This window comes from Alloscardovia criceti DSM 17774 (genome assembly GCF_000376885.1).
Classification (GTDB): Bacteria; Actinomycetota; Actinomycetes; order Actinomycetales; family Bifidobacteriaceae; genus Alloscardovia; species Alloscardovia criceti.
Genome location: NZ_AQXR01000011.1, coordinates 114,455 through 575,827 on the forward strand (window position 1 = coordinate 114,455; position 461,373 = coordinate 575,827).

The 461,373-nt window shown below is 49.7% G+C and carries 370 protein-coding genes, 11 tRNA genes, 1 other RNA gene and 5 pseudogenes (2 of these 387 only partly in view); 183 read left to right on the forward strand and 204 right to left on the reverse strand.

Features of this window, described 5'->3' with window-relative positions; genetic code table 11:
* Positions 1 to 4,939: the 3' portion of a type I polyketide synthase gene (locus tag D570_RS0105930; RefSeq protein WP_018143474.1), read on the forward strand. It extends 4,472 nt beyond the left edge of the window; 4,939 of the gene's 9,411 nt are visible here — the last part of the coding sequence; the start codon falls outside the window, past its left edge; it ends in the stop codon at positions 4,937 to 4,939.
* Between the two features lie 84 nt (positions 4,940 to 5,023).
* On the opposite strand, the gene fucO is transcribed toward D570_RS0105930, so the two are convergent.
* Positions 5,024 to 6,181 (reverse strand): lactaldehyde reductase, encoded by a 1,158-nt coding sequence (fucO, locus tag D570_RS0105935; protein WP_018143475.1) that lies wholly within the window; start codon positions 6,179 to 6,181, stop codon positions 5,024 to 5,026.
* A 231-nt stretch (positions 6,182 to 6,412) separates the two neighbouring features.
* On the opposite strand from fucO, the gene D570_RS0105940 reads away from it, so the two are divergent.
* From D570_RS0105940 to D570_RS0106010, 15 genes are all read left to right on the forward strand, one after another.
* The gene (locus D570_RS0105940) at positions 6,413 to 6,976 is read left to right on the forward strand and encodes a DNA-3-methyladenine glycosylase I (RefSeq protein ID WP_018143476.1); all 564 of its coding nucleotides are present in this window, start codon (positions 6,413 to 6,415) and stop codon (positions 6,974 to 6,976) included.
* 90 nt (positions 6,977 to 7,066) lie between these two features.
* A complete protein-coding gene (locus tag D570_RS0105945) occupies positions 7,067 to 7,570 on the forward strand; it encodes a holo-ACP synthase (RefSeq protein WP_051067191.1) in 504 nt (167 codons plus the stop codon).
* Position 7,571: 1 nt separating this feature from the next.
* Positions 7,572 to 8,186 carry an isochorismatase family protein gene (locus D570_RS0105950; protein ID WP_018143478.1) on the forward strand — a complete coding sequence of 205 codons (615 nt, stop codon included), beginning with the start codon at positions 7,572 to 7,574 and terminating at the stop codon, positions 8,184 to 8,186.
* 154 nt (positions 8,187 to 8,340) lie between these two features.
* Positions 8,341 to 12,543, forward strand: coding sequence for a PD-(D/E)XK nuclease family protein (locus D570_RS0105955; protein WP_018143479.1), 4,203 nt, complete (start codon positions 8,341 to 8,343; stop codon positions 12,541 to 12,543).
* On the forward strand, positions 12,540 to 16,634 hold the full coding sequence (locus D570_RS0105960; RefSeq protein WP_018143480.1) for a UvrD-helicase domain-containing protein: 4,095 nt from the start codon (positions 12,540 to 12,542) through the stop codon (positions 16,632 to 16,634). Before D570_RS0105955 ends, D570_RS0105960 begins: the two co-directional genes overlap by 4 nt.
* 246 nt (positions 16,635 to 16,880) lie before the next feature.
* Positions 16,881 to 18,530, forward strand: coding sequence for an alpha/beta hydrolase (locus tag D570_RS08635; protein ID WP_169331234.1), 1,650 nt, complete (start codon positions 16,881 to 16,883; stop codon positions 18,528 to 18,530).
* Between the two features lie 68 nt (positions 18,531 to 18,598).
* Entirely contained in the window at positions 18,599 to 21,244 is a 2,646-nt protein-coding gene (locus tag D570_RS0105970; protein ID WP_018143482.1) for a phosphatidylglycerol lysyltransferase domain-containing protein, read from the forward strand.
* A gap of 76 nt (positions 21,245 to 21,320) precedes the next feature.
* Complete coding sequence (locus D570_RS0105975; protein ID WP_026181925.1) at positions 21,321 to 21,995, forward strand: GNAT family N-acetyltransferase; 675 nt, start codon at positions 21,321 to 21,323, stop codon at positions 21,993 to 21,995.
* Between the two features lie 101 nt (positions 21,996 to 22,096).
* Positions 22,097 to 23,380, forward strand: a complete 1,284-nt coding sequence (locus D570_RS08640) for an MFS transporter (protein ID WP_018143484.1) — start codon at positions 22,097 to 22,099, stop codon at positions 23,378 to 23,380.
* A gap of 137 nt (positions 23,381 to 23,517) precedes the next feature.
* Positions 23,518 to 24,258, forward strand: a complete 741-nt coding sequence (gene dapB / locus D570_RS0105985) for a 4-hydroxy-tetrahydrodipicolinate reductase (protein WP_018143485.1) — start codon at positions 23,518 to 23,520, stop codon at positions 24,256 to 24,258.
* Between the two features lie 47 nt (positions 24,259 to 24,305).
* Entirely contained in the window at positions 24,306 to 25,217 is a 912-nt protein-coding gene (gene dapA / locus D570_RS0105990; protein WP_018143486.1) for a 4-hydroxy-tetrahydrodipicolinate synthase, read from the forward strand.
* Positions 25,218 to 25,280: 63 nt separating this feature from the next.
* Positions 25,281 to 27,122, forward strand: coding sequence for a ribonuclease J (locus D570_RS0105995; protein WP_018143487.1), 1,842 nt, complete (start codon positions 25,281 to 25,283; stop codon positions 27,120 to 27,122).
* A 103-nt stretch (positions 27,123 to 27,225) separates the two neighbouring features.
* Complete coding sequence (gene pepN / locus D570_RS0106000; RefSeq protein WP_018143488.1) at positions 27,226 to 29,802, forward strand: aminopeptidase N; 2,577 nt, start codon at positions 27,226 to 27,228, stop codon at positions 29,800 to 29,802.
* 148 nt (positions 29,803 to 29,950) lie between these two features.
* Entirely contained in the window at positions 29,951 to 31,321 is a 1,371-nt protein-coding gene (gene glmM, locus D570_RS0106005; protein ID WP_018143489.1) for a phosphoglucosamine mutase, read from the forward strand.
* Positions 31,322 to 31,381: 60 nt separating this feature from the next.
* A complete protein-coding gene (locus D570_RS0106010; protein WP_018143490.1) occupies positions 31,382 to 32,035 on the forward strand; it encodes a peptide deformylase in 654 nt (217 codons plus the stop codon).
* 78 nt (positions 32,036 to 32,113) lie between these two features.
* On the opposite strand, the gene D570_RS0106015 is transcribed toward D570_RS0106010, so the two are convergent.
* The 3 genes from D570_RS0106015 to D570_RS0106025 form a co-directional block, all read right to left on the reverse strand.
* A complete protein-coding gene (locus D570_RS0106015) occupies positions 32,114 to 33,919 on the reverse strand; it encodes an aryl-sulfate sulfotransferase (RefSeq protein ID WP_018143491.1) in 1,806 nt (601 codons plus the stop codon).
* Positions 33,920 to 34,026: 107 nt separating this feature from the next.
* On the reverse strand, positions 34,027 to 35,349 hold the full coding sequence (merA, locus tag D570_RS0106020; protein ID WP_018143492.1) for a hypothiocyanous acid reductase MerA: 1,323 nt from the start codon (positions 35,347 to 35,349) through the stop codon (positions 34,027 to 34,029).
* Complete coding sequence (locus D570_RS0106025) at positions 35,336 to 35,773, reverse strand: RrF2 family transcriptional regulator (RefSeq protein ID WP_018143493.1); 438 nt, start codon at positions 35,771 to 35,773, stop codon at positions 35,336 to 35,338. Before D570_RS0106025 ends, merA begins: the two co-directional genes overlap by 14 nt.
* A gap of 144 nt (positions 35,774 to 35,917) precedes the next feature.
* Here D570_RS0106025 and D570_RS09105 point away from each other — a divergent pair, with 144 nt between their 5' ends.
* Entirely contained in the window at positions 35,918 to 36,901 is a 984-nt protein-coding gene (locus tag D570_RS09105; RefSeq protein WP_018143494.1) for a hypothetical protein, read from the forward strand.
* A gap of 277 nt (positions 36,902 to 37,178) precedes the next feature.
* A complete protein-coding gene (locus D570_RS09425; RefSeq protein ID WP_156812259.1) occupies positions 37,179 to 37,349 on the forward strand; it encodes a hypothetical protein in 171 nt (56 codons plus the stop codon).
* Positions 37,350 to 37,488: 139 nt separating this feature from the next.
* On the opposite strand, the gene D570_RS0106040 is transcribed toward D570_RS09425, so the two are convergent.
* The 3 genes from D570_RS0106040 to xseA form a co-directional block, all read right to left on the reverse strand.
* Positions 37,489 to 37,561 (reverse strand) — tRNA-Arg (locus tag D570_RS0106040).
* A 145-nt stretch (positions 37,562 to 37,706) separates the two neighbouring features.
* Positions 37,707 to 37,988: an exodeoxyribonuclease VII small subunit gene (gene xseB, locus D570_RS0106045; protein ID WP_018143496.1), complete on the reverse strand. Its 282-nt coding sequence runs from the start codon at positions 37,986 to 37,988 to the stop codon at positions 37,707 to 37,709.
* Positions 37,989 to 38,025: 37 nt separating this feature from the next.
* Positions 38,026 to 39,285, reverse strand: coding sequence for an exodeoxyribonuclease VII large subunit (gene xseA, locus D570_RS0106050; protein ID WP_018143497.1), 1,260 nt, complete (start codon positions 39,283 to 39,285; stop codon positions 38,026 to 38,028).
* 62 nt (positions 39,286 to 39,347) lie between these two features.
* Here xseA and D570_RS0106055 point away from each other — a divergent pair, with 62 nt between their 5' ends.
* From D570_RS0106055 to tsaD, 12 genes are all read left to right on the forward strand, one after another.
* A complete protein-coding gene (locus D570_RS0106055) occupies positions 39,348 to 39,965 on the forward strand; it encodes a GNAT family N-acetyltransferase (RefSeq protein WP_018143498.1) in 618 nt (205 codons plus the stop codon).
* Between the two features lie 329 nt (positions 39,966 to 40,294).
* On the forward strand, positions 40,295 to 43,624 hold the full coding sequence (gene ileS, locus D570_RS0106060) for an isoleucine--tRNA ligase (protein WP_018143499.1): 3,330 nt from the start codon (positions 40,295 to 40,297) through the stop codon (positions 43,622 to 43,624).
* A gap of 427 nt (positions 43,625 to 44,051) precedes the next feature.
* Positions 44,052 to 44,990 (forward strand): magnesium transporter CorA family protein, encoded by a 939-nt coding sequence (locus tag D570_RS0106065; RefSeq protein ID WP_018143500.1) that lies wholly within the window; start codon positions 44,052 to 44,054, stop codon positions 44,988 to 44,990.
* An 87-nt stretch (positions 44,991 to 45,077) separates the two neighbouring features.
* A complete protein-coding gene (locus D570_RS0106070; RefSeq protein ID WP_018143501.1) occupies positions 45,078 to 45,962 on the forward strand; it encodes a transporter substrate-binding domain-containing protein in 885 nt (294 codons plus the stop codon).
* 103 nt (positions 45,963 to 46,065) lie between these two features.
* Positions 46,066 to 49,017: a leucine--tRNA ligase gene (leuS, locus tag D570_RS0106075; protein WP_018143502.1), complete on the forward strand. Its 2,952-nt coding sequence runs from the start codon at positions 46,066 to 46,068 to the stop codon at positions 49,015 to 49,017.
* Between the two features lie 392 nt (positions 49,018 to 49,409).
* Entirely contained in the window at positions 49,410 to 50,009 is a 600-nt protein-coding gene (locus D570_RS0106080) for a ComEA family DNA-binding protein (protein ID WP_018143503.1), read from the forward strand.
* Positions 49,993 to 51,708, forward strand: coding sequence for a ComEC/Rec2 family competence protein (locus D570_RS0106085; RefSeq protein ID WP_018143504.1), 1,716 nt, complete (start codon positions 49,993 to 49,995; stop codon positions 51,706 to 51,708). The genes D570_RS0106080 and D570_RS0106085 overlap by 17 nt, the downstream gene beginning before the upstream one ends.
* Before the next feature lie 113 nt (positions 51,709 to 51,821).
* Positions 51,822 to 52,808 (forward strand): DNA polymerase III subunit delta, encoded by a 987-nt coding sequence (gene holA / locus D570_RS0106090; RefSeq protein WP_018143505.1) that lies wholly within the window; start codon positions 51,822 to 51,824, stop codon positions 52,806 to 52,808.
* Positions 52,805 to 53,407 carry a tRNA (adenosine(37)-N6)-threonylcarbamoyltransferase complex ATPase subunit type 1 TsaE gene (gene tsaE / locus D570_RS0106095; protein ID WP_018143506.1) on the forward strand — a complete coding sequence of 201 codons (603 nt, stop codon included), beginning with the start codon at positions 52,805 to 52,807 and terminating at the stop codon, positions 53,405 to 53,407. The genes holA and tsaE overlap by 4 nt, the downstream gene beginning before the upstream one ends.
* Before the next feature lie 52 nt (positions 53,408 to 53,459).
* Positions 53,460 to 54,344, forward strand: coding sequence for a tRNA (adenosine(37)-N6)-threonylcarbamoyltransferase complex dimerization subunit type 1 TsaB (gene tsaB, locus D570_RS08650; protein WP_018143507.1), 885 nt, complete (start codon positions 53,460 to 53,462; stop codon positions 54,342 to 54,344).
* Positions 54,334 to 54,945: a ribosomal protein S18-alanine N-acetyltransferase gene (gene rimI / locus D570_RS0106105; RefSeq protein WP_018143508.1), complete on the forward strand. Its 612-nt coding sequence runs from the start codon at positions 54,334 to 54,336 to the stop codon at positions 54,943 to 54,945. The genes tsaB and rimI overlap by 11 nt, the downstream gene beginning before the upstream one ends.
* A complete protein-coding gene (gene tsaD / locus D570_RS0106110) occupies positions 54,945 to 55,991 on the forward strand; it encodes a tRNA (adenosine(37)-N6)-threonylcarbamoyltransferase complex transferase subunit TsaD (protein ID WP_018143509.1) in 1,047 nt (348 codons plus the stop codon). Before rimI ends, tsaD begins: the two co-directional genes overlap by 1 nt.
* Positions 55,992 to 56,113: 122 nt before the next feature.
* Here the strand turns inward: tsaD and D570_RS0106115 are convergent.
* Positions 56,114 to 56,187 (reverse strand) — tRNA-Arg (locus D570_RS0106115).
* A gap of 246 nt (positions 56,188 to 56,433) precedes the next feature.
* Between D570_RS0106115 and D570_RS0106120 the strand changes: the two genes are divergently transcribed.
* The gene (locus D570_RS0106120; RefSeq protein ID WP_018143510.1) at positions 56,434 to 57,729 is read left to right on the forward strand and encodes a Na+/H+ antiporter NhaA; all 1,296 of its coding nucleotides are present in this window, start codon (positions 56,434 to 56,436) and stop codon (positions 57,727 to 57,729) included.
* Between the two features lie 15 nt (positions 57,730 to 57,744).
* The gene (locus tag D570_RS0106125) at positions 57,745 to 58,443 is read left to right on the forward strand and encodes an LOG family protein (RefSeq protein ID WP_018143511.1); all 699 of its coding nucleotides are present in this window, start codon (positions 57,745 to 57,747) and stop codon (positions 58,441 to 58,443) included.
* A 121-nt stretch (positions 58,444 to 58,564) separates the two neighbouring features.
* Here D570_RS0106125 and D570_RS0106130 read toward each other — a convergent pair whose 3' ends face one another.
* On the reverse strand, positions 58,565 to 59,239 hold the full coding sequence (locus D570_RS0106130; protein WP_026181933.1) for an O-methyltransferase: 675 nt from the start codon (positions 59,237 to 59,239) through the stop codon (positions 58,565 to 58,567).
* 23 nt (positions 59,240 to 59,262) lie between these two features.
* Between D570_RS0106130 and D570_RS09340 the strand changes: the two genes are divergently transcribed.
* Entirely contained in the window at positions 59,263 to 59,628 is a 366-nt protein-coding gene (locus D570_RS09340; RefSeq protein ID WP_083907414.1) for an MGMT family protein, read from the forward strand.
* Here the strand turns inward: D570_RS09340 and D570_RS08655 are convergent.
* The 4 genes from D570_RS08655 to D570_RS0106150 all read right to left on the reverse strand — a co-directional run bounded on the left by D570_RS08655 (position 59,591) and on the right by D570_RS0106150 (position 63,785).
* Positions 59,591 to 60,667 (reverse strand): DNA processing protein DprA, encoded by a 1,077-nt coding sequence (locus D570_RS08655; protein ID WP_018143513.1) that lies wholly within the window; start codon positions 60,665 to 60,667, stop codon positions 59,591 to 59,593. The two genes, D570_RS09340 and D570_RS08655, sit on opposite strands and share 38 nt — an antisense overlap.
* The gene (locus tag D570_RS0106140) at positions 60,667 to 62,301 is read right to left on the reverse strand and encodes a YifB family Mg chelatase-like AAA ATPase (protein WP_018143514.1); all 1,635 of its coding nucleotides are present in this window, start codon (positions 62,299 to 62,301) and stop codon (positions 60,667 to 60,669) included. The genes D570_RS08655 and D570_RS0106140 overlap by 1 nt, the downstream gene beginning before the upstream one ends.
* Entirely contained in the window at positions 62,301 to 62,714 is a 414-nt protein-coding gene (locus tag D570_RS0106145; protein WP_018143515.1) for a YraN family protein, read from the reverse strand. The genes D570_RS0106140 and D570_RS0106145 overlap by 1 nt, the downstream gene beginning before the upstream one ends.
* A 195-nt stretch (positions 62,715 to 62,909) precedes the next feature.
* A complete protein-coding gene (locus tag D570_RS0106150; RefSeq protein ID WP_018143516.1) occupies positions 62,910 to 63,785 on the reverse strand; it encodes a pyridoxamine kinase in 876 nt (291 codons plus the stop codon).
* 264 nt (positions 63,786 to 64,049) lie between these two features.
* On the opposite strand from D570_RS0106150, the gene D570_RS0106155 reads away from it, so the two are divergent.
* Positions 64,050 to 65,357, forward strand: a complete 1,308-nt coding sequence (locus D570_RS0106155) for an O-acetylhomoserine aminocarboxypropyltransferase/cysteine synthase family protein (protein ID WP_018143517.1) — start codon at positions 64,050 to 64,052, stop codon at positions 65,355 to 65,357.
* 98 nt (positions 65,358 to 65,455) lie between these two features.
* Here the strand turns inward: D570_RS0106155 and D570_RS0106160 are convergent, their stop codons facing one another.
* The 3 genes from D570_RS0106160 to D570_RS0106170 form a co-directional block, all read right to left on the reverse strand.
* Entirely contained in the window at positions 65,456 to 66,595 is a 1,140-nt protein-coding gene (locus tag D570_RS0106160; protein WP_018143518.1) for an ROK family transcriptional regulator, read from the reverse strand.
* A 64-nt stretch (positions 66,596 to 66,659) separates the two neighbouring features.
* Positions 66,660 to 67,358 (reverse strand): response regulator transcription factor, encoded by a 699-nt coding sequence (locus tag D570_RS08660; protein WP_018143519.1) that lies wholly within the window; start codon positions 67,356 to 67,358, stop codon positions 66,660 to 66,662.
* 193 nt (positions 67,359 to 67,551) lie between these two features.
* On the reverse strand, positions 67,552 to 68,580 hold the full coding sequence (locus D570_RS0106170) for a LacI family DNA-binding transcriptional regulator (RefSeq protein ID WP_018143520.1): 1,029 nt from the start codon (positions 68,578 to 68,580) through the stop codon (positions 67,552 to 67,554).
* 311 nt (positions 68,581 to 68,891) lie between these two features.
* On the opposite strand from D570_RS0106170, the gene D570_RS0106180 reads away from it, so the two are divergent.
* The 25 genes and pseudogenes from D570_RS0106180 (at position 68,892) to D570_RS0106310 (ending at position 103,207) form a co-directional block, all read left to right on the forward strand.
* On the forward strand, positions 68,892 to 70,175 hold the full coding sequence (locus D570_RS0106180; RefSeq protein WP_018143522.1) for an ABC transporter substrate-binding protein: 1,284 nt from the start codon (positions 68,892 to 68,894) through the stop codon (positions 70,173 to 70,175).
* A gap of 262 nt (positions 70,176 to 70,437) precedes the next feature.
* On the forward strand, positions 70,438 to 71,442 hold the full coding sequence (locus D570_RS0106190; protein WP_018143524.1) for a carbohydrate ABC transporter permease: 1,005 nt from the start codon (positions 70,438 to 70,440) through the stop codon (positions 71,440 to 71,442).
* A gap of 1 nt (position 71,443) precedes the next feature.
* The gene (locus tag D570_RS0106195; RefSeq protein WP_018143525.1) at positions 71,444 to 72,316 is read left to right on the forward strand and encodes a carbohydrate ABC transporter permease; all 873 of its coding nucleotides are present in this window, start codon (positions 71,444 to 71,446) and stop codon (positions 72,314 to 72,316) included.
* Positions 72,317 to 72,432: 116 nt separating this feature from the next.
* Positions 72,433 to 74,070, forward strand: a complete 1,638-nt coding sequence (locus D570_RS0106200) for a glycoside hydrolase family 43 protein (RefSeq protein WP_018143526.1) — start codon at positions 72,433 to 72,435, stop codon at positions 74,068 to 74,070.
* Positions 74,071 to 74,198: 128 nt separating this feature from the next.
* Positions 74,199 to 75,536, forward strand: coding sequence for an alpha/beta fold hydrolase (locus D570_RS0106205; protein ID WP_018143527.1), 1,338 nt, complete (start codon positions 74,199 to 74,201; stop codon positions 75,534 to 75,536).
* A gap of 44 nt (positions 75,537 to 75,580) precedes the next feature.
* Entirely contained in the window at positions 75,581 to 76,372 is a 792-nt protein-coding gene (gene proC, locus D570_RS0106210) for a pyrroline-5-carboxylate reductase (RefSeq protein ID WP_018143528.1), read from the forward strand.
* 11 nt (positions 76,373 to 76,383) lie between these two features.
* Positions 76,384 to 77,469, forward strand: a complete 1,086-nt coding sequence (ychF, locus tag D570_RS0106215) for a redox-regulated ATPase YchF (RefSeq protein ID WP_018143529.1) — start codon at positions 76,384 to 76,386, stop codon at positions 77,467 to 77,469.
* A 241-nt stretch (positions 77,470 to 77,710) separates the two neighbouring features.
* Positions 77,711 to 80,485, forward strand: a complete 2,775-nt coding sequence (locus D570_RS0106220) for an Ig-like domain-containing protein (RefSeq protein WP_169331235.1) — start codon at positions 77,711 to 77,713, stop codon at positions 80,483 to 80,485.
* Between the two features lie 379 nt (positions 80,486 to 80,864).
* Positions 80,865 to 83,192: a type I pullulanase gene (gene pulA / locus D570_RS0106230; RefSeq protein ID WP_306718442.1), complete on the forward strand. Its 2,328-nt coding sequence runs from the start codon at positions 80,865 to 80,867 to the stop codon at positions 83,190 to 83,192.
* Positions 83,193 to 83,390: 198 nt separating this feature from the next.
* Positions 83,391 to 85,343 (forward strand): 1,4-alpha-glucan branching protein GlgB, encoded by a 1,953-nt coding sequence (gene glgB, locus D570_RS08665; RefSeq protein ID WP_018143532.1) that lies wholly within the window; start codon positions 83,391 to 83,393, stop codon positions 85,341 to 85,343.
* Positions 85,344 to 85,372: 29 nt separating this feature from the next.
* Entirely contained in the window at positions 85,373 to 86,512 is a 1,140-nt protein-coding gene (locus tag D570_RS0106240; protein WP_018143533.1) for a glucose-1-phosphate adenylyltransferase, read from the forward strand.
* Positions 86,502 to 87,635, forward strand: a complete 1,134-nt coding sequence (gene glgD / locus D570_RS0106245; protein WP_018143534.1) for a glucose-1-phosphate adenylyltransferase subunit GlgD — start codon at positions 86,502 to 86,504, stop codon at positions 87,633 to 87,635. The genes D570_RS0106240 and glgD overlap by 11 nt, the downstream gene beginning before the upstream one ends.
* A complete protein-coding gene (glgA, locus tag D570_RS0106250) occupies positions 87,632 to 89,068 on the forward strand; it encodes a glycogen synthase GlgA (RefSeq protein ID WP_018143535.1) in 1,437 nt (478 codons plus the stop codon). The genes glgD and glgA overlap by 4 nt, the downstream gene beginning before the upstream one ends.
* A 48-nt stretch (positions 89,069 to 89,116) precedes the next feature.
* Entirely contained in the window at positions 89,117 to 91,531 is a 2,415-nt protein-coding gene (locus D570_RS0106255) for a glycogen/starch/alpha-glucan phosphorylase (protein WP_018143536.1), read from the forward strand.
* 77 nt (positions 91,532 to 91,608) lie between these two features.
* Positions 91,609 to 92,115: a GNAT family N-acetyltransferase gene (locus tag D570_RS0106260; protein WP_018143537.1), complete on the forward strand. Its 507-nt coding sequence runs from the start codon at positions 91,609 to 91,611 to the stop codon at positions 92,113 to 92,115.
* Between the two features lie 12 nt (positions 92,116 to 92,127).
* Complete coding sequence (gene pth, locus D570_RS0106265) at positions 92,128 to 92,727, forward strand: aminoacyl-tRNA hydrolase (RefSeq protein ID WP_018143538.1); 600 nt, start codon at positions 92,128 to 92,130, stop codon at positions 92,725 to 92,727.
* A complete protein-coding gene (gene mfd / locus D570_RS0106270; protein WP_018143539.1) occupies positions 92,717 to 96,283 on the forward strand; it encodes a transcription-repair coupling factor in 3,567 nt (1,188 codons plus the stop codon). The genes pth and mfd overlap by 11 nt, the downstream gene beginning before the upstream one ends.
* A gap of 56 nt (positions 96,284 to 96,339) precedes the next feature.
* Positions 96,340 to 97,638, forward strand: a complete 1,299-nt coding sequence (gene eno / locus D570_RS0106275) for a phosphopyruvate hydratase (RefSeq protein WP_018143540.1) — start codon at positions 96,340 to 96,342, stop codon at positions 97,636 to 97,638.
* A gap of 555 nt (positions 97,639 to 98,193) precedes the next feature.
* Positions 98,194 to 98,371: pseudogene (locus tag D570_RS09750) on the forward strand (FtsB family cell division protein); the annotation flags it as partial.
* A gap of 245 nt (positions 98,372 to 98,616) precedes the next feature.
* The gene (locus D570_RS0106285; protein WP_018143542.1) at positions 98,617 to 99,183 is read left to right on the forward strand and encodes a DUF501 domain-containing protein; all 567 of its coding nucleotides are present in this window, start codon (positions 98,617 to 98,619) and stop codon (positions 99,181 to 99,183) included.
* 239 nt (positions 99,184 to 99,422) lie between these two features.
* Positions 99,423 to 100,346 (forward strand): Ppx/GppA phosphatase family protein, encoded by a 924-nt coding sequence (locus D570_RS0106290; RefSeq protein ID WP_051067198.1) that lies wholly within the window; start codon positions 99,423 to 99,425, stop codon positions 100,344 to 100,346.
* Between the two features lie 168 nt (positions 100,347 to 100,514).
* A tRNA-Leu gene (locus D570_RS0106295) sits at positions 100,515 to 100,599 on the forward strand.
* 25 nt (positions 100,600 to 100,624) lie between these two features.
* A complete protein-coding gene (locus tag D570_RS0106300; RefSeq protein ID WP_018143544.1) occupies positions 100,625 to 101,044 on the forward strand; it encodes an FKBP-type peptidyl-prolyl cis-trans isomerase in 420 nt (139 codons plus the stop codon).
* A gap of 43 nt (positions 101,045 to 101,087) precedes the next feature.
* Positions 101,088 to 101,570, forward strand: coding sequence for a GreA/GreB family elongation factor (locus tag D570_RS0106305; RefSeq protein ID WP_018143545.1), 483 nt, complete (start codon positions 101,088 to 101,090; stop codon positions 101,568 to 101,570).
* Between the two features lie 116 nt (positions 101,571 to 101,686).
* Complete coding sequence (locus tag D570_RS0106310) at positions 101,687 to 103,207, forward strand: sensor histidine kinase (RefSeq protein ID WP_018143546.1); 1,521 nt, start codon at positions 101,687 to 101,689, stop codon at positions 103,205 to 103,207.
* Positions 103,208 to 103,286: 79 nt separating this feature from the next.
* Here the strand turns inward: D570_RS0106310 and D570_RS0106315 are convergent, their stop codons facing one another.
* The 4 genes from D570_RS0106315 to D570_RS0106330 form a co-directional block, all read right to left on the reverse strand.
* Positions 103,287 to 103,565, reverse strand: coding sequence for a WhiB family transcriptional regulator (locus tag D570_RS0106315; protein WP_018143547.1), 279 nt, complete (start codon positions 103,563 to 103,565; stop codon positions 103,287 to 103,289).
* Positions 103,566 to 103,575: 10 nt separating this feature from the next.
* Positions 103,576 to 105,522 (reverse strand): FtsK/SpoIIIE domain-containing protein, encoded by a 1,947-nt coding sequence (locus tag D570_RS09110; RefSeq protein ID WP_083907418.1) that lies wholly within the window; start codon positions 105,520 to 105,522, stop codon positions 103,576 to 103,578.
* A 122-nt stretch (positions 105,523 to 105,644) separates the two neighbouring features.
* The gene (locus D570_RS0106325; RefSeq protein WP_018143549.1) at positions 105,645 to 107,006 is read right to left on the reverse strand and encodes an LCP family protein; all 1,362 of its coding nucleotides are present in this window, start codon (positions 107,004 to 107,006) and stop codon (positions 105,645 to 105,647) included.
* A 111-nt stretch (positions 107,007 to 107,117) separates the two neighbouring features.
* Complete coding sequence (locus tag D570_RS0106330; protein ID WP_018143550.1) at positions 107,118 to 108,515, reverse strand: LCP family protein; 1,398 nt, start codon at positions 108,513 to 108,515, stop codon at positions 107,118 to 107,120.
* A 300-nt stretch (positions 108,516 to 108,815) separates the two neighbouring features.
* Between D570_RS0106330 and D570_RS0106340 the strand changes: the two genes are divergently transcribed.
* Both D570_RS0106340 and D570_RS0106345 read left to right on the forward strand, forming a co-directional pair.
* Positions 108,816 to 111,941 (forward strand): glycosyltransferase family 2 protein, encoded by a 3,126-nt coding sequence (locus D570_RS0106340; RefSeq protein ID WP_026181936.1) that lies wholly within the window; start codon positions 108,816 to 108,818, stop codon positions 111,939 to 111,941.
* A gap of 1 nt (position 111,942) precedes the next feature.
* Positions 111,943 to 113,460, forward strand: coding sequence for a DUF5719 family protein (locus D570_RS0106345; RefSeq protein WP_018143553.1), 1,518 nt, complete (start codon positions 111,943 to 111,945; stop codon positions 113,458 to 113,460).
* A gap of 64 nt (positions 113,461 to 113,524) precedes the next feature.
* Here the strand turns inward: D570_RS0106345 and D570_RS0106350 are convergent, their stop codons facing one another.
* Positions 113,525 to 113,980, reverse strand: a complete 456-nt coding sequence (locus tag D570_RS0106350; protein ID WP_018143554.1) for a metallopeptidase family protein — start codon at positions 113,978 to 113,980, stop codon at positions 113,525 to 113,527.
* Between the two features lie 65 nt (positions 113,981 to 114,045).
* Here D570_RS0106350 and D570_RS08675 point away from each other — a divergent pair, with 65 nt between their 5' ends.
* Both D570_RS08675 and D570_RS09480 read left to right on the forward strand, forming a co-directional pair.
* A complete protein-coding gene (locus D570_RS08675) occupies positions 114,046 to 115,137 on the forward strand; it encodes an HAD-IIB family hydrolase (RefSeq protein WP_018143555.1) in 1,092 nt (363 codons plus the stop codon).
* A gap of 374 nt (positions 115,138 to 115,511) precedes the next feature.
* On the forward strand, positions 115,512 to 115,988 hold the full coding sequence (locus D570_RS09480) for a ComF family protein (protein WP_169331236.1): 477 nt from the start codon (positions 115,512 to 115,514) through the stop codon (positions 115,986 to 115,988).
* On the opposite strand, the gene D570_RS0106365 is transcribed toward D570_RS09480, so the two are convergent.
* The 4 genes from D570_RS0106365 to D570_RS0106380 all read right to left on the reverse strand — a co-directional run bounded on the left by D570_RS0106365 (position 115,985) and on the right by D570_RS0106380 (position 120,031).
* Positions 115,985 to 117,367, reverse strand: a complete 1,383-nt coding sequence (locus D570_RS0106365; RefSeq protein WP_245531870.1) for a Y-family DNA polymerase — start codon at positions 117,365 to 117,367, stop codon at positions 115,985 to 115,987. The genes D570_RS09480 and D570_RS0106365 overlap by 4 nt on opposite strands.
* A gap of 54 nt (positions 117,368 to 117,421) precedes the next feature.
* Complete coding sequence (locus D570_RS08685) at positions 117,422 to 117,919, reverse strand: LexA family protein (protein ID WP_018143558.1); 498 nt, start codon at positions 117,917 to 117,919, stop codon at positions 117,422 to 117,424.
* A gap of 130 nt (positions 117,920 to 118,049) precedes the next feature.
* On the reverse strand, positions 118,050 to 119,159 hold the full coding sequence (locus D570_RS0106375) for a sensor histidine kinase (protein WP_018143559.1): 1,110 nt from the start codon (positions 119,157 to 119,159) through the stop codon (positions 118,050 to 118,052).
* Positions 119,160 to 119,308: 149 nt separating this feature from the next.
* A complete protein-coding gene (locus tag D570_RS0106380) occupies positions 119,309 to 120,031 on the reverse strand; it encodes a response regulator transcription factor (protein ID WP_018143560.1) in 723 nt (240 codons plus the stop codon).
* Positions 120,032 to 120,154: 123 nt separating this feature from the next.
* Here D570_RS0106380 and D570_RS0106385 point away from each other — a divergent pair, with 123 nt between their 5' ends.
* Positions 120,155 to 120,751 carry a CarD family transcriptional regulator gene (locus tag D570_RS0106385; RefSeq protein WP_018143561.1) on the forward strand — a complete coding sequence of 199 codons (597 nt, stop codon included), beginning with the start codon at positions 120,155 to 120,157 and terminating at the stop codon, positions 120,749 to 120,751.
* Positions 120,752 to 120,879: 128 nt separating this feature from the next.
* On the opposite strand, the gene D570_RS0106390 is transcribed toward D570_RS0106385, so the two are convergent.
* The 3 genes from D570_RS0106390 to D570_RS0106400 form a co-directional block, all read right to left on the reverse strand.
* Positions 120,880 to 121,698, reverse strand: coding sequence for a metal ABC transporter permease (locus D570_RS0106390; protein WP_018143562.1), 819 nt, complete (start codon positions 121,696 to 121,698; stop codon positions 120,880 to 120,882).
* 1 nt (position 121,699) lies between these two features.
* A complete protein-coding gene (locus D570_RS08690) occupies positions 121,700 to 122,794 on the reverse strand; it encodes a metal ABC transporter ATP-binding protein (RefSeq protein WP_018143563.1) in 1,095 nt (364 codons plus the stop codon).
* A 235-nt stretch (positions 122,795 to 123,029) separates the two neighbouring features.
* Positions 123,030 to 124,004 (reverse strand): metal ABC transporter solute-binding protein, Zn/Mn family, encoded by a 975-nt coding sequence (locus D570_RS0106400; protein ID WP_018143564.1) that lies wholly within the window; start codon positions 124,002 to 124,004, stop codon positions 123,030 to 123,032.
* Between the two features lie 110 nt (positions 124,005 to 124,114).
* Here D570_RS0106400 and D570_RS0106405 point away from each other — a divergent pair, with 110 nt between their 5' ends.
* The 10 genes from D570_RS0106405 to D570_RS0106450 all read left to right on the forward strand — a co-directional run bounded on the left by D570_RS0106405 (position 124,115) and on the right by D570_RS0106450 (position 137,412).
* A complete protein-coding gene (locus tag D570_RS0106405) occupies positions 124,115 to 125,020 on the forward strand; it encodes a bifunctional methylenetetrahydrofolate dehydrogenase/methenyltetrahydrofolate cyclohydrolase (protein ID WP_083907420.1) in 906 nt (301 codons plus the stop codon).
* A gap of 235 nt (positions 125,021 to 125,255) precedes the next feature.
* Positions 125,256 to 126,740 carry a 30S ribosomal protein S1 gene (gene rpsA, locus D570_RS0106410; protein WP_018143566.1) on the forward strand — a complete coding sequence of 495 codons (1,485 nt, stop codon included), beginning with the start codon at positions 125,256 to 125,258 and terminating at the stop codon, positions 126,738 to 126,740.
* Between the two features lie 152 nt (positions 126,741 to 126,892).
* A complete protein-coding gene (gene coaE, locus D570_RS0106415) occupies positions 126,893 to 127,528 on the forward strand; it encodes a dephospho-CoA kinase (protein ID WP_026181939.1) in 636 nt (211 codons plus the stop codon).
* Positions 127,529 to 127,561: 33 nt separating this feature from the next.
* Complete coding sequence (uvrB, locus tag D570_RS0106420) at positions 127,562 to 129,670, forward strand: excinuclease ABC subunit UvrB (RefSeq protein ID WP_018143568.1); 2,109 nt, start codon at positions 127,562 to 127,564, stop codon at positions 129,668 to 129,670.
* A 194-nt stretch (positions 129,671 to 129,864) separates the two neighbouring features.
* A complete protein-coding gene (locus D570_RS0106425; protein ID WP_018143569.1) occupies positions 129,865 to 130,857 on the forward strand; it encodes a TerC family protein in 993 nt (330 codons plus the stop codon).
* 141 nt (positions 130,858 to 130,998) lie between these two features.
* The gene (gene pyk, locus D570_RS0106430; protein WP_018143570.1) at positions 130,999 to 132,441 is read left to right on the forward strand and encodes a pyruvate kinase; all 1,443 of its coding nucleotides are present in this window, start codon (positions 130,999 to 131,001) and stop codon (positions 132,439 to 132,441) included.
* Positions 132,442 to 132,716: 275 nt separating this feature from the next.
* A tRNA-Leu gene (locus D570_RS0106435) sits at positions 132,717 to 132,790 on the forward strand.
* A gap of 73 nt (positions 132,791 to 132,863) precedes the next feature.
* Entirely contained in the window at positions 132,864 to 133,526 is a 663-nt protein-coding gene (locus D570_RS0106440) for an ANTAR domain-containing response regulator (protein WP_018143571.1), read from the forward strand.
* A gap of 160 nt (positions 133,527 to 133,686) precedes the next feature.
* Positions 133,687 to 136,554, forward strand: coding sequence for a DNA polymerase I (gene polA / locus D570_RS0106445; protein ID WP_018143572.1), 2,868 nt, complete (start codon positions 133,687 to 133,689; stop codon positions 136,552 to 136,554).
* 27 nt (positions 136,555 to 136,581) lie between these two features.
* A complete protein-coding gene (locus D570_RS0106450) occupies positions 136,582 to 137,412 on the forward strand; it encodes a Nif3-like dinuclear metal center hexameric protein (protein ID WP_018143573.1) in 831 nt (276 codons plus the stop codon).
* A gap of 68 nt (positions 137,413 to 137,480) precedes the next feature.
* Here D570_RS0106450 and abc-f read toward each other — a convergent pair whose 3' ends face one another.
* Together abc-f and D570_RS0106460 are read right to left on the reverse strand one after the other, a co-directional pair.
* The gene (gene abc-f, locus D570_RS0106455) at positions 137,481 to 138,947 is read right to left on the reverse strand and encodes a ribosomal protection-like ABC-F family protein (protein WP_018143574.1); all 1,467 of its coding nucleotides are present in this window, start codon (positions 138,945 to 138,947) and stop codon (positions 137,481 to 137,483) included.
* A gap of 413 nt (positions 138,948 to 139,360) precedes the next feature.
* A tRNA-Pro gene (locus D570_RS0106460) sits at positions 139,361 to 139,437 on the reverse strand.
* A 251-nt stretch (positions 139,438 to 139,688) separates the two neighbouring features.
* Here D570_RS0106460 and D570_RS0106465 point away from each other — a divergent pair.
* From D570_RS0106465 to hisN, 3 genes are read left to right on the forward strand one after another with little or no spacing between them, the layout of a single operon-like run.
* A complete protein-coding gene (locus D570_RS0106465) occupies positions 139,689 to 140,801 on the forward strand; it encodes a hypothetical protein (RefSeq protein WP_018143575.1) in 1,113 nt (370 codons plus the stop codon).
* A 25-nt stretch (positions 140,802 to 140,826) separates the two neighbouring features.
* Entirely contained in the window at positions 140,827 to 142,149 is a 1,323-nt protein-coding gene (gene aroA, locus D570_RS0106470) for a 3-phosphoshikimate 1-carboxyvinyltransferase (RefSeq protein ID WP_026181940.1), read from the forward strand.
* 24 nt (positions 142,150 to 142,173) lie between these two features.
* Positions 142,174 to 142,971: a histidinol-phosphatase gene (hisN, locus tag D570_RS0106475; protein WP_018143577.1), complete on the forward strand. Its 798-nt coding sequence runs from the start codon at positions 142,174 to 142,176 to the stop codon at positions 142,969 to 142,971.
* 82 nt (positions 142,972 to 143,053) lie between these two features.
* Here the strand turns inward: hisN and D570_RS0106480 are convergent, their stop codons facing one another.
* From D570_RS0106480 to D570_RS0106490, 3 genes are all read right to left on the reverse strand, one after another.
* A complete protein-coding gene (locus tag D570_RS0106480) occupies positions 143,054 to 144,283 on the reverse strand; it encodes an acetate/propionate family kinase (RefSeq protein ID WP_018143578.1) in 1,230 nt (409 codons plus the stop codon).
* Positions 144,284 to 144,398: 115 nt separating this feature from the next.
* Positions 144,399 to 146,081 carry a phosphate acetyltransferase gene (gene pta, locus D570_RS0106485; protein WP_018143579.1) on the reverse strand — a complete coding sequence of 561 codons (1,683 nt, stop codon included), beginning with the start codon at positions 146,079 to 146,081 and terminating at the stop codon, positions 144,399 to 144,401.
* 258 nt (positions 146,082 to 146,339) lie between these two features.
* Positions 146,340 to 148,814, reverse strand: coding sequence for a phosphoketolase (locus tag D570_RS0106490; RefSeq protein ID WP_018143580.1), 2,475 nt, complete (start codon positions 148,812 to 148,814; stop codon positions 146,340 to 146,342).
* A 455-nt stretch (positions 148,815 to 149,269) separates the two neighbouring features.
* On the opposite strand from D570_RS0106490, the gene guaA reads away from it, so the two are divergent.
* The 4 genes from guaA to D570_RS08695 all read left to right on the forward strand — a co-directional run bounded on the left by guaA (position 149,270) and on the right by D570_RS08695 (position 153,716).
* Entirely contained in the window at positions 149,270 to 150,832 is a 1,563-nt protein-coding gene (guaA, locus tag D570_RS0106495) for a glutamine-hydrolyzing GMP synthase (RefSeq protein WP_018143581.1), read from the forward strand.
* A 438-nt stretch (positions 150,833 to 151,270) separates the two neighbouring features.
* Entirely contained in the window at positions 151,271 to 151,456 is a 186-nt protein-coding gene (locus D570_RS09430) for a hypothetical protein (protein WP_156812260.1), read from the forward strand.
* 20 nt (positions 151,457 to 151,476) lie between these two features.
* Positions 151,477 to 152,817, forward strand: a complete 1,341-nt coding sequence (locus D570_RS0106505) for an MFS transporter (protein WP_211204896.1) — start codon at positions 151,477 to 151,479, stop codon at positions 152,815 to 152,817.
* A gap of 50 nt (positions 152,818 to 152,867) precedes the next feature.
* On the forward strand, positions 152,868 to 153,716 hold the full coding sequence (locus D570_RS08695; RefSeq protein WP_018143584.1) for an SDR family oxidoreductase: 849 nt from the start codon (positions 152,868 to 152,870) through the stop codon (positions 153,714 to 153,716).
* 256 nt (positions 153,717 to 153,972) lie between these two features.
* Here the strand turns inward: D570_RS08695 and epsC are convergent, their stop codons facing one another.
* Both epsC and cysK read right to left on the reverse strand, forming a co-directional pair.
* Positions 153,973 to 154,536, reverse strand: coding sequence for a serine O-acetyltransferase EpsC (gene epsC / locus D570_RS0106515; protein ID WP_018143585.1), 564 nt, complete (start codon positions 154,534 to 154,536; stop codon positions 153,973 to 153,975).
* A 158-nt stretch (positions 154,537 to 154,694) separates the two neighbouring features.
* Entirely contained in the window at positions 154,695 to 155,630 is a 936-nt protein-coding gene (cysK, locus tag D570_RS0106520; RefSeq protein WP_018143586.1) for a cysteine synthase A, read from the reverse strand.
* A gap of 365 nt (positions 155,631 to 155,995) precedes the next feature.
* Between cysK and brnQ the strand changes: the two genes are divergently transcribed.
* The 8 genes from brnQ (at position 155,996) to D570_RS0106560 (ending at position 165,930) form a co-directional block, all read left to right on the forward strand.
* Positions 155,996 to 157,351: a branched-chain amino acid transport system II carrier protein gene (brnQ, locus tag D570_RS0106525; RefSeq protein ID WP_018143587.1), complete on the forward strand. Its 1,356-nt coding sequence runs from the start codon at positions 155,996 to 155,998 to the stop codon at positions 157,349 to 157,351.
* A 109-nt stretch (positions 157,352 to 157,460) separates the two neighbouring features.
* Entirely contained in the window at positions 157,461 to 158,087 is a 627-nt protein-coding gene (locus D570_RS0106530; RefSeq protein ID WP_018143588.1) for a sugar O-acetyltransferase, read from the forward strand.
* 146 nt (positions 158,088 to 158,233) lie between these two features.
* Entirely contained in the window at positions 158,234 to 159,076 is an 843-nt protein-coding gene (locus D570_RS0106535) for an aldo/keto reductase (RefSeq protein ID WP_018143589.1), read from the forward strand.
* Between the two features lie 180 nt (positions 159,077 to 159,256).
* Positions 159,257 to 160,306, forward strand: coding sequence for an oxidoreductase (locus D570_RS0106540; RefSeq protein ID WP_026181942.1), 1,050 nt, complete (start codon positions 159,257 to 159,259; stop codon positions 160,304 to 160,306).
* Positions 160,307 to 160,413: 107 nt separating this feature from the next.
* Complete coding sequence (locus D570_RS0106545) at positions 160,414 to 161,142, forward strand: ATP-binding cassette domain-containing protein (RefSeq protein ID WP_018143591.1); 729 nt, start codon at positions 160,414 to 160,416, stop codon at positions 161,140 to 161,142.
* On the forward strand, positions 161,139 to 162,665 hold the full coding sequence (locus D570_RS0106550) for an ABC transporter permease/substrate-binding protein (RefSeq protein ID WP_018143592.1): 1,527 nt from the start codon (positions 161,139 to 161,141) through the stop codon (positions 162,663 to 162,665). Before D570_RS0106545 ends, D570_RS0106550 begins: the two co-directional genes overlap by 4 nt.
* Positions 162,666 to 162,763: 98 nt before the next feature.
* A complete protein-coding gene (locus tag D570_RS0106555) occupies positions 162,764 to 163,384 on the forward strand; it encodes a hypothetical protein (RefSeq protein WP_156812261.1) in 621 nt (206 codons plus the stop codon).
* Positions 163,385 to 163,425: 41 nt separating this feature from the next.
* Positions 163,426 to 165,930, forward strand: coding sequence for an HAD-IC family P-type ATPase (locus tag D570_RS0106560; RefSeq protein WP_018143594.1), 2,505 nt, complete (start codon positions 163,426 to 163,428; stop codon positions 165,928 to 165,930).
* Between the two features lie 58 nt (positions 165,931 to 165,988).
* On the opposite strand, the gene D570_RS0106565 is transcribed toward D570_RS0106560, so the two are convergent.
* The gene (locus tag D570_RS0106565; protein ID WP_018143595.1) at positions 165,989 to 166,753 is read right to left on the reverse strand and encodes a Bax inhibitor-1/YccA family protein; all 765 of its coding nucleotides are present in this window, start codon (positions 166,751 to 166,753) and stop codon (positions 165,989 to 165,991) included.
* Between the two features lie 88 nt (positions 166,754 to 166,841).
* Positions 166,842 to 167,588, reverse strand: a complete 747-nt coding sequence (locus D570_RS0106570; RefSeq protein WP_018143596.1) for a GTP pyrophosphokinase — start codon at positions 167,586 to 167,588, stop codon at positions 166,842 to 166,844.
* A gap of 85 nt (positions 167,589 to 167,673) precedes the next feature.
* On the opposite strand from D570_RS0106570, the gene miaB reads away from it, so the two are divergent.
* From miaB to D570_RS08705, 9 genes are all read left to right on the forward strand, one after another.
* Positions 167,674 to 169,128 (forward strand): tRNA (N6-isopentenyl adenosine(37)-C2)-methylthiotransferase MiaB, encoded by a 1,455-nt coding sequence (miaB, locus tag D570_RS0106575; RefSeq protein ID WP_026181943.1) that lies wholly within the window; start codon positions 167,674 to 167,676, stop codon positions 169,126 to 169,128.
* Positions 169,112 to 170,164: a tRNA (adenosine(37)-N6)-dimethylallyltransferase MiaA gene (gene miaA / locus D570_RS0106580; protein ID WP_018143598.1), complete on the forward strand. Its 1,053-nt coding sequence runs from the start codon at positions 169,112 to 169,114 to the stop codon at positions 170,162 to 170,164. The genes miaB and miaA overlap by 17 nt, the downstream gene beginning before the upstream one ends.
* Positions 170,165 to 170,300: 136 nt before the next feature.
* Positions 170,301 to 173,186 (forward strand): FtsK/SpoIIIE family DNA translocase, encoded by a 2,886-nt coding sequence (locus D570_RS08700; RefSeq protein WP_083907421.1) that lies wholly within the window; start codon positions 170,301 to 170,303, stop codon positions 173,184 to 173,186.
* Positions 173,187 to 173,189: 3 nt separating this feature from the next.
* A complete protein-coding gene (gene pgsA / locus D570_RS0106590; RefSeq protein WP_018143600.1) occupies positions 173,190 to 173,843 on the forward strand; it encodes a CDP-diacylglycerol--glycerol-3-phosphate 3-phosphatidyltransferase in 654 nt (217 codons plus the stop codon).
* Between the two features lie 149 nt (positions 173,844 to 173,992).
* Positions 173,993 to 174,535 (forward strand): CinA family protein, encoded by a 543-nt coding sequence (locus D570_RS0106595; protein ID WP_018143601.1) that lies wholly within the window; start codon positions 173,993 to 173,995, stop codon positions 174,533 to 174,535.
* Positions 174,536 to 174,625: 90 nt separating this feature from the next.
* Positions 174,626 to 175,156: a helix-turn-helix domain-containing protein gene (locus D570_RS0106600; protein WP_018143602.1), complete on the forward strand. Its 531-nt coding sequence runs from the start codon at positions 174,626 to 174,628 to the stop codon at positions 175,154 to 175,156.
* A gap of 89 nt (positions 175,157 to 175,245) precedes the next feature.
* Positions 175,246 to 175,479, forward strand: a complete 234-nt coding sequence (locus D570_RS0106605; RefSeq protein WP_018143603.1) for a DUF3046 domain-containing protein — start codon at positions 175,246 to 175,248, stop codon at positions 175,477 to 175,479.
* A gap of 153 nt (positions 175,480 to 175,632) precedes the next feature.
* Positions 175,633 to 176,712, forward strand: a complete 1,080-nt coding sequence (recA, locus tag D570_RS0106610) for a recombinase RecA (RefSeq protein ID WP_018143604.1) — start codon at positions 175,633 to 175,635, stop codon at positions 176,710 to 176,712.
* A gap of 177 nt (positions 176,713 to 176,889) precedes the next feature.
* Positions 176,890 to 177,585 carry a regulatory protein RecX gene (locus tag D570_RS08705; protein WP_018143605.1) on the forward strand — a complete coding sequence of 232 codons (696 nt, stop codon included), beginning with the start codon at positions 176,890 to 176,892 and terminating at the stop codon, positions 177,583 to 177,585.
* Between the two features lie 135 nt (positions 177,586 to 177,720).
* Here D570_RS08705 and rnpB read toward each other — a convergent pair.
* Positions 177,721 to 178,108, reverse strand: an RNA gene (rnpB, locus tag D570_RS09140) — RNase P RNA component class A.
* 135 nt (positions 178,109 to 178,243) lie between these two features.
* Here rnpB and hpf point away from each other — a divergent pair.
* The 3 genes from hpf (at position 178,244) to D570_RS0106630 (ending at position 183,124) form a co-directional block, all read left to right on the forward strand.
* Positions 178,244 to 178,894, forward strand: a complete 651-nt coding sequence (gene hpf / locus D570_RS0106620) for a ribosome hibernation-promoting factor, HPF/YfiA family (RefSeq protein ID WP_018143606.1) — start codon at positions 178,244 to 178,246, stop codon at positions 178,892 to 178,894.
* A 185-nt stretch (positions 178,895 to 179,079) separates the two neighbouring features.
* Positions 179,080 to 181,944 carry a preprotein translocase subunit SecA gene (gene secA, locus D570_RS0106625; protein WP_033377165.1) on the forward strand — a complete coding sequence of 955 codons (2,865 nt, stop codon included), beginning with the start codon at positions 179,080 to 179,082 and terminating at the stop codon, positions 181,942 to 181,944.
* Positions 181,945 to 182,152: 208 nt separating this feature from the next.
* Positions 182,153 to 183,124 (forward strand): ROK family glucokinase, encoded by a 972-nt coding sequence (locus D570_RS0106630; RefSeq protein ID WP_018143608.1) that lies wholly within the window; start codon positions 182,153 to 182,155, stop codon positions 183,122 to 183,124.
* 91 nt (positions 183,125 to 183,215) lie between these two features.
* On the opposite strand, the gene D570_RS0106635 is transcribed toward D570_RS0106630, so the two are convergent.
* Positions 183,216 to 183,716: a DUF308 domain-containing protein gene (locus tag D570_RS0106635; RefSeq protein WP_018143609.1), complete on the reverse strand. Its 501-nt coding sequence runs from the start codon at positions 183,714 to 183,716 to the stop codon at positions 183,216 to 183,218.
* A gap of 31 nt (positions 183,717 to 183,747) precedes the next feature.
* Here D570_RS0106635 and D570_RS0106640 point away from each other — a divergent pair, with 31 nt between their 5' ends.
* On the forward strand, positions 183,748 to 184,464 hold the full coding sequence (locus D570_RS0106640) for a lysophospholipid acyltransferase family protein (RefSeq protein WP_018143610.1): 717 nt from the start codon (positions 183,748 to 183,750) through the stop codon (positions 184,462 to 184,464).
* Positions 184,465 to 184,474: 10 nt separating this feature from the next.
* Here D570_RS0106640 and D570_RS0106645 read toward each other — a convergent pair whose 3' ends face one another.
* Together D570_RS0106645 and D570_RS08710 are read right to left on the reverse strand one after the other, a co-directional pair.
* Positions 184,475 to 186,523, reverse strand: coding sequence for a Stk1 family PASTA domain-containing Ser/Thr kinase (locus tag D570_RS0106645; protein WP_018143611.1), 2,049 nt, complete (start codon positions 186,521 to 186,523; stop codon positions 184,475 to 184,477).
* Positions 186,524 to 186,568: 45 nt separating this feature from the next.
* Positions 186,569 to 187,660: a polyprenyl synthetase family protein gene (locus D570_RS08710; protein ID WP_018143612.1), complete on the reverse strand. Its 1,092-nt coding sequence runs from the start codon at positions 187,658 to 187,660 to the stop codon at positions 186,569 to 186,571.
* 104 nt (positions 187,661 to 187,764) lie between these two features.
* On the opposite strand from D570_RS08710, the gene D570_RS0106655 reads away from it, so the two are divergent.
* The 4 genes from D570_RS0106655 (at position 187,765) to D570_RS0106670 (ending at position 193,879) form a co-directional block, all read left to right on the forward strand.
* Positions 187,765 to 188,433, forward strand: a complete 669-nt coding sequence (locus D570_RS0106655; protein ID WP_018143613.1) for a DUF4192 family protein — start codon at positions 187,765 to 187,767, stop codon at positions 188,431 to 188,433.
* 99 nt (positions 188,434 to 188,532) lie between these two features.
* Positions 188,533 to 190,122: an RNA polymerase sigma factor gene (locus D570_RS0106660; protein WP_018143614.1), complete on the forward strand. Its 1,590-nt coding sequence runs from the start codon at positions 188,533 to 188,535 to the stop codon at positions 190,120 to 190,122.
* A 120-nt stretch (positions 190,123 to 190,242) separates the two neighbouring features.
* Entirely contained in the window at positions 190,243 to 192,555 is a 2,313-nt protein-coding gene (locus tag D570_RS0106665; RefSeq protein ID WP_018143615.1) for a DNA gyrase/topoisomerase IV subunit B, read from the forward strand.
* 88 nt (positions 192,556 to 192,643) lie between these two features.
* Entirely contained in the window at positions 192,644 to 193,879 is a 1,236-nt protein-coding gene (locus D570_RS0106670; RefSeq protein ID WP_018143616.1) for an MFS transporter, read from the forward strand.
* Between the two features lie 129 nt (positions 193,880 to 194,008).
* Here the strand turns inward: D570_RS0106670 and D570_RS0106675 are convergent, their stop codons facing one another.
* A complete protein-coding gene (locus D570_RS0106675; RefSeq protein WP_018143617.1) occupies positions 194,009 to 196,711 on the reverse strand; it encodes a DNA gyrase/topoisomerase IV subunit A in 2,703 nt (900 codons plus the stop codon).
* Between the two features lie 61 nt (positions 196,712 to 196,772).
* On the opposite strand from D570_RS0106675, the gene D570_RS0106680 reads away from it, so the two are divergent.
* Positions 196,773 to 198,002: an alkaline phosphatase family protein gene (locus D570_RS0106680; protein ID WP_026181947.1), complete on the forward strand. Its 1,230-nt coding sequence runs from the start codon at positions 196,773 to 196,775 to the stop codon at positions 198,000 to 198,002.
* A 97-nt stretch (positions 198,003 to 198,099) separates the two neighbouring features.
* On the opposite strand, the gene sepH is transcribed toward D570_RS0106680, so the two are convergent.
* The gene (gene sepH, locus D570_RS09125; protein ID WP_018143619.1) at positions 198,100 to 199,209 is read right to left on the reverse strand and encodes a septation protein SepH; all 1,110 of its coding nucleotides are present in this window, start codon (positions 199,207 to 199,209) and stop codon (positions 198,100 to 198,102) included.
* A 189-nt stretch (positions 199,210 to 199,398) separates the two neighbouring features.
* Here sepH and D570_RS0106690 point away from each other — a divergent pair, with 189 nt between their 5' ends.
* The 3 genes from D570_RS0106690 to D570_RS0106700 all read left to right on the forward strand — a co-directional run bounded on the left by D570_RS0106690 (position 199,399) and on the right by D570_RS0106700 (position 202,616).
* Positions 199,399 to 199,695, forward strand: coding sequence for a DUF4193 domain-containing protein (locus D570_RS0106690; RefSeq protein WP_018143620.1), 297 nt, complete (start codon positions 199,399 to 199,401; stop codon positions 199,693 to 199,695).
* A complete protein-coding gene (dut, locus tag D570_RS0106695; RefSeq protein ID WP_018143621.1) occupies positions 199,695 to 200,174 on the forward strand; it encodes a dUTP diphosphatase in 480 nt (159 codons plus the stop codon). The genes D570_RS0106690 and dut overlap by 1 nt, the downstream gene beginning before the upstream one ends.
* A 75-nt stretch (positions 200,175 to 200,249) precedes the next feature.
* Positions 200,250 to 202,616, forward strand: a complete 2,367-nt coding sequence (locus D570_RS0106700) for a RelA/SpoT family protein (protein WP_018143622.1) — start codon at positions 200,250 to 200,252, stop codon at positions 202,614 to 202,616.
* A gap of 116 nt (positions 202,617 to 202,732) precedes the next feature.
* On the opposite strand, the gene D570_RS0106705 is transcribed toward D570_RS0106700, so the two are convergent.
* Positions 202,733 to 204,073, reverse strand: a complete 1,341-nt coding sequence (locus D570_RS0106705; protein ID WP_018143623.1) for a DUF349 domain-containing protein — start codon at positions 204,071 to 204,073, stop codon at positions 202,733 to 202,735.
* A gap of 82 nt (positions 204,074 to 204,155) precedes the next feature.
* Here D570_RS0106705 and hisS point away from each other — a divergent pair, with 82 nt between their 5' ends.
* The 16 genes from hisS (at position 204,156) to D570_RS09355 (ending at position 225,856) form a co-directional block, all read left to right on the forward strand.
* Complete coding sequence (hisS, locus tag D570_RS0106710; RefSeq protein ID WP_018143624.1) at positions 204,156 to 205,559, forward strand: histidine--tRNA ligase; 1,404 nt, start codon at positions 204,156 to 204,158, stop codon at positions 205,557 to 205,559.
* Positions 205,560 to 205,686: 127 nt separating this feature from the next.
* Positions 205,687 to 207,483: an aspartate--tRNA ligase gene (aspS, locus tag D570_RS0106715; protein WP_018143625.1), complete on the forward strand. Its 1,797-nt coding sequence runs from the start codon at positions 205,687 to 205,689 to the stop codon at positions 207,481 to 207,483.
* A gap of 261 nt (positions 207,484 to 207,744) precedes the next feature.
* Positions 207,745 to 210,387, forward strand: a complete 2,643-nt coding sequence (locus D570_RS0106720; protein WP_026181948.1) for a DEAD/DEAH box helicase — start codon at positions 207,745 to 207,747, stop codon at positions 210,385 to 210,387.
* Positions 210,388 to 210,463: 76 nt separating this feature from the next.
* Positions 210,464 to 211,876, forward strand: coding sequence for a replication-associated recombination protein A (locus D570_RS0106725; protein ID WP_018143627.1), 1,413 nt, complete (start codon positions 210,464 to 210,466; stop codon positions 211,874 to 211,876).
* A complete protein-coding gene (locus D570_RS0106730) occupies positions 211,851 to 213,518 on the forward strand; it encodes an NAD+ synthase (protein WP_018143628.1) in 1,668 nt (555 codons plus the stop codon). Before D570_RS0106725 ends, D570_RS0106730 begins: the two co-directional genes overlap by 26 nt.
* A gap of 256 nt (positions 213,519 to 213,774) precedes the next feature.
* Positions 213,775 to 216,132, forward strand: a complete 2,358-nt coding sequence (pflB, locus tag D570_RS0106735; protein ID WP_018143629.1) for a formate C-acetyltransferase — start codon at positions 213,775 to 213,777, stop codon at positions 216,130 to 216,132.
* Positions 216,133 to 216,341: 209 nt separating this feature from the next.
* Positions 216,342 to 217,214 (forward strand): pyruvate formate-lyase-activating protein, encoded by an 873-nt coding sequence (gene pflA, locus D570_RS0106740; RefSeq protein ID WP_018143630.1) that lies wholly within the window; start codon positions 216,342 to 216,344, stop codon positions 217,212 to 217,214.
* A 98-nt stretch (positions 217,215 to 217,312) separates the two neighbouring features.
* Positions 217,313 to 218,611 carry an HRDC domain-containing protein gene (locus D570_RS0106745; protein ID WP_018143631.1) on the forward strand — a complete coding sequence of 433 codons (1,299 nt, stop codon included), beginning with the start codon at positions 217,313 to 217,315 and terminating at the stop codon, positions 218,609 to 218,611.
* A gap of 62 nt (positions 218,612 to 218,673) precedes the next feature.
* The gene (gene tig / locus D570_RS0106750; RefSeq protein WP_018143632.1) at positions 218,674 to 220,035 is read left to right on the forward strand and encodes a trigger factor; all 1,362 of its coding nucleotides are present in this window, start codon (positions 218,674 to 218,676) and stop codon (positions 220,033 to 220,035) included.
* A 97-nt stretch (positions 220,036 to 220,132) separates the two neighbouring features.
* Positions 220,133 to 221,431, forward strand: coding sequence for a chloride channel protein (locus D570_RS0106755; protein ID WP_018143633.1), 1,299 nt, complete (start codon positions 220,133 to 220,135; stop codon positions 221,429 to 221,431).
* 111 nt (positions 221,432 to 221,542) lie between these two features.
* Entirely contained in the window at positions 221,543 to 222,127 is a 585-nt protein-coding gene (locus tag D570_RS0106760; RefSeq protein WP_156812273.1) for an ATP-dependent Clp protease proteolytic subunit, read from the forward strand.
* Positions 222,128 to 222,139: 12 nt separating this feature from the next.
* Positions 222,140 to 222,787, forward strand: a complete 648-nt coding sequence (locus D570_RS0106765) for an ATP-dependent Clp protease proteolytic subunit (protein ID WP_018143635.1) — start codon at positions 222,140 to 222,142, stop codon at positions 222,785 to 222,787.
* A gap of 143 nt (positions 222,788 to 222,930) precedes the next feature.
* A complete protein-coding gene (clpX, locus tag D570_RS0106770; protein WP_018143636.1) occupies positions 222,931 to 224,211 on the forward strand; it encodes an ATP-dependent Clp protease ATP-binding subunit ClpX in 1,281 nt (426 codons plus the stop codon).
* Between the two features lie 34 nt (positions 224,212 to 224,245).
* The gene (locus tag D570_RS0106775; protein ID WP_018143637.1) at positions 224,246 to 224,896 is read left to right on the forward strand and encodes a nitroreductase; all 651 of its coding nucleotides are present in this window, start codon (positions 224,246 to 224,248) and stop codon (positions 224,894 to 224,896) included.
* A gap of 145 nt (positions 224,897 to 225,041) precedes the next feature.
* Positions 225,042 to 225,114 (forward strand) — tRNA-Asn (locus tag D570_RS0106780).
* Positions 225,115 to 225,448: 334 nt separating this feature from the next.
* The gene (locus D570_RS09355) at positions 225,449 to 225,856 is read left to right on the forward strand and encodes a M23 family metallopeptidase (RefSeq protein WP_018143638.1); all 408 of its coding nucleotides are present in this window, start codon (positions 225,449 to 225,451) and stop codon (positions 225,854 to 225,856) included.
* Here D570_RS09355 and D570_RS0106795 read toward each other — a convergent pair.
* Complete coding sequence (locus tag D570_RS0106795) at positions 225,831 to 227,333, reverse strand: substrate-binding domain-containing protein (RefSeq protein ID WP_018143639.1); 1,503 nt, start codon at positions 227,331 to 227,333, stop codon at positions 225,831 to 225,833. The two genes, D570_RS09355 and D570_RS0106795, sit on opposite strands and share 26 nt — an antisense overlap.
* Before the next feature lie 113 nt (positions 227,334 to 227,446).
* Between D570_RS0106795 and D570_RS0106800 the strand changes: the two genes are divergently transcribed.
* The 22 genes and pseudogenes from D570_RS0106800 (at position 227,447) to D570_RS0106905 (ending at position 246,745) form a co-directional block, all read left to right on the forward strand.
* Complete coding sequence (locus D570_RS0106800) at positions 227,447 to 228,571, forward strand: GuaB3 family IMP dehydrogenase-related protein (protein WP_018143640.1); 1,125 nt, start codon at positions 227,447 to 227,449, stop codon at positions 228,569 to 228,571.
* A 178-nt stretch (positions 228,572 to 228,749) separates the two neighbouring features.
* Positions 228,750 to 229,268: a hypothetical protein gene (locus D570_RS0106805; RefSeq protein ID WP_018143641.1), complete on the forward strand. Its 519-nt coding sequence runs from the start codon at positions 228,750 to 228,752 to the stop codon at positions 229,266 to 229,268.
* A gap of 110 nt (positions 229,269 to 229,378) precedes the next feature.
* The gene (locus D570_RS0106810) at positions 229,379 to 231,457 is read left to right on the forward strand and encodes an AMP-dependent synthetase/ligase (RefSeq protein WP_018143642.1); all 2,079 of its coding nucleotides are present in this window, start codon (positions 229,379 to 229,381) and stop codon (positions 231,455 to 231,457) included.
* A gap of 3 nt (positions 231,458 to 231,460) precedes the next feature.
* The gene (gene def / locus D570_RS0106815) at positions 231,461 to 231,946 is read left to right on the forward strand and encodes a peptide deformylase (RefSeq protein WP_018143643.1); all 486 of its coding nucleotides are present in this window, start codon (positions 231,461 to 231,463) and stop codon (positions 231,944 to 231,946) included.
* A 309-nt stretch (positions 231,947 to 232,255) separates the two neighbouring features.
* The gene (gene rpsB / locus D570_RS0106820; protein ID WP_018143644.1) at positions 232,256 to 233,086 is read left to right on the forward strand and encodes a 30S ribosomal protein S2; all 831 of its coding nucleotides are present in this window, start codon (positions 232,256 to 232,258) and stop codon (positions 233,084 to 233,086) included.
* Between the two features lie 33 nt (positions 233,087 to 233,119).
* Positions 233,120 to 233,974 carry a translation elongation factor Ts gene (tsf, locus tag D570_RS0106825; protein WP_018143645.1) on the forward strand — a complete coding sequence of 285 codons (855 nt, stop codon included), beginning with the start codon at positions 233,120 to 233,122 and terminating at the stop codon, positions 233,972 to 233,974.
* Between the two features lie 318 nt (positions 233,975 to 234,292).
* The gene (pyrH, locus tag D570_RS0106830) at positions 234,293 to 235,009 is read left to right on the forward strand and encodes a UMP kinase (protein WP_018143646.1); all 717 of its coding nucleotides are present in this window, start codon (positions 234,293 to 234,295) and stop codon (positions 235,007 to 235,009) included.
* 81 nt (positions 235,010 to 235,090) lie between these two features.
* Positions 235,091 to 235,645 (forward strand): ribosome recycling factor, encoded by a 555-nt coding sequence (gene frr, locus D570_RS0106835; RefSeq protein ID WP_018143647.1) that lies wholly within the window; start codon positions 235,091 to 235,093, stop codon positions 235,643 to 235,645.
* Positions 235,646 to 235,707: 62 nt separating this feature from the next.
* On the forward strand, positions 235,708 to 236,679 hold the full coding sequence (locus D570_RS0106840; RefSeq protein WP_018143648.1) for a phosphatidate cytidylyltransferase: 972 nt from the start codon (positions 235,708 to 235,710) through the stop codon (positions 236,677 to 236,679).
* Between the two features lie 64 nt (positions 236,680 to 236,743).
* A complete protein-coding gene (gene rlmN, locus D570_RS0106845; RefSeq protein WP_018143649.1) occupies positions 236,744 to 238,033 on the forward strand; it encodes a 23S rRNA (adenine(2503)-C(2))-methyltransferase RlmN in 1,290 nt (429 codons plus the stop codon).
* Positions 238,034 to 238,079: 46 nt separating this feature from the next.
* Positions 238,080 to 238,859 carry an imidazole glycerol phosphate synthase subunit HisF gene (gene hisF / locus D570_RS0106850; protein ID WP_018143650.1) on the forward strand — a complete coding sequence of 260 codons (780 nt, stop codon included), beginning with the start codon at positions 238,080 to 238,082 and terminating at the stop codon, positions 238,857 to 238,859.
* The gene (gene hisI / locus D570_RS0106855) at positions 238,859 to 239,239 is read left to right on the forward strand and encodes a phosphoribosyl-AMP cyclohydrolase (RefSeq protein WP_018143651.1); all 381 of its coding nucleotides are present in this window, start codon (positions 238,859 to 238,861) and stop codon (positions 239,237 to 239,239) included. Before hisF ends, hisI begins: the two co-directional genes overlap by 1 nt.
* Positions 239,240 to 239,378: 139 nt before the next feature.
* Positions 239,379 to 240,207 (forward strand): annotated as a pseudogene (gene lgt, locus D570_RS08720) (prolipoprotein diacylglyceryl transferase); the annotation flags it as partial.
* A gap of 587 nt (positions 240,208 to 240,794) precedes the next feature.
* On the forward strand, positions 240,795 to 241,460 hold the full coding sequence (gene rpe / locus D570_RS0106865) for a ribulose-phosphate 3-epimerase (RefSeq protein ID WP_018143653.1): 666 nt from the start codon (positions 240,795 to 240,797) through the stop codon (positions 241,458 to 241,460).
* The gene (locus tag D570_RS0106870) at positions 241,457 to 241,720 is read left to right on the forward strand and encodes a phosphoribosyl-ATP diphosphatase (RefSeq protein WP_018143654.1); all 264 of its coding nucleotides are present in this window, start codon (positions 241,457 to 241,459) and stop codon (positions 241,718 to 241,720) included. The genes rpe and D570_RS0106870 overlap by 4 nt, the downstream gene beginning before the upstream one ends.
* Positions 241,721 to 241,771: 51 nt before the next feature.
* A complete protein-coding gene (gene hisG, locus D570_RS0106875) occupies positions 241,772 to 242,623 on the forward strand; it encodes an ATP phosphoribosyltransferase (RefSeq protein WP_018143655.1) in 852 nt (283 codons plus the stop codon).
* A gap of 38 nt (positions 242,624 to 242,661) precedes the next feature.
* On the forward strand, positions 242,662 to 243,381 hold the full coding sequence (locus D570_RS0106880; protein ID WP_018143656.1) for a CDP-alcohol phosphatidyltransferase family protein: 720 nt from the start codon (positions 242,662 to 242,664) through the stop codon (positions 243,379 to 243,381).
* The gene (locus D570_RS08725) at positions 243,371 to 244,339 is read left to right on the forward strand and encodes a DUF881 domain-containing protein (RefSeq protein WP_018143657.1); all 969 of its coding nucleotides are present in this window, start codon (positions 243,371 to 243,373) and stop codon (positions 244,337 to 244,339) included. The genes D570_RS0106880 and D570_RS08725 overlap by 11 nt, the downstream gene beginning before the upstream one ends.
* Positions 244,339 to 244,671, forward strand: coding sequence for a small basic family protein (locus D570_RS0106890; protein ID WP_018143658.1), 333 nt, complete (start codon positions 244,339 to 244,341; stop codon positions 244,669 to 244,671). Before D570_RS08725 ends, D570_RS0106890 begins: the two co-directional genes overlap by 1 nt.
* Before the next feature lie 11 nt (positions 244,672 to 244,682).
* On the forward strand, positions 244,683 to 245,516 hold the full coding sequence (locus D570_RS0106895; protein ID WP_018143659.1) for a DUF881 domain-containing protein: 834 nt from the start codon (positions 244,683 to 244,685) through the stop codon (positions 245,514 to 245,516).
* A gap of 5 nt (positions 245,517 to 245,521) precedes the next feature.
* Positions 245,522 to 245,956 (forward strand): FHA domain-containing protein, encoded by a 435-nt coding sequence (locus D570_RS0106900; RefSeq protein WP_018143660.1) that lies wholly within the window; start codon positions 245,522 to 245,524, stop codon positions 245,954 to 245,956.
* A 123-nt stretch (positions 245,957 to 246,079) separates the two neighbouring features.
* A complete protein-coding gene (locus D570_RS0106905; protein WP_018143661.1) occupies positions 246,080 to 246,745 on the forward strand; it encodes a MerR family transcriptional regulator in 666 nt (221 codons plus the stop codon).
* A gap of 182 nt (positions 246,746 to 246,927) precedes the next feature.
* Here D570_RS0106905 and D570_RS0106910 read toward each other — a convergent pair whose 3' ends face one another.
* From D570_RS0106910 to D570_RS0106940, 7 genes are all read right to left on the reverse strand, one after another.
* Positions 246,928 to 247,638 (reverse strand): HAD hydrolase-like protein, encoded by a 711-nt coding sequence (locus tag D570_RS0106910; protein WP_018143662.1) that lies wholly within the window; start codon positions 247,636 to 247,638, stop codon positions 246,928 to 246,930.
* Positions 247,631 to 247,978, reverse strand: coding sequence for an RNA polymerase-binding protein RbpA (locus D570_RS0106915; RefSeq protein ID WP_018143663.1), 348 nt, complete (start codon positions 247,976 to 247,978; stop codon positions 247,631 to 247,633). The genes D570_RS0106910 and D570_RS0106915 overlap by 8 nt, the downstream gene beginning before the upstream one ends.
* A 64-nt stretch (positions 247,979 to 248,042) precedes the next feature.
* Positions 248,043 to 250,586, reverse strand: a complete 2,544-nt coding sequence (locus tag D570_RS0106920) for a DEAD/DEAH box helicase (RefSeq protein ID WP_018143664.1) — start codon at positions 250,584 to 250,586, stop codon at positions 248,043 to 248,045.
* A 120-nt stretch (positions 250,587 to 250,706) separates the two neighbouring features.
* Complete coding sequence (locus D570_RS0106925) at positions 250,707 to 251,108, reverse strand: hypothetical protein (protein ID WP_018143665.1); 402 nt, start codon at positions 251,106 to 251,108, stop codon at positions 250,707 to 250,709.
* A 3-nt stretch (positions 251,109 to 251,111) separates the two neighbouring features.
* A complete protein-coding gene (locus D570_RS0106930; RefSeq protein WP_018143666.1) occupies positions 251,112 to 253,061 on the reverse strand; it encodes a helix-turn-helix transcriptional regulator in 1,950 nt (649 codons plus the stop codon).
* Positions 253,062 to 253,432: 371 nt separating this feature from the next.
* Complete coding sequence (gene der / locus D570_RS0106935; protein WP_018143667.1) at positions 253,433 to 255,592, reverse strand: bifunctional cytidylate kinase/GTPase Der; 2,160 nt, start codon at positions 255,590 to 255,592, stop codon at positions 253,433 to 253,435.
* Positions 255,589 to 256,362, reverse strand: a complete 774-nt coding sequence (locus D570_RS0106940; RefSeq protein WP_018143668.1) for a pseudouridine synthase — start codon at positions 256,360 to 256,362, stop codon at positions 255,589 to 255,591. The genes der and D570_RS0106940 overlap by 4 nt, the downstream gene beginning before the upstream one ends.
* Positions 256,363 to 256,463: 101 nt before the next feature.
* On the opposite strand from D570_RS0106940, the gene D570_RS08730 reads away from it, so the two are divergent.
* Entirely contained in the window at positions 256,464 to 257,471 is a 1,008-nt protein-coding gene (locus tag D570_RS08730; RefSeq protein ID WP_018143669.1) for an MIP/aquaporin family protein, read from the forward strand.
* An 89-nt stretch (positions 257,472 to 257,560) separates the two neighbouring features.
* On the opposite strand, the gene D570_RS08735 is transcribed toward D570_RS08730, so the two are convergent.
* The 21 genes from D570_RS08735 to D570_RS0107050 all read right to left on the reverse strand — a co-directional run bounded on the left by D570_RS08735 (position 257,561) and on the right by D570_RS0107050 (position 274,246).
* The gene (locus D570_RS08735) at positions 257,561 to 257,830 is read right to left on the reverse strand and encodes a hypothetical protein (protein ID WP_018143670.1); all 270 of its coding nucleotides are present in this window, start codon (positions 257,828 to 257,830) and stop codon (positions 257,561 to 257,563) included.
* Between the two features lie 153 nt (positions 257,831 to 257,983).
* Positions 257,984 to 259,576 (reverse strand): bifunctional phosphoribosylaminoimidazolecarboxamide formyltransferase/IMP cyclohydrolase, encoded by a 1,593-nt coding sequence (gene purH / locus D570_RS0106955; RefSeq protein ID WP_156812274.1) that lies wholly within the window; start codon positions 259,574 to 259,576, stop codon positions 257,984 to 257,986.
* Positions 259,572 to 261,179: a cell division protein PerM gene (locus D570_RS0106960; RefSeq protein WP_018143672.1), complete on the reverse strand. Its 1,608-nt coding sequence runs from the start codon at positions 261,177 to 261,179 to the stop codon at positions 259,572 to 259,574. The genes purH and D570_RS0106960 overlap by 5 nt, the downstream gene beginning before the upstream one ends.
* Before the next feature lie 3 nt (positions 261,180 to 261,182).
* Positions 261,183 to 262,103: a succinate--CoA ligase subunit alpha gene (gene sucD / locus D570_RS0106965; RefSeq protein WP_018143673.1), complete on the reverse strand. Its 921-nt coding sequence runs from the start codon at positions 262,101 to 262,103 to the stop codon at positions 261,183 to 261,185.
* Positions 262,104 to 262,106: 3 nt separating this feature from the next.
* A complete protein-coding gene (gene sucC, locus D570_RS0106970; RefSeq protein WP_018143674.1) occupies positions 262,107 to 263,342 on the reverse strand; it encodes an ADP-forming succinate--CoA ligase subunit beta in 1,236 nt (411 codons plus the stop codon).
* A gap of 10 nt (positions 263,343 to 263,352) precedes the next feature.
* A complete protein-coding gene (locus tag D570_RS0106975; protein ID WP_026181952.1) occupies positions 263,353 to 263,934 on the reverse strand; it encodes an adenine phosphoribosyltransferase in 582 nt (193 codons plus the stop codon).
* A gap of 17 nt (positions 263,935 to 263,951) precedes the next feature.
* On the reverse strand, positions 263,952 to 264,440 hold the full coding sequence (locus tag D570_RS08740) for a preprotein translocase subunit YajC (protein WP_018143676.1): 489 nt from the start codon (positions 264,438 to 264,440) through the stop codon (positions 263,952 to 263,954).
* Positions 264,441 to 264,477: 37 nt separating this feature from the next.
* Positions 264,478 to 265,524: a Holliday junction branch migration DNA helicase RuvB gene (ruvB, locus tag D570_RS0106985; protein WP_018143677.1), complete on the reverse strand. Its 1,047-nt coding sequence runs from the start codon at positions 265,522 to 265,524 to the stop codon at positions 264,478 to 264,480.
* A complete protein-coding gene (gene ruvA / locus D570_RS0106990) occupies positions 265,524 to 266,165 on the reverse strand; it encodes a Holliday junction branch migration protein RuvA (protein WP_018143678.1) in 642 nt (213 codons plus the stop codon). Before ruvA ends, ruvB begins: the two co-directional genes overlap by 1 nt.
* 54 nt (positions 266,166 to 266,219) lie before the next feature.
* On the reverse strand, positions 266,220 to 266,801 hold the full coding sequence (gene ruvC / locus D570_RS0106995; protein ID WP_018143679.1) for a crossover junction endodeoxyribonuclease RuvC: 582 nt from the start codon (positions 266,799 to 266,801) through the stop codon (positions 266,220 to 266,222).
* A 17-nt stretch (positions 266,802 to 266,818) separates the two neighbouring features.
* Complete coding sequence (locus D570_RS0107000) at positions 266,819 to 267,574, reverse strand: YebC/PmpR family DNA-binding transcriptional regulator (protein ID WP_018143680.1); 756 nt, start codon at positions 267,572 to 267,574, stop codon at positions 266,819 to 266,821.
* A 142-nt stretch (positions 267,575 to 267,716) separates the two neighbouring features.
* Positions 267,717 to 268,346, reverse strand: coding sequence for a phosphatidylinositol phosphate synthase (pgsA, locus tag D570_RS0107005; protein WP_018143681.1), 630 nt, complete (start codon positions 268,344 to 268,346; stop codon positions 267,717 to 267,719).
* Entirely contained in the window at positions 268,340 to 268,996 is a 657-nt protein-coding gene (locus D570_RS0107010; protein WP_018143682.1) for an HIT family protein, read from the reverse strand. The genes pgsA (D570_RS0107005) and D570_RS0107010 overlap by 7 nt, the downstream gene beginning before the upstream one ends.
* Positions 268,997 to 269,083: 87 nt before the next feature.
* A complete protein-coding gene (gene thrS, locus D570_RS0107015) occupies positions 269,084 to 271,138 on the reverse strand; it encodes a threonine--tRNA ligase (protein ID WP_018143683.1) in 2,055 nt (684 codons plus the stop codon).
* Between the two features lie 205 nt (positions 271,139 to 271,343).
* The gene (locus D570_RS0107020) at positions 271,344 to 272,129 is read right to left on the reverse strand and encodes an SDR family NAD(P)-dependent oxidoreductase (protein WP_026181953.1); all 786 of its coding nucleotides are present in this window, start codon (positions 272,127 to 272,129) and stop codon (positions 271,344 to 271,346) included.
* A 126-nt stretch (positions 272,130 to 272,255) separates the two neighbouring features.
* Positions 272,256 to 273,110, reverse strand: a complete 855-nt coding sequence (locus D570_RS0107025) for an MBL fold metallo-hydrolase (protein ID WP_026181954.1) — start codon at positions 273,108 to 273,110, stop codon at positions 272,256 to 272,258.
* A 113-nt stretch (positions 273,111 to 273,223) separates the two neighbouring features.
* Positions 273,224 to 273,772, reverse strand: a complete 549-nt coding sequence (locus D570_RS09130; RefSeq protein ID WP_018143686.1) for a TetR/AcrR family transcriptional regulator — start codon at positions 273,770 to 273,772, stop codon at positions 273,224 to 273,226.
* Positions 273,773 to 273,890: 118 nt separating this feature from the next.
* A tRNA-Val gene (locus D570_RS0107035) sits at positions 273,891 to 273,963 on the reverse strand.
* Between the two features lie 25 nt (positions 273,964 to 273,988).
* A tRNA-Val gene (locus D570_RS0107040) sits at positions 273,989 to 274,061 on the reverse strand.
* Positions 274,062 to 274,075: 14 nt separating this feature from the next.
* A tRNA-Cys gene (locus tag D570_RS0107045) sits at positions 274,076 to 274,146 on the reverse strand.
* A 27-nt stretch (positions 274,147 to 274,173) separates the two neighbouring features.
* Positions 274,174 to 274,246 (reverse strand) — tRNA-Gly (locus tag D570_RS0107050).
* 207 nt (positions 274,247 to 274,453) lie between these two features.
* Between D570_RS0107050 and D570_RS0107055 the strand changes: the two genes are divergently transcribed.
* A complete protein-coding gene (locus D570_RS0107055) occupies positions 274,454 to 275,329 on the forward strand; it encodes a PAC2 family protein (RefSeq protein ID WP_156812264.1) in 876 nt (291 codons plus the stop codon).
* Positions 275,330 to 275,421: 92 nt separating this feature from the next.
* On the opposite strand, the gene D570_RS0107060 is transcribed toward D570_RS0107055, so the two are convergent.
* The 3 genes from D570_RS0107060 to D570_RS08750 all read right to left on the reverse strand — a co-directional run bounded on the left by D570_RS0107060 (position 275,422) and on the right by D570_RS08750 (position 279,667).
* Entirely contained in the window at positions 275,422 to 276,369 is a 948-nt protein-coding gene (locus D570_RS0107060) for an AEC family transporter (protein ID WP_018143688.1), read from the reverse strand.
* 345 nt (positions 276,370 to 276,714) lie between these two features.
* Positions 276,715 to 278,340, reverse strand: coding sequence for a malolactic enzyme (locus D570_RS0107065; RefSeq protein ID WP_018143689.1), 1,626 nt, complete (start codon positions 278,338 to 278,340; stop codon positions 276,715 to 276,717).
* A gap of 118 nt (positions 278,341 to 278,458) precedes the next feature.
* On the reverse strand, positions 278,459 to 279,667 hold the full coding sequence (locus D570_RS08750; RefSeq protein ID WP_018143690.1) for a multidrug effflux MFS transporter: 1,209 nt from the start codon (positions 279,665 to 279,667) through the stop codon (positions 278,459 to 278,461).
* A gap of 443 nt (positions 279,668 to 280,110) precedes the next feature.
* Here D570_RS08750 and D570_RS0107075 point away from each other — a divergent pair, with 443 nt between their 5' ends.
* Positions 280,111 to 280,935, forward strand: a complete 825-nt coding sequence (locus D570_RS0107075) for a fructosamine kinase family protein (protein WP_018143691.1) — start codon at positions 280,111 to 280,113, stop codon at positions 280,933 to 280,935.
* Positions 280,936 to 281,998: 1,063 nt separating this feature from the next.
* On the opposite strand, the gene dnaJ is transcribed toward D570_RS0107075, so the two are convergent.
* A complete protein-coding gene (gene dnaJ, locus D570_RS0107080; RefSeq protein ID WP_018143692.1) occupies positions 281,999 to 283,138 on the reverse strand; it encodes a molecular chaperone DnaJ in 1,140 nt (379 codons plus the stop codon).
* A gap of 229 nt (positions 283,139 to 283,367) precedes the next feature.
* Here dnaJ and tkt point away from each other — a divergent pair, with 229 nt between their 5' ends.
* Both tkt and tal read left to right on the forward strand, forming a co-directional pair.
* Positions 283,368 to 285,464 carry a transketolase gene (tkt, locus tag D570_RS0107085; RefSeq protein ID WP_018143693.1) on the forward strand — a complete coding sequence of 699 codons (2,097 nt, stop codon included), beginning with the start codon at positions 283,368 to 283,370 and terminating at the stop codon, positions 285,462 to 285,464.
* Positions 285,465 to 285,538: 74 nt separating this feature from the next.
* Complete coding sequence (tal, locus tag D570_RS0107090) at positions 285,539 to 286,648, forward strand: transaldolase (protein WP_018143694.1); 1,110 nt, start codon at positions 285,539 to 285,541, stop codon at positions 286,646 to 286,648.
* A gap of 230 nt (positions 286,649 to 286,878) precedes the next feature.
* Here tal and D570_RS0107095 read toward each other — a convergent pair whose 3' ends face one another.
* The 9 genes from D570_RS0107095 to uvrA form a co-directional block, all read right to left on the reverse strand.
* Positions 286,879 to 287,307 carry a hypothetical protein gene (locus tag D570_RS0107095; RefSeq protein ID WP_018143695.1) on the reverse strand — a complete coding sequence of 143 codons (429 nt, stop codon included), beginning with the start codon at positions 287,305 to 287,307 and terminating at the stop codon, positions 286,879 to 286,881.
* A gap of 338 nt (positions 287,308 to 287,645) precedes the next feature.
* Entirely contained in the window at positions 287,646 to 287,897 is a 252-nt protein-coding gene (gene secG, locus D570_RS0107100; protein WP_026181955.1) for a preprotein translocase subunit SecG, read from the reverse strand.
* 108 nt (positions 287,898 to 288,005) lie between these two features.
* On the reverse strand, positions 288,006 to 288,809 hold the full coding sequence (tpiA, locus tag D570_RS0107105) for a triose-phosphate isomerase (RefSeq protein ID WP_026181956.1): 804 nt from the start codon (positions 288,807 to 288,809) through the stop codon (positions 288,006 to 288,008).
* A 177-nt stretch (positions 288,810 to 288,986) separates the two neighbouring features.
* Positions 288,987 to 290,186: a phosphoglycerate kinase gene (locus D570_RS0107110; RefSeq protein WP_018143698.1), complete on the reverse strand. Its 1,200-nt coding sequence runs from the start codon at positions 290,184 to 290,186 to the stop codon at positions 288,987 to 288,989.
* A 33-nt stretch (positions 290,187 to 290,219) separates the two neighbouring features.
* Positions 290,220 to 291,179, reverse strand: coding sequence for a DNA-binding protein WhiA (whiA, locus tag D570_RS0107115; RefSeq protein ID WP_018143699.1), 960 nt, complete (start codon positions 291,177 to 291,179; stop codon positions 290,220 to 290,222).
* Between the two features lie 79 nt (positions 291,180 to 291,258).
* Positions 291,259 to 292,200: an RNase adapter RapZ gene (rapZ, locus tag D570_RS0107120; protein ID WP_018143700.1), complete on the reverse strand. Its 942-nt coding sequence runs from the start codon at positions 292,198 to 292,200 to the stop codon at positions 291,259 to 291,261.
* Between the two features lie 25 nt (positions 292,201 to 292,225).
* Positions 292,226 to 293,143, reverse strand: a complete 918-nt coding sequence (locus tag D570_RS0107125) for a shikimate dehydrogenase family protein (protein ID WP_018143701.1) — start codon at positions 293,141 to 293,143, stop codon at positions 292,226 to 292,228.
* Between the two features lie 32 nt (positions 293,144 to 293,175).
* A complete protein-coding gene (gene uvrC / locus D570_RS0107130; RefSeq protein WP_018143702.1) occupies positions 293,176 to 295,644 on the reverse strand; it encodes an excinuclease ABC subunit UvrC in 2,469 nt (822 codons plus the stop codon).
* Positions 295,645 to 295,782: 138 nt separating this feature from the next.
* Positions 295,783 to 298,668 (reverse strand): excinuclease ABC subunit UvrA, encoded by a 2,886-nt coding sequence (gene uvrA, locus D570_RS0107135; RefSeq protein ID WP_018143703.1) that lies wholly within the window; start codon positions 298,666 to 298,668, stop codon positions 295,783 to 295,785.
* 136 nt (positions 298,669 to 298,804) lie between these two features.
* Between uvrA and D570_RS0107140 the strand changes: the two genes are divergently transcribed.
* Both D570_RS0107140 and D570_RS0107145 read left to right on the forward strand, forming a co-directional pair.
* The gene (locus D570_RS0107140) at positions 298,805 to 300,406 is read left to right on the forward strand and encodes an ABC-F family ATP-binding cassette domain-containing protein (protein WP_018143704.1); all 1,602 of its coding nucleotides are present in this window, start codon (positions 298,805 to 298,807) and stop codon (positions 300,404 to 300,406) included.
* 89 nt (positions 300,407 to 300,495) lie between these two features.
* Positions 300,496 to 301,422, forward strand: a complete 927-nt coding sequence (locus D570_RS0107145; RefSeq protein ID WP_026181958.1) for a LysR family transcriptional regulator — start codon at positions 300,496 to 300,498, stop codon at positions 301,420 to 301,422.
* A gap of 89 nt (positions 301,423 to 301,511) precedes the next feature.
* Here D570_RS0107145 and pyrE read toward each other — a convergent pair whose 3' ends face one another.
* From pyrE to pyrB, 7 genes are all read right to left on the reverse strand, one after another.
* Positions 301,512 to 302,240, reverse strand: coding sequence for an orotate phosphoribosyltransferase (gene pyrE, locus D570_RS0107150; protein ID WP_026181959.1), 729 nt, complete (start codon positions 302,238 to 302,240; stop codon positions 301,512 to 301,514).
* Positions 302,241 to 302,293: 53 nt separating this feature from the next.
* On the reverse strand, positions 302,294 to 303,235 hold the full coding sequence (locus D570_RS0107155; protein ID WP_018143707.1) for a dihydroorotate dehydrogenase: 942 nt from the start codon (positions 303,233 to 303,235) through the stop codon (positions 302,294 to 302,296).
* The gene (locus D570_RS0107160) at positions 303,235 to 304,047 is read right to left on the reverse strand and encodes a dihydroorotate dehydrogenase electron transfer subunit (RefSeq protein ID WP_026181960.1); all 813 of its coding nucleotides are present in this window, start codon (positions 304,045 to 304,047) and stop codon (positions 303,235 to 303,237) included. Before D570_RS0107160 ends, D570_RS0107155 begins: the two co-directional genes overlap by 1 nt.
* 195 nt (positions 304,048 to 304,242) lie before the next feature.
* Positions 304,243 to 305,181, reverse strand: a complete 939-nt coding sequence (gene pyrF, locus D570_RS0107165; protein ID WP_018143709.1) for an orotidine-5'-phosphate decarboxylase — start codon at positions 305,179 to 305,181, stop codon at positions 304,243 to 304,245.
* Positions 305,182 to 305,234: 53 nt separating this feature from the next.
* Positions 305,235 to 306,632 (reverse strand): dihydroorotase, encoded by a 1,398-nt coding sequence (locus D570_RS0107170; RefSeq protein WP_018143710.1) that lies wholly within the window; start codon positions 306,630 to 306,632, stop codon positions 305,235 to 305,237.
* A gap of 33 nt (positions 306,633 to 306,665) precedes the next feature.
* Positions 306,666 to 307,097, reverse strand: a complete 432-nt coding sequence (locus tag D570_RS0107175; protein ID WP_018143711.1) for an aspartate carbamoyltransferase regulatory subunit — start codon at positions 307,095 to 307,097, stop codon at positions 306,666 to 306,668.
* Complete coding sequence (gene pyrB / locus D570_RS0107180) at positions 307,097 to 308,086, reverse strand: aspartate carbamoyltransferase (protein ID WP_018143712.1); 990 nt, start codon at positions 308,084 to 308,086, stop codon at positions 307,097 to 307,099. The genes D570_RS0107175 and pyrB overlap by 1 nt, the downstream gene beginning before the upstream one ends.
* Positions 308,087 to 308,239: 153 nt before the next feature.
* Here pyrB and D570_RS0107185 point away from each other — a divergent pair, with 153 nt between their 5' ends.
* Positions 308,240 to 310,330 (forward strand): cation:proton antiporter, encoded by a 2,091-nt coding sequence (locus tag D570_RS0107185; protein WP_169331237.1) that lies wholly within the window; start codon positions 308,240 to 308,242, stop codon positions 310,328 to 310,330.
* A gap of 94 nt (positions 310,331 to 310,424) precedes the next feature.
* On the opposite strand, the gene D570_RS0107190 is transcribed toward D570_RS0107185, so the two are convergent.
* From D570_RS0107190 to lepA, 10 genes and pseudogenes are all read right to left on the reverse strand, one after another.
* Positions 310,425 to 313,514 carry a bifunctional [glutamine synthetase] adenylyltransferase/[glutamine synthetase]-adenylyl-L-tyrosine phosphorylase gene (locus tag D570_RS0107190; RefSeq protein WP_018143714.1) on the reverse strand — a complete coding sequence of 1,030 codons (3,090 nt, stop codon included), beginning with the start codon at positions 313,512 to 313,514 and terminating at the stop codon, positions 310,425 to 310,427.
* Entirely contained in the window at positions 313,515 to 314,072 is a 558-nt protein-coding gene (locus tag D570_RS0107195; RefSeq protein ID WP_018143715.1) for a SixA phosphatase family protein, read from the reverse strand. It abuts the gene before it with no gap.
* Positions 314,073 to 314,084: 12 nt separating this feature from the next.
* A complete protein-coding gene (locus D570_RS0107200) occupies positions 314,085 to 315,206 on the reverse strand; it encodes a tRNA (adenine-N1)-methyltransferase (RefSeq protein WP_018143716.1) in 1,122 nt (373 codons plus the stop codon).
* A 146-nt stretch (positions 315,207 to 315,352) separates the two neighbouring features.
* Positions 315,353 to 317,305 (reverse strand): annotated as a pseudogene (locus tag D570_RS09755) (ABC transporter ATP-binding protein).
* A gap of 1 nt (position 317,306) precedes the next feature.
* Positions 317,307 to 319,019, reverse strand: coding sequence for an ABC transporter ATP-binding protein (locus D570_RS0107210; protein WP_018143720.1), 1,713 nt, complete (start codon positions 319,017 to 319,019; stop codon positions 317,307 to 317,309).
* 348 nt (positions 319,020 to 319,367) lie between these two features.
* Positions 319,368 to 320,063, reverse strand: coding sequence for a MarR family winged helix-turn-helix transcriptional regulator (locus D570_RS08760; protein ID WP_018143721.1), 696 nt, complete (start codon positions 320,061 to 320,063; stop codon positions 319,368 to 319,370).
* A gap of 794 nt (positions 320,064 to 320,857) precedes the next feature.
* A pseudogene (locus tag D570_RS09760) lies at positions 320,858 to 321,382 on the reverse strand (ATP-binding cassette domain-containing protein); the annotation flags it as partial.
* A 20-nt stretch (positions 321,383 to 321,402) separates the two neighbouring features.
* Positions 321,403 to 322,236, reverse strand: coding sequence for a hypothetical protein (locus D570_RS09135; protein ID WP_018143724.1), 834 nt, complete (start codon positions 322,234 to 322,236; stop codon positions 321,403 to 321,405).
* Positions 322,237 to 322,486: 250 nt separating this feature from the next.
* Positions 322,487 to 323,665 (reverse strand): radical SAM family heme chaperone HemW, encoded by a 1,179-nt coding sequence (gene hemW, locus D570_RS0107240; RefSeq protein WP_033377115.1) that lies wholly within the window; start codon positions 323,663 to 323,665, stop codon positions 322,487 to 322,489.
* A gap of 35 nt (positions 323,666 to 323,700) precedes the next feature.
* Positions 323,701 to 325,581: a translation elongation factor 4 gene (gene lepA, locus D570_RS0107245; RefSeq protein WP_018143726.1), complete on the reverse strand. Its 1,881-nt coding sequence runs from the start codon at positions 325,579 to 325,581 to the stop codon at positions 323,701 to 323,703.
* 105 nt (positions 325,582 to 325,686) lie between these two features.
* Between lepA and rpsT the strand changes: the two genes are divergently transcribed.
* Entirely contained in the window at positions 325,687 to 325,947 is a 261-nt protein-coding gene (rpsT, locus tag D570_RS0107250; RefSeq protein ID WP_018143727.1) for a 30S ribosomal protein S20, read from the forward strand.
* Between the two features lie 431 nt (positions 325,948 to 326,378).
* Here the strand turns inward: rpsT and D570_RS0107255 are convergent, their stop codons facing one another.
* Positions 326,379 to 327,695, reverse strand: coding sequence for a hypothetical protein (locus tag D570_RS0107255; protein ID WP_169331238.1), 1,317 nt, complete (start codon positions 327,693 to 327,695; stop codon positions 326,379 to 326,381).
* Positions 327,696 to 327,730: 35 nt separating this feature from the next.
* Here D570_RS0107255 and D570_RS0107260 point away from each other — a divergent pair, with 35 nt between their 5' ends.
* Positions 327,731 to 328,228: an EamA family transporter gene (locus tag D570_RS0107260; RefSeq protein WP_018143729.1), complete on the forward strand. Its 498-nt coding sequence runs from the start codon at positions 327,731 to 327,733 to the stop codon at positions 328,226 to 328,228.
* Here the strand turns inward: D570_RS0107260 and D570_RS0107265 are convergent.
* The 3 genes from D570_RS0107265 to D570_RS0107275 form a co-directional block, all read right to left on the reverse strand.
* The gene (locus tag D570_RS0107265) at positions 328,215 to 329,576 is read right to left on the reverse strand and encodes an MFS transporter (protein ID WP_018143730.1); all 1,362 of its coding nucleotides are present in this window, start codon (positions 329,574 to 329,576) and stop codon (positions 328,215 to 328,217) included. The two genes, D570_RS0107260 and D570_RS0107265, sit on opposite strands and share 14 nt — an antisense overlap.
* 280 nt (positions 329,577 to 329,856) lie before the next feature.
* Positions 329,857 to 331,530: a DUF5605 domain-containing protein gene (locus D570_RS0107270; protein ID WP_018143731.1), complete on the reverse strand. Its 1,674-nt coding sequence runs from the start codon at positions 331,528 to 331,530 to the stop codon at positions 329,857 to 329,859.
* A 183-nt stretch (positions 331,531 to 331,713) separates the two neighbouring features.
* Positions 331,714 to 332,421 (reverse strand): TetR/AcrR family transcriptional regulator, encoded by a 708-nt coding sequence (locus tag D570_RS0107275; RefSeq protein ID WP_026181965.1) that lies wholly within the window; start codon positions 332,419 to 332,421, stop codon positions 331,714 to 331,716.
* A 213-nt stretch (positions 332,422 to 332,634) separates the two neighbouring features.
* Between D570_RS0107275 and D570_RS0107280 the strand changes: the two genes are divergently transcribed.
* Complete coding sequence (locus D570_RS0107280; RefSeq protein WP_018143733.1) at positions 332,635 to 333,909, forward strand: MFS transporter; 1,275 nt, start codon at positions 332,635 to 332,637, stop codon at positions 333,907 to 333,909.
* A 429-nt stretch (positions 333,910 to 334,338) separates the two neighbouring features.
* Here D570_RS0107280 and D570_RS0107285 read toward each other — a convergent pair whose 3' ends face one another.
* The 5 genes from D570_RS0107285 to D570_RS0107305 all read right to left on the reverse strand — a co-directional run bounded on the left by D570_RS0107285 (position 334,339) and on the right by D570_RS0107305 (position 339,524).
* Positions 334,339 to 335,469, reverse strand: a complete 1,131-nt coding sequence (locus D570_RS0107285; protein ID WP_018143734.1) for a branched-chain amino acid aminotransferase — start codon at positions 335,467 to 335,469, stop codon at positions 334,339 to 334,341.
* A gap of 315 nt (positions 335,470 to 335,784) precedes the next feature.
* Positions 335,785 to 336,396: a 50S ribosomal protein L25/general stress protein Ctc gene (locus tag D570_RS0107290; RefSeq protein WP_018143735.1), complete on the reverse strand. Its 612-nt coding sequence runs from the start codon at positions 336,394 to 336,396 to the stop codon at positions 335,785 to 335,787.
* Between the two features lie 190 nt (positions 336,397 to 336,586).
* The gene (locus D570_RS0107295) at positions 336,587 to 338,008 is read right to left on the reverse strand and encodes an NAD(P)(+) transhydrogenase (Re/Si-specific) subunit beta (protein ID WP_018143736.1); all 1,422 of its coding nucleotides are present in this window, start codon (positions 338,006 to 338,008) and stop codon (positions 336,587 to 336,589) included.
* A gap of 2 nt (positions 338,009 to 338,010) precedes the next feature.
* The gene (locus D570_RS0107300) at positions 338,011 to 338,355 is read right to left on the reverse strand and encodes an NAD(P) transhydrogenase subunit alpha (RefSeq protein WP_018143737.1); all 345 of its coding nucleotides are present in this window, start codon (positions 338,353 to 338,355) and stop codon (positions 338,011 to 338,013) included.
* Positions 338,355 to 339,524 (reverse strand): NAD(P) transhydrogenase subunit alpha, encoded by a 1,170-nt coding sequence (locus tag D570_RS0107305; protein ID WP_018143738.1) that lies wholly within the window; start codon positions 339,522 to 339,524, stop codon positions 338,355 to 338,357. The genes D570_RS0107300 and D570_RS0107305 overlap by 1 nt, the downstream gene beginning before the upstream one ends.
* Before the next feature lie 521 nt (positions 339,525 to 340,045).
* Here D570_RS0107305 and D570_RS0107310 point away from each other — a divergent pair.
* A complete protein-coding gene (locus tag D570_RS0107310; RefSeq protein WP_245531871.1) occupies positions 340,046 to 341,917 on the forward strand; it encodes an AMP-dependent synthetase/ligase in 1,872 nt (623 codons plus the stop codon).
* A gap of 126 nt (positions 341,918 to 342,043) precedes the next feature.
* Here the strand turns inward: D570_RS0107310 and D570_RS0107315 are convergent, their stop codons facing one another.
* The 9 genes from D570_RS0107315 to D570_RS0107355 all read right to left on the reverse strand — a co-directional run bounded on the left by D570_RS0107315 (position 342,044) and on the right by D570_RS0107355 (position 349,553).
* On the reverse strand, positions 342,044 to 343,051 hold the full coding sequence (locus D570_RS0107315) for a Gfo/Idh/MocA family protein (RefSeq protein ID WP_018143740.1): 1,008 nt from the start codon (positions 343,049 to 343,051) through the stop codon (positions 342,044 to 342,046).
* Positions 343,052 to 343,120: 69 nt separating this feature from the next.
* Positions 343,121 to 344,080 carry a GTPase Era gene (gene era, locus D570_RS09435; RefSeq protein WP_018143741.1) on the reverse strand — a complete coding sequence of 320 codons (960 nt, stop codon included), beginning with the start codon at positions 344,078 to 344,080 and terminating at the stop codon, positions 343,121 to 343,123.
* Between the two features lie 9 nt (positions 344,081 to 344,089).
* Positions 344,090 to 345,445, reverse strand: coding sequence for a hemolysin family protein (locus tag D570_RS09440; RefSeq protein WP_018143742.1), 1,356 nt, complete (start codon positions 345,443 to 345,445; stop codon positions 344,090 to 344,092).
* Positions 345,445 to 345,957, reverse strand: coding sequence for an rRNA maturation RNase YbeY (gene ybeY, locus D570_RS0107330; RefSeq protein WP_018143743.1), 513 nt, complete (start codon positions 345,955 to 345,957; stop codon positions 345,445 to 345,447). Before ybeY ends, D570_RS09440 begins: the two co-directional genes overlap by 1 nt.
* A gap of 3 nt (positions 345,958 to 345,960) precedes the next feature.
* Positions 345,961 to 347,190 carry a PhoH family protein gene (locus D570_RS0107335; RefSeq protein WP_018143744.1) on the reverse strand — a complete coding sequence of 410 codons (1,230 nt, stop codon included), beginning with the start codon at positions 347,188 to 347,190 and terminating at the stop codon, positions 345,961 to 345,963.
* Between the two features lie 5 nt (positions 347,191 to 347,195).
* Positions 347,196 to 347,537 (reverse strand): histidine triad nucleotide-binding protein, encoded by a 342-nt coding sequence (locus D570_RS0107340; RefSeq protein WP_018143745.1) that lies wholly within the window; start codon positions 347,535 to 347,537, stop codon positions 347,196 to 347,198.
* Positions 347,538 to 347,655: 118 nt separating this feature from the next.
* Positions 347,656 to 348,444, reverse strand: a complete 789-nt coding sequence (locus D570_RS0107345) for a 16S rRNA (uracil(1498)-N(3))-methyltransferase (RefSeq protein ID WP_026181967.1) — start codon at positions 348,442 to 348,444, stop codon at positions 347,656 to 347,658.
* Between the two features lie 11 nt (positions 348,445 to 348,455).
* On the reverse strand, positions 348,456 to 349,391 hold the full coding sequence (locus D570_RS0107350; protein WP_018143747.1) for a DMT family transporter: 936 nt from the start codon (positions 349,389 to 349,391) through the stop codon (positions 348,456 to 348,458).
* A gap of 74 nt (positions 349,392 to 349,465) precedes the next feature.
* Positions 349,466 to 349,553: transfer RNA gene (locus tag D570_RS0107355), tRNA-Leu, on the reverse strand.
* 548 nt (positions 349,554 to 350,101) lie between these two features.
* Between D570_RS0107355 and D570_RS0107360 the strand changes: the two genes are divergently transcribed.
* Positions 350,102 to 350,962: a TrmH family RNA methyltransferase gene (locus tag D570_RS0107360; protein WP_018143748.1), complete on the forward strand. Its 861-nt coding sequence runs from the start codon at positions 350,102 to 350,104 to the stop codon at positions 350,960 to 350,962.
* 71 nt (positions 350,963 to 351,033) lie between these two features.
* Here D570_RS0107360 and D570_RS0107365 read toward each other — a convergent pair whose 3' ends face one another.
* From D570_RS0107365 to aroC, 12 genes are all read right to left on the reverse strand, one after another.
* The gene (locus D570_RS0107365) at positions 351,034 to 352,359 is read right to left on the reverse strand and encodes a uracil-xanthine permease family protein (RefSeq protein WP_018143749.1); all 1,326 of its coding nucleotides are present in this window, start codon (positions 352,357 to 352,359) and stop codon (positions 351,034 to 351,036) included.
* Positions 352,360 to 352,525: 166 nt separating this feature from the next.
* The gene (locus D570_RS0107370) at positions 352,526 to 353,110 is read right to left on the reverse strand and encodes a metal-sulfur cluster assembly factor (protein WP_018143750.1); all 585 of its coding nucleotides are present in this window, start codon (positions 353,108 to 353,110) and stop codon (positions 352,526 to 352,528) included.
* Positions 353,111 to 353,184: 74 nt separating this feature from the next.
* On the reverse strand, positions 353,185 to 353,769 hold the full coding sequence (gene sufU / locus D570_RS0107375) for a Fe-S cluster assembly sulfur transfer protein SufU (protein WP_018143751.1): 585 nt from the start codon (positions 353,767 to 353,769) through the stop codon (positions 353,185 to 353,187).
* A gap of 71 nt (positions 353,770 to 353,840) precedes the next feature.
* The gene (locus tag D570_RS0107380; RefSeq protein ID WP_018143752.1) at positions 353,841 to 355,103 is read right to left on the reverse strand and encodes a SufS family cysteine desulfurase; all 1,263 of its coding nucleotides are present in this window, start codon (positions 355,101 to 355,103) and stop codon (positions 353,841 to 353,843) included.
* Positions 355,104 to 355,225: 122 nt separating this feature from the next.
* Complete coding sequence (gene sufC, locus D570_RS0107385) at positions 355,226 to 356,002, reverse strand: Fe-S cluster assembly ATPase SufC (RefSeq protein WP_018143753.1); 777 nt, start codon at positions 356,000 to 356,002, stop codon at positions 355,226 to 355,228.
* A gap of 2 nt (positions 356,003 to 356,004) precedes the next feature.
* Positions 356,005 to 357,189 carry a Fe-S cluster assembly protein SufD gene (sufD, locus tag D570_RS08775; protein ID WP_018143754.1) on the reverse strand — a complete coding sequence of 395 codons (1,185 nt, stop codon included), beginning with the start codon at positions 357,187 to 357,189 and terminating at the stop codon, positions 356,005 to 356,007.
* A complete protein-coding gene (sufB, locus tag D570_RS0107395; protein ID WP_051067203.1) occupies positions 357,190 to 358,644 on the reverse strand; it encodes a Fe-S cluster assembly protein SufB in 1,455 nt (484 codons plus the stop codon).
* Between the two features lie 231 nt (positions 358,645 to 358,875).
* Entirely contained in the window at positions 358,876 to 360,570 is a 1,695-nt protein-coding gene (locus D570_RS0107400; protein ID WP_018143756.1) for a CTP synthase, read from the reverse strand.
* Between the two features lie 153 nt (positions 360,571 to 360,723).
* Complete coding sequence (locus tag D570_RS0107405; RefSeq protein WP_018143757.1) at positions 360,724 to 361,791, reverse strand: threonine aldolase family protein; 1,068 nt, start codon at positions 361,789 to 361,791, stop codon at positions 360,724 to 360,726.
* Positions 361,792 to 361,797: 6 nt separating this feature from the next.
* Complete coding sequence (aroQ, locus tag D570_RS0107410) at positions 361,798 to 362,262, reverse strand: type II 3-dehydroquinate dehydratase (RefSeq protein ID WP_018143758.1); 465 nt, start codon at positions 362,260 to 362,262, stop codon at positions 361,798 to 361,800.
* Positions 362,263 to 362,323: 61 nt separating this feature from the next.
* Entirely contained in the window at positions 362,324 to 363,979 is a 1,656-nt protein-coding gene (locus D570_RS0107415; RefSeq protein WP_018143759.1) for a bifunctional shikimate kinase/3-dehydroquinate synthase, read from the reverse strand.
* A gap of 144 nt (positions 363,980 to 364,123) precedes the next feature.
* Complete coding sequence (aroC, locus tag D570_RS0107420) at positions 364,124 to 365,314, reverse strand: chorismate synthase (protein ID WP_018143760.1); 1,191 nt, start codon at positions 365,312 to 365,314, stop codon at positions 364,124 to 364,126.
* Positions 365,315 to 365,432: 118 nt separating this feature from the next.
* On the opposite strand from aroC, the gene D570_RS09445 reads away from it, so the two are divergent.
* On the forward strand, positions 365,433 to 365,903 hold the full coding sequence (locus D570_RS09445; protein ID WP_156812266.1) for a hypothetical protein: 471 nt from the start codon (positions 365,433 to 365,435) through the stop codon (positions 365,901 to 365,903).
* 28 nt (positions 365,904 to 365,931) lie between these two features.
* Here D570_RS09445 and mltG read toward each other — a convergent pair whose 3' ends face one another.
* From mltG to D570_RS0107455, 6 genes are all read right to left on the reverse strand, one after another.
* On the reverse strand, positions 365,932 to 367,161 hold the full coding sequence (mltG, locus tag D570_RS0107430; RefSeq protein ID WP_018143762.1) for an endolytic transglycosylase MltG: 1,230 nt from the start codon (positions 367,159 to 367,161) through the stop codon (positions 365,932 to 365,934).
* On the reverse strand, positions 367,154 to 367,603 hold the full coding sequence (ruvX, locus tag D570_RS0107435; protein WP_018143763.1) for a Holliday junction resolvase RuvX: 450 nt from the start codon (positions 367,601 to 367,603) through the stop codon (positions 367,154 to 367,156). Before ruvX ends, mltG begins: the two co-directional genes overlap by 8 nt.
* A 45-nt stretch (positions 367,604 to 367,648) precedes the next feature.
* A complete protein-coding gene (alaS, locus tag D570_RS0107440; protein WP_018143764.1) occupies positions 367,649 to 370,324 on the reverse strand; it encodes an alanine--tRNA ligase in 2,676 nt (891 codons plus the stop codon).
* 34 nt (positions 370,325 to 370,358) lie between these two features.
* Positions 370,359 to 370,601 carry a hypothetical protein gene (locus D570_RS0107445; RefSeq protein WP_018143765.1) on the reverse strand — a complete coding sequence of 81 codons (243 nt, stop codon included), beginning with the start codon at positions 370,599 to 370,601 and terminating at the stop codon, positions 370,359 to 370,361.
* 11 nt (positions 370,602 to 370,612) lie between these two features.
* The gene (locus D570_RS0107450) at positions 370,613 to 370,990 is read right to left on the reverse strand and encodes a DUF948 domain-containing protein (protein WP_018143766.1); all 378 of its coding nucleotides are present in this window, start codon (positions 370,988 to 370,990) and stop codon (positions 370,613 to 370,615) included.
* A gap of 188 nt (positions 370,991 to 371,178) precedes the next feature.
* The gene (locus D570_RS0107455; RefSeq protein ID WP_018143767.1) at positions 371,179 to 371,886 is read right to left on the reverse strand and encodes a histidine phosphatase family protein; all 708 of its coding nucleotides are present in this window, start codon (positions 371,884 to 371,886) and stop codon (positions 371,179 to 371,181) included.
* A gap of 40 nt (positions 371,887 to 371,926) precedes the next feature.
* On the opposite strand from D570_RS0107455, the gene D570_RS0107460 reads away from it, so the two are divergent.
* Positions 371,927 to 372,292 (forward strand): phage holin family protein, encoded by a 366-nt coding sequence (locus D570_RS0107460; RefSeq protein WP_026181968.1) that lies wholly within the window; start codon positions 371,927 to 371,929, stop codon positions 372,290 to 372,292.
* Positions 372,293 to 372,427: 135 nt separating this feature from the next.
* Here D570_RS0107460 and rpsD read toward each other — a convergent pair whose 3' ends face one another.
* Positions 372,428 to 373,054 (reverse strand): 30S ribosomal protein S4, encoded by a 627-nt coding sequence (gene rpsD, locus D570_RS0107465; protein WP_018143769.1) that lies wholly within the window; start codon positions 373,052 to 373,054, stop codon positions 372,428 to 372,430.
* A 250-nt stretch (positions 373,055 to 373,304) separates the two neighbouring features.
* Positions 373,305 to 376,097 (reverse strand): UvrD-helicase domain-containing protein, encoded by a 2,793-nt coding sequence (locus D570_RS0107470; protein WP_083907433.1) that lies wholly within the window; start codon positions 376,095 to 376,097, stop codon positions 373,305 to 373,307.
* 492 nt (positions 376,098 to 376,589) lie between these two features.
* On the opposite strand from D570_RS0107470, the gene D570_RS0107475 reads away from it, so the two are divergent.
* The gene (locus D570_RS0107475) at positions 376,590 to 377,168 is read left to right on the forward strand and encodes a xanthine phosphoribosyltransferase (RefSeq protein WP_018143771.1); all 579 of its coding nucleotides are present in this window, start codon (positions 376,590 to 376,592) and stop codon (positions 377,166 to 377,168) included.
* Positions 377,169 to 377,339: 171 nt separating this feature from the next.
* A complete protein-coding gene (locus tag D570_RS0107485) occupies positions 377,340 to 378,740 on the forward strand; it encodes a uracil-xanthine permease family protein (RefSeq protein ID WP_018143772.1) in 1,401 nt (466 codons plus the stop codon).
* A 55-nt stretch (positions 378,741 to 378,795) separates the two neighbouring features.
* On the opposite strand, the gene D570_RS09765 is transcribed toward D570_RS0107485, so the two are convergent.
* The 5 genes from D570_RS09765 to rlmH form a co-directional block, all read right to left on the reverse strand.
* On the reverse strand, positions 378,796 to 379,044 hold the full coding sequence (locus D570_RS09765) for a DUF1653 domain-containing protein (RefSeq protein ID WP_018143773.1): 249 nt from the start codon (positions 379,042 to 379,044) through the stop codon (positions 378,796 to 378,798).
* A 25-nt stretch (positions 379,045 to 379,069) separates the two neighbouring features.
* Positions 379,070 to 379,579 carry an MFS transporter gene (locus D570_RS0107495; protein ID WP_018143774.1) on the reverse strand — a complete coding sequence of 170 codons (510 nt, stop codon included), beginning with the start codon at positions 379,577 to 379,579 and terminating at the stop codon, positions 379,070 to 379,072.
* Between the two features lie 81 nt (positions 379,580 to 379,660).
* Positions 379,661 to 380,293 carry an MFS transporter gene (locus D570_RS0107500; protein WP_018143775.1) on the reverse strand — a complete coding sequence of 211 codons (633 nt, stop codon included), beginning with the start codon at positions 380,291 to 380,293 and terminating at the stop codon, positions 379,661 to 379,663.
* A 118-nt stretch (positions 380,294 to 380,411) separates the two neighbouring features.
* Positions 380,412 to 381,407: an NAD(P)-dependent oxidoreductase gene (locus D570_RS08780; protein ID WP_018143776.1), complete on the reverse strand. Its 996-nt coding sequence runs from the start codon at positions 381,405 to 381,407 to the stop codon at positions 380,412 to 380,414.
* Between the two features lie 190 nt (positions 381,408 to 381,597).
* Positions 381,598 to 382,077, reverse strand: a complete 480-nt coding sequence (gene rlmH, locus D570_RS0107510; protein WP_018143777.1) for a 23S rRNA (pseudouridine(1915)-N(3))-methyltransferase RlmH — start codon at positions 382,075 to 382,077, stop codon at positions 381,598 to 381,600.
* Between the two features lie 286 nt (positions 382,078 to 382,363).
* On the opposite strand from rlmH, the gene D570_RS0107515 reads away from it, so the two are divergent.
* Positions 382,364 to 383,830 (forward strand): alpha-amylase, encoded by a 1,467-nt coding sequence (locus D570_RS0107515; RefSeq protein WP_018143778.1) that lies wholly within the window; start codon positions 382,364 to 382,366, stop codon positions 383,828 to 383,830.
* 85 nt (positions 383,831 to 383,915) lie between these two features.
* Here the strand turns inward: D570_RS0107515 and D570_RS0107520 are convergent, their stop codons facing one another.
* The 5 genes from D570_RS0107520 to D570_RS0107540 all read right to left on the reverse strand — a co-directional run bounded on the left by D570_RS0107520 (position 383,916) and on the right by D570_RS0107540 (position 391,360).
* A complete protein-coding gene (locus tag D570_RS0107520; RefSeq protein WP_018143779.1) occupies positions 383,916 to 385,424 on the reverse strand; it encodes a Na+/H+ antiporter NhaC family protein in 1,509 nt (502 codons plus the stop codon).
* A gap of 64 nt (positions 385,425 to 385,488) precedes the next feature.
* The gene (locus D570_RS0107525) at positions 385,489 to 386,550 is read right to left on the reverse strand and encodes an aldo/keto reductase (RefSeq protein WP_018143780.1); all 1,062 of its coding nucleotides are present in this window, start codon (positions 386,548 to 386,550) and stop codon (positions 385,489 to 385,491) included.
* Positions 386,547 to 386,927 carry a TIGR04076 family protein gene (locus D570_RS0107530; protein WP_018143781.1) on the reverse strand — a complete coding sequence of 127 codons (381 nt, stop codon included), beginning with the start codon at positions 386,925 to 386,927 and terminating at the stop codon, positions 386,547 to 386,549. Before D570_RS0107530 ends, D570_RS0107525 begins: the two co-directional genes overlap by 4 nt.
* Before the next feature lie 250 nt (positions 386,928 to 387,177).
* Complete coding sequence (gene trpB, locus D570_RS0107535) at positions 387,178 to 388,383, reverse strand: tryptophan synthase subunit beta (protein WP_018143782.1); 1,206 nt, start codon at positions 388,381 to 388,383, stop codon at positions 387,178 to 387,180.
* Positions 388,384 to 388,882: 499 nt separating this feature from the next.
* Positions 388,883 to 391,360, reverse strand: a complete 2,478-nt coding sequence (locus tag D570_RS0107540; protein ID WP_018143783.1) for an excinuclease ABC subunit UvrA — start codon at positions 391,358 to 391,360, stop codon at positions 388,883 to 388,885.
* A 198-nt stretch (positions 391,361 to 391,558) separates the two neighbouring features.
* On the opposite strand from D570_RS0107540, the gene D570_RS0107545 reads away from it, so the two are divergent.
* On the forward strand, positions 391,559 to 393,913 hold the full coding sequence (locus D570_RS0107545) for a glycoside hydrolase family 3 N-terminal domain-containing protein (RefSeq protein ID WP_018143784.1): 2,355 nt from the start codon (positions 391,559 to 391,561) through the stop codon (positions 393,911 to 393,913).
* Between the two features lie 57 nt (positions 393,914 to 393,970).
* Here D570_RS0107545 and D570_RS08785 read toward each other — a convergent pair whose 3' ends face one another.
* The 3 genes from D570_RS08785 to recQ are packed head-to-tail and all read right to left on the reverse strand — an operon-like array spanning position 393,971 to position 398,217.
* Complete coding sequence (locus D570_RS08785) at positions 393,971 to 395,083, reverse strand: glycoside hydrolase family 5 protein (protein WP_018143785.1); 1,113 nt, start codon at positions 395,081 to 395,083, stop codon at positions 393,971 to 393,973.
* A gap of 9 nt (positions 395,084 to 395,092) precedes the next feature.
* Positions 395,093 to 396,433, reverse strand: a complete 1,341-nt coding sequence (locus tag D570_RS0107555) for an Nramp family divalent metal transporter (protein ID WP_018143786.1) — start codon at positions 396,431 to 396,433, stop codon at positions 395,093 to 395,095.
* On the reverse strand, positions 396,433 to 398,217 hold the full coding sequence (gene recQ, locus D570_RS0107560) for a DNA helicase RecQ (RefSeq protein WP_018143787.1): 1,785 nt from the start codon (positions 398,215 to 398,217) through the stop codon (positions 396,433 to 396,435). Before recQ ends, D570_RS0107555 begins: the two co-directional genes overlap by 1 nt.
* Positions 398,218 to 398,367: 150 nt before the next feature.
* On the opposite strand from recQ, the gene D570_RS0107565 reads away from it, so the two are divergent.
* On the forward strand, positions 398,368 to 398,904 hold the full coding sequence (locus D570_RS0107565; RefSeq protein ID WP_018143788.1) for a 5-formyltetrahydrofolate cyclo-ligase: 537 nt from the start codon (positions 398,368 to 398,370) through the stop codon (positions 398,902 to 398,904).
* Between the two features lie 33 nt (positions 398,905 to 398,937).
* Here D570_RS0107565 and D570_RS0107570 read toward each other — a convergent pair whose 3' ends face one another.
* Positions 398,938 to 399,561, reverse strand: coding sequence for a DUF1349 domain-containing protein (locus tag D570_RS0107570; RefSeq protein WP_018143789.1), 624 nt, complete (start codon positions 399,559 to 399,561; stop codon positions 398,938 to 398,940).
* 37 nt (positions 399,562 to 399,598) lie between these two features.
* Positions 399,599 to 400,120: a GNAT family N-acetyltransferase gene (locus tag D570_RS08790; RefSeq protein ID WP_169331239.1), complete on the reverse strand. Its 522-nt coding sequence runs from the start codon at positions 400,118 to 400,120 to the stop codon at positions 399,599 to 399,601.
* Positions 400,121 to 400,316: 196 nt separating this feature from the next.
* Here D570_RS08790 and D570_RS08795 point away from each other — a divergent pair, with 196 nt between their 5' ends.
* Positions 400,317 to 401,171 (forward strand): aldo/keto reductase, encoded by an 855-nt coding sequence (locus tag D570_RS08795; RefSeq protein ID WP_018143791.1) that lies wholly within the window; start codon positions 400,317 to 400,319, stop codon positions 401,169 to 401,171.
* 114 nt (positions 401,172 to 401,285) lie between these two features.
* Here the strand turns inward: D570_RS08795 and D570_RS0107585 are convergent, their stop codons facing one another.
* Positions 401,286 to 401,864 (reverse strand): NADPH-dependent F420 reductase, encoded by a 579-nt coding sequence (locus D570_RS0107585; protein ID WP_018143792.1) that lies wholly within the window; start codon positions 401,862 to 401,864, stop codon positions 401,286 to 401,288.
* Positions 401,865 to 401,990: 126 nt separating this feature from the next.
* On the opposite strand from D570_RS0107585, the gene D570_RS0107590 reads away from it, so the two are divergent.
* Complete coding sequence (locus D570_RS0107590; protein ID WP_018143793.1) at positions 401,991 to 402,374, forward strand: winged helix-turn-helix transcriptional regulator; 384 nt, start codon at positions 401,991 to 401,993, stop codon at positions 402,372 to 402,374.
* A 58-nt stretch (positions 402,375 to 402,432) separates the two neighbouring features.
* On the opposite strand, the gene D570_RS0107595 is transcribed toward D570_RS0107590, so the two are convergent.
* The 20 genes and pseudogenes from D570_RS0107595 to D570_RS0107690 form a co-directional block, all read right to left on the reverse strand.
* Positions 402,433 to 403,443, reverse strand: a complete 1,011-nt coding sequence (locus tag D570_RS0107595) for an aldo/keto reductase (protein ID WP_018143794.1) — start codon at positions 403,441 to 403,443, stop codon at positions 402,433 to 402,435.
* Positions 403,444 to 403,603: 160 nt separating this feature from the next.
* Positions 403,604 to 404,065: a GNAT family N-acetyltransferase gene (locus D570_RS0107600; protein ID WP_018143795.1), complete on the reverse strand. Its 462-nt coding sequence runs from the start codon at positions 404,063 to 404,065 to the stop codon at positions 403,604 to 403,606.
* 75 nt (positions 404,066 to 404,140) lie between these two features.
* The gene (locus D570_RS0107605) at positions 404,141 to 404,563 is read right to left on the reverse strand and encodes a VOC family protein (RefSeq protein WP_018143796.1); all 423 of its coding nucleotides are present in this window, start codon (positions 404,561 to 404,563) and stop codon (positions 404,141 to 404,143) included.
* 12 nt (positions 404,564 to 404,575) lie between these two features.
* The gene (locus D570_RS0107610; RefSeq protein ID WP_018143797.1) at positions 404,576 to 404,968 is read right to left on the reverse strand and encodes a VOC family protein; all 393 of its coding nucleotides are present in this window, start codon (positions 404,966 to 404,968) and stop codon (positions 404,576 to 404,578) included.
* A gap of 229 nt (positions 404,969 to 405,197) precedes the next feature.
* Positions 405,198 to 405,476, reverse strand: coding sequence for a hypothetical protein (locus D570_RS0107615; protein WP_018143798.1), 279 nt, complete (start codon positions 405,474 to 405,476; stop codon positions 405,198 to 405,200).
* Between the two features lie 112 nt (positions 405,477 to 405,588).
* Positions 405,589 to 405,831 carry a YdeI/OmpD-associated family protein gene (locus tag D570_RS09770; RefSeq protein WP_018143799.1) on the reverse strand — a complete coding sequence of 81 codons (243 nt, stop codon included), beginning with the start codon at positions 405,829 to 405,831 and terminating at the stop codon, positions 405,589 to 405,591.
* Between the two features lie 428 nt (positions 405,832 to 406,259).
* Complete coding sequence (locus D570_RS0107625) at positions 406,260 to 406,592, reverse strand: putative quinol monooxygenase (protein WP_018143800.1); 333 nt, start codon at positions 406,590 to 406,592, stop codon at positions 406,260 to 406,262.
* Between the two features lie 37 nt (positions 406,593 to 406,629).
* Positions 406,630 to 407,115 carry a GNAT family N-acetyltransferase gene (locus tag D570_RS0107630; protein ID WP_018143801.1) on the reverse strand — a complete coding sequence of 162 codons (486 nt, stop codon included), beginning with the start codon at positions 407,113 to 407,115 and terminating at the stop codon, positions 406,630 to 406,632.
* Positions 407,116 to 407,125: 10 nt separating this feature from the next.
* Positions 407,126 to 407,665: a DUF7010 family protein gene (locus D570_RS0107635; RefSeq protein WP_026181973.1), complete on the reverse strand. Its 540-nt coding sequence runs from the start codon at positions 407,663 to 407,665 to the stop codon at positions 407,126 to 407,128.
* A gap of 210 nt (positions 407,666 to 407,875) precedes the next feature.
* Positions 407,876 to 408,700 carry a GIY-YIG nuclease family protein gene (locus D570_RS0107640; protein ID WP_018143803.1) on the reverse strand — a complete coding sequence of 275 codons (825 nt, stop codon included), beginning with the start codon at positions 408,698 to 408,700 and terminating at the stop codon, positions 407,876 to 407,878.
* A 264-nt stretch (positions 408,701 to 408,964) separates the two neighbouring features.
* A complete protein-coding gene (locus D570_RS0107645) occupies positions 408,965 to 409,276 on the reverse strand; it encodes a DUF2200 domain-containing protein (protein WP_211204898.1) in 312 nt (103 codons plus the stop codon).
* Positions 409,277 to 409,475: 199 nt separating this feature from the next.
* Positions 409,476 to 410,819, reverse strand: coding sequence for a class I SAM-dependent RNA methyltransferase (locus D570_RS0107650; protein ID WP_018143805.1), 1,344 nt, complete (start codon positions 410,817 to 410,819; stop codon positions 409,476 to 409,478).
* Positions 410,820 to 410,911: 92 nt separating this feature from the next.
* Positions 410,912 to 411,577 carry a DUF3159 domain-containing protein gene (locus D570_RS0107655; protein WP_018143806.1) on the reverse strand — a complete coding sequence of 222 codons (666 nt, stop codon included), beginning with the start codon at positions 411,575 to 411,577 and terminating at the stop codon, positions 410,912 to 410,914.
* Entirely contained in the window at positions 411,577 to 412,353 is a 777-nt protein-coding gene (locus D570_RS0107660) for a DUF3710 domain-containing protein (protein ID WP_018143807.1), read from the reverse strand. Before D570_RS0107660 ends, D570_RS0107655 begins: the two co-directional genes overlap by 1 nt.
* A 125-nt stretch (positions 412,354 to 412,478) precedes the next feature.
* Positions 412,479 to 413,342, reverse strand: coding sequence for an exodeoxyribonuclease III (locus tag D570_RS0107665; protein WP_018143808.1), 864 nt, complete (start codon positions 413,340 to 413,342; stop codon positions 412,479 to 412,481).
* A gap of 6 nt (positions 413,343 to 413,348) precedes the next feature.
* Positions 413,349 to 415,298 (reverse strand): annotated as a pseudogene (locus D570_RS0107670) (dipeptide ABC transporter ATP-binding protein); the annotation flags it as partial.
* 42 nt (positions 415,299 to 415,340) lie between these two features.
* Positions 415,341 to 416,294 (reverse strand): ABC transporter permease, encoded by a 954-nt coding sequence (locus D570_RS0107675; RefSeq protein WP_018143810.1) that lies wholly within the window; start codon positions 416,292 to 416,294, stop codon positions 415,341 to 415,343.
* Between the two features lie 13 nt (positions 416,295 to 416,307).
* Positions 416,308 to 417,237, reverse strand: coding sequence for an ABC transporter permease (locus tag D570_RS0107680; RefSeq protein ID WP_018143811.1), 930 nt, complete (start codon positions 417,235 to 417,237; stop codon positions 416,308 to 416,310).
* A gap of 186 nt (positions 417,238 to 417,423) precedes the next feature.
* The gene (locus tag D570_RS0107685) at positions 417,424 to 419,073 is read right to left on the reverse strand and encodes a peptide ABC transporter substrate-binding protein (protein ID WP_018143812.1); all 1,650 of its coding nucleotides are present in this window, start codon (positions 419,071 to 419,073) and stop codon (positions 417,424 to 417,426) included.
* Between the two features lie 245 nt (positions 419,074 to 419,318).
* The gene (locus D570_RS0107690) at positions 419,319 to 420,275 is read right to left on the reverse strand and encodes a tyrosine recombinase XerC (RefSeq protein ID WP_018143813.1); all 957 of its coding nucleotides are present in this window, start codon (positions 420,273 to 420,275) and stop codon (positions 419,319 to 419,321) included.
* Positions 420,276 to 420,442: 167 nt separating this feature from the next.
* Between D570_RS0107690 and D570_RS0107695 the strand changes: the two genes are divergently transcribed.
* Positions 420,443 to 420,709, forward strand: a complete 267-nt coding sequence (locus tag D570_RS0107695) for a DUF6725 family protein (RefSeq protein ID WP_018143814.1) — start codon at positions 420,443 to 420,445, stop codon at positions 420,707 to 420,709.
* Here the strand turns inward: D570_RS0107695 and D570_RS0107700 are convergent.
* From D570_RS0107700 to D570_RS0107745, 10 genes are all read right to left on the reverse strand, one after another.
* Positions 420,706 to 421,716, reverse strand: a complete 1,011-nt coding sequence (locus D570_RS0107700) for a prephenate dehydrogenase (protein WP_018143815.1) — start codon at positions 421,714 to 421,716, stop codon at positions 420,706 to 420,708. The genes D570_RS0107695 and D570_RS0107700 overlap by 4 nt on opposite strands.
* Positions 421,713 to 422,645, reverse strand: a complete 933-nt coding sequence (locus tag D570_RS0107705) for a prephenate dehydratase (RefSeq protein ID WP_018143816.1) — start codon at positions 422,643 to 422,645, stop codon at positions 421,713 to 421,715. The genes D570_RS0107700 and D570_RS0107705 overlap by 4 nt, the downstream gene beginning before the upstream one ends.
* A complete protein-coding gene (locus D570_RS08805; protein WP_156812268.1) occupies positions 422,645 to 423,091 on the reverse strand; it encodes an alcohol dehydrogenase in 447 nt (148 codons plus the stop codon). The genes D570_RS0107705 and D570_RS08805 overlap by 1 nt, the downstream gene beginning before the upstream one ends.
* 106 nt (positions 423,092 to 423,197) lie before the next feature.
* Complete coding sequence (gene typA, locus D570_RS0107715) at positions 423,198 to 425,123, reverse strand: translational GTPase TypA (RefSeq protein ID WP_018143818.1); 1,926 nt, start codon at positions 425,121 to 425,123, stop codon at positions 423,198 to 423,200.
* Positions 425,124 to 425,227: 104 nt separating this feature from the next.
* Complete coding sequence (scpB, locus tag D570_RS0107720) at positions 425,228 to 425,806, reverse strand: SMC-Scp complex subunit ScpB (protein ID WP_018143819.1); 579 nt, start codon at positions 425,804 to 425,806, stop codon at positions 425,228 to 425,230.
* A complete protein-coding gene (locus D570_RS0107725; RefSeq protein ID WP_018143820.1) occupies positions 425,806 to 426,612 on the reverse strand; it encodes a segregation and condensation protein A in 807 nt (268 codons plus the stop codon). Before D570_RS0107725 ends, scpB begins: the two co-directional genes overlap by 1 nt.
* Before the next feature lie 62 nt (positions 426,613 to 426,674).
* The gene (locus tag D570_RS0107730; RefSeq protein WP_018143821.1) at positions 426,675 to 427,514 is read right to left on the reverse strand and encodes a ParA family protein; all 840 of its coding nucleotides are present in this window, start codon (positions 427,512 to 427,514) and stop codon (positions 426,675 to 426,677) included.
* A gap of 99 nt (positions 427,515 to 427,613) precedes the next feature.
* A complete protein-coding gene (locus tag D570_RS0107735; RefSeq protein ID WP_018143822.1) occupies positions 427,614 to 428,225 on the reverse strand; it encodes a YesL family protein in 612 nt (203 codons plus the stop codon).
* 313 nt (positions 428,226 to 428,538) lie between these two features.
* Positions 428,539 to 429,381, reverse strand: coding sequence for a carbohydrate ABC transporter permease (locus D570_RS0107740; protein ID WP_018143823.1), 843 nt, complete (start codon positions 429,379 to 429,381; stop codon positions 428,539 to 428,541).
* Positions 429,381 to 430,235, reverse strand: a complete 855-nt coding sequence (locus D570_RS0107745; RefSeq protein WP_018143824.1) for a carbohydrate ABC transporter permease — start codon at positions 430,233 to 430,235, stop codon at positions 429,381 to 429,383. The genes D570_RS0107740 and D570_RS0107745 overlap by 1 nt, the downstream gene beginning before the upstream one ends.
* A 357-nt stretch (positions 430,236 to 430,592) precedes the next feature.
* Between D570_RS0107745 and D570_RS0107750 the strand changes: the two genes are divergently transcribed.
* A complete protein-coding gene (locus tag D570_RS0107750; protein WP_018143825.1) occupies positions 430,593 to 431,621 on the forward strand; it encodes a LacI family DNA-binding transcriptional regulator in 1,029 nt (342 codons plus the stop codon).
* 209 nt (positions 431,622 to 431,830) lie between these two features.
* Here D570_RS0107750 and D570_RS0107755 read toward each other — a convergent pair whose 3' ends face one another.
* The 12 genes from D570_RS0107755 to msrB form a co-directional block, all read right to left on the reverse strand.
* Positions 431,831 to 433,204, reverse strand: coding sequence for an ABC transporter substrate-binding protein (locus D570_RS0107755; protein ID WP_018143826.1), 1,374 nt, complete (start codon positions 433,202 to 433,204; stop codon positions 431,831 to 431,833).
* Between the two features lie 299 nt (positions 433,205 to 433,503).
* Complete coding sequence (locus D570_RS0107760; protein WP_033377121.1) at positions 433,504 to 434,556, reverse strand: YeiH family protein; 1,053 nt, start codon at positions 434,554 to 434,556, stop codon at positions 433,504 to 433,506.
* A 47-nt stretch (positions 434,557 to 434,603) separates the two neighbouring features.
* Positions 434,604 to 435,527 carry a site-specific tyrosine recombinase XerD gene (gene xerD / locus D570_RS0107765; RefSeq protein WP_018143828.1) on the reverse strand — a complete coding sequence of 308 codons (924 nt, stop codon included), beginning with the start codon at positions 435,525 to 435,527 and terminating at the stop codon, positions 434,604 to 434,606.
* A gap of 135 nt (positions 435,528 to 435,662) precedes the next feature.
* Entirely contained in the window at positions 435,663 to 436,046 is a 384-nt protein-coding gene (rplT, locus tag D570_RS0107770; protein WP_018143829.1) for a 50S ribosomal protein L20, read from the reverse strand.
* 44 nt (positions 436,047 to 436,090) lie between these two features.
* Positions 436,091 to 436,285: a 50S ribosomal protein L35 gene (gene rpmI, locus D570_RS0107775; RefSeq protein ID WP_018143830.1), complete on the reverse strand. Its 195-nt coding sequence runs from the start codon at positions 436,283 to 436,285 to the stop codon at positions 436,091 to 436,093.
* Positions 436,278 to 437,042 (reverse strand): translation initiation factor IF-3, encoded by a 765-nt coding sequence (infC, locus tag D570_RS08810; protein ID WP_051067205.1) that lies wholly within the window; start codon positions 437,040 to 437,042, stop codon positions 436,278 to 436,280. Before infC ends, rpmI begins: the two co-directional genes overlap by 8 nt.
* A gap of 378 nt (positions 437,043 to 437,420) precedes the next feature.
* Entirely contained in the window at positions 437,421 to 438,584 is a 1,164-nt protein-coding gene (locus D570_RS0107785; protein ID WP_018143832.1) for an amino acid ABC transporter permease, read from the reverse strand.
* Positions 438,581 to 439,258, reverse strand: a complete 678-nt coding sequence (locus tag D570_RS0107790) for an amino acid ABC transporter permease (RefSeq protein WP_018143833.1) — start codon at positions 439,256 to 439,258, stop codon at positions 438,581 to 438,583. Before D570_RS0107790 ends, D570_RS0107785 begins: the two co-directional genes overlap by 4 nt.
* A gap of 4 nt (positions 439,259 to 439,262) precedes the next feature.
* Positions 439,263 to 440,090, reverse strand: a complete 828-nt coding sequence (locus D570_RS0107795) for a glutamate ABC transporter substrate-binding protein (RefSeq protein WP_018143834.1) — start codon at positions 440,088 to 440,090, stop codon at positions 439,263 to 439,265.
* Between the two features lie 16 nt (positions 440,091 to 440,106).
* Positions 440,107 to 440,880 carry an amino acid ABC transporter ATP-binding protein gene (locus D570_RS0107800; protein ID WP_018143835.1) on the reverse strand — a complete coding sequence of 258 codons (774 nt, stop codon included), beginning with the start codon at positions 440,878 to 440,880 and terminating at the stop codon, positions 440,107 to 440,109.
* 307 nt (positions 440,881 to 441,187) lie between these two features.
* Positions 441,188 to 441,793 carry a sugar O-acetyltransferase gene (locus D570_RS0107805; protein ID WP_018143836.1) on the reverse strand — a complete coding sequence of 202 codons (606 nt, stop codon included), beginning with the start codon at positions 441,791 to 441,793 and terminating at the stop codon, positions 441,188 to 441,190.
* Between the two features lie 169 nt (positions 441,794 to 441,962).
* On the reverse strand, positions 441,963 to 442,943 hold the full coding sequence (msrB, locus tag D570_RS0107810; protein ID WP_018143837.1) for a peptide-methionine (R)-S-oxide reductase MsrB: 981 nt from the start codon (positions 442,941 to 442,943) through the stop codon (positions 441,963 to 441,965).
* 108 nt (positions 442,944 to 443,051) lie between these two features.
* On the opposite strand from msrB, the gene D570_RS08815 reads away from it, so the two are divergent.
* The 8 genes from D570_RS08815 to D570_RS09775 all read left to right on the forward strand — a co-directional run bounded on the left by D570_RS08815 (position 443,052) and on the right by D570_RS09775 (position 451,598).
* Positions 443,052 to 443,768, forward strand: coding sequence for a thiamine diphosphokinase (locus D570_RS08815; RefSeq protein ID WP_018143838.1), 717 nt, complete (start codon positions 443,052 to 443,054; stop codon positions 443,766 to 443,768).
* Positions 443,769 to 443,882: 114 nt separating this feature from the next.
* A complete protein-coding gene (gene gap / locus D570_RS0107820; protein ID WP_018143839.1) occupies positions 443,883 to 444,938 on the forward strand; it encodes a type I glyceraldehyde-3-phosphate dehydrogenase in 1,056 nt (351 codons plus the stop codon).
* Between the two features lie 658 nt (positions 444,939 to 445,596).
* A complete protein-coding gene (locus D570_RS0107830; RefSeq protein ID WP_018143840.1) occupies positions 445,597 to 446,649 on the forward strand; it encodes a LacI family DNA-binding transcriptional regulator in 1,053 nt (350 codons plus the stop codon).
* 179 nt (positions 446,650 to 446,828) lie between these two features.
* Complete coding sequence (locus D570_RS0107835; RefSeq protein ID WP_018143841.1) at positions 446,829 to 448,139, forward strand: MFS transporter; 1,311 nt, start codon at positions 446,829 to 446,831, stop codon at positions 448,137 to 448,139.
* A gap of 36 nt (positions 448,140 to 448,175) precedes the next feature.
* Positions 448,176 to 449,732 (forward strand): glycoside hydrolase family 32 protein, encoded by a 1,557-nt coding sequence (locus D570_RS0107840; RefSeq protein ID WP_018143842.1) that lies wholly within the window; start codon positions 448,176 to 448,178, stop codon positions 449,730 to 449,732.
* 67 nt (positions 449,733 to 449,799) lie between these two features.
* On the forward strand, positions 449,800 to 450,351 hold the full coding sequence (ybaK, locus tag D570_RS0107845) for a Cys-tRNA(Pro) deacylase (protein ID WP_245531873.1): 552 nt from the start codon (positions 449,800 to 449,802) through the stop codon (positions 450,349 to 450,351).
* A gap of 76 nt (positions 450,352 to 450,427) precedes the next feature.
* Positions 450,428 to 451,390, forward strand: coding sequence for an aldose 1-epimerase family protein (locus tag D570_RS0107850; protein ID WP_018143844.1), 963 nt, complete (start codon positions 450,428 to 450,430; stop codon positions 451,388 to 451,390).
* A gap of 133 nt (positions 451,391 to 451,523) precedes the next feature.
* Positions 451,524 to 451,598: a 50S ribosomal protein bL37 gene (locus tag D570_RS09775; RefSeq protein WP_372656330.1), complete on the forward strand. Its 75-nt coding sequence runs from the start codon at positions 451,524 to 451,526 to the stop codon at positions 451,596 to 451,598.
* A 173-nt stretch (positions 451,599 to 451,771) separates the two neighbouring features.
* Here D570_RS09775 and D570_RS0107855 read toward each other — a convergent pair whose 3' ends face one another.
* Together D570_RS0107855 and D570_RS0107860 are read right to left on the reverse strand one after the other, a co-directional pair.
* On the reverse strand, positions 451,772 to 452,086 hold the full coding sequence (locus tag D570_RS0107855; protein ID WP_156812269.1) for a hypothetical protein: 315 nt from the start codon (positions 452,084 to 452,086) through the stop codon (positions 451,772 to 451,774).
* Positions 452,087 to 452,139: 53 nt separating this feature from the next.
* Positions 452,140 to 452,730 carry a sigma-70 family RNA polymerase sigma factor gene (locus D570_RS0107860; protein ID WP_018143846.1) on the reverse strand — a complete coding sequence of 197 codons (591 nt, stop codon included), beginning with the start codon at positions 452,728 to 452,730 and terminating at the stop codon, positions 452,140 to 452,142.
* Between the two features lie 30 nt (positions 452,731 to 452,760).
* On the opposite strand from D570_RS0107860, the gene D570_RS0107865 reads away from it, so the two are divergent.
* Together D570_RS0107865 and D570_RS0107870 are read left to right on the forward strand one after the other, a co-directional pair.
* Positions 452,761 to 453,540 (forward strand): exonuclease domain-containing protein, encoded by a 780-nt coding sequence (locus D570_RS0107865; RefSeq protein WP_018143847.1) that lies wholly within the window; start codon positions 452,761 to 452,763, stop codon positions 453,538 to 453,540.
* A complete protein-coding gene (locus D570_RS0107870; RefSeq protein WP_018143848.1) occupies positions 453,540 to 454,997 on the forward strand; it encodes a Mur ligase family protein in 1,458 nt (485 codons plus the stop codon). The genes D570_RS0107865 and D570_RS0107870 overlap by 1 nt, the downstream gene beginning before the upstream one ends.
* 134 nt (positions 454,998 to 455,131) lie before the next feature.
* Here the strand turns inward: D570_RS0107870 and D570_RS0107875 are convergent, their stop codons facing one another.
* The 3 genes from D570_RS0107875 to D570_RS0107885 are packed head-to-tail and all read right to left on the reverse strand — an operon-like array spanning position 455,132 to position 460,695.
* Entirely contained in the window at positions 455,132 to 455,494 is a 363-nt protein-coding gene (locus tag D570_RS0107875; RefSeq protein ID WP_018143849.1) for a cyclophilin-like fold protein, read from the reverse strand.
* A gap of 26 nt (positions 455,495 to 455,520) precedes the next feature.
* The gene (smc, locus tag D570_RS0107880; RefSeq protein ID WP_018143850.1) at positions 455,521 to 459,192 is read right to left on the reverse strand and encodes a chromosome segregation protein SMC; all 3,672 of its coding nucleotides are present in this window, start codon (positions 459,190 to 459,192) and stop codon (positions 455,521 to 455,523) included.
* A 12-nt stretch (positions 459,193 to 459,204) separates the two neighbouring features.
* Positions 459,205 to 460,695 (reverse strand): bifunctional folylpolyglutamate synthase/dihydrofolate synthase, encoded by a 1,491-nt coding sequence (locus D570_RS0107885; RefSeq protein ID WP_018143851.1) that lies wholly within the window; start codon positions 460,693 to 460,695, stop codon positions 459,205 to 459,207.
* Positions 460,696 to 460,811: 116 nt separating this feature from the next.
* On the opposite strand from D570_RS0107885, the gene D570_RS0107890 reads away from it, so the two are divergent.
* Positions 460,812 to 461,373, forward strand: the start of a protein-coding gene (locus D570_RS0107890; protein ID WP_018143852.1) for an aminopeptidase P family protein. The gene runs 1,022 nt beyond the window's last position; 562 of the gene's 1,584 nt are visible here — the first part of the coding sequence; the start codon lies at positions 460,812 to 460,814; the stop codon falls past the right edge of the window.

Consider the following 461,373-nt stretch of genomic DNA (forward strand, 5'->3'; position numbering starts at 1 on the left):
TGGCTCGACCATGCATCACCTCATCGAGCGCGATGCACAGGGTCGCTCCAACTACCGCATGGGTGCTTTGCGTCCAAACCAATTCGGCGTTACAGATGACACGGTGAAGGATTATGTGGCTCAGCTGGCGCGCGAAAGCGGCGAATTCTTGGAAATTGTGAACTTTAATTTGGCAGGTTCTCAGTACGCTATTGCAGGTACAATTGCCGGTTTGGAGTACCTCAATCGCGATGCTTCGGCACGGGCTAAGGCTGCCGGGGGCAAGCGTCCATTCATGTATGTGCCAGGCATTGATGTGCCGTTCCATTCCACGAAGTTGCGTTCGGGTGTGCCAGAATTCCGCAATAAACTTGACGAATTGCTGCCTGAGCATATTGATTACTCCGTTTTGGAGGGACGTTACATTCCTAATTTGGTGGCTCGACCATTTGAAATGACGAAGGAATTTGCACAGTCTATCCTCGATGTGGTGCCTTCTGAACGCATTCGTGCGGCGCTGGAGGATAGTGCGTTGTGGGATGAGTATGCGGCGGATGAGCAAAAGCTGGGCCGTTTGTTACTCACTGAGTTGCTCAGCTGGCAGTTTGCGTCTCCTGTGCGTTGGATTGAAACGCAAGCCTTGCTGTTCACGCCGCGCAGCCGCCAGGGTTTGGGCGTAGAAAATTATGTAGAAGTAGGTCTGGGTAAGTCTCCAACTTTGGCAAATATGGGTGCGCGCACCCTGAAGCTGCCACAGTTTGCGGATGTAATGGCTCAGGTGTACAACGTGGGACGCGATGAGTCGCGTGTGTACTTGACGGATAATGACGCGGATTCTTTGATTAAAGAAACCGTCGTCGAGCAGGAGGATGCTAGCCAGTCAGCAGCCACGGCTCCAGCTGCAGCTCCAGCTCCTGCGACTGCGCAGCCAGCTGCCGTGGCGGAGGTTGCTCCACAAGTGAGCGCTGCTCCAAGCTCTGCTGCACCTGCTGCGGATATTCAATTCATGGCTTCCGATGGTATTAGAACGCTGTTGGCTTACAGTGCAAAGATTCGTGTCGAGCAGATCGGTGATGCGGATACCACGGATACGTTGACTAATGGCGTTTCCTCCAAGCGCAATCAATTGCTTATGGATATGAGCTCCGAGCTGTCTGTGGCGAGTATTGAGGGCGCTGCAGAAGCCACCGTGGGTGCATTGTATGGCATTGTGGATGCGGCTGCTCCGCATTACAAGGCCTTCGGACCGGTGTTGAGCGATGCTATCCGCGACAGATTGCATGCGTTGTTTGGTGCAGCGGGCATTAAGTCCAGCTCCATTGCGCAGCGTGTATCCTCAGCATGGGGTCTGGGTGAAGGCTGGGCCAGTGCCGTTACTGCTCAAATTTTGCTCAATACGCGTGAAGGGGCGAGCGCACGTGGTGGCGATTTGGCAAGCTTGCCAACCGCAGCCGTTTCTTCCAGCGCAGAAGCCGATGCCTTAATTGATCAAGCGGTACAAGAAGTAGCAGCCGCACGTGGGGTCAGTGTCAGCATGGCTACTGCACAGTCCGGTGCTGCTGGGGCTGTAGTGGACTCTGCTGCGTTAACCGAGTTTGAAAACAAGGTAACAGGTGATAATGGCGTGCTGGCTCAAACTGCTCGATTTATTCTGCGTAGCATTGGGGCACAGCCTGAAGTTACAGAACGTGCAGAAGAGAATAATGCCGATGTCATTGCCGCTGTAGAAGCCGAGTTGGGCAGTAATTGGGTCCAGCAGGTTGCACCACGATTCGATGCGCGTAAGGCCATGCTTATCGATGACCGCTGGGCGAGTGCACGTGAGGATTTGGCTCATCTCTACTATGAGGAGGACTTCGATGTGCAGTCTCATAATTTCGACTCCGCAGGTGAGACCATCGCTGCTCAGGCGCGTTGGTATGCCCAGCGCTGCACAGCACAGGCTCAGCACCAGCTGGCTAAGGTCTTTGAGGACATCGCTGACCGTGCGTTGATGAAGCCATCACAGGCCGCAGCCCAACAGCACTTTGCTCAGGATGTGGCGGTGGTGACCGGTGTTTCTGCGCATTCCATCGCCGGTGAAGTGGTGGCAGGTCTGCTGGCTGGCGGCGCCACGGTTATTGCCACAAGTCACAGCTTCAGCCCGCGCGTCAAGCAGTGGGCGAAGGATGTGTATCGCGCACATGCCACGAAGAATGCACAGTTGTGGCTGGTTCCTGCTAATCTCTCCAGCTTCCGTGATGTGGATGCACTCGTTCAATGGATAGGACAGGAGCAGAAGGAAACGCATGGTGCTACTACGACCGTAATCAAGCCGGCCCTCAGTCCTACGCTCTTCTTCCCATTCGCGGCTCCTGCTGTGCATGGCAGTTTGGAAGATTCCGGTGAGCTTTTCGAAGCTCAGGCTCGACTTATGCTCTGGTCAGTGGAACGTGCTATTGCAGGATTGGCTCCATTGGGTGCGGAAACGAATGTGGAGCATCGCTTGCATGTGATTTTGCCAGGATCTCCAAACCGCGGTGTATTTGGCGGTGACGGTGCGTATGGTGAAGTGAAGTCTGCCTTCGACGCATTGGTGACACGCTCTCATGCGGAAACGACCTGGTCCCAGCACGTGACCTTTGCTCATCCACGCATTGGATGGGTACGTGGTACCGGTTTGATGGGTGGCAATGATCCGCTGGTCGATGTCGTAGAATCTCGCGGCATCCACACCTACACCACGCAGCAGATGGCAGAGGAATTGCTCAAGCTCTGCTCGAAGGATGCTCGTGCGCAGGCTCAGCTCAGCCCATTGAATGTGGATCTGACCGGAGGATTAGGAAACGAGCCGTTAAACATCACTCAATTGCGTGAAGAAGCACTGGCTCAAGTTCAAACGTCAGCGCATGACACAGATGATGCACCAGGCGCCCAGCAACACACCCGCACCTCACGCTTGAAGGCACTGCCAACGCCTCATACACCTTCTCAAACGCCTGTCCATGCTTCCGACTGGTCGCAGGTCAGCGCAAAACCAGAGGATGAGGTCGTTATCGTCAATATCGGCGAACTGGGACCTTGGGGCTTTGGTCGTACCCGTTTGCAGGCCGAATTGGGTATCCACAGCGATGGCACGGTAGATTTGAACGCCACCGGTGTGCTGGAATTGGCATGGAATATGGGACTGGTTTCTTGGTCGGATACGCCGGAATCTGGCTGGTATGACCAGAACGACACTTTTGTGCCGGAAGAAGATATTTACGAGGAATTCCACGATGACGTCGTCGCGCGCAGCGGTATCCGTCCATTTACCGATGGCATGGGTAACGATTTCGAGCATGGCACGAATGAGGAATCTGCGGAAATCTTCCTCGACCATGACATGAGTTTCAGCGTAGCAGATGAAAAAACCGCGCGTGAGTACCTCGATAATGATGACAAGCATACGAGCATTCGCTTTGATGCCGAAAATAACGAATGGATTGTCACGCGCCTCAAGGGCACCTCTGTGCATGTACCTCGCCGTGCAACCATGACGCGCGTGGTCGGTGGCCAATTCCCAGAAGGCTTCGACCCAACGCGCTGGGGCATTCCAAGCTCCATGGTCGGCGATGTGGATCAAATTGCTTTGTGGAATATCGTCACTGCCGTGGATGCCTTTATTTCTGCTGGTTTCACACCTGCGGAAATCTTGCAAAGCATCCATCCTTCGCAACTTGCCAGCACTCAAGGCACCGGCTTTGGCGGCATGTCCTCTATGCGCAAGCTCTATCTGGACCGCTACTTAGGGAAGGATTATCCAAGCGATATTTTGCAGGAAGCCTTGCCAAACGTGGTGGCTGCACATGTCATGCAGTCCTACATTGGTGGCTACGGCAATATGATTCAGCCGGTATCCGCATGCGCTACGGCAGCAGTCTCGGTAGAAGAAGGCTTCGATAAAATCAAGCTGGGCAAGGCTGATTTCGTGGTGGCGGGTGCTATCGACGACATCGGTACAGAATCCGTTAACGGCTTTGGTTACATGAATGCTACGGCGCGTTCACAGGAAATGTATGACAAGGGCATCGAGTCACGATTCTTCTCCAGACCAAATGATCGCAGACGCGGAGGATTCGTAGAATCCCAAGGTGGCGGCACCGTGCTGCTGACGCGCGGAGATATTGCACTCAAGATGGGCTTACCTGTGGCCGGCGTCCTTGGGTATGTCCGCTCATTCGCAGATGGTGCACATACCTCGATTCCTGCTCCAGGACTGGGCGCGCTCGCTGCAGCCCAGGGCGGTAAAGATTCACACCTTGTACGTGAGCTGGCAAAGCTGGGCGTGAGTGCGGACGATATCGCCGTGGTATCTAAGCATGACACTTCCACGAATGCCAACGATCCAAACGAATCCGAATTGCACAATACTGTGGCTCATGCCATCGGTCGTGCTGATGGAAATCCATTGTATGTGATCTCTCAAAAGAGCTTGACCGGTCACTCTAAGGGTGGTGCAGCTATCTTCCAAATGCATGGCTTGACGGATCTCTTCCATACGGGCATCATCCCAGCCAATGCTTCCTTGGATGTGGTGGATAGCAAGCTGGAGCGTGATGATCATATGGTTTGGTTTAAGCAGCCTTTGGATGTGTCCGCATCCGGTCATGATATCAAGGCAGGATTGGTCACATCCCTTGGATTTGGCCATGTGTCGGGGTTCGTGGCAGTGGTCCATCCGGGTGCTTTCGAAGCGGCGGTACGCAATGCTGAAGGCGAGGATGCGCTTGCGCAGTGGAAGCAGCGCGCAAATGCTCGCCTCGCAGCCGGCGCTCAGCACTTGGAGCGTGCGATGCGCGGCACTGCAAAGCTCTACGAGCAGATTGATAATCGCCGCTACCATGAGGATAAGCACGGTTATGATGCTCACGCAGTGGAAAAGCGCATGCTGCTGGATCCTCAGGCGCGCTTAGGTGCCAGCGGATATTTTGAAAAGTAAAAAATTAAAGAAATAAACAAAACTGTGGCGGTGCGTTCTCCTCGGAGCGCACCGCCACAGTTTTATTTTGAAAAGATAATTTTATTACATCAAAGACGTGTAGATGGCCAAAATATCTTCTTCTGTAGCCTGACGAGGATTTCCAGGTGTGCACACATCGTTAAAGGCATCGTGTGCCAGATCCTTCAAATCAGCTTCTGTAGCGCCGACTTCGGAAATCTTGGTAGGGTTGCCGAGCTTTGCAGTCAAATCACGCACAGCTTGCACAGCTGCATTGCGTACCTCTTCCAGGTCGCCGGTATAAGCATTTTCTACGCCGAAGGCGTGAGCAATAGCCCTGTACTTTTCACCGCTGAACTCCTTGTTATACTCCATAACGGGTGCCAGCAAAATACCGTTCGCCACACCATGAGCCACATCCAAGCGGCCGCCCAATGGGTGAGCCATGCCATGTACCAAACCGAGGCCCACATTGGAGTAAGCCATACCTGTGATGTAGGAAGCATAAGCCATGTTTTCACCTGCAGGCACATCGCCTTCCGCAGATTTTGCCAAATTCTGAGCAATCAGCTCGATAGCCTTCAAACTCAACGCATCGGACAATTCCCACGCACCTGGCGTGATGAAACCTTCAATGGCGTGCGTCAAAGCATCCAAACCGGTTGCCACCTTCAAGCTACGAGGCATGCCGTCCATCAAATCAGGATCCACAAAAGCCACGACAGGGATGTCGTGAGGATCCACAGCTACGAACTTGCGCTTGTTCTTAGTATCGGTAACCACATAGTTAATCGTAGTTTCCGAAGCAGTACCAGCCGTTGTAGGCACGCCGAAAATTGGCACCGAAGGATTCTTAGTATCTGCCACACCTTCTAGACTTACCACGTCTGCGAACTCAGGATTTGCAGCGATAATGCCGATGCCCTTGCAGGTATCCTGTGGGGAACCGCCGCCCAAGCCGATGAGGAAGTCTGCGCCAGAAGCCTTGAACCTTTCCACACCATCTTGGATGCATTCGACAGGAGGATTTGGCTTCACATTCGTAAAGACCTCGAAAGGAATTTCCGCGGCTTCCAAAATCTTTGTCACCTTGTCTACAGTGCCAACTTTTGGATCCGCAAGCGTTGGATCTGTAACGATAAATGCCTTTGTGAAACCATGAGCCTTTGCCACAGCAGGGATTTGCTCAATAGCTCCGCGGCCGAAATATGATTCTTGGTTAAAAATCATGCGGTACACCATAAGATATCCTCCTTTGGATACGTGTTGAACGCTACCGTTCATTCATACAATTCACATAGTAGTGGGATGTGTGGTCGGGCAGTGTGGTGGGCGATTTGTGGGAAAATTGGCATTGTTAGTATAGAAATTAAAGTCTTCAATCGATAAAACCACCTCAAAAGGTGATGTACGTTTTATTTTCTGCGCGCTACACTATGTCTCAGTATTCGTTTCGGTGTGAAGGAGCATTCAATGGCACAGTGCGCATGGGCAGACTCGGGGAATGCGTTAATGCGAACCTACCACGACACCGAGTGGGGCACACCCTGCCATGATTCACGCAAACTTTTTGAATTACTCTCGCTCGAAATAATGCAAGCAGGTCTGAGTTGGCAGACTGTACTCAACAAGCGTGCGGCCATGAGAGAAGCCTTTGCAGACTTTGATGTCCATCGCGTAGCCCAATTGGATACGCAGTTTGAGGACTTGATGGCAAACGCGGGAATCATCCGAAATCGTCGGAAAATCAACGCTATTATTCATAACGCCACTGTGGTCGAAGACCTAGAAAACGCGGGTCAGAGCTTAGATGCGTATATCTGGCGTTTTGTAGATAATACGCCGATTGTTCATCACATCCACGATGCGGAAGATTTGCCAAACACAATCGACATTGCGAAAAAGGCGAGCACACGCATGAAAGCCGACGGATTTAGATTTGCGGGACCGGTGGTTGTTTACTCCTTTTTCCAAGCGGCAGGCTTGGCCAATGATCATGAGGTGAACTGCTGGCGTTATGAAGAGCTTGTAAAATAAGGCTTTGCTGGGATACCCCACCACAGCGCTTGCGTCGATAAAATCGAAATCGCAGAGCGCTGTATTCATCCTCAGTGCTAAATTGAGTTTATGGATTCTGTGAAGTCCTTCGAAGGGCAATTAGACGCGTGCATAGCTGGAATGGGTCACGATGTAGTGGATTGTGCCGCGTTTGAAGCGCAGATGTCCATAGCGGGTAGCAGGTTTGAAAATCTTTTTTCACAGAAAGAAAAGGCCCAGTGCCGGCAGATATCAGCGCAGAATCATACGCCCTACAGCACGCATTTAGCCACGCGTTGGGCAGGAAAAGAAGCCTTCCTTAAAGCCTGGTCTCATGCCTTGGCGCCGAGCATGACGATGCCGTATACGATTGACAATTTTCCGTGGGCAAGCATTGAAATTTTGAACGATGCAATTCGCCGTCCCAGCATGTATCTCAACGCAGAAGTAGTTACACGGCTCCATACAAGCTTGGGCAGCACACATCCTGAGTTTTCATCGATGACGGAGCACATTCATGTGTCTTTAAGCCAAGACGAAAACGCGGCAAGCGCTGTCGTCATCATAGAAATGAGAAGAAAGAAAGAGGATTAAGATGAGAGCACTGATTATCGTTGATGTGCAGCCAACTTTTTGCGAGGGCGGAGAGCTGGGTGTCCAAGGTGGCAACGCAGTAGCGCACAACATCGCTGAGTATGTGAATGCACATCGTTCCGACTACAATTTCATGGCTACCACGCAGGACTGGCATATCGAGCCAGGTAGGCATTTCAGTGATACGCCGGATTTCGTGGATACGTGGCCTGTGCATGGTTTTGCGGGCAGTGATAATGCTCAGCTGCATCGTGAAATCGAAAATCTGGGTATTACGCGTCACTTTAAGAAGGGGCAATATTCTGCCGCTTACTCCGGTTTTGAAGGTGTAGAAGACAACGGTTACGGTATCGCCACCCGTGAAGAGGTACAAAAAGAACTGGACGAGGGGCATACTTTAGAGAATGCCTTGCGCGATGCGGGCATTACCGAGGTAGACGTGTGTGGACTGGCACTGTCTCACTGTGTGAAGGACACCGCGTTGGATGCGAAACGTTTAGGTTTTGAAACGCGCGTGCTCACAAATCTGAGCGCGCCGGTGAGCCCAGAGCAGGGCATTGCGGCCTGCGATGCGTTGAAAGACAACGGTGTAGAGCTTGTGGAGGTAGAGCTCTAAGTCTCGACGGCGCAAGGTGGGAGACAGGCAGAAATATTCTTCCGATTGCTTAAAATTTTCTTAGATTATTGGGTTAATCAATCGCGCAATAGCTTCGGTATGCGCACAATGGTGCGGCTACGGAAGCTGTTGCGCGCGGGAGTAAGAAATCTGAATGGCTAAAATTTCTTTAGAGCAGGCATATGAGCAGATTGTCCAGTCTTTTGCCGATGATACGCAGGAAACGGAAACGAGCGGGCATGCTCACAATTGGCTGGTGACAGGAGCGCCTCGAAGTGGTAAGACTACGCTCGCTCAGCAGGTAACCGTGGCAGCGGTGCAGCGCTTTGGTTCCACAAATGTGAGTCTAGCGGTGAGTAACCGCATGACTGCGGATGATGCGAATCGGCAGATTATAAAGGCCTTGAAAGTATCCGGTCAGCGCCGTCTGGCCACCACGCTGTCCGCTATAGCCTTCCGCATCCTCGATGAACGTCAGATGCTGCTCGGTGCTCCAGCGCCGAAGCTCATCAACGGTGCAGAGCAGACTGCCCTGCTGAGAGTCATTTTTGATCGTCATATTTCTCATGCGCGTACGGGCGACTTGTGCGAGACATGCATGCTGCTGCGCACGTATTTCGAAGGTGTGCCCAGTGAGAGTGATGTACACAACAACACTTCGGATAACCAAGCAGGTGGAGCACGTGACACTTTAAGCTTGTTTGAAAGCTATCTAACGCCGGTGTTTATGCTGCAATTGCGCGATATGCTTGCCCGCATGAACGAATTGGGTGCTTCTCATACGTATGAGGAGGCGCTGGTGGCGGCGTTGAAAAACTCTGAAGATAAATATAAGCAATTGCATGCGCGAGAGCATGGGGCCATTCAGATTCGCTTATCCTTTGTGCTGCGAAAGGAGTACGCGCAGGAGGTACTTGCACAGTATCCCCGTGAGCTGCGGTTGGATTCCTCCCGCTTACTGCGCGAGGCTGCTACGACCTTTTCAAGTGGACAGGCACGCGAAATTGGCCTGCATTATCCGCGCGTGTTGGTGGTGGATGATGCGCAAGAATTAACCCTGGCGGCCATGTTTTTGCTTCAAGAATTGCACAAATACGGCACGCAGATTATTTTCATTGGCAATCCGGATGAGTCGGTGCTCGGCTTCCGTGGCGCGGATGGTGACTTTTTATGGCATCGTGCTGCCCAGCCTGCTCCTGCCGGGGATACACACACATCGAATATGTTTCTCGCGCCAGATTTTGCGTATTTCCACGCCGAGCGCCTCGACCTCGTCAGCGGTTTCGAGCTTTCCCAGATGAATTACAGGGAAATCGCCGCCTCCCGTGTGGCATTAAATATCCCGGCCGCTTACGACACGGATATCGCTTTACCGGAGCGTGCGCAAAAATTCCCGGATACGGTGCGCAGCATGGCAGAAATCTACGCGCCGCGTGGTGATGTGAGCAACGATAACAGCGTAGATGCCCATATTTTCCAGTCCTCGCGTGACGAAATGGAATGGATTGTTACGGACATTATGGCTCACCGCGTCGAGCAGCAGCAGTCGTGGGATGCCATGGCCATTATTACGCACGATAATTCTACGGCACGTTTATTTGGGCAACGCTTACAAAATGAGGGGATTCCGGTACGATTTTCCGCAATTTCTAAGCCGCTGAGCGAAGATCCTGTGGCCTTAGGATTGTTTGCGGCCATTGAGTTGGGCCGAATACGTCCGGAGAATTTTGACACGTTGGATGCACTAACTCAACGCGTATCGGCGCTTTTGCGTCAGTTCGCGAGCAGTCCGTTGGGCATGACAGAGGACAATCATCCTTTGCGTGTCAATCACATTGAAGCCTTGCTGAATGCGTTAAGCGCAGTTATTCAAGCCTGGGGGGATGGCCGGGCAGATACGGATTATGACTTTCAGTCTATTATTGAGGCTTGGTCTTACGTGCGCGAGCAGCTGGGCGCAGCAGCGGGGATGTATCCGCTGAATGCGTCTGCGCTGAAAACCCTTGTGTTCCTCGATGTGGAGGGTGTGCGTCCAAGAATTATGGATGTGCTCTCTGCAATGGACGCGCGTCAATCGAGTGATGTGGCGGCTCTGAGAAAGCTGCTGAGCATGATGGATGCCAGCGCAGAAACGGCAGCATCCGAAGGTGATAAAAACATTATCGCCATCCTTTGGGCTACCTGGAAGGCTGCCCACGTATCCGATGACTGGCAGAAAAAAGCTTTAGACTACTCCGATATTTCCGCACGATTGCATTACAATGACTGGCTCGATGGCGCTATGCGATTATTTGATTTTGCCAATCAAAATAATGCGGCACTGAGCATTGATGCTTTCATGATGCGTGTGGCGAATTTGGAAGTTTTGGCGGATTCTCTAGCACATGTGGCGCCTATAGAAGAAGCCGTAACCGTGACCACCGTGGCTTCAACGGCTGGGCAAACGTGGGATCAGGTGTGGATCCCCCAAATGCAGCAGTCCATCTGGCCAAATCTTGCTGTGCGCAACACCTTGCTGGGAGCTGATGATTTAAGCGATGTGGTCCTGCATGGCGCTATCACTATGGATGCGCATGCGCGCATGCTCGATGTGCTGCACGCGGAAAAGCGCAGCTTCTTAGTTGCGCTGACGAGGGCGCAGCAGCGGCTGCATATCAGTGCTGTGTGGGATAACACCACCACGCCATCGGATTTTCTGTATACGTATATGCCAGAAAAATTTGCCCGTGTGGATTCTCTGGAAAAGGCTGATTTTACGGAGGTTCCGGTAGTGGACTTGCAGTCGTCTACCGACTCGCAGGACGGCTCGAAAGACGGTTCGCAGGACAGTCAGAGCACATCGTCAAAACATATGAGTATGACGGATATCATCCGCCAAGCTCGCGTCACTTTGAGTGAGGAATTGCTGGCAGCTGGCGGTGAACACATCCAGCCAGATGCGGATAATCTCAGTCCACGCGCTCAGGATGCATTAAAGACCCTCGACTTTTTAAGCACGCAGGGGTATAGTTTCGCCGCTCCAGAAAAATGGGCTTTTATTTCCGCTCCATCCGCAGACGTGGATAACTTCAAGGAAGAAAAAGACTCAAATGCCCAGCCCGTGCGGGTATCTCCGTCCAGCGTAGAGAGCATTTGGGGATGCCCTATTTGCTATCGTCTAGAAAATCAATTCTCCGGCACGCGACAGTCCACAGCCGCTACCTCCTTCGGAGATCTCATCCACGAAGTAGCTCAATGGGCCAGCCAAGATATGCATTTTGATACCGAGGAGTTTTATCAGGCTAAACTAGAGGAGCTCTCCAATCCTCCCGCCGTGCTGAACTGGGTAACGAATGCCCTGTTGAAGCAGTACAACAGTCTCAAGAGCACGGCAAATCTGGATGCAGGTCTGAAAGAGTACATGAGCCAGGTCAAAAACGATGCCAAAGCTCCAGAAATTCTAGGTAATATTGCGTATTATTTTGTCAATTCCCACAGCAGTGAGCTGGCGCCAGATGCAGATTGGCACCCGCCCTTTGTGCCGGTGACCAGCGCAGAAGTGGAGAAGGAATTCGACGCTTTTATCACCTTGGAGGATATTCGATTCGCCTACAACGCCATCGAAGGTCGAACACCGCTGACACAAAAGGAATTCAGCGCGCTGGTCTGCATGCTCGTCAATGGCATGCCGGAGGGCTACGATTACAACACCGTTGTGCACTTACATGGCAAGATTGATCGCGTAGAAAAGCACGGTCAAGTCGGTGGCAAAGACGTGGTGTACATCATCGATTACAAAACGGGAAATAAAGCACATGCGATGTCTGAAATTGTCAGCAATCTTCAGCTCACCAGCTACCAGTTAGGGCTTATTTTCCACGGTAAAAAGCACGATACTGACGCTGAGCGCGCCGAGCTTTTTGCTCAGGCGCCGCAGATTACTATGTCCGCGCTGTTCGATGTGAAGCATGAGAATATTCCTGCCACATCCCGCCACAAGGGTTTCCACAAATATCAGCCGGCACTCTTTGTAGAGGGGCATTTGGGTTATGAAAGTGCTACGAGAAGCTATTACAAACAGCACAGCAAACTGTGGAGTAAGGATGACTTCACCTTCGACAAGAGCTATCTAGGAAGCTTGAGTCCGCAGGCTTTGGAGCGTGTACAAGAAGAATACCGCATGCGTGACGCGGATAGAACCCTGTATTCGCTGGCCTTAATTGCGCGCGTCTTTTATGCTGCGGCGGCATTGAAATCAGACGTTATTACCGCAACCGAAGTACACAGCACGCACGATGTGCGTTACTGTGCGTATACCGACGTGTGCGCCTTGTGTGCGGGGAAAAATAATTCCGTAATGGAGGAGTGGCTTTCATGACAGAGTTCACATTAACCGATGAGCAATCACACATCGTCGATGCAGATGCGGATGCTTCGATGCTGATTGTGGCAGGTGCGGGCTCTGGAAAAACCTTCACCATGACTCAGCGCATTATCCGGCTTATAAGCGAGGGCGTACCTCCAGAGAAAATTCTGGGTCTGACCTTTACGAAGGCTGCCGCTACGGAGCTTTTAACACGCGTTTCTACTGCCGTGCAAAAGCATAGGGATGAGGCAGCCCAGAAACACAAGGGTGAGCTAGATTCCGAGTCTTTAGAAAGCCATGCAGATAGCGCATTTATGAAGCCTGATGTGTATACCTATGATGCATTTTTCCAAAGCATTGTGCGCCAGTTCGGGCTTTTGGTAGGCATGAATCCGCAAACGGTGCCACTGAGCGAAGCGGGAGCCTACCAACTCGTGGATACGGTCATCCAAGAAAATTTCCGCCAAGTAGTGGCAGATTTATACGGTGATGAAGAAGAAGCAGAGGAGTCTGACTCGAGTCAGAGTGAGGGAAGTACGGACTCACTCGATGATTTTTCGGACTTAGGAGCCTACTCCACGATTGTTACACGCGTGCTGAGTTTAAGCGATGCTATTAGTTCTAGCATGATTGATGGCTCCTGCACGAGTGTGGACGAAGCCATTCGGCGCATAGAAACCTGGGATGATGCCTTTATCCAGCATTTGACGCAGATTATGGATCGTGAATATCCTGAAGAGCAGACCCTGGAAGGTTTCGGGGATAAGGTAGACATCGGCAAATTTACAACGGCGAAAACATTCGATAACTGGATGAAGAAGAAAAGCCGTGATTATTTCGCCTATATGCTCACGGACTTGCGTGATAAAACGCGTAAACGGTCCATGTACCTGAAATATGTACGTTTATTTGCTCAGAAAAAACGCGAACTCCATATGGCTCAGTTTGCGGATTTCACTATTGCCGCCATGCAATTAATTCAGCGTTTTCCCTGGATTGGTGAGCACTATCGTGCGCGATTTTCGCATGTCTTTTTGGACGAATATCAGGATTCTTCGACCACACAGGCCAGTCTGATAGTCCAGCTCTTTGCTCCGCACGGTGTGAACGCGCAGGGGCAGCATAGCGCGCTGACGGCGGTGGGCGACCCGTATCAGGCCATTTACGGCTGGCGCGGTGCAGCTCCGGGTGCGTTCGCTGCTTTCGTACAGAAAACAGGCGTGGGTACGCCCTTATCCTTGAGTAAAACCGTGCGCAATCCGCAGTTAGTGCTGGATATGGCGAATATGCTTACCAATCCGTTGCGCATGGGGCACAAAGATGCATACGACCGTCCGGGAACTATTGCCTTGCAGGAGCGTCCAGTAGAGAAGCTGTCTGTGCTTGCCCAGAGCATTCAAGGCTCTTTCGGCGCTATGTTTTATGCCTCGATGAAGCAGGAGATCGATGGCATTGTGCGGTATGCGCTGAAAGCTGTGGATAAGAGCAAAGCGGACAATGATGCACGCATTAAACGTGGCGAAAGCGCACAGCAGGGGCCGTATGTGGCGGTGCTGCTGCGTTCTAAAACGCGCATTGACGCATACGTGGATGGCTTGACGAAGGCGGGCCTGACGGTACAAGTCGACGGCGTGCAAACCGTGATGGATAGACCAGATGCGCACGATATTATCAATCTGCTGCGCATTGTGGCGGACCATTCGGATTCTGCGAGTGTGCTCAATCTACTGGCCAGCACGCGCTACGATTTGGCTGCCTCAGATTTGAAGGCACTGTCCGTGGCGGCGAAAAGCTATGACAAGCAATTACAGACAAATTTGCTCAAGCATGTGAATGTGCAGGACACGGATACTGCCAAGGACTGGGATATGCCTGCGGTGGTGTCTTTAGCAGACATTCTTTTAGCAGATAATCGTGCAGAAATTCTCCGCACATACTTCACCGGTAGTGCCGAGGGTGCAGCAAAAATTAACGATTTTGCGCAAGCTGTACAAAGGGTAGAGTCTCAGTTGCACAGTGGCATCGAAGCTGTGATCCGCACGGCTGGGGACGTACTGGGATTGGATATCGATGTAGCGGTGGCATATGCGTTGAGCCGTGCACAAGGGCGTACCGGAGAGGCCGTGCCTGTATCCAGCGTGGAGAGCATTGCCCAAATGGCGCGCACGTACAACGATGAGCTGCTAGATGGTCAAACCGCCACGGTTTCAGGATTCCTATCGTGGCTGGACGGGCAAAAGAAGTCCCTGCCGGAAAATCCTACGATTGTGGGTGCTCAGGGCGCTGACGTCATCGTCTGTACCATTCACCACTCGAAGGGCTTGGAGTGGGATAGCGTCATTATCCCAAGCATGAACAAGAGCACCTTCCCCTCCAGCCAGGGGTCTTATTTTTCCACCGACGAGCTGTATAAAGACGATCCGGAACCGCGTTTTGGGCGCTACCTTTCGCACGCCCACACCTGGCTTACAGATCCGACGGCCGTGCCATATCCTGTGCGCAGTGATAAAGACTCCGTGTCACGCTTTGTGGATGTGGAGGATTTCCCGAAGAAGATCGGTGATTCTGCTGCGTTGGAAAAGCTTGTGTATGGGCAAATACACCTCTTAGAGCGGGGCGAATTGAGTAGCACTATGAGCATTCGTGAGGAGAGCGGGCAGACCGTACTGGAAGATGAGCGGCGTCTAGCGTATGTCGCGGTGACGCGTGCGAAGCGTGACGTGCTCATCACAGGTTTTACGCAAACGATGAATGCTATGACGGATGATGATGACCCCGTGGGGTATGTCCTTTCCCTGGATGCGATTCCTGCCGGGCAGAAGCTGGTTACGGCAGATGTGAGTAAGGCGTCGCTCTTTTGGCAAGAATGCTATGATTTCATGACTACGGAGCAGTCGAATACGCATCCGTGGAAAGAGGATGTAATTTCCGTCGGTGATTTTGAGATTGCGCAGAATTATCAAGATAGCCCTGTGGGCGCGTTCGTGGGGCAGGATGCTCAGGATTATGCGCAAACCGTCATCGGGGAAGCGCTTACGGATGCGCAAACAGCCGTGCAGGATGCTCATTTGGAGCTTTATGCGCATCCGCGTGAGGTGGAGCCAGTCGTAGGGCGCGTACTGCAAAAATCCTACGAAACTCTGCGCACCTTTGAGCAGCAGCAGACGCCAGATTCAGAGCATAATGCAGCGCAAGCAGAGGAAACAGTCGCGCCTTCTTTGTATGAGTGTGCACGCCAGCTCCATGAAACGCTTCAGCAATTACACGCAACCAGCAGTGCTGACGATGCAGATCAGAAGATTGTCGCCTCGGCTCAGCGCGTGCTATCTCAACGTAACACCTCGGTCACGGCTTTGCAACGCGAAAGAATAGAGGCTTCAGAAGCCGGGCAGGACCGCACCCACCACAGTGAGACGCAGCTTCGACGCGCTCGCGCCATTATGCGCCCAGTGCCGAGCCTTGTTTTGTATGAAGATGCGCAAGAGCTCAGCCCTGCCACGTTGGGTACAAAATTCCACGCCTTTGCGGAGCGTTATTTCAGCCCGGAAGATGAGCGAGCAGATGGCAGTTTTGCCGAGCTCAAGCAAAGCATGCGCGCCGAGGTGGAGAGGGAAGAGCCGCAAAACGCAGTGGAGAAGCAGATGCATGTCTGGAAGCAGCGTTTGCTTGACTCGCCATTTAGCGTCGATGACTCCGTGGGTACTGAAATTCCTTTTGCTTATGCTATTGAAGGCGAAGAGCGTGCGGTGGTTGGCGTAATCGATGCGGTCTTTGCGGGCAATATCCTTACAGATTCGCCGATTTCCCAGCAGGCACAGAAAAATCAGCGTCAAATTCGCTATACGGTGATTGACTGGAAAACTGGTCATCGCCCACGTAAGGCTGAAGAGATTGAGCAAAAATTGCTCCAAATCGACATGTATCGAGAAATTTTGGCACACATAAAGCATGTTGAGGTGGATGAGGTGGATGCGGCCTTGTACTACGTCAGCGAGGAAAATGCGGAGGAGCGCACAATTTATGCGCAGTACAAAACTGCTGCAGACATCGAGCAGCTCTTCCATGCGTCAGTGTGGGATTTCGATGCGGATCGCAATGAGTAACGACGCACGCGTAAGCAGCAGCTGCTAAAATCTGCGCTGGACCTCCATGATTGGTGTGAAGTAACTCACAGGCGCATGATGTGACTTGAGGGCTTTCCCTGAATTATCGTGAAATTCATCAGGGAAAGCCCTTAATTTATTACCAGATGATGAATTATTGTTATTTTTGCGTTGTATCGTATGACATTTGGTAGAAGAAATTCACAACAGATGAATTCACAACACATGGAATATAAAGAGGCGCTTATGTATAACTGGTTTCTCAATGTTCACATCGATCACGGTTGGGTCATCTGGTCAGTTATAGTCCTCGTTTTCGTACTCTGCGTATTGTTGTTGCCAATCTTTGTGCCGGCATCGGCATACAGAAAAGCGCAGACTGTATCCGCAGGCGATGAATCTGTGGACGCTGCTCACAACGCCGCGCATCACCACCGAGGGCACCGTGCACAGCACGAAGCACGCAAGACCTCGCTTTTTTCCCAACATAAGTGGTATATGACGCTCCTTATCCAGATGCTAAGCGCCCTTGCAGGGCTCATACTCGGTTGGGTTACCGTGTGGCTTCTGTCTGATGTATTTCTCGTCTTTGGGGTAGGACTGGGCAGAAAAGTCTTTATCCGCGTAGCGTTTGGATGCGCCGTTGCAGGGTATGCCATCGCCTCGCTGGTGCTGTATCGCAGCTGGCGCAGAATCATTGCTATCTGTCTCATTCCAGCCGCTATATTATTCAGCGCCTCGCAGGTCAATGCTGCATACGGACAGTATCCCACCATTCGCGATCTGCTGGGCAAGAGCTTATACCCTGAAACAGATGCCTTCCCTCAGGCTACGACGACGGTGTCGGATTATCTGAAGTTGGCACAGTCGGGTCGCATCAGCGTGCCGGAGCACGGTGAAATTCACAGCGTCAGAATTCCTGCCACCGAGTCCGGCTTTCATGCGCGACTGGCCGTGGTGTATGTGCCGCCGGCGGCTTTGACCACGCAGGTGCCCGCATTGCCCGTGATTTTTATCATGTCTGGTCAGCCAGGGTATACGAGTACCTTCTTTACTGCCGGGCAATTGGGCGCCATTGCAGATGCATACGCAGCCAAACACAACGGACTTGCACCGGTTATTATCTCGCCAGATCAGCTAGGAAATCAGTTCCACAACACCATGTGTGCCAACACGATTCCCTTTGGCAATACGGAAACCTATCTTATGAAAGATGTGGTGGGGTGGATGGAAAAGAATCTGCCGATTACCACGGATCACACGCATTGGGCTATAGGGGGCTTCTCTCAGGGTGGTACCTGCTCAGTGGAGCTAGGGCCAAAGTATCCGGAACTCTTTAATTATGTCATCGATATTTCTGGAGAAAAACAGCCAAACGCTGGCTCAGAAAGCACCATGATTAACACATATTATGGCGGAGATAAAAGCGCGTATGAGGCGCATATTCCGGAAAATATTTTTAACGCGCATCCAAATTCCCACCAAACAATTCTGTTTGGTTCGGGCCAGCTGGACACGGTGGGGCAGGCAGATGTAGTGTATGTGAGCCAATTTGCTCGAAAATCTGGGTGGAAGGTGAAATCCGCACTTTCAGCAGGTTCTGCGCACGACTGGACGACCGTGCAGAACGTTATGCGTTACGCTGTGGCAGATTTTAGCAATCATGCAGGCTTGGGCGCAGAGGTGAAGGTAACCGATTTTCCTTCCTTATCCTTAATTCCTGGGTTGACACTGTCCGATGGCGGCACGAGCGCGACCAGTCTGAGCGTTACAGGTACGAGTAGTACAAGTACTTCCGGTGCTGGAAAAGCTTCAACGGTCTCCGTATTTAACGTAGCAAACGCATCTGAGAGCATTTCGAGAAAATCCACGCCAGCGCGCGCAAGGCATCGTTAAATCACCAGCACGACACCACGACTTATAACCTTCCCACGTCAGCACAGGCGTGAACATCAGGAGTTGATATGAAAGCAGCACAAACCGCTACCCAACAGAGTAAAAAATCCTCCCGAGGCATTGCTCAAAGCTTCGCCACCTTGGGCAAAGATCTCGTAAAATTTCTCATGAGAAGACCCTTATCGCTGATCTTTGCGGCGATTTTTGTGCTCGTCAACATAGGTATGCGTGTGGCTTGGGATCTTGGATTTCTACGCGATTCCTCGTTGCCCGCCGGTACCGTGGACAAATTTCCCGGTACATTTTTCCGCATCAGCTTTGAGCATCTGTCGGGGTATGGATGGCTGAGAAGCTTAGGAACTCTGGTCATCGTTAACACCCTGCCGAGCATTGTCATCGGCGTATTGCTGATTGTCATCTGCTTTGGCCTTGCAGAACGAAAACTGGGCATTCTCAAAAGCCTTTTCGTTTCCCTCGTCAGCACAACCATTGGCTTGTCCTCCGCAATTGCCTTGTATTATGCGGCGTATTCGGGTACTATGCGATGGTCTGCACTGAAAAATCTGCCCGTGAACTACGGGGTAACGGTAGCTGTCATCGGCGCCTTTATGGCGGCGTCGGCGACCATGAGCCCGTTATGGCAGCGACGCATTTCCGTCATCGTGTACGCATCCGCGGCAACCTTGATCCTGTATAGCGGGGAATTTGTGGACTATGCCTTGCTGCTGAGCGCCTTCGTGGGGCAAATGTGCGGCTATATGGTGACCAGCAACAACGTGTACGCTGTGGTGTCCACCTACAAATACATAGGTGTCATCGAAAAGCGTCGTATTTTTGCTGTTATTTATACGATTCTTGCTTTCGGCCCCATTGTATCCACCTTCTCGCGCGTGCATGCGGGTCCGCTGTCGGCTATTGGCATGCTGATGAGTTCCGATACGGTCAGTCTTTCCAATGCCACCATGTGCGAAAATAATTCCCTGCGTTCCGATTGCATCGTCCTTCATCGAGTTTTGGGAGCCGATGGGTCTCTCAGTCTGAGTTTGAGTCTGACCTTATTTGTGGTTATGCTCACGATTGCTTGGGGATTATTGAAGGGAAGCCGTGTAGCTGCGTGGACCGCAATTGTAATGAGCAGTATTACGGCTCTGCTGACCGCGAGTTTCTATGTCTTCCTTCCGCTGGGACAAGCGTGGTATTTCAATCTTTCCCTGTGGAAGCGTGTGGCTTACATGTTTACGCATGGAGCGTTGATGAACGTCCTCTTGCTTATCGCCATTGTAGTGGGCTTTATCATCGCTCTAGTCATGAATTTTGAGGCATTCCCACGCCAAATCCGGCGTACCCACGTCATGATGGGCGCTATGGGCATCGTTTTTGCTGGCATCATTTTGGGTTCTATAAGCCTGTGGTCCACGGCCGATATGCGTATGCAATACTCGGGACATGATTGGATGCTTCACGATGTGGTACTGCTCGTGATGACCACGTTAACGCACTTTTTCCCCATGGGCTTTTTGCATCAAACCTGGGCGGTGAGCAGCCTAGCCTCTCACTCAACGTGGCATCATGCTCTCGCTTTTGGCAGCGCAATTCTTTTCTGGGTGATTGTCGAAGCCGTGCTGCTCACATGGCTGAATATTAAGCAGGGCGCACACGAGGCAGAGCAGTCCCATGTGGATGCTGTGCTGAAGACCGGTGGCGAATCCATGTCCTTTATGTCCACCTGGGATGGCAATAATTATTGGTTTAGTGAAGATCAGAAAAGTGCCATTGCTTACCGCGTGTATCTCAATATGGCCATCGCCGTTACCGGACCTTTTGGCCCGGCGGACAATTACGAAAATGCGCTGATCGGCTTTAGCAAGTTCTGCGAAGAGCACGGATGGACGCCCGTGATGTACAGCGTGCACGACTCGCAACGCGAAATTCTCGAATCCTGGGGGTGGAACAGCCTCGACGTGGGCACAGAGATGATTATCAATCCGCGCGAGTGGAAAACCACCGGCAAAAAATGGCAGGATATCCGCACAGCGGTGAACAAGGCCAGCCGTGAAGGCATTACGGATGTCTTGTCTACGTTTAAGGCAGAGCCGGTAGAAATTCGCCAGCAGATTATGGATTTGTCCGAAGAGTGGGCAGAAGAAAAATCGCTTCCGGAGATGAAATTCACCTTGGGTGGTGTGGAAGAACTGATGGATTCTCGTGTGAAAATCCTCTACGCGATTGATGAAGAGGGAACTGTGCAAGCCGTCACGAGTTGGCTACCTACGTATCGCCAGGGGCATATTGTGGGGTGGACGCTTGACTTTATGCGACATCGTAATGATAGTATGAAGGGGATTATGGAATTTCTCATTGCGAGAATGGCGCAGCGATTGCACGATCAAGGTGAGGAAGATCCGGAGAACTCCGTAGAATTCCTCAGTTTATCGGCCGCCCCACTGTCCGGCATGGAAGTGCGTGAAGGGCAATCCGAGTTCCTGTCGCATGCCCTTCAACTCATGGGTAAGCTCTTGGAACCAGCCTACGGATTTGGCTCTTTGTTCTTCTTCAAGAAGAAATTCCAACCACACGAACAGCACGTCTACATCGTGTACCCAGATTCGGCAAAGCTTGTGCAAGTGTCCCTTGCCATTGGACATGCGTATCTTCCGCAGATGTCCGCCAATGATTTGTTGGCTTTACTGCGTACCATGCGAGGCGATGCCTAAACATTTATAAACGAAAACGATAAGCCGAGCTGGAAGAAAACTCCAAACCCCAGCCGAGCGGATGGTTGAGGAAAAAATGAATCAGTCAGTCCTCGTCAGACCAGCTGAGGAAAAAGATTTTGACCAACTTTCTCACATCATGTTTCACACGTGGTATGAGATGGACATGGAGCAGGCTTCTGCGCATACGACGCAGCTGTTGCATGCCCTGTCCCGCTATGATGTAGCACATTATTTGGAAACATCCACCCACGCCTTGGTAGCCATCGATGAGGCGCATTCGACGGCTCAGCAAGACCATGTTTTGGGTGTAGCCATGTGGCGCAACGACGCCGACTGGCGGGCGCACATTTCCCAAAAAAGCGTGGCAGCATCGGAATTACAAAAGATCGATAATCTGCGCCGCATGGATGCAGATTTTGAAAAAATGTATCAAGAATTTTCCGAAGATGCTCAGCGCACAGTAGATCTTGCCCGGCACGCGGCCGCACAGAGCGAAGCGGAACTGCGCCTCTTTATGATTGCGTCTCAGGCGCGTGGTCGAGGAGTGGGTAAAAAGCTACTCTCGCGTGCTGAAAATTCGATGCGCACCAGTGGCGCCCGCCAGTACTATCTGTATACTGATAGCGAATGCGATTACAGCTTCTACGATTACAAAGGCATGAAGCGCGTCACGCAAGCCCTTCAGGTCCCAGGACCGGGAGGACGTACCGTAGATAAATTCATCTACACACAACAACTGAATAAGTAAAAAAATAATTATAATTACAATTTAAAATGTAGCGGACTTGAGCCGTCGAAGTACGACGGAAACTCATCAGCTGCCCCTTGTTCGAAAGTTAGGTTCTTCACGTGTATAGGAAGATTTTCACCATTCCGGGCACTGCTGCGTTCTCCATCTCCGGAGCGATGACGCGCGCCACTATGTCCACCATCGGTTTGAGCATGATTTTGTGCTTAAACAATTTGTATAACGAGTGGACATCTGCAGGATTGATGAGCGCAGTATATATTATTGCAGCTTCGATAGTTACACCAATTTACGCAAAGCTTTTCGACCGTTTTGGTCAGAAAAAAGTGGGTCTGATTACGGCCCCAATCCAGTTTGGTTTGTTACTCGCATTCGCCGCGGCCGCCTATATGCGCGCGCCTTTGCCTGTGCTCTTTGTGCTGGCCGTGCTCGTGGGATGCTGTATGTATGCCGTGGGAGCCGTAGTGCGTACTCGCTGGTCTTGGGCTTTGCGCGATAAGCCTGAGGAATACTTAAATACGGCTTACTCCTTGGAATCGGCCATCGACGAGTTGATTTTCATCGTAGGTCCTATCGCGGCTGCAACGATTTCTACGAGCTTCCCACCAGTGTCCACGATTATTCCATTCATTCTCTTTGGTGGTATTAACTTCGTGGGCGCTATGATTTTCTACAATTTGAAATCTGCCACGCCTCCGGCTGTGGAAACCTTGCACACGGTAAACGTAGATAAAACAGATGAACTGGCAGAGTCTAACTCTGCCATGAGCGGTTCTGAGCAATTGCGGGCGCGCAATATTTTGTTCTACCCAGGCATGCTGCTGCTGGTACTGGCTATTACGGTGTTTAATTCTACGTTCTCGGCATTTGATGTGACGATGACGGCCGTGATGCAAACTATGGGACACTATCAGCAGGTGGGCTTTATGCTCGCCACCATTGCAGCTGGCTCGCTTATCGGCGCCTTGGTTTTCGGTTCGCGCAAGCATACACACAATGCGTGGATGCGCATGATTCTCTTTATGGTGTTGCTCGCTTTGGGCATTGCGGGTGTGGCGATGACGGTGCACAATTTGTGGATTGCGGCTATTTTCGGCGTGTTCTCGGGTCTTTTTGTGGCTCCAACCTACGCCAGTGCAAACCTGATTATGCGCAATACGGCTCCGCCAAACAAGCTCACGGAAGGATTGAGCTGGATTTCCACGGGTTCCACCATCGGCGCTTCGATGGGATCTGCCGTGGGAGGCATTTTCCTCGATAGGATTGGCGATTTTGCCACGATGAACCTGGTCTGGCTTTTCGCTGCTTTGGCTATCCCATTCTTCTTCTTCGGATATCTGCAAGTCAGAGCTTTTGAAAAGAAACATGCCGTTTCCCAGCAATAATCTCTGGGGCGTTTAAGCTAGAGGTAGGAAGCAAATAGGCACACACTCTCGCGCAGGGCGCAACAGAGCGGTGTAACAGAGTAATGAGAGGCTGGTGACAAAGAACCAGCCTCTTTTCACAAGTCAAAGGAGCAGATATGATACGTGTTTCGGTGGTGGGTGCACAAGGTCGCATGGGTAGCCATGTGGTCGATGCCGTGAATACAGCGGCAGATATGGTATTAGCAAAAACCGTGGATGCAGGTGACGATATCAGCGTTATTTCCCCAGACAACACGGACGTAGCCGTGGAATTTTCTGTCCCATCCGCAAGCCTCGATAATGTGCTTGCCCTCGTGAGCCAAGGGGTGCATGTGGTTGTCGGTACCACCGGCTGGACTGAGGATAAGCTCGATACGCTGCGCAAGGCTTTGAGTGAGCATCCCGAGCTCAGCGTTTTCATCGCTCCAAACTTCGCCATCTCTACTGTACTGGCTGAGCATTTTGCTGCCCAAGCTGCGCAGTACTTTGAATCTGCGGAAATTATTGAGCTGCATCACCCGGATAAGGTAGATGCTCCAAGCGGTACAGCCTTGCATACCGCGCAGAAAATTGCCGAAGCCCGCAAAGCGGCTCATATGGATGACATTCCTGACAATACGCAGTCTGATGGCGGCTCTCGCGGTCAAGTCGTGGACGGCATCCACGTGCACGCCGTGCGTCTGCGTGGCCTGAACGCTCACGAAGAAGTACTTTTCGGCAATGCAGGCGAGCAGCTCGTTATCCGCGCAGATTCCTTCGACAGAGTCTCCTTTATGCCCGGCGTTTTGCTCGCGGTCCGAAACGCAGGCAAGAGCTCTGGACTAACCGTAGGACTAGAGAATTATTTGGACCTCTAGCGTGATTTAATAATTTTTAGTCAAACCCAGAAGGTAATTTCATAAATATGACTACCGAGATGCATCTGTTAGAAAATGCGCCTTTCGGTCGGGTTATCCCAGCAATGGTGACCCCTATGAAGGCGGATGGAGAAATCGATTACGAAGCTGCTCAGAAACTCGCTCAGCACCTTGTAAAAGATGGAGCAGATGGCATCCTACTTAATGGAACAACCGGCGAATCGCCTACGACCCACCTCGAGGAGAAGATTGACCTCGTCCGTGCTGTCAAAGAAGTTGTAGACGTTCCGATTATTACGGGAGCCGGCTCGAATGATACAGCGCATTCCGTGCGCATGGCAGAACACATTCAAGAAGCTGGAGCAGATGCGTTGCTCATCGTGGCTCCATACTATTCAAGACCATCACAAGAGGGCATTTTCCAGCATTATAAGGCTGTAAATGATTCCTCAGACGTGCCTGTAATTATTTATGATGTCCCAGGACGTACCGGTGTGCGCATTTCCACCGATACTTACGTACGCCTTGCGGGACTCTCACAGGTGACTGCGGTGAAGGATGCTACAGGAGATTTGGCCGCAGCAGTAGTAAAGAAGATGGAAACGGGTCTTGCATGGTATTCCGGAGATGATGGCGTGTACTTGCCATTCCTGTCCATCGGAGCAGTGGGCATCATTTCCGTTATTGCCCACGTGGCCGCTGGCCCATTGCGCGAGCTCACGCAAGCCTTCGATGAAGGTCACATTTTGGAAGCACAGCGCATTGCCGTACACCTCGCTCCGCTGGTGGGAGCCTTGAATGGGGACGGTTTCCAGGCTGTGATGGCGAAGGCCGCTTGCCAGGTTCAGGGGTATATCCCAGATACCTCCATGCGTTTGCCAAATGTGGGTCCCGATGGCGCACAGCTGATCAAGGCACGTGAAGGTATGCGTGCTTCGGGAGTGCTCAAGCATAAGTAGATTCATCGGTAGTGGAACAGGCTTATAGGAGCTTCGGCTCACACATTCAACGAAAGGTTAGATATGCCTTCCACTCAAGGAACGCGTAAAAATACACGCAAAACAAACTCGCGCGGATTACACAAATCCACGCGCACACGTAAACCACGCAATACTGCACCTGCTCATACCGTTAATGCACAGGCCAATCCAAACACCACTTCCGACGGTAAGCCATTAATCGCTCCACCAAAGTATCGCAAGGGCTCCATGCGCATTGTGCCTCTGGGCGGTTTGGGCGAAATTGGTCGCAATATGAATGTGATCGAGTACAACGGTCATATTTTGCTCATCGATTGTGGTGTACTCTTCCCAGAAGAAGAACAGCCAGGTGTGGATCTCATCCTGCCTGATTTCAGCTATATCAAAGATCGTCTCGACAAGGTGGAAGCACTAGTGCTGACACACGGTCACGAAGACCACATCGGCGGTGTGCCTTATTTGCTGCGCTTACGCAAGGATATTCCACTTATCGGGTCCAAGCTGACCTTGGCTTTAGTAGAAGCCAAGTGCAAGGAGCATCACATTAATCCTGTGCTCAAGCCAGTTCAGGGCCGCGACAAGATGAAGGTGGGTGCTTTCAACCTCGAATTCATCACCGTCACCCACTCCATCCCAGATGCGTTGGCTGTATCTGTGAAAACGCCAGCCGGTCATATCATCGACACCGGCGATATGAAGCTCGATCAGTTGCCACTGGATCACAAGATTACAGATTTACGTCAATTTGCAAAGCTCGGCGAGCAGGGCGTGGATTTGCTCATGTCCGACTCCACCAATGCGGAGGTGCCAGGCTTCGTTAAGCCAGAAACCACCATCGGTCCTGCTCTGGATCGCGCATTTGCCGAAGCCAGCCGCAAGATTATCGTGGCCAGCTTCTCCTCACATGTGCACCGTGTGCAGCAAGTCGTGGACGCCGCGCATAAGAATGGCCGCAAGGTGGTCTTCGTGGGTCGCTCCATGGTGCGCAATATGGGCATTGCAGCCGACTTGGGTTATCTGCATTTGCCAGAAGATACCGTCGTTGATCTCAAGAAAGCGCACGATATCCAGGACGATAAGATCGTGTACATGTGCACCGGTTCGCAGGGCGAGCCTATGGCCGCTTTGGGACGCATTGCTGATGGTAACCACCCAGACATCACCGTGGGTGAGTTTGATACCGTGATTTTGGCCAGCTCCTTGATTCCAGGCAACGAGCATGGCGTATACAAGGTCATCAATAAGCTGACACGCATGGGCGCCCGTGTGGTCAACAAGGACAACGCCGCCATTCATGTCTCCGGACACTGCGATGAAGGCGAACTTTTGTACTTCTACAATATTGTGCAGCCGAAGTGTGCGATGCCTATCCACGGCGAGCACCGTCATCTCGTGGCTAATGGTTTGATTGCGGTGAAGACAGGCGTGGATCCAAACAACGTCGTGCTGGCAGAAGACGGCGATGTGGTCGACCTGTACAAGGGCAATGCGGCGGTCGTCGGTTCTGTGCCATGCGGCTATGTCTACGTGGATGGTCAATCCGTGGGTGAGATTGGCGAAGAAGAGCTCGAAAAGCGTCGTATTCTGTCCGAAGAAGGCTTCGTCTCCTCCTTCGTGGTTGTGGATACGGAAATGAACGAGGTCGTCACCGGTCCAAAGATTTATCTGAACGCCGTTGCAGAAGATGCCAGCGACTTTATGGAAGTGCGCTCACGCATTATTACGGACCTCGAAGACGCAATGGGACGTGGCACACATGACACCTACCAGCTGCAGCAAATTATGCGCCGCACGCTCGGGGGCTGGATTGCACGAAAGTTTAACCGTCGCCGTCCAATGATTGTGCCTGTTGTAGCCGATGTAGCCCAGGATGTCCAAAAATAATTCCTCGCTTCCATTACTGAAATTATTGAAATAACCATCGTGTGTGTAGGGCTGGAGCAGAAGTTGTGCGCAGCCCGGCACACACCCCATAGAAAAGAGAAAAATGCCAGGAGCAAATCTCACGCGCATCGAAGCTGAAGAGCGCGCACGCATTATTTCCAACGCACACTACACCGTGCATTTGGATCTCAACCAAGGCGAAAATGACTTCCGCTCAGTTTCTACTATCGAATTCGACGCAGAAAAAGGCGCCTCCACTTTTGTGGATTTAATTGCCAACACCGTCACCTCCGTGGAATTCAACGGTGAACAGCTCGACCCAGCCACCGTTTTCGTAGACAATCGCATCGAGCTGACCAACCTCGCCGAGCACAACACGGTGACCATCGACGCTCTGGCACAGTATTCTCATACTGGTGAGGGCATGCATCGTAGCCTTGATCCAACGGATGGCAACGTGTACCTCTACACTCAGTTCGAAGTGCCGGATGCACGTCGCGTGTATGCCGTTTTCGATCAGCCGGATATCAAGGCACAGTTTGACTTTACGGTGGATGCGCCACAGGCCTGGGAAGTAATTTCCATCATGCCAGCCGACGAGCCAGAGGATTTGGGCAATGGTTCCAAGCATTGGACATTCCCAACCACTCCAACCATGAGCTCCTACCTGACTGCTTTTGTGGCAGGACCTTATGCCAGCTGGCACACGTCTCACGTGCTGTCGGATGGCCGCGAAGTGCCTATGGCTATTTATGCACGCCAGGCTTTGAAGGATGCCATGGCCAAGGATGTGGATTACTTGTTTAACGTCACCAAGGCGGGCATGGACTTCTACGATAAGACTTGGGGAGTGCCATACCCATATGCCAAGTACGATCAGCTTTTCGTGCCAGAGTACAACGCGGGCGCTATGGAAAACATCGGTACGGTAACCATTCGTGACTCCTATGTCTTTGAGTCCAAGGTGACAGATGCTTTGGCTGAACGTCGCGATGTTACTGTGCTCCACGAGTTGGCACACATGTGGTTCGGCGATCTGGTCACTATGAAGTGGTGGAACGACCTGTGGCTCAACGAATCCTTCGCAGAATTCACCTCCACCTTGGCCACGGCAGAAACCACCCAGTGGAGCGATGCATGGGCTACCTTCGCGTCCGGCGAAAAGAGCTGGGGACAGGCTCAGGATGAAATGCCTACAACCCACCCAATCGTGGCAGAAATTAAGGATTTGCACGATACTGAGGTCAACTTCGACGGCATTACGTATGCAAAGGGCGCTTCCGTGCTGAAGCAGCTGGTGGCATATGTGGGTCGTAAGGAATTCTTCGCTGGCATTCATAATTACCTCGAAAAGCACCAGTATGCGAATGCTACCTTGGCTGATTTGCTTGCTGAATTGGAAGCAACTTCTGGTCGTGATTTGAAGAGCTGGTCTAAGCAGTGGCTGGAAAACGCGGGCATTAACACTATCACCTCTGAGGTCAAGACCGCAGCGGATGGTACCATCGAGGAAATGGCACTTGTGCAGTCTGCTTCGCAGGAATATCCAGTATTACGCACGCATCGCTTGGCTGTGGCATTCTACGAAGAAAATGCAGATGGCCAGGTAGAGCTGACCGAACGCTTCGATTTGGATGTGGAAGGCGAGCGCACCATCGTTGAAGCGGTGAAGGGCAAGAAGCGTCCTGCCTTTATCATGGTGAACGAAGATGATTTGACCTACACTAAGCTGCGCTTCGATGAGCAGTCCTTGCAGTTTGCATTAGATAATCTGTACAAGTTCACGGATGCCTTGACACGTGCGGTGGTCTGGTTGAGCTTGTGGGATATGACCCGCGATGCTCAGCTGCCAGCCACGCAGTTCATTCACACCAGCTTGAAGGCTTTGAGCACGGAGAAGGAATCTACCACCTTCCGTTATGCTTTGGCTCAGGTGGCTACGGCTGTGGGACATTATGTGCCAGTGGCGCAGCGCGAAGCCCTGAAGAAGGAAATCGCTCAGGAACTCTTCCGCTTGGCTCAGGCTGCTGAGGACGGCTCCGATGAGCAGTTCCAGTTGGTTACCGCGTATCTGAACAATGGCTCAGATGACCAGTTCGCAGAGCATGCTCAGGCTTTGCTCGATGGTAGCCTCAGCTTCGAGGGCTTGGAGATTGACAACAACTTCCGTTGGACGATTATCATCGCTCAGGCTGCGGCGGGCGTCATCGATGCACAGAAGGTGGATGAGGAACTTGCCGCTCGCGATACTACAGAAAACCGTCAGTTTGCGGTGATGGCGAAGGCTGCGATTCCTACACCGGAAGCTAAGGCTTGGGCATGGGATCAGGCTTTGCACAATACCGAGCTGACGAATTCTCAGCTGGAAAATGTGGCTGGTGGATTCTCCATGAACTCTGACCCTGAACTCTATGCTCAGTACGTAGATAAGTACGGCGATGTCATCGACTGGGTGTGGGAGAACAAGACCTTCCACATGTCCGAAGCTTTGCTCAAGGGCACATCGCGCGGATCTGGCTTGTATCCAAGCTTCGCGGATCCTGCGCGTCTCGTCGAAGTAGGAGAGAAGTGGTTGGCTGCGCATCCAGATGCAGCAGATGCTTTGCGTCGTATGGTTCGCGAGAATTTGGACTCGTCGCAGCGTGCATTGCGCGTTGTGCGATACAACGAGTCACTCTAAGCACTCGTACGCACAGCAGTCACGCACGCGGGGCTGAGAACGCTCTGCGATACGGGCTTTGCGCATAGATTGTAAAATCAACACACATAACCTGCCGTCAGACTACAATGGTTTAGCGGCAGGTTTTTCTAGTTGTTAAGGAGAGGAAATGCCTCGTCTTTTTGGTACTGATGGTGTGCGCGGTTTGGCAAATGGTTTGCTCACCGCCGACCTTGCATTAAAAATGGGTGATGCTGCGGTACGCGTATTCGCCGGAAGCACTGCTCATGGTCGACATCGCGCATTAATTGGTCGAGATACTCGTGTTTCTGGAGATTTTTTGGCTTCGGCTCTGGCTGCAGGTATGAGCTCGGGTGGTTTTGATGTCATCGACGTAGGTATTTTGCCAACGCCGGGTTTGGCATATTTGACCTCGGTATTGAACGTAGAGATGGGTGCAGTTATTTCCGCCTCCCATAATGCCATGCCAGATAATGGTATTAAATTCTTCGCTCGTGGTGGTTTTAAGCTGCCAGATGCGAAGGAAGATGAGATTGAGGAATTGCTCGGTACACAGTGGGATCGTCCAACGGGCGCGGGCGTAGGCCGTATTTCTCACGACAATGTCACCGCCACCAATTTGTATATCGATCATCTCGTATCTTCTATTGCCCCTATGGGCAAGGATAAGATCCAGCCTCAGCCATTGAAGGGTTTGCGCATCGTAGCCGACTGTGCGAACGGCGCTACATCGGCTGTAGCACCGGAAGCCTTGCGTCGCGCAGGTGCCGATGTCGTCGTGATTAACGCATCCCCAGATGGTTATAACATCAACGACCATGCAGGCTCCACACATCCGGAGCAGTTGCAGGCTATGGTAAAGGCTAGCGATGCGGATATGGGTGTGGCCTTCGATGGCGATGCTGACCGTTGTCTTGCCGTCGATGCAGAGGGCACGCTCGTCAACGGCGATCAGATTATGGGTATTCTTGCGCGTTCGTACAAGGAGCAAGGCAAGCTCAAGGACAATACGCTGGTCATCACCGTTATGAGCAATTTGGGTTTAATCCTCGCTTTGAAGGATATGGGCATTAACACTGTCCAGACCTCTGTAGGTGACCGTTATGTGCTCGAAGCTATGCTGGAGAACGGCTATACCCTCGGCGGTGAGCAGTCGGGTCATGTGATTAATCGTGAATTTGCTACCACCGGTGATGGTACTTTGACGGCATTGTGCCTTGCCAATGAGGTAGTAAAGTCCGGTAAGACGTTGAAGGAGCTGGCTGCGGACTTCCCACAGCTGCCTCAGCAATTGGTCAACGTGCCAAACGTAGACAAGTTGGCTGCATACACGAACGAGGCCGTGCAAGAGGCTATCCGCAAGGAAGAGCAGTACTTGGGCGAAACGGGTCGTGTGTTGCTGCGTCCATCTGGTACGGAACCTTTGGTACGTGTCATGGCTGAAGCTGCAACCCAAGAGCAGGCAGATGAGGTCTGCGCACGCTTGGCTGAGGTTGTCGCCCGCGAGCTTGCATTGTAATTCCAAGAAATTTCCAATTTTCAAGATTTTCAAGTTTTTTCAAGCTGTAGAGGAGACCCCATGGCATGGAATAGCAAAAATGTAGACAAAGAATTCGACCGTGATGTGCGCTCCTTGCTGTCGGATACGGATGAAGATGGCAATTTGCCTATCGTCCAATTGGGTGAGCCGGTGCTGCGCATGGAGACTGAAAAGTACAATGGTCAGCTCAGCCAAAAAACCTTGCTCCGTCTTATCGAGCTTATGCATGGCACCATGCTGGCTGCTCCGGGCGTGGGCTTAGCCGCTCCACAGATTGGCTTAGGATTGGCGATCGCCGTCATTGAAGACCATGTGCGAGATGATGAGGACGACCCGCGCGGCATTGCGGAGCTGCCCTTTACGACCTTAATCAATCCACACTATGAGCCATTGGGCGAGGAGACGGCAAGCTTCTACGAGGGTTGCCTGAGCTTTGACGGCTATCAGGCAGTGCGCAAGAGATACTTGCATATTAAGGCCACGTGGATGGATGAGGCAGGCAATGAGCATGAGCAAGAAATGCATAACTGGCCTGCACGCATTTTCCAGCACGAAACGGATCACCTGTCTGGCGAAGTGTATATCGACAAGGCAGAGACCCGCAGTTTGACGACCTATGACAATCTTGAGGATTATTGGGCTTTTGAAGCTGTGCCTCACGAGGCATCTGAAGCGCTGGGCTTCGAGCTCTAGGAATTTCAAACAAAACAGCGGGGTTGGTTTGGGCTATCAAAGCCTGTACCAACCCCGCTTGTGTATCGTAAATATGCGCTAGTACTGGCCGGCGAAATAAAAGCCATTCAAAGGCAGATATTGCACACTGCGCAGTTGTGCTAACGGAGAGGTGCCGGACGAAGAAGTCTGAGCGCTGTAATGCGCCAGTTCAGAGCCTGTGCCATCGTATACGGTCCACGTATGATCCCACGTATCAGTGGTGACGAGCATATTTTCGACCTTCTGGGCGTTGCCATCCAAGGCCGAGTAATCCGTTTGCACGGACGATTCCAAGGAATATGTGCGCGCAAACGGATCCACATGAAGCGTATACACAAAAGAATGCGCCTGCGTACCCGCCGGATCGACGCGCTGTGATGCCTGAGGAATGGCCGCACTCCAGTTAAAGCTGGGATTGCTCGGGGAGTAGGCGAAATTATTATTCAACAAGGTGAGCGTATAACCGCTTGAGCTTACGTCGCTGATAGTAAGGCTGCTTTGCCCGGCAAAATCGCTGAAATCGCCGTTCTTCGCGAGCAGTAGATACGAGTATTTGGGATCCGTCCACAAGCCGGCAGGGCCGATAATCGAGGTCAAATTCGGCGAATCCGTCGAAATATCAATGCTCAGCAAGGAGGATGTTTCTCGCGACGACAGCAGAACGGTATCGTCATCAATCATGGCTATGGAATTGAGTCCCAACCAATTCCAAGAACTATCCGTGGAGGTGCCGTCAGCCGCTAAGGCTAAGTGCTCGGTGGCGGAGCGGTAAGAATTCAGCAGCGTGGAGGTGTTGACCAGCATGCGCGTTTTACCGTTGAGAGCGCTGATGCGCACCACATACGTGCCCACCTCATGTGTCTCGTCATAGGTCGCTCCATCGGTAGCAATGGCCACAATATTTCCCGCCGAATCCATCGTAAAATCACCGGCCAGCGAGTAGCGGTCACCAAAATTAATGAAATTATCTACATAGCCCGTGCGGTCTACAGCCACGATTTGCGTAGGGCTGATAGCGTAGTACAGATGATTCTTGTACTGGATAAAACGTGTGGCCGAGGAATTTTTCAAAGGAATTTCGCCACGCAAAACCCCATCAGAGTCGTATAAATACGTGAAATTCGCATTGCCGGAGCTGCGGGGCATGACTGCAAAGAGCCCGTCCCCCAAATTTGTGTACGGCACATTCGACCCCGTGTGTGCCAAATGTGACACAGAAATCTGTACGGGCTCGTTGGACAGCACATCGCCCATGTCGTAGGAATATGTGCGCGTAGTCTGCTCACCCGCGGCATCCGTAATAGTGAAGGTCACCACGTTGCGCGTGGAGGGAATCAACCCGATAACTTGGAATTCGTGCGTGCGACCACGCTGTGTAGTCGTGGAGACGGTGCGACTAAAGGTGGGATAATTCGTTTCCGGTGCAGACACGCTGTAAGATACACTCATTGGCTGCTCGGTGACGAAAAAGATGTACAGCGAGTTCGTATTTGTGCCAAAAGGATTTGCTTCGATGAGCATGTGATCCATAGTGAAGCGTGTGCTAGCTTTTTGGCGATCTATCTGGTTTTGTGCTCGCGTTTGATAGCCGATGGTATAGATGCGTTCGATGGAGTCTGATAGCAGATTTTCTGGGGAATTGCGTCTTTCATTGTAATACGTCAAAGCACCCCAGAGAGTGAGGATAACGACGAGCACCACAGACAGAGAAACTGCGCTACGACGTAAACGTTCTAATAAGCTTTGGGATTCTAATGCCTTCTTGGGCAGGTCTCGAGCTTCTCTCGAAGACGGAACAGACCTGAAATCGGAGCTTTTCGTACGGTTTCCCGATGTATGGTGCACGATTTCAGGTCTGGTCATGTGTTCTCCACCTTTATCCGTTATTTCAAGTCCTCTTTAAGAATTATACGAGAGAACCCTACGAAAAGTGCGGACAGAGGCAGGAGAGTGCGTATGCAGTTGTGCGTTTAGATGTTCATCAAGTCGTTGAAGGACTCGATCATCGTAGGATGTGTGAAGATAGCATCACGCATATAAGTGTAAGGAATGTGGTTATCCATAGCCATCTTAATGTAGTTGATGAGCTCTTCAGCCTTATCGCCGTACAAGCTGGCGCCCACGATTTCCTTGGTGTCCTTGTCTACGACCACCTTGAAAAGACCGCGAGGGTCATTGTTGATCTTGTGACGAGGAATGGAATTGACAGGAATGGTGTTTTCTGCCACATTCATGCCCTTGTCCCGCGCTTCTTGGAAGGTCAGACCAATGCGAGCCAAGGTTGGGGTGATGAAGACGGAGTATGGCACGTGTCCGCGGTTTTGTGTGGTGCGATGTCCATTACCGAAGATTTGGCTGCGTACAATGCGGAAGTCGTCTAGAGAAATATAGGTGAACTGCATGCCACCATATACATCGCCCACAGCATACACACCTGGCACAGTGGTTTCCAACTTTTCGTTGACGACGATTTCGGAGCGGTCTCCCACCTTGATATCCGTGTTTTCCAAGCCGAGACTTGCGATGCGAGGGCGGCGACCCGTAGCCACCAGCACAGCATTGCCATCAAAATCGCCTGCGCTGGTGTGTACTGTGGCAAAGCCGTCGTGATCGGTAACAGACTGCGTGTCCACATTCAGTACGAATTCCACACCCGCAGCCTTCAAATCCTTAATGGCTTCTTCTGCAATCTGTGCATCTTCGCGCGGCATAAGCTTGCCTGAGCGCTCCAACACGGTGACTTTGCTGCCAAAAGTGGTGAGCATAGACGCAAACTCGAGAGCAATGTATCCGCCGCCGATGATGACAACTTGGCGAGGCAGATTGTTCAAATCCAAAGCCTCGGTAGAGGTAATCATGTACTGGGAATCTGCAAGACCCTCAATGTCTGGGACGATGGAGGTAGCGCCTGTGTTGATGATGATGTGCTCAGCTGTATAGGTATCGAGTACCTTATCGCCATCGAGCACTTCTACGGTCTTATTTCCAGTAAACCGGGCTGTGCCATCAATAACCTGGATATTGTCATCATCTGCCAGCATGTGGTAATTCTTGCCGTTCAAGGCGCTGACCACAGCCTTTTTGCGATCCATGGCATCGTCGAAGTTTAATCCTTGATTGCTAGCTACAACGAGGGTCTTGCTTGGGATGCAAGCGATGTTAATGCAGGTGCCGCCGTACATAAGCTTGGACTGCTCAATCACTGCTACAGTTTTACCTTCTTTGCTGGCTGCCTTGGCAAAAGTCTTTCCTGCTTTTCCAAAACCGATGATGATGAAATCAAACTGTTGCATGAGATTTCTCCTTAGAAATAATGGTTTTTAAAATGTCGTCGATGGTGTATTGGCTGTAATAGTTTTTGAGGATCTTGAATTCCTCGTGAACTAAAGCGCTAGTAATGGAGCTCATATTGCGTGAAATTTCGCAGGAGCTGTCCGGCGTGCCGGTGAGGATGCGTGGATCGATATCGTGGTTTCGTAAGAGTTCAAAAAGCGTGGAAAGCTGTACGTCGTTGGTAAGCGGAGTGGCGGTGTATCCGCCGGACTTTCCGTTCTTCGATTCTACTAATCCTTGATCGCATAACACACGCATTACGCGGCGAAGTTGCACGGGATTTACGCAAATGAGCTCGGCAAGTTGAGATGATGAAAAGGACTCACCCGCATGCTTAGACAGATATGCCAAAGCATGTATAGCGATGGTGAATTGTAGATTCATAGCACCTCTTTAATGGTAACTTTGATAATTACAATTATATATAGCGTGCGGACAATGCACAGGGGGGGGGAGGAAGTGGTGTAAATTAGAATAGGTGGAGGAGAGAAACTAAAGCCATAATATGTAGGGATGGAGAAGAGAAAAATGAATAGTGTAGAAGAATCTGAGGCTGAAAAAGTAGTTGCGGAGCGCCGGAAGAAGCGCAAGCTGGTTACCATCTCCAGTATTCTTGTGGTGTTGTTGATTATTGGTGGTTGTGTGTATGGCTTGTTTCAGCAGCGCTCTCGTCTGATGGCTGCGTGTGGTGAGGCGAATGATGCGTATAAGACGGCGTATACGGCGTATGAGAAGCAGTATGGTCAAGCCCAATCTTTGGCTTCCTCGGTAGCGGCGGATCAGGTAGCGGACGCAACCACGTATGACACACTGAGCAAGCATGCGAATACGAAGCTGAAGAAAGCGGTAGCGTTAAACTGCACCATCAGCTACAGTCAGATATTTGACTTTTCTACAGCGCGTCTGGATGATCAAACCAAGAATGTGACCAAGGAAACAGTAGCAGTGAAGAAGGCTGTGACTGCGGTTGAAAAATCGAAAGCCGACAAAGACTTAGAGAATGCGAAGGCTAGTGCGCAGGTTAAGTTGGATGAGGCGAATAATCTGTACAATTCGTCTGATGGTCAAGTAGCTGATAATGCGACACGTGATCAGTTAAAAACTCTCATTGATACTCTCCAAAACGCATTAAATGATACGAATGCGACTGTGGAGTCTCTCAATAAGGCTCTTGAGCCAGTCCAGGGTGGAATAGACGGTGTGAACGCAAGTGTGCAAGCCAAGAACGATGCTGACGCACAAGCCGCCGCTCAGGCTGCTGCTCAAGCTCAAGCGCAGGCTCAGGCTGCTGCACCAACCTATAGTGGCGGATCGTATAATAGCGGTCGTTCCTATTCATATTCAGGTGGCGGAGCAACTGCTCCAGCTCCAGCAGCTCCGGCTCCAGCAGCACCATCTGCTCCAGCAAATAATGGAGGCGGAGATAATTCAGGTAATTGGCGCGATGCATGGAAAAATCAGACTGGAGGATCATGTACCGCTAATAATAGTTGCATTTATGAAGTTGGCTAATTAAACATCTCCCTTTCTCTTCTCTCTTTAGTGTGGCTCAATCCTTGTAAGGGTTGAGCCACACTTTTTTATTGTTTTTTTCTGTTCATAAAAACTTTCCTTCATTCTGTTTGATACTGGGCGGGTAAGGACGCATGAGCCTCGCGTGTGGATCATCGATATCGATGAGCACGGGTGCGCTTTGTCATTACATAGTAGGAACACTTCACGTGTTTCTTTGATATATCAAAGCACTCTCTGATTTTTTAGAGAGGAAGATACGAAGGAGAAGATGTTTATGGCAAGACATAAGCATTTGAATATTAAGATACGGCAGGGTTTGGTGAAGACGCTTGCCGTCAGAGTGGCACTTTCCACTCTATTCGGCGGACTTGCATACGCTGGGGTGGTGGTTTGGGGTGGGTGGTGGGCAATGAAAAGCAATATGATGTTTGTGAGCAACAAGTAATTACAGATTGTGATCATTCATTTGAAATATAAATGGTGTGACTTTTTAGGGACATTTACCGATTTTTTCGCAAATGTAGACGCGCAACCGAAAATAAAAATACGCGAAAATCGTTGCAAATAAAGGCGAAACAACATAGTGCCTCGGATGCGATTCGAACGCACGACACCCGCTTTAGGAGAGCGGTGCTCTATCCCCTGAGCTACCGAGGCAGGGTACTCGTAAAAGTGTACACGTTTTTTCAAAACTGTGTAGTCAAGCGTGTAGCCGAGATCTACAAACTTGCTCAAATAACAAGAAACCGTGTGGCAAACTTTGCAGCCACACGGTTCTGAGAACTCACACAGGCGCTAAGCTTCACTCATTTCCCTGCGTGCCAGCATTCGCTTGGAACTGAGCCTGAGCTTCCTGCACCTCGTTCAGCTTCTTTGCCACCTCATCGAGCAGGCTCTGAGCGCGGTGTGCAAGCGCTTCGCCCAGCTCCCACTGTTGCATAGCGGCGTTCAGTTCCAAACCGCCGGCTTCCAGTTTTTGCACCACGACGACCAGCTGATCGCGCGCCTGCTCATAGGTCATGTTTTCGATTTCTTTGAGCTGTTCTTCGCTTAAATGATTCTGTGTATTTTGTGTATCTGTCATAATCAGTCCTTAAAATTTCTTGGGATATACCGTAGCTTTAATTCTTTTCGTAAATGTGTGTCACCGAGGCAACCAACTTGCCGGATTTCAGCGTGATGCTAATCTTCTCATCCACGTGCAGTTTTTCGGCAGAGTCGATGACCGTGCCGGATTCGGCCTGAATAACCGCATAACCACGGTTCAACGTAGACTGTGGGCTCAAGGCACGTAAGGTGGCCTGGAGTTTATCAATTGTGGACGTAGCATCGGCGGTGAGGAAGTTCATCGCGGTCGAAATGCGTTGACGAGCATCTTTCACGAATTGCACAGGCTTATCCAGTATCGTCTGCGGATGTGTCAGACTTGGACGATTTGCGTAGGCGCTCAAGCGTTGGCGTTCCACATCAACCTTGCGTTGAAGTGCGGCAAATTTGCGTTGACGCGCTTCGTGCACCAAATCCATTTCCTCGCGTACATCCGGTACTACACGTTTCGCCGCATCCGTTGGGGTAGAGGCACGCAAATCGGCAGCTAAATCAATCAGTGTCCAGTCGTCTTCGTGGCCGATGGCTGAAACCAGCGGAGTTACACACGCCGCCGCAGCACGCACCACGCCTTCATCGGAAAAGCCAATCAAATCTTCAAACGCGCCGCCACCGCGTGCCACGATGATGACCTCCACGCGAGGATCATTGTCCAATGCCTGGATAGCAGCCATCACCTCCGGAGGGCTAGAAGGTCCTTGTACATGCACATGTTGCACCACAAATTCGATGCTTGGCCAGCGCAGGCGTGCATTCGTAATGACATCGCCCTCCGCACGCGCGCCCGGAGCACAAATTAAGCCAATGGTGCGTGGGAAGCGTGGAAGCCCCACTTTCCGTTCCTCATCAAAAAGACCTTCGCCTTTGAGCTTTTTGCGCAGCTGTTCAATCTGCTCCATGAGACCGCCTTTGCCCACATGGTGGATTTCATCACCACGTAGACTTAAGGACGTACGCGCCTGATAAATATTCGCCTTACCGTGCAATACTACGAGATCACCTTGCTGGAATTTCGCTGCCTCGTAGGCAGGAGGGCCAAAAAACACGACTTCAATCTGTGTAGGTGTCTGAGTGTCGCGCAAGGTCATATACACCTGACCTGCACGGCGCGCATTAATTTGATGAATCTGACCGGTGACCCATAAGCTGGGCCAACGCTCTACGGCAGCGGCAAATTTGCTGCTCACCATGGACACTTGCCAAGGATTATCCTTCGTTGTTTGGCTTGCTAAAAGTGGCACCGATCCCGTCGAAGAAACCTGATTTTCAATCATGTTTTAAGAATATGCGAGTCTTGTGACACTCGTGCGCATTTACCGCGTATTATATGAAAACTATGACTGAAAAAAATAGCACAACCGTGCATGCAGAGGGCGTCGAGGGAGCTGAAAATTATACGCCAGAAATTCTGGTTCGACGCTCTACATATGAAGATATTCCAGCCATTATGGAGGTTGTCCAGCAAGCAAAAACGCAACTCAAAGCCGATGGGAGCTCACAGTGGCAAAACGGTTACCCCAATAAATACACCTTCATCGCAGACATCGATGCCGAGTCCAGCTACGTACTCACCGTTGACGGCGTGGTTGCCGGCACAGCCATGATTTCCTATGGTGAAGAAGCCGGATATTCGGATTTACGCGAAGGCCAGTGGGCGTATCCTGTAGAGGAGTACGGCCCATACGCAGTGATTCATCGCGTAGCTGTCAGCGCCCAGCATCGCGGACGCAAAGTCGTGGATAAACTTTTTAAAGAATTACTGCGCACGATGGCGGACGAAGGCATCACAATCGTACGTATCGACACGCATCGAAAAAATCTACGCATGCAGAAGGTTTTAAGCAGAATCGGCTTCGAATATGCAGGCGTTATCACGCTGGATCACGATCCGGAAGACCCTACACGATTAAGCTATGAAGGAATTATCCAAAATCTTTTGGGTTTGCTAGTATAAGCACTCAAAGACTAGTTACTTGGATAGCGTGGGAATTTCGACTGAGATTATCCGGCGCTATCCAAGATAGAGACAGCTAGGTGGCTGTGATCCGTTATCAGCGGGGAGCTATCGGAAGAAAGATGCGTCGTGGTGCGTATAGGCATTGCAAGCTCATCGAGTAGAACCGACGGAGCAGACCGTATTCTGTCAAGAGGTATTGCGTAGTCTCAGCGCAATACAACCGAGGTGGTACCGCGGGGTGTGACATTACAGATTTTCGTAATGCAAGTAATGCACACATCGTCCTCAACGTGAATAAGCAACTATGTTTCACAAGAGGCGAGATAATGAGCAATCGCATTTATCCAAAGGCTGTGACTGACAAAGCGTTTGAATCTGTCACTCCAAGCCCAGATTTCCCTGCCATGGAAGAATCCGTCCTGAAGTATTGGGACGTTGACGATACCTTCCAAAAGTCCATTGCTCAGCGTGATAGTGGCAATGCAAATGATGAATTCATCTTCTTCGATGGTCCTCCGTTTGCTAACGGTTTGCCACACTATGGTCATTTGCTGACCGGCTATGCAAAGGACGTGATTCCCCGTTTCCAGACCATGAAGGGCAAGAAAGTCAACCGTGTCTTCGGTTGGGATACTCACGGTCTTCCAGCAGAGCTCGAAGCGGAAAAGGAACTTGGCATCACCGATAAATCCCAGATCGATCAGATGGGATTGAAGGCGTTTAATGAAGCCTGCCGTCGTTCTGTGCTCAAGTACACTCAGGAGTGGAAGGACTACATCCACCGTCAGGCTCGCTGGGTGGACTTTGACAACGGATACAAGACCCTCAACACCTCCTACATGGAGTCCGTGATCTGGGCATTCAAGCAGCTCTATGATCGCGACCTGGCATATCAGGGCTTCCGCGTGTTGCCATACTGCTGGAAGGATGAAACACCACTGTCTGCACATGAATTGCGCATGGATAGTGATGTGTATCAAGATCGTCAGGACAACACCCTGTCTGTGGCGGTAAAGATGCGCGATGAAGATGCGTATGCAGTATTCTGGACCACCACACCATGGACTATCCCAGGCAATATGGCGCTCGTTGTCGGCGCACAAATTGACTATGTCGAAGTCGAGCCAACAGAAGGTAAGTTCGCCGGTAAGAAGCTGTACTTCGCCAAGGATCTCGTAGCGAATTTCGCTAAGGATTTGGGCGATAATTACATGGTAGTGAAGGAATTGAAGGGTTCTGAGCTGGTAGGACGTCGTTACTACCCAGTATTTGACTACTTCCTCGATGGTCATCTCACCGATAAGGAAGGCAAGGCAAATGAAGATCCTCATGCTTTCACTATTTACGCAGCAGATTATGTAGATACCACCGAAGGTACAGGTATCGTGCACCAGGCTGTCTATGGTGAGGATGATATCAATACCTTGAATGCGCACCGCATTCGCACGCTGGATTATTTGGATGAGCATGCACGATTCTTGGATATGATTCCGGAGTACGCGGGTGTGCAGGTCTTTGAGGCTAACATGCCAATCACGCGCGATTTGCGTGCAGGCACCGGAAACTTGGAAGGTATTCCGGAAGAAAATCGTGCATTCATCGTGCAGGAAAAGTCCTACGTCCACAGTTACCCACACTGCTGGCGTTGCGGCAACCCGCTGATTTACAAGCCAGTATCTTCATGGTTCGTTTCCGTCACTAAGTTCAAGGACAGGCTGCTGGAGCTCAATCAGACTGTGAACTGGATCCCAGAAAACGTCAAGGACGGACAGTTCGGTAAGTGGCTGGAAAATGCGCGCGACTGGTCTATCTCTCGTAACCGTTACTGGGGTAGTCCAATTCCTGTATGGATTTCTGACGATCCTCAGTATCCACATGTGGATGTGTACGGTTCTTTGGAAGAGCTCAAGCGTGACTTCGGCAAGTATCCAACGGATGACAAGGGTGAGGTCAATTTGCATCGCCCATGGATTGACGAATTGACGCGTCCAAACCCTACAGATCCTACCGGCAAGTCTAAGATGCGCCGCATCGAAGACGTGCTGGACTGCTGGTTTGAGTCGGGTTCTATGCCATTTGCACAGTTCCATTATCCGTTTGAAAATAAGGAATACTTCGAAGAGCACATGCGTGCAGACTTTGTCGTAGAGTACATCGGTCAGACGCGCGGATGGTTCTATCTCATGCTCGTCATGAATGGCGCACTTTTCGATGAAGCACCATTTAAGAACGTCATGTGCCACGGCATCGTGCTTGGTGATGATGGACAGAAGATGTCCAAGCATTTGCACAACTATCCGGACGTCAACGGCGTATTTAACGAGTACGGATCCGATGCTATGCGTTGGTTCTTGATGAGCTCGCCAATTTTGCGCGGCGGTAACCTCATCGTCACCGCAGATGGTATTCGCGATACTGTGCGCCAGATTATGCTGCCAGTATGGTCCACTTACTACTTCTTCAGCCTGTATGCAAATGCCGCAAATAATGGCGCAGGCTACGATGCACACATGTTGCGTTCAGAAGAAGTGCATGATTTGCCACATATGGATCGCTACTTGTTGGCTCGCACCCGCACCTTGGTGGAGCAGACGGAAAAGAATCTCAGCGAGTACGCTATCGCCGATGCATGCGCAAACGTGGCAGAGTACATCGATTTGCTGACCAACTGGTACGTGCGTAATACGCGTGACCGTTTCTGGAACGAGGACCACCAGGCATTTGACACCTTGTTCACCGCTTTGGAAGTGTTGGCTCGTGTACTTGCGCCACTGGCTCCAATGGAAGCTGAAACCGTATGGCGTGGTCTGACCGGTGGCGAATCCGTACATCTCGCGGACTGGCCATTCCTGGAGGATGCGGAAAGCGAAAAGGCTACCGAGCTGGGCGATGTCTTGAAGGCAGACGATGAGCTCGTACGTACCATGGATAAGGTTCGTGAGGTCGTATCCAGTACCTTAAGCCTGCGCAAGGCGGAGAAGATTCGCGTGCGCCAGCCATTGGAGCGTTTGACCGTCGTTGCGGAAAATGTGGATGATGTCTCCGAGTACGAGGACTTGCTCAAGTCCGAGCTTAACGTGAAGCATTTGACCTACACCACACTGGAAAACGCAGGCGAGCATGGTCTCAAGGTCGTCAACGAGTTGAAGATGAATGCGCGTGTGGCCGGGCCTCGCTTGGGCAAGAATGTGCAGTTCGCCATTCGTGCATGCAAGTCCGGTTCTTGGCATGTCAATGATGCCGGCATGCCAGTCGTGGATATCGATGGCGTAGACGGTGGCATTGCCTTGTCTGAGGGAGAATTCGAGCTGATTTCTCGCGTAGAAGCGGAGGATAATGGCACGGTCGATACGTCTTCTGTCTCCAGCGCTCTGCCAACCGGCGGTTTCGTACTGTTGGATACGCATCTGACGCCAGAACTTCTCGCAGAAGGTTATGCGCGCGATGCTATCCGTTCCGTGCAGGATGCGCGCAAGGCTGCAGACTTCGACATCGCAGATCGCATCAAGCTTGTGCTCACCGCTCCAGCAGAAGATGCCGAAAAGCTGACGATGTTTGAAGATCTCATCAAGGCGGAAACTCTGGCTACCTCCTTCACGGTAAATACCAGTGATGTAGAAGGACTTGTGGTTTCTGTCGAGAAGGCAAACGCATAGTTCACTGTAAACGGGTAACGAAATCCCTCGCTCTTGTGCATGAGATAATCGAAAATCTTATGGAGACAATAGCGGGGGATTTTTCGTTCATCCTATTATTGTTCGTTCATGACCGGTGAAATTACATGAGAAATTGTGAGGAAAGCATTACAATAAACGGGTTGAGAATCTCAAGGAAGTGAAATGGAAACATTTTTGGCGTTCTATTTCTCCGGAGAGGCTTCGATATAAAATTAATACAAGAGGATTTTCATTCTTTTCATATGCCTTGTGTGCTCAGCTTTGAAGTCTTATGACAAGGATATTCTTATGTTCGCTGTCATAACGTAAAGTAGGTATGACGGAAGAATGAGATGGCATATCTAGCGCAAATATTCAGGGCTTTGCGTGTGTGTGGTGCCAGCAGAGCGGTAAGGGGTGATGAGTTATGATGCGTGTATTTAGCAGTGTAAACGGCAGGACTGAGCAAATATCTAACCCCGAACGTGGTTCATGGGTAAATCTGACGAATCCTTCTGACTCAGAGCTGGCCGAAATTTCCGAAAAGTGCAAAATTGACTTGGCAGATTTGCGTGCACCTTTGGATGACGAAGAGCGCTCTCGTGTAGACGTCGAAGACGGTTACACCATGGTTATCGTGGATATCCCAACCGTGGAAGAGCATGGTGGACGTGACTGGTATGAAACCATTCCTTTGTCCATTATCGTGACGGATGATTTGATTATCACCGTGTGTATGGAAGATTCCTTGCTTTTGCATCCGTTTATGGATGGCGCTATTCGCGGCTTTAATACTTTTATGCGCTCGCGTTTTATTTTGCAAATTTTGTATCGCAATGCTTCGATGTATTTGCGTTATCTGCGCATTATCGATCGTGAAAGCGATAAGTTGGAAATGCGTTTGCAGCATTCAACGGCAAACCGTGAGATTCTCTTGCTTATGGAGCTGTCTAAATCTTTGGTTTACTTCACTACATCGTTGAAATCAAACGAAGTTGTGCTGGAAAAGCTTACGAATTTGCAGCGTTTCCGCTACTACGAAGATGATGCAGATTTGCTGGATGATGTTATTACGGAAAACAAGCAGGCTATCGAGATGGCAAGCATTTACCAGTCCGTTTTGCAGGGCATGACGGATGCTTTCGGCACGATTGTGTCCAATAACGTAAATAACGTCATGAAGATTTTCACCATCATTTCGCTGGTCATGGCTATTCCAACCATGATTTTCTCCATGTATGGCATGAATTTCCAGGATATTCCATTGCTGTACAACCCTCACGGATTCTGGATTATTACGGTGATTTCGGTGGTACTGTCGGCAGCGGCAGCATGGGTTTTTACGCGATCCAATCGATTTAGGTAAAGTATCGGGCCGGTAGTTTGGCGGTTTGGCGTGCGCTGAGCGTTTCTTCGTAGAAACTGCGGGCAAGGATAAGGATAAAGGACTGAGATGAAGGTGAAAAAACTGCTTGCATCCCTTGCAAGTGTGCTGCTTTCAGCCAGTCTTGCCGCCTGCGGGGTGGAATTCAGCGACGTTGTGGGGCCTACGATTAATATCGGCATTGCACAGGATAGACCGGGTCTGAGTTTTGCGCGCAACGCTTCTGCCAGTGGTGGTTCGGTTAGCGGTTTTAGCGTGTATATTGCCCAGCAAATTGCCTTGGATTTGGGATACTCCGACCAGCAGATTAATTGGATCGGTGCGACGGATTCCCAGCAAGATCAGTTTTTCGAAACAGGCAAAATTGACATGTTTGTGGGAGCGTCGGAGTACTCGCAAAAGGCGTCGTCTACGCATAATGTGGAATTTGCCGGCCCATTTTTGGTCTCGCCCATGGGCGTGATGGTGCGCAAAGATCAATATGAGCAAACGCAGTCTGTCAATGATGGCTTAGGCAAGCGCGTCTGCATCGTGCGCGGTGAGTTGGCAGATGATTGGAATGACGAGCAGATTGCTACTTTTAAACAGCGCGTGGAGCAGGTATTTGAGCAGGATAGCTATGCGCAGTGCATGTCGGCTATTGCGACTGCCACGGTGGATTCCATTGTGGGCAATGAAATTGCCTTGGAGCAGTACATGTTTAGCACGCGCGGCCAGCAGTTTGTGCTCAGCGAAATTCCGGACGAAGTCATGTCTTATGGTGTTTCTGTGCCGGAGGGCGATATACGATTGCAGGCCAAAATTCAACGAAAGTTAGCAAGCTTGGTGGCGGATGGATCGTGGGATCGTGCCATTGCATCCATTAAAGAGCAATCCGAAAAAACATCCATTCAGCAGTTGCAGGCACCGGTTATTTCCGAGCCGCCGGAAGAGCCATCTATTGAAACAAAATAACGAATTCCGGACTTTAAAGTCCACGTTAGCCTCGATAATTTTGATTAGTTTGGGCTTTTATCACCATATTTTGTGAAAGTATTTGTGAAAGCGAGATTATTGCATGGAAGAATTCACTCCTACAGAACCACGTTGGCGCTACAACGCACAACTGGCTCAGAATATTGAAGAACACTGGCAGGAGAAGTGGGAAAAAGAAGGTACTTTCTGGGCAGCAAATGTTCAAGGTGATTTGACCGATGGTGAGGGCAACCTCGCGCAAGGACGCAAGCCATTCTTCGTCATGGACATGTTCCCATACCCATCCGGCCGTGGTCTGCACGTAGGACACCCATTGGGTTACATTGCCACAGATGTGGTCTCTCGTTATCACCGTATGAAGGGCGAAAACGTTCTGCACGCCTTGGGTTATGACGCCTTCGGCCTGCCAGCCGAGCAGTTCGCTGTGCAGACGGGTCAGCATCCGCGCATCACCACTGAGGAAAATATTGCCAATATGCGCCGTCAGCTGCATCGCATGGGTTTGAGCTTGGATAATCGCCGTTCTTTCGCCACGATTGAGCCGGGCTATGTGCATTGGACCCAGTGGATTTTCACGCGCATTTTTGAGTCGTGGTATGACGAGGATTTTGTGCGTGCCGATGGCGGTAAGGGTAGTGCTCGCCCAATTTCTGAATTGATTGAGAAATTCCGCTCGGGTGAGAAGGAGATCCCTGGTTTTAAGCAGGCTTCGTGGGATGAGCTGGAGCCAAAGCAGCAGGATGATGTGCTCAACAACTTCCGTCTCGCCTACGTTTCCAAGTCGCCGGTGAACTGGTGCCCAGGTTTGGGTACAGTGCTGGCCAATGAGGAAGTGACTGCGGATGGTCGCTCCGAGCGTGGAAACTTCCCTGTATTCCAGCGCGAGCTTTCCCAGTGGTCCATGCGCATTACAGCGTATGGTCATCGTCTGATTGAGGATTTGGATGGCATCGACTGGCCAGACAAGGTCAAGTCTATGCAGCGTAACTGGATTGGCGAATCTCACGGTGCTTCGGCGCATTTCGAGGTGCCTACTGCTTCGGGTAGCGAGGATATGGAAGTGTATACCACGCGTCCGGACACGATTTTTGGTACAACTTTCGCCGTTGTAGCCGTTGATCATCCTTTGCTGGAGCATGTGCCAGCAGCGTGGCCTGAGGATATGCCGGAGCAGTGGAAGGGCGGTTATGCGTCCTTGAGCGAAGCTGTAGAGGAGTATCGTCGTCAAGCTATGCGCAAGACGGCGGCGGATCGTGTGGCAGACAATGGCTCAAAGACCGGTTTCTTCTCTGGTTTGTATGCCATTAACCCGATTACAGGTGCGCAAATTCCAGTCTTTGTATCCGATTACGTGGTGATGGGTTACGGTACGGGTGCAGTGATGGGCGTACCTGGTGGAGATCAGCGTGATTTTGATTTCGCCACAGCTTTCGGTTTGCCCGTTATTTACACTGTCGAGCCAGCGTCTGAATCGGGCGAAACCTTGGCTGAGGATTATGAGGGCCAGAAGGCGTATGAATCCCATGAAGGTCGTGTAATCAATTCTTCCGTAGAAGCTACCCATGTGGGCGGTGTGAAGCTGGATTTGGATGGCATGAATGTGGACGAATCCATTGCAGCTGCTACTGCGTGGTTGGAAGAGCAGGGCGTGGGTAAGCATGCCGTGTCATATCGTTTGCGCGACTGGCTCTTTAGCCGTCAGCGTTACTGGGGTGAACCATTCCCAATTGTCTATGACAAGAATGGCGTGGCTCATACTGTGCCGGATAGCATGCTTCCTATTAATCTGCCAGATGTGCCAGATTACAGCCCGCGCACGTATGATCCAATGGATAGTGAATCGGAGCCTGAAGCACCATTGAGCCGCAATGAGGACTGGGTGAACGTCACGCTGGATTTGGGTGATGGTCCTCAGGAGTATCGCCGCGATACAAATACCATGCCTCAGTGGGCAGGATCCTGCTGGTACTACATGCGTTATACGGATCCAAACAACGATCAGGCTATGGTAGATCCTGCAGAGTTTAATTACTGGCTGGGTGCACATCACAACGATACTGCGGGTGCTTCCGGCGGTGTAGACCTGTACGTGGGTGGCGTGGAGCATGCCGTGCTGCATTTGCTGTACTCCCGCTTCTGGCACAAGGTGCTGTACGATTTGGGTGTGGTCAGCGCTCCTGAACCATTCCATAAGCTCTTCAACCAGGGCTACATTCAGGCCTATGCATACACGGATGAGCGTGGACAGTATGTGCCTGCGGCAGAGGTCGAAGAGGTTGCGGGTGATGACGGCGAGACGCAGTTCGTATGGAACGGTCAGAAGGTTAACCGTGAATTCGGCAAGATGGGTAAGAGCCTGAAAAACATCATCACACCAGATGATATGTACGACGAGTATGGCGCAGATACCTTCCGCTTGTACGAAATGAGCATGGGGCCTCTGGACGAATCACGCCCTTGGAATACGCGCAATGTCATCGGTTCGCAGCGCTTCCTGCAGCGTTTGTGGCGTAACGTCATCGACGAAAATACGGGTGAACTCCACATTTCTGAAGACGAGCTGGATGAGAAAACAGCCAAGCTTCTGAACAATACCATTGTGGACGTCACTGAGGAAATGGAAAATATGCGTCCAAACACCACCATTTCCAAGCTTATTGTGCTCAACAATCACTTGACGTCTTTGGATGTGGTGCCTCGTAAGGCTATCGAGCCAATGATTTTGATGCTTTCGCCGATTGCGCCTCATATTTGTGAGGAACTGTGGGGCAAGCTCGGCCACGAAAAGTCTTTGGCACATGCCGACTGGCCTGTAGCAGATCAGCGCTTCGTGGGTCAGGACTTGGTCACCGCCGTCGTGCAGATCAAGGGCAAGGTGCGCGGAAAGCTGGAAGTCAGTCCGGATATCAGTGCTGAGGATTTGGAGGCTCAAGCGCTTGCTCTGCCAGCTATTGTGGAGCGTTTGGGTGGGGTAGCGCCACGTAAGGTGATTGTGAAGGCTCCTCGCATCGTGTCCATAGTGCCAGGTGAGTAAAACATGCTCCTGCTGCTGGTGGAGGGGGCTTGAGATCACAGTTTCCTGTGGTCGCTGAGTTTCACAAAGCGTGCGTAGTACGGAATGTGCTACGCACGCTTTTGTTTTTGTGTTGTGTTTCGGTGTGACTCTTGGGCGATTTTCTTAAAGCTGGCCGATGGTCTGCTCTTGGGCGTGTTATCCACATTCGTTCACAGGCTCAGAAAAATTTCCGGAGGACGTATCTTCTCTGTCAGTCTTGAAGGGTGAAACACGTACAAGACGATACTCTGCAAAATCTGAGGCATCTGACGGCTCAAGACGGTTTATACAGTCCCGTTTTGAGCCGACATGTGCAAAAGGAGCATCCGACTGCGGTAAAAGCTCAAGCTGTAGTTGCGCGGCGGACTGGGATGACTAAACAGTCTGCGGCTCGGCATGCGAGAGAAACGGTAGTAGATAAGCGGGAACGACGCACTGCCGAGTCGATTTTGCCGCGCATGTTAGGCTCCCCGGCACATAGCGCTTTAGTGATTTTGGTGCTGGTTTTAGCCTTATCCACGAGCCTGACCTTGCTAGTAATTCAAAGCACGGAGCTGGCATCGCTGGCCTCCGCGCAAAGTGAAAACGCTTCAACACAGCCGGTAGAGTCATCACTTTCTGGGGTGACTTCTTCAGCACAAGGTACTCAATCGCAAGCGCCGACCGAAATGCAAACTCACACGGATCCTTCAACGGAGCCTGCGCCTACACTTGAGCAAAGCACGCAGAGTACACAGAACACTCAGGACATACCAAGCGAGCAAAGCCAGCAGGCTCAGGGGATTAATATCAACACCGCTACCGCGGAGGAACTCCAAAACATCCCCGGAGTGGGTCCTGTGATGGCACAGAAAATCCTCGATTACAGAAGCACACATGGTCCCTTTCACAGTGTCGATGATCTGATGGAGGTCAGTGGAATTGGTGCAAAAACCTTAGAAAAGATGCGTGCTCATGTCCGCGCTCAGTAAATACGATTTCAGACTCGCCATTCCCGCGGCATGTGCATGGCTGACCTGCCTGATTGTGCTGAAATTCTACGAATCTGCGGATGCACATGCGCTTAGCAGCACCTGGCTTGTATCTGTGTGCGTTGTGCTGATTGCGGTTGCCACTGTCATGCTTGTTCTGATGGTGTTGCGTGTCGAGGCTATTTCTCAACGGGTTATCGCGAGCGCGCATTACGTATGCGTGTGTTTCTGCGCCGTGCTGTGCTGCATCATCAGCAGTGTGGTGTATAGCGTGGTGGATCGGATGGATATTCATCACAGCGTTTCCCGCACAGGAAGTCAAAACATTGACACAATGGTACGCATCTCTTCTCCTGTTTCTACGACACGGCTGCGTGGTTATAGGTGCAGTGTGCGTGCGGAGAGTGTGAGTATGACCATTGCTGCAGTCAGTCAACGCAGCAGCTTGCCTTTGCGCGTGTATTTTGCGGACCATTCGGCGTGTAATCGAATTCCGGGGGAAAGAGTGCAACTCCATGGACGACTGAGTTACTCGGATTTCGGTCAGGATAAATGGGTGCTGAAAATTGAGGAGGGCTGTGCCTCATGCGTTATTTCTCACGGAGACGTGCCCGCGTTTCAACGCGTCATCCATAGAATCCATCAGTCCTTTTTACAGGTTACGCAAAAACTGGATACGCAAGCGGTGCTGTTAGTGCCTGGCATCACCATGGGAGTGATGGGACAGGATGCTTATATTGCTGAGGATATGCTCAACGCCTCCCAGCCCCTGCAGACTCATGACGTAGCACAACTTCAGCGTTCGGCGGAGAAGATCAAAAATAATTTTCGCACCGCCGGGATTATGCATACACTCGCGGTGTCTGGAGGACACTTTTCGCTCGTCATGGCGGCGGTTATCTGGTGTGCAAAAAGGCGTAAGGCTTCTCGTTATATACTGGCTGTGGCCTTGGGAGTAGCAAATATTCTCGTCTTTTCCGTGATGTTTCCTTCCGATTCGCTCCTGCGTGCCTTCATCATGGTGTTTTTCAGCATCGGATATGTGCTGTGGGGACGAAGGGCGGATTCAGGTGCAATGTTGTGTTGGACTATTATTCTGAGCCTGATTTTCCGTCCTGCTTATGCGCTGAGCATGGGGTACGCCTTGTCCTGTGTTTCCGTTTTAGCTATCTTGCTTTTTTCCGACAGAATTGAAAAGTCCTTGAATCTTGTTCTTCCGCGCTCGCTGGCTCAGGCGTGCGCGGTGACCTTGAGTGCGCAACTTATGACTCTGCCTTTAACAGTGATGCTTCAGCCGCACATTCCGATGTATTCTTTGCTGAGCAATGTGCTGGTGAGTATCCCTATGGATATAGCCACCGTGTTAGGACTTGTAGGTTTGGCGGTAGCGTGGATCTGCGAGCCGGTTGGTCTTCTGATCGTAAGGATGGCAGGCTGGGCTACAGGCATGATGGCATTTATCTGCGAGGGTATACAAAGTCTGCCCTTTGCCAACGTCAGCTGTACAGTCGAAGAATTATGCGTGGGCTATGCAGCTATCGCTGCATTGTCCTATGCAACTTTTCGTTTTCTTCGGCGCAAACAGAAAGAGAATGGACAGAAAGGTGCATTTGAGAAAACCTTTACGGTGCCCTTTAAATTAACGATTTGTACCTGGTGGGCAGAAATACTGCAATTGTTAAGCCGCTGGCAAAAGTAGGATGGAGGCGCGTGTGCAAGAATAGTAGCTGAAACGTGGCGTAACGCATGCGAGCGCGAAATATTACGCCCAAGAAGGAAGCGGATGTCCACGCTGACAAGGAAATTAGAAACATGTCATTAAGCGCAGTGTATGTAGTCAATGGGGGAGACGAGTATATCAATTCGCAAACCCTACACAAGCTTATACACGATATCAGCGTTGAGTTGCCGGATATGGAACGCATGGATGTGGACGCCAGCTCGAGCAGCCCGTACGCCTTTATGGAGGCGGTCAGTCCATCGCTTCTTTCCGACGGCGCCATCGTCTGCGTGGATAATTTAGAAAATGCATCCGAAAAGCTTCTTCAAGCCATGGAGCAGTTTGCAGCTGAGCATAAGAAAAGAAGTGTGGGCGATTCTGTAGTCATTGCCCGCCGCAATCCTGGTCAGAAAGGCACCGGATTCGTCAACCGTTTGAAAAAGCAGGGCGCCAATATCATCGATGTGCGTCAGCTGAAAAACGATAAAGATTACAGATCTTTTATCACAGGCGAATGCGAACGCTACAACCGGTTCATGACACCGGATGCTATAGCCTTACTATCTGGCGCACTCATGGGTAAAACCGGTGAAATTGCGGCCATGTGCGAGCAGCTCTGCATGGATTTTGAGGAGAATCCTATTACCATAGATATGGTTTCGCAGTATATGCTGAACGATCCTCAAGTAACGGGCTTTAATGTGTCTGATAAGGCGATGGCAGGAAATTTTACAGGAGCCATCGTGGATTTGCGCACGGCTGTGACCCAAGGCATGGCGCCTATCGCCATTATTGGCGCTTTAGCATCAAATCTGCGCACCCTAGCCAAGCTTGCCGCAGTAGAATCCGGCCAAGTCAGCCGAGCGGATGTGGGTCTGACTAATAATTGGGTCTACAACAAAGCCAAACGAAATCTGCGCGGCTGGAATTCCGAGGGACTTGCACATGCTATACAAATGTGTGCATGGGCAGACGAACAGTGTAAATCCTCAGGCACGGACCCTCTGTATGCCACAGAAAAACTAATAGAATGTATCTCTTCACATGGTCGAGTAACGGTACAAGGAATGAATAAATGAGCGGTGAAATAACAATTCACGTACCAACAGCCGAGGATATGCACGCCATCGGTCAAACAATTGCACACACACTCCAAGGTGGAGATGTCATCGTCCTCTCTGGTCCTCTCGGAGCTGGCAAAACCACGTTATCTCAAGGAATCGGCAAAGGCTTACATATTGAGGAAGCCGTGGTTTCTCCTACCTTCACCATAGCTCGAGAACTCAACGGTTCATTTGACAACGGTCAGCCTGCACACCTCGTGCACGTTGACGCCTACAGGCTGCCTGGATCTGACAATGATGACGTCATGCTTGATTCTCAGCAGCAGGCAGCTCAAGCCGCAAACCGCTTGCTTGATCAATTGGAATCTTTAGGACTGGACGAAACCCTTGAAGATCCCGATGAAAATACCGTTATTCTCATCGAATGGGGATCGATGATGGCATCCGTCTTATCGGATAGTCGATTGGAAATCGCCATCGACCGTTCGATCGACCATACCACATCAGACAGCAATCAGGATGACGAATTAACCAGTGACGGCATGCGCACACTCACGCTGACGCCGGTGGGTGCTTCGTGGGAAAAGCGTATCGCACATCTTTCAGTCGCGTAACGTGTTGGCGAAGTTTGCAGTCTAGGAACAAGCAGGAAAATACGAGGAAAACATGACATATATTGATGTCGCACACATGGTCCAAGCTCTCCATCTCGGTTTTGATATAGATGCGATTACGCACCTGTATAGCGAGCCGACCCTCGTCATAGACACCTCGTTCGGCGCTACCGTGGGGGTTATCGGGCATAGTCCCTTGTATGAAGCGGATTCGCGCTCGCATGTAGAACTGCTTCAGCCACATATTGCTCAGGTCATTGATGAAGCAGGGCTCCAGCCGCAGGATATCCAGCGTATCGTCGTGGGAACGGGCCCTGCGCCCTTTACAGGTTTGCGTGCCGGAATCGTGGCTGCCCGTGCCCTCGCTTTTTCGACGGGCGCAGAACTCTTGGGCATGAACGTGCTGGAAGTGCAGAGCAATTGGAATCGCTTAGAGCAGGCTAATATGTCTCAGTTTGAGCAGCCGGTGGGCACAATTATCGCACGTCACATCACGTTAGCAGTCAACGATGCGCGGCGTAAGCAGTTGTATTATGCGGCGTATGATGAAGCCGGCAATGAGCTATTGCCTATGAATATCGCCGCCGCTACTGATATTGCGCAAGAACTGCGCACAGTGTGTGATAAGCGTGGATGGTTGGATCCTGATGTGCACGTTGTAGTAGATATTATCGGGCGAGGAGCGCATAAGTATGCTTCTGCGTGGGATATGTTGCCCGTGGGGGAGATTCGTGAGGAATCTGTGCTTCACAACGCGGGGCCGGCGGGATTGGCTATTTTTGCGGCCAGTGCTTTAGCACATCAAGCGAAGGGTGATGATGTATCCACGGATCCGCTGTATTTGCGTCGCCCCGATGTGACCATTCCTGCACCAAATAAGCACGTGCTCGGCCAAACCTCGATTTCCATGAAGGTTGGAGAAGGCGTTGAACACTAGAGCGGTAGAAACTGCTGGAAACCGACCACACAGCGTCGTCCTCGAAAGTCTCGAACTTCCGGCTGTGGCAGAATCGGATATCCAGACTATCACCCAGCTCGAACGCGAATTGTTTTCAGCGGGTGCGTGGAGTGAAGATAGCATTCGTCAAGAATTCACGGCGCCTGATCGTACCTATATCGTCGCCAGAGAGGAAAGCCCGGGCACTATTGTGGGCTATGCAGGCTTATGGTTTGATGGTGTGGATGCGCAGATTATGACGGTTGGTGTGGCTACGGATTATCAAGGACAGCATATTGCCACGCAATTAGTGCAGGCTTTGAAGAACGTAGCCAAGCAGTTGGGTGCCGAACGCGTACTGCTAGAGGTTGCAACGGATAATGCGCCGGCATTGCACGTGTACGAGGCTGCGGGCTTCGAGCGCATGGGTATAAGAAAACGGTATTACCAGCCGGAAAATAAAGATGCGTATACCATGTCTTGTCTGCTCGATGCGCATCAGGGCTCTGAGCGTATACCTGCCGGTTTTGCTCTGCCGGACAATACTGTACACATGAAGAAAAATACGGACGATGAATCCTCATACGGAGAGAATAAATAATGAGTGAACCACTTATTTTAGGAATTGAATCCACCTGTGATGAAACCGCCGCCGCAGTGGTACGAGGCAAAACGCTGGTATCCAATGTCGTAGCATCGTCCATGGAGGAGCATGCACGATACGGTGGCGTTATCCCTGAAATCGCTTCACGTGCCCATGCGGAAACCTTTGTACCTGTGGTGTCCAAGGCTCTTGCGGATGCGGATGTGAACTTGGAAGATATCGACGCGATAGCGGTGTCTGCAGGTCCTGGACTTGCGGGCTGCTTAGCCGTGGGCGTTTCGGGTGCTAAATCTTTGGCATGGGCGGCGCATAAGCCTCTATATGGTATTAACCATGTGATAGGTCATGTGGCCGTCACACAGTTGCAGTTTGGTGATGTGCCAGAAAATACTTTGGCACTCATCGTTTCTGGTGGTCACACGTCCTTGCTGAAAGTCAATGATATCGCTACTGATGTGAGCGTGGTGGGCACGACATTGGACGATGCGGCGGGCGAATGCTTTGATAAGGTGGCGCGTTTGCTGGGGTTTCCATATCCGGGCGGACCTCATATTGACCGTCATGCTCATCTGGGCGATCCGCAGGCCTTAAAAGTGCCTCAAGGATTAGTGCAGGGCAAGGCTGCGGCAGAGCATCCCTATGATTTTAGTTTTTCTGGTGTCAAAACAGCCGTTGCGCGTTGGATTGAAAAGCAAACAGAATTGGGCAATGCCATCAATGTCGACGATGTGTGTGCAGCTTTAGCAGATTCTGTAGCTACCGTTCTTTCACGAAAAACCATGGCGGCCGCTGAAAAATTCGGTTCGAACACGGTTATCGTGGGCGGCGGTTTTAGCGCGAACTCGCAGTTGCGTGAGGCGCTCACACAGGCGGGCCACAAGCATGGCATCGATGTGCGTATTCCAGAACTCAGATTGTGCACAGATAATGGCGCCATGGTTGCTATGCTGGGATCCAATTTGGTGGAGGCCGGTGTAAAACCATCCAGCCCGGATTTTTCGATTGATTCCTCGATGGGGTTGAATCGTATTAGCATGGATTAATTTCGTGCAATTTTCCGTGTAGCAAATACAAGCGCAGAACATAATAAAGTGTTCTGCGCCTATTATTGTGGATATTTTGCATAACATAACAAAAAAGCTCCCACGGTGGGGAGCTTCGCTTGTGCGCCGAACAGGATTCGAACCTGCAACCTTCTGATCCGTAGTCAGATGCTCTAATCCGTTGGGCTATCGGCGCAATGCTTTAAGTCTTAACTTCAAGCAACTTGTATATATTAACCACTTCCCCCCGATATGCGCAACTCGGCGTGTTGCACTTCGTAGGAAGCATAAATGAGCAAATCGTAAAACGCGTACGGTACACTGAAAAAGGAAGATAAGGACGCCATTGCGAGACTCCTGTACTCAATGGGCGTACACCATCTCGGCAATTATTGTATTGCACAGAACAAATGAACATAGGCTAGACCAGAGTAGGAGATTCATGCCTTCCCAGCATTCCCCAAACACGACACCTCAGAAAAACAAGCAGAAAAATAATGTGCTGCACAAACTTTCACGCGCGGTGAGTATTGCGTCTTCAGATCGTGTTTCCGGATTGATTATGCTGGCCTTCGCCATTGTCGGCTTTGCTATAGCGAATTTTCACGGCACCTTTGAAGGTTTTGAGGCACTCAAAAATACGGTGCTCACCATTCCGTTCCTCGACCTCCATTTGAGCGTCGATGCATGGGTACAAGACGGCATGCTGACCATTTTCTTCTTAGCTGTGGGTTTGGAATTAAAACAGGAAATAACGCACGGTTCCTTATCTGATATCAAAGCTGCTGCTGTGCCGATTTTCGCAGCTATGGGGGGTATGGCAATTCCTGCCTTACTCTTTACAGGCACGATTATGGCGTGGCCATTCTTGAGCGGATCGGACACGATTATGGCCGATGGCAAGGCATTCTCCATTGGGGAAGTGGCTCAAGGTTGGGCTGTGCCGACTGCTACAGATATCGCGTTTTCGCTGACGGTTTTGGCCATTTTTGCGCGTACCCTGCCTACGGCGCTGCGAGCTTTCTTGCTGACGCTGGCTACGGTGGATGATTTATTGGGCATCGTTATCATCGCGATTTTCTACTCGGATTTGAACGATATCTGGTGGGTGTTGGGCATTGTCGGCGCTGCGGCGGTATGGGCGTGGAGTGTACGTCGTAAAGAAGTGCCATGGCTACTGGCGATTGTGGCCTTCCTCGCTTTGTGGTACAGCATGCATGAGCTCGGCATTCACCCAACCTTGAGTGGCGTGATTGCCGGCCTGCTGACTCCAGCAGGCGAGCTTTTCGATGAGGAAGAAAGCCGCGTGGAGCGCTATAACAATAAAATTTCGCCGTATTCTTCACTGCTTGCGCTCCCTATTTTTGCGCTATTTGCCACGGGCGTGCACTTCGACAAGCTCAGTTTCGAACTTTTCACCTCTCCGGTTGTGCTAGGTATCATCCTCGCACTCGTGATCGGTAAGCCGTTAGGCATTCTTGGCTCGACGTGGATTGCCACACATCTGTCATCGTTTACGTTGGCCGACGATTTACGTGTGCGTGATATTGTGCCAATTTCCTTGGCATGCGGCATTGGCTTTACGGTGGCGTTCCTCATTGCTTCCCTCGCGTATGATCAGCCGCAGCTGAGCAACGAAGCCCGTTTTGGAGTACTCATCGCTTCGCTCGTATCCGCTATCCTTGCGGCTCTTGCGTTGACTTATCAATCTCGAAGATTTGATTCCGACAAAAAGTAAAAGAAAGAAGTAAACATGCGTTATACCCCAGAGTTTGATGCTGATATCGAATCCATGTCAGGTGCGCAGGTGCGTGATCCAAGTGATCTGCATCGTTTGGAATTCATTCGCGAAGAATTCCGTGTCGGTTTTAATCTCTTGCATGATCTCGGCCCAGCAATTTGCGTGTTCGGTTCAGCTAGAACTCCTGAGGGGACTCAAGAGTACGAAGACGGTAGAAAAATCGGCGAACTTCTCGCAAATAAAGGGTATGCGGTTATTACCGGTGGCGGCCCAGGATCGATGGAAGCAGCCAATCGTGGAGCGTATGAGGCTGGCGGCACATCCGTGGGTGTGGGCGTACAATTGCCCCACGAGCAGGGTATTAATCCGTATGTGAATCTATCTATGGAATGTCACTACTTCTTTACTCGAAAAACCATGTTTATGCGCTACTCCGATGGTTTGATTGTGTTGCCCGGTGGAATGGGCACTTTGGATGAGCTTTTTGAGGCTCAAACCTTGGTGCAAACACATAAAACGCCAGCGCGCACTATCGTGCTCTATGGTTCTGCGTATTGGGGTGGTCTGCTGGATTGGCTGCGCAATACGGTCGCGCATGAAGGCAAAATCAAGTATGAAGATTTGAATCGGTTTATCGTCACCGATGATGCCGAGGAAGCCGTACGCATCGTGACACGCAGCGTGCGTAGAGTAAAAACGCGCGAAATGTAAAAACTTACAGCTATAGAAAACGGTACTGAAACTCACATCTCAGTACCGTTTTTGATTGCCTTTTGATTGACCCTGCGTGATGAATATGCACAGTAAACGCGCCTAGGTCTCGAGCAAAAAGTTAATGTGCGATGGCGTAGAGAAGACCCGTGCCTATGGAGAGGAGGGTTGCATCATAATCCTCGCTTTGCATCAGGGCAGTAATAATCTCACGCAGAACCACGGCTTTTTCACTACGGTCTGCAGGGTTAGGCACGCCTCCCTGATTTTTCGGAGCTGACATGGCCATAGCATCTGTGAGAATAAGCAAACCATTCGAGCGGAGCAAACGCTGTGCGTGATCAAAAGCCGCAGTGTAATTTTCCGCTTCAGCTGCCACGACAATCAGATCATAATCGTGCGCATTCAGTCGCTGCACAAACTGCGAGGCCTGAGCATCCACACTTCTCATCTTCGTACGTGTACTCGGCAGGGAGTCAAAAATAGTGCGCGTAGCATCAGCAGACTCTGCAGAAGAGGTGACTACTGTCAGCTGTCCTGCATTGTTCATCCCGGAAACCAAGGCAGGGATTTCGATGCCACTTTCTGATCCTAAAACTAAAACAGTTTGCGCTTGAATGAGTCGGGCCTGAAGCGTCAGAAACTGAGCCTGCGAACTCGAAGCAATGGCCTCATTGTGAGAACCATTGAGATAAGCATTGCGCAATCTTTTGGAAGTTGCCGAATCAAAATCTGCGCTGGTTTCTTCGATGAAAGTCCATGCTTGAGCGATATGAGAGTATGTTGTGCTATTCATACGCTTCATTGTATCTTTAATCTATGAGTTCACACACGCAAGATAGCCATCTTTCTTCCGAGCAGAATTCTTCAGCAAGCTTCTCGCAGCGCGTCTATGAGGTTGTTCGGCGCATCCCTCGAGGAAAAGTTGCTACCTACGGCCAAATTGCCAGCCTTATCGGCTCTCCGAGAAGTTCGAGGTTTGTGGGTTTCGCCTTGCATTCCAATCCTGAACCGGGCGTCATACCTTGTCATCGCGTGGTCTTTAAATCTGGAGCCTTAGCGCCAGGCTTTGCTTTTGGTGGTCCAGACCGACAGTATTTGCTTTTGAAAGAGGAAGGTGTTGCGTTTGTGGAGCACGATGGGCAGCTCAGGGCGGATTTGAAACACTGCCAGTGGCAGGCTTAGATGCAGCAAGTGGATCATGAGACGCATGACACACATCGCTTAAATCCGTGGCAGACACCAGAAGCGTAGCCTTACCGTCGTAAATCAGTCGGTTACATCCCGTGTTGTGGACGGTATTAATATTTCCCGGTGCCGCTACCACGAGCCGATTAAGCTCAGCAGCCCAGGTCGCCGTATTCAAAGCCCCCGATCTTGCTTGGGCTTGCGAAATAATCACAACCGATCCCAGGGCTGCAATTAAACGATTCCGATGCAGAAAGCGGTAGGGCTCGGGTGTCGTATTGGGTGCAAGCTCGCTGATAATAGCTCCCTGAGTTTGGATAATGCGGTCAAAGAGCGTGGAATTGCGTGCAGGACCTATATAATTCAATCCGCCTGCCATAACTGCTATGGTTTTGCCAGCATCTTCTATGCAATCGGCTGCAGCCAGAGCTCCCCAGTGTGCCGCAGCATCCGCGCCTAGTGCTCCACCAGAAATAACCGTATGCCCATGGATGGCAGCATACTTTCCGCACTGGAAGGCCACCTGACGGCCATACGCATCCACCGCTCGCGAACCCACAATGCTGATGGGCTCAGGGCAGGAGACTAAAGCGTTCATATCTCCCAAACCCCACAGACACAGTGGTGGCTGAGACTGCGTGTGCAGTGGCAAATCAAAAAGCTGCCGAGGCCAGTAGCTACTAGTGGAGTCAATAATCCAGTACCGGTAATTATTTGTGAGAGCGCTGGCTAAGGATACTAAGCTCATACGCGCGTAACCTTCGAGTGCCTGTGCCCACTGAGTGACGGATTTTTTGACCAGTCGTTCCAGCTCCTCTCCGGTATAGGCGACCATCACACATTCGATAATGTCTGAGATATCGGGAAGACAGTGACACTTTTGGTAGTGCACACTTATGTTTTGCAATCGTTGCAGCAGTGTAATAACGTCACCGCCCGCAAAGTGGGAGGCGAGAAAATACATCACCTCGTCCGAGCCTCGAGCTGCGAATGTCAATGTCGCTTTGGCTACGGCTGTATCTGTGGGCTTATCCATTATGAAACTCCCGGAAGAAAGAGGACACGAGCATGCATAACTTCATCGATGCCGGGCTGAGCTTTTCCTAGGATATCGCTGACGGACCAGGCGATACGCAGTATTTTTGTCGCCCCGCGCATCGTTATCTCTTCGTTTTCCAGCCATTTGTTTATCTGCGAGGTGACAGTGGCGGCAGACGCGTGCAGCAGCCAGTCGGAGCTGGCATGCGCGTTGGTAGACCAGTGCAGGCCTTGGAATCGGCGCGCTGCCCGTTCGCGAGCTAGGCGCACGTTGTCACGCATATGTGCCGAATCCCAATGCGCATGATCACCCCATAGGGGACTATATGCATCGGAGGATGCATTTTGTGTTTTCAAAGAATGCACCGCGTTGACATCTATTTTGATATCGATGCGATCTTGAATGGGTTTTGAAATGCGTTGGCGGTGTCGACGAATTTCAGACGGTGTGCAGGTGCACTGGCCATCTGGACTCCAGAGCAGTCCACAAGGACACGGATTTTGCGCTAAAACCAGCTGAAATTGAGCGGGATAAGACACAGATTCTTTCGCACGGGAAATCTTGATATAGCCGTCTTCTAAAGGCGTACGCAGTGCTTGAAGTACTTGCCGTTGGAATTCAGGCGCTTCATCGAGGAAAAGCACACCATGATGGGCGAGCGACATTGCGCCCGGTTTGACACCTCCAGGTGAAGAACCACCTACGAGGGCGTGGAGACTGGCATTATGATGTACGGAAATAAAGGGAGCACGCTGAGCCAGCGGCAGGCGTACATCAGCCCCTGCACAAGAGTGGATAAACGCAATTTCGCGGGCCTCATGCTCGCTAAGTTCGGGCAGGATACTGGGCAGTCGTTGTGCCAGCATGGATTTTCCAGCACCGGGAGGTCCCTGAAGAAGCAGATGATGCGCTCCGGCTGCAGCGATTTGCATACACCATTTCGCATCCTCCTGTCCGATAATATCCTGGTAGTCCAATGCTTTCGTAGAATGGGCTTCCTTCGCGGTTAGTCCGGCCAAAGATGTGCGTGTTTGACTTTCAGTGTCTTTCGTTCTCGGAGTTCCCGAAATGGTCGAGTGTGCTGGTGGGGAGTGCTTGAGAGGGCCTACAATCTGCGGTGGTGTGCCCAACAAAGTCATGAATTCCTGAATATTATGTACCCCAATGACCTCCATATCGGAGACGATGCGCGCTTGGCTGAGATTTGCATGAGGCAGGATAATGCGCGATATGCCTTGCGATTGGGCATACATCACGATGGGTAAAACGGCGTTTATAGGAAGCACAGAGCCGTCGATGCCCAGCTCTCCCATGACAACGGTGTCGTCCAATAGGGAAGGGTTGACATAATCCAAAGCGCTGAGCAGGCTCGCGGCTATGCTCAAATCGTATTGCGATCCGCGCTTCGTTACCAAAGCAGGGGATAGATTCACCGTGATGCGGCCATGCGGCCATTGCATTGCAGTGTTTTTGCAGGCAGATCTCACACGTTCACGTGCTTGCAGAAGTACGCTATCTTTGCTGCCAATAATTGAAAAATGCGGCAATCCGTTAGTGATAAAACTCTGCACCGCTACCAAATCCGTGTGCATACCATTGACGGCTACCGCCAAAATATTTCCCACATGCATTAGAGAATTCTCCTCACATGTGTTAATTTCTGCACTTTTCCCTGCTTGACCAGTATGCCTATGCCATCGAAGCGCACCAGTTGAGGCGTATTCGTATGATGCTGAGCCATCCAGGATAACGCGGATTTACGCATATGCGCACACTTCAGCGGCGTTATAGCCTCTAAAGGGTCGCCATACTCGAATGAGCTGCGTGTTTTGACCTCGATGAAGACGAGAATGGGTGGATCTTCTGTGTGCTGTGCAGGGCATATCGCCACTGCATCGATTTCACCAAAACGGCATCGCCAATTGCGATCGAGGATACTCCACCCGAGTTCAGTCATATACTGACAGGCATAATCTTCGCCGATTTGCCCGAGGAGATCGGAGGAATTGCGAGGAGGAAGGGAAGCGAGTTGTGTTGTATTCATATATCCAGTGCACCATGACAAGACACAGCTCACAGAATTAATCTGACCTTGTTAGCAAATGTGAATAACCGTGTCGAAATGCACTTTTCGTCCATACCTTAGGTTCGAAAACTTTGCATAAAAAATGCAGCAGAGCTCACACCCTGCTGCATATCGTACAGACGCTTAAAAGTCAAGCGTCATCAGTGCTCACCTTTAAGCTACAAGTCCAGTCAATTCAGACAAAACTAGTTCAAAGCTGACGCCACGCTCCTCAAAGTGAGGCTGGTTTCTCGTAGAGACCATAGCCTTGCGCACAAATTCACCAGCAATGTGTGCCGCCTCATCCAAAGGCTTTCCAGCCAGCACAGCACCACTCAAAGCTGAGGCAAAGGCGTCACCTGTTCCGTGAATCATGTATGGCAACTTGTCGTGCACGAGCTCGATCTTACCTGCAGAACGTGTGTCTTCAGACGCTACAAAGTTACGCAACTTGCCATCCTGACGATCGATGCCCTTCAAAACCACGTTGTGAGCACCCAAATCCAGCAACGCATCAAGAATCTCGTTAACCTTCGCATCGTCCACATTCTGAGTTGGATACTCGCTGTCGGTTAAAATCGAAGCCTCAGTCAAGTTTGGCATCAGCACATCCGCACCCACAGCCAAACGCTTTGTAGCATCGCACAATTCCTGCGTATAGGTTGGGTACATCTTTCCACCATCACCCATCACAGGATCTACAAGATGCAAAGCCTGAGGATATTCCTTATAGAGACGTTCTACAAGGTCCACTTGTGCAGGAGAACCCAAGAAACCGGAGTATACGGCATCCAGTTCCACGTTTTCTTCCTTCCACGCATCCAAATATCCGGACAAAATATCGGTGGTGTCATGGAAGGTGTAGGTCTTATACATTGTATGAGCCGAAAACAGTGCCGTTGGCACAGGGCACACATCGCAGCCAGCCGCAGAAAGAATAGGGATTGCCGCCGTCAACGAGCACTTGCCGTAGCCGCACATATCATGCACGGCTGCAACGCGTGGAATGTACTCGGGATTTCGCTGATACAGGACCTTGCTATTTGTCATATTAACCTCTCAAAATAAAAATTCACATATGTGAACATGTAACCCCACACTAGCGCAGGGAAAAAACTTTTCCAAACACTGTATTACTTCGTAAACCGTGAATTTTCAAAGCTCGATAAAGCGCTATAAACAATAGTGATAATCAAAGGTGCGTGTTTCCACAAATCAGGTCGTACAGTGGGGAGTAATCGTTGACAGTTTCAACGAAATAGACGTCGAAAAAACTTAAATAATCCGCACGCACAAATGAATTCGAGGGTAATCATGGCAGACAATGCGTATCATTTTGAAACACTCCAGCTTCACGTAGGACAGGAACAGGCAGACCCAGCAAGCGACTCGCGCGCTGTGCCGATTTATCAGACCACCTCATATGTATTCCATGATTTTGATCATGCAGAGGCGCGCTTCGGGCTCCAAGATCCGGGCAATATTTATGGACGACTCACAAATTCCACGCAGGATGTGTTTGAAAAGCGTATCGCCGCATTAGAGGGTGGCACAGCCGCGCTCGCAGTGGCGTCCGGTGCTTCTGCAGTCTTCTATGCTGTGCGCAATATTACGGAGCAGGGAGACCATATCGTAGCCGCAAATACCATTTATGGGGGTACGTACAATCTGCTCGCACACACGCTTCCTCGTGACGGCGTGACCACCACATTCGTGGACCCTTCTGATCCACAGAATTTTGAGGATGCCATTCAAGACAACACCAAGTTAGTATTCTTTGAAACCTTCGGAAATCCGAATTCGGATCTGGTGGATTTTGAAGCAATTTCGCAGATTGCTCACAACCATAACATTCCTGTGATCGTCGATAATACGTTTGCAACGCCGTATCTATTCCGCCCATTCGAGCATGGTGCCGATATTGTGGTACATTCTGCCACCAAGTTCATCGGTGGACACGGCACTACACTGGGCGGTGTCATCGTGGAGGGCGGTAAGTTTGACTGGGCTGCCGTACCTGGAAAATTCCCAACTCTGACCACTCCAGATAACAGCTATCACGGTTTGAACTTCTATGAGGCCTTGGGCGGAGCTGCTTTTGTCACTCGCATTCGTGCCATTATTTTGCGCGATACGGGTGCCGCAATTTCACCATTCAATGCGTGGATTTTGCTTCAAGGCACAGAGACTTTGTCCTTGCGCGTGGAGCGCCATGTAGAAAATGCATTGAAAGTAGTGGAATATCTGCAAAGCGTCCCAGAAGTGGAGTCCGTCAGCCATCCAAGCATCGAGGGGCGCAAGGATCACGCGCTGTATCTGAAATATTTCCCACAGGGTGCGGGTTCTATTTTCACCTTCGATATCAAGGGTGGCAAGGATGCAGCTCGCGTCTTCATCAACAATTTGAAGCTCTTTAGCCTGCTGGCGAATGTGGCTGATGTGAAGAGCTTGGTCGTGCATCCTGCTTCTACCACGCATTCTCAGGAAAGCGAGGAGGAGCTCCAGTCGCAGGGCATTTCGCAGTCCACCATCCGTTTGTCCATCGGTACCGAGCATATTGACGATATTATCGCGGATCTGAATGCGGGTTTCGAAGCCGTGCGCAAGGCGGGACTCGCATAAATTCTAAAAATTGAGCCATAAAATTTCAGGGCGGTAGATGGTATGCACATCTGCGGCCCTGAACTTGTTCCTGTGTCGTTAAGTATTAAAAGGTTCGTTTATGGGTTGAGCAGCGAATCCAAATAATCTTGAGCCAGTACGTAAGCTGCTCCAATAATCGCTTGGTCAGGATTGCACGCACTTTTGATGACATTAGGGTTTTTCGCCTCATTTAAGGTTTTCAATTCTGTCAACAGCATGCTCGGTGCCAGCGCGCGCACACGGGAACGTAACTCGGAAATATCCGAACTATCCAAGTATTGGGCCACCTCGCCGCCCACAATAACCGGCACCTGCACAACCATGCGAATATTGTGAATCAACAGTGCTAAATAATCGAGATACGTATTAAAAACCTTCGTATGCGTGTAATCGCTGTCACGCACATGATTCATAAATCTCCACACCGTCGAATCATGGATGCCCGAGGATTTCAGCAGAGCCTGCGCGCTGCAATACAACTGAGCGCACCCATACTGGCCACACTCGCACTGGGGAATATCATCGCCTAAAGCGTGAGGGAAAAGTGTGGTGTGCTCTACAAAACTGGAATTTTTCACATATCGTCCGCCGCGGATAAAGGCGCTACTCATGGTGGAATTCAGATACAAGCATGCCGCCTCTTTAAGCTGTGGCTGGAAGAGGGTTTCTGCAGCTGCCTGAGCTAGCGGCTCTCGCATAATACGCACCGGATAGCTCATGCGAGACTCAATGGTCTCACGAATTCGATTTTCGCTAGAATCATCCAAAGCCGCATGAGGTGCCACGATGACACCAATACCGCGCAAATGCCGTGTATCAATGGCACTGGTTGCGATAAACGATTCTATTGCCATCGCCAAGCCATCGTAAAAACCCGCAGCCTTAAAATCATCTAAATTGAGCGAATCGCGCGAGACAATATCGCCCCGAAGATTTGTGGCAATCACATGAACCGTGCGTTTGCGTACCAGCACCCCGATGCAAATACACCGCGAATATGCAAAAGAATAGGCGTCCTTTTTGCGTCCACCAGTGGAATCAAAAACGCCCTGCGTTTGCGTCACATACCGCAATTCCTGCAAACGTTTCAGCGCTGAGGCAATCGTTGGCATGCTCACGGACAATTTTTCTGCCAAACCCGCGCGTGAAATACCTTCATTAGTAATAATCGTGCGCAAAACAGCATGCTCAGTTCGACTCAGACGCTTGGAATTCATACCAAGACTTTAGCATGTGGCATACAAAAGAGGGTCTTGTTTTTGGTCCTGCTGAAGACCGAGCTCATCCGTTCTCATGCATGCGAGGCAGTGGCACATTCGGATGATATTTATGAAGTAACGCATTTTCGTAAGCATACGACACAATATGCTGGCGATTCGAAGCATTAATTTTGAACATAATGCTCTTGATATGAGACTTCACTGTATCGATGGAAATATGAAGATTACTAGCCACTTGCTTATTGGAGAAGCCCTCCGCAATTTGCAAAATCACATCGCGCTCGCGATGGGTGAGCTTGCCAAATTCATAATCCTCCACACAGTCATCCCTCTTGGGTGGTTTCTGCCCCAAAGTCTGACTTTCGGAGCCTTCGGGACGGTTGTGCACATCCGCGATCATGGCAAATAACGTGTGCGAATCCGTATCTTTGAGCAGGAATTCAGAGGCGCCAAAGTTCAGCGCATGATGACGCAGCTGAGGAGTACAGGTATCGTTGAGGATAATCACTTTGGTACGTGGATACTCGGCGCGAATGATGCGCGTGGCTTCCAGGCCGTCCATAGTGGGCATATGGATATCCATAAGGACCACATCCGGCTTTAAACGACGCGTGGCTTCGATGGCATCTAAGCCGTTGAATGCGCTGGCGACGACGGTAAAATCATCCTGACTCGATATGAGATTCGAAATCATTTCATTGATAAGATTTTGGTCATCAGCAACAACAATGCGTATCAATTGCTTCTCAAACTCTGTCACAACACTAAAAATATCTACTTCTCGTTTTTGGCGACACCACCCAAATGGGTGATATTCTTTTTCTATTTGCACAGATTCTTTTTGTGCAGGGTATACAGTAAATCAAAACGAGTAGTCATTATCTTTTGTGCGTCTAAGACACGCGAATTTTGTAGGCGTGTCCGGCGTGTGCTGTGGGGTAGAGAGTGAAGAATTAATCCTCCTTCAGTGGAGCTGTGGAGTCACGTTCGATGAGCACCGTTGGTAAAATGGCGCGCTGCGGCGTGTAATCTTGAGGATTTTCATGACTTTTCACGATCATCTGCAAGGCTGCCTGAGCCATATCCTCGATGGGCTGACGAACGGTGGTTAATTGCGGACTAAGATACTGAGCAGTTTGAATATCGTCAAAACCGACGACCGATAATTCCTCAGGAATGGAAATATTGAGCTGGCGCGCAGCTTCATAAATGCCCATACACTGCAAATCGCTGGAACCGAAAATTGCCGTTGGTCGATGATTTGGATCCTTTAGAAGCTTCAAGGCAACCTGTAAAGCCCCATCCACCGTAAAATCGCCCTCATCGGTAAATGCGGGATTGTACTCGATATCGGCCTCGGCAAGAGCGGCCTTATAACCATCAAATCGCGCGCGCGAGCAGAGCATGGTGTGCGGTCCGGTGATAATACCGATATCTTTGTGTCCTTGTGCGATGAGATAACGTGTGGCTGTGAGTCCGCCATTCCAGTCGTCAGCTTGCACGGAAGAATCCTGTGAATTCGGGTTGCCTGCAGGATCGAGAATGACATAGGGGATGTGGTGCTCATCCAAGCGTTTATGTTCTTCATTCGTCAGCTTCGAAAATACCAGAATGACACCATGTGGTGAACGTCGAATGACGCCATCGATCCAGCTTGCATCCGGATGTGAGCGGTTTCCGCTTTCGGTGGTAATAACGCTTAATCCTAAGGATTTTGCGGCATTAAGCACGCCGCGAAGCACTTCGAGGCTCCATACCGTATCGAAAGATTGAAGCACAACCTCGATGTACTCACTTTGAGTGGAGGGGTTATTTCTACGGACATAATGATTGTCGATGAGTGCCTGTGCGATGATTTCACGCGTTTGAGAAGCTACGTCGCTTCTCCCATTGAGTACTTTTGACACGGTGGCTAGCGAAAAGCCTGTTTCTAGCGCAATATCTGAGAGCTGCTTCCTGCGTGTTGGTTCTGCCGGTTTCATGTTCCCTCCTTTTCTTGAGTGTATCATATTTTCGAAAGTTTCGAAAATATGATACACGTTCTATTGATATTCCGTTTATTATCAAGGCTTTGAAATGCATGAGATTCGTCATCATATCAAAGAGTTAATTCGACGAATTGACTAAGTATTTCTTCCTTGATAATATCATAATGTCGAAAATAAAAGATATACTTTCGATAAGAAAGTTTAGATTGGATGCGCGAAGTGGCGTAAATGATAGAAATATCAATGAGAAAGATATCGAAACTTTCGAAAATGTTTACCTAGGTAAATAGGTGAGGAGAAAAACAATGAAGTTCAAGCAAATTGCTGCAGCTGGATTAGCAGTTGCTACGCTCATCGGTATTGCTGGTTGTGGTAGCAGCTCAAATACCACTGCAGATGGCAAAACAGAAATCGTGATTTGGCATAATTCCACCACTGGTGATGGAAAGCAGTACTGGACCGATGCCGCAGCAGACTATATGAAGGCAAATCCAGACGTATCTATCAAAATTGAAGCCATTCAAAATGAAGATCTCGATGGAAAGCTTCAAACAGCTTTGCAAGATCCGGACTCCGCGCCAGATATCTTCCTGAGTCGTGGTGGTCAAAAGCTTCAGGATATGGTCGAAGCGGGCCAAGTCATGGATATAACAGACAAGCTGGATAGCGACGTTAAAACTCAAATGAAAACAGCGCTCACCTCTCAGACGGTAGATGGCCAAGTTTATGGAATGCCACTGTCTGTGCTCCCAGGCGGTATGTGGTATTCCAAGGACCTCTTCGCACAAGCGGGGATTACGCAAACGCCTACCACGTGGGATGAGTTTACCGACGCCGTGGCTAAGCTGAAGGATGCAGGCATTACGCCAATTGCTTTGGGTGGCAAGGATGCATGGCCAGCTGCACACTGGTATTACTGGTTTGCTCTGCGTGAGTGCTCTGCCTCTGCGTTCTCTAAGGCGCAGACCGAAAAGAATTTTGATGATGCATGCTGGACCCGTGCAGGCGAAGATGTGCAAAAGCTCAAGGATTTGGATGCGTTTAATGATGGCTATCTCACCACTCCAGCTCAGCAGGGTGCAAATTCTTCGGCTGGTTTGATTGCGAACCATATGGCTGCTATGGAGCTTATGGGTGGCTGGGATCCAGGTGTGATCCGCGACCTGACTCCAGATAAGAAGGACTTGGCAGATCTTGGTTACTTTGCATTCCCTACAATTGATGGTGGTGAAGGCGACCCAACGGCCATTATGGGTGGTGCAGATGCTATGTCCGTCAGCTCGAGCGCTCCAGAGCAGGCTGTCGATTTCTTGAACTTCATTGCGCAAAAGGAGTATCAGGAAAAGTATGCATCCGCATTTTCGACCATTCCTGCATCTGAAGAAGCCCAGGAAGCAGTGACAAACTCCGCTTTGTTGGAAGTGCTTCCGGTATATAAGAAGGCTAGCACTGTTTCTTTGTGGCTCGACACCGTGCTCGGACAAAATATCGGAAATGCGTTGAATGAAGGTGTAGTAAACCTTCTGGCAGATAAGGGCACCGCTCAAGACATTATCAAGAATGTTGAAGACGCTGCCAAGAAGGGCTAAGCCCATATTCACGAGTTGGCAGTTGTTCAACTCTGGCATAAAAACATATCCAAATTTTTCCCTATCAGGGGAGAGATGTGGTGATGAGCCATATCTGAACCAGCCTCGCCCCTGATAGAGATCTCCATTAACACAGGTACCACACGCATTGCCTTGACCGTGAGGTCATCCATCGGCATCTGCGTTATCTCCAGTAGTTGCTTGGGTAATGCGTGTGGATCCCACTCATCGGTGTCGAAAAAGACTCGAAAGGAAGTCTGAAATGAGCAGTGTACAAACTGTGTCAGCGAATACCAGTTCGTCCCGAATCAGACGTAAAGATAAAATTCAAAAAAATATCGAGATTGCAGTTCTGTCTGTTCCTGCTCTCATCATGTTCCTAGGTTTTGTCATTTTGCCGGTATTCATGGCAGCCTATTACGGATTCTTTAAATGGAAAGGCTATGGAAAGCCTGAAGTTAATGGAACATTCATCGGCTTGCAAAATTATGCCGTAATCCTGCAAGATCCAAACTTCCAAGAAGCTTTTATGCACACCATGATGGTGGTGGTTGCTTCCTTGATTATTCAAGGACCATTGGCAATTCTTTTTTCGCTACTTCTCAATCAAAAGTTTAAGGGACGTGCACTGATTCGTACCCTCATCTTCGTGCCATACGTAGTATCCGAAGTTATTGTGGGTACCGGTTGGTCCTTGATGCTTCAAACCAGTGGAGCTGTCAATGCAGTGCTCAAGAGTTGGGGCATTCCAGGAGCGGATTGGATTTCTGATCCAAAAATAGCGTTCTGGACACTGATGATGATTATCACTTGGAAGTACATAGGATTTGCTGTCATCTTAATGATTGCCGGTATGCAGTCCATACCTGAAGAACTGTATGAAGCTGCGCGCGTCGACGGCGCCGGTTTCTGGCAGCAGCACTGGAGCATCACCCTTCCGCTCCTTGCGCCAACTATCCGTATTTGGGCATTTATGTCGATTATTGGTTCGTTGCAGCTTTTCGACTTGGTATACATCATTTGGGGACAATACGTATCCTCCACAGCCGGTACATCCACAATGGCAACGTACATGGTTCGCGAAGGACGACTTGCAAATAATTACGGTTATGGTTCTGCAGTAGCGGTAGTCATCTTCGTTATTTCTCTAGTTATCGCCTTAACCTACCAGCACTTTGTCTTAAACCGCGATCTTGAAGGTGCGATAACGACGAAGAAGTCCGCACGCAAGTCACAGAAGAATACTAACGTTCAAGGAGCTGAGTGATATGTCTATACGCACACGGCACACTAAAAACCCGGATGGCATCCGCAGGTCACAGAAAACACCATGGGGACATCCTGTTGTTTATTTATTGTCTTTAATTCTTGTACTGATTTGCATTATTCCGGTTGTGTACATCATAATCGGCGGATTTAGAACGAATTCACAGATTACGCGCGATCCTGCGGGTTTGCCGAATCCATGGAATTTTGAGAACTACAAAACCGTTTTTACCTCCAATATTTTCTGGTCGGAACTGGTGAATTCGTTGATTGTCAGCGTTGCCACCATGGTAGGCATCGTAGTGCTCAGCCTTATGGTCAGCTTTGTGCTTGCGCGCTATGAGTTCAAGTCCCGAAATCTCATGTATTCACTGTTTGCGGCGGGCATGATGTTCCCTATTACCGTTGCAATCACGCCTTTGTACTTGCTGTTGAAGAATTTGCACTTAGTAAATTCTCACTTGGGCATTATTCTTCCGCAAATCGCCTTTGGCCTTCCGCAGGCCATCATCATTCTTGTACCGTTCCTTCAATCTATTCCAAAATCTTTGGAAGAAGCGGCGCTGATCGATGGTACCTCACGACTGGGCTTCTTCTTTAGAATGGTTTTGCCGTTGAGCTGGCCAGGCGTGGCAACCGTGGGCATTCTTGCCTTTGTCGCTAGCTGGAATGCGTATATGCTTCCGCTGTTCCTGCTCAATGATTCGAGCAAGTATACGCTGCCATTAGGCGTGCAAATGTTTAGTTCCCAGCATTCGGTGGATACTGCACAAGTGCTTGCTTTCACCGCTTTGAGTATGATTCCGGCTTTGATTTGCTTCACCATATTCCAAAAGAAGATTGTGGGTGGTCTTGCTGGAGCGGTCAAGGGTTAATCAGCAAAATCACGTACTATACACAACTTTCGGAAGGCTCAACTTCTCCCCCACGAGCCTTCCGACCATCTACCTACGTTTAGCTATGCTGCTGACGTTGTTCGCAGGAGAATGATATGAAGATTGTCAATCCAGTTCTTCCAGGTTTCAATGCAGACCCTTCGATTATCCGAGTAGGGCAGACCTACTATATTGCAAACTCTACTTTTGAATGGTTCCCAGGCGTACGCCTTCACGAATCTCAAGATCTCGTGCACTGGAATCTGTTGCCAAGCCCGATTAATCGGACCTCGCAGATTGATATGCGCGGCGTGCCTTCATCGGGCGGCGTGTGGGCTCCAGATTTGAGCTACGCGGATGGCAAGTTTTGGCTGATTTACTCCAATATTGTTATGGTCAACGGTGCTTTTAAGGATGGCACGAATTATCTGATTACAGCAGAGGATATCCGCGGACCTTGGTCAGAGCCAATTCAGCTGAATAATACAGGCTTCGATCCTTCACTTTTCCATGATGACGATGGGCGTAAATACCTTGTACAGCAAACGTGGGATTTTAGAGAGTATCGCCATGCTTTTGACGGCATTACACTCACCGAGTTTGATACCTCTACGATGACGCTGAAGCCGGAAACGGCTCGCACCATTTGGAATGGTACCGAGGCGAAACTAGTAGAAGGACCGCACTTGTATAAGCGCAACGGTTACTACTATTTGTTTGCGGCTGAGGGCGGTACCGTGTATACGCATCGCGAATCGGTGGCGCGTTCCACGAGCCTAGATGAACTTAGTTTCGAGTCCATGCCAAGCAATCCCTTTATCAGCAATTTCGATACGCCAGAATCCTATTTGCAAAAGCAGGGACATGGAGCTTTAGTGGATACGCCATCGGGGCAGTGGTATTACGCCTCCTTGTGTGGCCGACCTTGGCATCACGATATAGAACCGGCATATGATCCACGCGGTTGGTGCACCTTGGGGCGCGAAACCTCCATCCAGCAAGTGGAATGGGATGAGGATGGCTGGCCATACATTGTGGGTGGTCATGGAGGGTTAACTGAGGTGGATGCTCCGGTGGATGCTATCGAAACAGTAGCGCCTGAAAACCATAATCAGCACGATGAGTTCGAAAGCAATTGTCTCGATATCAATTGGAATACTTTGCGTGTGCCTTTTACAGAGGCTATGGGCGAAGTGGGCAATGGGCGCTTGGTACTCACCGGTCAAGGCTCATTGCGCAATCTCTTTGATCTTTCGCTCATCGCAAGGCGCTGGCAAGCCTTCAATTTCGATGCCCAAGTACGTGTAAAATTCGACCCACACACCTACCGTGCAATGGCAGGACTTACGCAGTATTACAACGATTTATGCTGGTCGTGGGTGTACATCACATGGGATGAGAAGCGTAAAAAGAGAGTTATCGAAGTCGCACAAAATGATTTCGACAATTACACGAGTTTCCTCCAAGACAAAGCCATTGTCATCCCTGATGGGGTAGAAGAGGTGTGGCTCAAATCCAAGGTACGCACGCAGTATTACACCTACGAGTATTCGTTTGATGGCGAGCAATGGCACGAAATTCCAGTGAAGCTGGATGCGAAAATACTGTCCGATGATTATGTCAACCAACGCTATGGCGGATTCTTTACAGGTGCCTTTGTGGGCTTGGCTTGCGTGGATGTCTCCGGATACGGTCAGCAGGCAGAATTCAGAAGCTTCGACTACACCGAGCTTGATGAAATAGTGCTGGATTAAGTAGTGTTTGACTAAATGATGCTTGTCTAAATTGAGCTCGACTTGCTAGCAAGAACCTCTCGTACACCCCTGGCACGGAAGACTACACTCTTCCGTGCCTTTTACTTGCAGAACGCTAAAGTGGAGTTATGACTGAAATTGCACATTATTATGTACCGGGTCTAAGCGTTGAAGATCATAGCATCGACGTTCCTCTCGTATGGAATTGGGCGGATGGACAGCAGCGCTGGGAAGATGACAGTTTCGATGGCGAAAAACTGCATCTGTTTTATCGCGTCGTCACGTCTGCGGAAAATGCGAAGCGTGACCTTCCACTCCTCTTATATTTACAAGGCGGACCAGGCGGCATGGGTCCTCGTCCGATGAGCCTAGAATCCATTCCATGGATAGCTGAGGCTGCAAAGCACTTTAGAATTGTGCTGTTTGATCAGCGTGGGACCGGTCGTTCTTCGCGTATTGATTCTTCTGTAATCCGCCGTCGAGGTCAATCTGCGCGCGAAACCGCGGATTTCTTGAAGCATTTCCTCGCCGACTCCATTATTCGCGATTGCGAATTCTTACGTCTACAGGCGTTCAGTGGAGCGAAATGGGCTACATTAGGCCAGAGTTACGGCGGATTCTTAACGATGACCTACCTGTCACTTTTTCCACAGGCTATCCACGCTTCATTTGTGACGGGTGGCATCCCGCATATTCCTATGAATCCGCGGGAAGTTTACGAACACACGGTGCCGCGCATGGCACGCAAAACCCGGCAATATTATGCGCGCTATCCACAAGATGAGCAGCGCGTTGCGCATATTGCCGATATCTTAAGCTCAGGCGAAATCCAGCTACCCAATGGAGATCCTGCTAGCGTGCGCAGACTGCAAATGCTGGGCGGAGATTTCGGTATGAAACCAAGCTTTGAACGCATGCATTGGACCGTGGATACGGCTCTCAATGACGGTGCGCTCGCGGACGGATTCCTCATGGAATTATTTAGACGCACCACCTCTTACGGCAGTGAGTTGTACTGGGTTTTGCAGGAATTCATCTATGCAAACGAAGATACGGAGCCTATTAATTGGGCTGCAAACCAAGTGTTGCGCACTACGCCTGAATTCGATGAATCCGCGCGACCTGTCATGCTCATTGGCGAGGCTGCGCTGCCTGAAATTTTCGCAGAAGACAGCGCGCTTAAGGTCTTTAAGCCGGCCATGGATCTGCTCATGCAAGACACACATTGGGGCAAGATCTATGATGTGGACCAGCTGAAGCGCAATGACATTCCACTGCATGCGGCCGTGTACTTTGACGACATGTATGTGGATTCTTCTTTGCAATTAGACACCTTGTCCCGCATCGGCAATGCTCAGGCGTGGGTGACGAATGAGTTCGAGCATGATGGCGTGCGCAGTGGCGATGTTTTTGCTCATCTGTATGAGGAGGCGCTCAGCTTGGGTCATTTAGAAGGCTTATACTAATGCACAATTTTTGCGCGAAAAGCTAAGAAATTAAAGGACAATATATGAGAACTATAGGTTTTATTGGTTTTGGAAATATGGCCACCGCAATCGTGGATGGTTGGCGTCACGCAGGCGTTGCACAGGATGACAAAATCGTGGCCAGTGCAGCCCATTACGATTCGTTAGTAGAAAAGGCGCAATTACGTGGGGTAGAGGCGCTGCATTCGTCTGAAGAAGTGGTTAAGCTTTCCAACATTATTATCGTTGCTGTGAAGCCGTATCAAATTGAGTCCATTTTCTCTGAGTTTGTCGATTCTATTGACTGGTCGGATAAGCTCGTTATTTCTCTTGCGGCAGGAAAGCTGAACGCCTTCTGGGATGAGCTTTTGCCAGAAAATTCTCATCATATTTCTACCATTCCTAATACGCCTATTGCCGTTGCACAGGGCATCGTGGTGGCGGAGTCCACGCATTCGTTAAATAATGCGCAGGTCGAAGAATTTAGTGGTCTATTCAACCCTATCGCCACCGTGGAATTCGTGGATTCGGATCATCTGTCCGTGGCTGGAACGCTTGCGGGATGTGGCCCTGCTTATGCAGCCATGTTTATGGAGGCCTTAGCGGATGCCGGCGTGAAGTATGGGCTTACCCGCCCAACTGCGTATCGTCTGGCGGCAGCCATGATTCAGGGTACGGGCGCATTGCAGCTTGAAACAGGTCTTGCTCCGGCTCAGATGAAGGATGCCGTTTCTTCTCCTGGTGGCACCACCATTCGTGGCGTGGCTGCACTGGAGCAAACAGGCTTCCGTGGTAGCGTTATTAGTGCAATTGATGCAGTTGAGGGCTCTCGCTAGGATTACAGATTATGGCATTGACTATTGGTATTGTTGGCTTACCAAACGTAGGTAAGTCCACACTTTTTAACGCATTGACTCGAAACAATGTGCTCGCAGAAAACTATCCCTTCGCAACTATCGAACCAAACACAGGTATCGTTCCACTTCCAGATAAGCGTTTGGCGGCTCTTGCGCCTATCGTAAATACGACCAAACTTGTGCCGGCAACCGTCACTTTCGTGGATATTGCTGGAATTGTCAAGGGTGCTTCTCAGGGTGAAGGCTTGGGCAATCAGTTCTTGGCAAATATCCGCGAGGCGGATGCAATTTGCGAGGTCACCCGCGTATTTAGCGATGACGACATCGTGCACGTGAACGGTAAAGTCGATCCAACGGACGATATCGAAACCATCAATACCGAGTTGATTCTTGCCGATTTACAGACCATCGAAAACGCAATTCCACGTTTGGAAAAGGATTTGCGCGGCAAGAAGATTAAGCCAGAGTACTTGGATGAGGTGAAGAAGGCTCAGGCGGTTCTTGAGGAGGGCTTGACGATTGATCAGGCGTCTAAGGCTGGTCGTGTGGATCCGGCTGAGATTCGCGAACTCCAGCTGCTTACTGCTAAGCCTTTTATTTATGTGTTTAACATGGATGATGCTGAGCTGACCGATGATGCGTTGAAAGCAAAACTTACCGATATGGTGGCTCCTGCCCAGGCCATCTTCCTCAATGCACAGTTCGAATCCGATTTGACCGAGCTGGACGAGGAAGATGCGCGTGAAATGCTGACAGAGGCAGGACTCGAAGAGTCTGGTTTGGATCAGCTAGCACGTGTAGGCTTTGATACCTTGGGCTTGCAGACCTATCTCACGGCTGGTGAGAAGGAAGTGCGCGCATGGACCATCCACAAGGGTTGGACAGCTCCACAGGCTGCAGGCGTTATTCACTCTGACTTTGAACGCGGCTTTATTAAGGCTGAAATTGTTTCCTTCGATGACCTCGTTGAGGCAGGATCCTATGCCAAGGTGAAGGAAGAAGGTAAGCTTCGCCTTGAGGGCAAGGACTACGTGATGCAGGATGGCGACGTGGTCGAGTTTAAGTTCAATGTGTAGGATTTACTCAAGAGCTTAAACCATATGAAAGATGGCTTGCTGGCAGATGCTGGCAGGCCATCTTTGTTCTAGTGATGTACTAATCCGTGTGAGAAAACTCATATTTGCTGTACATTTAAGGAGTTTTCTGGAGGATATTTGTGCTTTTCATCAATTCTTCACCTAAAATGATTTATGTATGACCAAACACGCTCGCCGTGCACGTCTTTCTAAGAAAGGGAAGAGGATGACCATACGGAGTATGAGAAGAAGGCTCGTTGCATTTATTTCCGCATTAATGCTTATTGCAGGTACTGTTTTTACAGTGTCTGGTTTCGCATTTGCAGATGATTCTTCCGCAACGTCTGATAGCAATGTTGAACTTGCATTAAATTATATAAAGCAACTGAATGACGAAGTTCGTGGTGTTCAGCGCGATGCTTTGACGGAGCAGCAGATTGCGGATGCCAACGGTTATCAAGTTGCAAACATTCAGGTAGGTACTGGAACTGGCAAGGTTCTTGATCCTCTCCAGGTCAATTCCGATTTGATGAAGTGGGCTCAGACACGAGCGGATGAGCTTGCTGGATTAGGCCGATTGGATGCTCACGCTAATATGTTCAATGGCGTGCCTGACTGGGCGTATATGTTGAATAGCAAGGGTGAAAAAATCTCAAATATGTTCCAAAATACAGGTTATAAGGGCGGAACATATATCTTTGGGCCAGAGAACTTAGCTAATGCATCAGCAAAGAGCGCGTTCGATCCAGTTATGAGTTGGTATAGAGAGCTCAAAACGGGAGAACAAGGCTATGGTCATTACCTTGCAGAAATCTCTCAATTTGCAAATGTTGCTGGTTTTGGTGTTGCGCAAGATTCCAAAGGTGCATATTACGGGGTACTTGAACTCGCCTACGACGATGGTAGCGACGGCCACGGCACCACCCAAACAGTGGATGATGCACTCGCAGCTCTCAAGAATGATTCACCAATCTCCAGCGTGGCATCACCTGATGCAGTTTCCGTCTCTGCGGGCGAAGATCCAACCAGCAAGCTTCCTTCTACTGTGAGCGCAACCTTGGAAGACGGCACTACCAAAGACGTAGCTGTTTCATGGGCTAGCGTAAAGGCAGAGGACTATAACAAGGCAAACTCTTCGTTCACAGTTCATGGAACGATCTCCGGCTATGATGCTGGCGTAGACATCACCGTGAACGTAGGTGCTGCCACTGCCAAGTCCGCCGCAAATCCAACAACACCTGTTTCTACTCTTGAGGGCACAGCTCCAGATTTGAGCGACATCAAGTCCACCGTGACATGGTCTGATGGCACAACTTCAGAAGAACCAATCACCTGGAGCATGCCAGAAGCCAGCGAATTCAAGACCCCAGGGCCAGTTCCTGTAAAGGGAACCGTAACCGTTGACGGACAGCCCTTCGAAGTTTCTATCAATGTATCAATCACAGCCCGTGCTATCACCTCTGTGACATTGTCTGGCAATGAAGTAACGGTAGAGTCTGGCGCAAATCCACAGTCTGAATTGGATAAGATTACTGCTGAGGCAACTTGGAATGACGGCACGACTTCTACTGAGAAGATTACATGGGCTCCTGTAAGCGCAGCAGACTACTCCAGCCGTACCGCTAAGGATGTGTCTGTGCAGGGCACCATTGCCGGTTATGCGCAGAATATTACCGCTACCGTGCATGTTAAGGCTGCAAGCATTACGAAGGTCCACGATACTGAGGCCATCACCGTACCAGTGCGTAGCAAGGTAACTCTGCCAGAAACTGTACTCGTGGACTACTCCAACGGTGAGAGCAAGGTTTCTGCTCCAGTGACATGGAGCGGCGATGTGGATGCAAACACGATCGGCGATTACACGTTGACAGGTACAGTTGAAGGCACAGATTTGACAACCATTCTGACCGTACATGTGGTCGAAGCCACAATCACTTCCGTGAGCAATCCTGCCGGCGTAACCGCAAAGTCCGGCGATACAGAAGCTGATTTGACCTTGCCAGAAAAGGTAACCGCCACACTGTCTAACAGTGAAACGGCTCAGGTTCCCGTAGCTTGGGATACGCTGACAGATGCGCAGAAGGCTACCCTCAAGTCACGCCAGGGCGGCACCATCACTCTCAACGGTACCGTCTCCGGCACAGACCAGAAGCCAGTCCTCACCATTACAGTAGCTGCTGCCACTGCCACATCCGTTGTCTTGAATGAGAACGGCGATACAGCAGTTTCCGTGAAAACTAAAAATGGCACAGCTCCTGAGCTTCCAAAGACCGCATATGTGACGTGGTCCAACGGTGAGGCCACCGAGGAAGAAATTACTTGGGGCGATATCACGAAGGATGATTATTCCAAGATTGAAGGTGGTAGCTTCGAAGTATTGGGCACTGTGGCAGCTCTTCCAAATACGCAGCTAAAGGCAACTGTGTCGTACGATGCGGCAGAGCCTGTGGAAGTGCTCAATCCTAGCATCCACATCACGGTTACCGTTGGTCAAACACCTGAGCTTCCAAACACGGTAACTGTAAAGTGGAGTAATGGTGTAGAGACCGAAGAAAACGTGCAGTGGGCTTCTTACGACAAGACCTTGCTTGATAAGCCAGGTAAGTTCACCGTTTCCGGCATCGTTACCGTCGTCAAGCCAAAAACAGTGGCAAAGTCTCAGCCAGTCGTGCGCATGGCGCGTTTGTTCCGTGTAGCAGCCGCTGCTAATGAGGAAAACAATGAAGAGAGCACCGGAGACAATACTACTGAAGCACACACCTACCTTGTCAGTGCAGAGATCACAGTAAATGCAGCTCCAGCTCCTGCTGAGCCACAAACTCCAAAACCCGCAGAAGCTGACGATGACACCAAGGGTGGCGAAACCCTCGTCAGCACTTCTGGTGACGGCAAGCAGGTATCTTCCGAGCTTGCTCGCACAGGCGCAGCAACCGTAGGTGTGGCAGTTGCGGCAGCAACTCTCCTGTATCTTGGCGCTGCATTTTTCCTTACATCGCGTAAGAAGCAGGAAGAATAAATAAATAAACCACGGGTAAGAAGTCAGGCTGAAAAACCAGTGCTCACTAAGCCGTTGTACAAGCGCTGTATAAGCTCTGATGAATGAAACTGCTCCATGGTGACGGACTATGACCAAAGTTCCTTCACGATGGAGCAGTTTTCTATTTTTATCTGATGCTTGTCGTTGTTTCCGTGATGAGGAATCGCACCCACATTGAGATTTCCAGCGAAATTCTCGTGAAAATTCCTCTCGAAACTCACGAAATTTCAACCTCATAATTTTTCCGCAACATTTCGAGTACAATGAAAAATTAGGTGCACATTTCGTATAGTTTTGGTCCTAAAATCGTGCGAGTGACGAAAGCACTGGTGTTATTCGTTCAATCGCGGAGGTATCTGTGTCTTTAGGAACTGTTGTAGTTCATTATCATATGGCACAGCCGAATTATTCTGATCGCAGTGTATGGATGTGGCAAGATGGGCAGGAAGGTGAGAACTTCAAGCTCGTCGATCAAGATTCCTTTGGATGCTATACGTCCGTATCAGTGCAAGTGGGCAGTTCGACGGAAACGCATGAGTTTACAAATTTCCTCGTACGCAATGCGGATTTTTCCTACAAAACGTGCGAATACCGCGTTCAGCTGCGCAACGACGGCGACGACACTCATGTGTGGCTGGTCGAAGGCGATAATACCTTGTACTACTCGTGGCAAGCAGCGATAGCCAGCGCTGGCTATGCCCAGCGCGATCCGCATGCCTACGATATGGCCATCCACAGCGAACTTTTCGACAAGCGCTGGGGGTATTCCGGCTGGCTAGGCTACCGCTATAGTCAAGAATTTACCGAATTTAGGCTGTGGGCACCAACCGCTCAGAAGGTGGATTTAGTTCTCTATACGGATATTTCCAATAGTTCGCCCATTAAACGCTCTATCCCCATGCTGCGCGGAACGGTTCATGATGAGGAGGATCACAGCAAAAATACGCATGGCGTGTGGTTCCTCAGACTCAACGGCGATATTAATGGCACTGTGTACGCCTTTGCGGTCCATCACAAAAATGGACAAGTTAAATATTCGGTCGACCCCTATGCGCGTGCAATTATTGGCGATGGTGCAAGGTCGGTGGTCCTCAGCCCACATGCCTTGAGCCCAGATGGTTTTACCGTAAAACACGGCGAAGAAGCGTTTTGGCGTACGGATAATCCATCGTCATCGGTGGTGTGTGAAATGCACATCCGCGATTTTACGATTTCCCACACCTCAGGCGTACCGCGTCAATTACGTGGCACGTACAAGGGCGCCTGTACTTCCGGTACAACCAATACCTACGGGTCTTCCACGGGCATCGATTATATTCAAGATCAAGGCTATAGTTATATCCAACTCCAGCCCGTAGCCGATTATCATAAATTCTATAATTCTTCCGGAGAGCAGCGCTATAACTGGGGCTACGATCCTCAGAATTACAACGTGCCGGAGCCGAGCTACTCTTCAAACCCCAATAACCCCGTTACGCCCATTCATGAGCTCAAGCGTATGATTCAGAAGTACCACGAGCGTGGCATTGGCGTCATATTGGATGTGGTCTACAATCACACCTACTCGAGCCTTACGCACTCTTTCCAACTGACTGTGCCGGATTATTACTATCGCATGAATCCGGACGGCTCCTTCGCGGATGGTTCAGGTTGCGGCAATGAGACGGCCAGTGAGAAAGAGATGTGTCGCAAGTACATTATCGATTCCGTGATGTACTGGGCGAGCGAATACGGCGTCGACGGTTTCCGCTTCGATTTGATGGGCCTGCACGATGTGGATACCATGAATGCACTACGCGCACGACTGGATGAGCTCGATCCACACATTCTCATGTACGGCGAGGGCTGGGATATGGGCGTCCATATCGCGGCCGACAAGAAGGCGAAAAAGGACAACGCCGCCCTCACGCCGCGCATCGGATATTTCAACGACACCGTGCGCGATGGTGTCAAGGGTGCAGAAGTATACGGCTATATCAAGGGCGGTTTTGTCTCCAATGAAGCCGGGGAGGGCATCATCGCCAAAGGATTGCTGGGTAGCTCTGAACTGACCAGCTTCACGAGCCCACACCAGGTGGTCAATTACATCGAGGCGCATGACAATTACAATCTCAACGATCTGCTCAACCGTCTCCAGCCTGAGGATGAGGAACTGACGCATATCCAACGTGTCGAGCTCGCCAACGGACTCAACTTGGTCATGCAAGGCATGTGTTTTATGCAAATTGGACAAGAATTCCTGCGCACAAAACTTCGCTCATCCAGCGGTGATGGGGAAATTACGTTGGGTGACCGCCTGCGAGCTATGAATAGTTATAATGCGCCAGACTCTGTCAACCGTGTGAATTGGGATAATGTTACCACCTACATCGACACCGTATCCTTTGTGCGCCGCTTAATTGAATTGAAAACCTCGGGCGATATGTTTTCTTTTGACAATTACGACGATGTTCGCGAGCACGTTTTCGTCTGGTCGGCCCTGGAAAATTCAGGCATTATCGGCTTTGATATCAGCACGGATGCCAAGAAGTATCGCATCGTTGCTACCACGCAGGATATTCCAGTCAACAACGTCCTCTCCGATTTTCCGAATGCACATGTTTTAGTGTCGAATAATTCACTCAACGGCGATAAGGACAAAATGATAGACGCCTATTCGTTGGTTATCTTCGAGCAATTGGATTAAAAAGCACACATTTTTCTTCACATTCTCTTCAAAAAGATTTGACATAAAATGTGTCACATATCACAGGAAATTGCAAAATTTCTGCGAATTTTACGTCTTAAAATGTGACTTTAATCACACTAAATTTAGTATTATCTTCGTGCCCTTGCGTTTCTACAGGTACACTGAAATTAAGAGAATTAAAGACAGGTGTGCGTTATGAAGAGCAAAGAAGCATTAAGGACGTTTGGCACGGGAGAGAACTTTCATGCCCAGCACTACTTTGGTTTCCACAAAGGGAAAGCCAAGGGTGAGGAGGGGTATGTCTTCCGCGTGTGGGCTCCTCATGCTCAAGCCGTGGCTCTGATTGGTGACTTCACAAACTGGCAAGAATCTCCTATCGAAATGGAATGCAATGAAGCCGGCGTATGGGAAGTATTTTCGACTACGCCTCAGGTTGGACAACGTTACAAGTATCTCGTCACCCGTGCAGACGGCTCTCGCATCGAAAAAATCGATCCATTCGCGTTCTATCTCGAACCTCGTCCGGGCACAGCTGCCATCATCACCGATTTTCCAGATAAGAAATGGAAAGATGGACTGTGGCTCGGCCGACGCAAGCGTTTTGGTTTTAGAAATCGTCCTGTCAATATTTATGAGGTCCATGCAGGCTCATGGAAGATGCATGAAGACGGCACGCCATACCAGTTCCCAGATTTAACGAAGGAATTAATTCCTTATCTGGTGAAAATGCACTATACGCATGTGGAATTTATGCCGCTGATGGCTCATCCGCTGGGTCAGAGTTGGGGATATCAGCTCATGGGATACTTCGCTTTTGAGCATTCCTATGGCACTCCGCGTGATTTCCAAGACTTCGTAGAAGAATGCCATAAAAACAATATTGGCGTCATCGTGGACTGGGTCCCAGGCCACTTTACCGTTAATGATGATGCTTTGGCATTTTATGATGGCACGCCTACCTTCGAATACGAAGATCCAGACCGTGCACACAATCGCGGTTGGGGAGCACTGAACTTTGATTTGGGGAAAAATCAGGTGCAGTCCTTCCTGATTTCCAGCATTAAATTCTGGATTGACTACTATCATTTGGACGGCATTCGCGTAGATGCGGTCAGCAATATGATTTACCGCAATTACGATATTGGTCCATGGACGCCTAATAAGGATGGTGGTACGCGCGATTACGAGGGCTACTACTTCCTGCAAAAAATGAACGCCGTCATCAAGGGTTATCATCCGGATGTCATGCTCATCGCCGAGGAAAGTTCGAGCGATACCAAGGTAACCGGTCCTATTGAGTACGAAGCACTGGGCTTTGATTACAAGTGGAATATGGGTTGGATGAATGACACCTTGAAGTTCTTCGAGGAAGACCCGATTTATCGCAAGTTTGATTTCAACCTCATCACGTTCAGCTTCATGTACATGTTTGCGGAAAACTTTATCCTGCCATTCTCACATGACGAGGTGGTGCACGGTAAGAAAAGTCTCATGCATAAAATGTGGGGCGATAGGTACAACCAATTCGCCGGCTTGCGCACCTTACTGACCTACCAAATCTGCCACCCGGGCAAGAAACTCCTCTTTATGGGCAGTGAATTTGGACAGTTCCTCGAGTGGAAATATGATGATCAGCTCGTATGGTCAAATCTCGATGACGAGCTGAACGCACAAATGCAGCACTTTACCGCCACACTCAACGAATTCTATAAGGAGAATTCTCCTCTGTGGAAGATTGACGATGCATATGACGGTATTGAAATTATTGACGCAGACAATACCAATGAAAGCATTCTGTCCTTTATTCGTAAGAATAAGAAGGGCGAGTTCTTAGTTTGCGTGTTTAATTTCGCGCCAGTAGAAAGGCGAAACTTCACTATTGGAGTGCCTGTAGCTGGCGAGTATGAAGAGTTGTGGAACACGGAATTGGGCGAGTTTGGCGGGGTGTGGAAAACCACAAACCCGGACACCCATTCTGAGCCAGGTTCGTGGAAAACATACCACAGTACGCTCAGCTTTACTGCTCCTGCCTTAGGTGCAAGCATTTGGAAGCTCAAACGCAAGGATTCAAAGGTTAAAAAGAGTAAAAAAGAGCAAAAAGGTACAAAAGTAAACAAGAAATCGGCTAAAAAAGCTGAGAAAAAATAAGAGAAGAAAGAGAAAGCGCGAGGGCGTCCATGAAGAACGAACTATTAGCGTTAATCTTAGCGGGGGGTCAAGGCTCACGCCTCGGCAAATTAACGCAGAGCATTGCAAAGCCAGCTGTACAATTTGGCGGTCGTTATCGCATCATCGATTTCGCATTATCCAACTGCGCAAATTCTGGTGTGAGCAACGTAGGTGTTATCACACAGTACCAGCCATTGGCTTTGAACGAGCATATTGGTAACGGTGCAAGCTGGGGACTCAACGGTGTAAATACAGGCGTATCCATCTTGCAGCCTTATTCTGCAACGGAAGGAAACCGCTGGTTCCAAGGCACAAGTCACGCGGTGTACCAAAATATCGCCTATATCGATCGCATCAATCCAGAATACGTGCTCATCCTTTCGGGTGATCACATCTACAAGATGGATTATGACGATATGCTGCGTCAGCATAAGGAAAATGATGCTTCCCTGACCGTAGCTGTCATCGATGTGCCACTGGAAGAGGCCTCACGTTTCGGCATTATGAATACGGATTCTAATGGCCGTATCGTGGAGTTCGAGGAAAAACCAGAGCATCCAAAGTCCACTAAGGCCTCCATGGGTATTTACATCTTCACGTGGGCGCGTTTGCGTGAGTTGCTTGTCAATGCGGACAAGAATGGCGTGGATATGTTTGACTTTGGTCAAGATGTCATTCCCGCCTATCTCAAAGCCGATGAACGTGTGTACACTTACAGTTTTAATGGCTACTGGAAAGACGTGGGCACGATTGACTCGCTATGGGAAGCCAATATGGAGTACATTGGCGAAAATAATGTGCTCAACAGCCGGGATCGATCGTGGAAGATTTACTCGAAGAATCTGATTTCTCCTCCACACTTTATTGATTCGCAGGCGGTGGTTAAAGATTCCCTTGTGGTCGATGGATGCTTTGTGAGCGGGGAAGTGCGGCATTCGATACTTTCCACCAATGTGCAAGTCAAAAACGGGGCAGTCATAGAAGATTCCTTCGTGATGAGTGGCGCGATAATTGGCCAAGGCGCTCATATTAAGCGGGCCATCATAGGCGAGAATGCCGTAATCGGTGACGATGTAGTCATAGATGGAACAGATGAAATCCAAATTGTTGGATACAACGAGGTTGTAGGAGTTTCCGATGAAGCTTGATAAATATAATGCAATTCTGGGTAATACAATCGGCTATCCAGATATGGAGGGCTTGACCGCTAAGCGCCCAATGGCCAGTCTTCCTTTTGATGGCAAATATCGTCTCGTCGATTTCCAGCTCTCCAGCCTAGCCAATGCGGGTATCCGTAGCGTGTATGGCATTTTCCAACGCGACAATATCAGCTCTATCTTCGATCACGTGCGTAGCGGTCGCGAATGGGGTTTGGATACCTTGCTTAGCCACTGGTATTTGGGCTTCTATAACACCAAATATGGCGAGCTGACCACGGATCAGGATTATTACGAACAGCTGCTGAGATATTTGAAGCGCTCTGGTAGCGATCGTACCGTTTATATGGGCTGCGATATTTTGTGCAATATCGATTTAGAGCAAGTCATCCACTTGTCGGAGATTAACGACAGTACGATTACCGTGGTTTATAAGCGTTTGCCAACGGATATGATTACCGAGGCCAATGAAGTTCTGGAGATTTCAGAAGATGATCACGTCATCGGTGAGAAGGTCTTGGACAATACGGAAGATTATTACAATATGTCTGCCGAAATTTACGTGGTGAAAACAGACTGGCTTATCGAACGCATGGAAGAGGAAAAGCATGCGGAAAAGCCTCGTAAGCTGCGCTTCTTACTCCGTAGTCTTTTGGTCGATAACAACGCTCTCGCGTTCGGATATACGGGATATTTGTCCAATATTTCCTCCGTCAAATCCTATTTCGATGCCAATATGGATATGCTCGAACCGGTGAATTTCTACTCCTTGCTGTACTCCAACCAAAAGGTGTATACCAAGGTGAAGAACGAGGAAGCCACGTATTTCTCCAATGATTGTGAAACGCATGATTCCCAGTTTGCTTCGGGCAGCATTATTAAGGGCAAAGTTAATCGTTCGATTATTTCTCGAAATTGCTATGTCGATGAGCATGCCAGCGTCTGCCACACCATCGCCTTCTCCAAGGTGAAGATTGGCGAAGGTGCCCAGGTGGATTATGCCATCTTGGATAAGAACGTAGAAGTTGCGCCAGGTGTGAGAATTCAGGGTACGCCGGACGCACCTGTGGTTATCGTTAAAGGAACGAAGGTAGAAGGAGATATTATCCGATGAAAGTCTTGTTTGTAGCCGCAGAAGGTTCGCCCTTTATCAAAGTGGGTGGGCTGGGCGACGTCATCGGAGCTCTCCCTAAAACCATTGCCGCCAAAGGACATGAGGTGGCAGTGGTTCTGCCATATTATGACGAAATCGACAGAAAATTTGGCGACCAGATGGTCGATGTCACCAATTTTTACACCCATGTGGGCTGGCGCCACGAGTATGTGGGCGTAAAACGCTACGTACTCGATGGCGTAACCTTCTACTTCATCGATAGCCAGCATTACTTCTTCCGTGGCCACGTTTACGGCGCTATGGACGATGGAGAGCGTTACGCATACTTCCAGCTGGCGGCCATCGAAATGATGGAGAAGGTCGGTTTCATCCCAGACATTGTGCATGTAAATGACTATCACACAGCGATGATTCCGTTCCTGCTCAAGGAAAAGTATCGCTGGATTGAGGCGTATCGTGGCATTCACACGGTTTTAACCATTCATAATCTGCAATTCCAGGGTATTTTCGATCCAGGTACGCTCAGCGATTTCTTCGGTGTGGGTATGGAGAGATATGTGGATGGCACCGTGCGTTGGGATAATGCGCTGAATTGGCTGAAGGCTGGTATTTTGTACGCTGACCGGGTGACGACGGTTTCGCCGAGCTATGCTCAGGAAATTATGACACCTGAATTTGGTCAGAATCTCGACCAGGTGTTGCGCATGGAGTCTGGCAAACTCGTGGGCATCACCAATGGCATTGACACGGAGCTTTTCGATCCACGTACGGATAAGCATGTGCCGCATCCCTTTGATGCAGACGATATGGCAGGAAAAATGCTCAATAAAGCTGCTCTGCAAGAGCGCGTGGGGCTGCCTGTTCATAGCGATATCCCGTTATTCGGTATCGTGTCCAGACTGACGGATCAAAAGGGTTTTGGCCTCGTGGTCAGTCAGTTGGATGCGCTCGTCCATCAGAATCTGCAAATCGTCATTTTAGGCACAGGAAATCCTGAATACGAGCACGCCTTCTCCTGGTTTGCGCAAGTATACCCAGACAAGGTGAGCGCAAATATCACTTTCAATCTCGAGCTGGCCCAGCAAATTTACGCAGGCACTGATGGCTTCCTCATGCCTAGTGCGTTTGAGCCGTGCGGATTGTCGCAAATGATGGCGATGCGCTATGGAAGCATCCCTATTGTGCATGAGGTGGGCGGTTTGAAGGATACCGTGGAACCATACAATGTTTTCGAAAATACGGGCACCGGGTTTGGCTTCAAAGAATTTAATGGGTACTGGTTTACTCAGACAGTTCTGGGAGCTGTAGATATGTTTACCAATCATCCAAAGGAGTATAAGCAGCTTCAAAAACGTGCAATGTTAACCGATTTTTCCTGGCAGTCAGCAAGCCAGAAATATGAGAATTTATACAATAACCTGCTGAATTCTTAAGTGTACAAACTTGATTCTGCCTTCGGGCAGTAGAAGGAGAGTGTTGCCATGGAATTGACCACAGAAAAATTTATCAGTGATTTTGTGTTAAATCTCAACGAGGAAGAACTCACCACGGTTCAAAATGCCACGCCGACGGAGCTGTTTCGATGCTTAGCGCATACCATTCGCCAGTATTACAACCCAATGTGGATTGAACGCAATAATGCCTTGCGCGAGCGCCAGGGCAAAACGGCGTATTATTTTTCCATCGAATTTTTGCCTGGGCGTATGTTGGAAACAAATCTTCTTAACTTAGGCATTCTGGATGTGGTCAAAGAGGGGCTTCAGCAAATCGGCATCAACTTCGATGATGTGAAAAATGCGGAACACGATATGGCCTTAGGCAATGGCGGTTTGGGACGTTTGGCGGCTGCGTTTATGGATTCGCTGGCGACCACGGGATATGCGGGCTTTGGAAATGGTCTGCGTTACCGCTACGGACTTTTCAAGCAACGCATTGTCAACGGTTATCAAGTGGAGTTGCCAGACTCGTGGTTTGGCGGCATTGGCAATGTGTGGGAAACGCGCAAGGATTACGACAGCGTGCGGGTGCGTTTCTTTGGCAATGTGTATATGACTGACGATGGCACGGGAAAGCTGAAGCCGGTGTATTCGGAGGCCACCACCTTGCGTGCTGTGCCTTATGATGTGCCGCAGCTCGGATTTGGCAATGGCGTCGTCAATAATTTGCGTTTGTGGGATGTGGAAATTCCAGAGGATAAAGAGCTGAATTATCCAACCATCGCCGATCGCCGCAGGGTAGAGGACATCACCGCCGTTTTGTATCCGGATGATTCCAGCGATGAAGGCAAGAAATTGCGCCTGATGCAGGAGTATTTCATGACTTCTGCCGGTTTGCAAACCATTGTCAAGAATTATTTGAAGCTGGGTCTGCCGCTTGAGAAGATTTACGAGAAAGTGGCGGTGCATATTAACGATACGCATCCAGCCGTGGCGCCTGCGGAATTTATGCGCATCTTGGTAGACGACTATGGCATGGAATGGGATGCAGCGTGGAATGCTACGCAGCGTACGATGAGCTATACGAATCACACCATTTTGTCCGAGGCCTTGGAAAAGTGGAATGTGGGACTCTTCTCCTACACGTTGCCGCGCGTGTATCAAATTATCGTGGAAATTGATAATCGCTACGTATCTCAGTTGGGCGCTCAAGGCGTGGATAACGAGCTTATCGAAAATACCCGCATCATCCGCTACAACCAGATTCATATGGCACATTTGGCCATTATCGGCGGACACAGCGTGAACGGCGTGGCACGTTTGCACACCGAATTGCTGAAAGAAGATACACTGCGTGACTTCTACAAGCTGACTCCAGAAAAATTCAACAATAAGACGAACGGCATCGTGCAGCGTCGCTGGACGCAGATTGCTGCTCCTCAGCTCTCCAAGACCATTGATAAATGGATTGGGCGCGGCTGGCGCACGGATATTCACGAACTGCGCAAGCTCAATGATTTCGTGGATAACGAAGATACACAGGCCGATTTCTGGCAGGTCAAGCAGTTGGCTAAGGAGCGCCTCGCACGCTACATCGAAAAAACCACAGGTGTGAAGGTCAGTGCAAATGCTATTTTCGACGTACAGGTTAAGCGTTTGCATGCCTATAAGCGTCAGCTGCTCAATGTGTTGCATATCATCAAGCTGTACTGGGATATTAAGGATAATCCGGATGCACCATTTACACCGCGCGTATTTATTTTTGGTGCGAAGGCGGCTCCAGGATATCATTTTGCAAAATCTGTGATTAAGGTCATTAACGAAGTCGGCAATCTGATCAACAATGATGAGAGCATTGGCGATAAGTTGAAGGTAGTTTTCTTGGAAAATTATCGTGTTAGCTTAGCGGAGCTCATCATCCCGGCTGCTAATGTGTCCGAGCAGATTTCCTTGGCTTCCAAGGAAGCCTCCGGCACTTCCAACATGAAATTCATGATGACCGGTGCGGTGACCTTGGCCACCTTGGACGGCGCCAATATCGAGATTAAGGACGAAGTGGGAGATGACAATATCGTCATCTTCGGTATGGATAAAGATCAGGTATACGATCATTACAAGCGCCACGACTACAATTCGCGCGCGATTTACGATAACGACCCTGTTATCCACCGCGTTGTCAATTCTTTGGTCGATGGCACCATTCCTAACTGCCAATCCGAGGGTAGTGAAATTTTCGATGCGCTTGTCACATACAATGACGAGTACTTCCTGCTCGAAGATTTCCACTCCTATGTGGATGCTCAAAGCCACATCGCGGAGCTGTATGGCGATCGAAAGAAGTGGATGCATATGAGTTTGATCAATATCGCCAATTCCGATAAGTTCACTTCGGATGACACGATTGTGCAATATGCAAAGGAAATTTGGGGTCTGACCTTGCCGGGTGAAGAACAAAAATAATCCGTTCAGAAGAACGGCTCATCATAAAGCCCAAGTGTTTACATTCTTGTTCACACTTGGGCTTTATGATAATGCCTATGCCACATTTCGTCATACGCAACGCCACAGAAAAAGATATTCCGGCCATTACAGAGATTTATAACGAGGCCGTCCTCACCGGAGATTCCACGGCAGATATAGATGTTCAAAGCTTAGAACAACGCCGTGCATGGGTGAATGCGCATACACCGCGGGACCAATTTCCTGTCGTCGTTGTCGAGGTCGAGGGAACAGTGGCGGGTTTTGCTTCGTTATCCCGTTTTCATCCCCGCCCGGGCTATGATGGCGTTGTGGAAGTAAGCTACTACATTGGTTCTCAGTGGCAGGGGCATGGTTTTGGGCACGCAGTGCTGGATTGGCTGGAATCTGCTGCGCGTGAACGCGGATATCGCAAGCTTATTGGTATTATTTTTGCTGATAACATGGGCAGTATTGCGTTGATGAATAAGCACGGTTTTATACAGTATGGATTACTACCAGACGCTACTCACAATAATCGTGTGGGCAAAGTGCACGATATGTCGTTTTGGTATAAAGACTTATAAGGTTAAAGGGTAATGGCTTCTGATTTTTGGTTAATTGTGGGTTTGGGAAATCCTGGAAAAAAATACGAAGGCACACGACATAATATGGGCTTTATGGTGGCCGATGTTTTGGCTGAACGTTGGAATGTGTCGCTCAGCGATCATAAGGGATTGGCAATGCTCGGAAAATCCGTCATGAATATCGGGGGAACACCGCGCAAATTCTTCCTCGCGAAGCCTTTGACATATATGAATGATTCGGGCAGTGCCGTTTCGTCTATTTGTGCGTATTACTCCATAGATCCTGCACAGGTCATCGTGATTCACGATGATATGGACTTGGATTTTGGTCGTATGAAGGTGAAAACGGGCGGTTCGGCTGGTGGACACAATGGCATTAAATCCATTGACCGGTCCTTGGGTACGACACAATATATGCGCGTGCGCATGGGCGTGGGGCATGCTGCTCGAGGCGCACATGCTCACGAAAATACCGTGAATTGGGTTTTGGGAGGCTTTAATCCCGCCCAGAAAAAGCAGTTGGACGAATTTTTGATGGATGGTGCGGATGCTGCAGAAATGCTGATGACCAGCGGGCTGAATCGCACTCAGGAGAAGTTTAATGGCCGATAGGCTCAGTTTGTATGGCACGCTGGGTGAAATTGCACATGCAATAGGCTCAACGGCAGATTTTCAACGCATCGATGAGGCGGTAAACAGTCACGACACAGAGTTGCATCGCATTGGCGCAATCTCAGGGATTCGCCCTGCGTTGGAGGCGCATTTGGCGCTCAATCATGGGCGGATGTTTACCGTAGTCGTTTCATCCGGTAGGCAGGCGGCACAGACTGCGGAAGAGATTCGCTCGTGGTATACAGGCGATCCAGAGGATATAGCCGTACTGGATTCTTGGGAAACCTTGCCGCACGAGCGCTTAAGCCCACGTGCAGATACTGTGGCACGCAGAATGGCTGTGTTTCACCGGTTAGCGCATGCGCAGAGCTCTGAGCATGCGGGCATCGACAGCCCAGCAAGCCAAGCTATTCGCGTGCTAGTGGTGCCTGTGCGTTCGCTGATCCAGCCTATTGTGGCCGGTGTTCAAGATATTGAGCCTTTAATCTTTACTCAAGGCGCTCAGATGGATATGGAAGATGCCATCCAGCGCCTCATCGAGCATGCCTATACACGCACGGAACTGGTGATGGAGCGTGGAGAATTCGCCGTACGAGGCGGTATCTTGGATCTTTTCCCGCCAACGGCTGCGCATCCTGTGCGCATCGACTTTTTTGGCGATGAGATTGATGAAATTCACGAATTTCACGCCTCCGATCAGCGCACCTATGGTGAGGACATTCGTAGCGTATGGGCTACTGCCTGCCGAGAAATTCCTCTGACTGAAGACGTACGCACCCGAGCTCAGTCGCTCATTGGTCAGATTGCCAATGCAGACGATTTACTCGAGTCCATTTCCCAAGGCATTCCTGTGGAAGGTATGGAATCTTTGATTCCGGCATTGGTTGATGATGTCATCCCGGTGTACTCGCTCATCGACCCTAGCAGCGTGGTGCTGATCCACGATGAGGAACGCATTCGCCGAGCTGCAGAAGATTTGAACACTACTGCGCAAGAATTCTTGGCAGCAAGCTGGCATGCGGCAGCCAGCGGTGGCAAATCTGGTGTGCCGATTAGCTTCGAGAAATCGAGCTTCTTAGATTTCGATGACGTGGTGCGCGATATGCATTCCCGGGGAAATCTCGTCTGGTCACTGACCGATTTTGGCGTAGATGACAGCGTGGAGGGCAATCTTAGCTTGCACGCTAAGCAGCCGGAGGAGTATCGGGGCAACGAAGATCTTGCAAAACGTGGCATCGAATCCATAGAAAAAGTGGGCATGCGCATCGTTATCACCTCTGCCGCTAAAGGTACGTTGGCGCGACTGCAACGTGTGCTGGCTGAAAGCGGCGTAAACGTGGGTGCCATAGATTTCGTGCTGTCTCATATTTCTAGTGGTTTTATCGATGAGGCCGCTCAGCTCGCCGTACTCACGGAGAAGGATATAACTGGACGCTCCTCGGTGGCAGCACAAATGCGCACACCATCCAAGCGCCGCAAGGCTATCGACTTGGTGGAACTCAAACCGGGCGATTTCGTGGTACACGATAAGCACGGCATTGGTAAATTCATTGAACTGCAGCAGCGCATGACAGGGCTGGGCAATGCTCAGGCTTTGCGTGAATACGTCGTGCTCGAGTATGCGCCGAGCAAGCGCAATGCGCCGCCAGATAAGCTCTATGTGCCAGCCGATCAGTTGGACCAGCTGAGCAAGTATATCGGTGCGGAAATTCCTAAACTCAACAAGCTGGGCGGCTCTGACTGGGCTTCTACCAAGGCAAAAGCGCGTAAAAAGGTCAAGGAAATTGCTCAGGATTTGGTGGCATTATACTCGGCGCGTCAGCGTACTCGTGGTTTTGCTTTTAGTCCGGATACGCCATGGCAACGCGAACTGGAAGAAGCCTTCCCATACCAGGAAACGCCGGACCAGCTTACGACCATCGATGATGTGAAACGCGATATGGAAAAGCCTATTCCTATGGACCGTCTCATCTGTGGCGATGTAGGCTTTGGTAAAACGGAAATCGCGATTCGCGCAGCCTTTAAAGCCGTTCAAGATTCGAAACAGGTGGCAGTGCTAGTGCCGACGACTTTGCTGGCTCAGCAGCACTACGACACCTTCACCACGCGCTATGACGGTTTCCCGGTCAAAGTAGCGTTGATGAGCCGCTTCCAAACAGCCAAGGAAATTAAGAAAACTATCGAAGACATCGAATCCGGTGTCGTGGACGTGGTCATCGGTACGCATAAACTGCTGAATCCGGCTATTAAATTCAAAGATCTTGGACTCGTCATCATCGACGAAGAGCAGCGTTTCGGCGTGGAGCATAAGGAAACCTTAAAAGCTTTGCGCACGAACGTAGATGTGCTATCTCTGTCGGCTACACCAATTCCACGCACCTTGGAAATGTCCATTACGGGCTTGCGTGAGATGTCCACCTTGGCTACTCCGCCGGAAGATCGCCTGCCCGTACTGACCTATGTGGGCGCTTACGAGGATGCTCAAGTAGTGGCTGCGGTGCGTCGCGAGATTTTGCGCGAAGGTCAGGTCTTCTACGTGCACAATCGTGTGCAGGACATCGAAAAAGAAGCTCAGAAAATTCGTGACCTCATACCAGAGGCTCGCGTAGGCACAGCGCACGGAAAAATGTCCGAAAAGCAGCTGGATATGGTGATTCAAGCCTTCTGGAATCGCGAAATCGATGTGCTGGTATGTACCACGATTGTGGAAACCGGTTTGGATATTTCCAACGCCAATACTTTGATCGTGGATCACGCAGATAGATTTGGTCTCTCCCAGCTACACCAGCTGCGCGGTCGTGTGGGCCGTGGTCATGAGCGCGCCTACGCGTACTTCTTGTATGATCCGACGAAGAGCATGACGCAAACCGCACATGACCGTTTGAGCACCATTGCTCAAAATACGCAGCTGGGTGCGGGATACGATGTGGCGATGAAAGATTTGGAACTGCGCGGCACCGGAAACCTGTTGGGCGGCGAACAATCCGGCCATATCGAAGGCGTGGGCTTTGACCTGTACGTGCGCATGGTCTCCGAAGCGGTGGAAGAATACAAGAATCCTGAACGCAAGGAAAGCGTGGCCGTCTCTATCGATCTGCCTGTAGAAGCCTCCATTCCACAGGACTACATCGATTCCGATAAATTGCGTATGGAAGCCTATCGCAAGATTGCAGCCGCCCGCACGGAAGACGACTTCAACGATATTCGCAGCGAGCTGACCGATCGCTACGGCAATCCACCACATGAGCTGGGCGTGCTCTTCGACGTCGCGCGATTACGAGCCCGCGCTCGCAAAATGGGCATTACAGATTTGATAGCTCAAGGCAAGAATATTCGCGTTGTTGGCTTGGATCCGCAGGATTCAGTAATGCTACGTGTGAAGAGGATATACAAGACTGTGCAGTACAGGCCTGTTATCCACACCTTGATTATCCCAGCACCATTCCAAGGTTTGATGGGGCAGCCAGCCATGTCGACCGCGGAAGTGCTGAAATGGACGAACCAACTTCTGGACGATTTGGAATGGAAACACACGCCCGCCCAAAAGTCTGCTTAGTCCACAAAAACCACTATTCTAGTGATTGAAATCACAACCTAGTTTAAGGAGTAGTTGTGTCCGCAATTGAAAGTGTATACGCACGTCAAATTCTTGACTCTCGCGGCAACCCAACAGTAGAAGTTGTGCTCAGCACAGAGTACGGCGTAACTGGTAAGGGTCTCGTTCCTTCCGGTGCTTCAACTGGTGAAGCAGAGGCTTGGGAGCGTCGCGATGGCGACAAGTCCGTTTACATGGGCAAGGGTGTACTCGATGCAGTAAAGGCTGTTAACGAAGTTATCGCTCCAGCTGTGATCGGTATGGACGTTGCAGATCAGCGTTCCCTCGATGCAACCATGATCGAGCTTGACGGTACTGCAAACAAGGGCAAGTTGGGCGCAAACGCAATTCTTGGCGTTTCCCTCGCAGCTATTTATGCAGCAGCAGAAGAAGCTGAGCAGCCATTGTACCGTTACCTCGGTGGTACCAACGGTCACATTTTGCCAGTTCCAAACATGAACATCATGAATGGTGGCGCACACGCTGACTTTGCAACCGATATTCAGGAATACATGATTTCCCCTTACGGTTTCGAAACATACAGCGAAGCACTTCGCGCAGGTGTTGAGGTATACCACACCTTGAAGAATGTTTTGAAGAAGGAAGGTCTTGCAACTGGTCTTGGTGACGAGGGTGGCTTCGCACCAAAGATGAAGTCCAACGAAGACTCCCTCAAGTACATCATGCGTGCAATCGAAGCAGCAGGATACGAGCCAGGCAAGCAGATTGGTATCTCCTTGGATGTTGCTTCTTCTGAGTTCTACAACAAGGAAACAGGCAAGTACCGCTTCGATGGCGAAGAGCGCGAAGCAGCTTACATGCTTGACTACTACGAGAACCTCGTTAACGAGTACCCAATCGTATCCATCGAAGATCCATTCCAGGAAGAAGGATGGGACGACTGGGCAGCTATTACAGCTCGCCTCGGCGATCGCCTCCAGTTCGTGGGTGACGATTTGCTCGTAACCAACCCAGCTCGCCTTGCAAAGGGCATCGAGCTCGGTGCTGCAAACTCCTTGCTCGTAAAGCTCAACCAGATTGGTTCCGTAACCGAGACTCTCGATGCTATCGAGCTTGCTACAAAGAACGGCTTCACCTCCATGGTTTCCCACCGTTCTGGTGAAACTTCCGACACCACCATTTCTGATCTCGCCGTGGCAAAGAACACCGGCCAGATCAAGACTGGTGCTCCTGCTCGTGGCGAGCGTATTGCTAAGTACAACCGCCTCATCGAGATTGAGGAAGAGCTCGGTTCTAACGCTCTGTATGCAGGCTACACTGCATTCAAGGCTTGCAAGAAGTACATTGCTAAGTAAGTAATGCCCTTTTTCGCTTTGCGCAGGTGCAAACCTAAGAATCTGCAACAATAAGGCGTAAAGCACCTTTAACCCACTGCATAAGACCGGTAAACGGTCGAGTGCAGTGGGTATTTTTTAAGTATGGCTGACCGGAATCGTAGAACATCTTCGCGTGATAAGAATTCGATGAATTCGACGAGTTCACGTGCGCGTTCTCGTACATCCGGCCAAGGTGCACAATCTCGACGAGCCCAGTCTCAACGTACACAGTCTCAACGCGCAAAATCGGGTGAAAATCGTCAGCGTACTGGTCGCGTACGTGACGAATTGCGTGATATTCAGCGCAGTACACGCAGACGTTCTGATGATTCGAAGACCGCTCGCACCCGCTCTCGCGCGGACACACAATCGCGCAATCAGTCCGGTTCGCGAGTAAAAATACAGTCTAAAAATGCTCAAGGCACGAAGAATACTCAAGGCCAGCTTCGCTCAGCGGCTGCACCACAGGGGGGCTTACTCTTTTTCCTGGGTGTGATTCTGCTTCTCATCGCCACTTTAAATATTGTTTTAGTGTTTAGAAGTTATGCGCATAATGTGGGGCAGCTCAATTCCTTAAAAAATCAAGAAGCACAGCTCATCCAGCAGAAGAGCGATTTGGAAAACGATATCTCACGATGGTCAGATGACGCATATGTGACTGCACAGGCTCGAAAGCGTTTGGGATTTGTATATCCAGGGGAGCGCAGTGTTTTAGTGAAGAATGCGCCTGAAGATGCCCAGCAGTCCTCTGATACGGATACAACAACCACGACTCAGCCGCAGCTGCCGTGGTATACCGAACTCATGTACGCTATCGAAAATGCGGATCAGGCTAATACACAAACGTCGTCTTCCACGTCATCAACGCAGGATACGACTGCGAACCCAGTAGAAAACTCGCAGGAAAACTCCCAAGACAATACACAGACGGATCAACAGCAACAATAAGGAGCTCACATGTGGCCTCAGCACACATACACCACATCTGCTGAACTTGTAGACTATTTTTTGCAGCACCCCGCTACGTCCGCAGACGTTGAGGAAGTGCAACGCCAGCTGGGGCGTTTCCCTCGTGGCATGGTGGCAGTTGGGGCGCGTTGTGTGTGTGGTCAGCCGTTAACGACGGTTACGCGACCTTTGGTAGACGGCAAAATTCCGTTCCCTACGACCTTCTATCTCACCCATCCGGTAGCGACCAAGGCTATCTCGCATGTGGAGGCCAATGGTCGTTTGACGGAATTAACCGCGCAGCTAGAGCAGGATGAAGAGCTGGCCGCGGGGTACACGCGAGCGCATGAGCTGTATTTGTCCGTGCGTAACGAACTGGCTGCGCGCTTGGGAGATTCACAAGAGCATATTGAAGGCATTACAGCCGGTGGCATGCCCACGCGTGTCAAGTGCTTGCATGCCATTTTGGCGCAGACATTGGCGATGGGGCCGGGCGTAAATCCGGTGGGAGACTTAATTATGGGCGAGATTAAGGATGAATTTGATCCTAATGTGTGCCGCTGCTCTACAAACTGACAATCGATGTATGAATTTGATAGCTATGCATTCGATGAGCGGAAGTCCATTTTCGGAAATTAAGGGAAAGGTAGAAAGGCTCGATTCATTTCGGGCAGATCCCACCCATATGATGGATATAAGACATCTTAAAATTCAGAATCATACAATCACACATCTTGAGAAAGCATTCAATTACAAAGGGGCGAGCAGTGACAACGGTAGCGGGCATTGATTGTGGCACAAATTCAATTCGTCTGATGATTGCACGTACGCAGGGCAGTGGGATGGAAGTCGTCGTTCCTCGCATTATGCGTGTGGTGCGTTTGGGTGAAGGCGTAGATGTACATCATGCATTTAGTCAGGCTGCATTGACGCGCGTCTTTGCGGCCATTGATGAATTTGCGGAAATTATTGCTCAACATAAGGTGGATAAAATTCGTTTTGTGGCCACCAGTGCTACGCGTGATGCAAAAAACCGTGAGGAATTTGAATCCTATGTGCATGGCAAGCTGGGTGTATATCCAGATGTTATCCCGGGTGAGGAAGAAGCGCGTTTAAGCTTTTTGGGCGCAACGAGCGTAGAGGGCATTGACGATTACAAGGCTCCGTATTTAGTTGTGGATTTGGGCGGAGGATCCACGGAGCTCGTGCTGGGCGGTTCGGTATTCGAAACGCGCACTCAGGTGCAGGCGGCGTATTCTATGGAAATCGGCTCCGTGCGCATGAGTGAAAGGCATCATCTGGAGGATGCGCCGAGCGAGGAAGACATTCAGGCGGCGATTGAGGATATCGATGCGCATATTCGTCAGGCTAGCGAGGTTGTGCCGCTCGCTCAGGCGCGCACAATAATCGGCGTATCGGGTACAGTCACTACCATGTCTGCGCTTGCCTTAGGACAGACGGAGTATCACAAAGATGCTGTGGATTCTGCAGTGATTGCCATCGATGATGTGGATGTGGTCAATCACAAGGTGCTGCGCATGTCGAGAGCTCAGCGCGATGAGCTGACGGTGGTGCATCCGGGCCGACGCGATGTCATCGGCGCGGGAGCTTTGGTATGGTCTCGTGTACTGTGCGCTATTCGCGAGGCGGCACGCGCGGACGGCGTAACCGTGGATTCATACGTGGCGAGTGAACACGGCTTATTGGATGGAATTGTGCGCGATTTGCTCGCACAATAATTGACAGCGTCCACACACGAGGGGAGTAGCATAAGCTGCTTCCCTTTTTATATACGTGTGCGTTTCTCCTGTAGGAAGCCAGCACTGTATCCCGACATGGAACGAGAATGAGCGAGAAAATTCGCATTTTTCCCCGACATGTGGCATAATGTTTTTTTGTGTTCAATTGCCTCGGTGGCGAAATTGGTAACCGCAGCGGACTTAAAATCCGCCGCCTGTAATGGGCTTACGGGTTCGAGTCCCGTCCGAGGCACTGATATAAACCTGAAGGAGTTGCTATGAGCGAGAATGCTATGCCTGAAGTTAATGCCGAATTCGGCGCTTATCCACAGATTTCTTTCCCAACTCCTGAAGCACCACAGGGCTTGCACTGCGTGGAAATCGTAGAAGGTGATGGCCCAGTTGTGCGCAAGGGTGATATTGTTACCGTGAATTATCATGGCGTTATCTGGGGCAAGGATAAGCCATTTGATTCCAGTTTTGACCGTCACCAGCCAATCGATTTCGGCATTGGTGTGGGACAGGTTATTAAGGGTTGGGACAATACTGTTCCAGGTCACAATGTGGGTTCTCGTCTTGTAGTATCCATTCCTCCACAGTATGGCTATGGAAAGAATGGCGTACCACAGGCAGGAATTGGTGGCACAGACACTTTGGTATTTGTGGTGGACATCATTTCCACAAAGTCAGGACGCTAGGCGAATTTCGACGGTTAGGGTTTTGACCTCTTAAGGAGAAAAAATGGCTGATCCGGAAGAAAAAGTAATCGAGCTTACGCAGGAAGCGTACGACAAGCTCAAGCAGGAGCTGGCATGGCGTGAAGGTGAGCTCCGCCAGGACATTACGGAGAAGATTGCTGCTGCTCGTGCTGAAGGTGATTTGAGCGAAAACGGCGGCTATCAGGCTGCGCGTGAGGCGCAGGGTAAGAATGAGGGTCGTATTAACGAGCTCATTGTGAAGTTGCGCAACGCACATATTATCGAGCCTGTGGCCGAAGGTGAAATTGGCAATGGCACGGTTGTCACCATTTCTTTGGCGGGCAACGAGATGACATATCTGGTGGGTTCTCGCGAAATTGCTGTGGCTTCAGATTATGACGTTATCAGCCCGGAATCCCCAATTGGTGCAGCTATTTTCGGTCATCACGAGGGTGAAACCGTAGAATATACGGCACCAAATGGGCGAAAGATGGCCGTAGAAATTAAGTCTGCAAAGCCAATGTAAACAAGCGCACACGTATTGCTATAAGCCGTTCTTGAGAAAAGGACGGCTTATTTTTTATGCTTTATGCGTTTCGCTTAAGCCCTGTGTCGGTTTATACGCTGAACTAAACTGAGGGCATGACTGATTTCAACTCGCTGATTTCTCAAACACCTGGCTATGATGCGCAGGATAAAAAGCAGCTCCATTCGCTTATCGCAGACTGGCAGATCATTGCAGATTTGACCTTTTCGGACTTGCTGCTGGTTATCCCGCCGAGTATGGATCACTGCGATGATATTTCGCAGTTTGTGGTGGCGGCTCAATGCCGACCTTCGACCGTGATTTCGCGTATCAGCGACGATTTGGTGGGACAGCATCCTGAAAGTGACTTATTGCCGTTACTCGAGAACACGTGGAAATCAAATAATCTGTCACGCATGGACCATTATCGGGTGGTCGATGGCATCAGTGTGTGCGATATGGCTACGCCAGTCATTCATGATGGCCGCATAATCGGCATGGTACTGCGCGAAACGAATATGGATAATCGCGCCGACAACGGTTACTACGAAATGAGTAGCATCGGTGTGGGCAAGCAGCTGTTTTATATGATTACGGATGGTTCATTCCCTTACCAAAATAGGGTGTCATTGGCTCGTGGCAAGCATCGTAGGCATGATCCGCGTGTGGCGGATGGCTTCGTGGTCATCGATACTGAAGGCATCGTGCGTTATGCTGCACCGAATGCGATTAGTAGTTTTAGGCGCATTGGAGTGTCGGGTGATATGGTGGGCAGCTCCTTCAGCAAAATCGTGACCGATCATATGGATAAGCAAGTGAAGGTGCCAGATGCCTTGCCGATTGTGCTTATGGGTAAGGGTGCGGTGGCGGCCGTTTTAGAAACACAGTCTGCCGTGATTTCCATGCGTTCCTTGCCTTTAGAGTCCGAAGGTGTGCAAACGGGCGCTTTAATTCTGTGCCGGGATATCACGGAGTTACGGTGGCGTGAACGTCAGTTGGAAACGAAGGATGCCACGATTTCCGAAATTCATCACCGCGTGAAAAACAATCTTCAGGCGGTGTCCTCTTTGCTACGCTTGCAGGCGCGACGTACGAAGTCTGAGGAAGTGCGCCGCGAGCTGGAGGAGGCTCAAAGGCGTGTAGAGACCATAGCTGTGGTGCACGAGGGATTGAGCCAAACGGCCGATGAAGTGGTGGACTTTGATGCTGTTATCGCGAATTTGCTGCGTATGAGCGTGGATTTGGCTTCAAGAAAAGATCAGCATATTGAGATTTCGTATTTAGGCAAGTTCGGCATGATGCCGGCCCAGGATGCGACGCCGCTGTCCTTGATTTTGACTGAGCTGGTTACCAACTGTGTGGAGCACGGCTTTGAAAACCTACAGGAGGGCAATATTCGCATCTCCGTGGGCCGAGCTGGCAAGAATCTGAATATCGTTATCGAAGATAATGGCGAAGGCATTGACGCGGAGGCGGATGCGGATATGATGTCGGCGCGTTCTTCCGGATCAGGTCTGGGTACTCAGATTGTGAATACCTTTATCAAGAACGATTTCAATGGTAATATTCGCTGGCTTCCAGGCCGTGAGCATGGCACGAGAATTGAGATGAAAATGGTGCTGAGGGCGGCGGAGTAGGTTCAAGTAGATAAATATATGCGTGTGGGGATGGCCTTTCGACTATCCCCACACGCATTTAAACGATAAATTGCATACTTTAATGATGCATACCCAAAGCTGCGGTACGGCGAGCACGCATGGCGCGGCGCTTCAACGCACGACGCTCATCTTCACTCATACCGCCCCAGACGCCGTAATCCTGATTCGTATCTAATGCTGTGCGCAAGCACGAATCAATCACCTCGCATGAACGGCACACTGTTTTAGCTTCTTCAATCTGTTGATATGCAGCACCTGTATTGCCTACAGGGAAGAAGAGCTCAGGATCCTTATCACGACATGCTGCTTTTGCACGCCAATCGTAGGAACTGCTCATTAGTCCTCCTCTAATCTTTTTCCTTCTCAATAGGTAACCACACGCCGCCCAACTTTTCAAGAGTTTTGTCGCAATTGGTAGAGAAAAGTTGCGCACAATGACAGGCGGAATCATAAATAATGACACGGTGAGGATGCGTTGTGGGGTAATCTGCGAGGATGTCCTGCACCTCAGGGCTAAGTGAGCGGCTGGGTATTATCGTATTTTTCGCTGCATTCGCTGATACGATAAGCACGGCGGATTCCCAGAGCAGGCGGTCTTCTGGCGGCACCTGGGTGAGGAATCTTGGCCACGAGTTTACCGCCAAAATCAGCGTTATCTCTGGATTTCTTAGCCATGCAGACAGCTGAGCATCAGGGGGTTCATATTTCGTCAGGACGATGATGGCCCTGCCCGAGGGCTTGGCCTGTAAAAGGTCGGACTTGGAATTCTGCCACGGATACCACTGTGCTGAAGTCTGAAGCGAGTCTACGATGCTCGCGATGTTGAGACGCAGTGCATCCGCATCCATGGCGGTGCACACGATGGGTCGATTCTGAGAACTATCCAGCGCGTAGGGAAAACGGTGAATGCCATCGTCTTCTTCGCCAATGATGAGTGCAGTGGGAGAGGAAACGCTGTGTGGAGGCCAGGCTGCGGAAGTGCGGTGGAGCACCTGCCCGAAGGGCGGAGAAAAAAGTGATGTAGCCGCGGGGAGTCCCATAAATGCGCGGGCTTTCGCGCAAGCAGTGGTAAAGTCCTCGTTGAGGTGCGGCTGATAGATTGCACAGGGCTGGAGTCCTGATCCATGGCTGATAAATGCTGCGCCTGCATATTGGGGACTGATTAGTGCGGCGGCCGGAGAGCCGAGCAGTTCCAATGATTGCAAGCTATCGGTGACGCGCAGACACAGGTGTACGGGCATATTTGCTTTCATATGCGCGTTGACCTGATTCATTGGGTTTTGTGTGCAAATCACAAAATGTATGCCCAAGGAGCGGCCTAAAGAAATCAGTGTAGAAAAATGCTGAGAGTATTGGGGAAGTGCAGACATGAGGACGAAGAATTCATCCGCAAAAATAAACACCTTAGCTGGCGGATGCTTCAGCTGCGTAATATCGGATACGCCCCAATCCGCGAGGAGTTTTTCTCTGTCGTGCATGAGCTTGACCAGTGCACGTATAGCGCGCGTGGCATGCGCTATATCCAAGTTGGAGACGTTGCCCACGCAGTGGGGAAGATGCTGAGAGTGGAGGAAGGTTGCTCCTCCTTTGAAATCGAGAAACACAAAATTCACATGCTCGGGGCTATTGCGCAAAGCAAGCATATAGACCCATTGATTGAGGAGCACGGATTTTCCCGAACCCGTAGTGCCACCCACTAAAGCATGCGGACCTTCGTTACACAAATCAAGGCTGAGATCGCAGAAATGCACAGACTCAGTGTGCGCAGAGGTAGAAGTAGTAGTAGAATCTACCCGGGTGTCGATGCTTACGCCGAGAGCCACGCGCGTAGAAGGTTGCAACCACGCATGGACGATGCTTTGCCACCGTGGTGCTGGAGAAGAGATGCGGTTCCTCGCATGTGCGCAGGCTTCCAGTTGAGACAGGAGCAAAGGCGTGGTAGTGCTGCGTGCCGCGGAAAACATACGCCCCGTTCCAGATGTGGCTAGGGCTTCCTCAGATTGAGTTTCTGAATCGGAGTGAGCAGACCATCGTGAGCTGATATGTGAGAAATACATCAGCACAGAGGGCAGAAGAAAAGCCACGTACATCCATTGCTGACGTACACACATCCACACGATTAGGACGATGTAGCTGATTATAGGAATAATCTGAAGCATCAGCGTAAACCCGGGTGTGCGTGCGAGCTGAGCGAAGAAATGCTGCACACGGCCCGTTGCCTGTGATGTAACGCCTGAATGAGAGTTTTCTCGACAGTTCTCTCGACAGTTCTCTCGACTTGGAAAAATTGCCATGTGCTCACCGTATATAGGAGCACAGGGCAATCAAAAATTTTCCCATCGATGTGAACGAATGTGCATAACACGCCAGTGAGGGAAAGGCAGGTACGCCACGGCAGGGGTAGGAAAGCGAAGACTTAAGCGCCCGTGTATCCGCCCACCGTCGTGCCCGCAGAGATGGAACCATTGTTGAGTTGGTTAAACAAATCGGCATTTTGTTGAGCGTCCAAATGCACAGCAGAGCCAATACCACCCGGCTCATAGTCCAGATTGTCGTAGTACACGCTACCTGTAACGCCCTTCGAGCCTGTGGCATCTTTGAAGGCCAAGGCCATGGAAATCATGCTTGCCGTATTGGCCTTCTTATCCACAGTCAGCGCCTTAAAGGTGGCAGAAGCTACGTTCATAGCCTTGGCAGGATTGGATAATGTGCTGAAACTTCCCGCCTTTTTCATAACCGCAGAAATGACCTGACGTTGACGCTTTGCGCGACCGATGTCGCCTTCTGGATCCGAATAACGCATGCGGGAGAAGGCGAGGGCCGTCGTTCCATCTACAGTGTGGCAACCCGCTGTCCAAGTCAGTGACGAGTACACGTCATCCACATCGTAGTCATAGCACAATTCCACGCCGCCTAGAGAGTCGACGATGCTGGCAATGCCATCGAAACCGATTTGGGCGATGTGATCAATCTTCGTGCCTGTAATGCCTTCTACAGCTGAGATGAGAGCATCGTAGCCGGCGTATTGAGCGACAGCATTAATTTTCATGCCCTCACCATCCACCTCCACATAGGAATCACGCGGAATGGAAATTAAGGATGATGGGCCACTACGCGGCTTGGTGAGCACCAGAATCGTATCCGTTCTAAAACCGGTGACGCTATCCGCATCCGAGCTGGCAATTTCACCATCTCGTGCATCCGAGCCGAGAATCAGCCAGGAATTCGAGGAGGAATTATCACTGGTAGAGGTCAAATCGATAGAACGGTTGAGCTGTCCATCTACCCAGAACCAGAGCCATCCGCCAAAAAGCAGAGCAAAGAGCAGGATAAAAATTAAGATGCGGCGGATAATGCTACCTCCGCGCGCTCTTCTGCGCACGCGTGCGGGGGAAGGATTATGCGCTGAAGGATAACCCGCAGCCGCACCCACAGCTGGAAAACGAGAAGTGTGCGCAGGCGAGCCGTATCCCGTACCTGATTGAGCACGGTTGCGGGTACGTTGAGGAGGAAAACTGGCCGCAGGCTGAGACGAGCTATGGGTAGAACCGTTGTGCGCGCTGCGCCTTTGACTGCGTGGCGAGAAACTAGGAGGCACGGATGAATTTCCGGTACCCGATTCGCGACTGCTGGAGTTGCCCGAGCGATGGTGCGCAGAGCCTTGAGAATCCTGTGACCTGCGCGAGCGAGAATGCGTAGGCTCAAAGCTCGGCGGAGTTGCACCATCGGATGATGCGCTACCGTGCTCATTGTTGGTATCAAAGGAGTTGCGATCCATAGCCTCTTCTTCTTGTTCTTTTAGGTTCGTCTCATCAATACGTGTTTCAGACCTGGAATGTGTGCGGTGCTATGCGGCGTTCATGCACACCTACCTCACCTATCATGCCTATCAGCTGGTAATGCCGCAGACGGTGTAATTGAGATACTCATCCGCCAAGCCGATGGACCAGTCTGTGGTAGCGGAGTGAATGACGCCTGTTTCTGGATCCACATAGCCGCCCGTAGCAGGGTCGATCAGTGTGCCATCTGCACGTGTAATCAGACCCGTATTCGGATCTGGTGTTTCACTAGAATCCGTGGTGCCCTCAGACGTTGCATCGGAAGTTGTAGAATCCGTAGAATTCGACTCAGCCGAGTTGGAATCGGAGCTTTCCGTGTTTTCAGAACTATCGGTGCTTGTCGATGCATCAGCCGAAGTATCCGTCGACACGTCACTTAATGGTTGATCATTCTTAATGCGCTCCCACAGCTGCTCAGCATCGGAGGTCCACACTACGCGGTTCGTGTCATAGGTCCAGTTCGTCACCGGCACCGTTTGAGAATAAATACCTGACGTCTTAAAATCTTTCAAACTTGCAGCCAAGCCAATCAACGTACCAGAATCTGCCAGTCCTTCAGAAATATTCAAAGATTGCAAAGCCGTAGTAGCCAGCTGGTACAACTTATCAAAATTCGTCAGCAAATTCTGCTGAAGAGCCTCACGAATCAGCATTTTAATGAGATACTGCTGGCGTACCGTACGCATTACATCCGTGCCGTCGCCCAAGCTATAACGGGTACGCGCATACTGGGTAGCGTCTGTGCCATTGAGATGATGAAGTCCGCGCGTTAAGGACAGGTTGGAATTGACATCGCTAAAGTCCTGGCTAATGCAGACATCCACGCCGCCCAACGCATCAATCATGTTTTTCAGGCCCGAAAAGTCCACGGTGACGAACTGAGAAATGCTTAATCCCGTCAATTCGTTGACTGCGCTTAAGGTGCAGCTTGCGGCGGAGGCTAAATCGCCACCTTGGTCGTATGCGGTAGCAAAAATCGAATTAAACATGACATTGTACTGCGCAGGAATAGTACCCTTAGACGTGGTGCAACTGGACACGGAGACGATAGAATCGCGCGGAATAGACACGATGTCGATAAAGGAACGATCCGCGGAAATATGCACAATCATTGTAGTATCCGCCTGATGGACGCCCACGTCTTCAGACCCGCCGATAGCTTGATTTTCTGCGCCATCGCGGCTATCTGTACCCAGAACCAAGATATTCAACGCCTTACCGGAATTCGGATCGACGATTTCTTCCTTGACATTCTCCTGCTTAATCACAGAAACTTTTGCCTGACTGACAGTATTGGCAAACTGCACATACGTACTTGCAAAAACGGTTCCGGAAAAGACTAAGACTGCAATCAAGACAACCGCTATGGCTTTGAGCCAATTAAAAGGCGAACGATATCCATGTGCGTGCGAAGGTGCGGCAGTAAGCTTTGCGGATTGCACATTCATGTTTGAATGCCTGGATTTGCGTCGAGTCAATCTAGAACCTTTCCTCTGCGTACTGCATAAGTTTATAAAATCACACACGCAAATGTGTCGTATATACAATATATCTACACAGTTTCGCGACTCTGCCACCATGTGGACCTTCATGCTGAGCTCCGAATTTTATGACACGTCGGTACAAAAAGGGCACAACCACCATTTTTTGAGTGTAAAGACCATGTTTGAAAACTCCCTAAAAATAGCCAAAAGGGAGGGTTGTGAACTATTCTTGTGCACGTGAATAGATTGCATCATAGTACCGAAATGATTAAAACGGCTGACGCACAAGAAGAGATGAGTTTGGTTCAGGCTCTTTCGCAAGTAAGTCACACTTTTGAGGCTCCCGAAGGTCAGCGTATCGATTCCAGTATTGCAGCAGTTATTACCGTCGAGAATGACACGCGCTACTTTGCGGATACCCTTCGCGCTGTGATGCACCAAACGGTGTTGCCTGGGCGTATTCTCATCGTAGACTGCTCAGACGATGCAGAAAAAAATAAGAATTCTCACCAAATCGAAATTCGCGCAGCACTCGATAAGCTGCCGAGCATGGGATTCGTGGTTACTGCTTCCGGTCGTTCCTTTGGAGAGGTGGTAACTCACGCAGTTAACCAGGCGCTGGACTCGGGTATGATTGCTAGCTCGGTAGAATACATGTGGCTGCTGCATGACGATTCACGCCCGCTGGATAATACGTATGTGGATATGCTCAATGAAGTGCGTCACAACAATGCCTCTGCCACGATTATTGGCGCAAAACAATTGAGTTGGGATGGGGAAGTCCTATCCAACGTCGGCTATTTTGCCCAGTCCGGGCACCGCGTTACTTCGCTGGTAGTCACCGGGGAAATCGATCAGGACCAATACGATTTCCGTCAAGACGTGTACGCCGTGTCGTTAACGGGCGCATTCATCCGCATCTCTGATTGGATGCGTTTGGGCGGTTTCTCCGCGGCTATGGGCACTTTTGGACAATCGCGTGATTTCTGCAGACGCGTTGCACGCTCGGGCGGCCGTGTCATTGTAGAGCCTCGCGCGCGCATCGCCCACCGAGCTGCGCGTTTTGAAGGTGTGCGCACTCATCATGGTTCTGTACATGAGTGCGATCCCGAAGATTTGCGCACCTTTAAAAACAACGCCTTTTCGGTTATGACTGCTCGGGATGCCTACTACTACTCAGATGTGCATCCTCTGCGATGGATTTATTTATGGCCTTTAAGTCTTATTGTGGCTATTGTGCGCGCAGCTTCTGGTTTTATCCACAAGCAACCCTATGAGGCCTTGTGCGAATTAGTCATGCCGTGGTACAACCTCAGCCATTTTGGCTCGATTGCCTCTGTGCGTTCGGCTCTGAGTGGGGTGCAAAAACTGGCACCTTCTAAGCTGGGCACTGTGACCGCGACTTCTGATCAGTTGCGTACATACAAGGATCGCACGAACGATTTATTTGCTCAGCAGAACCGCAAGGTCGTCAGTCCGCTCATTGCCCAGCATCTGCGCACGCTGTTTAGGGAACGCTATACATGGCTACTCGTTACTGCTTTTCTCGTATTTTTAACCAATATCGTGGTCAATATTGAGGCGGTACGTGGATTATTCAATGGAGAGCATCTCGTGTCCTCCACCTTAGTGTCCACGGCTTCTACAACGCAGCAGCTCTTTGAAACGGCGACGACGCCGTACACTTTTGGCAATATCAGTGGTGTAGATGTGCCGCCTTCGCCGTTCTTGCTGGTATATGCGATTATTTCTTTGCTGACCTTCGGCCACGCTTGGGTGACGAGCGCAATTATTGTGCTGCTCGCACCTCCAGCTGCAGCCATGAGTATGTGGGCCTTGTCAGGTATTTTCACGCGTTCAAATATTGCACGCGTTTCACTGGCCGTGGCATGGGTGGCATCCGGTTTCGTTACCGGCATATTCGTCACCGGACACCTATCCATGATGCTCGTTTACGTATTTTTGCCGGCGGGCGTGGCCTTCGCAGCCAAGGCGTTAGGCGTCTACCAGTCTGAGGAGCCTATAGAATCCGAACCATCCATTCAGGCGAGTGCCTGTGCAGCCCTGTGCTTCGCCATAGTTTCCGCAAGCGAACCACAATTATTCCTCGCCATGCTCATCATCGGCGTGGTGATGGCTGTGATTTATCGCCGTCATGTCATCATGCTCTTGTCCATGTGCATTCCGTCGCTCATGGTATTAGCGCCTACCATCTGGGCGGTTATCCAAAAACCGGCTACTTTCACCCAGCTTTTTGCTAGTGGTGTGTGGGCACATAATGCACCATCGAGCGTGGTGGACACCTTCATGCCATCGACCCAGACACGTTTCGGGATGACTATGGCTGTGCTGTGCACGGTTGCTTTGGTTGTACTGGTCGCTATGGCTGTAATCTCTCTTGCTGTGCCAAGTTTGGTCAAAACCTCACGCAGCATGTGGATTGGCATTGTCAGCGGTTTTGTTTTGGCCGTGGTCGCTCCGCACATCGCCATTGGCGTGAATGCCACAGGTGTACAGTTCGCATCCGTACTTCCAGCAGCTGCAGTGGTTATGATGTGCCTGCTGACCGGTCTGGCCATGATGAGTGGTCCTGCAAAAACTCAATTTATCCCTGTTTTAACGAAGGATAAGAACGCCGTATTGCGCACTTCTGAAACGGCAAAGACTGGAGAAAATGCAGATCCTGCTGTGGTCGGGCAGACACATCCGGCATCACGTACAGCTTTTGCGGTGAGCCGGGCCTTCGTAGTGGCTGTGTGCGCGCTGCTGACCGTCACATGGGCGGTGGGAACGACCGAATACTTCACGCAAACGCATGACAATGTCACATCCAGCGCGAGTGCATTACCTATCGTGGCTCAAGAGTATCTCAAAACCAGCGAGGCTCATCGAGTGCTGGTTGTGCAGCTGAACAAGAATCAATCGATGGATTATGCCGTGCTCCCAAGCGCACATGGAGATATTATTTTGTCCTCCGCAGCCTTGGATAGCCAACGCGCACTGTCAAACTCCGATTTAGATACAGAATCACACGTTGAGCACGCTATCGCGCAATTAGCAGAAAACAACAATGATGATGCCATCGAAGCTTTGAGCGATGCGGGATTTGGCGGCATCTATGTGGTGTACTCGGATGCAGAAACGGAGTACAGTTCCTTCGTATCCCACGCTTCGGCGTCGAATAATACCGAATTAGTAGCAAATACTGATCAGGGTGTTTATATTCGTATTTCCATTAAGGCATCCGCCGATCAGGGTGTGAATATGGAGGGCTTTAATGCCGCGCATACGAGCCCACTGCGATACGTGTGGCTTGCGTTGCTTATCATTGTTGGTTTAATGTATGTGACCTTAGGACTGCCACGATTCTTTGCACGAGGAGAGAAATAATATGTCAGTAACACGTAAAATCCTTGCGATTCTTGGTGCTGTGCTGAGCGCAATCCTTCTCGTCGGTGCAGCCGTGGGGCTGGCTTTAGGGTGGCTCAATCCGATTATTCCGCGTTTTTCTTCGCAGCAGTCTGCGAGCTCCGTGCAAGAGGTGGCACAGCTCAATTCCTCGCTGTACTGCCCAACGCGTATGAAGCTCGCGGATACGGAAAACTACGGCGATGCTGATTTTCAGGCGAGTGAGGGCAATCTGTCCTCCACCTCTCGCATTTCCGCTATGGGAGCCGTGTATCAAGCTGATGTTGCCGATGTAGCACAGACGACAACCACTTCGATTATTGGTGATGCGCATATGGCGAATGACTCTGTGCGCACCAGCACGGATGATGCGGGTCAATCCTTGGTTGTCCAAACGCGTACATTAAATGCTCAGAAATTTACCGGTGCTCAAGGCACGGTGGTTTCGTGGGCATCCGAAGCAGATTTACGCGGTATCTCAGCTTCTTCCTGTGTGCCTTTTGCTACAACGCAATCGTTCATCGTGCCTGCTACCAGCACGGGATGGTCACAGCAGATGGTTGTGGCCAATTCTTCGGAAAAGTCTGCCTCGATTTCTTTGACGGCTCATGGCACGCAATCGTCCGACCCACTGACTTTTGAAACGCACGCCACGGCAACGGTGGCCGCACATGCGGAAGTCACCATCGATTTATCGGCTGCATTTAATGTCAACGATGCCGCCTATGTCACGGTAGAAAGTGACTCTGCTCCGGTTGCTGCCATCGTCCAGGTAGTGCATATGGATGGGCTTACTCCACAAGGATCTGATTACAGCAATCCTTTAGATTCTGCGGATACCACGCAGGTCATTCCTGCTCTGAGCGACGCCTCATCTATGGATATTGCCGTCTACGGTACAGAGGATGGTTCTGCTCAATTCGTCTTCCTAGGAGACAATGGGGAAATTACCACGCAGAAAGTGTCATATACGGCGGAAAAATTGAGCTTTACGCATGTGGATAATATTCCGCAAGGTACACAATCCGTTCTGGTGACCTCCTCATCGCCGGTGTCCGCATCCGCCATCAGCAGTGTTTCTGCATCGGATGGGCAAAGCGATTTTGCTGTGACACAGGCACGTTCAGCAGGACAATCTTTTGCAGTTAATGTGCCGGAAAACGTAAACAACCGCGTCGATATTTCTAATATGTCTTCTGACACGCAAAAGGTGCATATTGCAGCCTTTAGTGCGGATGGTTCAGTTTCGGGCGAGCGCGATGTGGAGATTAACGCGCATAGTGTGTATACCTTTGCGGCTACGGATATTAGCTCAAATGCGACTGTTGTCCAGATTTCTCAGACGGATTCATCGCGCGCATCCCTCGTTGTGGGTGAGTCTTTCACTGTGAACTCTGTATCGGATGCGCAGGTCGCCCAGCGTGCAAGCTTGGCAACGCCTGCTATGGATTTGACGACGACGAAGTACACCGTGACGAGAGAAAAAACAATTCTCAACTAGCGCGAGATGAGGCGCAGATCAGCGGGAGTACCCAAGTGCCTCACAGGTGTTGCAGCGGAACGCGCTAGAAGCGGTCCTGCCAATCCGGCTCAATGCTCTGAGGTGGTAAGCCTGAGAGTTCTGATAACTGTCGCACAATTTCATCGCGGATAAGAATATCCAATTCGGTGCGGTTTCGTGCGCGAAATTCTATAGGCTTCCTATACAGGGCAATGCGTGCGGGAATGCCGTGGCGGGAGGGAAAACTCTGGGATAAATGGACACGATAATCTTCCCAGGACAGTGGATCAGAAGGAGGCACATCTTCTACAGCACACTCCACATGGGTGAAAAGCTGAGGCCAAGCGCGCTTGAGGCGTGTAATTTGAGCTAAAACTTGTTTGTCAAAATACCCTGCAGATGTGCGGTATAACGGCAGATGCGTGCCAAAAACAGGCTGACGCAAACCGCGACCATGACGATTGCGGTATATGCGCTTATCCCAAGGAAGCTCTTTCATACCATCGAGCATAGCAGTCATTGAGCATAGAAGACATGGCACACAGTCGGCTTCTTGTTACAATGAAGTACAGGAAAGGAGGCAATATGAGTGCACAGATTGCCGTTGTGCAAGCTCCGGATGTGGATATTGATGCTTGCGCTTCGGGCGTGAAACTGCTGGCCTTTGATTTGGACAACACCTTAGCGCGTTCTAAAATGCCCATGACTCAAGAAACCACGCATTTATTTGCTTCCTTAACGCATATTATGCCAGTGGCCATCGTGACGGGTGGCCGCTATGAGCTCATCGAATCCCAAGTTTTGGACACTGTTATAGGGCATGCGTATGCGGATAACCTCGACTTGCTTCCAACCACGGGCACCTCTTACTACAGCTGGAATGGGCGAGCGTTTGAGCGCGTGTATGCGGTGGAATTGAGTGTGCAGCAAAAGACGCGCGCTTTTCACGCCTTAGAATCCTGTGCGCGCGCATTAGGGTATTGGTATGAGAATACGCAGGGGCCACGCATCGAGGATAGAGGAAGTCAGGTTACTTTTTCTGCTCTCGGATCGGCAGCTCGCCTCGAGGACAAGGAGACCTGGGATAGTGATGGCGTGAAGCGGCAACTCATGGCTGACCAGGTACAGCAGCTCCTGCCGGATCTCACTGTGCGCGTCGCCGGTGCTACGAGCATCGATATTTCTCAGCGTGGTTTGGATAAGTCCTATGCCGTACAGCAGCTGGCTCGACTGCATAAGATTGATGTGCAGGACATCGTTTTTGTGGGCGATCGTATGACGCCGGGTGGTAATGATTATCCTGCAGCTCAAGCAGGCACACGTGCGGTCAGTGTTACAGGACCGGACCAGACGAATATTTTTATGAAAGATTTTATGCAGGCTTTTACGCATGGTTTGCGCATTGATTCCATAGAGCATCAGGCGTGGCTTCATGATGAGCCTCTTTCTATCTCGGATGCAGAATTTTCTTTGCTTTTAGCGCTTCTTCACGCGCAAGGGGAGACGGTTAGCCGTCAGCAGCTCATGAAAGATGCATGGGGATACGATGATTCGGGCGATACGCGGCTACTGAGCGTATCTATTGCACGCCTGCGTGCCGTTTTAGAGGATAATCCTCAGATGCCACGACGTATTATTACGGTGCGCGGTGGTGGGTATCGCCTCGTCTTTTCGTAGTTTTTCTTTTGATACCGCGAGTTACTCACATTCGTTCACAATGCTTGGATGAAGTGGATGCTGTGTGCTTCATCTTCTAGGCTAAGCTTATGCTTTTCTCCCTTTTGCAATTATGGCGAGCACTGCATCTGGTGCTTTTCCCGCGACGTTGTGCCGGCTGCGGTGTATTCGATGAAATCCTCTGCCCGCTGTGTCAGCGTGAATTTTGCTCTTTCATGAAGCGTCGGATTGTGCAATCCTTTACCGTGTATTCTTGTGCGCCTTATAGTGAGCCGGTGCGTTCGAGTATTCTCTCGTGGAAGGACCATGGGGATGAGGAATTGGATGCACTGTTTTCCGCCTTTCTTGAGCGGCGCTGCGTGAGCGTTCTGAATATGGCAGCTAGTGAACGCTATAACACCAGTACGGATACGCCACGCTCACTGTGCATTGTGCCCGTACCATCTTCACCCCAGTCGGTCAAAAAACGAGGACGCCTTCACATGCTTCCACTAGCGCGCCATCTGGTTGAACGGTTAAATGTGCGCTTTTTACACGATGAATTTCCACTTAGCGCTCATGTATGCACCTGTCTGAGCATGGATAAGCACGTCCATAAGTCCGTAACGAGATCAACGAAAAAATCACGTTCGCAACGTCTCAATAAGGGGCTCCTCATCACCGCCTCTCATGAACTCAACCATAGTCAGGTTATTCTGATCGATGACATTATCACCACAGGCTCTACCGTGCGTGCTTGCGTGCGCATACTGCGTGCTCAAGGCGCACATATTGTGGCTGTCTGTGCCCTCGCCGATGCCGATAAAAGCAATACGGAGCATGCCGATATTGAAGGCAATACAGATGCTTAAGCCTTTACCGTCAGCATTTCCGACCAGCAGGTCGTAGCGCGTGGGGAGAGGCGTGCACGTTTCATCGTCCATGAAGCACCCGTATCCGCATTCGTTCGCCCTTTACCACGAATGCCACCATAGCCAATGCCCACACGGAAAGAGCCGAAACGTTGACGGGCAGTTTCGAGCACCTCGTTGATGCCTTTATCGTACTGAGCTTCGAAAACATCGAGGGGACGATAGCTATCCGCATCGATAAGTCCTTGTAAAACTACGCCTGCACGCACATAAGGCGCAGAAGGAACGATGTCTTTTTCGATACACTGATAAGCAGATTTAGCGATAATAAGCGGATCATTCGTTGGCTCAAAAGTCCCCAGACCATGAATATGTGAAGGAATATCTGAGGTATTAAAGCGGCTTGTCGAGCAAAAAACACTTACAGAGGAGCACAGACTTGACTGCCGATTCAGCCGATTCGTCGCTTTTTGTGCGTACACGCTAATGGCTTGCCGTAAACCCTCCGCATCACGAATAGGGTGAGAAAACATGCGCGAACACATGATTTGAGTTGTGCGTTTGCCATCGAGAGCATTGTCATCCTCATCAAACGTATGGCAGGGAATTCCGCGTAATTCTAAAACAGTTTGTTGAAGATTAACGCGGAATTTTTTGCGGATAAGCACCGGATCACTATCGCGTAAATCGGCAGCAGTGGTAATGCCCATACTCATCAGTTTGGGCGCAAGACGTCGCCCAACACCCCAAATATCGCGCACACTGACATGCTTAAGAAAATGAGGATCGACACGTACTGCCTCATCCCAGCTCATAATGCCACGCACGCCCAAATGGTGCTTTGACCAGTGACTTACCACCTTCGCCAAAGTACAGGTAGGCGCAATACCAATGGAAATAGGCAACCCCAGCCCTCTCCACACAGCCTCGCGCATCTGCGTACTTTTTTCTACAATGAGTGTCACATCCTCTTTGACGCGGAAAAAACATTCATCGATGGAATACACATGCTGCTCAGGGAAGAAAGTGCTCATAATATGCATCATGCGCGTAGATAAACTCGCATACAGTTCATAATTTGAGCTACAGGCGATGACGCCCTGCTGTGTGGCCTTTTCACGAATTTTAAACCATGCAATGCCCTCGGGGATGCCCAACCTCTTCGCCTCAAAACTACGCGCCACCACACAACCATCGTTGTTGGACAAAACCACCACGGGACGCTTATACAGGCGTGGGTCCACAACGCGCTCGCAGGAGGCGAAAAAGCTATCGGCATCGGCAAGGATAAACTGTGTGCTTGTGTGCGTAGCAGGCGAGGAGGGAGCGACGCGCAGAAGAGCATCCTCTGCTAGTGTTTCAGACCGAGAATTCATCATAAGCTCCTTACTGAAATTCTGAAATGAAAAGGAGAAACCAACCTGAAACCGCGCTCAGAGCTGCCGCGAAGTTTGGACACCGTGTGACGGCCTACGTGCCGGAAGAGCCGTGTGCGATGATTGGGCAAAATCACCGTGCGTTTCAAAATTAATCTTGAGGCGCTCGCACTGCGGATGATAATTTCCGATTACAACGCCCCAGATAGTGACCGACTCGTCGAAATACAGCTGGATATCTGGGTATTGCTTATTTTCAGCATGGAGAACGGGATTGCCCTGAGCATCGGATGCAAGACGCTTGACAGTCAGCTCGCCATCCAAAGCCACGATGACAATATCGCCGTTTTGGGGGATAAGTGACCTATCGACGATAACGAGATCCCCATCAAAAATGCCTGCGCCCTCCATAGAACTACCAGAAATGCGCACAATAAACGAGGTATCTGGGTGCACGATGACATTCGTATCAAAAGAGAAATCACCTGAGAAATAATCTTGCGCCACCGAAGGAAAGCCTGCATGCACAGACTCCAGCGCAATAGGAATGCCCATAGCAACCACCTTTCGAACATTTGTTCGAATAATTTTTTCAGGTGCTCTGGACGAAAAAAGAGCTGAACGACATGCCAATATTTTCATGCCATTCAGCTCTCTGCCCATAATTTCTAACTATTGCAGGGTCCTAAGCCTGCTCCATGTTTACACGTTCCGGAGGTGTGCTTTGCTCGATGTGCCATTTAGGTAAGGTGATTTCAAAGTTCACGCCGCGGCTGTCATCCACTACTTGCACCGTTCCACCATGCAAGCCTGCAGCCCAACGTGCAATAGACAGGCCCAAGCCCGTACCGCCCGACATAGTGCCGGGGCGATTGCGGTGGCCCTTGACATAGCGGCGGAAAATATCGGAACGATCTTCGGGCGCAATCTGGGATCCAAAATTGATCACATTCGTCACAATATTGCCATGCAATTTATCTTCTCGCGTTTCGATGGCAATAGCCGTATTATCTGCCGAATGCTTCAATGCATTGGCGATGATATTCGTAAACAGCTGGCGTAAACGATCTTCATCGCCTTCCATCCATAAACGCTCCGGCACGCGCAAATCGATATGATGATTATGACTCGAATCCGCAATCTCTAGCGGCATAATCACATCATCGAGGAATTCGCGCATATTAAATTTAGAAATTTCCAAGCTGGCCGCCCCCGCTTCCATACGGCTTAAGTCCAGCAAGAAGGCGATAAGATCGCTTAAACGTTGGGTTTGATTGAGGATGCCTTCCAAATTGGATGGAGTCGGTTCCACAACGCCATCGGCCATATTTTCCACCAAAGCCTGCAAAGCCGAAACCGGCGTACGCAATTCATGACTCACATTAGCAATCAAATCGCGACGCATTTGGTCAGAATGCTCCAATTCATCCGCCATCATGTTAAAGGAACGAGACAGCTGACCAATTTCATCGTTACTATCCAAAGCCATAGACACGCGCACGGCATAATCACCCTGCGTTAAGGTCTCAGCCGCATCACGAATTTCTCGCAAAGGCGCCGTCAAACCTTGGGCGAAAATATAGGTAATGCCCAAAGCAATTGCAAGCGTAATCGGCAGTCCCACCCAGCCAGAAATGCCCAGCTTCAGCAAGCCCCAAGCAGATACAAAAGCGCTGAACGTAGCTAAGAAAATGAGGATACTCAGTTCAATTTTTAACGAAGAAATAATGCCTAGAGGACGGTACCAACTAAAACGGCGAGAAGACTTCTTTTTATCACGAAGACGAGGTTTCATAAGAATCTAAATTCCACACAAGCTAGAAAATTTAAAAGCGCTACACCATGAATTTTAGAATCTGTAGGAGAAACTAAAACAGGGTAGCGCTTTCCTTATTACAGTTATAATCACAGTTACACTAAACGCGCAGGCATCCTATGAGCTGCTTACTGATCATCCGCAGGTGGCTCGAAAGCATAACCCACACCATGCACGGTACGAATCATATCCGCACCCAGCTTATGACGCAGAGCCTTCACGTGAGAATCCACGGTACGCGTACCCGAGGCATCCACCCAATCCCACACCTCTTCTAGAAGCTTTTCGCGGGTGAGAACGCTCTTAGGCTTGCGCGCCAACGTGGAGAGCAAATCAAACTCAGTAGGCGTTAAATGCACAATTTCATCATTTAAGGTCACAATGCGCTGAGCTGGATCGATGACCAAATCGCCAAATTGCAGCACTTTCTCATTTTCAGAATTCTTTGCAATAACTTTTGCGCGCTCAACTCTACGTAGCAGAGCCTTACAACGCGCAATAAGCTCACGCATAGAAAATGGTTTCGTCATATAATCATCCGCGCCCGCGCTCAGGCCAATAATCTTGTCTGCCTCATCATCACGAGCTGTCAGCATCAAAACAGGCACAGGACGCGACGCCACAATGCGCTTGGTAGCCTCTAAGCCATCCATCACAGGAAGCATAATATCCATGATGACCAAATCCGGCTTAATCTGAAGAGCAGCTTGAACAGCACTTGCGCCATCGCCAATAACTCGAGCGTTCCATCCTTCAGAAGCTAAACGCTGAGCAATAGCCGTAGCAAGCGTAGGCTCGTCCTCCACAACGAGGATAGTGTGCTGCGAAGATCGCGTTGTAGGAGTATTCATATCGTAGCTTTCTTTGTAGATTGCTGTACTGATAACATAATAGCGCAAACTATAGCGCTTTGGGTGTCCTTGCTCTATGGCACACTGAACACATTGTAAATTTCGCTGGAGGACCTATTTTTTATGGATTATAAGGTTGGCGATACAGTCGTTTATCCACGTCATGGCGCAGCACGTATCGAAGAAATTTCCGATCGAGAATTGCGCGGACAGACCAAAAAATACCTGAAGCTTTCCGTTCTCTCATCTGATGGACTCGTAATCAATGTACCCGCAGATACCGTAGAAGAGCTGGGTGTTCGTGACATCGTCGATGCGGTAGCAGTAGCAAAAGTCTTTGAAATTTTGCGCACGCCAATTGTTGAAGAAAAAACAAACTGGTCTCGCCGCTACAAGCTTAATCAAGAAAAAATCGCATCAGGAGATGTCAACAAAGTAGCAGAAGTCGTACGCGACCTCGCTCAGCGCGATGACAATGATCATGGTTTATCCGCAGGTGAAAAGCGCATGCTTTCTCGCGCTCGTACCATTTTGACCTCGGAAATTGCGTTGAGTGAAAAGTTGGAAGAAGAAGAAGCTCAGCGTCTGCTGGATGTGAACTTGGGCTATGAAAAGCCACGTCCCGGGGATGAAAAGCATCATGCCATGGCTCCAGAAGAGCCAGCAGACATGACGTTGCAGCGTGTAGAAGCCGAGGCAAAGGCCAGCAAGAAGAAGTAGTTTTCTTTCCTGTACGCATGTGCGTTGCGTGTGCACTTATGCAACGTTTAAGGCTCAGATTCTGTTTTGTTCAGAGTCTGAGCCTTTTGCATGCCTTGCGTTCTTTCGTGCGCGGTTGTGCGCTCATCTTAGCCGCGCAGTGCCACAACTGCCTTTGTAATCAGCCACAGAGCCACGCTAATGCTGACGATGACGAAGCTTGGAGGCATATTAAACATCGTCGAAATGACCAGTCCGCCCCACATGGAAATCAGACATAAAATTATGGTGACCATAATGGAACGCATAGGCGAGCGCGTCAGCATCATGGCAGTATCTGCGGGTGTAATAACCAAGGCAAAGATGAGCAAGGTTCCTACCGCAGGCACGCTGACGGTAATAACGCCTCCCATCATAATCATAAAAACAATGCTGAGCAGAGCAACGGGCACGCCTTTAGCCTGAGCTACGGTTTCGTCCAAGGAGCTAAACAGCAAGGGGCGGAAGATAATCAGCAGCGTTAGACACAGGATGACGTCAAAAAGAGCAAAAGTTATCAGCTGATCGTCCGTAATGGTGAGCACGGATCCGAAAAGGATGGATTGCATTTGTTTCGCAGCGCCTGAGGAGAGGTTGGAAAAATACAAACCCAGAGCCGTAGCAAAAGCGAGTACAGACCCGGTGGCAATTTCTCTTTCAGAGGCCTTTTTTCCTAAAGCTCCGATAACGAGTGCGCCGCCGATGGCAAAAATGCCCATGCCCCACAAAACAGGGATACCCAGCAACGCTGCTCCTGTAGCGCCTGGCATGCCAATATGAGCTAGGGCGTGCGCGGCAAATGTCGATTTTCGAATAATGACAAAATAGCCCACAAGCCCTGCTGCAAGAGAAATAAGAATGCCTGCGATAAATGCGCGCTGTACGAATGTGGCTTGGAGAACCATCTGCCATTCTGGATTGTATTGCATATTAATCCTCCGAAGATTCTACGGTTGTTTCGGTAGCTGCGTTTGTCCCTGGACCAGTGGAATTCCTGCTAGCCGTGGCTGAGTTTCCACTCTCACCTTCTGGTGAGCAGGGTTGCTGTGCCTGAGGCGAATGCCAGTGTGCGGCTGCCTGAGTGGAATGCTTATCGTGCACGGCTCGGCTTTGTGGTTCCATGGCGGAATTATGCGTGACAAACATGTCGCCCTGCGGCGTGGTAATAACCTCTACCGTTGTGCCATACAGGTGTGTCAGCAGGTTGGAGTCGAGCATATTATCCATGGAGGAGTAGTGCGGGTGCCCATCGAGCAGATATACCGCACCTGTCAGAATAGGCAGTAAAACATTCAGATCATGTGCAACCACTTGAATGGTCATGCCCATCTTTTTATTGAGATCTGATAAAAGTTCTACGATGGAATGCTGGCTAGCAATATCCAAGTTGGCTAGTGGCTCATCCAAAATCAACAACTCGGGATTATTGACCAAAGCCTGAGCAATGGCAGCTCTTTGGCGTTGGCCACCGGATAATGCGTTAATTTTCAGGCTGGATTGCCCACTTAAGCCCACAAAATCTAGGATGCTGCGCACATCTTCTCGATTTTGACGCGAGGAGGGGCGAAATCCCCAACGTGTGCCTGTGATACCGAGCAGGACAAAATCAAAAACGGTGATATTGCTTTCGCTAGCCGTCGTATAATCCTGAGGCACGTAGCCGATATGTGCGTTTTGCTTACCGGCTGGTTCGCTGAGTACGCGAAGTTGCCCCGAAGATAGGGGAAGAATGCCAAGAATGGCATTGAGCATAGTGGTTTTTCCGGTGCCATTCGTGCCCACTATAGCGGTCACGCTATGTGCTGGAATGGAAAAATTACCCTGAGACCAAATAGTGCGATTACCGCGTTTTACGGCCGCATCGATGAATTCGATAACCGATGCGTCACGCGTGTGCGTGTGCTCGCTAAGTGACTGTTCACCATGTGGCTGCGCAGTGTGATGGGTATGAGGAGATACGTCTGTGTGCATATGTGGCATGCGCTCAGAAGCGTCATCTGATCGCGAAGAAGAAGGTACAGACATAAATTATCTTTTCTACATGGAGGGTGGTTTGTGCTTCATCACAAGGCTACGGCATCCATATTTCCGTGTATGGCCCTGAGCTCAGGAGTGAAGCCAAAGATGAGATGAGGTGCTGAGCGGAGCCCAACACCTCATCTACGTTATATGAGTTGTGCACAGAATGCCTAACTCTTGTTCTGTGAGCTTATCGTGTAAAGCTCTTTCATCACTGAGCTATCGCATTATCGATTTCGACTTACTGCTGACTCTGCGCGTCCAACGTCGAATTCAGCTCATCCAGCAGTGCTGAAATCCACTGGTTCAGCGTCGAGTACTGTGAAGGAATTTGCTCCGTAATATCCATGACAGGAACATCAGACTTGCCTGCAGTGCCGGTCAACATATTCGTCGCATCCGAACTTTCTTGAGGATTATTGACCAAGAAAGAAATATCATGCGCTTCGATAAGTGACTGGAATTCCTGCAAATCTGCGGCTGTTGGCTCGGCTTCATTCGCGCTGGAATTTGCATAGCCTTGCGGTGTAGCATCCGTCAAACCCAGATCGGAGAAAAGATAGTAGGCAACGGCTTCTGTGGCGCCATACTTTTCACCTTCATGATTCGTTTTGAATTCGCTGATTTTCGTATCGAGTTCATCCTCAGTTTTCAGCCAAGCATCATACTGCTGCTGGAAGTAATCCTTAGAAGCAGGCAGAAGCTGCGCATAGGTCTTATTCAACGCTTCAGCCACGGCCTTACGTGCATCCTTAGAGAACCAGAGATGAGGATTATCCGATTCGCCGGCGCCCACGATGGAAGCCGCATTCACGGTGGATATAGATTTTTCTGAGGACACAGCTTTTGTAGCCCAGGCATCATAATTCGCGCCGTTGAGTACGGCTACTTGTGCAGAGGTGAGCTCAGCAATTTCGGCCGTGGAAGCCTCATAATCGTGTGCCTCTACGGTGGAGCTATTGATGATGGAGGTTACCTTTACATGCTCTCCACCAATTTCTTGAGCAAGAGAACCCCATTGATTCACCGAAGCGACGACCGTAATAGGATCTTGAGCCTGCTCGGTGGTGGTTTGCTCGGAGCTTTCCGTTTCGGTTTTTTGTGTGGTTGCTGAATTTCCACACGCGCTCAGTGCGAAAATGGCTACTCCTGCGACAATTGCAGTAGCAGCACGACGAATAACAGCAATGGCGTCAAAGTTTCGATGCTTCTTCATCTCACTTGACTCTTTCTACCTTATATCGAGTAATGCACACATAACCCTTTTATGTGTACCATCTCATAGTAGCATTAATGAGGTATTGATAGACAGACAGGGGAGTTGCAGTGGTCAGTGAGGGACAACCAGCTTTACGAATTAGTGGAACTGATGTGGCACACACGATTAAACAAGAGCTCGCCCGCGAAGTTCAGGAGCTGAAATCGAAGGGGATTCATCCTGGGCTGGGCACGATTTTAGTGGGGAACGATCCCGGCTCTGTGAAATATGTAGAAGGCAAGCATAAGGATTGTGCTGAAGTGGGCATGCAGTCCATTCGCAGAGATCTGCCTGCCGATGCAAGCCAGGACGACATCATAGCTGCCATTGAGGAACTCAATGCAGATGAGGATTGCGCAGGTTTCATCGTGCAATTACCCTTGCCAGAGCATGTCGACACGCTGAAGGTGCTCGAGCATATTCGTGCTGACAAGGATGCCGATGGTATGCATCCGTTGAATTTAGGCAAACTCGTGTTGTACACCGATGAATTGCCGGATACAGCGTTGCCGTGCACACCTCGCGGCATCATTGAACTTTTGGAAAGCGCCGGCATCGATTTTGAAGGCAAGGATGTCTGTGTGCTTGGACGGGGCATTACCATTGGACGCACCATTGGTCTGATGCTTACCGCTAAAGGCAAAAATGCTACGGTGACCACCTGCCATTCGAAAACGCGCCATATTGAAGATAAAATTCGTCGGGCGGATATCGTTATTGCCGCTATGGGGTCCGCACATTTTGTCAAGCCAGATATGATTAAGCCGGGCGCGGTGACCGTGGATGTGGGTGTTTCTCGCGTCTTTGTGGAGGAGGAAGGCCGCTGGCGCATTCAAGGCGATGTGGACCCAGCCTGCTATGCCAAAGTCAGTGCATATACACCAAATCCGGGCGGCGTAGGACCGATGACGCGCGCAATGCTACTGAGAAATGTTGTAGAGATGGCACAAAGATTTGCGCGAAAGACGCACTAGAGCATGTCTATGCTCCGCGCGTTGCTCAGCTTGGGGAGAACGGAGCGCGACACGCCCGAATTCAGCTGGAAATTTGGGTAGGTTTTAGCGTATCCTTAAAGGCGTATGTGTTGAAGTATCAATGCTTGTGCATGTGCTCGTCGCTTTGCAGAGTTTAGCTTGTGCTAAGCCTTGCAAAGAAACGAAAAATTGAATATCGATAATTATCCGTGTAAGTCAAAGAAAAAACATTTTAATGACAGATAACAAGAACGAAATCCAGAAGGTCGCTATCAACGATATCGGCACGGAAGAGGATTTCATCAAGGCAGTCGATTCCACCATCAAGAACTTCGATGATGGTGATCTCGTTGAGGGTACCGTTGTAAAGATCGATCACGATGAGGTACTTCTTGACATCGGCTACAAGACTGAAGGTGTTATTCCTTCCCGCGAACTTTCTATCAAGAAGGACGTGGATCCAGACGATGTCGTAGAAGTTGGCGACACCGTAGAGGCACTTGTCATCACTAAGGAAGACAAGGAAGGCCGTCTTATTCTTTCTAAGAAGCGTGCACAGTACGAGCGCGCTTGGGGCGACGTTGAAAAGATCAAGGAAGCTGACGGTGTTGTTGAAGGTACCGTTATCGAAGCTGTTAAGGGCGGCTTGATCGTGGACATCGGTTTGCGTGGCTTCTTGCCAGCATCCCTCGTCGAAATGCGTCGCGTGCGTGACTTGGCTCCATACATTGGCCAGACCATTCAGGCTAAGATTTTGGAGCTCGATAAGAACCGCAACAACGTTGTTCTTTCCCGTCGTCAGTACCTCGAAGAGACTCAGTCTGAAGTTCGTGAGACCTTCCTCTCTCAGCTTAAGAAGGGTCAGATTCGTGAAGGCGTTATCAGTTCCATCGTTAACTTCGGTGCATTCGTCGATCTCGGCGGTGTTGATGGTTTGATCCATGTTTCTGAGCTGTCATGGAAGCATATCGATCACCCATCTGAAGTTGTTAAGGTTGGCGATAAGGTCACCGTTGAGGTGCTCGATGTCGATCTCGATCGCGAGCGTATCTCCCTGTCCCTTAAGTCCACTCAGGAAGATCCATGGCAGCGTTTCGCACGCACCCATGTTCCAGGACAGATTGTTAAGGGTAAGGTTACCAAGATTGTACAGTTCGGTGCATTCATCTCCGTGGATGACGGCATCGAGGGTCTCGTACACATCTCTGAGTTGGCAAACCGCCACGTAGAGAACCCAGAGACCGTTGTCAAGCCTGGTGACGAAGTATTCGTAAAGGTTATCGACGTTGATCTTGATCGTCGTCGTATCTCCTTGTCTTTGAAGCAGGCTACAGATTCTGTAGACCCAGCTTCTGAAGATTTCGATCCAGCTTTGTATGGTATGCCAGCAGAGTATGACGAAAACGGAAACTACAAGTACCCAGAAGGCTTCGATCCAGAAACGAACGAATGGATTGAAGGCTTCGAAAAGCAGCGCGAAGAGTGGGAAGCTCAGTACGCAGCAGCTCACGACTTGTGGGAAGCACACAAGGTATTCGCAGCAAAGCAGGCTGAGCTTGCAGCAGCTTCTGCTGAGGCTGATGGTGTAGAAGAGGAAGAAGCTCCAGCTGACTCCGCAGACGCTACAAACTACAGTTCCGCAGCAGCAAACGAGGGTACCCTCGCAGCTGATGATCAGCTCGCAGCATTGCGCGAACAGTTGCTCAACGAGAACAACTAAGCGAGAATAAAACGCTCGATTATGGTTGTGATGGCTTAAGCTAGCAACTCGCATAAGCTGAAGTGCTTATTCAAAGGATCCCATGTGAAAGCGTGGGGTCCTTTTTTTATACGATAAATAACAATGGAATTATCTGTAATATGGTTGTGCATATGACATCCACACATCCAAAATTCATACGTGTAGGCATCACCGGCGGCATTGCTGCTGGCAAATCTACCGTCAGTAACCACCTCATAGAGCGGGGTTTTCCTGTCATCGATTACGATAAACTGGCTCGCGACATTGTGCGCCCGGGCAGTCCAGTACTACGAGAAGTGGCTCAAGCATTTGGTGAGCAGGCGCTAGATAGTCATGGAATGCTCAATAGGCCCTGGCTGGCGGAGCATGTTTTTCAAGATGATCATCAGCTGCGCACACTGAATGGAATCATGCATCCTGCCGTGTACCGTCTTGCCGCCGAGCGAGAATCGCGCATACTAGCAGAAAAAGAGCACTCGATCATTTTTCATGACATTCCGTTGCTGGTGGAAACACGCCAGCTTGCACAGGATAATGGCATAATTTTTGATCATATTATGACCGTGGAAGCCAGCAAGGACGTGCGCATTGCGCGCATGATGGAGTCACGTCATATGACTGCTGCAGATGCTCAATCGCGTATCGCTATGCAACTGACGCGAGCGCAACGCGAAGAAATAGCGGACCTGGTCATTGACTCACAACGACCCTTAGAAACGATGCTGGCACAGGTGGATAGCGCCGTCGATAACTGGCTGAGAGCATAACCGTAATTCGGCTGAAAGATCTAGTATAGAAGCATGGCTTTTAACGGAATTGAACGCATAGACAAACCCTTCGTGGTGAAGTCACCATATAAACCTTCAGGCGACCAGCCTAAGGCCATTGATGAGCTCGCCACACGCATTGAAAATGGCGAAACCGATGTCGTATTAATGGGTGCCACCGGTACGGGTAAAACGGCTACGACGGCATGGCTTATTGAAAGACTACAGCGTCCAACTCTGATTTTGGAGCCAAATAAGACTTTGGCAGCGCAGCTTGCCGCGGAATTTAGGGAACTCATGCCGGATAACGCGGTGAATTATTTCGTGTCTTACTACGATTATTACCAGCCAGAAGCGTATATCCCTCAAACGGATACGTTTATCGAAAAAGATTCCAGTATCAACGATGATGTAGAACGTTTGCGCCACGCTACGACTGCAAATTTGCTGACGCGTCGAGACTGCGTCGTTGTGGCCACGGTGTCCTGCATTTACGGTTTGGGTACGCCGGAAGAATACGCCAGTCAAATGCTGTTCTTGGAACGCGGCGAGCATATCGAACGCGATGATTTGCTCCGCACCTTCGTCAACATGCAGTACAAGCGCAATGACATCGATTTTGCGCGGGGAACCTTCCGCGTGCGTGGGGATACCGTTGAAATTATTCCTGTATACGAGGAATTGGCTATCCGCATCGAATTCTTTGGCGATGAAATTGATAGAATTTCCACGCTTCATCCGATTACGGGCGATGAAATTGCGGAAGAAGATACCATTCATATCTTCCCAGCCACACACTATGCAGCCGGCCCAGACCGCCTTGCACACGCCATCGATACCATTCAGGAGGAGCTGGACCAGCGCCTCAAACAGCTGAAGAAGGAAAATAAGCTACTCGAAGCGCAACGCCTCGAAATGCGCACCACCTATGATTTGGAAATGCTTCAGCAAATTGGTACCTGCTCGGGCGTAGAAAATTATTCGCGTCACTTCGATGACCGTGCACCGGGCACGCCTCCGCACACCCTGCTCGACTTCTTCCCGGACGACTTCCTGCTCGTCGTGGATGAATCACACGTGACCATTCCACAAATTGGCGCCATGTACGAGGGTGATGCCAGCCGTAAGCGCACACTCGTGGAGCACGGATTCCGCCTGCCATCGGCGATGGATAATCGTCCATTGAAATTCCCAGAATTCCTCACACATATCGGCCAAACGGTGTACCTGTCCGCTACACCGGGTGATTACGAAATGAATCTATCCGATGGCGTCGTTGAGCAGATTATTCGCCCAACCGGTCTGCTGGATCCTGAGGTCGATGTGCGCCCAGTAGACGGTCAAATTGACGATTTGCTGGCAGAAATCAAGGCGCGCATCGAAAGAAATGAGCGTGTACTCGTCACAACACTAACCAAACGGATGGCAGAGGATTTGACCGACTATCTCCTCGAGAGGTCCATTAAGGTGGAATACCTTCATTCCGATGTGGATACTTTGCGTCGTGTGGAACTGTTGCGTGAGCTGCGCGAAGGCAAAATTGACGTTATCGTAGGCATTAATTTGCTTCGCGAAGGTTTGGATTTGCCGGAAGTTTCTTTGGTGGCCATCTTGGATGCGGATAAGGAAGGATTCCTGCGCTCCTATCGTTCGCTCATTCAGACAATTGGTCGTGCCGCTCGAAATGTGTCCGGCAAGGTGATTATGTATGCGGATAAGCTGACCGATGCTATGCGTAAGGCCATCGATGAAACGAATCGTCGTCGTGAAATTCAGATGAAGTACAATAAGGACCATGGCATCGATCCTCAGCCACTGATTAAGAAAATTAGCGATGTTAATGACATGCTGGCGAAGGAGGATGTGGATACGGAGGAGCTTTTGGCCAGTGGCTACCGCAATTCTGGCAAGGCCGGCAACTCGCATCTGGGCGTGCCTACGATGGACGAAAAGTCTGCAGAAGAGCGCCATAAGAAGCTGCTCGAGGCGGGACTTCCGGCTCAAGATCTGGCAGATTTGATTCGTCAATTGTCCGATCAAATGCATACCGCGGCAGAGCAACTTCAATTCGAGTTGGCAGCCCGCTTGCGCGATGAAATTCGGGATTTGAAAAAGGAACTCCGTCAGATGACACAGGCATAAACCCAACGATAAAATTCTCAGACCACACAAGGCGATAGGGTGGTCTGAGAATTTTTTTTGCCTCATACGGCGTGCTCAACGTTGACATAAGGTAGACGCATAGGGGACATGCCTGTGGTCGAGAACTCGTAGTACCAGTGGTCTATACACTATATATATACGCATGTGAGAAGAGCAGCTACAGAAAGAGAATAATGAGCGAAACCCCACTCTGGTTCATGATCGCCACTTTTATCGTTTTGGCCGTGTTTTTTACGGTGGATTTGGTGCTCATTGGACGCAAACCACATATTCCGAGTACGAAAGAATGCTTGCAACACATTGCCTTCTTTGTCGTTATGGCGTTAATTTTCGGTGGATTGATCTGGGCGGTGGCGGGATCGCAACCTGCGATTGAGTTTTATTCTGGCTGGCTGACTGAGTATTCGCTGAGCATTGATAATCTTTTTGTATTCGTCATTATTATGTCGAATTTTGCGGTGCCTAAACATTTGCAAAAATACGTGCTCTCTGTGGGTATTACGCTGGCATTGATTTTGCGCGGTATTTTTATCTTGGCTGGATCTGCCATTTTGGAACGTTTTACGTGGGTATTTTTCCTTTTCGGTGCCTTTTTATTGTACACAGCCGTGAAATTGGCAATGGGCAAAGAGGACGAGGATGACTATCAGGAAAATATTCTCATCCGTTCTATGCGTCGCGTGGTGAAGATGACAGATGAGTACGACGGCAAGAAACTCCGTACGCGTGTGGAAGGGCAGCGCTACTTTACGCCGATGCTGGTGGTTTTCGTAGCAATTGGCACGACGGATGTCATGTTTGCCTTCGACTCTATCCCGGCTATTTTTGGGTTGACACAGGATCCTTTTATCGTTTTCACCTCTAATGTGTTCGCTTTACTGGGTCTTCAGCAGCTGTACTTCCTGTTAGGTGCGTTACTGGATAAATTGGTATATCTGCCTATAGGCCTGTCCGTAGTGTTGGGCTTTATTGGTATAAAGCTGATTTTGGAAGCCCTCCATAGTAATAGTCTGCCTTTTATCAACGGCGGTCAGCCTTTGCACATGGTGCCGGAAATTCCGACGTGGGTTTCGTTGCTCGTTATTATCCTGTCCTTAGGCATTGCAGCAGGCGCCAGTTTAGTGCGTATGAAGCGCGTGCAAGCCGTCGACTCTCCGACTAGGTAAAACGTTTTATGGCAACGATTGCACGGTTTGCATAACCGTGGCGTGTAAATCGTGTCAAAAGTACGATGAACACAGTAAACTAGGAAATGTGAAATATGGGCATAGCCCATTCCGTCTAGATAAAGAAACAGGTAGGCATTCATGCGCAAGGCAAAGATTGTCGATACTATCGGTCCAGCTTCCTCAGCTCTTGATACCCTCAAGGAAATGGTTAACGCTGGTATGAACGTTGCTCGTATCAACCGTTCCCACGGAACTTTTGAAGAGCATATGAACGTTTATAACAACGTACGCCAGGCTGCAAAGGAAACCGGCAAGAACGTTGCAGTTCTCGTTGATTTGCAAGGCCCTAAGATCCGTTGTGGTTGGGTTGAAGAAGATGCTAATGGTGAGGACAAGGTATGGCTCGATCAGGGTCAGCAGTTTGTTATCACAACCGATGAAGTTGTAGGAAACAAGGAACGCGTTTCCACCTCTTTCAAGGGTCTTCCAGGCGACTGCCATCCTGGAGATCCAATCCTTATCGATGATGGTAAGGTTCAGCTCGAGGTTGTAAAGGTAGAGGGCAACGACGTTGTAACTAAGGTTATCGTTGCTGGTCCTGTATCTTCCCACAAGGGTATCAACCTTCCAGGCGTAGCAGTATCCGTTCCAGCATTGTCTGAAAAGGATGAGGAAGATCTTCGCTGGGGTATCCGCACTGGCGCAGACATCATCGCTATGTCCTTCGTACGTTTCGGCACCGATATTGAGCGTGCTCACGAAATCATGGACGAAGAAGGCCGCCGCATTCCAGTCGTTGCAAAGATCGAAAAGCCACAGGCAGTAGAAAACCTCGTGGACATCGTCAAGGCATTCGATGGAATCATGGTTGCTCGTGGTGATATGGCAGTAGAGATGCCATTCGAGCAGGTTCCACTGATTACCAAGCGTTGCATCGAGCTTGCTCGTGCATATGGTAAGCCAGTTATCGTGGCTACCGAAGTTCTCGGCTCCATGGTTAAGGTTCCAGTACCATCCCGTGCAGAAGCATCCGACTGCGCAAACGCAGTTCTCGATGGTGCTGATGCCACAATGACTTCTAACGAAACTGCAGTAGGCGACTACCCAGTTATCGTTGTGAACACCATGGCTCGTCTGTCCGGCTATGCTACCGAGCATGGTTACGACCGTATCCCAGGCATCAAGGACGAAGAGTTCTCCACCACCGCAGCTGTAGCACATGCAGCAGTTGCTCTTGCTGACAAGACCGATGCCAAGGCTATCGTTGCTTTCACCAAGGCTGGCGAAACTGTTCACCGCGTATCTGCAGAGCGTCCACAGGCTCCAATCTTCGGTTTGACCACAGACGAGCACACCAAGTGCTGGCTCGGTCTTTCTTGGGGTGTTGAGGGCATCAAGGTTGACACCGAGTATCACGGCTTGTCCCGTAATGAGCTCATGGCTCTTGCTGACAACACACTGAAGGCAAATGGTAGCGTACAGGATGGCGACACCATCGTCCTCATCGCTTCCGCTCCATCTGCTCAGGAAGCTGGCTCTACAGATTCTGTATACGTACACACTGTAGGTGCTCGCGACTAATTGAAATAATCTTTCACATTAGTTGATTTAGCTGGGTTGTCTCATCAGAGCAGCCCAGCTTTTCAATACCCGATGAATTCCTCACCACAAGAGAACATGCTAAGAATATATCGCCTTATGTGTGCAAAGATGGCGTGAATGATTGCAGAAGTCCACAATCTCCTGCGCGGTATGAAATTGTGACTCGACTAAAGACCGCACAAACACAGCGAAACACGCCGTAAACGCCAAAGTTTGCCATAATTAAAATTACCGTGTATATTCTTACAGGTACCGCCCCGGTATCCCAATTGGTAGAGGAAACAGCCTCAAAATCTGTGCAGTGTGGGTTCGAGTCCCACCCGGGGCACGTAGATGAGGTCTCAATGGGGAGCTCTCATGAACTTCCCGAGTACAAATCGAACTTAGGAAGGTGCATACAAATGCCTGGCATTCAGAATGAAAAGCGAACGGTTGTCGTTGCTGAAGATGAGGCACTCAATCGTTTAGATATTATCGAATCCCTGAATGATGGCGGCTATGAAGTTATTGGTGAAGCTGCTAACGGTCAGGAAGCTGTAGACATCGTTCGTGAGAAGCATCCAGATATCGTTGTGATGGATATTAAGATGCCTGTTAAGGATGGTATTACCGCAGCTCGCGAAATTAATCAGGAATTCCTTGCACCTGTTGTGATGCTAACCGCATTCTCTCAGAAGGATTTGGTGGCAGAGGCAATCGATGCAGGTGTTATGGCTTATGTGATTAAGCCATTCGTCCCAGATAAGCTTTTCCCTGCTTTGGAAGTAGCTTTTGGCCGCTTCGAGCAGATGCGCGCCCTGCGTGAGCGTATTGGTGGGGAAGTAGCTCAACAGGCTGCTCCAGCCGAGCAAGACGAAGAAATTACCGCTCTGCGTGAGCAGGTAGAAGATTTGAAGAATAGGCTCGAATCTCGCAAGCACGTGGACCGTGCGAAGGGATTGCTTATGGAAAATATGGGATTGTCTGAGCAAGAAGCATTTCGCTGGATCCAAAAGACATCTATGGATCGTCGTTTGACCATGCTGGAGGTTGCGGACGCTGTAATTTCCCAGATTGAAGGTTAATTGAGCCCCCGTGATGCAAGGATAGGCGCTAAGACATAGGCGTTACCACGTTTTCCCGATGATTGTTGTGCGATAATCTTTGTGTCGTTCAAATTTCAAAGCTGCAGGCAGAAATACATGCTCTGCAGCTTTTGCATACCCGATAAAGTACCATAGAAGCATGGTTTCACGTCTACTTGTAATTGATGGTCATTCTTTAGCATTCCGTGCTTTTTTCGCTTTGCCCGCAGATAGTTTTTCCACTTCTGATGGTCAAACCACCAACGCTATTTACGGTTTTACGACAATGCTGTCGCAGGTATTGGCAGAAATCAAGCCAACGCACATAGCGGTGGCTTTTGATGTCAAAGGTGGCACCTTCAGAAATGCCATGCTGCCCCAGTATAAAGGCACGCGCGATGCCGCGCCGGAAGAGTTGCTCAGTCAGCTGCCACTGTTACATGATTTGCTGGATTCGCTGGATATCTCCTACGTCGAAAAAGAAGGCTTCGAAGGTGATGATATTATCGCCACCTTATCGACGATGGGCAGGGATGCAGGTTTTGATGCCTCCTATGTGCTATCCGGCGACCGTGACGCTTTCCAGCTCGTGGATGACAAGATTACGGTGCTTTATCCGGGACATCACTTCAAAGATTTGAAACATATGACACCACAAGCTGTTTTTGAGAAGTATAAGGTGTATCCCGATCAATACCCGGATTTGGCAGCCCTGCGCGGAGAAACTGCAGATAATATTCCTGGTGTGCCAGGCGTCGGCGACGGCTTCGCAGCCAAATGGATTAACGAATTTGGTGGGCTGGAAGGCATCATTGAGCATGCTGAAGACATTAAGGGCAAAAAGGGTGAGGCCTTGCGCGAGAATCTCGAGCAGGTCAAGCTGAATCGTCAAGTAAATGCCTTGGTTCGTGATGTGCAATTAGACGTGTCTTTAGATGAATTTGCCATCCACGCGCCGGATATGCACAAAATTGATACCGCGTTGGCAGCTTTCGAATTTGGTGCGAATATTAAGAAACGCATTTATACCGCCCTAGCAAACTGTGCGGGGGTGTCTTCGGATAGCCTCGAGCATGCTGAATTCACGCCTGCGCGAGAAGGAGCCTCGTCTAGCAGTGCAGCCGAAGAGGCTGAAGAAATGAGCACACAAGGCCCGAATGCACAAGCTATGGTGGATAGCACACGGGTGATGGCTGTGTTTGAGGATAAGAGCTCTGCGGACGACGTTGTAGGGGCTATCGACGTATGGGAGAAACAGCTCGAGGATCAGCCTTGGGCTTTGCTCGTCGAGGGCGATAGTACTCCTGCAGCTTCGAGTGTGAGGCGACTGACTATAGTCAGCGCCCATGGTGAAGCCTTGAGTCTGCAGACTAAGGTGCTTTCACAAGACGTGGTGAAGCAACGTTTGAGTTGTCTGTTTGACAAGCACGCGCAGACCGTCTCCATGCACGGATATAAGCAAGCTCTGCACATGCTGAGCAGCATGGGTTTAAACCTCACCCAGCCTGCGATGGACACGCTGCTTGCAGCCTATTTGCTTCGCCCTGACGATGAGTATTACGATCTGGACCGCTTAGTCGATGAGGATGCTCAGGCGAGCTTGCTAGAGGAGGGGCAGCTCGCCCCACAGCCAGCAGAAGTGCAGGGAGCCTTCGACTTCGATGCAGACGAGCAGCCTACCGAGCCGAGCGAGGAGGATCGCGCAATCGTTGCTGCACGCCAAGTCATGGGTGTGCTCGCTTTGGGCATGGTGTACGGACAAACACTGGAGGAGCGCCATCAGTCGAGTCTGCTTGCAGATATAGAGCTGCCCGTTTCTCGAGTTCTCTTTGATATGGAAGAAACAGGCGCTGCTGTAGATCAAAATCGCTTGTCTGAGCTGCTCAGCCTGTTTAGTGCACAAGCACAAGAGGCACAAGACATCGCATGGACACAAGCGGGCTCTCAGATTAATTTGCAAAGTCCAAAGCAGCTTCAGGCTATTTTGTTTGAGGATATGGGATTGCCGCCAACGAAGAAAACGAAGAGCGGCGGGTATACGACGAATGCGGCCGCCTTACAAGATTTGTATATTCGCTCTATCCATAATGATCGCGCGCACACCTTCTTGGAGGCCTTACTGCGCCACCGTGAAATGAATAAGCTCAAGCAAATCGTTCAAACGCTGACGGATGCGGTGTATCCGCAAGACGGTCATATTCATACCACCTTTGAACAAACCGTGGCTGCCACCGGCCGTTTGAGCTCGACCGAGCCAAATTTGCAAAACATCCCGAATCGCAATGCTGCTGGCCGCGAAATCCGTAGTGTTTTCGTGCCTTCTGCTCATAATGAGGCTCTACTGTCTGCCGATTATTCCCAGGTGGAGCTGCGTTTGATGGCTCACCTTTCAGGCGATAAGGCGTTAATTGAAGCCTTCAAATCGGGTGCAGATTTTCACAAGTATGTGGCGTCGCTGGTGTATGGCATCCCTGTGGAGGAGATTACTCCAGATCAGCGCTCGCATATTAAGGCCATGAGCTATGGCTTGGCGTATGGTTTGAGTACGTATGGTTTGGCGCAGCAGTTGAAGATTTCCCCTGCCGAAAGTGATATTTTAAAGAATCAGTACTTTGAAACCTTCGGCGGTGTGCATGATTATTTGGAGTCGCTCGTGGCTCAGGCGAAGCGACGAGGATATACCGAAACTATGTTTGGCAGAAGAAGGTATTTCCCAGGGCTCAAGTCGGCGAATCGTCAGGTGCGCGATGCGGCCGAACGTGGAGCATTAAACGCACCCATTCAAGGATCTGCAGCCGACATTATGAAAATCGCTATGATTAAGGCGGATAAGGCTTTAAAGGATGCTGAGGTGAAATCGCGCGTGATTTTGCAGATTCACGATGAACTTCTGGTCGATATCGCTCCCGGTGAGGCGGATGATGTGGCTCGCATTGTGAAAGATGCCATGGAGCATGCTGTGGATTTGGCTGTGCCATTGGATGTTTCTACAGGTGTAGGAGCGGATTGGCAGCAGGCAGCGCACTAAAGGAGACCGTGGAGTGGAGGAGTACATATGGCAGGATTAAACGTTGCACAATGCGTAGAAGTGCTCGAGGAATTGTATCCGATCAGCTTTGCGGAAGAGTGGGATGAGCCTGGGCTTATAGTAGGCGATCCGAGCTGGCCTGTAGACACGGTGTATTGTGCCGTGGATCCGACCGAAGAGACAGTAAAGGATGCAATAGCACAGGGTGCTGGTCTCATGATTACGCATCATCCGCTGTATTTTAGAGCCACACATACAGTCTCGGGTACGACTTTCCGCGGCTCTCTGGTCAATATGCTGATTGAAAATCACTGTGCGTTATGGGTGGGGCATACGAATGTGGACTCTGCTCAGCGCGGGCAGGGGGAGGCCTTTGTGCAAGCTTTAGAGCTCGTGGATGAGGGGGCTCTTATCCCGGTGGAGGCCGATCCGGCGTATCCACGCGTAGGTTTGGGACGAGTCGGTCGACTTCGTGAGCCGATGTCGCTTCAAGATTTTGCGCGCCGCATTGCTGATACTCTTCCAGACACACACAACGGCATTTTCGTCAGTGGTGATGTGGAAAAACTGATTCAGCGTATAGCCGTGCTCCCTGGCTCTGGGGATTCCGAAATTGAGGCTGCAGCCGCCAGCGGTGCCGATGTGTATGTGACCAGTGATTTACGCCATCATCCCGCGCTGGATGCACGTCAAGAGTTTTCTATGGCGTTGATCAATACACCGCACTCGGCGATAGAAAAGCTGTGCTTTAATCTGATGACCGAGGACCTTCCACGGGCATTACAGAGCACATTCAATCAGAGCGTAGACATGTATATATCCACGCTGAACACCGATCCATGGGATATGCGCATCTAAAAAAATACGGATGCTGAGAAACGGGTAGTGGCTTGCCGAGTTCATCGTTCGGCAAGCCACTGTATTTGTTAGCCGTATTCCACGATTCTGGTGGCCACATTGTGCTCGAAAGCCTGGTCATGCTCCACAAAAATCATCGTCGGCGCACATTCTGCAATTAATTCTTCAATCTGCAGACGTGAGTAGATGTCGATGTAATTCAGCGGTTCATCCCACACGTAGAGGTGGGCTTGTTCACATAAACTGGCTGCTATCAAGATCTTTTTCTTTTGTCCTTCAGAAAGATCTTCCATATTCTTAGAAAAAAGGTCACGCTCGAAATCCATTTTGCGCAAAATAGTTCTCAACAAACTGTCATCGATATTGCGTAAGGCAGCATACCCAGATAGCGGGCCTTGGAGCTCGGACACGTCCTGAGGAACGTACGAGATTTTCAGATCCTGACCGATTTCCGCTATGCCAGCATAATGGATTTTTTGTCCCATCAGCAGTTTGAACAGACTGCTCTTTCCGCTGCCATTCTTGCCTGAAAGAGCTACCCTTTCTCCGCGATGCAGCGTAAAAGACAGGGGCTTTCCGATGAGTGTGTCCGCATAACGCAACTGCACATTGGCAAAGTGAGCTAACACATCGCTATGATAACGCAGCGGGGAAAGCTTGAGCTTTTCCGCACTTTCCGCATTCTTGAGCAGCCCTTCAGCCTTCTCGATAGCTTCGTTTTGGCGAGATTCGATGGACTTGGACCTTTTCATCATTTTCGCAGCCTTATGACCCACAAAGCCCTTATCTGCGGCACCGATTTTAGACGCCTCCGTTTTCTCAGACCACTGGGACGTGCGTTGTGCAGCTTGGCGCAAGCGTTTAATATCTTTACGCAGTTGGGCATTCTTTTCCTGCTCAAAATTCTGTTGCTGATTAAAATTCTCTAACCACGTAGAAAAATTGCCCGTCTGAATTTCAATATTCGTGCGATTCAAGGTCAAAACGTGGTCGATACAACGATCCATAAATTCCTGATCGTGTGAAACCACAATAAAGCCCTTGTGACGCTTCAGATATTGCGCCACTACGCCTCGAGCCTCCATGTCCAGGTGATTCGTCGGCTCATCAATGAGATGGAAATGTCCCTCATCGACAAACATTGCGGCAAGAAGCGCCTTTGTCTGTTCTCCCTGGGATAGGGTAGACCACGGCCGATATAACACGTCCACAGTCAAATCGAGATATGAAAATTCGCGCATAAATTCCCAATCTTCGGCCAGCGCTGCCACATCGTGTAGCACGTCCACAGTGTCACGGGACGCATCCTCAGGTGTATAGGGAAAGTAGTCGAAGTCGACGTTATGGATGATGTGGCCTTGATAATCCGTTAATTGCCCCGCGAGAATCTTCACAAGCGTGGACTTTCCACGACCATTGCGTCCCACAAAACCGAGCTTCCAATCGGTATCGATAATAAGGTTCAAATCTTCGAAAACAGGGGAAAAACTGCAGGGATAGGCGAAGCTGAGATTTTCAATTTTGATCATAGACATGACAAGCCTCCTTTGTCTGTATGTGTCCAGCCGTGTGGCTGACTTCATTCAAAGTCGGTTAAGCCTTTCATTACTGCGCTGCGGATTCAAACCGACAGTGATCGCAACCCGTGAAGAGTAATGAATGCTTGCTTAAAGCACAATGGTCCTCCAAAACTGTGCGTGTATTTAGATACGAGGGGAGTGCCATCTTCGATGCAGCAGTATTTTCGCAAAAATAGGCAGAGTAATTGCCCCAAAAAACAGAAGCACTGTGAAAATTTACGCAATCGGACCGATGACACTTCCTATGCATGTATAACCGAATACACAACTCGAGGCGTTATTACATGCTGAGTGAAGAAATCATCTTTCGTTGTCCGTCCTTACATAAAATAAAAGGGAGATAACTGTAAAAGTATCTCCCTTTCTTCTGGTCGGGCTGGCGGGATTTGAACCCACGACATCTTGTACCCAAAACAAGCGCGCTACCAAGCTGCGCTACAGCCCGAGAACCCATTGAGCGAAGCTCAACAAAAGAAAACTATACAACAATATAAGAACTTTTGCATATGGGCGTGTTGCGCTAGCTCTGAGAATGCACAAACCGCGAATTTTCAGCAAAGGGACGGAGTAAAGACGCAGTGGCGTTTGATTTCGGCTATATAGTCCCTGAAAGAAAACGCGGCACAAGCGCAGTTCTCCTCAGGTCTTCAGCACAGACCATAATGGGCAGTACGTGAAGGGAGAAGGTGCACATCGATGGGTCGTTATCAACGCGCTGAAACTGTAGGAATATTCACCGCCTTAGGAACCATTCTTGTAGTGGCATGTGCGACCACCGTTTTTACACAACGTGCATCCGCTATTTGGTTGATTTCCGCGCGACGCATTATTGTAACCTCCTGTTTTATTGCCGCTTGTGCCGCGGTGGTTTTTGTCATCGGCTATACGCACAACGATACGACGCATGCCAAACGCGATTTTTTCCGATTCCTCCGTCGCAGTGGCGAGATCATCGCTTTAGCTACGGTATATACGGTTTCCATGGGGCTCATTAGTGCAGCGGTACAAATGTTTATCGCCCAAATTTTAGGCAATTCGTTTTTCGAATATCAATGGGCTGTGATCGCCTGCATTAGCGCCTGTGTGGGATATCTGGTTTACGTACAGGCAGCCTTGATTAATTCGCGCACGATTGCCAGCCTGTTACCCATATTTGTGATCAGTGGTGTGACCTTGGCCGGCATGACGAGTGACGATCCGAATTGGTGGAAAAATAATTTCTCTCAGCTGGGGGATAGAACGACCTTTGCGGCAAATATCTTCAATTTCACGGTGATTTTGGCGGGCGTTACAATGCTGATCATCAGCTATTTTGCCGTTTCTGAATTCACCACGCAGTATCGTTTGTTTGAAAGAAGCGGCGCCGAGACCTTAAACCAGGAGTTCAAGATACGTATGGTGATTCTTTCGGTGTTGCTCACCGTAGCTTCTCTGATGTTTATGGGCATTGGCATTTTCCGCTACACGCCACATCCGGTGTTGCATAATGTTTTTGCACGCGGGCTGGCTGTGCCCATGATGCTGCTGATGATAGGCATGCCGTGGCTTGTGCAGCGTTTTTCCTTCATTTTTTACTTTGTATCGGATGCGATTATTGTGCTCATTGCAGGCGCCTTTGCATACTGGTATCTGGGCTACACATCGCTGACAAATGTGGAGGCACTGGCCGCCATTTTGTTTATGGCATGGTTCATCGTTTTCTCTCGCCAAATTGCTGCGCTTGAATCGGATCGTCTTGCCACATTGGCGGATATGCCAGACAATATCGTTCGCGAAATGGGACATTCCCGTTTGGATCAGCAGCACTAAAGATCCGATAGGCTACGATAGTTGTATGACTTCTCAAACATCAGTATGGACAGCACCTCTGGCCCAAGGACCTATACATGCTACAGTTTCTATTCCTGGGAGCAAATCGCTGTCTAACCGTTATCTCATTCTGGCCGCATTAGGACGTGAGAGCGTGCAATTAGAAGGTTTGTTGCGCTCACGAGATACGGAATTGATGCTAGCGGCGCTCGAGGAGCTGGGCGTCCAACACGAGACAAGTCAAGACGACTCAACGGTCGTGCGTATAAAACCGCCTGAAGATGCAGCTTTTCCGGGCAATTGCACGATTTACTGCGGTTTAGCAGGAACGGTGATGCGCTTTGTACCCGCGTTGGCACTGTATGCGGACGGTCCGGTGCATTTTGATGGTGATGAACAGGCGTACAAACGCCCAATGAAACCGCTACTCGACGGTTTGAAACAATTTGGTGCGCAGGTGGAGTACCACGGTCAAGAAGGCTTTTTGCCATTTACTATCACACCGGCTCCAAAGCATGATGGCAATGTGCATATCCGTGTAGATTCATCCTCCTCGTCTCAATTTATTTCGGGGCTTCTTTTGGCTGCCAGCGCATGGGATGGCACGGTGATTATCGAGCATACGGGCGAAAAACTACCGAGTATGCCGCATATTCGTATGACTATGGCCGATGTGCAGGCGGCAGGCGGACGGGTAAGCTACGCCGATAAACAGTGGACAGTGAAGAGCAATACGGTGCAATTGCCACGTGTGGTCGTGGTTGAGCCGGATCTGTCCAATGCGGCGCCTTTTGTATGCGCGGCTCTTATTGCTGGCGGTACGGTGCGCATTCCTCGCTGGCCTTCGATTTCCACACAGCCGGGCGTACTGCTTCCGGGATATCTCGAATCCTTCGGCGCGCAGGTACAGCTAGATAAAACACAGCACATACTCAGCGTTACAGGTGATGGGAAAATTACGGGCGTCGGCGATTTTGACCTTAGTCCTGCTGGCGAAATTGCGCCTAGCCTTGCAGCTTTGGCAATGCTGGCCTCCAGCGATTCGAGATTTACAGGCATTGCGCACCTGCGCGGACATGAAACCGATCGCCTCCAGGCTTTGGTGACGGAAATCCAGCGTTGTGGGGGTGTGTCCGAAGAGACCGCCGATGGCCTGTCTTTCCACCCAATAGACAGGGAACTGCTGCATGGTGCCCGCATGCATACTTATGCAGACCATCGCATGGCCACCTTTGCGGCCATGATTGGGCTTGTGGTGCCGGGCATTGAGGTGGAAAATATTGAAACTACGCGGAAAACCATCCCAGATTTTGTGGGAATGTGGACCGATATGCTTGCACAAAAGTAGACATTGCGGGATAAAAGGGAAGAAATGAACGAGAAAATTTTCGATTCGCCATTTTACGAAGATTTAATGCATGCATTGGAATTTGCGGATATCGCGGATGCCATTAGCCTAGAACGCTTTGGAGCATTAGATCTGAAGGTGGAAACGAAGTCTGATAATACGCCTGTAAGTGACGCCGATCGCGCCGTGGAGCGTGCCATTCGAAAAGCCATTGCGCTCTATTATCCAACGGATACAGTTTATGGTGAAGAGCTTGGTAAGCAGGAAAGTGCTGGGCGCCGTTGGATTTTGGATCCTATCGATGGTACGAAGAATTATGTCAGAGGGGTGCCCGTCTGGGCGAGTCTCATAGCTCTCCAGGTGGATGACGAGTTGGTTGTTTCCGTTGTTTCTGCACCGGCGTTGGGTATGCGTTGGTTTGCTGTGCAGGGAGCTGGAGCTTATATGGGCAAGAATTTTGAGGATGCCAGGCGGATTCATGTTTCCCAGGTTTCACAGCTTCATGATGCGTCTTTGTCATTGTCCTCCTTATCCGGTTGGAAAGACCGGGGCAATCGCGATCACCTTATAGCACTGACCGATGAGGTGTGGCGCGTACGTGGTTTTGGCGATTTTTGGCAGTACATGCTCGTGGCTCAAGGTGCGGTAGATGCGGCTGCAGAACCGGAACTGGATTTGTATGATATGGCAGCGCTTGTGCCTATTGTGACGGAGGCAGGCGGACGTTTTACGGATTTAGAGGGCAATCCGGGCCCATGGGGTGGGTGTGCTTTAGGATCGAACGGACTGATCCATGAGGACATCCTAGAACGATTGCGATAACGCACATTGCTATAACATAAAAACGGGCAATAAAAAAGCTGGGCAGGAGTGCTGCCCAGCTTTTTTAAAGTTTTAATTGTCGTTAAGCGTTGAACTTGTTTCCATATTCGTCGCCAACTTCAGCCAACTTAGCTACCTTCTGTGCAATAGCCAACTCTTCATTCGTTGGGATGACGCATACAGTAACGGAGCTGTCTGGAGTAGAAATCACGCGTGGCTCAGAAGAATGTACCTCATTCTTTTCTTCGTCAATCTTCACGCCAAATGGTGCGAGCTTTTCGCAGACGAACTTACGAATTGGGGAGGAGTTTTCACCTACGCCTGCAGTGAAGGTGATGAGGTCCAAACCGCCCATTTGAGCAGTGTAGTTGCCGATGTAGCCGATGATACGGTGCACGTACACATCGATGGCCAGAGCAGCATTCTTGTCGCCTTCTTCGCGCAGAGCCAGCACTTCACGCATATCGCCGTGACCGGTCATACCCATAAGACCAGACTGCTTGTTAAACAGAGTGTCCAGCTCATCTACATTCATGTTTGCATTGCGAATCAGGTGGAAGACTGCCGCAGGGTCGATATCACCGGTGCGAGACCCCATCATCAAACCTTCGAGAGGGGTCAAACCCATAGAGGTTTCTACTGGCTTACCGGAAATCTGTGCGGACACAGAAGCTCCATTACCAATGTGCAGTACAATCTGCTTCAATCCTTCAGGATTCTTGCCAGCGACGGCAGGAGCGGTCTGTCCGATGAATTCATGAGAAGTACCGTGAGCACCGTAGCGACGAATCTGATACTTGTCTGCCACTTCCTTGTTCAATGCATAGGTAGAAGATGCTTCCGGCAGCTGGAAGAAGAAGGAGCTATCAAAGACGAAGCCCTGTGGTGTATCTGGAAGCAGACGAGTCATAACCTCAGCGCCGACTGCTTCAGGACCGTTGTGCAATGGGGCGAGCACAGCCAAATCCTTCACCTTCTGAATGTTTTCGGGGGTGACAAGTGCTGGTGTAGGGAAGACAGAACCGCCCTGAACGACGCGATGGCCTACAGCTACTAAATCGTATTCTTTCAAGTCAGGGCCGTATTCGTTGAAGAACTGAAGAACGCGCTTCAAACCCTGTTCGTGATCCTTAATTACCTCATCTTCGAACTGGTGCTTTTCGCCGTTGTACTTATGAGTATAAATACCGTTTACTGGCTCACCAATCTTTTCTACGAGGCCAGAAGCAAGGCCTTCGCCACTTTCCAAATCAACCAGCTGATACTTAATAGAGCTGGAACCAGAATTAATAACGAGTACAGTCTTTGCCACTGCTCGTCCTCCCATCAAATGTGATTAGTATCCATTAGTGACATTACTCCCTCCCGGCTACTTTTGAGCACTGAGGAGGTCGTAATGCCACTATGAGTTCATTGTTCGGTTTGTGTTATTTATCTTGCTGTGCATACACGGCAGTCAGCGCGATGGTGTTGATGATATCGTCTACCAGAGCGCCGCGCGACAGATCGTTTACAGGCTTATTTAAGCCCTGGAGCACAGGGCCGATGGCTAACGCGCCAGAAGAACGCTGGACAGCCTTGTAGGCGATATTTCCAGCGGACAGGCTTGGGAAGACGAAGACATTGACATGACCGGCTACATCGTTGCCCTTCGCCTTTGTCTTTGCTACTTCAGGAGACCACGCAGCGTCAAACTGGATAGGTCCAACCACGTGGAGTTCAGGATCCAGCTCTTGCACCTTTGCGGTGGCTTCGGTCACCAAATCCACATCTGGGCCGGAGCCGGAACCCAAGGTGGAGTACGACAGCATACCTACGCGCGGTTCGATGCCGAAGGAGCGAGCGGTCTGAGCGGATTGCAGGGCAATCTGCGCAAGCTGATCCGCATTTGGATTGAGATTAATAGCGCAGTCTGCAAATACAGCCACATGATCTGCGAAGCACATAAGGAATGCTCCAGAAACGAGAGACTGGCCAGGCTTCGTCTTGATAACCTGCAAAGCTGGACGCACGGTGTTTGCTGTGGAGTTAATAGAGCCGGAAACCAGACCATCGGCTTTACCCAGCACAACGAGCATGGTGCCAAAGTAGGACGCATCCTGCAGAGTCTTGCGTGCTTTCTCCTCGGTCATGCCCTTGTGTCCACGTAATTCGACGAGTTTTTCTACCATTTCGGATAACACGGTTTCGTCATCCATGGCTTGGAATTGTGCCTTCTTAAGGCTATGCAGTCCGAGTTCCTCTGCACGCTGGAGGATATTTCGTTCGTTGCCCACGATAATGAGATTGACGATGTCACGCTCCAGCAGATAATTGGCAGCCTTGATAATGCGATCTTCTTCGCCCTCTGGTAACACGATGGTTTGCTTCTGTGCTGCGGCCTTGGTCAGTAACTGTGCTTGGAAAGCAAATGGGGTAGTAGGCTGAGCAAAATCCTTATCCAAAGCGCTCAGAATCTCGGAGGTAGGTGCGGCCTGTTGGAAAAGCTTCAATGAAGGTTGGATATCTTCTGCAGTCATGCAATCATGTGCCGGGATTATCCAATGAGGGTATTCAAGACTTTCGAGTTCTTCGCGAATGGATTGAGCCTTTTCGGTATCCTCTATATCGAGACCGGTTACGAAAACGCCTGCAACGTCAGTACCTGCCTTCAAGGTTTGCGCAATGATAGTGTCGATGCTCAAGCGCAACTGCTTCGCATTGCGCGGACGACAGCAAATAGCCAAAAATACGGGTGCTTGGAGATCTGCCGCAATGCGCAAATCCAGTACGAAGGATTCTGGATCAAATACAGGTCTGCCGTCGGCGCCAGTGATGACGACGGCTTCAGGATTAGTCTGTGGCAGGAAGGCTTCCCATGCACGAGAAATATCTGAGCGGGCAGCATTATGATCTCGAGTAGCACGATTTGGGCATACGACGCGAGAATCTTCAAATTTTTGTTCTACATTGCCCACATTGATGAGGTTCTGAGTGAAGGTATCTTTGTGGCATACGATTGGTCGGAAAGTGGCGGTTTTATACGAACTTGCAAGCGCAGCGGTCACTCCTACAGATACGACGTTTCGACCATTTTTCGCTTCTGGGCTTACAATAAATACAGTTTTCACTCTGTGTACTCCTTTGTTTAGAGTGGCGATGCTCTCAACACTGTTGATTCAGCATTCGCGCAACCTCTCTTATTCTATAAAGAGCGTGGTAGAAAACGACACGATGCAGTGGTATTTCTGAACGTTTTTATGTGAGCTTTGAGACACTTCGATGTGTTTCTATTTTCATGGGCATCCTATTTTGCTGGCACCATATACAAAAAGGTCCCTCTCAGTGAGAGGGACCTTTTACAGGTTAAAGTCTAAGCAAGCAGAAACTTACTCGTTGTCACCTGCGGTAGCAGCAGTTGCAGAAACAGCACCTGGCTTTTCGGTCTGAACGCCGGACCATACCCAATCGGTGTAGTCTGGGTGATCGTAGCCATTGTCTACTGCGAACTGGAATGCCTCAGTACGGAATGCTTCGAGCTTTTCGATTTCGTCAGCAAACTTATCAGCATCTACAGCACGGAGTGCTTCTGCAGTCAATTCGTAACGATCGATGTTGTTCACACGAACCATGTCGAATGGTGTAGTGGTGGAACCCTGCTCTTCATAACCGTGTACGTTGAAGTTGTCGTGGTTTGGACGATCCCAGATGAGGGAGCGGACCTCGCGAGCATATGCATGGTAAGCCATAAGAACTGGCTTATCTGCAGTGAAGAGCTCGGTGAACTCTTCATCAGAAAGTGCCTGATCATTCTCAGACGCATTCTGGATGGAGAGCAAATCAACAACGTTGACGAACTTGTACTTGATGCCGTAGCCCTTGAGCTTATCAGCAGCAGCCATGAGTTCCTGAGTTGGAACATCACCCACAGATGCGAGAACGATGTCTACATCGTCACCTTCTGCGTTGGATGCCCACTTCCACTCAGCAGCACCCTTAGCGAGCTCTTCGCGAGCTTCGTCCAGAGTCAACCATGTTGCAGCTGGCTGCTTACCAGCGATGATTGCGTTAATCATGTTGGTGGACTTGTAAGCCTTCTCAGAAACAGCGAGGAGCATGTTGGAATCAACTGGGAAGTAGATACCAACTACGTGATCGTTGTTGAAGTTCTTGTTGAGGAGGATATCAATCACACCTGGATCCTGGTGGCTGAAGCCGTTGTGATCCTGACGCCATACGTGGGAGGAAACAAGCAAGTTCATGGAGGAGATTGGCTTACGCCATGGGATCTCGCGAACGGTTGCTTCAAGCCACTTTGCGTGCTGGTTGAGCATGGAATCGATAACGTGTACGAAGGACTCGTAAGAGCTCCAGATACCGTGGCGACCGGTGAGGAGGTAAGCCTCGAGGAAGCCTTCCATCTGATGCTCAGAGAGCTGCTCTGTGACCTGACCGGTGACAGCCATGTGCTCATCAACGAGCTCAGAGAGGTAGCCGTTATCCCACTGCTTATTGGTTACTTCGTAAGCAGCCTGCAAGCGGTTGGAAGCGGTCTCATCTGGTCCGAAGATGCGGAAGCTATCTGGGTTACGCTTGATGATGTCGCGGGTGTACTCACCGAGCTTACGAGTTGCCTCGAGCTGGCCCCAACCGTGACCGAATTCCTTAACCTCGGTTACCTCGTAATCTTCGAGAGCTGGCAAATCGAGCTCTTCGCGGATACGACCACCGTTAGCGTTTGGATTTTCACCGATACGCAATTCGCCTTCTGGCATGAAAGCGGTAACTTCTGGACGAACAGCACCATCTTCAGTGAAGAGCTCTTCTGGCTTGTAGGACTCGAGCCAGTTCTTAAGAACTTCGAAGTGCTCTTCAGTATCGCGAGCAGATGCCAATGGCACCTGGTGAGAACGCCAAGAACCTTCGGTCTTCTTACCGTCGATGAACTTAGGGCAAGTCCATCCCTTTGGAGTGCGGAAGATGATCATTGGGTAGAATGGACGATCAACATCGTTGGTCTGAGCAGTTGCCTTGATGTCGCAAATCTCATCGAAGACGGTTTCGAAGAGATCAGCGAAACGACGGTGGATGCTCATAGCATCTTCATCATCGAAGCCAGCAACGAACTCGTATGGTTCGTAACCCATACCGTGGAAGAACTCATGGAGCTCTTCATCGGAGATACGTGCGAGGATGGTTGGGTTTGCAATCTTGTAACCGTTGAGGTGCAAGATAGGCAAAACGATACCATCGGTGCGTGGGTTTACAAGCTTGTTGGACTGCCAACCGGTAGCCAATGGACCAGTTTCAGCTTCGCCGTCACCGACGATCGCTGGAACGAAGAGGCTAGGGTTGTTCATTACAGCGCCGTAAGCGTGGGACAGAGCATAACCAAGCTCGCCACCTTCGTGGATGGAGCCTGGAGTCTCTGGTGCGAAGTGAGATGGGATACCACCTGGGTAAGAGAACTGGCGGAAGAACTTCTGCAAGCCAGCTTCATCCTTGGTGATTTCTGGGAAGTACTCGGAATAAGTACCGTCAAGATAAGACTGTGAGGTACCTGCTGGACCACCGTGTCCTGGACCCATGATGATGACGGTATTCTGGCCGTGATCTGCGATGAGACGGTTGATGTGACCGATGAGGAAGTTCAAACCTGGAGTGGTTCCCCAGTGACCAACGAGACGATGCTTCACATCTTCGCGGGTGAATGGTTCCTTCATCAATGGGTTGCTACGAAGGTAAATTTGTCCAATGGAAAGATAGTTTGAAGCACGCCAGTACTTGTCTACGCCTTCCAAAGCCTCCTCGGAAACTGGAGCATCCAGCTTACGCCATGGAGTACCAATTACAGGACTAGTCATATGTCCTTGCCTCCTACAATTAGGTGCATATTTACTTAATTTGAGTTCGGCTGATGCCTTTCTCGTACGCCTTCAATTTTATGAGAGGGCTATGACTAAATGGGCATAGCGTGTTTACACATGGTATTATTTGAGTCAAACTGTGCATAATTGAGGTATGCAATGTGCGTTAATGTTTCATTAGTTTACGCATCTTGTATATAAAATCTCCTTAAAACACCTGAAAATAAAGAGTTTAAAGGGATGTTAGGTTTCTGAGCGGCCTGTGCGAAAAATGCGAAATTTTCGCACAGGAAGAGTTATTTTGAGCGTGTCGCAATGGCTGAAAACCCTAGGAATTATGGGATCAAACCTGAGGGGTATGCCGTGAGATGACCTTATTATTAATGTCTTATTTATGACGCATAATGAAGTATCTCATCATTAGATTTATTACCTCAATTTTTGGAGGCGCAATGGCCAACGGCCCAGTTCTTGTTGTTGATTTTGGTGCTCAGTATGCTCAGCTTATTGCACGTCGTGTGCGTGAAGCACATGTGTACTCTGAGATCGTTCCTCATTCTATTTCTGCTACGGAAGTCAAAGCGAAGGATCCTCAGGCTATTATTCTTTCAGGTGGTCCAGCCTCTGTTTATGTGGAGGGTGCTCCACTTTTGGATCCAGAAATCTTCGAATTAGACATCCCTATGTTGGGCATTTGCTACGGTTTCCAAATTATGGCGCATCAGCTCGGTGGCACTGTAGATAAGGCTGCGTTGGGTGAATACGGTAAGACTGAGGCCATTATTGATAAGCCAGAAGGTATTTTAGTGGATTCTCCTGCAGAGCAGTCCACATGGATGAGCCATGGTGTGGCCGTACAACAGGCGCCTGAGGGCTTTACAGTTTTGGCACATACGGAAGGTGCGCCGGTAGCTGCTATGGAAAATAAGCAGCGCTCCCTCTTCGGCGTGCAGTGGCATCCTGAAGTGAAGCACACGCCGTTGGGACAAAACGTTATCGAAAACTTCTTGCATAACGAAGCGGGCATTCCTGAGACGTGGGATTCTTCCTCCATTATTGAAGATCAGGTTGCAAAGATTCGCGAGCAAATTGGGGATGCGCGCGTTATCTGCGGCCTGTCTGGTGGTGTGGACTCGGCTGTGGCTGCTGCCTTGGTGCACAAGGCGGTGGGAGACCAGTTGACCTGTGTATTCGTTGATCACGGCTTGCTGCGCAAGGGTGAAGTCGAGCAGGTGAAGAAAGACTTCGTGGAAGCTACCGGTATCAAGCTGGTAACCGTGGACGCATCTGATGAGTTCCTTACGGCTTTGGAAGGCGTTTCTGAGCCAGAGCGCAAGCGTAAGATTATTGGCGAAAAGTTCATTCGTACCTTCGAAAAGGCTACACGCCAAATCGTGTCTGATGTAGCAGAAGAAGGCGGAGAAATTAAGTTCCTCGTGCAGGGAACCTTGTATCCAGACGTAGTAGAGTCTGGTGGTGGTTCGGGTGCGGCAAATATTAAGAGTCACCACAATGTGGGTGGCTTGCCGGACGATTTGCAATTCGAACTGGTAGAGCCATTGCGCACCTTGTTTAAGGATGAAGTGCGTGCCGTGGGCACAGAGCTGGGCTTGCCAGAAGAAATGGTATGGCGTCAGCCATTCCCTGGTCCTGGCTTGGCTATTCGCATCGTAGGCGAAATTACGCGCGAACGCTTGGCAGTTTTGCGCGAAGCGGACGCTATCGCACGTGAAGAGCTCTCTAAAGCTGGCTTGGATCGCGATATTTGGCAGTGCCCAGTAGTACTGCTGGCAGACGTGCATTCTGTGGGTGTGCAGGGCGATGAGCGTACCTATGGTTCACCAATTGTTTTGCGCCCAGTGAGCTCTGAGGATGCTATGACCGCAGACTGGTCGCGTGTGCCTTATGATGTCTTAGCTCAAATTTCCACACGTATTACGAACGAATGCCGTGAAATTAACCGCGTAGTCCTCGATGTGACTTCTAAGCCACCTGCGACTATCGAGTGGGAGTAAGCAGACGTACTAGGGGAATCCTGTAGCTCTTGCATAAACAGAAGCCTTTTGCTCTGGGTCTATACTCACAGCAAAAGGCTTTTTGTTTGTCTGTTTTTCATGAGCGAATGCTCTCTGCTTGCCTAACATTGGCTTGAATCACACACAATCGCGAAATGGTGTTACCGACCCGGAAGGACAAAGGTGTCCATGTAGGTAGGCGGTAGGTAGGCGATCATTGGATGCGTACCGAGTCTGGTGAGATAAACGCATCGGAACTTCACACCGGAGTGAGTATACGGAAAACGTATAGTGGCTTGCATCGAAAGTATTATGCAGAATCTTTCGCAAAACCTAGTATGACATACCAGAACATATCCCGGGCTTAAAAATCGGAATAATGCGAATACGTCATGCGAGAAAAGACCTAGGGATGATGGATGCGAAATACGGCAATTCGTGCAGTCAACGCGTGTGGAAATGTTCAGCTCGTACATCAACTATGACATCAGTCAGATGGGTAGTCAGATGGATGAGTATCACTTTTCTCTTACGGAGCACGATGCTGTACGACCTCACGGCAAGACTCCGTTTAACGGTCTGAAAACACAGTACTTTAGCCGCGTACGTGTGACGCGTGCGTGAAAATTTCCAGAAAGAACGCAATGAAAACATTAATGATACAGACGAGGAAATTGAGTTTCGGTGCAATTCTTCCCATTACACTTTTGGCATATTTCCTCATACTTATGGACAATTCCATCATTTTTACCAGCTCTGTGGATATTAGCAAGGGCGTGGGCATGAATGCAGGTGAGTTAGCGTGGGTATCCAATGCATATACGCTGACTTTCGGTGGATTTTTGCTATTATCGGGGCGCCTTTCCGATTTGCTTGGGCGCAAACGCATCTTTCAGATAGGCTTGGCAATTTTTGGCATTATGTCCTTGGTCATAGGCCTGTCACAAAATGCGCTAACGATGATTGCGGCCCGCGCTTTCCAAGGTGTGGGTGCATCCATCATTGCGCCCACAACGTTAGCGTTGATGATGGATGCTTATACAGGGGAACGACGCACACAAGCCATATCGTATTACGGCGCCACGGCGGGCATTGGCGCAAGCTTGGGGCTACTCATCGGCGGTGCGCTAACGAGTCTGGTTTCATGGCGAGCAGGATTTCTCATTAATGTGCCATTAACAGCGCTTTTAATTGCTCTGACTGAGAAATACGTGAAGAAGTATGAAGGTGTCACCAAGAGCATCGATTACATGGGAAGTCTGCTTTCAGTTGTGGCTTTAGCATCCCTGATCTATGGTTTGAGTACTGAGCGCTACGGGTTGATTTTCATTCTTGCAGGTCTCGTGCTGTTGATCGCATTTTATTATTACGAACGAACACAGCATATGCCTATTCTTCCGCTCAAACTTTTCCACAGTCCGGTGCGATCGGGTGCATATATGGTGCGCATGATTTTTATGATGGCTATCCTGCCTTATTGGTTTTTGCTGCCACAGGTCATGCAGAGAGTGTATGGATTTACCGCATTGGAATCGGGAATTGCCTTCCTGCCGTTGTCTATTACGACTTTTCTCTCAGCATTACAACTCTCGAAACTGACGAAAATCATGGGTAACAACCGGGTGCTTCTACTGGGGCATGGGGCATTGATTGCGGGATTCGTATGGTCGGTTTGTACGAATCTGAGCCAAGGATATTTCCTTGCCGTTTGCGTGCCCATGCTGTTTATTGGTTTTGGGTCGGCATTAGTCGTTGCGCCGGTGACGAGTGCGGGTATACATCACGCGCCAGATGAGATTGCAGGGTCAGCAAGTGGCTTAACCAACACTATGCATCAAATTGGGGGACCCATTGGATTGTCGTTGATTATGGCCTTTGCGTCAGATTTCCATGTTCAGCTCGCGTGGATGACAGGATTTTTGGTGATTTCCACGATTATCGTATATTTCTTCATCTATCAGCGTGGCAAAAATCCAAGACTTTAAGCATTATTCGGCGAATTAGCATATGTAGATTTCAACGAAAGGGTAGACAAATGAAAACCTGGCTTATTACTGGAGCTGGTTCGGGCATTGGCAAAGAAATCGCGCGTCAAGCAATTGTAGACGGTGACCAGGTGGTGGTGACGTCTAGGAATACAGAAAAATTGCAAGACCTCGCATCTATAGCGCCAGAGCGCGTGTTGCCGGTGCAGCTGGAAATTACGGATGAAGAGTCTCGAAGACAAGTCATCCAAGAGACCATCGAGAGGTTTGCTGGCATAGATGTTGTGGTGAATAATGCAGGACGCGGGCTACATGCGCCCTTGGAGGATACGAGCCCAGAAGATATGCGCCTGATTTTTGAGACGAATTACTTTGGTCCGGTGGCACTGATTCAAGAAGCGTTGCCGTACCTGAGACATTCACAGTCGGCAGTAATTGTGAATGTGTCGTCTATGGGCGTGCATTTTGATCATTCGATGGGCACTGCCTTGTATGTGGCTAGCAAGGCTGCGTTGGATGCAACGAGCAAGGTATTGCGCAATGAGGTGGAGAAATTCCATATCCAGGTCATGCTTGTGGAGCCGGGTGCTTTTCGAACGAACTTTCGCGTGGCAGGCATTCCTTCTCGTAGCTCACGCAGTGCACAGTATGAGGAAAGCTACGCCAGTGCGGACTATCTGAAACAGCACCCCTTCTCTCAATCGGGTGACCCGGTTAAGGCGGGACGTTTGATTGTGCAAGCGGTGCGTCAAGATACAGTGCCGAAAATACTTGTTTTAGGCAAAGGCATGGCGGATGTTGAAATCGAATCATTGACTGCGCGCATGCGTGAGGTGGAAGCAGTGAGAAGTTTAGCTGAGCAAGCAGATTTTGACGACAATGATAAGGAAACGCTCTAAACTGTTGTGTGCGAAGCTGTAATATCCGCTTCCAGTTAACAAGAAATACATTCCTTACATATGCAAAGCCCGTTCCTCCTGCTGTGGAGCAACGGGCTTTGCACGTTCAGGTCTTGCCAGATCTGACTATGTTGTCTGTTCATAACCTTGAAGCGCAAGATTCTGCTCTACAAAGAACCACAAAATCTCGCGAGGAAGCAGCAGTTCCACTCATATTCGTTGCGCTTGCGTGTTGTTTTGCGGGGAGTCATTCGGGTCAGATGTATATGGCGGGGTCAATCCACGTGTCAGGATTGGGGGCCTCCCGAATTTTTGCAGGGACACCAACGGCAGTGGAGTGAGGAGGCACATCGCGGACTACGACGGCGTTCGCGCCAATGCGTGCGCCGGTACCAATGCGAATAGGGCCGAGAAGCTTTGCGCCGGCACCTACCATAACATTATCCTCGAGTGTAGGGTGACGTTTAGTAGCGGTGAGCGATGTGCCACCCAAGGTGACACCGTGATAGATCATGCAGTCCGCGCCAATTTCTGCGGTCTCACCTATAACTACACCCATGCCGTGGTCTATGAAGAAACGTGGACCAATTTGAGCGCCAGGGTGAATCTCGATACCGGTGAGCGCGCGAGAGTACTGCGAAAGTAAGCGTGCAGGAAGGCGTAGAAGGCGCGATTTGCACCACATGGCGTGGGCCAAGCGGTGAAGCCACACGGCGTGTACGCCGGGATAGCAGAGTATCACTTCAAGGTTGGAACGCGCTGCAGGATCGTGAGCGCGTGCGGCCCGAAGGTCATCGCGAAGTGTACGCCAAAAACTCATGGCTCTCCTTTCCGATATTGCACTTCTCTCATAGTACGAGGTAACACCAACGCAGTATGGAAATGAGTAACTGTGAAGGCAAAAATACGCCCCCGTTCAAGCTATCGCTACTTATCGGGGGCATATATGCATAGTGTTGATCGAAGTCTTGAGAGTATTTAGTCCACAAGACCTTCGAAGAGTGGTGTGGAGACGTAACGTTCGCCAAAGTCAGGAACAATGGCCACTATGGTCTTGCCGGCTGCTTCTGGACGCTTAGCAATCTCAATAGCAGCGGAAAGTGCTGCACCAGCGGAAATGCCCACGAGGAGGCCTTCTTTGGTGGCAGCAGCGCGCGCGGTGGCAATGGCGTCATCGGAAGTGATGGTTACGACCTCATTGTAGAGCTTCGTATCCAGTACTTCAGGCACAAAGTTTGCGCCGATGCCCTGAATCTTGTGAGGGCCAGGCTTTCCACCGGACAGCAGTGGGGATTCAGCTGGTTCCACGGCAATAAGCTTGACATCTGGGTTGTGCTTGCGCAGTGCACGACCGGTACCGGTAATGGTGCCGCCGGTGCCAATGCCAGAAACGAGGTAGTCGACATTGCCATCGGTATCTGCCCAGATCTCTTCACCCGTGGTGCGTTCATGCACGGCTGGATTAGCCTCATTTGAGAATTGTGACGCGAGGATGGCGCCCGGCGTAGAGGTAACGATTTCATTGGCCTTCTCGACAGACCCCTTCATACCGCCGGCAGGTTCTGTGAGGACGAGTTCTGCGCCGAATGCACGCAGGAGTGCGCGGCGTTCCTTGGACATGGAAGATGGCATGGTGAGAATCACCTTGTATCCACGCACTGCGCCCACCCATGCGAGTCCAATACCTGTATTGCCGGAGGTAGCCTCCACGATGGTGCCGCCTGGTTTGAGTGCACCGGACTTTTCGGCAGCGTCCACAATGGATACTGCAACGCGGTCCTTAACCGAGTTTGCTGGATTAAAGAACTCGAGCTTGGCCAGTACGGTCGCGTTTAGTCCCTCGGTGAGACGATTAATCTTGACAAGAGGGGTGCGCCCGACGAGCTCTGTGGCGTCGGAATATACCTTAGACATGGGATTCTCCTTGTTAGTCGTTGGTAAGTAGAGATCGTCCGGGAAAGCCTCGAGTGAGCTCCAATTACTAAGAAATAAACCTAATACGAAACTCGGACCCGTAGTGTGGCTGTCCTCTACAAGCGAATACGAAAATATGCACACCACGCGAAAGTCGATCATACGTGTGCAATATATCCGTTAGCTCAGAAAAATATCCGGCAACACTGCTGTTTTTTACCGTATCCGCCTAAACTTGGTGCGTTGCATAGATAACTGACGCGGCTATAGCTGACTTCGCTTAATTTTTTTAGCACATGTTTCGCCCTTAGGTAGCCTCTCGGGCATAATGAGGGATAGTTCCTGTCAAACTTAAGAGAGAGATTATGAAAAAGAAATTAACCGGGCGAGAATCGATTTTCGTATCCTCCATGCTTTTTGGACTGTTCTTCGGTGCAGGAAATCTGATTTTTCCTGTGAGTATGGGGCAGAATGCGGGTTCTCATTCGTGGATTGCAACCATTGGTTTTTGTATTACGGCTGTGGGTTTGCCGGTCCTGGGCATTGCGTCATTAGCGGCTTCGCGCAGTGAAAGTCTTTTCCATATGGGCAGTCTTGTGGGTAAGTTCTTTGCTTATGCCTATACCTTGGCTTTGTATCTGACCATTGGACCGTTCTTCGCTATTCCGCGCACGGCAACCGTTTCCTTCCAAGTGGGTGTGGCACCGCTGCTGGGAGACAATAATCGTGGTCTTGCCTTGAGTATTTTCTCTCTGCTGTTCTTCGCCATCGTGCTTTTCTTTAGTCTGAAACCGAATCGTATTTTGGATTGGGTGGGGAAAATCCTCAATCCGCTGTTCCTCACGGTCTTAGCGATTTTGGTGATCACCGCCCTGTTGAATCCAATGGGAGATATTGCGCAGATTCAACCTCAAGGTGCTTATGCCAGTCATGCCTTCTTCACGGGTCTTTTGGAAGGTTACAACACCATGGATGCATTGGCTTCCTTAGCCTTTGGCGTGATTTTGGTGGATGTCATCCGTGGATTGGGTGTAAAAGAGCCGAGCAATACCGCATTTTCCGCCATAAAGTCCGGCATTTATGCGGGCGTGTTGATGATTGTGATTTACCTCGTGCTCACCCTCATGGGCGCACAATCAGGAGCTCTTTTCGGTGTGAGCGAAGACGGTGGCGTTGCGTTGTTTGCTATTGCTAACCATTACTTTGGCACCTTCGGCGGTATATTACTGGGCGCGATTATTACACTTGCGTGCTTGAAAACATCGATTGGATTAATTACGTCCATTAGTACCACCTTTACAGAGCTTTTCCCGAAGAGTGTCAATTACAAGGTTTATGCCATCGCGTTTACCGTGATTTCGTTCCTCATCGCCAATGCGGGACTGAACGCCATTATTACTGTGTCCGTCCCGGTTTTGATGTTCCTTTATCCACTAACGATTATGCTCATGGTACTGGGGCTTTTAGGAAAGTTCTTCAGCTATCGCCGAAGCGTGTTTGTGGTATCAATGATTTTTACGGCTGTAGCAGCGGGTATTTCCTTGCTAGCGAGTTTAGTGAAGGCTCTAGGGGCGATACTGCCAGTCATAAACCCTGTCTATGAGGCTGTGCATGTGATAGAAACCGCATTGCCTTTGTCCTCGATTGGGTTGGGCTGGGTGATACCAGCCATTATTGGTGTTGTTATCGGTTTGTGCATGAAGAGCAAGTCTGCGCGATAGTGTGCAGATGATATACTTTCTTAAGTAAAGAAATAGTTCGAGGAGGAATGTGTTGTCGTTCCTCCTCTATTGTTTTCCTCTTTGTAAGAGAGCAGTCAAAGGAGACTTTATGAATCGCAACGATATGAATCAAAAGCAGCGTATGCTGTCCGAACTGCCCTATATTGCCGACATGGATGGGCTACCGGAAGAGCGACTGGCCTGCAAGAAGAAGATTTGGGAATTTAACAATTTACACCCGGATCATCTGGACCGCATGGGCGAGCTGTTGTCAGAAATTCTCGGCGCAGGTGGTGAAACCGCGTATATTGAAGCACCATTTCATTGCGATTACGGCACAAACATCGAGGTAGGTAAAAACTTCTTCGCCAATTACAATCTTACGATTTTAGATCCCGGTAAAGTCACTATTGGCGATAATGTCATGCTCGCCTCGAACGTGTCGATTTATACGGCCGGACATCCGCTTCATCCCGAAAGTCGCAATTCAGGCTACGAGTACGGCATTCCCGTCACCATAGGCGATAATGTGTGGGTGGGTGGCAGCGTCACCATATTGCCGGGCGTGACCATTGGAGACAATAGTGTGATTGCGGGAGGTTCCGTCGTCGTCAAAGATGTGCCGGCGTGGACGGTTGTAGCGGGCAACCCTGCCAAGATTATTCGTGAGATTACAGAGGCAGACCGTCCATTCTTCTATAAGGATTGCGCATTTGATGTAGAAGATTATCGATAGCCTACGCAGACCAGTCCAGTTTCATTGTGAGCAAAATCACGCCGGTCCATATCTATCTGAATTACGCTAGAAAATAGGGAACTTCCCCGTCTACATGGCGAATCTCTGTGTAGACAAACATCATACACAGGCTGTGAGGTCAAACAATGGAGTATATAAAACTCAACAATGGTGTAGAAATTCCACAATTAGGCTATGGCGTATTTCAAACTCCTCCAGATGAAACGGAACGTTGCGTGCGTGAAGCGTTTGAGGTGGGGTATCGCCACATCGATACAGCTCAGGCATACAATAACGAAGAAGGCGTAGGTGCTGCCATTGCCGGCGCAGGCATCGATCGCCAGGAGCTCTTCGTCACCACGAAAATGTGGATTTACAAGGAGGGCTATAAGGCTGCGAAGGCTGCTATTGATGAAAGTCTCAAAAAGCTGCAATCTGAGTACATTGATTTAATGCTGATTCATCAGCCGTTTGGGGATTATTATGCCTCCTATCGAGCTATGGAAGAGGCGTATAAGGATGGCAAGATTCGTGCCATCGGCGTATCGAATTTCTATCCGGATCGCCTGCTCGATATCGCGCATTTCGCAGACGTGGTGCCTGCCGTGAACCAAGTCGAAACCCATGTATTTTTCCAGCAGCAGGAGGCACGCGCAACCATGGATGAGCTGGGTGTGGTACAGGAATCCTGGGGGCCGTTTGCGGAGGGTAGGCGGGACTTCTTTACGAATCCTACGTTGACAAGGGTGGGCGAGCAGTATGGCAAGTCTGCAGCGCAAGTGGGCTTGCGATATCTGATGCAGCGTGGGGTGGTGGTCATACCGAAGTCCACGCATCGCAATCGTATGGAGGATAATTTTAATATCTTCGATTTTGAATTGTCTCCTGTGGATATGGAGCAGATTCTCGCTCTGGATGAGCACAAGAGCCTGTTTTTGGATCATAGCGATCCGCAGTCGGTCAAGGGTTTCCTGAACAGGGCACGTTAGAGCAACGAATAGAGTCAGAGGGGTTGGGTGCACAAGCTCAACCCTTTGTGCATACTTTTCGTCATAGCACAACGTGGGGGAAAATTAGCCGACAAAGAAACTTTTCCACGAGCACGTGTAAGGCACACTAGCATGGATTTTACACAGGTTGCTTTGATGTCGAAGAGTAAGCGAAGAACTATGACTAAATTACTGAGTTCTGCGACAGTTGCTGGATTAGAGCTCAAAAATCGTGTGGTGATGCCACCTATGTGTACCTATGAAGTGTACAAGCATAATGGCATTCTTACGGCTTTTCATCGTGCTCATTACGGGGCAAGAGCCATCGGGCAGGTTGGTCTTATTATCGTGGAAGCCACGGCGGTGGAGCCGGATGGTCGTTTAACGGATAAAGATTTGGGCTTGTGGAACGAGGAGCAGACTCAAGCCTTCTCAACTCTTGTGCGCGATATCCATGAGTTGGGGAGCAAAATCGGCATTCAGCTGGGCCATGGCGGCAGAAAAGCTGCGGATGCACAGACCAAGTATGCGCCTAGTGCCCTTGCCTTTAATGATGAATACGGCGTACCGCAGGAAATGACGCAGGAAGATATTGCGCGCGTTGTTCAAGCCTTCGCCGATGCTGCACGGCGAGCGCAGAATGCGGGTTTCGATATGCTCGAGATTCATGGTGCCCACGGCTATTTGCTGGATCAATTCTTAGAACCTACGTCTAATCAAAGAAGCGACCAATACGGTGGTAGTTTGAGCAATCGTTATCGTTTGATTGGTGAAATTGTACGTGCTGTACGCAAAGAATTTACGGGTTCCTTGTGGGTTCGCTTGTCGCTGTCCGTGTATGCAGATGCACAGGCTCAAAACTCTCTGGAGGATTGGAAGCAGATAGGGCAGTGGCTGGAAGAAGAGGGCATCGATGGTATAGATGTCTCCACTGGCGGTTTGCTGGACGTGTCGCCGAATATCCCGGTGGGTGCAGGCTATCAGGTGCCATTCTCCGCTGTGATGAAAGAGGCCGTGCACGTGCCGGTCACCGCTGTAGGATTCTTGGATTCTCCGCAGCTAGCCGAATTCGTACTTGAGTCGGGGCATGCAGATCTCATTGAGGTGGGCCGAGGTTTGCTCAATAACCCGCAGTGGGCGCAAAAGGCTGCGGTGAGTCTACACGACCAGGATTTTCAGGTTTACAACCATTCCTATGACCGTGCCTACAAGGTACAGGGTTTGCTATAACACGGTTCTCGATTCGTGCAGAGCGAAAGCTCTGTCTTGCACACTAAGCTGGAGAGCAGGACAGGGAAGTCTGCGCCACTAATAAGACACTATGAGAAGGAGAGCACATGATTGAATTTTCACATGTGTCTAAAGAATTCGAAGGTAAGAATGTCGTTCAGGACTTGAGCTTTACCATTCAGGACGGTGAATTCTTTGTCATTGTAGGGCCTTCTGGCTCCGGTAAAACCACGCTACTCAAAATGATGAATGGTCTAGAAAAACCCACGCAAGGCAGCATTACTGTCAACGGCAAGGATGTAGCGCAGTGCAATTTACGTGAGTTGCGCCTCGGCCTGGGATATGTGTTCCAAACGGGTAGCCTTTTTCCTCATCTCACTGTAGCAGAAAATATTGGTGTTATCGCCTCGATGAAAAAGTGGGATGCGGAAAAAATTAAGCAAGAAACACATAAGCTACTCGATCAAGTGGGTTTGGACCATACTGTATATGCTGATCGCATGCCTTCTGAACTATCCGGCGGTCAGGCTCAGCGCGTGGGTATTGTGCGCGCGTTGCTCACCAAACCTGAGGTGGTGATTATGGATGAGCCTTTCTCGGCATTGGATCCTATGAGCCGCACACAGCTTCAAGATCTGGTGAAGCAATTGCATGATGCCTTCCATACGACCTTTATTTTTGTCACGCATAATATGCATGAGGCCGTCAGGCTGGCGGATAGACTGTGCGTGCTGCATGAGGGTAGCATTGAACAGCTGGGTACGGTGGAGGATGTGACAAATCATCCGGCGACAGACTTTGTAAAGAATCTCTTCGAGAATCAGGAGAACCAATGAACGCCTTTATGCACACGTTTTCTCAGCGACAAGGCGAATGGTGGCTTGCTGTAGGACAGCATATTCAAATCTCACTGTTGGCCGTCATTGCAGCCATCGTCATCGCCGTTCCATTGGCCTTCCTCCTGCTCAAGTGGAAAAAGACATCCGCAGTCGTCATCCAAATAGCGGCTATTTTCCAAACCATTCCGTCCATGGCTTTGCTCGGCTTATTTATCCCGCTCATGGGTATCGGTACGCTACCGGCGGTGACGGCGTTAGTTATTTATGCCATTTTGCCGATTTTGCAAAATACTTTGGTGGGACTGAGCAATATCGACCCGGAGCTTGAAGAGGCGGGCGAAGCCTTTGGCATGACCGAATGGGAGAAACTCAAAACCTACCGCATTGCCCTTGCTATGCCGGTGATTATGTCCGGTGTGAGACTGGCAACCGTGATGGTTATTGGTACGGCAACTTTGGCGGCACTGATTGGTGCAGGCGGCTTAGGGTCCTTTATCCTGCTCGGCATTGACCGCAATGATACGGCTTTGATCGTCATCGGTGCAGTGTCTTCTGCAGCCCTTGCGGTATTGGCTTACTATGGCATCGGTTGGATGAGTAAGCTACGACCACAAAGGATTCTCGCCGTTTTTGTCTCCTTGGCTGTAGTTTTGGCGGGTTCCTATGCGGTGTCTTCGGTTGTGAAATCGAGCACCACTGGTAGTTCTCGCCATCTCATCGTTGCAGGCAAACTCGGTTCCGAACCGGAGATTCTTATGAATATGTATAAGGATCTCATTGAAAAGAACAGCGATATAAGCGTGGAAGTTAAACCTAATTTCGGTAAAACTACCTTCGTATATGAGGCATTGAAGAGTGGAAAGATTGATATTTATCCTGAATTTACAGGTACCGTAACCACATCGTTGCTCAAAAATCCACCGCAGCCGAGCACGGATGCCGAGCAGGTGTATATGGAGGCTCGCGATGGGCTGAAAGCTCAGGATAATCTCGTCATGCTGGAGCCTATGAAGTATCAAAATACGTACGCTATTGCCGTAAAAAAGGAATACGCTGAGGCGAACGGTTTGACGACGATTTCCGATTTAGCGAAGGTTCAAGACTCTGCACGTGCAGGTTTTACCTTGGAATTTAACGATCGTGATGATGGGGGTAAGGGCTTGCAGAGTTTGTATGGTCTGCATCTGGATGTATCCACCATGGAGCCGGCTTTGCGCTATCAAGCCATCAATAATGGTGATGTGCAGATTGTGGATGCCTACTCTACGGATAGTCAAATTGAAGAATACGGTTTGACCTTGCTAGAGGATGATAAGCATCTATTCCCACCGTATCAGGGTGCGCCGGTATTGCGTGCGCAAACCTTGCAGGAATACCCAGAACTCGAAGGCATTCTCAATCAGCTAGCGGGCAAAATTACCGAGCAAGAAATGGCGCGTATGAATTATCAAGTCAATGTCCAAGGCAAAAGTGCTGCAGACGTCGCACGCACGTACTTGACGGACAACGGCCTGCTCTAGAGTGAAAGCAGGAGAAGCTACGCAAACCCTGAGAAATGTGGGAAGAAAACAGGAACCCAGTTGAGTTTATACACCTGTGTTTTTGATAGACTAACAGTATGAATTTTCGCGAGAGAGTAAGACGATTGCATCTACGTGCGGTCGTCTTCTTTGTACTGATCTGCGTGGGTGTACTCATCACCGTGAGCGCCTGCACAGCGCACACCAGTACGGCAATAGGGCACAGTTACACCTTGGATACAGCAGACGAGTATGTATCGCGTGACGATGATGGTGATATAAAAAATGTGCTCGTCGATGTGATTGCGTCTGTCAATAATCAGGGCGAGCGCGAGAAGCGCATTGCTCAAGCGATAGAAAAATCTGATATTACAGCCCAATTTCGCCATGCCAGCAGCGGAGCAGAGCAAATAACGCAGACCAAAAATGCTATTGACGCGTATGCCACGCTTGTGATTATCCCGGCGGATGCGGTACAGCATCCCACTGAGTGGGAGGATGTGCTCTCGTATGCGCGCTCGCGCGGGGTGGCGATCATCATCAGCTCCAGCACAGGCCTCCAGTATGCGCAGCTGTCTCTTAACCCGATGTATTTTGCCGCGTATTGGGATGTGAATGGGGGCGTAGAGCAGGACAACACGTCGGCTTTTGATGTGATTATGACGGTGGTGGAAGACCGACCACACGATACGATTTTCAGCTCGACTCTGGAAGGCTAAACTTCAGCACAACCAGAATGGATACTGACTAGGTAGGGTTTATGGGTACACGAGAAAACACCACACGTAATGCTTCCCCTGTGGACACGACGAGGGGACTGTCCGCCGCTCAGGTGAGTGAACGCATTGCACAGGGCGAGACGAATTTTACTCCGTCGCGTAGCTCTCGCACGATTCTTGACATTGTTAAAGCGAATATTTTTACACTGTTTAACGGCATTATTTTATCTGCCATGGTTTTGGTGCTGGTTACGGGCCAATGGAAAGATGCGGTTTTCGGCTTGGTTATCATCCTGAATACCGCTATCGGTGTTTTTACTGAGGTCCGTTCGAAACTCACCTTGGATAAGCTGTCCTTCCTCATTGCTCAAAAGCATACCGTTGTGCGCGATGGACAAGAAGTAGAGGTAGGACATGATGATATCGTGCTAGACGATGTGTTGTGGATCAGATCCGGCGATCAAGTTCCCGCCGATGGTGAAGTGCTCCAAGACTTTGGTGTAGAACTCGACGAGTCGATGCTGACGGGCGAATCACACACGGTGAAAAAGCAGTCAGAGGATAAAGTTTACTCCGGCTCAACCGTTGTATCGGGTTCCGCCCTCATTCATGTCACTGCGGTAGGCGCCCAGTCCTATGCCTCGAAATTGACCGCGGAAGCCAAAGTCTACGTGCAAACGCATTCCGATATCAACGATGGTATTAACAAGATCCTGCGTTTCATGATTATCATCGTCGTTCCCCTGTGTGCGTTGCTCATCTGGTCACAAATTCGCTTGGTCGGCGGGTGGGATGCGGCGCTGACTACGGGAAGTTGGCGTCAAGCCGTCGTCCAAGCTGTGGCGGGCATAGTCGGTCTCATTCCGGAAGGGTTGGTCCTTTTAACCTCTTTGAATTTCGCACTCGCCGCCTTACGCCTTGCACGTCAAAACACGCTTGTCCAAGAGCTCAATGCGGTGGAGACGCTGGCGCGGGTGGATGCCTTAAATCTCGATAAGACGGGAACCATCACCGATGGTGGCATCGCGCTGGACAGTGTCGAGATTATGGACACTGCACAAATAGAAACTGCGCAGATTTATGCTGCCTTGTGGCAGGTAGTCCACGAAGAAAACCCGAATTCCACCGGCTCTGCTGTGTTGGAAGGTTTGAAACAAAAATACGGTATAACGGATGAGCAGATGAAAGGTGCGGAGCCGAGCTGGCGCCTTCCATTCTCTTCTGCCCGTAAATGGAGTGCTATTCGATACGATTCCGGTGAGGAATGGGTTGTTGGAGCACCTGAAATCGTCACCGCCACCCTCGAAGCAGATACCAGCGTCCTCATGCAGCAGGTCGAAGAATACGCCCATAATGGCTCACGCGTACTGGTTCTCGCGCGAAGCATTTCGGGTGAAACAGTCGTTGCAACCACAAAGCCAGACTCAGCAGACGTTGATGCGAAGCCGCACATCAACCCTCACGCCCAAATTCAAGCCTTAATCCTCTGCTCTGAATCCGTACGCGAAGATGCACAAGCTACTTTGGCATGGTTTAGACAGCAAGGCGTCCGCGCTCGCGTTATTTCTGGAGATAATCCTTTAACGGTGGCTGCGATTGCCAAAAAGGTGAAGCTGACGGGTGAGCGCGAACCACGATTTATGGATGCGCGTGAACTGCCGCAGAATGCTGAAGATGTGGCGGACATATTGGACAACATCGATGTTGTGGGACGTGTGCTACCTGAGCAGAAAAAGCTCATCGTCCAAGCTTTGCATGCGCGTGGCCATGTGGTGGCGATGACGGGCGATGGTGTGAACGACGCTTTAGCGCTGAAAGAAGCGGATTTAGGCATAGCCATGGGCAATGCTGCTCCCGCCACGAAGGCTGTTGCGCAAGTCGTGCTGGTGGATTCTCTGTTTTCCCATTTGCCGGATGTGGTGGCGCGTGGACGTCAAGTTATGGCCAATATGGAGCGCGTAGCCAGCCTGTTCCTCGTCAAAACCACGTATTCGGTGGTTATTTCCTTAGGCGTGGTGTTGTTGGGGCTGAACTTCCCTTATCTACCACGCCATATGACCTACATTGGTTGGTTCACAATTGGTACGCCCGCGTTTCTCTTGGCGCTAGCACCGAATACGCGCCGCTATTTGCCGGGCTTCCTCACACGCGTGCTACGCGTGGCTCTTCCGGCGGGTATTGCTACCGGGCTCAGCGTCTTAGCGAGCACCACTCTCGTACCGGTACTGATGGGCTGGACCAATGTTGAGGACCATCTCACGCAATTGCGCACGGTGAATGTGACTGTGCTCTTTGTGTTGGGCATCGTGATGCTGGCCTCCATTTCTCGGCCGCTAAAATCGTGGCGTGGATGGCTGGTGGCCTTCTTCGCTATAGCCGGTGTGATTGGCGCCTTTATCCCGCCTTTAGCAAGCCTATTCGATTTGCATATTCCAACGGGATTCTTGTTCATCGTTACTCTTACCCTGTCCGCCGCATCGGTGGTCTTGTGGTTTACGCTGCAATATCTTGTCCAGCGATTCTTGCCGTACGACGATATTCACTAGATAAAGTTAATGCCCTGAGCGTTTACTGCTCAGGGCATTCTACGGAGCATTGGAAGAGCTAACTTCTGTCTGCGAAAATGTTCAGCAGTGAAATGAAGAAGTTAATGAAATCCAGATACAGATTCAGTGCGCAAATAATAGATACGCGCTTAATCATCTCCGTATTGCCGGCAAACTGCTGGAAAAGTGCGCGCGCTACCTGGGCATCATAGGCTGTAAATCCGGCAAAAATAATCATCGTAATAGCAGACAGAAGCATGGTTTGTGTGCCCACCCCCATAAACATCATGACGATTTGCGAAATAATAAGCACAATAAGCGCAACCTGCAAAATGGGTCCCAGCTTGAGTAAATTCACCTTGGTAGTCAAAGCACACATAGTCAATGCAAAGAAGAAAGCAGCGGAGAAGGCAAAAGCTAAGAAAATCGTATTGATGTTAAAGGCGGCAAAAATCGTGCTTAGCGTAAAGCCCATCAATGCGGCGTACGCGTAAAAGGCGAGGCGAGCCGTGGAAGGTTTCATGGACATCACTCGTGCGGACAGGAAAATCACTATACCAATTTGAAGGATAGAGAGGATGATGAGTCCAAACGTGCCTGTGCTTTGGAAGAAAGCACTAAACAAGCCGGTAGCATAGGAGAAATATGCCACAACAGCTGTTACTACTAAGCCGATAGTCATTTCACCATACGTACGTGCTACAGAAATACGCTCAGCCTGAGCATTTTGAGCCATCGATGTCTGCGTATAAGCCTGCTGATAAGGGGTTTGGTTTGGAGAATTCTGGAAATTCTGTGGTTGATTGTCTGGTGTGTTATACATGATGTGAGTTCCTTCACCCGATTTGGGAGTTACCTGAGGGGAAACGGTTTCTTGTATCGGTTATATTTTAGGGCAATTGTACAAAAGATTAATCGTCAAAATCATCTTCGCGCGGAGCGGACACAAGATCTCTATGCACATTTTGCAACTTGACATCAATATCGTAGAGTTCCTGAGCTGCATCCTGCAAGGTCTGAATATGACGTGCAATGCGTTCTGGATTGTTTTGGCTCTTATAGCGCAGACGATGCTCCAGGCTAGCCCAATAATCCATAGAAATCGTACGGAACTGCACTTCCACAGGAATATCCTTTGGACCGGTGGTTAAAAATACAGGCACGCTGTAAATCACATGAAGACTGCGGTATCCAGACTCTTTTGGATGCTTGATGTAATCCTTCACCTCCAAAATGCGGATATCGCTTTGGCGGCTCAGCATGCTGGCGATGGTATACACGTCGTCAATGTAATTGCACATCACGCGAATACCTGCTATATCAAAAACCGTTTCTTCAATGCTTTGAATGGACATGGTTTTGCGATGAATAGCCAGTTTTCCTGCAATAGACTGCAACGACTTCATACGTCGTTCCATGTGATGAATAGGATTATGACTATATCGCGTTTGATACTCATCATCCAAAATTTCCAGCTTGGTGCTAATCTCATGCATGGCACCACGATAGCTTTGCATGAGATCTTCGAAAGCATGGCCAAAACGAATAAGATTTTCCTCGCCTTGAGGAGTGATTAACTCAGGAATGGATTCTTCGAGCGTCACCATAGCCTGAGTAATATCAGCTAGACTTAATGGGCTCTGTCGATCCAGGATCATATACCACCTCAATTTTTTTGCAACCTTACAATTATAAAACACACTCGCGCCCAAAGCACCCGTGATTTCGGTAATATCTAGAGTTATGAATGAAGAAATGATGACTGTGCAAGAACGCCTTGGCGGCCTGAGTGAAGACATCACGCCCGTCAGGACCGCAAGCCAAGCGCCCGTATACTATGTACACACTTTAGGCTGTCAGATGAATGCGCACGATTCAGAGCGCATCGCCGGCGTCCTCGAAGAAGATGGATACGTCAAAGCCAGCCAGCAGCAAATCGAGGCAGAAGAGGTGGATCTCATCGTCCTCAACACCTGCGCTGTACGCGAAAATGCTACATCTAAAATGTATGGCACTCTCGGCCAATATGCGAAGCTCAAGCGTAATCGCCCACACATGCAAATTGCCGTGGGCGGATGCATGGCGCAAAAAGACCGCCAACGCATCGCCCAAAAAGCACCTTGGGTAGATGTGGTATTTGGCACCAAAAACATCGGCTCACTCGTGCCGCTCCTGCACGAAGCACACGAAAAAAATAAGCCACAAGTAGAAGTGGCCACAGAACTGAGCCAATTTCCTAGCGAATTGCCCACCGTACGCTCCTCTAAAGCCAGCGCATGGGTATCCATCTCCGTAGGGTGCAACAACACCTGCACCTTCTGCATCGTGCCATCGGTACGCGGAAAAGAACGTGACAGACGACCAGGCGAAATCCTCGCAGAAATCGAAGATTGCGTATCGCGCGGTATCAAAGAAGTTACCCTACTCGGGCAAAACGTCAATTCCTACGGATACTCCACAGCAGACAGACACGCCTTTAGCAAGCTGCTGCGTGCCTGTGGTCAGATTGAGGGACTCGAACGCGTACGCTTCACCTCACCGCACCCAGCCGCATTTACCAATGACGTTATCGAAGCGATGGCAGACACGCACAACGTCATGCCGCAGCTCCATATGCCACTGCAATCCGGCTCGGACAAAATCCTGCGTGCTATGCGCCGTAGCTACCGTGTCAGCAAATTCATGACTATTCTCGACAACGTACGCACTCGCATCCCCAATGCTCACATCACCACAGACATTATTGTGGGCTTCCCTGGAGAGACGGAAGAAGACTTCCAAGAAACCATGGACGTAGTCAAAAAAGCACAATTCAATTCTGCCTATATTTTCGAATACTCACCACGCCCCGGCACACCCGCTGCCACCATGGAGCAAGTTCCCGCGCACATCACACATGAGCGCTTCGAACGTCTCCACGCACTCCAGGAAGACATATCCGCCACCATCATGCGCACACACGTCGGCACAACCGCTGAAGTCATGATTAGCACCACACATGGCGTAAAAGACAAACAAACAAACCGCATCACCGGACGCGACCATGGCGGCAACCTCGTCCATATCACCGTACCAGAAGGCGCACCAGCACCACACATAGGCGACTTCGTTACCTGCACCATCACCGATAGCTCCGCACACTATCTCATAGCAGATCCACAAATCCTGCAAGGAGATACCTATGAGCTACGCCATTAATTCCGTAGAAAACGTAGAAAACACAGAGAAGCCTTTACCCACGGCACGGCAACTCAAGGTCGTATCCATCATCGGACCTACAGCCTCCGGCAAAACCGCGCTCGCCATCGCTTTGGCGCGCGCGCTGGCGGACTGCACCGGTGTGCCCTGTGAAATCGTGAATGCCGATGCCTACCAAATGTATAGGGGCATGGATATCGGTACCGCGAAGGCAAGCCCGGAAGAACAGGCACAGATTAAGCATCACCTCATCGATATTATTGACGCCAGCGAGGAAATGTCTGTGGCAAAATTCCAATCCTTGGCGCGTCAAACCATACACGAGCTGCAGTCTAGGGGCGTGCGTCCTATTCTTGTCGGCGGTTCGGGATTGTATGCCAGGGCTGCGATTGACGATATTTCTTTCCCGGGCACGGATAAAAACATCCGCGAAAAAATAGAAAAACGGGGTGAAGATATCGGCGGTGAGGCGCTCTTTGCGGAGCTTCAGGCTCAGGATCCTGTGGCAGCAGCACATATGGATGCACGCAATATCCGCCGAACCATCCGTGCACTCGAAGTTATCGAACTGACCGGCAAACCGTTTTCGGCTACACTTCCGCGTTATCGATACGTCATCCCGACCGTGCAAATCGGCCTAGACCTCAGTAGGGAAGTGCTCGACAATAAAATCGAGGAGCGCACCCAAAAAATGCGTGACATGGGTTTTGAAAAAGAAGTACAACAGCTGCGTGGGCGGCTTTCTCTCACCGCAGCACGTGCTTTAGGCTATCCGCAAATCAGGGCAGCCTTAGACGGTGATATGAGCATGGATGAGGCCTACGCAGATATCGCGCAGAAAACGAAACGTCTAGCGCGTAAACAAATGGGTTGGTTTGGCCGCGATCCGCGTGTACATTGGATCAATGCTACGGATGAACACCTGCTCGAGGAAGCCACGCGCATTGTGCTCACCGCAGATGAGGGAGCATTCGACGCATTTGATAATGCAGCCGATGAGTATGTACAGCATCATTTGGGCAGGGTGGAGCAGTAGCGAAGTGCTGATTTTTGTGGCTTGAGGCGTCTGCGTGGTGTGTGGCGAAGCACCTGTGCAGTCTTGTGGAGTAGTGGTGTTATCTTGTACTTTTACGCCATCTTGGTCTGCCATTTTCGCTAATCTGTAAAGCGTTATGGCACGACCAACATCATCTTCAGTAAGTCCACGGGACGGTAAAAACGCACGTTCAGCCTCGGGTTCATCGTCGAGTAGACGCAGTGAATCGTCACCACGTGATCAGGCACGCGAGCAGCGGGAGCCAGAGGCGTGGTGGGCAAAGGTTTTACTCTTCATTCCACGGCTTTTTGCGCAACTTGTGCGCGATATTTTTGGCACCAACAGTGAGGATAATGATGCCCGTCTCGATGCGTGGTGTTTCGTTCTTATCATTCTCAGCGTGCTTCTTATCGCATCCGAATGGTTTAGAGTGCAAGGTGCCATCGGACGTTTCCTGCATCTTATAGCGGGCGGGGCTTTTGGCATTATGAGTGTGGTTTTGCCTATTGTGTTGCTTTTTGTAGCCTTTAGACTTATCCGCAATTCCAATCTCGAATCGGAAAATACGCGAGTGGTATCCGGTTGGGTACTGCTGGTGTGGACTGTGTGCTCTTTAGCAGATATTTTTGTAGCCTCCGACAAGGGTGGTTTTGACTGGGCTACCATTATCAACGCGGGCGGCTTGTTTGGTCATGCTCTGGGATCCCCATTGGCATGGGGATTATCAAAGCCATTTGCTGTGGTCATTTTTGTCTTTATCGGGTTATTTGCACTTTTGATGATTACTCAAGTGCATATTGCCGAAATTCCACGACTCTTGGGTATGAATACGCACGCAGAAAAAGCGGGCGAGGAGGAAGATTTTCCTCAAGAGTCCACAATCGGCGACTCTACCTTAAGCTTTGCTCAAGGTGTGCCCACCCATGATGGCACCGATGAGGAGCATACGGAGCCGCGATTGCCGTGGTGGAAGCGGCTGTTCCAGCGCAAAAATCAAGAAACAGACACCTCACTGGATGAGTACGAAGGCGATAACGCATTCCAAAATGCGCTGCGCGTGCAGGACGATTCGCCTTCGCATCGCCAACCTGTGTCCAGCAGTCGAAACGGTGATTTTTCTGGCGAAACGCTCCCTTTGCATTCGAGCTCTCCTCAGTTCAGCGGCCGTGAGCAGGCTGCAGCCGGCAGAAACAGTGGGGATATCGCACATACGCATGCAGAGGACGAAACGGTAGCCATACCTTCTATGGGTGTCCCAGCGAGCAATGGGGCAGTACCTGCTGCAGTTGGAGCAGGGCTGAGTGCTGGGGGTGCTGCGGCGGATGCGGTAGAGGTGGCGAATGCAGCAGCACATAACACCGCTTCAGATGACGCGGACGGCGCCACTGTGGCCTTACATACTTCAGAATCTGACGCAGACCAGACACACAATGCATATCAGAAACCTAGCCTCGATTTGTTGGTAAAAGGTAAGCCACATGCAGTCAGGACCGAGGCGAATGAACGCGTCATTCAAGCTTTGCGTGCCACCTTCCAAGAATTCGGTGTGGATGCCGATGTCGTAGGCTTCTTGCGTGGTCCATCCGTTACCCAGTACGAGGTGGAGCTGGGGCCGGGCGTGAAAGTCGAGAAGGTGACGAATCTTCAGCGCAATATCGCCTACGCCGTGGCTAGCTCGGATGTACGCATCCTTTCACCAATTCCCGGTAAAAGTGCTATCGGTGTGGAAATTCCAAATGTCGACCGTGAAATCGTCCACTTGGGTGATGTGCTACGCTCCAAAGAAGCTCTCAACGATACAAATCCTATGACCGTTGGTCTCGGCAAGGATGTGGAGGGCAATTTCGTCATAGCAAATTTGACCACCATGCCGCATCTTCTGGTGGCAGGTGCTACGGGTTCTGGTAAATCCAGCTTTATCAATTCCATGCTCACCTCTATCGTCATGCGCGCTACGCCTGAGCAAGTGCGCTTAATTATGGTAGATCCAAAGCGTGTGGAATTAACCGCTTATGCCGGTATTCCGCACTTGCTCACGCCGATTATCACAGACCCGAAGCGTGCGGCGCAGGCCTTGGAGTGGGTCGTCAAGGAGATGGATGCCCGCTACGATGATCTTCAGTATTTTGGCTTCCGCCATGTCAAAGACTTCAACGAAGCTGTTAAGGCTGGCAAAGTTCATGCGCCAGCGGGGTCAAATAGGAAAGTGGCACCGTACCCATACTTGCTAGTCGTCGTCGATGAGATGGCGGATCTGATGATGGTTGCGAAAAACGATGTGGAAAGTTCCATACAGCGCATTACTCAGCTAGCGCGAGCGGCTGGCATTCACCTCGTTTTGGCTACGCAGCGCCCATCCGTGGATGTCGTCACGGGTCTGATTAAGTCCAATGTGCCATCGCGTTTGGCATTTGCCACCTCGTCTGCTACGGATTCGCGCGTTATTTTGGATTCCGTGGGCGCGGAGGCCTTAATCGGTCAAGGTGATGCGCTCTTCTTGCCTATGGGCAAGCCAAAACCTATCCGTGTACAAGGGGCGTGGGTTTCGGAGTCTGAAATTCGTGCGGCTGTAGACTTTGTAAAAACCCAAAGAAAGCCACAATATCGCCAAGACATTGAGCAAATGGCAGCCCAGCAGGACACGAAGAAAAATATTGATGAGGAAATCGGTTCGGATATGGACGAGCTGCTTCAGGCCGCCGAACTCGTGGTGGGTGCTCAATTTGGCTCTACTTCCATGCTTCAGCGCAAGCTCAGAATAGGCTTTGCAAAAGCTGGCCGACTCATGGATTTGCTCGAATCCCGCGGCGTGGTAGGTCCATCTGAAGGTTCTAAGGCACGCGAGGTACTTGTGCAACCAGAGCAGCTGAACGACGTCCTCGCCTTTATTCGTGGCGATGCGCCGTCCATCAATGGAAACACACAGAGCAGCAACACACAAGGTGGTACTCAAACGGATTCCGCACAATCGTCATATACCAGTGACTATGATGGTGACGATACACAGCAGTACGAAGGATAGGTTATGACTGAAAAGAAGAATTTATTTGAGGGTTGGAATAGCGTTCCCAATATTGTGACGTATGTGCGCATCGTCCTGATGGTCGCTTTTATCTACTTTGCGATTGCCGCCGGACCCTTTGGCGTGGATAATATTACCAACCGTTGGATTGCCGCCATTCTTTTCATCATCGCTGCTTCGACGGATAAATTAGACGGTTTCTTGGCACGCAAATACAACCAGGTCACCGAGCTGGGCAAATTGATGGACCCTATTGCCGATAAATTACTGATTTGCGGCGCCTTCCTCGTGCTGTCCTTCTACGGCGAGATTTGGTGGTGGTTGACCATCCTCTTCCTCGTGCGTGAAATCGGCATTACGATTATGCGATTCTTCGTCATCGACACAGGTGGCCAGGTTATCGCTGCATCGTCGGCTGGAAAGCTGAAAACCTTGACACAATGCATCGGTCTCGGCATGATCTTGCTCCCTATGTGGACCGTTATGGGCGGTTTCCAGAGCACCATCTGGGTGAACTACTACTGGATCGGAACCATTATCCTGCTTCTGGCGCTCTTCTTCTGTCTATACTCCGGCGGAGAGTACCTTATTAATACCTTCTCCGCACGCCCGCAGAAGGAAGCAACAGAAACGGTAGAAACTGTAGAAAATAACTAATTTACAGACGCTTCTTTCTGAAATTCTGTGGTTTCCCTGTAGAAATCCTGCATGAGGATCAGTACAATATAAGTGAAAACATTCTGAGAAATTTCTTACACTGAATTGATATTTACCTAAGCCAATTACAAGAACAGAAAAGAAGTATCATGACGGATGTCAATAACTCAGCTGTACATGCAGATTCCGCGCTGGATATTCAAGATACCGCGGCCGCGCAACTACTCAATCGGTGCAGACGTCAAGGCGTGCATATCTGCTGTGCGGAATCGCTGACCGGAGGTTTACTAGCGGATGCCTTTGTACGTATCCCCGGCGCTTCTGATACTTTCTTAGGCTCTGTTAATACGTATGCAGTGGCTGCAAAATCCCGCATTTTGGGCGTAGATCACCAATGGTTAGAGGATCATGGTCCAGTCAATGTATATACGGCGGAACATATGGCTACCGGTGCTTTGCGTCTCTTTTCATGCGACGGTATCGCCCTGTCCACTACTGGCGTGGCAGGTCCAGGACCAGATGGAGATATTCCTGCAGGCACGGTGTATGTGGGATGTGCATTATCAACAGGTGAAGTCTTTACTCAGGAATGTCATTTCTCGGGTAATCGTCCTCAGATACGGCGCGCATCCGTGGTCGCTGCTCTCGAATTAGCGTTGCGACACGCCGTAGATCGGATCCATTCACTATAAAAATGTGAGCTGAATCATATTGAGCATGCTTTGGGAATAAAAAAGGTTGAGTGATGTTGACTCAAGTAACAGGTACGAAAAGAGGCAAGTATGATTTCAACAGCTGTAAAAACAACTCAGCAGAACACCCCAACCGTTGAAGAAATGAAGCGCGCAGCAGGTAAACAAGCCATGATGCGCAACTTAACGCCTGCTCAGCTTCGTGCAGTTGCAATCGCTCAGCAGCAAGTATTGCGTGCACAGCAGGCACGCGTGGCGAAGAATGAACGTGAAGCCGCCAGAAATCGCATGTGGGCAAATTCGGAAATTGATGAAACGGCCGTAGAGTCCACGGCTAAGGGATCTCATCGTGAGGCGGCAGAAGTCGAAACCTTCTCCTTACGTAAGGTACAGGGAAGCGTGTTGCGTTCTTTGCGTACGCGTGACCATAAGACGTTGCGTGAGATTAGCCAGAAGGCTGGCGTGTCGTTGGGATATCTTTCAGAGGTAGAGCGCGGTCAGAAGGAAGCCAGTTCTGAGCTTTTGGCTTCGATTACAGATGCTTTGGATGTAAAGCTTTCTGAGATGCTCGTGCTCGTGTCTGAGCGTGTGCGTGAATACGAAGAGGCGGGTTTGCGTTAACCCTCAATTTCATTGTGAACGAATAACCTCGTTTCATCTGTCCGTAGAGGATAAGATAAAACGAGGTTTTCTTATGTGAGGATAGTGTTATGCGTGAACGTGAATTTTGGCAACTTTTAGAAGAGGTGTTCGGACGGGTGTATGGGCGCTCCTTAGCGCATGATCAGACGCTGGAAAAATTGGATAATCGTACCGTAAATGAGGCCATTAAGGATGGGGTAGAGCCGCGCATAGTGTGGAATATTTTGTGCGATCATATGGAAATTCCGGATTCTCAGCGATGGGGTAAGGATCACAATGCGCCCCCATTGCCAGCTCGATAAACTACACTGGAGTCATCGAGACTTCAACACATGTTCGAACAAATGTTCGATTGATTTGATATAGTTATTCACATCTGTAAACAATGTTAATTGAGTTTGAGTACCCGCGCTGCAGTAACTACAGTGAAGGTATCTTCACGTAAAGGAGAAGTTATGGCAACTGCAAAGAAGGATGGAGCCAGTACCAAAGATAAGCGTCAAGAAGCTCTGGATACCGCATTAGCGCAGGTGGAAAAGAACTTTGGAAAAGGTTCGGCCATGCGCTTGGGCGATAAGCCTATTGAAAATGTTGAGGTTATTCCTACCGGGTCTTTGGCTCTGGATTTGGCTTTAGGCATTGGCGGCTTACCTCGTGGTCGAATCGTAGAAATCTACGGACCAGAATCCTCTGGTAAAACAACGATTGCCCTTCAAGCCGTCGCAAGCGCACAGCGTCAGGGTGGCGTAGCCGCATTTATCGATGCGGAGCATGCTTTGGATCCAGAATACGCGCGCAAACTGGGCGTAGATACCGACTCGTTGATTGTGTCACAACCAGATAACGGCGAGCAGGCATTGGAAATCGCGGATATGCTGATTCGTTCGGGTGCATTAGACATTATCGTCATTGACTCCGTAGCAGCGCTGGTGCCAAAGGCTGAAATCGAAGGCGAAATGGGAGATAGTCACGTAGGTCTTCAAGCACGATTAATGAGCCAAGCTTTGCGCAAAATGACAGGCGCGTTGAATCAGGCAAACACCACCGCCATTTTCATCAATCAGCTGCGCGAAAAGATTGGTGTATTCTTTGGGAATCCAGAAACGACCACCGGTGGTAAGGCATTGAAGTTCTATGCGTCTGTGCGCATGGATATCCGCAGAATCCAGACACTTAAGAACGGCGAAGATGCTGTAGGAAACAGGACCCGTGTCAAGGTCGTGAAAAACAAGATGGCTCCGCCATTTAAGTCCGCAGAATTCGACATTCTGTACGGTGAAGGTGTGTCTCGCGAAGGCTCTGTTATCGATATGGGTATCCAGGCGGGCGTGGTGAAGAAGTCCGGTTCGTGGTTTACTTATGACGGAGATCAGCTTGGGCAGGGTCGTGAAAAGGTTCGCCAATTCCTTATGGATAATCCTGCATTGACCGAGGAAATCGAAAACAAGGTCAAGATGGAGTTCGGCATTATTCCAAAGCCAGAAGAAGAAGCTACCCCTGAGGAGGGTGCGTCCCAAGCTCCAGCAGAAGAGTAGATTACCACGGTATGCGGCTCCCCTATATGTCCATTGAGTTCCACATGCCCATATAGGGGAGCTTTTTTCTTCTGCGTAGTGAACGGTCTGCGTTCCAGTTTTGACTCCAATTTTTTGAATTAAATTTTATCCGCCCTTTTCATCATTTACATTTCAGAGTCCACTTTCGAGGTCATCGTGATTTCTGCTGAAGATTTTCTTCACAACGCAAAGCCTAAGATTCCAGCCCACACACAGACCAAAATTCCGGATGTGTCTGAGAGTCAGACTTACGCTCGCACTGTGTCTGCACAGGAGGGGTCTTCAACCCTCATCAAGTCAGGAATTGACGATACCTCTAACGTGAGCCTCGTTGAAAATCCAGAGGTATCCCGGGTATTTCGTAGAAGCGAAGCCGAAGATAAATGCCAAGAAGCCGCCTTACGCCTTTTAGATGCTGCACCACGACCGTCGGGAGCTCTCCGCGATCGGCTTCTTCTTAAAGATTTCGACGAAAAAACCATTGAAACAGTCATTGCACGTCTGACCTCTTTGGGTTTAGTTAATGATGCAGCGTATGCAAAACAAGCTGTGCGATATTGCATCTCACGCAAAATGGGTGAGCGGGGCACTTTGCAGGAACTAAGGCGCAAAGGTGTAGATAATTTCACGGCGAAGGAAGCTGTTTCTCAGGCTGCTCAAGCGGGTGAGTTTGTGCAATCCGCATATGATCTCGTGGAGTCCGTGGCGCGCAAGACACGGGGGCTCGATAAGCAGGTGCGTCTCAGGCGTTTGTGGTCTGCTGCGGGGCGTAAAGGGCATGCGCTAGATCTTATCAAGCAGGCACAGTACGAGATTTTTACTGCTGAATCCGAAGAGGATGAAAATCTGTAAGAATACTGAAGAATACTCACTAGATTCTTGGCTCTACAGAGCGTCGGATATTCAATGGCGTACACAATAAGCAGATTGCGCAGATAGTACAGTGCTTAAAAAGTTGCAGATAAAATACACGCTGAAAAAGATTTGAGAGTGAGACCTTATATACCCCGGGTTCTGTCCTTCAAAACAGGCGTGAAAACATATGCCTGAATATCAGGGGTGACCATCCATCTCGACTTAATATTGCTATTAAGCTCTAGCAGCCTACCCGAATACCTAAGCGAGCAGCTTCACAGTATTCTACTTGACCTTGCTCCCGATGAGGCTTGCCCTGCGGCTTCTGTTACCAGTCGCCCGGTGGTCTCTTACACCGCCGTTTCACCCTTACCATCACCCATAAAATGGGGAGGCGGTCTATTCTCTGTTGCGCTATCTCTCAGGTCGCCCTGGGCGGACGTTATCCGCCATCGTGCTCTATGGAGCCCGGAAGTTCCTCAGTTATGTGGTGTATAACCGCGGCCACCCAAAGGTCTCACTCAATTCTATGCTACCACCGACACGACAACAAATCTATTGCGAAATGCAATGCATTTTTACATAAATTGAGTTAAGATTAAGGCACGTTAGCAACGAAGTTAACGTCTAGCGGTTCATTTACAAGGAGGTCACCATGGAAATCGTGGTAACTGGTCGTCATACGCAAATTAAGCAAAAGTTCCGTGACGTTGTTGAAAGTAAAATGAATCGAGTAACTGCTATTGCACCAGATGCACAGCGCGTTCAAGTTGTGCTTTCTCATGAGGGAAATCCTCGCCTTGCCGATACAGCAATGCGCGTGGAACTCACCGTTATCGCTGGCCGTACAGTCGTGCGTGCTGAAGCTTCCAGTAGCGATGATCTGAGTGCTTTGGATTTGGCGCTCGATAAGCTTACTCTCCGTCTGCGTCGTACACGTGATCGTCGCAAGGATCACCGTCGCGGATACGAAGCAGTAAAGGCTGTAGATCTGGGAGTAGTAGAGCCAGAAGAAGAAACAGCAGTTGCTGAATACGAGCCACAAACACCAGCTCAAGCAGTAGCCGGTGACCTCGGACCAGGCGAATCCGTAGAGGTACAGGTGGGTGACACGCCTATTGTGATTCGTCGCAAACTGCATATTGCAGAACCAATGACTATCGATGAGGCACTGTACGAGATGGAACTTATCGGACACGACTTCTTCCTATTCGTCAACAGTGAAACACATCGTCCGTCTGTCGTCTATCGTCGACACGGTTGGAGCTACGGCGTGTTCGAGATTGATAGTGCCAAGAACTTGTAATGGGTAAAAGAGAATAAGGTTGTGGGGATGCTCGAAAAGAGCATCCCCACTTTACTGTGTATCGCACAACGCTAAACATACAGTATTATCGTTGTGTTGTCGTAATATTGGAACAGTTTGTAACTTACCACTTTTGTGGAAAATGCTAGGAGAAACACGTGGCAATTCTTGAAAAAGCTTTGCGTATGGGTGAAGGCGCGCAGCTGCGCAAGCTTAAGGAAGTAGCTGATAAGGTCAATAATCTTGAAGATAAGATTAGCGCTTTAACCGATGCTGAGCTGAAGGCACAGACAGCAAAATTCAAAGCTCGCCTTGCGGACGGCGAATCGTTGGATGATTTAATGCCAGAAGCTTTCGCAACCGTGCGTGAGGCAGCAAAACGTGTTCTTGGACAGCGTCACTTCGACGTACAGCTGATGGGTGGCGCAGCATTGCACTGGGGCAATATCGCAGAAATGCGTACCGGTGAAGGTAAGACCTTGGTGGCAACTCTGCCTAGCTACTTGAATGCACTGACCGGCAAGGGTGTGCACGTGGTGACCGTAAATGATTACTTGGCTAATTATCAGTCTGAGCTCATGGGTCGTGTGTTCCGCGCTTTGGATATGAAGGTTGGCTGCATTCTCACCGATCAGAAGCCTGCTGAACGTCGTAAGCAGTACAATGCCGACATCACCTACGGCACAAATAACGAGTTCGGTTTCGATTACCTGCGCGATAATATGGCATGGAATAAAGCTGACCTCGTACAGCGCGAGCATAATTATGCCATTGTCGATGAGGTGGACTCCATTTTGATTGATGAAGCACGTACACCTTTGATTATTTCCGGTCCCGCGGAGGGCGATGTAACCCGTTGGTATCGTGAGTTTGCAAAGCTTGTATTAAAGCTGGACCGTGACGAGGATTACGAGGTCGATGAAAAGAAGAAGGTCATCGGCATCCTTGACTCCGGTATTGCAAAGATTGAAGATTTCCTCGGCATTGAAAATCTGTACGAACCTGCTAATACTGCGTTGATTGGTTATCTCAATAACGCCATCCGTGCGAAGGAACTGTTCGTGCGCGACAAGGATTACGTCGTGCAGGGCGGAGAGGTTCTGATCGTTGATGAGCACACGGGTCGTATGCTTCATGGACGTCGGTACAATGAAGGCCTGCACCAGGCAATTGAAGCGAAGGAAGGCGTCGAAGTTCAAGCTGAGAACCAGACTTTTGCAACCATTACTTTGCAGAATTACTTCCGTATGTATGACAAGCTTTCTGGTATGACCGGTACTGCTGAAACTGAAGCAGCAGAATTCATGAATACCTACAAGCTGGGTGTTATTCCAATTCCGACGAACCGTCCGGCTATCCGCATTGATCAGGATGACCTTATTTTCCGTACACAGAAGGAAAAGTTGGTGGCTATCGTTAAGGATGTGGCCGCTCGTCACGAAAAGGGTCAGCCTATTTTGCTTGGTACGTCCTCCGTGGAATCTTCGGAGTTGGTATCTACCTTGCTTTCTCAGGTGAATATTCCACACCGCGTGCTCAATGCTAAGCACAATGAGGCAGAAGCAGCTGTGGTTGCCGTTGCAGGTCGTAAGGGTGCAGTCACCGTGGCTACCAACATGGCTGGTCGTGGTACCGATATTATGCTCGGTGGAAATGTGGAATTCCTCGCAGATGCAAAGCTCAAGGCTCAGGGCTACTCTCCAGAAGACACACCGGAGGATTATGAGCGTTTGTGGCCAGCTGCTTTGGATGAGATGAAGAAGCAGGCGAAGGATGAGCATGAGGAGGTCAAGGAACTCGGTGGCTTATACGTACTCGGCACGGAACGCCATGAATCTCGTCGTATCGATAATCAGCTGCGCGGTCGTTCGGGACGTCAGGGTGATCCAGGTGAGTCCCGCTTCTACTTGTCTCTCGAAGATAATTTGATGCGTTTGTTCAATACGCAGCTCGTGGCCAGCATTATGCAGCGTGGTTTGCCAGAGGGTGAGCCAATTTCCATGCGTAGCGTAACGCGTGGTGTGCGCACAGCTCAGAAGTCCGTAGAATCCCGCAACTTTGAAACACGTAAGAATGTGTTGAAGTATGACGATGTGATGAATAAGCAGCGTACCGTTATTTATTCTCAGCGTCAGGCCGTGTTGCAGGGTGCGGATATTTCTGAGGATATTCACGACTTTATTCACGATGTCATCGCATCCTATGCGCAGGAAGCTACCAAGGGCACGGATGCTCCTTCTAAGTGGGAGTTGAAGGACCTGTGGAAGGCTTTGAAGACCATCGTTGACACGGATTTCGACGAAAAGGCTTTGATTGATGCCTTAGGTAAGCATAAGGGCGACAAGGCGCGTGCTGCCTTGGTGGATCAGATTGCTCAGAAGATTAACGATATTTATGCAGAGAATGAAAATGTCATCGGTTCTGAGGCCATGCGTTCTATTGAACGTCGCGTTGTTTTGGCGGTCATGGATCGCAAGTGGCGTGAGCATCTATATGAGATGGATTATCTCAAGGACGGTATCGGTCTGCGTGGTATGGGTCAGCGCGATCCTTTGGTTGAGTACCAGCGTGAGGGCTACCAGATGTACAACACGATGGTGGATTCCATTAAGGAAGAAGTCATCCAGTTACTCTTCAACATTGACCTGTCCTCGGTGGCTCGTGAGGTGGAAGTTCAGCAAACCTCAGACAGCACAGTGCCATTGAACTACACTTCTCCAGATGAAGCGGGCGATGAGCAGGTGGCTCAGTCTGAGACTGAAAACGCGGGCGAAGCTGAGGATTCTGGCAACGATAGCAATGCTTCCGATGATGAAGACGATGAGGACGATGAAACACCTGTTTCGCACTCCTATGAAGGTCATATCACCGGTGCAGCACCTATCAGCCATGCGGAAGGCAAGGTTCCAGCCAGCCGCCGTCCAAAGAGCGAAGAAATGCACAGCCCATGGGCAGATGGTCGAGTATTCGAAGGCACGCCGAAGAATGCGCCATGCCCTTGCGGTTCTGGACGAAAGTATAAGATGTGCCACGGTCGCAACGAGAAGTAGTTTTCGCATAGTACCTGCTTAAAATTATGTGAGGAAGAGCCTTTATTCTTCCTCACATAATTTGTTTTATCCATGACATTGCTTTACCGAAAATCAATGAGGATTCGCAAGTATTTTGCACACGTACGCACCAAAAGTCTCCGAACTTTTCCTAGTGTGCGTGGTAGAGTGAAATGGTAGGCTCTTAAGCCTGTTTAATGGAGGAAGAATGCATTCATTAGCAGTAGATATTGGCGGCACGAAAATTGCCGTGGGCGTGTGCGATGAAAACGATGTCATTGTACGCCAGTGGACTGCGCCAACACCGGATGAGGCAGCGCTCATTGATGAGCACATTGCGCATCTGTTCGAGGAGGCGTACAAGTCCTTTGATGATATTGTGGCTATTGGTATTTCCGCTGCAGGAAATGTTAAAGAAGACCGTAGAACCATTAGCTTCGCAGCAAATATCCAAGATTGGGTGAATTATCCACTTGCGGATAATGTCGAAAAGCTTATCGACCACAAGGTTCCAGTTATCGTCGAAAACGATGCAAACTGTGCTGGTTGGGGCGAATTTGTTCATGGTGCCGGAAAAGGCCACAAGAATATGGTAGCTCTGACCGTAGGTACCGGTTTAGGTGGAGCCATCGTCATTGACGGCAAGCTTTTCCGCGGCTCTTACGGTATGGCAGCAGAATTTGGTCATTTGCCTATGGTTTCCGATGGCGATACGTGCGGTTGCGGTTTGCGCGGTTGCGCCGAACGCTATACGTCCGGTAATGCGTTGGAGCGTTTTGCGCGTTCTGTCATTCGCCGTCGTCCACAGGACTCCGATTATCTGATGGAACTGTGCGGCGGTGACATCAACGAATTGCGTGGAAAGATGGTATCGCGTGCAGCTGCGGAAGGTGATGCTATCAGTCTTTATGCGTTCAACAAGATTGGTGAGTGGCTGGGTCGTACTATGGCCGCTATTTCAGCAGTTTTGGATCCGGATATTTACGTTATCGGCGGTGGCGTCGTTGCCGTTGGTGATATCTTGCTGGATCCAGCACGGTACAATTATTCCCGCTTCCTGCAGGCAAGCGCGTACCGTCCTCATGCTCCAATTGAGGCGGCGACGGCTGGCCAGGATGCTGGTTTGATTGGCGCAGCAAACTTGGCTTTGCGCTATCATCTCGAGGAAGAGCAGGATTAAGTGCAATCTTGCGTCCTGTAACGTCATATAAGGGGGAAGATATCTTATCTTCCCCCTTTCACATGTGCGCATCCGCAGGCTGCTAGTGATTTTACACTCGGCTCCCATCGCCGTGCATGCTTCCCGAGCCTGGGCGAGAGCGGTACGCTGTGACAAAGACCACAAATCCTAGGATGAGTAGAATACCGCTCAATGATCCTAAAATAACGCTCCACTGCGTGAAAAAGAGTGCGGCAAATATGCAGGCGAAACCGAGGACAATCAAAAGGGCAGCCACGATACCCGACTTACGTACGGAGTTCCACGATGGATTGGGTGCGTGAAAATGATTATCCGCTTCATCCGCATCAAACCAGGAGGTGGAATATCCGCGCGTTACGGAGTTGCGATCGGTGAAAATATCATCGTTGAAATTTTCGATATGCAATTTCCTTTGCGCTTCCTTTTTCTTTGCCTTTTCTACCTTGGCCGCATTCTTTTCAAATTTCTTCGCAGAGCGCGTTTTTCCAATAGATGACAGGTCATCACTATGCGCATTGACGAATTCCGTCCATGTGTCGTCATTAGAATTGCTATTGTTCTCATTAGTCATAATTCATATTCTACGAGATTGGGAGGCCTGAGTGCTGTATTGGTTTTTCGTGAAAGTGGTAGGAGCTATTGCTCGACTCAGGTTTAAACCCGTAGCTATCGGTCAGGATAACATCCCGCGCAAGGGTGGGGCTATTATTGCTGCAAATCACCTAGCCGTGATTGATGATGCTGTCATCCCTATGACGTGCCCGCGCATGGTCCATTTCATGGGCAAATCCGAATACTTCACGGGCAAAGGCATTAAGGGATGGTTTAAAAAGTGGTGGTTTACCTCGGTAGGTGTTTTCCCTGTGGACCGCTCCGGCGGAAATAAATCCGCAAGTGCCATGGAAACTGCCAAAGAAGTACTCGAATCGGGCAAGGTCTTTGGCATTCACCCAGAAGGTACGCGCAGCCCGGATGGTCGTTTGTACCGTGGACACACCGGTTTTGCACGTTTAGCACTGGAAACGGGTTGCCCTATTGTGCCAACGGGTCTAATCGGTACCCGGGACATTCAAAAGCCGGGTCAGATTATGCCAGATAAGGGTACGGTGACCTGTGTATATGGCGAGCCCATTTACGTAGACAAGAAGCCTGTGGATGCCATTACGCATGAGGAAATTCGTGAGCTTACCGACCGTTTGATGCAGGAAATTCAAAAATTGAGCGGACAAGAGTACGTCGATATGTATGCACAAGAGGCGAAAAAATTGGTCAAGGCGCAGCAAGAAGCTACTGAAACGGCACAAGAGTCCTCAAAATAAGTGCCAGCTTTTATGAGCTGCGTGTAGTGGTAAGGGTAATCTTCGTTGGATTGCCCTTACTGTCTATAATGGATACGATTTCACCAGGGTCGAGAGATTGCGAAGCAATGCTATCTCCGCCCTTTTTCTGTATAGTCACCTTAAATCCCAAATCTTCCAGGGTGGTTTGCGCCCTAGCGGTGGTCATACCGCGTACATCTGGCACAGTAACCGTCTTCGAACCCTTGGATACAGTCAGCGTAACGGCATCATTCCAGTGCAATTCGGCGCCGTCCGCCACTGATTGGGAGATAACTTTTCCAGCCTCCATAGTGGACGAGTATTCCTCGGTGATAGTAACCTTCAGGCGCAGTGCATTGAGCGCTGTCAACGCATCTCCGCGTGAGAGACCGGTGACATTCGGCATGGTTACAGGTTTCAAACCCTTGGACAGTACTACGGAGATTTCCGTATTGTGCTCAATGGTCGAGCCGGCCCGCGGATTGATGGAGATAATGGCACCCTGTGGCACATCGGTGGAGTACTCATCTGCTGCATCCGAATGATTGATATTCGTGAACCCGGCAGTTTTCAACGCCTTCAGTGGATCTTTGCCATTGACAGAATTTGAATTGGTAATATCGGATGGAATGGTGATTTTTTCTATACCTGTAGAGACAGTAATACTGACTTTGCCATTTTTTTTCGGCACATGACTGCCCACGGTAGAAGGCAAGGTCGAAATAATTTTGCCGGACTCAATCGTATCGCTATACGATTTCTCCACGGTGTAAGAGATACCCGCATCGTCCAACTGCTTTTGATATGCATCCGCATCCGCACCTTCTACGGTGCACACACTTTGGGCCGTGCAAGGCACATCCGAGGCCGCGGGTAGGAGATCGTAGCTGCCGGGACCGTAATTATCCCAGAGGGTGACCGAGCCGGCGATAAGCAGGATAACGAGGACTGCTGCGGCCACGGCGGTCATCGTGCGATGCGTGGTCGCCCATGTCAGAGCACGCGAGAGGTGGGACGTGCGCGGAGTGTTGGGCCCGGAACTCACCGTTTTCGGCTTCTTCTTTGGAGAGATAGGGGAAGAGGCTGCGCTATCCGCCAGGGGCTGCATAGATTGGGTGTCATCGGATATTTTCGCAGCCGTCACCGTTCCTGTTGAGAGCGCCGGATGAAACAACGCATTATTGAGCTTCACGCTCAGGTCGGCCTCGCTGAGTGCGCTCTTCACCGTGTACAATTGAGCCAAAGCTTCCGTGGCCGTTTGCGGACGCAGATTAATATTGCGGGCCGTCAAGCGCGCGACAAAGGCAGAAATGCTCACAGGAAGGCTCGGTGCTACATTGCACAAATCCGGCACATCTTCATTCACATGCTTATACACCACTGTCAGTGGGTTATCTGATTCAAAAGGCGTATGGCCGGTAAGCATTTCCCACATAATGAGGCCCACGCTATACAAGTCAGAGGCCGGGGTAGAGGTGTTATTCTGAGCCGTTTCAGGCGCAATATACGTGGTCGTCCCCATAATCGTATTTGTGGGTGCCACGGTGGCGTGATTAGTATGTTTTGCCAAGCCAAAATCGGCTATCTGGACTTCGTTGCGCTTATTTATCATGATATTTTCTGGCTTGATATCACGATGAATGATACTGTGCTCATGCGCGCTAGAAAGACCATCGAGCACTTGAATCATAATATTGATCGTATCGCGCACGGTAAAATACGGGTGCTGCTGCATAACATGGCGCAAATTGACACCATCCACATACTCCATGACGATGTAGCCCAAGCCCTCCACATTGCCCGCATCAAAAACATACACGATATGCGGATTATCGAGAGCTGCCGCCGATAGTGCTTCCCGATGAAAACGTTCCGTATACTGCTCACTATGTGCAGACAGCATCAAAGATGTGTGCATAATCTTAATGGCCACACGTTTATTCAGGCGCTGATCCACGCCTTCATACACACTTGCCATGCCACCGTCTGCAATTTTGCGCACAACCATGTAACGATTATCGATTACATCGCCTATAAAGCGCTCAGAGGTGGAGGTCATATTCTTTAGTGTATCCTTTTGTGATGAATTGAGCGAGCGGAAGGATTATGCCACAAATTTCTGGCAGAAATCAATAAATCTCTGTGTTTTGTCTGCAGAAATATCCAGACTCATACACATGGTCAAGATCTCCTGCGCTGCATGTGCCCATAAGCGTTCTACTGTATCAATACTGGCGTCAATGGCACCGGAGGTGCGGAAAATTTCACGGATGCGTTGCATCTGTTTTTCAGATATCTGAGTTTCGCCCATATATGTGTCAATAAGGAAGGCCGTATCTGAGGTCGAGGCATGGCGCAAAGCCTGAGACAAAATATACGTGCGCTTACCTTCTCGAATATCCCCGCACGTAGGTTTTCCAGTTATCTGAGGGTCGGAGAGCAGATCGAGGAGATCGTCATGAATCTGGAATGCAACGCCGAGGTCTTGGCCCACCGTTTGGGCGAATTTTTCGGCACTACGATGTGCAGCAGTGTTATCGGAAGCCAAAATGCCCATCAGCAGGGGAGCAATAGTCGTATAGCTGGCCGTTTTATTAGCATACGTGGCGAGTACAGAGCTCTCTAATGCCTCGGTTTCGGTGAGATCTAAGGACTGCATGGATACATCCATAACCTGACCGAGCTCTACTTGATCATGCATATCAAGAAAAGCGGAAAAAATGCGGGCAGCCTGAGGATATGCGCTACTGTGCGCATGTGCGGTGCGTATACTGAGCGTGGCGAGCAGGTCTCCCAGCATTAGGGCGAGAGCCGTGCCTTGATTGTGGTGTAAACCCACAGCATTTAAAGCTTTGTGTGCGGAGGGTGCGCCGCGTCGAGTATCTGCATTATCGATGATGTCATCATGGATGAGCGCAGCAGTTTGGAAAATTTCAATAGCGCATCCTAAATCGAGGATGGACTCTTCATCTTGGGATGAATCATCCACCGTAAGAGTCTGTGCGGTCGTGGCTAAAAGCAAAGCACGCAGGCGCTTTCCGCCACGGCTGGATACCACCCCTTGGCTACCCACGGAATCCAAAATACGAAGCACATCCGGCGCATTCACTTGGGGAAAATGCCGTGCATTCTTCTCCCACGCATTCGTTACCAATAATTCCAAGCGTTCGTCTACGTCATGCTTCGTCAATTCCATCACATATCTAGTGTAAATGAAGTTCTATAAAAGCGTGTTTCCACATTCGCCCACATCCTCCGTTTCATAGTGTGATTCAGATATCTGTTCGTCAGAATAAAAGCATGAACACACAAACACATTTAGATGCGCTGGAAATTGCACGACTTCAAGCCGAATTCCAGCAAGAGCGAGATGCCGCACATGCCAAGAAACACGAGATCTATCAACGATGGTTCGGTGATTTGTGCGCAGATTTGGCCGAAGCGATGAACGAAACGACGGAGAAAACCCCTCCATGGGATGAAGCGCAACTGTATCGTGTCATCGTAGGGATGAATACCTTCCTCGCATTCAGAGACATCTTCATCTTAATTTCTATGGCTCCGCTGACGGAACTCGAGCTCGTTGCTATGATTACACATCCTTTTGCCTCCAAAAATGCACAATTAATCAAAAATCTGCTGCGCACGGCGTTAACCAAGCCCCACTCACAACCGGATGAGCAACGTTTCCATCATGCTCTGCGCATATTTGATGCCTTGAGTGACGTCTGCCCGAGTGAGTATTGCAAGCCGATTTATGCAATTTGTGCGTATTTGCATTGGTGGGCGGGGCGGATGGACAAGGCGAAAGAGCTCAATGACAAAGCGCTGGCCCTCGATGAGTGTTACAGTCTCGCGCTTATAGTGGAGGGTGCATTACGCTTGCGGATTTACCCGGCGTGGTGTGCCAAGAAACTTCATGGTTGTGCTCCTGGTGAACTAGGAAATATCTGCGCAATCCGGGAATAAAAGTCTGGCTGATGTGGTTATCTTTTTTGTAGTAATACTTGCACTTGCCATAAGTGTGCCCTTTTTACGGAAATTGCCGTAAAAAGCACCAAGGAGGAAATGTTGGTCACAGCGATAAAGTCTGCAACAGTAAACGAAACTGAGCAGGAAGAGGCTACCAAGGCAACAACGCGAAAGAAGACCACTGCAAAGAAGACGAGCACTGCTTCTGCACGTGGTGCTCAATCAACGACTAAGCGCAGCACGACGCGTAAGACTAAGTCGGCTCGTGCAACCAAGGTAGAAGACGCAGTTGTAGAAGATACAACCGAGGAAACACAGGCGGCAGAATCCACGGAGAAGACCACCGCTCGAAAGACCCGTAAGAAGACGGCTACAAGTAAGTCCACCACAAAGTCTACGAAGGCGAAGTCCGCAAAAACCAAGAATGACGATGCTCAAGAAGATGCGGATGCTTCTTCCGATGATGAAGCATTACTGACAGATGACGTGGAGGATACGGAAGAAGTCTCGGATGAGAAGGATGCTGAATTATTTGATTCTCAGGAATTAGATGAAAACGGTGATCCGATTTCTCAAGATGATGACGACGAGGAGATTGGCGAACAGAATTTCGACGATGTCGAACCTGAGTCTGACGACGATGAAGAGGACGAAAAGGAAGAAGAGCCTAAGGAAGAGGGCGCCTTCGTTCTCAACGAGTCTAAGGAAGATGACGATACACTGACACCTTCTGGCAATCCAAAGCGCCGTGTTATCGCCACCGGTGCTACTGCGGATCCTGTGAAGGATTATCTCAAGCAAATCGGTCGTGTGAACTTGCTGACCGCAGATCAGGAAGTAGATCTTTCCGAGCGCATTGAGGCTGGCTTGTATGCTCAGCATATTCTCGACACGGAAAACACGGATGAGATGACCTTCAAGCAGCGTCGTGAGCTCAAATGGGCTGCCAGCGATGGTAAGAAGGCCAAGGATCATTTGCTGGAGGCAAATCTTCGTCTTGTCGTGTCCTTGGCGAAGCGCTACACCGGTCGTGGAATGCTCTTCTTGGATTTGATTCAGGAAGGTAATCTTGGTCTGATTCGCGCCGTCGAAAAATTCGATTGGAAGAAGGGCTTTAAGTTCTCTACCTACGCCACATGGTGGATTCGCCAGGCCATTACACGTGCTATGGCTGATCAGGCCCGTACGATTCGCGTGCCGGTGCACATGGTGGAAGTTATCAATAAGCTTTCTCGTGTCCAGCGTCAGATGCTGCAGGATTTGGGTCGTGAGCCGACCTTGGATGAGCTTGCACGCGAGTTGGATATGCCTGTAGAAAAGGTGCAAGAAGTACAAAAGTACGGTCGTGAGCCTATTTCTTTGCACACCCCATTGGGTGAGGATGGCGATTCCGAGTTCGGAGATTTGATTGAGGATTCTGATGCCATTGCACCATCCGAGTCGGTGGCCTTCTCCATGCTCCAAGAGCAGTTCCGTCAGGTCCTGGAAACGCTGTCGCCTCGTGAAGCAGGCGTGATTAAGATGCGTTATGGCCTTGAGGATGGGCAGCCAAAGACTCTGGACGATATTGGTCATGTCTACGGTGTTACCCGCGAGCGTATCCGCCAGATTGAATCCAAGACCATGGCAAAACTGCGTCATCCGTCACGTTCTCAGACTCTCCGTGACTTCTTAGATCAAGAGTAATACGCAAAAATTCTGCCTGTATATGTCCCCGGTACATGTCCCGTACACGTCTTCAGTGGAGGCATATACAGGCAGATTATTTTATTTCTTTTCTATTTTATCTTTCGAGGTAATTTTTTCATGGCTGCAAAGAAAACAGCAAACGAAGAATACAATGCTGGTAGTCTGTCCGTTTTGGAAGGACTGGATGCTGTGCGTAAGCGACCGGGTATGTACATTGGTACTACCGATAGCCAAGGTCTTATGCACTGTTTGTGGGAAATTATTGATAATTCCGTTGATGAAGCCTTAGCGGGTGCGTGCACCGAGATTACGGTAACTTTGCACACGGATGGTTCGATTACGGTGGAGGATAACGGTCGTGGCATTCCTATCGACGAAGAGCCTAAAACGGGACTTTCCGGTGTCGAAGTAGTACTGACTAAGCTCCATGCGGGTGCAAAGTTTGGAAATTCTTCCTACAATGCCGTCGGTGGCTTGCACGGTGTGGGTTCCTCCGTCGTCAATGCATTAAGTTCCCGTTTGGATGTGGAAGTGGACCGTGACGGGAACACCTACCGTATGGAATTCCGTCAAGGACATCCGGGCGTGTATACGGATGCTGATCCTGCGATGCCGTCACCGGATGCACCATTTAAAGCCACCCCAAAGCGCAAGGCTACGCCATTGCGCATCGTGAAGCATTACGATGGCACACATACGGGTACACGCATTCGTTACTGGTTAGATCCTGAAATTTTCAATGCTACTGCGGAATTTAATTATCAGCAGCTGGTCGATCGTGTGCGCCAGACATCTTTCTTGGTACCCGGTCTGAAAATTATCGTAGTCGACGAAGCCATTGCCGATGGGGAAGTCCTCGAATCTGATGCCGAATTGGCGGACGAGGAGCTCACGCCCGAGTCTCAAACCGAGTCAACGGACCTCGTCGAAGAAGATGCGTCAGACGACACGGCAGAAAGCACAGAAAATCTAGAAGACACGGAAAACGCAGGCGAACCTCTGAGCAGTTCTGTGCCCGCGCACTCCGCACAGCATGCCACTCATCCACATGAGGTTGTTTTCCACCACGAGGGTGGAATTGTCGACTTCGTGGACTTCCTCTCCAACGGGGAGCCAATTAGCGATATTTGGCATATTACGGGTCAAGACACCTACGATGAGGAAACACAGGTCGTCGGTGAAAATGGTGATTTGCATGCACAGATGATTGAACGCACCTGCGACGTGGATATTGCTCTGCGATGGATTAACGATTACGAAACAACAATTCGTAGCTTCGTCAATGTGGTAGAAACACCGGGTGGCGGTATGCACGTGGATGGATTCTTAAATTCCATCACCAAACAGGTGCGCAAAAACGTGGAAGCCAATGCGCGTAAGCTGAAATTCAATACAAAAGACACGTCTATGCGTGTCGAGCGTGATGATGTCATGTCCGGCCTCGTTGCCGTGGTTACGGTACGCATCGCCGAGCCGCAATTCCAAGGACAGACGAAGGACGTGCTCGGTACAGCGCCTGTGAAGCCGATTGTCACCAAAATGAGTGATAAGCAGTTCGGTGAAATGGTGTCGGGATCACGGCGTGGCTTTAAAGAGCAGTCCATGCGCGTGCTGGAAAAAATTGTGAGTGAGATGCATGCCCGCATTCAAGCGCGTAAAACCAAGGAAGTTACACGGCGCAAGAATGCGCTCGAATCCGCTTCCATGCCAGCAAAATTGTCGGATTGCCAGCCTGGAAATGATGATATCGCCGAATTGTTCATCGTGGAGGGCGACTCCGCATTGGGCACAGCTAAGGCGGCTCGTAACTCCATGTTCCAAGCTTTGCTGCCTATTCGAGGTAAAATTCTCAATGTGCAAAAAGCCTCGGTAGCGCAGATTCTGGCCAATAAGGAATGCTCTTCCATTATTCAGGTGGTAGGCGCGGGCTCTGGCTCGACCTTTGATGTAAGCCAATCGCGTTACAACAAGGTCGTAATGATGACGGATGCAGATGTGGATGGTGCGCATATTCGCACGCTACTACTGACGTTGTTCTACCGGTATATGCGCCCGCTCATTGCCGAGGGGCATGTGTATGCAGCCGTGCCGCCATTGCATCGCATCGCATTGGCCGGAAAGCGAAAAGGCGAGTACATTTACACCTATTCTGAGGAAGAGCTAGGAATCAAGCTGGCGCAGTTGCGCAAGCAGGGTGTGGCCTTTAATGAGGATATCCAGCGCTACAAGGGTTTGGGTGAAATGGACGCGGATCAGCTCGCAGACACGACCATGGACCCGCGCACGCGTATGCTGCGTCGTATCCGTCTCGAGGACGCCGCTCACGCATCCGAGATATTTAGCCTGCTTATGGGGGACGAGGTACCACCGCGCAAGCAATTTATCATCGATAATGCGGAGGACTTTGATAGGTCAAAAATCGACGCCTAAGTGTCTGATGGTCGCGTGTCAGATAGTTGACATGTCAGGGTAGACTCGAAGGTCGATGCATAAACCGCTTACACAGTAGTAGAAAGACATGGGCCCGCCAATGTGGGTGGGCTCTGAGGTGACCGTGACAAACGTACTTCTTGCCGTTATTTATTTGGCATTTATTTCCTTGGGTTTGCCGGATTCTTTGATGGGTTCTGCGTGGCCGAGCATGTATGTGCAATTCAACGTGCCCATTTCCTACGCAGGAATTGTATCCATCATTATTACGGCGGGTACGATTATTTCCTCATTGATGAGCGATCGTTTAACCTTTAAGCTCGGTGCGGGTAAGGTGACGGCCGTTTCTGTGGCCATGACAGCGGCAGCCTTGCTCGGTTTTTCCTTCTCGCCGAATTTCTGGATTTTGTGCTTGTGGGCTGTTCCTTATGGATTAGGAGCAGGTGCCATCGATGCGGCGCTCAATAATTACGTGGCTTTGCATTACAGTAGTCGTCACATGAACTGGTTGCATGCCATGTGGGGCGTGGGCACCGTTGTCAGCCCAAATATCATGGCGTATGCGCTGTTGAAGCAGCATCAGTGGCAATTGGGGTATCGCTACGTGTCGTATATACAGATTGTCATCGCCATACTGGTGGTCGTGTCACTGCCTCTGTGGATTAATCGTAAATCTGCGCAGATAGATAACAGCGAGCATACGGATACTTCACAGTCCCAAGAAACGAAGCCATTGAGTTTACTGGAGACTATTCGACTGCCGTACGCCAAAGAGATTTTGCTCATGTTTATGACCTACTGCGGACTGGAGGGCGCCGCAGGATTATGGTCGAGCACCTATGCCATGCAGTCGCGCGGTATCTCGGCAGAAGATGCGGCTACTTGGGCAAGTTATTTCTATTTAGGCATCACCGGTGGTCGCATCGTCTGCGGCTTCATTGCAGAAAAACTGAACGATACACAGATGATTCGTTTAGGTTTTATTATCCTGGGTATAGGCATTCTCATGACTATGAACCCAACGCCATGGACGGTACTGACCATGCTGGGCTTGATTCTTATCGGTGTGGGCTGTGCCCCGATTTATCCGAGCATTATTCACTCCACACCGACAATTTTTGGCGAGGACAAATCCCAAGCAATGATTGGCGTGCAAATGGCGAGTGCGTATGTAGGATTCATTATTGTGCCGCCACTTTTCGGCGTTATCGCACGCAGTAGTACGGCTTTGTGGATGCCTGTTTATCTGTTATTCTTCTTCACCTTAATGGTGGCCATGCATGAAATTATCCAAGCGCGCAGAAAAGCGGAACGCAAGAAGTAAGCGCCATAAGTAGTCGATAATTCTATACAAGCCGCTCTGCATACACATGAACCGCACCCGTAATCTGGGGAATCCGAATTTCTTCAGACTCATCATCGGGTGCGGTTCATGTGTATGAGCTGAGCAACGCTAGACGCGTGACAAGAAGCTAATAGGCGAGTCCAGCTCCGTGCCAGAGCCATCGCGGCGCATATCCACGTGTGGCAACTCCACTGCATGACCGCCAGAGCTGGCCGCAAATACCGGCGCAGCGCAAACAGTGGCGCCGATAATCGTGTTTTGACCACGCAAGAATCGTTGAGAACGTACACCGCCGGTTGCTCGACCCTTCGTAGGATAGAGCTCGAGAGGCGTAATCTTGCATGCTCCCATATCCGTGCCTGGCAAGGCATCACTGTCGCCGGCCACTGTCAGTACAACAGCACCGGATTGAGAGGACATGCCTTCTTCGTTCTCATCATAAACCCATGCCAATTTGCCTGCCGGCACCACCGCGAAGCATACCACCCGCTGGTTTTCTGCCAGCTTTATGCCTGCCATACCTCCGGCAGTGCGTCCTTGTGCACGCACTACAGAACCTGCAAAGGTGAGTAAGGAGGCATCCGAAGAAATGAAAACGATGCGGTCGTCGTCATCCGCCTCCGCTGCGAAGAGTACGGAGTCGTTGCCTTTCAAATCGATGACGCTCCACGAATCCATAGTCGTTGGCGATTCTCTATTCCAGCGCTTTACCACACCATGTACGGTGCCTAAGGCCAGTGGCGTGGTGTTTTCCTCACGCATATCGATAACGGCAATTGTATGCTCGCCCTCAATTGGCTCCGTGCTGTCTGTGCTCTGCAGAAGTTCGTCTGCTACAACGCCACCCGCCACACTCACACTCTGAGAGACCGGCAATTGCGGCAAATCTGCCGTGTGCGCCAGTACCAGACGTCCTGCCGAAGTGATCAGGCCGAAGGAAGAACGCGTAGACGATTTAATGAGCGATACAATCGTATCCTCAGCTGTACGCGGGGTTGCAGCACTTCGTGAATGATAGACATCCCACGCGGTTTCCGACAGGCGCGCCACCAAGCCTGAAGCGCTGAGCGCAATGACGCACGGCACATCATCCAGCTCTAAAGCTTCCAAGGCGGCTTCACCTCGCACATTGCCAAGGGCTGCACTAGCCTGCATTTGAGCCTGTACTGCCGCAAGTGTCTGCGCATGCGAAGCACCACCGCCCACACCGATTTGTGTGCCAGCCGCATTCCCCGAATTCTCAGCACCAGCTCCTGGCGTCGCCTCATTGTGCACAGCAGAAGGTACAGGCACAAAACTGTTTTCCACTTCATCCAACAAAATTGTGCGCCTGTTATCGCCCCACTGCGCTACAACCTCATCCATCGATTCGATAACCACATTATCGAGCACCTCAGCAGAGGCTAGGATTTGTGAGAGCTCCTCAATCGTGCGTTTTAAGTCATCGCGCTCCGATTCGAGCTCGATACGACTCATGCGTGTCAATCGACGCAAACGCAAATCCAAAATGTACTGAGCCTGAATGTCATCCAAATCAAACACGGCCATCAAACGGGTTTTCGCAGCATCGGCATCATCCGAAGAGCGGATAACCTCGATGACTTCATCGATGTCAATCAAGGCCAATAACAAGCCTTCCACCAGGTGCAGGCGTTCTTGCGCTTTACGTTTGCGATACTCCGAGCGATTGCGGATAACCTCACGCCTGTGCGCCACCCACACCTCAAGTAGCTCTTTCAAACCCATAGTGCGTGGACGTCCATCGACGAGCGCCACGTTATTCATGGTGAAATTATCTTCCAACGGCGTGTACTTAAACAATTGCGTGAGCACAGCCTGAGGATCAAAACCGCTTTTAATTTCGATGACAATCCTCGTGCCATTATGACGATCCGTTAAATCAATAGCACCGGAAATGCCATCCAATTTCTTGGATTTCACACCATCAGAAATGCGTTCCAGCACCTTCTCCGGACCCACCATAAACGGCAATTCCGTGACAATAATCGCCTTTTTACGGGCGGTAACATTTTCAATATGCGTTTGCGAACGCGTTGTAAACGTACCTCGACCCGTGGCGTACGCTTCTTTGATACCTTCGCGGCCCATAATAATGCCACCACCCGGTAAATCCGGACCGGGAATATAGCGCATAAGATCATCCAAGGACGCATCCGGATGGCGCATAAGATATTTCGCGCCCTCAATAACCTCACGCAAATTGTGCGTGGCCATATTCGTCGCCATACCCACCGCAATGCCTGAAGCGCCATTGACGAGAAGATTTGGGAAAGCGGAAGGCAATACCGTAGGTTCTTCCAGCTTATTGTCGTAATTCGGCGTAAATTCGACGGTTTCCTCGCCAATCGAATCAATCATTGCAGAAGCCGAAGGGGCTAGACGTGCCTCTGTATAACGCGAAGCAGCTGGACCGTCGTCCAAGGAGCCAAAATTGCCGTGCCCATCCACCAAAGGCAAGCGCAGAGCAAAAGGCTGCGCCAAACGTACCATAGCCTCATAAATCGCCGAATCGCCATGAGGATGCAACTTACCCATCACTTCGCCCACCACACGAGCGGATTTCATGTAAGGCTTATCGGGCGTCAAACCCATTTGACCCATCTGATAAATGATGCGCCGTTGCACTGGTTTCATGCCATCGCGCGCATCAGGAAGAGCGCGAGCGTAAATCACAGAATATGCGTACTCCAAAAACGATTTGCTCATTTCCTCCTGGAGCGGAGTATCGACGATATTCTCTTTTACCTCACGTGGATCGTAACTAATGACTTGTGCGCGTTTGCGTGCCATGAATCTCCTTTTTAGCGGATACCCAAAATATTATATGCAAGGCGTGTGATTGAATGACATCATGGGTTTTTTAGATGGTACGTATGATGATGACAATCTACTCGAGTTGCAAGAAATTGTGCCCTACGATGGAACGAATGCGCAAGGTAGAGGATCTGAACGCCATCTTAGCGCCGTATTACCCGCAATTTCAGCTAGTTTAGGCGTACCCGTGGCCACGGCCATACACCCGCATCCAGAGGATATCCGCGAAAAATTCGGCATGCCTCGAGCTCAGTCTATTATCGTGGTGCTTATCGATGGCTTGGGCTTTTGGAATATGGTGGAGCGGAAAGGGCATGCGCCATATTTGCGTGCCTTGCTCTCGCACAGCGGCAATGATCAGCCCATTTCCACCTGTTTCCCGAGTACTACAGTCTCTGCATTAAGCGTTTTTGGCACAGGCACCTGCCCAGGTTTGACGGCTATGACGGGGTATACCCAATTAAATCCGGACAATGGACGCCTGTCCCAGATGATTAAATTTACCGACGGCTTGGTACCGGAGGACGTGCAGACTCAGCCCACCGTTTTTGAGGGACTTAGCGCTCAGGGCGTGCGCGTCACCACGTGCGGGCTAGGCCAGTTTTCCAAGTCTGCGCTGACACGTGCAGCCTTGCGTGGTACGCGGTATATTTCCGGGCGCAATGCGGCTCAGCATATTCTGGCGGCGGCTAAAGCCTCGTATGAACCCGGTCTAACCTACCTCTATATTCGTGATGCCGATAAAATGGGTCATCAATATGGCTGGAATGATGAGCATTGGATTGGCACCTTCGAGCGCGTGGATGCACAACTCAGAACGCTGGCTAGCAAGGCCGCGCCCGGCACGCTCATCGTCATTACCGCAGACCATGGCATGATTAATTCCAATCCGGAGCATCGCATCGATATTGCAGCTCATGAGCACTTACAAAAGGGTGTGCATCTGATTGGAGGAGAGCCACGAGCGGTTTCCTTGTATGCTCACGCAGATGAAGATCCTGAAGATATAGCACATCGATGGTCAGAATTCTTAGGGGAACAGGCGCGAGTCTACACCCAAGAGCAAGCAGTGCACGCAGGATTATACGGGCCGGTGAGCGAGCATACACAGCGGTATTTAGCGGATGTTATCGTCATGGCCGCGGAAGATACGACGATTGTCGATTCGCGGACTCAAAGCGAGGTGGCTACACATTTGCCATCTGTACACGGTTCACTGACGAAGGCAGAAATTGATATTCCACTGTTCCTAGATGTGGTGGAGTAGCAGTAAAGAAGCAAAGGCAAAGAAAATGGGTGATGACCGCGCATGACGTCATCACCCAAAATTGTAATATCAAAACTCTAACTAGGCACGTGGTTGACTATGCCCGTGGTCCAAATAAAATATCATCCCACGCGGGAATAGCGGAGCGCTTACGCTGCGTGGTCGAGGATGTGGTGGACTGAGCATCTTTATCCGGAGCATCCGAAGCTTTGTCGGTGCCGTTATCGACCGGAGCTCCAGAACCGTTTTGGTTGGCCTTTGCCTGCGCACGGCGTAGCTCCTGCGACTGGGAATCGGCGCTCGGAGACGGAGAAGAAGTAGGGGCTTGACTGTGAGCAGTATCACGCTGAATGTGTGGAGTAAAGCTTTGAGGCTGCTCGGCTGGTAGGTCGGACGTTGACTGTGGATTGTTTTTCTGCCCCACAATAGCCTCGAAAGCGCCCGTGCTCATATGTGTGGCATCGCGCATAGACTCCATGCTAACGGTTTCAAAGGTGCCAGTTTTGGTGGAAACGGCTGGGTTGAGCTGTACAGAAGTGGTTTGATTGTGAGCATTTACCATGGGCACATTATCCATCGTATTAAACAGTTCCTTATCTACAGGAGAGGTTATATTCGAAATTTCACCGAGCAAACGCTTCGCCGGTGTATTGACGCTGACAATGGACTTATCGCGCGGATTAAACATCCATTCCGCCGTTTCTACGCCATGAGCGGTGTGGTATGTGGATTGGATGCGCCATGGATTGTGTCCCTGACGCGTTGCCTTCCACTCAAGGCTGGCGTAATCAGCGGCAAGCGAAGCCATAGAAGCGATGATAATTTCATGTACGGTAGCTGAAGAATCCTGAGAAGTGAGCACGGTATCCAAAAATTGGGAGACCATGAATTTCTTCTCTTTTTCCACAGGCGAAGCAAAACGACGTACAAGGGCAGCAGAAATTCCATTCTGAGCCGAAATCTCTTCAGGCGTATTTCCCGCACGGATGAGTGACTGAATAGCGGACAGTGGCAGAGCTTTTTCTTCATGAGGCTGCGGTGCACCTTGAGTATCTCTTTTAATCTGCTTCGCCGCCAAAATTCCTTGTTCTAACTCATCTGTGACGTCAAGGCGCATAATTTCACGGGTTTGAGGGTTGCGTATCACGAGAAAACCGTCCACATCGACGTGATCGAAAGCCACAAAAACACCTGAATTTTCAGCCATAGCGAAACCCCTTGAAACTTGAATTATTTCTATAATATGGTGAGGGCGGCACATCAGCCACCTGTGTTCCTTACACAAAAAGTCGTAAACTGGCTAAATTCAACGTGCCGTCAATTTTACACATACGAAAAATGTAGTATCCTCAGTCGCATAGGACACATGCCAATTCCATTCATTAAGGAGCAAGCAATGGCACAGGATTACGATACTCCACGTTCCAAGGACGAAGACGAAGAATCCATTGAGGCCTTGGGAAAGAGTTCACGTCAAAATCAGAATGCTGATTTAGATGATGACGAGAACGCACTTGCAGAAGGTTATGAACTGCCAGGTAGCGATTTGAGCAACGAAGACTCCAGTGTTACTGTAATTCCAATGCAGGGCGACGAGTTTGTCTGCTCCGAATGCTTCTTGGTTAAGCATCGTTCTCAGCTGGCCTACACCACGGAAGATGGCCAGCCAGTCTGCAAGGAGTGCGCTGTATAATGGCGTACGACCAGATGTATAACGAGCCTGAAAATATTGAAGTTCTCATTAAATATCTCAATGAGGACGTTCATAAAACGGGCTTGTATTACGCGCATGCGGGCGATGCAGGGGTGGATTTGCGCACAACAGAATCCTTTGATCTTCACCCTTTCCAGCGTTTTCTCGCACCTACGGGAATTGCCATCGCTCTTCCTGCAGGATACGTAGGACTGGTGCATCCTCGATCCGGACTGTCCATTAAGCAGGGCATTACCGTGGTCAATGCACCAGGTACCATCGATGCAGGTTATCGAGGCGAGATTAAGGTGCCTTTGATTAATCTTGACCCTGAGACCACAGCGCATTTCGAAGCCGGTGACCGCATCGCACAACTGGTTATTCAACGCTATGTGGAAGCGCGTTTTGTAGAGGCTGAGACTTTACCAGATTCTGACCGTTCAGAGCGGGGTTTCGGATCTACGGGTGTAACGGATTAGCACATACACATTACACTGAAGAGTAAATAAGCTTACAATAAGTGATGTGTTTCGATAAAGAAGTGGGCGGTTTCTATGGCTGAAAACAATTTTACGCAGCAAGACGCAGATGCGCCTACTTCTCGCGTGCTTGGCGCTGAAATTAGCACGGATCCTCTCAACCCGCTGTTGCCGATTATCCAAGTCTGTTTGTGTCATCATCCGGACGCCGATATAGCTTTGCTCAAGCGGGCTTATCAGCGAGCAGTCAAGCAACACGCCACCCAGCGTCGTCGCTCTGGTGAGCCGTACATCATCCATCCTATTGCGGTCGCACAAATTCTTTCCGACCTCGGCATGAGTCCCAAAGTCATAGCGGCAGGCTTGCTGCATGATACGGTCGAGGACACGGATTTCACCTTGGATCAGTGTCGAGAAGAATTTGGCGACACCATCGCGGGTCTGGTCGATGGCGTCACCAAACTGACGAAAATGGATGTGGGGGATTCAGCGCAGGCTGAAACCATCCGCAAAATGATTGTGGCCATGAGCCGTGATGTGCGCGTTTTGGTGATTAAGCTCGCCGATCGTGTGCACAACGCACGCACGTGGCGCTACGTGAAAATAAAAAGTGCTCAGAAAAAGGCTCAGGAAACCATCGATGTGTATGCGCCATTGGCGAATCGATTGGGCATGAATGCCATCAAAACCGAGCTCGAGGAGCTGAGCTTTAAAACTCTTCATCCGAAGATTTATAACGAAATTGTCGAATTAGTCCGTCACCGCGCAGGGCAGCGCGATGTGTATTTGCAACAGATTCTTGCAGAGATTCACGAAGATCTCGATGAACAAAATATTCATGCCAGCGTGAAAGGTCGTCCAAAAGATTACTACAGCATTTATCAAAAGATGATTGTACGTGGTCATGATTTTTCCGATATTTACGACCTCATGGGTGTGCGCATTATCGTGGATTCTATACGCGATTGTTACGCCGTTTTAGGCGCTGTTCATGCGCGCTGGAATCCGGTGCCTGGACGTTTCAAGGATTATATCGCCACGCCTAAGCTCAATATGTACCAGTCCTTGCACACCACTGTGGTGGGGCCAGGTGGCAAGCCTGTGGAAATTCAAATCCGCACTTGGGATATGCATAGGCGAGCAGAATTCGGTATTGCGGCGCATTGGAAGTACAAGGCCAATGGTCAAGCCGGACGTGCCTTGTCCGCCCCAGATAAAACCGATGCAGAGCGTGAGAAAAAGGTCGATTCCGAATCACGCGAAGTCTTTGAAAAAGATAATCTGCAGTGGATCAAACAGCTGGCAGACTGGCAAAGTGAAGTGCCAGATTCTGATGAATTCTTAGGCTTCCTCAAGGATGACTTGGGCGCAGGTCAGGTTTATGTTTTTACGCCGAAAGGCAAGATTGTCGCCGTGCCAAAACAGGGCACGCCTATCGACTTTGCTTATGCGGTACACACCGAAGTGGGACATCACACCATGGGTGCGCGTATCAATGGCCGCCTGATGCCGCTGGATACCCAGCTGGAAAACGGCGATACCGTCGAAATTATCACGTCCAAAGCCGAAAATGCGGGACCATCCCATGATTGGTTAAACTTTGTCAAGTCGCCAAAGGCGCGCAATAAGATTCGCCAATGGTTTACGAAGGAACGACGCAGCGAAAACATCGACGAAGGGCGTGATGAACTCACGCGTGCTCTGCGCAAACGCAATCTCTTTACGCATAACTACACGCGCATGGAATTGCTCGTAGCCGTGGCTGCCGATTTAGGATACTCAGACTTAGACTCCCTGTATGCAGCCATCGGCGAAGGCCAAGTCTCTACGCAGAACGTCATTACGCATATCGCCAAGACCGTGGAAGATGATGCAGATGACGATGAAGAGGCTCAGCCAGATGTCATGCCGTTGCGTCGCCGGGCAGGAGCGGGCCGTCATTCGAAGTCCGTGGGCGTATCTGTGAAGGGCGTAGACGATGTGTGGGTCAAGCTAGCAAAGTGCTGCACGCCGGTGCCGGGCGACAAAATTGTGGGTTTCATTACGCGTGGTTCAGGCGTATCCGTGCACCGCGAAGACTGCGTCAATGTGGCTAGCCTTAAAGCCAATCAGCCAGAGCGATTGGTGGAAGTCAACTGGACTAGTTCACAAGGCGTGTTCCTCGTGAAGATTCAGGTGGAAGCGCTGGATCGTGGCCGTTTGCTTTCGGACATTACCCGTGTGCTGTCCGATGCGGGCGTCAATATCATTTCCGGTACGATTTCCACCGGTGATGATCGCGTAGCCATTAGCCAATACAGCTTTGAAATGGCGGATATGAGTCATTTAAATCAGCTGCTCGCATCCATCCGAAAAATCGAAGGTGTGTTTGATGTGTACAGGCTGACCGGCACGAAGGACGACTCCAAACTCAGGATTCGCCGACTGAGCCGAGGAAAGTAATGCTTTTGCTTAAGAGTATCGACTGAGAACGCAGTAATTGCTCTATAAAAGCGGGGAGAGGACCTAAGCCTCTCCCCGCAGTTGTTTGAATTCAGAGCTGCCCTGAATATACAGACTTACTGCACAGCGTTCAGCCACTGAGCCTTTGTTTCGCGCTCCGCTTGCAACTTCTGCTTGCGCTTCTCATCGGTTTCTGCTGCAATCTGCTCATCGAGCTGTGCCAACTGTTGCTCGAGCTGCTGCGTAAAGGAAGACTTGCGCGCATCGGCTTCTGGATCGGAATTTGACCATGCAGAGTCTTCAACCTGCTTGATCTGCTTTTCTACAGCATCCATGCGGGACTCGATGCGAGACACGTCGGCACGTGGGACGCGGCCAATGCCATCCCACTCGTCCTGAATCTCTCCCAAAGCGATGCGTGCAGCCTTGGCCGCCTTTACGTCGGCTACTGGTACAAGGGCTTCCGCCTTGACAAGCAAGGCTTCCTTCGCAGCCAGATTTTCCTTCTCGGAATCATTCAAACGATCGCGGTCGGCTTGGCGTGCATTGAAGAAGACATCCGCTGCGGCGCGGAACTGCTTCCACAAATTGTCATCCTCCGTGCGGCCCACGCGTCCCGCCTTCTTCCAATCGTTCATCAAATCGTTGAATTTGCGGGAGGTTTCTGCCCACTGCGTAGAATCCTTTAACTCCTCGGCTTGAGCAATGATCGCCTTCTTTGCGCTGCGAGCTGCAGAGCGTGCATTATCACGCGCTGCCACCCACTTGCGATGCTGAGCGTTGAAGGTGCTGCGAGCCTTGGAGAAACGACCCCACAATTCATCTGCTACAGCCTTATCGATGCGTGCCGTGTGCTTTTGCACATTCTGCCACTGTGCAAAGAGCTGAGAGAACTTTTCACTGGTATTGCGCCAATTTGTGGAATCACCCAAACCGGCAGCTACAGCTTCAGCCTCTTCTACTATCTTGGTGCGCTGCGCAATGGCGGATTCCACGGCCTTGTGATGAGCCTGAGCGATGCGCTCCTTGGCTGTTTCGCCCAAGGTCTGAAGTTCTTCAACCGCGGTGCGCAAAGCGGGAATATCGCCCACAACAGCAGGCTCCTGGACTTCCTCGGTCAAGGTCTTCAGCGTGGAATCGATTTCGCGGGTGCGAATGGAATGGGATTCGAAACGTGTGCGTGCAAGATCAATCTTGGCCTTGAGGTCCAGATAACGGCGAGCATACAAGGAGAGTGCTTCATCTGCATTCGCAGCGGCGTACTGACCGATTTCGCGTTCAGCATTGTCATCCTTGACATACACGGTACCGTCTTCGGCAACTCTGCCGAAGGACTTTGCTTTTTCTAATTCGGCGGCACCATAAATTGTTGTGTTATGTGCTACAGGTGCTGTTGGCTTGGCTTGTGCAGCGAGAGCGGATGGGGTAGCAGGTGTGGTGGCTGTGTCTTCAGACATGAGCACTCCTCTTCAATAGGAATTCAGTAGGCAGGGGAAAACAGTCGTCGGTTTTCCGTGACATAACCTATTATAAGGAATTATGGCAAAAGGTGCATCATTATCAGGTTTTCCAGAGTGGCTTCCAGAAGAACGTGTCGTTGAACAGCGCGTGATGGACACTCTGCGTTCGATTTTTGAACTTCATGGTTTTTTGGGAATTGAAACACGAGCAGTTGAAAAAGGCTCAAGTTTATTGAAGAAAGGCGAAACGAGTAAGGAAATTTACTTGCTTTCGCGATTGCAAGATTTAGGCAATGAAGATGACACGCCTGTCGAGGAACGACTGGGTTTACATTTTGATCTGACCGTCCCATTGTCTCGATATGTGGTTGAAAATTCGGGATCGGTGTCTTTCCCCTTCAAGCGTTGGCAGATCCAGAAGGTATGGCGCGGAGAGCGTCCACAAGAAGGTCGTTTCCGCGAATTCGTACAAGCGGATATTGACGTGGTAGGCAATGGCGATTTGCCTAGCCATTATGAAGTGGATGTTCCTCTTATCATGGTGGAAGCATTGGAGGAGCTGCGTGAATTGGGTTTGCCTAAGGCCACCGTGCATGCCAATAATCGCAAACTTTCCGAAGGTTTCTATCGTGGAATCGGCTTAAGCGATATCGAGGGCGTTCTGCGTGAAATCGACAAGCTTGACAAAATTGGAGCTGAGGAGGTGTCACAACTGCTTATCAGCGAATGTGGGGCGAGCGAGGCTCAAGCACAGGCATGCCTCGAATTAGCGGAGCTTTCCGCGGCAAACGGACAAGAACTGCGCGAAAAGTTCGACGCACTATGTGCTCAGCACAGCGTAGATACCGCCGCTGATAATTACGCTTTGGCTGTCGAGGGTCTCAACACCTTGGCCATGATTGTCGATGAAGCCGCACAAATTCGACCAGGCGCTGTTATCGCCGACCTCAAGATTGCACGTGGTTTGGATTACTACACCGGCTCCGTGTATGAAACCTTCCTCGAGGGTGCAGCATCCTTGGGCTCCATTTGCTCGGGTGGCCGTTACGATAATTTGGCAACGCAGGGTAAAAAGAAGTATCCAGGTGTGGGATTGTCCATCGGCTTATCGCGTTTAGTGTCATATATTTTGCACACCGTACATGCCACCGCCTCGCGTATTTCTCCTGCAGCTGTGCTTGTTGCGGTTTGGGATGAGGCAGATCGCGCTCAGTCCAATGCCATTGCTCGTGAGCTGCGTGCGCGCGGTATTGCGACCGATGTAGCACCAACCTCTGCCAAGCTGGGCAAGCAAATTAAGTATGCAGATAAGCTAGGCATTCCATACGTATGGATTCCCTCTACCGTAGATGACAACAATCAGACCACGGCTCAGGAAGTCAAGAATATTATTACGGGCGAGCAGATTGCGGCAGATCCTCTGGAGTGGACGCCTCAGGCGGAGTTTGCGGAGCGCACGGTGGTTATCGCCGAAGAAAAATAATTTTGTTGGTCGGGCTTGTGCCGCATGCGTGCCGTGCATCCAACGCAGAAACAGGCGTGAATGGTGTCGTAGAGCGGTATTGGTATCCTTTCCCTAGAAAATCTCAATAGTAAAACAGAGGAATAAAGTGTCTCAGACTGCATATAGAACACATCATGCCACTGATGTGACTGAAGAACTGATTGGCTCTACCGTCACCATTTCCGGATGGGTGGATCGTCGCCGTGATCATGGTGGTGTAGCATTCATCGATTTGCGTGACGCATCCGGTCTCGTACAGGTCGTGATTAATGACGAAGAAACAGCGCGCCCACTGCGTAGCGAATTCGTTGTTTCCGTCACAGGTTTGGTTCGTCAGCGTCCAGAAGGCAATGAAAATGACCACCTCGTCACAGGTAAGGTTGAAATCGTTGCTGAGAAGATTGAGATTCTCGCAAAGTCTGCAGCACTGCCATTCCAGGTTTCCACCTCTTTGGAGAATGAATCCGAAACCCAGCTGCCAAGCGATGAAATTCGTTTGAAGTATCGTTACTTGGATTTGCGCCGTCCTCAGATGCACAAGAATTTACTTATGCGTTCCGCTATGTCTAAGGCTGCACGCAAGGCCTTGGATGAGATGGGCTTTACCGAAGTAGAAACACCTACCTTCATCAAGTCCACACCAGAAGGTGCACGCGACTTCCTCGTACCTTCACGCTTAAACCCTGGCTCATGGTATGCATTGCCACAGTCTCCACAGCTGCTCAAACAGTTACTGATGGTCTCTGGCATTGAACGCTACTATCAGTTGGCGCGTTGCTACCGTGATGAGGACTTCCGTGCCGATCGTCAGCCTGAATTCACACAGTTGGATATGGAAATGGCTTTCGTCGGTCAAGAAGATGTCATCGCTATGGCTGAGCGCGTGCTGAAGGAAGTATGGGCTTCTGCGGGACACGACATCACCATCCCATTCCCACGCATTACTTACAAAGATGCTATGGATAAGTACGGTTCTGATAAGCCAGATTTGCGTTTTGGCAACGAAATCGTGGAGCTGACCGACTACTTCAAGGACACACCATTTAGGGTATTCCAAGCGGATTATGTGGGCGCAGTCGTATACTCTGGTGCTGCAGATTTGCCACGTCGTCAGTTCGACGGTTGGCAGGATTGGGCACGCCAGCGCGGTGCTAAGGGCTTGGCTTATGTCCAGTTCGGCCAAGATGGCGAGCTCAAGGGACCTGTGGCGAAGAATCTTTCTGATGCAGAACGCGAAGGTTTGAAGACAGCTACCGGCGCTCACGATGGCGATGCCGTATTCTTCGCAGCAGGCGCACGTGAGGCTTCTCAAACGCTACTGGGTGCAGCGCGTGTGGAAATTGCTAAGCGCGAGGGCATTCTTAAGAAGGACGAATTTGCCTTTACCTGGGTTGTGGATTTCCCATTGTTCAAGACGATTGAAGCAGATGATGACGATGTAGCCGTTGGTCATTCTAAGTGGACCTCTGTGCACCATCCATTCACCATGCCAAGCGCAGATTGGATCGACAATTTCGACAAGGATCCAGGACATGCCATGTCCGATTCCTACGACATCGTCTGCAACGGTAACGAAATCGGCGGTGGATCCGTGCGTATTCACCGCGAAGATATCCAAGACCGCGTGCTCGATGTGTTGGGCATTGGTGCAGAAGAGGCAGAAGACAAGTTTGGATTCTTGCTTGAGGCGTTCAAGTACGGTGCTCCTCCTCACGCAGGTGTGGCATTCGGCTGGGATCGCTGCGCTTCCATCTTGGCAGGCGAAGATTCTATCCGCGACGTAATTGCTTTCCCTAAGGCGGGTGGCGGCACGGATCCATTAACCGGCGCTCCGGCTCCTATTTCCGATGAGCAGCGAGCTGAGACGGGCGTGGATTACGATCCTGAGGAAGACGAAGACTAAATCGTTTTTGAGTGCTTATATGGTATGGGGTGTGTATGAAAGTGCACGCCCCATATGCATATCAATACACTGCACTCCCAGTTTCCTCGATTGCGTACTGAGGATCCACGATTATGCGCGATGTGAGAAAACGCAATAGCCGCGTGAAAATTCGACACAAACGTACAATAAGAAGTACGCAGCTTTTCATGAAATATACGTAAAACGCAAGCTGAATACAAGAGAACGAAGCGGTAGACACACATGCATATAGATGAGCTCATGCAATCCGAAGATTGGGTGAAACAACCTGCAAGCCTCGGCATGGCTGCGGAATCGATTGCGCAGTCAAGTGACGAGACTGGGCAGAACGCACCTGTTATCGATGAAACAGACTTGTTGGATATTTTCACACGATGGGTGCGCGGCACACGCGGCGTGGATTTATGGAGTCATCAGGAAGAAGCCATCGTCGATATTCTTTCTGGCGATCACACCATTGTGAACACGCCGACGGGTTCGGGTAAATCACTGATTGCGCTAGGCATGCATTTTATGGCGCTCTCCCAAGGGAAACGCTCATACTATACGGCACCGATTAAGGCTTTGGTGTCGGAAAAATTCTTTGAACTCGTCTCTATTTTTGGGGCAAAAAATGTCGGCATGATTACCGGAGACTCGCATATTAATGCCGATGCGTTGATTATCTGCTGTACAGCCGAAGTGTTGGCGAATCAGGCCCTACGTGAGGGGGAGAAGGCCGATATTAGCAGTGTGGCAGTGGATGAATTCCATTATTATGCCGATCCACACCGCGGTTGGGCATGGCAAGTGCCGCTCATTACCTTAACCCATACACAGTTTGTGCTCATGAGTGCGACTTTAGGTGATATTTCCGGCATTGCAGAATCGCTAGAAAAACTCAGTGGCCGCCCGGTCAGCATTGTGTCTCGCGCTCAGCGCCCTATTCCGCTGAGCTACGAGTATGTGGTCGATGACTTGCATAGTGTGGTCAGCGCGCAAAGCGAAAAGGGCAATGCGCCTATGTACATCGTGCATTTTGCACAGGAAGCCGCCGTGGAAACGGCAGAAAAACTGGCTAATCTGGGTGTTGCAGATCGCGCTCAGCGCGAAGCAATTAAAAAGGCATTGGCCGGCACGCGCTTTTCTTCGGTATTCGGCAAAACGCTGAAGCGCATCCTTTTGACCGGTGTAGGCATTCATCATGCAGGCATGCTGCCGCGCTACCGTCGCTTGGTGGAAAATCTTGCGCAAGAAGGTCTGCTTTCGGTGATTTGTGGTACAGATACACTGGGGGTAGGTATCAATGTGCCTATTCATACGGTGATTTTTACGGCCTTGACGAAATACGATGGCTTTAGGCAGCGTCGATTGCGTGCGCGCGAATTTCACCAAATTGCCGGCCGTGCAGGGCGCAGTGGCTTCGATTCTGAAGGACTGGTTATTGCCTTGGCACCGGAGCATGAGATTGAAAATGCGAAGGCCGTAGCTAAGGCAGGGGATGATCCGAAGAAGCTGAAGAAGATTAAGCGTAAGAAGGCTCCGGAAGGCTTCGTAAATTGGACCGAATCTACCTTTACGAAGTTGATTGAGTCTGAGCCAGAAACCTTGCAGCCGCATATGCAGATTACGCATTCCATGGTGCTGAGCGAGATTTATCAGGGTGGAGATGCATGGAAACGCATTCTTGCACTGATTAAGCACAGTCAAGTCGGAGCAGAATATCAAGAGAAGCTACGTGAAACGGCTGCGAATATCTTCCAAACCTTAATGGATGCGCATATCGTGGAAAAGTGGGAGCTGGACGACGGCTCTATGGAATACAATCTGACCATCGATATGCCGGATAATCTGGCCTTGGATCAGCCGTTATCGCCTTTTATGATTGCAGCGCTGGAACTGCTCGATCCAGAGAGTGACACATACGCGTTGGATGTAGTGTCGATTGTGGAATCGATTCTGGAAAATCCTCCGCAGGTTTTGCGTGTCCAGCAAAGGCGTGCGCGCGATGTGGCCATGCGCGAGATGAAGGATGACGGTCTCGAGTATGACGAGCGCATGGAAGAACTACAAAAAATCACGTATCCACAGCCGCTGGCTGAGCTCATCGTGTCCGCATTTGAGCAGTATTGCAAGGATGTACCGTGGGCTGCTGACTATGAGGTTCAGTGTAAATCAGTGGTGCGCGACATGGTGGAAACGGCCAGTTCGTTTTCTCAATACGTGTCTGCTATGGGCATTGCACGCAGTGAAGGCACGCTGCTGCGTTATCTTTCAGATGCGTATAGGGCTTTGAGCAAGAGTGTGCCGGATGCAAAGAAAAACGAGCAACTCGATGATATTATCGACTGGCTATCCGTCATCGTCCACAGTGTGGACTCCTCACTGGTCGATGAGTGGGAGCAGGCTGCAGGATTGGCCCAGGCGGCTCGAGAGGGCTTGGATATCCTCGACACCCAGATGCGTAGTGCTCAGGCTGCTCCGCCAGAAATCGATCAATTACTGGCACATAAAAAGGGCTTAATTGCATTGGTGCGCAATGCCTTGATGCGTCGAGTGGAGCTGATGAATCAAGATAATCCAGAGGCATTAGCACAGCTGGATGCCCAGTGGGGTATGCGCATCCATGACTGGGAAGATGCTTTGGATGACTTTTACGAAGATCACGAGGGCTTGCTCACGAATGCGGATGCGCGCTCTGCGCGATTCTTTATGCTGGATGATTCTAAAGAAAAAACGCATCACCGGTGGCGTGTGCGCCAAATTCTCTGCGATGTGGAGGGTGACTATGATTGGGCTATCGATGGCGTCGTCGATTTGGATAGTACGCTTGAGGAGGGCGAAGTAGTGTTTGAAAGCTACGATGTGAATGTTATTGAAGAGCTGGAATACTGGGATTATTAATCTCGCGTAGGGCAGAAAGAACGAGTGTCGGTATACAGTCAAAATAAGCTCACATTGTCAGTCGGATGGATGAAGCATGGTAGATGATCTTTTTAGCGCAGCACAGGTGGATGAATCCATAGTCCGCCCACTTGCTGTGCGCATGCGTCCTACCACTCTCGATGAGGTGCTCGGTCAGGATCATGTGCTGGGTCCGGGATCGCCTTTGCGTAGAGTAGCGGCGCCGGTTTCGCACGGGCGCACGGCACCCACGTCTTTGATATTGTTTGGTCCGCCAGGTGTGGGGAAAACCACGTTGGCGTATATCGTGGCTCAGCAGTCTGGCCGTGCTTTCGAAGAATTATCTGCGGTAACCTCCGGTGTAAAAGATGTAAGAGCGGTGCTGTCTCGCGCCCATGAGCGTCTGGTTACCACCGGTCAAGAAACTGTGCTCTTTATCGATGAAGTGCATCGGTTCTCGAAATCCCAGCAGGACGCCTTGCTGCCAAGTGTGGAAAATCGCGATATTACCTTTATTGCTGCAACCACAGAAAATCCCAGCTTTTCCATTATTTCGCCGCTAATTTCCCGATCTGTGGTGGTGAAGTTAAATTCTCTAGAAGCCTCGGATATTGAGGAGCTAGTGCGCAGGGCCATTCATGCGCCGCAGGGACTCAATGATGAAATACGCGTCACGGATGCGGCCATCGCAGATATTGCACGGCTGAGCGGGGGAGATGCGCGCAAGTCATTAACGATTTTGGAGGCTTCTGCTGGCTCCGTAGCCATTGAGAGACAACGGAAAAAAGGCGAGCGGCGTCCGGTTGTCGATCCATCTGTGGTCAGTTCCGTCATCGATGTGGCTCAGCTGAATTATGACAAATCCGGCGATAATCATTATGATGTCGCTAGTGCCTTTATCAAATCCATGCGCGGTTCTGATCCGGATGCGGCCTTGCATTATTTGGCTCGTATGCTCAAGGCCGGTGAAGATCCACGATTTATCGCACGACGTATTATGATTGCCGCCAGTGAAGAGGTAGGCATGGCTGCACCTCAGATACTGCAGGTGACCGTTGCTGCCGCTCAAGCCGTGGCTTTGGTGGGCATGCCGGAAGCCCGTATCATTCTCGGTGAAGCAGTGTTGGCGGTGGCTACGGCGCCGAAATCTAATGCAAGCTATAACGCCATTAATGCGGCTCTGGCGGATGTGGAAAAGGGCAATATTGGCCAAGTTCCTTTGCATTTAAGAAATGCGCCGACCAAACTTATGGAAGAATTTGGCAATGCCAAGGGGTACATCTATGCCCATGATGTGCCCGGCGCGGTAGCTACTCAAGAGTATTTGCCAGAGGAACTGCGAGACCGGGAGTACTACAAGCCAACGGATCGCGGATATGAGCGAGAAATTGGCCCACGCGTAGAGCGTATCCGAGAAATTTTGCATGCGAACAGACCACAAAATAAACCACAGGAGGGCAAGCATGACGACCATGAAGAAAGCAGATAACCTAACTTTTGCGCTTGCACAAATCGATACCAGTGTGGGAGCAATTGATGCGAATAAGCAGAAGGTATGCGATTATGCTGCCCAAGCCCGTGAGCGTGGTGCGCGTGTAGTGGTATTTCCAGAAATGACCATTACCGGCTATCCTATCGAGGACTTGGCCTTCCGCGCAACCTTTCGCAGACGCGCAGAACATGCGGCTTTAGAGCTCGCTGAAGAGCTGGTATCCCAAGGCTTAGGCGATATCTACGTTGTCATCGGCACCGTGGGAACGTTGACGAGTGGCACTGCCGCGGATGATGACAGGCCTACAAACCGCTTGCTCGTGCTCCATGAGGGGCATATTCTCAGCACGTATGATAAGCAATTTCTCCCCAATTACGGCGTTTTCGATGAATTTAGAATCTTCACGCCGGGTCATGACACCTTGGTTATGAACATCGATGGGTATCGAGTAGGTTTCGCCATCTGCGAGGATATTTGGCAAGATGATGGGCCGGCTATTCAGCTTGCCCAGTCGCGCCTCGATGTATTGGTGACGATTAATGGCTCACCTTTCGAAGAAAATAAGGATCATACGCGTACAGACTTGTGCATACAACGCGCGGGTGAAGTGCATGCGCCGGTGATGTATGTGAACCAAGTGGGCGGCCAGGATGATTTGGTCTTCGACGGCGGCAGTTTTGTCATCAATGAAAAAGGCGAACTACTGGCGCGCCTGAACCGGTTTGACGAGGATCTGCGCATATGGACTCTCCATGCGGATGGTTCGAGCTGCACCGATGATATGGCTCCGGAAATGAGCACGGATGAAATGGTGTACCGTGCGTGCGTGCTGGGCTTGCGCGATTATATGCGTAAGAATGGCTTTAACGGGGTCGTGCTGGGCATGTCCGGTGGTATCGATTCGGCGCTCGTGGCTACTATGGCGGCGGATGCCTGCGGTGGGGAGAATGTGTGGGGCATTTCCATGCCGAGTATGTACTCCTCGGATGGGTCAAAGGATGATGCGGCACAATTGGCAGAAAATCTCGGTGCACATTACGAAGTTCAGCCTATCGAGCCGATTTTCAAGGGTTATCAGGCACAGCTCCAGCTCCAGGGCATCGCCGAAGAAAACCTACAGGCTCGCATACGCGGCGTCATCGTGATGGCATACTCGAATTCACACGGCTTGCTGACCTTGGCAACAGGCAATAAGTCGGAATGCGCCTGCGGATATTCCACTATTTATGGCGATGCGGTAGGCGGGTATGCACCTATTAAAGATGTGTTGAAAACCCGCGTATGGCAGTTGTCACGCTGGCGCAATGCATACGCAGAAAGTCAAGGCGAGCTGCCACCTATTCCAGAGAATTCTATTATCAAGCCACCAAGCGCGGAGCTTCGTCCGGGGCAGAAGGACTCCGATTCCTTGCCGCAGTATGAATTGCTCGATGCTGTGCTGGAAGCCTATATCGAAAAAGCTCACGGCCGCGAGGACTTGCTGGCTGATGGTTTCGACGAGAAGACCGTGGACACGGTGATGCGATTGGTGGATAGGGCAGAGTGGAAGCGCCGTCAGTACCCATTGGGTCCAAAGGTTACCGCTTTGGCTTTCGGCCGCGATCGCCGACTGCCCGTCACGAACGCCTTTAGAGAGTAGTAGCGAAATTTCGGTACAACATAGTGGTGTCCTCGTGCAGAGGACACCACTTTTTATGCACTGTGGAGGGCTGTATCAACGAAAAGTATGAAAAATTATCAATATTATTAAAGGCTCTTTTAAGAACACGCAAAAGCTGAAATGTGAGCAAGGTCACGTCAATTTCGCCGGTATGAATTGTCGGAGTCGATTAGAATAATAAGTGTTCGGCGTTGAACATAAGGCTTCGCCGTTTATGCAACCACAAGGAGAAATAATGGCAGCTGTAGATACAAATGCTGTTTCCGTTGAAGAACTCCAGGCCCAGGCTTGGGAAGGTTTTGCAGACGGTAATTGGAAGTCCGACATTGATGTACGTGACTTCATCCAAAAGAACTATACCCCATACGAAGGCGATGAATCCTTCTTGGCAAATGCTACGGACAAGACCAAGCATTTGTGGAAGAAGCTCGATGATGAATACCTCGCTGTTGAGCGTAAGCAGCGCGTTTATGATGTAGATACTCACACACCAGCAGATATTGATGCATTCCCAGCTGGATATATCGATGATCAAGATGATGTTATTGTAGGTCTTCAGACAGATGTCCCTTGCAAGCGCGCAATGATGCCAAACGGTGGCTGGCGCATGGTTGAGCAGGCTATTCGTGAGGCTGGTAAGGAACCAGATCCTGAAATCAAGAAGATCTTCACCAAGTACCGCAAGACTCACAACGATGGCGTTTTCGGCGTATACACCGCACGTATCAAGCGCGCACGTCACTCCAAGATTCTCACTGGTCTTCCAGATGCTTACGGCCGCGGTCGTATCATCGGTGATTACCGTCGTGTAGCACTTTATGGTGTGAACGCTTTGATTCAGTTCAAGCAGCGTGATAAGGATTCTATCCCTTATCGCAACGACTTCACCGAGACGGAAATCGAGCACTGGATCCGCTTCCGCGAAGAGCATGACGAGCAGATTAAGGCTTTGAAGAAGCTCATCATCCTCGGTAACGAGTACGGTCTCGATCTTTCTCGTCCAGCTATGAACGCTAAGGAAGCTGTACAGTGGACCTACATGGGCTACCTCGCTTCCATCAAGAGCCAGGATGGCGCAGCAATGTCCATCGGTCGTTTGTCTGCATTCTTTGATGCATACTTCGAGCGTGATTTCGCACGCGGCGTTCTCACTGAAACCGAAGCTCAGGAAATCATCGATAACATCGTGATGAAGCTTCGTATCGTACGCTTCTTGCGCACCAAGGATTACGACAACATCTTCTCCGGTGATCCTTACTGGGCAACGTGGTCAGATGCAGGTTTCGGCGATGACGGTCGTACTTTGGTCACGAAGACCTCCTTCCGCTTGCTCAACACCTTGACTCTTGAGCACCTCGGACCAGGACCAGAGCCAAACATCACCATCTTCTGGGATCCAAAGCTTCCTGAGGGATACAAGCGCTTCTGCGCACGCATCTCCATCGACACTTCTGCTATCCAGTACGAATCCGATAAGGATATTCGTTCTCACTGGGGCGACGATGCAGCTATTGCTTGCTGCGTATCCCCAATGCGCGTAGGCAAGCAGATGCAGTTCTTCGCAGCTCGCGTAAACACTGCAAAGGCATTCCTCTATGCATTGAACGATGGTCGCGATGAGATGTCCGGTATGCGCGTCATCGACTCCGGCGTTATCGATCCAGTAAAGTTCAACGAAGATGGATCCTTGAACTTCGAATCCGTACAGGCAAACTATGAGAAGGCTCTCGAATGGTTGTCTGAGACCTATGTCGAAGCATTGAACATCATCCACTACATGCACGATAAGTATGCATACGAGTCCATCGAAATGGCTTTGCACGATAAGGAAGTGTATCGTACACTCGGTTGCGGTATGTCTGGTCTGTCTATCGCAGCAGATTCCCTCGCAGCTGTAAAGTATGCAAAGGTCTTCCCAATCTACAACAAGGATGCACAGGGCACTCCAGAGTATGTAGAAGGTGCACCAGATGATTTGATTGTCAACTTCCGTACGGAGGGTGAATTCCCTGTATACGGTAACGATGATGATCGTGCTGATGACCTTGCAAAGTGGGTTGTATCCACTGTTATGGGTCAGGTTCGTCGCCTGCCTGTATACCGCGGTGCAGTTCCAACTCAGTCTGTACTGACCATTACTTCTAACGTAGAGTATGGAAAGAACACCGGTTCCTTCCCATCAGGACACAAGAAGGGTACCCCATTCGCTCCAGGTGCAAACCCAGAGAACGGTATGGATTCCCACGGTATGTTGCCTTCCATGTTCTCCGTAGGCAAGATTGATTACGATGATGCACTCGATGGTATCTCCCTGACCAACACCATCACACCTGATGGTTTGGGTCGCGATGAGTCTGAGCGTATCAACAACCTCGTTGGCATCTTGGATGCGGGTAACGGTCACGGTCTGTACCATGCAAACATCAATGTGTTGCGCAAGGAGCAGCTCGAGGATGCTGTTGAGCACCCAGAGAAGTACCCACACTTGACCGTGCGTGTATCTGGTTACGCTGTAAACTTCGTAAAGCTTACTAAGGAACAGCAGCTCGATGTTATTTCTCGTACCTTCCACGCTGGTGCAGTATCTGACTAAGAGCAGTGTCTAGCCGAGAGTAAAGACTCAGCATCACGAACTAATTCCTAGTCGTGGTTGAAAGAGGCGGGGTGTGCTACCTCGCCTCTTTCCTTTGAGCGTAGAGTATGAGCATAGGGTTATCGTTCATCGGTATAATCGAAATATAACGAATCTAATACGTGTAAGCTTTCTTCCTGAATTGCGAAAGAGTCGAAGGAGACTGAATAATGGCAACTTTTCGCAGTACCACCGCGCATATGCTTCGAGAATCGAAAGAATACGCGCGTCAAACGCTCATGGGCGGATTATCGGGTTTTGAATCACCCATCGGTTTAGACAGGCGCGATCGACTGCAGGCATTGAAAACCGGCGATATCGGATTTGTGCATTCATGGGACATCAACACATCTGTGGACGGTCCGGGCACACGCATGACCGTATTTATGAGCGGCTGCCCACTGCGTTGCCAATACTGCCAGAACCCGGATACTTGGAAGATGCGTGATGGTCAGCCCGTGTATTTGGACGCCATGATTAAAAAGGTAGATCGCTACAAGGATCTCTTTAAAGCAACCGGTGGTGGCATTACATTCTCGGGCGGAGAATCCATGATGCAGCCTGCCTTTGTATCGCGCGTTTTTCGGGCCGCCAAGGAAATGGGCGTACATACTTGCTTGGACACCTCAGGTTTTTTGGGTGCAAACTATACAGATGAGCAAATCGACGATATCGATTTATGTCTTCTGGACGTCAAATCCGGCAATGAAGAAACCTATAAAAAGGTTACTGGCGGCACCTTGGCGCCCACCATTGAATTCGGCAAGCGCTTGGCCAAGCAGGGCAAGAAAATTTGGATTCGCTTTGTGCTTGTGCCAAATTTGACCGATTCCGAGGAAAATGTAGAGCAGGTCGCGCAGATTTGTGAGGAATTTGGTGATTCCGTTGAGCACATTGACGTGCTGGGCTTCCATCAACTGGGTCGTCCAAAGTGGCATGAAATGCGCATTCCTTACCCACTGGAGGACGCGAAAGGTCCATCGGCGGCTTTGCGCAAGAGGGTAGTGGAGCAGTTTGAAAGTCACGGATTTACTGTGTATTAAAGGATACTTTGCTATCGAAGGGTGGTTCTTCTGGATAAGAGGAACCACTTTCTCGTTCGCAGGCATCTTCTGGAGAGTATGCTAAAATCTCTCATGCTATGAATACCAGTATCACAGACATACGTTTGCTTGACGAGCCAGCGGGAGGAGTACCCGACGTTATTTGTACGCGTCAGCAGTTTGATACTTTCATTCATCATTATGAAAAGAGCACGGGTCCGCTGGCAGCAGATGCCGAACGTGCGTCCGGATTTCGCTATGGACACCGTGACTATTTAGTACAATTCAAGCGTGAGGGCGCTCCGATTGCTCTGCTGGATCCTGTAGCTCTGGAGCGCGAGCGCGTGGATTGGAATAGCTTTAATGAGCTGATTCGCGATGCCGAGTGGATTATCCATGATAGCGGTCAAGATATTCCTGGTTTTCGGGATATTGGTTTTCGCATAAATCGTCTCTTTGATTCCGAACATGCTGCACGATTGTTGGGCTTATCGCGTTTCGGCTTGTCTTCGGTGACTGAGCATTATTTAGGCTTGAGCCTAGCTAAAGAGCATTCGGCTGCAGACTGGTCTTACAGGCCACTCAATCGAGATTTGCGCAATTATGCCGCTTTGGACGTGGAAGTGCTCATCGAACTGCGCGATAAGCTCCATGAAGATTTGAAAAAAAGCGGAAAACTCGACTGGGCTCAGGAAGATTTTGCCTTCCTGCTGGATAAAGGTTTAAAGAAAAAGCCGACTCATCCTCAGCCATGGCGTAAGGTATCGCATATTACGGATGTCAATAGTGATATACGCGCTCTGGGCATCGTTAAAGAACTGTGGAATACGCGAGAGCAATTGGCCAAAGAGCTCGATATTTCTCCTAATTTGCTGCTGACTGATCAGGGGATTATCGAGGCGGCGAAAAGAAAACCGAAGAATTCTAAAGAATTCGCGAAAATTCGTGTGCTCAATAGCCGTGTGCGCATTGACACGGATCCCGAACGCGCCAAAATGTTTGAACGTTATGCCAGCGTCCAACGGCAAGTCAAGCCAAAGGTCTGGAAAGAAGCCATAGCTAAGGCTTTATCACAGTCATATAAAAAGACACGCGATGAAGTGCTGCCTGTGGAAACCGAAGGCACGAGCGCTCCACGATCCATGAAGTATTGGCGCGAGCATCACCCAGATAGGTTCGCACGGCTTCAAAAGAGCAGAGCGTTGATCGGACAGGTCAGTCAGGATACGCATACGCCGGTGGAGTTGTTACTCAAACCACAATATTTGCGCAATTTATGCTGGCGCGATAATTTGGATTTCGATAAGGATACGATTCACGAATTCTTGCTGGAACAGGGTGCCCGGAATTGGCAAGTGGAATTGCTTTCCCCGTCCCTAAGTAAGGTTATTATATAAAGGTTGTCTAGTCTTTAAAATACGCACGAGACTAGTTTGGATAGTATGAATGGGAGTGCCACGTGAAGATTAGCGTGAGGAATCTTGAGCCAACTAAGGTAAGGCTCACCATCACTGTAGATCAGGAAGAACTTGAGCCACACTTGGATAAGGCTCGCAAGACCATCGCTGACCAGATTAACGTTCCTGGTTTCCGTAAGGGTCATGTTCCTGGCAAGATCGTAGACCAGCGCGTTGGCTACGCAGCAGTTGTAGGCGAAGCAGTAAACGATGCAGTTCCACAGTTCTACAATGATGCAATCGAAGAAAAGAAGCTGCGTCCAATGGACCAGCCAGCTCTCGATTTGAAGGATGTGCCACAGAAGAAGGACGATGGCGTAAAGCTCAAGTTCACTGCTGAGGTAGAAGTACGTCCAAAGTTTGATCTCCCAGAGCTCAAGGGCATGGAAGTACAGATCGACAAGCCAGAAGTTACCGATGAAGATATCAACAACCGTTTGGCTGCTTTGCAGCAGCGCTTCGGTACTTTGGTAAGCGTAGACCGCCCAGCTGAGAAGGGTGACTATGCAAATATCAGCCTCGAAGCTGTCATCGATGGTGAAAGCGTGGATTCTCAGGATGGCGTCAGCTACGAAATCGGTGCAGGCAACATGCTGGACGGTATCGATGAAGCATTGATTGGCCTTTCTGCAGGCGAAAAGACCACATTCAAGTCCACACTTGCTGCAGGCGAGCATGAGGGCGAAGAAGCAGAAATTAAGCTGACTTTGAACTCCGTAAAGTCCATGGACTTGCCAGAGCTCGACGATGACTTCGCACAGGATGCTTCCGAATTCGACACTTTGGACGAATTGAAGGAAGACATCAAGAAGCAGGCACAGCTGGATGCGGAAGGTCGTCAGGCAAATGTCGCACGTGACGCATTCTTGGCTCAGATTGTCGAAGGCATTGAAATCCCAGTGCCAAAGGGTATGCTCGCCGCTCACACTGAAGAGCACTTGCGCAATATGGGCGTAACGGAAGAGCAGGCAACTGCGGATCAGAAGAAGGAAGCTGCAGATTCTGCAGAAAAGGAATTGCGCGACCAGATTCTTTTGGATACCTTGGCTGAAACTATGGATGTACAGGTTTCTCAGTCCGACGTGATGAACTTCCTTGCTTCCATTGCACAGCAGTATGGCATGGATCCAAACAACTTCATCAACTCCATCGTTCAGGGTGGACAGCTTCCATCTGCAGTACAGGAAGTGGCTCGTTCCAAGGGTATGCTTACCGCAATGCGCGAGGTCACCTTCAAGGACTCTGACAATAACACTGTAGATTTGTCTCGCTTCCTCGGTGTAGAAGACGATGAAGATCAGAGTGTTGCAGCAGCCAGCGCAGCAGCAGAAGTTGCTGAAGAAGTTGCAAAGGAAGCTAACTAAGCGGATTAAACGCTCATAGAGAGATGATGTAATGGTCTTTAGATGCATAATCTTAAGACCATTTTTCATGAGCTATATATAATCTTTTAGGCGGGGTATGAGTAATTCACAGGACAAGGCGTTCAACCATTCACGCTTGACGCATATCTGGACTGCTTTGATTATTGTTTTCGTCTTAGGCGGCATCGTCGGTATCTCGGCCGCATTACTGTCATTGTTACTGGAAGTAGTTCAAACACTGATGCTCGGCGGCGCAGAAAGCATGGCTGCTCCTGTGGCTGCGACGCAACAACCGTGGAGATGGACACTGAGCATTATTGCAGCGAGCATAGTGGCTGCACTCGTCTGGTTCTTCCTACGTGCGCACATAAAAGTACCGTCTGTATCTGGGGCTGTGCATGGCAAGAAGATGCCTGTAGTGGCCACAATCATTCATGTGATTATGCAAATCTTCATCGTGGGTGCCGGCTTATCCATTGGCCGAGAAACCGCTCCACGAGAGCTCGGTTCCCTGCTTGGTCAAAAAGCATCTGCTGCATTGAAATTGCGAGCTGAGGATATGACTATTGTCGTAGCTATCGCCGCTGGAGCGGGCTTTGCTGGCGTATATGATGCACCGCTTGCGGGTATGTTTTTTGCCGTAGAAATGCTGCTCGTGGATGTGAGTATACGCACCGTTATTCTCTCCTTCGGTACCAGCGCGGTTGCTGCATTTTCGGCGCGACTTATCAAAGGTCATCACACCTTTTACAGCATCCACGCCATAGAAGTTTCTCATAGTCTGATACTCATGTGTGTGATCATCGGCCCAATTATGGGTGCCATCGCATACTACTATCGCCGGGGCACGGATTGGGCTGCACGCAATCAGGTGAAAGGCACAGCTATATTGTGGCAGCTGCCTCTAATGGGCGTTGTTACGGGAATAGTGGCATATTTCTTACCGAATATTATGGGCAATGGACGCGCCCTTGCCCAGTATGCGTATGATGCTGCCGGCATCCAGGTGGTGGGTATTTTGTTATTAACCGCCGCCTTAAAAGCAATCGTAACCATGCTGACGGTGCGTTCGGGGGCTTCGGGCGGTGTATTGACTCCGGCCATTGCCGTGGGCGGTGCATTAGGTGCGGTTATCGCCATCGGAGCCCAGTACATTCTGCCGGATATCAGTATCAGCGTGGTTGCACTCATCGCGTCTGCAGCCTTTCTCGCCACCAGTCAGCGGGCGCCGTTGATGGCTTCGTGCTTGCTGATCGAGCTGAGCAGTAGCTCTATTCATGCCTTTATTCCCCTAGGTGTAGCAGTCTTCTTATCGGTAGCTGTATCTTCCAGTCTGGAGCGGCTGAACGCTCAGCACAAGGGGATTTCGCACAATATCGAGCCGCAAAAAAGCTGAAAGTGAAATTTGCGCTCACTGCGCAAAGCTCGACGGCAGTCACGTTAAAAGGGTAATCTCTTAATTACTAAAGAAATTTAAGGAGATATTATGGCAATTTCTACGCCACAGATGCCAGCAATGGCAGAAGGTGATGCGCCAGCCATGGCTGGAGATCCTATCTTCTCACGCTTACTGAAAGACCGAATTATTTGGTTAGGTGAAGAAGTCAAGGACTCGAATGCCAACGTCATTTGCGCTCAAATGCTGATGCTCGCCGCCGAAGATCCAGATAAGGATATCTGGTTGTATATCAATTCTCCTGGTGGATCCATTACAGCAGGTATGGCAATCTACGATACCATGCAGCTTATTAAGCCAGACGTTGCAACGGTAGCTGTAGGTATGGCAGCTTCGATGGGCCAGTTCTTACTGTCCAGCGGCACCCCAGGCAAGCGTTATATCACTAAGCATGCGCGCGTGCTGATGCACCAGCCTTCTGGTGGTGTGGGCGGTACTGCAAGCGAAGTTCGCATTAATGCAGAGCTCATTATGGATATGAAGAAGACTCTGGCAGAACTTACTGCACAACAAACGGGACATACCGTGGAAGAAATTTATCGCGATAACGAGTATGACCATTGGTTTACTGCTCAGCAGGCATTGGACTACGGTTTTATCGACAAAATCGTAGATACTCCAGAAAGCATGAACTAGAAAGGCACGGTAATGGCATCTCAAGAAGCACAATTTATCGCTCGTGCTGAGCGTCTTGCTGGACCGCAGGCTCGTTATGTAATGCCTCAGTTCGAGGAAAGAACGGCATACGGTTTTAAGCGTTCTGACCCTTATAGCAAGCTTTTCGAGGATCGCATTATTTTCATGGGCGTTCAAGTGGACGATGCATCCGCCGATGACATTATGGCTCAGCTTTTGGTGCTCGAAAGCCAAGATCCAAACAGGGACGTCATGATGTACATCAATTCCCCTGGTGGTTCTATGACCGCTATGACGGCTGTATATGACACCATGCAGTACATCAAGCCTGATGTGCAGACGGTATGCCTTGGGCAAGCCGCTTCTGCTGCCGCTATTTTGCTGGCTGCTGGTACGCAGGATAAGCGTTTGATGCTACCTAATGCACGTGTACTCATTCACCAGCCAGCTATGGGTCAAGATTTCGGTAAGGCAACGGAAATCGAAATTCAAGCGCGTGAGCTGGAACGTATGCGCGCATGGCTGGAAAACACACTGGCTCATCACACGGGTCAGAGCATTGAGCGCATTCATAAGGATATTGAGACGGATACCATTTTGACGGCTCCACAGGCTTTGGAGTACGGCATTGTGGATGCAGTGCTCGATAAGCGTCAGTAAATGTTGCAACCGCGCAGCTGCGGTATATACATACAGTTGCACAACGCCGTAGCCTAGGTGGCAGAAACACCTAGCTTGCATAAGCCACGAGAAACGCACCTCAGCCTGTTAGACTAGAGGTGCGTTTTTATGTAAGGAGAACCATGAGCGAAGTCATCAGTTATTATGAGGACGTGCCTCGCTGCAGTTTTTGCAATAAAACTGAGGATCAAGTTCATAAGCTCGTCACAGGTGCCAATGCTGCCATTTGCGATGAATGCATCGAATTATGTGTAGAAATCATTTCTGAAAACCGTTTAGAGCAGGCCGATCACGATACGGTGAAACTCGTATCCCCGAGTACCATGACAGCTTTTTTGAACCGCTACGTTGTAGGACAGGAAAGAGCCAAGCGTACGCTGTCTGTGGCTGTATATAATCACTACAAACGTGTGAATTTGCAGTTGGTTGATACGGCTCAAAAGCTGGCCCAAAAAGTCACACCTTCCGATAATCCGCTAGATTTGGTCGAGATTTCAAAATCCAACGTGCTTCTGCTCGGCCCTACAGGTACGGGTAAAACGTATCTTGCGCAGACCTTGGCACGTATGATGAATGTGCCGTTTACCATCGTCGATGCCACAACGTTAACGGAAGCCGGTTATGTAGGTGACGATGTGGAAACCGTGTTGCAGCGCCTTTTACAGGCCGCAGACGGCAATATTGACCGGGCAGAACGGGGCATCATATATATCGATGAAATCGATAAAATTGCGCGCAAATCTGGAGAAAATACCTCCATTACGCGTGATGTTAGTGGAGAAGGGGTGCAGCAAGCGCTCCTCAAACTCATAGAAGGCACACAGGCCAGCGTGCCGTTGAAGGGTACACGTAAACACGAAGAGCAAGAGATGATGCAAATCAATACCCAAGGCATTCTCTTCATTTGTGGAGGTGCTTTTGTGGGTCTGGAAGACATTATTCGCCAGCGCTTAGGCAAACGTGCTCTAGGATTCGGTGCCGACTGGTCGGTAAGCGAGATGAGCAAACAAGAGCTACTCAGCAACGTCATCCCGGAAGATCTAGCAGAGTTTGGCCTCTTGCCGGAATTCGTGGGGCGTATGCCGGTAATTACGAGCCTGGATCCGCTAACACAAGAGGATTTAGTTGATATTTTGACGTTGCCACGCAATGCATTGGTGAAGCAGTATCAAAAACTCTTCGATGCGGAGGGCGTGGAATTGGAATTTACGCCTGAGGCTCTTAAACTCGTGGCACAGTTGGCACTAGAGCGGGGCACAGGCGCGCGTGGATTGAGATCCATCATGGAGAAAACCCTCGAGGAAGCTATGTTTGTAGTGCCAGACAGAAATGATGTCCACAAGGTCATCATCGATGATCTCGTGGTTAAAGGCCAAGAATCCGCACAACTCGAGCTCGATTAGATACTTGGTCTAGATTAATTATCAAGGAGGAACAATGCAGTTCGATGAAGTAGTACATTCTCGCCATTCCGTGCGCGATTTTAGTGATAAGCCCGTAGATACAGAGCTTTTGAAGGAGATTGTGCGCACAGCACAGGCTTCGCCCAGCTGGGGGAATTCTCAGCCTGTGCATGTGCATATTCTCACCGGAAAGGCTGCACAGGAGCTCAGACACATCCATCTGACCAGTGTGGAGGAGCATAAGCAAAGCCACAGTGATATCGCTCCTATGGACCGCAATCGTTGGCCTCAATGGAATCAAGAAGTCATGGCGCAATGGACCGTGGAGTTCAAAAAGCAGTTTGCTCCGGGGCAAGTCCACTTCTCGCGGGCACAGAAAAATCTCTTTAACGCACCTGTTTTTGCCTTTCTTACTGTGCCCGACAAGATCTTCGACTGGGCTCTCTTTGACGCGGGAGCATTTGCCAATACCTTGATGCTGGCCGCGTATGACCGTGGTGTGGACTCCATCGTGGCTTATTCTACGGTGATTTTCCCGGATGAGATTCGTGCCTTGGCCCATATTCCACTCAACCGCAAAGTTGTGGTAGGCATTGCTTTAGGATACGCCAGCGCTGATGATATCAATACTTTTGTGCCTTCCAGGGCGGATGTGGATGATATTTTGACGATTATTTCCGAATGACCTAGCAGAAGACTCCTCGTGCTTTCACCGAAAATCCGCATAATTTCAAGGCAACACGCCACAAACATACCAGATTTGCGAAAGCACTGAAAGCCCGTTAGTATATATGTCTTGTGCACAGCACACAGCTAAGAAAAGCTGACATTCCCCGTTAGCTCAGTTGGCAGAGCGTCTGACTGTTAATCAGAATGTCGCTGGTTCAAGTCCAGCACGGGGAGCATCTAGCCGAGGTTTGCCTCGGCTTTTTTCGTATGTGGGGGAGTTCGGGTTCTTACGGCATGAAGAGCTCTGATAGTCTGTCACAGTATTACCGTCCGCGTGTTATCCACATCCGTTCACAATGCCGTACAAGTTTTTTCTTACAAAGCACTGTTAGCGACAATTATGGGTATGACACATGTAACGCAACCTCCTTTTCGGGTCGCCATTCCACAGCTTCCGTTCCGACGCTCTGTGATAGCCCTGTGCGCAGTGCTCCTCAGTATCTCGGGGTGTGTGGTAACCAGTCCGCGCAGTTACGGTAACAATACCGAACCGGAGTGCAGAGGCATCATGCAGTGGCCAGTGCGGCCGGCAGAGTTGCTTCAGGACTTCGATGCACCTGCTCAAGTGTGGCTTCCTGGGCATAGGGGCGTAGATGTGGACGCTGACTCAGGTATGCTCATTTTCGCCCCACAAGGAGGCACTATCGTATTTTCGGGACGTGTCGCACATAAAGATGTTGTGGTTATAGAACATGCGCATGGCTGGAGAAGCACCTTTGAGCCAGCCATTACGACGCTCTCTGTGGGTACAAAGGTCCAACGCGGGCAAAGCATTGCTCAGATTTCTGATGGGGGAAGCGACCACTGTCAGGATGCCTGCCTTCACTGGGGCGTAAAAATTGACAAGAAGCGCTATCTTAACCCACGACTACTCACCGAAGTGCGGCCGATTACAATCCTGCCTCTGCTGGAGTGATGTACTTCGTGTCAATCAGGGTTTTCTTCAGATTATCCGCATTGACAGCAAATAGCGGAGAAGTAATAGTAGTACCGCTGAGGAACTGCACAGAACTGGCTAGATCGGATGTATTTGAATTGCTCAGGGCCACACTGAGCTGTGCAATAGACGTGCTGACCTCATCTCTATCTTCCATGGCAGAAACCCAAATCTTGCCGTTGACGATAGAAGGAATGGCGTTGATATACGCACCATAGCTGGTAATCACAGGCCATGTGAGCTCTACTGGGTCAGTTTCTGCAAAGTTGCGTGTCCCCGTCTCACTCTCATCCTCGGTTGTGGAATCCTGCGAGGAAGTCGTGTCTGACGCTCCCTGTGGATGAGGAACCTTCTGTTTCTGCACATCGGCATTACCCGAAAGCGTATTCACAATGCTCTCTAAGGTAATATTCGGGTTTACACTGGCACTAGAGCCTGTAAATCCAAAGGAATCCAAGGCAGAGACGATGGACTGTGCCATATAATCGTTAAAAGCTAAAACGCCATCAAGCTGAGCAAAATAATCCGTGTTGCGCGTTAAGCGTGATTCCAAAGCTGAAGTTATGCCCGTCTGCGAATCGTCTGCAACTGTAATATTTCTCCAGTCATCATCCGTTGTTTGAGCATCCATCAGGCCGGAGGGGCTGTATGCTACACCGGTGACGAAATATGGCTTGAGTATTGCCCATGCCGCAGAGAACGCTTCTTTATTAAATTCAGCACCTGCGTTCGTGGAAAGGAACATTTCAATAGCCTGGGGATCTTGGGTCGTGGCCTGGTCAAGCTGTAGTTTTCTGACGAGATTATTGGCTTGAATGCGAGCGATCGATTGCGGGGTAGCAAAGGTCACAAAATAATCCTCCGTAAAATCAGGAATTTTCTGACTCATGAGCACGACTTTAATGCCCTGTGCCTGTGCTTGCTCAAGCGCATTTTTCAGATTGCTAATCAAGGCAATGCCACGGTTAAGCTCCTCCGTGGTGAGACTGCCGGAGACGGTTTCTTCTGAAGAAAGCTCTGGCAATTGGACCGTGTCACCGTAACGTGACTGGATGGCCAATGCTTCTTGAGTTTCTACGCCTTGTGCGGGTGCAATGAAGAGCGTATGCGGATTTTTATCATTTTCAGAAGCATAAGTGGAGGTGATAGTGGACACTTGCTCGGTTTGTTTTGTGATGTCAGAATTGTGATATTCGCTAAGCTGTACATCGCTGAAGCCCTGAGTTTTCAAGGAGTTAATCATCGCGCTGGTGACATTTGTCCATGTGTTCAGCGGCGCGTTTGAATTGAGAATCGTACTACCTGTGGGCGTAATAATATCCACGGTGCCCGTCAGCGATGAATTTTGGGAAGTGCTCGTCGCGGTGCGAGATGCGCAAGACGAGGCGAGAGACACACAGAAAATAAGAAAGAGCAAAACAATAGTGCGGATATTTTTCTTCAACTGTGCTCGCATGGTTCCCCTTAGGCAAACGTATTGCATTGTGTATTGACTCCACATTTTAGCGCAACACCTCTAGCAGAAACCGGTGTGGGGTAACGTCACATGCGCAGTCTAATCTAGAGATTATGACTCAGGAAATTGAAATCGGAATCGGTAAATCTGGACGCATGTGCTATGCACTCGATGATGTGGCTATTGTGCCTACTCGTCGTACGCGGGATCATCAGGATGTGAGCACGGCATGGCAAGTGGATGCTTATCAGTTTGATATTCCGGTTATGGGAGCGCCTATGGACGCATCGATGAGCCCAGAAACGGTAATTACACTCGGTAAGTTGGGTGGCCTTGGTGTCCTCGACTTGGAAGGCTTGTGGACGCGCTACGAGGACCCAAGTACAATCTTTGAAAAAATTGCACGAGCTAGCGAAGCGGAATCTACGCGAGTTTTGCAGGAAGCTTATGCAGAACCCATTAAGCCAGAATTAATTACAGCGCGCATCCAGCAAATCCGTGATGCCGGTGTAACGGTGGCAGGTGCGTTGACCCCTCAGCGTACGCAGCAGTTCTATTCCACCGTTATCGAGGCTGGAGTAGATCTCTTCGTTATCCGTGGTACAGCTGTGTCTGCGGAGCATATTTCCCAGTCTCATGAGCCTTTGAACCTGAAGAAGTTCATTTATGAACTGGATGTGCCTGTGGTTGTGGGTGGCGTGGGCACGTACCGCGCCGCCATGCACCTGATGCGTACGGGTGCAGCCGGCGTACTCGTGGGAGCCGGCGGTTCTGCGGTGTCCTCCTCTCGATCCATTTTGGGTATGCATGTGCCTATGGCTACGGCTATCGCCGATATTGCTGCAGCGCGCAAGGATTACATGGAAGAATCCGATGGACGCTATGTGCAGGTTATCGCCGATGGTGGTTTGGGTACCTCCGGTAATTTTGTGAAGGCCTTTGCTATGGGTGCAGATGCGGTCATGATGGGAAGCGCCCTAGCGCGTGCTACTGAGGCTCCTGGTCAAGGTATGCACTGGGGCCGTGAGGCTACCCACCATTCACTGCCACGCGGACGCCGCGTAGAGCTGGAAACAGTCGGCACGATGGAAGAAATCTTGATGGGACCAAGCACCCGTGCAGATGGATCTATGAACTACATCGGCGCGCTGAGACGCGCGATGTCCTCCACGGGATACACGGATTTGCGCCGTTTCCAAAGCTGTCCAGTGGTAGCCACACAATACGATCATCTCTAAAGAAACGTCAATCGACTCATCCACGCGTCAAACAGGAAAATTTAATATTTTTCGATTAAGTGGGGAGTCCTGCATAAAGCCTGCGATATACTAAAAATGTTGCAGGCTTTTTTGTATGCAATGAGTAGCTCCCATCTACTCCATTATTGGTGAGGGAAGATAGTGAAAGAGCACTATCTTGACAAAAAATATAGAGAACAACACGCGCAATGCGATAGTCAAACAAACTGCGGACGCAGCGCACGAGCTTGCCTTCGACATTTACTATCGCATCGGCACGAAAAAAGAAACTATAAAATTCCATATTAGCCAATGTGTTAGCGGTGATATTGAGCGCAGTATGTGCGTCAAACTGTCATACAACTCGTGCAATGTGGCATGCCTAGCCATCGATATCGTGCGCGGAAGACTCGGCACGTCTCTGCTGAAGACGCTGGCAACGCCGCAGGTGATCAGTAAGCTGGAAAATCTGGCGCATTTAATCCAGAACGAGTCTGCTCACAGAGGTGTGCCGTGGGCAGATAGCCTGTGCAAAAATTATCCAGTTATTTTGCGCGTCATGAATGGCTTCGTTGTGTCGCCGACGCATTTCCACGCGAGTGTCGGTCTCATGCTGGCGGGAAAGGCCTGTTGGGCCAATGTGAATTTTCGTTTTAACGGACGGAAATGGCAGTGCACCAGCTGTGATTTCTGGTAATTTCAGCTGAAAATTGGTGAATTTCTATAAAAAGTCCGATGGATGTGCCGGATATTTCCCGACTATATCTAAAGAATTTTGTTGTTAGAGGTGCACTTATACTTGAATGTATGTTACGCGAATTTACAACCGAGCCAATGTACACCACGACTGATGCGGATACGATTTATTCGCTCTTAAAGGACAGAGCTTCGAGTGAACCGGACAGTGTGGTCGCTCAAGCACTGCGTGGTCCTCGTCGTGAATGGACAGATATTACAGCCGTTCAAATGCTGACGAGTGTGCGCAAAGTTGCTAAGGGCTTGCTGGCTCTTGGCATTGAAAAGGGAGATACCGTTCTTATTTATGCGCCAACCGCGTATGAATGGGGCGTTGTGGATTTTGCTTGCGCCGCAATTGGCGCATTATCGGTGCCGGTGTATGACACGGATTCACCAAAACAGGTGGCGCAAATCGTGTCCGAAACATCTCCAGAGGTGGCTTTTGCCGGTGGAGAAGAGCGTGCACGCGTTTTGGAAGAATTGCGCGCTGCGGATGATAATTCGGTGCACTACAGCTTTAATATTCAATCTAACGGTTTGCAAGCCGTGGAAGAGTGGGGCAAGGATATTTCGGATGCCAAGCTGGAAACTGCTATTGAAAAGGTACATGCTGATGATCCATTGACGATTATCTTCACCTCTGGTTCGACAGGTAAACCAAAGGGAGCCGTACTTTCTCATCGAAACTTCATGCATACGGTGAAGAACGGTTGGTTGGTCCTGCCGGAAATGTTGAACGCAAATCCTACCCGTTTGCTGCTCTTCCTGCCTTTGGCTCACGCCTTCGCACGGTATATTCAGTACTGCGCTATCGGTGCTCACGGCATTGTTGGATACTTGTCTGATACAAAGCGACTTTTGACTGATTTGCGTGGATTCAAGCCAAGCTACATGCTGGCTGTGCCACGTGTGTACGAGAAGGTGTATAACGCAGCCTCTCAAAAGGCTGGAAACGGTTTGAAGGGGCGCATTTTTGCCTCGGCCTTTAAGCATTTTGCTCAGTGGAGTCGCGATGAGCAAGAGGGGAAGCGCCATAGCTTCACACAGCGCCTGTGGCACAAGTTCTTTATGGCTGTGGTGGGCTCATCCATTCATTCGGCTATGGGGTACGGCATGCGCTTCATGGCATGTGGTGGCGCTCCAATGAACGATGACCTTGCTCATTTCTTTAACGGTATCGATGATTTAACCTTTATCCAAGGCTATGGCTTGACGGAAACGGCTGCACCATGCGTGGTGAACTTTGAAACGATGAACCGTGTGGGATCCGTGGGACGTATGGCTCCAGGTTTCTCCGTGCGTTTGACGGAAGATGATGAGCTGGAAATCAAGGGACCAAGCGTCTTCATGGGGTATCTGAACAATCCGGAGCAAACTGCCGAAGTTATGGATGACGGCTGGTTTAAGACCGGCGATTTGGGCGCCATCGACGATGACGGATATGTGTATATTACGGGTCGTAAGAAGGATTTGATTATTACTGCAGGCGGAAAGAACGTGTCTCCAGCACCTTTGGAAGACATTATTTCGACCTGCCCAATTGTGTCTCACGCCCTCGTCGTTGGTGATAATAAGCCATTTATTTCTGCTTTGATTACGCTGGAACCAGACATGCTCAAGCAATGGTTGGAAGGTCATGGCTTGGACGGCACTATGACACCTTTGGAAGCGGCAGAAAATGAAGCAGTGCGTGCCTTTATTCAGGAATATATCGACCGTGCAAATGCCACTGTTTCGCGCGCAGAATCGGTGCGAAAGTTTGTCGTGTTGGGTTCGGAATTTAGCCAGGAAGCTGGCACCTTGACGCCGAGCTTGAAGGTTGTGCGTCCGCGCGTCATCAAGCAATATCAGCAGGTTATCGACGAAATTATTTACACACCGAAGCCATCCGCTATGACGGATGCGGCTACTGCTAAGATCATGCTGGCCGCCGAGCAGTTCAGCAAGCAGGTGCAACCAACGGTGAAGGCTGCGCGTGAAAAGCTGGAGCCTATGTATAATAAGGCCGTTGAAAACGTGAAAGAGAACGTCATCGCCACGGTTGGTGCCAATGAAAATAAGAGCGAACGCACAAAGGCTACAGCTCCATCCGAGATGCATCACGACGCCCAAGGTGATGAAGCTACACAGATTCAGGAGGAGAAATAATATATGGCGTTGCGCGAAATTCGTGTAGTACCTGATCCCGTTTTACGTACACCTTGCGACGAGATTAAAGAAATAACTCCTGCGGTAAAAAACCTCGTCCAGGATTTGCTCGATACGGTCGATGACCCTGGCAGGGCAGGACTTTCTGCAAACCAAATCGGCGTGAATTTGCGTGCTTTTTCCTACAATATAGAGGGGAAACTCGGGTATATTCTCAACCCAGTCTTAGTGGAGCAGTCGGGTGAGCAATATGGTGACGAGGGTTGCTTATCTGTGCCAGGATTGTGGTACAAAACACGCCGCAGCGACTATGCGAAGGTTGAGGGCGTCGATTTAGAGGGCAAAAAAATTGTCCTCGAAGGCTCCGGCTTAATGGGGCGCATGCTTCAGCACGAATGCGATCATTTGGATGGTCACGTGTACCTCGACCGTTTGGAAAAAGAGGAAAGACGCCAAGCCCTGCGTTATATGCGCACACAGCATAATTAAGTCGCATAATGAGGGCGATGTATGTCCAGAAAAAATCATAATTGAGGTATTACATGGGGGGGGTGAAATAACACCCCACTGCGGTAGCTGAAAAGTTTGATGATGTATGCGGGTTCCGTTAATATGGAATCCGCATATCGCTTTTTTAAGGGCAAGATCGCGCAATTGTTCTTAATACTTTTTATTGTCTATTGATATGTGAAAAACGCGCTATGTGTGCGACAATTCGTGTCGGTCGGCAAGACACAGCTGTGGGCTTGCTGTATGCGAATGTGCATAGCCAGGCAAGAACCGACAGAAAGGTATATCATGGCAGAAATTACCATGAGCCAGATGCTCAAGGCTGGCGTTCATTTTGGTCATCAGACTCGTCGTTGGAACCCAAAGATGAAGCAATACATCTTGACGGAGCGCAACGGCATCCACATCATCAACCTGTTCAAGTCTCTTGATCTCATCGATCAGGCATATGACTTCATCAAGCAGACTGTAGCTCACAAGGGCACCATTCTCTTCGTAGGCACCAAGAAGCAGGCTGCACAGGCAATTTCTTCCGAAGCTTCTCGCGTAAACATGCCATACGTGTCTGAGCGTTGGTTGGGTGGTATGCTCACTAACTTCCAGACCGTGTCCAAGCGTGTTGTCCGCATGAAGGAACTCGAAGAGATGGACTTCGCAGACGTACGTTCTAGCGGTTTGACCAAGAAGGAACTCCTTCTCCTCGAGCGCGAAAAGGAAAAGCTCGTCAAGCAGCTTGGCGGTATCCGTAATATGGATCGCACTCCTTCCGCAATGTTCGTTGTTGATATCAACAAGGAAGCTCTTGCTGTAGAAGAAGCTCACAAGTTGGGCATTCCAGTAGTTGCTCTCGTCGATACCAACACAGATCCAGACTTAGTGGATTATCCAATCCCAGCAAACGACGACGCAATCCGCGCAATTGAATTGTTGACCGCTTTGATGGCCGACGCAGTTGCTGAAGGTTTGCTTGCTCGTGGCGGTAAGGGTGAGGCTGCAGCTACTGCAGATCAGCCACTTGCTGAGTGGGAGACTGAACTCTTGAAGTCTGACGCGCAGACTGAAGCTGCTCCAGCAGAAGCACAGGCTGAAGCTGAAGCTGAGGCTCCACAGGCTGAGTAGTCGATTTATATTTCAGGTTTTTAGGAGATTAAAATGGCACAGATTACTGCTGCTCTCATCAAGGAAGTGCGTGAAGCTACAGGCGCAGGCATGATGGATGTTAAGAAGGCTTTGACTGAAGCTGAAGGTGACATCGCTCGTGCAAAGGAAATCATCCGTGCAAGCGGAATCAAGGCTGCAGGTGCTCGTGAAGGTCGTAAGGCTCAGGAAGGTCTTATCGCTTCTTCCGTAGCAGAAACAGCACAGGGCCAGACTGGTTATGCAGTTGAGCTCAACTCCGAAACAGACTTCGTTGCTAAGACCGATGCTTTCGTTGAGCTTGGCGACAAGGTTGTAGCAGCTGTAGTAGCTGCTAATGCTCAGGATGCTGAGGCAGTTTTGGCTGCTGCAGCAGACGAAGGCACTGTGAAGGACACTATCGACGAAGCAGGCGCTCTCTTCCATGAGCACGTCAAGCTTGGTCAGGTGGCATCTGTAAGCGGCCCACACGTTGAGATTTATGCTCACCGTAAGTCCGTAGAGCTTCCACCATCCATCGTTGCTATGGTTGCAACGGATGAAGCAGGTGCACAGGTTGCTCACGAAGTAGCTCTTCAGATTTCCGCAATGGCTCCTCAGTGGTTGACCCGCGAAGAGGTTCCAGCTGATGTGGTTGAATCTGAGAAGCGCGTTGCAACCGAAAAGTCTCTTGCAGAAGGCAAGCCAGAAGCAATCGTTCCAAAGATTGTAGAAGGTCGTATGAACGCTTTCTATAAGGAAGTTGTACTTCTTGAGCAGTCCTATGTGAAGGATCCTTCCAAGACCATTGGCGACTTGTTCAAGGAAGTTGGCGGCCAGGCTCTCGCATTTGCTCGCGTAGAAGTGGGCAAGGGCGAAGACGCTGAGTAAGTCATAAGCGAAAAGCTATAGACGAAATCGCTGTTCAGGGCTTTCGAGCTTTACTTAAAGGTAGCTACATCAGTAGCTACCTTTTTTTGTTACGCGACATCGAGAAACGGGCGAGTGTGGGAAAGATATATCATGCCGTGGTAAGCACACAGCTACCATATGCGTGATTTCAAACGACTAAAATATAAGATGCGTGGAGCATGATGGAGGCACAGATCCAGAACAACCCAGAGAACCGCGCACAACGCGTGGAAAATCCTTGTAGGGGCGAAACGGTAAACTTAAAACAATTTGTATACTGACGAAAGGAACGTCATAGTGAGTACACAACGTCGCGTTTTACTGAAACTTTCTGGAGAAGCATTCGGAGGTGGCTCCATCGGTCTGGACACCAAGGTTATTCGCCGCATTGCACAGGAAATCCACACTGCAGTTCAGCAAGGCGTCCAGGTAGGAATCGTCGTTGGAGGCGGAAACTTCTTCCGTGGTGCTCAGCTCAGTCAGGCAGGCTTGGAGCGCAGCCGCGCCGATTATATGGGTATGCTGGGAACGGTTATGAACTGTTTGGCACTGCAAGACTTCTTGGAGCAAGAGGGACAGCCAACGCGTGTGCAAACGGCCATTGCTATGGGTCAGGTTGCTGAGGCATATATCCCATTGCGTGCCATTCGTCATATGGAAAAGGGACGCGTTGTGATTTTCGGCGCCGGCGCGGGCATGCCGTACTTCTCAACCGATACGGTGTCTATTCAGCGTGCGCTGGAAATTGGCTGCGAAGAGGTGCTCATGGGCAAGAATGGTGTGGACGGTGTGTACACTGCCGACCCACGCAAGGATCCAGAGGCTACACTACTGAAGACAGTCAGCTACCATCGCGCACTCGTCGATAACTTAGCGGTGATGGATGCTTCTGCGCTTTCTATGGCGCGCGATAATAATATGCCGATTCGCGTCTTCGGTCTGGAAGAAGAGGGCAATGTGACTGCCGCAATTCTGGGCGAGGATTTGGGTACTGTGGTGTCGAATGAAGAGTAATTCCTCACATCCGCACAAAGGTTTTTAAAACAATACATCGTTTTTATAACTGTAAATACTGACAACCTTAAGGGGAGAAAAATGGCAACAGTTGTTGATCAAGCTCATGAGCAGATGAAGAAGACCGTGGAATCCACTCAGGAGAACTTCGCAGGTATTCGCACCGGTCGTGCAAATCCAGCATTTCTGAATTCTATTGTGGTGGATTACTATGGTGCGCCAACACCATTGAAGTCTTTGGCCACCATCGGTGTGCCAGATGCGCGTACATTGGCCGTAACACCATTCGATGCTTCGCAGGCAGGAGCAGTGGAGAAGGCTATCCGCGACTCAGATTTGGGTGTAAACCCACGCCGTGACGGCAATGTCATCCACGTCACCATGCCAGAGCTGACCGAGGAGCGTCGCAAGGATTACGTGAAGATTGCACGCACCAAGGCAGAGGACGGTAAGATTGCAGTGCGCAATATCCGTCGCAAGACTAAGGAAGGCATCGACGCCGCTATCAAGGATGGCGAGTACGGTGAAGACGATGGCAAGCGCTTGCTGAAAGACTTGGACGACGTGACCAAGAAGGTAACTGACGAAATCGATACCATGCTTGCTACAAAGGAAAAGGAAATTCTTTCCGTCTGATTGTCTTGACGTGTGTCAGGAACTAACTGATAGGTATCAGATTTTTTGAGGGGGAGAGCACTATGCCACATTCATCAGATATTGAAGAGAATATCGAGCATACACTGGAAACTATAAACAAACGTACCGGTCGAAATTTTCTTCAAGCGCTGGGCACTAGTGCTCTCCTTATCGTACTCGTGGTCTGCAGCCTCATTTTTGATACGCAAATTTTCTTGGCTCTGGTCATCGCTTTTGTCTGCGTGGCCTTATGGGAGTTGCGCGTGGATTTTGCTGTCATCGGCATCCGCATTCCGATTGTGCCACTGTGGGTGATGACGGTGTCTACGCTGCTTGCCACCTATTACATACCAGGCGCGCATAGCGTGGTAGCCGCATTGGGTTGTGTGGCCACAGCTGCTGTCGTCACCTTATCCGCCACCATTAAGCGCGCCAACCATTTTCGGGTGGAACGCGCTATCGCCAAAAAGCGTGCGCATAACGCTGCTGAAGATTCCACACCCGTGCATATTCATCGTCAACCACGCACCATTACGCATGTAGGCGCGGGGTTATTTACCGTTTTCTATCTCACGGTTTTAGGCAGTTTTATCGTCTTCCCTCTGACGCGCCAGCATCCGGTGAGTGCGGAATTTATGATTATCTTTTTGCCATCGTTGGGCGACATCGGCGGACTGGTATTCGGTGCAGCATTTGGCAAACATAAGCTATCTCCACGTATCTCCCCGAAGAAGAGCGTGGAAGGATTGTTAGGATCCATTCTTTTAACTGTGATTGGTTCGCTTGCCATCGGTTATTTTACCTACGAATCAGCGGAATTCATGAAACATCTAGTGGGACTGATTGTGTTGGGCATCTGCGTGGGCTTTATGGGACTTTTCGGGGACTTGTGTGCATCTATGCTCAAACGCGATATGGGACTCAAGGATATGGGTCATATTCTCGCCGGGCATGGAGGCGTACTGGACCGCGCGGACTCGATTTTGATGTGCGCGCCTGTGATTAGTATGCTTATTATGGCTTTTGGCCTCTAACATCGAAAACCTGTACAGGGTTATTCGATATCAAGACGTAATGACGTGACATTAAAGGACAGGTATGGTAACCCAGCAGAGCTACTCGAATGATTCTCTCACTTCTGTAGCACACAATTCTTCACAGACCACAGACGCTACCCCTGCTCGCCGCGGATCCCATGCACACCACCACAACGTAGCAGAAACTGGCATTACTGAAGGCGGTACTACCGGTGCTTTCCGCGATGTTTTAGCTAAAAATCATGCCCGCCGCGGCAAAGCCCCACTGCATCTTGTCGATATGAGCATGGAGGAACGCAAGGAGCTAGCCCAAGAGTTAGGCATGCCGGCCTTCCGCGTGAAGCAGCTTGCTCAGCATTATTTCGCACAAAAAAACACAGACGTACACAGCTACTCAGACTTTCCTGCAAAATTTGCGGATATTGCTCAGGAAAAGTTTTTCCCTCTGCTTATCGACCCACTCGTCGAGCAAGAAGCAGATCAGGGTGACACGATTAAAACCTTATGGAAGCTCTTCGATGATTCACGCATCGAATCCGTGTTGATGAAGTACCCTCAGCGCACCACCTTGTGCATTTCCAGCCAAGTGGGGTGCGGCATGGACTGCCCATTTTGTGCTACCGGACGCTTAGGACTGACGCGTAATCTGTCCGCTGGAGAAATCCTCGAGCAGGTGCGTATTGCCGCGTTACAGTGCGAAAAGGGCCGCTTGCCTGGTGGTCCAACGCGTTTAAGTAATATCGTGTTTATGGGTATGGGTGAAGCTCTTGGTAATTACAAGGCGATGATGAAGGCCATCCGCCAGATTAGTGCTCTACCGCCGGAAGGCTTTGGCATTTCTGCTCGCAATATCACATTGTCGACCGTGGGCGTGGTGCCGGGTATACGCAAACTCATCAACGAACATATTCCTTTGCGATTAGCCGTATCCCTCCACGCACCTAACGACGAACTGCGCGACGAGCTTGTGCCTATGAATAAGCGCTTTAACACCACACAGGTTTTGGATGCAGCGCATGACTACTACCTGAGCTCTAAGCGTCGTGTCAGCATCGAGTACGCGCTCATGCGCGGTATTAACGATCAGGCGGAGCACGCCCGATTGCTGGCAAAGCGGCTCAATCACTACGGTGATGATTGGGTTCATGTCAACCCGATTCCACTGAACCCTATTGAGGGCTCCAAGTGGACCGCGTCTAAGCCGGAGGATGAGAAACAGTTTATTGAGATCTTGCATAATGCCGGAATTTCAGCCACCTTACGCGATACACGTGGAAGCGATATCGATGGTGCCTGTGGACAGCTTGCGGCTAAGGAATTAGCTCAAGATTTGGTACATCGCGCCTCGTAAGACACTCCATAGTGCAGGCTTATTACAGGATTTCCAAGGAGAAAAAATGTCAATTGCAGTGCGTGTCATCCCCTGTCTCGACGTGGATGCCGGCAGAGTGGTGAAAGGTGTCAATTTCCAGAATTTGCGTGATGCGGGCGATCCGGTGGAGCTCGCACGTGAATATTATGCTCAGGGTGCAGATGAGCTGACCTTTTTGGACGTTACAGCATCTAGCAAAGGCCGAGAAACGACTTACGATATGGTGCGTCGAACGGCTGATCAACTTTTCATCCCGCTGACCGTAGGCGGCGGTGTGCGCAGCGCGGAGGATGTCAATACTCTGCTGCGTTGTGGTGCGGATAAGGTGGGCGTCAATACGGCGGCCATCAATAATCCGCAACTCATCAGCGATGTAGCAGATCGTTTTGGTTCCCAAGTACTCGTGCTCTCTATTGATGCAAAACGCGACTTGAATGCAGACGGTTCACCGCGCACCGATTCTGGTTATGTCGTCACGACGATGGGGGGCAAGCACAACACGGGTATCGATGCCATCGCGTGGGCGCGTCAAGCCGCAGAATTGGGTGCCGGGGAGATTTTGCTCAATTCCATGGACGCGGATGGCACGCAAAATGGTTTTGATTTAGAGATGATTCGCGATGTCCGCGCAGCTGTGAATATCCCTATCATTGCTTCGGGTGGGGCAGGGAAGGTGGAAGATTTTCCACCTGCTATAGAGGCGGGAGCCGATGCTGTGCTCGCCGCTTCGGTTTTCCACTTTGGAAAGTTGACGATTCAGGATGTGAAGAACGAATTAGCACGACATGGATACGAGGTGCGTTAATGGAGCAGGAATTGAGCGAAAATATTGCGTCTAGACTGAAACGAGATGCCAACGGCTTAGTCGCAGCAGTCGTACAGCAGTACGACTCTCAGCGTGTGCTGATGGTGGGATACATGAATGATGAAGCCTTAAGACGCACACTTACGGAGGGACGTGTCACCTTTTGGTCACGCTCACGTCAAGAATTTTGGCGTAAAGGTGACACCTCTGGTCACTATCAATTTGTGAAAAAAGTAGAAATTGATTGCGATGGGGATGCCTTGCTTATTCAGGTCGATCAGGTAGGTGCGGCATGCCATACTGGCAAATACTCGTGCTTCGACGAGGGAGGGGAGCTTCCTAGTGTGGAAGGCTTTGCGCCCGAGACTCATGAAGCATAAATACGCTGTGACATCAACACGAGCCGTAATAAACCTCTGTCATAAACACAGACTTCTTCAAAATTACTGAAAATACACATTTTCCACAGACAATTATCAAGCGTCATCACCTTGATGTAGCAAGTAAACGAGGATAATCATGAATTTGGCATATATTCCTTCGCCCTCCATTTCCAGCTTTTCCATAGGGCCATTAACCATTCGCTTCTATGCCCTCGCCATCCTCGCCGGCATCTGCGTGGCGGTATGGCTGACCAGCAAACGATGGATTAAGGTTGGCGGCTCTTTCGACCAAATTCTCGACATTACTATCGTGGCAGTGCCATCGGGCATTATCGGCGCACGTTTATATCACGTCATCACCACGCCAGAGCTGTATTTTGGGGCAGACGGCAACTTCGGTGATATTTTTAAAATTTGGAATGGTGGTCTTGGTATTTGGGGTGCTGTCTTCCTCGGCACACTGTGCGTGTGGGCATGGTGCAGACATAAAAAGTACCCAATTGCCGTGCTTTTGGACGCCGGCGCACCGGGTTTACTGATAGCACAGGGCATTGGACGACTGGGCAACTGGTTTAATCAGGAGCTGTACGGTTCTCCAACCACCTTGCCATGGGGATTGAAACTCAACAGTAATGCCTCTGCCATCGGCTCGTCCGAGGCCTGCTATGATGGCACCAGTTGCCCGACCGGCGTGCTGTACCATCCAACCTTCCTCTATGAAATGATCTGGAACTTCATCGGAGCAGCGCTGTTATTGTGGTTGGGTGCGCGCGTCGTACGTCGATTTAAAGCCGGAAGCCTCTTCGCCTTGTATGTGATGTGGTATACCGCCGGACGCACCTGGATTGAAATGCTACGCATCGACCGCGCACACGAAATCTTGGGGTTGCGTGTCAATGTGTGGGTATCCTTGCTGATTTTCGTCCTCGCTGTCGTAGCCTTCGTGCTAATCCAGCGCATGGGTCAAGATTCTGCTCAACTCCAAGCGCAGCTGACTCATGTCACCGGTTTGGAGGAGAAGGTTGCAGCTGGCAGTATGAGTGCACGCGAACTGCGCGCCCAGTTGCAGGAAGAAGCAAAAACTCAGCACGCGCAGGCAATAACGGAACGTAATGAGCAGAAGGCTGAAAAGAAAGCCGCGCAAGAGGATGAAAAGTCCTTGTATGAGCAGGCGAAGGCGATTGTCGCTCAGAATAGAAAAGCAGCACGCGAGGCCACAGACGAGACCACAAATGAAGGCATAGTTGAGGGCGCTGACGAGGTTGCCGATGCTGGGGATGCTGAAGCCGAAAGCCCATCCCTAGAAACGGATACGGATATAACTTCACGTTCACAGCGTGCGCCAAAGCATGCACAATAATCGTGTGTAGGCTGCATTCCCATACTTTCACTATACGGATGGAAATCTCTTCGTTACTTCAACCACGGTAAAGTAAAGATTAGATAGACGTTCCAAAAGCAATCGAATGCAGTCACAGATAAAGATACACGCCCGAATGAGTATGAAAGCGCCACACTCTTCCGTCTTTCATTATCTCTAGAATGAGGAAATATGACTATTCAAATTGCACCAAGTATTTTATCCGCTGATTTTGTGAATCTTGAAAGCGAACTCAAGGCTATTGAGACAGCAGATTTGGTCCACGTGGATGTGATGGACCACCACTTTGTACCAAATTTGACCTTGGGTGAGCCCATTGTCAAGCGTATTTGTGAGGTAAGCCCTATTCCTGTGGATGCGCATTTGATGATTGAAGACCCAGACCGTTGGGCTCCGGAATTTGCCAAGGCAGGCGCCGATTCCGTCACTTTCCATATGGGTGCAGCTCATGCACCTGTGCGTTTGGCACGTCAGTTGCATGATATGGGCACCAAGGCTTGCTTTGCGGTGCGTCCTGCCGAGCCAGTGGAGCCAATTTTTGACATCCTTGAAGAGTTCGACATGATTCTGATTATGACGGTAGAGCCTGGCTTCGGTGGTCAAAAGTTCCTCGATAATCAGATGAACAAGGTGCGTCGTCTGCGTGACGAAATTACTCGCCGCGGCTTGAATACTAAGATTCAGGTGGATGGTGGCGTCAGCCCAGACACTGCTGCTATCGTCGCAGCTGCAGGTGCAGATGTACTCGTTGCCGGTTCTGCCGTGTATGGAGCTGAGGATCCAGCACAAGCTATTGCATCTATTCGTCAAAAGGCAGAGGAAGCGTTTCGCGCATGAAATCATTTGATGATTTATTCAAAGAATTAAGCGACAAGGCTCAGAACCGTCCTGAAGGCTCGTTAACTGTTGAAGAGCTGGATAAGGGCACACATTTCATCGGTAAGAAGATTCTCGAAGAAGCCGGGGAAACGTGGACGGCCGCAGAGTATGAAGGCGCAGCCCGTACGGCTGAAGAGATGAGCCAACTGCTTTATCATGTTCAAGTCATGATGATTAATAAGGGGATTACGCTAGAGGATTTGTACAAATATCTCTAAGTAGCCTCTGAATACCGCACGATAATCTCGTATGTTAGAGGGAGTGGATGTATGTTAAAAATCGCTGTGCCGAATAAGGGCATGTTATCTGAACCTGCTTGGGAATTGTTGAAAGAATCCGGATACCGTCTGCGTTCGAATTCCCGCCAATTGGTGGTAGATGATGAAAATAACGGAATTCAGCTTTTTTATCTGCGTCCACTCGATATCGCCGTGTATGTAGGAAGCGGCATTATCGATTTGGGTATAACCGGCCGCGACATGCTGCTCAATTCCCATACGGATGCCATTGAGCAGATGGGTCTTGGTTTCGGTGACTCCACCTTCCGCTTCGCAGCGCCAAATGATAGTCCGATTCGTAGCATTGAAGACCTGGATGGAAAGCGTATTGCCACATCCTTCGATAAGGTCGTGGCTGATTATCTCGCGGCTCACGGGTTAAGCGCTCAGATTGTGCACTTGGATGGCGCTGTGGAATCGGCTGTGCGCCTCGGCGTAGCAGACGCCATTGCAGACGTTGTCTCCACAGGCACCACCTTGCGCAATGCGGGGTTGACTATTTTCGGTGAACCAATTGTTCGTTCTGAAGCCATTGTGGTACGTTCACCGCGCATGGAGGGCACTAATCCGGAGCTGGTAAAATTTACGCGCAGATTGCAGGGTGTGCTGACGGCGCACAGCTATGTGTTGATGGATTACGATATCCCGGTATCCAAGGTCAGCAGTGCAGTAGCCATCACACCGGGCTTTGAGTCACCAACGGTGTCACCTCTGCACGACTCGCAATGGGCTGCTGTACGCGCCATGGTGCCACGTTCAGAAGTGAATTCCTTAATGGACCAGCTGTATGAGGTTGGTGCACGCGCTATTATTATTACCGCCATTCAAGCATCACGCATGTAATCTTACGGATGTAGGGTGTCTGCGTACAATAGAAAACAATGACTGAAGAGCTTAATGCACAGGATGAAGAACGTCTCAAACTCAAGCCAAGCAACCGTATCGTTACATGGCCGAATTTTGTGAGTTTGATTCGTCTTCTTACTATTCCGGTAATTGCGATTCTGATTGATCGCGGGGAATTAGTTTTAGGACTAGTTATGCTGGCCGTTTCGGGTTTGACCGACGCCTTGGATGGTTTCTTGGCGCGTCGATTAAACCAAATTACCAAGCTGGGGCAGATTCTGGACCCTATTGCAGATAGACTGCTCATTTGCTGCTCTATTCTGGCCTTGGGCTTTGCGGATTTGCTCCCGTGGTGGTTCATCATAGTGGTCGGTGCACGCGATATTATGCTGGCCGTCCTCGTCTTCGTTTTGGCACAATATGACTATGGACCGCTGCCGGTTCATTTCGTCGGTAAAACCGCCACAGCCATGATTATGGTGGATATTCCAACGTTAATTATCTCTGGCATAGGCTCAGGACCGATTTTTACGGTGATGCAGGATTTCGGTGTGGCATTGGCCGTGTGGGGCATTGCTCTGTACTGGGTTGCGGGCATTATTTACGTACACCAGGGCATCCGGCTGATTATCAAAACACGCAGAGAAATGGCACAGCATGCGGATATCCAGGGCACGTTTACACAGACAGATACGGCAGAGGCAGATACAGTAGAGCAGCCTCACGTGTACGAATCGGTGAATCATGCCGAATAGCTCAGCCATTCCCAGTATTATTCCTCCTCGCAAGGATGAGGAGGTTATACGCACGCGTTCGGCCTTTTCGAGCGAGGCTGGAAAACTAGGCAAACACCGCATCGATAACGATCCACATTCACAAAATCATGATGTCCGCGCTCTTCATCGCAGTGCGGACAAGAGTTCGTCGCAGCTTCTCGATGATCTTATGCGACATCCCTTGGATCCGATGTTTGAGGATTCCACGCTGACCGCCCATACCATCACAAAAACACAGAAAATTATTACGCAAATCATTTCCTTTATTTTGTGCGTAATTGTGGGCATTGCTGGCACACAGGTGGTACGCAGTCTCCAAGGTGCATCACGTGAAAAAGTGCGTCTAGAGCTGGCTACTCAGCTTTCTGCATCCTCTCAGCAGGCGCAGGACTTAGAAGCCCAAATTAACCAGCAGCGCTCAGAACTGAACGAATTGACCAAACAAACGACGGGCGAGCAGCAGACCATTCAAAAGATTCAGGCCACAACCATTTCCACGGCTCAGAGCGCCGTGCAAGGCGATGGGGCGATGATTACTATTACGAATCCATCCTCGTCCTCCTCCAATGACACGACCGGACGCGTAACGGATGGTCAGGATGATAATTACGTGACAGATGCTCAGCTCCAGTATGTGGTGTCTTTGCTATGGGCCGGCGGGGCAGAAGCCATTAGTATCAACGAACTGCGTTTGGGTCCTCAGACCTCCATCCGAGCTGCGGGTGAGACCATTCTCATCGGTGTTACAGGCATCCAGAGCCCATATGTGATTCGCGCCATAGGGGATTACAGTCAATTAGAAGGCACAGCAAAATCAAAAGCTGTAGAATTATTTAAAGAATTAGGAATTTCCACAAGCTTTGTGCGTGGAAGCAATATGCAGTTACCTGCTGCAAGTACTGCATCGTTAACGCATGCACGGAAGGGTTCAGAATAATGGCAGCGGTTCTTGGAATTATTGTCGGTGTAGTGGTCGGCATCTTTGTCAAAACGGATGTGCCCGTCTGGCTTCAACCTTATTTGCCAATTATGGTGGTGGCAGCACTGGATGCGCTTTTGGGTGCCGGACGATCCTTCTTTGAGCGTAATTTTTCGGATCGTGTCTTTATCATTTCCTTCTTGTCGAATGTGATTACGGCGGCCTTGCTGGTGTACATTGGCACCTTGCTCGGCGTGAGCTCGCAGCTAACAACCGCAGTCATTGTGGTTTTGGGCATCCGCATCTTCTCGAATGTGTCCGCCATCCGACGCTTTATCTTTAGTTCTTAAGTGAGGCGCTCTTGGCTCGCGAATCAAAGAAACCCTCACAAACAAACGCCGACGATACCCAAACCGGCGTCTTTCCGGTTATTCAAAACTCTTCCACGAAGCATTCTCCACGGCGCGTCATCTCTACGTGGAGTGAATTTTGGCATGCGCTGCGTGGCAGTAGCCGTACGCGTAGCATTATCAATACGCTAGTGCTTCTCGCCTTGGGTATTTTACTGGGCTACGGTTTTATGGCGCAGCAACGCATTACGGACACCTCCTACAGCTCCTTAAGCGAGTCCGAACTCGTCACCTTGCTGAGCGAAACGGATAATCAGATTTCTCGACTAGAATCGCAGCGCGCTCAGCTTAGCCAGCAATTGCAGTCCATTCAGTCTGCTGCAGATAAACAGCAGGAAATTGAACGCGTGGTTCAGGAAAACCAGGATTCTAACGATATCCTCAGCGGGAAGGTAGCTGCACAAGGTGAAGGCGTGTCCATTACCATCACACAGGGCACGAAAAAAGCCATCTCTGCGGCATCCTTGTACACAGTTATCGAAGAACTGCGCAATGCTGGTGCGGAGGTTATCCAGATTGGTGATGTACGCGTTGTTACCAATACGTATGTAATCGATACGCAATCGGGCCTGATGAGCGATGGTAAGTATCTCGAAGCACCTTACATCATCAAGGCCATCGGCGATCCTACGAATTTGCAAAATGCGGTGGAAATCAGCGGAGGAATCGGCTCGTCCTTACGTGTGAATTATGGTGCTAAAGTTACGGTGACACAAGAATCTAATGTAAATATTTCTGCATTAGCAAACACTTTTGAATATAAGTACGCACAGACAGTAGAATAAAGGTTATGGAAATTTCGATCCCTACAGCAGGAGAAACAACAGTCATTGGCATGCCAGCAGTTACCGTACCTGTAACGGCCACCGGCGAGCGTCCATTGACGCAAGAAGATATCGATACGATTGCCCAGTTGAACGATAATGCAGCTTTACTCATCGCAACGCGCGGTGCTCACGGAGCCCGTTATTTGCTCGATGCGGATGTGATTACGGCTGGCCGTGACGCGGAAAACGACATTCTTTTGGATGACAACACCGTGTCACGTGAACACACCATTTTTAAGCGCAATGGGGAAAACTTTAGCCTCGAAGATGCTGGCAGCCTCAATGGTACCTACGTGAATCGTGAGCGTGTCGAAAACGCTGTACTCAAAAACGGGGATGAAATCATCATCGGACGTTTCCGGTTCGTATTTTTCACAAAGTCCGCAGTTTTGGCGTAGGTCCACGACAAGACCACCACATTTTTCGTTTTACAATATAATACGAGAAACATCGGTGAGCATACTTTCAAAAACTCGGTTGAGACAATACCGGTGAGAAACACCTGTGAGAAGGCAGAGAAGATGGCAGAAAGCAACGAACGTCCGCAATTAAGTTTGCATGTACGATTATCTGAGGTAGAAAATTTGGACAGTCAGCATTTCGTTCAAGGCACATTGTTCGAATTCGAAGATGATTGTACCGAAGCAGGCTACAGGGGAGCAGTGGCTTCCAAAGTAGCCGGCATCACCTATCGCCAGCTGGATTACTGGGCACGCAAGCATATTGTGGAACCGAGCATTACGCCTTCATCAGGCTCAGGTTCCCGCCGTTTGTACTCTTTTAAAGACATTGTTATTCTTTCCGTAGCGAAGAAGTTGCTGGACGCAGGTGTCAACCTCAACAATGTGACAAAGGCGCTGAGCTTTTTGGAACAATGCGATTTGAAGAAGCTTTCTGACGTGGTCATTATGTCAGATGGTAGCCGCATTTTCGAATGTGCTAGTGAGAGTGAAATGCTCAGCTTTATGCGTGAAGGCCATGCTGTTTTCGGCATTTCTGTACAGGCTATGTGGGATCACATTTCGCAGGCGTTGAAGAATGAGGAATCCGTAGCAACAGATCATACTGCTCATGCGCAGACCCAAGACACGCCAACGGTGCATTCGATTGATGAATTAACGCAACACCGCATGCGCAGAAAGCTCGAGTTACAAAAGCGTTCCTTGCATCAGGCACAAGTTATATAAACTTTAGAATCGTTTTTCATGCTTACCGTAACTACGGTAAGCATTTTTTTGTAAAAAAAATTGCTTTGAGAATCTTACAGGGATTCTCAAAGCATTGACAGGAGAGTGATTTAACCGAGTAGGCCGGACATATGGACAGATGCATACCTTTTAAAAAGTATGCAAATCTGACATAACGTACATTATCGGTTAAATACCATATTCACCGTATCCAGCAGATCTTCGACCGTTTCGGCCACCGCATCGCAATTATGTGCTTCAAATTCTCCGGGAGCTGCATAACCCCAGCCAGCACCAATTGCAGGAATGCCATTGTCGTGTGCGCCGTCGATATCTGTCCAACGATCGCCAACCATCACAGCACGATCGCCGTCATCTTCGTTGTAATTCAAACGCTCAAACGCATACTTAATGACTTGATTCTTATGCAAACGGCTCGTATCGGAGCCTTCGGATGCGCCATAAATGCCTACAACCAAGTATTCCAAGCCAATATGCTCGCACAGACGAATTGCTTCAGTCTGTGGTTTTGCTGTGGCCACAGCGAGCACGTAGCCAGCCTCACGAAGCTTTTGAAGCTGTCCCAGATAGCCAAAATACATACGACTAAGGAATAATCCAGGAACGAGCTGTCCTGGCGCCTGAGGGTCATCAAAAAACGGTTTTGTGTAAGACAGACGGAAGAAATCCACGGCTTCCTGACCGTTATTTTCAAAACCATGAGCTGTAAAAGAATCCAGCAAAGGTGGGCCAATAAAGGTCTGCAATTCCTCTGCAGAAGGCAATTCCTTGCCAAAATGCTCATAGGTCAGCTTAACCGAGGCCAAGATGCCTGGATCGGATTCGACCGTTGTACCGTCTAAATCAAGTAAAACAATGCGACGATTACTCATAATCTGGGAACCATCCTTCGCGCTTCATCTGTAAGCGCTTGTCTAATAATTCTTTCAGCTCATCCATCGAACGCCTTTCGAGAAGCATATCCCAGTGCGTACGTGTCGGCTTTGTAATTTCGTTTGGCTCTTCATCTTCAGCATTTTCAAGCTTTGCTGTTTGACCGCAGCGGCATTCCCATTCCAATGGTGGCTGCGCATCTGAAGACAAAGGTAAAATAGTTTTATGTCCGCGTGGACAAATGTAGCTCACTTCGGTGCGATCAGCGAATTCGACATTGTCATCGGATTCCAATGATTTCGCACCAATACTCATTCCGCGAAGGCTACGCTCTGCCATAAAAATTCTCCTTATTATATATCTCTACCGTACAAAACACAGAAGACCGAGGAATTATTCCGCATTATTCCAACGGATTAAGGGCTACGATACCGTGATTGACTAGGTCGAAGGCTCGTCCCGCAATGCCGACTAAGTGCTTATCCCCTCGCAATTTTCCAATCGTCATCAGCTGGTTAAGCACGTCTGTGGAACGCTTACAGGTGCGCACAAAATCGCCTGCAGTCAGCTCGTTAAACTTGAGCACCTCGGATAGCGGTTTTTCGCTCACCCAGTTAAACATGATTTCTACCAGTCCAAAGTCAAGTTCACGCTCATGCTCTAAATCGTAGGAATCGTAGGTAAATCGCAAGGATTTATCGATGGCTTTAATCTGGGCCACGGTGGTGGCCAGTACACCTTTCGAACCGCCAGGATAATGCGCCGGTTCCTGGGTTGAACCATAGCGTGATTCATACACGAAAGCGGTGATAATGGCCGCGCAATCTTGGTCACTGAGGGTGTCAAAGAGCCCTGCCAGCACGCATTGCGCTAGCAGCAAGTCGTTTTCGCTGTAAATCTGCCGCAGCAACTGGCCACGTTCGGTGAGCACAAGATCGGTGGAATTATCGTGAGCTTCCACATAGTCGAGCTCTCGTAAAACCGAGCAAATGCGATCAAAATGACGCGAAACCGACTGTGTCCGTGAGGCGAGACGATTTTCTAACCGTTCTAATTCGCGCACCTGCCGTGCCCAGCGGTGTCCCCAACGCACATGCTCAGAAAAATCTGGGCAGGTTTTGCACGGATGATTCTGCTCCCGACTTTTGAGCACAGACAACCGTTTATCTAAAGCCGAGAAAGCCTTGCGACGTGCCTTTTCAGAGGTAAAGACCTTCTTTTTGAGAATTCTACGGTCCTTTTTCTCGATATCCGAAATTTCCATGCGAATGCGCATGAAATCCACGAAATTGCCCTGATTGCAGTGCATGGCGCTCTCATAATCGCGCACGATTTTGGACGTATCATCGACCATGCCCGACAGGCTATCGGCGGATTTATTGGCCTCCCACTGGGCAAAGGACAAATCCAGTGTGTGACGCGATTCTTCCAAAGTATGTGTATGGAGCAGATTAACCGCCATATTGAAATTCGGTGTAAAACTCGAGTGTAATGGATACACACGCTTGGACGCGAGGCTTGCGGCAGCTGCAGGCACAAATCCTTGATGATCCACCACAACAGCATGTCCTACGGTGTCGATGCCGCGTCGGCCTGCACGGCCAGTAAGCTGGGTAAACTCCCCTGGCGTGAGGTTCACATGACCGACGCCATTGAATTTTTCCAGCTTTTCCACAATAACCGTGCGCGCAGGCATATTAATGCCCAAAGCCAATGTTTCTGTCGCGAAGACCACCTTGATGAGGCCCTGCTCAAACAAGGCTTCGACGATGTGGCGAAACAGCGTAACCATGCCCGCATGGTGCGAAGCAAAACCTAACTCCAGTGCGGCCACAAATTGGTTGAAATGCAAAGCCTTCATTTCATCCTTGGTGAGCTGGCCGTCAATCATATCGTTGACGATAGCTCGAATGCGACGTACCTCATCATCTGTGGTGAGATCAAGCCCTGCTTGCAAACATTGTGCTACAGCCTTATCACAGCCGTTTCTAGAGAAGATGAAGTAAATGCCCGGAAGCATGTCCAAATAATCCAGTTCATCGATAACAGCCCAACGCTTTGGCGTGTAATGACGTATCTGTTGAGCCTGTGGTTTGCTTGGCTTTTTCCCATGCTTGCTGTGCTTTGTGTGCTTGGCATGCTCAAATTTATAGCGATTGGCATTTTGAGCGGCCTTGCGTGCAAGGATATCGATGTGATCCAGCGCGTGGACGAGAGAGCGATTAATCTCATCCGTCCCCTCTTGGTACAAATCGTACACTTCGGGTTCTTTGCGAGGGCCCTGCTGGAGCATGACGTGCTGGTGCAAAGGCACCGGGCGATGCTCGGACATAACCAGCGTCGTATCTCCACGCACGGAGCGAATCCATGCAGTGAAATCCTCAACATTGGATACCGTGGCCGAAAGACCAATAATTTTCACGTATTGAGGCAAGTGAATAATGACTTCCTCCCACACCTGTCCGCGTATGCGATCGGCGAGATAATGCACCTCATCGAGAATCACGTAACGCAAAGCCGTCAGCGTGGTGGAATTCTCATACAGCATATTGCGCAGGACTTCGGTGGTCATCACCACAATATCGGCTTCTGAATTAATAGATACATCGCCGGTGAGTAGGCCTACCCTATCCTCGCCATACAGCGCAACTAATTCGTGGAATTTCTGATTGCTTAAGGCCTTAATCGGTGTGGTGTAAAAGGCCTTCACATTTTTTTGTTGGGCGAGAAAAATCGCAAAATCTGCTACAACTGTTTTTCCTGCTCCGGTAGGTGCAGCGACCAGCACATTGTGATTATGCTCCAGAGCCTCACATGCGTCCTTTTGAAAATCATCGAGTTCAAAAGGTAAGGATGAAGCGAAAATACCGGTGGCTGTTTTCTCTTGACGTTGACGTTCTTTGAATGCAGCATAACGCTGCGCAGGGCTTAACTCGTTCTGAGACATAATTGTGACTTATTGAAATAGTAACGAATACACACAGCACGATGCGTGAGGGGTTGCAGACGGTTGGATGCGCCCACCCAGTAAGCATCGTAAGAACGCCGAAGAATCTCCGTACGAAATTTAGGCGTTCTTTATTTCCGCCCTTGCATCACTTTCAGCGGCGGCGGAATCTAACTTGTCTCCTAACTTTTCAAGATCTTCTTGGTGATACTCGTCCCAACGCTGAAGAGCCGCATCATGACGTAGAGAGCGCTGGATATGGCGCTCCTCTACCCTTATGCGCGTTTGAGTATAGCGATCTGAAACATCAGACAAAGGCCTAGCAAAAAATGGGGTGGAATCTTCGAGGATACGTTCAGCGTCTTCTTCATTCATGCGGGACAGGATATCACTGATTTCTGAGCCTGTTTTTCCCGCCTTGTTGAGCGCATGTAAACCATGACTTACGGCATAGTACACGCCAAAACCAAGATTAACGAAGAGGAATATCCATAGTAGAATCCACACCCATACTGGAATCATGAACTAGTTCTCCGAATTCGCTGTATTCAATGTCAATTCTCGTTGTGCACGAGCTATACACATAGATTGTAGTGTAGAAGGTCCTACAGCGCTAATGTGACGAGCGTGTGCGATGCAAAATGCCACAAACCACGAATCGGAAGACACCGTCAAATGCACCTTTTGGCCCTCGCCAAAGTCCTCGACACGCGCATCGGGAAGATTCAAAATAAAGGGCAAATTCTTCTCGGTAGTGACGAAAACCGTAGGCGTACCATTTTCGAAATTCCATTCGCGCAGCTCCGTGAGTGGCACATCCGGGATATTAATTTCGTGGTTCGGTTCCACGCTCTCTACCCTGCCAATGCGTGCCAAACGGAGCGTCTGCCATTGAGCAGATTCTGCATTATGAATCGGCGTATGACGCGGCAAATCCGCATCGTAGGCACGGGTGCTTGGATGCTTGCGATCGCTATCGCTGACGCCAGACCACACAGCTGCGTAATACACGCCTTCATCGACATAAATCTGGGCAGGTGCTACGAGCTTGTGGCGGGTGCGGCCTGCACCGTCCGTGTAATCCATATCCAGCAAATTGCCACGCTGGATAGCATCGTTGACAACCTGATAGCTGGCTGGCTCTAATTCGTAACCCGTCAAGCTGAGCCAAGGCGTGTCCACAGGCGTAGACTTCTCCTCGAGGAGACGCTCGTAGAGTACCTCTGCGCTCTTGCGATAGCTTTGAGACATCAAAGGCGAATGTGCCAAATAGCTTACGGATGCCGTCAAGAGGCTCATATATTGCGTGGATACGCCAGCTAGACGCTCCAAACCGAGCGAGTTCGTCGCGGAAACGATGCCTTCGGACTCTAAAAGTGACCAGTCGATGTCGAAGAACTGACTTCCAGCCAGCTCGCCGTCATCGGAAACCGTGGTCAGTGTGCCAATATCCTTGCGGATGATCTGCACGTTCTTCTTTTCCTCTTCTGGTGTCTTTGGTACGGCGATAAAGCGCTCCGCAAGCTCGCTGAGCAGGTATTCTTCGCCCAAGTGTGCAGAAAGGAAGAGCATAAGGCGCAAACGGCGATCCACTTCGGAACCTGTTTGGAAGGATGCCGACTTGCGATCGGATTTCTCTTCAGCACCCTCACCTTCACGCTCCGCTTCAATCTGCTTCTTTAGCTCGGAAACGGCCTGTAGCTTGGAGTCATCGGCTGGTTCTACAGTGGCCTCTTCAAAGGCGGCTGCAGCATTTAAACGACGTACAAAAGCATCAACAGCCTCGTGTGGGCTGATAATCGTGGCGCCTGGGTGTTCCAAGACATAGGAAGCGAGATCATCCGAATCCGTGTACGCGACATTGATGCTTTCGCCATCCACCATGACGGTTGCCGTAAAACGACGCGAGTCCACCACACGCATCAGATTCTCTGGAATAGACTGTGTGCCAAGTCCAGGCGCAATGGAATCTAGCCCTAAGCCAGGTGTCGGTGTTTGCGCTACATGTGGCTGCGAGCGTGACGTCTTGTGAGCGCGCTTGTCCTCCGTTTTGGATTCCGCCGGTTTTGCGGACATAGCTAAGGAGCGTGCGAGATAATTGGCCGCAGCGAGAATAGGGAGCTCATCGGCTTCAAAATGCATACGCGTGCGTGGCTCATCGCCTAATTGCAAGCGATAAGATGCGAAATCTTGACCTTCAGATTTCGAGGAGTATTCAGGTTGGCGTGACTCAATGGCAATGCCCATAGCGGTGAGCTTTGCACGGTCACGTTGGAACTGTTTAGCAAATGCTGCCTTTGCTGCTTGATCTGCCAATTCGCCATATGAATCAGCGTATGCCTTAACACGTTGAGCAATTTGACGTGAAGTAAGCCATTGTGGGAAAGCGGAGGAAAGCACCGCTAAAACATCTAATTCATGCTTTCCCCACTTGTCCGAAAAACGTCGCCTGCCGTGAGAAGATCCTTCTGCCATCAGTCCTCGCGATAATGTAAATTATTAAATAACTACGTCTATTATAGAGTATAAATTTTTAAAATGCACCTTTGCTGGACATTTTGGCAATCTGCGAAATTTCCGCAAGGGCATGAAAAATCTAGTCTTTCTTACAATCCAGTACCCCATCTGTTTATTCGAAATATTCGTATAATGTGTTCTTCATCACATTGCTCTTTCCGGGATACATATACAGCATATCAATTTTTGAACTCTGACATTCCCCACAATTGTACGGGCATTGTACGCAGGAGCATTGTGTATGTGGTACACAATAGCGGTTTCCAAAAAGCTGTGTGACTGCCCAAATTCGAACAGTCACACAACAGGCTATAGGTGAAAATACGCAGTTACTTGCGCTTCTTCTTTTCACGCACATTGACGGAAATTTGGATAGGTGTACCTTCAAATCCAAATTCATCGCGCAATGAGTGCTCAATAAAGCGGCGGTAACTGTGGTCCAAGAAGCCCGTGGTAAAAATCACGAAACGCGGAGGCCGCGTGGATGCCTGCGTGGCGAACAAAATACGCGGCTGCTTTCCACCACGCAATGGATGCGGATGCGCTGCCTGAATCTGTCCGAGGAAGGAATTCAGACGGCCTGTAGACACGCGCTTATCCCAATTCTCCAAAGCCGTATCCATGGCGAGCTTCAAGCGATTTGTGTGCCAGCCGGTCAAAGCAGACAAATTGACACGCTGCGCCCAGGTGACACGGTTGAACTCCGTTTCCCAAAGGCGTTCGATACGCTGACGACCAAACTCGTCCAACAAATCCCACTTATTGAAGACCAAAACCACAGCGCGACCAGCGTCAACCGCTTGGCTCATCACCTTCAAATCTTGATCCGAAATAGGCTGGGAAACATCGAAAAGCACAAGTGCTAATTCGGCGCGCTCCAAGGCTGCTTGAGTGCGCAAACTGGAGTAGTAATCAGCGCCGCTCTGCTTGTGCAAACGCCGCTTAATACCTGCAGTATCGATAAAGAGCCAGTCTTCCCCACCGACGTTGACCACCTCATCCACCGGGTCACGCGTGGTGCCTGCGATGTCGCTGACGACGGCACGGTTCTCACCAGACAGCTGGTTGAGTAGCGAGGATTTTCCCACGTTTGGGCGGCCTACAAGGGCTACACGGCGCAAGTGGCTCGGTGTGAGGAATCCCGAAGTCTTTTCAGCATGTGCCAGCTTATCCAGCGCCACATCCAGCAAATCGCCCACACCACGGCCATGCATAGCCGAGATAGCATAAGGTTCGCCTAAGCCAAGATTCCAGAATTCCGCCGCCTGATACTCAGACATCTGCGTATCCAGCTTGTTCACAGCTACGGTGACCGGCTTTCCAGACGCGCGCAGCATGGAGACGATGCGCTCATCACTGGCAGTGAGGCCCACAACGCCATCGACGACGAGGACGACGGCATCGGCCAGCTGAACGGCGATTTGTGCTTGTGAAGCAATCGCAGAGTCAATGCCCTCGACGTCTGCTTCCCAGCCGCCCGTATCTACGAGCTGAAAACGTGTGCCGGCCCATTCTGCTTCGTAGCTGACGCGGTCACGGGTAACGCCTGGCGTGTCTTCGACAATGGCTGCACGACGGCCAAGGATGCGGTTCACCAAGGTAGATTTTCCGACATTCGGACGCCCCACAATTGCGAGCACGCCCACGCCCTTATCTGCTTCAGCTTCATCCTCAAAGTCCGATAAATCTGCGCCACTCAGGTACTCTTCATCGCCCTCTTCCAACTCGTATTCGCTGAGCTGATCCGCATAGTTGTTGAAGAGCTGCTCATCGATGGCGGTATCCACCATATCGATGAGAATTTGTAGAGTTTGTTCGAAACTCAGATCAGAATTATCCAGAGTCGTCACGCCTTCGCTGGCCTCCATGAAGGAGGTCACCTTCGCGTCTTTTGCATCGCGTGCGGCTACGTCATCTGTGCCTGTTTCCGTCTGAGCTTGCGTATTTTGAGCATTTTGCGCATTGCGACGTGCCTGTCGTACCTCTTCGCGCGCGGTCAGCAGCACACGCACCTCGGCATCGGGGGCGACAACGGTCGTTATATCGCGGCCTTCGACCACAATGCCCGCACCGTTTGAAAATCCCTGAGGATTTTGCTCGCCCTCGATATAGGCGCGCTGAGCGGCTATAAGCAAACGACGAATCGGAATAATCGAAGAAATGGTAGACACGTGAGATGCCACTTCGGTGGAACGAATATCCTCACTCAGATCCTGATCATCACTGAAAACGCCGGGATTTTCAGGGTCGAGTGAAATATCGAAATGATAATCCGTAAAGAATGATGCAACCAACTCTGTCAGACGTGCTTCCGTGTGCTCATCAACCTGATCGTAGTCCAAACTTTCGCCGTTGTGTAAGCACCACCATGCGGCGGCGCGATACATGGCACCCGTATCCAGATAGGCGTAGCCAAAATGCTGCGCCAGGGCGCGAGAAGTGCTGGATTTGCCTACGCCTGAAGGACCATCAATTGCAACTGTAATCATAGACCAACCGCCTTTGCAAGAGAATCTACCTCAGCTTTGGACAGGATACGGTACGATCCTGGCTTGACTTCACCGAGCTTAATAGGTCCAATCTGTGTACGAATCAAGCGCACAACGGGGAAACCAATCGAGCCGAAGATACGGCGCACAATGCGGTTACGACCGGAGTGCAAGACGACGCGTAGCATCGAGAACTCACGCGACTGGTCCAAGATGGTGCACTGGTCGAGCTTAATCCAGCCGTCATCCAACTGCACACCGGTACGCACCAGTCGGCGCGCAACATTTCCGCCGATATGCCCCTCAACAGTTACGATATAGGTTTTTGCTACCTCGTACTTCGGATGCATGACGTGCTGCGAAAGCTCTCCATCATCTGTCATAAGAATCAAACCTTCGGAATCGTAATCCAAACGTCCCATATGGAAGACACGTTCATAACCGTCGCCGATGATATCGCGTAGCGTCCAGCGGCCCTTCTTGTCATCCATGGCGGACAAGACCTTCTTAGGCTTGTTCAGCGCTAAAGTAATGTGTTTATTGGATAGACGAATTCGCGATCCATCCACGCGAATTTCTTGCTTTGCAGGGTCGACGCGTGTTCCCAGTTCTGTGACGAGTTCACCATCGACTTCAACACGTCCGTCTGTAATCATAGTTTCGCACTTGCGACGTGATCCAAAGCCAGCTTGCGCCAAGACTTTTTGAAGACGGATTCCAGAATTATCAAGATCATGTGCTTTTTTCGCACGAGAATATGGATGTGGCATCGTTCTCCCAACGTGGCCGAATAATTAAAATTTGAAATATCTCTATAAGTATAGGTGGAGCCCTTGATACTATAGCAACGTTCACTATAAGCGAGGTATATATGACAGATAATTTAGTGTACACGTCAGAATCCACGAAGGATTTTCAGACGGTAAGTCCCAATCGTCTCGTACGAGTGGCTGCAGAATTCGCAGGTACTCTCCTGATTGTTTTCGCGATTTATGCGATGAGTACTTGGGCCGCAATTATTAATTCCAGTTCTGTAATTGCTCTTGTGGGAATCGGTACGGCTGCAGCGTATGCCGCTGCCAGCATGTCCTTCGGTCGCGCATCGGGTGGCCATTTCAATCCTGCCGTCACTTTTGCAGGTATTTTGGCAGGTTTCACGCAGTGGCTGGATGGTGTGCTATACATTGTCGCCCAGGTTTTGGGCGCGCTCGCTGCTGCGGGCTTGTGGTTCTTGCTGACCCCAACCTCTTCTGCCTTGTCCATGACCACCTGGCTGGGTTTGGTGACGAACGGATTTGGTTCCAACTCCCCTTCCGCTACACTGATGGGCTCTTCTTCTGGTATTAGCTTTGGTATTAAGGCCACCATTGCGGTGGAATTGCTGTTCACCGTTCTTGTCATTAGCGCATTCTTTGCTACCTCACGCGCTCAAGGTGCCGTGCGTAAGAATCATGCGCTGGCTGTGGGCGCTGCTTATGGTGTGGGTGCCATGTCTAGTTTCATCATCGATGGTGCTGGTATGAATCCTGCACGTTCTACGGGTATTGCCGTTATCGGTGCAACTCAGGGCATGACCACCAACCCATTGTCTCAGTTGTGGGTATTCTGGGTCGTTCCTTTGGTTGCTGCTGCAGCCGTATCCTTTGGCTTCATTATCCGTGACTCTGTACGTGCTCAGCGTGCAGAAACAGAGGCTGCTGTGGCTGCATTACGCGCAGAAAAGCAGCTGGAGGATGCTCAAGAAGATTCGGCAAATGCACAAGATACAGTGGAAGAATCCGAAACCGATGAAAAGTCTGCAGAAGTTCCAGAAATCGTCATCGAATCTGAAACGACGCAGTCGGAGGACACGGAATCTGACCAGACTGATGAGAAGTAACGCGTACTGAAAACATAATATTTCAGTTGTGCCCTGGGCTTGAAAGGCTCAGGGCACAACTCTATTGAGCAGATGAAATATGGACGCGGTTACAACATTTCAATGCTGATATATGTGATGACCAGTCCAATCGCTAATGAAAAACTGATAAAGGAATCAAAGACAATACCGCGCACCTTCCATGGTGCCTTGTCTTTGAGCCATACGCGACAAATACCCATAACCAGTGAAAAGGCCGCAATAATATAGGTGGCCACGTTGACAAGCCCAAACCATGCAAAGATGAGGCTGACGAGGATAACAGCAACCGTAACTAAACTCTGCCACATGGGCTCAATATGGTGTGGAATATTAGACATCGCTCCCCAACCTACATATTAATGAAAAAATCTTTAAACTGTGCATTTCTGCGATAAATGATGATTGGTTCAGCAAGCATATACTTACTGAACCAATGGACAACATGGAGTATTCTCATATTACCCGGGAGGGTATGAGAATGGCTGCGGATTTTAGTGGAAGAAGTGACGTGTGCCGGTGACATACATGGTGATACCAGCTGCCTTTGCTGCCTCGAATACTTCCTCATCACGGATAGAACCGCCCGGATGTACGATGGCCTTCACACCTGCATCCGTGAGAATCTTCATGCCATCTGCAAATGGGAAGAATGCATCAGAAGCAGCGACGGCTCCCTGGGTGCGGTTTTGACCATCGGCCAGCGTATTGGCACGATCCACAGCCAAGTGTGAAGAATCCACACGGTTGACTTGACCCATACCGATGCCAACCGTTGCTCCATCGTGTGCGATGAGGATGGCATTGGATTTAACGGAACGCACAGCCTTCCACGCAAATTCAAGATCTTTCAAAGTCGCTTCGTCTGCTGCTTCACCTGCGACCAGCGTCCAATTCTGAACGTCATCGCCTTCAGACTGGAACACATCCATATCTTGGACGAGCAAGCCACCGTCAATTTGACGGATTTGAGGGTGTGCTACTGGTGCGACTGGAACCTTGAGGATGCGCAGATTCTTCTTGGTCTGCAGGATTTCCAAAGCCTCTGCCTCATAATCTGGAGCGACGATAACCTCTGTGAAAATAGGCTTCACATTGCGTGCCATATCTGCAGAAACGGTGGTATTTGCGGCAATCACACCGCCATATGCACTCATTGGATCGCAGGCATGAGCCTTCTCGTGAGCCTGTGCAACGGTTGTGCCGATGGCCAAACCACAAGGATTGGAATGCTTGACTACGGCTACGGCAATCTGATCAGGGAAATCCCATACACTACGCCATGCGGAGTCCGCATCGACATAGTTGTTGTAACTCATAGGCTTACCGCCCAGTTGTTCGGCATGTGCGAAGTCGCCGGAGGTAAGTGGATCGACATACAGGCTGGCCTGCTGGTGAGAATTCTCACCGTAGCGCAAGACGTCTTTCTTATCCCATGTGCGGGTGTAGGTAGCAAAGCTTGGCTCGCCCTCCAAGCTCTCTGGCTTGGTCCAGTGCTGGGATGCCCATTCGATAATCGTGGCATCATAAGCGGAGGTGTGTGCAAAGGCCTTTGCAGCCAAATAACGGCGCTCTGGAAGTGTGAAGCCTTCGCCAGTGCTGACGCGTTCTGCAAGAATCGCGTAATCAGCAGGATCGGTGATGATGGCCACGGTTGCAGCATTCTTTGCCGCTGCGCGTACCATGGATGGGCCACCGATATCGATTTTTTCGATAATATCTGCCTCTTCTGCCCCACTGCGTACGGTATCCGCGAATGGATAGAGGTTTACAATGACAGCGTCAAAAGGCTCTACGCCCAGCTCTTCCAGCTGAGCCTTGTGCTCTGGATTGGTCATATCCGCCAGAATGCCCGCATGAATGCGAGGATGAAGCGTTTTTACGCGACCATCGAGGCACTCTGGGAATCCTGTCACCTGTTCTGCAGGTGTGACATCCACACCGAATTGAGCAAGAGCCTGAGCGGTAGAACCGGTTGAAACAACCTTTGTGCCCGCTTTTACAAAGGCTTGTGCAAGAATTTCAAGCCCTTCCTTGTGATAAACCGATACAAGTGCACGCTTAATTGGGCGTGATGTAGCATCAATCATGGATATCCTCCGGTTCTCCAGTGGTTTGTTGGGATAAATCTGGTAAGTCGCCCATCTCGGCATCCTTGGTAAAAGAAGGAGTGTCCGCGTCATCGAGCAATTCGGGTGTGGAATCTACGTCGGATGTTTCATCGGTGAAATCATCGCGTGCTTCTTCGTCTGAATAGTCCATGGCCTCATCCGGGTTGTCCTGGAGTGCATCGTTGTCGTGGAGCGCTGTGGAACGATTGCTCAACACGATGACAGCCGTATGAATTAGCGCAATTGCACAGGCTATCAGCCACGCAGCCAATAGTCCCCATTGTATAGGCCTGCCGAAGGATGCCAGTGATTGCGACACATCTAGGCCAAGGTAATCGAGGTTTTTCGACCCCAGAGAACCGGATGAGAGCATAATAACCAGCGCAGATACAGCCACACTCAGGAGTATCGAAACGATAAACGCACCGATAGGATAAATGAAATCGATAATGCTATCCAGATTCAGCGGAGTTTTAAGCAGGCCAAATTCGCGCTTCATAAGCAAGCTAAACAAGCCAATGAGAGTAATGATGACAATCGGCGCCAGCAAAATCCACGTGCGCATGGTGTCCGTAGCGACGGGTTCTGGGAGGAGACCAAAAACAGGAATAGGCGGCAAGGAGGAGGACTGCCCTATCCACAGGCTAAAGACGCCCAAGCTACCGATACTGAACTGTGCGCCAAGCACCCATGCCAAGGCCCAGATGAGAAGATTCGGCAACCACGCCACGCTGAGAATACTCGTAGTAATACGAGAACCTAAGCCCATGTGTGTCATGTCAAACACCGCATTCATTGAGGTGAAGCCCATAACAACCCACGCGATGAAGGTGATAACCGAAGCGAGCAAGTACAGCACAAAAATACGACGCGCAGTTCTCATACCGAGAAGCAGAGTTTTCCTCAGCCGTGCAGATAGATGATTCTTCAAAAAATTGGAAATGACGAGATAATACGGCGAATCCTTCGTAAAGGACCAGAGAAAAGCTAGGAAAGCTATCACACACGGATAAAGCAGAACTTGCCAGGGCGCTGAGGTGAGATAATCTCGAAGGGCATACGCCACCACAGCCATGAGGAGTGTCCACACGACAATGCTCACGCTGTAGCCAAGCAATGTATTGCGTCTGCGTATGAAGAGTGAGCGTAGCAAGGCAATGCTCGCAAAGCTTAAACCGAGGGGGACGATGGATAAATGAAATACGCCGGCTTGGATGGAAATACCTTGAGACAACACAAGCAGCATCCCCGTGATGTTCAGGGTATTACCGCTGAGATCCGTGCCAGCTTCCATGGAAGCGACCAGCAGAAAAAGTGAAATAAAAAGGAAAAGTGCGACGGCGTACATCAAAAATGCTGTAGTCGCGGTGATAACGCCTCGCAAGACAGCACGAGCCGGATTTCGATCTATATCAGACTTGGAAGCACGGGAGGCTGGTGAACGCAGTTTTTGCGCAGCCTGCGCAGACCTCTCACCACGTTCAGATATGTTGCTCGATGTAATGCGAGCTGAACGTGGTGACGTGTTCTGCGAATGCTCAGCTGAATGTTCAGACGAAACGATGCGGCCTTGGGTCATTTTTTAGAGTTGCTCCAGAATTTCTCGCATGAATTGTGCGGTTTCGGTGGGATTTTTCCCCACTTTGATGCCGCAGGCTTCGAGTGCTTCTTTCTTTCCTTGAGCTGTGCCACTTCCGCCAGAAACGATAGCGCCTGCATGTCCCATCTGCTTGCCTTCTGGCGCGCTATATCCCGCGATATAAGCCACAACAGGCTTGTTCATATGGTCCTGAGCCCACAATGCCAGCTCTTGCTCTGCACTTCCGCCAATTTCGCCGATCAGCACGCAAGCCTTAATACGGGGATCCTCATTTAAGATTTCGAGAGCTTCCTGCTGTGTAGTGCCGACAATCGGGTCTCCACCTACACCAATGGCTGCACCAAAACCATAATCTGACAATTCGGACATCATTTGATAGGTTAAGGTACCGGACTTAGAAACTAGTCCAAGAGGGCCATTGTGCACAATGCCATCGGGAATAATGCCCAAGTTCACGCCATATGTGCCCGTGCTCATCTTATCCGGAGTAGTATATGTGGCCAGACCCGGGCAGTTTGGCCCGACAATGCGCACACCCTTTTTCCGAGCCAAAGCAACGCAGTAAGCAGTATCAGCAACGGGAATACCTTCGGTAATGACCACAATAAGAGGAATTTCTGCCTCAATAGCTTCCACCATGGCTGCTTTCGCAAAGCGTGGTGGAACGAAAATGACAGAAGCCTCTGCACCGGTATTTTCACGTGCTTCACGACAGGTGGCGTAAATGGACACGTCTCGAGCACCATTCAAATCCTCGAAGTGTAAGGACTGCCCACCCTTGCGTGGATTCACGCCGGCCACAATATTTGTGCCTGCTTTCAGCATGCGCGCTGTATGTGTCATACCCTGATGGCCGGTCATACCTTGTACAATGACAGGAGCATTGGGACGGATAAAACTCATAACCTACTCTCCTTGTGCTGTATCGCGATGTGCAATCTCAATGCCGAGCGTCTGTGCGGCTATACGCACGGCCGTTTGAGCAGCTTCTTGCATGGTTTGAGCTACATGAATGCGTGGATGTGCAGCCTCATGGAGTAATGCTAAACCCTCTGCCGCCTCGTTGCCATCAAAGCGTACAACGATATCTTTAATCTCAGTATGGTCGGATTCCAACTGCTTAGCGGCCGCTAAGATACCCTCTGCCACGAGCTTGCAGGACGTAATACCGCCATATACATTGACAAAAACGGATTCTACTTGGGCATCGGCAAGCACAATGCTCAGGCTTTCAGCCATCACATCCGCTGAAGCACCGCCGCCAATATCGAGGAAGTTTGCAGGTTTCAAAGGTGTGGTGTAGGCGACACCGGCATCTGCTACGGCGTCGATAGAGCTCATGACTAATCCCGCTCCGTTACCGATCACGCCCACATTTCCGCCGAGATGCACGTAATGAAGATCATGCTCTGCAGCGCGAGTTTCGAGGCTATCTTGGTCAAAAGTCGTGTGGAAACGCGACCAATTATCGTGGCGGAATGCCGCGTTGCCATCTAAGGAAATCTTTGCATCCAGAGCGATGAGATGCTTTGATGACTCATCCTCCGGTTGTCCAATCTTAGCCAACGGATTGATTTCAACGAGAGTGGCATCGCTGTCTTGAAAGACATGCCACATTTCCAGCAAAACTTGAGCTGCTTGATCGTTATCTGCATGATGGAAACCAATTTCACGGGCCATATCTTGGGCTGCTGCGAAATCGAAGTCCTCTAAAGGATTGATGTGGAGACGCTTGACGAATTCAGGGTGTTCACGCGCAATTTCTTCCACCTCGGTACCGCCGGCTGCTGTAGCCAGTACATCGTAGTCACGAGATGATCGGTCCACAGAAATGGATACATAATACTCGTGAAGTATGGAAGCCGCTTCTACAACGAGAAGTCCGCGTACCTTGTGCCCGTGGATGGTCATGCCCAAAATATGCTCGGACATAAAGCGGGCTTCGTCTTCGTCATGGACGATTTTGACGCCGCCTGCCTGTCCACGATGTCCGATGCGTACCTGTGCTTTGAGCACACAAGGGAAACCAATCTCCTTGGCCTTTTCCACTGCTTCCTCCACAGTGGTGGCAAACAGGCCATGAGGAATGGGCACGTTATTTTCTTCCAGAAGTTCGCGCGCCTGATATTCGAATAAATCCACAGTTCTCTCCTTAAGCAGGCATGAGCATCATGGTAGAAACTGGGTGACCTTCGAGTTTAGAGATTCCGTCTAAGCCATCAAGCTTCATAACAAAACTAAAGCCCGCAACTGAGCAATCAATTGTTTCGAACAGCTTCATTGCAGCCCAAGCCGTACCACCGGTAGCAATGAGATCATCCACAATAAGAACGCGAGAACCAGCAGGAACTAATCCCTCTTCGATTTCCATTGTGGCTGTGCCGTACTCCAAATCATAGCTTTGTGAGACAACGGGTGGAGGAAGTTTGCCCGCTTTACGGACAGCGATGAAGCCCTTATTGAGTTTTTGAGCCAAGGCTGTGCCCAAGAGGAATCCTCGAGCCTCCAATCCAGCAATATAGTCGAAGTCTGTGGGCTGCACAGGTAAGGCATTGACTAAGCCTTCGAGTAAGAGGTGAAGACTTTTCGGATCCGCAAAAACCGGCATAAAGTCACGAAATAGGATATTCTCTGACGGAAATCCAGGAATCGTGCGGATTTTGGAGCATAGGAAATCTGCATCTTCCTGAGGAAGCAAATCTGACCGTGAAAGCGTAATATCAGATGTCATAATGTAGGGAAAACTCTATTCTACTTTTCTGAAGTACTGTTTGTTTGTTCTTCTGTATCGGTAAGGGAAACTGTTTCAGACGCATCTGTGTCCGTTACTGGCTCAGATGTCTCCGTCGTTGCTTGTTCATCGAGCTTCTGATCAGTAGTGGACTGTGCAGAAGCCTGATTTTCTACTTGTTCCTCGGCGTTGGACTCTTCCAACGGATTGCCGTTTTCATCTACTTCGTCATCACTGATGAAGGCTGGGATGATTGGAGGCTCCGTAATAGCCTGAATACGCCACTTGGATAGGCTTCCTTCGGAATTAATAACCGCATATCCGCGGTCTAAATCAACGGATTCGATGGTGCCAAGTAAACCAGAATGTGTGCTGACTTCGGTGCCTGGCTGAAGGTTTTCACGGAAATCGGTCAGCTTTTGCTGCTGCTTCTTAGATTGACGTGAACTCCACCACGTGAAGCCGATGAGAACCACAAGAATAAGGATTAGTAAAGCGTTGCCGTCCATTGAATGCTCCTTGAGAGAATAAAAATACCTTTAAAGTCTAAAACAGTGATATGACATCATCCGGAGGAGTCAAACCCAAATGATTCCATGCTTTTATCGTAGCCACGCGTCCGCGCGGAGTGCGCGTCATAAAACCCTCTCGGACAAGATAAGGTTCGCTGACTGTTTCTACTGTTTCGGATTCCTCACCAACCATTGCAGCGAGATTATTGAGTCCCACAGGCCCCCCGCCAAAGTTTTTACACATGGCAGTGAGCACAGCTATATCCAGTCTATCGAGACCTTCGGAGTCAATTTGATACAGTTCTAGCGCATCCAATACGGCATCCGCATTGATCTCCGTCAAATTGTGCACCAAAGCCCAATCTCTGACACGCCGGAGCAAGCGGTTCGCAATACGTGGCGTACCGCGCGATCGCAAGGACAACTCGTGTGCGGCATCATCCAGTACATGGATTTGCAATACTTGAGCAGATCTGAGGATGAGTTTCTTCAGTTCGGAATGTGGGTAATAATCCAGATGTGCTGTAAAGCCAAATCGAGCACGCAAAGGCGATGGCAACATGCCTTCACGCGTGGTCGCGCCCACGACTGTAAAACGTGGCAAAGTCAGAGGAATCGAAGAAGCGCCTGGTCCCTTACCCACCATGACATCTACGCGGAAATCCTCCATAGCGATGTAGAGCAATTCCTCCGCAGCACGTGGCAAGCGATGAATTTCATCGATAAAGAGGACCTCCCCTTCCTCCAACGAGGAAACGATAGAAGCGAGATCACCTGCATGCTGAATCGCAGGGCCGGAGGTTACGCGAATAGGCACGGATAATTCGTGCGCCACAATCATGGCGAGCGTAGTCTTGCCTAGCCCTGGAGGGCCGGCCAAGAGAATATGATCCGGTGGCACACCGCGCAGCTGGGCGGCATGAATAAAAAGATTCATTTGAGCTTTGAGCTGGGGCTGGCCAATAAAGGTATCCAGAGTATCCGGACGCAGTTCCTCATCGCTGATTTGATCTTGTGCCTGTGGCTCGCCTGAAATCATGCGTAACGATTCTTCGTGTGAATCATTGACCATTTCTACCATTAACGTCCCCTATCCAGGTGGCTGAGTGCGAAGCGTAGTACCTGAGGCACTTTATCCAGCTCTACAGAATTTCCCAAATCTAATTCTGTCATAGCAAATCGTACGGCTTCATATGCATCGCGTTGCTGCCAACCCAGAGACATAAGTCCTTGCAATACCTGACGAGAACCTTCATCCGCGAATCCATCCGCCGGATGCGTCGAAGTTCGATCCTCCTGCGAGTCGGAAGAAAGAAGACTCTCGAGGTTAACGGCGCCACTGAGTTCCAGAATGATTTTCTGGGCACCCTTTTTGCCTAGGCCGGGGGCCTTAGTCAGGGCTGTAAGATTATTGTCTCGAATGGCCTGCACGAGTTCATCCGAGCTCAGCGTCGAAAGAATGGCCAACGCCACGCGCGGGCCAATACCACTTACCTTTTGCAATTGAGCAAACAGTTCTTGACTTGTTTTATGGAGAAAGCCGTACAACGAGATAGCATCTTGAGAAACTGTCATCGTCGTTAACACGCGAACTTCTTGACCTGTGCGCATCTGGTTGAGATCTTTTGCAGACATGCGCACGCTATAGCCCACACCGGCTACTTCGACAATTGCCTGCGAGGTTGTGACCGCCTCAACCACTCCATGAAGGCTTGCAATCATTGGCAATCCTTTCGTGAGCCCTAAAAACCTTCGAACATCTGTTCGAATACAAGATTACATATCGCGGCGGACACCACGACTAGGTCTGGCTAATCGTTGCGCATCAGCCCATTGCTTTTGTGCAGCGGTAAGGTGCTGCTCCCGCTCCCCTCCTTCGATAGCGCCGGCTGGTCTGAGCGCATGACAAATAGCAAGTGCTAGCGCATCGGCAGCGTCTGGAGGGTTGACGATAGCATTGAGACCTAAGATTTTCGTCACCATATTTTGCATTTGCGCTTTATTTGCCTGCCCGTTTCCGGTGACAGCCAATTTCGCTTCGGTTGGCGTATGCAATGCCACAGGAATACCGCGTTGAGCGGCTGCTACCATGGCAAGTCCGGCTGCCTGTGCCGTTCCTAATACGGTATTGCGATTTTCTTGCGCGAAAACACGTTCGATGGACACCACATCTGGTGCGAATTCGTCCAGTTTTGCGCACAAGCCATTAAAAATGGCCAATAATCGTGCATCTTGTACGGTATTCGGCTTTGTGCGGATAACGTCCACATGAATAAAAGAAAGCCGGCGCGAACGGCCGGCTTCAATAACACCGACTCCGCAGCGAGTGAGCCCGGGGTCAACGCCAAGAATGATCATTGAGCTGCAGAAGACCTTTACTCTTCGTCCAGCTGGGCCATTACTTCGTCAGAAGCGGTCCAGTTGGCAAAGATGTCCTGTACATCGTCGAGCTCATCCAGAGCGTCGATAAGACGGTTTACCTTCACAGCAGAATCGTAATCCAATTCCACCTCGTTGAGTGGAAGCAGTGTGGATTCCGCAGAATCATAGTCGAATCCTGCATCTTGAATCGCCTTACGCACAGTGACGACATCGCTTGGCTGAGTGGTTACGGTAAATACGTCCTCATCTTCGGTGACATCTTCTGCGCCCGCTTCGGCTGCAACTTCGAAAAGCTTGTCGAAATCTACGCCTTCAGCAGGAACGACAATCTGTCCCTTACGCTCAAAGTTAAAGGATACAGAGCCGTTTTCTGCCAATGATCCGCCATTCTTGGACAAGGTAGAACGTACATCTGCTGCTGCACGGTTACGATTATCCGTCAAGCAGTTAATAATCAAGCCAATGCCACCAGGAGCATAACCTTCGTAGGTAATCTCCTCATAGTTAGCGCCACCTGCTTCTTCACCAGATCCACGCTTGACAGCGCGGGTGATGTTATCTGCAGGCAAGGAGTTCTTCTTTGCCTTGGTAATAGCATCGTAGAGTGCTGGATTTCCATCTGGATCGCCACCACCATTACGTGCTGCAATTTCAATATTCTTTACGAGCTTTGCGAAGAGTTTACCGCGCTTAGCATCGATGGCTGCCTTCTTGTGCTTGGTGGTAGCCCATTTGGAATGTCCTGACATGACTCTCCTCGAAACGTCTATACTTAATTAGCCTTGTGTTATTTTATGCACCCCTTCAGACACGCGCAAGCCTATTACGCTTGAAGGATTATCTGAAGTTCCCTGGAAAGCATATACACATTATGGATGTGCGGTTTCAGTTTCAGCCCGCGTTTTCGTTGTGCGATTGCACATACACCGTGCGAATGCGCTGAGCCACGGTAATTATGCCCAGTACAGACAACAGAATCATAAACAAGCTGAGTACGAAGGTTGGTAGCCCCAAACCTACTAATGCAAGGGATACCAAAATAATCAGCACTCTATCGGAGCGGGCTGCGATGCCGTTTTTTGCCTCAAATCCCACGGCTTCTGCACGCGCACGTGTATACGGTGTGAGGAAGGACGTCATCAAGGCCACCATTGTCGCAGATATACCGATGATGGTCCACATATCTGAAATCTCTGTGTGTAAAGCAAAATATAACGCAACGCAGATGAGCATCGCCCAATCTGCCATTCTGTCCAGCGTGGAGTCCAAGAATGCGCCAAAAGCCGTGCCGCCTCCGGTTAATGCAGCTACAGATCCATCCAGTGAATCGAACAGCACTAAAATCGTCATCACGACTGCGCCTGCAAAAAGATATCCCGTAAGTCCTGTTATTAGAGCTGCGGCAATCATGCCGACTGCGCCGATAATGGTTACTGCATTTGCGCTTAAATGGAGCGATACAAGGAATCGTGCAATCGGATCTATAAGTTTTTTAAAAGGTGTGCGCAGTTTTTCTAGCATGACAATCCAAACTCGTGTGCGATGCGTTGTGCTTCTTGAGCATAAGCAGAACGTTGATTTTCCAGCAAAATAGGGATGGTCCGTGTCTGCGCCACAATCGGCATGAAATTCGAATCGCCGTTCCATCGTGGGACGAGGTGCTGATGCAGGTGAGTTGCGACCCCCGCTCCTGCTGCTTCTCCCTGGTTAACACCTAAATTAAAGCCATCTGGATGGGACACATTGGCGATGACTTGCATAGCCATTTGGGTCGCCTTTTCAAATTCCAGTAGCACGGCATCATCTTTGAGATCTGTAATGAGTGCCACATGCTGATTAGGGCATACCATAATATGACCAGAATTATACGGATAGAGATTCATAAGGATGAAGACGTTCTTGCCGCGCCAGACAATCAGTCCGTCTTCATCATTTTTCTTTTGAGCGGCGCAGAATGGGCAATTATCGATGATTTCCGCTTCGCATGCCGGTGCAGTGGATGTGCTGTCTGGAGCCTTAATAATGGGTGCATTCGAGGCATTATCTGTAGAACTGGGACTATTGCGCAGAATATAGCTCATGCGTTGAGGCGTCCACAGGCGCTCATAATAATCCTCTTGTGGCGGGAAGTCCTGTGGATTATCGATACGAGGTGAAATATTTTCGGTCATACTTTGACTTTACGCATACGAAAAGACCTTGCCCGATGGTGTTCAGACAAGGTCTTTAACGAAACTAGCGATACTTAATCGACGGAACTATGCCTTTACCTGCTCGACTTGCGCATCCGTAAACTGCGCGAAATCTTGGGCAGAATTGATTAATCCGCGCGATTGGATGGCTTGGTTAATCCATGCCACAGCCGTGTCTACGGCCACGCCGTTGAGCTGGCTGCCATCGCGGAATCGGAAGGATACAGCGTTATTGTTCATATCCTCCTCACCTACAATCAGGATGAAAGGCACCTTCGACTTGGAAGCATTGCGAATCTTCTTGCCGAAGCGGTCATTCGAGGCATCCACATCCGTGCGAATCATCGTCTTGTCGAGCTTTGCGATGACGGAGTTCAAATGATCCAAGCAATTATCTGCAACTGGTACACCCAATACCTGAACTGGAGCCAGCCATGCTGGGAATGCGCCGGAATAATGCTCCAGCAAAATCGCAAAGAAGCGCTCAATCGAACCAAAGAGCGCGCGGTGAATCATCACAGGACGCTGACGAGTACCATCGGCTGCAATATACTCCAAATCGAAGCGCTCTGGCAGATTGAAGTCCAGCTGAATGGTGGATACCTGCCAGGTGCGACCCAGCGCATCGCGTGCCTGCACGGAAATCTTCGGACCATAGAATGCGGCGCCGGCTGGATCATCCACGAGCTCCAATCCAGATTCCTTTGCAACGGATGCTAAGGTCTCGGTGGCCTCTTCCCAAATCTCATCTGAACCCACATACTTGTGCTCATCCTTCGTGGAAAGCTCCAAGTAGAAGTCATTCAGGCCGAAATCGCGGAGCAAATTCAGAACGAAGGTCAAAAGGCTCTTCAACTCGTCACGCATCTGCTCACGAGTGCAGTAAATGTGGGAGTCATCCTGCGTTAAGCCGCGTACGCGCGTCAACCCGTGTACAACACCGGACTTCTCATAGCGGTAAACAGTTCCAAATTCAAACAATCGAAGTGGGAGTTCACGGTAGGAACGCTGACGGGACTTGAAAATCAGGTTGTGCATTGGGCAGTTCATAGGCTTGAGGTAATAATCAAAGCCTTCTTTGGTGATATTGCCCTGCTCGTCACGCTCCTCATCCAAATGCATAGGAGGATACATGCCATCCTTGTACCACTGCAAGTGACCAGAGGTTTCGTACAACCCACCCTTTGTGATATGCGGAGTTTGCACGAAGGAGTAACCGTGGCGCTGATGCAGCTCGCTGGAATAGTCCTTCATAGCATTGATGATGGCGGCACCCTTTGGATGGAATACAGCAAGACCGGAGCCAATCTCATCTGGGAAAGAGAAGAGATCCATTTCTGCACCCAGCTTGCGGTGATCGCGCTTAGCTGCCTCTTCCAAACGGTTCAGGTAATCCTTCAAATCATCCTTGGTAGCCCACGCCGTACCATAAATGCGCTGAAGCATAGGATTATGCTCGTTGCCACGCCAGTACGCGGCAGCCGCACGCTGAATCTTAAAAGCCTTGATAAATCGGGTATTTGGCAAATGAGGTCCGTGGCACAAATCCTTCCATACCACGTTTCCGTTGCGGTCTACATTGTCATAAAAGCTGAGCTCCCCTTGGGAAACTTCGATAGCCTCTTCTGCGCTAATCTGGTCTTCAGCTACGCCGATAAGCTCGAGCTTGTATGGCTGCTCGGCCTCTTCTGCGCGTGCTTCGTCTTCAGTAACTACGCGACGAACGAAGCGCTGGCTTTCCTTGATAATGCGCTGCATGCGCTTTTCGATGTCTTTTAGCTCGTCTGGCGTGAAAGGCTCCTCTACATCAAAGTCGTAGTAGAAACCGTCTTTAATGACAGGGCCGATGCCGAGTTTCGCATCCGGGCGCACCTGCTGTACGGCTTGAGCCATAACATGTGTGGCTGAATGGCGCATAATAGCCAAGCCATCTTCGCTATCGATAGCAATAGATTCTACGACATCACCATCAGACAGAGGGGTGTATAAGTCGCGGGGATTTCCATTGATGCGAACGGCAATAATATCTTTATTATCGGCAAACAGTTCAACACCGGTGATGTCCGGTTCAATTTCCTGAGATTCACCATTTACGGTGACGTGAAGAGAAGCTGCTGACACAGTTCATTCCTTTTCATTCGTGGGTCCGCGTTACAGGTGCAGACCGCGTGTATGTTCATTGCTAGATTATGCGAATGAGCGGACTTCTCCAGGTAGCCAAAGTACTTTGTCAGGGGCATATCTGCGTGATTTCTGTGTCGCGTTTGTGCTTCCTGTCCATGTGTCGTCCAGTGGTGCATCTTCCCACGCACGAGCCACATATTAGTCAGCCATTAATCAATCGTGCGAATTTTCTAGAGAGGGAACGTGGCGCCACACGCGACATCAGGTGCAGCATCAGTGGAGTGATGCCAGCAAATTGGATAGCTTTGCCCCGCTGCGCTGCCCTATAGCCGATTTCTGCAACTTTTTTCGCGGTTGCCGGCCGAAGCCACGTAAACATGTGTGAATTTTTCAGATCTGCCGTTGCCTCAAAATTCGTACGGGTCGGCCCCGGACATAAGGCTGTGGATGTCACTCCCGTGCCCTTGAGCTCTTCCTGTAGCGCCTCAGAAAAGCTCAAAACAAAGGCTTTAGATGCATAATACAATGCCATCTTCGGTCCCGCGCTGCTGGCCGCAATCGAGGCCACATTGAGCACATGGCCTCTGCCGCGTGCCACCATGCCGGGCACGATTAGACGCGTGAGATGGACGAGTGCAATGATATTGACATGGAGCAGACTGAGCTGTTTGTCCTTGCTGCCCTCCCAGAAATATCCAAAATCCCCAAAACCCGCATTATTGACCAGTGCGTCCACATCGAGTTTTTCTTTGGCGAGGTAATCTGCAACATGGTGTGCTGCATCATCCTGAGAAAAATCTTGCACATAGACATACGCCCGCACGGGATAGGCGCGCTCCACCCGCTTTTTGAGTGCGTTGAGGTCTGCTTCGCTACGTGCGACGAGTACGAGATCATAGCCATTTTTCGCATATATATGAGCAAATTCTTCACCGATGCCACGTGATGCGCCGGTAATGAGGGCCACGGGATGTCGAGTAGTGTTCATGATTGTTGTGCCTTCTTTCGCACGGCAGTAGTGCCATGCATAAACCTCGTCGTTATACCTTCCATAGTAGTAGCAGAAACGGAAGGCGCGTGCCTTGCGGTCTAGCTCCTGCCGCACAGCACGCGTTTAGAATTTGATGATATGTGGTTCTACATCGGCATCGTGATTTGCCAAAGATGCTACACACCGAGGATCCATACTCATATCACGAATCCACGCGAGAGATTTTTTCTGTGCTTGTTTGTCTGCTGCAATGCCCGACGTAATGTTTTGGGACCACGATTTTGTGGCATATCCTCCATCCGCAAAGAGCAAAACATACCGACCGTCTGCATTCATCACGCGCAAGGCACACAGCCCGTTCGAATGCCCCGGAATGTTGATCATCACAATTTTGCCATCGCCGAAAACATCGTAGGATTTTCCTGCCGGTCCTTCTGTACCATTCCATGCAAAACCACGAATCTTCGTACCTTCCCACCAAGGACGGTAATACCGTATGCGGTTCATCAGGCTCCCATTCGTGGCAAAGTCGAGTTCGTCTTGAGCTACGAGAATATTGCGGGCATCGGAAACGAGCTTGAGCCCATTGGCATGATCGCAATCCAGATGCGAAATCAGCACTGCATCGATGTTACGCACCTCCACGCCCTGAGTCTCAAGCTGCTCGTTGATGGCTTGGCCTTCTGGCACCACGCCTTGATTCACTCTATACAGCGCATAACTGCCTAAGGATCTGATTTGGGCTTTGCGGTCGTATATGCCTTCAGGACTCATGTTGCGGTGCCAACCGGTATCAAAAAGGATTTTCTTATCGTCGTATTCGATGAGGTAAGACGACACAGGAAGCCAGAGCCTATCCGACTTTCTACCAAAAATGCCAGAGGATTTAAGCGCATTGGAGTGGTCTCCGCCAAAGGGCAGATCCGGTGCTACACAGACCGTGCCTGTGTGAAAGATCTGAATTGTAATATCTGACATGATGACCTCGTGAATATTAGGGAATAATGCCTTGTTATACGTCATCTTAGATGTCAGAAATTTATGTATAGACGACACTTTGGCCTAAAGTGTCCGGTTTCTAGCCGTGCACACTACTGGATAAGGGGTATAAGCGCATCCAGCGCATTTTTACTCATGTGTGCAATGGTCTGGGCGTCGAATTCCTCCGGATGTGACATCCAGTATGTATACGCCCCCACTACAGCGCTCGCAGCTGCCTCAGAAATAATGCCATATAAGGGACGTTTGGTTTTCAGCGGGTATCGTAGAGCAAGATTCTTTTTTATAGCTTGCTTCCATTTTGTGGTGTACGAAATATTTGGCTGAGCGACCAGAAAGGCGTAGTTTTCGTCCCAATGTGCGTGGATATATGCTAAAACGGCTTCGAAATAGCGTTCAACATCCACAGTCTGCATCATCGTGTTGCTCTCTATAACACTGTTAGCCGCATCCAATAAACCTGTGATGAGTTGATTTTCTACGGCTTCCTTGAGTTCATCAAGATTTGCGTAGTATTCATAAAATGTGGTGCGTGCAATAGGCACCTGTTCACAGAGCTGTGCTACCTTCATTTTTTCGAAAGGCGTATGCGTGTATATACGGATGAAAGTATCGTGTATGGACTGAAGAGTCGTATTCATTCTCTGCCCTACTGTGTAATACATAATTACTTGTAAGGATAATAAAGTCTGATAATAAATTCTATGAAAAGAAAGAGAAATATGAAAACAACAACACTACACGAGTGATAACACTGTGTGGGCGATACAGGATTTGAACCTGTGACCCCTTCCGTGTGAAGGAAGTGCGCTAGCCCCTGCGCCAATCGCCCGAGTAGGTCTTCTTTATATTATGAGTGGGCGATACAGGATTTGAACCTGTGACCCCTTCCGTGTCAGGGAAGTGCGCTAGCCCCTGCGCCAACCGCCCAAAAATATAAAGAGAGGTGAGTACGAGAGTCGAACTCGTCTATACGGCTTTGCAGGCCGCTGCCTAACCGCTTGGCTAACTCACCGCAAGAGGTCAACCTCGACTGACCTAGAGCGGACAACGGGACTCGAACCCGCGGTCTCGACCTTGGCAAGGTCGCGCTTTACCAACTAAGCTATGTCCGCAGTATGCTTGGCTTTCAGCATATTGCTTCGTGCTGAGCACGAGATATAAATATAGCGTTGTGGGTGGTTTTGGTCAAGCCTCGGCGTGTTGTGTATCACATAACCTCTCAGAAAGACACAAATCCTGCATAACCTCGCTAAAAGCCTAAAAATAAGCCAATTGCGAGAACTTTACCCCGCTGTCGCTTCATTCCTTAATCTGGATATATGAGTAATTATAAGGAGTTCTTTGATGTGGAGGGCGAATCCCCTCAGCCTCGCCGCATCGTGATGCTAAGTGCTTTTGATGGGTGGAATGACGCCGGCCAGGTGGCTACACATGCGTTAAACCATCTCATCAGCACGTACGCATCCCAATCACGCGAAGTGGACCATATCTGTTGTGGCAGTTTTTACGATTACACGAGCACCCGTCCTGTGATGGTCAATGTGGATGGCAAACGGAAAATCATGTGGCCGGAGACCACGTTTACGCGCATTGATGTGAATCCAACCCTCAGTTTGCTCATCGAAATGGGGCCTGAACCGAATTTTAAATGGACTGAATTTGCGCAGCGTTCTTTGCGCATAGCCGATGAGTACGAAGTGGATGAAGTGATTACCTTAGGATCCATGTTTGCAGATTGTGCGCATACGCGTCCGTTGCCTGTATATTTCCATGATACGTATGACAATACTGCAGAAGAGGAATCCTATACAGGTCCTATCGGCATTACGAGTGTATTGAATTTCGCTGCTTTGGAAGATGGCTTCCAATCTGCATCGTTGTGGGTGTCCCTCCCCTCCTATACGCAGTATGTGGACTCTCAAGACAATCCGATGGGCGTGCTACGCGCGATTGAAAAGCTTTCCGAACATTTAGGTGTGCAATTAGACAAGGGTGACTTGCCGGTGCTCGCGCTGAAATGGAAGACTCAGGCAGATATGTTGACGGAAATGAATCCAGATATTAAAGGATATATTTCTAAGATGGAAAAGGCATATGATGAAGAGCAGAATTTGAAAGCGCTCTCCCCTGATGCTACATCCCAGCTGATTAATGAAACGGAAAAATATTTGCGTGGCTTTGATGCTCAGCAATAAATAAATGTTGTATATACACAGTGGGCTTGTTTCTCGGTTACTACGAGAAACAAGCCCACAAGTGTTTTCAGGGTAAATCGTGCACAGGGATTTTAGCCCAACAGCGTCATCACCACAGGGACGACCACAACGAAGAGAATCGTGCTGATGGTGACCACGTTTGTGGAGAACTCCACATCTCCGTCGCCTTGATTGGCCAGAATTGGCAGAACAGCCAGAGCTGGTGCTGCGGACTGAATCACGAAGGTATTGAACTCCGCCGTTGGCATGCCCTGAGCGGTTAATGCCAAAAGTCCAAACATCAAAGCCGGAGCCAAAATGAAACGACCCACTAATGTGATAATCGTATCGCGGTCGAAACGAATGGTCTTTAAACCGGCCTTTTGCAAAGTAATACCAATATAGATCAACGACAATGGCGTAACCAAGTTACCGATGTAGGTCAACGTATTGGTGGCCGCAGTTGGCACTGGAATTCTTAACAGCAGGAAGACCAAAGCAATAAGGAATCCCACCAGAGGTGCAGGCAGCAGCTTCTTCCAATCGAACTTAGCACCTTGCTTCTTTTCACCCGACTTGCTGTCGGTGGTCATCAGGTATACACCTAAGGTCCAGGTGGAAATGGTGTTGGTGATGTAGTAAATCAAGAAGTAAGGCAATGCATTATCGCCAAACAGTGCGATATTTAAAGGCAAACCGATGAAAATCGTATTGGCGTTGACGAAGGTGTTAATCATCGTGCCGCGACGTCCTGGACGTACCTTGAAAATCCATACCGCAAGATATGCGAGTACATAGCTTCCGAAGAAGGCCCCAAAGGTGTATATAAGGCCGCTCGATAGAGATACCAGCTTATCTAGAGTGAGATATTTGAGCACGGATACGAAGATGGATGCCGGCAAGGCCACATTCATAATCAGTCGAGACAAGTCGCCGCCGAAGCTATCCTTAAACCAGCCACGAGCTTGGAGGAAATAGCCTAAAACAATGATGACAATAATTGGTACGATGCTCTCAATTGAGGTCAGGAATACGGACATAATCCTTCTCCTTTCTCGTCTATTTTCTAATTTTTTGCTTAAAAAAGCGCCGAGTTCGTCTCACTGAAATCCTCAAGACTTCAGTGGCAAAGCAACGGCGCTTTCATGAGTAACGTGTAAGTATCTGCGTAATAAACGTGGCCATTTTCCGCGACATCTTCCGCACTTAAAAAGTGCAATGAAGCGTGCCACGAAAATCTCCATCTGAGAGACTCTGCTAGGAGCTGGTGGCCTGTCTCCGGTAAAAACTAGCGCTTTGCTGAGTTGCTACCGCATGTGCCATACCAACGAGCAAGCCACCGCATACCACATATCCCTCGATGGAAGATTAGCGAATCAGATTTACTACTTGTATTCTGGATACCACTTGAAATCGCGTACAGCCTTTGCCATATCGGTTTCTTCTGCGCGCGCCAAACCTTGCTCTTGCGCCTTCTTTGCTACTGCCTCTGCAACCTTAATCGATACATCGGCTACATACTTAAATGGTGGCAACACTGGAGCACCTGGCTCACCAGGATTGACGATACCGCTCAGGGAGTGTGCTGCTGCGCCAATCATCTCGTCCGTCAGCTGGGAAGCCTCAGATGCAAGCATGCCTAAGCCCAAACCCGGGTAAATCAAGGCGTTATTAGCCTGACCGATAATGTAATCTACACCCTTATACGACACGGTGCCTGCTGGAATACCGGTAGCTACGAATGCCTTGCCATCAGACCACTTAATCAGGTCCTCTGCGCTAGCTTCCGCCAGCTTCGTAGGATTGCTAATTGGGAAGATAATTGGGCGTTCCGTAATTTCGCACATTGCTTCCACGATGTCCTGGGTGAAGGAGTTCGGATTTGTGGATGTACCCACAAGAATGGTTGGCTTTACAGTCTTGACGACCTCGAGCAGGTCCGTCAACTTGTCCGCATTCGGGAAATCGGAACGCTTCTTCGCGAATGGACGCTGCTGATCGGTCAAATCATCCATATCGTCGAAAAGCAAACCTTGCTTATCTACCATGAAGAAACGCTTGTATGCTTCCTCCTTTGGCAGACCTTCGCTGACCATTTCGCTGAGCACGCGCGAAGCAATACCTGCGCCCGCAGTACCGCCTCCATAGCAGAGGTACACCTGATCTGTGAGCTTTTCACCGGTGATATCGAGTGCGCCAAAGATGCCACCCAAAGTGACGATGCCGGTGCCCTGAATATCATCGTTGAAGGTTGGAATCTGCTTGTGATACTTGTTGAGAATATTTGCAGCGTTGGAGCGGCCGAAATCTTCCCAGTGCAGATAGAGCTTAGGGAACAGATTTTCTGCGGTCTGTACGAACTGATCGATGAAATCGTAGTAACGATCGCCGCGCACACGCTCGTGATGGTTGCCTAAATACTGAGGATCGTCCAGCAGAGACTGGCGGTTTGTGCCCGCATCGATGACGACTGGCATGACGGTGGCAGGATCAATTCCCGCTGCTGCGGTGTATACCATCAGCTTGCCAACGGAAATATCGACACCATTTGTGCCCCAGTCGCCAATGCCCAAAATACCTTCGGCATCGGTGACTACAATGAGGCGGATATCGCGCTCACCCGCGGCGTTCTTCAGTGTTTCTTCGATATTTTCCGGATGATTGATATCCAGATATGCAGCATACTGTGGATCCACGAATAGGTCGCTGTAGTTTTCAATGGTTTCAGCAATCGTTGGATCGTAAACAATTGGGTTGAATTCCTCAATATGCTGAGCAAACATGCGGTAGAATAAGGTGCGATTCGTATTGAAAATCTGCATCAAGAACAGACGCTTTTCTAGATCGCTGACCTTGCTGGACATTTGCTCATAAGCTTGGGCAGCCTGTTCATCGATCGTTTGGACTTGAGGTGGCAACAGGCCAATCAGACCCAGCTTGCTGCGCTCTTCCATTGTGAAGGCTGTGCCCTTGTTGAGGAATGGATTATTGAGAATTTCATGTGCCTTCATAACTAGTCCCTTCTTGTAGTTGGTTACTTGTTTTCAAAAGCGGAATTATGGTATGGCACGAAATGTTACAACAAAACACTGTTTGTGTTACATCCAGATTACCATAATTTTTTTCGTTTTATGAAAGTTTAGAATAGCGCCCCAGAAGGCCCATAAGGGCAGCAAAAAACAGGGATGTGGTGATAATCACAGTCATAGTTTTGGGTGTGCTATCGGCGAAAACGGCGAGCAGTATTGAGGGGATAATTCCGCTGCCATATTGGAGAGAACCTAAAAGAGCTGAAGCCGAACCGGTGAGGTGATTAGGCACACTGTTCAGAGCGGCAGCATTCGAGCATGCAGCAATAATGCCGTTCATGCTAAAGACGAAGAACATTGGCACGACAATGCCCCACAATCCGAATGCGCCTGTAACTCCTGCGATGACTAAAACAATAGAGAAGAGAAAAGCCACAGTTGTAGATACAGCAAGCAAGGTTTTGAGCTGATATTTTGCAACGAGTTGGCGATTAATCATGCTTAGTATGGAAACGCCCACAATGTTGAGGCCGAAAAGCAGGGAGTAATGTTCCGGGCTGACGTGGAAGTGGTCAATATATATCGTCGAAGAACCCGATATAAAGGCATAAGCGCCAATGTAGAAGAAGGTTACGCTCAAGGTGTATACCATGAAGGACCGTGAAGTGAGCAGTTGGAAATAATTCCTGAAGCTGTACTTGTAGGCCTCAGTACTGCGCTGTGGAGCAGGCAATGTTTCGGGCAATGCACGTGCGGAAAGAAACAGCAGGACACCAATTACAACCATCAGCCAGAAAATGATGCGCCAAGAGCCCAAAGAAATCAAGGAGCCGCCTGTCAAAGGTCCAATGATAGGGGCCGCGGCCATAATCAACATCAAGGTGGACAAAACCTGCGCAGCACGATTGCCATCATAGCGGTCTCGAATCATCGCACGGCTAATCATCGGTCCCGTACAAGCGCCTATAGCTTGGAGAACGCGCCAAAATACCACCATTTCCATGCTGGTAGCTGTAGCGCATCCCACGGAACCGATAATAAACAGAACCGTTCCAATAAATAAGGGCATTTTGCGCCCAAGATGATCGCTAATTGGTCCCCATACCAGCTGTGCGATAGCAAATCCCAGAAGGAATCCTGTAACGGTGAGCTCAGCATGTCCGCCCAAATCTTTTTGCATTGCAGGCATAGCCGGTAGATAAATATCTGTAGATAAGGATGTGAACGCCATAAATGCGCTCAGAATCAGTGTAAAGGATAATGAAGTTTTATCTGCAGTAGTACTGCGTGTTCTATATTCTGTTTCCATTTCAAACTTTCCATGGTTTATGCACAGTACACGTGAAATCCGTGACGATACAAACGTGGGAGCAATTTCGCATGATGCTGTGAATACGTGTGATAACTTGTGAAAATGCACAAGTAATTCATGCACGTGTAGACTCCGCCGAATTGGAAGATTCCGCTATTTATTACGAAGAACTGAATTCCATACGGCCTCAAAATGAACAGTCTCAGTGTAAGACTTTTCCCGTTCATTTTCAGCGTAAATCTACAAAAAATGGCACGGTGGATATAAAACGGAGTGAATTGTGACTAAACAGACATTTCGGGGGCTGTACGGGTTTTTTATTTCTCGTTACATTGAAGAGTAAGCACTGGGAATAGTAACCTTGAAAATACGACATAAGATGGCTGTTTTGAGCTGTATTCTATGTCTGCGTGATTGGTAAAGGCCAAAGGGGTGGGTTTATGACAAAGACGACATTACATCGCAAGTCACGTGCTTTTGCACCACAAGGATTCTTCGAATGTGAGGCAAAAGGCTTGTTGTGGCTGAAAGAGGCAGAACAATCGGGTGGTCCGCGCGTCGTGCAGGTGGACACGTGGGGCGATGATTATTTGGATATTGAGCGCATCTCTCCTGCAAGTGCTACAGCTGAGGCGGCTTTTGCTTTTGGGCGCGCGCTCGCACACATGCATGATTATGGTGCGGATTTCTTTGGGCAAGCTCCCGCCGACTATGCAGGTGACTGCTATTTTGGGCCGTTGCAAGACCCTGTGATTATGGACCGCGGTGAGTGGACGGATCCGGTGTCCTATTACGCCGAGGGGCGGTTGCTGCCGATGGTGCGGCTCGGCGTGAAGCGCGGACTGCTAACGCAGGCAGACATGGAGCTGACAGAGACCGTGTGTGATGCCTTGCCTGAGGCGATGGGCGGCGCTGCGGAGGATAAACCTGCGCGCGTGCACGGCGATTTGTGGAGCGGCAACGTGATGTGGACGCGAACCTCGCCGGAGGGTGCGCAGATGGATGAGGTCGAAGCGGTGCTGATAGATCCTGCAGCACACGGAGGGCATCGCGAAGAAGACCTATCCATGCTTTCTTTGTTTGGTATGAGCTATATGAGTGAAATCTTGCGCGGATATCAAACGGTGCATCCATTGAAGCGTGGTTTTGAGGATCGGCGTGTACTGTGGCAGCTCTACCCTATTGCGGGTCATTGTGTGTTCTTTGGCGGTGGGTATATCAGCCAATATCGCTCGATGTGCAAGCAGGTGCTTGCCTCGGTGTGAGATGATCCTAGGGTGAGCTGAGAAGTGCGAACGTTTTGGAAGGGCGTCCGGCAGGGATATTTTGATGTGGCCTGCTGGGCGCTTTTTTTGCGCCTGTAGCTTGTGATGAGCTTTTGGGCAAAAATGCCCATTAGGGATTCATGGTGATGGGTTGATAATAGAATAAATGGGCATTTTTGCCCAAAAGTAAAATAAACGAGAAAGCAGTAGCCGAAGGCTGCCGAATAGGCTGACTGGTCTGGGATGAGGGACGGAAGAATCTTTTGGGTAAAAGTGACCATCCTTATGCCGTGATGTAGGACCTTTTTCACTCTTAGATGGGCATTTTTGCTCAACCTTGAATTACAGCGCTCATAAGGTGACTTGACAGCGTATATCTCTGCTCGAGAATCGGAGTACTCTCATAGGGTGCATACGTTTTGCATGGAACTAGCTTTTGAGCAAAAATGCCCATCCTGTGCAAGCCAATGATGAGTTTCAGATGTCAATGTGGTCACTTTTGCCCAAAAGCTAAAAAAATAGAATCTACCGCCGAAGGCGTCCGATATTTTTGTTATCTGATTATAAGAATGCCGATTTAGATTTTCACACAGCCTTGTAAACCAACAAGCTCAACGCATTTATATGTAGGAATGTACCTTTTGGGCAAAAATGCCCATCAATAGATCAAAATATGAAGCAGACAATTATATCTATGGTCACTTTTGCCCAAAAGCATAAGAAGAACCTCTAACTGCTGAGCTTCCAGAGTGCAGTCCGTCTTTAAAAGCCTGAACACTTCCTCATTCCCAGTAGAGCTATCCCCGAAAGTAGCCTTTTGGGCAAAAATGCCCATCGTGCACAAGCAAATAGTCAATATCAGATGTCAAAGTGGTCACTTTTGCCCAAAAGCTGCACCGTTCGGACAAACCACCTCTGATCCACCTCTGCCTCCCCACCGAAATCAGACTGCGCACCCACAAAAAGTCAACAAAAAAGCTCCCTCGACGGGAGCTCATGTGCTCAGTTAGTAAAAGTCAACCAAAAAAAGGGAGACACTCAAGGCGTCTCCCACCCAAGACGTTTACGAGAAAGTCTGGCGCAGTTTCTCAAAGAAGCCCTTACCCTTTTTCAAGGTCTTAGCACTTTGCTCAGGCTTGGACTCGAGCTGTGATTCTTTGTTGAGTTGCTCAAAATCAGAGATGAGCTTCTTCTCCTGGTTGCTGAGTTTCTTCGGGATGCTGACATCCAAATGCACGACCAAATTTCCGCGTTCTTCGCGGTTGAGTTTGGTGACACCCAAAGAATTCAGTGTCACGACATCATCCGGCTGTGAACCTGCAGGAATAGCCACATCCTTATCACCATCAAAAGTTTCGATGCTCGTGGTATGTCCGAGCACAGCCCAGGTCATCGGAATGCGAATCCAGCAATGCAGGTCGTTGCCATCGCGCGTGAAGGTCTTGTCTGGACGGATAGTGATGTCCACATAGAGGTTCCCAGCAGGACCTGCGCCCTCGCCAACCTCACCCTGACCGCTCAAACGCAAACGGGTGCCATCCTGCACACCGGCAGGCACAGAAACAGTAATCGTACGCTGCTTCTTGACACGACCATGACCGAGGCAGGATGCGCAAGGATTCGTAATAATTGTGCCGTGGCCTTCGCAGCGTTCGCAAGGCTGCGTGGAGACCATTTGACCGAGCATGGTACGCACCACGCGCTGCACGGATCCTTGCCCATTACATTCAGGGCAGGTCACTGGCGCACTCCCATCGGCACTGCCCGATCCGGCGCAGACATCGCAGACCGCATACATGGAGGCATTCAGGGATTCATTGCCACCAAACACGGCGGTTTTGAGATCGATGGCAAGGCTTGCCAAAGAATCACGACCCGGTTGTGTGCGTGAAATTGGACCAGACGCTGCGCCGAAACCCGAGCCAAAGAAGGTGCTGAAAATATCGCCAAAATCACCAGCCGAACCGTAGCCAGCGCCAGCTCCACCGCCCGGTGCCATTGGATCTACGCCTTGGTCATACATAGAACGCTTCTCAGGATCTGACAAGACCTCGTAGGCTGTGTTTACTTCCTTGAATTTGTCTTCAAATTCAGGACCCGCTAAATCTGGATGATACTTACGACTGAGTTTACGATATGCCTTTTTAATGTCATCATCGCTTGCATCGCGCGAAACGCCAAGAGTTTCGTAATAATCTGCCATGTTTTCCTTTAAAACTCCAAAGATAATTCTCTATACATTAATGTACGCATGCGTATGGAATTATCGCTTTGAATGAACGATTATAACGGCAACTGCAGGGCAACACAAAGCCGATATTTCAAGCTTCAAAGGTCTGGATACCTTATTAGTATGAAAAGAGTAAACGAGTAGCTTGCGCACTACGTTGAGCGTTAAGTTACTTCATCTATTGGAAGGAAAGTTGATCTACATGGTCGATTTCACATGGACCGAACTTGACGAGCGTGCAGTTAAGCTCGCTAAGGTTCTCTCAGCAGATGCAGTAGAAAAGGCAGGAAATGGTCACCCAGGTTCTCCTGTTTCTCTTGCACCTATCGCTTATACTCTTTATCAGCATTTCATCAAGCATGATCCTAAGGATCCACAGTGGGAAGGTCGCGATCGCTTCATTCTTTCCGGCGGTCACGCTTCGTTGACACAGTACGTCCAGCTGTATTTCTCTGGTTATGATCTGACTCTTGATGATTTGAAGAAATTCCGCACCATGGACACTCGTACCCCAGGTCATCCTGAATACGGCTTGACCCCAGGTATCGAAATGACTACTGGTCCTCTCGGCCAGGGTCTCGCTTCCGCCGTTGGTTTTGCAATGGGCCAGCGTTATCAGCGCAACTTGCTCGATGAGCAGGCTCCACAGGGCACTTCCCCATTCGATCACAAGGTTTGGGTTATTTGCGGTGAAGGCGATTTGGAAGAAGGTATTTCTTCTGAAGCTGCTTCTCTTGCAGGTGGTCAGAAGCTCGGTAACTTGACTGTTATCTTCGATGCTAACCACATTCAGATTGAGGGCGATACCAACTTGACCTTCTCTGAAGATATCCTCAAGCGCTTCGAAGCACAGGGTTGGTACACCGACGAAGTTTCCTTCATCCAGCCTGACGGTTCTTACAAGGAAGATACTGAAGCTCTTGCTGCTGCATTGCATAAGGCTGAGGAAGTAACCGATCGTCCACACTTCATCAAGGTGGATACTTTGATTGCTTGGCCAACTCCAGGCAAGACCAATGATGAATCTTCCCACGGTTCTAAGCTCGGCGCTGAAGCTGTAGCAGGCTTGAAGAAGGTTCTTGGTTTTGATCCAGAAGTTGCATTCCCTAACGATGAAGAAGCTCTTGCACACGCACGTAAGGTTGCAGACCGTGGTGCTGAGGCTCACAAGGCTTGGGATGAGAAGTTCAACGCTTGGCGTGAAGCAAACCCAGACAAGGCTGCTTTGTACGATCGCATTTCTGCTGGTGAATTGCCAGAAGACTTCGACAAGGCTATCGATGAGCTCGAAGCAGGCATTTCCGCAGGTGCTTCTGTAGCAACTCGTAAGGCTTCCGGTGCTGCTTTGAATGCAATTGCAGCTGTTATGCCAGAAGTTTGGGGTGGTTCTGCAGATTTGGGTGGATCTAACAACACCACAATTAAGGGTGCTGCTTCCTTCCTCCCAGCAGAATACGCTACAAAGACTTGGCCAAACGTGTCTGAGTCTGGTCGCGTTCTTCACTTTGGTGTGCGTGAATTGGCTATGGGTGCAATTACCAACGGTATTATCCTTGGTTCCCACACTCGCCCATTCAACGGCACCTTCTTCATGTTCTCCGACTACGAGCGCCCAACTGTGCGTCTTGCAGCTTTGATGAACATTCCAAACTTGTATGTGTGGACGCATGATTCCGTAGCTGTGGGTGAAGATGGTCCTACCCATCAGCCAGTTGAGAACCTCGCTTCTGTGCGTGCAATTCCTAACTTGGAAGTTGTACGTCCAGCGGATGAGTTCGAAACTGCTGAAGCTTATCGCTACGCATTTGCACGCGAATCCAAGGCTCCAGTAGCTATGATTCTCACACGTCAGAACGTGCCTACCCTTGCAGAAACAATTGCAAAGGCTAAGGATGGCGTAAAGCGCGGTGCTTACGTACTCGTAGACACCGAAGGCACACCAGATGTCATCCTCATGGGCTCTGGTTCTGAAGTTCAGCACGCTGTTAAGGCTGCTGAGACTTTGGCTGCTGAAGGCATCAAGGCTCGCGTTGTTTCCGTTCCTTCCATGGAGTGGTTCGAGCAGCAGGATGACGAGTACAAGGAATCCGTACTCCCAGCTGCTGTTAAGGCTCGCGTTTCCGTTGAAGCTGGTCTTGCACTTTCTTGGTACAAGTACCTCGGTTCTTACGGAAAGGCTGTGTCCATCGAATCCTTCGGTCTCCAGGGTTCTGGCGATCAGAACATGGCTGCACTCGGCATTACCGCTGAGCATGTAGTAGAAGAAGCTAAGGCTTCTATCGAGGCTGCTCGCGCTTAAGTAAGATGTAGGGGCAGTTTTGTACAGAGCTGCCCCTGTTTTAAAATAACCTCCACAAACAAGGAGAAATAAATATGGCACAGAATGTGCACACTCAGAAGACCAGCGACTCTGGCGTATCTATCTGGCTCGACGATTTGAGCCGTACCCGCATCGAGTCCGGATCTTTGCAGGATCTTATTGCAAACAAGAACGTTGTTGGTGTAACCACTAACCCATCTATCTTCCAGAAGGCTTTGAGCCAGGTTGGTCCATACGACGCACAGTTGAAGGAGCTCGGCAAGGTAGACGTCGAGACTGCAATTCGCGAATTGACCACAACCGACGTTCGTAACGCTACAGATATCTTCCGCGAGATTGCTGAAGCAACCGATTTCGTGAACGGTCGCGTTTCCATCGAAGTAGATCCACGCCTCGCACACGACACCGAGAACACGGAAAAGCAGGCTGTGGAATTGTGGGAAAAGGTCAATCGTCCAAACGCCATGATCAAGATTCCTGCAACTCTCGAAGGTTTGCCAGCCATCACCGCTACCCTCGCTAAGGGTATCTCTGTAAACGTAACCTTGATCTTCTCCATCGAGCGTTACGAGCAGGTTATCGACGCTTACATCGAAGGTATCAAGCAGGCACACGCTAACGGTCACGACCTCACCAAGATCGCTTCCGTAGCTTCCTTCTTCGTATCCCGCGTTGATACTGCAGTAGACAAGCTCCTCGAAGAAATCGGTACCGACGAAGCTAACGCTCTCGAAGGTAAGGCAGCTGTGGCTAACGCACGCATCGCTTACGAACTCTTCGAAAACAAGTTCGCCAACGATCCAGCATGGGCAGAGCTCGAGGCTGCAGGCGCAAAGCGTCAGCGTCCACTGTGGGCTTCCACTGGTACCAAGAATCCTGCATATTCCCCATCTAAGTATGTAGACGAACTCGTGGCAGAAGATGTAGTAAACACTATGCCAGAGAAGACGCTCGACGCTCTTGCTGAGCAGGGTAACGGCGCTCCTTCCATCAAGGGCACCTACGAAGAGTCTCACGCTGTGATGAACAAGCTCGCTGAGCTCGGCATCGACATCAAGCAGGTTACCGACAAGCTCGAGGCTGATGGTGTTGCAGCATTCATCAAGTCTTGGGATTCTGTGATTGCTGATGTTCAGGCCGGTATTGACCGCGTGAACGCATAACTTAAGTGACGCTTAAGTTTTTCTTATATAGAAAGGGACTGCTCCACTTGTGTGGGCAGTCCCTTTTTTGCGTATCTTGCTAAATTCTGATGTCTATAACCTAGGGGCCGAGATGGCAGGAACACTTCCGCCGGGACCCTCTGCCTAAGCGTGTACCGGCATAAAAAAACTCGGTAAACCGATATACCGAGTTAAATACATACGGGGTTTATAGTTCCCGCAAAGATGCGCTAGCGCTTAAAAATCCTTCGTACCGTAGGACCCACAATGAGCAAAGATGCAGGCAGCGATACGATGATGGAGGTCGCCCATGACGTTGGATAGCTTATGAAAGTGATTTGTGCATGCGCGAAAATCATACCAATAAGAGACATGCAGGTCGTCATGCACAGCGTGGTAGCGATAGACGTTGCTAAACCGGTCAAATGAGGCTTATGCGTAGAAATACGGGTTACATTCACTGCTCGCTGTGCAATAGGACGTGCGATGAAAGTGCTCAGCAGGAGTGCAATAATCCAAGTGCGGGCGAAGGTGAGCATCCATGGGAATACGGATAATGTTCGGGTTGCGAGATACATACGGTAGGTACTCATGATAAGAACCATGCCTGTGGTCATGGCGAGGCTAAAGAGAATGCGTTCTTTTTTCGATTGATCCATATATCTTCTTTCTCATACTGTTGTAGGTGTGACGTGGAAGCACTCCAACTACGCTCATGACTTACCTTCAGGTACACAAACTGGGGCCTAGTCTCTTGAAATATACGAGAGCATAGAAAAATCCTTGATTTTCGCATGAATTGCGATTAAAACCTGGTCAAGGATAGTGGGAAGAACTTCCGAATATTTTCATCATAGGACGTGCACCGGATAAAGAGCAATCTTGTTTTGTTCCTATTTCCCGAGCACACATGAGATGCGGTGGTAGAAGCAAAAATAAAGGGTGTCCCCTCATCCATACTAGATGAAAAGACACCCTGCTTGAAGCGTTATGAAACTTATGCTCCCCAGCCGTTCTTAACCATAAAGTCAAGGAAAATAATCAGAGCAATCCACAGCAAAGCGATGAACACTGTGATTCTATTCAAGTTACGCTCTGCCACACCTGAGGTTCCAGCATTTGCGGAAATACCGCCGCCGAACATATCGGACAGACCGCCACCCTTACCCTTGTGCATAAGAATCAATGCGGTAAGCATAACACTCAAAATAACTACAATCACTTCAAGCGTGACCTTGAGAACGAACAACCAGTTCATTGCACCTCCAATAAAAACTATTTATCAGAATACTATATGCCTTCGAAAATCCGTAGCCTGTGCCACGCAGTCTGTTCGATGCATCTCGGCTGGGATTGGCTAACGATTTTTGCCTGCTTTAGAGGTGAGACGAATAATTGTAGCAAATTCGTCTGCATCGAGGCTCGCTCCGCCCACGAGGAAGCCATCCATATCGCGGGCTTCATTCATGAGCAAAGTGGCATTATTCGCAGTGACAGAGCCTCCGTAGAGAATGCGCACCTTGTCCGCGGTTTCTGGCGAGTAAACGCGCGAAAAGTGGAGGCGAATGGCGGCTGCTGCGTCTTGTGCAGACTGTGGCGTGGCCACGAGGCCGGTGCCGATGGCCCATACAGGTTCGTAGGCGATGATGATTTTTTGCGCATCTGGTTCCGGCAAATCACGTGTAATATCGTCCACTTGGCCGACCGCATAATCCAGCTCAATGCCCTCGCGTCGTTCCTCGTAGCCCTCACCCACGCATAAGATGGGCGTCATGCCCGCTGCGAGTGCCGCGCGGACCTGATCGACCATATTGGCGTCATCATCGGAATGATAACGGCGACGTTCCGAATGACCTACGAGCACGTAAGTGCATCCCAAAGCGGACAGCATATCTGCTGACACATCGCCGGTAAAGGCACCTTGTGCGGTAACAGAAACCGTCTGTGCACCGTAATCGATGTTGATATGATCGGCGTCTACAAGCACCTGCACGCTACGAATAGAGGTAAAAGGTGGAAGAAGGGCGATTTCACAGCTGTCATAGTCAAAATTCGCATCGCGCAGCAACCACGCCAGCTTTTGCACAAAATACGTGGCCTCGCGATGATCCAAATTCATTTTCCAGTTGCCAACAACTAGAGGTGTTCTGGAATGTGCCATGTCATACTCACTCTCAAAAAGGTCTCTTCCCATATTGTAAAACACAATCGATACCATCCTGCATCGATACATTGTGCTGTGTATTCGCAAAAAACGCGGTAGATACAGATACACTCATATAAAAATGCAGCTCAACGCTGGGAAACAACGCTGAGCTGCGAGGAGATTATGCCTAGATTAGTCGAGCACGCTCAAACCTGGCAAAGTCTTGCCTTCGAGGAATTCGAGGGAAGCGCCGCCACCGGTAGAAATGTGGGAGAACTTGCTCTCATCGAAGCCCAGGTTACGCACTGCAGAAGCAGAATCTCCACCACCCACGATAGAGAATGCGCCATTCTCAGCAGTGGCATCAATCAAGCCCTGAGCAACTGCGCGAGTACCGCCTGCGAAGTTGTCAAACTCGAATACGCCCATAGGGCCATTCCATACAACGGTCTTAGAATCAACAATCTTGTCATGGAAGAGCTTCTGAGATTCTGGGCCAATGTCCAGACCAATCTTGTCCGCTGGAATCTGATCTGCAGGTACAGCTTCGAACTTGGTATCTGCCTTGAACTCATCGGCTGCGAGAATATCGGTTGGAAGCACGATTTCTACGCCATTTTCCTTAGCGGTGTTCAAGTAGCCCTTAACGGTATCAATCTGGTCTTCTTCCAGAAGAGACTTACCGACTTCGTAGCCCTGAGCCTTGAGGAAAGTGAAGACCATGCCGCCGCCGATAACGAGGCGATCTGCCTTGTTTAGCAGGTTGGAGATAACGCCGAGCTTGTCAGAAACCTTGGAACCACCGAGGACAACCGTCAATGGACGCTGTGGGTCGTTGGTTGCCTTGGACAGAGCTGTTACTTCCTTTTCTACGAGCAAGCCCGCAGCTGCTGGAAGATCTGTGGCTACATCATAGTTGGAGCCTTGTGCACGGTGCACAACGCCGAAACCATCGGACACGAAAGCGTCACCCAGAGCCGCAATCTTCTTTGCATATGCAGCACGCTCGTCTGCATCCTTAGATGTTTCTTCTGGATTGAAACGCACGTTTTCGAGCAAGACGACATCACCATCGTTCATTGCTGCTACCTTAGCCTGAGCATCTTCGCCGTAGGTGTCCTTTGCAAGGGTTACTGGTGCGTCGAGCAATTCGCCCAAACGTGCTGCAACGGGAGCAAGGCTCAACTCTGGCACAACCTGGCCCTTTGGACGGCCCAGATGAGCCATGACGATAACCTTTGCCTTCTGATCACGCAAAGCGTTGATGGTAGGCAATGCTGCACGGATGCGACCATCATCAGTGATAGTCGTGCCATCGAGTGGAACATTAAAGTCCGCACGCACAAGCACACGCTTGCCGGACAAATCACCCAAATCTTTGAGAGTCTTCATTAGCTTCCTTTCTATTGTCGCTACTTATGAAGTTTAGTTCTTTTCCGCCTCGGCTGCACGTTGCTTTTCAACTTTGGTTGCCAGCTGGAGCAGTCGGCGGATTCGACCGGCTATGGCATCCTTCGTAATGGGAGGATTTGCTAGACGGCCAAGTTCTTCAAGGCTTGCATCACCGTGATCTAAGCGGAGCTGTCCGGCAGCACGCAGATTCTCAGGAATGTCATCGCCGAGAATCTCGAAGGCCTTACGCACCTTCTGGCTAGCCTCCACGGCTGCTTTTGCACTACGACGCATGTTTGCATCATCGAAGTTTGCTAAACGGTTGGCCTTGCCACGGGACTCGCCCTCTACGCGCTTACCGCTCCATTCACGGGCTGTAGTGGTGGCTCCCATAAGAATGAGCATACGCTCAATCACATCAGGATCGCTCAAACGTACGCGTACGGAGCTCATCACACGATGTGGCTTAGCGGTAATACCCAATCGACGTGCGGCGATAATAAGATCGTTTACGGCCTCTACGCTTGGGCAGACAATTTCCATCATGCTGGATTTGCCCGGGTCGCTCAAACGACCTTTTGCCAAGAATGCGCCACGCCATGCGGCCTTGACCTGTGCAATATTTCCTTGAATATGCGCTGGTGCAATACCCGGAATTTCGCTCGAACGCTGGTCGAGCAAGCCTGTTTGCAGTGCCAGACGCTTTCCGTCACGGGTAACTGCTACCAGATAGAATTCCACAGGTTCACCAGTTGGCAGTGTCGACGTAGCTTTACGCAATTCTGCATCGTATCCCCAAATCTCTCGGATAGAGTTTTGAAGCCACAATGCGGCTGAGCGACTCGTAAATTGACCGGCAATAATCGGAATATTCTTGACTACCTGGATTCCGCCACCAAAACGGAGCATTGTAGAAACTTGGGCTTGCTTTGCTAATGACGAGTCATCAGTAATTGCTGCGAGTTCGTTCTTGACCTCGTCGAGCAGTGACACGGCGCCTCCTTGTAGGGTTGAAAGCTAATTATCCGAAAGATTAGTGTAACGACAACCTTGGATAGTTATGAAAATATAATTAATTATGATGGATTCGTTCGAGCTCACGTGCGGATACGGTTACCGTCAAGCCTTGCGCTTTCAAGCGTCGAGCCAGTTCTTGGCTCATGGCTACAGACCTGTGCTGACCTCCGGTGCAGCCGATCGCAATTGTGACAAAATGCTTATCTTCGCGAGCATAACCATCAAGGGCAATGGACAAAGCCTGCTCATAGGCGTCCAAAAATTCGTGTGCCCCATTGCTAGACAGCACATAATCGCTGACGGGCTTATCCATACCCGTTAAATTACGCAGTTCTGGCACCCAGTACGGATTCGGTAAGAAACGCACATCCAACACAAAATCTGCATCAGAAGGTACGCCGTGCTTAAAGCCAAAGCTGAAAATATGGACATTCACGGTTTTTGCGCCGGTACCCACTAAAGATTCGTACAGCTGAGTAGAAAGCTGATGAATGCTGGTACGCGTGGTATCGATGATAACGTCGGCGCGTTCCTTGAGCACGGAGAGCAGCTCTCTTTCGGCGTGAATGCCGTCGATGAGCCTGCGACCATTTTGCAAAGGATGTGGTCGGCGTACAGATTCGTAACGTTGCACGAGCACTTCGTCACTGGCATCGAGGAAGATAATGCGCGTTTTTACGCCTAAATCCTCCAAATGAGCCAAAACTTGCGCTAAATCATCGAAGTACGAACGCGAGCGGACATCAATTACCGCAGCGAGTTTATGTACTTTAGAACCGGAAGAAGTCATCATATCCACGAGCGGCACGAGCAGAAGTGGCGGCAGATTATCTACTACATACCAACCAATATCTTCTACGCTATCCGCTGCGCGTGAACGGCCAGCACCAGACATACCCGTAATGAGCAAAACTTCAAAATCGTCTGTGGACGATACTGTGTGCTCCTCATTCGATACTGAATTGCCTTGTAGCTGAGCCGGCTCCAATGAATTCATCTTCTCCATAATGTATAGCTTAACCCTAGAGCTGTTCAATTAGAGCATTTTTCATCTCTAAGAAAGCTTTGTCCATGATTTCTGAGACGTCCAAGCTGGTCATATAGGCTACCTGGGCTATGGCTTGGCGGAGCAACATGTGCTCTCCTCCCCTGACGTGGGCGCCCTTGAGCTCCATGCTGTGCATGAAATCGGTGGGGCGTGGATCGTAAATAACATCGAGGACATATGTACCGGTCACGTCAAGGTATGGTGGCAATTGTGCAACGTCTGCTGCGAGTGTATCTGTGGCATGCGCAGGCACTGCGGCGATAATAATATCCGCCTGCGGAATGAACCGGATTGCATCGGACCAGGGTGCAACAGATATAGTGACCGTATCGGTCTGTGACGTGTGCGCTGCAGGATACTGTGTCATGAGCTTTGCCACGTGATGTGCTTGATCATCCTGTACTGCACACACGGTGAAATCTCGTGCGCCCGTTTCCATCAGGGCGGCTATAGCCGAGGTGGCGGTCGAGCCTGAACCTAAAATCAGCACGCGTTTGTCGGAGCAATTATCGAGCAAAAATTCGTCATGGAAGGTGCGTTTAATGCCATCCACATCCGTGTTATACAAATGGATAAAAGGCAAAGCGCTATCGTGCGAGTTGGAGCGATTCCAGTCAAAAACTGCCGTATTTGCCACGCCTAAGAAGGCTACGCGTTCGTCTTGAGTATCGCCAAAACGCAAAGCCTCTTTTTTCAGTGGCATAGTCATACTGACGCCTGCCCAGGTTGAATCAATAGACTGGAAAAATGTACCCAAGGCGGCCTCTCGCACCTCCTGGCGACCGTACTCCCAATCCGTTAAACCCAATGCCCGATAAGCGGCATTATGCAAGACGGGTGACAAAGAATGCGCAATAGGCGATCCGAGAACTGCTGCGTGATGTTGATTCATACCTTCATTATCCTTATAGACAGTGGACGTTTTTAGGATTTTTCCCCTGTTTGTTCCACATCGTGTTCCGTGTGAGCGTTTTCTGTATTCCCTACTGACTGCCTTTCTGACTGGTCCACGGGCTGTTCTTCATGGAGAGCATCGTAAAGCACCTGAGCTTTCGACGCACCAATGCCCGGCACAGCCAGAAAATCGTCCAGACTTGCCTGACGCATGGCACGCACAGAGCCAAAATGATTGAGCAGCTTCTTCTGGAAGCTGGGACCAATGCCCGGAATATCGTCCAGTGCCGAGCGCAGAGCACCCTTTCGTCGCGTTTTACGGTGATAAGTAATAGCGAAGCGATGCGACTCGTCACGGATGCGTTGAAGGAGATACATACCCTCCGACTGACGCTTAAGAATGATGGGATACTCATCATCTGCCACCCAGACTTCTTCGAGCTTTTTCGCGAGACCGCAGACCGCCACATCCGTGATACCACAATCATCCAGAGCACGTTGTGCTGCTTTGACTTGTGGCTGACCGCCATCGACGACTATCAGATTTGGCTTATAGGCAAAGCGGTGGCGCTGAGTATCCTGCTGAACGATGGATTGCGCAGAATCGTGGAGATGCTCGCTAGACTGTTGTGTTACCTGCACTTGATCGTGGGATTGGGCAGCAGCCTTTTTGATACGTTCCTCATCCTCCATACTTTCGCCCGTATCGCCCGAAATATTGCCATGCTTAAAACGGCGTGTCAACGTTTCATAAATGGCAGATGTATCGTCAATTGCACCCTTACCGTCTGCTCCTCTGATAGCAAAATGACGATAGAAATTCTTCTTCGCCATACCATCCTCGAAGACCACCATGGAAGCCACCTGGAAGGCACCACCCGAAGCATTAGAAATATCGAAGCATTCTATACGCAGTGGAGCATTATCCAACATAAGCGCATCGGCGATGTCCTTGAGCGCTTGAGAGCGGGCGGTTAAATCGGTAACACGACTCAACTTCGAGCGCTGCAAACTTTGCTTTGCATTGGCATTCGCACGATCGAGCAGGCTACGTTTTTCGCCGCGTTCGGCCACGCGGATCGTTACAGTCGATCCACGAATACCGGACAACCAGGCCTCGAGATCCTCTCGACGAGCGGGTGCAAAAGGCACGATAATCTCGCGTGGTACGGGCGAAATCGGTGACAGCAAATCATGACGACCGGTTATGTCTTCGCGTTCGTGCCTATTCCTCGTCGCCTGTGCCCTACTGGCGGCATCCACGGCTGTGGTCTGCTGTGTCGGCGCAAGAGCATTTCTGTGTTCAGAAACGGATATAGAAGACTGGGCTTGCGCTTGCGTTGTTTCGGCGGAGGTATCAGATGATGCTGAAGGAGCAGACTTATTCGTCTCCGATGCGTTTTCCTCCACAGCTGCGCTGTAGACCTGTGTGATGAGATCAGCGAGCAGTTCTGCATTATCGATGTCTTCTACGCGTTCAACAGACCAGCCGCGCTCACCACGAATGGTGCCCGCGCGTACGAAGAAGGAATGGACGCTTGCCTCCAATTCATCTGTTTCTACACCGATAATGTCGGCATCTACGTCCGAGGAAAAGACCACCGAATTTTGCTCGAGGACGGATTCCAAAGCATGAATCTGATCGCGAATTTTCGCCGCTTTTTCAAATTCAAGCTCCGCACTCGCCTCTTTCATCTGATCTTCCAGCTGTTTCCTAAACGATGCACCGAGACGACCAGTCAAAATAGCTACGAGCTGTTCGCTCATTTTGCGGTGCTCTTCTGGCGAAATCCACCCCACACAGGGTGCAGAGCATTTGCCAATATGCCCGAGTAGGCAGGGACGATGCGTTTCTTGAGCCTTCTTAAACACCGCTGGAGAGCAGGTGCGTACGGGATAGGCGTGGAGCATGGAGTCCAAAGTCTGGCGCATATTCCACACCTTGGCATACGGGCCAAAGTAGCGTGCTTTTTTGTTGTTTTTGGTGCGCGTCACCCAGACACGTGGAATCTCCTCCTGAGCGGAAATAGCCACATAAGGATAGGTTTTGTCATCGCGGAAAACGACATTAAATCGTGGATCGAATTCTTTAATCCACGTGTATTCCAAGGTCAGGGATTCCAGCTCGGTGCCTACGACTGTCCATTCGAGACTACGCGCAGTGAGCACCATATTTTGAGTACGCGGGTGTAGCCTCTCCAGAGGCTGGAAATAATTTGTCAGTCGGTTGCGAAGATTTTTCGCTTTGCCCACATAAATAACGCGCCCTTCAGCATCACGCCACTTGTACACACCCGGATTCGTTGGAATATCTGAAGTTTTAGGTCGAAACAGGTCACGCGAATCCCCCAGCAGCGGTGCGCCGTTGACATTCACACCGCCACCGGTACCTTGACCAGATGATTCCTGACCCGATGTCGATGTCTCATGGTCTTTCACCATGCGCAGTGCTGTTTTACGCCACACGCCTGGTGAGTGCTTTTCAATCAAAGAGTTCACAAAACTCCTCTTCGTATGAGTAATCGAACCTTAAATCTGTCATCGTGTGGGAAGCGCGTGCCCCAGCGCGATGACAGATTACTATTCAGTGTAGTTGAGTGGTTTCCTAGAATAGTGGCGATGCTACGCCCCTATGTGTTATGCCAATAGGGGCTTCAGGAACTTTCCTGTCCAGCTGCTGGCATTGGCTGCTACGGATTCTGGCGTGCCTTCGGTAACAACGGTTCCACCACCATCGCCGCCCTCAGGTCCCATGTCGATAATCCAATCCGCGCTTTTAATGACATCTAGATTGTGCTCAATAACAATAATCGTATTGCCTTTATCGACTAGACCCTGCAAAACCATCATGAGCTTATTGACATCTTCAAAATGCAAACCCGTGGTTGGCTCATCTAAAATGTACACCGTTTTGCCATCAGAACGCTTTTGCAACTCCGTAGCCAGCTTTACACGTTGGCTTTCACCGCCGGAAAGCGTAGGAGCAGGCTGACCCAAGCGAATATAGCCCAAACCGACATCCACCAGCGTCTGCAGATAGCGTGAAATGGCTGGATAGGATTTGAAGAACTGAGCGGCTTGCTCGATAGGCATATCCAAAATATCTGCAACGGATTTGCCATTGTACTTCACTTCCAAAGTCTCGCGATTGTAGCGCTTGCCATGGCAGACTTCGCAGTCCACATAAACATCCGGCAGGAAGTTCATCTCAATCTTGATGGTGCCATCTCCATGGCAGGCCTCGCAGCGTCCGCCTTTCACATTGAAGGAGAAGCGGCCAGGGCCATAACCACGGACCTGAGCTTCTGGTGTTTTGGCGAGCAAATTACGAATCTTATCCCACACGCCGGTGTAGGTGGCAGGATTGGACCGCGGTGTACGACCAATAGGATTTTGGTCGACGTGGATTACCTTATTGACCTGATCGACGCCTTCTACCCTTGTATGCTTTCCGGGCACTTTGCGAGCACCGTTGAGTTTATTGGCTAGCACCGGATACAGGATAGAGTTCACGAGCGTGGATTTGCCCGAACCAGATACACCCGTAACGGCGGTAAGCACGCCTAATGGGAAACGCACATCGATGTCTTTGAGATTATTTTCTCGTGCACCCACCACCTTGAGATTCTTAGTTTTGTATACACGTCGACGATGTGCAGGCACCTCAATCTTCTTACGACCACTAATATATGCTCCCGTGACGGAGCGAGAAGCGTTGACAATATCCGGTGCATGACCAGAGAAGATAATTTCACCACCGTGCTCACCCGCTCCAGGACCAATATCCACTAGCCAATCCGCGGTCTTAATCGTATCTTCATCGTGCTCGACGACGATAAGCGTATTGCCGAGATCGCGCAAATTATGCAGCGTCGAAATGAGGCGCTCATTATCACGCTGATGCAAGCCAATAGATGGCTCATCGAGCACATACATAACGCCCACCAGACCAGATCCAATCTGCGTGGCCAAACGAATGCGCTGAGCTTCTCCACCCGACAGCGTTGCAGCTGCGCGAGAAAGCGTGAGGTAAGTCAAGCCTACATCGTTGAGGAAACCCAAGCGAGCGCGAATTTCCTTGAGAATTTCGACAGAAATCTGTGCAGCAGCGCCCTCTAGATGCAGGTCTTGTACCCAAGCAAAAGCGCGTTCAATCGGCATTTCGCACACATCGATAATGGATTTATCCGCTACAGTGACGGCGAGTACTTCTGGCTTTAGACGTTTGCCGTGGCATACGGGGCATGGTACTTCGCGCATGTAGGATTCGTAATGCTGCTTTACAGCGTCTGAATCGGTTTCTTCGTGCTTGCGCATGAGTGTGCGTACGACGCCTTCGAATCCGGAGGTGTATTCGCGAGTACGTCCCCAGCGGTTGGTGTAGCTGACTTTTACTTTGAAATCGTGACCGTGCAGGATGGCGTCTTGAATATCCTTATCCAACGCGTTCCACGGCGTGTGCATGTCGAAGTCGAGTTCCACGGCAAGACCTTCCAGCAAATGCTGGTAGTACTGGGATTGTGCCTTGGAGGAATTCCATGGTTCAATAGCGCCTTCTGCCAGTGACTTGGATGTGTCGGGAACGATGAGTTCTGGGTCGATTTCGAGCTTAAATCCAATACCGGTGCACTCTGGGCAGGCGCCGTACGGTGCATTGAAGGAGAAGGTGCGTGGTTCGATTTCGTCGAGTTCGAGCTCGTGGCCATTTGGGCAGCTGCGATTTTCGGAGAAAGGTTGGCGACGTTCCGGGTCCTTTTCATCGAGGTCTACGAAGTCTGCGATGACGACGCCGTGTGCGAGACGCAAGGCAGTTTCTACGGAGTCTGTAAGACGTTGGCGCATACCATCTCTAATAGCTAAACGATCGATGACCACTTCGATGGTGTGCTTGTTCTGCTTCTTCAGCGATATTTCTGAGTTGAGCTGGGTAAGCTTGCCATCGATAATTGCGCGTGCATATCCATCCGTGCGTAGAGTTTCAATGAGCTCCACAAATTCGCCCTTACGACCTTTTACGACCGGTGCTAAGAGCTGAAAACGGGTACCTTCGGGACGACTGAGTAAGGAATCGACGATTTGCTGCGGGGTTTGTTCGGTGATAATTTCGCCGCAGACTGGGCAATGTGGAATACCCGTGCGTGCGTAGAGCAAGCGCAGATAATCGTAGACTTCGGTAATAGTACCCACGGTGGATCGTGGATTACGATTCGTGGTTTTCTGATCGATGGATACGGCTGGGCTGAGACCATCAATCATGTCCACATCCGGCTTGTCCATTTGTCCGAGGAATTGACGCGCATAAGCGGACAAAGACTCCACATAGCGACGCTGACCTTCGGCAAATAACGTGTCGAAAGCCAAGGAAGATTTACCGGAACCGGATAATCCCGTGAACACGACCATTTGATTGCGCGGAATTTCCAAATCGACATTTTTCAAATTATGCTCGCGTGCGCCTTGAATCACAATCTTTTGATTCAAGGGCACATCGTGTAAATCTTCGATGATTGTTTCTTGTGTCACTATATTCTCCTCGTTTTATCGACTTTCATTCTAGCAAAGTCATTCGAACAAATTTTCGAATAGTGGGGGAAGTCACTTCACGGCGAAATTTCGTGTCTTTCTATTAGTATCGGACACAGTTAAAGTGAGGTTTTATATGGCTATTTCGGCACAGGGATTAGAGATTCGTATTGGAGCGAGGCAACTGTTAGCTCCAACTGATTTTCATGTTTCTGCGGGCGATCGTATTGGTTTAGTAGGGCGCAATGGCGCTGGAAAAACTACGCTGACTCGAGTTATTACAGGAGAAATGTTACCAGCTGCGGGCAAAGTCAGCTATTCGGGGAAATTGGGCTATCTGCCCCAGGATACGCATGCGGCAGATCCTGAGCAAAGCGCTATCGATCGCATTATGTCGGCGAGGGATATTGCGTCCATTGTGTCGCGTATCCGCAAGGCTGAGCAGGAGATGACGAATCCGGATCCAGATATTATGACGAAAGCCATGCGCCGCTATGATAAGGCCATGCAGGACTTCGAAAATGCCGATGGATACTCCGCTCAATCTGATGCTACGGTTATGGCGGAAAGTCTCGGCATCAGTCAGGACATTCTCCCCCGGGCGTTAGGTACGTTGTCCGGTGGCCAGCGCAGGCGTATCGAACTGGCGCGCATCCTCTTTTCGGATGCGGAAACCCTGATTTTGGATGAGCCGACCAACCATTTGGATGCCGATTCTATCGAATGGTTAAAGAAATACTTAAAAAACTATGCAGGTGGTTTTCTCGTCATCTCCCACTCCACGGAGTTACTGGGAGAAACCGTAAATAAGGTCTGGCATCTCGACGCTCAAACCGCCAAAATTGACATGTATTCTCTGGGATGGTCCGCATATCTCAAGCAGCGTGCAGTGGATGAAGAACGCAGACGCCGTGAGCGCGAAGTAGCTCAGAAGAAGGCGGAACGTTTGATGCAGCAAGGCATTCGTTTGCATGCGAAGGCGACAAAGGCTGTGGCTGCTCAAAATATGATGCGTCGTGCCGAAAAGCTACTCGCCGAAACCGAGCCTATGCAAAAACGAGAAAAGGTGGCGGATCTGCGCTTCCCCACGCCTGCACCGTGTGGCCGCACGCCTATTATGGCTGAGGATATTTCCAAAGCCTACGGCTCGAATATCGTGTTTGCGGGTATTAATCTCGCCGTCGATCGCGGTTCCCGTGTGGTTATTTTGGGTTACAACGGTGCGGGTAAAACCACGACTCTGCGCATTCTGGCCGGCCAAGACGAACCCGACACGGGCGAAGTTCAGTTCGGTCATGGCGCAAAAATCGGCTATTTTGCTCAGGAACACGACACCTTGGATACCAACGCAACCGTCCTCGAAAATCTGCAATCCGTTGCGCCCGAACTCGATGATACACAAGTGCGCACCATTCTCGGCAGCTTCCTCTTCTCCGGCGATGATGTCAATAAGCCTGCTCGTGTACTCTCCGGTGGTGAGAAAACACGCCTCGCGCTCGCTACGTTGGTGACGTCCAAGGCCAATGTGCTTCTGCTCGATGAGCCGACGAATAATTTGGATCCTGCTTCACGCGATGAGATTTTGAATGCCATTTCCAAGTATGAAGGCGCCATCGTGCTCGTTACCCACGATGAAGGGGCTGTACAGGCGCTCAATCCTTCTCGCGTGCTGTTGCTGCCAGATGGCGATGAGGATTTGTGGAATGATTCTTATTACGATTTGGTCGCTCTTGAGTAAAATTAGATAGACCCCACAAGGACTTTCAAACCGAAACACAAACCGATACGCCCTATCAGCGATGAACCTAGAAACGAGTTTTCAGCATTATGACGTTGCTCCAGCTTCAATACATAGTAAAAATCGTAGAATGCGGGTCGATGAATGAAGCCTCCCATGCTTTATACATCTCCCAGCCTGCCCTGAGCTCGGCCGTCAAAGAGCTGGAAAAAGAAATGGGCATTGAAATTTTCAAGCGCTCCTCCCAGGGCATTGCACTCACCGTCGATGGTGTGGAATTCCTGCAGTACGCACGTCAAATTCTCGACCAAACGGAATTGATGAATGAGCGTTACAAGCACACCAAGCCACGCAAGCAGTTGTGCCAGGTGTCTACGCAGCATTACATGTTTGCCGTCGAAGCCTTTGTAGAAATGATTAATTCCTCAGATACGGAGGAATACGAATTTTCTATCCGTGAAGACCGTACGCGTGAAATTATTGATGCGGTGGCGAATATGCGTTCGGAAATCGGCATCATGTACACCTCCGATTTCAACCGGAATGTCATCAATAAATTGCTGCGCGAAAAGCATTTGGAATTCCATCCGCTATTTAATGCCGGTTTGCATGTGTTCCTGTCGCGCGAAAATCCTTTGGCCTCAAGGACAGTGCTGACCATGGAGGATTTGAAGCCATATCCATTTATCCAATTTGAGCAGGGCGAAGAGGGCAGCTTCTACTTTGCAGAGGAGGCCTGCTGGCCAGACTACTCCCCTAAGCAAATCAACGTTACCGATCGTGCCACAAATTTGAACTTCATCGTGGGCTTAAATGGCTATACGATTTCCTCTGGCATTGATAACGAGGATCTCAATACCGAAAAAATCGTGACCGTGCCGTTGGACTCCAAAGATAAAATGCTTATTGGCTGGATAACGAATGAACGAGCCAATCTGTCGCATGCCGCTCAAACATACCTCGTCAAGCTCAAAGAAGTTGTGCGCAGCCACGGCTACGACATCATCGAAGACTAACGATTGCACGCCGGTCAACGAAAAGGCAACAAAAAAGGGGCTGTAATGAATTCCCTCATTACAGCCCCTGTCTCACTTTAGCGCGTATTTTATTGCGCACCATACTGAGCAAAATAGCTTTCAATATGAGCGTTTAAGGCCTCATCAATAAGCGGTCTTCCCTGCGCATTTTTCAGCGTACGTGCGGAATGAATGATGTCATGAATGCTTGCAATGGACAGCACCGGGAAATGGAATTCCTCCTCCACCGCCTGCACAGCGGACTGATCCGAATCCTTCGTCTTTTCCATACGATCCACAGACAGCACGAGACCTACGATATCCACGTCTGCCGCTGACTTCAGCTTCGGAATGACCTCACGCACAGCCGTGCCAGCTGTCATAACATCGTCGACGAGGAGCACCTTCATCCCATCGCGTAGCTCAGTTCCGACGAACATGCCACCATCGCCGTGGTCCTTCACTTCTTTACGATCAAAGGTGTAGCCCACGGCCTGAGACTGCTCAAAGGAGCCATTCTCTGACGGATCTAATTGCATCCAGCTCAACGCCATAGAGGTGGTTACGGCCAGAGGGATGCCCTTATAAGCCGGGCCAAACACCGTATCAAAGGCGCCTAGTCGTCCGGCCGCTTGTGCCTCGTGAATGGTGCGCGCATAAAACTGGCCGAGGCGTGCAATGCGATTGCCATCGTTGAAAGAACCTGCATTGATGAAGTACGGGGACTGTCTACCGGATTTCAATGTAAAATTGCCAAATTTTAAGGCGTTACATTCCAAAAGAAACTGGGTAAAATCATCCGTCATGCTCATGGTTATCCTCTTTTCGCTTCGCGTGTCTGTGTTCTTGTGAGATTATTCTTCGTGCTGCTTTAATCGTTCATATTGATCCAATTTTTGCCCTCTGCCAGCGCCGCAGCCAGCTCAGGACGCTGATTGAGCAGCTCCTCCAACTCGCAAGCGATGCGCACCGGGGCCGCAGGATCAACCAAGGCAGCCGAACCCACCTCTACCGCATTGGCACCCGCGTACAGGAATTCCAAAGCATCCAAGCCGGTAAACGTGCCGCCCATAGCAATAATAGGAAAATCATGAAAAGCCTGGCGAATCTTGTACACCATAGCCACAGCCATTGGATGCACAGCCGGACCTGAAACGCCGCCCGTAATATTGGCCAAAATGGGCTTGCCGGTGGTGGTATCAATGCGCATGCCTACAAAAGTATTAATCAAAGACACAGCATCCGCGCCATTGTCCACAGCCGCACGAGCAATCGGGACGATATCATCCACATTAGGCGTGAGTTTGACGATAATAGGCTTATCCGTTAGAGGGCGCAATCGTGTCATCAACGTGCACAAGGCTACCGGGTCTTTGCCCACGGAAGTACCAGATTTCACATTCGGGCAGCTGACATTGATTTCCAGCATATCCGCATCTGATTCAGCCAATTTTTCCACGACATACGCGAAATCGTCATCGCTATGTCCCGCCACATTGGATACCACTGTGGCTCCCATGGCCTTGAGACGCGGCAAATCATCTTCTAAATAATGATCTACGCCCGGATTTTGCAAACCCACGGAATTGACCGTGCCAGCCGGCGTTTCCGCAGTACGCGGTGCAGGATTGCCCTCCCATGGTACGGGTGAAACACCCTTGGTCGACACTGCGCCGATGGTGGCTGGATTGTAGTAGACGCTGCAGGCATCGAGATTGTAGGTGCCCGCAGCGGTGCCAATAGGGCTTTTCCACTTCACACCGGCTACAATCGTAGGATGTGTAAATGTGTAATTTTTTGTGGCGTCAAACATTAATTCCATCCTAATTCTTCGCGGGTAAAGACAGGTCCCTCGATGCAGACTTTTTTGTTTCCGTGAATGGTTGGGGTAATGCACACTACGCAGGTGCCGTATCCGCAGCCCATGCGCTCTTCCAAACTCATCTGCGCCGCGATGCCGTGTTCACGGCACCACGTGGCGATGGCTTTCATCATAGGATGAGGTCCACAGGTGAGCAATTGCACATCGGACAAATCTGGATCGTCGCCCTGTTCCTCCAGCCATTCATTCATCAGATCGATGACATTGCCTTGAGCATTATCAATGCTTCGGTAATTTTCGGTAAATTGAGAAATATAATCATCGGCAAAATGCTCATTGCGGTATCCGAAAATGGCCGTGCATTGCGCGTCCTCACGAGACTGCAGTTTTTGAGCCGCATGCATAACCGGTGGCACGCCTAGGCCGCCACCAACCACGAGATATCGGCCGGACTTGCTGAGATCAAAAGGCTTTCCCAACGGTCCCAGTACGTCGATGCTATCGCCCACCTGCATATCTCTGAATTCAGTTGTGCCTTCACCCACAACCTGGAAAATGAAGCTCACCGTATCCCCGTGCACTTCACCCACGCCAAATGGTCGCGGCGATAAACGCATCGGATTTTTGCTATACAAATTGACAAATTGGGCTGCCTGAGCATTCTGGGCAATATACTCATCGCGGATCGTTAAGCGCACAATATCCGGCGTAAGCAGCTCGTGCCCCACAATTTCAGCCGTTCTACGCGAAGGTAAATAGTTTTTCCCCTCAGGATTTGTTTTGGTGAAGGTGGAAGCGCCCATAATATCCTTTCTGCGTTTCTCCCCATCGGCCGTATCCCCAGTCAGCCGTCTCACAATCGGCATAGAAATGACATCTGCATCAGGCCGATGCATGCTACTTTGAATTAAACTTGACGGTCTTGACCAGTGGGCCGGTGCTGAACGTGGCAATTAAAGTGCACTGTTCATGGCTGAAACAGTTTTCCATGCGCCGATTTAGCGATGATTCAGCATCTGCGAAATATCTGCTTTCATCGCCAGCGCAGCCTGACGTGCATGCTCTGCGACGAATTCCAGGGCCTGCGTTGTATCCGCAAAGTCCGGGATATTACCATTCTTCGCCCACGCACCAATAATGCCGCGCGAGGAGTTAATCAAGGCACCTAAACCTTGAGCATCAAAAAATCCGGCTAGATCTTGAGCACGCCCACCTTGTGCACCATAACCTGGCACCAAAAAGAAGGTATGAGGCATGAGTTCGCGCATACGGCGTCCGGTCTCCGGATGTGTAGCCCCCACCACAGCTCCCACACGGGAGTATCCGTACTCATCGTCGCGCGTATCTGCTCCCCATTGCTCAAGCAGTTCTGCCACATGCTCGGCCAGTGTCAGGGGACGGTCCGCAAGCTGAAGATCTTGCAATTCGCTGGAGCTGGGATTACTCGTTTTTGCGAGAACAAAAATATCTTTATCGCTAGCCTGCGCAGCTGCGATAAAGGGCTGAATGCCATCGGAGCCGAGATACGGATTTACCGTAACCGCATCCTCATGCCACACATCGACCTGTTCAGGTAGAACGGCGGGCGCGCCACTCAGATGTGCAGCATACGCTTCAGCCGTACTGCCAATATCGCCACGCTTAATATCGCCCAACACATACAGGCCGCGGGACTGTGCATACGCATTGGTACGCACATAGACATCCACGCCCGCTACACCGAGCGCTTCATACATAGCAATTTGTGGCTTCACCGCCGGTACGATATCGTGCACTGCATCGATGATGGCCTTATTAAAGGCGAAATATACCTCAGCTAGTTCAGAAACTGTGCGCACATCGTCGAGCATAATGCGTGGCAGAAGACTGGGTTTCGGATCTAACCCCACAACACTGGGATTTTCTGTGCCGCGTATGGCTTCGATAAGTGCGCGCATTATGCTCCTTGAGGTGGTGGCGTGTATTTTGAGATGAGGGGAGAATGACGAATTTATTCTTCCATAAGAGACGAGCTTGGGTATGCGTCTAAACGGGAGTATGTCAGCTCCGCATTGCACACGGTGGCAATTACGCGACCGTTCACATCCCACCCGTCAAATGGCGTATTGCGCGCCTTAGACTCGAATGCCTTGGCGTCGATAGTCCATGGCTCTTCTGGCGCCAGAATAACCACATCCGGATGCTGACCTGGGATATCCGTCTGGGACAGATAATGCGTCGAAAACTTGAGGAGATCTTCGCTTTCAAAATCGATCACGCCCTCGTGCTTTTCCGCAAAGTGCGCGATATCAAAGCTTTGAGCGCCGAGCAATTTATTCGGTTCCACGGACATGAGCTCAATCAAACGCGCATCGTCGATGTATCCGGCTTCTACGAGCACTTTACGCAAAATTGGGTAAGCTGTTTCCAAACCGATGACACCGTTCGGCGCCTCCATCATGCCCGACAGAGCACCGAAAGCCTTCTCTTCCTCGGTATGCGGTGCATGATCGGTAGCGATCATATCCACCGTGCCATCGCACACTGCTTCCAAAGAAGCCAAACGGTCGGACTGAGATCTCAGCGGCGGATTCATCTTCGCATAGGTGCCGTATTCTTCGATGGCGCTGTCATCCAAAGCCAAATAATGTGGCGCTGTTTCACAGGTGATGTTAACGCCATCTGCCTTAGCCTCGCGCACCGCATCGAAGGCCAGCGCAGTGGACACGTGCTGCAAATGCAGATGAACGCCCGTGGCACGTGCCTTATTAATATCGCGCTCTACAATGGCCAATTCCGTTTCTGCTGGGATGCCTGGCAAACCCAAATGGCGCGAAATCTCCCCCTCATTCATGACGCCGGTTTTATGATGCTCGCAGTGATCAATAAACGGAATATCCGCACGGATAGCATTGTCAATAACCGCATCCAAGGTTTGCGAGCGCACTGTGGAGCCATCATCCGAGATAGCCATTACAGGATGCTTAAAATGCTTTTCTCCGGAGCGTAGCATCGGCTTCCACGCGTCCATATTCGACGCCTCAGATCCCTCGCGTCCGCGAGATGCAGACACGCACAAGCCGTAACGGACAGGAATATTTTCACGAGCATCCAAATCTTCGAGGACATTGAAGCCTGCGTAATCCTCACCATCGGCAGCCGGCTGAGTATTGGGCATAATCAGCACATTCGTATACCCACCATGAGCCGCCGCACGCGCACCCGTTTCCATGGTCTCCTTATCGGTCTGACCAGGATCCCTGAAGTGTACGTGAGGATCCGCAAATCCAGGAGCAATAGTCCATTGGCTCGCGTCATAAACGCGCTCTTGTGCAGAACCATCATTGAGACGAACCATGATGGATTCGTTCGTATCCCACACGCGGATATTCTTTAAGATAGCAGTCATTGACCTTACCCTTTCAGAGGCTTGAACTATCTATTATAGCTTTGCCTCTTCATCACAATAATCACAACGATATTGCATACCCAGGGCATCTTCGTGTCCGCGCACTAGGTGGAAACGTTGTGCAATGCCGCGTTCCGTGGATGTGACACAGCGTGGATTGACGCAGTTAATCACATTCGTAACGTGCAATGGTAGTGCAGGCTTTTCCTTGGAGATAATCTTTTCGTCACGCACGATATTGACCGTGGCCGATGGTGCAATCAGTGCCAAAATATCGAGATTGACATAGATATCGCTTTCAATTTTGATGATATCTTTCGTCCCCAAAGAAGGACTGTGAGCGTTCATAATGACGGCCAAACGTGTTTTTCTGGGATCAATGCCTAAATAATCCAGCACTTTCAACGCCTTACCGGCTGGCACATGGTCGATAATAATTCCATCTACAATGCTCGTCACCTGCATTATGCGTGCACCTCTGCTTCCATAAGTTCTGCGTTATATCCCGGTAGCTCATCACCCACAACGGAGCTTTCCAAAGCCATGCGCATCAGCATGCCGTTCTTCACCTGCGTAAAGTACAGTGCGCGTGGGTCCTTATCCACATCAAACGCGATTTCATTCACGCGTGGTAAAGGATGGAGTACTGCCAAATTATCCTTACCCAAGCTGAGTTTTTCGCGGTCCAAAATATAGGTATCGCGCAAACGCAGGTAGTCATCTTCGTTGAAGAAGCGTTCCTGCTGCACGCGCGTCATATAGAGCACATCGAGATCGCCGATAACTTCCGTCATATCACGCACTTCTACGTACGAGCACGATGGTGTTTTATTGATGCGATCGAGGACATACTGAGGCGTTTTGAGCTCTTCTGGGGAGATGAGCACGAAGTCCACATCACCATAGCGACACAAGGTTTCGATAAGCGAATGCACGGTGCGGCCAAAGGTCAAATCTCCGCATAGGCCCACCGTGATGTGATCCAAACGGCCAAAACGGTTGTGAATCGTGGCAAGATCGGCCAAGGTCTGAGTCGGATGCATATGTCCACCATCGCCTGCGTTAATCACAGGGATGTCCACCGCTTCCGCCGCCACCAAAGCAGCACCTTCCTTTGGGTGACGCATAGCCACCACATCCACGTAATTGGATACCGTTTTCAAGGTATCGGCAATGGTTTCGCCCTTGGATGCGGAAGACTGATTTGCGCCCGCGAAACCGATGACCTGACCGCCCAAACGCAGCATAGCCGTTTCAAAACTCAGACGTGTGCGCGTCGACGGCTCATAAAATAAGGTGGCCAATACACGTCCATCACATGTATGTGCCACCTCTTTACGATGTTCATCAATATATCGCGCCTTAAGCAATAAATCATTGACCTGAGGAATGGATAAATCATCGAGAGTAACAACGCTCTTTCCTACGAGCGAAGAGCTCAACTGTGCAGACATGTGGCACGCCTTCCTTATGTACGTCTCTACATTTTTCACGCTGAAGGGCACTGCATTTGCTGTGACCTAATTTAGGTTAGAGCAAAATTGCGACAACTTTTATTACGCGTGTGGCATACATGTCATATCGTGTTTTACTATAGAGATGACTAGGTGGCAGAACAAGCGGAAAGTAGTCCTCTACTTATGGAATCCTTCGTACTTATCGTTGAAATTGGTATAGCTGTTGTTATTTCTTCGCTTCTGAGTCCATACATACCCCGAGTCTCATTACCGCTCGTTCAAATTATCCTCGGTATCGTGTGGTTCTTTGTTCCGGGTCTGCCTATTATCAACATCAATTCGGATCTTTTCCTTGTACTGCTCGTGGCTCCACTGCTGTATCACGAAGCTATGCATATTTCACGTTCGAGTTTGCGTGAAAATATGGGCGTGAGCTTGGCTATGGCTATCGGACTGGTGCTCGTATCTGTGACGATATCCGGGTTTACCTTGCAGTTGGTGTCCACCGCCGTGCCATTGGCTGCGGCCTTTGCCTTGGGTGCGGCTTTAGGGCCAACGGATGCGGTGGCTGTGGCTCAATTGGGTAGCGATGCGCAGCTAACTAAACGTCAATCCGGCATTTTGGCTATTGAAAGCCTGTTTAATGATGCAGCGGGCATCGTCAGCTTCCAGTTTTCCTTAATTATGCTGACCACCGGCACCTTCTCGGTTGTTGGATTCACAGAAAATGTGGTGTATAGCTTTGTGGGCGGCGCGTTTGTGGGCATGATTATGGGTTATCTCATGAATCGATTGGTGCTTTGGCTGCGCCATATGCGTCTCGAAACCACCACGAACCGTATTTTGATTGAAATCATCTTCCCATTCCTTGTGTACTGGGTGGGCAATGAAATCCGCGTTTCTGGCGTTATCGCTGTGGTTGTAGCGGGCATTATGGCCATGTATCAGCGCGTGGGCGTGGGTGAAGATTTGGCCGAAGTAAACCGCGTATCCTCCGCCGTGTGGGATGTGCTGGCTTTCGCCTTGAATGGTTCTGTTTTTGTACTCCTAGGTATCGAACTGCCGCTGGCTATGCGTCAAAGTATTACGGATTCACGTGTGAATACCTTGATGATTTTCTTCGTGGCTGTACTGCTGGCCGTGGTGCTGCTCATCGCGCGTTTTATTTGGATTGCGGTCATGCTCAGAACGGCGAAGTCTAAGGAAACGGGTCAGCGCCGCAAAATGACCAAAGAGCGGTGGAATTCTGCGGCAATTATGACCTTTGGTGGTGCGAAAGGTACTATTTCGTTGATTTTGGCATTCAGCTTGCCTTCCGAGCTGGATTCCATGACGGAATTCCCTGTAAGGACAGCTTGGCTGTTTATCGCTGCGGTCTATATCGTGCTGTCGCTGATTTTGGCAAATACGGTGGTGCCTATTCTGGCTCCCCCGGAGAAGGACATCGATGGTCATAAGTTCGCTTTGGCGAATTTGGAAATGCTCAACCGTACGTTGGTGTCGATTTCTCGTCTGGATAATCCGGAGCAGCACGTGGCCATTGAAGCGGTTATGCGCTCGTATAATTCGCGCATTGCCCGCCAGCGTGGAAAGGTGCTCACGCCGGAGGAGCTGAAGCTGCTCCAGTCTGCGCGCATTGAAATTCGTGAATGGCAAAGTTTGTGGCTGGAAAATTATGCGCGAAAGCATCCTCAAACCACGGATGCCTGCCAACGTTTGCTTGCGCCAATTGAGTACTCCTTGTCCCATGATGAAGCCAATTGGAAGAAGCAGTTGCGTGTGAGAATTTATTCCTGGAAGCTCCGTCTGACCGTGTGGTTCAGATCGGCGCGCGCTGCTCTGCGTTTTGCGTGGAATCGTGCGATGAATCTGCGCTCGGGCTCGCAGGAAGTGGATTATGGCAGGTCCCTGATTACGCGCATTCAGTTGCAAATGCTGCAGGATTCTATCCACCATGTGTTTACGCTGATTAGCTATAATCAGCTGCCACCGGTGGTGGGCTCTACAATTGTGGCGGAATTGCGTACCTTGCTCAAGAGTTTGCAAACTCCTGGGCCGACCAGCATTGGTGAGGCGCGTTCACAGTTTGCTCCGCATCAGTTCAACTCCGTGCTCTCGCAGGCTTATAATATCGAGCTAGAAACCATCCGTACTATGGCGGAGAATCAGGAAATTACGCGCGATCAGGCACGTACTATGCGGCGCAATGTGTTTATTATGCAGTCGGATACAGTTATGTAAGTGCACATTCTCACCTTGTATTCATAAGTGTTCTGGTCTGGCGTTTGGCGTCAGACCAGATTTTTTATGTTCGGTAGTACCGAAACTGACCAGATTATTCGGATTCGTAGAAAACGCGGTTCACCACTTCGCGGCATTTGCGCATCTGACCGATCACATCGTCTAAGAATTGCAGACCTTTGTGCGCTTCATGACCCAAATACACGGCCAATCCACCCATATCAAAGTAATCATCGGGGATAATATCCGCTTGTGCAGCACGGCCAGACCACAGGAAGGACGCATTGCGCAAATCCGTGCACAGCGTCCATGTGGACCGCAGGATTGCGGCATCATGCGCAGAAAGTGCCCCATGTTTTTCGAGGGCGTCGATTGTGCTGAGTGTATGTGTGGACCGCACGTCCTCCCATTCGTAAGCGTGCTGGAGCTGCAGGAGCTGCACCGTCCATTCCACATCGGACAGTCCTCCCCTGCCGAGCTTAATGTGCCGGTCGTAGCGCACTCCACGTGGCAAGCGTTCTGCCTCCATGCGGGCTTTGAGCTTGCGGATGCTGTGGATAGCCTCTTGCGATAAGGCTTGCGAGCTGTAGCGTACTGGATTGACGACTTCGTGGATAAAGCGCTCGCCAAGCTGCACATCTCCAGCTGCAAAACGCGCACGTAGTAAGGCTTGTCGCTCCCAGGTTTCTGCCCACGATGCGTAATATTGCTTATAGGACTCAAGAGAACGTACAAGCGGACCGTTTTTGCCTTCAGGACGCAAATCCATATCAATATCGATGCTTTGCCCGGTGGCAGAAAATCCTGTAAGCACGGTGCGCATGAGTTCGATATGGCGTTGCGCAAATTTTCGTGCCTCCTCATCCGAGCAACCTTCGCACACCTCATAGACTGCGATTACGTCCGCATCGGAAGAGAAATTCACTTCTTCCCCACCGTAGCGGCCCATAGCAATCACGGATACACGAGATGGTGGGGTGTCGCGTTCCTCCTCCTCACATAACCGTGTAGCACACCATTGCATGGTGGCATCGATGAGCACATCGTAGACACGAGTCATGCCCCGTAAGGCTTGTTCTGAGCTGATAACAGAGCTCATCCAGCCCAATCCGATGCGTTCGATTTCTCTTCTACGCAGCGCTCTGAGTAGTGTAGAGAATTCTTCTTGGGAATGCGCAAAACGGTGTACGAGCACATTTGTACGCGTGCGTAGACTCTCATAGGAACGCGCATTCAAAGCCTCATCATCGCCTAACCAAGTAGTCGATTCTGACGAAATCATCAAGGCTTCACTCAGATAGCGCGAATTGGACAGAATATGGCAGAGCCGTTGCAAAGCTGTGGGCGAATCACGCAGAAAACCTAAATACGGTCCAGAGCCGCCAATGGTTTCCACCCATCTGCGCCACATCATCAAACCCATATCCGGATTTTGACCATTGCCAATCCACAGCAAAATCGTCGGCAAAAGGATGCGATTAATGCGACTGGCGCGCGAAATACCAGATGTCAGTGCGGTGACGTGACGAATAGCCGCATACGGATCTGCAAATCCCACGGACTCAAATCGCGCACGCAAAGCATCCTCAGACAAGGTAATATCGCCTTCACTCAGCTGCGAAATATTTGGCAACATTGGGCGATAATAAATATCCATATGGAGCTGGCGGACCTGACGTCGTACCGCATCAAAATGCTCCACCAGTTGCACCGGGGTGAGAGATAGAGCACGCGAAAGCCGCACAATAGGCAAATTGTCTGCCAACTCCCGGTCATTAATATGACGGCTATGTACGAAAATATCGTCATCCTGCCCGGAAATTTTCGGGAAAAGATGAGTTCGACGCATCTGGAAAAGCTGCTGACGATGCTCCAGCACACGCAGGAAACGATAGTCATGAGACAGATCTTGTGCCTGCGTTCTATTCATATAGCCACCGTGGGCCAATTGCTTGAGTGCGGAAAGCGTATTTTTGGTACGTAGACTTTCATCCGTTCGACCGTGCACGAGTTGCAGCATTTGCACGGTGAATTCTACATCGCGCAAACCGCCCTTGCCCAGCTTGATTTCGCGGTTGCGTTGATCAAGCGGTATCAGGTTCTCTACGCGGGTGCGCATGGCTCGGCAGTCGTAAACAAAATTTTTGCGGGCAGATGCGGACCAAATGAGCGGGGTAATCATACTCATATACGCGTGGCCTAGCTCGGCATCTCCTGCCACAAAACGCGCCTTGAGTAGGGCTTGGAATTCCCAATTTTCCGCCCAGTTATCGTAATAGGATTTGGCAGAATCCACTGTGCGCACCAGGGCTCCGGCTTTGCCTTCCGGTCGCAATGCAGTATCGATATCCCACAAGGCCGGCATGGTTACACCCGGTACAATGGCCGAGCACACGGTTTGGAGCACCGAGCCGATGTGTGTACCCAGCGAAATCAGGTCCCCCCGGAATTCGTCTGTTTTATCCACGATATACACCAAGTCGACATCAGAAATATAATTAATTTCCTGCGCACCCAGCTTGCCCATGGCAAAAACCGCAAATTTACATGCATGACCTTGTGGCACCTTGTGCTGAGCTATGCTCAAAGCGGCTTGCAATGTGGTATCGATGAGTTCGCTCAGTCGGCGAGAAATCACAGGCTGTATATCCAAAGGTGCACTGCTGGTAACATCGTCGGCGATAATGTGCAGAATATTGCGCCAATACGTCTTGCGCATGTCTTGAATTTGCTGAGCATAGGGCTGCGAAAAGTCAATCTCAAAAGGAATGCGTGGCTGCGAACTTTCCAAAACCTCCGGTAAGAACTCCCCATCTGAGGTTAATAAGCGTCCACAGAATTCGGAGGCTCCACACACGCGGATGAGTCGCGCTAAACCATCCGCGCTGGCTTCAAACAGCTGACGTGCTACAGCTTGTGGTGCGTCGTGCTCCTCTGCTGGAGCGGATATCGCAGACGTCAGAACTTTGTGTGCAATTTCCGTCAGATGCCACAAAGCAGAGTCTGGACTATCAGAAACAGTGGCGGCATGCAGAAAATCTTCCAGTCCCCACGTGCATTCCATACCCTGTGCATACGCGTCTTCGAGTATGCGTTGCAATCTTTCGCCGTTAGTTATGGCCTGACTCAGCTGGTTAAAACCGGCGTGAATCAGCTGTGAAGAGGAAAACGGCGCCTCACTCATTTAGTCACAGTCCTTCGCACTAATTACGGCGATGGAATCTGCCTCATGCAAATCCCACTGCTCAAAAGGCTTATGAGAGGCCAAAATAACGAAGGCAGCAGGTGATAATCCCAGCTGAAGTGTTTCATAAATATGGGAGAAATCGCCCGTACTGCGTGCCCACCACTGTGCGGCTTCACTGATACTCGGCTCATGTCCGATGATCATCAGCGTTTTATTCTTTTTCTTTTGGGAAGCAAGAATTTCCGACACCTCAGCCATGCCATCGGTATACAGCTGCTTGTGATAAATCAATTCTGGCTTATCTCCAAAGACCTTCAGCATTCTATCCGCCGTCTCGCGAGCGCGTTTTGCACCAGAGACCGCCACAATATCGGGCACAAGACCCATGCCATCCATGGCTTTGGCCACATGCTTGGCCTGTTTCTTACCCTTGTCGGTTAATTCTCGGGAAGCGTCATCCTGAGCGGATTTTTCTGTTTTGGCGTGACGCATAAGAATGAGAAGGTATTCGTAGTCATGAGCCACTTTGCTGATCTTTGTGAGATTTATAGACATAGCACTATCCTATCAATCCAGTGGACGGAGGTCGGATTTCGGGCTTTGAGAGTCTGGAGAATCGAGAGGTTTTAGGGAGTCTGAAGAATCTGACGAATCTAGAGATTCTAGGTGGGCGACCTGATCATTCAAATCTCGGATAACCTTGCGTAATTTGCGATCCGACATATCGCGCAGCTCCAACTGGGACAAGTCCAAGTTTACGTCATCGATATCTGTGACCGTATCCTTGTTTGGGCGTTCCCGTTTTTTCAGCGCTGCGAAACCCTCCGCCATCGAACGCGTAAAGATAAGAAATCCGGTATGCCCAATCATCGAATGTTCAGGACGCACAGCCAGCCCATCGACCTTCCACGAGCGCTCCATACTCTCTTGGATATGCGGCTGAGTCCACTGTCCCGAGGATACGAGGGCTTCTACCACTCTGCTCATCTGTGTAGTAGTCGTCACATAGCAGGCCAGCACGCCACCGGGTGCGAGCACGCGGTAGGCCTCCTCGAGTCGATTCCACGGATCGAGCAAATCTAGCACCATGCGGTCGAAATAGTGATTGTCGAGTTGCTGCACACCTTGATTAAAGTCCTCTTCAATAATCGTCCACCTGTGTGGTTTCTCACCGTAAAACACAGTGGCGTTGGCCATGGAAATATGAGCGAAATCGGGGCGTCTTTCAATCGTCGTCAATTCTCCGGTTTCACCAATGGCTTCCAAAATGTGCACACTCATAGCGCCCGAACCTGCACCGGATTCCAGCACACGCATACCCGGGCGGATATCTCCAAGCTCCAGCACGGTGGCAATATCTTTCGGATACATAATTTGCGCGCCGCGTGGCATAGAAAGCACATAATCGGCTAAACGCGGCCGCATCACGCAGTATTCCCAGCCGCCGATACGCCTGGAGGATTTCCAAGGCTTGCCTTGCGGGGCAGGTGTGTCCTGCTCGGCGGCCTTTCCATTATGCGTTTCTATAACTGTGCCTTCGGCGCGTCCAATAATGTCCACGTGACGAATGATGCCGTGAGCAGTATCGGTGACGTTGCCGTCTCTGAGCTGGAAAGTGAGCATATTGCCTTTGCGATCGGTGAGCTGAACTTTTTCACCCGCGCGTAACACGCCACGCTGATAGGACATGGAGAAAACCTACTTTTCGTCGAGAAAGTTGTCATGTTTATAGTACTAGCATTGCTAGAAAGTGGAATGAGCTCCCAAGCTGAGCCGAACTATGACAAAAGGGTGTATGCCTTAGCGACACACACCCTATACTGCCTTCAGATTATTTAGTTATCATCGCTTTTGCCCGCGAACTGGGAATTATACATATTTGCATATGCACCGTTCAACGCGAGCAGCTCATCGTGGCTACCCTGCTCCACAATCTTACCCTTGTTGACCACAAGGATGATATCGGCATCACGAATGGTAGATAAGCGGTGTGCAATAACGAAGGACGTGCGACCCGTACGCAAGGTATTCATAGCGTTTTGGACCTTCACTTCCGTGCGCGTGTCTACGGAGCTCGTCGCCTCATCCAAAATCAGAATATCTGGATTGGACAAATAAGCACGGCAAATAGTCAGTAGCTGCTTTTCACCTTGGGATAATTCGGTAGAATCATCATCCATAATCGTGTCGTAGCCATCTGGCAGACGGCGCACAAACTCATCGACGTGGGTGGCGCGCGCAGCTTCCAGCAGACGATCTTCGGTACGCAATGACTTATCGTGTACGCCGTAGAAGAGATTATCGCGAATCGTGCCTTCAAACAGCCATGTGTCCTGCAGAACCATGCCAAAGTGGCTACGCAAATCCTGGCGGGTTAATGTGGTCGTATCAATGCCATCGAGACGAATCTGACCCTTGTCGATTTCGTAGAAGCGCATGAGCAAATTGACCAAAGTCGTCTTACCTGCGCCAGTTGGGCCCACTATAGCAATTGTCTGGCCTGGCTTAGCCTCCAGCGAGAGGTCGGAAATCAGTGGATTCTCTGGATTGTAGGAGAATGCCACATGGTCAAACTCGATGTGACCCTGAACGCCGCCCTTATCCTTCAGGCGAGTTTCGAGCGTTGGTGTTTGAGGATCTTCCTGGCTCTCCTCGTCCGCATCCAAGAATTCGAAGATACGCTCGGCGCTGGCCATAGCGGACTGCAAGGTAGAACCCATCGAAGCTAACTGCCCCAAAGGCTGTGTAGCCTGGCGCGAATACTGTGTAAAGGCCTGCAAATCACCCAATGTCAACTGACCATTGATCACGCGGATACCGCCCGCAATCGCCACGATAACGAAGGAAATATTGCCTGCGAAGGAGGTTAACGGATTCATCAGATTCGACATGAAAGTTGCGGCAAAGCTGGACTTGTACAGACCGTTATTGTACTCCTCAAATGACTCTTCAGCCGTTTTTTCCTGTCCGTACGCGCGCACAACCATATGTCCGGAGAACATTTCTTCGACATGGCCGTTCACCTTACCGGTATTAGCCCATTGCTGGACGAATTGAGGCTGAGCCAGCTTCAAAATCACGCCAATAATGGCCAGCAGGACTGGGATTACCACAAGCGCAATCAACGTCATAATAGGCGAAATTGTCAACATCATAATGATGGTGGCCAAGAATTAGAATACAGAGAAGAAGAATTCTGCCAACATTTGCTGCAAGGACTGCTGCACATTATCGACATCGTTCGTGGTACGGCTCATCACCTCGCCACGCGAAATGCCGTCGAAGTAGCTCAATGACAGACGGTTAATCTTCTCGGTAATATCATTGCGCAAACGGTACACGACATCCGCCACGATACGCGACATGGTGAATGTCTGAGTGTAGCGGAATACCATAGCAATGACGTAAATACCGACGGTGAGTACCATGATTTGGGCAAATTTGGTCCAATCCACGCCCACGCCGACCTGCACATCGTAATTGCTCAGCATGCTGGCAATCTTGCCCTGCCCATTATTTTGGAGCATCTGCACAACCGTATCCATGGATGTGCCATCCGGAATGTGCATCTGGTTTTTCAGCATTGTGCCCAAAATGCCAGCAAACAGTACATCCGTACCCTGAGCCATGATTTTTGGACCAGCCACGATGAGAATTACACCAATCAAACCGCAAGCAATCATGATAAACATGCGCAGTTTGGAGTGCATGAGGTAACCGACCAGACGCGATAAGGTACGACCGCGATTTCCCTTTTGTGCTACTGGAGACGTGGTGTTCTGAGCCATGTTAAGCCTCCTCTTCAATACTTAAAGATTCAATATCTGGTCCCTGACCGCCTTGAGATTCCACAATCTCGCGGTAGGTTTCGCAGGTTTCCATCAATTCGTCATGCGTGCCTTGACCCACGATGGAACCGTTGTCCATTACCAAAATCTTGTCCGCGTGACGAATGGATGACGCGCGCTGCGCCACGAGCAGCTGGGTTGCATTGTGCGTGATCGGCTCTAACGCCTCGCGTAGCTTGCGATCCGTGGCCATATCCAAAGCCGAGAACGAATCATCGAAGGAGTAGATATATGGGCGACGCACAATCGAACGGGCAATGCACAAGCGCTGCTTTTGACCGCCAGAAAAGTTCGTGCCGCCTTGAGCTACGTGCGCATCCAGGCCCTCTGGAATTACACGGACGAAATCTTCAGCCTGAGCAATGCGCAAGGCTTCCCACAGCTGCTCGTCGGTGGCATTCGGATTTCCGTACAACAGGTTTGAGCGAATTGTACCCGCGAAGAGCACGGACTTTTGTGGCACTGGACCGAAGAGTTGTGCCAACTGGTGAGGGTCGTATTCCTTCACGTTGTGGCCGTCGACCAGCACCTCACCGTTGGTAACGTCAAACATGCGAGACGCCAAGCGGATAACCGTGGATTTACCGGAACCGGTGGAACCAATCAGAGCCGTGGTCTGGCCTGGTTCAGCGGTGAAGGAAATATTGTTGAGCACCGGATCTTCAGCGCCAGGATACGAGAAGGATACATTTTTGAATTCCAGCAATCCCTGTGGATTTTGTGGGGCGTAAGGCTGTGCAGGTGCGGTAATGGAGCTTTCTGCCTCCAAAACCTCGTTAATACGGCGGGCTGAAACGGCTGCACGTGGCAGGAGCACAGACATCATAGCGGACATCATCAGACCCATCAAAATAATCATCAGGTACTGGATAAATGCCTGCAGGGAGCCAATTTCCATTTCCCCGGACTCAATGCGATGTCCGCCGAACCACATCAGCCCTACATTGGACACATTGACGATGAAGAACATGGTTGGGACCATAATGCCCATCCAGCGACCGATGGACAGCACCATCGAATACATTTTCTGGTTGCCGTCATCGAAGCGTGCGCGCTCCGTGTTTTCGCGGGTGAATGCGCGGATTACGCGGACACCGCTAATTTGCTCGCGAACCAGCTTATTGATGAGGTCGAGCTGTTTTTGCAGTTTGCCGAACAATGGGCCGAGATGTCCCATAATGCCCAAAGCTACGATGAGGATAATTGGGATGATGATGACGATAGACCAGGTCAATGGGCCGTCTTGCTGAATAGCCATAATGATGCCGCCAATGAACATGATTGGCGCTTGCAAAATAATCAGCATGGACTGCATGGTAGCCATCTGAACTTGCTGCACATCGTTCGTGGCGCGTGTAATCAACGAGCTAGTCGAGAAGGTCTCAATCTCCTGAAGCGACAGGCCTTCAACGGTGGCGAAGTAATCTTTGCGCACGTCGTAGCCCATACGCATGGCCAGGCGAGTGGAGAAGTACACGGCGATAATGTTGGCAACAATCTGGACGAGGGCAACGCCCATCATAATCCAGCCGATGCTCCATACCTTATCCATATCGCCAGCGGTGACGCCGTCATTGATGATATCGGCTTGAAGATTTGGGAGGTACAGGTTCAGCACCGTTTGGGCAATCTGAATCAGCACCAAAAGCGACATTTGAATCCAATGCCGGGAGAGGTATTTCCTCCACAGTTTGAGCATTCGTCTGCCTTTCTCTAGTGTTTTGGTTGTTCTAGTTAAGTTTTTAGGGGGGGGTGAGCTGAGGCTGGTGAGGTTGATGAGGTTGGTCATGCGGGGTTTATCAGCTTTTGGGCATTTTTGCCCATCCGATTTTTCACGCTTGAAGAGGGTTCCCTTGAAGCTTTTCTTTTCCGCTTAATTCCACGTCTTTTAGACGGTCTTAATCATCTTGAAATTGGACGTAATTCTTCGATGGGCATTTTTGCCCAAAAGCTAAACCGGCAGAAAACACCATCCTATTACCTACCGATACCGCCGTACTCACTACTCTCTTGAGCTACCTGAGTTAGTCTCTCCTGTGGTCGAGCACTCATCTGTAGTGTCGGATCCACGGGCTCCATGTGGCATCCCCAACGGAGCCGCCATATTTGTATGCCATTTTGCAAAAGCACTGCGATGGAACTCGAGGAAGCTCTCAGGATCGTCAGGATTGAAATTCGAATGAGCAAGCATAAACTCTCGCGCTCGATTAAACGAAGCACTCATCCGATCCAAACCAATGAGTTCGTCATCTGACAACACATTGTGAATGTGCGTTCTGAACCCCTCTTGTGATGAATTATCAATCAGTTTTTCGATATAGGAGTTGAATTTATCTATGTCCTCATCGCTGAAACCTGCGAAAAGTTCGTCCATTAACGAATCTGCAGCGGCTTGACGACTTTTGAGCAATTCCTGCCCTTTTTGTGTGATCTGCACAAACGTCACTCGAGAATCCTCTTGTGATTTTTCTCGTACCACCGTTCCTGCCTGCTCCAGCTTATTGATAATCTGTGTCACGCTCGATGGCTTAATATCAAGTGCTTCGGAAATTTTCCCCGCCGTCATCTGACCTTCGTCGTTGAGCATAGCCAAGGTTTTCATGAGATTGCCAGTGGTTCTGCTAAATTTTGCGGCGAACACAACATAAAGCTGGTGTATTAATCGCATTAGGTTAGCGAAAAGCTTTTTAATCTGCATACCGTCCTTAGTTATTTAGTTTTATGTTTAATAAGCGAAGTAAATACTAAGTCGATATTTTTAGTTTGTCAATTACTGAACTAAATAATTAGCTGAGAGTGTCGTCACATTTGTTGAACGCTTCTGGAGGAACCTATAAATGCCAGTAATTGTGCGGCGTGCGAATTTTGTATCGTCGTTGCGGCATCCGGAGCAGCCTCCCATTATGCCCTGAGAAAAATGTTTCGATGTTTTCTTTTACTGCAAGAACTGCGGATCTACTGGGTGATGGTCAATTTTGCCCAAAACGGAGATACAGAACAAATGAGGGAGTTGAGAAACACTTCATTCTTCTTGTGCGCGCTATCCTCTTTTGGGCAAAAACGACCATTCAAAGGATATATAAGGAAACTGAATGATCGCACTGGCATCACATACATCTTTTGGGCAATAATGCCCATGTGTTATTTCGCGAATGCCGCCCAACGCCCATGATTGTGTTCTACATGAACTTGCATATGGAACAAATTGCCCAAAAGCTGATCCGTTAAACCCTTTTCCACAGCTCCAGTAAAAATGATGCTCCCGGGATTAGGGTTGATGATTTTTGCGCCATCAGCCGGTACTTCTTCAGATTCGGCAATTTCTTCATTAATCTCAGCACTGCGTTCATCGGACAAACGACCCAAAATGGCAATTTTATCGAAACCTTCCGGTATTTCCTCGAGGCGATGCGTCACCAGAATGACGGTCCTATCCTTATCCTTTTGCGCCAATTCGTGTAATGCGTTGACTACCAGCTCGCGGCCACCCAAATCCAACCCAGTTGTCGGCTCATCCAAAATGAGCAATTCCGGATCAGTCATCAACGCACGGCAAATACCCACACGCGTCCGCTCTCCTTCAGAAAGCTTGTACATTTGCTTGCCAGCAAGGTATTCGACCCCATATCTACGCATGAGCATGCGTGCGTATTCGTAGTGCTCGGTGCTGTAATTGTCACGATTGTTGCCCATTCGTGATTCTACCGCCGAAACGATAGCATCTAGCGGATCTTCAGTCGGCTGAAATTGACGATTGAGCGCGTTTGAAGCGAGTCCAATACGCTTTCGATAGCTGAAAACATTAACTTTTCCTAGACGATTCCCGAGTATTTCTACGCTTCCCTGCGTTGGGAAGAGTCGGGTAGCCATCATGGAGATTAGAGTGGATTTGCCGATGCCATTCGGCCCAAACACTATCCATTTCTCGCCTTCGCCCACAAACCAATTGACGTCAGCGAGGATTGTCCTGCGCTGACGTCGGAAAAGAACATCGTTAAATTCCACAGCATTACCCATGGAATTTATTGTATGTGTATTTAGATAGCCGTGCCGTATTGGTCCAAATGTGGGTTTTCATCGGATGGTCGGGCAATAATGAAAAGATTCAGCACACCGACGCCAAAAGCAATCGCAATTCCCATGATAACCCATGTGTTTGGTGTCCAGAAAAGCAAGGAGAGGAAGGCTCCAGCTGCTGCTACGATGAGAATCCAATTCAATACGCGCACCCACCAGCTCAGTGTATGAGCACGAGGCTTGCGATAGCTTCCTTGCTGAGCCTGGCGAATGTCATCCATACGATCCTGACGCGCAAGCTCCTCATAATAATTCGTTGGTTCCATGCGCGCTAGGACCGCAAGCACGATCAAAGCGATAGCGAAAACAGCGGCTGGAATTGCATAGCTGAATGCCGGGGCATGTAAGACTGCGAGCACAATTTCGGCGATAATTGCAAGGCCCGCAATAATCCACGAGGCCAAGCTGACCCACCAACGAGGGGAACGAGCAAATGCTGGGTGCTTAGCTTGAGCACGAGCTTCTTTTTCTTGCTCTTCTTCTTGACGAGCAAGTTCTTTCAACGCACGCTCACGCAGTCGACGCTCTTTTTTCGCTGCTTTTACGTCTGCGCTAGCTGCACTTAATTTAGGATCGGCAGAAGGAATTTCTTCGAAAGATTCATCTTCGGCTTGGAGTGTAGAGCTTGATGGCTTCCATTCACCGCGTGACTTATTGTTTAATCGCACAGAACGCTCTTGCAGCGATGTCTCATCGAGAAGTCCCGAACGAGACCGGGTCATGCCTTGCTGCGGTTCCGCCTGTCCGCGACGTTGACGTTTTGCCTGAGCACGACGCTCTGCTCTATTAGCCATATTCACTCCTTTATGCATCAGCTGTCTTCCGAGATCTGAAGATGGTACTGATATAACCTGCACCTAGTATAGCCATGAAACCTTGACTTATGGGTGGTTTACTGAGATTTATTTTGATTTTGGGCAGTTTTGCCCGTGGGCTACTCGATATTCAGAATTTTAAGGTATATAGATGGGTATTTTTGCCCAAAAGATTAGGAACCAAAGAAAGTAGTCACAGGTGTGCGCCCTGTTCGCTTCCAGCACGCCTCTACTTCCCCACTGCAGCAAGCACCTGCGCAATCATTGAATCATTGAGAAGCCGACCTCTACGCGTAGCAACGATATTGCCGTTTTCTATAGTCGCTAGCCCTTCGCGCACAAATTCGGCAAGAGTGACTTCAGGAATAGTTTGTCCCGCAGTCCTCTCGAAAGACGAAATATTGAGCCCCTCACGCATGCGTAGCCCAAGGATTGCAAGCTCTTCAAGGTTCATGGTGTCGTCAAGCTGTTCACTCCCAGACCAAGGAATGGTTTTCTTTTGCACACTTTGGCCCCAAATCTTTGGGTGATGCATGTCCCAAGACCGGATACGTGGGCGGTTGTAATGCGAATGTGCACCTGGTCCTACTCCGGCCCAATCGACGTTGCGCCAATATCCTAGGTTATGCTCCGATTCGTAACCAGGGCGTGACCAATTGGACACCTCATACCAGCGTAAACCTGCATTTTCAAACATTTCATCAGCAATTTCGTATTTTGCAGCCTCATCATCGTCATCGGTTTGGGCAAGTTTTCCCGCTGCAATCATCCGCCCCATTTTCGTTGTTGGCTCAAGAGACAAGGCATACGCGGAAATATGCTTAACGTCCAAATCCAGCGCTGCTTGCACGGACTGACGCCAGTCGTCGAGGCTTTCTCCTGGCGTGCCATAGATCAAATCAACGCTTGAACGTAAATTCAGTTTTTGGGCATTTTTGACATTTAACATGACGTTCTTCTGATCATGAGTACGGTCCAAAGTGCGCAAAACATGCGGAACAGCCGATTGCATTCCAAATGAAATTCGATTGAAACCCCCGTCACGAAGAGTTGACAGATAATCGTAATCCACCGTGTCTGGATTAGCTTCCGTGGTAATTTCGGCATTTTCCTCAATTCCCCAGGTATTCCGAATATGAAGAACGATTTTCACCAAATCCTCTGGCGCAAGGATTGTTGGCGTTCCACCACCAAAGAAAATTGTATGAGCCGGCGGTTCGATAATGCCATGCTCTTCTTGCCAAATTTTGACAAGGCTGAGCTCATCAATAACCATGTCGGCGTAGCTGGACCTGCTAACGCCTCCACCTAAGTTGGTAGCCGTGTAGGTGTTGAAATCACAGTACCCACAACGTTTTAGGCAAAAAGGGACATGGACGTATATCTCGAAAGGTGTTTGCTGGTTCATAGCTACTCCATAGGTGGCATTTTTGCCCAAAAGCTTTAATTGGCCTTTTGAGCAGCGCGAATTTTATCCTTAGTATCCCTATCGGTCGGTTCATCGGTTGAAAGCGCCGCGATAAATGCCTCTTGCGGAACCTCCACATGCCCCAGCATCTTCATACGCTTCTTACCAGCCTTCTGCTTTTCGAGCAGCTTGCGCTTACGCGTGATATCGCCGCCGTAGCACTTCGCCAAAACATCCTTACGCAAAGCACGAATCGTTTCGCGCGCGATGATGCGTGAACCAATTGCTGCCTGAATAGGGATCTCAAATTGCTGACGGGGAATCAATTCACGCAACTTTTTAGTCATCATGACACCGTAAGAATATGCCTTATCACGATGGACAATTGCGCTAAAAGCATCTACTGTTTCACCTTGAATCAAAATGTCGACCTTCACCAGATCAGCCGTCTGCTCGCCTGACTCGTGATAATCCAAGCTGGCGTAACCCTTTGTACGGCTTTTGAGCTGGTCGAAGAAGTCAAAAACGATCTCCGCAAGCGGCATGGTGTAATGCATTTCCACACGTTCTGGAGAAATGTATTCCATAGTCCCCATGTTTCCACGATGGTCCTGGCACAATTCCATGACAGAGCCGATGAATTCCTTTGGGCAAATAATGTCAGCAGACACCATAGGTTCCACGACCGAACGAACCTTTCCCTCTGGGAATTCGCTAGGATTCGTTACGTGATGCACGCTTCGGTCTTCCATCGTCACATCGTAAGTTACGGATGGCGCAGTCGAAATCAAATCGAGCCCAAACTCGCGGCGCAAACGTTCCGAGACAATCTCCATATGAAGAAGGCCCAAGAATCCACAACGGAAGCCAAATCCCAACGCCACCGAAGTCTCCGGTTCATAAACCAATGCAGCATCGTTAAGTTTGAGCTTATCTAACGCATCCCTCAAATCAGGGAATTGTGCGTTATCAATAGGAAACAGGCCAGCGTAAACCATCGGCTGAGGATCTCGATAACCATCTAAAGGCTCATCTGCAGGGTCAGCTTCCGCCGTAATCGTATCGCCGACCTTGGATTGACTTACGTCCTTCACGCCGGTAATGATGTATCCAACCTCGCCGGCACCCAATGCCTTCGTAGGTTGCATTTCTGGGCTGATTACGCCCAATTCAATGGGATCATGAACCGTGCCCAAACCCATCATGCGGATTTTTTGACGGCTTTTTAGCTCACCATCAACCATACGAATATAGGTAACGATACCACGGTATGAATCGTAAACGGAATCAAAAATAAGTGCTCGAGCCTTGCCATTACTTTGGCCTTGAGGTGCTGGAATTTCTTGAACGATACGATTGAGCAATTCGTCCACTCCTGCACCCGTCTTGCCTGAAACGCGTAACACTTCGCTAGGGTCAATGCCCAGAAGACCTGCAATCTCTTCAGCATGTTTGTCAGGATCAGCACTTGGTAAGTCAATTTTGTTGAGGACAGGAATAATTGCCAAATCGTGATCAATGGCCATATAAAGGTTTGACAAGGTTTGGGCTTCAATGCCTTGCGTAGCATCAACGAGGAGTACTGCGCCCTCGCATGCAGCCAGGGATCGCGAAACTTCATAAGAGAAATCAACGTGACCTGGTGTGTCAATCATGCCCAAAGTGTATTCCGTGCCGTCTACTGTCCATGGAACTCGCACAGCCTGAGACTTAATTGTAATTCCGCGCTCTTGCTCAATATCCATGCGATCCAAGAACCGGTCACGCATCTCACGCTGCTCGACAATGCCGCTGAGCTGCAAAATTCGATCGGCAACGGTAGACTTACCATGGTCAATGTGGGCAATAATGCAAAAATTACGAATCAATGATTGATCGGTTGAACCTGGCTGATTTTGAGCCATTGCATGAGGCATTATTAACTTCCTTGATGTAACATTCCTTAACTGCACCCAATTCTACATGATTCATGGTATGATTGTGACCTGTATGCCGTGTAACAAACGTTTGGAGAAATAAAAGTGGCAAATATTAAGTCGCAGAAGAAGCGCATTCTCACCAATGAGAAGGCTCATAAGCGTAATGTAGCTTTCAAGAGCCAACTGAAGAACACAATTCGTACTACTCGCGAAGCAATTGCTGCAGGCGACAAGGCAGCAGCTGTTGAGGCATTTGCTGCAGCTTCCCAGAAGCTCGACAAGGCAGCTGGTCGTGGCGTAATTCACAAGAATCAGGCAGCTAATCGTAAGTCTGCTTTGGCTCTTGCAATCAACGCAATGTAAGCTGATCTGCAAAGCATAAGCCTTTTAGCTTAGAAACCGCGCATCTTGTCCTTGTGACATGTGCGCGGTTTTGTGTTTCTAGAGCGTTTCTAGAGCTTGCGGATGGTGAGGCGGGCTGCAAATTGTTGTGATCGGTTGAGCGTCGTGCAGCTTTTGGGCTGAAATGGCCGCATTGCTGTCGATTTGGTCAGTTGTTTACACAATTCACGGGCAAAATTGCCCAAAAGCTGCGTACGATTGTTTAGAATAGTCGGGGCTGTAACGCAAACAGCGCTCATACCAAAGGTTTGAGCAAAAAGTACCGCATTCAAGACGATATCAAGTGATGCATTCTAAATTGATGGGCATTTTTGCTCAAAAGCATAAGCGAAAACTCTCAAAAAAAAAGACACCTACCTATATTGCCCTTGTAACCGCTCCGAATAACACCCTCAAATACCCACACGTAATAACTTATGCAAAATTCGATGTCCAAGCTGTGGTAAAAGTAGCCTTGCACGTTTAGACTGCTCAGATCTTCGTACTTTTGGAACTCCCGCAATTCCGAGCTTGGACAGCATCGCTTTGCCTCTGTTGTAAAAAGATTCGCTGGATTGGAATCTGATTATTACAGCGCCCAATAGAAGTAAGGCGTTCTCACGATCATGCTGACGTAATAAAACATCTACTCCATCTGAGGCATTTTGAGACTTAAGCATGGTTGGGTCACAATATTTACCTCTTCCATCCAGTTCTGCGATAATCAATGGCATTCCACTTGATTTATCTTGTTGATTCCATACAAAGTCGGTACGAAGAACGTGTGAAGTTTGGAATGTCGAAGAGTTTTTTGGATGAAGATGGGCGAACGGATTTCGAAATTCAACTTGCAACTTGGGTACCACAAAACCAGCAGAAATCATTCGCGCGCGAGCCAATGATTCTGCGAAGTTCTCTGATTTAGGATCGATAAATTTACATCTATATCTGACCAAACTCACTCTCCAGTGATTTCTGCGTTTTGAACAAAAGCCCAAAATTTCTTCATAACTTATAGAAAAAAGACGTGATAAAACATCGCAGATAGGCAACGCATAGTCGAATGGAAGCATCCGCAAACAGTCAAAAATTGTTTGCATTGGAGAAGTCACCAAAATTCCATTGCAAATTCCCACTACCTCATTAATAGGTTTGTAGGTCGTAGCCAAACTCTGTGGATCCTCACTAATGCTCATGTCGATTTTTCCTCGTGAAACAAGTTCATGAGATTCGGCAGGCCTCGAATTTGCGATGTAATGAAAGTAAGACGGTGTATTTTTTCTTGCATGTGTGGTTGTGTGGAGGTCCGTAGCAAAGTGAATTTTTTCGTAGAGACGACGATACGGAACCAAAACGCCAAAAACAGCGGCGGCTGAGATACACATGAGTGGCCAATTTGGGTGGGCAATTGCAAGCGCATAGATAATGGACAGGCCTCGGGTGGATTTGCTCATCGCATTCCAGCGGTCTGAGCGCACAAAGTAGCCTTTCAATGGTTCAAAGACTTCTCCCCTTGTCTTTTGACGAGCAAGCCGACGTTTGAGGTTTCGGTCGCTTGGATGAGATATTGCAATCTGCGTTTTGTTGGAATCATACATATCAACATTTTGATTCCAACAGAGTTTAGAAGTCGATCTGAGCTGAGATTGTTTACGAATGTGGATAGTTCTCATGGAGAAACGAACTGCTGAAAAGTTGGAAGAATCTAGCTTTTGAGCAGGAATACCCATGACGAGGGATATAGGAGTCAAGAAGCCAGTCTTTGATGGCCAATTTTGCTCAAAATCTACTTAACTCCCCTGCACGCCAAATTTCCCTACTTGTCAACCCGCAGGAAGATGATGACAGCATGTGGATATTTTTAGCACTTTTGTCATCTCTCTTTGCGGCACTAACATCTATCTTCGCCAAAATCGGTATAACCGGTGTTGATTCTACGCTTGCAACAGCGTTGCGCACCATAGTGGTCCTTGCAATGGCTTGGGGAATGGTATTCATCACCGGTTCGCATACAGACATTTCTACAATCTCACGAAAAAGCTGGATTTTCCTCATCTTATCTGGCTTGGCAACCGGTGCATCATGGCTTTGTTACTTTGCAGCTTTGCAAATGGGTCAAACTACAGGTGTCGTTGCCATCGATAAATTGAGCGTAATCATCACGATAATTCTTGCAGTCATTTTCTTACATGAAGAATTTACGATTAAAACAGCCATAGGTTCCATTCTTATTGGGGCTGGAACTTTGCTTATGGTTTTGTAGACTGCTGAGCAGTATCTAATGTTCTGATTCGCTTATCAAGGTCATAGAAATATAAGAGCACGGCCATGATAACAACCATCGCAATCGGTATCCAAACGAATGTATTAACCATTGCTGAAAGTGTGAACGCACTTTGGGTATTTTGTGCACTATTGTAACCGCTTACGCTAAGAATCCACGCAATTGCTGCCGATGAAACTCCCATCGCAATTTTCATTGAGAAGCTTGACGAGCTAAAAACAATACCGTCTGAACGAATCCCATTTTGCAAATGCCCAAATTCCACGACATCTCCACTCATTGCGTTGAGAGAGGCGTTCATCGGTATGATTCCTATCATTCTTACAATTATGGAGAAGAAAAATACCCATAAATTGTTTGGATTCACAAAAACTATGAGGCTTCCGATGGCCACTAACAGTAAGCCTAAAAGGGAAGAATTGCGCTTCCCAAATCTTTCAACAAGACTTCCCGCGAAAGGGAGGCCTATTACCATGGGAATAACTGTGGCTAAGCCAATCACTGCAGTTAGATTTGAGTCGCCGAGCACATATTTGGCGATATATGCCGCCATTCCATTGGCAACTCCGTTATAAATCCACAAGGCAAAATTCAAGCCAAGCGTCAACCACCAATATTTATTGTGCATAAGAGCTTTGAAATGACGAGAAATGGGAATTTTGGCTGAAAAATGATGAGTGACCATCTTTTCCGTGTTAACTTCGTGCGTATTACGAAAAGTAAACCAGTACCCAAACGGAATCAATACGGAAATGGTTCCAAAGAATATACTCCAGCCAGCTGCTGTACCGTCAAAGGAATTGATGACAGGCATTGCCAAAATATATACGAGCATGGCGCCCACATTTGCAATTGTCATGCGATAAATATTGAGCTTCGTTTTTTCATTTGAATCTGGAGTTAAGAGCGACGTCAAAGAAGCATAAGAAACGTTCACTGTGGAATACGTGATATTGACAAGAGTATAAACAGTCCAAGCGTAGACAATACCGAGGGCAGAATTGCCAAATGGATTAAGAAACAGGAATAAAAATGCCACTCCGTAGAGTACGCCACCTACGAGCATCCATGGGCGTGCTTTACCCCATTTTGAGTGAGTTTGATCGACTAGAATTCCGACTGTTAGATCCCAGAACGCTACGATTATCCTCACTATGAGTAGCATGAAGGCGACAATCGAAGGCGAGAACTGGACTACATCGGTGTAAAACATCGTGAGATACGTGGCCATCGCGATATTGCCAATTGACGTCCAGAAATCGCCCATTCCGAAGGCGAATTTGCTGAGAAACGTGAGGCGCGACGTATTTTGGGCATTTTTAGGCATGGTTTTCCTTGTGAAGCTTTGATCTTAATCTGTAATTTGTGAGATGTGCAGCGTTTGGGCAAAAGTGACCATTGGAGGGATAATCGCCTGCTGTTTATCAGTAGCAGGTGGACTATTTTGCCCAAAAGCATGATTGCTTCCACAATCACTCCACCATCTAAGTAGAGCGCTGATATTTCAGACGTGATTGTGCTGTCGAATGATTAGCGAAGCTATCTTTTGGGCAAAAAAGTCAATGAACAATCAAAGAACGACTGTAATTCAATAGCATATCTAGGATTTACTTAACCTTGCGAATTTGCACCGCCATATATTGCCTACCAAGGTCCACCCGTACACAATTTTGGTAAATTCCTGGCATCGTATTCGTCGTCATATTCCACGTATCAATAACATCAACCTGGTAACTCTGTCCTATAGGCAGTGGAATATTTCGATATTTTGGCCTATACCATCCAAAATAGATCAGTTGATAGTCATCACCGCTGCGTAACACAGGTACGTCCCAATATTGAGCAGCCTTTTCAAGAGCAGGAGAAACCGCGACTTTCCCATCCACAGGATGTGCAATAGGCCACGCATTTTTTACGTCCAGTTCAGCATTGAGTGGCGTTGTATCAGCAGGCATTTCTGCAAAAATTGAACGCATAAAGGCGATACGCTCCGGAGATTCTCCATGAAGCTTTCCCCCATGAGCCCACCAAATGTGACCATCGTTTTTACCAACGTCTTCCGTATCATCCTGACTCTGGGCAAAGTTGCCCAAGTCTGAACAAGATTGGATATGAGACTCTTCATCATAGATGAAAGTTTCACCATGTGTCACATATCCCCCACGCATGGCACCTTCCCAGAAGCGGCGAATCAATTCCTGGCCCGTCAAATTACCCCAACCCCAGTAAATGTTGCCTTCATAGCCAGCCTCATCACAAATCACAGGTTTTCCATAAGCCTTGCGCCAGTCCTCAATGCATTCTGTCGTTCTGGTAACGTCTACACGCTGGATTGAGCAATGTGTGCACCAAGGTTCGTTGTAATCATAGATAGGAATGCAATTATGAATTGAGCGTAAATGCCCAAAAGCATCATTTGCCATGATTACCCGGGCGTATTCCCTCCAATCTTCCAAGGATTTCTGTGGCATGAGATCATACTCATTTGCTAAAGACCACCACACGTTTTTGTATGCACTGTACCGGCGAGCCATATACGCCAGATACATTTCATCCTCAGCTTTGGCCATTTTGCTAAAACCCCAGTCAGGCTTATCGTAGGGATGCAACAAAATAATGTCAGCTTGAATTCCTAATGCATCTAATTGAGCAATTCGGACATCTAAATTAGAGAAGAACTCTTCATTAAATCTCGAATGGTCAAATCCGCCCAAACGTGAGCCCGGATATGCGTAAGCCCACGGATCCGCATGATTGAAATCATAGAATTTCGGGAAGATACACATGCGTATTTTATTGAAAGGAGCCTTTGACAAGGTATCTAGCGTCTGCTCCTGTAGCTCTGCAGGGTGGCTGATCCACGCATAACTCGTTGTGCCGAATGGCTGATATGCGGTACCGTCCTCATAAACGAACCGGTATCTGAGCTCTGGACCATATGCCTTCCGAGCATCACCAGTAAGCACATCTGAGGCAGGCAGTACGCGCCCATGATTCCCATCTACTGCAGGCGTTACTTCAATTGACCCCTTTACTCCGTCCATTTGAGGATCAGAACTTTGAGCAAAATAAGTCCACGTCCCTACTTTCGTAGGCATAAAACGCACAGAATAATTCCCCTGATCACGGTAAAAACCTTGAACTATTACTTGTTGTCCAGATTCTTCATGCTTAAATATTGCACTGAGCTTTACCGATATGTAGGGATTTCCTTCTGAAGTTCCGGTTAAATTGAGTTCAAATGGTCGATATTGCTCAATCTTTTGCAATTGCGAGTTCATAATTCTTCCTCATCGAAAACTCATTTCACTCCATGAATGCTGCAACGTTACATAATCGCTTGGAGCAAAGTGTTTCATTACTAAGTAATAACTGCATGACCCGAAACAAATATCATGTATTGTTATTACTAAGTAGTAACTTAAATCAAAGTCAAGAAAACTACAAATCCAACACGCGGGAATTTAGCCGCGGAATTTGTCCCACTGCGGCGTTGGGAAGAGGTACTCCTCGTATTTGAGCCACTCGTCATGATAGTCCACATTGTCCGGATCGGCCAACCATCGGCCTTCTAGCCCATAGAGCGCAGCGTTGGCCAGTTGGTAAACGAGTAGTGCATCTACCCCATCTGGTACAGCCCAATCAAATGCCTGGAAGTTTTTCCACATACCTTTAGTGCGCTCCACAAAATACAGATGCGCCGGATGCTCTGATGACATAGCCTCAGTGTTGAGCATTTGGAAGAGCCTTACCATTTCTGGCTGTTGTACATTTTGCTCAACGACAGCTCTAAGCATGGCTGGAATACATGGCTTTTGGCCATATTTTGCGCCACCCTCGCGAAATTGACTGAGATAGTCTGATTCTGCACCCGACAAGTCATAATATCGCTCAACCACCAGGATAAGTAAATTATGCTTACTCTTAACCCTATGAATCACTGCAGTCTGAGTAATGCCTATCTCGCTTGCAATATCTTGTAGAGAGAAACCGTGGTATCCTTTAAGCCCAATAAGACGTACTGCTATATCGATGATTTGATTTAAACGAGCTTCTGCGTTCATCCGTTTAACAGTTGCGCGTTTTTGCGGTATTTTTTCAGACATTAAAGCTGTGATTGCTGCCTTGTCCAGTACATCCAATTGCTCACTCTTCTTCCGATGCACAGCCACGTCTTCTCCCTCTTGCGAATGAAATTACCGAGTTATAAGTATGTCATACACAAGTATACAAAAGCCTGAATTTCCAACCAACACACCGAAAGTTGCATCACCTTGACAGTTAAGTTACTAAGAACTAATTTATGTAGTTATCTAGTGGTAACAAATAACTAGAACCGGAACAACGAAGTTTTATTCATCGATGCACCAAGGAAGGTGTTTTATATGGCTAGTCAATTAATAACTGCCGAAGAGCTGGCACCGGATACAGGCAAACAAGTAACTAAAATAACTTTAGGCAGATTTGGCGCTGGTTTTATCTTCTTCAATATTGTGTTCATGATGTCTGGAACTATTGGTTCCACTGTACTATTACCCGCTCGATTTAATACGCTCGGAATCGGGCAAGGCGAAACCATTCTAGGAACGATGAATTCCATCGGTATTATCTTTGCCTTGATTTCGAATGTGATTTTTGGTTCCTTATCGGATGCATCCCACAGCAGATTTGGCAAAAGAACCCCTTGGATTATCGTAGGTGGACCAATTGCAGGGGTTGGCTTTTATCTCACCTCAATTTCTCCTACTCTTGTCACAATCGTGGCGTCATGGTCCTTACTACAAATTGGGCTAAATTGCATGATTGCACCCTGCGTTGCAATCTTGTCGGATCGTGTTCCACAAAAGTATCGTGGATCAATGTCTGCATTTTATGGAGCTGGACAGATTGTTGGACAATCCATGGGCACTATCATTGGTTCGGCTTTCATTAATAGCCCTCGGACAGGTTTCCTCATTGGTACAATTTGCTGGTTTCTGTGCGGAATTGGCACCGTTCTCTTGCTACCAAAAGAGCTTCCAAATGTTTCAGAAAGTTCATCCAAATTCAGTCTTAAGCAGACTTTTGTGCAATTTAGACCGCCAATGAAGGGCGCTCGAGATTTTTATCTTGCTCTTGTTGGGCGTTTGTTGCTTATTTTCGGCTACAACATGATTGTGGGCTATCAGCTATATGTGTGCATGAAGTATATTGGGCAAGATGATTCCACAGCAGCCGCCACCGTGTCGACGATGGCAGTCATTACGATGATTGTTTCGTTGATTGTATCGTTAACGTCTGGACCAATTTCTGACAAAATTGGTAAACGAAAGATGCCTGTTTTCGTATCTTCAGCAATTATCGCAATTGGAATTGCCGTGCCATGGATTCTCAAGTCTGCGATGTCCATGTTTATCTATGCAGCACTAATGGGAATTGGTTATGGAATCTATATGGCCGTGGACCAGGCGTTGAACGTGGACGTTTTGCCAAATCCTGACGAAGCTGGAAAGGATCTAGGTATCCTGAATCTTGCAAATACTTTGGGCCAAGTCATTGCACCGATCGCCGTGTCTTCTATTGTTGTGATAACCGGCGGATATTTCTTGGTATTTCCTGTTGCAATCGTAGCTGTTATGGTTGGCGCTGTTGTCATTCTGTTTATCAAGAAGGTGAATTAAACCATTCAGCGGTCCCATTTGGAGTTTCTGACTGAGTGGTGCTTGGTGGCTGGTACATCTGTAGCCTTTGGGCATATTACCCCATGAATGGTGAGATGCATTGATCACCGATAACCAAACGGGGTTTTCCCTCCTACATGTGACTTTATCCGTCTCCAGATAAATGTCGTACGTAGGAGGGAAAACCCCTTCATTTACGTTTGGTAGCGTTCACCTGTGTTTAATTTGAGTTGTTGTTTTGTTGGGACAGCGTAGGTTTCAAGCTTTTGGGCAAAAATGACCACTCTCAGTCGCACTTTGCCACTACTTAGTCCCAGAGATGGGCTTTTCTGCCCAAAAGCTTCTCCCGCAAGTCAAGCAAACCGCTCGCCCAGAACCAGAACACCAGCCCAGCCGAAGCCAGCCAAGCCAAGCACTCAAAATCACACGCTAGTCGGTGATCTTCCACATCCAATTGTGCTTATCTTCAACCTCGCCCCACTGGATGCCCATGAGGTGCTCACGCAAGTGAGCGGTGTACTCGCCCACTGCTTGGCCATTGACCTCAACGTCGAACTTTTCAGACTTGAAGCGGCCGATTGGTGTAACAATAGCAGCAGTTCCGCAAGCGAAGACTTCGGTAATTTCACCAGACTTGATGTCCTCAAGCAAATCGTCCAGCTTAATCATCTTTTCGACCACATCGTGACCTTCATCCTGTGCAATTTGGATGATGGAGCGACGGGTAACACCCGGAAGAATATTACCGTTCAAGCTTGGAGTTTCAAGGTGTCCATCCTTGTGCACGGTGAACATGTTCATTCCGCCCAATTCTTCCAGATAGGTCTTCGTCGCAGCATCCACGAAGCACACCTGCTCGCAGCCGTTATCGATGCCGCGGTATTCGCCGATTAAGGAAGCAGAATAATTTCCACCACACTTTGCAAAGCCTGTGCCGCCAGGACCGGTGCGGAAATAAGTATCCTCAACCCAAATGCTTACCGGCTTCACACCTTGTGGGAAATAAGGTCCAGAAGGCGAAGCAATGACGCAGTACTCCACTTCCTTCGCCTTGCGTACGCCCAAGAAGGATTCGGAAGCAAACATGAATGGGCGCATGTACAAGGTGTAATCGTGGCGGCTTGGCACCCAGTTACGGTCTGCCAAGGCAACGGCAGCTACCGATCCGATGAAATCATCCACGGACAACGTTGGCAAAGCCAGACGTGTTGCCGAATTTTGGAAACGCTCCGCATTGGCATCTGGTCTGAACAGCCACAACGATCCATCCGAATGACGATAGGTCTTGAGTCCTTCGAAGATCTCTTGGGCATAATGGAGCACGGATGCACCGGGATCCATTTTCAGTGGGCCGTAAGGCTCCACGCGTCTATCCGACCAGCCCTCGCCCTCCGTCCAGGTCATATGCGCCATGGAATCGGAAAAAACTTGTCCAAATGCAGGCTTGTCAATCATCTGCTCACGCTTTGCATCAGGAACGCGATGATCGTGAGGCAAGACGGTGAACTTTTCTGCTAAAGAGTTGATATACGTGGAATCATGATGATTTGAATTCGTCATTATTTACTCGATTACTATGAATTATGTCAGTATTCCTGCGCTTGTGACGCCTGATACATACTTTACACAGCTCTTGGGCAAAATCTACCACTTTCCAAATATTGAAAGTTTGCTGAAAACTACGTTATTTCCAGAACTGCTGGGATGGATGGCTATACACCCAAAATCACGACGGGCAAAAATGCCCAAAAGCTCAGACGTCACAATAAAAACCACCCCAGATCCGCTTACCGGGAAGCCGCGCTCTCACACAAAACAAAAGTGGGATTCGCACCGCCGCGCAAATCCCACCTCAGCATGTATGTACGAAAGAACTTACTCCGCTGCTGGAGCCTCAGCTGGAGCAGCCTCTGCATCAGCAGAAGCATCCTCAGCAGGAGCAGCTTCTTCTTCAGGAACCATTACAGAAACTACTGGCTCTTCAAGGTCTTCCATAGCGAGCTCAGTGCCTTCAGGAAGCTCCACATCCTTCACGAGGATCTTTGCGCCGTCCATCAAACCTTCAACAGAAACAACGATACGTTCTGGAAGATTTGCAACATCAGCCTTAATGGACATTTCCTGCATGTCGACGAATGCGACTGCTGCGCCCTTTGGAGTACCTTCAACGAAGACTGGTACTTCGACGACGATCTTTTCGCCGGCTTCAACCTCATAGAAGTCCACGTGCTCTACAGTGCGCTTTACTGGGTTGCGCTGAATATCCTTCACAACTGCCATCTTGGACTCGTTGCCGAACTTGATTTCGAACAAAGCGTTCGTACGACGAAGAGCAAGAGTTGTTTCCTTTGCAGGAAGCTTGATGAAGCTTGGTTCGGTACCACCTGCATAAATGGTTGCAGGAATGAGGTTTGCTACGCGCATACGGCGTGCTGCACCCTTACCAAATTCGTCACGTACTTCACCAGTTAAAGTGATATCTGCCATAATATTCTCCTTAATTCTGGCTTTGGGACACTCGAAAACCAGCAGGAGAAAAAGAATTTCTCTGATGGGCCAAGTCGATTACGGGAATACTCCCCTCGCCAAAGCAACTTTTCGAGTATAGCATACGCATCAGAAAAGGGGAAGAACGCACATAACTCGTTCTTCCCCTCCACTGACAGCGCACAAGGGACTACTCTGCGATAAGTTCCTTTACGGCTGCAATAATTGCCTGAAGCTGCATTTTTGCATCGCCAAACAACATTTGGGTATGAGGATCAAAATAAAGCTCATTTTCGATGCCCGCATAACCACGACCGCGGCCACGCTTAATAACCACCGTGCTCTGCGACTTGTCCACATCCAGAATTGGCATACCTGACACTGCGGTTCCTGGCTTGCGCGCTGCTGGATTGGTGACGTCGTTTGCACCGACGACCAGGGACACCGATGTGGATGGGAATTGTGGATTGATATCATCCAAATCAATAAGCTGCTCGTAAGGCACATTCGCCTCAGCTAGCAACACATTCATATGACCTGGCATACGACCGGCCACCGGATGAATAGCATAGGAGACTTCAATGCCACGCGCCTCCAGTAACTGTCCCAAATCCGCCAGTTCACGCTGAGCCTGCGCCTGAGCTAGACCAAAGCCTGGTACAAAGACGACCTTATCTGCATACACGAGCTGCACAGCCACATCATCGGCCGTAGTTTCACGCATAGAGCCCTGAACGCTATCCCCCGCGCCTGCTGCAGCGCCGGTATCGCCAAATCCGCCCAAAAGCACAGACATCAATGGCCTATTCATCGCCTTTGCCATCAAGATAGACAGCGTTACGCCAGCCGAACCCACGAGAGCACCGGCCACAATAAGCGCCACATTATCGATTGCCAAACCACTCATGGCTACGGCCGTACCCGTGCACGCATTGAGCACAGAAATCACCACCGGCATATCCGCCCCGCCAATTGGCAATACAAACAGCACGCCGTAGACACATGCCAGCAACACCGTCAGGATGCTCCACAGCACGCGTGCCTCAGGCTGCACGCACAGCATAATGAAAGAGGCAAAAGTGGCCACAATCAGCACCACATTGATGATATTCTGCCCCTTCACGGCAATCGGCTTGCCCGGCACCACACCTTGAAGCTTCCCAGCCGCAATCAGCGATCCGGTAAAGGTCACAGCACCGATGATAACGCCCAAACCTGCAGTTATGAGCAACACTACATCCAGCTCAGCCACAGGCGCAGTCAAAATATCGTTCAGTGCAACCAAAGCTGCCGCTCCACCACCCACGGTGTTAAATACGGAAACAAGCTGCGGCATATCGGTCATCTTGACCTTCACCGCCGACCACACACCGGCCACAGCGCCCACGACAATGCCGACGACGAGCACAACAACAGCTGTCCTGCTTTCCACCCCTGTAAAAGCCATGTGGATAAAAGCCATAACAACGGCAATCACCATGCCCACCGCAGAAACGATATTGCCCTTACGCGCAGTTTTCGGTGAATTCATGTAGTGCAAACCCATAACGAAGAGCACTGCGCTGAGCACATACACGAACCATGTAATAATTTCCAAAGTATTCGTTGTCATTCTTACTTGCCGCCCTCTTCAGAGTTATCAGAGTTATCCTTCGCCTGTGATTTCGCCTTATCCTCCTTTTTCGAGGATTTAAACATTTCCAGCATGCGATCGGTGACGACATAGCCACCCACCACATTCATGGTGCCGAGCACTGCAGCGAGGAAAATAAACACATATGCAAGCGGTGAATTGGCGTGAGCAGCCACGATAACCACACCCACGATAATGATGCCGTGAATAGAGTTGGCGCCGGACATCAACGGCGTGTGTAACGTGGCAGGCACTTTACCGATAACTTCCACGCCGATGAGCAAGGCAAGAATAAACAGAGTAATTGCTATGACAAGACTTGGCATTAGTTCTCTCCCTGATTGACAAGATTCGTGCCGTTATGGGTAACCACCATGGCGGCGTCAATTTCATCATTGGTATCCACATTCAAGACCGCGGAAGATGCAGCCTCCTCAGGAGTGCGCAGGAAATGGAGCACCGTGTCGGCAAGATTTCGCGAAATTTGTTCGGAAGCTGTAACCGGAACCTCACTGGCCAGATACGGCATACCTAAAATACGCACACCACGTTCGGTGGTCACCGTTTCATTTGGCTGTGAACCTTCTACATTGCCACCGAAGGAGCTGGAGGCGCAGTCCACAATCACGGCGCCGCGCTTCATGCCGTCCACACCTGCAGCCGTGAGTAGCAAAGGTGGCTTGCGTCCAGGCACCTGAGCGGTGGTAATGATGACATCAAACTCAGCAGCTTTCGCATCCACGGCAGCCTGCTGAGCAGCTCTTTCCTCCTGGGACAGCTCGCGCGCATAACCGCCCTCACCTTGTCCAGCAGAAAAATCCAGTCCCAAATCTAGGAACTTTGCACCCAAAGACTCCACTTCGCTTTGAGCCGCCGGCCTCACATCATAAGCGGTAACGACAGCGCCCAAGCGCTTTGCCGTTCCGATGGCTTGTAAGCCTGCAATGCCTGCACCCAACACGAGCACCTTGGCCGGACGGATGGTGCCGGCAGCCGTGGTCATCATAGGGAAAAAAGACCCATATGCATCAGCAGCCTTCAATACCGCCTTATACCCCGTAACGGAATTCTGCGAGGTCATCTCATCCATGGACTGCGCCGAAGATAATTGACGCGGCAACCTTTCCATCGCCACAGCCGTCAATTGCCCACGAGTTAGCGTACCCACATAATCGTTGTCCGTAAAAGAATTCAGCGCACCGAAGACCCACGTGCCCGGTGTCAACGCCTCCACAACCTCGGCAGAAGGCCTGCCCACAAAACCCAAGGCCTGCGCGCGCGACAACACCTCATCGCGGGTGGTAACCGTTGCGCCCGCTTTGACATAATCATCATCGCTGAAAAATGCATCCTCGCCTGCCTGGCTTTCAATCAGCGTTGCCACGCCACTGCGTTTGAGGCGAGTCACAATATCTGGCGTCAGCGCAGTCCTCTTCTCATTTTCAGACCGTTCTGAAATAACGCCATACGTGAGAATTATCTCTTTCTCCGCCATGAGTCCTCCTTAACTCATGTAGCCATTCACTTTTGTACGTATACCGCTCCCGCAGGCATGAAGCAAACAAAAGTACAGAAATTATCTTTCAACTCCATGACTATGTCAGCGACAAACGCTTACACTCGTAAGTGTAGCGGCGAGACCTTACTAAGCGCCTATTTTCAGGCGAATAATTCCACCACGTGGGACTCTACACTGCGCCCAGATCGTATAATTCGTGCACAATCCCTGAGCAATCCCCACTCACGATGCGTAAGATTCGAGTGTCAAAATTATGCGTGCATTCTTCGCAAATTTGTTCGGCTCATCCATTGCCCGCCGTAAACTATTACTATCTATTCGTTAGAGAGAGGAATCATATGGGCGTTCTTGACTCGGTATCTACAGCATTTAAACGTTCCGTTGAATCTGTGAAAAGTACATTAGACTCTGTTACGTCATCGTCAGAAACTGAGCAGCACGTTACATTTGGAACTCCTACAGCTTTTGATAAGTCCGCATTTAGTGAGCCGCGTATCATGAATTGGTCGACTCCTGAGTTCCCAACAACGACTTTTATTGACCCTGAAACAGGCCTTTTGACCACCACCACCGAGGGTGTGCGCAGTATTCCAGACGATATGAATATGTATCATCTGTACGAAACGCGCGCTCGCGAAATGGGTGATGAGATCCTGTACACCTTTAAGCGCAACGGTGAATGGGTAAATCGCACCGCAAATCAGGTCTTGTCTGATATTCGCAATACGGCTAAGGGTTTGATGAAGCGCGGCATTAAGAAAGGCGACGGCATTGCATTTATGTGTCAGACCTCCTATGAATGGAATGTGTTTGATGCTGCTGCGTTAGCCGTCGGTGCTGTGCTGGCAACGGTGTATGACACGGATTCTGCTGAGCAAATTCGCGCTATCGTCAACAATTCCGATGCAATTCTTTTGGTTACGCAAACCAAGGATATGTACAAGAAGGCAGATGGCGCCATTGAGGCTTGTCCAACGTTGAAGTCGGTCCTGTGCTTCGAAAATGGCGCATTAGAAGGTCTGCAGGCATATGGTCATTCCGTGTCGGACGATGAATTGGACGCGCGTATCGCCACGGTGAAGAAGAACGATTTGTGCTCTATTGTGTACACGTCCGGTTCTACTTCTGCGCCAAAGGGCGTAGAGATGACTCACGCCAATTACTTGTCCTTTGCTTTGAATTTGCGCGCATTTATGCCAGATTTGCTGGAGGACAGCAACAACACGGTGTTGATGTTCCTACCACAGGCTCATAGCTTCGCACGCGCTATCAACTACGGCGTGGTGTACAGTCATATTCATATCTATATCGCCACCGGCATTAGCACACTCCTGCAAGATCTTGCAGTGGCTCGACCAAGCGTGATGATTGGCGTGCCACGTGTATTTGAAAAGGTGTATAACGCCGCTTCGCAGAAGGCTGGTCGCGGCTTCCAAGGTCATATTTTCAACGCTGCCGCAAATGCTGCGCGTGATTATATGAATCAGATTTCTGAAATCGGCCATGCTAGTGCCTTGTCCACTGCACGTCGTGCTGCCTTTGATCCTATGGTGTACTCCTCGTTGCGTCAGGCATTGGGTGGCCGTGCGAAGTGGTTGGTCTGCGGTGGTGCTCCTTTGGACCCACAGCTGCTCTCCTTCTTCCGTGGTGCAGGATTACCGGTGTATGAAGGCTACGGTTTGACGGAAACCACTGCCCCATGCGCATTCACGCCTTTGGGCGTGCCATTCCACGCCGGTTCCGTGGGCATTGCATTCCCTGGTTTCACGATTCGTCTAGCTGAGGATGGCGAAATTCAGGTCAAGGGTGTGGGTTGCTTTAGCAAGTATCACAAGAATGAAGAAGCCACACGCGATAGTTTCACCGAGGATGGTTGGATTGCCACCGGCGATTTGGGCGCATTGACGCCAGAAGGTTTGCTGTACATTACCGGTCGTAAGAAGGATTTGATTATCACCGCTGGTGGTAAGAATGTTTCTCCTTCTCCAATCGAAGCCTCGATTAAGCGTTGTGCCCTCGTTTCGCAGGCTCTGGTCTTGGGTGATAAGCGTCCATTCATTTCTGCTCTGATTACTTTGGATAAGAGCGCCGTTAGCAAATGGGTGGAGCAAGAAGGTCTCGATACGTCTATGACGATGGAAGAGATGGCGAATAATGCCGCTATCCGTTCCGAAATTCAGAAGTATGTGGATTTGGCAAATCAGGGTGTTTCTCGTGCAGAATCTGTGCGTAAGTTCATCATTTTGCCGGAAGACTTTACTCAGGATAATGGATTGCTGACTGCATCCATGAAGGTAATTCGTCCGAAGGTGTTGGCACGCTACCAGAACCTGCTGGATACGCAAATGTATAAGCCGCGCAAGAAATAAGGCGCATTATCTGGGCCATTTAAACGCACAATATAAGAAAATCCGGAAGCATGCACAGTTGTGAGCTTCCGGATTTCCGTTTTTGGATAACGTTGTGTGTTCAGCCAACAAGCAACTCATGAGCACTTACTGCTCAAATGGATACTTCATGCCCCACTGCTCGCGAATCTGATCCATAATTTCCACCATACGCAGGCTTTCCGCATGCGGCATAGCTTCTGGTTCGATCTCATTTCGGGCGATTGCATTCATCACAGCATCCACCTGATATTCAAAGCCGGTGATTTGTTCTGGAATTTCTGGATGCTCGATGACTTCATAGGCCTTGTTCAGTACCTGGATATCTTCCGGATTATTGACATTTTCAATGCGAATCAGGCCCTTCGTGCCACGAATTAAGCCTAGGCGATCTCCCACTTCCCAGTAAGAAGCTGTGAAATTACCCATTGTGTGATCGTCAAACCACAAAGTGGTCTGAGACAGTTCATCCGTACCTGTGTCGGACATGCGAGCAGAGGATACGATTTTTTCTACGTTGCCAGGCATAAACATAGAAATGAAATTCAATGGATAAATGCCCACATCCAGCAAAGCGCCGCCCGCCAAATCCGGGTTAATCATACGTTCCTTGGTCATCATTGGGTAAGACAGGTTACCACTGATAGAGGTGATATCACCGATAACGCCTGAATCGATAATATCTTGAATAATCTTGCGCGATGGCTCATAACGCGTCCAAATGGCTTCGGCACAGGTCAGACCCGTTTCCTCAGACTTGGCAATAACCGCACGCGCTTCTTCGGCATTAACCGTAAATGGCTTTTCAACGAGTACATGTTTACCCGCTTCCATGCACATAATGGCCTGCTGAGCATGGAAAGTATGCGGCGTAGCCACGTAGACGACGTCTACATCCGGATCGTCTAGTAACTCTTCGTAGGAGCCATATGCTACTTCAACGCCGTACTCGTCTGCGAATTCCTGAGCACGCTCTTGCGAATTGCGTGTAGCAACTGCATACAGCTTGATCTTTCCGGCCCATCGCTCATCTTTTTCCATACCTGCTACGGTTTTCGCCATTTTAATGGCAATATGTCCTGCTCCAAGAATGGCAAAATTAGTGGTGAACGCCATTGTCCTCTCCTTTGTTCGATGGTTGATAGTTATAAAATTTCTGAGTATGCGAGAAATCTGCTGTACTTTTTATGCCGCTTCAAACCCTAAACGTTCGAGTTTCTTTGGATCTGACTGCCAACCCTTGGCAATTTTGACATGCAAAGACAGCGTAGACTTCATACCCACGATACGATTAATCGGTGTACGGAGTTTCTTTTTCACGCGTACAAGATTTTCTGCGCCTTTGCCTAAGATAATTGGCTTCTGGCTGGAACGTTCAATGTAAATGGAGGCATACACTTGGGCACGGCCCACGCCTTCGGATGCTTCATCCTCTTCGGGATACTCAATAGAATCCACGGTTACGGCCAAGGAATGCGGCAATTCATCGTCCAGCTGCTCGAGGAAGGCACCGCGAATGAGCTCCGCGATAGTATCTTCAGCACCCTCTTCGCTGATCTGCTCCGTTGGGTACATTTGTGGGCCTTCCGGCATGAGCTGGGCAAATACGGCGCGTACCTCGTCCACATTGTCATGTTCCAACGCAGATACAGGCACGATTTCGGAGAAATTGCCAAATTCTTCCATGCCAATAAGCTTGTCGATAAGCTCATTTCGGCTCAGCCCGTCGATTTTTGTGAGTACGCCCACGACTGGCTTGGTCCATTCCCATTCGCCGTTTGCGTTCTTCTTGGAGAAGTTAGAACGCAAACGGCTCAAAATTCTACGGTCTCCGGGCCCGATTTCTTGATCGGCTGGGAGCAAGAAGGCGATGGCATCGCAATCAGACAAGGATGCGTCTACCATATCGTTCAGGCGTTGCCCCAGCAATGTGCGGGGACGGTGGATGCCCGGCGTATCTACCAATACGATTTGGAAATCGTCCGTGGTTAAGATGGCTCGAATGACTTTACGTGTCGTTTCAGGACGAGAGGACGTAATGGCAATCTGAGTACCCATAAGGGCATTAATTAAGGTCGATTTGCCCACATTTGGGCGGCCAACTACGGCTACAAATCCTGAACGATACGTTTTTTTGTCAGTCATTCACTATCCTCAAGCTTCCTCTTGTGCTGAATCTGCCGACTCAGCGTCATCTTGTTCGATTGTATCAGCACTACGGTGGATTTCTATGGTAGAGACTTTCTTTCTTCTCCCCGCTGTATCTACGGCAATTAAGTCCAGACCTCGAGTTTGCGCACGCGAACCCACAATTGGTACCCGTCCTAATGCCTTTGTCAGCAGGCCATAAGCCGTATCCACATCATTTTCATCGAGGTCAATTTCGAAAAGTTCCTCAATTTCGGTAATAGAGGTACGCGCTGGTACACGCCAACCGCCGTCATCCATGCGTTCAGGCTCTTTGCGTTGCACACGATCGTGCTCATCTTCCATCTCGCCTACGATTTGTTCGAGCGCATCTTCGATGGTAACCATGCCCGCGATGCCGCCATATTCGTCCACGACAATCGCTACGTGCTGGCGATTGGTTTGCATGTCATGGAATAAATCATCCACAGGCTTGGATTCCGGTACGAGCATCGGTTCGCGCATAATCGTATCTACACGGCGCTTGAGAGCCGCTGGATTAAAGGCGGTTGCACGCACGGCATCCTTTAAATATGCAATGCCCACCAAATCATCGATGGACTCACCCGTAACGGGCACGCGGGAAAAGCCTGACCTCGAGCAGTCCTTGAGCATGTCGCTCAACGTCGTATGTTTTTCCAGTGAAAACATATCCGTGCGCGGAACCATAATTTCACGCGTCAGTGTATCGCTCAAAATCAGCACGTTGCGCATCATTTCAGAAATCTCTGGGTCAAACATCTGCGCTTCGATGAGGCGGTCGATGGTTGCCCGCGCCTGCTCATGGTGAATTTGTTCTAATTCTTCCTCATCAGAGAGCGCCGTCAGCTGCTTGCGATCGACTTCGAAACGTGGGAGCAAATGCATAGCAAAGTCGATGAAGGAACTGTATCGCAGCAAAATATTGACCGACTGCTGATTTGAGGAACGTGGGGAAACCAGAACGGCGATAGCAGCACTGAAAATGGCCACGGCCACACCAATCACAATTTGCGCCCACATAGGTATGCCATATACACCCGTGGCAATTGCGACAAAAGCGCCAATCAGCACATTGGAAACAACGCGCCAAAATGTGCAGGCCAGTACGGCTCGTTGACGTTGAAAAATCACGCTTTGTGCGTGACGAATTCTGCTAATCGATCGCTGACGGACGTAAACAGATTCTTCATTTGTGCGCACATCCAGCATGAGATTGTTTAAATTCGAACGCGTTACGCGCGAAATAGCCGTTTCGCTGGATGCCAAAATAAGCGAAAACCACAGTAAAGCAGCCGAAATTATGTATAAAATGATGACAAAAATTAGCGTGGAAATATCCATTATTGATGGTCCTGCTCGAATTTTTCAGATAATGCTCGTGGAAGCACTTCCTGTAAGGTTCCTGGACGCGCTGCGAGGAAAGTGAGTAAAAGCTGGCGTTGCAGTGCAAACATCTCGCGCTCTTGCTCTTTCTCACCATGGTCAAAGCCCACTAAATGAAGGCAGCCGTGAATGGTCAGGAGAAGCAATTCCTCGATCGTCGAATGTCCTGCACTCTGTGCCTGAATTGCCGCCACCGCTGGGCAGAGCACAATATCTCCCAAGACGCCTTCCACATCCACTGTGCCATCCGATGGCCGTAGCTCGTCCATCGGAAAACTCATGACGTCTGTTGGGCCTTCCAAATTCATCCAGCGCAGATGCAATTCTTCCATAGCATCCGGCTCATTAAATATAATCGTCAGATCACTGTGCACGCTGATGTTCATTTGATCCATAATCCACAGGCCGAGATCAGAAAAAACGAGCGGGTCTACTGTCCATTCACTTTCGTTGAGAATATCTACGCTCATGCTTTACTTCGCTTTTCCTTGAGACTTTTTGTGGGAATCCTCAGATTTGGCGTGTTTCTTGTGCTTGATGCGTTTGGAATGTGCGGTATCGCCCTCTTGGGCGGATTGATTTTCGGGACTTTCACTAACGTCACGATTGAGTTTCGCCTGATACGTGTCGTAGGCTGAAACAATGCGACCCACCAAGTTATGGCGCACCACATCGTCCACGCCCAAATGGACGAAGGCGATATCATCGATGGATCCAAGTACGCGTTCGATGGTGAGTAAACCAGATCTTTTCACCGCAAAATCCACTTGAGTGACGTCACCAGTGATGACCATACGCGTATTGAAACCGAGGCGTGTGAGGAACATTTTCATCTGCTCCGGCGAGGTATTTTGTGCCTCATCGAGGATGACATAAGCATCGTTCAGCGTGCGGCCGCGCATATAAGCCAGTGGCGCGACTTCGATAGTACCGTCTGCAATGTAGCGCTGCATGCGTTCATTGCCGAGCATATCGGAAAGTGCATCGTAAAGGGGGCGCAAATATGGATCGACCTTTTCTGTCAGTGTGCCCGGTAGGAACCCTAGATTTTCACCGGCTTCCACGGCTGGGCGTGTCAGAATAATGCGGCGAATAGCACCATCTTCAAAGGCGCGGACGGCTTTGGCCACAGCCAAATAGGTTTTACCCGTACCTGCAGGACCAATGCCGAAGGTGATGGTATGTGTTTCTATAGCATTGATATAGTCCACCTGACCGGCTGTTTTGGCGCGCACCGGAATACCATGAGCCATGGTAATCACGCGCGGCACGCGGTGCCCGCCCAGTGTGGAACTCGTGCCGGATACGGAGGAACCCATATCGGACTCCGTGTGCGCACGACCCACGAAATGAGGGCGCTCATCGGTAAAGCGTGGGGTGCCCGGCTTAATCTTTCTTTCCTTGCGGTCCGCTTTCTGACTAAGCCTATTGGAGAGTAAGCGTTCTACATCATCGGGTGCTAAAGGACTCGTGTACGCCGTATCGATGAGTTCTTGCAAAAATTCTTGAGCGGCAAGTGCATCAGCTTCCGTTTTTGTTGAGCCGGAAACAATGGCAATCGTATTTCCCCGAACCACAAAGGTCAGCTCAGAAAAGGCCCTTTCGATGAGGCGAATATTGCGGTCTTCAGGTCCGAAAACGCTCACAGGATTGAGTTTTTCGTCAATGGTTACGGTACGTGTGGTGGTGCCAGTATGTGCCAAAGGTTCTACTCCCCCTCTAATTTCTGGCCTGTCAGTACATGGGCATGGCAATGGAAAACGGTCTGGCCTGCATCTTCTCCGGTATTGAAGACGAGACGAAATTGGCCATTGTAGCGCTCATCGGCAATGCTTTGCGCTGCGAGCACGATATCTTCCAGCAGGCTTGGATCATTTTTTGCAACTTCAGCAACGTTGGCGTAGTGATCCTTCGGCACCACTAATGCGTGAACCTTCGCCTGAGGATGCAAGTCTTCAAACGCATAAACACGGTCTGTTTCATAGATTTTCGTGCTTGGAATGTCGCCATTGATAATCTTACAAAAAATGCAATCAGCATGCTGAGCCATAAGTATCCTCCCAGTACAAGTTTCATACAAGTACTGAAATTATTCTATCAACATGGACTCATAAAGCAGCCGATTGCGAAACGCGGAAGAATTACGGCCTGTCCTCTGCACGAATCTTTTAGGCGTATCGTTCGAGAACGCGGCTCAGCAAGGTTAATGCCACACTGCCGGCGCTGGAAGCACGCAAAATATTCGTGCCAATCACGCAAACTTGTGCGCCTTGTGTCTTGAACATTTCAACCTCGTCGTCCGTAATGCCACCTTCCGGGCCAACGACAACCCAAACAGTCGATGACTCCGTGCGCTCTTTGAGCGTTTTTACCCGTTGCTCAATGCCACTCCACGAGTCCGTGGCATCCTGATGAAGTACGATAACGACATCGCCTTGCGCAATGCTGGTCGCCATCCAGGCATTGAGCTGTTTCGTGGTCATCACATCGTATATGTCCGGCACGAAGCTACGGCGCGATTGCTCGCTAGCGCCAGTCACCAGATCCTGCCACTTGTTGAGTGCCTTTTGGGCTTTATTGCCCTTCCATTGCACAATGGAACGCTGGGATTGCCAAGGAATTACTTTATCTACGCCAATTTCCGTAGCCATTTCGATGGCTTGCTCATCACGGCCGGATTTTGCGAGAGCTTGAATTAAGCCAAGCTTGATTTTAGGCTCTTCTTCCTGGTTAATTTCGTCAATGCACACGCTTGCTTGCTGAGGATCTACGATGTGGGCAATTATGCGCAAACCGTTGCCATCGCATAATTGAAGCTCCTCGTCTGTATTGAGGCGCATAGAACGGATAGCATGCGTGGCAACGGCTGGGGGCAGAGTGTACAGAGCTCCAACTTCGTGCGGAATAGCCGAATTTGTTTTTTCGTGTGCGCGGATAACGAACATGGGAAGTGTCATGCTGTGCCTTACTATGAAATGCGCTTATGCCAGGACCGCGTAAAGAAGCGGGCTATGACATCTTTCGTAGAAATAATCGTGGCAGAGCACAAAATCAACACCATTCCTACGAAATCTGCTGGATAGAAGAATGTCTGGAAAATTGCCACCGTTAAAATAACCGAAGCCACAGGCTCAATCGAAGCGAGCAGACTGCCCTGCACGGCGCCAATCATCGTTGTCCCTTTAATAAATAATGTGTATGCCAGAATTGTGCCAATACCAATAATGCCCACATATGCCACGAACATCGGCATATCCATGGTGAAATGATAAGTCCATATACGCGTGGCGAGGGAGAAAATAACACCGCCGAACAGCATGGCAAAGCCGATGGAAAGCAGACTTCCCCACTTTTTGACGACTGCCGCGGAAATTAAAATACTCGATGCGTAGGTGAATGAGGATAGGATACCCCATGTCAGACCGGCTGGGTTGAGTTGAATATTTCCTATCTGTCCGTGGGATGCAAGTAAAAATGTGCCGCCGATGGCCAATATAATGGACACGATTTCCAGCAGTGCAGGTGGTATGCGCAAACGAATGCAGGTGTACAGCAGCACGATGATAGGTGTCAAATACTGTAAAACCGTGGCAGTGCCGGCATTCGTGTATTCGATGGCTTTGAGATATGCGAACTGGTTCGCCACAATGCCGAAAATGCCAAAAAGTGCTATGCCAATTAGAAAGTCTTTGCTTTTCAAGGCCGGCGTGATGCCCTCAGGCCGTCGGATCGCGACGATGCTGACGAGTACTACACCGGAAATGAGCAAACGCAAGGAGGTCAACGCTGGAACCTCGACACCGCGTTGGATAAGATACTGCCCGCTTACGCCGGAGATACCCCAGAAAATGCTTGCGATGATGACGAGGAGGCTACCAATAACCTTTGGCGAAAACTTCGACATAGCTACATATACATCCGTTCGGATCGGTGAATATAGTAACAAAAAAGCCCCTTCCTGAGAAGGGACTTCAGTAGTGTCCGGAGCGGGACTTGAACCCGCACGCCCGTATAAAATGGGCACTAGCACCTCAAGCTAGCGCGTCTACCATTCCGCCACCCGGACATCGCTCTTGCTGAGCAACATCTAAGAAGAATAGTACAGAACGGCGATTGGTGCAATGTCGGTGTGTCGCAGGTGACGGTGGGTTTTTGTGGGTTTTATGCTTTTGGGCAAAAATGACCACTATTTCATAAAGATACGGTCCACAGCATACCCACAATGGTCATTTTTGCTCAAAAGCTATTTAATCGGGAAACAACGCAGCCGAAGGCTTCCACATTTGGTGAGGACATGCCTTGTTTGAACGGGTCTTGTGTGGGGTGTGGGAACCATTTGGGCAAAAGTGACCACTTTTGCATCCGCTTTAGTCCTGGTTTGAAGAGTTGATGGTCATTTTTGCCCAAAAGCGTTTTATGCCGCATAAGCCGGCTATAAATTCCACAGTTCGTCGGCACACGCCTCAGTTATTCTACAGAATAACAGCCCTTGTCTTACTTTTTGGCAAAAATGCCCATCCAGCATGCCTTCCAAACTCAAATCAACCACTTATGTGGTCAATTTTGCCCAAAAGCATAAAAACCAAATCCCCCGCCCTCACTACCATCGAAACCATGCACATTATCCGAGTAGACACACTTGACGACCCACGCCTCCACGCTTATATCAACCTCACCGAAATCCAGCTGCGCAACCGTCTAGAACCCGACGAAGGCATCTTCATCGCAGAAAGTCCGAAAGTAATCGACCGCGCCCTGGCAGCACACCGCGAGCCGCTCTCCTTCCTCGTGGAAGAAAAATGGTTAGACGGCATGACTGAGACTTTTGAGCACGTTGACCAAGAGTGGGGACCTGACGTACCGGTGTTCGTTGCATCCGAGGCTCTGCTCAAAAAGCTCACGGGTTATCGCCTGCATCGCGGAGCCATGAGTGCGATGCGTCGTTGGGAGCTCCCCACCGTCACAGATTTGTGCAAAAATGCCCATCGCATTGCCGTGATGGAAAATATCGTGGATTTCACAAACGTGGGCGCACTTATGCGTTCGGCGGCGGCCCTGGGCATCGATGCCGTACTCGCTACTCCCTCCTGCCTCGATCCGCTCTACCGCCGTGCTATCCGCGTGTCTATGGGCACGGTTTTCCAAGTTCCATGGACGCGTATTGGTGGGGATAATCGCAAAAATTGGCCTAATCCTTCCATCCAAGAGTTAAAAGATCTTGGCTTTACGACGGTTGCCATGGCTTTAACGGATGATTCCATCTCCATGCAAGAACTTGCAAATCGCATCCACAGCGACCCCTCTGCCGAAAACCATATCAGCAAAGTTGCGCTTATTTTTGGCACCGAAGGCGATGGGCTCAGTCGTCACACGTTAGCGGCCACCGATTTAACGGTAAAGATTCCGATGAGCCACGGCGTAGATAGCCTGAACGTTGCAGCCTCCAGCGCCGTTGCCTTCTACGCAACCCTGTAACCCTCTACCTGGCAATCAAAGAAGAAAACGGGCTACGGTAATAAAACCGTAGCCCGCCGATTAGCAATGAATTAATCCTCATGCACGGCATAAGGTGTTTCATCCTCACTATCGATGTAATCGTGAGAATCCACCACGGCACCAGTCAGCTTTCCAAGATTCTTCAATCCGTGGTACACCACCAGAGCAGCGAAGGAACCGATGGCAATGCCGTTGAAGCTGACGCCTTGAATAGCGAAGGTAAAGTCGGCGATGCCCACAATCATGACAACTGCTGCCACCATCATGTTGACATTCTTGCCAAAGTCCACCTTGTTTTCCACCCAAATGCGCACGCCCAGCATGCCGATCATGCCGTAGAGCAAAGTCGTCACGCCGCCGAGCACACCGCCCGGAATGGTGTTAATGATGGCACCAAACTTAGGGCACAAGCTTAAAATCAAAGCAAATCCCGCGGCAAACCAGTAAGCCAACGTGGAGTACACCTTGGTTGCAGCCATAACGCCGATGTTTTCTGCATATGTGGTAGTACCAGAACCGCCACCGAGACCAGCAAATACAGTACCCAGACCATCGGCAAACAAGGAACGGCCAATTTGTCCATCGTAATTACGCCCGGTCATCAAAGACACAGACTTCACATGGCCAATGTTTTCCGCAATGAGCACCAGTACCACAGGCAAGAACATGAGCAAAATGGAAAAGTCCGCTTGTGGCGCGTGGAACTTTGGCAAACCAATCCACGCAGCCTCCTCCACCGGCTTGAAGTCCACTTGGCCGCGCGCAACTGCATAAATATAACCGATGAGCACACCGATTAAAATATTCAATCGCCCGAGCATCCCCTTGAACAGCACGGCACATAGCATCACAGCGAGTAGCGTTACCAGCGCCGTGTCTGGAGCAGTTTGGAAATTATTCCATGCAGAAGGTGCGAGATTAAAACCAATAATGGCCACGATTGCGCCGTTCACTACAGGAGGCATAACCTTATCAATCCATGCGGATCCTGCATAGTGCACAATAATACCCACGATAGCCAGCGCAAGACCCGTGCATAAAATGCCGAAACTCGCTACTCCCAATCCCTTATTTGCTGCGGTAACGGCTGCAATTGGGGCTATAAAACCAAAAGAGCTACCTAAATAACTAGGTAGCTTATTGTTGTTGATCAAAAGGAAAAGTGCGGTCGACAAAGCAGTGAAGAACAGCGTGGTTGATGGGTCGAAGCCGGTCAAAATTGGGACGAGGAATGTAGCACCAAACATTGCAATAACGTGCTGAGCGCCGACGCTCATGGTGCGTGCAATGGTTAAACGCTCTTCCGGCTCGATTACCTCACCCGGAGCAATATGCTTCCCATCACCGTGAAGTTGCCATGTGAAATTCAACGACATTATTAATTCTTTCTCTCATAAAAGCGCTCCCGGCAATCTTCGATTTCCTCAAAGTTTGCAAGGAGCACTTGTCATATATCGTTGAAACTTCATTGTAGCGCAGAGCTTAGATTTGGGCGTTTTCCACGGCGGTCTGCGGTACCGCACAAGCATGACTCAGCAAGATTTACGCATACGCGCGCGGAAGATTATTAAGATTAAAGCCCAGAGCTGCCAGCTGTGCTGCCCCGTCCTCGGTAATCATGTCTACATTCCACGCCGGCGTCCATGTCCAATCCACGCGGAATTCCTCCACCAAGCCCGCCAAAACGCTGGCACATTCATCCTCAATCAAATCCGTGAGCGGACAGGCCGGCGTGGTCAAGGTCATGGTCAAAATGGCGCGACCTAAATGATCGATTTCGATGCCATACACAAGGCCCAAATCCACCACATCGACGCCCAACTCGGGATCCATAACCTGATGCAGGGCTTCCTTCACATCTTTAGCAGTGACTCGGCCTATCTCATCGATGAAGTTTAAGGTCACACCCTCAAACTCTTCAGTATTTGCTACGTTTTCTGTCTGCATCATCGCCGCCTGCTCCTTGGCCTTAGCCTTTTGATATGACTCTTCTAGCATACCTGCTGACGAAGGATTTTGGGCGATTTGATGTGCTAATTCTTTATCGTCGATGACACGCGAAACAGCATCTAAGATACTGCCTGAAGGTTCAGGAACGAGATTGTCGTTGTGATTTTCGTGTGCCATGTCCAGTCCTTTGTATTGCAGGTAAATTCGGGAAAATTCGGAAAATTCAGTCGAGCGTTTCCGGGTCGAGATTTTTAGGAATTCGTAGATTCTGAAACTTGGGTAAGCGCTAGAGCCGCGGAGTCCTTGAGTCCTTCCCAGCCAAGTAATGCGCATTTAATACGCATAGGATACTTGGAAACGCCTTGGAAAACTACCGCATCCTCGAGCCGATCCATCCGTGCCTCATCTTGCAAACCAGCGCCTCGTGACTCCATCAGTTGTTTAAAGGTGCGCGATAGCTCCATCGCCTCATCGAGGGTTTTGCCGTGCACTAAGTCATACATGATGGACAAGCTTGCCTGTGAAATCGAGCACCCCTGCCCATCCCAAATGAGCTTTTCAATGCGAATGGGCTCGCCTTGTGAACCATCCGACAGCTCCACACGCACGGTGACTTCATCGCCACAGGTGGGATTGAACTGATGCGACTGCGCACTGACACAATACTCGTGTTCGGATTGCAGGGTCGTGGTGCCGGCCACGGCACTTTCGGATTCAGATTTTTCCGAACGAATATCCGCTGCAAATTGCGCCTTCCCATGGGGTGACTTGGCAGCTTCCAAAATCACCTCTTGGTACATTTGCTCAAGGTCTGCATCACTCATCGTGTCGTACATATGGTATTTCCTTGGTATAGGTTCGCTGTTGCGGTGAACTTCTGATTCAATTCCTGATTCGATACTAATCGTTAACGATGGAAGAATCCATAGACATCTGCTACGGCCGAACGCAAACGCTCAATTTCTTCCACAGTATTGTATACACCCAAAGATACACGGTTAGAAGCGTAGTAGCCGAAATGACGGTGAACGGGCTGAGCGCAATGATGACCCACGCGGATAGCTATACCGCGCGAATCGATGAACTGGCCCACATCATGTGGATGCACGCCGTCTATTTCAAAGGCCACAGTGCCAATGCGATTTTCGGCAGAATGCGGTCCGAGAATGTGCACGCCGTCGATATTTTCCAGTTTCAGTAGTTCTGGTACTAGCAAACGCTCATGTTCGGCGAGGTTCTCCATGCCCACGTTCATCATCCACTCTGCGGCCACACCAGAGGCCACCACCTGTGCCACAGGCTGAGTGCCCGCTTCGAACTTCGCAGGAGGCTCCATATACTGAGCAGGCTTGTCCATCCACGCCAACTCCACCATGGATCCACCAAAATTCACCGGTGGTAGCTTTTCCAGCATCTCGCGCTTTCCATAGAGAAATCCTACGCCCGTAGGCGCATACATCTTATGTGCGCTGAAGGCTGCGAAATCCACATCCAAATCATGGAAATTCAGAGGAATATGAGGCACACTCTGGCAGGCATCCAGCACCACCACAGCACCCACCTCACGCGCACGCCGTACGATGCTTTTTACATCTGTAATAGCGCCCGTAACGTTGGAAATATGCGTAAAAGCAACAATCTTCGTACGCTCGGTGATGACCTCCTCCAGCGCCGCACTATCCGTGATAATGCGACCTTCCTCATCGAGATCCATCCACTTAAAAGTTGCCCCCGTGCGACGTGCAAGCTCCTGGAATGGCAGTAGCACGGAATGATGCTCCGCCCGCGATACGACAATTTCATCGCCCGCGCCGACGGCAAAGGGTTCAATACCATCATGAGAGGCGTGATCGAAAGCGTTGGCTAGCATATTGAGACCAGCCGTCGCACCGGCCGTTACGACAATCTCATCGTCTCCTTCACCGTAGTGTGCGCCCACGAGCTGTGCGATTTTATGACGCCCGTTTTCATACGCATCTGTGCTCAAAGATGCCAGTTCGTGTGCGCCACGATGCACGCCTGCGTTGATAGTACGGAAGAAATCAGCCTCGGCTTCGATGACCGATTCCGGCTTTTGTGAAGTGGCACCAGAATCCAAATAAACAAGCGGATACCCGTGAATATTTTGATGGAGAAGTGGGAATTGAGATCTTATCGTATCGATATTCATAGTCACGTGTGTATCCTTACTCATGAATCGCCTGCCCAAATCTCGGCAAGTTTGAGGTCATAATACAATGGCGACACGATAAAAATCGCATCGCCATATTATTTCAAAATTCACGAAAAGCCTTATGCTTGAGCAGATTCGGTGGAACCTTCTGGCATGTACTTGTCATAGCCGTTTTCTTCCAAGTAATCGGCAAGTTCAGGACCGGCCGTTTCGACGATGTGACCGTCGGCGAAAACATGCACAATATCTGGCTTGATATACTTCAAAATTCGGGTGTAATGGGTGACCATCATGATGCCCAAACCGGTGTTATCCTTCGCACGGTTCACACCTTCAGACACTACGCGCAAGGCATCCACGTCCAAGCCGGAGTCGGTTTCATCCAAAATTGCGAACTTTGGTTTCAGCAATTCGAGCTGCAAAACCTCGGCGCGCTTCTTTTCGCCACCAGAGAAACCCTCATTCACAGAACGTGTGGCAAACTTAGGATCCATGCGCAGATTTTTCATGGCTGCGTTCAAATCCTTTGTCCACTGTCGAATGGCAGGTGCTTGCCCATCCACCGCAGTTTTGGCTGTACGCAGGAAGTTTGTCATAGGCACGCCCGGCACCTCGACCGGGTACTGCATAGCCAAGAAGAGTCCGGCTTGTGCACGCTCATCCGGTGTCATAGTCAAGATGTTCTTACCATCCAGCAAAACCTCACCAGAATCCACTTCATACTTCGGATGACCCGCAAGCGTGTATGCCAAAGTGGACTTGCCGGAGCCGTTAGGGCCCATAATGGCGTGGGTTTCGTTGGAATTAATCGTCAGATTAACGCCTTTGAGGATTTGCTTACGCCCTTCGTTTGTTTCAACGGATGCGTGAAGATCTTTAATTTCGATGACTGACATGATTACCTTTCAAGTCGCGCATTCACGGTGTTCATTAAGTGGTCTGTAATTGCAGGGATACCGATTTGTTCTATTAATTCATTGAAGAATCCCGCAACAACGAGCTTTTGTGCTTCCTTTTCTGGAATGCCGCGGCTCATGAGATAGAAAAGCTCCTCATCATCAAAACGGCCTACGGAGCTGGCATGACCGGCGCCCACGATATTTCCGTTTTCGATTTCGAGGTTTGGTTCAGAATCTGCGATGGCTCCTGGCACCAGAATGAGGTTCCTATTGAGCTCGTACGAATCTGTGCCTGGTGCTGTAGGTTCGATTAAGGCATTGCCCACCCAGGTGGAGTGTGCGCCCTTGCCGGACAAAGCACCCTTGTAGATGACACGTGACTTGCATTCAGGGTGATTGTGCACGACCATGGTGCGATGCTCAATATGCTCACCCGGCTCAGCAAAGTAAATGCCCAGCATGGTGAGATCTCCCTGCTCGCCACCGAAGTCTTGATCCATGCGAATGCGCACGAGATTGGCGCCTAGGGTGACCACGCTATGACGCAAGCTTGCCGCCTTCCCCACGTGAATGCGGTGAGAGCCCACATGCTTAGAATTCTCAGACCATTCGTGGATAAAGGTGGTAGATACCTCAGAAAAAGCACCCGTGCTAATCTCCACGCCCTCGGCGATGGTGGCTTCACCCTCATGCTCCACGATAATATGGGCATGCACCTGATCTGCCGTGGTGATGACTAAGTGCAAAGCATCCAAATCCAAGCTGGAGCTGGAGACACGGAGCAAAATAGGAGCCCCCGTATCCACACCCAAGTGCACATGAACAGCCTCGGTTGCACTCTGCCACTCCACCGCGGATACGCGGTCATTTGGCTTCGATACTGTGCCCGCAGGAGCCTGAGTCTTCGCGATACGCTCCATACTGACACCCTCTGGCACCGGTGAACCATCGATGGTCGACAGCTCCACCTGGACCTGACCCGCTGGGGTAAAGACCTCTGTAAATTCTTCCAGGCGCTCGATTGGAGTAAAACGCCAATCATCCTGCTTCTTGGACAGCGGCGCGAAATCCTCTACATTAAAGGAGCGAGGATTGCGATCCGCGCTGGATGGCATGGCAGCGGGAATAGCATAAGGATTGTTCGGATCTGCTACTGGAATTGTTATCTCTTTACGCGTTGGCATCTAGCCCACCGATCCTTCCATTTGCAGTTCAACCAAACGGTTGAGTTCCAATGCGTACTCCATTGGCAATTCACGCGAAATTGGCTCCACGAAGCCGCGCACAATCATGCCCATGGCTTCCTTTTCTTCAATTCCCCTACTCATCAGATAAAACAGCTGATCTTCGGAAACCTTGGAAACCGTTGCCTCATGCGCCATAGACACATCATCCTCGCGCACATCCACGTGAGGATAGGTATCCGAACGCGAGAAATCGTCGACGAGCAAAGCATCGCAGACCACATTCGAGCTCGAACCTTCCGCACCCTTGAGAATTTTGACCAGTCCACGGTATGCGGAGCGTCCACCACCACGGGAAATAGACTTCGCCACAATGGTCGAGCTCGTATGTGGAGCCAAATGAATCATCTTGGCACCCGTATCCTGATACTGTCCTTTGCCGGCAAAGCCCAAAGACATGGTCTCCGCCTTGGCATAAGGTTCCGCCAAAATACAGGCTGGATACTTCATGGTTGCCTTGGAGCCGATATTTCCATCCACCCATTCCATCGTGCCGCCTTCGCGCACATACGCGCGCTGGGTCACCAAGTTGTACACGTTGTTAGACCAGTTCTGCACGGTGGTATAACGCACACGCGCATGCTTTTCTACGATGATTTCCACAATAGCCGCGTGCAAAGAATCCTCAGAATAAATAGGCGCAGTGCAACCTTCGACGTAGTGTACGTAGGAGCCTTCATCGGCGATAATCAGCGTGCGCTCAAACTGTCCCATGGCAGGTGTGTTAATGCGGAAATATGCCTGCAACGGAATATCCACATGCACGCCCTTTGGCACGTACACGAAGGATCCACCCGACCAAGCAGCCGTATTTAAGGCGCCGAATTTATTATCTTCGGGAGAAACCACCGTGCCGAAGTACTTTTTCACCAGCTCTGGATACTCGCGCACAGCCGTATCCGTATCCACAAAAATCACGCCTTGAGCCTTGAGATCATCGCGAATCGAGTTGTAAATCACTTCGGATTCATACTGGGCAGCCACACCGGATACAAGACGATTCTTTTCTGCTTCCGGAATGCCCAAACGGTCGTAGGTGTTACGAATATCGTCCGGGAGTTCTTCCCACGTCTTAGCCTGCTTATCGATAGGCTTCACATAATACTTAAAATCGTCTGCATCAAACCCGGATAAGTCCACGCCCCAATCCGGCATAGGCTTCTCTACGAATGCCTTGTAGCCGCGCAGACGCATATCCAGCATCCACTCCGGTTCTCCCTTATCCGCCGAAATTTCGCGCACCACATTTTCGTCGATACCTTTTTTCGCAGCTTTACCTGCTTCATCGGAATCGTGCCATCCGTAACTGTACTCGCCGAACTGTGAAATCAGTTCATCATCTTGTTGAAGTTTATCTTCGTTTACTCCACCACGAGCATCGATGTATTTATTCATCTCTACATCTTCGTGAGACACGGCTCACCTCCTTAGCTCTTCAGCCCTCAGCCCTTCCATTGTAGAAACTCAGCAGGGCATATGCTAGCTTTTAAACGCAATGCGTCAAGTATGTGATAAGTCTCACATCTTGACGCATTGGTGTAATTCATGATTGTGCTACATTAATCAGTCTGCTTACGAAATGAAAGTTCTTGAAGGAATTCAAGGGACTCTTAAAAACACAGATGATTAATTATTGCCTTGAATTTCCTGTTCCTTGGCATTATCCATAGCATGCTTGCGATCTACCGCAGCCTTGACCAAACCTGCAAACAATGGATGAGGCTTCGTTGGGCGGCTCTTGAACTCAGGATGTGCCTGAGTGCCGATGTAGAACGGATGAACGGACTGTGGCAGCTCTACGAATTCTGCGAGCTGGCCATCTGGACTGGAACCGGAAATAGACAATCCAGCGGCTTCCAATTCTGGCTTAATAGCCACAGCCACCTCATAACGGTGACGATGGCGTTCGCTGGCCTTCGTAGAACCGTACAGTTCTGCAGCCAAAGACTTTTCCTTCAACACGGCTGGGTAAGCGCCCAAACGCATGGTGTGGCCCATGTCGCCGTTGCCGGACACGATATCCTTCTGCTCTTCCATCGTGGCAATAACAGGATGCTGCGTGTCGCTATCGAATTCGGAAGAATTGGCATCTGCATAACCGAGTACATTGCGTGCGTACTCGATAACCATGGACTGCATACCCAAGCAAATACCCAAGGCCGGCAGCTTGTTTTCACGGGCGAAACGCAAGGCGTTAATCTTGCCTTCGATACCACGCACACCGAAACCACCAGGAATGACAATGCCGTCCAGCTTGCCCAAGTAGCGCTGTGCGCCTTCAGTCGTTTCGCAATTATCGGCAGAAATCCACTCGATCTTTGCGCGCACATAATTGCCGAAACCGCCCGCCTTAATAGCTTCGGTCACAGAAAGATAGGCATCTGGCAAATCGATGTACTTACCCACGATGCCGATGGTCACTTCATCGTTTGGATGATGCACGCGATCAAGCAGATCCTCCCATTCTGCCCAGTCCACGTCATCGCAGTCGAGCTGCAAATGATCCACCACATAAGAGTCCAGACCTTCGGAGTGCAGCACACGCGGAATTTCGTAGATGCTTGGCACATCCACGCAGTTCACCACAGCGTTTTCTGGCACATCGCACATCAAGGAAATCTTATCCTTAATGCTCTGATTCAAAGGGCGATCCGAACGCAAAACCAATGCATCTGGACGAATACCCAACTGACGAAGCATCATAACAGAGTGCTGCGTTGGCTTGGTCTTCAGCTCGTGGGCCGAAGCAATCCAAGGCACGAGGGACACATGCACGAACATGCAGTTTGCCGAACCCAGCTCGGTGCGCACCTCACGTGCTGCCTCCAAGAATGGCTGGGACTCGATGTCACCCACGGTTCCACCAATTTCAGTGATGATGACATCCACATCGTCGGATGCCTGCTCGCGCATGCGATCCTTAATTTCGTTGGTGATATGAGGAATCACCTGCACACACTGACCGAGATACTCGCCCGCACGTTCCTTACGCAAAACGTTCTGATAAATCTGGCCTGTGGTCACATTTGCGCTTTGGCTTAATGGCACATCCAAGAAGCGCTCATAGTGACCAATATCCAAATCTGTTTCCGCGCCATCCTCAGTAACATACACCTCTCCATGCTGGAAAGGATTCATGGTGCCAGGATCGACATTGATATAAGGATCTAATTTTTGCTGAAGAACATGCAAACCACGACTACGTAGGAGCCGTCCCAAAGATGATGCGGTAAGACCTTTTCCGAGAGAAGAAACTACTCCACCGGTTACGAAAATATGCTTTGTAATATGTTCAGAATTATTACCATGTTCATTAACCATGGAATTTAAGTGTATCAGTTTCGCATGACGAAATTCAATTCAAACATGCTGTGAGAGGAACGCCGTTTCATGAAAATTTATCACATATGCAGTCTTGTTGGCATATATCGAGAGATGGATATCCATATGTACGAATATCCACCATCGAACTAGTTATATCGTCGCGTAACTACGATCCCTCTGTGTCATGACCTTGGATAGCTGAGCATCCAGCTCGTCCACCATCTCCTCGGTAGTATCCCAGCTGGTCACCAGTCGCACAATATAATGCCCGTCCTGAGGTGGCTCCCACAAGGCGACGCTGGCTACACTGGACACGGCTTCGTACTGTTCCTTGGTCATGTCAAAGAACTGCTGATTCGTTGGACTATCCAAATACAGGCTAAATCCATACTTCAGCATAACCTGTCGGATTTTCTGAGCCAAGGCATCCGCTTGAGCGCCAATGCGCACGTACAGATTATCTGTAAACAACGTGTCGAATTGCACACCTAACACGCGACCTTGTGCCAGCAAAGCACCGTGCTGCTTTATCTGTGTGACAAAATGCGCGGGGGTAGTTTCTGGCTTGGACACCACTGCCTCACCGATGAAGGCACCCAACTTCGTGCCGCCGATGTAGAAAATATCCGCCAATTCAGCCAGCTCGGGTAAGCTGAGATGATCCACGTGAGAGCCCAAAGCATATCCCAAACGTGCTCCATCGATGAATAAACGCATGTGATGAGCATCGCAAAGGGCACGGATTTGCTGCAATTCTTCGCGTGTATACAGCGTGCCATATTCGGATGGATAGCTCAGATACACAGCCCCAGGGAAAACCATATGATCGTGATTGGGATCTGCATAGAAATTCTCGACAAAATCAGAAATATCCTGAGGATTCATCAGACCCTCATGCTGGACAATGGTGAGTACCTTATGACCGGTAAATTCGATAGCACCCGCTTCATGCACACTAATATGCCCTGTTTCTGCGGCAATAACGCCTTCCCAAGGCTGAAGAATAGTATCGAGTACCACCTGATTTGTTTGGGTGCCGCCAACGAGAAAATGCACATCAGCATCGGGGCGTCCGATAGCCTCGCGAATTTTTGCTCGAGCCGATGCGGTATATGTGTCCTCCCCATAACCATCCAGAGGCAAGCCATTGGTACGCACTAAAGCATCGAGTACATCTGGGTGAGCGCCTGCATGATAATCGTTGTGTAAGGTCAGCATGAGTTTTTAATCCTCCAAAGCATTCAGGACTGCTTCTAGGGCCAGTCGGTAGCCATAGAAACCAAATCCTGCAATTGTACCCGTTGCTATAGGCGAAATAACCGAATTCTTACGGAATGTCTCACGCGAGGCGGGATTAGAAATATGCACTTCGATGAGAGGAATATTCACATCGGTGACCTGAGCCGCTGCATCGGCTAAACCATAGGAGTAGTGGGTAAAGGCAGCTGGGTTGAGCACAATCGGTGTTTTTTCATCCACGGCCTGATGCATCCAATGGATGACTTCGGCTTCGTCATCGCTTTGTCGCACTTCTACGGTAATGCCCAGTTCTGCACCCCATGCATCACAAGCCTGAGCTAGATCCGTCAGCGTTGCATGTCCATAAATCTCCGGCTCACGCACACCTAAACGCCCTAAATTTGGACCATTGACCACAACAATTTTGGAAACTTCTGAACGACGTACCATGTGTCTACCCTACTTTTACAACTCTTATTATTCGTACTTCATCTGCTGACGAGTTTTGTATTTATTTGTGCGAAGCGGAAATCCTATGCAAGGCCTCAAGCACGGCATCTTCGTTTGGATCTTCCAAGCGTCTGGCATGACCAATGTCGTCCACCACTACAAAACGCAGCATCTTTCCACGTGCCTTTTTGTCTCGGTGCATAATGCCGAGCACAGCCTCATCATCAGGGCTATCCCAAGTAGTAGGCAAACCAACGGATTCGAGGATAGTACGGGTATAATCTACGAATTCCTTGTCTACAATGCCGTGAATGTACGCCAGCTCCGCCGCAAACACCATGCCCACGGATACGGCTTCACCGTGACGCCACGTAAAGTGCTCCATTTTTTCAATGGCATGCCCCAAGGTATGACCATAATTGAGGAATTCACGTAAGCCCTTTTCCTTCAGATCCGTGCTCACGTGCCTTTCCTTCACCCGCACACTACGCTCGATGAGCTCCACGATGACATCCATATCCTGCTCTTCGATATGTGCAGGATCCAGATTTTTCAGCATGTCAGCATGCGCTTCCACAATATCCAAAATCACCGGATCGCTGATAAATCCGGCCTTGATAACCTCACCCAAGCCTTCGATGAAGATACGCTGATCCAGCGTCCGCAAGGTATCCACATCGGCAAGCACGGCAATCGGCGTGTAGAAACTACCTACAAGATTTTTGCCCGCATCCGTATTAATGCCTGTTTTTCCACCCGTGGAAGCATCCACCATGGCCAGCAGGGAGGTCGGGCAATTGACATAACGGATACCGCGCAACCATGTGGCGGCAATGAAGCCCGCTACATCTGTGGCCGCTCCCCCACCTAAGCCCACAATTGCGTCGGACCGCGTAAAGCCAATCTCACCCAAAGTATCCCAGGCATGAGCAATAACCGACAACTTTTTGCCGTTTTCTGCATCGGGAATGACAATTTCTGTCACTTCGTAGCCCGCACGGCGCAAAATAGCGCGCGCTTTATCCGAATGACGTTGCACACTCGAGGTATGAATGAGCGCCACACGTGCCGTCTCTTCGCCCAAAATTTCCGGCAAATGACGCATAGTGGAGGTACCAATGCGCACATCGTACTCTGGTTGTGCGCCAGACACATGGATGACGTGCTCATGTAATAAATCAATCACCGTATTCGCCGCCTGTCGAGGTGTTTTTCCATGTGTAGACATGATATATGTAGCCAATTCTTCGTATGTGGCATGACGCTTGTCATACAAATCCATCCACACCTTATGCGGATGGTGCGCCAATAATGGCCGCCTACCCGAACGCGTTGCCTGCTCGATGGCTTCTTCCGGCTCTGCATTCAGATACACGATAGTGCCACCATGCTGCGCATAGCGCCGCAAATTTGCCTGTGTTTTCTTATTCATCGGCGCTCCACCGCCGAGGGAGAGCACACCTTCAAAGGTGATTTCCTCACCTTCCTGTAGACCTTTGAGCCCAATGAAATGTGCAATGGTCTTGCTTTCGATGGCTCGGAATGTCTTTTCCCCACGTTTGGAGAAAATTTTGGCGATGCTCATGCGCTGACGATGCTCTATTTCATCATCCGAATCGTAGAAAGGTACTCGCAATAAACTGGCGATTTCTTTCCCAATGCGGGTTTTGCCCGATCCTGGCATGCCGATAAAAACGACCTGAGGGACGCGTACCATAGGATTCCTTCATATATTCAAGCGTGCGTAAACGGAAACGTTATGCCGAAATGTCACAGATATAACTGTCATGGATGTAGCACATCGTGGTTGCCTGTATGTCTTCAAAGACCCGAGTGAGGATCCTCGAAGATATACTCAAAACTACTGCAAATACTCTGGCCAGCTTGCGAGGTAGCTCTCAATATTTCGGCGGGTCTCATCCACACTGTCTCCGCCGAACTTTTCGATAATAAACTGGGCAAGTGTCAAGCGCACCATAGCTTCCGCCACAACCGATGCAGCGGGCACAGCCGTCGCATCAGAGCGCTGATGGATAGCCGTCGCCTCTTCACCCGTCAACACATTGACCGTGCGCAGGGCACGTGGCAAAGAAGAAATAGGCTTCATTGCGGCACGAATGCGGATAGGCTCACCATTAGACATGGAACCTTCGATACCACCGGCGCGATTCGTAAGGCGGTGAATATGACCATCCTCGCGCACAATCTCGTCATGCGCCTCAGACCCCAATCGATCGGCTTCCTTAAAACCATCCCCAATTTCTACGCCCTTGATGGCTTGAATGCTCATCACCGCTGCTGCCAAAGCGGCATCCAAACGGCGATCTGATTCCACGTAAGTACCAATTCCGGCTGGCACGTTGTAGGCGATGACTTCCACCACGCCACCCAAGGTATTGCCAGCTTTCTTGACTTCATCGATACGCGCCTTCATGCGCTCCACGGCTTCAGCATCCAAGCTTCTCGTAGCAGAAGCATCCAGAGCTGGCACATCTTCGGGACGTGGCAATGGATTATCTGGGGAGACATATTCTCCACCAATAGAAATCACATGAGAGACGGTTTCTATGCCGGCGACTTGGCGCAAGAAGTTTGCAGCCACCTGTCCCAACGCCACACGAGAAGCTGTTTCACGTGCCGAAGAGCGCTCCAACACAGGGCGCGCATCCGTAAAACCATACTTGCGCATGCCGGTAAGATCCGCATGCCCTGGGCGTGGACTGCTCAGCGGCGCATTACGCCCTGTTTCGCCCAGCTCTACATCCTGTGGCAAGGGATCAGCACTCATCACCTGAGTCCACTTTGGCCACTCCGTATTGCCAATTTCGATGGCAATGGGCGAGCCCAAAGTCTGACCGTGACGAACTCCGGTGAGCATTCTGACTTGATCTTGCTCAAACTTCATGCGCGCACCACGACCATAACCTAAGCGTCGGCGAGCTAAAGCTGTTTTAATTTCTTCGCTTGTAATCTGTACTCCGCTTGGAATCCCTTCAATCATGGCGACAAGTGCTTCGCCATGGGATTCACCCGCTGTTTGCCAACGCAACATGATAATGCTCCCTGTGCTGAAAACTCTGCTAAAAACCCGGTATTGAGCCTTATACACCTAAATGTGCATAACTCGCCTTGGTTTGAGCCTATTCTCGTATTATGTTACATCTTACGAAATGGGCTACCTTTTATACACCATTTCTGTGCTTCCTTGTCTACTTGGTGGACTCGTCTTGAGCATTCGAGATCTTGTCCATCGACGCGTATCGCGCCTGCATGTGACTATCATCGCGTGTGGCCAATTCGTGTGGTTTCTCGTTTATGCGTTGCTACGGCTCATAGATTTTTCCATTATGCCGGCTGCATGCGCATACGCACTCGTAAGTATCTGCTGGCAGCTGCTGCTTTTTCGACTATCGCGAGGAGCGTTGGGATTTGGAGACGTCACCTCCGCCGGCGTGCTGTGTCTGCTTTTTGCACCCTTTGGACTGCACAATGTCTGGATGCTTACGCTGTGGTGGCTACTGTCCGGTGTTCTGGCAGGCATCGGACTGGTCTTGTGTGTGGGCATGAAAAAAGAGCAAAACATTGCGTATGTGCCGGCGATGTATATCGCAGCAGTTATCACAGTGTTTGCTCTTTTGTGATTCGGTTTCTTACTAGCTCCGCAAGAGACTAGTTTTCTGCCTCCCATTGCTGATATTCTTCCGCATATTGCTGGAATTCGCTCTCACTAGCTGTGAACTTGGTTTCACCTGTATCGAGGTTTACCGTGACAAAGTAGAGCCAATCACCCTCCTCCGGATGCAAAACTGCAGAAATTGCATTATCACCCGGGTTATTAATCGGCGTTGGCGGCAGGCCCGTGTAGATACGGTCATTGTACGGGTTGGAAGAATCTGAGAGCTGAGACACAGTCAGGTCGCGCGCCTTCACACCCAAACCGTAGGCGATAACGCTATCCATACCCAAAACCATATTGGCATTTAGACGATTTTCGATAACGCGAGCCACCTTACCGTAGTACTGCGCTTGGTTGACTTCTGCCTCTACAATGGATGACTTGATAAGCACCGTTTGGTATTGATCCTCTGACACACCAAGCTCTTGCAGTTTGGCTATGCGCTTATCCACCATGGCCTTGATGATGTCGGTAGCCGTCTTTTCGCCCTTAATATTGTAGGTGCCTGGCTCAAACCATCCTTCGTATTTGCCACCTGCAACTTCAGGCAAAATATCCGAGCCGCCGGCATTAATAATGGCTTCAAATTCAGACTTATCAATATCGCTCAAGGACGCTGCAGATGCAATCACGTCCGCAACCGTCTCACCAGACTTCACAATTAAGGAGCCCGTGATTTTGGTTGGATCGGTGATAATCGTCACCACATCTGCCGCAGCCATTTGCTTCTTCAGTTCAAAAGAACCCGCCTGGAGCTTGTTGGCAGCATCTGCTACTTGTACAGCCTTGATAAACGCAGCTTCTGTGCGCACAACATCGGCATCATAGAGCTTTTTCGCAATATCAGCCGTGCCCTCACCATCTTCAATGGTGATAATCACGCTACCAGAGCCTGGACCTGGGTAGTCCAAATTGCTTGTCGTTTTCGAAGTGCTGGCTACGGTGGCGTTGCGCAAGGCTCGTACGCCGGTATATCCACCCACCGCTACAGCAGCTAAAACCGCAAGAACGGCAATCCATACCACGATTTTGCGTATACGTTTACGTTTCTGCCGACGACGCTCAGCGCGCACCTCTCTGCGCCTTTTGGGAGGCAAAGGAGGCGCCGCAGCGTCCTTATGGATCTTCATATCTGCAGTCAACTGATCTTCGCTAGACTGAGAATTTTGGGCATGGTCAACATCGTTGTCGAACATGTCAAATAAGTCATTATTTTCAGTCATTACTCATCTTTCTGGCCAATTTCTTCTGGTCATCTAATGCCGATTGTAGCAGTATGACTGCCGCCTGACTATCAACGACGCTACGATGCTTGCGCATGGATAAGCCGGCATTCAAAAGTTGGTCATGAGCCTCCACGGAGCTGAGACGTTCATCTCTTAACGTTACTTCAACATCGTTTACCGCATAGCTGTGCAGTTTTTTTGTTAAGGCAGCCGCCCAACGCTTTGCTTTTTTGGCACTTTTGCCCTCAGTGCCGTCTAATTGCAAAGGATAACCAACGATAACACGTGCTACATCCTGCTCTTCGATTAGCGCTACTACATCGTCCAGAGCATAGAAGTAATCACCTTGTACACGGATATAGTCTTCAGGATGTGCAAGCAGGAGATCTGGGTCGCTCAGCGCGATACCCACGCGCGCGTTCCCCAGATCTACTGCCATCCATATGCGATTGAGCACAATATTCCTCGTATTATTTACCGAGTGCTACTTGCTCAATACGCTGGTGTTCAAATCAGCCAGTGCGGCGTCAATCTGGCTGGCATCTTGGCCGCCACCTTGAGCGAAGTCAGGCTTACCGCCACCGCCACCGCCGAGCATCTTTGAGGCCTGACGTACGAGGTCACCCGCTTTAATGCCCTTATCGCGCGCAGCTTCATTTGTTGCCACGATGATGGATGGGCTACCGGATTCGCTCACACCCGCCAAAGCAACGACTGCAGGCTTATCCGCAGAAAGCTGACCACGCACATCCATAACGGCATTGCGCAAAGCATCCACAGAGCCGAACTGTCCAAGATTTGCGGTGACGACGGTAATCTCGTCCGCAGACTGTCGTGCCTTCTCCACTAGCGCAGGAATCTGAGCCTTCACCTGTGATTCATAGAGAGCAGCGAGCTTACGGTCGGATTCTTTGAGACGATCCATCAAGGTGGAGATACGATCGGTCAATTCATCTGGACGTGCATGAAGCACATCAGAGAGCTGAGAAACCAGCGCATGCTCACGTGCATTGTATTCGTAAGCCTTCTCACCTACCACAGCATCCACACGACGGACGCCAGTGCCCACAGAAGACTCGCCCATCAAAGTAATAGCGCCAATCTTACCGACATAGTCGATATGCGTACCACCACACAGCTCACGGCTCCAGCCGTCTTCGCCGATAGATACCACGCGCACGATATCGCCGTACTTTTCACCAAAGAGATGCATAGCACCCAGTGCAATAGCGTCGTCAAACTTCATTTCCTGCGTGGTCACAGCCAGATTCTCACGTAACTTTTCGTTCACACGTGCTTCCACGGCATTCATAGCCAAGGCGGATGGCGCAGAAGCCCACTGGAAGTCGAAGCGCAAACGGTTTGGAGCGTCTTCGGAGCCACGCTGTGTAGCCTGAGGACCAAGCTCTTCACGCAAAGCCTTATGCACCATGTGCGTAGAAGTATGAGAACGTGCAATTGCGCCACGGCGGTCGATATCAATCGAAGCAGTAACTGCTGCATTCACCGTCAAGGTACCATCCGTTACGCGGCAACGATGCACAATCAAGTCCTTAATAGGCTTCTGCACATCATCGACTTCTACGACTGCACCATCATCGGAGAGGATCTCACCCTGATCAGCCAGCTGACCACCAGCCTCTGCGTAAAATGGCGTACGATCCAAGATTACTTCTACTGTGGCAGGAGCTGTCACCGCGGGAACGGAGCCCTTGCCTTCTTGGATAATGCCCAGCACACGAGAACGAGAAGAAGCATCCGTGTAGCCCAAGAAATCGATGGGAGCTTCCAAGGTCTTCTTCACATCGTCATAGACGCTGAGGTCCACGTTTCCGCGCTTCTTCAATGCATCTGCGCGTGCACGAGACTTCTGCTGCGCCATCAACTTGCGGAATTCTTCTTCATCCACCTTGACGCCCTTCTCAGACGCCATTTCCAAGGTGAGCTCAATTGGGAATCCGTATGTATCATGCAAAGCAAAGGCATCTGCACCGCTGACCGCAGTGCCCTTTTCCTGAGCAGAGCTGACAGCCACATCCAAGATGGTCGTGCCCTTATCCAAAGTACGACGGAAAGCATCTTCTTCACCATATGCAGCATTTTCAATGTCTGCGAAAGTATCGTTCAGCTCTGGATAGCTTGCGCTCATCACGTCCTTGGACACTGGAATCAAGTGTGGGAGCACTTCCTCTTGCACACCCAATGTCTTCATGGAACGCATCGTTCTGCGCAGCAAACGACGCAGCACATAGCCGCGTCCTTCATTGGCTGGGCGCACGCCATCGCTCATAATCATCAAGGCAGAACGCACATGATCCGCCACCACACGGAAACGCACATCGTTTTCTGCGTTATCACCATAATTCAAACCAGAAAGCTTCTCAGCAGCCTCGATGACCGGGAAAAGCTCATCGGTTTCGTACATGTTTTCTTTGCCCTGCAGCAGATAAGCTACGCGCTCCAGACCCATACCGGTATCGATATTTCTCTGAGCCAGCTCGCCCACGATGTGCAAATCCGTCTTGGACTTGACATTGTCTACTTCAAAGTTTTCAAAAACGAGATTCCAAATTTCGGTGTAACGATTTTCATCGGCAAGAGGGCCGCCTTCCTTGCCGTACTGAGCACCGCGATCCACATAGATTTCCGAGCATGGGCCGCCAGGTCCTGGACCACCCATAGTCCAGAAGTTATCTTCCATGCCCATAACCTGCATATGCTCTGGATCCATGCCTTCATTGCGCCAGATAGCACGGGCTTCCTCATCGTCGGTAAACGTGGTCACCCACAGCTTATCCAAGGTAAAACCATATCCACCCTGATCTTGTGGAGTGGTGAGCAGCTCCCATGCATAGTGGATGGCTTCTTCCTTGAAATAATCGCCGAAGGAGAAGTTTCCCAGCATCTGGAAGAACGTACCGTGACGTGTGGTTTTTCCTACCTCATCGATATCCAATGTACGCACGCACTTTTGTACACTGGCCATTCGGGACTTTGGTGGTGTCTGCTCGCCTAAGAGATAAGGCACAAAGGGCACCATACCTGCAATGGTGAAAAGTGTGGTTGGATTAGGAGAAATCAAAGAAGCTGATGGGACAATGAGATGATCCTGCTTTTCAAAATACCCTGTAAAACGTTTTGCGATTTCTGATGTGCGCATGAATGCGTAGCTCCTTGAATGTGTTCAAATAAAATTAACGATTTCCGAATTTTTCGGCATATGCGCTGTTCATTTCGGCTTCTTTTTCACGACGATACGTGTTGAAGTCCTCGATCATAGATCCTAATGTACGCAATGTCACATTGTCTTGGTCTGGTCCCAAAACAAATTCTCGAGCTAAGCGAGGTGTGTGTGCTCGGACATATGCTTGCGCCTTGCTCGCCACCACAAGACCGGTGGCCAATCCTACAAGGAACCAGAAGATGCGTTTAAACATGGTATTTCCTCTTACTTTTCCTCGTGCTTGCCATCAGACTTCTGTGTGAAACCCTGAACTGTTTTCTTTACTCCGTATACAATAGCAGCAATTTTAATCACTGGTTTTCCAAGCACAGCGCCATACAAATCCGTTAATGCTCCCACATTATTGGCAGTAGTCGAAGCTGCGGAGGAAATATTATTGACGTCTTCCAAAGACTGGTTGACTTTCTGCACAGTGGTTACGCTCTCATCGAGGGCAGGAATGGCGTGATCTCCCGTATCCTTTACGGTTTCGGCAATTTGATCAAAAAGCTTTCCCAAACGGATAAGAGGATAAATCAAAAAGCCTGCGAGTACTGCGAAAACAATGGCTGCAATAAGGCTAGCTATTTGTCCGAGATCCATTCTGCGTCTCCTTCTTCACTATCAAAGACATCATAAAGACATATGTTTTTTAGATTACCACTAGGCGTAGGCGTGAAATACCACTCAGCCCAGAGTTTTAGCCTATAGAGGTAAGGCGTCATGGCGGCCCACACAACGACCTGTGATACCTCTTATTCTAAATTTTTCTCAAGCAGTGTCTAAAGTTGTTATTCGTTATATCCTTGGATACTCAAGGCATGGTCAAACGCGCTTTCTTCTGGATTAAAGTCCATGCGTGTCACACTACCATTGCGGGGTCTCACGGTCATATCTATACCGTCGGGAGCACTATGCGCAAACCGTTGAACGATGCTCAGCAAGGAATTGCCATGTGAAATCAGCAGCACATGAGCATCTGTGCCGTGAGCAGTAAGCTGGGAAATTTTATCGTGTGTGCGGATGATATGATATCCGCGCTCAATGCGCTCCCAGTACTCTTCCTCGTTTTCGGCATGATGGAAAGGATCTGCTTCCTTGAGGAAGTCTTTGGTGGCTGCAGATCCGAATTTTTCGAGAATCTGCGCATACGTCGTCGCTCCATGTGGTGCGCCGGCAGCCCACCACGCCTCATTCATATCTTTACCCTCGAAGTATCCATAAAACTGCTCACGAAATTCCATGTGCTCTTCGGCATGGTATAAGCCGTCGTGACGCGCAGCATCATTGCGCGCCAAAATTATGCGTGCTGTTTCAATAGCTCGTTGCGTGTCAGAGCAAAATGCGGCGTCAAAGCGTATTTTTTCCAGTTTGTGAGCGGCAACGACGGCGTCCTGTTTACCCTTATCCGTTAAAGGAGAGTTAGACCAGCCTTGGAGACGATTATAGAGATTGAAATAGGTTTGCCCGTGGCGCACAAGATACACATGAATTGTCATAGCACTACTCTATCGCGAGCGAATCTCATATAATTTCAATATGACACGATTTCTTATGAATTGGTTGGTACTGACCATTGCCACCGGTGTAACGGTATGGTTGCTGCCCGGCATCACCATTGTGGGCGATAATCAGTGGTTATCATACGGCAGTTTCGCGCTTTTTATGGCGCTGATCAATATTTCAATTAAGCCGATAATGCATATTTTGACCTTGCCTATTTCGATTCTGACCTTTGGTTTGATGTCGTTGGTGGTCAACACGATTTGTTTTGCGCTGGCTTCCAGCCTGAGCAACAATATTTTCGGCGTGGGCATTGCGTCTTCCAGCACAGGCTGGTCCTTTGCTGGCGCCATTGTGCTCTCCATTATTGCCTCTTTACTGCACGGATTAGAAGAGGTGTAAAGAGACCCTTCCCCTTGCCTATTAAAATAAAAAATGAAGCCACTGCAAAAGAGCAGTGGCTTCATCAATGTATGCCGTAAATAAATTGTTGCCTGAGCCGTAAGATGTGCCGTGTAAACAGCCCAAGCGCAGTTTTTAGCGAGAGTAGTGTTCGACCACGTACTGAATGTTAATAGTAACTGGGATTTCTTCTACTTCTGGCTTACGAGTCAAGGTTGCCTTGAGAGCTGCCAAGTTAACATCGAGATAACCTGGAACTGCTGGGAGAACGTCACGATGAACGCCTTCAGCTGCAGCCTGGAATGGCTCCATGGTCTGGCTCTTTGGCTTAACCTGAATGGTCTGGCCTGGCTTTACATGGTAGCTTGGGCGATCAACGATGTTTCCGTCGACGAGAATGTGACGGTGAACAACGAACTGACGAGCCTGTGCTGTAGTGCGAGCAAAACCTGCACGCAATACAAGAGCATCGAGACGTGCTTCGAGGTTGACCAGCATTGCGTTACCAGTCTGACCTGCTTCACGACGGGACTTTTCATAAATCGCACGCATCTGCTTTTCAGAGATGCCATACTGAGCACGAAGACGCTGCTTTTCGCGCAAACGTACTGCGTAATCGGACTCTGCGCGGCGACGATCGCGACCATGCTCACCTGGACCATATGGACGCTTTTCGAAGATACGCTGAGCCTTTGGGGTCAAAGCGATGCCGAGGGCGCGAGAAAGACGCACCTGACGGCGTGCACGCTGTACCTTAGTCATTTAATTTCCTTCTGTTGTAGATTCGCAAGATGAGCACACTTCTGTGCACTCACCGAGTCAGCCACTCCTGCGCTTAGCATCGAACTGTGTCTACTCGTTCGGTGTTTAACAGTAAAATCCAACTTTCGCTGGGCATTACTGCCGACCCGCAGATGGGCCAAGACTCCAGAGCTGCGCACATAAAACTATGCACACAACGTCCACTATCATACACTGCGATATCTACAAATAAGCAGAATTCTCAGCAATTTCAGAGTTTTTCAATCGGCGCGAGACGAATCATCAGTCTTTTTGTGCCCGCAGAGCCGAAATCTACGACGACGACGGAATTGCGTCCCTTATCTTCTAGGCTGATGACCCTACCTAACCCATACTCGTCATGTGTAATCTTATCGCCGATATGGAGGTCTTCAAGCGTGAGACCATTCGATGCTGCGGCGGACGCAGCGCGTGTAGAAGCTTGTCCTGTTTGAGCGGAGTTCAGTCTACGTGAGTACACAGCGGAACCGCGTGAGCTTGACTGGCTACTGCTCGCAGACTTGGAATAACCGCGTGAAGAGCGCGATGAACTCACGCTACTTGTACCGTAATGCATATGTGGCGACTCGGATCCAGATCTGCTGGATGTGCGCGGCTTTTGAACCCGTGAGGACGAAGACGAACTGCCGGATGAGCCATAGGAAGATCCGTACGATGAACCATAGGAAGACCCATACGAGCTACCACGCGTAGACGAACCATGACCGCCATATGAGGAAGAACCGTAGGAGCTGCCCGAGTAGCTCCCATAGGAAGAGCCGCCGTAGCCATTGCCATAGTTGCTATAGTCGCGCGACCATCGGGACTGAGAGGAGAATTCGTCCTCAAAATCGCCAAATTCATCCAAATCTGGCGAATCCACCCAATTGCGACGCATTTTTTCCATGGTGGATTCTTTGCGCTCCCAATGAATGAGGTTTTCTGGAATTTCTTCCAAAAATTGACTAGGCATCATTTCTGTCGTTTGTCCCCACTGTGAACGGATGGCAGAGCGCGTGACATACAGCTTGCGCTGGGCACGTGTAATGCCCACATACGCCAATCGGCGCTCTTCCGACAACTCCGCATCATCCTCAATACTGCGTGAGTGCGGGAAGGTGCCTTGCTCCATACCCACCAAGAAGACCACCGGGTATTCCAGACCTTTTGCGGTATGCAAGGTCATCAGCGTCACCGTACCCCTGTCTTCACCTTCGGAAGGCAGCTGATCAGAATCGGCCACCAAAGCCGTATTTTCCAAGAATCCTGCCAAAGTAGCGTCCGGTGTATTTTGCTCAAACTCCGCCGCCACGGATTGGAGCTGACTCAAATTATCGAGACGCGTGGCATCTTGCGGATCTTGGGATTGGCGCAACTCCTCCACCAAGCCCGTTTTTTCCAAAACCTCCGCCACAATTTCGCTCGGATGATGATCATGCTCCACCGCAAATGCACGCAATCCGCGCATCAAATCTCTAAAGGCACTGACTGCATTCTTAGCGCGCGGTGAAAGACCGGTGTTTTCCAGGAATTCAATGGCATTCCAAAAATTGGTACCGTTTTCTGTAGCATACGCGTTCAATGCCTCCTCTGACCGCGCCCCGAGCCCGCGTTTTGGCACATTCAAAATACGCCGGGTGCTCACATCATCGGCCGGATTCGCAATGGCTTGAATATATGCCATCGCATTTTTGACTTCTGCGCGTTCGTAGAATCGCGTACCACCAACGATCTGATACGGAATAGACGCGTTAATCAGTGCCTCTTCCAGCGAACGCGACTGCGCATTAGCACGATACATCAGGGCAATGCTGGAATATGGGAAGCTGCCTTCCTCCACTAATCGCTCAATTTCCTGAGCAATCCATTGGCCTTCCTGCTGAGGGTTATCTGCAGCAAAGCCCACGATTTTTGCGCCTTCGCCCAGATCTGTCCAGAGCTTTTTCGGCGTTCGACCAGCATTCTGTGAAATCACCGCATTCGCTGCATCCAAAATTGTTTGGGTCGAACGATAATTCTGCTCGAGCATAATGGTGCGTGCGTTATCAAAGTCTTTTTCGAAGTCCAAAATATTGGAAATATCCGCGCCTCTAAAGGCATAAATGGACTGATCAGAATCACCCACAACCGTCACCCAGGCAGGACGTGCCTGAGGCGTCACATTCGGCAATTCCTTACTGGCAAGCAGTCGTATCAAGATATACTGTGCGTGATTCGTATCCTGATACTCATCCACAAAAATAAAGCTGAATCGGCGACGGTAAAACTCCAGCGCCTCCACATCAGTGCGCAGTAGTTCCACCGTGCGTACAAGCAGATCGTCGAAGTCTACGGAATTTGCCACGGCTAGTCGGTGCTGGTACTCGGCATAGCAAATTGCAAATACTTCTTCCTTATCCCCCAAGTTTGCAATATGTTGCCCAAGCTTGCCCGGCACATAATCAGAGTTCACGTGCTTCAACGCATCAGGCACGGTAATCAGCTGATTTTTGAAATCAGAAATAGCACCCAAAATACTGCGTGGCGTGTAACGCTTCGTATCAATATTGAGGTCGCGCGCAATGAGATTGATAAGTCTTTGGCAGTCGGCGGTGTCGTAAATGGAGAAACCCGAGCTCAGCCCCACCGCTTGACCATGACGACGCAAAATTCGCACACAAGCGGAGTGGAAAGTCGAGACCCACATGCGATTGGCCACAGGCCCAATCAGCGAAGCGAGACGCTCCTTCATTTCTGCTGCAGCTTTATTAGTAAAGGTAATAGCCAGAATTTGGCTCGGGTATGCATGCCATTGTGTCAGTGCCCAGGCAATGCGTCTGGTCAATACGCGCGTTTTACCCGAACCTGCACCAGCTCCAATAAGCAAGGCTGGGCCTTCGTACTGCACAGCTTGAGACTGCTGAGGATTCAGGCCAGCAATGAGGTCTTGTGCATTGCGCGGCGTCACCTCCGAGGCAGCGGGGTTCACCGCACCACTCGATTCACTGTCATAATCGGATGCAAATGAGTTGTAATTGACAGGCATATGCTCTCCTTGAGAAGATTCGCGCGTGAATTTGTGACGTGGCTGCTGTACAGATATATCCATGTCCGCATAGTTGTGTGTAGCCTGGGGGCTTCGAGAATCTCTTGCCTTTGTAGGCACATCTGATGTCTTTGAAGAAGAAAATCCGTCGAATTCAAAACCCGGCTGTACAAAACTCATGAATCTTTTGTAGCACATGCGGCTTACACGAAAACACAAAAATCCTGTATTGCACGCGCTGAGTGCGCGTCTTGCCTAGGTGCAAAGAATTGGCTATGCATTGCCCGAGTTCCATGTGCCTGTTCTCCTCGAAAACCTATGAAATACACATTGTGCAGCGGCGTTGACGTCAGCGTTCTGCGTTATGCTGTAGTTCCACATAAAGAACCATACATGTAATCACACAAATACTTCCACGCAGCCTTACTCAGCTGAGAAAAGGCCTTGTGTGAAAGTATTGCTGGTTGCACGCTAAGAAGAAATGAGTTTCTTATGAAGCTTCTTGAAGAACGCATTCGCAAAGACGGCACGGTCAAGCCTGGCGACGTGCTGAAGGTGGATTCTTTTTTGAATCATCAATGCGATGTTGCATTATTCGACAAGATGGGTGAAGAATGGGCACGCTTGTTTGCGGGTGCCCAGATTGACAAGATTCTAACGATTGAAGCCTCCGGCATTGGCATTGCGTGTATTGCCGCACGTCATTTTGGCAATGTGCCTGTGGTTTTCGCCAAGAAAGCTCAATCTATTAACCTCGATGGTGAGCAGTACTCCACCTCTATTTACTCTTTTACTAAGCAAAAAGAATTCCCGGTGATTGTCGGCAAGAAGTTCCTCACTGAGGGCGAGCATGTGCTGATTATCGATGACTTTTTAGCCAATGGTAATGCGCTCAATGGTTTGCTGCAGATTTGTGAAAATGCCGGTGTTATCGTAGAAGGTTTCGGCATCGCCATCGAAAAAGGCTTCCAAGGCGGTGGAGATTCCTTGCGCCAGCGCGGGTATCGAGTCGAATCTCTGGCCAATATCCGTACCATGGATGCTCACGAAGGCACCATTGAATTCAAGTAAGTTTCAGAGCTACGCTCCCTTGGCGTAGCTTTTCGCATTGTTGTCACGATTTCGGTTTGATTTGTGCATTCGTACCCTGCGATATGTTCTATTTCTCGTCTTTTGCGTGTCGCTCGTATGATGCTCTCCACCGCCGGCGCAATGCACCCTATGAGAAGAAAGAGATATTTCATGAGCAGTACCTCTCCAGTGCAGCAGACTTCTGCACAATCCACGAGTAGCGCTTTGCGCCAGTTGGATGGAAAGATTTCATTTTGGGCTGGCATTCCTTTCGGCGTCCAGCATGTATTGGCTATGTTTGTAGCCAATCTGGCCCCTATCGCCATCGTGGCCGGCGCCGCAAATTTGCCGGCCGATCAAACAGAGTGGATTATTAGCTCCGCACTGTTAGCGGCCGGTCTGGGCACCTGCTTGCAGCTGTATCCTTTGTGGCGCATTGGCGGCCGTCTGCCTATCGTCACCGGTATTTCCTTTACCTATGTGGCCGCAGCCTCTGTTATTGCTGCCGACCCTCAGCTGGGCTATGGCGCCGTGGTGGGCGCGGTTATCGCCGGCGGTTTTATCGAGCTGATTCTCGGCTTGACAGCGCAGTATTGGAAGCGTTTTATCAACCCGATTGTGTCTGCAGTCGTCGTCACCACTATCGGTTTTTCATTGCTTTCCGTGGGTGCTACGTCTTTTGGGGGCGGTTCAGGTGCTGAAGATTTCGGTTCGTGGCAAAATCTTACTGTTGCCACGATTACGTTAGTGGCCTGCTTGGCATTCCAAGTCTTAGCTAAAGGTGTGGCAAAGCAACTTTCTGTGCTTTTCGGCTTGGTATTTGGCTATATCGTTGCACTGATTTTTACTTTTAGCGGTCTGGCACCTCATATGGTGGATTTCAGCAAGTTTGAAGGTTTGAGCTTCTTTTCGCTGCCACATATAGCCCCAATGATGCCGTTTGGCATTAAATTCGATGTAAATGCCATCGTCACCTTTGCACTGCTCTACGTGGTGTCCTCTGTAGAAGTGCTGGGAAATACATCCTCCCTGACACAGGTTGGCTTTAATAGGAATCCCACCGACCGTGAAACGGCTGGCGCCATTGCCGGTGACGGTTTTATCTCCACGGTGGCGGGTTTCTTTGGCGCTTTGCCTTTGACCTCCTTTGCACAGAATGTGGGACTCGTAGCCATGACGAAGGTGGTCAATCGCAAGGTCATTCTCTCCGGTGGCATCATTTTGATCCTCACCAGCTTCTTCCCGGGTTTTGCGGCTGTATTTAATTCGCTGCCTCAAGCAGTTCTGGGTGGATGCACCATTATGATGTTTGGTTCCATCGTATTGGCGGGTATTCAGATGATTGCGAATGCAGGATTCTCACAACGCAATATCACGATTGTGACTTTGGCTTTGACTATCGGTATCGGTTTTACTCAGGCTAACGGTATTTTCCACAACTTCCCTCAACTTTTCCAGTCCGTTTTCTCCAATGCCATTGCCATCGCTTTCGTAGTCGCTTTGGTGCTCAGCTGGGTGCTTCCAGATGAAAAGCATTTCTTGAGCAATTCCACAGATGCAGAGAGCAAGTAGTTCGGCATTCCTGATATAGAGAACGCGGCTGTGATTTTCACTGCCGCGTTTTTCTTTAGTCGCCGAAAGGGACTTCTTCAAATCGATAGGTCTGCTCTACATCCGGGTACTTGTGCTTATCGACCGGGGATAAAAACATCTCCACAGGTCTCGCCCACAACGTCCTATCTCCGTACAATTTCCGGTAAATAACCAGTGAGCCTTCGGTTTCACTATCACGTGCCACAGCTTCCACGTAATAATAGTTGCCCTTAAAATGTTTGTACACGCTGTGCAGTTGGAGTGTACGAACCACCTCGCCCATGGAAAACCTCCGCTTCTATGCCTGTCTATGCTTGAAGAGTGCTTAAACCAAATTTATTCAGTCGGATCACTTGCCACGCACACCACGCGTTGAAAATGACCACGCCAGCCATGGCCCACGCGAAGGACAGCGTTGGCACACCATCGCCATACATCGAACCATACAATACCGGACCTAGCGAAGCGATGAAATACCCGGCCGACTGAGAAATGCCGGAAATATCCGCCGTATCTGCCGAAGTTAAGGTCTTTATTGGGTAAAAAGTCAGCACCATCACAAACAGCGAGGTGAAGAAAATGCAGGATACGATGGAGAAGAGATACCAGTACGAGGTGCCCAAAACGGCGTGGAATCGAAACAGCACGATGACAATGAGCTGAATGCTCGTAATACCAGCAAGATAGAGCACGTGATATCTGCGCCTGGTACGCGCCACGAAAAAAGGGATAATCATGGATACCGGAAGACCAATGAAATTAAAGACCACCATAATGATGGAATAATGCATCGGCGACACCGACGCCGCAGCTACCATACTAGGAATCCATGCGCTCAGGGTATAGCTCAAGAACGATTGACCGCCAAACATGCCTATAAAAAGCCAGGTGCGTTGATCCTAGAGGAATCTCAACTTTGCATGTTTTCTCGGCTCCTGTGAACCCGATACCAGCATGTCAGGGAGCACAAAGGTGAGAAGCATAGGAATGCCCGCCATCAGCACCATAATCCAGAGCATACTATGCCAGCCAAAAAGCTTAGACATAAGAGGCGAAAGCGTAACAAGCACGATAGCCCCCACCACCATGGCAGCGGAGTACGCAGTGGTGAAAATGCCCGGCTTATCGCTGAATTTTTCGGATACCACGGTAGGCATGCAAATATTGAGGATGGCAATGCCCGCGCCCACTAAGGCCGTGCCCACAAGCAGGGTTTCCCATGTCATGGCGACTCTCAGCAAGCAACCGATGAAGAGCACAATCGACCCTATGCGCAAGGTTTTTGTCAATCCGAGCTTTTCCACAATGCTGGACACAAATGAAGAGAACAGTACAAACATGAGCAGAGGCAGACTGGTAACAATGCCGAAATTGCCAGGATTTCGATGCATTTCCTGAGCCATCGGCTCGACATATAAGGGCAAAACGACAATCGGTGCGCGCATAATGGCACCGATGAGCACGAGAAAAATCGCAATAATGCTACGCTCATGTACGAAGGTCTTACGAAATTGCGCGCGTTTTGTCCTCATCGTCTTCTTAACTCTCCCCATTTAGACACGTCTGTGCCATGTACCCGCCGGTTGTGATGAAACAGAACACCGTTCTTCTGAACAGGGTTACTGAGCAATCCCCCTACAGAACCGCGCTCTAATACTCCCGCGCAAAGTTAAACACATGCTTATCCGGAGCACCGTTCATCACAAACGAGTCAAGATTAGCAAGAAATGCCTGCAACACGCGCTGGGCATATAAATCGCTATAGCCGGCCGTATGCGGCGTAATGATGACATTATCTAGAGTCCACATAATATTATCTGTATCCAAGGGTTCCTCTTCGAAAACATCCAAAGCAGCACCCGCGATGCTATTGTTTTTCAACGCATCCACAAGGTCACTCTGTACGGTGCTTTTACCACGGCCCACATTGATGTAGTAGGCACTACTTTTCATGTGGGCAAAGAAATCTTTATCCACACTGTTTTCAGTTTCTCGTGTCAGCGGCAGCGCATTAACCACGAAATCTGCCTGCGCGAGGGCTTGCGTACCATGACCGGTGGCATGTACCTCATCAAAATGCTCCGCCTTGTGTCCGTTATGATTAATACCTACCGTGGTCATGCCAAAGGCGTGCGCAAGGCGAGCTACTTCCCTACCAATTTCGCCGGTGCCGAGCACAAGCAAACGCTTTTCCGTAAGCTCGGTCCATCCACCGACGAGTTTCCACGTATGCTGAGCCGCGTAACGCGTATGCTGATGCAGCTGACGCACAAACATCAGCATATATGCCAGAACTTGCTGCGCGATATTTTGAGAATTGCTCCCACTGCCCGTGGTAATAACTACTGACCTGTCCCGGAATTGGTCCTTTGGCACATAATCCGCACCAGCACTCCACAATTGAATCCATGCAATGCGCGATTCGGGCAATTTAACAGCCTCAAGAACCGCCGCATTCCACCCAATGAGTACATCACATTCCGCCAGCTCTCGCGGATCTAATTCCACCGTGGACACGGGGTGAACTTCCTGTGCATGAGCATGTGGGATGAAGGTGCGCAATTCAATGCCTGATTTGGAGGCTAGCACAGATAAATCCTTATCATCCAAGGGAATAATTACGCCGATAATAATTGGAGTGTTCATCGTCATCCTCACCTGAGCTTAGTTGCTCAATTTCACACTGTTTTCTACGTAGCGCCATCTGCGCAGAACCATATTTCCTACGTCTTGCACCTCTATTATGAAACGGGTTTATGACGGAACTGCCCCATGTGTTTTGTGGATGTTTATCGGTACACTTCTCAAGCCTGTCCAGTGCCACTTACGGGCCACACTATTTGTGATACGCCTGATGATGAATAATTCTAAAGGAACGATAAATTTGTTCGCTCAGCACTACGCGAGCCAGTTGGTGTGGCAATGTAATACGCCCAAAGGATATGAGTGCCTGAGCACGAGCTTTTACCTCCGGTGCAAGTCCCAACGAGCCACCGATAATGAAGGCGATTTTGCTGTCTCCACGCAATGCACAGTCATTGATTTTCTCAGCTAAGTCTTCACTAGTGACGAGTTTGCCTTCAATAGCCAAAGCCACTACATAGTCATCGCGCACAATTTTATCCAAAATGCGTGCGCCCTCTTTCTCCAGAATGATTGCTTCTTCTTTAGCACTCGCATTATCGGGTGTTTTTTCATCGGCAACTTCGATAATGTCAAAATTGCAGTATGCGTGCAGCCTTTTGGCGTACTCAGCTATGGCTTGTGTCCAATATTTTTCTTTCAGCTTACCGACACAAATAATTTTAATCTTCATTTCATTCCTCAAAGGTGCCTCAGCATCATAGAGTATACTAGTGCTGGGTTTAGAGTACCGTTTATCGCTCCTATCCGGTGGATATATCAAGGGTTATATATCCAAGAACATCAGGGAACTCAAGACAGGGTTACGACTATGCTCTACGGACGATTCTTAGCAGAATGTTATCAAGTTCATAGTATTTTTCGCTTTATTTTCAGCTCATTCCCAGCTTCATGAATATTATGTGTAACGGACTAACCTCCACTCACGTGTGATCTTGAAATAAATGGAAGGAAAACATATGGAAAATGGGGTTATGCTTCAAGCTTTCGAATGGAATACTCCTGCAGACCATAAACATTATCAGTGCCTGACAAAGGCGGCTGACCATTTAGCTTCTCTGGGTTTTACCGGTATTTGGATGCCGCCGGCAGGTAAAGGCACGTCTGGCACGGATGTGGGTTACGGAAATTATGATTTCTGGGATTTGGGCGAATTTGACCAAAAGGGTTCTATCCCGACAAAATATGGTACACGTGCGGAATTAGAAGAATGTATCCGTGCTTTTCATAAAAATAATGTCAAAGTTTACGCAGATATGGTTTTTAACCATAAAGGTGGGGCAGACGAGACCGAGCTATTTGAAGCTGTTATGGTCAATGCTGATGACCGCACCGAAGATATCAGTGAAGCTCATAATATCGAGGGGTGGACCAAATTCACCTTCCCTGGACGTCATGGAAAATACTCTCAATTCGAATGGAATTTTAACCATTTTACGGGCGTAGATTACGATGATTTAACGAAGACCAAGGCCATTTTCAGAATTCTGGGCGATGGCAAGTATTGGGCCGCAAATACGGATGATGAATACGGTAATTTTGACTATTTAATGAACGCGGACATAGATCACAGCCATCCCGATGTGCTCGATGAGTTGATGCGCGTCACGCATTTTATGATTGATGAGATTGGGGTGGATGGCTTCCGCTTTGATGCGCTCAAACATATGTCCTCCGATTTTATCGATCACTTATCCGCGGATATCATGGCCGAAAAGCCGGATTTTTATTTCGTTGGAGAGTATTGGAAGGATGATGAAGGCACCATTAGCCATTATCTGGATAATACGAATTATAAGGTCGATCTTTTTGATGTGCCTTTACATTTCAACCTTTCACAGGCTTCCTTGGATCCTGAGTACGATTTGCGCACCATTTTTGATGGCTCGTTGGTGCAAGAATATCCTATGAGTGCGGTTACCTTTGTGGATAACCACGATACTCAGCCGGGTGAGGCTTTGGAAAGTTGGATTGATGACTGGTTTAAGGATTTGGCGTATAGTCTGATCTTACTGCGCCGTGATGGTTATCCTTGCGTATTTTGGGGCGATTATGCTGGCATTCCAACCATGAAATACCCGGGCATCCGCGAGTCTTTGGAAAAAATGATGTATTTGCGCACGCATCTGGCCTATGGTGAGCAGGACGAATATTTCACCAACGAGCACATGATTGGTTGGGTACGTCGTGGGGACGAGGATCATCCTTTCCCTCTTGCTGTGTTACTCTCCTCTGGCGATGCATCTGAGGAACGTATGTTTGTGGGTGAAAGCGAAGCCGGACAGACATATATCAATTGGAATAATCCAGAAGATACCGTGGACATAGACGACGAAGGTTTTGGACTCTTCCCTGTGCCAGGCGGCAGTGCTGCATGGTGGACGCAAACTCAGGTTTTTGAAAAGTATAACGAAGAGCACAGCTAATTTTGGTTTATAAGAAATAACATATAGAGCTGTGGCTGCAACTCCTTTATTGGAATTGCAGCCACAACTGTATGCTCAGCTCTGTTTATTGATAGAGCACGTGCGGTGCCGGCACAGCCTGCCTGAGTTCTTGCCCGTTTTCTCCTTCGAAGGTTCTTCCCCATCCCGTCAGCACAGAGAAGAGCAATACGGCAAAGAGAAGGAACGGATAAATCATGTGTGTGCTCAGGTCCAGCACTGAGACCGCGGCCACATTCTCGTAGCCTTGGCTCAGCTGTGCACCCAAAAAGACGAATACGCTGAGGAAGGGCACACACAAGGCGATGCCATTGGCAAAACCATCCAGCAGATTCGCCCGGCGGTACGGATGCAGACCTGCACGTTGTCCGAGTTCATTGTGAATTTTGCCGAAAGTCGTCATGGATGCGGAAGTGACGCCGCCAAAGAGGAGCGTGGTCAGCGTGGTACCGCACATCATGATTATTTCAGTGCCGCGCGCAGTTGTCGCCATCTTCGACTGATACAGTCGATTCAGTACAAGGTCGAGAATGCCTGCTTTGTGGAGTACGCCCATAATACCGTATACGCTCAGGACGAGGATAACCGTGCCGGTCATGCCCGATACGCCATCGGCTATAAAGCCCGTAATTGTGCCGTCTTCAACGCTGATAATATCCGTAGTCTGCACCAGGCCGGTTGCAAGGCCAATAGCCAGCGCACATATGATGCCGATGGTAATAGACAAATAAATATCGTGGAATGCGATGGCCACACCCAGCATAATGGCAACGGCAATGAGCATGTAGAGGGACTGTGGATTGGCTTGTGCTTGGCTTAATGCGGTCGAATTATCACTTGTAGAACCACCCGAGAAAAGGGCTAAAATAATGAATGCGAGGATGCCCGCCACGGCGGAGTACTTAAAGCGCGAGCGCACGGCTCCTCCAACGTCTGCATTGCCTGCCTTCGTGGTGTAATGCTGAGTGGATGTGGAAATAATGGTCGTATCGGAAATCGGTGCAAGATTATCACCAAAAATGCCCCCACCGACGATAGCCGCCGCCAAGAAAGCGGGGTCTGCGCCCAGTAATACTCCTGCTGGATAGAAAATCGGGAAGCATGTAAACATGGTGCCCAAAGATGAGCCTGTAGCAGTGGCGATAATGCAGACAAAGAGGAAGGTTAAAGCTGTAAATAGTCCGCCGATGACATGTAAATTCTGCGCAATCCATACGAAGCCGCCAGACAAATTCGACAGTTTAATCAATTGGGCAAAAATGCCAATCACTAAAAGTAGCACGACGATGGGCACTGCTTCGCGTGCGCCGTCATACACTGCTTTCCAGAAATTCTGGCGTGAGGCTTTTTTTACACATAGTGCTGTCACCATCAAGGCGATGAGGGCTGCTGCGGCCAGTGCGGTCATGTCAAAGGCCTTGAGCACGATGAAAAATTCGACACAGGCGATAAGGAACAGCACGACCGGCAAACATGCCATAGCCTTGCCTCCATAAAATTCAAGGATTTCGGAGGCTTCGGAAGTGGATGCTGTATGAGGGGACGCTGTGTCCGTAGATTTCTTCTCTGTCTGCATGGAATGTCCTTCTCGAGGGTAAGTGGATGTGTGGTGTGTTGCAGAGTTTGTGGTTTTCTGGTGCCTATTTTTCTGCTTCGTTCATGCGGATAATGGATCTAAAAATGGAGTGCGGATCGCGTTCCAGCTCGTAGGGTTCTCCTTCGACAGTTGAATATGTCGAAAGGAAGTGATCGATGCTGGCGATATCTTCATGGCTCAGCTCAAAGTCGAAGATTTTTGCATTGTCGTCTACGTGGCGGGAATTTCTAATGCCGATGATGACTGCAGCTACACCCTCTTTTTCGAGAATGTACCGCGAAGCAATCTGAGCGATAGATGTGTTCTGTTTGCGGGCAATATCGTGCAAGAGGTCCAGCATTTTTCTGTAGCCTTGCTCACCTACCGTGGCATCAATAATTTGAGCATATTTGACCTGCGAGCGCGTTTGCGGGGTCAGTGGCGGTTGGGCTTCAGCGCTGCTTGTTGCACGGTACTTGTCCGTGAAGTAACCACCTGCGAGTGTGCCATAGCAGATTTGCGCGATGTGGGCTTGTTTGCCGTACTCGATCATGGCTTTCTCTACTCTGCGATCCAATAACGAGTATTGGCTTTGGCAGGAGATAACGGGGATGCCGGCGTCGACGAGTTGTTTGAGGTGAGCGGTGTCAAAGTTGGTTACGCCAATGTGGCGGATTTTGCCTTTTTCTTGGAGTTTGACGAGGTTTTGGGCGACTTCTATATAACGGTTGATATCGTAATCCCACCAGTGGTATTGGATGAGGTCGATATAGTCGCGGCCGAGCTTTTTCAGGCTTCTGTCGATAATGCGTTCTGTATCGCTAAATTGTACGGTTGTGAGTATCTTGTAGTCGGGTACGTATTTTTCGTGTATTTGAATGCTGTCTTTTTTGCTTGAGTCGGCTGAGGAAATGTCGGCAAGGAATTCGCCGAGGACGTTTTCGGCTGGCCCATATATATCAGCAAGGTCGAAGGTGGTGAAACCGTGATCGACTAATTGTGCGAAGGCGTATTTTACGTCATCGATATCGAGCTGTCCGTGCAGTGTGTGCCCGTCGGAGAGCTGCCACAGCCCGTTGAGGACTCGGGAGATGGAGTATCCGGGTGTCAGTTCTGTTCTTTTCATTGGGCTGTGTCCTTGTTTTGGGTATTATCTGTGTTTTCCGTGTTTACTGTGATGGGTACGGCCGTCACCTCATCGTGCTGGAATGTGTGTGTGCCTATGCGTGTGATTTTGAATGCTGCGCCGCAGTGTGGATCCGGGCAGGCGATGATGCTGTCGGAAAGCATCCAATCGGCGTGTTGAAGTGGTCGCTGTTTAGCGGGTAAAAGGGGTAATAATGCTGCGAGTGCATACAGAGAAAAGGCGTGCGTGTGCTCGAAAATGAGGTTTTCTCCCTCGACGATGAAGTAATCTCCCACTTGATGGGAGCATACGAAGGGGCGTCCGGTGTCTACGACTTCAACTTTAAGCGTGTAGAGTTCAAATGCTTGGGCTGTCATGCTCGTCCTTTGATGTCACGCGTGGTGTGGGAACAGTATGATGTGCAAGAATATGTGAGTTGAAAAAGCCTCGCCTGCAGATAGTGACTCGGGTATGCGAAGACCAAACGGGTGCTTGGTTTCGCTCTGCAGGCTAAGTTACTTTTCCTCCACCGTGAGGTGAAAATCTATCGCGGTTTGTGTGTGAATTTGCGAACTAACGATAGATTTTCTCTCACGGTATGCGCCTTACCGAGGTAAAACGCACGTATTAATTGTTGAGTGCATCCGCCTGAGGATGTTCTTCGAGATACTTCATGACGGATTGCACGTCCTTATCTCCACGGCCGGAGACATTGACGATGATGATCCTGTCTTTGTCCATCTGTGGAGCGCGCTTGATGGCTTCTGCCAGCGCATGTGAGCTTTCGATAGCCGGCAAAATTCCCTCCGTTTTGGACAAGGTGATCAAGGCGTTGACAGCTTCGTCATCCGTTGCACCTGTGTATTCTACGCGGCCGGAATCCTTAAGGAAGGAGTGCTCTGGGCCGATGCCTGGATAGTCGAGGCCTGCGGAAATGGAATACACCTCTGCCACATCGCCATTGTCTTTGAAGAGGGCGTAGGTTTTCATACCATCGATGATGCCGATGGTGCCCTTTTCCAACGTGGCCGCGTGCTGATCGGTATCTAAGCCTTTACCCGTGGCTTCAACGCCGATGAGGTGAACGTCTTCATCCGCAATGTATTCGCTAAAGGCGCCGATTGCGTTAGATCCGCCACCTACACAGGCGATGACCGCATCGGGCAGACGGCCCCCTTTGTCGAGAATTTGACGGCGGGATTCTACGGAAATAATTTTTTGGAATTCGTGGACGATGCTTGGATATGGATGTGGACCCACTGCGGAGCCTAATACATAAAAAGCATCTAAATCATTCATCCATGCGCCGAATGCGGCATCCACCGCATTTTTCAGGGTAGCAGTGCCCTCCTCTACGGCGTGGACGGTGGCTCCCATGAGTTCCATTCTAAATACATTGAGTTTTTGGCGTTCGACATCGACTGCGCCCATGTAAATATCGCATTTCATGCCAAATCGTGCTGCTGCTGCGGCCGTTGCTACACCATGCTGGCCTGCGCCCGTTTCTGCGATAACGCGGGTTTTGCCCATGCGTTTTGCCAGTAGGATTTGACCAAGAACATTATTTAATTTGTGGGAACCTAGATGGTTGAGATCTTCGCGTTTGAGATAGATTTTTGCGCCGCCGAGGCGATTGCTCAGTGATTCCGCATAATAGAGTGGTGTTTCGCGGCCGGCATAGTCTTTGAGATAGCTATGGTATTCTGCGATGAATTCCGGATCATCTTTATACTTATTAAAAACGTTTTCTAGCTCATCGAGCAGCTGTTGAATTGGTTCTGGAACGAAGCTGCCACCGAATTGTCCGAAGTATCCATTGTTCTTGTTGTCCATTTTTTCGTCTTTCTTTGTTGTTTTGTCACATTTCTTGGGCTGACAAAATACGCCATCGCTTCATTGTGCGATCCTTTCGAGTGTGGGACGTCGGTTTTTGTGGATTATTCGCGTGAGAATACAAAAAATCTCATCTAGGTGTATCTAGATGAGATTTCCGTAAGGCTACTAAAACTTATGGTGATGTGCGTAGCCGTTGATGAGAAAGGTCTCACATAGATACAAGCTTGTGCATTGAGTTGCATCTATGTGAAAGCACATACATGCAATCTATCCCTGCCAGGTGCGCCAAGCACGCCAGCTACGCCATGCATTGAGTTGCAAAACGTCGTGGGACAGATTACGCATGTCATGCTCCTTTCGTGTTTAAGATTTCAAGCTATTGGTTTGAAGGTAACACACGGCATGAGAAATTGAAATATCGGCGTGTCATATCGTGGACAATCCTGCTTCCGCTAAAAATTATCGTATCTTCACTTACAATAAATTTGTATAGTTCTTATAAATAACGACCCGTTATACTTGCTGGATTGCGCTGAATGTCTTCAGGTGTTCCAGTAGCTACAATGCGTCCACCTTCTTCTCCACCGCCCGGACCCATATCGATGACATAGTCCGCATTTCGAATGATATCCAAATCATGCTCGATCACCACGACCGTTGCTCCATGCTCAATCAACGACTGAAAAACGCTTAAAAGTACACGTATATCCAGTGGGTGTAAACCGATTGAAGGCTCGTCAAATACAAAAATAGAATCTGTCTGAGTTTTGCCAATTTCACTGGACAACTTCAGTCGTTGTGCTTCCCCACCCGATAATGCCGGCGTCTGCTCACCCAAAGTTAAATACCCTAAGCCCAGATTTTGAAGTGTGTGCAGTTTAGAGCTCACACTTGGCATTTTCCTACAAAATTCTAATGCCGTGTTCACATCCATGGCCATCAGCTCAGGCAGAGAAAAACGTGCACCAGATGAGTTGAATAATTTCACATCGTAGGCTTCTTGCGCATACCGGGAACCCTGACACAGTGGACAGGATACCGTAACATCCGGCAAAAATTGCACATCCAGATTGATCACGCCCGTACCATCACACTCCGGGCATCTCAAAGAGCCGGTGTTATAGGAAAAATCCTTTGCTTTGAGGCCTGTATTCTGGGCATCGTCTGAACGGGCAAAGAGCCTACGTAAAGCATCGTGGACACCAGCATATGTGGCCACAGTCGAGCGCACATTGATACCAATCGGTGTGGCATCGATGAGTTTGATATGCTCAATGCCTTCTGCCCCAAGCGATTGAATGTGCTGAGGCATCGACGTATGGTTTGTCATCGCTTCTACTGCCGGCACAAGGCTCTCCAGTAGCATGGTGGTTTTACCCGAGCCAGATACACCGGTGACCACACTGAGCCGTCCCTTGGGAAGGTAGATGTCCAAAGGTTTCACCGTGTGGATAGCTGAGGTAGACAGATGAATACGACCGTGAGAAAAGAGCTCATCTTGCGGAATTTCTGTGCGTATGCGAGTGGCAGGCTTATCCGCGAGAAACTCACCAATCAGAGAATTTTTGTCGCGTGCAACGTCACTTACGCGCCCCTGTGCTATGACGCAACCGCCACGAGCACCCGCTTCCGGCCCCATTTCCACGAGCCAGTCGGCTTCTTTGAGGATCTGAGTATCATGATCCACCAAAACGACACTATTGCCATCCTGAATCAAATCGCGCATGACCGCGGTTAATCCCACAATATTGGAGGGATGTAAACCAATGGACGGTTCATCGAGCACGTACAATACTCCCGTTGTGCGGTTGCGTACGGCACGCGCCAGCTGCATACGCTGACGCTCACCCGTCGAAAGCGTCGAAGAACTGCGGTCCAGACTGATATAGCTTAAACCCAAATCCATCAGCCGCCGAGCCGTATTTTCAAAAGACTCGCAAATAGCCTGAGCCATGCTGCGCATCTCTTCAGGCAAACTCGCTGGCACACCGCGCACCCAGTCACACAGGCTCCCCAGAGTCATCGTGCAGGCCTCGCTCAAAGAAATTCCGCGCACTCGTGGAGCGCGAGCGCGGGGAGACAGACGTGTGCCACCGCACTGCGGGCAGGTTTCTTCCTTGAGGAATTTTTCTACACGCTTCATACCCTTCTCATCTTTCGCTTTAGAGAGAGCATTTTCGACGGTGTAGATTGCATTGAAGTAGGTGAAATCTAGTTCCCCCGCTTGATTCGTTTTCTTGGAATGGTACAGAATATGCTTTTTCTCGGCCGGACCGTGGTAGACGATGTCTTTTTCTTTGTCTGTGAGGTCTTTGAAGGGCACATCTGTGCGCACGCCCATTTCGCGGCAAACATCGGTCATGATAGACCACATCAGGCTATTCCACGGTGCTACGGCACCTTCGTCGATGCTTAGATTCTCGTCTGGCACTAAGGTGTCAATATTTACCGTACGGACCATGCCTGTGCCGCCGCATCCTTCGCATGCACCTTGAGAATTGAAGGCTAATTCTTCTGCAGACGGAGCATAGAAACGCGAACCACACTCCGGGCAGACTAGTGCTTGACCAGCAGCTACCGCCAGGGTTGGCTCGACATAATGCCCTTGGGGACAGCGATGATATGCGAGCCGTGAAAACATGAGGCGCAGACTATTGAGTAGCTCCGTCCCTGTACCAAACGTGCTACGGATGCCCGGTACAGCAGGACGTTGATGCAGGGCTAAAGCCGCTGGAACGTATAACACTTCATCGACTTCAGCCTGAGAAGCTTGCGTCATGCGCCGTCTCGTGTAGGTGGACAGGGCTTCCAGATAGCGCCGCGAGCCTTCGGCGTAGAGGATGCCCAAGGCTACGGAAGATTTCCCAGATCCAGATACGCCCGCAATGCCCACAATTTTATTCAATGGAATATCCAAATCTATATTTTTCAAATTGTGCACACGTGCGCCGCGGATAAGAATTTTATCAACCATATGAACCTCTTACAGCTTGCTCTCTTAGCCATTATAAAAGGCTGGCAGTGCTATAAGCGCACACCTTACCGCGTAGCTGAAACTGGATATAAACGCCGTCACACGTCACAACACGTTCCTCGCCTTTGCCACACATCCGCATATAATGGCACATGAATGGGGCGCTTGCTCCTCACATTTAAGACAGAGAGGACTTAAATGACTCAGAATGAAGCGTACTGGGATAAGAATTTACCAGTAGACGAGCGTGTAGCAGATTTGCTTTCTCGCATGACTTTGCAGGAGAAAATCGGGCAAATGTTGCAACTGGATGCGCGACAAAATCTCGATGAAATAATTCTGGAGAAGTTTGCAGGCTCGATTTTGCACACGTCTCCAGAGGATCTTCCGCGTGCCAATAAGCTCGTACAGCAGACCCGCTTACGCATTCCTATGCTCGTGGGTGATGATTTAATTCACGGCTATTCGTTCTATCCGGGAGCCACTATTTTCCCAGAGCAGTTAGGCATGGCGGTGAGCTGGGATACGGAGAAAATTGAGCATGCGGCTCGTATTACGGCTCATGAGGCTGTCACAACGGGTGTGCAGTGGACCTTCTCCCCTGTGCTATGCATTGCGCGCGATACGCGCTGGGGACGCGTGGGCGAAACTTTTGGTGAAGATCCATTTCTTATAGGCGAGCTGGCCAGCGCTATGGTGCGTGGCTATCAGGGTGGCAATGCGGTGGAGAGCACACGGCCATTGGGCAAAGATGCTATCTTGGCGACAGCTAAGCATTTTGCGGGTTATTCGGAAACGCAGGGCGGCCGCGATGCCTCCGAGGCAGATTTGTCTCACCGTAAGCTCGCCTCTTGGTTCCTGCCACCATTTAAACGTGTGGCTCAGGAAGGCGTAGGCACCTTCATGCTGGGGTACGAATCCATTGAAGGTATGCCTATTACCATCAACAAGTGGTTGCTCAACGACGTGCTGCGCGATGAATGGGGCTACAAGGGCACACTGATTACGGACTGGGCGAATGTGAGCCGTCTGGTGTGGGAGCAACGTGTCCTGAAGAATCCTGTGCAAGCCGCTGTAGCCGCCGTGCGCGCCGGAAATGACCTCATTATGACTTCCCCTGAATTCTTCGAAGCAGCCTACGAAGCGGTCCAGTCCGGACTACTCGAGGAGAAAGAATTAGATGGCCCAGTAGGTCGCATTTTGGCTCTGAAATTCCGTCTAGGACTGTTTGAAGATCCGCGTTTGCCAGATGCAGACAAGGCTCGCACGGTTATCGGCAATGCTCAGCATGCACAGGCGAATCTGGAGCTGGCGCGTGAAAGTGTGGCCTTGCTCAGAAACGATGGAACCTTGCCATTGCAAAAAGATGACCGTACAGCTGCGAAGAGTATTGCATTAATCGGACCACTAATCGATGATGCTCAAACGCAGCTAGGCGACTGGGCAGGCAATTCCGGTCAGGTGACCTGGATGCCAGATGGCCATCCACGTGAAAAGATTACCACGATTAAAGACGGTTTCAAACAGGCTCTTCCAGCGGGCTGGACCTTGTCCACCGCGGAAGGCGCTCATATTGTGGAGCTGCGCCCAGATCCCGCAGGTGAATTCTATCCAGATGGTCAGCCTCGCCCTTATGTGGGCGTGAGCGCGCCTATTGATCAGAAGCTCATCGACGAGGCGGTGCGCAATGCGCAAAACAGCGATGTGGCAGTAGTCGTCGTGGGTGATGTGATGCAGCTCATCGGCGAAGGCTGCTCAACTGCTACATTGGAGCTGCTCGGCGGTCAAAATGCGCTCATCGACGCTGTCACGGCTACGGGCACGCCAACCGTGGTGGTGCTGATGTCCAGTAAGCCTCAGGTACTGCCAGAAAGCGCCCTGAATGCAAATGCGTTACTCTGGGCTCCAAGCCCTGGTATGAAGGGTGGCCAAGCCATTGCTGAGATCGTATATGGCATGGTCGAACCATCGGGTCGTTTGCCTATTACCTTCCCTCGTCATGCTGGTCAGTTGCCTGTGTATTACAACCAGATTCGCGGTCAGCACGGTGACCGTTATGCGGATTTGACGCAGGATCCTGCTTTTGCCTTTGGTGAGGGTTTGGCGTATACCAACTTTACGTATGGTGAGGTGGAGCTGACGGATGCGGATGGCACTCAGATCAGCACGGAAGACTATCAAGGCAGCACATGGACTATGCCAACGGACACCGAGGGAGCTACTATTCCGGTGTACAAGAAACAGTCCGTGGTTCATGCGCATATTGACGTCACAAACACGGGAGAGCGTCCAGGTGTGGAAATCGTTCAGGCGTATATTGGCGATATTGTCACGTCTGTGAGCTGGACCGACCGTGAACTGAAGGCATTCAAGCGCGTCAGCATCAATCCGGGCGAAACTGTGCGCGTTGATTTTGAAATTCCTGTATCCGATTGCTCTATCGTGGATGCTCAGGCTCACCGCATCGTAGAAAATGGCGAGTTTGAAATTTTGCTGGGTCATTCCTCACGCAGGGAAGATTTGAAGCGCGCGGTATTTGCTGTGCAGGATTAATTTCTGAGTGATATCTCATAAGGGCTTTGCAGCAATTCCAGCTGCAAAGCCCTTATGTTATACCTCGTGTAGCGCTCTCCAATCCCAAAAGCGCTTCCAAGAATGCGTAAGACCTTTCCTCCGCTCTGGATTGCGTTCTTGTTGGTAACTCCACATAAACTCGGCGAGCACGCCCGCTTGCTGGAATGCGTGTAATTGATAATCGAAGAAGTCTCGCCCAGAGGTGCCGTCTTTTTTGCTTTGTTCATTTTCTGCACACCACTCGCCCACGATGACGCCCGCTCCAGTTAGGCGTATCATACGCATGCGCAGTATCTGGATAGCATTCATAAGCGTGTAGAGGCCCGGTCGCAACTGCTGCTTATCGAGGAATGTCTGTATAAATCTCGGCAAGGACTGCTCTACTGTGGTGTAGTACACGTGGGTGTCAAAAGCAATATTGCGCATATGCCGCAGCTCGGTAGGAATTATTGGCAGCCAATGCATCAGGCGAAAACCATCGTGAAATACAATCAATTTATCGTCATCGATAACGGCTCGCAGGCGTTTATAGGCAGCTTTGTAGAATCTCAGCAAAAACGCAATCGGCACATGCGTAGAGCCTTCGGCTTCTTCGGGACGCCGTGCAGGATACCGTTTCTTGTTGGCACGAAAGATGCTCCGACTGGCGGGCTCGTTGAGCACTTCTATGCCGTAGAGCGCTTTGTGTTTGCCGTAACGGCGTCCCAGCCTTTCAAGCACGCCCAAGGCGAAGACTATCTCCGACTCTGTATGATGCCAGCGCACTACGCCGGATAATCCACCATTGTCAAAACCATTTTGACTTCCTGGCACTGTATGCAGATCCAGCAAAATCTGCATGGATCGCGCGCTTGCCCATTCAAAAGCCTTATCCACGTATTCAACGCACCCGATAAAAGGCGTGCGATCTCCAAAAACGAAATACGGTACGGGCAGACGCAGCACGGTAATCCCCGCCCGAGCCAGCGTATCAAAATCTTCTTCCGTGATATAGCTGTCTCGGTGAGCCGTCATGCGGTGTACACGCTCATCTAGGCTCAGATCGCGATTGAGCCACACTTCATCCTCGGCAGGAGTGCCCACAAAGGGCGTAGCATCCATCCATTTTTCGAGGACGAGCCAATTTCCTAAATTCACACCCTGAAGCATTGTCACCACTTATACCAGTACGGACCATATGAGCTGCAGGTTGAGCACAGTCAACACCGTAGCTACCACGTATCCCATTATTGTATTCCATCGGGCATTGGCATATTTGCCCATAATGGATTTTTTCGACGTGAAATAAATCAACGGGAAAATGGAGAAAGGCAATGCCAAGGACAAGAACACTTGCGAGTATACGATGAGCTCGTCCAGACTGTGCTCTTGCGAATGGGTAATCACGGCCACAATCACCACCGGTACGAGCGTCACCATGCGCGTGCCGAGACGAATAAGCCATTGCGGAGCCTTGATATGGAGAAAACCTTCCAGCACGATTTGGCCCGTTAAGGTGCCAGTAATTGTGGAATTTTGTCCGCTCGCCAGCAAGGCCACAGCAAATAAGGTAGCGACGAGTTTACTGGCCACCACGCCCGCAATTTGAGGGTCTGCCAGCGCATTGTACATCTGCTCGAAAGCCGTCACGTCTTGCGCATGACCATAAAAAACGCTAGCACCAAGAATCAGCAGCAACGAATTCACCACAAAAGCAATGCTCAACTGCACGTTGGAATCCCAGGTCATAAAACGTACCGCATTATCGAGTTCGCGCTCGGAGCTTCTATCTACTTTTCTCGTTTGCACGATGGACGAATGAAGGTATAAATTATGCGGCATCACCGTTGCGCCGATAATGCCCAAGCTTAAGGTCAGCATGGCTGTAGCATCGCCAGATTCAAGAAAACTCTGGGGTGTGGGTACATATCCCCACATGATGGCAGCCACGTCCGGACCGGAAATCTGCACGAGATAGCCAAAAATTGCGACAATGGTCAAAATCAGTACGGAGACGACGGCTTCGATTTTTCTGAAGCCTAAATGCATCAAGCCCAGGAGCACCACGACATCCAGTACCGTAATAATAATGGCCACGAGCAGCGGAATGCCAAAAAGCAAGTGTAAGGCAATGGCCGAGCCGAGAACCTCCGCCAAATCCGTGGCTACCAGTGCCAGCTCAATAATGACGAAGAGAATCCACCTCAACCATCGAGGCGAGCGCTCGGCTATGTGCTGAGCCAAATCCTGATGCGTGACCATGCCGAGCTTGCCGGACATATGCTGTAATTGCATCGCTACCAACGAGGACAGTAGCACCACACTGAGCAGCGCATATTTGAAGGTAGCGCCGCCCACAACGCTGGTAATCCAGTTGCCTGGATCCATATACCCCACAGCTACAAGCGCACCTGGGCCAAGGAAAGCATAGAAGTTTTTCCAAAAGGACGTGCTTTGTGGCACTTCGATGCTTTGGTTGACTTCAGACAGTGATAATTTTTTCGGCTTTTTACCGCTCATCACTGTTCCTTCCATTGTTTGATAATGGTGATGAAAATATCAGCATACTGATCTGCCTTCTTATGCCCAACTCCAGATAATTGAAGAAATTCCTCATAATTGAGTGGCTGCTGTGCGGCGCATTGTTTGAGGGTCTTATCTGCAAAAACCATAAAGGGTGCAATGCTCTGTTCACGTGCCAGCTCGAGTCTTTTTGCGCGTAAGCGTTCAAATAAGTCTGCAGGATAATCAACAGTGCTATCCACAGCACTTGTACTTCGCACTTTCGAAGTACGACGAGGCCGGGTAATAATGGGATGCGGATGCCTACAAAACTCGAAACCCAGCCGCGTCAAGCTGATACTGGCATACTGCGGATCGACAGCCAAATAATCGTCTGCAATCAAAATCTGAATGTACTTTTTGATAAGACTTTCATCCATATCTTTGAGCAAACCATAGGTGGAAATCTGATCAAATCCCTTATCACGCAAATCCGCCGTATTTCTCCCTTTGAGAATAGCCGCAACCTTACCCATACCCACGTTATAGTGCACGTGCTCAAAAATTCTGTACACACAGGAAAGAATCTTCAGGCTTTCTTGCGTAATATCCACCGTCGGCCCTGCATGAAGACAATTTGAACAGTCCTGACAGTCCTCCGCCAAATCTTCTCCAAAATATGCCAAGATGTTTTTGCGCAAACATTGAGAAGTTTGAGCATAACGAATCATTGCTCTAAGCTTGCGCGAAGCCAAAGGATTATGGCTCTCCTCCACCATATGCAAAGCGGACATCACATCAGAAGCACTGTAAAACAAGGTGCAACGACTTTTTTCACCATCGCGACCCGCACGACCTGCTTCTTGGTAGTACGCTTCCAAACTATTGGATATGCCGTAATGAATGACTTGACGCACATCGGCCTTATCAATACCCATGCCGAACGCATTGGTGGCCACCATAATGTCGATGTTGCCGTACTGAAAATCTTCCTGAATTTTCGTACGCTCCTGTGCATCCAAACCCGCGTGATAAAACCCTACACTTAAGCCATCTGCCTCGAGTTTTTCTGCAATTTTTTCCACGTCTTTTCGCGTCCTGCAATACACCACCGAGCTTTCTTCCGGCTGGAGTATATCTCGCATGCGCGCATAGCGATCGCGCGGCTCTTCTACCGCGAAATACAAGTTTGGACGATTAAAGCTCAGCACATATTCACGGTGCTCGTCCGGCATGCTCAGCTGCTCCACGATATCACGCTGAACCTCCGGCGTGGCGGTGCCTGTAAACGCCGCAATGCGCGGGCGTGCAGGAAAAGTGTGGATAAACGAAAGAATATTGCGATAACTGGTGCGAAAATCATGACCCCACTGGGAAATACAATGGGCCTCATCCACCGCTATCAGGCTGATATCCAGACTAGCGATGAGTCGTCTAAAATTTTGGGATTCCAAGCGTTCAGGTGCGACATACAGTATTTTTACTGCGCCACGCTCGATGGCGTGGAAGGTTTCAGCCATGGCATCGCTGCTCAAATTTCCATGCAGACCGCGAGCCTCGATACCATTGACTTGCAAAGAATCTACTTGGTCCTTCATCAAAGAAATAAGCGGCGAAATCACCAGCGTTATGCCTGGCATCATCAATGCAGGAATTTGATAGCATAAAGACTTGCCTGCAGAGGTTGGCATAATCGCAAGCACATCTTTGCCTGCCACAATGTCATCGATAATCTCTGCCTGTCCCTCGCGAAATGAGCCATACCCATACACCTCGCGAAGAATGTCTTCTTTGCTGCGCATTCGTCACCTCACCATTCCCGTATACAACCTACACTAGGCGGGCTATGTTTCATCCAATATTTCGCAGGGCACGACTCGCACGCACGCTGACTAGGGACAGAGGGAAGGCAAGCTTGCACAAGACACGATACTGTTTTTAGAATAACAACCATGAGCAAAGCAACGCTTCGGCAAACCCTCCTGACAGAAATGAAATCTCTCAACCGTGAAACCAAGGCTCAGCTAGACCACGCGTTGCTATCTCAACTCCTCGCACATCCGTGGTACGCATCCGCGCATACGATTGCCACGTATATGTCCATGGAGCACGAATTCAATACAAAACCCTTCATTGCACAGGCACTCTCTGACGGCAAGAAGATAGCCATCCCCCGCAGCTTCGCCCAGGGTCGCATGCAGTTTTATATCTACGATCCGCAGCATCTGGAGCTCAGCCACTTCGGCATCGAAGAGCCGACGTTGGATAGCGAACCCGTGGCCAGAGAGGACATTGATCTCGTGCATGTGCCCGCGCTCGCAGTCAATTCCACGCATCATCGTATCGGCTATGGTGCCGGATATTATGACAGATTTCTCGCGAATTTTTCTGCACACACCCTCAGCACAGTCTACGGTTTTCAGCTCGTCCATTTTGATGCTGATGCCTATGACATTCCTGTACAAGCCGTCATCAGCGAGTCAAACTAGTTTCTACCGTATACCTTTAGGAAAGGTGAAATCCTAGCCTTGGTGTGCCTTCCACTGACATTCGCCGACTTCCATGTGCGTAAATACGGCGTTAAAGGAAGAATCACCCGGACTGCAGGCGTAGACGCCAAATTTAATGGTTCCAGCCCCTGCATAAAAGTGGCATATTCGCATTTGCTGGAATTTTATGCCGTCTTCGGAGCATTCGAAGCAATAATCGGATTCGCGCCTGCTCAAGCGATACCACATAGACTTTTGGCTGACCGGAATTTCCGTGGTTGCCCAATCTGAGTAACCATGATTGGTAATAACCGAGCCGAGATGCTGAAACTCGTCATTTTCATATTCAATTGACGCCTTCATCCAGTTCTCACTATCCATATACGCCACGACACCGCACTGGTCAAAACGGTGATGACTATCGGAGAACTCCGTTTTTACGGTGAAGGAAAAGAAGGGTTCATCTGTGCTCATCTGAAGCACGGGGGCATTGTCATTTTGGAAATGATAGTACGTGCGCTGCCATAAATCTGTGCCTGGCTCCGTGCGGATTTCAATTCTCTGCGCACTGACCAGGGACTGCTGAGGCTCTCTGGTCCATTCGAGCACATCTGGAGACCACTGTGGAGAACATTGTGGAGACCACTGTGTCTTCATTATTTACCTCCCGAAATGTCACATGTAATTGTGTATTTTACTCAGTTCGTGAGGGGTCTTCCAACCTACATTGCATACGCACCACTGTGCCTTGAGCGATTTCGACAAGCTGTCCAAACGGAGTAAACCCACACTTCGTCCAAAATGCCCGGCTTTGCTCATTGCCCTCGAGATACGCCAATTCCACCCGCATTAAACCGTCTTTTCTCAGCTCTTCTTTGAGTTGGCTTATCAAGGAACTGCCTATACCCTTGCCGCTGTATGCAGCATTCACCATGAAAAATCCTATATATGCTGAGTCCTCATCTGGATACGACACGAGCAGGTCCACGAATGCCACCATCGTGGAGCCTTCAAAGTAGCCAATTACATACTTATCTTCGGCAGTTTTATCTGGTGGAATCTCCTGCAATTCGTCCCACAAGTGCTCGGGACTCAGATCTGCTGAACCATAGAGAAAGAATTGCGGATTTCCTAGCCCAATCTCGTATATCTGATGAGCATCTCGAGGCTGTAACAAGCGTACGGAAAACTGCTGCGATAATTGGTTGATATACATATCATCTCTTTCAGATTTTAGGAGTTTTCGGGTAACAGCGACATACCCGCTCCTTTGTAAGTTTGCTTGTATGCTTTCCATACTAGGAAATGCCGCGCAAAATGCGAAACCCCTTGCTTGAGTTCGTCGCGAATGCTATGCATCGCACTCTGCGCCTGTGCCATAATGAGGAATGAGTGGCATAAAAAGGATAAATATGAATACAGTTACTCTCAATAATGGCAAAAGTATTCCACAATTAGGCATCGGCACTTACCTCCTCTCTCCAGAGCAGGCGGAAAAATCTGTGAGCTTTGCGCTGGCACACGACTATCGTCTCATTGATACGGCCAATATTTATATGAACGAGAAGGCCGTGGGACGTGCAATACACGGCTCGCAGCTCAATCGAGAATCTATTTTTCTGACGACGAAAATGTGGCCTTCTGAGTTTCGCTATGACAAAGCTCGCAAAGCGATTGATACATCACTCAAGCGTTTACAGGTCGATTACCTCGACTTAGTATTACTCCACCAGCCTGCGGGAGACATTGCCGGTGCATGGAAGGCCTTAGAGGAAGCCGTAGCGGATGGAAAAATCAGAAGTATCGGCGTTTCTAATTTCAACATTACAGACGTGCAGAAATTGCTGGACAGCGCAAAGATCCCACCAGCTGTCAATCAAATTGAATGCCATCCCTATGCGCAGCAGAGCGAACTCAAGGCCTTCATGCGCCAGCACGGCATTGCAATCGAGGCGTGGTATCCGCTCGGTTCAGCAAACAAAGACCTCTTAGCCGAACCGATTTTTCACGCACTCGCTCAGAAGTATGACAAAAGTGTAGTTCAGATCATTCTGCGTTGGCATGTGCAAATGGGACATATTGTCATCCCGGGTTCGAGCAATACGGCACATATAGAAAGCAACATGAATATCTTTGACTTTGCATTGAGTGAGGCAGATATGGCAAATATTGCTCAGTTAGACAAGAATAAGCCGTTTATGCGTTTGCCGCGATTTGCTTTGTATTTTATGAAATTCTTGCGTACGAATTTCGATAACCAAGATTAAACTGCGTAGCTACGCATACACAAAGGGAGGGCATGCAATGCATGTCCTCCCTGAATTGAATGAACCTAAGCTAAATGAAAAAGTGCGCGCGTATTGCAGAGCACGCGTTACCGCTTAGCGGTTGATGGTGTAACCACCCGTGAAGCTAATCTTTTCCTGCACAGCCAAAGCAAGCTGCAAGAATCCGAAAGCTTCCAGCTCGCGTGCACGCTTCAATGAACCTGCATCGATAGCATCCAGACCTGCCGCCTTGACCACATCCGCCAAAGTCTTCTTTGCATCGTCATCATCACCGGCAATCTGTACAACAGTAGTATTCTCGCCTACCTTGCCCGAGGACAGTGTAGCTGCAAAGTTCGTATTGAAAGCCTTAAGCACCTTTGCTTCTGGAAGAAGCTCCTGCAATTGTGCTGCTGCTGAACCGTCAGCTGGGACTACCAAGGAGTCGAAAGTAGAGAAGTCCAGAGGATTTGTGATATCTACGACAATCTTGCCCGCAAGCTGCTCACCGTAATTGCGTGCAATCTCAGCCAATGCTGGGTAAGGCACAGCGAGCACGACAATGTCGCCATTAATTTGTGTGCCTGCAGGTGTGGACGCATCTACCGTCTGAGTGTCTACGTTTGCCTTCGCGAAAACACTGGAAATTGCCTGGCCCATGTTTCCCTTACCGAAAATTGTTGCTGTTGTCATTGTGACTCTCCTTGTGCTGATGTGGATTTTATCAATACCGTGCGCTTACTTTTTGTAAGTGATAATCTTATGTTAGTACTAATTATTTGTTAGTGTCAAATCGAAAAATGCGCTAAGATAGAGCACATGACAAAAATGAGCAACACTACCCCATATGAGAACCCGCAGAATTACAACGTTTTTGCCGTTGAATGTCCATCCAGAAAATTACTCACAGATGCGACACGCCGATGGAGTATTCTTGTACTTTCTGCCCTTTTAGCAAAACCCTTACGCTTTGGCGAGTTACGTCATGAAATCGAGGGCATTAGCGACCGCATGCTCTCCCAAACGTTGGTCTTATTGGTGGACGATAAACTGGTTTCGCGCACCTGTGATCCTGATACTCCTGTGTATTCACTCACCGAACCCGGAAAAATTATGGCCAACCAGGCCAATGAGCTTTTTACCGCTATCTACAAGGCATTAGACAATATGCCTCAGGAAGATATGCCTAAGCACGCGGAATAAAAGGAAGCGAGGATAATACATGTCATCCTCGCTTCCTTCCATCGTAGATCACTAGCCTCTACTGTGCCTTTATGCCGCAAATTTCATCGATAATCTGCAATTCTTCTGAGCTAAAATCGGTGGATTGCGTCACAGAAATATTTTCCACGATTTGCTCCGGACGCGAAGCGCCGATAAGCACCGAGCACACTTCATCATCCTTAAGAATCCACGACAAGGCCATCTGTGCGAGGCTCTGCCCACGCTGCATAGCAAGGGCATTCAAACGGGAAATTTGATCCAAACGCTCATCTGTCAACGCGCTGGCCTGTAAGAAACGACCATCATGAGCGATGCGACTGTCTTCCGGGATGCCATGGAGATATTTGTCGGTGAGCAGACCCTGCGCCAGTGGGCTAAAGGCAATAATGCCCATTCCTATCTCTTTGCAGGCCTTCTTCACCCCATCTTCTTCAATTTGGCGATTGAAAATCGAGTACGAACGCTGATTCACAATCAGTGGGCAATGCAATTCCTTCATAATTGCCACTGCCTTGCGTGTATTGTCCTCATCATAATTCGAAATACCCGCATACAAAGCTTTTCCACTATGAACGATGGATGCCAATGCTTCCATAGTTTCTTCCAATGGCGTTTCTGGATCCATACGGTGATGGTAGAAAATATCCACATACTCTACGCCCAGACGCTTGAGGCTTTGATCCACACTCGCGGTGAGATACTTCTTGCTACCCCAATTGCCGTAAGGGCCTTCCCACATGTCATATCCTGCCTTGGATGTGATGACGAGTTCATCACGGTAAGGCACAAAGTCTTCCGCCAAAATACGACCCAAATTGCTTTCGGCACTCCCATACACGGGACCATAATTATTTGCTAAATCAAACTGCGTAATGCCATTATCAAAGGCCGTGCGGCACATGGCCTTCATATTGTCATAGTTATCGCGACTGCCGAAATTATGCCAGAATCCTAAAGAAACCGCAGGAAATTTGAGGCCGCTGATGCCCACATGATTGTAAGTCATGGAATCGTATCGAGTGCTCTGTGCTTCGTACACATCTGCCATTGCTTATCTCCTTTGACGTGCGCATTTTCAAAATTGCAGGACCCAATGCAGCTTCCCTGCTGTATCCATCTGCGATGTTTGCGCTAACATTTCTAATACTAGCGTTATGAGTGCCCAAATGTACGTACGTGATGAAATAGAAGCACTATCAGATCTTGAATTAACGCCTCATATAGAGCAAGGGAAAAGGTTGACCCTCCTCATCTCGTTCCGCGCGCTTATACGTTTCAAATCCCAGATGTTCATAGAAACCCACTGCGCTCGGGTTTTGCTCATTCACGGTCAGCTCGTCGACACCGTATTCATCAATGCCCCATTCCAGCAGTGTTCTGCCTATTCCTTGACCACGAAATGCCGGGGAGATAAAGAGCATTTCTAAGCGGCGATGGTTTATGCCCATGAAGGCAATAGGTAGCTCATCAGAAATCTGCGCAACCACTAGGTGCTGGACTGATGCTATCGCCTGTGGCACAAAGGTTTTAATGGTTTCAACATCGTCAACGGTCAAAAAATAATGCGTTTGTCGTACGGAAGTCTCCCAGATATCGACTAAACCGTGGATGAGTTCTGGACTCAATGCTTCAATCCGACGGATTATTATAGGCAAGCCCGTTGCTCGCATACGCCCCTGTCCTTATACGCGTATCGCCTAAAGAAGATTTCCTTAGGCGATACAAGAAATTACTCACATACAGAGTTATTCTGCTTCGTTTATCTCCGTACTAATCTGCCACATCATGCCAAACTTATCCTCAAAGTTCGCATATGCTGGGCTCCAGAATGTCTCCTGCAGCTCCAAATGGACAGCATTCGCATCCGCAGACAACTTGTCGTAGATTTTCTGAGCCTCCTCCACACTGTCTACGATGATGCAGGCTGTCATATTGTAACCGTGCTTGTACTCCATATCCGGATTTTCATCCGAAATCATCAAACGCTGAGAACCAACTTTGAGCTGTGCATTCATAACCAAGTTCGCACGTTCTGGTGGCACCTCAGGATACTGATCTTTGAAGAGCGTCATGGAGATAAGCTCCGCATCCAGCGCTTTCTTGTAAAACTCCACGGCTTCCTGTCCGTTGCCGTCGGTGACCAGGTAAATTTCCAGTGACTTAATCATGGCGTATGCCCTTTACTCTGCTGAGATTTCTTTAATAGCGAAGTAATTTCCTTCATTATCTGGGAAATTGAAGAAACGCATGCCCGTAGCCTCCATAATTGGATTTGCCTTCACGCCATGCTCTATAAAGAACTGATAGGTCTGCTCCAAATCATCCGTTTGCAGCATGATGGAGGGAGTGCCTAAATTCAGTTCTGGATGCATTTTTTCGATCTTCTTCTTATCTTGAAGTACGAAACTGACATCGGAATCTGCCTTCGGCTTCAGCTCGTAAATCGTGCTGCCATCACCATCCGCAGATGGGAATGGAATCGCCTTTTCAAAACCCGCCTGCTCGGTCCAGAACTTAGCACTGGCTTCGAGATCGTTGACGTAAAGCATGACCTGTCCGATTGATGTAATCATATGAAATCCTTAAGAATGTAATGCACAATAGTGAAATGTAGAACCACTGCATCATGGTTTACATGTCCAATTTTATCAATTTTGCAAGTACGTCATCGTGCGACTGGCGTAAGTTAAATCACAGTGATTTGGTTTTCGGGCTGGTATATAAAAATGCGTTCATTGCGGTGGTTGTCCGCAATGAACGCAATCTCACAGTTGACAAGGCAGTGCGAGCTTGGCGGATAGACTATTCGTCCTCTTCTTCTTCAGATTCCGTCATCACCTCTACCTGTTTCTTTGGTTTGAAAATTGCTCCAAGAATCAGCGAGAGCAGCCAAGCCCCCACCACTCCGGCGAGTACACCGGCGGCAAAGGTCATCAGAGTTTTCTTTTGTTGATCGGCATTTTCGAAGCGCCTTCGCGCTTCGGCAAGAACCTCGTTATCCCAAATTTCTTTGTTCCACAGGTCTTTGTTGAAAAGTTCACTATTCATGAAGTCTTTATTTAGTATTTCTTTATCCCACATTTTTGACTCCTTTGTCTCAAAAGGCTTAAGTATTAGCCTAGCACTTGAGCACTTGAAGCGGAGGAAAATGTGGAGAGATTCACAAAACTCTACGGATATATACGGTCCAATTTCAGTAGTCCAGCAACCTCACGTAGCCATTCCACTCGCCGTACATGTGTTCCTTTTGCGTTTCCTGCATCAAACGTTCTAACGATTTTCTGTACGTTTCAGGGTTCTTTTTCTTGTAAAAACTTACGTTGTAGGCACGTACACGCTGATACAAGGGCGGAAATTGGCGGAATTTCGACCAGACACGCGCTTGCTTGAGTGCTGCTTCGAGTTCCGCGTCAATTTTGAAGTTTCGTGACCCCATGGAAGGTAGCACCTGCCGCCCTGCTGGCGTGTCATGAGGCCAAGTTTTTCAAGCCTGCGTACGCGTTCCTTGTTGAGCTCTGTCCATGGGCTGTCTCTCTTCCGAGGTGAAAATCTTTGGACGTACACGCCCTCCACAGACTGAATCTGCCCGTCAATCCGGCCGAAACACAAAGCTTCTTCTACTGCATCGAGATACCAGAATGTGTTTTTGTCCGTTGGGCGACCGCGTTTAACGTGGATCCAGCACTCTCTAGCCGTGGCGTGATTTATTTCCAACCACGGGCGAAATTCCTCACGGTTGTGAAGGGGCAAGATATCTGTAGCTTCCATAGTGTGCCTTCTCGTGAGGTTCCTTGAGAAAGGAGGAACAGAAAATGGTTAATCTAAACTCTCCCCGCAGAAAAACGTGAGATATGGATGCTGAATTTATCGTCTGATAAATTTTTCGTCCGCGTTGCCCGCGTCCTCTTCATCGGAGATGTACCTCTCCACAGTCATGTGCAAGTCGTACTTCTCCCGCAGCTCAGAAATGGTATCCATCATCGGTGATGCATGGTGGATATCTATGGCTTCCTGGTTGTCCCAACTATCTATGAGCAGTACGGTTTCTGGATCCTCAAAGGAAATAAAGTACTCATAGCGTAAATTGCCTTGCTCTGCACGAATCGCTTCCACCGTGCCTAAGCTCGTCATTTCTTCTGCAAACTTTTTTGCGTTACCCTTCACTCCTGTATATCGCAAATTCACTGTAATCGCCATACCGTCCCCTCCTCTATAGAATCCATCTATTTTCTTTCTAAAACCGTACGCGCATTTGATGCCACGCCACATTCCCGTGTGTAGATTTATCTGTGATACCTTCATCTTCAAAGCCGAATTTCGCATAATAGTTCACAAGCCGGTCTTTGCAAGTGAGTACGACGCCCTTACGACCTTGATTTTTCGCCTCTTCGATAGCCCGCTTGAGCAACTCCCCTGCATATCCTTTGCAACGGTACTCCGGCAAGGTGTTCACACCAAAAATCATTTGCCATGAGCCATTTTCGTTGTGCATCTCAGGGTTTTCGTACATCTCATCGCTAAGATCTGGCTCATCCGTTACGAATCCGTCCACGAATGCAATTAACTTTTCTGTGTTAAACATCAGCCAGAAGTGATTACCATAATGCTCCACGCGTCCTACGAAATCTTGCTCAGTTGCAGCCTCAGATGCAGGAAAACACTCCGCTTCTATGGCCGCGATGGCTGGAATGTCTGCGATTTCTGCGTATCGGATTGTCAAAAGGATCTCACTACTTTTTCTTATCAAACGACCTCATTTCCGCAAACAGTACCGCTACGAAAATAAGCTCTAATACCGCTACGGTACCAGCAACGGCGAAGCCGTTGAAAAGATTGCCAAGAATCAGTGAAACGACAGGTATTACGATTGAAAAGATCTGATAGCCCCTCGACTTATATACCCACGAGAAAGGCAATAAATGTGCACCGAACACCATGGCAAACACCATAATCATCTGTTCCGGCACGGCATTAAAAACCCACATGACGATAAGCAGGTACAAGATCTGATTCATATTGAAGAGTACGGCCAGCTTAATCAGCGGATTACCCTTCTCAAAGATGTCTACCTTCAAAGCCTTGCCAAAAATCCACGCCACAGGCATCAGCGGCGCTGCGCAACAAAAGACCAGGATATTTTTCACATCGATTTGAATATCCAGCACAGCCACCACCGCTATCAGTGACCATAACACCACGGATGCACAGATGAACGGCAAGCCCTTCTTCTGCGTGCGAATCATCTCATCTCTCAGCTCTTCGATGTTCATGGCGAACCTTTCGCTCGTAATCGCGGCGTAGCGAATTGGTGCTCCTAACGAAGAAACCGGGCAAAGTTTGCCAGCAAATTTGAGCATCATGGCTACTCTTTTATGATACCAAGCTTAGGATTTCGGCACTCAGGGAATCGACAAGCGGTACATCCCCTCCCGACAAGAAGGCACTGTAGAAGACCCTCTTCCACTCACATGCCAGCTGTGCTAATTATGGTTATACCCGAATTTTCTGGATTGTAAGATATCCTTCCACCACGCCTCCCGCTTGAGGATAACCTCATCATCCACTTTTGCATTGTAGTTCTCAAGAATGGAGTATTGGAAATTCGATTGTATGTACTCTAATCCTTCAGATTCAACAATCCGCTTGAGTTCCTTGTTACCGCCATGACCGTTTTCGGCATAGCTCCGCCAACGTTGAAGAAGCATGCCATTATTTCCGGTTGCGGAACCAACATAGAGTTTCCCATTGTTTGTATCCGTAATGAGATACACAGCCTTTTGACTCTCAAGGGCTGCAATCCAGTCCCTCTTGCCCCGATCCAGGATGCTTTTCAACTGCGGAAATGGGAGCTTTACACGATCGTAGCCAGGAAAATCGTCGTCATCGAAGGTGTCAGGCAGTATTTGGCTTACTTCTAATTCGTCTGCAACGGAGTTGAAATATCTCACTGATTGCTGAAAACTTTTATGGAATTTAATTATCGTTCGTCCGAAATAACCCTTGTGCTCGTTCATTGGAGTGCCGGTATAGTTGATACCGTTATACACCCCCAGCTCATTATCGACATTATCAACTGTGGTGAGTAGCCAATAGTCTCGACTTATTTGGACAAGACAAATAGCAATTTCCCCAACTCGAAAATATCCATTTGTGTTTCTCCAATACAACCATTGTTTATTAATCAAGTCAGGATTTGATTTAAAGATATCTATGGGATTTTCATATCCGTTATATTTATTGAATCTAACCTTTGCAATAGATGCTTGTTCTTCTGTAAGTCTTAATAAATCATTTAGCTTAATCATTCGGAACTCCAAAATGCAACTTTTACAGCCAATCCACCGAACTACTGGTTACTTGGATTGATGCACACTGTGTGTTAACCACTCCATTACTCATATAAGGGAAAGCTCTAGGCTCTTAACCAATATTCAATTAGTCTTCTAGCCTTCCCTAACGCTGTGTCGAATGTGGCCATAATGCGTTTGTATGGAAACTTCATGTCTTCTCTGTACCAGTGGAAAGTTTCTAATTAAAAGTTTCAAGTATACAAATATGCCATTCATGACTTATCGCAAGACCTTCTCCAACGGCTTACCCTGTGCCAGCTCATCCACCAATTTGTCAAGCCATCGCATCTTTTGCATCACAGGATCGTCGATGGTTTCCACCTGTACCCCGCAAACCTTGCCTTTGATGAGGTTTGCTCTCGGATTGATGGCAGGAGCATTGCTAAAGAAATCACCATACCTCGTGTCAAGGTCGACTCGCTCCATATCATAGCCCGTGAGCCATTCGATTACGGCATCCAATTCTTCCTTCGAACGCCCCTTGCGCTCCACTTTCTGAAGCAAAAGTGGATAAATTCTTGAAAGCTTCAATTCGGAAACATTTCGTCGTGCCGTAATCTCTCTCCGTTGTATTTCTAGCATTAATCGGTATTTAAGGAATCGCATGCTTGAGAATAAAGCCACTTAGCCTGACTTGCGACCATTTGCATATTCCATCTCTGATTAGTCTACCGTGATTGCTCAGGAAAATATCGCTTCTAACTCATCAGCAGCAAAACTCGAAAATGCTTTATCGCGTCAGCACCGCCACCGTCTCCACGTGATGTGTCATTGGATAAATATCATGCGCATGAATGAAGCTGAGTTCATAACCCAACTCCCTAAATGTAGCGATATCGCGGGCAAGCGATGCTGGATCGCAGGACACATAAATGACTGTCGAAGCCTCAGATTTCACAATCTGCTCTACGACCTTCCGACCAGCACCCGAACGTGGCGGATCCAAAACCACCAAATCTGGATGTGAGAACTCTGCAAAATTGGTCTTTACTCGGCGCAAGGTTTCCAGCACGTCACCGGCTATTTCCGTGATGTTATCTACATTATTGCGCAGAGCATTCTTCACGGCGGAGGACACAGCATCTTCCGAGCCTTCCACGGCCAACACATGGCCTTGAGGTACGATGCGTGAGGCAATTGGCATGGTAAAGAGACCGGATCCGGAGTACAAATCCCAGACCACGCTGTTTTCGTACACAGCACCCTTATCCACGCCGTATCCGCGGGCAAGCTTGAGCACATCGTTGACAAGAACTTGTGGAGCCATGCGATGCATTTGCCAGAAGCCAGAAGCCAGCACGCTGTATTCGCAGGCCTTACCATCGGCAAGCTCTACACGTTCGCGCACATATTCCTTACCCTCCGCGAGCTCTTGATTCACCATCAACGCCCAGTTGCCACTGTCGATAACCCCGGCCTGACCTTCTCGAGGCTCAGGTGCCGTAATGCGGATATGATCGCCCGGATTAAAACGACGGTTAAACAAGTCCAGATGCTCCGCCACTTGGAGTACCTGTCGCGAGGCCAACGGCATATCTTGCACACGCACGCGATCGTGTGATTCACGCCTACGCATAGAAACATAGCCCTCATCGTCCGCGATGAATTCCACGCGCGTACGCCAGTGCAAGCCGTTTTCTGCAACATCTTCCGGCACGCGCAACACAGGAACAGAAGGATTCTCCAGCTTGCCAATGCGCTTTAGCTGCTCTTCAATGCTGGCACGCTTCCATGCAAGCTGTCCATCCAGCGATACGTGCGTCAGGTCAGCGCCACCTACGCCGCCACCCCAAGCCAGTGGCCCGGCCAATGGCCAGCTGGGATCCACACGATCTGGGCTGACCTCGTAAACCTTCGTCACCTCGGCAGTCCAGAAACGATCCTTGCGATTATGTGGCTCATCAATGCGTACGCGTACCCTCTCGCCCGGCAACGCAAAGCGCACAAACACTACCCTGCCATCAATATGCGTGACGCAGCGTCCTTGATCTGCGAAACGCTCAATGGTGACGTCCGCTTCCAAGCGACCCTCGCCTACCTGCTCCAGCTGGCTTTCTTTAACCTCTTCAGTCACTTTTCTCTCCTCAATTAGGTGAACTCTCCTTGAGGAGTGTTCGAAGTTTTCTCTACAACGGTGCCTGATATGCGCACTAGCTAAGCGCTCTACTAATCGCTCGTCTCTTTCGCTTCTTCTCGAGTCTCCAGTAACTTCTTGCGCTGTGGAGCAACGATTATCCAGGACACGAGCAACATTAGTGCAAACAACGGAATGCCGGTAATAATTCTCGCAATGCCCAGTGCAGAAATATTGTGCGCCATATAAAGTGGCACTTCTACAGCCAGGCGAATGCCAAAACCGCAAATCCACACCCATGTAGCGTACACATAGGTTTTATAAAGGTCTTTCAGGGCATTGTCATGCGTAATCTGCTCAAGCATCCATCCTATACCGGGCTTTTTCGCTACGAGCGACACCAGTAAAGCACTAACGGCCACAGTATTGATCAATATGCCCGGGCTGTAGAAATCGCGTGCAGAATTCAGCATGGCCGCAAAAACCACAGAAATCAGCGTCACAATAACGCCGGAAAGTGCGCCCATGAGCGTTTGCCGCTGAATCAGCCGCGCAATAACAATCACCACGAGCAAAGCGCCTACGATAATGAGCGAAAGCACTAAGTCGGAACTGATAATGTAGCCGATGATAAAGACGAGGACAGGCAGGACGGCCTCGACTATGCCACGAATTCCACCAATCGCTTCCCATACGGAGAAATTATCCGTGGAATTCGCAATCGATTTCAAGCCTTGATTATTCTTTGTATCTGTCACTAGCGCATTTCCGAGAAGAGTGGACCACGGCGCAGCGTGTGCTGAACCTGGCTTTGCTGACCATAACCATTTGGATCATCTGGCTTTTCCAATGTGGAGTGGTCGTCTTCCTCGTCCTCAGCTGCCTTCTTAGCCGCTGCCGCCTCCATCTCCTTGACCTGTGAAGGGGTCAATGGACGGCTAAGGTAAATATGATCGCGTGGAGCCATAGGCGCATCGCCGCGCTCAATGACAATCTTGGAGAAGAAGTCATTCAGTGCCTTAGTTTCTTCTGCTTCCGAATCAGTGGCTGCTGGACCTGTGAAGATGGCACGAGCCATCCAACGCGGGCCATCCACACCTACGATACGGGACACTACTTCTTTGCCCTGCACCTGCACAGGAAGAAGAATTTCCTTGCCAAACTCACCATCAACTTCCTGAGCCTTTGAACGACTATCGAGGAATTCCTGGCGAATATCGTTCCAAATACCCGTCGACTTTGGAGCGGCAAAGATTTCCATCTCCAATGAGGAGTGCTGATACGTAATCGTTGCGCTGATGATATTGCCCTCGGGATTGGTGGCCTTCAACCTCAACTCGATGCCCAGAAGGAATGGCAAACGAATAGCGCCCATGTTCAAGTATTCATCATAATCCGGCGCATTTTCATCATTAATATCCCATGGTCCTCGAACGACTTCGTCCGAAGGATCCTCCTCGGTTTCTGAAGTATTCTCTAAAACTTCGTCACCTTCAACAGCCTTTTTCTTCTTACCGAAGCCGAAGAAACCCATATTTTTCCTTTCATAGGATGTACCGATTATCAAGATTACATGAAGAACCTGAAAAAATACTGAATGCCATGACGGATGTCATGGCATTCATAAAGTGTTACGCGTGCTCATGTGCGCCTACAGGCTCACACATCATAGCTAATAGTCAAAGGCGCGTGGTCCGACCAGCGATCATCATACGTTGGAGCCTTATCGATGACAAAGCCGCGAGCCGTGTGAGCCAACTCCGGCGTCGCAAACTGGTAATCGATACGCCAGCCTGTGTTGTTGTCAAACGCCTTACCGCGCTGTGACCACCACGTGTATGGACCTTGGATATCCCCCGCCAAATCACGCATGACATCGACATACTCGAGATCATCGATCCACTTATCAATGTATACACGTTCCTCGGGCAAGAATCCCGCCGACTTCTCGTTAGATTTGGCATTTTTGATATCGATAGGTGTATGTGCAATGTTGAAGTCACCGCACAGCACAGCCTGATTACCACCTGAAGCCGCAATATCTTGAAGCTCTTGCATACGCTGCGTCATAGTCTCCAAGAAACGGAATTTTTGCTCCATCTTATCCGGATGATCCACATTACCCGCATGGACATACACACTGACCACAGTAATGGTATAACCTTCGGGTGTTTGAATGTCGGACTCAATCCAACGACCCGAATCCACATCCTCTTCCAGGCCTTCCAAGCCGTAGCGCTGAGCCACCACAGGAAGAGCAGACAACAATCCAACGCCAGCCCTGCCCTTAATGCGACAGACCTCATTTTGCATGGCAAAAGGCGTGGTCATGCTTTCACCACGAGGAGAAGACGCATAAATGGCACCAATTTCGTTAAAAATTGGGTCAATTTCTGTCTGAGGAGCACGAACCTCTTGCATCGCCCAAATATCTGGCGTGTGCTGCTCCACCCAAGAAAACATGTCCTTGCGCTTCGCAGCACGAATTCCGTTGAGATTCGAAGTGGTAATCGAAATAGTCATAATCGGCTATTCATCCAATCCAAGTTCAAGTTTGCCGCCAGGAATTGCATCCAACAAATCGCGGGTGTACTGGGTTTGAGGGCTCTTGAAGACCTCATCCGTACTTGCATGCTCTACCAGTTTACCATGCTGCATTACTACTACCTCATCGGCAATCTGACGCACCACAGCCAAATCATGGGTAATGAACAGGTAGGTCAAGCCACGCTCAGCCTGCAAATCATTGAGCAAGTGGAGCACCTGATCCTGAACGAGCACATCCAGTGCGGATACCGCCTCATCAGCCACAATCACGTCTGGATTCAAAGCCATAGCGCGCGCCACAGCAATACGCTGACGCTGTCCACCAGAAAGCTCATTTGGATAACGACTCATCACGCTTTGAGGCATTTCTACCATGTCCAGCAACTCACGTACGCGTGCTTCACGAGCCTTTGCATCACCAATCTTGTGGATACGCAATGGCTCCTCAATGGAACGGAAGATGCTGTAGGTTGGGTCCAAAGATCCGTAAGGATTCTGGAATACCGGCTGTACATGACGCCTAAAGTCCAGCAAACGCTTGGCATCGAAGGAGTGAATATCCTCACCTTCATAGGTGACTGTACCGGAGGTCGGATCCAGCAAATGCAAAACCATGTTTGCCACAGTCGACTTACCGGAACCCGACTCGCCTACAATCGCCAGAGTGGTACCACGCTTTACATCGAAGGACACATCATCTACTGCTTTAAACAGTTCACGACGACCTGGTACCTTGAATTCACGCACCAAGTTCTTTACAGAAATAATGGTGTCGTTGAGATTTTCAGGATGACCAGCTGCAGACTGCTCCGAGTGAATCAGTGCACGTTCTTTAGTGGATTCCATCCGCTTCGAAGCCAGAGATGGCGCCGCTGCTACCAAACGCTTGGTGTATGGGTGCTGTGGGTGCTGCAATACCTCAAGGCTTGGGCCGGACTCTACAATGTGGCCCTTATACATCACCACGATATGCTGGGCGCGTTCTGCAGCCAAGCCCAAATCGTGAGTAATAAAGAGCACAGCCGTGCCCAAGGAATCCGTCAAGGTATGCAAGTGATCCAAAATCTTCTTCTGCACCGTTACATCCAGTGCGGAGGTTGGCTCATCCGCGATAAGCAAACGTGGACGTGCAGCCAAACCCATAGCAATCAACGCACGCTGGCGCATACCACCGGAGTACTCATGAGGATACTGACGTGCACGCATAGCCGCGTCAGGCAAGCCTGCCTCATCCAGCAAACCCGCGATGCGGTCGCTCATGGAGGATCCTGTCACATACTTTTCTGCCAGTTCAGCCGCTACCGTCTCACTGATGCCCGCCTGAACCATGTCATGACGCACATTCCAGCGGGTAATCGAGCCTGGCGTCCAGGTCTGCTCCCATGTAGAAAGGATCTCGTCAGAAACGATACCCTGTGCAGCGTCCTTAGCGGCTGCCAGCAACTCATCGCGCTGAGCTGAGCCCAAGAAAAGCTCATCCTTGTCATCGCGAATATTGCTCATCGCAGTCTGTTCGGCTGCCGTGAGATTCAGCCCATCGGCCAAGGCGATGCGCTGCTCCTTTGTGATGTCAATGTTATTGGCCACCAGCGATTCTTTAATCTGGGACTCAATGCGGTACACAGGATTCAAATTAGACATAGGATCTTGCGGCACCAAGCCCATCTTCGAACCGCGAATAGCCTCAAACTGCTTTGCCGTGTAGTGAGAGATCTCCTCACCTTCCAGCTTGATACTTCCAGAAGTGATATGACCGGTACCTGGCAGCAGACCTAAAGCGGCCATAGCGGATGTGGACTTACCGGATCCAGATTCACCTACAATAGCGACCCATTGACCTGGGTAAACATTAAAAGTAGCACTGTTCACCGCTTTGACATTGCCCGCAGAAGTATTGAATTCTACGTGCAAGTCCTTTACCTCAAGCAGAGGAGATGGAATATTTGTATTTTCTGTCATTACTAAACTCCTCTTTTACTCCGTGCGGCTCTTTGGATCCAAAGCATCGCGCACTGCATCACCGAGCATAATAAATGCAAGGGCGGTAATAGCCAGAGCAACAGATGGGTAGAACAAAATCATTGGCTGTGTGCGTAGCATGGTCTGAGCGGTGGAAATATCGCCACCCCAGCTGACATTGCCGGAAGGCATACCCAAACCTAAGAAGCTCAGTGTAGCTTCGAGCACGATGTAGCTTGCCAAGGAGGTTGTACCGACGACCAGCACCGGAGCCAACGCATTAGGGATAATGTGACGGAACAGATTGCGAATAGGTGTGGATCCCAAAGCAGTGGAAGCCGTATTGAATTCAAGATTCTTCGCCTCGAGCACAGAGCTTCGAGCAATACGTGCAATAGAAACCCAACCAAACATGGCCATCACGAGCACAATCTTCCAGATAGAAGTAGATGTGCGGAACATTTGAAGTACAACGATTGCACCCAGCAAAAGTGGCACGGCATAGAAGATATCAATCAGACGGGAAAGAATCGAATCAACCCATCCACCGAAGAAGCCAGCTACTGCTCCGATAATGCCACCGAGGAGGATCACAAGCAGTGTAGTCGCAATACCCACGGTCAAAGAGGTACGTGTACCGTAAATCACGCGCGCATAGATATCGCAACCCTGTACATCGAAACCGAATGGATGTCCAGCTGTAGCTGGTTCCTTCGAATAGTCCAAGGTGCAGAAATTTGGATCAAGATTGGTAAAGACCTTCGGGAATAATGCCACGAAAACGATGAAGGCAATGACCAAGGCGGCCACGATAAACAGCGGATTCTTACGCAAGCTTCGCCATGCATCTGCCCACATGCTCGTTGCAGGCGCGTCTGTGTCTACAGCATCTACTGCCTGCAATGGAGTCTCGTCAATTGGCGCAACGTAGCGCTCTTGACCTGGTAATGGAGAATTATTATTAGTCATTCGTCATCCTCACTTACGCGTAGCGAATTCGTGGATCGAGAACTGCGTAGAGCATATCAACAAGCAGGTTGCACACTACGAAGATCAAAACGAGAACGGTAACTACTGAAACTACGAGGTTCGATTCACCCTGCAAAATAGCCTTGTATAGGGTATTACCAATACCGTTAATGTTGAAGATTCGCTCGGAAATCATTGCGCCACCCATCAAAGCACCCAAATCGGCACCCAAGTATGTGACCACTGGGATAAGGGAATTGCGCAAAATGTGATTCATAATTACTTTGCGATTGCTCAGGCCCTTTGCTCGAGCAGTGCGCACATAGTCTAATGTTCGATTTGATGCGACTTCCGTACGTGTCAGGCGGATAATATAAGCCATCGATGCGGAGCCCAGAACCATAGCAGGCATTAACAAATCAATGAAACCTGGGTTAGCTCCAGCTGTTACAGGAAGAATTCGCCACTTGACACCCAAGAAATACTGCATCAAAAAGCCGGTTACGAAGGTTGGAACAGAGATAAGAAGAAGCGAAACAATCAAAATAACGGAATCGTACCACTTGCCTTTTTTCAGACCGGAAATAACACCGAACACAACACCGAAGATTGCTTCAAACACGAATGCCATCAAACCGAGCTTGATGGTCACGGGGAATGCCTGAGCCATAACTTCGATGACAGGACGGTTACCACGCAAGGTATTTCCGAAATCCAGCGTTAATGCATTCTTCAAGAAATACAGGTATTGAACAAAAAATGGTTGGTCGAGGTGATACTCGGCGCGAATCTGGGCTGCGATTGCCTCATTTACTGGTTTGTCGCCGAACATTGCTACCACAGGATCACCTGGAAGAGCGAATACCAATGCGTAAATCAGCAAGGTGGTACCCAGCACAACTGGAATCATCTGTAGCACACGGCGTAGAAAGTACTTCCACATATCTTTTTCTCCTTGTGCTTTCCCTTCATTCACGAACTTTAAGCTATACTACACCAGCGGGCGCACACAACTTTTACAAACTAAGTCTGACGGGATTTGAGTTATATTACCATGAAAGGTGCTCATTTCGGGCTGACCCGAAATGAGCACCACTAAAATTATCTACAAGAAAACTTTGAGAGCCTCTTACTTAGTAAGATCGCGGTAGCTTGGCAAAGAGTTCCACTTAATAGTGAAGCCATTGACGCCCTGAGCGGTCACACCAGTGTTGTTCTTGTAGTAGATAGGGATTGCAGGAAGATCCTGAAGCAGAATTTCTTCTGCCTGCTGGTAGATCTTGTTCGCATCTTCTGTGCTTGCAGCAGCTGCTGCCTTGTCGAGAAGTGCATCAAAGTCTGGATTCTTGTAATCACCATCGTTTGCACCATTACCATCTGCAGCTGCAGAGCTGTAGAGTGGCTTGAGGTAGTTTTCAGCAGATGGGTAATCCGGCATCCAGCCTGCACGGAATGCAGTCTTCAAAGAACGGTTGTTAATTTCCTGACGAAGCTGCTGGAAGGTTGCGATTGGCGCAGCAACTGCATCGATGCCCAAAGCATTCTTGATGGAGTTAGCCAATGCATCGAAGAGATCCTTGTTTCCACCATCAGCATTGTATGTCATAGTGAAGGTAGCATTACCCCAGTCGCTAATAGCGTTCGCCTGATCCCAGAGCTGCTTAGCAGCATCTGCGTCATACTTCAAAACTTCATTACCGGTGAGGTTTTCAGAGTAGCCTGCAATCTTTGGAGTGACATAGTCTACAGCTGGTGTACCCACACCACCAAGTACCTTCTCTACAATCTGCTCACGGTTGATAGCGCGAGAGATAGCTGCACGGCGCAAACGACCTTCTTCGTTCATACCGAAGTGGTCCAAAGCGGATGGGATGAGCAAGGTGTTGATGCTTGCGCCAGGCTTGTTGTATGCCTGTACAGAAGAATCCGACTCGAAAGTCGTAGCAGCAGAAGATGGGATACCATCCATCACGTCAAGGTTACCAGCCTGGACATCTGCATAAGCAGTATCCATATCGGTGTAAATCTTGAACTCAATGCCACCATTCTTCGCTGGGAAGTTACCCTTGTAGTCATCGTTCTTTTCCAAAGAGATGGACTGGTTGTGAGTCCAAGACTTGAACTTGTAAGAACCGTTACCAACTGGGTTCTGACCGAATGCATCTGGATCAGAGTAGTAGGATTCTGGCAATGGGTAGAATGCAGAATAGCCGACCTGGATTGGGAATGTAGAGGTAGAGCTGTTCAGTTCTACAGAGAAGTGTGTGTCATCGGTTACAGTCAAGCCGGAGAGCTGAGCATCGCTAGCGGTGCCATCAGCCTGAAGCTCGTCATAACCCTTGATGATGTTGAACCAAGAATTATTCAGCTGAGAATTGGCAGCTACTGCAGCATAGCTCCAAGCCTTAGTGAAGGATTCAGAGGTTACCTTAGTACCATCGGTGAAGGTCCAGCCATCGTTGAGCTCAATGTCAAACTTGGTATTGTCGTCATTTGGAGTGATGGACTTTGCCACTTCGTTCTTAGCATTACCATCATTATCAAAGCCTACAAGACCTGCAAAGAGCAAATCAACTACGCGGCCACCGCTGTTTTCATTGGTATTTGCTGGGATAAGTGCGTTTTCTGGCTCGGTGCCAAAAGCGGTAATAACTGCGTCAGTAGAAGCAGAGCTAGATGAAGAGCTGCTGCTGCTCGATGCGCCGCAAGCTCCCAAAGCCATTACTGCTGCTGCAACTGCTGCAGTAATTAAAGTGATCTTAGATTTCTTCATGATCATCTCTTTCTTTTATTCTCCCCCTTAGCAAGGGAATTATGCACAAAAGTACAGTCATACGATTGCGTCTTTTGAACGTATCGTTTACGTTATCAGACAATTGTTACTTTTAAGAGTCAATTGCCTACCTTCATGTATAAAACAGTATATATTTATGCATGGTCATGTATAAAGAATCGCATAAATACTGCAATTTCAACGATTTAGAAAATGTATACATTTTTTCACAGTTGTGTCACATTTTGGAATTACGCGCGAGGAAAGGCTTGTTTATACGATTGTTTCAGCTTTTCCATAGAAACATGGGTATATCTCTGGGTGGTACTCAGGGATGCGTGCCCCAGTAATTCCTGCACTTCGCGCAAATCCGCCCCACCATCGAGCATATGTGTCGCAGCGCTGTGACGCAGCGCATGCGGTGCTACGTCCGGCACACCCGCGGCTTGAGCCCTTTGATGGACAAGATCGCGTACTTGACGTTGATTCATCCGATGTCCCTGCACACCCAAAAAGAGCGCAGCTGAGCCCTCATCTCCATCCTCGATATGCACACCCGCATGATGGAGCAGTTGTGCTCTGCCCTGCTCCATCCATATCTCCAACGCATGCGCTGCAGGCAGACCGAATGGCACCATGCGTTGCTTATTTCCTTTACCCGTTACCTTGAGTAACCGCTCAGACATCATCACATCATTACAATCCAAGGAGACCAGCTCCGCTACACGTATGCCCGTGGCATACAACAACTCCATAATGGCGTTGTCACGCAGGGCTACTGCCCCATTGCCCTCCTGGCTTTCCTGCTGAGTTTGAGTTTCGACGATAGCTTGGGCCTGTTTTTTATTGAGAATTTCCGGTAAACGCGAGGCCTGCTTGGGCGTTACCAAGCGTGCTGCTGGATTCTGCGATGCATAACCGTGCTCATGCGCAAAAGCGAAGAAACCTCGGATGGATACGATTTTGCGTGCCATACTTGCCGGTGCCATGCCCATGTGCCGCTCGTGCGCAATCCACGATCTTAGTTCATCGATGGTGATGGCATCCAACGTACGAATTCCGCGCAAATACATCAGATGGAGCGTGCGTGCAGTATCTGAAATATAAGATTTAACCGTTAACGATCTCAAACCCTTGTTGGACTCCAAATACTCGCGGTACGCTTCTACACTTTCCTTCATTTGCGCACTCATGCTCAGCTCATCCATTGCTGAACTTTCGGATGCGTGTCTTTTTCTCTGTGCCATATATGCCTACAACTTCCCGATACACCGCCTCAGCGGTATGCGCGGCAATTATACTGTTTCTATTGTAGGAAAAACTACACGAAGCATACCCTCAGTTTGCCATCGCCTGTATGTCTTAGAATATGTGCATGCTTACTGTCGAAATGCTGTCTAAAATTCCCCACCACGCACGCCTTGTTATTCGCTGCTTCGATGGCGTGGACGCATACAGCGGACGCATGCAATTTCGAGATTATATAGGGCACATCGCCGCATATGACGACACACATATCTCATTTCTACGCGACGCCACAGCAAACGGATTGCGTCCGGAAGAAATGGTCAGCATTCCGCTTGACGCAGTAGCCCGCATCAAGCCCATACCCGAGCGACCGGTTATGTCACCTCACAATTAGTTGTCACGCAAATGCGCAAAATGGCGCACATCAGCCTCGATAGCATCGATATACTCCACTCTTCCGCCCTTACGTGAAGCTTGGAGAAGTTGCTCTTTCCATTCGTCACCAGATGATGAGAATTTAATATTGTATACGCCTTCCGGTACGCCGTTATTGAGCTGAGCGCGAACCTTGCGATACGGATCGGCAGATAAGAAGAATTGACGTAAGCGCTCGCTATCTTCCTCTTCATCCGATTCCAGCAAATCAGCCACAGCATCGAGCCGGACAGACAAATTGCGTAAAAGCTGCGCCACATTATCCGGATTTTCGTCCACCATAGCTTGAGTTCTATCCGGCGTCGTCAAAGCCACACGCGTCATATCTCTCCATGAGCCGGCTGCCAAAGCCAATGCGATATTGGACTGTGGATTATCCACTAATTGAGCAGCCAATGCGGTGGAAACGACATGGGGCATGTGCGAAATTTGCGCTGTGGCTTTGTCGTGTTCCTCAGCATTTGTCACGATGAAACGGTTCTTGACACCCTCACAAATCATGCGCCCTACGGTGACGAAGCGTTCAAAATCCGTGTCGGATTCCACGGTCAGCGCCCACGTGGCATGTTGAAATAATTGAGCATCGGCGGCATCAAAGCCTGCCAATTCATTGCCCGCCATGGGATGTGCTCCCACAAAGGCTTGGCGTAGCCCATGCTTGCTCACAGTTGCAAGCACTTCACGCTTGACGCTCCCCACGTCGGTCAGCGTAGTGCGAGGGCTGAGTTTGCCGACCAGCGTGGCAATAATAGAATCCATAGCTTTAAGCGGTGTGCACAGGACGAGCACATCGGCTTCGGAGCTGGCAAGTTCGTCCAGTGTTTTTACACAATGAATGCCTGCCTTGCGCGCCTGCTCATAAGCGGCTGAGCGATGATTCCATGCGATGACCTCGTTCCCCGACTGCACCAGCGCCAGCGCAAGAGAGCCACCAATGAGACCCAAACCTGCAATGGCTACTTTCATTTTTTGTCCTCCTCTAACATGGGATTGAGGCCGAGATGTGGCAAATTCCATTGCGTCGCTGGAATTTGAACCGTATTGCGTTGTGGATACACGGCGAGAATTTTCAGCCAATCGTTATGATCTTGAATTTCTTGGAGCACACGCTGAGCCTGAGAATCCCACGGTGCTGCGTCTAGGGTAATAATAAAGCTGTACGTGCCATCTACGGCCTTGATAGGTCGAGAAATAAGACTCGTCATATTGATGCCGTTATCTCTGAAGACATCCAACAAATCCGCGATAACTCCAGGGCCCGTAGACAGCGGGATAACCGTAATGATGCTTTCACAGGCTACATGCGCATTTTTCCATGCTGTGCACGCATCCACCGCATAACCCCGAGGCGCTAACACAAGAAAATCCGTATGCGCACCCGTGAAGTCCTGCACAGACCGGGCGAAAGTGTTCAGACCAAACAACTCCCCACTATGACGGGGGGCTAATCCCACTTGATGAGGCTGCAAGCTTTCTAAGGCCGCAGAATTGGAAGATGCTGAGACTGCACGCAGCCCATTGCGCTCCATAAACTGCATGCATTGCGCAAGACCGTGAGGATGAGCCGTAACCTCCGTGAGTTCTCCATGATCTGCTCGCACAAAAGCATCAAACTCCACATCAATGCTGTGTCGAAACACGGCTGCCACATTGTGTGCATCTATAAGTCGATCCAGATTTACAGCGACGTAGCCTTCAACGTTATTTTCCCACGCTACGATGCCACAACCCTCACCCTCTTCAACATGCTCAAAAATCTCCTGCTCGCGCGCACAGGATTGAAGTTCGAACTGTTGACCGGCTAAGGAGGCTACCTGCGTAGGAATTATGTGGGCAACGTCTTGAGCCGCCTGAAATGTAAAAGAACCCTGAGGTCCGAGATAGTACAGCTTCACTATGCCCTCGCACTTTCACTGGCATGATCTCCGAATTTTTCCACCCACTCGCGCGGCAGAAACATCACTAGGAGTTGCACAAGAATAATGCCATAGAGCCAGAAAAGAGATGCATGCTGCGACCAAAATGTGACGAGTGCCTTTCCGCCCATAGCCACAACCGTGCTCGTGGTCGTGCTCGATAGTGCCATAGCCCACACGACAACTGCGGATACGAGAGCATGCACAAATTCATGCCAGAGCGTAGCACGCGCCTCGACTCGCGCTCCCGCCAGAAAACAGGACAGTCCTACGAGCATCAGCGCAAGAATGAGACCATAGGGAATATTGTAAGCGGCACCCAAGCGGTATGAAAAAGTGCCTACAAGAGCTACTACTGATGCCGAAAGGAGCGTAAAAATCCAAGAACCTATAGTAGAGGGTTTTTGAGGCACTGTGCTATCCAAACTGTGAAATGTATTGACTCTCAACACCATTCTAATGCGCGTTGAGAGTCAATTGATAAAACGCCTATATTTTTGACGTTTTAGTTCCTGTTATTTTTTTTGACGTTTAGTTGCCCTGCTTGGACTGACGACGCTGCTGAGCATGCCACTTGTACCATGCATCACGGCTCAAAATAATCTTGCGCACGCGGATGGATTCAGGGGTTACTTCAACGCATTCGTCATCATTTGCGAAGTCCAAAGACTCTTCCAAACTCATCTGAATTGGTGGCGTCAAGGTTTCGAGTACATCTGCCGTGGCCGAACGCATATTGGTCATATGCTTTTCCAGTGTAATGTTGATATCCAAATCGCCTGGCTTACCCGTTACGCCCACAACCTGGCCTTCATAGACAGGAGACTGTGGTTGCACGAAGAAGTTTCCACGAGCCTGTAGCTTCTGCATAGCGTATGGGCTAGCCTTACCCTGACGGTCTGCCACCATGGAACCGTTCTGACGTACGACAATCTCGCCAGCCCAGTCATCGTACCCTGCAGAAATAGAAGATGCGATGCCGGTGCCGCGCGTGCTAGACAACAACTGAGTTCTGAAACCAATCAAACCACGGCTTGGCACGGTAAACTCCATACGTACCCAACCGGAACCATGATTGGTCATGGAATCCATACGACCCTTGCGGGCTGCCATAAGCTGGGTTACAGCACCCATATACTCTTCTGGCACATCAATGGTGGAATGCTCGAACGGCTCCTTTACCTTGCCGTCGACCGTACGGGTGACAACCTGAGGACGACCCACAGTCAATTCGAAGCCTTCGCGGCGCATTTCTTCTGCCAGCACGGCCAAAGCTAACTCACCACGACCACGGACTTCCCACACATCTGGACGATTCGTGTCATGCACCTGAATGGACACGTTACCGATAAGTTCCTTATCCAAACGATCCTTCAGCATACGTGCAGTCAGCTTGTGGTCCTTGCCTTCAGTACCAGCCAATGGAGAATCATTCGTACCGAAAGTCATGGAAATTGCTGGCTCATCGACGTGAATCAATGGCAAAGGCAACGGATTATTTGGATCGACGATGGTTTCACCAATCATGATGTCATCCACACCCGCAATTGCCACGATGTCGCCAGGACCTGCAGTTTCGGCTGGAACGCGATCCAGGCCTTCTGTGCGCAAGATTTCGGTCAACTTGAAGTTCACAATCTTGCCGTCGTTACGCGACAGGCCGTACTGCTTGCCCTTGACGAGCTCGCCGGAGTAAATACGTACCAAACCCAAACGGCCCAAGTAATCCGATGCGTCAATATTGGTGACGTGAGCCTGCAAAGGAGCATTCTCGTCATACTCCGGAGCTGGGATGTTCTTCACAATCATTTCGAAGAGTGGCTCAAGATTGTCATTGTCTGGCACATCGCCATCTGCAGGCTGATTGACGGAAGCACGGCCCGCCTTCGCAGCACAGTAAATAACGGGCAAATCCAGCAAAGCATCCAAATCGAGATCCACGCCTTCCTCTACCACGTCCTGTGCCAAACCTAGCAGCAAATCCGTGGCTTCGGACACGACCTCGTCGATACGCGCATCTGGACGGTCGGTCTTATTAATGGCCAGAATCACAGGAAGCTTAGCTTCCAAGGCCTTGCGCAGCACGAAGCGCGTTTGTGGCAGTGGGCCTTCCGAAGCATCCACGAGCAGAACCACACCATCCACCATGGAAATACCGCGTTCTACTTCACCACCAAAGTCCGCGTGGCCTGGGGTGTCCACCACATTGATGACGATACCTTCGTGCTCACCAAGCTCCACAGCTGCTGGTCCGTGATAATGGATAGCCGTATTCTTGGCAAGGATAGTAATACCCTTTTCACGCTCAATATCGCCAGAGTCCATCACACGGTCTGGAACTTCTTCACGCTCAGAGAAAACATTGGATTGCTGAAGCATGGCATTTACCAAAGTGGTCTTACCGTGATCAACGTGCGCGACAATAGCTACATTACGAATATTTGAGCGGATTGCCATTCAATACCTCTTTTATTTGATATAAAGTTAATCGCTAAAAAGCTAACTATAAATAAACCTTGAGCAAGTTTACGATGTCTTCAAGACACGCCTGACACTGACTATTATAAGTCTTTTTCATCTGGCACGGAGGACGGCAAAAATGGTGCTAGCAGTGGCAAATGACTCAGTTCCGTCAAACCCATTTTGTCCAAAAACAGCACGGTGGTTTCCAGCAATGCCGCATGTGTTTCTTCATCCAGACCGTTCTCGCGGATAAGACCGCGGACCATTAAGGATCGAATCACACCATCCGAGCTCACTCCGCGAATGGCGGTAACCTGCGCACGTGTAATGGGCTGCTTGTAGGCAATAATAGCCAAGGTTTCCAGAGCTGCTTGAGAAAGCCGAGCCGTTTGACCATCCGTAATAAATTGTGCAACCACATTTTCATAGGCCTGAGCAGTCATATATTGCCAGCCTTGCGCCGTATGCACCAGTTCAAAGCCTCGGCCTTGCTGGGCATATTCTGCGCTGAGCTCGTCGATAGCCTGCTCGACGCGTGATTCAGCATCTTGAGCCTCGTCCATATATCCGGTGGCGCTCAAAGCTGCTGCCAATTGTGATACGGTCAAGGCCTGATCACTTGCCATAAAAATAGCCTCCAGAGCCGGCTTAATGTCGAGCTTATCGTCAGTACTCATTACGCGAAATCTCCTTCAGAAATAGCTACGACATCGGTGGTATCACGGGAATCATTGTCCGACAGCCACCGCACAAATAACTGCCCAAATGGTTGTTCCTGCTTAAACTGCACAACGCCTTGCTTGAAAAAGGCTAACACCGCAAGAAACCTTGCTACCACCTCAATTTTTTGCGTCGTGCCCGAAACCAACTCGGTAAAGCTCACTTCTGTTTTATTTCCCGCTGCACGCAAAATATCGCGAACTATCCCCGCCTGAATACGCAAATCCACCATGGGCACGTGCAACTGATGTACGGACACCTCTTGTGCAGGTGCATTCATAAATGCATGTACAGCCAGTTGAAGGAAATCTTCCAAGGAAATATTGAGATCTATGTCCGGCATGAGAGCAGCCATATTGGGGCTCAGCATGGCAGGATGGGCAAAGCGCCCGGAATTTTGAGCCAGTCGGGAGCGAAAATCCTCCCCTGCCTGTTTAAAAGCTCGATACTGCAAGAGTCGTGCGAAAAGCAGGTCGCGCTCCTGTAAAGCTTCGAAACTTGCATCCGATATATCATCACTCGCATCATGTGGGATTAAACTTGCAGATTTCGCCTCTACAAGTATGGAAGCCACGTCTATGAAGGAGCTCACCTGATCGGCGTCTTTGCTCAAATCCAGCTGACGCACATAATCCAAAAATTCCTCGGTGATGGCCGATAAAGAAATATTAGTCAGCTCCAGTTGGCGTTGACTCAGAAGGCTTAACAGCACCTCGAAAGGACCCTGATAGCCCTCCAAGCTGACGTTAAAACTCTCTGTCACAGTTCCCTATCTCAGTGCCGAAAACGTACGAAAAATATGCTACTTCTTGTAGAGGATGCAAACTACGCCACAATGCCGTTGGCAATAATCTCTCGCGCTACCTCGCGATATTCCTTTGCTGTGGTGTGCTGCGGAGAAAACATGGTAATAGGTTTTGCGGCCACGGATGCGTCTGCGATCTTAATAGAACGCGTGATCACGGTATGGAAAACCTTGCCTTGGAAGGCATCATAAATGCGTTGAAGCACTTCTTCGGCATGCAAAGTACGCGTATACATAGTGACGAGAACGCCATAAACTTCCAGCTGTGGATTGATGCGACTTTTCACCTTTTCAATGGAATCCATCAGCAAAGCCACACCGCGCAATGCGAAGAATTCTGCAGCCACAGGGATAATCACACCATCGGCTGCCGTCAGCGCATTGACCGTGAGCAGACCCAGCGAAGGCTGGCAATCGATAATAATCAAATCATACTCATTGCGCACCTGACGCAGAACCGAGGCCAAAACCTGCTCGCGGCCCACTTCGGTAACCAATTGAATTTCTGCAGCCGACAAGTCGATATTGGCCGGGATGACATCGAGTTCCGGGAAACGTGTATGCTGGATGACCTCGTGCACATCCATACTAGGATTAAACATGGCCGTATAAATGGTGTTTGGCACATTATTGGCATTTACGCCTAAAGCCACAGACGCTGCACCCTGAGGATCAAAATCCACGATGAGCACTTTTCGGCCGTACTGGCTTAATGCTCCGGCGATATTGACGCTACTCGTGGTTTTGCCTACGCCGCCCTTTTGATTACACATAGCAATGATGCGGGCAGGGCCATGCTGTTCAAGTGTTTTCGGTGCGGGGAAAGTTTCATACTCTCGACCCAAAAGATCTGTTGGCATAATTATTAGATTAGCACGCTAGGCGGAGGGCGTACCGTCCGTTTTGCGGCTTGTGTCATCCCTTTCGTTCAAGATTTTCTGATATCCGGCCTGTGAAGATTATTCAGAATCTTTCATGTATTTTCTCATTACGCGTTCCGTAAAGGGAATGTGAAGCATCAGCATACTGCCATAACCGATAACCACAACTAAAAACAGGAGCTGTGGCAGGAGCATCACAGTCCCCAAGATAATGCCCACGAATGCTGCATCGATAAGTACCAAGACAAGCGTATAGCCCCAGTGGACGACGCCAAAAACGAAACCATTGAACCAGGTGCGAGGAATAGAATTTGCAAACCGTGCCTGCAGTGCAAAAGTCCACTCAAAACCTATGACCCACACGATGCTCAAGCCGTACTGCACAATAAGCAGCTCGGGCACGCGCACAAAAAGCCACATGTATCCTAGGATAAAAGCCAGCACTAGATAAGGTATCCACAAAACCGTAGCTTGAAAAACATTGCTTTTCCACGCCTGAAAATAGGTGCGTACTACCCCTTTGCCTTCTCCATACAATGTTTTGCGTGCAGCCACATTGCCTGCTGCCAGCGATGCGCCGATAGTAACAAGTGGAATGGATGTCACAAGCATGAGCAGATTAATGAGAATGCCGTCGGTGAGATTATTCCATGCCTGCATAAAGCGCGAATCTGGCGATAACCAGTTCATTTTTTCCTCCTACGTAACATCGTAAGAATTCTGTGTTCTTGTACTATTCTTGTACTTTTTGGTGAACCGCGCACGCCAGGGCTGTGTTCATATCAGAGCTGCGTTCATACATGACTGTGTTTATTTGTACGATGTGTTTATTTGCATGCTGCGGCATTTCCGAACGGTGGCAAAAAATAAAAGCGGCTACGTGCAAACCACAGCAACCGCCTTTATTTATTCGCCTCATCTCTATCCCTCTTCAGCTCTTAACCGAGTTGTAAAACACAGTTCTTGAGTATAAAGAATTGGCTTAGCTCCAGTGTAGCCTATTTTATCCCTTGACAGCACCAGCCATAACACCACTGACGATATATTTTTGGCACGCAAGGTAGAAGATGATGATTGGGATGATTGCCAGCACGAGGCAAGCCATCATAGCGCCCATATCGATAGAGCCGTATCCACCCTTTAAGTACTGCACAGCCACAGAAATGGTCTTATACTTACCCAAATCCAAGGTGAGGTATGGAAGCAGGTAGTCGTTCCAGATCCACATAGCCTCCAAAATGGATACTGAGATAATAGAAGGCTTCATAATAGGTACTACGATCTGGAAGAAAATGCGTGGAACCGAAGCACCATCGATCATGGCCGATTCTTCCAAAGACTTTGGAATGCCCTTGATAACGCCGGTGAAGACGAATACGGCTAGGCCCGCACCAAAGCCGAGATAGATAATCCACAAGCCCCACGGCGTGTTGAGCTTCAGCATGTCCGCCAGCTTAGACAGGGTAAACATCACCATCTGGAATGGCACAATCATGTTGAAGAGGAACAGCGTGTAGAGCAACTTTGCGGCCCAATTGTCTACGCGTACAATCCACCATGCGCACATAGAGGTGCAGAGAATAATCAGCGCCACAGCACCCACAGTAATGAATGCGGTCCAGCCGAAGGACTGGAAGAACTGAGTTTGCTCAATTCCACGCGTGTAGTTTTCAAGACCTACGAAAGCCTTGCCTACAGGGAAGGAGAACGCATTTGCAGAAATATAGGCCTTCTGCTTGAAGGAATTAATGAGCACAAGGATAATTGGGAAAATCCACAACAAGCTGACCACAGCGAAGAATGCGGACCACGCACCACTGTGCTTAATCTTATTGTTATCGTTCATTATGCCTGCACCTCCCTGCTTGTGGTGAGTCGGTTTTGAATCAAGGCGATGACAGCTACGAGGATAAAGAACAGAACTGCCTTAGCCTGGCCAACGCCTTCCCAGCCCATGCGTCCATAGAAGGTACGTGTAATATTCATGGCCAAACCTTCAGACATATTACTTGGCGCACCATTGGTCAATGCCAAGTTCTGATCGTAAAGCTTGAAACCGTTCGTCACGGTTAGGAAGGAGCATACGGTAATCGATGGCATCATCAACGGGATGATAATGCGGAACATAATCTGTGAACCGCTGGCGCCATCGACCTGAGCTGCTTCGAGCACATCGGATGGCAACGCTTGCAAACCTGCGATGTAGATGATCATCATATAACCGATCTGCTGCCAGCTCACGACGATGACCAGTCCCCAGAAACCATATACTGCAGAATACGTCAATGCACGTCCCCAATGAGCAAGAATGCCATTGAGCAAGAGCAACCAAATATAACCGAGGACGATACCGCCGATCAGATTTGGCATAAATAACGCCGAACGATAAAGCGAGGAACCCTTGATTGCTCGTGTTAACAAATAAGCAATAGCAAAGGCCGCTACATTAATCACAATCGTCGTGACGATGGTAAAGGCTGCAGAGAATCCGAGAGCATGCAGGAATTCCTTATCCGAGAATGCTTTCGCGTAATTCTTCAAGCCGACAAATTCGCCATCCGTTACCGTCGTGAACTCACAAAAACTCAAGTACACACCCATAATAAATGGCACTATGAAGCCAATGATAAACGCAAGGAAAGTCGGTAAAGCAAAAAGCCCCCACCACTTTCTCACTGCTTTTCCAACCATATCAACCATATGGTCCTCCTCCTTCGAAACACAGCTTCGTGTATCTTCGTTGGCACCGCAATGCGTGGAAATCGCGAATACACAGTTGATATCACGCATGAACCATTGCCAAACAATACATCCATAATAGACATCGTTTGCATAAATTGTCAAACGTTGTCATTTTTGTGTCGCAATTTTTTGCAAAACAAGAGAATATTTTTTGCAATGATCATAAGAATTCTAGTAATTAATGGAGATAAACCCCTATTTATCAACAATGCAAATCGTTTGCAATCTTTGCAAAAACTCAGGATTTTTTTATGCAAACGTTTGTAAAAAATACTCTAGAATGATAAACTATAAAAGATAATTGAGGAGGTTTTCATGGGAAGCACTATCCAAGATGTAGCACGCGTTGCAGGCGTTTCTGCATCGACCGTGTCCCGTGCATTCACTCGTCCAGACCTAGTCTCCGCAAAGACGCGAGAAAACATACTGAAAGTTGCTTCTGAGCTTCACTTTTCTTTGTCACGCTCAGCAGCTGCATTAAAATCCGGAAAATCTTTGCGCGTGGCTTTACTCATGAGTGGAAAAATGAATTTATGGTTTATTTCTTCCATTCTTGAAGGACTGAACGAAGTACTACATGCGCGCGGATACGATGTGTCCGTCTATCAAATTTCAAGTACTGAGGAACGTAAAGAATTTTTTGATACGCTCCCCCTGCGCAGAAATGCCGATGCCGTTATTGTCTCATCCTTTGCCATAGCTGAGGATGAAGTGACATTGCTCAATTCCATAGGCATTCCGATCGTAGGCATTAACGCCGATAATTCCAAGGAGCTGGGCCTCACCGCCGCTACCAATATCGACGACGTGCATGGCTCTGAATTAGCCGCACGCCATCTGTTGCAGCTGGGACATAAAGATATCGTCTATGTCAGCACACATCGTGCCGTTTCCTTGCATTTCTCGGTACAAACGCGCATTCAAACCTTTACGGAGTACTGCGCACGTCAAGGCATTAGTGTAACGAATATACCCTGCGAAATTACCGAGGATGGCAAGTACCAAATCAGCCATGTGGCTTCTGAGATTATGAGTCTCAGCCATTTACCCACGGCTATTGCTTGTCAGGAGGATGGCATTGCCATTCCATTGCAATTCCAGCTCGAGCGCAGCGGTCTCAATATTCCACGCGATGTATCCATGATTGGCTTTGATGACTCCTTCTATGCAGAGGATTTGGGGCTGACCACCATTCGTCAGAGACCTATTGAGATTGGCAAAAAAGCCGCACATATGACACTGGACCTTATGGATAGCAAAGAGCTGGAGGAGAATTTTGCCATAGAAACTGCTCAGCTGATTATCCGCTCTTCTACGGCCGCTCCACGCAAGGATGCAAGCTAACGCCCGCGATCTCAATACTGAGCATCTCATTGAGGACTGTAACTGAGGACTGGTATTTTTGCCAGTCCTTTTTTGCACATCGACAGCACCATAGCGCAACGGACGGCAACGTTGCGATAGCAGATACAACGAAAGGGCTTCTCAGCACACACTGAGAAGCCCTTAGTCGATTGATCGGACGAGCCGACATCAATCTGGTTTATTCAATTTTAGTGGGAGGCGTTGTATTCCTCAGCCCATCCATCGACGAATGCAGTCTTGACCGCATCCCAGCTACCTGTTTCCTGAGCGTACTCAAGCATGGCATTTCCGAGGTTGTTCTTCCACGTTTCAGAAGGCATCATAGTGAAGTTCCATGAAACTGGCGTCTTGCCGGAGTTTGCATCATCTACAGCTGCCTGAACCAATGGATTATCGGTAGTTACATCAGAGAAGGTCTTGAATGGAACGGTGAAGCCCATTTCCTGAGACATCGACTTCTTACCGGTATCGGAGCTGATTACCCACTTCAAAAATGCCTCTGTAGCTTCCTGATCCTTTTGAGAAGCCTTGGAATTAATGCACCAGTAATTTTCAGAACCAGTGGTCAATCCTTGGTTTTCTTCGCCCTTAGCACCAATATAGATAGGAAGCATGCCGACGGAGTCAGCGCTCATGCCAGCCTTGCTCAAATCCGTCCAAGCCCAGGTACCGTTCTGGTAGAAGGCTGCCTGTCCAAGTGCGAATTCAGAGTTTGCGTCATCGCCGGTCTTTGCACTGAGCTGTGTGCGCGGTGTGGTGGAATCGGTAATGTACAAATCAAAGATATTCTTAAAGTTTGGCAGATATGTACCCTTGATGGTGGCTGGCTGTGTGGTAACGTTGTCATCTTTGAATTCGTAGTACAAAGGAATATTTGCCAAGTGTGTCTTGAAGCGCCAGTCAGAGCTGGAATCGAAGCCTGCGGAGGTAAACGCGCCATCTACACCCAAATCAGACTTGTGCTCCTGAATGCCATCAGCCACGGCCTTCAACTTGTCGAAGCTATTGATTTCATCGACGGATTTCACAGCTGCATCAGACAAAGCGAAGTACTTGTTGAGGATATCCTTGTTGTAAATAATGCCGTATGTTTCTGTGACATAAGGCACACCTACAACCTTATCGCCATCCTTCAAAGCCGTGCTTTGATCATTGAGCTGCTCATAAATATAAGAATTTGACAGGTCAGCGGTGTAGTTCTTCCAATTCTGGTAGCCTACAGGGCCGTTGACTTGGAACAGCGTTGGCGCATCGGACTTAGCAATTTCAGACTTCAAGGTCTGCTCATAGCTACCAGATGCAGCATTTTGAATCTTAACTTCTACGCCTGTTTCATCGGTGTATGCCTTCGCCAAAGCCTGCCACTGATCTGCATTTTCTGGCTTGAAGTTCAGGAAGTATACCTTACCCTTACCATCATCGCTCGAGCTGGAACTTGAGCAAGCGGCCAAAGCTCCAAAAGACATTGCCATTACTGCAGTAAGAGCTACTGTAGACTTCACAATTCGATTCATCTTCGAACCTCCCTTTCGATATAGCACATCTATATCTGCATCAATCATCTGCGATTAATACTTCCGTGAATCGGATAACTCAATTATGCACCAGTTTTCTTATTTTTGCAAACGATAGCAATTTTGCAGAAAAATTCTATGAAAGACTGAGCGCATCTCAGCGAAATTTCTTGTCATATCGAAATAAATAAGCCGTGTAAACGGCTAAAATTAAGGCGTTTACAAGGCTAAGAGTGTACATGAGCATTTCCGAACTAAGGACATGCAATCGTTCGCTTGCTGAACATCATTCACGATTCTGGCGTGTCGTGATTATCCGTCAGCACGGAGGCGTTCGATTATTCGACTTACATCATTCCCATTACATGCAACACAATCAAACTCATGAAAGTAATCCCCGACCAGCACACAATGCCCAAGAGCAAAGGCTTTCCACCTGTCTTGATGAGCTTGACGATGTCGCTATTTAGACCGATAGCGCCCATGGCCATAATAATCATGAATTTGGAGAGGAACTTCGTCACCGAAACGAAACCCACGGGCATGCCCGCATGAGCAGCAATGGTAGTGACTATGGAGGCTACGATAAACCACCCCACAAATTGTGGGAATGCTCGCTTGAGCGAGAAGCGACCATTACCGCCTGCAGCCTGAGCGCTTTTCTTGGATGTTATCAGCGCAAGCACCAAGGTTATAGGAATGATTGCCAAAGTACGAGTTAATTTTACGGTGACGGCTTTATCTAGTGTGGCTGAGCCAAGATTCCACATAGTATCCCATGTCGCTGCGGTGGCAGTAACGGAGGATGTGTCATTCACCGCCGTGCCTGCAAAGAGTCCGAAGACTTCCCCACTGGTAGTGCTCATGCCCAAGGCAGTACCCAACAGAGGGAATATGAGGGCTGCGATGACGTTGAAAAGGAAGATGACGGAAATCGATTGTGCAATCTCCTCGTCATCTGCATCGATAACCGGTGCCGTGGCTGCAATGGCAGATCCTCCACAAATAGAGGAACCCACGCCAATAAGCGTAGCCGTTTTGGCGTTCATCTTAAGAATTTTCTGTATCAGCCACGCCAGCAGCAGTGCCGTGCCGATGGTGACAATAATAATAGGCAACGATTGCCATCCGGTGTATGCGATGATGCTCAGATTGAGGCCAAAACCCAACAAAACAACCGCCGTTTGCAGTACATACTTCGAGGTGAATCCGATGCCCGGCGCACAGCTTCCACGGTTTTTCCACACGAGGGATATCAGCATGCCGAAAAGGATAGCGAAAATGGGCCCGCCAATGACAGGCATGCGTTCACCGAGGAACCACGCCATAAGGGCTAGACCACAGCTAACTATTAGTCCCGGAATAATTTCTTGTACTCGTCTCCATGTTTTTCTCACCATTCTTTTATACACGAGACGTGCAACCGCATTGTCCGATGACTCGATGCCTAGCGGGCACGGGGATGCGATAACAAGTAGCTTTCAATCAAGGCTTGCGGCGAGACATGTGTATAAATCTGCGTGGTAGTTACCGAAGCATGTCCCAAAAGCTCCTGCACGGTGCGGACATCTGCTCCCCCTTGGATCAGATGCGTAGCACAGGAATGTCTCAAGGTATGCGGATGGATCTCTTGCTTTATGCCCGCCAACTTGGCGTAATTGCGTACAATTTCCCACACACTTTGACGCGTCAGGCGCTTGCCACGCTTATTGAGAAAAACAGCACGCAACTCTACCCCATTTTTCGACTTTTCTGCGAGCATTGCACGTGCTGAGCCAATATAGCGTTCCAAAGCCTCGCATGCGTAAGATCCCAATGGCACGAGTCGTTGTTTATTGCCTTTGCCGGTAAGACGCGCGACCTGCGAGTCGAGGTCAATATCCGATAGGTCCAAACCCACGGCCTCAGAAACGCGAGCAGCCGAGGCATACAAAAACTCCAGCAAGGCTCTATCCCGTACATGCGCGGGGTCATCGGGATCCGAACCTGTGGCGTCGATTAATGCCGTAACCTCATCGATAGTGAGGACATCTGGCAAAGTACTCGCAGCTTTAGGCGGTTTGATGCCCGCCGAAACATCCACGCTGAGTACATTTATCATGACAAGAAACTTATGGAATTCATGAATGGACGCAATACGTCGAGCAATGCTACGCGGACTGAGGCCCGACAGGCTGACCACAAATTGTTCGATATCCTCACGCGTAACCTCGCGAATATCGTTAATTCCTCGCTCTTCCAGCCATGCCGTATATCGGCGTAAATCGGATTCATATGCCGTAGCGGTTGCCTGAGATAGCCCGCGTTCTACAGAAATATATGCGATGAACTGATCTCTATACGATTCGAATGGCTGTACCTTGGTGACCATATCTTTACTGTACCTGCTTGCGCTGTGACGTACTGAATTGTTTCGCATTATGCAAAAACCTCTGACTGTGCTCGTCACACAATCAGAGGTTTTGTTTTATTACTTGGTTAAGTCAAGTAGATTGTAATGCGTTACTTAAGCCTCAACTGGAGCGTTTACATCAGCTGGAAGAGCTGCCTTTGCCTGCTCCACAATTGCCTTGAAGGTTTCTACATCGCTTACAGCAAGCTCAGCCAAAGCACGGCGATCGAGCTCAATACCTGCAAGGCGAAGACCCTGGATAAAGCGATTGTATGTGATGCCTTCTGCGCGTACAGCCACGTTGATACGGGTAATCCACAACTTGCGGAAATCACCCTTACGTGCCTTACGATCACGGAAGTTGTAGTTAAAGGAGTGAAGGAGCTGTTCCTTAGCCTTGCGATAAAGGCGGGAACGCTGACCGCGGTAACCGCTAGCGCGTTCGAGAACAACACGACGCTTCTTGTGAGCATTAACTGCGCGCTTTACACGTGCCATAGTATTTCCTCTGCTTTCTAAAAAATCCTAAATCCAGCGCGCGCTTACTTAGCGAGCATGTTCTTGAGCTTCTTGCTCTGAGCTGGTGCGAGTACCTGATCTGCCTTCAAAGCGCGACGCTTACGTGCGCTCTTGTGCTCGAGGTTGTGGCGCATTGCGGAACCTGCCTGCATGAGCTTGCCGGAACCGGTTACGCGGATTCGCTTAGATGCAGCGGAGTTACTTTTCATCTTAGGCATTGCTGCCCTCCTTGCTTGTCGTCTTCTGGGAAGAAGTCTTGTTCGCAGTTGCGTCTGCTAGCTTGCTTTCTGCCTCAGCAACAGCTGTTGCCTGAGCTTCACGCTTAGCATTCAGACGAGCGGCTTGACGTGCTTGACGCTCTGCACGAGACTCGGCACCGCGGCGGCGCTGCTCAGACTGCGTCTGAACTTTCTTGCCCTTTGGCGCAAGCACCATGATGATGTTTCTACCATCCTGACGTGGACGGGATTCAATAGTACCTGACTCTTGAACCTCATCTGCCAGACGCTGAAGGAGTTCTACACCTCCAACTGGGCGAGACTGCTCACGACCGCGCAACATAATGGTGACCTTAACCTTGTCTCCACCATTGAGGAAGCGCTCAACGTGACCCTTCTTCACCTCGAAATCATGGTCGTCAATCTTAAGGCGGAAACGAATTTCCTTCACCTCAGCAGTGCTTTGGTTACGGCGAGCTTCGCGTGCCTTAATCTTTTCGTTGTACTTGTACTTACCATAGTCGATGAGTTTAGCGACCGGTGGCTTGGCATTAGGTGCTACTTCTACCAGATCCAAATTTGCTTCTCGAGCAAGATTGAGAGCTACAGAAGTGGCAATAACACCCACCTGTTCACCCTTTGGGCCAATCAGGCGTAGCTGCGGCGTACGAATTTCATCGTTAATACGTGGCTCTGTGATGATATCTCCATTCGTAAAACTATGCGTGGGTACATCCCAGAGACTCCTGCCAACCATATGCAAATGCGGCATAAAACCACAGTATGTATAGTTTTATACACTTGATGGCACTTACTTATAGCGACCAAAAGTCTTAACCCGAAGTCATAAAAAACTTCCAGGTGGGAAATTCCACTTTCTTGATTTCTCAAGCCTTGACAATAATACCCATATGATGTGACAAATGCAAACTCTGTGGAATGTAGCTTTTACACTTCCTTATCGGCGAGTTCTGACGCAATTTCTTGCGGCGAGTTTTCGGATGTGCTTGTATGGTCACACCCATGAGGCTTATATGCCCTCACCATACAACCAAAGTTTGTCTCTTACAACGCAAAATGTGTTGCTACGCGTAAAGCATAGCAACACATCGAGGGTCTGAGGACTCAGAGTAGATTACTTCTTCTCACCCTCAGCAGATGAGGAGCCGGACTCCGCACTACCACCCTTGGACTTACGATCCTTGCGAGGCTTGACACGCAATCCCATAGTCTTCATAATTTCTCGCTGAATTTCTTGCGGATAATCATGAGGATGCTCTAATTCTTGCTGCTCCATGTAGTGATTGTGCACCCAGTGATCATTATGCGCATTCGAACCGTGGTAATGATCTGGATACATCGGCTGTGTACCGCCAAATGGTCGTGGAGTCTTTGCTGCCTTAATCTGATTACGGTTGGTTGCATCCATCACCGCAATAGGAGGCACAACTTCCTCTTCCACCGGACCAGAGGTGTAACTTGCCATCCAGCGCGGCATGGCTTCTGCGATGCGAGAAACAATCCAGCAAACGATGAAGTACACGAATGCCGCCACCGTCAAGGTCTGCAAGATATTAAAGTACATCGAACCAAGTCGACGCGACTCCTGCAGCAAATCCGTATACAAAATAATCGAGCCCAAAGCTGTATCCTTCAAGGCAACCACCAGCTGTGTGACGGTGGCTGGAAGCATAGCATAAATAGCCTGAGGTACTTCAATTTGCATCAACGACTGTGTGCGCGTCAAGCCCAAAGCCAATGAAGCTTCACGCTGTCCCCCTGGCAAATTACCTACACCAGAACGCACCAATTCTGCAATAACCGAGCCGTTGTACAAAATCAGAGCGAGTACAACCGAGTAGTACGAGGAATGACGGATACCGATACCTGCGAACCAACGCCAGAAGAAGACCATCATAATCAGCACAGGCACTGCACGGCAGAATTCCACGATGAGTCCGGAAATGGTGCGGATAACCATATTTGGCAGCAAGCGCAGCACACCAAAGAAAAGACCGAAAATCAACGATCCCACTATACCGGCGACAGCCGCACCTAAGGTCAATCCCAAACCTGGTAGATAGAAATCCGTCCACGCTTCCAAATCGAGAGCTGGTTGCCACAGCTCCCAAGAGAGCTGATTTTCACCTTGTGGAGGATTGTGCAAACGCAACAAAATCAAAATAGCTGCGAGGATAATGACTATGCTAGCAATCCAGTTGAGGATGCGAATATTGCGCTTTCCGCGTGGGCCTGGCTCATCGAAAAGCAATTTTGTAGATGTATCTTGATTGTTCATCGACGCACCGCCAATCGATTAGACAAATATGTGGTCAGCAAGCCAATTGGAATGATAAGAATCAAATATCCAATAGCAAAAATTAAGAAGATGGCAATAATGTGCTCGGAATGGAACTCAATCATCGTGCTCATTAAACTCGACGTTTCCGTGGCCACCGAGGCGGCTGCGGCTACGGTGGAGTTCTTGAGCAAAGCGATTAAGGTGTTACCCAAAGGAGCAACCGATCCGCGGATGGCCTGTGGCAAAATAATTTGCGTGGCAGACTGCATAAATCCTAGACCCAAGGCCCTAGAAGCTTCCGCCTGCCCCACAGGCACAGTGTTAATGCCGCTTCGCAAGGATTCACAGACGAAGGCAGCCGTATACACGCCCAAACCGGTAACGGCAAGCCAGAAGAAGTTAATGGTAAAGGTATCCGAGAAGCTGATTTTCAGCTGACCAAAAATACCCAAAACCATGAACACCATGATGATGGTCAATGGCATATTTTTAAAGAATTCACAGTATCCTGCTGCAAAGCCGCGCAGAGATGAAATTGGGCTGATGCGCATCATAATGAGAATCACACCCAAAATGGTGGCGATAACCGCCGACCAGAAGGTCAGCAAAATATTCACCCAAAAAGCACCTAAAATATCATATTCGGCAAAAAGTTGAAGAAATCCATCCATTGCTCTACTCCCCCTCATTCGCTGTTGGAGGATTGTACTGAGGATCAGGGGTGAAACCTGTTCCGCGTGTATTATCCTTAATCGCCTGCTCCCAAGCGCCGGTCTTAATCATGTCGTTAATGGCATCGTTAATCTGCTTCGCCAAGGTGGTATTGCCCTTGTGAATACCTACGCCGTAGTATTCCTGAGTAAAGGGTGCACCCACCAGCTTGAGACGTCCGCGCGAATTGGCGGCCAGACCAGCCAAGATGATGTTATCCGTGGTAACAGCATCCACAATGCCAGAGAACAACGCCGTAGCGCACTCTGCATAGCTTGGCTGCTCCATCAATTGCACTTCTGAGGAATAACGCTGCTTAATGACGACAGCGGAGGTGGAACCGGTAACGGAGCACAAGCGCTTACCATTCAAATCATTTGGACCCGTAATAGTCGTATTATCGCTGCGCACGAGCAAATCCTGACCTGCGACCAAGTATGGGCCGGCGAAGTCCACAGTTTTCTTACGGTCATCGGTAATGGAGTATGAAGCCAAAATCATATCCACATCGTTATTTTGAAGCATGGCTTCACGCTGCTTAGATGGGGCTTCCTTCCATACGATTTCGTAGTCTTCGTAGCCCATATAGTTGGCGATATACTTGGCCACAGACACATCAAATCCGGTATACGTGCCACCCTTTTTGAAGCCCACGCCTGGCTGATCGAATTTAATACCGATAGTAATTTTGTGATTAGAATCCCCGTAGCTTGTGGAACCGCATGCAGCGAGGGAAGCCACACTGACGAGTGCGGCAACGAGGGCCGTAATCTTTGTAAGTATCTTCTTCATCGACGCTCCCCTCATATTAATGCTTGAGGATCTTCGACAAGAAGTCCTTCGCACGATCTGTTTGAGGATTTTCGAAGAACTCTTCTGGTGTGCCAGCTTCCAAAATCTTGCCGTCCGCCATGAAGACAATGTTATCCGCTACCTTACGCGCAAAGCCCATTTCGTGGGTGACACAAATCATGGTCATACCGTCATGAGCCAGCTCGGTCATAGTGTCCAGAACTTCGTTCACCATTTCAGGATCCAAAGCGGAGGTAGGCTCGTCGAAGAGCATCACCTTAGGGTGCATAGCCAATGCGCGCGCAATGGCCACACGCTGCTGCTGACCACCGGAAAGCTGAGCCGGCATCTTGGCAGCCTGCGAATCCACACCTACGCGTGCGAGCAGCTCCATAGCCTCATCTTCAGCATCCTGCTTGGCAATATGACGCACCTTCATAGGTGCCAAAGTGACATTTTGCAAAATGGTTTTATTGGCGAAAAGGTTGAATTGCTGGAAAACCATGCCCACTTCTGCACGCAGATTTGCAAGATCGCGTCCTTCTTCTGGCAATGGCTCACCATCGATACGAATAACGCCGGAATCAATCGTTTCCAAGCGGTTAATAGTGCGACACATCGTGGATTTACCCGAACCGGAAGGTCCCAAAACCACCATTACTTGGCCTTTGCCCACCTTCAAATTGATATTTTTCAACACATGTAAATCGCCGTAATGCTTTTCGACGTGGCTTAGTTCAACAAGAGGGTTTTCGATATTCTCGCCAACATGCACGCTTTTTACCGCCATGTTTCCTCCTTCAGTCTTCATTTCACGTAAATTCTCTTAAATTTATAGTTTAGTACGCGTCACTTCTGCCAAACCATAAACTTTTGTAACAATCATGTTTCATCATGTGCGATTTCACGCCCTTATCGTGGGTTTTGCGAATGATAGAACGCACATCGTTGCACGAGCCGAAGCACAATCCGTAGATTGTAGGATGTAAAAGTCAATCCTTATAAATACTCGTGCACCTTACCTCAAAGGTACTGACCACATTTTACTGGTGGAATGTGACTTTAGGAGCATTGACTATGCAATGCCGAAGGAAAAACTAGTCTAATACGATTTTCCTATCCTTAAAATAGAACTCTTCATCGTGCTCATTCACTGCGCGTAAAACCCGGCAGGGCACTCCTACTGCCACTACATTCGAAGAGATGTCTTTATTTACCACGCTGCCGGCGCCAATGACCACGTTGTCACCGATGGTTACACCGGGCAGAATGAGCACACCTGCCCCTATCCAGCAGTTGCGACCAATGTGAATGTCAAAATTGTATTGATACCCCTGCTCGCGCAGTTTCGGCGAGATAGGATGGCCGGCTGTTGACACCGTTACATTAGGCCCAAACATGGTGAAGTCACCCACATAAATATGCGTATCATCCACCATGGTGAGGTTGAAATTCGCGTAAATATTCTTTCCGAAATGTACATGCGCGCCACCAAAATTCGCATGGAATGGCGGTTCTATATAACAGCCTTCCCCGATTTCGGCGAACATTTCTTCGAGCAATGCTGCTCGTTTCTCCATTTCCGTCGGACGTGTAGCGTTGAAATCGTAGAGTTTATCCAGTTTTTGTGTCTGTTCGGCGACGATTTCGTCATCGTTTGGCAGATACAGTTCACCGGTGTGCATTTTTTCGCGCATGCTCATAAGAATTCACTTTCTTCTTTGAAATACAGCACCATATTATGAGCACAGGGCGAACTTCAACGCCTGCGCATTTCTCGACGCGTCATCGCCCAACGGAGAAACAATGTGAGAAATAAAAAAGGTATCCACTCTATGTCAAGCGTGGATACCTTTAACGTCGTCTCACACGTTATTTTTTACCACTCTCACCGTCCAGCACAAGAGGAATTAAATCTCCGTACCCCTTGTGCTCCATTTCTTCCAGCGGCACAAATTCCAAAGCAGCGGAATTCATACAGTAACGTAAGCCGCCCATGCTACTCGGTCCATCATTAAACACATGTCCCAAATGAATGCCCGATTCTTTTGCCCTGACCTCAATGCGCGGGCGGCCGAACAGTGAGAAATCCTGGACTTCAACCACATCATCGTTGTTAATAGGCTTGCTAAAGGATGGCCAACCGCAGCCCGCATCGAATTTCGTTGTGGACACAAAAAGCGGCTTTCGGCTGACGATATCCACATAAATACCGGGCTCAAACGTTTGGTCGAATGCGTTTGCAAAAGGCTGCTCAGTGTCCGCATTTTGAGTGACACGATAGCTCAGGTTGTTCAGCTCCCAAATGCGCTCGATATACTTCTGACGCTCGGGTACTCTGAGCATGGCTTGCACGGAAATATGGCAGTATCCATCCGGGTTCTTGACGAGATAGTCTTGGTGATAATCCTCGGCAGGGTAGAAATTGACAAGATCTTCGATTTCTACCGCGCTTTTACGCTGCTCGCGGTTTTCCAACTGCGCAAGAGCCTTCTCAAAAGTGGCACGCTGCGCCTGTTTGAGTGCCGCATCGCCGCTGAGGTACAGACCCGTGCGATACTGACGACCCGTATCATGTCCTTGACGATCACACGACCAAGGATCGATGACATCCAAGAACAGCAATGTGAGGACGCGTAAAGAAACAACCTCGGGATTATAGTGAATTTCCAAAGCCTCTACCGCATCGGTGCCACCCGCGCAGACTTCTTCGTAGCTCGGATTTTCCACCGTGGAATTAGCATATCCTACGCGTAGCCCAGTTATGCCCTTCACCTTACGAAAATACTCTTCAATGCCCCAGAAACAACCGCCTGCAAGATAGACGACTGCGCTATTTTCTTCATTGCTCATAAGCCACCAGTATATTGGTTAAGTATGAGCACTAACAGCAGCAGCCACACAAGTTTACACAGAGCTAAAAAAGCTATTATTTTTGGAGCCGGACAATATTTTAGCGAAATGCCATTCATCCCTGCAGATGCTTATGTAATCGCTGCCGATGGTGGATATGATCACATTGTTACCTTAGGCATCACACCACACGCCTTCATAGGCGATATGGACTCTATAACCGCGGATGTGCCTATAGATAGCGCTACTCACATCATCGAGCTACCTTCCGAAAAAGACGATTCGGATATGATGGCTGCTGTACGCTTTGCATGGGAAAAAGGCATTCGCGAATTTGAATTCTTTGGCGTTTTCGGCGGACGCATGGACCACAGCCTAGCCAATATTCAAACAGCAGCTAAAATTGCAGCTAGCGGCGGCGCTGCCTTTATGCACGGTGATCATGTGATTACGACGGTGATAACCGATGCCATTATGACTTTCCCTAGTGGCTATGTCTCCAGTAAACGTCCCATTTCCGTGTTCTCCTATTCGGATGTGAGTGAACACGTCAGCATTCACGGATTGAAATACGTCGTGGATGATGTGCGCATGACCAATACCGAGCCTTATGGATTAAGCAATGAATTCCTGCCAGATACACCAGCCAGTATTGCTGTAGAAGGCGGATCCCTGGTCGTGGTGTATCCAAGTGAAGCCCCAACGCCCCGTATCGTAACGGATAGCAAACCGTGGCATGATTTCGGCAAATTAAGCCGCGCCAAATCCGAAAAAATTGCTGATTATCATAATGACTCACCTCGACGTGGTCGCCACGCAGCGTAAAACGCCTGAAATCGTTGTGTCGGTACACACTGAGCATTAAACTAATACTCGTTGGCAACAAGCCTCATGCGTGACTCAATACTGGTCACGACACTATGTATAAGGAAGTATTAAATGACAGTAAAGATTGGTATTAACGGCTTTGGTCGTATCGGTCGTCTTGCATTCCGTCGCATCCTCGAGCTCCAGAATCGTGGCGGCAAAGCTGGTGACATCGAAGTTGCTGCAATCAACGATTTGACCACACCATCCATGCTCGCTTATTTGCTCAAGTATGACAGCAGCCAGGGCCCATTCAAGCATGATGATGGCACTGCTTATGAGATTTCTTCCACAGATACAGCAATTATCGTAGATGGCAAGGAATACCCAGTTTATGCAGAGCGCGATGCTAAGAACATCCCATGGGTAAAGAACGATGGCGTTGAGTACGTACTCGAGTGCACCGGCTTCTACACTTCTGCTGAGAAGTCCCAGGCTCACCTCGATGCTGGCGCAAAGAAGGTTCTCATCTCTGCTCCTGCAAAGGATGACACCACTCCTACCGTTGTATTCGGTGTAAACGAAGAGATCCTCAAGCCAGAAGATGCAATCGTTTCTGCTGGTTCCTGCACCACAAACTCCATGGCTGCAATGGTTAAGTTGCTCGATGAGAAGTGGGGCATTGAAGTTGGCTTCATGACCACCATTCACGCTTACACCGGCACCCAGATGATCCTTGATGGTCCTCGCGGTAAGAACGGTCGTAGCAACCGTGCAGCTGCTGTAAACACCATTCCTCACAGCACTGGTGCAGCAAAGGCTATCGGTAAGGTAGTTCCTTCTGTAGATGGTAAGCTTCAGGGCCACGCACAGCGCGTTCAGGTGCCAGATGGATCCATCACCGAGCTCACCACTCAGCTTCGCGAGAAGGTAACTGCTGACGAGATCAACGCAGCCTTCAAGGAAGCTTTCGAGAACTGCGAATACTACGGATACAATGCAGACGGCATCGTATCCTCTGACATCATCGGCGACACCCACGGTGGCGTTTTCGATCCAACTCAGACCGTAGTAAACACTGCTGGAGACAAGCAGCTCGTACAGACCGTTGCATTCTATGACAACGAGTACGGCTTCACCTCCAACATGATTCGTACTCTCCTCTACTTCGCAGAGATCAACGAGTAGTTCGAATTAAGCAATTAAGCTAAGTTTTTCGAATTTTCGAAGAACGCGGTTTTGCAAAAAAGGCCTCATCTCATGATGAGGCCTTTTTTGTGCCGTCTTTGAAGAGGCGAATGGGTATGCCCAAGGAGGGACATCTCTGGGACAACAAAGCTTTTGGGCATTTTGTCCCATTGCTCTCAAATGCTACAACCGACTTGAACCGAATACTGCTCTCAGCATGGGCAGCTTTGCCCACAAGATTTCATTCCGTGGAGATCAGAAACTTTCGTAAAAACCGCGTTTTCGTGGCTTTGTGTGTTTCCATGCTGTGAATCGAAGAAAACCACCTTTTGGGTAAAATGCCCATCTTAATAACACTCAGCCGCACAGTCTCCTGAAAACGAGATACAAAGAGGGTCATTTTTGCTCAAACCTCAATTACGAAAAAATCCCGAAAGACACGCTCCCTTCCTCCTCACATCATTTCCCCTAGCTACATCACACAGCAGCGACTCCTATCTCTCCCGCCACAGAGCATCCCCGCCGGCGCCCTCGCGGCAGATAACCGAGTAAGATAAAGACGTGGGATGCACAGCTCAGCCCGTCTACACCACACTTGCAGAGACACACGTGCTGAGCTAAACACACGAGAGAACGCCATAAAGAAGTGAGGGCACACATGACCACGATGAAAGATATCTCCACACTCGTTGGCGTATCGGTATCCACCGTGTCCCTCGTGCTCAACAATCGCGATGCAGGTCGTGTCAACGCTGACACCGCAGCACAAATCCGACAAGTCGCTCAAGATCTCGGCTATAAGCCCAACCAAATGGCGCGCAGTTTACGCACCAGCCATACGCATATCCTCGGCTTCCTCAGCAATGAGGTGGCCACTACCCCATACGCCGGTTCTATGATTAAAGGCGCGCAAGATGCGGCTAGCGCGTATGGTTACGTGATTATGACCATTTCCGTGGACGACGATTCCCAAGAATTGAAAGAAATCTCCGCTTTAGAGCGCTACGGCGTAGACGGATTTTTCCTCGCTAAAATGTCCAATCGCTACTCCACGGTGCCGGACATACTGGCACGCTACCCCGTCGTCCTCGTCAACTCCACCCAAGATCACAACGCAGCTCAGCCTACATACACGGGCATTGCTCCAGACGAAATCCACATCGGCTACGATGCCACGAAAAGGCTTATCGATGCAGGTTGCACGCGCATTGCCTACATTGGTTGTAGCGAGCCGATGATTGCAGAAGAGCTCAGGCTCAAAGGTTACAAGCAGGCTCTTGCAGATGCAGACATAGCCTTCGATCCACAGTTAGTAACGGCTGTGGGCAATAATGCTCCCGCTCTCGAGGCCGTGCGCAAGCTGATGACGACCTACAAACCGGATGGTCTCTTCTGCTTTAACGATGCGCGTGCGTGGTATGTATATGATACGGCGGCGCGACTGGGCTTAGAAATTGGCAAAGATATCAGCGTCGTGGGCGTGGATAATCACCGCGTGCTCGCCGAAACCCTTGCACCAGAGCTGACCACAGTAGAACTGCCCCACTACGAAATGGGTTACTGGGCTGCCTGCAAGCTCATCAGCCTCGTAGAACAGAAAAGACCGCAAGATTTCACGCTTCCACACACGACAGCGACACTGCCAGATTTGGATTTAGACGGTGACGTGCTGATTCACTGCGCCGTCATAGACAAAGACTCCGTACAATAACCACCCCTTCAGCCACATTTTTATTTTCCGAAAATTTTCGTCAATCGTTTGACGTCAAACGATTGACGTGGTATTTTAATGAATTGTTAGCGCAGATGAGCAAAGTGGTTCATCGTAAAAGTTCGACGCAAAGCAGTGCCGTTCCAGCTAATGAGAATAATGTGAGAATCGAGAATACAATGGCGCATAACGGTTTCAAAGTATGGAAAAATCCATCATATCTGCAGAGCTCATTTGGCATTTTTATGTTCTTCTGCTCCTGGGGCATCTGGTGGTCGTTCTTCCAGCGTTGGCTCAACACGATTGGTCTGAACGGTGCGGAAGTTGGCCAGATCTACTCCATCAATTCTTTAGCCACACTGATTATCATGTTTGCGTATGGCGCTATCCAAGATCAGCTCGGCATCAAGCGTCAATTGGCCATCGTCGTATCCGCCATTGCCGCTCTCGTCGGACCATTTGTACAGTTTATCTACTATCCCATGATTAACGCCGGCGGCAGCACACGCTTCTTGGGCGCACTGATAGGATCCGTGGTCCTATCCGCCGGATTTATGGCAGGATGCTCGCTGTTTGAGGCGCTGACCGAACGCTATTCGCGTAAATTTAATTTTGAATACGGCCAATCACGCGCGTGGGGTTCCTTCGGCTACGCCATCGTAGCTCTGGTAGCCGGCCACATTTTTAATGTGAATCCACTGATCAACTTCTGGATTGGTTCAGCATTTGGTCTTGCTATGCTGGCTATCTACGCCTTCTGGGTGCCAGCCGAGCAAAAAGCCGAGCTGAAAAAAGAAGCTGATCCCGACGCAGCACCGACAAATCCATCCCTGAAAGAAATGCTCTCCGTGCTGGGCATGCCTACGCTGTGGCTACTGATTATTTTTATGCTGCTCACCAACACCTTCTACACCGTGTTTGACCAGCAGATGTTCCCTACCTACTACACCAGCCTGTTTCCAACCGAAGCAATTGGCAATAACACGTATTCCACGCTGAACGGCATTCAAGTCTTCCTCGAATCTGCCATGATGGGCGTAGTGCCTATCATCATGCGCAAGATTGGCGTGCGCAATGCTTTGCTGCTGGGAGCCTTTATCATGTTTGCACGCATCGGTTTGTGCGGCGTATTCCATGATCCCGTGATGGTGTCCATCGTCAAGCTCTTCCACTCCATCGAAGTGCCTCTGTTTATCCTGCCTGTTTTCCGCTACTTCACTTTGCATTTTGATACGAAGTTGTCGGCAACCTTGTACATGGTCGGATTCCAAATCGCTTCTCAGGTGGGCCAAGTCATCTTCTCCACCCCATTAGGCGCCTTGCACGATCAGCTCGGCGACCGCACTACCTTCTTTACCATTTCCGGTATCGTATTAGTAGCGCTTATTTATGGATTCTTCATCATCAAGAAGGACGATCAGGAGGTCGGCGGCGACCCATTCTATACCGATAAGCAATTGAAGCTTATGAGGCAAAACTCCAACAAATAAACATCCATACATCGCATTCAGAGAAAAGGACAGACAATGCATAATTTCATCCCACAAGAGCCCGTTCTTCACCCATTCGTGGACCATGCAGAAGCGCTGAAGAAGGCCGAAGAAGGCGTGTCAGCCCTCGCCGCTGCGCGCAATAACCGTTGGTATCCACGCTTCCACATCGCCTCTGATGGTGGCTGGATTAACGACCCTAACGGATTGTGCTTCTATAAGGGACGCTGGCATGTGTTCTATCAATTACATCCCTATGGCACGCAATGGGGCCCAATGCACTGGGGACACGTCTCCTCTGCCGACATGCTCCACTGGCGCCGAGAGCCAGTAGCTTTTGCCCCTAGCTTGGAGGAAGAAAAGGACGGCGTGTTTTCCGGCTCCGCCGTCATCGGGGATGACGACAAGCTCCATATTTACTACACCGGTCATCGTTGGGCAAATGGCATAGATAATACGGGTGGCGATTGGCAAGTCCAAATGTATGCTGAGCCAGCGGATGACGATTTGCAGAGCCTGACCAAACGCGGCATGATTATCGACTGCCCTACGGATAAAGTCGACCATCATTTCCGCGATCCGAAGGTCTGGAAGACCGCAGATACCTGGTATATGACCTTCGGCGTCTCCTCCAAAGAAAAGCGGGGTCAAATGTGGCTTTTCACCTCTAAGGATATGGTGCATTGGTCGTACGATGGCGTACTTTTTGAGCATCCTGATCCACAGGTCTTTATGCTGGAATGCCCGGACTTCTTCCCTATCCGAGACCGTGCAGGCAAGGAAAAATGGGTGATCGGATTCTCTGCCATGGGTACGCATGCTCAAGGTTATATGAATCGAAATCTCAATAATGCAGGTTATATGATTGGCAGCTGGACACCAGGCGAAGCCTTCCAACCTGAAACAGAGTTCCGTCTGTGGGATTGGGGACATAATTATTACGCTCCACAGTCCTTTAACGACGGCACTCGCCAGATTGTTTACGGTTGGATGAGCCCCTTTGTAGAACCTATTCCTATGCAGGAAGACGGCTGGTGCGGCAATTTGACCTTGCCTCGTGAAATTACACTGGGCTCTGATGGCGATATTTACACCTATCCTGTTAAAGAAATGGAAGGACTACGCGCTGATACACAAGATTTCGGCGCAGTTACCGTCGAAAGCAATAGCACGTTTGAGCTCTCCAACAACGCCGACGCCCTGGAAATTGAATTAAGCATGGATCTTACTCGCACCAATGCTGAACGGACAGGTGTGAAAGTTCACGCTACTGCAGATGGCAGCTATACCTATATCGCCTACGATCAGCAGACGCAGCGCGTGGTGATTGACCGTCAAGCCGCCTATGCAGGTGACCGTGGGTATCGCGCCGCTCCTGTCAGCGCTGCTGAGCTTGCTACAGGAAAGCTGGATTTGCGCATTTTTGTGGATCGCGGCTGCGTAGAAGTGTATATCAACGGCGGTAAACAAGCCATGAGCTCCTACAGCTATGCAGGTGAAGGAGATCGCGCAATCGAACTCTTGAGCGAATCTGGAGAAACGCAGTACACCACGCTGCGCACGCATCATTTGAATTCAATCGGTTTGGAGTAAGGTATTGAACCATGGCGGGCAGTGCTTTTACTGCCCGCTTTTCCTTGACACGTAGAGTTGCTCGAGTATGGTGGCACACATGGGTCATAGTAAAAGAAAAGAATCGAAATCCTCTCTGGGAACCGCCGCACTGCAAGCCCTGGAAGATGCACAGATCAGTTATCACACCTATACATATGAGCACAATGCGGATCACATGGACCAAGGCTTTGGTTTGGAAGGTGCCGCCCAGCTGGATATCCCCGCTGAGCAAATGTTTAAAACCCTGCTCATAGACATTGGGGAGCGTCCGGGTCATGATTTAGCCACCTGCATCGTGCCCGTCACCGGACATTTGAATCTTAAATCGGCCGCGGCCGCGTGTGGGGTCAAGAAAGCACAAATGGCGGATCCACAAGTAGCACAACGTCAAACCGGATACGTGGTTGGTGGTATTTCACCGCTCGGACAGAAAATCTCTCATCCTACGATTCTGGATGAAAGTGCTTTAGAATTTGAGGAAATTCTCGTCTCCGGGGGACGGCGCGGACTAAGCGTAGGCCTCAACCCGCTGGATTTAATCGACGTGCTTGGTGCTAAAATTGCTTCTATTGCTGCTGAAGGCAGTCATCCGCGCTGATGTCTGTTTCTACTGCTTTCTACGAAGAAAGCAGGGTCTGCAGCCCCACAATTGAAATAGTACGAAAGAGGTACTTATGACTCGCAACCTGCCATCATGGGCCGGAAATGAATACACTATCCGCGCAGGTGAATATACCGCTGTTATCACCGAACAAGGCGCCGCATTGGAGCGTTTTGATTGGGCTGGAAAGGAAATTACCGTTCCACGCAACCCACAAGAGCCTATCCACGCCTGCAGTGGGCAGATTTTGATTCCTTATCCAAACCGCATCGAGGACGGCGAGTACGAATTCGAAGGAAAGTCCTACGCCTTCCCTATCGATGAGCATGACCGTCACAATTCCATCCATGGTCTTGGATATCGCAGTGCGTGGAAGCTCGAGTCCTTGAGCACCAACAGTGTAAGCCTGACCTGGCGTACTCCAAATATGGCAAACTACCCCTTCGATCTCTTCGTGACCACCACCTACACACTGAGCGAAGACAAGGGCTTGGAAATTCAGGTAGAGGCCTATAACAACGGCTCCTCCAATGCACCGTGGGCTTTGGCTACTCATCCATGGCTTGCCAATGGTAAGCACGGCACCACCACTGAAGAGATGGATGCGGATAATGGTGCTTGCCGTTTAAGCATTCCAGCTCAGACGCACGTCCAGGTGAACCAACGCCTACTCCCTGTTGGTCTGGAAGATGTAGAGGGCACACGTTTCGATTTACGTGAGGCGAAGGAACTTGGTGTGCAATCCTTCGATGATGCGTGGACCGATGTGATTCGCGAGGCAGACGGTAGCGTCCAGGCTGTCTTTACCCGACCAGATGGCGTAGAAGTCACCATTACCGGCGACGAGACCGTCACTTCCTTCCAAATGTGCAACGGTTTTGGCTGGGACGCAAGCACGAAGCCGGCTGGTGTGGCTGTGGAGCCACAGACCGCATACGCCAATGCTTTCCGCTCCGGTAAGGATCTGATTGTGATCGCGCCAGGCAAAACCACCACCACTACTCTGTACTACTCAGCACGCGCTGTAGAAAAGTAAGAATAATTTTCTACAAAGCCCAAGAAAGTCTGAAAATAAAGTACTGTATGCTACGTTTCGAGCAGAATTTTGCCCTCAGTCGCGTGCATATGAGATACTCTATAAAGTAATTTTCCAAGTAAAGGAGTTTGCCATGGGTAAGCGTGGACGTATGCGTCGTGAACGCCGTAAGAAGGCTGCAAATCACGGCAAAAGGCCAAATGCATAGGCTGTTTTGATACTCTCGTATCAACCGTACATTCTTAGGTAGGGATTTCTCTTGTGAGGAATCCCTACTTTTATGTCTTTTTATATCCGCATAAAAAATCGGATTCAAGAACGCGCAACGCTTCATGCATTACAGGTTTTGAATCCGATATAAGAAAAGAACTTAGGCTAAAACTATGCCTCATCGCACATGCAGTCGATGCAATCCTTCAATCTGCTATATAGAGACTCCGGAGCACTCTTTGGACGCAAGCAATCGCGGATAGCTGCAATCATGTCGCGCTCTTGCTGGTCACAGCAGGTCATGGGATCAAAGCAATCCCCACCGAGGGCAACCACTGTCTCGTTGTAAGCGGTGCTTCCTTTATCGCAGCAGCGTGCGGAATCATTCAAATCCACACGCGTATAGCGATTTACCATAACGGACGTGCCACAACCATAGTCACGCATCACCGAAACGACTTGGTTTCTTCTTACATAAGTGCTCATTTTTTTTACCTCTACATTTTCACATCTATATTATTCACAACTCAGACAAGGTTTTATTTATTGCCCGCATTCTCAGTTAGCGAAATCCCCCGCTCAGCCGCATAACTTTCGAGCTCTTTTTTCAATTGTGTGCGAGCGCGGTTGAGTCGACTCATAACGGTACCGATTTTGACCCCCTGCTCTTTGGCTACCTGTGCGTAGCTTTTTCCATCGATGGCTGCCGCGATGAAGACTTCGCGACGCTCTAGAGATAAATTATTGAGAGCTTTGATAATTTCTTCGGGCGCAAAGCTATCCATGAAGGTTTGTTCGGCGGATTTCAGCTCTTCTGAGGAGTGCTCGTAAGCGGAGTAGATATCCCAATCGTCGTATTCGCCGGTACTGTTATTTGCTCGCTGAGGTCTGCGTTTTGCTTTGTTGTATTGATTGAAGTAGAGGTTTCTTTCGATGGTGGTCATCCACGCGGCGAAGTTGGTGCCTTGTTCAAATGAATCGAAATTCTTGTATCCCCGCTCAAAGGTATCTTGCACGAGATCTTGAGCATCATCCGGATTGTTAGTCAATTTCATGGCGAAACGATAAAGTTGATCCACGATCGGCATAGCATGTGCTTCAAACTGTGCGCGTTTGTCCTTCATTGTCATAGGTCTTATTGTTGCACAATAATGGTACGCATGACTTCTTTACTGCATATCATTGAGGATTTAAGCCCTCAGAAACGGACTACTACCCTTTCAGATACGTATATTTTGGGGTTTGATACGGAAACTACGGGCGTGTCGTATGGTAAGGATTCGATTGTTTCTGCCAGCTTAGTGTTACGCAATCCTGCTCAGGGTTTTGAGGCAGATGTGACGGGATATTGGGAAATTAATCCTCAGATGGAGGTCAATCCCTTTGCCTCGCGTGTCAATGGTTTTACCACGCAGTACTTGCAGGAGCACGGCGAAGATCAAAAGACGGCGATTACACGGTTGTCGGATATTATCGTGGCGGCGCAGTTAAAGAATATTCCTTTGCTGGCATACAATGCGCCCTTTGATATCCACATGCTCAATGGCGATTTGAAGAAAATTGGCTCCTCAGATTTGGTGACGCTGACTCGGGACAAGGATGCGGATAATTTGATCACTCAAACGGAGCGTGAATTGCTGATTATCGATCCTCTGGTCATTGATCGCACAATTAGCAAGCGGAGAGGGCCACGCAAGCTGGTGGATACGACGGAATATTACGGTGTGCATCCTCATGGCAGTTTCCATAATGCTTTGGCCGATACTGTGGCTGCCGTGGATTTGGTGGAGCCTATGACGCGTCTATTTCCTCAGGTGGCTGCTGTATCTTTGGAGAATTTAATGGCATTTCAGCGCGACGGGTATCAGGCGTGGAAGCAGCAGTATAATGAGTACCTTAAAAAGAACAATCGTCGATTAATTCAAGGAAGTTGGTTGTAATGCCACATTTGACAGTGCGTAAGGCTTTTGAAGTATTGGATAATTTCCATCTTCTGGCTCAGGATATCCCCCCTTTGAGCGCATTGCAGGATTTTGATTGTGCGAGCCTGACATACAACAGCCACGACGTGGACGACCGGAGCTTGCTCGTCTGCAAGGGTGCTTTTAAGAACGAATATGTGGCTGATGCTGTGTCGCGCGGATTGCAATGGTATGTGGCTGAGCAGGCTTTTGATGAGGAATTTTCCGGCTCTGCTCAGGCGATTGTGGTGACGGATATTCGTAAGGCTCTGGCTGTGCTTGCTCAGGAGTTTTATGGTCATCCGGATAAGCAATTGACGACCATTGGTATTACGGGGACCAAGGGTAAGAGCACAACTACTTTCTTTACCCATGCTATTTTGAATGATTATTTCCATCAGAAGGTTGCTTTGATATCTTCGGTGAATAATTCCACGGATGGGGTGCATATGGAGGAGTCGGATTTGACGACACCTGAATCCTTGGATTTGTATCGTATGCTGCGCGAAGCGGTAGATAATGGCCTCACCCATGCCGTTATCGAAGTGTCCTCACAGGCGTACAAGGTGGATCGCGTTTTCAATTTGCACTTTAATATTGGCGCTTTTCTCAATATTTCCCCGGACCACATCAGCCCCATTGAACATCCCAGCTTTGAGGATTATTTTGCGTGCAAGCGTCGCATTATTTTCAATAGCGATGAGATGGTGTTTTCTGCGGATATCGATTACCGTGATGTCATCGATGCAGATGTGGCTCAGGCCGGCATTCCAGCGCATTTTGTGGATGAGCAGAGTCTAGACCGTACGCTGATCCATTTGGATATGCCGGGTGAGTTTAATTATGCGAATGCGGCTGTGGCGATCGAAATTGCACAACTCGCGGGCGTGGAGAAGGACTCTTCGAGTATGCAAGCGGTCAATCACGTTCAGGTGCCTGGACGCATGGAAATTTTCCGTGGCACGCATGAGGATGATGGCGATGTCATCGGCATTGTAGATTATGCGCATAACGCCATCAGTACCGAAAAACTGCTGGACTATGTGGACGAAACCTATGGCACACAAAAGCCGTATATCGTTCTGGTCACTGGCTCTGCGGGCAATAAGGCGTATAATCGCCGCCCTGAAATCGTGCATGCAGCCGAAAACCGCATTCAACGCTTTATCTTTACTTTAGAAGATACCAATACAGAACCGGAAGCCAAGATTGCAGCTGATATGGACGCAGCCATTACGAATCCGGACGTAAAGCACGATATCATCCTCGACCGTACAGCGGCGATTGAAGAGGCATTGACGGATGCGAAACGTCAGCCAGGTTTGGCCATTGTCCTCGCCATCGGCAAGGGCGATGAGCGCTGGATTAAGATGCTCAATAAGCATGTGCCTTTCGAAGGTGATAATGAAATTGTGCGTAGGGTTTTGCAAGGATAATTGCGCGTACAATCACAAAGGCAACAGTCATAAAAATTGTGGAGTACCCAGATTTGCTGGATACTCCACAATTGATTTCTAGGACACGTGTGCTGAGGCGATTTTCTTTACTCAGCTTTTTTACTCAGCCTTCTTTACTCAGCGATTTCAAATCGCACATCTGCATCCCCGGTATGCTGAAAGACTTCGACGCCCGAATCGATATGCCCTAAGTGTTGGCGCTCAAAGTGTTCACCATTTTGCGCATATAAGATAACCAAGCTGCCACCTGGAGCCCAGTACGCAATATCCCCGACTGCGTACCCATCGGAACGCATATTATCTGTAGGCAGGGCGTAGGCCCCATAGCGATGGCACATTTCGCGATTATACAAATCCTGCATATGCACCGTCATCGGCATCTGATTCACCAACCACTGGGTGGTGGCGTTATCCTCCATATCTGCAGAAAGTTCGGTTTGTCCTACGGTGATTTTTACCCGTATCTTCTTGTTCATTGTTTCCTCCGAAAGCCATCGTACGTCTATGCGTTATTTATGATCTCGCCCTGGCCGAGCTTTTGCGAGACCACGGCAGTGATACCGTCCGACCTCATAGTGACGCCATACAATGCATCGGCAATGCTCATGGTGCGCTGCTGGTGGGTGATGACGATGATTTGCGCATGCGCACGCAGGTCATTGATTACACCGAGCAAACGCGTTAAATTCACATCATCCAAGGCTGCCTCCACCTCATCGAGGATGTAGAACGGGCTTGGTCGTGCCGTAAAAATCGCGAAAAGCAGTGCTAGTGCCGTTAAACTGCGCTCACCGCCGGAGAGCAGACTGAGCTGCTTCACACGTTTGCCAGCTGGGCTTGCTTCCACGATAACGCCAGTAGACAGCATATCGCTGGGATCTTCCAAAACGAGCCTGCCTTTCCCTCCCGGGAACAGCGAGGCGAATACCGTAGTAAAGGCTTGAGCCGTGTCTTCGAAGGCAGATTCGAAAACTTCAATCATCGTAGAATCTAAGTTTTTAATCAAGTCCAGCAAATCATTACGGGATTTCACCACATCATCGCGCTGCTCCACGAGATACTTATGGCGTTCTTGAAGGGCATCAAACTCCTCCGTAGCCAGCGGATTCACTTTTCCTAAGGCAGCAAGATCACGCCTCGCCTTATCCAGCTTTTTCTGCTCACGGCTACGCTCGTATTTCTCGGTTTTAAAGCCACTCAAATCCGTCATATTCAAGGCGTGCAAGGTGTGATCAGAATCTGCAGTTTCCTCTGTCTCCTTGTTTTCTAGCGCAATGAGCTGACCGAAATCATCAAAAACAGGCACAGGCAGACTCGGACCATACTGCTCGATAACTCTTTCAAGGCTACTACCCAGCTCGTTGAGGCTACGCTGGGAAATTTGGCCGTATTGAGTGGCTATGCGTTCTCGAGCAATATCTAAATCATGTTCCTGCTTGCTGAGTTGATCCACCACCGGTTCTTGTTCATTACGTTGCTGGCGCAGTGCCTTCAGCTGCTCATCATGTGCAGAAATGCGCGTCTGAATTTTTTCCCTATGCGCCAAAACGGACTGAATATGCTCATAAAGAGCTCCAGCGGCTTCCTGAGCTTTCTGAGAAATACGCGCGGCCTCTTGTGCGCGGTTTTGCCGGTCCTCATTGAGTCGAGCAATTTTCTCTCGGCGCTTGTCCGCCTGCTGAGCCTGCGACACCAGTAGCGTGATTTGGCGCTCTAAGGATTGACTATGCTGGGAGGCATTATTCCACTCCAAACGGGCAGTAACCTCTGCCTGACGCTCCTGCGTCAGCGCTTGGTCCAATTCACGTTCATGAGAGATGCTGGCATCGAGATCGATGTGAGAATCCTTCGCCGTTTGAGCAAGGCTTAACTGGTTTTTCAGGTTTTCGAGAGTAGCAACCACAGACGTTTTTTGATCTTCGATATGCTGCTTCTGCTCATCAATATGGCTGATACGGCGGGTCAGGCTTTCTATGCTCAATTGAGCAGCCTGAATGTCATTTTCCCGCTGCTGCATGCGCACACGATTTTCGGTCATGGCGGTATTAATAGCGCTGAGCTTCTCCCGAGCCTGCGCATACTGTGCGTCCACGCTTTCCTTGTCTGTAGATAGCTTCTGGAGCACGGATTCCTGTTGCGCAACGTGCGCTAAAGCCTTATCTCGCCGGGCTACCAGACTCAAATCGCTCGGCGAATGAGATGCTCCTGCTGTAGCACCAAAGGGTGTAAAGGTATCGCCATCTTGCGTGATAACCGTACTATAATGCTCTTCCTGCAGAATGTGTAGCGCTTCCTCCACCGTATGTGCCAGCGCCACATCGCACAGCATGAATTTCACGGTTTCGACGACGTGTTGCGCGGTTTCATCAGAGTCAGCGGGATTCACACGCAGCTGAGGGCTGAGAGAAACGACATCTGAGGCGCAGACAAGAGTATCCTTCGATGCACGCACAGCAGACTGACCTGCAGCAGGAAGCGGGCTGCTATAAACAACAGATGCCTTCCCCAAATGCTTGTCATGAGCACGGTGCACCGCGCGTGCAGCATCCTCGTACGACTGCACCACGAAGGAGCTTGCAAACGGACCTAAAGCCTGAGCTATAGCCTCTTCCCAGCCTTCTTCGATGCGAATAAATTCAGCCAATTTCCCCAGACTCTTCATATCGCTGTGGCTAAACTCGGCATTGTTGTTTCGTGCTTCCAGGGTATCGTTCAAAGCATCGGCCTTCGCGCGTAAGGAAATTATCGCATTATTGATCTGACGCATGTCAGCCTCGATACTGTCGCGCGTGGAACGGATTTCCTCCACACGCTGCTGCGCAGTAGCATGCTGCTCGTCTAAATTGTCGGCCGCATCCGCATTCTGCGCCTGAAGCTGCGTCAAACGCGAGCGAGCGTCCGCTAGGTTCCGGGCAAAATCCTCAGCTTGAGCCGCATTATCGCGCAAGCGCGAGTCGAAGCCCTGAATTTGTGCTTCCTGTCGTGCGATTTCCTCGCGCAGTTTAGATTTTTGCGCTTCTTGCTCCTGCGCGGAGGTGCGCATTTGCGTGATTAATTGCCGTACCGAAGCCAGCTCCTGCTCCACTACTGCCCTACGCTCGGTGACCTTATCGAAGGTTAAACGCAGTTGATTCGTCTGCGTTATGACCGCGCCTTGCTGAGTCTGTAATTCTTGAGCACGCGCACGCAGAAGATCTGGATCATCGCCCGTGGCGGTCACAATTTGCGAACGCCACATATGTTCACGTTCACGCGCCAAAGCAGATAAGGAATTCAGCCTTTCATGCAACTGCGTCATGCGATGATAATCCTGATTGAGCTGATTCATTTCCGGATTAGCTGAACTGCTTAATCCTTCTAAGCGTTCGATGTCTAATTTCGTAGCCGTCAACTGCTGCTGCGCTTCTTGCAATTGCTTGCGCACAGAGACGAGATCGTGACGCACAGCATCGCGCTGACTCAGCAGCGTGCTGGCTTCATCAGCCAACAGTCTGCTGGATGCATCGCGGATAATCACCTGAATACTATCCGCTCGCCTGCTCACCTTCGCTTGTCTACGCAACGGACCCATCTGACGATGAATTTCGTTGATAAGATCGTCCAAACGGTCTACATTATCTTGCGTACTCTTCAGTTTTCTCAGCGCACGCTCCTTACGCCTGCGATGCTTGAGAATGCCTGCAGCTTCCTCTATAAAGGCACGGTTATCTTGAGGCGTAGCACGCAAAATAGAATCCAACCTGCCCTGTCCCACAACCACATGCATATGGGAGCCCAAGCCGGTATCTGAAAGCAATTCCTGCACATCCAGCAGACGGACCGGACTGCCATTAATAGAGTATTCCGATCCACCATTGCGATAAATTGTACGGCTGATACTCACTTCAGAGTAATCAATATCTAACGTGCCATCGGAATTATCGATGGTCAAAATCACCTGAGCACGTCCCAAAGGCGCATGCGTGGATGTGCCTGCAAAAATCACATCCTCCATCGAGGTGCCGCGTAAACTCTTCGCACCCTGCTCACCCATCACCCAGGCAAGCGCATCCACCACATTGGACTTTCCAGAACCATTCGGGCCGACAATAGCAGTTACCCCGGGTTCGAAGCGCAATGTGGTCGCGTGTGCGAAGGATTTAAAACCGCGAATAGTGAGTTCTTTAACGTACATACGCTACGGCCTCTAGAGGGTGTCCTCGGTCTCAGCGGACACTTCCTCATCGAGCTCGCTATCAGCGCTAAAGTCAGTATTCACGCCTGCGGCGCGATCTTCCTTCGTATTTTTCAGTTCGCTGTTATGCCGTTCTTTGAGCAAAATGCGCGCATCGCCGGCAGTGACGAAACTACCAAAAATCACCACACCATGACCGTAGCCAATGCCCAGTTCATCATTCGCGTCTACCTCGTTCACCGCTTCCTGAATGGCATCCGGCATTGTATCGGCACGAATTACGCGATCCGGGCCGAAGACACTAATGGCAATCTTTTCCAACTCGTCGACGGGCATGACACGGGAAGTCCACGAATTCTGCGTGACGACGATTTTGGACAGAAGCGGCTCCATAATGCCCAAAACGCTTTCCACCTCTTTGTCCCGCATCATGCTAACCACGCCCACGAGGTCGTTGAAATCGAAGTTTTCTTCCAACGCGGCGCGCAAGGCGTTCACTGCATTTTGGTTGTGACCGCCGTCGATGATAATCGTTGGTGAGCGACGAATAACCTCAATACGTCCCGGCACCTTCACATTCGACAAGGCTTCGGCTACGACGTCTGCATCCAATTGACCCGCAACCGGGATAACGACCTCCGCAGCACTAATGGCCGCCAAGGCGTTATGTGCCTGATGCTCCCCGAATAGCGATACAGGAATTTGCTCGTACGTGCCCTGTGGCGTGTGAACCGTAATCACCTGTCCGCCTACAGCGGCGGCACGAGAATCGATGGTAGCTTCATAGCCGTCTCGAATGACTGCCTGCGCGCCTACTTCTTTAGCCGTCTCGAGCAGAATATCTGGCACCTGCTCGTGTGGCTGCGCACCGATGATAACCGTGGAATTGGATTTGATAATGCCTGCTTTTTCGGTGGCGATTTCTTCTACAGTATCGCCCAACCACTGCATATGATCCATATCCACAGGGCCGATAACTGCCGCATCACCATTGAGCACATTTGTGGCGTCCCAACGTCCACCCATACCCACTTCTACGACTGCTACATCCACAGGCGCATCGGCAAAAGCTGCAATTGCCATCGTGGTCAGCACTTCAAAGAAGCTCATGCGCGGGCCACCCTGTGCCAGCGAATCCTGGTCCACCAGCTCTATAACGTCCTTGACTTGCAACCAAGTATCGATGAATTGATCATCGGAAATAGGCTGGCCATCGATAGCAATGCGCTCCGTCACAGACTCCACGTGAGGCGACGTGTAGAGACCGGTGCGCAATCCATACGCCCTACACAGGGCCTCCGCCATACGCGCCGTAGAACCCTTACCATTTGTACCGGTGACGTGGATAACTCTGAAAGATTCCTCAGGATGACCCATATAGTCCAGGACTTTTACCATGCGATCTAAGCTAGGATCAAAATCGTGCTCCGGAGCACGCTTCATAATTTCCCTATAAACATCGGCTAATTGAAGATTTTCAGATTGTGGTACCTCATAAGACATAGGGCTTATTTTAAGCGCAATTACGGACGGTACTATACTGTGAGCTGAAGTGGTGAAAGTCACCGATAAGCCTTAGAGTGGAGGCATTACATCACATTTTCAAGGAGCATATTTTTATGATTTCCGCACACGACAACGAGCCACAATCTCGCGCCGAAGCCGATGCATCAGATTCCATGGCAAACAGGTCCCACAACCGCACATTACGCCCAGAATCCACGAATTTTAGCGATTTTATGCTGACGGGCTGGGGCGAGGAAGAAAACGATATCCAGCCTTTGGAGTCTAGCCGTTACACGCCTTCTCGTTTGGAGGCTTTGGGCAAGCGTTTTCCAGGCGAGCGTATTGTTATCCCAGCCGGTCAGGCTAAGGTACGCAATGATGATTGCGATTACGCCTTCCGCCCGGACAGCGCTTTTGCATACTACACCGGTCTGGGTCAGGATTATGAAGCAGGCGCCGTGTTGGTTTTGAATCCTGTGGCTCCGCAGAGCGCAGAGGCCGTCATGGGCAAGACGCATGAACCTGTGCTCTTCCTGCATCCTCGCAGCGACCAGAGCACTCAGGATTACTACCGTTCTGCCTCTTACGGCGAGTACTGGGTGGGTGTGCGTCCAGGCTTGGAAGGCATCAAAACGATGACCGGCATCGAAACTGCAGATATTGCGGGATTGTACG

Coding starts and splice junctions, on each gene's coding strand:
- D570_RS0106535 (WP_018143589.1), top strand. CDS start 158,234: ATGGAGTATATAAAACTCAACAATGGTGTAGAAATTCCACAATTAGGC.
- sufB (WP_051067203.1), bottom strand. CDS start 358,644: ATGAATAAATACATCGATGCTCGTGGTGGAGTAAACGAAGATAAACTT.
- D570_RS0106260 (WP_018143537.1), top strand. CDS start 91,609: ATGCCACATTTCGTCATACGCAACGCCACAGAAAAAGATATTCCGGCC.
- D570_RS0107695 (WP_018143814.1), top strand. CDS start 420,443: ATGCTTACTGTCGAAATGCTGTCTAAAATTCCCCACCACGCACGCCTT.
- D570_RS0107175 (WP_018143711.1), bottom strand. CDS start 307,097: ATGCAGGTGACGAGCATTGTAGATGGAATTATTATCGACCATGTGCCA.
- D570_RS0107255 (WP_169331238.1), bottom strand. CDS start 327,695: ATGGGTATTCCTGCTCAAAAGCTAGATTCTTCCAACTTTTCAGCAGTT.
- D570_RS0107455 (WP_018143767.1), bottom strand. CDS start 371,886: ATGACAATTCATGTGTATCTTGTGCGCCACGGGCAAACCTATTTCAAT.
- trpB (WP_018143782.1), bottom strand. CDS start 388,383: ATGGACAACAAGAACAATGGATACTTCGGACAATTCGGTGGCAGCTTC.
- D570_RS0106205 (WP_018143527.1), top strand. CDS start 74,199: ATGACTGAAATTGCACATTATTATGTACCGGGTCTAAGCGTTGAAGAT.
- D570_RS0106905 (WP_018143661.1), top strand. CDS start 246,080: ATGGCAGAAAGCAACGAACGTCCGCAATTAAGTTTGCATGTACGATTA.
- D570_RS0107745 (WP_018143824.1), bottom strand. CDS start 430,235: ATGGTTGATATGGTTGGAAAAGCAGTGAGAAAGTGGTGGGGGCTTTTT.
- D570_RS0105955 (WP_018143479.1), top strand. CDS start 8,341: ATGGCTAAAATTTCTTTAGAGCAGGCATATGAGCAGATTGTCCAGTCT.
- hemW (WP_033377115.1), bottom strand. CDS start 323,665: ATGAACCAGCAAACACCTTTCGAGATATACGTCCATGTCCCTTTTTGC.
- frr (WP_018143647.1), top strand. CDS start 235,091: ATGGCAACAGTTGTTGATCAAGCTCATGAGCAGATGAAGAAGACCGTG.
- D570_RS0107260 (WP_018143729.1), top strand. CDS start 327,731: ATGGCCAATTTTGCTCAAAATCTACTTAACTCCCCTGCACGCCAAATT.
- sufU (WP_018143751.1), bottom strand. CDS start 353,769: ATGTACGACACGATGAGTGATGCAGACCTTGAGCAAATGTACCAAGAG.
- D570_RS0106545 (WP_018143591.1), top strand. CDS start 160,414: ATGATTGAATTTTCACATGTGTCTAAAGAATTCGAAGGTAAGAATGTC.
- D570_RS09105 (WP_018143494.1), top strand. CDS start 35,918: ATGAATAGTGTAGAAGAATCTGAGGCTGAAAAAGTAGTTGCGGAGCGC.
- D570_RS0107805 (WP_018143836.1), bottom strand. CDS start 441,793: ATGAGCATGCGCGAAAAAATGCACACCGGTGAACTGTATCTGCCAAAC.
- D570_RS0107555 (WP_018143786.1), bottom strand. CDS start 396,433: ATGAGCGGTAAAAAGCCGAAAAAATTATCACTGTCTGAAGTCAACCAA.
- D570_RS0106305 (WP_018143545.1), top strand. CDS start 101,088: ATGGCTGATCCGGAAGAAAAAGTAATCGAGCTTACGCAGGAAGCGTAC.
- D570_RS0106130 (WP_026181933.1), bottom strand. CDS start 59,239: ATGAATAGCACAACATACTCTCATATCGCTCAAGCATGGACTTTCATC.
- polA (WP_018143572.1), top strand. CDS start 133,687: ATGGTTTCACGTCTACTTGTAATTGATGGTCATTCTTTAGCATTCCGT.
- D570_RS0107590 (WP_018143793.1), top strand. CDS start 401,991: ATGACAAAAATGAGCAACACTACCCCATATGAGAACCCGCAGAATTAC.
- D570_RS0107675 (WP_018143810.1), bottom strand. CDS start 416,294: ATGACTAATAATAATTCTCCATTACCAGGTCAAGAGCGCTACGTTGCG.
- dnaJ (WP_018143692.1), bottom strand. CDS start 283,138: ATGGCAGATTATTACGAAACTCTTGGCGTTTCGCGCGATGCAAGCGAT.
- D570_RS0106315 (WP_018143547.1), bottom strand. CDS start 103,565: ATGAGCAGTTCCTACGATTGGCGTGCAAAAGCAGCATGTCGTGATAAG.
- D570_RS08675 (WP_018143555.1), top strand. CDS start 114,046: ATGAGTGCACAGATTGCCGTTGTGCAAGCTCCGGATGTGGATATTGAT.
- D570_RS0106960 (WP_018143672.1), bottom strand. CDS start 261,179: ATGACCCAAGGCCGCATCGTTTCGTCTGAACATTCAGCTGAGCATTCG.
- hisN (WP_018143577.1), top strand. CDS start 142,174: ATGAACGAGAAAATTTTCGATTCGCCATTTTACGAAGATTTAATGCAT.
- pepN (WP_018143488.1), top strand. CDS start 27,226: ATGCCAGGAGCAAATCTCACGCGCATCGAAGCTGAAGAGCGCGCACGC.
- D570_RS0106565 (WP_018143595.1), bottom strand. CDS start 166,753: ATGTATAACACACCAGACAATCAACCACAGAATTTCCAGAATTCTCCA.
- D570_RS0107450 (WP_018143766.1), bottom strand. CDS start 370,990: ATGGATCTCGGACAAATAGCTAGCCTTATTGCAGCCATTGTTTTCGCA.
- D570_RS0106755 (WP_018143633.1), top strand. CDS start 220,133: ATGAGTAATTCACAGGACAAGGCGTTCAACCATTCACGCTTGACGCAT.
- D570_RS08740 (WP_018143676.1), bottom strand. CDS start 264,440: ATGGACGGCAACGCTTTACTAATCCTTATTCTTGTGGTTCTCATCGGC.
- D570_RS0107110 (WP_018143698.1), bottom strand. CDS start 290,186: ATGAAGACTCTCAAAGATTTGGGTGATTTGTCCGGCAAGCGTGTGCTT.
- D570_RS0106930 (WP_018143666.1), bottom strand. CDS start 253,061: ATGGCAGAAGGATCTTCTCACGGCAGGCGACGTTTTTCGGACAAGTGG.
- D570_RS0106190 (WP_018143524.1), top strand. CDS start 70,438: ATGAGCAGTGTACAAACTGTGTCAGCGAATACCAGTTCGTCCCGAATC.
- pyk (WP_018143570.1), top strand. CDS start 130,999: ATGCGCAAGGCAAAGATTGTCGATACTATCGGTCCAGCTTCCTCAGCT.
- der (WP_018143667.1), bottom strand. CDS start 255,592: ATGATTACAGTTGCAATTGATGGTCCTTCAGGCGTAGGCAAATCCAGC.
- D570_RS08700 (WP_083907421.1), top strand. CDS start 170,301: ATGGCACGACCAACATCATCTTCAGTAAGTCCACGGGACGGTAAAAAC.
- D570_RS0106015 (WP_018143491.1), bottom strand. CDS start 33,919: ATGACCAGACCTGAAATCGTGCACCATACATCGGGAAACCGTACGAAA.
- D570_RS0107570 (WP_018143789.1), bottom strand. CDS start 399,561: ATGAAGACACAGTGGTCTCCACAATGTTCTCCACAGTGGTCTCCAGAT.
- sufD (WP_018143754.1), bottom strand. CDS start 357,189: ATGCCAACGCGTAAAGAGATAACAATTCCAGTAGCAGATCCGAACAAT.
- D570_RS0106595 (WP_018143601.1), top strand. CDS start 173,993: ATGACGGATGTCAATAACTCAGCTGTACATGCAGATTCCGCGCTGGAT.
- D570_RS0106490 (WP_018143580.1), bottom strand. CDS start 148,814: ATGACTAGTCCTGTAATTGGTACTCCATGGCGTAAGCTGGATGCTCCA.
- holA (WP_018143505.1), top strand. CDS start 51,822: ATGTCATTAAGCGCAGTGTATGTAGTCAATGGGGGAGACGAGTATATC.
- D570_RS0106725 (WP_018143627.1), top strand. CDS start 210,464: ATGGTAGATGATCTTTTTAGCGCAGCACAGGTGGATGAATCCATAGTC.
- D570_RS0106680 (WP_026181947.1), top strand. CDS start 196,773: ATGGGTTTTTTAGATGGTACGTATGATGATGACAATCTACTCGAGTTG.
- D570_RS0106385 (WP_018143561.1), top strand. CDS start 120,155: ATGGATTATAAGGTTGGCGATACAGTCGTTTATCCACGTCATGGCGCA.
- D570_RS0107170 (WP_018143710.1), bottom strand. CDS start 306,632: ATGACTGCTATCTTAAAGAATATCCGCGTGTGGGATACGAACGAATCC.
- D570_RS0107270 (WP_018143731.1), bottom strand. CDS start 331,530: ATGAACTCGCAATTGCAAAAGATTGAGCAATATCGACCATTTGAACTC.
- D570_RS0107610 (WP_018143797.1), bottom strand. CDS start 404,968: ATGATTACATCAATCGGACAGGTCATGCTTTACGTCAACGATCTCGAA.
- D570_RS0106880 (WP_018143656.1), top strand. CDS start 242,662: ATGACTGAAGAGCTTAATGCACAGGATGAAGAACGTCTCAAACTCAAG.
- D570_RS0107145 (WP_026181958.1), top strand. CDS start 300,496: ATGACGTTGCTCCAGCTTCAATACATAGTAAAAATCGTAGAATGCGGG.
- D570_RS0107400 (WP_018143756.1), bottom strand. CDS start 360,570: ATGGTTAATGAACATGGTAATAATTCTGAACATATTACAAAGCATATT.
- D570_RS0106425 (WP_018143569.1), top strand. CDS start 129,865: ATGAGCGAAACCCCACTCTGGTTCATGATCGCCACTTTTATCGTTTTG.
- D570_RS0107860 (WP_018143846.1), bottom strand. CDS start 452,730: ATGACAATGAAGGACAAACGCGCACAGTTTGAAGCACATGCTATGCCG.
- D570_RS08790 (WP_169331239.1), bottom strand. CDS start 400,120: ATGTATATCAACCAATTATCGCAGCAGTTTTCCGTACGCTTGTTACAG.
- D570_RS0106720 (WP_026181948.1), top strand. CDS start 207,745: ATGCAATCCGAAGATTGGGTGAAACAACCTGCAAGCCTCGGCATGGCT.
- coaE (WP_026181939.1), top strand. CDS start 126,893: ATGACATCCACACATCCAAAATTCATACGTGTAGGCATCACCGGCGGC.
- D570_RS0107885 (WP_018143851.1), bottom strand. CDS start 460,695: ATGTCTTATGAGGTACCACAATCTGAAAATCTTCAATTAGCCGATGTT.
- mfd (WP_018143539.1), top strand. CDS start 92,717: ATGGCCGATAGGCTCAGTTTGTATGGCACGCTGGGTGAAATTGCACAT.
- ychF (WP_018143529.1), top strand. CDS start 76,384: ATGGCATTGACTATTGGTATTGTTGGCTTACCAAACGTAGGTAAGTCC.
- D570_RS0107585 (WP_018143792.1), bottom strand. CDS start 401,864: ATGACAACAGCAACAATTTTCGGTAAGGGAAACATGGGCCAGGCAATT.
- D570_RS0107305 (WP_018143738.1), bottom strand. CDS start 339,524: ATGGCGGAGAAAGAGATAATTCTCACGTATGGCGTTATTTCAGAACGG.
- D570_RS08710 (WP_018143612.1), bottom strand. CDS start 187,660: ATGGAATTGACGAAGCATGACGTAGACGAACGCTTGGAATTATTGGTA.
- D570_RS08725 (WP_018143657.1), top strand. CDS start 243,371: ATGCCGAATAGCTCAGCCATTCCCAGTATTATTCCTCCTCGCAAGGAT.
- rpmI (WP_018143830.1), bottom strand. CDS start 436,285: ATGCCTAAGATGAAAAGTAACTCCGCTGCATCTAAGCGAATCCGCGTA.
- D570_RS0107740 (WP_018143823.1), bottom strand. CDS start 429,381: ATGAACGATAACAATAAGATTAAGCACAGTGGTGCGTGGTCCGCATTC.
- D570_RS09425 (WP_156812259.1), top strand. CDS start 37,179: ATGGCAAGACATAAGCATTTGAATATTAAGATACGGCAGGGTTTGGTG.
- D570_RS0107350 (WP_018143747.1), bottom strand. CDS start 349,391: ATGTCGAAGTTTTCGCCAAAGGTTATTGGTAGCCTCCTCGTCATCATC.
- D570_RS08655 (WP_018143513.1), bottom strand. CDS start 60,667: ATGGATAAGCCCACAGATACAGCCGTAGCCAAAGCGACATTGACATTC.
- gap (WP_018143839.1), top strand. CDS start 443,883: ATGACAGTAAAGATTGGTATTAACGGCTTTGGTCGTATCGGTCGTCTT.
- pflA (WP_018143630.1), top strand. CDS start 216,342: ATGGCAACTTTTCGCAGTACCACCGCGCATATGCTTCGAGAATCGAAA.
- D570_RS0107345 (WP_026181967.1), bottom strand. CDS start 348,444: ATGACACTTCCCATGTTCGTTATCCGCGCACACGAAAAAACAAATTCG.
- D570_RS0107295 (WP_018143736.1), bottom strand. CDS start 338,008: ATGACAACGAATACTTTGGAAATTATTACATGGTTCGTGTATGTGCTC.
- D570_RS0106140 (WP_018143514.1), bottom strand. CDS start 62,301: ATGCATGTGGGAAATATTTTGGCGGTAGCCGTCAATGGTATGCACACG.
- D570_RS0106345 (WP_018143553.1), top strand. CDS start 111,943: ATGTCAGTAACACGTAAAATCCTTGCGATTCTTGGTGCTGTGCTGAGC.
- D570_RS0107500 (WP_018143775.1), bottom strand. CDS start 380,293: ATGAGGACAAAACGCGCGCAATTTCGTAAGACCTTCGTACATGAGCGT.
- D570_RS0106160 (WP_018143518.1), bottom strand. CDS start 66,595: ATGAATTCCAAGCGTCTGAGTCGAACTGAGCATGCTGTTTTGCGCACG.
- rlmH (WP_018143777.1), bottom strand. CDS start 382,077: ATGAAGATTAAAATTATTTGTGTCGGTAAGCTGAAAGAAAAATATTGG.
- hpf (WP_018143606.1), top strand. CDS start 178,244: ATGGAAATCGTGGTAACTGGTCGTCATACGCAAATTAAGCAAAAGTTC.
- D570_RS0107545 (WP_018143784.1), top strand. CDS start 391,559: ATGACTCAGAATGAAGCGTACTGGGATAAGAATTTACCAGTAGACGAG.
- D570_RS0107460 (WP_026181968.1), top strand. CDS start 371,927: ATGACACGATTTCTTATGAATTGGTTGGTACTGACCATTGCCACCGGT.
- pyrF (WP_018143709.1), bottom strand. CDS start 305,181: ATGCGCGCACTTATCGAAGCCATACGCGGCACAGAAAATCCCAGTGTT.
- D570_RS0106375 (WP_018143559.1), bottom strand. CDS start 119,159: ATGAAACCTCGTCTTCGTGATAAAAAGAAGTCTTCTCGCCGTTTTAGT.
- D570_RS0107870 (WP_018143848.1), top strand. CDS start 453,540: ATGCCACATTTGACAGTGCGTAAGGCTTTTGAAGTATTGGATAATTTC.
- D570_RS0107865 (WP_018143847.1), top strand. CDS start 452,761: ATGACTTCTTTACTGCATATCATTGAGGATTTAAGCCCTCAGAAACGG.
- D570_RS0106080 (WP_018143503.1), top strand. CDS start 49,410: ATGACTAAACAGTCTGCGGCTCGGCATGCGAGAGAAACGGTAGTAGAT.
- sepH (WP_018143619.1), bottom strand. CDS start 199,209: ATGGCTGAAAATTCAGGTGTTTTTGTGGCTTTCGATCACGTCGATGTG.
- D570_RS0106120 (WP_018143510.1), top strand. CDS start 56,434: ATGCCTTCCCAGCATTCCCCAAACACGACACCTCAGAAAAACAAGCAG.
- D570_RS0106795 (WP_018143639.1), bottom strand. CDS start 227,333: ATGCGAGCACAGTTGAAGAAAAATATCCGCACTATTGTTTTGCTCTTT.
- D570_RS0107605 (WP_018143796.1), bottom strand. CDS start 404,563: ATGATTAAGTCACTGGAAATTTACCTGGTCACCGACGGCAACGGACAG.
- xseA (WP_018143497.1), bottom strand. CDS start 39,285: ATGATTGAAAATCAGGTTTCTTCGACGGGATCGGTGCCACTTTTAGCA.
- rapZ (WP_018143700.1), bottom strand. CDS start 292,200: ATGAATTCATTGGAGCCGGCTCAGCTACAAGGCAATTCAGTATCGAAT.
- D570_RS0107495 (WP_018143774.1), bottom strand. CDS start 379,579: ATGGTAGCTGCGGCGTCGGTGTCGCCGATGCATTATTCCATCATTATG.
- rplT (WP_018143829.1), bottom strand. CDS start 436,046: ATGGCACGTGTAAAGCGCGCAGTTAATGCTCACAAGAAGCGTCGTGTT.
- D570_RS08780 (WP_018143776.1), bottom strand. CDS start 381,407: ATGAACACTCCAATTATTATCGGCGTAATTATTCCCTTGGATGATAAG.
- D570_RS0106925 (WP_018143665.1), bottom strand. CDS start 251,108: ATGATTCCAGTATGGGTGTGGATTCTACTATGGATATTCCTCTTCGTT.
- D570_RS08695 (WP_018143584.1), top strand. CDS start 152,868: ATGAAAACCTGGCTTATTACTGGAGCTGGTTCGGGCATTGGCAAAGAA.
- D570_RS0107095 (WP_018143695.1), bottom strand. CDS start 287,307: ATGGATCAATCGAAAAAAGAACGCATTCTCTTTAGCCTCGCCATGACC.
- pyrB (WP_018143712.1), bottom strand. CDS start 308,086: ATGTCTGCACAGTTGAGCTCTTCGCTCGTAGGAAAGAGCGTTGTTACT.
- D570_RS0106670 (WP_018143616.1), top strand. CDS start 192,644: ATGGGCCCGCCAATGTGGGTGGGCTCTGAGGTGACCGTGACAAACGTA.
- D570_RS0106660 (WP_018143614.1), top strand. CDS start 188,533: ATGTTGGTCACAGCGATAAAGTCTGCAACAGTAAACGAAACTGAGCAG.
- D570_RS0107515 (WP_018143778.1), top strand. CDS start 382,364: ATGGAAAATGGGGTTATGCTTCAAGCTTTCGAATGGAATACTCCTGCA.
- D570_RS08785 (WP_018143785.1), bottom strand. CDS start 395,083: ATGCTTCAGGGTGTGAATTTAGGAAATTGGCTCGTCCTCGAAAAATGG.
- D570_RS0107795 (WP_018143834.1), bottom strand. CDS start 440,090: ATGAAGAAGATACTTACAAAGATTACGGCCCTCGTTGCCGCACTCGTC.
- D570_RS0107075 (WP_018143691.1), top strand. CDS start 280,111: ATGACAAAGACGACATTACATCGCAAGTCACGTGCTTTTGCACCACAA.
- D570_RS0106570 (WP_018143596.1), bottom strand. CDS start 167,588: ATGATCCTGGATCGACAGAGCCCATTAAGTCTAGCTGATATTACTCAG.
- sucD (WP_018143673.1), bottom strand. CDS start 262,103: ATGAGTTTTATCCGTCCCAATGCTCCTGTCATTGTACAAGGTATGACC.
- D570_RS0107855 (WP_156812269.1), bottom strand. CDS start 452,086: ATGAGCACTTATGTAAGAAGAAACCAAGTCGTTTCGGTGATGCGTGAC.
- xerD (WP_018143828.1), bottom strand. CDS start 435,527: ATGGTCACCAAGGTACAGCCATTCGAATCGTATAGAGATCAGTTCATC.
- D570_RS0106730 (WP_018143628.1), top strand. CDS start 211,851: ATGACGACCATGAAGAAAGCAGATAACCTAACTTTTGCGCTTGCACAA.
- pgsA (WP_018143681.1), bottom strand. CDS start 268,346: ATGCTAGAAAAACTGCGCACACCTTTTAAAAAACTTATAGATCCGATT.
- D570_RS0107800 (WP_018143835.1), bottom strand. CDS start 440,880: ATGGCGGTAAAAAGCGTGCATGTTGGCGAGAATATCGAAAACCCTCTT.
- hisS (WP_018143624.1), top strand. CDS start 204,156: ATGGCAAAAGGTGCATCATTATCAGGTTTTCCAGAGTGGCTTCCAGAA.
- D570_RS0106705 (WP_018143623.1), bottom strand. CDS start 204,073: ATGTCTGAAGACACAGCCACCACACCTGCTACCCCATCCGCTCTCGCT.
- D570_RS0105970 (WP_018143482.1), top strand. CDS start 18,599: ATGAAAGCAGCACAAACCGCTACCCAACAGAGTAAAAAATCCTCCCGA.
- fucO (WP_018143475.1), bottom strand. CDS start 6,181: ATGGTGTACCGCATGATTTTTAACCAAGAATCATATTTCGGCCGCGGA.
- proC (WP_018143528.1), top strand. CDS start 75,581: ATGAGAACTATAGGTTTTATTGGTTTTGGAAATATGGCCACCGCAATC.
- guaA (WP_018143581.1), top strand. CDS start 149,270: ATGGCCAACGGCCCAGTTCTTGTTGTTGATTTTGGTGCTCAGTATGCT.
- D570_RS0107750 (WP_018143825.1), top strand. CDS start 430,593: ATGGGAAGCACTATCCAAGATGTAGCACGCGTTGCAGGCGTTTCTGCA.
- rpsB (WP_018143644.1), top strand. CDS start 232,256: ATGGCAGAAATTACCATGAGCCAGATGCTCAAGGCTGGCGTTCATTTT.
- scpB (WP_018143819.1), bottom strand. CDS start 425,806: ATGAGTACTGACGATAAGCTCGACATTAAGCCGGCTCTGGAGGCTATT.
- D570_RS0107540 (WP_018143783.1), bottom strand. CDS start 391,360: ATGGTTGATAAAATTCTTATCCGCGGCGCACGTGTGCACAATTTGAAA.
- D570_RS0107835 (WP_018143841.1), top strand. CDS start 446,829: ATGGCGCATAACGGTTTCAAAGTATGGAAAAATCCATCATATCTGCAG.
- D570_RS0106645 (WP_018143611.1), bottom strand. CDS start 186,523: ATGACCTCCACCTCTGAGCGCTTTATAGGCGATGTAATCGATAATCGT.
- D570_RS0105995 (WP_018143487.1), top strand. CDS start 25,281: ATGCCTTCCACTCAAGGAACGCGTAAAAATACACGCAAAACAAACTCG.
- D570_RS0106170 (WP_018143520.1), bottom strand. CDS start 68,580: ATGAAACCGGCAGAACCAACACGCAGGAAGCAGCTCTCAGATATTGCG.
- D570_RS0107850 (WP_018143844.1), top strand. CDS start 450,428: ATGACTCGCAACCTGCCATCATGGGCCGGAAATGAATACACTATCCGC.
- D570_RS0107065 (WP_018143689.1), bottom strand. CDS start 278,340: ATGAAGGCACATGAAATTCTCAATAATCCATTCCTCAACAAGGGCACA.
- D570_RS0106325 (WP_018143549.1), bottom strand. CDS start 107,006: ATGGATCGCAACTCCTTTGATACCAACAATGAGCACGGTAGCGCATCA.
- D570_RS0106605 (WP_018143603.1), top strand. CDS start 175,246: ATGCGTGAACGTGAATTTTGGCAACTTTTAGAAGAGGTGTTCGGACGG.
- D570_RS0107200 (WP_018143716.1), bottom strand. CDS start 315,206: ATGTCCTATCAGCGTGGCGTGTTACGCGCGGGTGAAAAAGTTCAGCTC.
- aroQ (WP_018143758.1), bottom strand. CDS start 362,262: ATGGTACGTCGTTCAGAAGTTTCCAAAATTGTTGTGGTCAATGGTCCA.
- hisG (WP_018143655.1), top strand. CDS start 241,772: ATGTTAAAAATCGCTGTGCCGAATAAGGGCATGTTATCTGAACCTGCT.
- D570_RS08750 (WP_018143690.1), bottom strand. CDS start 279,667: ATGGAAACAGAATATAGAACACGCAGTACTACTGCAGATAAAACTTCA.
- D570_RS0106400 (WP_018143564.1), bottom strand. CDS start 124,004: ATGAAGAAGCATCGAAACTTTGACGCCATTGCTGTTATTCGTCGTGCT.
- D570_RS0106890 (WP_018143658.1), top strand. CDS start 244,339: ATGGCAGCGGTTCTTGGAATTATTGTCGGTGTAGTGGTCGGCATCTTT.
- brnQ (WP_018143587.1), top strand. CDS start 155,996: ATGAAAAAGAAATTAACCGGGCGAGAATCGATTTTCGTATCCTCCATG.
- D570_RS0107380 (WP_018143752.1), bottom strand. CDS start 355,103: ATGAATATCGATACGATAAGATCTCAATTCCCACTTCTCCATCAAAAT.
- D570_RS0105940 (WP_018143476.1), top strand. CDS start 6,413: ATGGCACAGTGCGCATGGGCAGACTCGGGGAATGCGTTAATGCGAACC.
- D570_RS0106560 (WP_018143594.1), top strand. CDS start 163,426: ATGGGTACACGAGAAAACACCACACGTAATGCTTCCCCTGTGGACACG.
- glgA (WP_018143535.1), top strand. CDS start 87,632: ATGAAAGTCTTGTTTGTAGCCGCAGAAGGTTCGCCCTTTATCAAAGTG.
- aroC (WP_018143760.1), bottom strand. CDS start 365,314: ATGTTGCGTTGGCAAACAGCGGGTGAATCCCATGGCGAAGCACTTGTC.
- D570_RS09340 (WP_083907414.1), top strand. CDS start 59,263: ATGAGTTCACACACGCAAGATAGCCATCTTTCTTCCGAGCAGAATTCT.
- D570_RS0106655 (WP_018143613.1), top strand. CDS start 187,765: ATGAACACACAAACACATTTAGATGCGCTGGAAATTGCACGACTTCAA.
- D570_RS0107680 (WP_018143811.1), bottom strand. CDS start 417,237: ATGTGGAAGTACTTTCTACGCCGTGTGCTACAGATGATTCCAGTTGTG.
- abc-f (WP_018143574.1), bottom strand. CDS start 138,947: ATGTCTATGATCAAAATTGAAAATCTCAGCTTCGCCTATCCCTGCAGT.
- tsaE (WP_018143506.1), top strand. CDS start 52,805: ATGAGCGGTGAAATAACAATTCACGTACCAACAGCCGAGGATATGCAC.
- ileS (WP_018143499.1), top strand. CDS start 40,295: ATGAGCAATCGCATTTATCCAAAGGCTGTGACTGACAAAGCGTTTGAA.
- D570_RS0107365 (WP_018143749.1), bottom strand. CDS start 352,359: ATGTCGTTGAATTTCACATGGCAACTTCACGGTGATGGGAAGCATATT.
- glmM (WP_018143489.1), top strand. CDS start 29,951: ATGCCTCGTCTTTTTGGTACTGATGGTGTGCGCGGTTTGGCAAATGGT.
- D570_RS0107195 (WP_018143715.1), bottom strand. CDS start 314,072: ATGTCTATAAATCTCACAAAGATCAGCAAAGTGGCTCATGACTACGAA.
- sufC (WP_018143753.1), bottom strand. CDS start 356,002: ATGTCAGTCATCGAAATTAAAGATCTTCACGCATCCGTTGAAACAAAC.
- D570_RS0106900 (WP_018143660.1), top strand. CDS start 245,522: ATGGAAATTTCGATCCCTACAGCAGGAGAAACAACAGTCATTGGCATG.
- D570_RS0106285 (WP_018143542.1), top strand. CDS start 98,617: ATGTGGCCTCAGCACACATACACCACATCTGCTGAACTTGTAGACTAT.
- D570_RS0107635 (WP_026181973.1), bottom strand. CDS start 407,665: ATGAACATCGAAGAGCTGAGAGATGAGATGATTCGCACGCAGAAGAAG.
- D570_RS0106150 (WP_018143516.1), bottom strand. CDS start 63,785: ATGACAAATAGCAAGGTCCTGTATCAGCGAAATCCCGAGTACATTCCA.
- D570_RS0107700 (WP_018143815.1), bottom strand. CDS start 421,716: ATGAAAGTAGCCATTGCAGGTTTGGGTCTCATTGGTGGCTCTCTTGCG.
- D570_RS08815 (WP_018143838.1), top strand. CDS start 443,052: ATGCCATTCATCCCTGCAGATGCTTATGTAATCGCTGCCGATGGTGGA.
- D570_RS0106665 (WP_018143615.1), top strand. CDS start 190,243: ATGGCTGCAAAGAAAACAGCAAACGAAGAATACAATGCTGGTAGTCTG.
- D570_RS0107470 (WP_083907433.1), bottom strand. CDS start 376,097: ATGCCTGTCAATTACAACTCATTTGCATCCGATTATGACAGTGAATCG.
- hisF (WP_018143650.1), top strand. CDS start 238,080: ATGTCAATTGCAGTGCGTGTCATCCCCTGTCTCGACGTGGATGCCGGC.
- D570_RS0106350 (WP_018143554.1), bottom strand. CDS start 113,980: ATGACTGCTATGCTCGATGGTATGAAAGAGCTTCCTTGGGATAAGCGC.
- D570_RS0106390 (WP_018143562.1), bottom strand. CDS start 121,698: ATGCAATACAATCCAGAATGGCAGATGGTTCTCCAAGCCACATTCGTA.
- D570_RS0107625 (WP_018143800.1), bottom strand. CDS start 406,592: ATGGCGATTACAGTGAATTTGCGATATACAGGAGTGAAGGGTAACGCA.
- D570_RS0106630 (WP_018143608.1), top strand. CDS start 182,153: ATGCATTCATTAGCAGTAGATATTGGCGGCACGAAAATTGCCGTGGGC.
- D570_RS0106555 (WP_156812261.1), top strand. CDS start 162,764: ATGAATTTTCGCGAGAGAGTAAGACGATTGCATCTACGTGCGGTCGTC.
- D570_RS0107190 (WP_018143714.1), bottom strand. CDS start 313,514: ATGAGTGAGGCGCCGTTTTCCTCTTCACAGCTGATTCACGCCGGTTTT.
- D570_RS0107690 (WP_018143813.1), bottom strand. CDS start 420,275: ATGGATGAGCTGAGCATGAGTGCGCAAATGAAGGAAAGTGTAGAAGCG.
- cysK (WP_018143586.1), bottom strand. CDS start 155,630: ATGTCTAAGGTATATTCCGACGCCACAGAGCTCGTCGGGCGCACCCCT.
- D570_RS0106180 (WP_018143522.1), top strand. CDS start 68,892: ATGAAGTTCAAGCAAATTGCTGCAGCTGGATTAGCAGTTGCTACGCTC.
- ybeY (WP_018143743.1), bottom strand. CDS start 345,957: ATGAGCGTAGATATTCTCAACGAAAGTGAATGGACAGTAGACCCGCTC.
- D570_RS09130 (WP_018143686.1), bottom strand. CDS start 273,772: ATGAATACGACTCTTCAGTCCATACACGATACTTTCATCCGTATATAC.
- D570_RS08730 (WP_018143669.1), top strand. CDS start 256,464: ATGACAGATAATTTAGTGTACACGTCAGAATCCACGAAGGATTTTCAG.
- D570_RS0106310 (WP_018143546.1), top strand. CDS start 101,687: ATGACTGATTTCAACTCGCTGATTTCTCAAACACCTGGCTATGATGCG.
- D570_RS0107760 (WP_033377121.1), bottom strand. CDS start 434,556: ATGGTGAGAAAAACATGGAGACGAGTACAAGAAATTATTCCGGGACTA.
- def (WP_018143643.1), top strand. CDS start 231,461: ATGGCGTTGCGCGAAATTCGTGTAGTACCTGATCCCGTTTTACGTACA.
- D570_RS0107790 (WP_018143833.1), bottom strand. CDS start 439,258: ATGGATGGATTTCTTCAACTTTTTGCCGAATATGATATTTTAGGTGCT.
- D570_RS0106440 (WP_018143571.1), top strand. CDS start 132,864: ATGCCTGGCATTCAGAATGAAAAGCGAACGGTTGTCGTTGCTGAAGAT.
- D570_RS0106145 (WP_018143515.1), bottom strand. CDS start 62,714: ATGAATACAACACAACTCGCTTCCCTTCCTCCTCGCAATTCCTCCGAT.
- secA (WP_033377165.1), top strand. CDS start 179,080: ATGGGTGAAGGCGCGCAGCTGCGCAAGCTTAAGGAAGTAGCTGATAAG.
- clpX (WP_018143636.1), top strand. CDS start 222,931: ATGAGCGAAGTCATCAGTTATTATGAGGACGTGCCTCGCTGCAGTTTT.
- D570_RS0107755 (WP_018143826.1), bottom strand. CDS start 433,204: ATGATTGATGCAGATATAGATGTGCTATATCGAAAGGGAGGTTCGAAG.
- D570_RS0106530 (WP_018143588.1), top strand. CDS start 157,461: ATGAATCGCAACGATATGAATCAAAAGCAGCGTATGCTGTCCGAACTG.
- D570_RS0107310 (WP_245531871.1), top strand. CDS start 340,046: ATGAATTGGTCGACTCCTGAGTTCCCAACAACGACTTTTATTGACCCT.
- D570_RS0106550 (WP_018143592.1), top strand. CDS start 161,139: ATGAACGCCTTTATGCACACGTTTTCTCAGCGACAAGGCGAATGGTGG.
- D570_RS09110 (WP_083907418.1), bottom strand. CDS start 105,522: ATGGCAATTTTTCCAAGTCGAGAGAACTGTCGAGAGAACTGTCGAGAA.
- D570_RS0107210 (WP_018143720.1), bottom strand. CDS start 319,019: ATGTCGCTTTTGGTGCTGATTCAGATTGCCCAAACGGTGCTGAACCTG.
- epsC (WP_018143585.1), bottom strand. CDS start 154,536: ATGAGTTTTTGGCGTACACTTCGCGATGACCTTCGGGCCGCACGCGCT.
- D570_RS0107660 (WP_018143807.1), bottom strand. CDS start 412,353: ATGGGTTTCTTCGGCTTCGGTAAGAAGAAAAAGGCTGTTGAAGGTGAC.
- D570_RS0105950 (WP_018143478.1), top strand. CDS start 7,572: ATGAGAGCACTGATTATCGTTGATGTGCAGCCAACTTTTTGCGAGGGC.
- D570_RS0106800 (WP_018143640.1), top strand. CDS start 227,447: ATGACTCAGGAAATTGAAATCGGAATCGGTAAATCTGGACGCATGTGC.
- D570_RS0107485 (WP_018143772.1), top strand. CDS start 377,340: ATGAGCAGTACCTCTCCAGTGCAGCAGACTTCTGCACAATCCACGAGT.
- D570_RS0105960 (WP_018143480.1), top strand. CDS start 12,540: ATGACAGAGTTCACATTAACCGATGAGCAATCACACATCGTCGATGCA.
- ruvX (WP_018143763.1), bottom strand. CDS start 367,603: ATGGCAGTAGATCTGGGGAACGCGCGCGTGGGTATCGCGCTGAGCGAC.
- D570_RS0106505 (WP_211204896.1), top strand. CDS start 151,477: ATGAAAACATTAATGATACAGACGAGGAAATTGAGTTTCGGTGCAATT.
- D570_RS0107785 (WP_018143832.1), bottom strand. CDS start 438,584: ATGAACAATCAAGATACATCTACAAAATTGCTTTTCGATGAGCCAGGC.
- D570_RS0107565 (WP_018143788.1), top strand. CDS start 398,368: ATGAGCAAAGCAACGCTTCGGCAAACCCTCCTGACAGAAATGAAATCT.
- recQ (WP_018143787.1), bottom strand. CDS start 398,217: ATGCGCAGCAAAGAAGACATTCTTCGCGAGGTGTATGGGTATGGCTCA.
- D570_RS0106675 (WP_018143617.1), bottom strand. CDS start 196,711: ATGGCACGCAAACGCGCACAAGTCATTAGTTACGATCCACGTGAGGTA.
- D570_RS0107340 (WP_018143745.1), bottom strand. CDS start 347,537: ATGGCTCAGCATGCTGATTGCATTTTTTGTAAGATTATCAATGGCGAC.
- D570_RS0107595 (WP_018143794.1), bottom strand. CDS start 403,443: ATGGCAGATGTGTACGAAGCACAGAGCACTCGATACGATTCCATGACT.
- D570_RS09440 (WP_018143742.1), bottom strand. CDS start 345,445: ATGGATATTTCCACGCTAATTTTTGTCATCATTTTATACATAATTTCG.
- D570_RS0107020 (WP_026181953.1), bottom strand. CDS start 272,129: ATGAACACTACTCGACATCCCGTGGCCCTCATTACCGGCGCATCACGT.
- D570_RS0107155 (WP_018143707.1), bottom strand. CDS start 303,235: ATGTTTGACGCCACAAAAAATTACACATTTACACATCCTACGATTGTA.
- D570_RS0105945 (WP_051067191.1), top strand. CDS start 7,067: ATGGATTCTGTGAAGTCCTTCGAAGGGCAATTAGACGCGTGCATAGCT.
- D570_RS0106450 (WP_018143573.1), top strand. CDS start 136,582: ATGGCAGGATTAAACGTTGCACAATGCGTAGAAGTGCTCGAGGAATTG.
- D570_RS0106840 (WP_018143648.1), top strand. CDS start 235,708: ATGCCACATTCATCAGATATTGAAGAGAATATCGAGCATACACTGGAA.
- D570_RS0106070 (WP_018143501.1), top strand. CDS start 45,078: ATGAAGGTGAAAAAACTGCTTGCATCCCTTGCAAGTGTGCTGCTTTCA.
- D570_RS0106540 (WP_026181942.1), top strand. CDS start 159,257: ATGACTAAATTACTGAGTTCTGCGACAGTTGCTGGATTAGAGCTCAAA.
- D570_RS0107525 (WP_018143780.1), bottom strand. CDS start 386,550: ATGAAAAGAACAGAACTGACACCCGGATACTCCATCTCCCGAGTCCTC.
- D570_RS0107000 (WP_018143680.1), bottom strand. CDS start 267,574: ATGTCAGGACATTCCAAATGGGCTACCACCAAGCACAAGAAGGCAGCC.
- rlmN (WP_018143649.1), top strand. CDS start 236,744: ATGGTAACCCAGCAGAGCTACTCGAATGATTCTCTCACTTCTGTAGCA.
- rpsD (WP_018143769.1), bottom strand. CDS start 373,054: ATGACTAAGGTACAGCGTGCACGCCGTCAGGTGCGTCTTTCTCGCGCC.
- D570_RS0107025 (WP_026181954.1), bottom strand. CDS start 273,110: ATGTCAGATATTACAATTCAGATCTTTCACACAGGCACGGTCTGTGTA.
- pgsA (WP_018143600.1), top strand. CDS start 173,190: ATGACTGAAAAGAAGAATTTATTTGAGGGTTGGAATAGCGTTCCCAAT.
- glgB (WP_018143532.1), top strand. CDS start 83,391: ATGAAGAGCAAAGAAGCATTAAGGACGTTTGGCACGGGAGAGAACTTT.
- rpsA (WP_018143566.1), top strand. CDS start 125,256: ATGACAGATAACAAGAACGAAATCCAGAAGGTCGCTATCAACGATATC.
- alaS (WP_018143764.1), bottom strand. CDS start 370,324: ATGCGCACATCAGAAATCGCAAAACGTTTTACAGGGTATTTTGAAAAG.
- D570_RS0107010 (WP_018143682.1), bottom strand. CDS start 268,996: ATGACCGAAAATATTTCACCTCGTATCGATAATCCACAGGACTTCCCG.
- merA (WP_018143492.1), bottom strand. CDS start 35,349: ATGCAACAGTTTGATTTCATCATCATCGGTTTTGGAAAAGCAGGAAAG.
- aroA (WP_026181940.1), top strand. CDS start 140,827: ATGACTTCTCAAACATCAGTATGGACAGCACCTCTGGCCCAAGGACCT.
- D570_RS0107445 (WP_018143765.1), bottom strand. CDS start 370,601: ATGTTTAAACGCATCTTCTGGTTCCTTGTAGGATTGGCCACCGGTCTT.
- D570_RS0106760 (WP_156812273.1), top strand. CDS start 221,543: ATGCCAGCAATGGCAGAAGGTGATGCGCCAGCCATGGCTGGAGATCCT.
- D570_RS0106125 (WP_018143511.1), top strand. CDS start 57,745: ATGCGTTATACCCCAGAGTTTGATGCTGATATCGAATCCATGTCAGGT.
- D570_RS0106010 (WP_018143490.1), top strand. CDS start 31,382: ATGGCATGGAATAGCAAAAATGTAGACAAAGAATTCGACCGTGATGTG.
- era (WP_018143741.1), bottom strand. CDS start 344,080: ATGACTGACAAAAAAACGTATCGTTCAGGATTTGTAGCCGTAGTTGGC.
- D570_RS0106220 (WP_169331235.1), top strand. CDS start 77,711: ATGAGAAGAAGGCTCGTTGCATTTATTTCCGCATTAATGCTTATTGCA.
- D570_RS0107125 (WP_018143701.1), bottom strand. CDS start 293,143: ATGAATCAACATCACGCAGCAGTTCTCGGATCGCCTATTGCGCATTCT.
- D570_RS0107475 (WP_018143771.1), top strand. CDS start 376,590: ATGAAGCTTCTTGAAGAACGCATTCGCAAAGACGGCACGGTCAAGCCT.
- D570_RS0106380 (WP_018143560.1), bottom strand. CDS start 120,031: ATGAATACTCCTACAACGCGATCTTCGCAGCACACTATCCTCGTTGTG.
- D570_RS0107730 (WP_018143821.1), bottom strand. CDS start 427,514: ATGCCAACAGATCTTTTGGGTCGAGAGTATGAAACTTTCCCCGCACCG.
- D570_RS0106340 (WP_026181936.1), top strand. CDS start 108,816: ATGATTAAAACGGCTGACGCACAAGAAGAGATGAGTTTGGTTCAGGCT.
- D570_RS0106870 (WP_018143654.1), top strand. CDS start 241,457: ATGAAATCATTTGATGATTTATTCAAAGAATTAAGCGACAAGGCTCAG.
- D570_RS0107840 (WP_018143842.1), top strand. CDS start 448,176: ATGCATAATTTCATCCCACAAGAGCCCGTTCTTCACCCATTCGTGGAC.
- ruvB (WP_018143677.1), bottom strand. CDS start 265,524: ATGGTAGAAATGGTCAATGATTCACACGAAGAATCGTTACGCATGATT.
- D570_RS08735 (WP_018143670.1), bottom strand. CDS start 257,830: ATGTCTAATATTCCACACCATATTGAGCCCATGTGGCAGAGTTTAGTT.
- tsf (WP_018143645.1), top strand. CDS start 233,120: ATGGCACAGATTACTGCTGCTCTCATCAAGGAAGTGCGTGAAGCTACA.
- D570_RS0106465 (WP_018143575.1), top strand. CDS start 139,689: ATGGGTCGTTATCAACGCGCTGAAACTGTAGGAATATTCACCGCCTTA.
- D570_RS0106155 (WP_018143517.1), top strand. CDS start 64,050: ATGGCAGACAATGCGTATCATTTTGAAACACTCCAGCTTCACGTAGGA.
- D570_RS0106915 (WP_018143663.1), bottom strand. CDS start 247,978: ATGGCAGAGCGTAGCCTTCGCGGAATGAGTATTGGTGCGAAATCATTG.
- glgD (WP_018143534.1), top strand. CDS start 86,502: ATGAAGCTTGATAAATATAATGCAATTCTGGGTAATACAATCGGCTAT.
- D570_RS0106085 (WP_018143504.1), top strand. CDS start 49,993: ATGTCCGCGCTCAGTAAATACGATTTCAGACTCGCCATTCCCGCGGCA.
- D570_RS0107315 (WP_018143740.1), bottom strand. CDS start 343,051: ATGGCGTTCACCACTAATTTTGCCATTCTTGGAGCAGGACATATTGCC.
- D570_RS0106810 (WP_018143642.1), top strand. CDS start 229,379: ATGTTACGCGAATTTACAACCGAGCCAATGTACACCACGACTGATGCG.
- D570_RS0107640 (WP_018143803.1), bottom strand. CDS start 408,700: ATGATTAAGCTAAATGATTTATTAAGACTTACAGAAGAACAAGCATCT.
- D570_RS0107665 (WP_018143808.1), bottom strand. CDS start 413,342: ATGACTATTTCGATTACCACTTCGAATCTCAACGGAATTCGTGCTGCG.
- ruvC (WP_018143679.1), bottom strand. CDS start 266,801: ATGATCATTCTTGGCGTTGACCCCGGGCTCACTCGCTGCGGAGTCGGT.
- ruvA (WP_018143678.1), bottom strand. CDS start 266,165: ATGATTGCAAGCCTTCATGGAGTGGTTGAGGCGGTCACAACCTCGCAG.
- dut (WP_018143621.1), top strand. CDS start 199,695: ATGGCGTACGACCAGATGTATAACGAGCCTGAAAATATTGAAGTTCTC.
- D570_RS0107290 (WP_018143735.1), bottom strand. CDS start 336,396: ATGGCAGATATCACTTTAACTGGTGAAGTACGTGACGAATTTGGTAAG.
- hisI (WP_018143651.1), top strand. CDS start 238,859: ATGGAGCAGGAATTGAGCGAAAATATTGCGTCTAGACTGAAACGAGAT.
- D570_RS0107685 (WP_018143812.1), bottom strand. CDS start 419,073: ATGATCATGAAGAAATCTAAGATCACTTTAATTACTGCAGCAGTTGCA.
- D570_RS0105975 (WP_026181925.1), top strand. CDS start 21,321: ATGAATCAGTCAGTCCTCGTCAGACCAGCTGAGGAAAAAGATTTTGAC.
- D570_RS0106065 (WP_018143500.1), top strand. CDS start 44,052: ATGATGCGTGTATTTAGCAGTGTAAACGGCAGGACTGAGCAAATATCT.
- D570_RS0106775 (WP_018143637.1), top strand. CDS start 224,246: ATGCAGTTCGATGAAGTAGTACATTCTCGCCATTCCGTGCGCGATTTT.
- D570_RS0106940 (WP_018143668.1), bottom strand. CDS start 256,362: ATGCCACATCCATATTCTCGTGCGAAAAAAGCACATGATCTTGATAAT.
- D570_RS0107520 (WP_018143779.1), bottom strand. CDS start 385,424: ATGCAGACAGAGAAGAAATCTACGGACACAGCGTCCCCTCATACAGCA.
- D570_RS0107265 (WP_018143730.1), bottom strand. CDS start 329,576: ATGCCTAAAAATGCCCAAAATACGTCGCGCCTCACGTTTCTCAGCAAA.
- D570_RS0107300 (WP_018143737.1), bottom strand. CDS start 338,355: ATGCCAAGTCTTGTCATAGCAATTACTCTGTTTATTCTTGCCTTGCTC.
- D570_RS0107370 (WP_018143750.1), bottom strand. CDS start 353,110: ATGGCACACGAAAATCACAACGACAATCTCGTTCCTGAACCTTCAGGC.
- uvrB (WP_018143568.1), top strand. CDS start 127,562: ATGGCTTTTAACGGAATTGAACGCATAGACAAACCCTTCGTGGTGAAG.
- msrB (WP_018143837.1), bottom strand. CDS start 442,943: ATGAGCAATGAAGAAAATAGCGCAGTCGTCTATCTTGCAGGCGGTTGT.
- D570_RS08690 (WP_018143563.1), bottom strand. CDS start 122,794: ATGTCTGTACCTTCTTCTTCGCGATCAGATGACGCTTCTGAGCGCATG.
- recA (WP_018143604.1), top strand. CDS start 175,633: ATGGCAACTGCAAAGAAGGATGGAGCCAGTACCAAAGATAAGCGTCAA.
- D570_RS0107285 (WP_018143734.1), bottom strand. CDS start 335,469: ATGACGAATTCAAATCATCATGATTCCACGTATATCAACTCTTTAGCA.
- D570_RS0106745 (WP_018143631.1), top strand. CDS start 217,313: ATGAATACCAGTATCACAGACATACGTTTGCTTGACGAGCCAGCGGGA.
- D570_RS0107600 (WP_018143795.1), bottom strand. CDS start 404,065: ATGCGAGCAACGGGCTTGCCTATAATAATCCGTCGGATTGAAGCATTG.
- tpiA (WP_026181956.1), bottom strand. CDS start 288,809: ATGGCACATTCCAGAACACCTCTAGTTGTTGGCAACTGGAAAATGAAT.
- D570_RS0107060 (WP_018143688.1), bottom strand. CDS start 276,369: ATGTCCGTATTCCTGACCTCAATTGAGAGCATCGTACCAATTATTGTC.
- miaA (WP_018143598.1), top strand. CDS start 169,112: ATGAGCTACGCCATTAATTCCGTAGAAAACGTAGAAAACACAGAGAAG.
- D570_RS08760 (WP_018143721.1), bottom strand. CDS start 320,063: ATGCAGATTAAAAAGCTTTTCGCTAACCTAATGCGATTAATACACCAG.
- D570_RS0107875 (WP_018143849.1), bottom strand. CDS start 455,494: ATGAACAAGAAGATACGGGTAAAAATCACCGTAGGACAAACCGAACTT.
- D570_RS0107280 (WP_018143733.1), top strand. CDS start 332,635: ATGGCTAGTCAATTAATAACTGCCGAAGAGCTGGCACCGGATACAGGC.
- pflB (WP_018143629.1), top strand. CDS start 213,775: ATGGCAGCTGTAGATACAAATGCTGTTTCCGTTGAAGAACTCCAGGCC.
- leuS (WP_018143502.1), top strand. CDS start 46,066: ATGGAAGAATTCACTCCTACAGAACCACGTTGGCGCTACAACGCACAA.
- D570_RS09445 (WP_156812266.1), top strand. CDS start 365,433: ATGGGCTACCTTTTATACACCATTTCTGTGCTTCCTTGTCTACTTGGT.
- D570_RS0106600 (WP_018143602.1), top strand. CDS start 174,626: ATGATTTCAACAGCTGTAAAAACAACTCAGCAGAACACCCCAACCGTT.
- D570_RS0107405 (WP_018143757.1), bottom strand. CDS start 361,791: ATGCTGACCTTACACAACGATTATCATGCAGGCGCTCACCCAGATGTA.
- rpe (WP_018143653.1), top strand. CDS start 240,795: ATGACTATTCAAATTGCACCAAGTATTTTATCCGCTGATTTTGTGAAT.
- typA (WP_018143818.1), bottom strand. CDS start 425,123: ATGGCAATCCGCTCAAATATTCGTAATGTAGCTATTGTCGCGCACGTT.
- smc (WP_018143850.1), bottom strand. CDS start 459,192: ATGTACGTTAAAGAACTCACTATTCGCGGTTTTAAATCCTTCGCACAC.
- mltG (WP_018143762.1), bottom strand. CDS start 367,161: ATGACTGAAAATAATGACTTATTTGACATGTTCGACAACGATGTTGAC.
- D570_RS0106195 (WP_018143525.1), top strand. CDS start 71,444: ATGTCTATACGCACACGGCACACTAAAAACCCGGATGGCATCCGCAGG.
- D570_RS0106200 (WP_018143526.1), top strand. CDS start 72,433: ATGAAGATTGTCAATCCAGTTCTTCCAGGTTTCAATGCAGACCCTTCG.
- D570_RS09480 (WP_169331236.1), top strand. CDS start 115,512: ATGGCAGCTAGTGAACGCTATAACACCAGTACGGATACGCCACGCTCA.
- ybaK (WP_245531873.1), top strand. CDS start 449,800: ATGGTGGCACACATGGGTCATAGTAAAAGAAAAGAATCGAAATCCTCT.
- D570_RS0106240 (WP_018143533.1), top strand. CDS start 85,373: ATGAAGAACGAACTATTAGCGTTAATCTTAGCGGGGGGTCAAGGCTCA.
- D570_RS0107530 (WP_018143781.1), bottom strand. CDS start 386,927: ATGACAGCCCAAGCATTTGAACTCTACACGCTTAAAGTTGAAGTCGTA.
- D570_RS0107360 (WP_018143748.1), top strand. CDS start 350,102: ATGCACATTATCCGAGTAGACACACTTGACGACCCACGCCTCCACGCT.
- D570_RS0106330 (WP_018143550.1), bottom strand. CDS start 108,515: ATGAATGTGCAATCCGCAAAGCTTACTGCCGCACCTTCGCACGCACAT.
- D570_RS0106910 (WP_018143662.1), bottom strand. CDS start 247,638: ATGAGTAATCGTCGCATTGTTTTACTTGATTTAGACGGTACAACGGTC.
- D570_RS0107415 (WP_018143759.1), bottom strand. CDS start 363,979: ATGGTACGCGTCCCTCAGGTCGTTTTTATCGGCATGCCAGGATCGGGC.
- D570_RS0106055 (WP_018143498.1), top strand. CDS start 39,348: ATGACTGAAAAAAATAGCACAACCGTGCATGCAGAGGGCGTCGAGGGA.
- xseB (WP_018143496.1), bottom strand. CDS start 37,988: ATGACAGATACACAAAATACACAGAATCATTTAAGCGAAGAACAGCTC.
- D570_RS09355 (WP_018143638.1), top strand. CDS start 225,449: ATGCAGTGGCCAGTGCGGCCGGCAGAGTTGCTTCAGGACTTCGATGCA.
- D570_RS0107830 (WP_018143840.1), top strand. CDS start 445,597: ATGACCACGATGAAAGATATCTCCACACTCGTTGGCGTATCGGTATCC.
- D570_RS0106365 (WP_245531870.1), bottom strand. CDS start 117,367: ATGATGAATTCTCGGTCTGAAACACTAGCAGAGGATGCTCTTCTGCGC.
- D570_RS0106290 (WP_051067198.1), top strand. CDS start 99,423: ATGATTGCACGTACGCAGGGCAGTGGGATGGAAGTCGTCGTTCCTCGC.
- lepA (WP_018143726.1), bottom strand. CDS start 325,581: ATGCCTCATGCAATGGCTCAAAATCAGCCAGGTTCAACCGATCAATCA.
- D570_RS0106700 (WP_018143622.1), top strand. CDS start 200,250: ATGGCTGAAAACAATTTTACGCAGCAAGACGCAGATGCGCCTACTTCT.
- D570_RS0107735 (WP_018143822.1), bottom strand. CDS start 428,225: ATGAACTGGTTATCGCCAGATTCGCGCTTTATGCAGGCATGGAATAAT.
- D570_RS0107055 (WP_156812264.1), top strand. CDS start 274,454: ATGAGTAATTATAAGGAGTTCTTTGATGTGGAGGGCGAATCCCCTCAG.
- infC (WP_051067205.1), bottom strand. CDS start 437,042: ATGGTTGGCAGGAGTCTCTGGGATGTACCCACGCATAGTTTTACGAAT.
- pth (WP_018143538.1), top strand. CDS start 92,128: ATGGCTTCTGATTTTTGGTTAATTGTGGGTTTGGGAAATCCTGGAAAA.
- D570_RS0107140 (WP_018143704.1), top strand. CDS start 298,805: ATGGCTATTTCGGCACAGGGATTAGAGATTCGTATTGGAGCGAGGCAA.
- dapB (WP_018143485.1), top strand. CDS start 23,518: ATGATACGTGTTTCGGTGGTGGGTGCACAAGGTCGCATGGGTAGCCAT.
- D570_RS09135 (WP_018143724.1), bottom strand. CDS start 322,236: ATGGCTAATAGAGCAGAGCGTCGTGCTCAGGCAAAACGTCAACGTCGC.
- miaB (WP_026181943.1), top strand. CDS start 167,674: ATGAATGAAGAAATGATGACTGTGCAAGAACGCCTTGGCGGCCTGAGT.
- D570_RS0106765 (WP_018143635.1), top strand. CDS start 222,140: ATGGCATCTCAAGAAGCACAATTTATCGCTCGTGCTGAGCGTCTTGCT.
- tkt (WP_018143693.1), top strand. CDS start 283,368: ATGGTCGATTTCACATGGACCGAACTTGACGAGCGTGCAGTTAAGCTC.
- tsaD (WP_018143509.1), top strand. CDS start 54,945: ATGAGTGAACCACTTATTTTAGGAATTGAATCCACCTGTGATGAAACC.
- D570_RS0106300 (WP_018143544.1), top strand. CDS start 100,625: ATGAGCGAGAATGCTATGCCTGAAGTTAATGCCGAATTCGGCGCTTAT.
- D570_RS08795 (WP_018143791.1), top strand. CDS start 400,317: ATGAATACAGTTACTCTCAATAATGGCAAAAGTATTCCACAATTAGGC.
- dapA (WP_018143486.1), top strand. CDS start 24,306: ATGACTACCGAGATGCATCTGTTAGAAAATGCGCCTTTCGGTCGGGTT.
- D570_RS0106920 (WP_018143664.1), bottom strand. CDS start 250,586: ATGTCTCAGAACGAGTTAAGCCCTGCGCAGCGTTATGCTGCATTCAAA.
- D570_RS0106635 (WP_018143609.1), bottom strand. CDS start 183,716: ATGACTAATGAGAACAATAGCAATTCTAATGACGACACATGGACGGAA.
- tsaB (WP_018143507.1), top strand. CDS start 53,460: ATGACATATATTGATGTCGCACACATGGTCCAAGCTCTCCATCTCGGT.
- D570_RS0107615 (WP_018143798.1), bottom strand. CDS start 405,476: ATGTGGGATAAAGAAATACTAAATAAAGACTTCATGAATAGTGAACTT.
- D570_RS08685 (WP_018143558.1), bottom strand. CDS start 117,919: ATGGGCATTCCTATTGCGCTGGAGTCTGTGCATGCAGGCTTTCCTTCG.
- D570_RS09770 (WP_018143799.1), bottom strand. CDS start 405,831: ATGGGGTCACGAAACTTCAAAATTGACGCGGAACTCGAAGCAGCACTC.
- D570_RS08635 (WP_169331234.1), top strand. CDS start 16,881: ATGTATAACTGGTTTCTCAATGTTCACATCGATCACGGTTGGGTCATC.
- tal (WP_018143694.1), top strand. CDS start 285,539: ATGGCACAGAATGTGCACACTCAGAAGACCAGCGACTCTGGCGTATCT.
- D570_RS0106025 (WP_018143493.1), bottom strand. CDS start 35,773: ATGAATCTACAATTCACCATCGCTATACATGCTTTGGCATATCTGTCT.
- D570_RS0106255 (WP_018143536.1), top strand. CDS start 89,117: ATGGAATTGACCACAGAAAAATTTATCAGTGATTTTGTGTTAAATCTC.
- D570_RS0106690 (WP_018143620.1), top strand. CDS start 199,399: ATGGCACAGGATTACGATACTCCACGTTCCAAGGACGAAGACGAAGAA.
- D570_RS09765 (WP_018143773.1), bottom strand. CDS start 379,044: ATGGGCGAGGTGGTTCGTACACTCCAACTGCACAGCGTGTACAAACAT.
- D570_RS0107160 (WP_026181960.1), bottom strand. CDS start 304,047: ATGGGCGCTTCCACCTTCACCAAAACAAATCCTGAGGGGAAAAACTAT.